Consider the following 461,373-nt stretch of genomic DNA (forward strand, 5'->3'; position numbering starts at 1 on the left):
ATCGCTACGCTCTTCACGTAAGGCTTTTAGTTCACGTACACGGCCCTCATTGCGAGTGCGACGTGCTTTAATACCTTGGCGAATCCAAACTTCTTCTTGTGCCAGTTTTTTATCAAAGTTGGCATTGTTCTTTTCTTCAGCTTGTAACTGTAGCTCTTTCAGCTCTTGATAGCGCGCGTAGCCACCTTCGCCTTGTGTCACGTCATAGCTGGTCAGTTGGCCACGGTCAAGCTCAATAATGCGAGTCGATAGTTTATTTACGAATGCTCTATCATGAGTCACGAACAACAACGTCAGACCTTGCCAGTCAAGCAAAAAGCGCTCTAACCATTCGATACTTTCAACATCTAAATGGTTGGTTGGCTCATCTAGAAGTAGCACATCAGGCTTGGTAACTAGCGCACGAGCAAGTAACACACGGCGTTTACGACCACCAGATAGTGATGATAAGTCGTCTTCTGGATTAAGGCCCATGGTCGTAATCAGACGCATGGCATCGCGTTCTAAGTCCCAACCATGTACCGCATCGATATCATGCTGTAGGGTCGCCATGTGCTCACAGGCATCCATATCGCCATTCGCGCACATATCGACTTGCTTATTATAGTTAATGAGCAAATCAGCCGTACGACGACTGCCGCCCATAACGATGTCTAATATGCGACCGCTAGTTTCAGGAACGTCTTGCTCTAGCATCGCTACACGCATGCTACTGTTGGTAATAATCTCGCCACTGTCAGGCTGCAATGAGCCATTGATCAGTTTAAACAAAGTAGATTTACCTTCGCCGTTGCGGCCAATCAAGCACACACGCTCGCCTGTATTGATAGAAAAATCAATACCATCAAGAACAGGCGCGACGCCAAAGGCTAAGTGAATGTCTTTTAAATGAATCAGTGCCATAGAGTATCTTAAGCTTATATAATAGTGAGGTAGGGGTTGTTGCAAAATTGCCTGCAGTATAACATGCCACCGCGTCACTGTAGTGCGAGTAAATAGTTTTATCAGTACTATTTATTGCTTTTACTAACTGCTGCTAGTCAATGACTATGTTTGTAGATTTATCGCTAATCTATAGCACTATTCAAACTCCTTTCAATTTAATACTTACTATAATTTAGAGAAAAATATGAACCAATCTAAAACTACAGACGATACTTCTGATATTCAAAATGATTTGCAAGCTCAAGTAGTCGATCTGCAAATGAGCCTCGCGCATCTTGAAGTAACTGTCGAACGACTGGATGATGTAATTACGCGACAAGACAGAGATATTCATACGCTGCAACGTCAACTACAGCTGATTTATAAACAGATTGAGGGTCAGGATACAGAAAGTGGCATTGCACCATTCGATGTAATGGCAGACAGACCGCCACATTATTAATAAATAAAATTTAGAGAGAAAAGCTTTTAATAACGGAAAATATATACGTATTTTCATATATAGATACTGTCTGATGACTATGTGGTCATAACATAGAAATAATGTGTTTTTGTAGTTGTTTTAGTGTTAGAAAATCTTTACTATCTTCCACCTCGGATACTAATTGCCTATTAAAACTAGGCATGACAGTAAAACAATGCGGATGTTTGGAGATATAAAATGCGCCATACCTTTCATTTAAAAACTCTTGCAGTAGCTATTGCTACTCTTTCTGTTGTTAGCGTCGCTAGTGCTGCTGGCCTTGATCGCTCAGGCCAAGATATTACCGCATTCCTACAAGACGGCACTTATGCAGAAGCTGTCTACACTTATATCGATGCTGATGTTACTGGTAAAGATACCTCAGGTAATAAGATCGATGACATCGCAGAGTCTTATGACTTTTTCCGTTATGGTGTAAAAACAGATATCAACGATACATTCAGTGTTGGTATTTTATATGATGAGCCTTTCGGTGCTGCCGCTGATTACACTGGAAATAATAACTTTGTAGGCGCACCAACTGATGCTGTTAATAATATTATTGCATCGCGTCTAGGTGGATTAGGCGTTAATAATGTAGAAGAGTTGAAAGGTTTAGTTGAAGGTACCCAAAACCAGTTAACTGCTGCTGAAACTCGTTTAAATGCAGTTAGAGAACAAGTAAGACAAGCGCAAGCAGCTGTTAATCAAAACCCAGCACTTGAGCCTACACTGCGTCCACAGATTAATGCTGGTTTAGCAGGTATCGCCGCTGGCGAAACGCAGCTAGCAGCAGGTCAAGCACAGTTAAATCAACTTGAGCAATTAGAAGGCTTTGCGGATGGTCGCCTTGCGAATGATGAAGGCACAAATGTTGAAGTCCGTAGCGAAAGCATCACAGGTATCCTAGGTGCTAAGTTTGGTCAAAACAAAGAATTTCAGGTGTACGGTGGTCCTGTTGTCCAGCGTATCAAAGCTGATGTAAGTCTTCGTGGTAGTGCTTACAGTGCTGCTACAGGCTATACCGCTCATATTAGCTCTGATACCGACTATGGCTATATCGCAGGTGTATCTTACAGTAAGCCCGAAATCGCTCTAAAGGCGGCTTTGACCTATCGTTCTGAAATTGATCACAGCTCAAATATCGATGAAATATATCCAGTAGTAGCAGCGCTAGGTGGTGAAGCGAATCAAGGTAACACGCTAGATATCACTACGCCTAAATCAGTTAACTTCGATTTCCAAACTGGTATCAATCCTACAACCTTAGCTACTGCAAAAGTACGCTGGGTACCATGGAGTGATTTTGCAATCGTTCCACCACTTTATAATGAAGTAAGCAAGCAAGCAACTAATGATGACAAAGGTTTATCTTTAGTCAGCTATGACGATGACCAATGGCAAGTAGAGTTAGGTCTGGCTAAACGCTTAGCGCCAGCATTGGCAGTAAGTGGTACTGTCGGTTGGGATAGTGGTGCTGGTAACCCTGTAACTTCATTAGGTCCTATCGAAGGCTACTATAGTGCAGGCTTAGGCGCTAAATATAACGTTACTGAGAACTGGGCCGTATCTGCCGGTGGTAAATATCTATGGTTCGGTGATGCAGAAGGTCAGATTCCAACTAAAGCTATTGTGAGTGACTTCGAAAGCAACGATGGATTTGTACTTGGTGTTAAGGTTTCTTACCAAGCTCAGTAATTCACAGCTTAGTTATATAGCAAATATTTTAAGTATTATTGATAAAAAAGCGATCCTTTAAGGGTCGCTTTTTTTGTAGGCATTATTATAGTCATAGTGAACCCGTTTTATCCTGATGAAAAACTCTCCTATAAACAAATATTTTTTAGGAAATTCATATTTAAAAGTAGAAGTAAACGGTGTTGTTCGATTTTTATCTTATTTGTACTGTTCAGTCATAATTGAGAAATAAAGCACTTTAATTGTTGTTTTAGTGTCAAAAAGCTATTAGTATTCAACTTAGGACACGACTTTGATACTTTCAATGTTAAGCGCAGCAATGCTATATATTGATTATCAAAGTAGTAATACAACAAGGACCGTTGGAGATACACAATGCGCACTACCTTTCACTTGAAAACCCTTGCAGTAGCAATCGCTACTCTCTCTGTCGCTAGCATGACTAATGCTGCTGGTCTTGATCGTTCAGGCCAAGATGTCACTGCTTTCTTTCAAGATGGTACCTATGCAGAAGCCGTCTATACTTATATTGATGCTGATGTAAGTGGTTATGATAGTGCTAACACTAACCCTTCTCAAAATGATTATGTACGTGGTGATAAGACAGGTGATATTGCTGAGTCTTACGATTTCTTCCGCTATGGCGTAAAAGCAGACATTAACGATACTTTTAGTGTAGGTATTCTATACGACGAGCCTTTCGGCGCAGCTGCTGAATATACTCAAAGTAACTTCGTCTCACAAGGAGATGTTGACGCTTCTATTGCTTCTATTACTAATGGCGCAGCGCCAAGTCTTGCAGCGGCACAGGCTGGAATTGGTGCTCTGGCTGCAGGAGAAACAGCGGGTGTTTTAACTCCGGCACAGCAGGCTCAGTTAGATGGATTGCGTGGAGCAGTAGCAGTAGCACAAGCTGAAGCAGGTACCGCGGGCGAAAATACTAATGTAGAAGTTCGTAGCCAAAGCCTAACGGGTATTCTTGGTATGAAATTTGGTGCCAACAAAAACTTCCAAATTTATGGTGGTCCAGTTGCACAGCGTACTCAGTCTGAAACCAAATTACGCGGTTTAGCTTATGGCCCTGCTAGCGGTTATACTTCAAACAGTAATCCTGATATGGACTATGGTTATATAGCAGGTATTGCTTATAGTAAGCCTGAAATCGCATTAAAAGCTGCTTTAACTTACCGTTCTGAAATCGATCATGATATACAAATATCTGAGTCATATCCGTTAGTAGCTATTAGAGCTACAGCAGCAGGAGCTACTCCAGAACAAGCGGCTGCAGCAGCAAATAGAAACAGCAAATACGAAATTACTACTCCTAAATCAGTCAACTTTGATTTCCAAACAGGTATCAACCCTACAACACTAGCAACAGCAAAAGTACGCTGGGTACCGTGGAGTGATTTCATTATTACACCACCACTTTATAACGATACTAGTAAAATCAGTTATGGTCCTGATGGATTAAACTTGGTGGAATACAAAGATGACCAGTGGCAAGTGGAACTAGGCTTAGCGAAACGCTTAGCGCCAGCATTGGCAGTAAGTGGTACCGTTGGTTGGGATAGTGGTGCTGGTAACCCTGTAACTTCATTAGGCCCGGTCGAAGGCTACTATAGTGTTGGTCTTGGTGCCAAATATAATGTCACGGAAAACTGGGCAGTATCTGTAGGTGGTAAATACCTATGGTTCGGTGATGCCCAAGGTCAATTACCAACAGGCAAAATCGTCGCTGATTTTGAAGACAATGATGGTTATATCGCTGGTGTGAAGCTGTCTTATCAAGGGAAATAATCTTTCTATATAACTGCTAAACAATAAAAAAGCGGCCTACAGTAGGTCGCTTTTTTTATGGGTTTTCTATTAAGTATTTGATTGTTAGTGCTTAAATATAGGCAGAACAGCAAAGATAATTTTTATAGTACTAATTCATATAGCAGGGCTACATCTTATTTGCCTAGTTTAGCTCCGTTAAAGGCTTACTTTGTAAAAGTGAGCAGCAGTTGGCCTTTTAAATAGGCTAGGGCAATCTGGCTTAATATACCCATCACAGGGCTATCAGATGCTACTATCTTTGTCCATACTCCTGTCTCACTCGCCATAATTTCTCTTGGTTCGATACTGTAGTAGGTTAACTATACTAAGTCATTACTCATAAAAAAAACCTCGCCAATAATGACGAGGTTTTTTTATAGCAATAATTTTAAGACATTACGTAAACTTATTTGTTTAAGTTTAGCTCCATCTCTTTGTACTTAGCAGAAACTGAAGGTCTTGGGCCACCAGTCATGATACTAACGGCAAAGATAGCGATAGTACTTAAGATAAAGCCTGGAACGATAGCATATAACCAGCTATTTAGTGCCATACCATCTACTTGGAAAGGACCATAAATCCATAGGATAACAGTCAAAGCACCAACAACCATACCGGCAACAGCACCATTACGGTTCATACCGCGCCATGTTAAGCTAAAGATAACCAATGGACCAAACGCAGCACCAAATCCTGCCCATGCGTTAGAAACTAGGTTCAATACTGAGCTATCTGGGTTAGACGCTAGCATAATGGCAACGATAGCAACGATGATCACTGAGATACGACCAACCAATACTTGGCGAGCTTCTGGTGCATCTTTATCAAAGAACAATTTGTATACATCTTTGGTTAGAGAGCTTGATACAACCAATAGCTGTGATGAGATAGTACTCATAATTGCCGCTAAAATAGCTGCTAATAGGAAACCTGAAACCAATGGATGGAACAAGAACTGAGTAAATACTAAGAAGATAGTCTCAGGATCGTCCAGCGTCATCGCAGTTTTTTGTACGTAGGCACGACCAGCAAAACCAGTCATTAGTGAACCAACAAGGCTCACAACCATCCAGCTCATACCGATGTTACGTGCGGTCGGTACATCTCTCACTGAACGAATCGCCATAAAACGTACGATAATATGCGGCTGGCCAAAGTAACCTAAGCCCCATGCCATGAGTGAGATAATACCAATGACACTCATACCGCTAGTAACGTCCAAAAGGGTAGGGTCGATATTTCTAACCGCTTCTGTAGTGGCTGAAATACCACCAAGATCAGTAAAGGCAACGACAGGTACGATTACCATGGCAAACAGCATGATGACACCCTGTACGAAATCGGTCATAGATACCGCTAAGAAACCACCGAATAGCGTATAAGCCACAACCACACCAGCAGTAACCCATAGGCCAGTACTATACGATAGGTTAAGTGAGCTTTCGAAGAGTTTACCACCACCTACAAGACTTGCAGCGGTATAGACGGTAAAGAATAGAATGATGACCACAGCTGAGATAACGCGCAGCATGTGCGACTTGTCTTCAAAGCGGTTGGCGAAATAATCGGGTAAGGTGATAGCGTTGTCAGCCACTTCGGTATAAACACGAAGGCGAGGTGCTACGATGAGATAGTTTAATAATGCACCTAATGTCAAACCTAGCGCAATCCAAATACTGACCACACCATCGGCAAACATATAACCAGGTAAGCCAAGTAGTAACCAACCTGACATATCTGATGCACCTGCAGAAAGTGCGGTTACTGCTGGGCCTAAGTTACGACCCCCTAACATATAGCCTTCAGTATCATTGGCTTGCTTAAAATAAGCATAAACACCAATCCCAATCATCACTAAGAAATAGGCGCCGAGTGATATCAGCACGCCACTAGAAACTCCGTTCATATAAATTGTCCTTAACCAACATAATTGGCTGTAATTATTTTTTAACTATAAAAGTTCTGTCCTATAAGGCGATGTCCAAAACAATATTTAAAGACAAAAAAAGCCATTAATTGAGACATAATGGCTTTTTTCAGTATCTTCTGTAGTTATATATGATTGATATCGTTCTATGGCTAGCACTCATATAGAGATAGAGAACAATGGGAATTTCGCATTCCACTTATCTATTGTTATTGCTCGCATCTGCTATTTGTATATGAGTATTAGCAACCTACACAATCAACCAAAACCATTAAACCTACTGTTAACCATCATATCTTACTAGAAGTATTCAATATATGACTATCAGTGTCCTTGTGGTAAATTTTTGTTATACAAACAACGTCAAGCGTATTATAACGCATGAGAGATACAAATGCGAATAGGTAGAATTTATATATTGTTATAGTTAGCTGGTTTTATTCAATAGGAGCCAGTAAATCTAAGAGCGCAGTGACACTGCTAGACTGTGTAAGCTTCGGATTGATAACCACACCTAGATAACGCTGTAGCTCAATATTGTCTGCCATATCAATACGTTCCAAATCTTGGCTGACCATCGTTTGAGGCAGTACTGACCAACCCAGTCCAACAGAAACCAGCATACGAATGGATTCAAGCGGGTTGGTACTCATCGTGGCATAAGGTTTTAGGTTATGCTTGGCAAATTCGGCCAAAGTAATCTGACTGGTAAAAGTATTGGCAGACGGTAGAATAGCAGGGTATCGGGCTAGCTGCTCTAAAGTGACATTTGATTTGGTTGCCAACGCTGATAGCGTACCAGTCATAAAGTAGAGAGGATCTGACCATAGCGTATGGTAGGTTAGCCGCTTATCATAGACAGGTGGAAGCGTAACAAAGGCTAAAGACAAATCACCATCCAATACGGCTTTGTGAGCTTTTTCAGAATCTACGAAGTGTACTTCTAACTGAACAGCTGGATAAGCTTGAATGAAGTGTTTAAGGACAGGTGCTAAATGATGTAGGCCAATATGATGGCTAGTACCAATAACTAACTTGCCAGAGACGATGTGCTGAGAATGCTGTAAGTTGATTTTAAAGTTTTCATAGTCTTCTAGCCAACGTTTGGCATGAGGTAGCATTTCACTAGCAGCTTGAGTAGGTACAATTCCACGTCCTACCGTATCAAACAAGGTAATGTTAAACTCGTCTTCTAAGTTTTTGATACGTTTACTGACAGCAGGCTGCGTGATAAATAGCTTTTCTGCGGCGCCTGAGATACTGCCAGTGTGCATAACGGTAACGAATGTCGTCAAGTTTGTGGTGTTCAAACGAATGTCCTTAGCTACTTTACGAGCTATAAATAAAAGTTGGCTGACCCAATCACAACGTATTAGAAATAAAAGTTTGCGTCTGGTTAAAAATCATCAATTATTATTATAGGATTTGCCTGCTATAATCACAAGACATCGAGGCATATTGTGACATATTTATTCTAAAAAATTGGTTATTTGCCATTTAAAACGTATTCTAAGCGTTAATTTTAGTCATATGTCGAGTCTCCTGAAGAAATAATATTTAAGTCTTAGATACGACAGTAATTATTAAACATTATAGATAGACATAGCATTTACATAGAATCTTAGCTTGGCAATTTGCAAGTAAGTAAAAAATTAAGTAATTAGTAACCTATAAAGGATAGCAACATGGCTGGTCAAACGTTATATGACAAACTTTGGAACGCTCACGAAGTCACTAAGCGCGACGATGGTTCGAGCCTGATTTATATCGACCGCCACCTGTTGCACGAAGTGACGAGTCCACAAGCATTTGAAGGGTTGGAATTAGCAAACAGAGCGCCATGGCGCTTATCGGCTAACATTGCCAGTCCAGATCACAATGTGCCGACCGTTACCAAAGAGCGCCTAGAAGGGGTGCCGGGAATTAAAGACCAAGTATCACGCTTACAGGTTGTCACCTTGGACGATAATTGCACCAAATTTGATATTGCTGAATTTACTATCAATGATGCCCGTCAAGGAATTTTGCACGTGGTTGGTCCTGAGCAAGGTCTTGTATTACCAGGCATGACGGTTGTTTGCGGTGACTCGCATACAGCGACCCACGGAGCACTTGGCTGCTTGGCTCATGGTATCGGAACCTCCGAAGTTGAGCATGTATTGGCAACGCAGTGTTTGATTCAAAAGAAATCAAAAAATATGCAAATCCGCGTCACTGGTCAACTTGGTGCTGGCGTTACTTCAAAAGATGTGGTGTTAGCAATTATTGCAAAAATCGGTACAGCAGGTGGAACAGGACACGCGATTGAATTTGCAGGTCAAGTGTTCGAAGACATGAGTATGGAAGGTCGTATGACCGTCTGTAACATGGCGATCGAAGCAGGTGCGCGTGTCGGTATGGTTGCGGTCGATGACACGACAATTGACTATGTTAAAGGTCGCCCATATGCGCCAAGCGAAGCACAATGGGAACAAGCGGAAGCCTACTGGCGTACGCTATATTCAGACGATGATGCGGTATTTGATACTGTGGTAGAAATCGATGGTAGTCAGATTGCACCGCAAGTATCGTGGGGTACATCGCCTGAGATGGTGGTAGATATCACGCAATCTGTACCGACACCAGATCAAGCCATTGATGAAGCTCAAGAAGAGGGCTGGTTACGCGCTTATACTTACATGGGGTTAGAGGCAGGTCAAAAAATTACGGATATCCAACTTGACCGTATATTTATTGGTTCATGTACCAATTCACGTATCGAAGATTTACGTGATGCGGCAGCGGTAATCAAAGGTCGCAAAGTTGCTAATAACGTAAAAGAAGCGATCGTTGTTGCAGGTTCTGGACAGGTGAAGTTGCAAGCAGAGGCTGAAGGCTTGGATACATTATTTACTGAAGCTGGTTTTGAATGGCGTGAGCCGGGTTGCTCAATGTGTCTGGCAATGAATGCAGACAAACTTGAGCCGCAAGAGCACTGTGCCTCAACGTCTAATCGCAATTTTGAAGGTCGTCAGGGTAATGGTGGTCGTACGCATTTAGTAAGCCCAGCAATGGCAGCTGCCGCCGCGTTGGCAGGTCATTTCGTGGATGTTCGTACGTTTTAAGTCTGATAATAAGTAACTGACATCATGCTTGTATGAACGATAAATATATGAGCATACTGTCAAAGATGGTAAAAACTTATTTACTGTTTAATACGCTTATCAAGATCATCAGCCAGCAAAAATATAATTGATAGGAAATTTTATGCAAGCTTATAACACCCAAACAGGTATCGTTTGCCCGTTAGATCGCGCAAACGTCGATACCGACCAAATTATCGCAAAACAGTTTTTAAAGTCTATTAAACGTACAGGTTTTGGCGTAAATCTATTTGACGATTGGCGCTATCTCGACGAAGGTTATCCTGGTCAAGACAACAGCACACGAGTCATCAATCCAGACTTTGTATTAAATAAACCACGTTATCAAGGTGCTACTATCTTACTAGCACGTAGAAACTTTGGCTGTGGCTCTAGTCGTGAGCATGCACCTTGGGCGTTATCAGAGTATGGTTTCCGTACGGTAATTGCTCCTAGTTTTGCAGATATTTTCTACAATAACTGTTTCAAAAATGGCATGTTGCCGATTGTGTTGGATGAAGCGATTGTCGATACGTTAATGAAGGCAACTTTTGATAACGAAGGCTATGAATTGACCGCTGATCTTGAGCGTCAAGTCGTTATCACACCAACTGGCGAAGAGTATGCCTTTGAAGTAGATGCCTTTCGCAAACATTGCTTGCTAAACGGACTTGATGATATTGGTCTAACTTTACAGCAAAGTGATGCTATCAAAGATTATGAGCAACAAATGATGCAAAAAACACCGTGGATATTTAACGACGTACGAGCGTAGAGGGTCACTCTATAATCTACTGCTAATAAAATATGAGTAGTCGCAACGCAGCGTTGAGTTATGGCGGTGAACTGTCTAAAATGAAAGATAGTTTTTCACTACATTTTATTATCTCTCTTGAATAGTAGCCGCCATTATGAATACAAAACGTTATGCTCTATGGACAAGTACAATTATTGCTGCAAGCTTATTATTGTCAGGCTGTCAGCTATTGACGGGCTATCAAAAAATAGATGAAGCAGAGAGTGCCGAGGTATGGGTAGGTAAAATTAAACCTATCGCTGGTGAAGTAAATATTGCATGTGTGGGTACATATCATTGCGAAATTGTGCAGATAGATAAAACACTCATTATCGCGCCCAACAGTCACGAGCCAATCAGTCCTCAGATTATGACAGCTTTACCACGTCAAGAAGGCACGGCAAAAACCTCGATGAATATGGATATGACACCACTCGTCAATAAAAATGCGATAAAAGTTGTGCCGTTAGCACCTTCGAGTATGCCAGGATTGACCAACTATTATGCACGGGTCATGCCTGCCAAACACGAGGTACATGTTAATTTTTATCCAGAAAATAACATGGGCTATGTTGAGCGTTTTGCGATGATTCATGACTTCACTGAAGCAGGTACTTATCAGTTGCGCGCTTATCAAAAAAAGAACAGCGAAAAATCAGGCAGTCTATTAGACACAGCATCACCTGAGCCTTTATGTATTGAGCTATTGCAAGGTACTAAAGTACAGCGCCGATTCTGTAAGCAACTAGACGCTGAGCATCAAGGCGAGTTTGTAGAGACGGGTATGGCTAAAGCAGTAACATCAGCACCTAAAGCCAAAAAAATGACAGCATAAAATATGAGACTGAAAAGCTCAAAAATATAATTAACCAATAAAAACATTCCAAAAGGATCAGTATGGCAACGATTTTAACATTAGCGGGTGATGGTATTGGCCCTGAAATCATGACCCAAGCCATTGAAGTGCTCAAGGCTGTCAATGATAAGTTCTCACTTGATTTGACGCTTGAGTCTGGATTGATTGGCGGTGTGGCTATTGATGCAACTGGTGAGCCTCTGCCAGATGAGACATTGGCCCGTGCTCGCGCCGCAGATGCCGTATTGCTAGGTGCGGTCGGTGGTCCTAAATGGGATGCAATCGAGCGTAGTAAACGTCCTGAACGCGGTTTACTTAAGATTCGCGGCGAGCTTGGTTTATTTGCCAACCTACGCGTAGCCAAGCTCTATCCACAGTTGGCTAATGCCTCAAGTATCAAACCTGAAATTATCTCAGGCTTAGATCTATTGATCGTTCGTGAACTAACAGGCGGCATCTATTTTGGCGAGCCTCGTGGTATCCGCACACTAGAAAACGGTGAGCAGCAAGGCTATAACACGATGGTGTATAGCACAAGTGAGATTCAGCGTATTGGTAAAGTTGCCTTTGAATTAGCAAAAACGCGTGCGCAAGCAGCAGGCACAGCAGCTAAGGTATGTTCAGTTGATAAAGCCAATGTGTTAGAAGTCACCGAGCTGTGGAAACAGACGATGATCGAGATGCAGAAAGCTGGCTATAGCGATGTGGCGTTATCACATATGTATGCTGACAATGCTTGCATGCAGTTGATTAAAGACCCTAAGCAATTCGATGTCATGGTGACGGGAAACATGTTTGGCGATATCCTATCTGATGAAGCCGCTATGTTGACAGGCTCTATCGGTATGTTGCCATCAGCGAGCTTAGATGAGTCAGGTAAGGGTATGTATGAGCCGTGTCATGGTTCAGCACCTGATATCGCAGGACAAGATAAAGCCAACCCATTAGCGACTATCTTGTCTGTTGCTATGATGCTGCGTTACACTTTCAAGCAAGAAGAAGCGGCACAAGCAATTGAGCAGGCAGTCAGTGACGTGCTTGATGATGGTCTACGTACGCTTGATATTTTAGATAGCAGCGAAGCTGGACTTAAGCAGGTAGGCTGTAAAGAAATGGGTCAAGCGGTCTTGGCCAAACTGATATAAGTTAATTTGCGTTTAAAGGCTATTCCTATATAGCATTTTCCACAGTCTCAGTTTGCGTGTTATATACCCATAAGCTACCAAGTGGCTTATGGGTTTTTATTGTTTATCTGTTAGGAAAGCTTATTTATAAGCATTGTATTAACAGAGACACTGTACAACAAAGCTCCTTTTAACACAAAGCTGTTATATGCTCACAAGGTAATATGACAACATTAATAGCTTATAAAGGAGCTAAAATATTTCGCTTTTAGTAAAAGTAAAATAGTAAAAAACTAGATGCCAAAGGTAAGTTCTAAAAATCCAAAAAACTGTAGTATTTGTAAACTGAAAATAAAAATAGAATTTCTTAAATGAGGAGTGTTACATGTATCAATTAACAAGAATCAGTAAAGCATTAGCAGTGGTTAGTCTCTCTAGCTTACTATTCATGGGGCAAAGCATCGCAGCAGAGACAACGGATAGTGTGAGCTCAAGTAATAGCGTCAAGTCTCCGGCTGAAGTGAGTCCAGTGACTAATGGCGTAAGTCAAAAGTTAACAGGAGATAGTAAAGCCGCGACTTCATTGAATAAGCTACTACCTACGATTAAATACACAACTGAGAACCTATCTGACAATGCAAAAAAGATAAACAATGTTACTTGGACGGTAGATGCAGATATTGATCGTAATATAGGAACAAAGCTGCAGGCTCTATTAAACTGGCATCACAACGGAGTAGGGCCTGTTGATGGGTACTGGGGCAAAAATACTCGCAAAGCCATGCAAGCGTTTCAAAGAGCAAATGGTTTAGATATAACCGATACGCTAAACGCTGAGACGTGGCAAGCACTGACCAAGAATGAGAAGCTCACAACTCAACCAGTACTAGTCAGTTATCAGCTTACTGAAGCAGATGTGAATGTCAAAACCACAACCATACCTGCTGATTCTGTTGCCAAATCCAAGCTTGAGGGAATGTACTACGAAAGTCTTACTGAGGCATTGGCAGAGAAGTTTCATATTAGTGAAAAGTACTTAAAATCGCTTAATCCTGATGCCAGTTTTACTGCTGGTGAAATTATCACGGTATATAATCCTGGTAATCCTAATACCAAGCCAGTGCATCGCGTTGTCGCCGATAAAGCCACTGAAACACTTTACGCATATGATGAGAACAACAATTTGATCGCTAGCTATCCGACGACAGTGGGCAGTACAGCGACACCATCCCCAACAGGTACGCATACTGTCAAGGTAAAGGTGCACGAGCCCAACTATACTTATACGGCCAATGACGGTAGCAAGTTGATCATTCCGCCAGGTCCTAACAATCCAGTGGGTTCGGTATGGATTGGACTTAGTAAACCAACTTATGGCATTCATGGATCGCCAGATCCTGCTCGTATTAGTCGTCAGGCATCAGCAGGTTGTGTGCGTTTGACCAATTGGGACGCGCTTAGTTTGCTCGGAGTAATAAAAAACGGTGCAACTGTTGAATTTAGTTAAATACGATAGTACTAAGTCATAAAAAACGGACAAAAAAATACCGCTAAAATCTAGCGGTATTTTTTGTGGTAAGTAGAAACAGTCAATACTAAATAACTAAAATATTGATAGGCAATAATGAGCAGATTAGCATTTTCATTATTATTATCAGTTTCACTACCCAAGCGTCATATCAGCTATCAGCGATAACGTAGCTATTCGGCTATTGGCTGTATCTTACCAATGCTAATACTTTCGTAACCATATTGGTTAGTCAGTATTTAGTTTTTACCACGGTAGGTGATACGGCCTTTAGATAGGTCATAAGGTGTCATTTCAACTTTAACCTTATCACCTGTCAAGATACGAATATAATGCTTACGCATCTTACCAGAAATATGCGCGATGATTTCGTGCCCGTTTTCTAAACGAACTTTGAACAAAGTATTAGGAAGGGTATCAATGACTTCGCCTTCAAATTCAATAATATCGTCTTTTGCCATAATTTGTATCAATCAATTAAAAAATAAGCCCATATTATACGTAAGTTAGCGGATTAAAGCAATACGAACCTGCTTTTGACTTGACAGCATGTAAGTGATATGTATGCCAAGTGATATTGATTTAATCAGGCAAGTTTAACCAGACAGGCGTTAGTGGTGCATTTGGCAATAAGCTTTGAAAACGTTCAGGATAATAGGCATTGATAAAATACAATCCATCACCTGAAGCCGTAGGTGGTGCAATCGTTCGATCTTTTTTATGCAGAATATTCAAAAAATCTGCTGGTTCTAGCTCGTGTCTACCAATGGCATACAATGTGCCCATCAAATTGCGAACCATATGATGTAAAAACCCATCTGCTTGTATATCAAAAACGATAAATTGACCATGAGCAAAAAGGTTTGCATGGCTAATCGTGCGCACTGGCTGATTAGATTGACAGGCCGCAGCACGGTAACTGCTAAAATCGTGTGTACCGACGATATCAGCTGCTGCTTGCTGCATGGCTTCTAAATCAAGCGGTTCATAGATATGAGTTACTTGATGATTTAGTATGGCAGGGCGCTGAGCTTGGTTGAGCGTAATATAACGATAGCGACGAGCAATAGCACCAAAACGCGCGTGAAAATCAGCTGGCATAGGTTGTATCCAGCGTAGAGCAATATCATCGGGAAGTAGGCTGTTCACACCGCGTAACCAGTTATGAGTTGGGCGATACGCATGAGTTGTAAAATGGGCAATCATATTGCTCGCATGGACGCTGGCATCAGTACGCCCAGCTGCGATGACTTCTACAGGCTCATTAGCCACTTTGCCGATAGCTGTCTCTAAAGCTTCTTGTACACCCAAAACCTCTCGTTGCCGTTGCCAGCCATGATAATGAGTTCCTAAGAACTCAATAGCAATCGCTAAAGTGTAGGTTGGTTCAGTTTCAATAATTTCAGTCTCAGACATTAGGGTTTCTAAACTTATAAAATGGGAGTTAATTAAAAGTCGCTTATCGCTTTTTGATGTTAGTGCCGGTTTGATTGACATTATTCAACCAACGCTGTCTGCGTCTGGCAGGACTATCATAGCGAAGTAACAACCATAGTAACCGGGCATAAATAGCGGGTATTGTCAGACGCCCACCAGCAATCACATGATGCTCGTACTGCCAACTGCCCGCCGCATAGCTATCGCTGACGCCACCAAACGGGCATTGACTGGCTGATATCACCATATGTCCACGCTCATGAGCAAGGGTCAGTGTCTCTGCTAATGCAGCTGAATAAGGGATGTTACCGGCGCCAAATCCCAATAGAATAATGCCACATGGTGGCTGCGACAATAAAGCTTGTAGCTGGTTGTTTATCATCGAAACATCGTTAGGTAGGCAATATAGCGCATGAACACTTGCGTTTTCAGCACGTGTTTGAATACTGGATAGCAAGTCTTGTTGGTCATCAAGCCAATGTTGCCTACGCGTGTCAGGTAGATTTTTTATATAGCTATTGGCTGGATAAGCGGCGCGAGAATGACCAGTAAATGCCATCAGATCATGACTGTGAATTTTTTGTACCGTTTGAGCAGGCCATGATTCGCCGCCAAAACTAATCTTCACACCTGATTCACCAGCAGCGGCTAGTTTTAATGAGTCGTTGAGATTGCCCCAAGCATCGCTATGTTCATCGATGTTATAGGAATGTAATATCTCACTCTCTAATAATGGACGCATACTTGCGGTCAAAACAATACAGATATCACTACCTGCAAACGCTTCTGCTAAAAATGCACCCAAGTAACTCAACGTATCCGTGCCAGTGATGAGTACAAAGCGTCTATCACCTTTGGTATAAGCATTCAGGAGTAGTTGATAGAAATGCGCAAAGTCGCTAGGGGTAAGCTGGCTGCTGTCTTTGATCAGGGCGTTTTCTAACCATGAGACTGTTGGTAAATTATTTGTACTGTCTTGTGCAGACAAAAGTTTTTGTAGAGTAGGCAAAAACACTTCTGCTGATAATGGCGCTAAAGGTCTGCCGTAGCTACCAAAGGTACCGCCAGCATAAATCAGTTGAATAGGATCGGATAGATTTTTGAGCATAACAGAAGATGGCATAGTATCAACACAGTAAACAAGTATGGAAGAAAAGAAGTGCTAGAGGATTGAGCAACGATGGCTTAAGGGTTTAATAATAGATAGTATTAGAGTTAAATGCAAAAAAATCAGCAAGCATCCCGTGATTAGGAAATACTTGCTGATAAGAGACTAGACTATCGACTACGCAGTACGCTCAAGTAATAGCTGTGCTTGCTGTTTCTGTTCACTGGTACCTTGAGCTATCACCTCATTGAGTAGACGCTTTGCACTGTCATATTCACCTAGTTGTAGGTATTGGTCTGCCAAGTCTAACGTCACTTGATTACTGTCTAATGACTTTACGAAATCAAAATCTTCTGCGAAACGTGATGAAAAATCTTCTGCTGATTCAGTCTCTTGAGGCGTGATAGAAGTGTCACTCTCAACTGGCGCAGCTGTAGAGACTGGGGTAGTGGCCGATGGAGCGTCAAATAGAGAATCAGCATCGTCAATATCAAAATCATCGTCTATCAGCGTATTGTCATCAAATCTCAATGGTGCAGCAGGTGTGATATTAGATTCTTTAACATCGCTAATATCATTAACATCAATATCATCATTGAGTAATGGTACCTCAAGATTAATATCTGCAAAGCTTTCTTCTTCAAGGGTCATACTCTCAGGAGTATTGTTTCCAAAATCAGTATTTTCCAGAATAAAATTGTCGAAATCATTGTCGTTTTCAGTCGTAGATAGGTCATCATTAGAACTAGTATCGATGTCATCTAATGTATCTAGACTGCCCAAAGATAAAGTAAAGTCATCTTCACCGCTTTGAATAGCATCAACAGAGTATTGTTCTGTGTTGATAGATACGTCATTAGTCACGACATCATTTTTATCTGTATCGTCTGCTAAATCATCAAAGTCTAAGATAAAATCTTCTTCTGGTACTGCTTTCTCATTGTCATTATATGAGAGGTTAGTGTCTATAGATGATTCATTCGAAGTATCATCAAATGAATCAAAGTCAAACTCAAAGTCACTGAGTTCATCATCTTCATTATTACTAATATTATCGTTAGCAGAGCTCTCTAAAACGTCGTTATCTACATTGTCTAACGGTGTGACAGGCATTTCATTTGTCGTATTAGGCGCAACGAAATCATTCTCTAAATCGCTGAGCGTCAGATCAAAGCTATCATTCGGATTTTCGGTAATAGAACTAACATTGTCGACTTTGTCTGATAACTCTAAGCTGTCGATAGGTTCATTTATTACAGTCTCATTTATTGCAGTATCGTCAACACTTTCTTCAGTTGACTGATGAGCTACTGCATCAGTACTATCATTCTGACTAGTAGGCAGATCAAAATTAATACCGCCAAAGGCATCATTGGAATTGTCCGTTGTTAATGTTTGCGCAGCGGCAGGTTCTAATTCATCAAAAGATAGATTCCTTATCTCATCTGCTTGAGCGATAGTCTGACTATCATTATGAGTTTTTATGGACTCATAAATATTATCAAAATCTTCTGGCTGGTTTATCGTCGCGTATATGCTGAGTAGTTTAAGAGAAAGTGCTCCATCATTAGGTTTCTCACTTAAACCACGTTTAATAGTTTCGATCGCCTTGTCATAGCGCTGCTGATCAATAAAACGCTGTGCAATAGTGATATGGTCAAATTTATGGCTATTGCTGACATTAGTGTGGGTAGGAGTACCATAATCTACTTTTGGTGATGGAGTAGGCGTACCTTTTCTTGCATTAATAGGCGATGATGACGATTTCTGTGCCTTGTTTTTGCGCAAGAATAAAGCAGCAACTAACAAGATAAGCGCCAATCCGGCGATGATATATAGCATATTGTCCATAGTTATTCCTACGCCTGTGATCACAATCTAATATATGAATCAGTTCGGCAATTATTGATTGCGTAATTTTTCGAGACGAGCCTGCAGCTCAGCCAATTTCTGGTTTTGTAATTGAATTTTTTTAGTATAACTATTAAGAGTGCTACTGGTACTTGATAATCGTTGAGCCTGTGATGCTGCTTGTTGCCGCGATGCTTTGAGTGTCTCTAATATATCTGTACTCAAACCATTCCCTATGTTTGATGCCGCTTTTGCTTGAGTGCCATCTGCATTGCCATCTCGCCCAGGCGCAAGCACAGAAAATTGTGCTTTTGATAAATTCTGTGTTTTAGTTGTCGTGGCTTTTTCAGGGCGTTTGACCGCTTGCGTACTTATAGAAGGTTTTTTAAAAGGTCTTTGAGCTGTTTTTTGCATCGCCGCTGTATTTGCTCTGCGAATATACTGTCTCTGTGCATCGATGGCCGCTTCTAGATTTTTCTGTGATGGTATAACATCGTAACTAGGCAAAATAAGCTTAGCATCTGCTTTTAATTGATCTGCGTCTTTATCGATAAAGGCATCGGGGTTTTGTGACTGAATTTGCTTCATCACGATGGAAGTATCTAGGTTATTTTCTTGCGCTATCTGCTGAGCAATAATCCATAGGCTATCGTTACGTTGTACTTGGTATTGATTAACTGTCGTACTATCTGTTGCTCTATCATTTGAAGGCACAGTATTGATAGCGCTATTAGTAGTTTTCGACGTTGTATTGTCAATAGAAGCTGCTAAGACGCCAGTAGCATTTTTCTCAGTATTGCTTGCGATGATACTAGGAGTCAGAGTCGATACGGGTGATGCGTCAGCGTCTGTTTTTTTACGACTCGGCTGTATCTGCCGTGTGACTTGAATATTTAGAGTATCGAGTGGTTTATCAATCAATACTTTATCTAAGATTGGAGTCTTTTTAACACTTGCCTTATCGCTATCATTGGCACTAACTTTCGTAGTTTCAGTGTTGTTTACATTTAAGAAAGTGCTATCTAAACGGTTCGCTGAATTAAGGCTGTTGTTAGTCTTCTTTGCATTCCTGCTAGGATTTTTTATATCAGAGTCGCTATTCAAGCGTCCATTATCAAGCCGACTAGGCGAGTAAGTAAAATTGCTAGTCTGCGAAGTAGCTGTCACTGTCGGAGCTTGTATGTTAGACACTGATCTAGAAATAGAGGAATCAACTGCTGCTATGTTTACTAGAGCTGGTTTATTTGCAGCAGCGTTAGATACCGATATTAATGGCGGCGGTGCACCTTTTCTTACGGTTAACGGTTTTGCAGCGCTTGCAGAAACACTTGGTAAATTGAGTTTCTGAGTGCCTTTAACACTGTTCTTGGAAGCATTATTAATCGGTAGACTATCATTTAATGGCATCAATAATGTTTTTGGTACGACATTTTGCTGCCCATTATCATTGATCGATAACACCAAATCAGCAAAAGGCTTGGACACAGGCTGTGATGTGCTGATTAATACCTGACCACTGGTCGCTGAAGTTGCTTGAAAGCGCACCTGCATTGAATCAGTCGGCGTCAATCCCATCTGTTGATAGATGACCGGATTGGCCAAGCTCGCTGAAAAGTCAGCCGCTCGTATGTCGGTGACCACGATACTTGCGCTCAACGGTTCATGCTGAGCTGAGCTAACTACGGTCTTACCGATAGTTGCCGCTTGCGCGCTTGGAATAATAGTGGCCAAACCTACAGAATAAAGTAATGCCATCGATACCGCGCGATGTACAGGAGTCAAGCGACGAGATAAATGACAAGACATGAGCAGTCCTTTACAAAATAAGTTATCTTTGCTGTTATAACAAAGTACGGTTTAGTTTACCAGTTTATTTCACAACTGTTGCGTCCAACACATAAATGTTTATTTAATGTTCAGCTTATTTTCTTATCAAGTAACATCGCATCGCCATAACTAAAGAATCGATATTCTTTTTCAATAGCGTGTTGATAGGCCTGTTCAATCGATGCTTTGCCAGAAAAAGCTGATACCAACATTAGCAACGTCGATTTGGGTAAATGAAAGTTTGTTAATAGTCGATCAATGACACCGAATTTAAACCCTGGATAAATAAAGATGTCCGTGTCCCCTGACCAGCTAGAGAGTGCTTGTCCATTAATAGCCGTTTTTTGATACGCCGTTTCAAGGACGCGAGTCACCGTGGTACCAATAGCAATAACCTTATTACCATTTGCATGCGTCTGATTAATCAGTTCAGCAGTTGCTTGTGGCAGATGTGCGTACTCACTGTGCATCGTATGATTGAGTAAATTGTCTGTTTTAACTGGCGCAAAGGTACCAGCGCCAACATGCAATGTCACAAAAGCGGTATTAATGCCTTTTTCTGCCAATTTATTGAGCACCAAGTCATCGAAATGCAAACTTGCTGTCGGTGCAGCGACACTTGCAAGCTTAGCAGGATCATGAAACACCGTTTGATAACGAGTCTTATCGGTGTCATCAGCATGACGTTCAAAGTAGGGCGGGATAGGTAACTCGCCGTAAAGTTCTAAATCAGGCAAAATTGGTGCATCAAAGGCTAAGATAAATAAGTTGTCCTGACGACCAATCATCGCGCCACTCATATGACCATCAGCAAGTTGAAAACGTTGACCAAGTTTCAGTGCTTTGCTGGCTTTTACATGGCAAAGGGCAATATGTTCTTGGTTGACTGACTCATTATCTGAATCTTCTAAATGCAGTGTTGCTATATCTAAGTCTGAGACATTAACCAATCGCTCAATCAAGACCTCAAGTTTACCGCCAGTGTCTTTCTGACCGAATAGGCGTGCCTTCATCACCTTTGTATCATTAAATACAATCAGGTCTCCAGCGTTTAATAATTCAGGCAACTCAGAAAACAAACAGTCTTCTACAGGCGTAGCATTCGTGTCAGTATGAGCAGGCAAGTATAAAAGTTTTGAAGCAGAACGCTGCGCTAATGGATATCGCGCAATCAAACGATCTGGTAGGTCATAGTCGTAATCTTCCACGCTTAGATAATCTAAGACGTCACTGTTTTGATTGGTATCAAGCGGGGCATTAGAATCGGTAGATGCAGTGTGAGCGTTGGTCATAATCAGTCTTTAAATGGATAAAAATTTTGGCATAATTGTAGCAGAAATACTGCTATAAAAGGTTGCTTTACTAAGTAGTCAAAGTGCACAAAACACATTTGAATAGCCTAAGCAATAATATTTAACTGTCCTAATGTTTATTACGTTAGTCTTTGCTTATTTTACTCAAATAAATTTAATTGAGGCAATAGTTGGGCTGCAGGTGTCAATGACGAAAAAGTGACCCCGACTAATCGGATAGGGAGCTGGCGCGGAATATCTAAGAATAACTTATCTAACCAGTAATGTGCAGATTCAGCGCTACTAAAAGCGGTGGTTAGCGTGTGCGTACGGGTAATCTGAGTAAAGTCAGCATACTTAACCTTGAGTGTTATAGTATGAGCAATGAGATTTTTTTTGTGCAGTTGCGCGAAGGCATCCGCATTTTGTTCATAGATTTGTACACGTAACGCCGTGTCATCGTTTAGGTTTTCTCTAAAAGTAGTCTCCGAACCAACAGACTTATGCAGGCGCTCAGATTTGACAGCGCGTTCATCGCGACCATGAGCGATATCATGATAAAACTGTCCTCGCTTACCAAACTCATTAATCAATACTTCGGCTGACATACGGCGTAGATCAGCACCGTTAGTCACGTCCATCGCATGTAATCGCCTTGCCGTTGCTTTGCCTATCCCATGAAATCGTTCAATAGGTAGTGTGCTGATAAAAGCATCAGCGTCTTCTGGCGTGATAATAGCGGTGCCGTTAGGCTTATTGATATCAGAGGCAATCTTGGCCAACATCTTGTTGAAGGACACGCCAGCAGAAGCAGTCAATCCTGTATGTTGCAATATTTGTGCTCTTAACCAGTTGGCCATCAATGTTGCTGAGCCCTTATGTACAGTAAGACCAGTGACATCAAGATAAGCCTCATCTAGCGATAATGGCTCAACATGAGGCGTTAAGCTGTACATGATATTTCGAATATCGCTGCTAACAGCTCGATATACTTCAAAACGTGGTCTGACAAATATGACTTCTGGGCAACGTTTGCGAGCTTCATAACAAGACATGGCTGAGCGCACCCCAAACTGACGTACCTCATAGCTAGCCGCTGCTACAACACCGCGACCATTTGGATCTCCACCAACCACTAATGGCTTGCCCCGTAATTCTGGGAAGTCACGTTGTTCTACACTGGCATAAAACGCATCCATATCTATATGAATGATTTTACGTGAATTGGATGCTGTAAGAGTTTTCATTATTGATATTTTACATCACTCAATACTTTTATTTCAGTATCGATTATTAAACGGTAAAGGGATTTTTCAAATATAGAACCATAAAAATATGGCAATATATGAATAAATTATATATCAATAATTAAATATAGTGTAAGGTTAATAGTCAAAGGTATATGGCATTAAAGCACTAATAAATTCAATATAGTTAACATATGTTTACTAGTAGATGTTCTTTATGGTACATACCTTAAGTTTCTCAGGTTTTCTATACCGCTTGTCTGAATGTTATCGCCTTCCATCATGAATATTATAGTTATATGTTACAGTTCTAATGCTATCGTTTTACAATATATTAACCACAACAATCAATAGTTATGAAAGTAATGAATAGTTTTTTATAGGAATTTTATTTACCTGATAAAACATTGTTTATAGCTCATACCAAACTTATGAATTGAGTACTGGTAAATTAACTTTCTAAAAATATAGTAATGAGAAAGTTCAAGATAATTAAGGAGCTGATGATGAGTCATGAATTAAAAGGGAGCGATTTGACACGAGCAATGTTAGCGCGCGGTGACAAAAACATATGGTGCGCGGTTTGTGATGAAAGCGATGAACAAGCGATGATGGATCAGTGTGGTAATGATTTTACCGCTTATATTGTGTCATTTAATGATGGGTATTTTTATTGTAGTGCTGGCATGCCGTGGAGTTATGCGGTACCAATTAAGATAAGCGCTGTTATGCCATTTGAAGTATCGATATAAATGAATTGAGAGCTTGATAGGACAAATATAATAAGCACAAAAAAACCTCCGATAAAGGAGGCTAATTTGTACTAAATATTGGTACCAGTGGTCGGACTCGAACCGACACGCTTTTAAAGGCAACGGATTTTGAATCCGTCATGTCTACCAATTCCATCACACTGGCATGTTAGGTGATAATAATTATTGAATAAATATTACCGAATTGGGCTACAGTGTTGACTGTATAGGCTGCGTATTATAGCAGCCTATTTACATGCGTCAAGTATTATTTTATACAATTTTTCATTTATTCTAATGATGCTAAATAGCAGCATTCTAGCCGACAAAGGCACGCTCAACTGCGTAATCTGCTTGCACACCCATACGTGGTGAAACAGTCAGGCCAAAGTCATCTAAAATAGCAGAAACCTCAGCATTAAACGGCATGCTGCCACAAAGCATGACACGGTCGTCATCTTTATTCATTGGTGGTAAACCAATATCTTCGAACAATTTGCCTGATTTCATCAAATCAGTGACACGTCCTTGGTTTCTGAATTCTTCACGCGTAACAGTTGGATAATAGATGAATTTTTCGCGATACCATTCACCAAAGATTTCATCATTAGGCAGCTCATTTTCAAACATCTCACGATAAGCCAAATCATGAACATGACGTACGCCATGCACTAAGATGATTTTGTCAAAACGCTCATACACTTCAGGATCACGTGCTAGTGACAAGAACGGAGCAAGACCAGTACCAGTAGAGAGCATATACAGATTCTTACCTGGTAGCAGATCGTCCAATACTAGTGTGCCCGTTGGTTTTTTACTGACTAACAGCTCATCACCTACTTTGATATGCTGTAAACGTGAAGTTAATGGACCATCTTGAACTTTAATAGAGAAGAATTCTAAATGATCTTCATAGTTAGGGCTGGCGATTGAATAAGCGCGTAATAGTGGCTTGCCATCAACAACAAGTCCAATCATCGCAAATTCGCCATTACGAAAGCGCAAGCCATCGTCACGAGTGGTTTTGATACTAAATAGAGAGTCATTCCAGTGATGAACCTCTGTGACCGTTTCGGTGCGAAGTTTTGACATAAAGTCCTCGTTAATAAGTTGTTATTTATGTGTTAAGTTTGAATAAGTATTAAATCAGAATTTTCAATGTTAGATTGAACATTATAAAAACGTATCAGTCTTTTAATCGTTGTCGAAACTGCTATTTTTATGAACGAGTAAATGATGAGTAAACGTAATACAGCTGGTTTATCATCTTGTATACAGCCAGCTATTACGCCATTAGACATAGTAGATTTGCGTCAACGATGACAGCATTACTGGTCATATCATCCAAATGTAAATGACTCTCATCAAATTTCTTGCTCATAATACCAAACTTTAAAATAAAAATCCGTCTAGCAGTGATTGTCTAGCATGATAAAATGGAATATCGTTAGTGAGTAATTTTGTATCATTTGGCAAAACTGCTTTATTAGGCCGGTTTTGTATTATTGGAGTTGGTCTATGCTTGATGAGAATCCCCTGTTAGATAACTACCATCAAGCTCCTGTTATTGGCTATCATCGTGCACCGCTGTCACAAAAATTCGGTGCGCCGCGCCAGCCAAACTTGGTCGCTTTGACTAGTGTCATTGAGATGTTAGCGCCATATGATACGCCAGCTGCATTTGATGGTTTGGATAAGTTTAGTCATATATGGGTGAGTTGGCAGTTTCATCATAATTATCGATATAAAAATAACAATGAAACCAGTACTCGTTTTCGCGCTCAAGTACGCCCACCAAGATTGGGTGGTAATCAAAAAATAGGGGTGTTTGCCAGTCGCAGTATGTATCGGCCTTCAGGGCTAGGCCTATCTGTCGTCAAGATCGAACAGGTCAAAATAGTTCAAGGTCGTGTATTATTGATTATCGAAGGTGCTGATATGATAGATGGCACGCCAATCATCGATATAAAGCCATATGTGGCCTATAGTGATGCGTTAATTCAGACAGAGAGTGGTTTTGCACCAACTGCTCCAGAATTATTAAACGTAACCGTGACCGATGTTGCTAACGAACAGTTTATGATGCTAGTAAGCGTAGGCGAGCCTAGTAATGCTAATAATGATGATACAAATATTAAAGACGCAAACACTGGATCGAATAGTGCGACAGTTGCTTCTACAGTTCATCATATACAAAGTCAATTGATAGGCTCAGATATGAGCATTATTAAAGAATTAATTGCCCAAGACCCGCGTCCAGCTTATCGACGGACAGAGATAGCCACGCCATTTGTTATGCGTTATAAATCGGTTGATGTGAGTTTTCAGTTGATAGAATCAGGACAGCTACAGATAATCGCTGTGGTTGCGGTGTAGCTGGCTTGCATTGGTATCGTTTTTGACAACAAATTTTAAAATAATAGAAGAAGAGAGATATGTCTGCTCAACAGTACTCGATAGTGATTGATTTGCGTTGGTGTCTAGATGAGCTATTGGCAGATAAAGTGATTGACCAACGCGGCTATAACCTAGTCATTACTAGCCGTCGCGACAAAGCGCAGCACCCTCTACTAACGATTAGTGAATTTGGCTTGCCTAATGGCCATGCGACGGACATTAGCGCTGAAAATAAATTAACTTTGGCTTGGCTCAACCAATGGCTAGCGGCTAAAGCAGATATGACTCTCGTTCGTATTGACCCTCTAAAAGTTGATGTCCCTGCAGTCACACAATTGATGTCATTTGAATATGCACGTTCACAGCATATTTTACCGATTGAGGTCGCTGTAGACGAAGTGATTATTGGAACGGATCAGCCTTTTTATACTGACTGGCACTCAAGTATTGAAAAATTGATCAAATCAAAAAGCTATCGTACGGTCTATATCAATCCTGAGCAGATCAAACGCTACCGGCAGGAATTCTATCAAGTCACCCAAGCGATCGCAGGCGCAAATAGTGTCCATAAGCGTGCAGCTGCCGATGTGACCAATGTCGAAGCATTATTGCAATTGGGTGACAACACCAACCCTGATGCCAATGATCAGCATATAGTTAGAGTTGTTGATTGGCTGTTGCAATATGCCTTTGAGCAACGAGCTAGTGATATCCATTTAGAGCCACGCCGTGAGACAGGTAAAGTGCGCTTCCGTATCGATGGTGTGCTACATACGGTGTATGAGATGCCATTGGCAATCATCGTCGCGGTGACCGCACGTATCAAAATTTTAGGGCGACTAAATGTTGCAGAAAAGCGTAAGCCGCAAGATGGTCGTTTAAAGACGCGAACGCCGAAGGGGTTAGAGACAGAGCTTCGTTTATCGACTATGCCAACCGCCTTCGGTGAAAAGCTAGTCATGCGGGTATTTGACCCTGAAGTACTGGTACGTTCCTTTGCTCAGCTTGGTCTATCGGGCAAACAGCTTGAAACGTGGCATGAATTGACTGCTCATCCAAACGGCATTATTTTGGTCACTGGGCCTACAGGGTCAGGTAAAACCACGACCTTGTATAGTACTCTCAAGCAGTTAGCGACTGAACAAGTCAATGTCTGTACCATTGAAGATCCTATTGAAATGATTGAACCTGCATTTAACCAAATGCAAGTGAATCCAGGTGTCGATTTAAACTTTGCTGACGGCATTCGCTCTTTGATGCGTCAAGATCCTGATATTATTATGGTAGGGGAGATTCGTGATGCCGAAACAGCCAATATGGCAGTACAAGCCTCATTAACAGGGCATTTGGTGCTCTCGACATTACATACTAACGATGCGCCAAGTTCAATCACTCGTTTGCATGATTTGGGTATTCAGCCATTTCTGACATCAGCAACTATCTTGGGCGTAATGGCACAGCGCTTGTTACGTACGCTATGCCCGCATTGCAAAAAAGCAGTAGACGTTGTGCCAGACAGTGAGATTGCCATTCAATGGCAGGAGTTGGTACAACCTTGGCGCGCACCTGCCCCAGCACAAATTTATATGGCTCAAGGCTGCGAGCATTGTCGACATACTGGTTATCAGGGACGAGTCGGCTTATACGAGATTATGCCGTTGTCTAACGAATTAAAAAAACTGGTCGCAGTCGATACAAATTTAGATGTACTCAAACAACAAGCCTATCGAGAAGGTCTACAGCCATTACGTTTATCAGGTGCAAAACGTATTAGTGAAGGTGTGACAACCATAGAAGAGGTGATGCGAGTCGTGCCTCTCAATTAGTCTCATGTATTAGGACGTGCATTAGTGAATAGGTTTTTAAAAGTGGGAAATATGATGCCACTTGAAAACAGCTTCCTTCACAGCAATCAATGCAAATAAGATTCAAATTTTTAATTCCCAGACTTTTAATTGATAAGTTTTTAACAACGAGATTATTTATGTTTACAGATACTCATTGTCACCTCAACCGTTTAGATTTGACGAAATATGATGGTAAATTATCTGGCGCGATTGACGCCATGAAAACTGCTAATGTTACCCGGGCGATGGCAATCATGTGTGATTTTGCGGAGTATGACGAGATTGCCAATATTGTGAGTACCTATGGTGACGAGACACTAAATCTAGGGATGAGTGTAGGGATTCATCCTTGTGAGGATATTGAGGTACTGAAATCAGCGACGGTTGAGCGCCTGATAGAGACTGCTGATAAAGAGCATGTATGGGCAATAGGCGAGACAGGGCTAGATTACTACTGGTCTACAGAAAATAAAAAAGAGCAGCAAGCCAGTCTTGCACGTCATATCCATGCCAGTCAGCGACTGAAAAAACCGCTTGTCATACACATGCGTGACGCAAAAGAAGATACGATCGATATCCTAAAGAGTGAAGGCGCTGAGCATGGTATTATCCATTGCTTTACTGAAGACTGGGAGACTGCGAAACGTGCTTTAGACTTAGGGTTTTATATCTCTTTCTCAGGCATTGTCAGTTTTAAAAGCGCCCAAAATATCCAAGATGCTGCAAGGCACATGCCTAGAGACAGAATCTTGATTGAGACCGACAGTCCATATTTGGCGCCCGTACCTAAACGTGGTCGTCCCAATGAGCCTGCATACGTACCCTACGTCGCGAGCTTTATCGCAGATATGTATGGTTGTGATAGTAACGAGGTCGGAGCATTAACCGCAAAAAACTTTGAAAATTTACTGGCACAGTATCGCTAAAATGGTTATGCTATGACCAGTCAGTCATTTATGTGATAGTCGTATAGTTCAATCCCCTTTAGTATTTGAATTGCTAAATGTAACTATATGATTATCAATGACTATTTGTAAATATAAGCATATCCCTTTTATGGTATTTCAGCAGTTCTTGTATAGTTTTATACGTTCATTGCCAAATGTACGCACATAATTGATGGTCATATGCTTAATCTTGTCATGTTTTAGGAGAGATTATGAGTCGTCAGCACCAGTTCAAGGCACGAGAAGAGAACATCTTAGCGATGGCAGAACAATTGCTACTTGAGTCAGGCGATGGTGATATCACTTTAGACAGTTTGGCGGATCAGCTCGATTTGGCTAAAGGCACCCTGTACAAGCATTTCTCCAGTAAAGATGAGCTTTATCTGCGTATTATTATTCGTTACGAAGAGCAATTGTTTGAGATTAACCGTATTGATGACTGCCCGTCGGCAGGCGTTGCCCGTATGATTTTCCAGCAGTTATTCAATCCGCAAAAAGCCATGCTTTTGAACCAAATTGAAGAGCGTTTGGCAGCATCAGTAACTGGTCTCAATCGTTTGTTTGGTGAGTTATATGATATTCGCCGTCAACGTATGAAACGTTTGATCGATATCATCAGCGCTTATCTCAAAGACGAACACAGTAATTTGAGTACGCGCGATTATTTATCATCTATCTGGGCAATTGGTCAGGGCGGCGCAGGGCTATTGAATTCAAGTTTTTATCAGCGTTACTTGGGTCGCCGTGATACGTTACGAGTGGCGTTTGTTCGACAAGTACTAGAGTTACCAAGTCATTATCCGGCTGATGATAGCGGTGTCATGGATGAAGACATGCAGGAGCTGGTCGAGCAAATCGACACTGAGTCAGAAGAGCATCGCAATACCAACTATTAAAGTAGTTATTGGTAAAGTAGCCCCTAGTAAAGTAACTATTAATAAATTAGCAAGTAATTTTTGGGTTATGAATTTTTCTTGGTTTTAATAAATCGTGTTGTAATGCTTACTATTGCAGCACGAATTGCAGTATGAATTCACGTATCTTCTAATATTCTTCAAACCCCCTTTCTCATTCTGCGACAATTAAAATTGGGCTTATAGGTGCAATATGCCGGTCACTGTCAAGACTCAGTCCAGTTCAGCGGCTACTTGCTCTTTTACTCTAATTAGTCAAACGTCTCAGTCAAGCTGCTTAGATACAAAACCTACAGACCATTGTCGCAGCTGCGTCTCCATACCAAGGGATGCTTATCACTTATCATCAGTCTCACCAATAAACAGTCGGACACAGGCTGGTTTTACATTGGTAGAAATCGTGGTGGTAGTGGTTATTTTATCTATATTTGCTGGCATAATGAGTCTGTCTGTCGGTAGCAGTGAATCCCGCAAAAATCGCGCTTTTTATGAGCATCTGACCGATTCGTTAAGCTACGTTCGACTATTATCGGCTGAACGTATGCAGCCAATGGGTTTGCGTATGCAGGCAGATAGGCAAGGTCAAGTAGAGCCAGTCATCGTTACTCTATCAAATCCATATGTTGCGTATCAGACAACTAATATGACGCCAGATAGCATCGACAGTCAGCCTAAAAATGCTATGGAGCTGTCGGCAGAGGTTGCTGGTCTATCAGGCTCTACTGATGAGCAAAAACCAACGCCAAGTTGGGAGGTCGAGTCAGGTGTTAGCTTGCCTGAGCTGCCTACTGGCGTAAGTATTAGAGTTCAAAATTTGGATTCTAGTGGTTTACAAAATACGGGACGAACCCAAACGTTACAGCCTTGGTTTAGCGACCAAAACGTACCCCAAGTATTATGGTTTGGTACAGGACAAGCAGCGCCCGTCACCATTGAAGTACTTCACGATTCGCGTTTAGTGGGCGAGGTGATTACGATAATGCCAGATGGTAGCATGCGAATCGGACAGGGGTTATAGTGACTGAATTATATAAACCTCCTATGACAAGCCCGCCTATGTCATCAAAATCTATATCACTCAAGCCTAGGCGCGAGAGCGGCTTTACCCTTATCGAAGTGATGGTTGCTTTGGCTATTTTGGCAGTGGTAGCCGTCGCGGCGAGCCGTGCTAGTAGTGCGTATCTGAGCTCAGTTGATATATTGCGTACTCGTACGCTTGCTCATTTCGTCGCTCAAAATGCCGCCGCTGATTTGCGTATTCAAGAGACGTGGCTGACAGCCAACCGCACCCAAATCGTTAATGCTCAAGGGCGTGATTGGCAAATAGCAATGACAGTTGGTGACGCCATCATACCTGCCCTAAAAGAAGTAAATATTGCAGTTTCGCCTATTATAGATGGACAGACGCGTACATCAGTCACTGATATCACTGTGATGCTAAATGATACTGAGCAAGATACGGGCAGTTTGGATTTAAGTGGTTTAAGCACAACAGGTAATAGCGAGCAGACTGGGGGTGGTCTGTGAGGTATCAGCGTGGTTTTACACTGCTTGAGCTGATGGTTGCGATGGCAATATTTGCGATGTTAGCCGTTGCAGGCTGGCAAGTGTTTGATGGGGTCAACCGTGTTCGTGAGCGCGCGCAATTTCATGCTGACAATCTGGCTGTCTTGCAGTACGCTTATTTGCAGTTACAGCAAGACATGGGTCAAATTATCCCTTATCAAGCGGCGACTACCCAGAATGTCAGTGCAGCGAACAATAATACAAGCAACAGTACTAGTTCAGGTAATAATACTCAATTAAGCGAGAAAATAGATGAAATAGCGCCTGAGCCCTTTATGAGCTTAGATAGCGAGCATGTCAGCTTTGTACGCTTTGCCGATCCTGATCCACGATATCAGAGTAGTAATAGCCTCCAACGTATCGAATATATTTTTGCGGATGAGCGTTTGATACGTCGCCAATATATCAGTATGGAAGGCGGGCGCGACAGCGTCAGCCTAGACAGCGTATTGCTCGAAGGTGTCACAGCAGGGAGCTGGCAAGCCTATCTACCAGAGCTAAGTACCAGATTTCCGAGTGATGACGCTAACAGTGGCGGCAATAATACAGTGGTGAGACAATCAGCGAATACAGCGAGTCCTAGGCCCACAGCTGTTTTATTACCGAAAGGAATCGCGGTCAGCTTTACATACCAAGACATGCCAATCACTTGGCAATGGGCACTTGCCCCGCAACTGATATCGCATAGCAATAGTCAAAGCATCGCCAATAATACAGATGATAGTAGCAATGATAATGCTAATAATGACAACAGCAGTAGTGATAGTAGTGACAATAATAGCGGTGCGGGAACGAATAATTGAGAAGGTATTAGTTAAAATGCATCAATTGCTCAATAACAAAGGCTATGTATGTCGATGACTACGAACTCTCAACGCGGTGTTGCACTGCTGACTATCTTGTTACTGGTAGTAAGTATTACTGTGGTTGCAGGGTCGATGCTTGCTAGCCAAAAAATTGCAATTAGGCGTAGTGGTCTGTTGTTCGATCAAAATCAGTTGCTGCAAGATATCGATGCAGGTCAACAGTTAGCAGTGACGATGATTCGCGCTGATAGCAATCTCAATGATACGGATAGCATACAAGATATCTGGGCGCAGCCCATACCACCTTATGCATTGGCTAGTCACAGTGTCAGCATCGAGCTACGCGATGAGTCTGGTCGTTTTAACATTAATAACTTGTATCAAGATGGAACGGTCAACACTACTGCTTTAGAAATATTCCAACGGCTACTCACGCAACTAAATCTAGAGCCTGATATTGCTATTGCTATACTTGATTGGCAAGATGCAGACGGCGAGGTATATCAAGATGGCGGTGATGAAAGTACGGTATATGCGCAGCAGTCAAACGCTGTAGTAACAAATGCTTTGCCAAATCAGCCTTTTGTTAGCATCGATCAGCTACTAGAAGTAAAAGGGGTAAGTACTGAAACATTAGCAGTATTACGGCCTTATATTACCGCGGTGCCTTATTATGTGACTATTAATATCAATACTGCCAGTCCTGTATTGTTAGCCGCACTAATTGATGGTGCTAACAGCCAACAGATGCAGGCTCTGGTAGATATGCGCGCACAGCAGGCGCTGACGTCTATTGATGCAGTATGGCAATTACCGATATTTGGCAGTGTGAATGATGAGCAACGAAAAGCCTTAACACCCATGCTTGCCGTTGATAGCCAAGCATTTATGGCGCTTATCACAGCGACTGATAATGCAACTGTCGGTCAGGCAAGAGAGCGTTTTGCCACAGTCTTGATTAGTAAAACTGTCGTTGATAATAATCAAGCAGTTAATAGTAATGAGGCTGCTAATAATAATCAGGCGAGTAATAGTAGTGAGGCAAACGGTAAAATGCCCAAGGAAGTCAAAGTAGTAACACAGCGACTATGGGCATTTCGTCCGAGCTTTTAGAAGATGGTGTAGAGATCGTATTTAGTCTTTTAGGCGTGTTTCTTCGCTAGACTTCCAATTATATGCCCCGTAAAAAAGCATCTGTGCTTGACGAGTACAGTTATGTAGCATCAGCTGTTTGTTCTCTTCGATTTCGTTTAGATCAATCTCATCATCATGATCTTCCGTATAGGTCAGCTCTAGCCAATCAATAATCCAAGAGAAGAACATATTCACGCCAGCCTCAGCCAATAGGCGACGGTCATAAGCATTAATATGAGTAAACGCTGGCTGCAACGCTAAGTCGTCGGCCAAACCTTGAGCATGTATCTTAATCAACTCATTGATGGCTTTGCGTACTGCTTCTGACCCACCATAACGCTCACTGACCAAGAACTGCCAGTAATAAGGCTGATCGCTGACCATATACAAGAATAGCTGAATACTTTTTGCGATTTGACGATCAAAGCTACGTTTGCGGCCAATCTGCAGGCTATCACTTAACGTGGCTAACGTACCGCCCAATTCCTCAATGACCAAAGCGCGCCCGAGTGACTCCATATCATCAAAATGGCGATAAAACGCAGTCGGCACAACGCCAACCTCGCGTGTTACTTGTCTGAGACTGATAGAGCTAAAAGATTGCCCTGTCATACATAAATCGAGCACAGCATTAAAAAAGGCGTGCCGAGTTTGAAGTTTTTTTTGTTCGCGACTGCTCATAATATTTCAAAATTGTCCGGTAGGTGTTTATCATACTCATTTCAACGCATAAATACGACTGAAATACGCTATTCGTTTTAATTTACTAAGCCTGCATTGGTCTTTTAAACCACTGTGCCCCAATGACCCTGCAGTTCTTGCGCCAGTCGATAAGCTTCGTGGTCATTCATGCCTGTAATAAAATCCAAAATATTTAAGACGTTATGATAGATGTCGTCGGATAATATGCGGCGATGTTCGTCAAGATGAGGCTGTAACAATCTTAATAGACGTTGCTGCTCAAAAGACATCGGTGGTTGCATAGTAGCAGATTGAGAGCCAGTCCAAGCGAGCGGCATAAAGGCATTCAATAGACTATGCAAGCATTGATTGGCCATTAGCTCCATTCTTACTTTGCTCGGATGATTGAATATTTTTTCGCGTGCCAGCTGCTTAGCTTGATTGATACCATTCTGTACGTTGGTATCGCAATGCGCAAACAGACTGCCTTGAAGTGTGCCAGCTAGTAATGCATCACTGTTGGCTACAAAGGCATCGGTGACGGTATTGACCAAACGCATCATGGCTCGTGCCCGTAGGGAGGCGAGGCTCTGTCTGACAGACATATGCGCTGGCAAGTTTACGCTGCTTGGACGCTCACCAATCAGCTCATAAAATATCATGGCAACTTCGCTATAGGTTAGCATATTCAGATTGATGCCATCTTCTAAATCGATTAGCGCATAACAGATGTCATCTGCTGCTTCTAGCAGGTAAGCCAATGGATGGCGCGCAAAGCCATCATGTTGCTCTGAGCGTGGTAAATGCAAACACGCAGCTAATTCTTCTAACTGAGACGCCTCGCTATAAAAGCAGCCGAATTTTTGCACATTGTAAAGGTTGTCATTGACATCGTTGCTGTGAGTCGCCAACCATGGATACTTCATAAAGGCGCCTAGCGTGGCACAGGTGAGCCGCATACCACCCTTGTCAGGGTGATGCTCGTTACGTGCCAATAGGCGAAACCCTTGAGCATTGCCCTCGTATGCCAGTAAGTCTAATCGCTCGTTGCTGCTTAAATTTTGCAAAATTGCTTGCGGTTCAGGCTGCCGAAACCAATCACGAATCGCATACTCTCCAGCGTGGCCAAAAGGTGGATTACCAATATCATGAGCGAGACAAGCTGCTTGTACAATCACGCCAACATCTGCTGGTGAAACTCCTGCTGGTAGGCCGCTACCTAGTGCATCATGGATTTTTTCGGCAGCCATCATTCCCAAAGAGCGACCAATAGAAGAAACTTCTAGAGAGTGAGTCAGGCGCGTATGAATACCGAGCTGATTGGTCAATGGATGGACTTGGGTTTTCTGATTTAGCTGGCGAAAAGAGTGAGAAAATACCAGTCTGTCATAGTCTTTGTGAAACTGAGAACGAGTACTGGTATTGGCATTAAATTTTTTGGAAGCACCAAGACGTTGTGAATTAAGGAGATGTGACCATTGTGTGGTAGGGGACGACAAGGAGATTGGTTTATTTAGCATATTGAAATATCCGGAACCAAGGGAGCCTCTAGCATAGCAAAATAGCGCCCTTGGTACAGCTATATAGTCAGAGAACTACTAAACGGCTACGGTGTTACCCTCCTTAGAGGTGCTATTTGTACAATCTGCAGTCGGCGGCCTTGTACCCGTTTGACTTCTTCGACTAGAGTTAATGCCCTATAAATTGGATACGGTGCCAGTTTTGCTTAGCCTACTACTGGTAGTAATTTCACTCGCCTTGCTTGTATTCAAATTATATTGAAACGACTATATCAAGACTTTTGACAGTTAAAAAGTACGTCTTCTTTGTCGATAGCTACATCGCTGTCCAGTGTCTTATTGAGCAATGTGGCTTTGTCTCCATTTACTTGCCATATGATGCCGTGGGTATCGTCTAATCCAATATCGCTGGTATAGATGCCCTTATCAGCATCAGTTTCACTATTAGCAGTAGCCGTTAAATCGTATTCGATACCATCGATGAGCAAATGCGCTGTCTGTGGTGTACTGTCGCTATGATAAGAAACGCCGATAGTAGCAGTAGGCTCACAAGAGAAAGGAGTGCTGTTGCTGGCATGAGCTGCATGATCATGACCTGCGTGCGCATGTTCTTCGTGGCCGTGATCTTCATGCTCTTTATCATCATGCATTTCATGACCTTGTTCATGATTGGCGTGAGCGTCTACTGATTCTTCTTCAGTTACCACTGCATCGGTATCTTTGTTTGGCTGACAGCCCAATAGAGAGCCTGTCATGATACTACCTAGTATAGTAATACCTGCAAGTTTAGAAAAATAGGCCGCCATAATGTAAGTCCTCAAATAAGAAAAATAAAGATATGTTATAATATAACAATATAGAGATAAAATAAAGCCGATGATGGAGAATATCCAACATCGGCTAGTTAACTTTAAATAAGCTGTACTATTTAAAGTTACACGTTAAATCTAAAGTGCATCACATCGCCATCTTGCACGATGTAAGTTTTACCTTCTAGACGCGATTTACCAGCAGCAGCAGCGCCTTTCTCACCGTTGTATTCGATAAAGTCATCATACGCAATGACTTCAGCACGAATAAAACCACGCTCAAAATCAGTATGAATCACGCCAGCTGCTTGCGGCGCTGTCGCACCAATAGCTACAGTCCAAGCACGTACTTCTTTTACGCCAGCGGTAAAGTAAGTCTGCATATCAAGTAAGTCATAGCCACCGCGGATTACTTGATCAAGACCAGCTTCTTCCATATCCATTTCAGCTAAGAAGTCTTTTTTATCGTCTTCATCGAGCTGAGCAATTTCAGATTCGATCTGGTTGCATAGCGCGATGACGATAGAGTCTTCACCAGTGGCATAGTCACGAACAGCGTCAAGGTATGGGTTATTTTCAAAACCATCTTCAGAGACGTTAGCGATATACATGGTTGGCTTTAGCGTGATTAGACCATAGCTTCTGATGAGTTTTTTCTCATCAGCGTCTAGGTTAGCAGCACGAGCCGCTTTGCCTTCTGCTAGTAATGGCTCAATCTTTTTGAACACATCAAGCATGGCGCCAGCGTCTTTATCGCCGCCTTTTGCTTTTTTGGTCAAGTTAAATACCGCGCGTTCAACAGCTTCTAAATCAGCGAGTGCCAGTTCAGTATTGATGGTTTCGATATCATCAATCGGGCTAACGCGGCCATCAACGTGTACGACGTTGTCATCATCGAAACAGCGTACAACGTGAGCAATTGCATCGGTCTCACGGATGTTCGCTAGGAACTGGTTACCCATGCCTTCGCCTTTCGATGCGCCTGCAACCAAACCTGCGATATCGACAAACTCCATCGTCGTTGGTAATACGCGTTCAGGATTGACGATATCAGCCAGTTGTTTTAGGCGTGGATCTGGTACTGGTACGATACCCGTGTTGGGATCTTTGGTACAAAATGGAAAGTTTTCAGCGGCGATACCCGCTTTGGTCAACGCATTAAACAAGGTGGATTTACCCACGTTTGGTAGGCCGACGATGCCGCAATTAAAACCCATAACATTCTCTCAATGTATTAATAAAATCAGTTGGTATAAAGTTTGGTTAAATGATAAATCAAAATTGGGCACATTGTATCAAATTTACCTGAATAGGGGTGAGGTTGTTACGGTATATGCTCAGGTTTTTACTCGATGACGATACGCAGATTGATGATAAAAGTAGGTCATATTAGAGGCTTAAAAATGAATAAGGCGAATCAATACGAGTGACACATAGTTTATGTGAGCCGATAAACCCTATTTTTTAATATGGTAAACTGTCATGCTCAGATAAGGACTTAAATTTCACAAAAATTCAGCACATATACTCTGCTATGTTTAGCAAATCATACTTACTCCAAAGCTATAGATAGTCAGATATACGCTGATAATATCGCCAAAATAAAATGTAAGGCAATTGTAGACAATGACAACCTCGATTTTTGACACACGCCACTATAAATACCCGCAGAACTTCCTTGAGATGAAGCCTAAACTGACTCGACTTGAGCAGGCTATTAAAAAACTAGAAGCGAACTTAATCGATACTGCTGAGATGACAAACATCAAGTTGTTAAGTCAGAGGCTAGATAGTGGTTTGGGGTTAAAGGTCGATTATGCCAGTGAGCTAAATCCCGATCAGCTAATGGCCGCGACTACGATCGAAGGCAAAGTATTAGTCATTGCTGGTGCAGGCTCTGGCAAGACTAAAACCTTGACCTACCGGACCAGTTATCTATTGGAAAATGGGGTGTCGCCTAAAGAGATTTTGCTACTGACCTTTACGCGTAAAGCGGCAAATGAAATAAAAGATAGAGCTAAGTCCTTGCTAGCTAGCAGTCTTTCAAATCAAGAACTATCAGATGAAGAGTTGGCTGAGGATAAGCTGCCAACTGATAAAGCATTAAATAGCATCACTAGTGGTACTTTTCACTCGTTTTGTAATATGTTACTACGTCAATATTCAGGGCTACTCGGTATCAATCCAAGGTTTACCATTTTGGATACGGGTGATAGTGAGGACGCTATCGACTTGGTGCATAAAGAAAAAAAGTATCCTGCTCAGACCAAGTCACAAGCCTTTCCACGCAAAAAAACGCTGCAAAATATCATATCGACGTCTAGAAATAGACGTATACAAATTCGTGACTTAATCGAAAGTAACTACCCAGATATTGCCGTGCATATTCCTATCATCGAGCAGCTGGCAGTTGACTTTCATGAGTACAAGCGCGCCAATCACTTATATGATTTTGATGACATCATCAGCCAAGTAGTGCGTCATTTAAAAACCAATGACACCTTTCGACAGCTGCTGCAAAGCCAATATCGTTACATTATGGTTGATGAATACCAAGACACCAATATTCCGCAAAAGCAGCTAATCGACTTAATATGTGAGCCTGAGTCGGTATCGCTGATGGTAGTCGGTGACGACAATCAAAGTATTTATGCCTTTCGCGGTGCCAATTATGAAAACATTTTACTGTTCGGCGAGACGTATCCTAATGCCAAACTTATTAAGCTTGAGCAAAATTATCGCAGCTCGCCATCCGTTTTAAACTATATCAACGCTTTGTCCGCGCAAATCACGCTAGGCTATCAAAAGCAGCTGTATTCTGATGCGCCGATAGAAGGACACAAACCAGTATTTCGACGACTCAGTGATGAGCCAAAAGAAGCGGGCTATATCACTGACAAGATCGTCGCGCTAAAGCCAGAGTATGACTACAACGACTTTGCGGTATTATGCCGTACGTCATTTCAGTCCAATTACGTACAGCTAGAGTTTATGGCGCGCAACATTCCCTTTATCGTTGTGGGCGGTATCAAGTTCATTGAAAGACGGCATATCAAAGATGTGTTGGCCTTTGTCAAAATACTCTATAACCCAAATGACACGATTGCTTGGCATCGTATTTTAACTTTGTTTAAAGGGGTAGGAGCAGTAACGGCGACGCGATTAACCCAAGCCATTACTGCTGACAATAATGCGTTTGAATCTTTGCTGGCAGCGCCATTTTCGAAAAAAAGCGATCAGCTAGAGCCTCTATATCATGCGCTTACTAAGGCACAGCAAGCTGAATCGGTCGAGACAGCTATTGAACATATTCTTGAGTTCTATATTCCAGTCTTAAAGCTGATCGAAGAAAATTGGCGTGAGCGTACCGAAGATTTTCGGGTATTAAAGAATTTAGCGACAGAGCACACAACCCTTGATAGCTTTTTAGAAAATCTCGCTTTAGACCCACCTAATGATTCAGTGGCTGTCATGGGTAATCTGGATAATGGACAAGATAGTAGCAATGACAAAGTCACTATCTCGACCATTCATAGTGCTAAGGGACTTGAGTGGCCAGTAGTGTTTGTTAACTCATTGGTAGATGGCATCACGCCGCATCACCGTTCTTTGGATGACTTTGAAGCGTTAGAAGAAGAGCGTAAGCTGTTTTATGTTGCCTGCAGTCGTGCAAAGACGCAGTTATATTTGACCGCGCCAAATTACTTTTCTAGTTATTCTGGATACTTTGACAAACCGTCACGTTTTATCGCTGAGCTATCTGCGGACGAGGTAACGGTTGAGACAACAAGGCGAACCATGATAGAAGACGATGATCCCATTTGGTGGTAATGTTCTATGTTTAGTTGATTATCCAATCAATTAAACATAAGCTAACAAAACCGTTCAGTAATATAGATAAGTGAGCTCTCGAATACTTGAACGTTTTATAACTAAAAACATTGGATAATTTGACGCTATTTTCATAAAATTTGTTGCTAGCTTGTTTCTCAAGGCCAGTATTATTCCTATCAAAAATACCTTCTCAAAAACCCCATAACCAAAAGTATGTGACGCGAAAATATTTCTCAGATAAGGGTTTCAAATTTATCCTAATGCGTTACTATTACCACCTAATTCTGTTAGACCCTTATATTTGATACTCTGTATTAACACCCTAAGAAAAGGATAGGTTATGCGCTACGAAGTTATCGTTATCGGTGCAGGTATGGTTGGCACGTCAATCGCGTGGCATCTACAAAAAAATAACTCAAATGTATTATTGTTAGACAAAAAATTGCCAGGGTCAGAGACCTCATACGGCAATGCAGGATTGATTCAGCGCGAAGCCATTCATACACATCCTTTTCCTCGTCAGCTGACAGAAATGATCAGAGTATTGCCAAACCAAGGGACTGACATTCGTTACCGTATTCCGGCCATTTTGCGTTATCACCAAGCCCTGCTTCAGTACTGGAAATACTCTACGCCAGCTTCAGTCAAAAAAATCGAATCAGAGTGGCAGACGTTGATTGAGCATTGTACCAGTGAGCATCAAACGATGATTGAAGCATCTGGTGCTGATGAGCTAATCACGCGTGACGGCTGGTTACAACTGCATCGTTCTGAAGAGACGTTTAAAGAAGCGCAAGTAGCAGCCATTGATGCACGCAATCAAGGTGTTGAGCATAACGTACTAAACCTTGAAGCGCTAAAAGCAATGGAGCCTAGCGCCAATTTTGAAGGTTTTGTTGGCGCGATTCATTGGAAAAACTCTTGGCAAGTATCAAACCCAAGCTCGCTCGTGAAAGCTTATGCGAAAAACTTCCAAGATATGCAGGGTACGATCAAAGAAAGCGATGTAAAAGAAATCGTTCAAGATGGCGAAGGCTGGAAAGTTATCACGGATAACGATACCTACTATAGTGATAAATTGGTTATCGCAGCAGGCCCATGGTCTAATGATTTGATCAGACCACTTGGCTATAACTTGCCACTATTCCCAATGCGCGGTTATCATCAGCATTTCAAAGTGACAGAAAAGAACACCATTAATCACAGTATGTTTGATATGGACAAAGGCTTTGTGATGGGGCCGATGCAGCAGGGTATCCGTATCACCACTGGTGCTGAGATGACCACGATGAATGCGCCAAAAAACTTTGGTCAGTTAAAAACTGTATTGAAGCTTGCTAAAAAAATCTTGCCATTAGAAGATGCAGTCGAGAGTGAAGCATGGGCAGGCTCACGTCCTTGTATGCCTGATATGAAGCCAGTCATCGGTCCTGCTGACAAGCATGACAAACTATGGTTCGCATTTGGACACAGTCATCAAGGCTTTACCTTAGGGCCAATGACAGGTCGTCTGGTTGAAGAGATGATTCACGATAAGCCTGCATTGGTCGATCTTGCACCATTTAGTGCCCAGCGTTTTTCTAACTAAGCGCGTATTTGATATATAGTTGATCCAATTTAAGAGCGGTACAAGGTAATCGAGTGCAGATGTATATGTCATACTTCAAGCGAGGTTAACACTGTAACGCTTTTATAGTGGATTGACTATAGTTAGCACAGACTTAAATTAATAAATGAAAGGTATAGACATGATTAAGAAGCTACACAGCAATCAACGTATGAGCAAAACCGTAATCCATAACCAAACTATCTATTTGTGTGGTCAGGTAGGTAACGCAGAAGACGATATCAAAGCGCAAACATTGACTTGTCTAGAAAAAATTCAAACGTTGCTAGAAGAAGTTGGTAGTGATAAATCAAAGCTACTATCAGTCACGGTTTGGATCAAAGACATGGCTGACTTTGCTGCCATGAATGAAGTTTATGACCAGTGGTTTGAAGGTATTCAGCCACCAGCTCGCGCTTGTGGTGAGTCAGCATTGGCACGTCCTGAGCTATTGGTTGAAATGATCGCTATCGCTGCTGAGTAATAGACGGCTCGCAGTACTTGTAGTATCGGTATCAAATAGAAATAAAAAAGGCCATGATAATGATATCGTGGCCTTTTTTATGCTTGGTAATAAGTAAATTTAATTATTGAAAAAGGGCGTGCTAGCTTTTTAGATAAAGCCTACGCTGTGTAACGTCAGTTAAGCAATACAATGATTAGTGACATAGGTACTAACACCCTTTCCATACTGCTTGGCGCTTTTCAATAAAAGCATCAATCCCTTCACCCACATCGTCTGCCATCATATTGCCCGTCATAACTTCACTGGCATAGTCATACGCGTCTTCGATGTTCATACCCAGCTGCTTATAAAACATATCTTTGCCAGTTCTCACTGCTACCGGAGACTTGGCAGTGATTGCTTTTATGAGTGATTGTAGTGTTTGATCAAGTTGCTCTGCTGGCGCAACTCGATTGATCAAGCCATATTGTAAAGCAGTGTGCGCATCGATAAATTCACCTGTGATTAGCATTTCAAACGCTTGCTTACGAGGTAGATTACGGCTGACAGCAACGGCAGGTGTGGAGCAGAACAGTCCAACGTTTATCCCAGAGGTGGCAAATTTTGCATCATCAGCGGCAACGGCCAAGTCACAAGCGGCGACCAGCTGACATCCTGCGGCTGTGGCAATGCCTTGTACTTTTGCGATAACGACTTGCGGCATACGGTTGATGGTAAGCATCATTTTGCTACATTGCTGAAATAGAGCACGGTGAAATGCTTCATCGTCGTGTGCGCGCATTTGCTTTAGATTATGACCAGCACAGAATGCTTTGCCTGTGGCTTGAATAACCACGACTCTGATCGTATCGTCTTGAGCGATACTGTCTAGCTCTGTTTGCATGGCAGACAGCACTTCAACGGACAACGCATTGAATTGTTTTGGTTGGTTTAAGGTCAGCGTGACTACGCCACTTTCTTTACTGTCTTCTCTAATAACCAGAAGGTCGTCTAGGTCTAGAGTAATGTCAGATTGAGTCATTTATCATCCTTGATAATGGGTGGTTTATAGTTTTATATATAGCTGACTAAATAGTAGCATGGCTCACATTCTATACAATAGATGGAGCACATAGAAAGCGCACGAAAAAATAGCGCGCTCAGATGATGAGTACGCTATTGGTTTTTCAATCAGATATAATCTAAATCTATACTAACTTAAATTTATACTAAGCTGTATGTATCTTGAGATTAGTATGCGCCTTCGCTATAGATAAGCTCGTAGCTGTGGCTATAAATCTCAACGATGTTACCGAACGGGTCTTCCATATAAATCATGCGGTAAGGTTTTTCACCAGGATAGTAGTAGCGTGGTTTTTCCATACGCTTTTTACCACCTGCTGCAACCATACGCTCAGCCAGTTCTTCAACATTTGGATCCTGAACGCAGAAGTGAAAGATACCTGTTTTCCAATATTCAAAGTTGTTTTCAGGGTTTTCTTGATTTTTGAATTCAAAAATCTCAACACCGATACGGTCACCAGTAGACAAGTGAGCGATGCGGAAGCTGCCCCAACCTGCACCAAATACTTCAGTACACATCTCACCAATCGGGCTGTCATCTTCGACAATCTCAGTTGGTTCCATGATGGTGTACCAACCCATCACTTCAGTATAAAATTTTACGGCGGCATCTAAGTCAGGAACTGACAGACCGATGTGCGAAAAGCTTCTTGGATAAACGTTGTTCATAGTTTGTGCTCCTGTTTGCTGTACTCTTGTTTAACGTGAGGCCAGTATACAAAGGCTCCGTCATTATGTAAAATTATCAAATATTATATAAATAAGTATAAAACGTAATGATAAATATCACATGGCTACGAACTTTCTGTACGCTTGCTGAAGTTGGGCACTTTACCCGCACGGCTGAACGTCTATATATGACGCAGTCTGGTGTGAGCCAACACATAAGTAAGTTAGAGGAGCAACTAGATACAGACTTGTTGATTCGACAAGGAAAGCAGTTCTCATTGACCAATGCAGGTGAGCAGCTTTATAAAGAAGCAGGCGAGATATTGCAGCGATTATCAAATTTAGAACAGCGAATCGGTGAAGATCCCCCTTATGAAGGATTGGTGCGGTTGATGTCACCGGGTAGTGTGGGACTCAAGTTATATCCGCAGCTTTTGACACTACAGCAGCAGCATCCAAAACTAGTCATTGATTACCGTTTTGCACCCAATTCTGATATTGAGCGGGCGCTGGCAAATCACGAGATTGATATTGGCTTTATGACAGATATCTCAGACGATGAAACGGTTAGTTGCAAACCTATGGCGCAAGAAGCATTGATACTAGTAACCCCTGCGGCTACAGTGGAGCCTAGCTGGAAGCAGCTTATCGAGCTTGGATTTATCGATCATCCAGATGGCGCCCATCATGCAGGCATGCTACTGACTGCCAATTATGAGCAATTCCAGCATATTAATGATTTTGAGAAAAAAGGCTTTTCGAATCAGATTGGCCTGATACTAGAGCCCGTCAGCAGGGGAATCGGCTTTACTGTTTTGCCAGCACATGCAGTGGCTGCCTATCCGAAGCCTGAACTGATTAGCAGTCATCATTTACCAGTTGCCGTTAGCGAAACGCTATATCTGGCAGTCAGACGACAGCAGGCACTTTCTAATAGACTGCATACGGTCATTAATGAAGTAAAAAAATGGCTATAGGTATGTTGAGAATGATAAATGCACAGCTAATGAAGGGTTAATCGAAAGTTCAATAGCTGTGCGTTTAACAAAAGATGTTCATTGATAGATTGCGACTATAAAAGATTGCGTCTATTTTAAAGTCTGACCAAGTTTGATACTTGCAGCGATATTAGCAGCAGTAGTCTCAATATTGTTATAAGCAGAGCCCAACACATTATCAATCGTGTCTACTTTTTGGATACTCGGCATGACCACATCGAACTGGCTGGTCTGAGCAGGTTTTAGCCCATCGACGCTGCCGCAGATAGCGATGACAGGTGTACGGCTAACCTTAGCGATTTGGCTGATACCGCCTGCCACTTTACCCATGGCTGTTTGTGCATCAAGCTTACCTTCGCCAGTGATGACAAGATCAGCCTCTGCGATATGCTGTGACAGGTGAGCCACTTCGGCAACCGTATCAAAGCCTGACTTTAGCTGAGCTTGAAAGAACGTCATCATCGCATAGCCAAGACCGCCTGCCGCGCCAGCGCCTTCAACGTATTGACAGTCTTCATAGCCATGCTGTCCACAGATGGTCGCAAAGTGACTGAGTGCTTTATCCAAGGTATTGACTTGTTCTGGGCAAGCGCCTTTTTGTGGCCCAAATACTGCGCTTGCACCCAGCAGACCGCATAATGGATTGGTCACATCACAAGCAACTTCAAATACTGTGTCTGATATCTTTGCATGAAGGTTTGTATTATCGAGCTTATGTAGGCTGGCAAGTGCGCCACCTCCATGAGTGAGTAGGCTATCATTTATGTCATGAAATGTTATGCCTAGCGCCATTAGCATGCCAAGGCCTGCATCATTGGTTGCGCTACCACCTAGACCAATGACGATACGCTTAGCACCTTCTGCTAACGCATCTTCGATCAGCTCCCCAACACCATAACTACTCGCAATAACGGGATTACGCTCATCAGCTGTCAGTAGGTGCAATCCGCACGCTTGAGCCACTTCGATAACAGCGGTCGCGTCTGGCAATAACAGATACTTTGCCGTAATCGGTCTCATCAATGGGTCATGTACTCTGACTTCTTTCCAGCGCCCGCCCAATATATAAGACAATACCGCTGAGGTGCCTTCACCGCCATCGGCCATTGGTAACAGCTTGTAGTCAGCATCTGGAAACACTTGACTAAAGCCAGATTGAATGGCGTGGCAAGTATCAAGTGCTTCTAAACTTTCTTTAAACGAGTCAGGGGCGATCAAAATTTTCATACGGCTCTCTTTGAATATCTTAATGACACGATCATTGCGATAGTGTCATGTTTTAAAACGTTTACTTAGTAATAATCAAATAAACGTGTGTATAAATACCCAATTTCATGAACTAGATAAACACTAGAGTCAACAACCAGATAAATACGATGCTAGTCACGCCTTGGATACCAGTGGCCATTGAATGAGCTTTGTACGCTTGTGCCACGCTCATACGACTAAACTGGCTAACAATCCAAAAGAAGCTGTCATTGGCATGTGAGATGGTCATGGCACCAGCACCAATTGCCATCACGCAGAACACGCGTCCAAGTTCGCTGTCTAGGCCAATCTGGCTCAATAGTGGGGCAACCATAGCAGAAGTCGTAACCAATGCGACTGTGGTTGAGCCTTGTGCTGTTTTTAGCGCAGCAGAAACGATAAATGGCATGAAGATACCTAAACCCAAAGCAGATAGCGTCGAACCTAGGTAATCGCCAATCGGCGTAACTTTTAGCATGGCACCAAACGCGCCACCAGCTCCAGTGATCAATAGGATAGGGGCTGCTACTACCAAACCTTGCGAGATACTGTCGCTGATTTCTTGCGTTTTTTGGCTTGATTTAATCAAGAAAAACGATAAGAACAAACCGATAAGTAACGCAGTCAATGGGTTACCAATAAATATCAGAATTTCCGCTACCATGTTACTGCCAAATGGTGCGCTTGGGAAATTAGCAACCGAAGATAAGCAGATCAATACGATAGGCACGATAATTGGTAAAAACGCCATTGTTGCTGAAGGCAAGTGATTATAATCATCACGAGTTTTCATTCCTTCAGGCATTGCTGCTGGAGCGTCTGCCGCATTGATATTGTCAGGAGTGGCGTTAAGGAAGCGATTAGACCACCACCAGCCAGCCAGTACCGCAACTGCTGTCACGACCACACCGACCATAATAACCAAACCTAAGTTTGACTCTAGGCCTAAGTTACCTGCCGCTGCGATTGGGCCTGGCGTCGGTGGTACAAAGGTGTGGGTAGCGTATAGACCAGTGGCCAAGGCAATACTCATCGCGACACTTGATACATGTAGACGCTCAGCCAAAGACTCTTTTAGAGAGTTCAAGATAATATAGCCAGAGTCACAAAATACAGGTATCGAAACGACTGCACCGACGATAGACATGGTCAAAGTAGGGAAACGTGGCCCCAATACTTTAATAACAGACTCTGCCATTACGATAGCCGCACCCGTTTTTTCAAGGATTAAACCAATAATCGTACCAAATACAATCACAAGACCGATATAGCCCAAGATACCACCGAAACCATCAGAGATCGTTTTGGCGACCGTATTAAGCGGTACTTGATAAAATAGCGCGACCAAAAAAGCGGATAAAATCAACACTAAAAAGGGATGCCACTTTAATTTTGCGGTAGCGAAAATAATAAAAAGAATGGTCAGTACAAGCCAAAATACAATCATCACTGTCTCAATATGGTTTATATCTTAATTGATTACCAATGCAATACAGCCAATTATATCGAGATTAAACACGGTATCTAGCGTGCTAAGTCTACTCTGTGTAGTACTTTCACAGGCTTTTACCATGTCTACATTTAAACGATATCGAACGAACTATCTGCATCACTAACGATACGAAATTTTAAAGGGGCATATTTTATAGCAAATAGACGCCGCTAGGAAATAGATTCGTTAAATAGTTGGCGCTGTTGACAAAAAATTGAGAGAGACTTAATTTTGAAATGAGGGTAATTAGTAAGAAAACGTCGAAGAGATGTGTGGAAATACTTTTATAACTAGCAATTGCTAAGACTTCAAACAAAAAAAACTGGCCATTTATAATGACCAGTTTTTGTCTAAACAATATTTACCTACCTGAGTAATAATTATTTTTAGGATAGGTATTCTAAGAAGTACCGTTATTTATAGTTAGGCAATCTTATCAAAAAAAGCTTTGTTATTGGTAGCAGTTGCAGTATCAAAGCTGACATAAATACCTTGATCATCCAGCGTGGCATACCAATGATCATCATTGCCACTGGTCAGCAGCTGAAAATATTTGTCATTGACTATTCTGCCAACTGTATACACCTCACCTTCGGAGTAGTATGCATTACCTTGGGTACAGATAAGCTTGTCATTGGTATGAATGTTATTATTGTCTTTCATATTCTTGCGCCCTATTAGTATATTAAATAGCAGTAGATTATCAATTCTGCTAATAGTAATAAAGATGATTATATAGGCAGTATCTTGTTGTTTGGTATAGCGTTTTTAAGGTAGTTGTTGCATTTAGTTACTGCAACATTGCACAGATAACACCGCTATCATAGCAATAGATTTTTTGAGAATCCTAAGCTGTTTAGGAATATATAAAATCCTAATTTATCGAGATAAAAGAGTGCAAGTTAGTGATATAAATAATCTAAATACATAAACTCTAATGTCAAAAATGACGCACGTAAAAAAGCCAGCAACCTAAGTTGCTGGCTTTTTGCAGACTGAGTCTAACTACATAGAAGATTACTCTTCAGAATAGTCTTCTTCAGCAGCTTCTTCGTCAGCTGAATCTTCGTTGTTACCATCTTCAGAAAGAATAGTAACTAAGATGCTAGCAGTAACGTCATGGTGTAGCTGAATATCAACATTGTATTCGCCAACTTGACGTAGAGTGCCTTCAGGTAGCTTGATTTCAGCACGGTCTACTTCTAGACCTGAGTTAGTCAATGCTTCAGCGATATCGCGAGTACCGATAGAGCCGAATAGCTTGCCTTCGTCACCTGATTTAGCACGCATGATAACATTAACGTCAGTCAATGCATCAGCACGCTCTTGAGCAACAGCGATCTCTTTTGCTTCTTCAGCTTCAAGTTCAGCACGACGTGCTTCGAACTTTTCAATGTTAGCTTTAGTAGCAGGTAGTGCTTTGCCCTGAGGGATAAGAAAGTTACGTCCGTAACCTGGTTTTACATCGACAGTTTCACCGAGTTTACCAAGGTTGACGATACGCTGTAACAAAATAATTTGCATGAGTCATTCCTAGTTAGCGGTTAACCTTGATGGTTATCAGTGTATGGAAGTAGCGATAAGTAACGAGCTTGCTTGATAGCAGTCGCTAATTGACGCTGATATTTAGTAGATGTACCAGTAATACGGCTTGGTACGATTTTACCATTATCACTAATGTACTGTTTTAGCAATTCAACATCTTTATAGTCGATGTGAGTGATGCCTTCAGCAGTGAAACGGCAGAATTTGCGACGGCGATAGAAACGTGCCATGAGTATTCTCCTTTAATTAGTCTTCACTGTTGTCGTTGTCGTCATTATCGTTTTCACGATTGTCTGGACGACGAGTAGTTGCTTTGCGTGCGCGTTTTTCATCGGCATTCTTGGCTAACTGCGACTCTTCAGTGACAGCTTCGTCACGGCGCATAACTAGACTACGAATGATCGCGTCGTTATAACGGAATAATTCTTCAAGTTCAGCTAAAGTTTCACCGTCAGTTTCAATGTTGAAAAGAACGTAATGAGCTTTGTGAATCTTGTTGATTGGATAAGCCAGTTGACGACGGCCCCAATCTTCTAGACGATGGATAACACCGTTGTTGTCTTGAACTAACTTGATGTAGCGCTCAACCATGCCGACCACTTGGTCGCTTTGGTCTGGGTGTACAAGTAACACCAGTTCGTAATGTCGCATTATGACTCCTTACGGATTAGTAGCTATTAACCCTATGTTAATAGCAAGGAGATTTATAAGGTAAGCCCAATTCTAGTCATATTTTATAAAAAACAATCAAGAATAAGCTTAGTTTATAAAGCGCCGTATTATAACAGTACTCGGCAACTAACACAAAGGTTAATCACCAAGCTACTGCCAATAAAATATAAAAAGAGGCTAAATAAGCTGTGCTAAATAAAAAAGCCGCGATAGTACGCAGCTTTTTTAATTATAACGAGCTATAAAACCAATAACCAAACCAAAATACTGTTATTCAGATTTTGACTTTTTTACCAGTTGGCTACTGTCTGCTTTTACCACTAAGGTTTTGGCAAGTTTGTCATGCCAACCAATATTTTCAGGGCTTTTAGATGCCATGTAATAATGGATAGCAATAATCACAAAGCCTAAAAAACTGGTAAACGAAAACAGTAAGTTATAGATAATAAACAATAATAACGTACGTGTACCAATCAATTTAATAAACGAAGGTAGACGATGCGTGGTTTGATCCACGACACGAATACCAGTGATTAGCTTGCCTAGCGATTGACCGCGCATGGTAATAAATACCAATTGTAAGGCAAATAGACCGAAGACCATCACTTGTGACATCATCAATGTGCTACTAGGAAGACTTTCCATCAGCGTCATTGAGTATTGATAAGCGGCATCCATATCTTGAATGTTTTGGAACTTAGTATAGTCCACATCCATCTTAGTCAATGCCATTACTAGCGGCAGTATAGCCAATATATAAAGCAAGCCATTCAATGCAGTCGCCAATACGCGTGACATAATCGGCGCAAGTACCACGTTGCCGACGACTTTGTCATTGTCTGCAACAGCCTTTTTGAGAGTAGACTTGTTTAATGAGACATTGTTGTGCGGCGTTTGATGACGATTGGTCGTCATGTCGGCTTTCACGTTTTTAGGACGTTCAGGCTTGCCATATAATCTATCTAACGATACTGACTTATCATCTTTCGCTTTATTGGTATCTTCAGGGAAGACGGTCACGTTATTGATGATAGAGTCATTTACTTCAGGCGTATTAGCACCGGTCGGGCGATAAACCGTTTGGTTATTGGTAAGATCACCTACGCGCTGCCACTGAGCTAAGCCTTCATGCCACATCAAATCATCAAGCAATACTTCACCAGATGCCAGCATGATATTCAGCTGCTCCAACTGATATGGGCCAGCTTGTACGTTATTTCGAGCAAGGAAAATCTGCATAATTGCCTGCATAGTTAGTCATGTCTTAGGACATTATATTAGGGTCTATTTGAAAAAATCAAATAGACCCTAATAGTGGTATCTTTAATGACTGTGTGAATGACCGCTGTGACTAAACGTAGCGGTTTACTTCGCTTCTTCACCAGCTAAGAAGAACCAAGTATCTAGTACTGAGTCTGGGTTCAATGACACTGAGCTAATACCTTGCTCCATCAACCAGAACGCTAGATCTGGATGGTCTGATGGACCTTGACCACAGATGCCGACGTATTTGTTTTGCTTACGGCAAGCTTCGATAGCCATAGACAATAGCTTCTTAACAGCAGGATCACGCTCATCAAATAAATGCGAGACGATACCTGAGTCACGGTCAAGACCAAGCGTTAACTGAGTCAAATCGTTAGAACCGATTGAGAAACCATCAAAGTACTCTAGGAACTCTTCTGCTAATAGGGCGTTGGTTGGTAGCTCACACATCATGATGACGCGTAGACCGTTTTCGCCACGTTTTAGACCATTTTTCTCAAGTAACTCGATGACTTCTTTGGCTTCACCAACAGTACGTACGAATGGAATCATGATCTCAACGTTGGTCAAGCCCATGTCATCACGTACACGTTTTAGTGCTTTACACTCAAGCTCAAAACAGTCACGGAAATTATCAGACACATAACGGCTAGCACCGCGGAAACCAAGCATTGGGTTCTCTTCTGATGGCTCGTATAATTTACCACCAAGCAGGTTAGCGTATTCGTTTGATTTGAAATCTGACATACGAACGATCACTGGCTGATCCATGAAGGCAACAGCTAGGGTTGAGATACCTTCGACCAATTTATCAACATAAAAGTCAACAGGTGATGCATAGCCTGCGATACGCTCTTGGATTGCTTGTGCAATTTCACGTGGCAAACTGTTCATGTTTAGCAACGCTTTTGGATGGACACCAATCATACGGTTGATGATGAACTCTAAACGTGCAAGACCAATACCTTCGTTTGGCATTTGGGTAAATGAGAATGCGCGATCTGGGTTACCAACGTTCATCATGACTTTAAATGCTAGCTCTGGCATAGATTCAACAGAGTTAGTCTGTACTTCAAAATCAATCTGGCTTTCATAAATGAAACCAGTGTCACCTTCAGCACAAGAAGCAGTCACATCTTGACCATCGACCAATAGCTCAGTTGCGTTACCACAACCAACGATAGCTGGCACACCTAGCTCACGCGCGATAATAGCAGCGTGACAGGTACGACCACCACGGTTGGTGATGATAGCAGAAGCACGCTTCATAACTGGTTCCCAATCCGGATCAGTCATGTCTGATACGAGTACGTCGCCCTCTTCTACTTTGTCCATCTCGTTTAGGTTGCTAACGATACGCACTTTACCTGAACCGATACGCTGACCGATTGAACGACCTTCACACAATACTTTTGCGCCAGTCGTGTCGATGACATAACGTTCCATCACGTTGCTGTCTTGACGGCTCTTAACAGTCTCAGGACGTGCTTGAACGATAAAGATTTCGTTAGTATCGCCGTCTTTTGCCCACTCGATATCCATCGCTTGGCCATAATGCTGCTCGATCGTTACCGCTTGCTTGGCAAGTGAGGTTAGCTCTTCAGTAGATAAAGAGAACTGCATGCGATCTTGTTTTTCAACATCAACGGTTTTAACTGATTTAGCGGTGCTGCCTTCATCACCATAAACCATTTTCTTATGCTTGCTACCTAGGTTACGACGGATAACTGACGGCTTACCATTGGCTAGCAATTTCTTAGAGATGTAGAACTCATCTGGGTTAACCGCACCCTGTACAACCATCTCACCTAAGCCATAGCTTGAGGTGATGAATACCACTTGATCAAAGCCACTTTCGGTATCTAGCGTGAACATAACACCAGCAGCACCAGTCTCTGAACGTACCATACGCTGTACGGCAGCAGATAGTGCAACACCTTCGTGCTCAAAACCTTTGTGTACACGGTAAGAGATTGCACGGTCGTTATATAGAGAGGCAAATACTTCTTTAATAGCAATCAGGACGTTATCAATACCGCGAATGTTCAAGAAGGTTTCTTGTTGACCGGCAAATGACGCATCTGGCAAATCTTCAGCAGTGGCAGAAGAACGTACAGCAACAGCGATATCTTCGCCGCCACTCATGGTTTCAAATGATTGACGTACTTCTTGCTCAAGATCTTTTGGCAGTTCTTGTTCAATAATCCAAGTACGAATCTTCTTACCAGTAGCCGCAAGCTTATTAACATCATTTACGTCTAGTGTTTTTAGCTCGCTGTTGATTTTGTCAAGCAAGCCCGTTTCAGTCAAAAAGCGGTTGAATGCATTTGAAGTGGTGGCAAAGCCGCCTGGAACACTAACGCCTAAATCAGAAAGATGGCTGATCATTTCGCCAAGCGAAGCGTTCTTACCACCAACCATTTCGATGTCGTCTTTTCCTAGCTGATCAAGATTGATTACAAGTGCTGTAGATTGCGCTGCCATGATAACTCCAGAAAATAAGGTTATTTAGTAAAGATTATAACGGTGAATTATACCGCCATATTAGGACAATTTCGAGGGTTTTCACCAAAAAACTTGTTAAAAATATACAAATTGTGGGGTTTGCTACATAAATTGGGTCCAGTCCCATCAGGTTTCGTATTTACTCGGATGAAAAATATCATTGTTAGTGACGATGTTATGCGCTTATAAAAGCCAATTACTGCATAAAATAGATGAATTCAAATAAGCCACATTCAGAGTATTTCCATAATTTATGTTTCAATCTTATGTATCTGTATAAAAAAAGCATAATAGAAGAAGCATAAAAAACGCCTTAATGAGAAGTGAATTAACTATGACGACAAGTTGAAAGACAATGTTGGTGCTAAGTGTACGCCTGTAACATTGATTTCTATTAAGAGGCTAATATGCGTATAATGTAGCGCATAGATAGTTGATGCACATTGCATGATAAATGTGCGGTATAGGTGCTGAAAAAGGCTCGTTTTAAGAAGGCAGTTATAAAGCCTAGTTATACGAGTTATAAAGGTAACTATAAAAAGCCAAGTAAAAGTCACGCTGTCAGATGGTCAAAGCAATACTATTAATAGTCAATAACTGCTAAACGTTTGCTAAGTCTGAATTATTACTAAGATCTATACCAAAAACTAAATGAAGGTCACTATTGAGTTTTCAACCGAGGTGTCAACGATATGTACTCAAGCAATCCATCTGAACAAGTTAAGTCCACTATCCAAAATCGCCACGCGCTAAACTTGGACAGCTCACAAGCCATTAGAACAGCGTTTTTTATCTCAGATGGCACAGCGATTACAGCTGAGACACTTGGACGTGCTATTTTGAGTCAGTTTGCCTCAGTTCCTTTTGAGACAAGAGTATTGCCATACGTCGATAGCTTAGAGCGTGCAGAAGATGCGGTTGAACAAATCAATATGGCGTATCAGCGCGATGGTTCATTGCCATTGGTGTTTGATACGATCGTCAATCCTGAGATTCGCGAAAAAATTAACTCGGCACACAGCTGTAACTTAGATATGTATGAAGGTCTGATTGGCCGTGTTGCAGAAGAGACTGGTGTAGAGCCAGATGGTCATTCAGGCCATGCACATGATGATGTCGACTCTGAAACCTATAAAGAGCGGATCGATGCAGTGCATTTTGCTTTAGACAATGATGATGGCGCGCGTACTCGTCACTATAATGCAGCCGATATTATTTTGGTGGGTGTGTCGCGCTCTGGTAAGACGCCGACTTCTTTATACTTAGCATTACAATTCGGTATTCGAGCGGCTAACTATCCTTTGACTGAAGATGATTTGTACGACAATCAGTTGCCGAAAGCATTACGTGAGCACAAAGACAAACTATTTGGTTTGCTTATTGATACTGATCGCTTAGTAAAAATCCGTCAAGAGCGCCGTGCAGGCAGCCGTTATTCTAGCTATCAGCAATGCCAGCAAGAGCAGCGCGCGATTCAGGGTATCTATATCACGCATGGTATCCCAAGCTTAGATGTATCAGAGATGTCTGTTGAGGAAATTGCCACACGTATTTTGCAGATGACAGGTCTCAAACGCCGTATCGGGTAGTGAATATCAGCTTAAACAGTATCTGTTCAATCGGTATCAATAAGTGTTCAGGCAGCTTTAATAAATGCGCAAAAAACACTAATTAACATACATCATTTCATCCTAGATAATTATCGTATAGAGAATATTATGATTTCAGCCTATCAATCTATAAAGCCATCGTTGTTGCTGGCAGGTTTAATCAGTGCCGCGACTTTACTGAGTGCTTGTCAAACATCACCATTTGCAAAGGATCCAGTGCCTGAACCGCGCTATATTCCAAGTATCGTATTGGGAGAAGCACAGACATTGACCGTTATGCCAAACCGTGTGGCTTGTGCTTCAGAATTGCCAATGCAATGCCTACTTGCTAAATCTAAAGACGGTAGCGTATTCCAGATTCCTTATGACTGGATCGACGATTTCAAACCAGCCCTTGGTACAGAGTACATTATTAGCGCCCGCCCGCAGATTGATGAAGGGCAACAGAGTGCTACTGGTCATTGGACATTGCAAAACATATTGTCACAACGTATGGTGGGCATGCCTTAGTAGGGCGGTATTCATTTATCTACATGATACAAACTCATCGACATATTGATTCATTTATATCTCAAACATTTACTCGATAAATAAATATAAAGAGGACATCATGGTAAGTAAAAGTGCAAGCGACGAGACCAACGATACTGGTAAAGATATTCATACCGAAGTATCAAATAAATCTAGCGGACACGTGCCAAGCCCTGAACATACCGAAGGTAAAAACAAAAAAGAAAAGATAGAGCAGACCCACGAGCAAGTGACTGATGATGTCATGCATCATCCCGACCTAGTGAATCCGCTCGATGACACACGAATCGATATTAAATCTGGTTTTACCAAAGACTCTCGCCGTCTAAAAAGTGACGACCATGAGTATGAGTATGATGCCGTTGTTTTAGGGGCGGGTCCTGCTGGTGAAGCCGCTGCTATGAAATTGACTAAATCTGGTAAAAGAGTGGTCGTCGTCGATCCGCGTGATCAAGTAGGCGGTAACTCTACTCACGTCGGTACAATTCCAAGTAAAGCATTGCGCCAATCTGTATTTAACTTGATTAACTTCCGCCGTGATCCAATGTTTACCAAGGCGATGGAATATAAGCAAGTACCGTTAAATGAAGTACTTGCCAAAGCGCGTCAAGTTATTCGTCGTCAAGTCAGTACCCATACACGTTTTTATGAGCGCAACCGTATCGAAGTTATTCAAGGTTGGGCAAGTTTTATTGACGCACATACGCTACGTATTGAAGTCGATGAAAATGTTTATGAAACCATCACTTTCAATAAAGCCATCATTACTGTCGGTAGTCGTCCTTACCGTCCTGAGATTTTAGACTTTAACCATCCACGCGTTTTTGACTCTGACAAAATCTTGCAAATGGATTATGTGGTTAAAAAAATCATCATTTATGGTGCAGGGGTTATTGGCTGTGAGTATGCATCTATCTTTACTGGACTTGGCTACAAAGTTGATCTAATCAATAACCAAGATCAGTTGCTTAACTACTTAGACAGCGAAATCAGTGATGCCATCGCGCATGACTTTAGACAGTTCGGTGTGCTTATCCGTAGTAACGAAGAGATTGATCATCTTGAGACTCATGATGATTATGTGGTCTTACACTTAAAGAGTGGTAAGCGCATCAAATCTGACGCCATTCTTTGGTCAAATGGTCGCTCAGGTAATACAGAAGGCTTGAACTTAGAAGCCATTGGGCTAAAAGCAAATGGCCGTGGTCAGCTAAAAGTAGATGACACTTACTGTACGGACGTCGATAATATCTATGCGGCGGGCGACGTAATCGGCTGGCCATCACTAGCCTCTGCTGCCTATGACCAAGGCCGTTGTGCTGCCGCATTTATGGTTGGTGATAGTGATGCTGAGCCAGTATCTAGTGTACCGACTGGTATTTATACGATTCCTGAGATCTCTTGTATCGGTAAGACAGAGCAAGAGCTCACGGATGAAAAAGTTCCATATGAAGTGGGTCAGGCGTTCTTTAAACATCTGGCACGTGCCCAAATTATCGGTGAACGTTCGGGCGTATTAAAAATATTGTTCCATCGTGATACGTTAGAAATTCTAGGTATCCATTGCTACGGTAACCACGCTTCAGAGATTATTCATATCGGTCAAGCAGTGATGAAGTGCAAGAGTAACAATACGCTTGAATACTTTGTAAATACGACTTTCAACTATCCCACGATGGCAGAAGCATACCGTGTGGCAGCATTGAATGGTTTGAACCGAGTGTTTTAGACCACCGCTATTTATATCGTATAAATAAAAAGAGCGCCCACTATTATTAGCAGGCGCTTTTTTTATGCTCATAGGTTTCATTAATTTGAAGGTTTACAAGTAGGCTCTTGGTTGCGGAATACGCTTGCGTAAAAATAGCAATAAAACAAAATAGAGCAACCACAAGCCAGCCAACGCATAAAATCCTATAGCGACTTGAGAGACACTGGCACCCATTTGGTTAAGCTGCACAGAGGTGTTAATTGCAGGCGTAGTCGGTACGAGCCAACGTATTACTTGTAATACTTGAGGCAATTGGTCTGCTGGCCAAGGGTAGCCGCTCAAGAAGAATATCGGTAAGGAGATAAAAATTAAGATCTGCATACTGCGCTCACGTTGCCGGAACCATAATCCGAGCACGCAGCCGAGCGTTGCGACTGTCGGACAAAATAGTGCCAAAAACAGCAGCGTACCAAGCATGTTTTGTCCGCGTGGATAATGATGTAGCTCAAACGCCCACCCGTAGTAAAAGCAGCCAACGATAAAGCTAAGCGAGCTCAAAGCTCCAATACGTCCTAGCCAGCCACGTATACTGGTACTATGACGGCGCTGCTCATACCATGTGCCAATCAGCATCGCAGTCGCCATTAAAAGTGTCTGCTGTAAAATAATAACAGAGACAGCAGGTACGACATAAGCACCATAGCCTTCAGTTTGGTTATACAGTGGCATAATCCGTAGTGGTACGGCTTGCGTATTCTGTGCTGCGGTAGATGCATAAGCGCCTCTCGCAATGCTTTTCTTTACCTTGATGCCTGCGGATACTGTACCCACTGCTTGAGAGAATCCCAATTGGACGTTTTTATTTAAAATAAAATAACCGCCATTACCCAGTACGCTGACATGCGCTTGCTCTCCGGACTGAACCTGTTCTTCAAGACCAGCTGGGATCACCATATAGCCTGCAATTTGATCTGACCATATGGCTTCTTTGGCAGCCTGCTCATTGATAAATCGTTCAGTGTCTAGGTATGGGCTAGCACTCGCATAGCGAACGAGAGTACGCGATAAGTTGCTGTTGTCATGATCAATGATACCTACTGGCACATGATTGACTACCTCAGACGAGTAGGGCCAAGGATAGAAAAACCCATAGATGATAGGGGCAATAATCAACATCAAAAGTACGCCTTTATCGCCAAAAACGTCTTTGAAAGTTTGGATAAAACTGCTCCAAAAACTTTGTGATGCTGGCGTGATCGTTGATGTAGCTTTTGAGTGTGTATTATTTGATGGTGCAGACATTAGCGTGCTCCCCAACGTTCAGGATGCGCCAATGCGCGTTTGGTTAATAGTGCCGCAAGTATTAGCGCTATTATGGCTGCAAGCATGAGACCATAGACGATAGGTAGCGATATGGCGATCGGTGCTTGCATTTGTAACTGTGCAATATGGAGCTTTAAATAATGCGTTAGCGGCAGGGCATTTGACCAATATTGCGCACTGTCACTAATCGCAATATATGGAAAAGTAACACCGGCAAAGGCGTAAGAAGGTGCTGAAATAAATCCAGTAGTCGATAGACCCATACGTAATGAAAAAGAATTCAAAGTAAAAATAGCACCTAGCCAAAACGACAATACCATTAGGCACAGAAACCCAGCATAGACTGCCATGAGAGACATGATGTTGATATTCTGATTGGACGTTGCCAGCCACAATATCAACGCTGACCACAAGCTATATGCCAGTATTGGCCAAAAGTATTTACCTAATAAGCCAAATACTAAAACTGATAAGCTGACCGAATGGGGCATTTTTGCATTCAATGATGCTTTGTTATCGCTGCTATCTTGTTTGGTTGATAGCGAAGATGACGTTTTTGAAGCTCTGGATAACGTTAAATGAGGCTTTCCTGTATCAATAAAACGGTACCAGCGACCGATATTCTTATCACGTAACTCGCGGCCAATTGTGGTTGCGCCAATGACCATTGCCAATATATGTAACAAGGCAGGTATGACGGTCGAAGCCAAAAACTGCTGATAATTGGTCGCAGCATTGAACAAGCTAATACGCTGCACACTGATAGGCGCGTAAGCCGTCATCGCTTGTGATGGCGCTACGCCTTGTTTGACCAAACGTTTGATCTCTACACCTGCGGATAATGTGCTAGCGACCGCTTGGACACCTGCCTGAATAATACCAGAGTGCGTACCGTACTGTGCATTAACTTGTAGAGTCAACGGAGCAGGCTGGCTCGATAATATATTACGAGAAAAGTCCTCTGGGATAATGACGACAGCGTAAATATCGCGCTGTAAAATCGCAGCCTCTGCATCCGCTTGGGAGTAATACAGTTGTCTGACTGTTAAAGTAGGACTGGCCTCTAAGTAACGGACGGCAGTATTGGCAACAGCGCTATTGTCTTGATCGATAACTCCGATAGGCAAATCAGTAATTTGAGTCTGTGAGAATATCCACCATATTAGCAGCACCGTTGCCAGTGGTATCCATACCACCATGCTAAAGTCCCAATGATTTTTTGCCAAAAAACGGCGCTCGTAGGCTGCACTGCGTAAAAAAGCCTCACTTAACTTAGTCAAGTGCATGGCTTACTCTTGGTTCTGATTGACAGGAGTAGGGTTGATACGTACGACTACACTCATACCTGAGCGGATACGGGCATCGGGCTTAGAGGGTCGTGCTTTCACCTCAAAAGTACGCACATCAAAACCATCGTCGTTATTGGTCGGACGCCAAGTGGCAAAGTCTGATAAGGTCGATGTCGCATAGACGGTAAACTGTTTTGTATAAGGCTTATCCACTGATGACAGCGCTGGGATAGTACCGGTAAATGTCTGACCAATAGCGAATTGATTTAAATAAGACTCAGTGACGTTAAGTACTACCCATTGGTCATTGGTATCCACCAACGTCAGGAGCGGAACCCCTTGCCCGATGACTTCTCCAGCACTCACAATGACATTATCAACGATACCAGCGATAGGACTTCTTAGGTTCGCTTCCTCTTTTGCTACTAGCGCTTCATCGAGCTTTGCATCGACCTGTGCGACTTGTGCAATGGCCGCTGACTTATCTTCAGTACGTGCGCCTTCTAACGCCAGATCATACTGCAAGCGGGCTGCTTCGGTTTGGTCTTGAGTAGCGAGATATTGCGCATACGCCTCATCGCGCTTTTGTCGCGCCATCAGTCCTTCTTCGTAAAGGCGATTGACACGCTGATAGGTATTTTCTGCCAAGTCAGACGCGGCTTTATTGGCTTGCCAAGCAGCTTTTGCTTGGGCGATTTCTTGCGGGCGCGCACCATTTTCTGCTTTGTCTAATTGGCTTTGCGCGATTTGCTTACCAGCACGTGCTTGATTAATCTTGGCATTAATCTCAGGCGAATCCATCTCAACCAGTTGCTGACCTGTTGTTACCGTATCACCCTCTGTTACCATAATTTGGGCAATACGCCCTGGCACTTTTGCAGCGATCGACGTTTGCTGCATCTGCATTTGCCCTTGTAGCGTAATAACTTCTGGCTCGCTATGCGCGTTACTTTTGTATAAGCCGTACGCAATCGTACCAAGGACAATCAGTATGAGTAGTGCAAGTAATGCTTTTTTTATACGCGCAGATTTGTCAGTTTTAGAGGCGTCACGATTATAAGCAGGTGTCGGTTGCTCTGGTTCAATATCAGACACGTCTTCTACAGGATCGACTGAATTTTGTGTATCTTGAGAGGTCACTGACTCGGTTGCATCAGCTGATTTATTTGAGTCGTCTGATTCGCGTGGTAATTCTGTCATGACAATGAGATTCCTAAAGCAACAAAGTTGAAAATAAAGGGTTTATTACTAGTACACTCGAAACGCATAAGGTTTGGCGTTGTCTATAGTTTCAGAATTAAAAATAGCACCAAGAGCGACGATAAATGCTGAATAATAGAGCCATAGCATAATGACCACAGCAGCTGAAAGCGCGCCAAACTCAGCACTATAGTTATTAAAATTTTGCACATAAATTGAAAACAAGATGGACAATATAATCCATAAAACCGTTGCCAATGCAGCGCCTGGCATTAATTTTTTGAGGGCGACGGCATCACGATTTGGGGCTAGACGATAAAGGCCCAAAAAGCTTAAGAATATGATACCTGTCAATATGGGCCACCTGCTCCAAAGCGCAATCGTCTTTGCTATCTGAGGGAAAGGGAAGTAGGCGGCTCCCAAGGGAATAATCGCGATAGAGGAGACCGCGATAATTAATACGACTACTGCTGCAAAGGTCAAACCAACTGCGCGAATCGTGCTTTGTACAAAACTGCGCTCCTGCGTAATATGAAATGCAAGGTTGATAAGAATAATTAAGGACTTAATACCTTTAGAGCCCGCATAAAGTGCGAGCAAGGACGATATAAGCAGGCTGAAAGTCAGGGCAGACGTAGTCGTAGAAACCAACTCGCTCAGACGGGAGTTGAGCACTTCATATACTGTATCAGGTATAAATTGACTCAAAAGCGCGATTTGCTCTTGCATCTCGGCAGGAGAAAATGCAAGACCATAAAGCAGGACAAACACAGCCATCACTGGAAAAATTGATAAGAATCCAAAGAAACCTACACTTGCGCAATGCGCCCAAACATTAGAGTTGTTGGCAATACGCCACGTTTCTAGTAACGTCTGTAGCCAGTTTTTTATCGATTTAGAGGTCAATTTTTTCATAAAAGCAGCTGTTCGTAATAGGGTTGGTAATAGTATTTTTGATGTCGGCTTTATAGTAATACAAAGCGTTTATCAGCACGACTTATGGTTTCTCACGTTACGTCATTGCTCAGTATATAAAGTAGGCAATTGAATGTCAGCGGCATTGAGATAAGCATTAAAAGCAAGTGGCGTACCACAGCTTTGCATAAGGGCAGCCAGTGACTGTACATAGTCATTAGCAGCTTGTGCTTGCTCGGTACGTGCCTTAAGTGATTGCGTTTGTGCTTGCACTACATCAACCGTGGTATTTACACCTTCTTGTAATCCTAAGCGACGTAGTCGTAATACTTCTGCTGCCAAATCAACATTACTTTGCAATGCCTGATAGCGTGATTGAGCATTATTGACATCGTGCCAGTTTTTTTCTACCAGTAGCAATAAATTGTCACTGACTTCAATCTCAGAGAGATCGGCCTGACGTATTTTGGCACTACTGGATGCTAATGATGCGGCTTTATCGAGTCCACCCCATAGCTTCCAACTGGCAGATATACCAGCGACCCAGCTTGGATCTTTCTCTACCTGACCATAACCGTATAGTAATACCGTAGGTTTGTAGCCTGTATCTGATAGCGCATGCAACTGCTGAGCCTGTGCCCGTTTGGCTGCAACTTTTTGCAGTCCAGGATGGTTATTTAGCGCCAAGTCCTGAAAGTAGCTCACATCTGGTAAAGGGCGACTAGAGACAAACAAGGGCGTGGTTGGTTTAATACGGTAGTCGGTACGTAGTAGACGTTGTAGCGCAATCATGGCTAGGCGCGCGTCATTATTGGCATTGACGGATTCACTCTTGGCATCCGCAAGCGCAGACTGTGCTTCTAGTCTATCGACACGTGAGATAAAACCTTCTTCAAACAGACGCTCGGCCATATGGTCGGTCTGCTGCAATGTATCGTAAGCGTCTTCTCGTAAGTAAGCAGCGATAATCGCTAACTGTGCCTTAAAATAACGCTCAATTAACGTATTATAAAGCTCATTTTTATCCAGTACACTATCAGCCATCGCTTCTTGCGTACGTGCATCCGAGGCGCCAGTCAATGCGTCTGTGCGCCCAGCAGTATAAATAGGCCAAACGACACCAAGACCTGCGCCCGACGTAGAGCCTGAGCGCTTGAGGTTATAGGAGTCGGGAATACGCTCACCGACCAGCTCACCAAAGTCTGGTAGGTCTGCTGTAGGAGGGACTATGTTATCTACGCCATTGTTTACTTCGTTGACGATACCACTTCTGAGAGAAGATAAATCTACATCCTCGTCTAAGTGATAGGCACTGGCGGATACTCGAGCAAATACGAGCGGATTGTCGATAGTTCTTAGCGCGTCAGTTTGGTATTCGCTAGCGGCAATCGCTGCTTGATTGGCAGCGATTTTAGGTGATACTCGTACCAGAAGCTTCTGCGCTTGCTCTAAGCTCAAAAAGCTTGAGACGTCTAGTGCGTAGCTGTTATCGACTGTTTTATGTGTAATTGGGTCAACAAGCGTAGACAATGCCTGCGACTCAGCGTTTTGAGGGTTTGGTACTGTATGAAAAGGCGCTATAGCTGGTTTATCATTATCAGTTGGACTATCAGCATCTATGATTTGTGTCACAGCCACGGGTGTAACATCATCTGACACTTCTATACTGTCAGCGTCAGTGCTCGCGTAAGTCATGACAGGCACGCTCATGACTGCAACTGTCATCATAGCAGTCGGTAGCGCTGATAAAATGAATTTCATAAGTCACATAAGCCATTAATTAGAATGTAAGGTATTATAAAATAAGGAACAGCACCGATAGGTTTCATTGCTCAGGATATAAAGTTGCTGAACTATTATAGACTATTTGCCAGCTAGCGAAAAAATGATGCTTAAATAAATCATTCATATTCTAATATAAAAATACGGCTATATTAAAAGCGCTAACAAGCGGTCATTCGTCATAAGAGGTACACTGTAGAGCCACAATGGTGACGGGTCAATGCTCAGTATTTTGCCGTTTTCTATTGTGTGACCAGTAGCGGTATGATAGAGGATTGATTTAATTTTTAAATATCTGTTTATAAGTAACAACATAGCCAACAAGACGTTTTAAATTCGCGCAATTTATTTTTAGTTAGATTTTGTTTTTAATCTCATTATGAAAACATTTAGGTAGTAATTAATAAAATAAAAAATGCTCAATAAGTAGCAGTCAATGAATAGTCACTAAATGGCTATCAAATAGAATAAATAACATTAGTAGAGGGTGTGTCATGGCAGGGTATATTTTAGCGTTGGATCAAGGGACCACATCGAGTCGAGCGATATTGTACGATGATCATGCGCGTCCTATCAAAATGGTACAACAGCCAACGACGCTGCAAACACCCAGAGCTGGATTCGTTGAACAAGATGCACAGCAGATTTGGCAAACTCAGATTAGCTGTGCACACGATGTTATTAATCGGGCAGGACTGCTTGCCACCGATGTTACCAGTATCGCGATTACCAATCAGCGTGAGTCGATTGTGATATGGGATAAGCAAACTGGTAAGCCACTGGCTCCCGCCATCATTTGGCAGGACAGGCGCACCGCAAATTACTGTAAGACGCTTGCTGCTGAAAGCGCTAACAATAGTATGAATGACCCTGTGCATCAGGACATTGATAGCGTCAACATGGCAAATGAAGTTCAGCGTATTACAGGTCTGCGTTTAGACCCATATTTTAGTGCCAGTAAGATTGCTTGGTTACTCGAAACCAATCCGAAGCTGAGTGTACGAGCCAGCAGAGGTGAGATAGCGGTCGGCACGATTGACAGTTGGCTGATTTATAAGCTCACAGGCGGGGAGCATGTCATCGATGTGACCAATGCTTCTCGTACATTGTTGTTCGATATCCATAAGCTGGCATGGTCAGAGACACTTTGTGACCGTTTTGCTATACCTATGCATATATTGCCTAAAGTACTATCGTCCGACGGCGATTTTGGCAAAACCAAAAAAGGTCTGTTTGCAAAGCAAATACCCATTCAAGCAGTATTGGGTGATCAGCAAGCAGCGCTCTTTGGGCAAGGTTGCCTTGATGCAGGCATGGCCAAAAACACTTACGGTACAGGCTGTTTTATGCTGATGAATATTGGCCAACAGCCAAAATTGAGTGAGCATAAGCTACTAACCACCATCGCATGGCAACGTAAAACGTCACCAATTCGTCCAGACAATTTGTCATTTGACCAAATCGTACAATCAGGCAAACGCATGCTACAACCGCCTAAAAAGGAAGTCACTTATGCTCTAGAGGGCAGTGTCTTTATGGCGGGGGCTATTGTTCAATGGCTGCGTGATAATTTGGGTATGATTCAGCAGAGTAGTGATATCGAAAAACTAGCTCGCCAAGTGGACAGTAGCGAAGATGTTGTTCTATTACCAGCATTTACTGGACTGGGCGCGCCTTACTGGCGTTCGGATATTAGCGCTAGCATCACTGGTATGAGCCGCGGCACTACTAAGGCACATATTGCCCGCGCTGCATTGGAGGCTGTGGCTTATCAAACCTATGATGTGCTTATCGCTATGCAAAAGGACAGCCCTCATCCTTTGACTGAGCTGAGAGTAGATGGCGGCGCTGCAAATAATGATTTACTCATGCAATTTCAGGCAGATTTGTTAGGTGTTCCGGTATTACGTCCTAGAGATACAGAGATTACGGCTAAGGGCGCAGCACTCCTCGCAGGTCTGAAAACTGGGCTATATGACGAATCGACCATGAAAGCTTCATGGCAGGTAGATCGTGTGTTTGAACCAAGTATGTCGGCTGATGCTCGTGAGCGACATCTTGTTAAATGGCAACAGGCTATCAAAAGGTCTCTGATGCCGTTATAGGATTGATTTATTTAGTAAATTTATTATAGCTGTATATTTACAATTACTCAAAGTATGAGGCTGCCCTACACAAATGTGATAAAGATACAGGCTGTAACGCAAGATAATCGCAATACGGACACATTTTACAAAATCGGCCTATCTGTCTTTACCTATAAATTTTTATACTTCAATTGGATTTAGTAAGACCGCTAATAATTAGCAAATAAATAATTCAATAAATAATAAATAATTTAAGGACAATACTATGAGTAACCATGATGCTATCGATCGCAGTGAAGTAAAACATATGTCAAAAGAGACAAAAGAAGATTTAAACGCAGACATTATTACCGGTGAGCCAGGTTCGCATCCAGTAGGTACAGGTATTGGCGGTGTAGGCGGTGCAGCAGCAGGTGCAGCTATTGGCACAATGGCAGGTCCATTAGGTACGCTAATTGGTGGTGCTATTGGTGCTATCGTTGGCGGCGGCGCAGGTCATGCAGCAGCTGAAGCCATTGACCCAACTCACGAAGAAGCGTACTGGCGTGCAGAGTATGCAAATGCAGATTATCATAGAGAAGAATACGATTTCGACCGTGATTTGCATCCAGCATATGCAGTTGGTTATGCGAACCGGGCTCGTTATCCAGTAGATGCTCGTTTTGAAGATCATGAAGCAGATTTAGAGCGTTCATGGCATGAAGTAAAAGGTGAGTCTCGCATGGAATGGAACGAAGCGCGTCAAGCATCACGTGATGCATGGAACCGCGTATCATAAGAGAATTTAGGCAACTAGTAGAGCGGTTAGGCAGACAGTTCACCTAGTAATTAGCTAGTATTAAGGGTTGCTATACTATTACTTAAAATAGATTAATTGTATGTCTAGTTCTATTAGTAAATCTACTTATCAACATTTATGCTATTTTAAAACTTCCAAGGTTTAACTTTGGGAGTTTTTTTAGGCATAAAATTTGCAGCGTATACACATACGTGAATATTATGTACTATAATAATGAGAGCGATGGGGAATATATGAGTAATAACACTGAAGGTCATAAACAGTTTTATATCGCAACGGCAAACTTGCTGAACTTTGCGAACCCTAATCGAACTTATTATGAAAATGCACCAGCTTATAACGATAAAGCCTATGAACATAAGCTGCGAGGTCTTACAGATTTATTGGCTAAAGCGCATGCTGACATTATCGCAGTACAAGAGGTTTGGGATAGTGATGCATTAGAAGCACTAGCTGTTTCATTAGGTTTCAAGCCCGAGCATGCGGTCATTCCACTTGCAAGTAATGATAACGCCAGTATATATACCAAAGGCATGGGTGCACAGAATACACCTGCTGTCGGTATTATCAGCAGATTTGAGCAGTTAGAAACCAGTCTGCTAGAAAATATAGCACCAAAAGCCATTATTGATGTACCTGATATCGGTCCTTATCAACGCTTCAACCGTCCTCCATTAATGTTACGTGTTGACGCGTACGGCCAGCCCATTACAGTTATTACAGCGCATTTAAAAAGCAAACGTGCTTTTTTCTTACGTGACGAAAATGGTGACCTATTAGAAGACATGGACGATCCAAATATTCGAGTTCGCGCCAAGCTTCGTAGTTTATGTATGCGCGCGGCAGAAGCGGCCTCTATCCGTATGTCTATCATAGAGCGATTGCAACATACCCGTGAACCATTGATTCTATTGGGCGATATGAATGATATTACAGGTAGTGTGACTACTCAGTTGATGACAGAAACTGGGGAAGTCAATTACGATAAAAGTATGCGTGATGTCGCACTTTTTGATGCTGCTCGTATTCAAGCACGATATGGCTGGATGAAGGATGTTGCCTATACCCATATATATCAAGGCATGCCAGAAGTTATCGACCAGTTATTTGTCTCAGAAGAGTTTTTGCCTGATAGTAAGTTTTCGCTCGGTTATGTCGAACGAGTTGATTATTTTAATGATCATTTGAAGTGGGACTATGCCGATAGAGTCACTGATCATGGTATTATAAGGGCGAAAATAAAACTCAATGATTAACTTTATAAAATTAGACGGTTAGCTCTATTAAATTGCTGATCGTAGTATTATTTTTTAACCTATTCATGTCCCTTGCTTGATAATGTGCAAGCGTTTATGATGCCTCTGCATTGAACATAGTAGTGACCATACAGGCTTTATATTTTAGCCAACAGTCAACCATCCTTTATTTAAGGATAAATACTATTCAATGAAGATTATATTTATAAAATAGGGCGCAACATTAAGAGATTCACAATGAGTGATAATAAAGACGAAAAGATTGAAGATGTGTTGGTAGATTCGGAATTGGCAAAAAAGCTTGTACCTAATAAGTTTAAGTTTACTAGCCAACAAGGCCGTGCACGTCGCCAAAAACTATTGGCTGGTGCCAAAAAATTGAGCGAAACGCATGCTATTAACGATATTACGTTAGCAGCTGTGTGTGAAGAAGCGGGCATACCAAGAGCTTCTGCTTACCATTTTTTCCCTAATATTGAAGCAATATTTTTAGCATTGCGTTTTTTGAATGCGATTGAAATATTAGAGATGGTAGAGACGGTCGATATTGGTAACTATGATAGATGGCAAGGGTATTTAACGGCGCTTATCGATCATTGTATTACGATATTCCATAACGATGAGACAAAAGCCAAGCTTATCTATGACACCAATACACCTGATTTTGAAGGTGACAGTTTTGGTGAAGATATGGATCATCAAATTGTTGATCTGGTCTATAAGCGTTTGTCAGAGCGTTATGAGATGCCAAACTTCCATGATATCCAAGATACCTTGTTGATTGCTTATAGTATCGTAAATGCTATCTTTACGTTGTCTTATCGCCGTCATCAGAGTATCACTGAAGAGTATATCCAAGAAGCAAATACAGCATTTATTGCTTATTTACGTTGTTACCTACCAGAAAAATTGCCACGTAAAAACCGATAATTGAGCTTACTTTGAACATAAAAAAGCCGACAAATATGTCGGCTTTTTTGCGTCTAATTTTTAGTATAAGATTTGAAGTAATAGAGATTAATATCTCTAATAAAGCAGCGATTATTCTAACGGTTCGATGTCAGATCTTGTCCATGGCAAGTATCATCGCTCGCGTCTAAAGGCGAGTACTGCTTATGATAACTGACTATTGACTTCTCTAGCGCTACATTGGTCTGTGAGTCATTTGCATTGACGTAAGCTTCGCGGGCTTGTTCAAGCCAGCGATCGGCCATGCGAAAATGCATACCAGATTCGCGCCAGCCTCGTGCACATTGATTGGTCGCAGCCCAAATCAAAGCCACTTCACTAAATGCCATCTCACGTGGTGCTGACGCTATGCCATCACCGTCTTTAAGCGCGCTTAAAGTTGCCCATAGATCAGGACGCATCAAGGCAGAGGTAGACGGAATATCTTGATGCAAGCCCAAGTCTTGTACCGTGTCATTATCTAGCGCTTGCAATATAGGCTCTGCCATTTCTAATGCAACTTGACCAGCGGATGAGCGGCTATTCATACTGTCTTGATGAATAGCATAGTTCAACCACGCTTGCGCTTTATATGCGAAATACTGTTGAGCTGCTGTCCTGTCTTTTTGTTGATAGGGTTTTAATTGCGTGACCATACAATTTAACAGGCGCTGTTGTTCGCTTTGATATCTATAAGAGCGTGCTTGAATCTGACTATCATCGCGGCAATATTCACCCATGCTAGTTGAGTTAGCCACTTGGACAGTCTCATTCTTAGCTAAAGCTGGCTGCATAAAGGTTAATGAGAATAAAGCTGATAGTGTAACGCATACTGAGCGCTTGAAAGGTGCTACATTGATGGCTGAATCAAACATGGTGTAAACCTTATGTTAAGGTAATAAACGTTGGTATTATTTACCATTACTAGGGCTGACTTAATTGTTTATTGAATGATAAAATAATTCATCATAAGACAATCATGATACTGTCATAAGGTTGTACTTACGACAGTATCATTAGTATCAAACAATTAAAATGCAGAATTGCTGCTTAGACGTTGGTTCTTACGTGGGTCTTCACGTTTGAATAAGTCTTCATCGAACTTGAAGCGCAATCTAAAGTAAGCACCTTGCTGAGTACTATCGTCATAAGCAATATCTTCATCTTCAAAGCCCATGAAGTTATAACCAAGTGATAACCAAAGATTGGTCATTGGGCTATAACCCACTTCTGCACCAAGCATATAAGCCAAGTCATTTGCCTGATCATTCCAGTAAGTACCTGCTTGTAAACCAATATCCCAGCGCTCACTGATGTCATAAAGACCGCGGCCATAAACAGCGTGAGCCGTGTTATCGCTGGTTAAGCTATCTGCTTCGTATTCTGTATACTTACCAGCATAACGTCCAGACAACGTCAACGGACGTGTAGGATGGTAATTACCATTCCATGACCAAACCATGGTGTCTTTTTGATAAGCGTCATCGCCAGTATTATTATCATCCAAACGATATTCGAATTTTGCAAGCATATCTAACTGATTGCTATCGTAGTCACGATACGCAGCACCTAGCTGAAAACGATTGATAGTGCGATCGCCATCACTATAGTCAGTGCGTGAATAGATGTCTTTGGCTAAGAAGGTAACCTCATCAGTATAGCGATAGGCGATACCAGCACTACCAAGTAGCGTATCACTTGTTTCACCCCAACGTTTTTCAAAACGTCCTGATGCTTTATAATTCTCTTTGGCAAGATATTCAACACCAATACCTGCCGCTGTTGCAGTGTTGCTTTCTTCACCTTCCAGAGATTCAACACGCTCAAATAAAGTGTTTAAAGTTAAACCTTCTTGAACATACCACTTGTTTTTTAGACCGATGGCTGCTTCTGCCTCACGTGCACTAATGGCATCGCGCATACGGTATTCGCTATAAACCTTACCATCTTTCATATAAGTCGCGTCAAAACCAACAGTGGTACGTTGACGCTCATCTGTATCATCAAGACCATAAGTACCAGACAGGCTATTGATCAAATCATGACGTGCGTATAGTCGACCTAGATTTCCGAGCGGTGTCTCACCACCGATAGAAGTCGCATTACGTGAGCTGTTTTCGATATCTTGCTCATACTCTGCAAATACCAAGCTATTATTCAACTTAGGTAGACGAGAGGTAATACGAGCACGAACAGTCGTACCTTCAATATCTTCTTCAGCGTCACTAATGCTGCTCAACGCTGACTGATTGATGATGTCATCATTAAACAAAGTGTCGTCTGTAATATCTACAACGTCTGTCGCGGCTTGAGTATTACGTGAGGCAGCAGTCGCGTCTTGTTTGTAATAACGAACCCCAATTTCACCAACAATGTTTTCGCTTAAACGATGCTCAATGCTCGCTTGCACGCCTTCGCGGCTAGCGTCAGTAGTATGCTCTTCTGTACGTATGCCTTCTAATTTAAGAGCAGTTTTCTTATCATTTAGAGTATGAGTAACCTCTACACCAGACTCAGTACGTCCAGCCGTAAGCGGTGATGCGCCAGTGACAAAACCTTCATCAGCATCATTATAATAAGCTTTAGCAAGCGTATTTTTCTTATTATCAAAATCAAGCTCAATACGTAGTGCATTACCTTCAACATCACTATCAGTCAATTCTGTCGCGTTGATTTGATTACTTGACTGAAAATTTGGGTTTTCAGCTTTGTTCATCGCATATTCTGCGACCAGTTTTAGCTTATCATTGAATTTAACAACACTATTAACACTAGCCAACTCTTCTTTGTTCAATGGGTCATCGCTATTTACATAGCTACCACCGATGGCGACTTTATCCGTTAGTTGCTGCTTCGCTGCAATACCACCGACCAAATAATCTTCACCACCCTCATCAACTTCGACAGTGACACGGATATAGATAGGATTGCCTTCGATATCTTGACTAGCAATCGGTGCCGTCAAGAATAGGCTACGGCTGATAGGGTCAATCTCATAATCAGCAAAGCGAGTAAGCGTCTCACGATTGATAATAAGCCCAGGGTTGTTGGCGTCACGAGTAATAACTTCAACCGTTTCAGAGTTTTCTAATACCGCATCGAAGTTCTCAGCCAATGGATATGGGCCTGAAATGCCCAAACCGCGAGTCTCATTTACACGTTGGCTAGTACTGGTCTCTGCTAAAAAGGCAGTAACGCGAGTATTGCTATCTTCAAATTGAGCTTTTAGACCAGTTAATGTACGGTTGTATTGACCAAGCTTGATACCTTCGTCATCATCAATCTGAGTTTTCAAATCACCATACATAGCGAACGAACGACCTTTATCAAGGCGCACGTAAAGCTTGCTAGTAGACTGCGCATCGAAGCCTTTAGCTGATGAGTCGCCATAGACAGGATAGTATTCGCCCGGATCGATATCACGGAACAAACGCTCGCCTTTTTTATCACTATCATATGCAAGTGTTAGCAGATAGTCGCCGCGTACTTTTCCTTTTAGGAACATCGCGGCACGACCAGAAGCTGTGTAATCATCATTACCAGCAAAGTCATTTAGTTCTTGCTCAAATGCACCTTGAGCATCGGTAATGCTGCTACCGTCAAAGTCTTTTAGTGAAATAGCACCTTCTACAATACCAACAGCAAGTAGTGGACGTAATTGAGCAGTAAACTGTAACGGAATGATTTGTTTGCTACTACCAGTATCAATTACTAGCTCGCCCTTACCTGGTACGCTAGGTGCAGTCACAGGTATTAACAGCTCACCACCAGATACGATTACTTGAGTACCAGATTGGTCTTTACTGCCATCTTTTAGATTAACTCGGCCGATATTCGTATCGATAGTAATCGGAGTTGATGCAATATATGGACGACCATCACGATCTTTTAGACTAATGACTACCTGATATTCACTAATACCGTCAGCTGGTACTAACTGTGCTTGAGTACGGTAGTCGATAGCTTGTAGGCTATCAGGGGTTAATACCTTGATAGTTTGCTCAGAGATGACCTGACCATTTATATCAGTCGCAACACCACGCAAGGAGTTTTTACCACGTTGTAAGTCAACAGCATAGTAATCGAAAGCTACAACACTCTGCTTTTTCTGCTCAGCAGTTTTACCGATCTTTTGTTCTGATACTGGCTTGCCATTGGCATACAAAGTGAAAGTTGAGCCTAGTGGTGCCTGAACTTGGACCATTTGTTTATACGTGCTAAGTTGCTGACCTTCGCTTAGGTTGATGAAGGCAACATCATTACTCGCCACTTCTTTTAAGTATTCTTCGAGCTCTTTTTCTACTGGTGGAGCAACAGTGGTTACCGTCATATCAACACGGCTATCTGCTGGATTAACCATGTCATTAACGATAGCTGAATCACAGTTGTTGCCGATATCTAAGTCGCCATTAATATTACAGCCACTAGCATCTACATTGTCAGTGTTGTCGGTATCATAGTCTGGTTCTAGTGTTAGCTCAGTCTTGATAGCTTGCTCAAGGGTATCGTTCTTAGCACCTACTGACTTGCTACGAGCAATTAGCTCAGCGTTTAAGCGCTCAGTGCTATCTGCCATGCCACCAACGATTGCAAAATCCGCACGATGTAATTCGCCGTATTTCAAATCAACAAAACGACTACCGGCATCACCAGCATTGCGATTGCTTTGAGTGACCAGTTCAGTTTCTCTAGGAATAGTAGTACGATCGACCTTTAGTACGTGTGTTTTGGCACTGATACCATAGAAGTTATATTTACCTTCAGGATCAGTCACGATGAAGTTGCCGTTCTCCATATAGATACGTACACCAGCGACACCAAGTTCGCCGTCTTCTTTTTGCTGAATACCGTCGCGGTTGATATCGTGATAGACCTTACCGACGATAATACCATCGGTATTCATTACGCCGCGTTCTACATCAATCTTCCACTGAGCTTCTCTTGAGCCTACGTTTTGACCTTGGTCATTTCTAGCAACTGCGGTGGCGCGGTTGATACCATCGCCGCCTAGCGATGACGCACCGATGAGCACACGATAAGTAACTTTTTTACTTTCGTTAACTGCCATGTTTCCTAAGTTCAATACCTGATATTTACCATAAGCTTTAAACTCAGTAGTCTGCGCTTGATTGATATCAATATCAGCCGTTGGACTAACACGTACGCTATTCTCAACATAGTCAAAACCACGTGGTAGTGCATCTTTTAGCTGTACGTTGTAAGCAGTAGAGTTACCATTGTTAGTAATATTAATAGTATAGCTAACATAATCACCAAGCTCTGCACTCTTAACATCACTTTCTTTCGTGACAACCAAACTGGCACTATCATCAATGATATTTACTTGAGAACTTAGATCATCGATACGTACAGTAAAATCACTATTACTTGGTAGCTGATCAGCGTCCGTACCAACAGAAGGAGCAATACACGCTTCTAGACTAGCAGTTAAAGTATCGTTAGCTAGTGTCTGAATGAACTTATCATTAATAGCGTTGGCGTTTTTTTGTGTTGGTGCAGTTAGACGATATTTGCCTGTATTATTACCAGTTTCAATTCCTTTAAGAGAATAGGTGTCGCCTGTTGCAGGAGACTTAACGGTAATCCATACTTGATCAGGCTTGTCAGATTGTACATTACACTGCGCATAGCTTGCATCTATATAAACGTTGTCACCGATTTGTGAGGTAGTTTTAGTACCGTCAAATTGAGGCGTGGTAAAGTTGATTTTAGGTTCAACAATAACCAGTCTGTCAATTGCTTCGACAGCTGCTATTGATGGGTCTTCTAGTATGATAGCGCCAATCTTCACATCGGCAGTATCGCCATCTTCACCGTTGGCATCTGATAGAGCTTGTACGATAAGCTGAATACTCTCACTCTGACCAATCTTGATCTGAGCGCTCATGTTATCGAGCATGATTTGTCGATCTTCTGAATCGACTTCTCCGTTATTATTAAGATCTTGATAGACCTTTAAATTAGAGACAGTTGGCGATATAGCAAGTGTCAGTTCGACAGTTTGATCACTATAGCTGGTGTTGCTCAGCACGTTGACCCAGCTTACTTGTGTATTAGGCATGACAGTAAGTAGAGCTTGCTGAGTCAAACTAATACCATATTCAGGTAGATCTGATACTTTGGCCTCTACCTGATTTGAAATGCCGTTTTGTTTGAGAGACTCAACAGCATAATCTACATTAGCAATGTTATTGATAGTTTGTACAAGAGTATTTGGCGCAGCAAAAGCCATATTTGATTGCATAAGCAACATTGCAGCCGTCAGCGCAGAGATCTTCGCTGTATGCAACGTAGTACGATTAGACGGTGTCATGATAGATAGAGTCATATGTCGCTTATCCAATAAAACATAGAAGAGTAGGGTAGTAACTCTCTAGCTTGGTTCATCAAAATCGATTAGGTCAAGCTAGAGCGTTTATCTATGAGTAGCATTTACTACTCATAGATAGATAGATTGAATTATTTATTGATTAGTACCAGTTTGTGAAGGTTTTGCAGAGAATACAACGTTAGCGGTTGTACCAGCATTTACCGTTGCAAATGTAACCTTTATCGTCTGACCAAGAGATTGGTTAGTTGCTGTCGGCGAAGCTGAAAAACTGTTGGCTTGGTAGGTCAGTTTGTCGTCTAATGTATCTGATACAACAAGATTATTAATAACTTTAGCCGTATCGGTAAAAGTATTTTTAGCTTCTAACTTATAGAAGATACATTGAGCAGCAGTCGCTGTTGCATTGTTAATAGACCAAGCAGCAGAGCTAACAGCAGGATTTGCCCCGCAGTCAGCTGCTATTTGGTATTTTGCCAGATTAACGCCCTGCATGGTCGTAGTAGACGTTGTAGACAAGGGATTATCAGAAGTACTAGTAGGTACAGCGGTACCGTTAACTGGGCCCTTAGGTTGGATAGATAGGGTCAAAGTCTCAAAATCGCCTATGTTGTTTACATTAGCTTGTGGAGAGTTTGGATCGTTACTACCTTCACCTGACGTGGTAACTTGCACGCCAATTTTGACACTTTCGCCAGGAGCAAGGCCTTTACGAGTGGTTGTACTGCCTGTCACAAATGGGGTAGCAGCATTCAACTCATAAATACCGTTTACGCCTACAAGTTCAGTTTCACCCGTGTCAAACTTACCGTTATTGTTGGCATCTACATATACACGTGTAATATTGATATTAGGATCATCGATAATGCCATTATTTCTAGTCGCAGTTGGCTTGATAGAAAGTTTGACAGAACTATCGTTATCACCTGTGCCTGCTGCTTCCGTAATATCAGTACCGTTGTTTGTAATGGTATAAGTATAAGTGTTGGCAACTTCATTGTTGGTTGTAGGAGTAACTAAAGCTACTTCCTTGTTCGCACCTGGGGTGATAGCAATAGCACGAGTCTGATTAGTCGTTGTTACAGTCGCGTTGGTATTATCATCCTTACCTATTAGAGGTGTAGCTGTATTTTCATAAGTGCTCTCTGTTAGGCCGCCCGGCGTCACACCATCATCAGATCTATCGATGATATCAGGGGTGTTAGCATTTGCATCACTATTAGTATTGTCTCTAACAACTGCATAGTTGGTAAATAAGCTGCTAGATGTTGCATCAGTTGCCTTTTTCGCACGGAAAGTAACTGTAATAGTTTCGCCTACTTTGATGTTTTGACCAGCTACAGTGATTGTTTTGTTACTGTTCGAGAGGATAGCAGTACCCACCGCACTACCATTAGAAGTTGTAACAGAAGGTGCTTTATAGTTTTGCTGTCCTGATGCTATCGCTACTAAACCTGATGGTAGATCATCTGAGATGCTAATTGCAGTACCACTGATATTACCTTCGTTTTTGACAGTAATAGTGTAGTCAACAAAAGCATCGGTATTGTTTAAGTCAAAGTTTTTGTTACCAAGATTGGTCGTAGCTGACTTAGTAATCGCATAGATTGGTGTCTTAGTTAATGCATTATCAGTATTGACGGCTGTATAATTAGCAGGAGCTGTATTTGCAGTGTTCGCTTTTAAGTATGTACTTTCAGCTGTCACCGTTAGTATGCCGTTAGCATCGGCAACACGCTTAGTATCAGCTTGAGCAGTAACTGTGATTAGAGCTTTTTCACCTGGTGCTAATGCAATTGAATCGTTATTAGCAATAGTGACTTCCCCACCAATGTTAGTACCAGCAGCATTGACCTTTTGATACTTTATGACACTATTGCTAAGGTTGTAATCAAAGTTATCACCGCCTGCATTAGCAAGGGTTATCTTGTAAGTATCGTTAACGTTACCACCATTAGTTAATGTATGGGTAAAGTCTACTGTTGAGCTCGCTTGCGCATTAATGGCACGGTCTTTACCAAAATCATCATCCTTTACATCATCAACGACTGTCGAGATCAAAGAGAAAGAGCCAGTTTCTTTAACGTTAACTGTCACGACATTAGATTCTGCACTCTGTGGAGCATCACTACCTGCAACTGTATAAGAAGCTGTTGCTTTGTTAGTAACATTAAAAGAGCCAGAAGTGCCGCCAGTAGGGGTTGCAGCATTCGCTCCAGTAGATAGACCCATAACAGCCGCAACACCGACAGCAAGCATGCTGTAGTTAAAAGTATTTGATTTCATGTAATGCTCCAAAAAAATGGTAAGGACTTAGATTAAAAAGTAGAGTTTTGAAAAAGTTGAGGGCTTAATAGCTACTGAACTAATTGACGGTGGTATTAAGAGCAACGGCTGCAGATTTCTTAGCTGGTAACAGCTTAATATTCCAGCGTAACGTACGGTATTCAGAATATGGAACTTTGACCATTTTGCCATCTACTTTACGCATCAGTGGCATATCAGCGTAGTTTTTACCATCCGTGCTAGCTTGTGCGCTTGCAGGGACTGATTCACCAGTAAATGTCATGTTAGTAGGAATAGGCAAAGTTACCATCAGGTCATTAATATCCTTGTTGATGGTATTGGTATAAGTTGCTTTATATTGGATTACTGTACCTGCTGGTGCGGTACGTACTGGTGTATAAATCGTTTTACCTTCCGAGTTTTTCACGACTTGATTAGACGTTAACTCCATTTTTAGAGCATCATCAGCATGTGCTACATTTAGTAGACAACTAGAGGCTAAGGTAGCTAATAAACTGATACGTAAAGCGTTAAAAATTTTCATATTCTATTCCTTGCTAAGACCAAAACTGTTAGTAAGATTTTTATCCACTGTTAGATAAGCAATAAGTGTGCCAAAATAATTTAAGGTAGATTGTATAGTTACATGAAGACAAAATAAACTTTTTATATTTACATTATTACAAACGAACTACTATTAGTCATCAGATATGTGATAAATGGTAGTTTAAAAGCGCTTAATGGCTTACATTCACAAAGATAGTATTTTAAATACTGCTTTAAATGATTTAGAGGTTTCTTGATCAGATAATTTACACATATCTGCTTACTATCTAACAAACTGATTTTTACCAGTCACAGAAAGCTGTGTCTATGAGTTATAAGAGAGGGGCGTCAATAAGAGAGGTGGGAAGAAGTACGAAGTTTTTTAAGGATAAGAGATACGTAAAAAGCAAAACAACCAAATAAAACAGGCTTAGTTTTAGATGTATTTAAAACCGAGCCTGTTTAGTATGTAATTAAACCGTTGTAGCTACTTAGGTCAAACTAAGTACTAACTATGAGCTTACTTTGGTAGAAAAAATTAAAGTACCTGATGCTCCGCTAGCAAGAGTTGCAAAAGTGGTAGAAACTTTTTGAGCATCACCAGTTCCTGTCAAACCAGTATTACTAGAACCATCAGATCCAACAGCATTATTTTGGTAAACTGCTTGTACTCTACCATTCGCGTCCTTCCATTGACTGGTTGAGTCAGACACAACCACGTTGTTCAAACTTAACGTGGTAAAGGTATTGGTTGCTGTAATTTTATAGTAAACACAATCACCTGGGTTGCTTTTAAAGGTTGCTGTTGAGTTAGAACCTAGTGTCCCTTCATATGCAGTAATCGCTCCAGTACAACCAACTTGTAATGCCAACTGCTTTAGTAATGTTAGACCTTTAATAGTTGTCGTATTTGAAACAGCAGAAACAGTCGGAAAGGTTGAGTCAGCAGTAGCACCTTGAGGTAAGACAACTTGTAGACTATTGGTTTCTGATTTACCAAGGTCTGCATTTGTACCGTCAGAGACTACCGTATAGCTAATCTCGACAGTGGCGTTTGGAGCCAAAGTAACGCCTACAGGTAGTTTATATTTACCCGTAGCAGCATCAATAACCTCTAATGCAATTTCGTTGCCATTTGGGAGTTTGTACTTAGGGTTTTTGACTTCAAGAGGTTTTGCGGTATCAGGATCTATGATTGTAATACCGATGGGACGGTTAACACCACCTTCTGATGCATTACCAGTATTGGTAAGGGTATGGGTATATTTTACCTCGCCACCTAATATGGAAATTTCCTTAGTCGTACCAGCCGTAATGGTGAGTTTGCGATCAGTGAAAGTGATAGTAGTGGCAGTATCGGCACCAGCTGTACCTGTGCCTTCGTCAGGAACTCTTGTGACGTTATTAGTAGCTATAGTATCTGTACTATCGACGATATCATACCCACTAGTATCAGTCCCAGGTACTGGTACAGTGTTGCTGAATCTGTCATAGACAGTAGCATGGTTGGTTGCTGAACCTGCTGCAGATAGAGTTGTTTTATTAACAGACACCTTGAAGCTAATTATAGTGTTAGAACCAACAGCCAAGCTTGGAACAGTGATATCGATGATTTGTCTATTGCTACTATCTTTACCCGTTGAAGTGATGGTAGCACCAGTGGTGGACACAGTCACGTTACCAGACAATGTCATACCAGCAGGAAGCACATCTCTAATGATAAAATTGTCAGCAGCGATACTATAGTCAGTAGTGGCGTTAGTTACTTTAATACTGTAGGTAATATCAGTATTAGCAGCATTCAGATCGAGACTGCTACAATTTGTAGAGCTTTGACATGTTGCTGTCTTTTCTATCTTAAATACAGGTAACTTGACGATGCTTTGGTTTTCATTGACTAAAGTAGGTTTAGTAGAGTTTACGGTAGTAAAAAAAGCACTGGTTGCAGTTAATGTACCTACACCCTTTTGATTACCTGTTTGAGTACTAGGGGTCAGTGCTGCATAAGAAAGCTCAGCGATTGTACCTGGTATCAATTTGATGCTACCACCATTAACGACTGTACCTGTCGTGGTAGCTTGACCAAAATCAGACAAGGCTGTTTTTTGAGCATCTGTTAAAACAGTACCACCTGTCTGTTTGATGACGAAATTGATACTTGCTACACCAAGAGGATAGTCTTTATTAGTTGTGATAATGTCAGGATCATTATCTCCTGTCGTCCGAATCGTATAAGTATCTCGAACGTTACCTGTATTACTTAACGTATGAGTAAAGGTGTTGGTACTGCCAGGCGTTGCTACTTGGTTTATATTTGCATCAGCATTGCCACCAGCGAGCGTGGCTATTAAAGAAAAGTTTGCTGTTTCGGTAACATTTACCGTGACAGTATTAGATTCGACGACAGGCTGAGCTACTGTACCGATACTATAACTTGCGGACGCTTTGTTATTGATCGCTGCCGCCGGAGCGCTGACAGCAGTAGCAGTAGCAGCATTTGCTGTATTCAAGCTCATAAAAGCAGCGATACTAATAGTTAGGAGACTATAGTGAAAGCATCTTGATTTCATAGAAATTCCAAATATAAAGTAGATTTTTACCAAGCTAATGTAGTGAATCGGGGTTTCAATAAACGTTTTATGATCACTGATCGTTATTTTTAGTCTTTCAGTGGTCACTGATTTTATGGCTTATAATTTAAAAGTATTTATGGTCAATACCGCAAAAACTATTAACATAGCAAATGTATAGAACCCGAAATACTTCATATTCTTTTCTTATAAAAGTGCTGAAAATGAAGTGTTTTTCAGTAAAATCATAATCACAAACTATTTACAAAAAGTCACTATTAAAACGATAAAAGGTAATTTGAGTTAACTAAGTGGTGGTAGTTCTCAGTTGGAAGTAGGGGCATTGCAACAAATTCTAAAGAAGGTAAAAAAACAGGTTAAGATTATAAGAAGCTCATCTAATCAGTATTTTAGATAAGCTTCTTAAGCTAACTCTATTGAGTAGTGCCATATTTAGTATTGAAGTAAAAATCACGTTTGGTTCTTGGACTTAGAACGAAGGTTTTAGTTTTTACTTCACCATTGGCTCCAATTGCTGGATTATCGCTAGCAGTATAATCAACTGTAGAAAGTGCTGGATTAGCAAGTACAGATGTTACAGTAGCGCCATTGATGCCTTTTTGTTGTAAGGTATCTCGCATAATAAAACTGTCAATGTTCACATTGGCACGATTGGTAGCAGAAATCTTATAAGCAATACATCGACCAGGTTCAATATTACTTATACTTGCTGTACTAAAACCTGTATTGGGCGTACTAGTTTCACTAATAGAGGTATAGGTTAGAGTAGAAGGACAGTCGTTCAAATATTGGTATTTTTTTAGTACTAATCCGACATTTTCAGCAATCACTCTACCAAAGTTATTATTTGTATAGTCGTAAGTACTTGACGAAAAAGCTATCGTTTTACTGCTATCGTTAGTACGCAAAGGGTAGGTACTACCTGTACGTTCCTCTATAAGACAAAGATTACTAGTGTTACCGTTTAAAGTATTATTTGATACGCTGATTTGGTACTGACCAATAGTCGTACCACTCCCTGTAACTGTTTGTGAACCATATACGGTAGAAGTGTTGGTGCAATTTACAAGTTTGACAGTACTACCGCTAATACCTGTTTCTGGGGCATTGGGATTATATATGCCGTTAAAATAGTTTGAGTTATTTGCATAAACACCGCTAGTAATATCAGCATTAGTTGCACTTGCCTGAGTTGATGTAATCCCACCATTATCATCAAAAACTATTCCTGAAAACGTATAGGTTGAAGGAGTATTGGTAATCGTACACGTAATTTCATCACCATTAGCGACATTACTAAGCGCAAATGAACGAGTCTTGCCTGAGGCGCTATAACTCATTGCAGAGGTAGGCATTACTGTTGTACTACCTGTTGTGGCATTACTACAAACGTAGGTCGCATTATAGTTGGCTATATCACCTAGGGTCGTACCATTCATCACGCGCTCAGTAATAGTGTAATTTGTGCTCTCTGCTAGGGTGATTGTTGCACTGGTTCCGTTAGTGATTGTTGAGCCTGTACCAGTAGTGGTAAAGCTATTTGTTGCCACTGAACCACCACTAACTACGATCTCAAACTGATCGTTAGTATTGACACGTGTACCACTCAACGCTTTTTTTACAATGAGTTTGGGCGGCGCCAGGCAAAAATAGAAATCAGAATAGCCTACTAAATGATCACCCGTTGATGTGGTTGTGGAGGCACTAGCATAATTATTACCATGAGTCGTAATGAATGGTGTATTTGCTGCTTGGGCATCCCATTCAATATTAAAATTACAGGGAAGAGTGGGACTACAGTTGGTCCACTGGTTTGCGGTAATCGTTTTATTCGAATTAGATACAGTAAAGTTATTAGCGAAATTGCTAAAAGAACCACCTGTAGTAACAATTGATACCGACTCAGTGTATCTTCCAGCAGCATTTGCATCTAGGTCTTGAACGACAAAACCGTATTTTGTAACGGGTTTGTTAATAGTGGCCGTCAACCTGTGATTCACATCAATTTTTTCGCTGCTATGACGCATGTTAAGAGCATTGGTAGTAACACCAGTAAAGCTGCTAACTTCTGGATAGCCAGTCCTAACAAAATTAATATCAGAAAAAGATAAGATAAGTTTAAGACCACTGTCAAAGCTGTAAGTGGTACTAGAGTTGCCTGCTGCTGACCAACTCAAAGTAGCTTTGGGCGCTGTTGTAGTACTCTTAGAACCTAAATAATACATAGCATGTCCACTTGGACATACGGGATCAGCTTCAGCAAAAGCTACATTACTAATAAAAAACATAGGAATAGCAGCTAGCAATGTCATCATCTGACATATATATCTATTGAATAAATGCTTTTTCGTTGAATTCAAAAGTCGCTCTACCTTTTGCATCTCAATATTCCTATGTATTAAAGCCTAATGTAAACGTTTATTTACCAAAAAAAAATGTGTTATACATATTTTATATTTTAAGTAATATTTTTGTAAAAATCATATTAAATAGATGAATGGCGTTTTTGTCATGACCAGTTACCGTATGTTGCATAGTCAAGCAATCATATTCCACAAAGCTATTAATTAATAATATTTACCTAACAACTAATCATTATTTATTTAAAAAATACTTGCGATTTCTTCATTTCTCTACAGCCATAAACAACTTAACCGTAAAAGCTTATAATGGAATGTCATAGTCAAATAATGATTAAACGAATAGCTATAGCATTATGACGGTTTGGCAGATGTGTTGATTTGATGCATTTGTCGATATGAGTAATACTATTTTTATAATTGAGCAGTATATCATCGCACAAAACAATGGAATGCTTGGACGTAGCAAGGATGTCATAAGTAAACCAATCTCTCATCATGCATTTTTCAATGAAGCCCTGCCATTAGGTAGGTATGACTGATATAAAAGGATTAACAAAGATGAATTATTATAAGGATGCTGATAGCACCGAAACACAGGAATGGCTGGCAGCCTTTGAGTCTGTGGTTAAACACGCAGACAAGGACCGTGCTCAGTTTCTCCTAAAAGCCTTATACAATATGGCAGTTCAAGAAGGCCTCCCGTTCAACAGATTAGACACTGCGTACGTCAATAGTATCGCTGTTGAAGACGAGCCAATGTACCCAGGCGATCTAGGCATGGAGCGTAAGATACGTGCTTTGATTCGTTATAACGCACTTGCCATGGTTATGCGTGCTAATAAAAACGATGATGACTTGGGTGGTCACTTAGCGACATTCGCTTCTAGTGCAACGCTTTATGAAACGGGTTTTAACCATTTCTTCCGCGCAGCTAGCGATCACTTCGGTGGCGACATGATCTATTATCAAGGTCACTCAGCGCCAGGTATCTATGCCCGTTCTTATTTAGAAGGTCGTTTGACCGAAGATCAGCTTGACAACTTCCGTCGTGAAGTAGGCGGCAAAGGTCTATCAAGTTATCCGCATCCATATCTAATGCCTGATTACTGGCAGTTCCCAACGGTATCAATGGGACTTGGTCCAATCATGTCTATCTATCATGCCCATGTACATCGTTATATGGAAAACCGTGGCTTGCTAGAAAAAGAAGGTCGTAAGATTTGGACATTCTTAGGTGATGGTGAAACGGATGAGCCAGAAAGCTTAGGGGCTATTTCTCTCGCTGGTCGTGAGAAGTTGGACAACCTAATATGGGTAGTCAACTGTAACTTGCAGCGTCTTGATGGTCCAGTTCGTGGTAACGGCAAAATCATTCAAGAGCTAGAGTCAGTATTCCGCGGCGCAGGCTGGCGAGTCATCAAAGTCATTTGGGGTGGCAACTGGGATTCATTGCTTGGTAAAGATCATACGGGTGTCCTTAAACAACGTATGGAAGAAGTGGTGGATGGTGAGTATCAGCTATATGAAGCTCGTACGCCTGAATTTACCCGCAAAGAGTTCTTTGGTAAATATCCAGAGCTAGAAGAGATGGCAGATGCGTTGACTGACGAAGAAATCTCACGTCTGAACCGCGGTGGTCATGATCCAGTTAAAGTTTACGCTGCCTTTAGCGAAGCTATGAAAACCAAAGGTCAACCTACGGTTATTTTGGTTAAGACCGTTAAAGGTTATGGCTTGTCTGCCCAAACGCAAGCAGTCAACAAATCGCATCAGGTGAAGAAGCTTGATCAAGAAGCGTTGATGTATTTCCGTGATCGTTTTGATTTGCCATTTACTGATGAGCAGTTAGAGACTCTACCGTTCTACCGCCCTGAAGAAGGTTCGGCGGAAATGAAGTATCTAAAAGGTCGTCGTGAGTCGTTAGGTGGTCATCTACCAAACCGCCGTAGTGGTCACATCCCACTGAATATCCCTGAATTATCAATGTTTGATCGGGTGTTAAAAGGCAGTAATGGTAAAGAGCAGTCTACGACAATGGTATTTGTACGCTTACTATCTGCGATGCTCAAAAACAAAGACATTCAAGATCGCGTTGTACCAATTGTACCTGACGAAGCGCGTACGTTTGGTCTAGAAGGTATGTTCCGTCAGTTAGGTATCTACTCAGCTGTTGGCCAAAAATATACGCCAGAAGATAGTGAAGCGTTGATGGGCTATAAAGAAGCCATCGATGGTCACATGTTAGAAGAAGGTATCAACGAAGCGGGCGCAATGAGTACTTGGATTGCCTTGGCAACCAGTTATTCTGTCAACGCGCTACCGATGATTCCGATGTACATCTATTACTCAATGTTTGGTTTCCAACGTGTGGGTGATTTGGCTTGGGCGGCAGGTGATTGTCAAGCACAAGGCTTCTTGTTAGGCGCAACTGCTGGTCGTACGACACTTAATGGCGAAGGTTTGCAGCATCAAGATGGTCATTCACAGATTCTATTCAATGTCGTGCCAAACTGTGTCAGCTATGATCCTTGCTTTGGTTATGAGCTAGCTGTGGTCATGCATGACGGTCTACGCCGTATGTATGGTGAAGGCGAGCGCGTTTACTATTACTTGACGTTAATGAATGAAAACTACGAGCAACCTGCTATGCCAGAAGGTGCCGAAGAAGGTATCAAACGTGGTATGTACTTACTTGAAGACAATGGCTCAACACAAGTGCAACTACTAGGTTCTGGTGTTATTTTACGTGAAGTACAGAAGGCATCACAAATCTTAAAAGACGAGTTCAACATTACGTCTAACGTCTGGAGCGTAACCAGCTTTAATGAGTTGACTCGTGATGGTATGGTTTGTGATGACTACAACCGTCTACATCCAATGGACGAAGAGAAAGTGCCTTGGGTTACTGAGCAGTTAGCACCGCACGAAGGTATCGTGGTTGCAGCGACAGATTATATGCGTAACTATTCAGAGCAGATTCGTGCTTGGTTGCCAGATAACCGTCCTTACACGACTCTAGGTACCGATGGTTATGGCCGTTCTGATACGCGCGAAAACCTACGTAGTTTCTTTAACGTTGATGCGGCGCATATCGTTGTGGCAACGCTTAAACGCCTAGCGGACGAAGGTGAAGTTGAGATGCGTTTGGTTAAAGATGCGATTTCAAGCTTAGGTATCGATGTAGACCATCCACCTGCATGGCAACAGCAGTCTTACTATGATCAGTCTCCAGATGCACCAGCACCAGGTAACGTAAATCCAAATCCTGTACCCGAATTTATCGCTGAAGACGATGATGAAATCAGTAACGAAGGCCGTGCTGAAGATCAAGCAGATGCAAATGTACTTGATGATAAAGATGTCAAATAATAATAACCATAAGACGAGGAAATAAATCATGGACATTAAAGCCCCCGATTTAGGTGTGGATAGCGCCGAAGTCAGCGAGATTATGGTAGAAGTTGGTGATGTCATTGCAAAAGACGACAACATCGTATTATTAGAATCTGACAAAGCATCGGTTGAAGTACCAAGCTCTGCTGCTGGTAAAGTGACTAAGATTAGCGTTGCTATCGGTGATCAAGTCAGCGAAGGTATGGTGCTAATTGAGCTTGAAAGCGCAGACGATAGCGCAGAAAATAATGATGACAATGCTGCTGCTGAAGAGCAAGAAGCAAACAGCACAGACGATGTTAAACCAGAATCAAAACCTGAACCTGCTGCAACTGAGTCAACGCAATCAGAGTCTGCTGCTAAGCCAGCCGCTAATGCTGGTAAAGCAACTACTCATGCATTACCTGATTTAGGTGTTGACGAGGCACAAGTTTCTGAAATCATGGTGAGCGTTGGTGATACTGTTAGCGCTGAACAGTCGATTTTGCTAATCGAATCAGATAAAGCATCGGTTGAAGTGCCAGCGCCAGTTGCTGGTAAGATTGAGAAAATCTTGGTCGAAGCAGGTGATATGGTTGCTAATGGTCAAGACTTTATCGTCATCATGGCAAGTAGTACAGATGATGCTAGTGATAGTGAATCTGAAGCTCCTAAGCCACAAGAGCCAGCACCAGCCAAAACAGAAGATAAATCAGCTGCTAAAACCACTGGTGAGCCAAAACAAGCTGCTAAACCGACCAATACTGATACAGCTGCTAGCAAAACGGAGGGTAAATTAACTGAAGCACAGGTCAATGAAAAATTGGTTGATGTGTACGCAGGTCCTGCCGTCCGTAAACTAGCGCGTCAGTTGGGTGTGGATATCACACAAGTGAATGGTTCAGCTCTAAATGATCGCATTCTAAAAGAGGACTTGTTTGCACATGTTAAAAACAGTCTAACCAAGCAGAAAGCGGCACCTGTGAGTGGCAATCCTGTTAGCTCAGGTCTACCGAAACTGCCTGACATGAGTAACGCTGAAATCTGGGGTGAGACAGAAACGCAAGACCTCAGCCGCTTGCAGAAAGTCTCGATACCACAGCTCAACTACAATACTTTGCTACCGCAAGTAACGCAGTTCGATCTTTCTGATATCACTGAAACTGAGAAACTACGTAGTGAGCTAAAAGGTGGCATGAAAGCTGAAGGTGTTGGCTTTACTATCTTGGCATTTGTGGTTAAAGCTACTGCTTACGCGTTGACCCAGCATCCACGATTCAACAGTCATTTGAGCGATGATAATACTCAGGTCATATTGCGCAAAAGTGTCAATATGGGTATCGCAGTGGCAACAGATGATGGTCTTATCGTACCGGTTATCAAAAACGTACAAGATAAAGGCCTGAAGCAAATCGCGATTGAGATCGGCGAGCTTGCAGTAAAAGCTCGTGATAAGAAGCTCAGTACCAAAGATTTGCAAGGGGCAAGCTTTACCATATCGAGCCAAGGTAACTTGGGTGGTACCGCCTTTACGCCGTTAGTTAACTGGCCACAAGTTGGTATTTTAGGTGTTTCTGAAGCAAGTATGCAGCCGCGCTGGAATGCCAAAAAGCAAAGCTTTGAGCCACGTTTGATGCTACCACTGTCTTTGTCTTATGACCACCGTGTGATCAATGGCGCAGACGCTGCTGTATTCACTCGTTATATCGCAACGCTACTAGCAGACCCACGTCGTATTTTGATCTAAAGCTAACTAGTAATTAAAAAAGACTGCCCACGGGTGGTCTTTTTTTTATGGAGATTATTTGTTCTTACAGGTTATTAGCTATTTTTATAAATAATTGCTTAGTAGTTAGAGTAGAAAAACGGTAGTAGCCGTAATTAATAGGCACAAAAAAGCCAGCTATTAAGCTGGCTCTTATTACGCATTATACTTTACTAATTTAGAACTGTTTAACAAATGCTACGCCGTATACCCAAGGGCTGATATCAACTTCACCGATATCAGTACCGTTTAGGCTTGCATCTGTTTTGATGTCCATATAACGGGCATCGATACGGAAAGCTTCGGTAGGAGCAAAAGGAATATCAAGACCAACATGGCCAGCTACACCAACGCTATCATCAAGCTCTAAATCATTACCGTTACCAAGGTAGATTCTTTCTTTGAAAAATGTTGTGTAGTTCACACCAACACCAACAAAAGGCTTCACATTCATAGGCAAGTCATAGCTATCGAAGTGATACTGTACAGATAGAGTAGGTGGTAGGTGCTGAGTTTCTGCATCAATAGTAGTATCACCAGTTTTTAGAGTGATGTCATGATGGAATGGAATAGCAGCTAGCAGCTCAACACCAACGTTGTTAGCGATGAAATACTCACCACTGATAGTTGGACGAATGTCGCCATCAACATCAACAGATAGACCGTTATCTAGAGTACCGTTGTCGCTTTTAGGATCAACATAATGTGCGCCAGCAGCAACAGACCAAGTACCAGCAGGGACTGCAAAAGTAGTTGTCATTGTAAGTGCAGCAGCAGTTGCTAAAACTAGGGATTGTAGTTTCATCATTTCATTCCTTAACGTAATAAAAAATTATCAGTAGTTTTCTAATGAGGGATGGCATTAGCTACTGATACATAATGTCATGATTAAAGTTTAATCTGTAACATTTAATCTCTATTATAATACGAAAATCATTATTACTGGTAAGGTTTTAAATATAAATTAGCAATGTTTCTGCAATAAATTACATTTACGTGTAATTCAATTGTCTACAGTCTATAATTAAACACAACAAAAGCTGCTTTTTAAGTAAGTGTCATTGACGTAAGTCGGTATCTCTTATTTATGATTCAACAAGAGGTGCAATATATTATGCTTGGCTATTGCAGTAACTCCCCTCTACGCTGTACGAATGCGCGTACGATGAAAATACTGAATCAGGTAGACTCTTGTTGTCCTGAATGTCACTTGTTTTTGATACCTGCGCAAGATATTAGCCAACAGCTTCGCGCTGACGAACAGTTCTTAAGGTTCTCTATCCTACTAATTGTGTTTATACTGCTGGTATCGGTCTATATTTATTATCTGCATTTTGTATAGCCAATAGTCATGGCTGATAATGGACAGGTCAGTACTGAAATGAAGCGTTTCTAATGAAAATCACGGATGATTGCTGCAAATATCTCCTATGTTCTGTGATGAAAGTTTGGTTCTTATTGTTTGACCGTTGTTTTATTCTACTAATATCAAATCGGTATTTCACCGCATAGGGCTGGCATGTTATTCCAATCTATACGGCGCTTGCGTCATTTTGTTTATGATATTTTACAAAATGAAGAACATGATACGTTATTTAGCCGTTACGTTGATTATTTTCTTATCTTTCTGATTATGACTAACGTAGCGGCTGTGATAGCCGAGTCTGTCGATCAGTGGTATTACCCTTATCAAGATTACTTCACCTTATTCGAAAACTTCTCTATCGTTGTCTTTTCTATTGAATACTTACTGCGTCTATGGAGTGTGGCTGAAGCCAAGCCTGACAATACAACGTGGAAACAGCGATGGGATTGGCTTAGAAGTCCATCCGCATTGATTGATTTAGTAGCCATCGTGCCCGCCTTTTTGAATTTCTTCGTCAACATTGATTTGCGTTTCTTACGTATTTTACGTTTATTTCGAATCCTAAAATTGACGCGTTATTTTGCCTCAATGCGTATCTTGCTAGTCGTAATCAGTAAGGAGCGAGGCTCGTTTCAGGCCGTTATCTTTATTCTTATTATTATGATTGTGACCGCCTCTAGCGGTATTTATCTGGTAGAGAATCACGCACAGCCAGATGAGTTTGAGTCCATACCCAAAGCGATGTGGTGGGCTGTGGTGACACTGACAACCGTAGGCTATGGAGATGTCACGCCAATTACTAATGCGGGCAAAATATTGGGTGCGGTCATTACGATATTGGGTGTGGGTCTCGCTGCACTGCCGGCTGGTATTTTAGCGACAGGATTAGCAAATGAGTTGGCTCAGCGCCGTGAAGAGCTTGAACAGCATTTTCGTGAGCAGCTCATTGATAGCGATTTTGATCTGGTACAGAATCAGATGATGATTGATAAAATTCGTCGAGAGCTAGGCTTAGATAAAGAACAGGCACAAAATATCGTTTTACAGGTACTTCGAGAGCAAGAGCTCGAACGGCGTGAAAAAGAAGTTGAAACACGCCAAAAGAACTTCTGTCCGCATTGCGGTGAAGTTTTATAGGCAAGTATTAAATGGTTTATAACAGATAGGTTTTTAGCAATTAATTATAGCTAATATTTTGACCATAAAAAGAGGTCTTGTGTTTACATAGCACAAGACCTCTTTTATATGCGATTACTAATTGCTCTTATATTCCCTGAGGGATAGGCAATGCACGTGCTAACTCATGAGCCACTTCTTGTGCTGCATTTGCTAGACCATCTGCAGTGAGTGGTAAATTTTGCAACGTTAAATGCCAGTCATCAACAGATCGGCGCAAATGCGCCACCCATAGCGTGGTGCAATCACGTGGGAGTTGTTTAAGATTGACTTCAAAACAACGGTTTCCTTCGTCATCACTCAAATGAATTTCGCCTTTTTTCACCCTAGAAAACGAATGACCGTGGTATGAGTTGGCAATTAAACCAATGTGAGTAATATGAGCGGGAATTTTTTCGAGCTCCAATCTGATTTGCTCTTGATCAAGTGGGGCAAGATACATGGCTTGTTCACCGCGATCCTTACCATTTAAGCTGTCACCTTGATGCTTGACCGATTCAGCTTTATCACGTAATTGCTTAAACCAAACGATGTCACTGATGACGCAATTGTCATCGTACAACACACAAGCCAGATCAATATCTATCGCGCTTTGATTTTTCTTAAAGCGCTTAAACATGCCTTTTGGCTCAATTTTGGTAAATTCATAATTGAGCGCAAAGAACAAAGTTCCTGCGTCTAGTCCCAGTCCTCGTAAACTATCTGACAACAGTGGTGATGGGGCGGTGGTCGACATAACTTTCCTTTTTTATTCTTAGTTTCTAACCGTTATCTAGATTTGGTGCTTGCTTACATAAGGCGTGCGGATGTTAGCCTATCTCAGGTCAGTGATGTTACTCATTGATTGCTGTCGAAGACTTATCTAATACTGCTTGATAGAGCAGCTCAGGCTTAGCATCTAATAACCCACTACCAAATCCACGTAGCCACCAAACCAGCTGTGAGGTCAAGTTAACAGTGGCTTTTACAGTAAGGGTGTTATCCTCATTTAGCGTCACGGTTTGATCGTCATTAAGTTTACTTTCGGTCAGACTTTTACCTGCTTGCCTAGTGAACCTAAGCTCAACAGCGGTATTCTTGCCACGCTCGTCCAATTCGCCAAACAGTGGGTGGCTAAAGCCCATGCTGCCTTCATCCAAATACGTATCGAGTTGAAAATTCTCTGGTGTTTTTGCAGCGGTTTCGAGAATCTCAACACTATCAAACCGATGTAAGGCAAAGGTGCGAATGGTGGCTTCTGGGTCGTCGGTACGAGTTGCCAGTAGATAGATAATCACGCCACGCTGGATAATTGCGATTGGATTTAGGATGTATTCGCTGGCTTGTAATTTGTTGCTACGAGTATAACAAGCATGAATTTGCAGCTGATAAAATAGCGCGTGGTAAATATTATCTTTACTATCCAAATCTATATCTGGTGCGATGAGTGGCTGTGTGGCAGGCTCGATACGCACTCTGTCTATCCAAGAGTGGGTCACTTTGCTGTTTTTGAGCTGTCGTCGTGCTAAGTCAAACCAAGGAAATAATTCATCTAAGATCACAGGTGGCAGTAACTGGGTCAGATTGGCCTCGACCATATTAAAAGCAACCGCTTGTGATAAGTTCATATGCGGCAAGCTTTGTAATGGGGCGTCTTCTTTCCAGCGCCAACCTTGAGGATTGGCATTGTTTTTTTCGATAGGGAAGCGTTTGGCAAGGGCATTCAAATCACGTTGGACAGTACGTAGGCTTATATCGAAGCCTGCCATTATCAGCTGCTCATAAATATGCGTGGTGCCTACCCAGCGATTGCGCTGCAACTGTGATAGTACCTGCCATTGCCGAGCAGTCGTTGCCGCACCATGTCGATTGTCACTAATATTGGCGGCATTGGCCTCTTTTGAGGTACCAGTGTCTACAGCTGCAAGCGCACCTGCCTGCTCACTAGGATTGGACTGAGCTTGGATGTTATCAGCATCAGTAGGATGTACAGTCATTAAGAGATACCCTTTATGAAGTTACAAGTCGGTTTCTGGCGCGATATTGCTCGATCAGGAACCGTTAATCATCGCAGAAAAGCAGCGTAGCGTCTAGCAACGTTCATGCATGCTTATGTTTATTTAATAGTTGCTATTCGATGGTTGCTGCTCGATCTAGCCATAGACATAACAATGGATCTAGTCGAACAGCAATGTGCGTGCGTATCAGCAATACCGTTCAAATTTTAATTGCCATCTTCATCGATAGCTGTTGTCTCGCTATCGTTTAGGGTGTCATCAATAGGCTTAGCATCGCTTTGCTTGTTACTTGTCTCGCTGCCTTTCTCATTAATTCTCTCACCTTGTCGCTTTTCTTTTATTCTCTTATCTTCTTTCTTTTGACGTTTTTCTTTACGCTTCTTCTTTGCTTTCTTTTTGGACTTTTCATCATCGATGTCGTCCGTGTTTTCTTGATTTTCATCCCATAGCATCAGACGGCTTAATACTTTGCCAAATAAAGTATCTTTACGATAACGGCCTTTTTTATTCATGGTGTCGATGGGCAAACCAGTCATCAGCGTCAGGGCCTCACTTAGAGTATAGACGCCATAGATATGAAATTTGCCTCTATTTACCGCATCGATAATGTCGTCACGTAGCATCAGTTGTTTGACATTGGCCATCGGAATGACAACGCCTTGATCGCCTGTTAGCTCTTGCTCGCGGCAGGCGTCGAAAAAACCTGCAATTTTGGCATTGATGCCACCGACTGCCTGTACTTCGCCTAGCTGGTTCATAGATCCAGTAATCGCGAGAGACTGATTGATGGGGACGTTTGCTAACGCGGATAGCAATGCACAGCCTTCGCTCACAGTGGCACTATCACCATCGATTTGTGCGTAGCTTTGCTCGAATGCCAGTGATGCACTAAAGTTCAGTGCATGATGTTGACTAAACAACGCGCGCAAATAGCTGGTCATAATCAACATGCCTTTGGCGTGTAAACTACCGCCCAAGTCTACATCACGCTCAATATCAAGAATTTCACCTGTGCCAATATTGGGCTGAATGACCGCAGTAAGACGTGCTGGCATGCCAAACTCACTATCGGCATAACTGACCACAGTAAGCGCATTAACTTGTCCAATAGCATCGCCTTGCGTTTGGATCAGCTGTTGGCCGTTTTTCAGCTCATCCCAGTACAGATCGCGCAAGTATCCTGAACGCTCATCCATGTCATCGATTGCCTGAGTGACATGATCTGCCGTTACCATATTCTCATTATTTAAACGAGCGTGACGGTTTGACTCATGCAAAAGTTTAATCAATAAATCACTGTGTAGGCTTAAGCGATCTTGCTCTTCAGCTTGCAGGCTTAAATGCTCAAGTAGCGTGGCCTGTGCACTGCTATCAAACGGATAAAGGTCGGCATAGTCAATGATGTCGGCCATTTTTGCGATCAATGCCAATTCATGCTCAATGGTACGAGGCACATCGTCATGAAAGTCAGCTCGGACTTTGAATACCGCATCAAATTCAGGCTCAAGCTCTAGCAGCTCGTAATATAAATCTGCTTCACCTAATAAGATAACTTTGATATCTAAATCAATAGGCGCTGGTGACAGAGACAAGCTACCGGTTAGCGTCAGCATTTGCTCTAGACTTGATAGTTTGATTTTTCGTGATTGTAATGCGCGCTTTAAGCCTTGCCATGCATAAGGATGCTCAAGGACGTGGCTGGCTTCTAACAGTAAATAGCCGCCATTGGCGCGATGTAGCGCACCTGCACGAATCATACTCACATCAGTGGTTACTGTGCCTAATTGGGTGATTTGCTCGACATGCCCTAACAAATTGAGATGGGTTGGCAAATCTTCAAAAACCACGGGTGCGCCACTGTCAGGTGTGTGACTGACAATAACATTGACCGCATAACGACTGGGCGTCGTAGCCAACACTGCCGTCACAAACTCCTCATCATCGCCATTGACGATACGCTCTACGTGAGTGACCATGTCATCAAATACAGCCTTGAGATATGCTACGACAAGTGGATGAGTCGCAAACTGCTCATAAATAGGAGTAAATAATGGCTGTAAAGCACGTTGGGCAATACTACGATGTAACGACTCGATCTCATCGTTGGCTTCGTCTTCTAGTTGCTCTAAAGCGATGGTCAATTGACTCAGACGCTTTTGCATATGGTTTTTTTGTACAAAGTTATTCAGCTCAGCTTCATACTCATTATTGCCATATGTAGAATCTTGGTTTTCCTTACGCTCATTATTTTCATCGCTCAAAATGTTAACTTTTTCGCTATCATCGAGCTTTTCTGAATTTTTTTGATTGTTAGGTGTTTCTACCTGTTTGTTATCACCGCTGTTGCTTTCTGTAGGCAGTTGACTAGGATGAACAAATACGGCTTTATTATCGAAGGAGCGAAACGTCAATGCTAGGTCATATTGCTTGCCTTCAGCATTAAGCGCGTCATAGGCATGACTTTCTTTTTGATGAGTACTGTTTTTGATGGCTTCAATTTTGCTTTGGTATTGATCGCTACGAAAGCGTTGGCTTAAACGCTTTTTTGCTTGCTGCCATAAGTTATTAACTTGCTGCTGTAATAGCGAGGCTTGACCAGCTGGTAGACGCAGCGCCAATGGTGTGCGTGGATCGGTAAAGTTATGCACATATACCCAATCATCAGGCGTCGGTGCGTCGGCGGCAATACGCGTCAAAAGACGACTAATCACAGTACGTTTGCCCAAACCGTTTTCACCAGCAGCAAACACATGGTAGCCACTGGCTTTAATGTCCAGTGCTGTATGCAATGCTTTAAGTGCGCGTTGTTGGCCGAAGCCCACATCTAAGTCGGGCGCAGTACGTGTGTCTGTAGGCAATTCATCAGGGTCGCTATAGCGTTTTAATTGCTCAGCGGAAATGCGACAATTTTGCTGAACTTTTGTGAAGATAGGGTTTGGGGTATCAGGTGCTGTTTGCTTAATGTTTTTTGTGTCGGTAGTAGGTGCTACCATATTGTTAGCGTCTTTTGATACTTGCGATATAGGGGTGTAGGGTTGTTCTGTCATAGGCGTTTGAAAAATCATCTTAAAAAGTATTAAAGGAATATGAGAAGTGATTGGTTTTATCTGTTCATGCGTATTCTGAGTTTTTTATAATCAATCATGACATCTTACAAGATATAGTCACCTATTAGCGAAGTCATTAAGCGCAGTTTTGTATCATATTTAGACAAATGCTTGAGTAAAACTGGTAAAAAACGAATGAATTAATCAACGAATTGGAGGCAATCAAAGCAGAATAACGCCTCATGATCAGCGTAGATAGTATAAGATGTCCCACATTGGCGCAATCTGCAACTATTCAATGGGCAGACTGCATGATAAAATAAACGGTTCACAAGTCAAAACTGGATAACTCGTTGTATGTCAGCTTCCGCTAAAAACTCTTCATCGTCTGCTAGTATGGGTAATATCAATATTGATCCGGCTGGTTTCGTAAAGCTTGGTGCGCAACTGCCAAAGCTGGCTAATATCTTGGCGCAAGCGATAAATGAGCTGGGTCTGCCGTTAAGTGAAACGCAGCAACGCACGTTATTATTGTACTTAGACCAGCTTTTATTATGGAATAAAGCGTATAATCTGACCGCGATCACTGATCCAGAAGAAGCGCTGATCAAGCATGTGATAGATTGTCTGTCTATTATAACGCATTTACCCGCCGGATCGTTGCTAGATATCGGCACGGGAGCAGGGTTGCCAGCAGTGATTATTGCCATTTGTCAGCCTGAGCGTCAGTGTACTGCGCTTGATAGTAATCAGAAGAAAATTCGCTTTATTAAGCAAATCAGCAGCGAGCTTGGTTTGAGTAATATGCAGCCGATTGCATCGCGTATTGAAGCGCATGAAGCAAGTTATGCTGTGGTGACATCGCGAGCGTTTGCCAGTTTGATAGATTTTGTGGAAGTAGCGCAGCCAAGATTGGCAGATGGCGGCTTCTTATGCGCTATGAAAGGTAAAGTGCCGAATGAAGAAGAGCTACATGCATTAGATAGCGATTGGCATATCAAAACCATCAAGCTGACGGTGCCACGTTTGCACGACAGTCGTCATTTAATTGAAATGTCTGCTAAAGATAGTTGAACCATAAATACTTCGCAGTCATGAAACAGGCACTGTTTTTTGTGAAACACAGTTTACGTCTGTATCTAAATGACATAGTATTTAAAAGCATTTAAAATGCTCGACCATAAACTGAGTATTTTAGACCATAAATTGCTTATTTTTAAATACTGAGCGAGTGTCGCTGTACAAGATTGAACAAAAATAATCGTACCAACCGAGTCAAAAGTAATAGACCCTAATAAAATTGAGTGAGTGTATGGAAATCATAGCAATTGCGAATCAAAAAGGCGGTGTGGGTAAAACCACAACGGCAGTAAATTTGACCGCCAGCTTGGCTGCTAAACGCAAGCATGTACTGCTGATTGACTTAGACCCACAAGGTAATGCGACCAGTGGTACAGGCGTTGACAAAAACGAGTTGGATCTTACCATAGCGGACGTTTTGCTAGATGGTGTCGCGCTGTCTGAAGCAATTGTTACCAGTCCTGCAGGGTTCGATGTCATCGGTGCCAATCGAGATTTGGCTGGCATGGACATTACCTTAATGAGCAAGACCGATAGTCATGAGCTGTTCAAAACTGCGATGGCCGAATTGGTTAACGATCAGGTATCTACACAAAAACAGCCATACGATTATGTGATTATCGATTGTGCGCCTAGTTTGAATCTACTGACGATTAACGCGTTGGTGGCTACGGATAGTGTGATTATCCCTATGCAGTGTGAGTATTATGCACTAGAAGGGTTGGCTGACTTATCACAAACGATTGAACGTCTTACAGAATTGAACCCTAAGCTATATATACGTGGTGTGGTCAGAACGCTATTTGATGCGCGTAACACGCTTGCCCGTGATGTCTCTACTGAGCTAGAAGCGCATTTTGGCGATATCATGTACAAGACTCATATTCCAAGGAATATTCGCTTGGCAGAAGCACCTGCGCATGGTTTACCAGTTATTGCGTATGAGAGATGGTCAAAAGGTGCACGCGCGTATCAAAAGCTGGCCGCTGAAGTGATGAAACAAAGTAGCTAGTTTTTATCTAAAGTCTCTTACAAAGGGTTTTTAGATAAAAAGTGTCACTGATCAAGACAGTAAATGAATAGCATAAGCATAGAACACTTAACATTGTATTTAGTAAGCCGCATCAGTAATCAATTGGCTTTTATTTTAGCGTTAGAGGATAGGTAATCATGGCGAAGAAAAGAGGGTTGGCTGCTAATCGGGGCTTAGATGCCTTATTAGGGTCAATCAAAAAAGAAAAGCAAATTACCGCCTCTGCCTTGCAAGACGACATGGTGGCGCGTGAAAGTGCTGCGCCAGATATTAATGTGCCTGTAGATACTAATGCGCCTATAGATACTGTGTCCACAGATATAGCGCCAGATATCACTCCAACAAAAGCCAGTAAAAAATCATCTGCGAAGATTACTGATAACGATACTGCTAGTGAAAATAGCACTCGTGCGCCACGTTCATCTCGTGCTACTAGCAAGACGTCGCTCAACAAATCGCGTGGCAATAGTGCAGATACGAGCGCAACCGAAGATCAGATTAGCCTTGTGCAGATTGATGTCACACGTTTGCAAGCAGGTAAGTACCAGCCTCGTCGAGATATGAGTGAGACAGCACTTGCAGAATTGGCGTCTTCTATTGAGCAGCATGGCGTGATGCAGCCTATCGTTATCCGTCCACTACTGGCAAATGAAGATAAAAGTGAAGCATTTGTCACTCACGAAATTATCGCTGGTGAACGCCGCTGGCGCGCAGCAAAAATGGCAGGAAAAGCGGTTATCCCTGCGATTGAGCGTGCCTTATCTGATGAGTTGGCAATTGCATTGGCACTGATTGAAAACATCCAGCGCGAAGACTTATCAGTGATTGAGCAGGCAGCGGCGTTGCAGCGATTTCATACGGAATTTGGTATGAGTCATGCCATGATTGCTGAAGTCGTTGGCAAGGCGCGTACGACAGTATCGAATCTACTTCGTTTAAATCAGCTCCATGATACAGTAAAAGACCATTTAGCCAACAGTGCGCTAGATATGGGTCATGCTCGTACACTTTTGGCGTTGTCCTCTGAACAGCAACCTATTATTGCGCAAAAAATTATTGATGGCGGTATGACCGTGCGAGAGGCTGAAAAATTGGTCAAATCAATCTTGCAGCCAGCGCCCAAGATCAACCGTGCTGAACAAGCACAATCTCGTGATGTAGAGCGTTTGACCCAAAGATTAACAGATATGCTGGGTGCTGAAGTCAAACTAAAACATAAAAAAGATGGTCAAGGTAGTGTTGAGATATTTTTCCACAATCAAGATCAATTAGCTGCGTTGATTAAACATATAGAAGCTCAAGCTTAATAACGTTTGCGAGTTAGCCGTATCTATCCAAATGCTAAATCGCCTCTGAACAACTATTTTTGCAAAAATACGGAAGAGAGTGGGTATGTGGGAGTTGGTAAAAGCAGGTGGCTGGCTAATGACACCTATCGTGGTCTGTTCTATATTGGCATTAGTCATTATTATTGAGCGTAGTCATACGCTACAGTTTAACAAAGTCGCTCCTAGTAGGTTGCGCGAACAGTTAATCACTCGCTTACGTGAAAATGGTGATATTGGCCGCACACAATTGATGAATGTAAAAGAAAAGACGGCACTTGGCGATATCTTGGCAACGGGTTTGTTATATCGTCAGTATGGGCTAGAGTCGATGACGATGCACATGCAAAATCGTGCCAGCGTCCAAGTTCATCAGTTAGAAAAAAACATCAATATGTTAGGTACTATTGGTGCGATAGCTCCGTTACTTGGCCTACTAGGTACGGTACTAGGAATCATCTCGTCGTTCTTGGCGATTACCGATGGCGCAATGCAAGATCCGACGATGCTGGCCGCTGGCGTATCACAGGCACTAATCACTACCGCTGCTGGTATGATTGTTGCTATCCCTGCGCTGGTTGCTTATCGTTATTTTCAGCGCCGTATCATTGATATTAATGCTCAGTTTGAGACTCAAGCAGGGCTTATGATTCAAGAGTTGTATGATTATCACTTGCTTGCTAGTACGCAGCCATCTACATCTTCTAGCCGTACGTCAATAGAAGATAGTATTGTGCAAGAACATTCATTCGGTGGGTTAGATTCGGATAAGCCTAGTATAGCAGCAGTGTAGTCAATGCGGTTTTGAAGAATAGAAATCTTAAGCCTATAAATGGTAGCTGAACTAAAGAGATTGATATGCGTTTTAGAAAACCAACGGTTGAACCGCTTGAAATTAATCTGACACCGATGATTGATTGTTTACTGTTTTTGATTGTGTTTTTATTACTGGCTACCTCATTCAATCACTTTAGTCGTTTAAATATTATTCTTCCGGAAGCGGAAGGTGTCGCACTGACAGAACAAAACAACAGTATCGAAGTAGCTGTGCAAGAGGATGGTAGCTATTTGGTCAACGGCATTACACTTGCTAGTAGCAATGAGGCTGAACTGACCAGCATGTTACAGCAAGAGGCGGGCAGCAATCGCGATACGCTATTTGTTATTGCAGCGGATGCCAATGCGACTCATCAGTCTGTGGTACGAGTGATGGATATCGCTGGAAAGCTCGGATTTTTGAATTTAAACATCAGTACAGTGGTACCACTTGGCCAAACGCTGCCGCAATAACATATATAGTCTTACTATCATAAAACTGTGTGACACACAGCCTATTCATACCACGATACCCAAATTGAGGCTTTTATGAGCCAAGCTTATTTACCTGACTCTAAAAAATCTTCTGCTAAAAATGCATCGGCAGTATCGCCCGTTACCCCTAAAAGTAAGACGTTATTACGCCTACTAAGGTATTTGAAGCCTTATTGGTGGGCATTGCTATTGACGGCGTTAGGTTTTGCGATTAATGCAGGGACAGAGATTTGGACTGCCAAGCTTCTGCAATATATTACTGATGCTATCAATCAGAATGATCGAAGCAAACAAGCCTTATTTCCGCTATTGATTATATTGCTATTCTTTGTGCGCGGGGTTGGTAGCTTTTTGGGTAACTATTATTCTGCATTGGTCTCACGCAACTTGGTCTATGAGCTACGTGTAGAAGTTTTCAATAAATTACTGCGCTTGCCTAGCTCGTTTTATTTGGCCAATCCAGCCGGTACGATTTCATCGAAGTTGATATTTGATGTTGAGCAGGTCACGGCCGCTAGTACAGACTCAATGAAGACTTTGCTGCGTGATGGTTTGACCGTTGTCGCATTGATAGGTTTTTTGTTCTATAGCAATTGGCGTCTAACGCTTATTCTATTTGTTGTCTTGCCACCAATACTATGGCTGGTACGCATTGCATCAAAGCGCTATCTTAAGCTCTCAAAAGGTATCCAAGAGACGATGGGTAATGTCAGTCACATTACCAATGAGGTCATCGGCGGCTATCAAGTGGTCAAAAACTATGGTGGTCAATCATACGAGTCAGCACGCTTTGACAAAACATCTAAGAAAAACCTACGCCAAGGTATGAAGGTGGTTGTTACCAATAGTATTAATACGCCAGCCGTACAGCTGTTGATGGCGATTGCGATGGCCGTTGTCGTCTGGCTTGCGTTGCGACCTGCAGTAATAGATGATATTTCAGCAGGTGAGTTCATCTCTTACATTGCAGCAGCAGGTTTATTGAGTAAGCCAGTACGTTCGCTCACTGATATTAATCAGAAGCTGCAGAAAGGTCTGGCTGCTGGTGAGTCGATTTTTGCACTACTTGATGAGCCAGAAGAAGAAGACACAGGCACAATCAGTAAAGCGCTATCAGGGCAAATATCGTTAGACAATATCAGCTTGGTATATCCAGATTCGACGGTGGCTCTACGTGACTTTACCTTGAATATTAAAGCAGGCGAGACAGTTGCATTAGTCGGGCGAAGTGGCGCGGGCAAGTCCTCACTAGTCAATTTATTAACACGTACTCTAGAGACTTCCTCAGGGCAAATCACATTGGATGGTATGCCAATTGAAGATATTAAGTTAGAGAGTTTGCGTGCCCAGATTGCAATGGTGAACCAACAAGTAGTATTGTTTAATACCACCGTATTTAATAATATTGCTTACGGTAGCCTAGCTGACAAGACTCAAGCTGAGGTTGAACAAGCCGCAAAAGATGCCTTCGCTCATGACTTTATTATGAAAATGCCAAACGGCTATCAAAGCGAAATTGGTGCTGAAGGGTTGCAACTATCTGGTGGTCAGCGTCAGCGTTTATCTATTGCTCGCGCATTACTAAAGGATGCACCGATTCTAATTTTAGACGAAGCCACCAGCGCGCTGGATAATGAGTCTGAGTATTATATCCAGCAAGCGCTAGATAATGTGATGAAAGACCGTACTACATTGGTCATTGCCCATCGATTGACGACTATTGAATCAGCGGATCGTATTGCTGTGATGGATGGTGGTCAGATTGTTGAATTAGGAACGCACAATGAGCTAATGCAACTGCAAGGTCACTATGCGCAAATGTATGCTCGAGACTTCGAGTAGCCAGTTTAGAAGCTTTTAGCCAATTTTCACGCAGCCATGAACCAATAAGATAAGCGATATTGATTAATGAGTATTGAGACGACAGTCACCCGCGCATGGCAACGTCAAGCTGTTTGGTTGTGGTTGTTGCTGCCTGTCAGTTGGTTATACGGTTTCATCACCTTCTTGCGTCGTCAAGCTTATAAGGCCGGCCTGTTATCAAGCTATCGAGCACCTATTCCAGTTATGGTCATTGGTAATATCAGTGTGGGCGGTAGTGGTAAGACGCCGCTGATTATTGCTCTGGTCAGCTACTTACAAAAAAAAGGCGTAAAAGTAGGGGTAATCAGTCGCGGATATGGCGGTGATACGAGTCAAATGCCTGCATTGGTTAGTGCTACCAGCTTACCTCATGTAGTCGGAGACGAGCCGTGTTTGATTGCTCATATGACAGGCGCTACTATGGCAGTGTGTCCCAATCGCCAACAAGCGATTGCTACTCTGTTAAAGGCAAAGCCTGATTTACAATTGATTATTGCAGATGATGGTTTGCAGCACTATGCACTACAGCGTGATATCGAATGGATTGTGGTAGATGCCACCCGTGGGTTTGGCAATGAGCAGCTATTACCAACGGGTTTTTTGCGTGAGCCAATGTCACGATTAGAGGGTGCCAATGTTATTTATCATGAAAAACCAAGTACAGATTTAACTCGGACTTCTAGAAGTTGTAATAAGATACAGTCTACTGATCGTTTGATCATGCATTTGCAACCAGCTGAGTTACAGCGCCTATGGAATCCTACATCTAGCGCAGCTCAACTTAATAGTGTGAAGCCTACTAATAACAGCCGCGTCCATGCTGTTAGTGGTATCGGCTATCCGCAGCGGTTTTTTGATACCTTAGAATCTATTGGCTTTGAGGTCATAGGGCACCCTTACCCTGACCATTATAATTTTAGTTTAGCTGAGCTTTTACAATATGGTGATTATCCTATCATCGTAACCAGTAAAGATGCGGTAAAAATCAGCGCATTATTGGCGGACTATACAGCGACACAAGCACTCAGTGGTGAGTATGTAGAACTTGTCAGTAGACTATGGGTGTTGCCAGTGACGGCTGTATTATCAGAGAGTAGTTATCATAATCTAGATGCGCAGCTAAAAGCACTAGGGGTTCGTATCAACCATGATATGAACATATCAACCTCATTATAAATATCAGCTAATATTTTAAATCGCCGTACCACTTTTATAGGAATACGCCATGTCGTTCGCCACCACACCTGCCAAAACCCATATCGTGATTCCTGCACGTTTTAAGAGTACGCGTTTACCTGGTAAGCCATTGCTAACTATTCATGGTAAGCCGATGATAATTTGGGTAGCAGAAAAAGCGCAGACAGCAAGTTTTGCTGATGACATGTGTATAGCGACTGATGACGAGCAAATTGCAAAAGTTTGTATCGATGCAGGTTTTGATGTGGTTATGACCAGTAGTGATCATGCTTCAGGGACGGATCGTTTGGCAGAGGTAGCAGCTATCAAAGGTTGGGCTGAGCATGATATTGTGGTGAATATGCAAGGCGATGAACCCCTTGTACCGCCGTTGCTTTTGGAGCAAGTACAGGTGCTTTTGGTAGCGGATGAGGATAGCGTGATGGCCACACTCTGTGAGCCTATCGATGACTATGATACATTCCAAAAATCATCGGTAGTAAAAGTGGTCAGCCAATTTGCTAATAACTTACAGCGTGCGCTCTATTTTAGCCGCGCACCGATTCCTTGTGATCGTGACGTTGTATTGGCTGATAATAATCAGATGCAACCACCAAAGAATGCCTATCGCCATTTGGGTTTATACGCTTATCGTGTCAGTCTATTACAGCAATTCGTAAACTGGCCACAAACGCCACTTGAGATACTCGAAAGCTTAGAGCAGTTACGTGTTTTAGAAAATGGTCAGCATATCGCTATCGCAGAAGCTGCCTGTCAATTACCAGCGGGTGTCGATACACAAGAAGATTTAAACCGTCTAAACGCGATGAGCTTAGATAACTTTCAGAACCCTATTAAGTAATAGTCTGAGCAAAGTTGCGTACGATTTTAAGCTTCCTACGACGCTAAAGTAGTGTTGTCGTGGCTATACCTGAAATATCTAATCAATGTGATAGAGCCATAACCATGAATAATTTGACAGGAAATATGGACGCACTAGATAACACAGACCGTATGTATTTTGCGCCACTATTGCCATGGCAAAAAGTACTATGGTTACAGTTGACCGAGCGCGTACTTAAGCAGCAGTCTTTGCCGCATGCATTACTCGCTGCTGGTATGCAAGGTATGGGCAAACGCGCCTTTGTATGGCGATTGGTCGCTTGGCTATTATGCCGTGAGCGTGGTACACACCCACTAGGTGCTTGCGAAGTATGTGAGAGTTGTCAGTGGCTCAAGTCGGGAACTCATCCGAGCTTGCAAGTATTACCACTCGTTAGTATGCCTATCAGTGCCGAAAGCGATACGCTTCAAGAAAAATTAAGTAGTACAAAAGATAAAAAAGGCGCTAAAGCTACTAGCAATAGTGCTCTTAAGATCAAAGTAGATGATATTCGTGCTTTGCAGCCTTTTATTTATCAAGGCGGACAGGGAATGCGTATCTGTGTATTAGATCACGCTGAAAAAATGACGGTGGCCGCTGCCAATGCGCTGCTTAAAACATTGGAAGAACCGCAAGCGCAGGTACATCTGTTTTTGATTAGTGATACGCCTGCTCAGCTATTGCCAACGATTAAGAGTCGTGTGCAACAGTTAGCACTACAGACGATTGAGCCAACTGTTGCTGTCGATTATGTGACGCAGGCGCTAGGTCATACGATTAACCGCGAAGCCGTTGGTACCGCAGCGATTGAACAGTTGATACAACTGGCCAATGGTGCGCCGTTAGCTGCTATAGCCTTAGCGCAAGCACCATGGTATAGCAAACGCAGCCTATGGCTGACCACGTGGCAGGCATTACGTAGTGGTAAACGTAGTGGTGTGGCGGCAAGTGATTATTGGCAAGGTCAGCTCAATATTAAAGAGTTTATACAGTTATCTGAGCTGATGCTCCTTGATATACGCCGTGTCTGTTTAGGCCTGAGTGAACTACAAAAGGATGTCAATCTATCAACGATATTGGCTACTTATCAGCCTACTGATAGCGGGTTAGAGGCATTTGCCAACAGCGTGCAGCAAACCAAAATCGCACTGCAACAAAATGTGCAAGAAAAATTTGCCTATGATAAGCTAATGCAAGAGTTGGCAAGCTTATAGAGCCATGCTTGAGCATTTAATTTGTGTTCGAAAATTTGCAATTGTTCTTAACTATATATTATCGATCATTTATATACACATATTAAACCCAGTTGATAAAGGAAGCTGACTATGGCAATGCCAGGACGTGGCGGGATTTTAACCTGTCATTATGAAAGTATCGAAATGTTATATGCCAGCTATTTATCTTTTGTCAGTAATGGTGCTTTGTTTGTACCGTCTGATAAATCTCAGCAACTGGGTGATGAAGTGTTTATTGCTATCACGCTACCCAACTCTAGTGAACGCTTACCAATGAATGGTAAGGTTGTTTGGATTAACTCTAAGAGTCAAGGCAGTCGACCTGCAGGGTTTGCTGTGCAAATTGGTAGTGACGTCTCTGGCCAAAGAATCAAGAATGAAGTTGAGCGCCTACTAGCGGGAAAAATCGATAGCTTGCAATCGACTTATACTATGTAGTATCTATTAATAACTAGGTAATATCTAGAAACCACACCTATATCTTTGATGAGTTTGGTTGTGGTTTTGAGCTTATTAATATAAAAAAAGCAGCCTTACTAATTAATAAGGCTGCTTTTTTAGATCAATTTTCTTTATATTTTTATAGTAGTAGGTGCTAGTCGCTTAATAACGAGGCGGCACATACATATCATCGGGAATAGGTTCGCGGTAATATTCATCATCGCGTTTGCGATTGGGCAACTCAATTTCGTCACGAGGCACTTCTTTGTAAGGGATTTGGTCGAGCAAATGGGCAATACAGTTCAGCCTAGCGCGTTTTTTATTATTGCCTTCGACAACCCACCAGGGTGCTTCAGGAATATGAGTGCGCTCAAACATGGTTTCTTTTGCTTTGGTGTAATCTTCCCAGCGTCGGCGCGACTGTAGGTCCATTGGTGAGAGTTTCCACTGCTTAAGCGGATCATATATTCGGCTCATAAATCGAGCATGTTGCTCATCATCAGTGATAGAAAACCAGTATTTTACTAAGCGAATGCCTGAGCGTACGAGCATACGCTCAAATTCTGGTACTGATTGAAAAAATTCTTCATATTGCGCGTCAGTACAAAACCCCATGACACGCTCAACGCCTCCGCGGTTGTACCAACTACGGTCAAACAGTACGATTTCGCCTGCTGCAGGCAAGTGGGCCACGTAACGTTGGAAGTACCACTGCGTTTGCTCGCGTTCAGTGGGAGCCGGCAGGGCAGCTACCCTGCAAACGCGTGGGTTTAATCGTTGGGTAATGCGTTTAATGGCGCCACCTTTACCAGCTGAATCCCGCCCTTCAAAAATAACGACGATACGCTCACCGCGATCAACGACCCAATCTTGTAGTTTTATCAGTTCTCGCTGTAGTCGTACCAACTCTTGAAAGTAGGTGCGTCGATCCAGTTTTTCTTGCTCGCTCATCTCACGTCCGTTAAAACGAAAGTCACGTGCATAATCATCTATTTCATTTTCTAGTTCTTCATCATATGTATCGATTAAGTCTTGGTGCATTTTTCGACGTAAATCATCATCAAGAATGTCTTTTTCGATGCGTTCAGTAAGAATGGCTTGTTCTTGATGGTACCGATCTAAATCTTCCTCAGTCGTTAGAGATTGAAAATCAGCGGTTGTAAGCGGTTCTGTCAATACCAGTTTTTCAGAGCCAAAAATGACTTGCCTCATTTTTTTTAATAAAATTTTTGTCTTACCCATAAATATTACCTTTGTTTTGCGTATCGGCTTTTTTAAGAGGCTACTATCTAGGTCGTTTCTATCATAGCAAAGTACAGACAATAAAAAATGCCCTTTAAATAAATTAAAGGGCATTTTTTTATTGATAGATATGTACTGATTAAAATAATAAGTCAGCGTATCTTTTCCACTTAAAAGTGACCAAGCTTATTTTTCTAGGATACAAGTCACGCCTTGACCACCTGCTGCACAGATAGAAATAAGTGCACGGCCCGAACCTTTTTGATCCAATAATTTAGCAGCAGTGGCTAGAATACGACCACCAGTTGCTGCAAATGGATGACCTGCCGCTAGTGATGAACCGTTTACGTTTAATTTGCTACGATCGATAGAACCTAGCGGGGCATCTAAGCCTAAGCGCTCTTCACAGAATTTCTCATCTTCCCAAGCAGCTAAGGTTGATAGTACTTGTGAAGCAAAGGCTTCATGAATCTCATAAAAGTCAAAGTCTTGTAGAGTCAGACTAGCACGCTCAAGCATACGTGGTACCGCATAAGCTGGTGCCATTAGTAAGCCTTCTGTAGTACCAGATTTACCGATGAAGTCTACTGCTGCGGTTTCTTGATGGACGATATAAGCAAGTGGTTTTAGCCCGTGCTCTTTTGCCCACTCATCAGTACCTAGTAGTACACAAGAAGCACCGTCAGTAAGCGGCGTAGAGTTGGCAGCTGTCATCGTTGGGTTGGCATTTTTTCTGCCAAATACTGGCTTTAATTTACCCAGCTTTTCTAATGTAGTATCTGGACGCAAGTTGTTATCACGAGTTAGGCCTTTGTATGGCGTGATCAAGTCGTCAAAGAAACCTTCGTCATAAGCGCGTGCTAGGTTTTGATGGCTGTTAAATGCAAGCTCATCCTGCGCTTCACGGCTGATATTCCACTCAAGCGTGGTAATCGCTTGATGATCGCCCATTGATAGGCCAGTACGTGGCTCACCGTTTTGTGGTGAGTCGATTAAGTCTTTTGGATTGAGACCCATTAGTGCTTTTAGACGTTGTTTGTTGTCTTTTGCTGCACCAAGTTTGATCAGTACTTTACGCAAGCCATCGCCGACAGCGATAGGAGCGTCAGAAGTAGTATCTACACCGCCAGTGATTGCCGAATCGATCAGACCAAGTGCAATCTTGTTAGCAGAAGCAAATGTCGCTTGTAAGCCAGTACCGCAAGCTTGTGAAATATCATAAGTTGGCGTATGTGGGTTTAGCGCGGTATTCAATGTCGCTTCACGAGTAAGGTTGATATCACGGCTAAGTTTCATAACTGCGCCAGATACCACTTCACCTACGGTTTCGCCTTGCAGGTTATAACGCTCAATCAAACCGTCCAACGCAGCTGTTAGCATGTCTGTGTTGCTAACATCAGCGTATGTTCCATTTGAGCGTGCGAATGGAATACGGTTACCACCTAAAATAGCAACACGATTCAGATTCGAAGCTGGTTTGGTTTCGCTGGCTTTTTTAGCTGGAGCAGGTTTTTTGGCAGCAGTGGTTTCTACTTTTTCATCGACCGCTTTTTTGCTAGTAGTTTCTTTAGCACTGGTGTCTTTAGCGCTATTGTCTTTAGTCGAGGTATTTTTTGCAGCAGTTTCTTTTTTTGCTGTATCTGATTTTGTATCTGTTGCTTTAACAACTGTACTTTCAACAACAGGGCTATCTGGATGATTGTTTTTATTACTCATAATATTATCCTTAAAAAGTATGGGTAGAAGTAAAAAGTGATAGGTAACAATAAAAAATAGTTAAGTTATTTTATACAAGCAAATATTATCATTTATTACGCAATACAGCTGTTTATCATAAGGCGTTTTTATTCACTTAATGTATCTCTTTAGCAAACTATGTGACGCTTGTATGAGGTCGGTAGTAGATTCATGACCATGACGCATCGCTCTAATAGACTGGCTAGTAAGAAATATTAGCATTGCATAACAGTACGTTTGATAATATATTGTTATCAATAATTAAGTATGCCATAACCTATAGGTCAGATTTTAACATGTTATAGTGGCGCTTAACGCTGCTAAAAACGACTGGCTTGTATACTGACTTGTTTACAGAATGTTGTAGACATTATCTGTTTTTGGACTTGTTTATAAGGGAAGTGTATAGTTAGGCTAGTTTTGAGGCGATTTACTAAATTTAAATAATTACGATGTCAATGTCTCTATATAATAGATTCATTGCATTTTTTATTATTATACGAATCATTAATTATAAGGATTATATTATGTCAGACCGTTATGGTGATTTTGTTCAATCTTCTATTGGCAAAAAAGTAGCAAAAAACTTAGGTTTGCCGATGCCAACGACGCTTGATCGTTTCGAAAGCGGTGAGCGTTTGGTGCGTGGTAGTGTATTGGTTGGCCGTGCTACTGGTGATGACAAGAGTGTCAGTGAGTCTGTTGCCCGTATCCTGTCAGACGTCCATGCCGAAGTATATGTAAACAGCAGTGATGACATCAAAGACGCACTTGCTGATGCAGGCGTAGAGGCAAAAGCCAACACGGGCGGCGATGATCAATTCAAAGTACTGCTTTTTGATGCCAGCAATATCAGTAATGCTGAACAGCTAAAAGAACTTTATGAGTTTTTCCATACAGTTGCACGCCGCGTAGAAAAATCAGGCCGTGTGGTTGTGGTTGGTCGTACGCCAGAGAACATCACTGATATTGAATCTGCAATGGCTCAACGTTCGCTTGAAGGTTTTGTGAAGTCAGTGGGTAAAGAGTTTAAACGTGGTATCACAGCGCAGCTGATTTATGTTGAAGAAGGCGCAGAGCAAAACCTAGATTCAACCTTACGCTTTTTTACCTCAGCTCGTTCAGCTTATGTATCAGGACAAGTAGTACGTGTCAGTAAAGGCAGCTCAGTCGATGTTGACTGGAACCAACCTTTGGGCGGCAAAACTATGCTAGTGACTGGCGCAAGTCGCGGTATTGGCGAAGCTATCGCTCGTGTATTGGCTCGTGAAGGGGCGCATGTTATATGTCTAGATGTACCGCAGCAGCAAGCTGACCTACAAAAAGTTGCTAGCGAAATCAGTGGTTCTGCTTTGACAGTAGATATCACTAGTGAAGACGCTGGCGCAGAAATCGCTGACGCTGCTCAAAAACGTGGTGGTTTAGATTCAATCATCCATAATGCTGGCGTGACTCGTGATAAGACATTAGCTAAGATGGATGAGAAAAAATGGAATATGGTCATCGATATCAATTTAGGCAGTATCGCTAGATTGAATCGCTACTTGTTAGACAATGATGTGTTGAAAGAAAACGCACGTATCGTATGTGTGTCGTCAATTTCAGGTATCGCGGGCAACATGGGTCAGACCAACTATGCCACTTCTAAAGCCGGTGTGATTGGTTTGGTTAACGCAACTGCCAAGCAATTAGAAGACAATGCTAAAGGCATGACGATCAATACAGTCGCTCCTGGTTTCATCGAAACCCAAATGACAGAAGCTATTCCATTTGCTATTCGTGAAGCTGGTCGCCGCATGAACTCAATGAGCCAAGGCGGCTTGCCAGTAGATGTGGCTGAGACTATCGCATGGTTCGCGTCACCTGCGTCTGGCGGTCTAAATGGCAACACGGTTCGCGTCTGTGGTCAAAGCTTACTTGGTGCATAATGTTGATTAATTGACAGGTATATGTGAGAAATAAGGTACAGATAGAGAGAGAGTAGTTGTATCATATGAGCTATTATTTCTCGTTTGTATCACATATGCTTACGAAATAATCTCTGATAAAGTGTAATAAAGCTGCCCAAGGGTGGCTTTTTTATGATAAAAACACAAGAACCAATAGCCAAACTATTTTTTGCTATTAAAGATACTCATGAGGTTGATTAAATTTAATGCTTATTAGATGATTTAATAGTAGGCTTTAGTCAATGACTGCAGATTATTTTTATATACGTTAAAGAACTTGTTCAAGCCACACTTAGGATGTACTTATGTCAGACAAACATTATGATGCGTTGCCAAAAGCGCACACTACTTACGCCAATATTGTCAAAAGCTTATTGCCTATCGGTAATGGTGGCAAGGTCAGTAGAGACCAGTTGCCACAATCTACTTACTATGTAGATGACTTGCATATCGATCAAGAAAACCTAGATGACTATCGCAAAATTTGCGGTTTTGCTGATGATGGTAAAGTCCCAGCAACTTACTTTTCAGTATTGTCACAGACGCTGCAAATGAACATGATGGTCAAAGAGCCATTCCCATTTGCCATGTTGGGTCTTGTCCATGTCGATAATAGCGTCACCCAGTATCGCCCGATTGGGGAGCGTGAAACGGTAGCAATGTCGGTCACTTTTGATAATCTACGCGATCATGCCCAAGGTCAGCAGTTTGACTTCGTGACTATCGTAAAGTCAGAAGAGGAAGTCATCTGGGAAGGCACGTCGACTTATTTATCACGTAGCAAAAAACCTAGTAGTAAAGATAAGAAGAGCGCGCCGCGTCCGGTCATGGTCAAGCCTGAAGTAAACGAAGCAGGTGTTCATAGCATTTTTGAAGTGCCGGAAGATATCGGTCGTCGTTATGCCTTTGTCTCAGGCGATTTTAACTTAATTCATTTGCATCCACTATCAGCACGTGCATTTGGTTTCCCTAAAGCGATTGCGCACGGTATGTGGTCAAAAGCTAAGTGCCTTGCTCTAATGGGTGATTTGCCTGATGCTTACACAATCGACGTCTCATTTAAGCTGCCTATCTTTTTGCCAGCTGAAGTAGAGTTGATTGCTGAGCCAGTAGCCCAGCTCAAAAACGTAGATGATACTTGTGAGTTTGGATTATATAGCTCTAAAAACAATAAACCGCATTTGGCGGGTGTTGTAACCCTAAAGAGCGACAGCAAGTAGAGTAAGTATCATAAAGCTTCTATTTTAACAGCCATATTTAACGTACATATTTATTATTATGACTTCACAAAACATGCCTTCAGAAGAAAACGCGATAGACGTAGATCAAACAGATAGCTCGATAGCGACTGATACGGTCGCTGCTAACGATAGCGGCGCTAACATTCATATTAGTGCCGATAATGGCGTTGATTTGGCCGATATCTTTGAGCCTTATTTTCGTCCAGATGCAAACACTATCGTGTGCGGTGCATTAGATGATGAAAAAGTCGTGGCTTTAGCGAAAGCGGGCGTCGAGCTCGTCATCAACTTGCAGCCTGATGACGAGTTAAGCTTTGATGAGGCATCAGCAGTTGAGCAAGCAGGTATGCACTACGAACAGCTGCCTATCAGCGGTGCTAAAGAGCTAAAGCAGCTTAAAATATTGGCGTTTGATAATGTATTACGCCAGCACCATGGCAAAAAAGTTGCTATGCACTGTGGGTCGGGTAATAGAGTAGGAGCTGCAATAGCGCTGCGGGCAGGATGGTTGCGTGGACGTAAGATGGATACAGCGATGGAACGTGGTCGCAGTCATGGTTTGACCAAGCTTGAACAAGAAGTTCATAATCGTTTGCTAGTACCGCGTTAACTAGATTTGTGGCTTTAAATGTTAGTACTGTCTTAGACGTTAGCAAACTCTAAAAATAACATCGAAATAAATAATCAAAAAGGCGACCAATAGGTGGCCTTTTTTATTGGCTCACAATTCATTTATACTGGTTCAAATATTTTATATAGTCAAAGAACTACTTGTGCAATCTGTAATCGGCTTGCTTGTATCCGTTTTAAACTTCTTTGACTATAGCTTACATATAGCTATCATCTTAAAAATACAATAATTCATATCACTGGAGCAAGGTAATAATGATGGATCATAATACAGAAAATTCTAATACATCTATAAACGTTGACTTACAAAAAAGTTTACAGCAATTACTGACAAGGTTGCAGCTTGATAATGCACCTGCTGGCGGGGCTGTGGTCGTGTATCAAGCAGGTCAGTGTATTGCGCAAGCCAGTACAGGTATGGCGCGTCCTGATATGCCGTGGCAGCCCGATACGTTGGCCATTAATTTCTCTACCGGTAAAGGGGTATTGGCAACGTTGGTTCATGTACTGGTTTCGCAGCAGCTGCTTGAATATGACAAACCTATTGCCTATTACTGGCCAGAATTTGCTGCAAGCGGCAAAGACCAAATTACGTTGCGACAAGTCATGTCACATCAGGCCGATTTGTTTTCGATTCAAAGTATCGATGTCGATAGTGAGACAGTACTCGATTGGGATACGATGCTGCGCCACATTGCAGCGATGCCCATTACCTCTCCCGAAGATGCGCCCAAATATGACAGCGCTTATAGTGCACTAGTCTACGGTTGGGTATTGGGCGGCGTAGTAGAGGCGGTCACGAATCTATCATTCGCTGAAGCACTGCGCCAGTATCTAACAGAGCCTCTGTGCATTGCCGACAGCTGCTATTTTGGTGTGCCGGATATTAAAGTAGATCAGGTGGCAAAATTGGCCAAAGATTTTGAAGAAACAGAGGATACGAGCTCCCAATTAAAATCGAGACGTCAAAAACCAACCTTAAAAGTAGACTCTCAAGAGACTTTACGTACTTACGCAAGCTTACCTAGTTATCATTGCTGGCAGCAGAAAATGATAAACGACAAGCGTGCAGCTGAGACGCAAAGTAGCCTTGATGACAGCCTTGATGAAAAGCTAGATAGCTCTGATACTAATAACGCACAGCCTATCTTAAATACTGCGCGTATTAATAGCTTATATTTCAATACCAGTCAGCTCAATCTAAAAAACTATAAGGCGGCGCTGATACCTGCTGGCAAACATGCCCTTGATTATCATAAGCGTCAAACATTACAGGCGGTCATTCCAGCGGCAAATGGTGTCGCTTCCGCTAAAGCACTGGCAACGATTTATGCAATGCTCGCTAATGGCGGTGTATGGCGAGGGAAAACGCTGATTGATAGTGCTACTTTTGAGCAGTTATCTACTCCGCAGGTTGAGGGTTTAGATGCGGTTATGCCAGCGGCTATGAAATGGCGATTGGGCTACCATAGATTATTCAGCTTATATGCTAACAACGATGATATGGATAAGAGAATGAGTCCTGCATTATCAGGATTTGGGCATATGGGATATAACGGTTCGGTTGCTTGGTGCGACCCTGAGCGCCAATTGTCATTTGCTTTTATTCACAATTTTGATACCACCATGCTCAATGACGTTCGTCAGTTTGCACTGACAGAAGCCGTCTTGAGCTGGGTAGAAGAGATGCTTTAATTATGCTAGTTTTAATCGCGAATTGATTCTGTTTCAAATATAAGCAGCATTAATTTTAATGCTGCTTGTTTGGTGTCATTTTAAGCAATCTTGATGCGCTAAGACCATGGATAAAGATAGAAGTCAAAATGACAATCGAACAGACAATCCACAATTTGAGCGCATCTTCATCTGCGAAGAAACCTTGATTGAGCGCATAGGACAGATAATACAAAGTACCGATACCACGAATACCCAAAGCCGATATTGCGTATTTCTCGGTATGTGGTAAGTTCAATCCTGATAAGGCAATAAATCCACCAATTGGACGTATAAGTAGTAAGAAGGTAAAGCTGACGATATAGACACGCCATGTCAACTCGACACCTGCTTGCAACCCTTGACCGAGGAACATACCAAAGATAACCAGCACCAATGACATTAGTAAGCCTTCTGATTGCTCAGCGAAATCATGCAGTTTTTGATGATAGGTATGCTCACACTCCGAGCGACGAAACGCAAATGCGGCCACAAATACAGCGATAAAGCCATAACTGTGTACATACTCTGCAAGTCCATAGGCTAGGAGCGTCAACGCAATAACCACATAGCCTTGCGAGATGGTAGTCTCACGTGTATGTTTAGAAAACACGACTTTGGCCAATATTTTACCAACCAATACACCTACCACTACACCTGCGCCAATCTTCCACAAAACATCATGAGTAAACCACGACCATAGCATCTCGTAAGTAAAGGCTTTGCCTTCACTGAATGCTTCCGCAATTTTAATCGCTAGGTACACAAACGGAAAAGCCAAACCGTCGTTTAACCCGGCCTCTGACGTTAAGGTAAAACGCGGTGTGTCTTCTCCTCCTGTATTGGGAGGTCCCACCTGAATGCTCGAAGCCAACACTGGATCAGTAGGTGCTAACACTGCACCTAATAAAATAGCTGCACCAAGGCTCAAACCAAACGCGTAATACCCCAAGACTGCCATCGCAAAAATACCAATAGGCATGGTAATGAGTAGCAGTCTTACTGTTGGTCGCCACAAGCGCCAAGACAACTCTGTGTCGATTTTAATACCAGCACCAACCAATGAGACCAGTACAACAATCTCAGTCAGTTTTTCGATGAGTAAACCGTTATCAAGTGGGTCTAAAAAGGATAAAGACGTCCACCAGTAGCCCATCATCAGACCGAAGCTGACTTGGAGCATCGGTAATGAGATGGAGGTGCGCTTAAAAATAACAGGAAACAATGCCCCGAGTAAAAAGGCAATCCCGCAGATTAATAAGAATAAGTTATATTTTTCAATCATAAGGTTTACGCACGTCGTTATGTTTTAATGGTCGATTTTATGAGGGTAATTCTAGATATTGATGACAATTCACAGCAATAGTTGATAGTCAGTCACTGATACTCTTTATCATGACGTCAAAATAAAATAATTACCGCAAAAAATAGTTATCAAAACGACAGCTACGTTGTTTTTTGGTGAAAAAAAGCCTGCATTACGCAGGCTTAATATTTTTATTAGTATGTCTGGAGCATTAATAGTTTACAGACTAGCGCTCGACTTGGCTCACGTCACGTACGGCACCAGTATCAGCACTGGTAGTCATAGCAGCATAAGCACGTAATGCTGGCGAGACATGACGGTCACGGTTGACAGGCTTCCATGCATCACGACCACGCGCTTCCATAGCTTCTCGGCGAGCGGCTAAGTCTGCATCACTCACTTTCATGTTGATGGTACGGTTTGGGATATCGATATGAATACTATCGCCTTCTTCAACCAAACCAATCGCCCCACCTTCAGCAGCTTCTGGGCTGGCATGACCAATTGATAGACCTGATGTACCACCAGAGAAACGACCATCGGTAAGTAGAGCACATTCTTTACCCAATCCTTTTGACTTCAGATAAGTCGTTGGGTACAGCATTTCTTGCATACCAGGGCCGCCTTTAGGGCCTTCGTAGCGAATGATGACCACATCGCCTGCAACGATTTGATCAGCCAATACCGCAGCAACCGCATCATCTTGTGATTCAAATAGACGCGCGCGACCAGTAAAGGTCAAGATGCTTTCGTCGACGCCTGCGGTTTTGACCACACAGCCGCGCTCGGCGATATTGCCATATAGTACGGCTAAGCCGCCATCTGTAGAGTAGGCGTGTTTGGCACTACGGATACAGCCTGACTCACGGTTGACGTCGAGGTTTGACCACTCTTTTGATTGTGAGAATGCTTCTGTGGTACGTACGCCACCAGGTGCTGCGAGGAAGCGTGCGCGAGCTTCATGATTGTCAGGGTTCATGATGTCCCACTTATCGATCGCCTCTTTCATCGTTGCGCTATGGATAGTTGGTACATCAGTTTTTAGTAACTCGGCGCGATCAAGCTCAGCAAGTAATGCAAAGACACCGCCAGCACGATGCACGTCTTCCATATGGTATTTCTGTGAGGCAGGGGCTACTTTTGCCAGACAAGGCACACCGCGACTCAAACGGTCAATATCAGCCATCTTAAAGTCGATTTCTGCTTCATTAGCCGCAGCAAGTAGATGCAAGATGGTATTGGTTGAGCCGCCCATGGCGATATCTAAGCTCATGGCATTTTCAAAAGCGGCTTTGGTAGCGATAGAGCGTGGCAGTACAGAGTCATCATCTTGCTCATAACGACGCTTAGCAAGCGACACAATGGTACGACCCGCTTCTAAGAATAGCTCGCGGCGCAATGAATGAGTAGCTAGCAGTGAGCCATTACCTGGTAAAGCTAAGCCTAAAGCTTCGGTCAAGCAGTTCATCGAGTTGGCTGTAAACATACCAGAGCACGAACCACAAGTAGGGCAGGCTGAAGCTTCGATAGCGGCGACGTCTTCATCACTGATGCTATCATCAGCCGCGTCCATCATCGCATCGACTAGGTCAAGTTTGCGAACAGCACTGCTGTCACTACTATCGGTATTGTGGCTCTTACCAACGGTACTGGCTAAGATTTTGCCCGCTTCCATTGGGCCACCTGAGATAAACACCACTGGAATGTTAAGGCGCATGGCGGCCATCAACATACCCGGAGTGATTTTGTCACAGTTAGAAATACACACTAGCGCATCTGCACAGTGGGCATTGACCATATACTCGACAGAATCAGCGATCAAATCACGACTTGGTAGCGAGTACAACATACCGCTATGGCCCATCGCAATACCATCATCAACCGCAATGGTATTGAACTCTTTTGCAACGCCGCCTGCTTGCTCAATCTCACGGGCGACCAGTTGTCCAAGGTCTTTTAGATGCACATGGCCGGGTACAAACTGGGTAAAAGAGTTAGCAATCGCAATGATTGGCTTGCCAAAGTCGCCGTCAGTCATGCCGGTTGCACGCCATAATGCGCGCGCGCCTGCCATATTACGACCGCCGGTAGAGGTTTTTGAGCGATAATCCATGTGATATTCCTTACAAATAGGCGGGGTTTTTAAAATGTGCACCCTCAGTTTTAATAGGGATAGTGTGCTTTTTATAGAGAGTGAGTACTAGTGAATAATACTAATTCGTTACCATACCATTAGATATGAATAATTAAAAACAATATGCTAATAACAGTGAATTAATAATAACGAATTAATAATCACAAGCGATGAGCGAAAAAACCGTTATTCAAAATAGCTACTCAATACGTTCTAATATGGCTTTGTCAAACCAAGGAAGATCAGCTTTGTCTGCTTCTAATTTCATAATGGCTGCAAGCGCATGAGTAGCCAGTAGCTGCTGATAATCACTACTAGCTTCAATTGTCAGCAATGATTCGGCAGGTAGTGCTTGCGTATTGGGGTTTAGCTCATCAACGCTAATTAATGTCTGCTTATTATTTTTATAAAGGACGTCTACACGACCAAAAAACTGCCAGTCTTTAAAAGCGGCAATAATGGCGTCGGCAGCATCCTTAGTATATACCTGCTGCGTCTCTTTACCCGTATTGGTCCAATGTAGTCGTACGGCCAATTGCAATGCCTCACTAAAGACTACCAACGAGCCAATAATTTTCACATGCCAAGGACTGGTCAGCAGTTCCTCATCAATGCCAATTAACCTAGCAGCTTCGTGAGCCGACATGGGTGTATTGAATTGAATCAGTAGCTTAGGAGTGAGCGGGTGCGTTTGTTTGATTGCATCATCCAAACTGTCATAGTGATACAAAAAAGGCAGAGGCAAATCTTGCGTGACAGTTTTCTTTATAATTTTACAATTATGTATCTGCCAGCTGATTGCTTTATCAGTCAATGCTTCTGCTAATATGATAGCGCTTGGATCGATAGTTTGAGTACCACTTCCACTCTCAATATCAGAGTATTCTTCCTGATTATCAAGGGTTGCAGCAGTATTATCCATATCTGGTTGAGTTGGCAAAGTAGGCAAATCCATAAGCATAGCGTTATTAAAATAGAGGGTTAATATAACATTTTAAAGGCATGACTCGCCAATAAATTAGTGAGCTAGCATGGTTGGAATATGGCTTGATATTTTTCAAATTCGATTGTCATACTGACTTGTACTAAAGTCATATTTCGTCCACTATATGACAGACGCTTTTATCTATTTTTGATAGCTATTAATCTATTAATTAACTAATAATAAAACCTTTAAAGGAAGAAGTAATGACTGAATTGAATCAACAGACTACTTATGACGACAATAATATCTTTGCCAAAATGCTAGATGGTGATATTCCGTATCATAAAGTGTATGAAGATGATAAAACGCTCGCCTTTATGGATATCATGCCGCAAGCAGAAGGCCATGTATTGGTGATACCGAAGCAAAAGGCTGTGGACTTGGCCGATCTTGAGCCAGAGTATGCTGCTGCAGTATTGATGACCTCTAAAAAGGTCATGCAAGCCCAACGTCAAGTGTTTGAGCGTGAAGGCATTATTCAAATGCAGTTAAACGGCGCACAAGCTGGTCAGACCGTGTTTCATTATCATGTGCATCTCATTCCATCAAGTATCCATGAATTGGGTCGTCATGCAGTGACCCAAGCCGATAATAGTGATTTGGCAGATATTGCGCAGAAGTTGGCGGCAGTGATTGATGCATAGTTAGGAAACAGAGTGCTTCTGTTTAGGTACAAAAAATATTGGTATTTACGAATTAGCGAGCATTTATAGGTTATAAATCACTAAAAAAATATATATACAATCAAAAGGCAGCTAGCAAGCTGCCTTTTTTATTTTCTTGGTAATAGTCATGTAACATTCGTTAAAGTCATGTTACGAGTTGAACGCTTGTCTAGGGTTTTGGAAAAGAGTGTGATAATTATTATAACCATTCACACATACTTTCTAATCTTTGCCTTAATTAAAAATTTCCATAAAAAGGCATTGTTAACTTTTGAGGATATTATCTTTCATGAGTAAATTACCTCGTTCGACTATTTTATTACCAGTCTTTGTACCTGCAGCAATTATTATGCTGCTATTGGTCATTGGTACCGCGATCAATCCTGAAGCAGCGGGTGCTCTGTTTAGTGATGTGCTTAGTTTTACGACTGAGACATTCGGCTGGTTTTATATGCTGGCAGTGGCACTGTTTTTAATGTTCATTATTGTACTAGCGTTTTCGTCTTATGGCAGTATCAAGCTGGGCCCTGATCATGCTGAGGCGGAGTACGGATTCCTTGAATGGTTTGCCATGCTGTTTTCGGCAGGTTACGGGATTGCGCTACTGTTTTATGGGGTAGCGGAACCAGTGATGCACTTTTCAAGTCCGCCAATGTCGGATCCGCAAACTATCGCCGCGGCAAAAGAAGCGATGCAAATTGCGTATTTTCATTGGGGTTTTCATATTTGGGCGATTTATGGTGTCGTTGGTTTATCACTAGCTTATTTTGCGTTTCGTCATGGTCTACCACTATCAATACGCTCGACGCTGTACCCGATTATTGGTGAAAGGATTCATGGCCCTATCGGTCATACAGTCGATGTGTTTGCGATATTAGGTACGATGTTCGGTATTGCTACCAGTCTTGGCTTATCAGTGTCGCAAATCAATGCGGGACTCAATTATCTATTGCCAGATATCATACCAGTGAATACGACCGTACAGGTGATTGCCATTGCCTTGGTGACCGCCGCGGCATTGGTATCGGTATTGGCAGGTATGGATAAGGGTGTAAAACGCTTATCTATTTTAAATATGCTATTGGCAACTGCGTTAATGCTGTTCGTATTTGTCGTCGGTCCGACTATTTTTATCTTGAATGCCTTTATGGAAAATACGGGTAGCTATCTGGGTAATATCGTTGAACGTACCTTTAGCTTGCAGGCATACGAGAATAGCAATTGGATCGGCAGCTGGACTTTATTTATTTTTGCATGGACGATTGCATGGGCACCTTTTGTAGGTCTGTTTATCGCTAAGATTAGCCGTGGTCGTACTATTCGTGAGTTCGTATTGGGTGTGATGCTAGTACCGACCTTCTTTACGTTCTTCTGGTTTTCGGTGTTTGGTGATACCGCGCTACATATGATTATGGTCGATGGTTATACCTCATTAATAAGTGAAGTACAAAACAACCAAGCGATTGCTTTGTTTAAACTGTTAGAGAATCTACCGTTTACTGAATTTGTGTCGTCGTTGACCATTTTATTGATTATTACCTTTTTTGTGACGTCATCAGATTCTGGCTCATTGGTAATCGACTCGCTAGCGGCAGGTGGTCGCAGTGATACGCCATGGTGGCAGCGTAGCTTTTGGGTAGTGACTGAAGGTGCTGTCGCAGCAGTATTACTACTTGCAGGTGGTTTAGAAGCCCTACAAACAGCGGCTATCGTTAGTGCGTTACCATTTGCGATTATTATTCTGATCTCTATGTTTGGTATGTGGCGTGCGCTGCGTATCGAAGGACATCGTAATCAAAGCCTTGGTAATGACAACAGACTGCCGCCGCATTTACTCAAACCGTCTGCATGGCGCGAGCGTATTGATTATATGACCGATAAGCCAACGCGTGACAAGGTCTTAAGTTATATCAAAGAAGTGGTTATGCCTTCGATGATGGAGGTGTCGTCTAAATTTGCAGAAACAGGTTGGACGACTGAGGTCAACTATGACGCGGTCAATAACCGAGCCGTATTAGAGCTACAGCGTGGTGACGATGTCGAGTTTTGGTATGAAGTTCGCTTATCTGAACATGATGCGCCTGATTATTATACTGAAGACAGTGCAGATACCTTGCCACAAGAGCACCATCATCGCGCTGAGGTGTATCTACGCCGTGGTGGTCAGACCTATGACTTATACGGCTACAAATCTGAATCAGTGATTAATGACATTATTGATCAGTTTGAGAAGTATTTACATTTCCTCAATGTATCGCCTGATAGCCTACCGTGGCGCATGCAAGAGCATGATGATGACATTACGCTAGAGCAGGGCAGTGTGCTTGATAAATAATGTATGGGATGTATTAAAAACGAGTAATGCTTATGCAAGTTATTCACGTGAATAGCTTGCATTATGTGCACGAATCCTTAGAATAACGGCTTGTTTTCCTTACAAATCAAGCCGTTTTTTATGTCTATTGATTCTCCCATTTTACCTTCGTCCTCGACTTTGTCTGATCATCCGCTATTACAGCCACTAAATATCGGTGGCCTGACGATTGAAAACCGTTTGATGGTCGCACCGATGGCAGGCGTGACAGACAATCCCTTTCGCCGATTATGCAAATCATTTGGCGCAGGTCATGCGGTCAGCGAGATGATCATCGCTGATACCGCTCTTTATGCGCGTAAAAAATCCTTGTACCGTGCCAATTTTGACAATGAGATTGCGCCTATTTCGGCACAAATAGCAGGTGCTGAACCGGATAAACTGGCTGAAGCGGCTCGTTATCAAATTGATAATGGTGCACAGATTATCGATATCAATATGGGCTGTCCGGCCAAAAAAGTTTGTCGTAAGCTGGCAGGCTCTGCATTGTTGCAAGACGAAGATTTGGTCGCACGATTGCTAGATGCAACGGTCAATGCCGTTGATGCACCTGTCACGCTAAAGACACGTCTAGGCTTTGAAAACGGTCGTGAAAATATCTTACGAGTCGCCAAGCGTGCTGAGCAGGCAGGCATTGCAGCGATTGCTATTCATGGCCGTACGCGTGAAGACATGTATACAGGCAATGCACGCTATGAGCTAATACGCGAAGTCAAAGAAAGTATCAGTATTCCTGTCATTGCCAATGGCGATATCGACAGCGCACAAAAAGCCCAACACGTCTATGAAATGACAGGCTGTGATGCGGTGATGATCGGGCGGGCAGCCCAAGGTCAACCATGGATATTTCGCGATATTGAGCATTTCTTGCGTACTGGCGAGCGTCTAGAGGCACCGAGCGTTAGTGAGATAAAAGAGATCGTACTAGCCCATTTGCAAGAGCTCTATGATTTCTATGGGGAGTACTCAGGCTGCCGTATCGCTCGCAAACATATTGCATGGTATACAACAGGTATTCCAAACTCTAACGCCTTTAGACAGGCGATGTATGGCGAAGAAAGCACGGCTGGACAATTCAAAGTGGTCGAAACTTTTTTGCAGGCGCATGAGTAGCAATCGCTTAAATCTTATTTTATAAACTCGTGCTAATTACTTTTAATAGTGCTTTTTACGTCTTGCCTTTTGATAGCTCTTTTATATAACAGCTATGCTTTATTAATTGGCACAGTATGATTGTCAGTATCAGACTGTTTGTCAGGCGCAGGTTTTCTATTTTGCCAAGGGAATCGACCTTCTAGTTCAACCTGTAACGATAAGCTTAAAAAGGTTCGAATCAGTACGATAAAACCTAGCACCAGTACGCTGCGTAGCGATGGCTCGGTGACGACAGTAGCCACGATATCAGCGGCGATTAGCACTTCTAACCCCAACAATATAGACTTGCCTACGGTCTGTCTGATTTCAACATAAGTATCATTGTTGAAATGACCAGACGCTCGAAAAGCTCTATATAAAGCAAGAAATAGCCCAAAAAACATAATGAGGACGCCAATGACTTCGATCATTTTGGCAATTAAGTCGATATAGTGAGTTAGTGTGTCTATCAAAGCAGATACTCCTCATAATTGATCAAAAAAAGCTTAACACTTAACACTTGGTACTTAGCACTTAGTAATTAACAACAAGCTAAAAATGTATTTATAAATATTTATGTCGACGACGAAATTTGTAAAGATCCCGTTAGCTAACGCCCACTGTGGTTTTGTTCACTCCATACGACATTTTTTTGCTATGCTATAACCGAATACCAATAACTATAGAATAAACGAAAAGGACTTTTTATGGCCAATCTCTCGAAAAAAGCAATCACCAAAGCCGTCAAGGGCAAGAATATTATCATCACAGGCGCTTCAAGTGGTATCGGTGAGCGTACGGCTTTTTTGCTCAGTGAATGTGGCGCGCATGTTATTTTGCTGGCCCGTACTGAAGATAAGCTAAAAATGGTCAAAGAAAATATCGAAACACTTGGCGGCGCGGCCAGTTACTATCCATGCGATCTGACCAATATGGATGAGATTGAAAAAACCAGTGAAAAGATTTTGGCTGACTTTAAGCATGTCGATGTACTAGTCAACAATGCAGGACGTTCGATTCGCCGTTCAGTGCATGAATCGGTCAACCGTTTTCATGATTTTGAACGTACCATGGAGATTAATTATTTTGGCGCGGTCAAAATCATCCTTGGTTTCTTGCCAACGATGATTGGTCGTCAAACCGGTCAAATCGTGAATATCTCCTCAATTGGGGTGTTGGCAAATAGCCCTCGTTTTTCAGCGTATGTCGCGTCAAAGGCGGCCTTAGATGCATTTAGTCGCTGTTTGGCTGCTGAAGTCAAAGGCGATAACATCAAAGTAACCAATATCTTTATGCCACTTGTGCGCACCCCGATGATTGCGCCAACCAAGCTATATCGCTATATGCCAGCACTGATGCCTGACGAAGCAGCAATGATGGTCGCAAAAGCCATCGTTCATAAGCCAAATAGCATTGCGAGTAATATGGGTAAATTTGCCTCAGCGACTTACTCCTTGGTACCAGCTTTTAACGTTGGCGTTCAATCCATTGGCTATCGCATTTTCCCAAGTTCGACCGCTGCACAAACGACTGATAGCAAGCCTAACCTTGCTCAGCGCGCCTTTGCCAAAATTCTACCTGGTGAGCATCACTAGAATCAATTTGTTATCAGGCTCGAATTTGAATAAGAAGGATACTACGGTATCCTTTTTTTATGCCTTAAAAATATGCTTAAGCAGTATAAGAACCTTCTTCGCCACCAGTATGTTAAAGGCTTAATTATGCGATAAATAAACCCTTAAAACTTCCGCTGTTAAATTTCCTTCATATATCTAAGTTTCAGGAAGATGAATAAAATTCATCTTATGTTTAAATTGTATCGTTTTTATTCATGTTTAGATTTAGGTATGATTCACCTCATACACAGATTTGGTTTTATCTCAGATAAATAAGGTAGCGGATCACCATGAGTAAAGAATTCAATTGTTCAATTAAGCACATTCGTTTTGACGAAAACTATCAGCCTGCAGATAGCACGCGTTTGACGACTAACTTTGCAAATTTGGCACGCGGCGAGCACCGCCAAGAGAACTTACGCAAAACGTTAACCATGATCAATAACCGCTTTAATGCATTGGCGCATTGGGATAATCTGACAGCAGATCGTTATTCTGTTGAAGTTGATATCATCTCTGTCGATCTAGATGTTAAAGGCAATGGTCAGACGTTTCCTATTATCGAAACGCTAAAAACAACGATTGTGGATCACAAAGAAAACAAGCGTATCGACGGTATGGTTGGCAACAGTTTCTCCTCTTACGTGCGTGATTATGATTTTAGTATTGTGTTACCAGAGCATCGCGACAAAAACCTAGCATCCATAACGCCAGATAATTTTGGTGAGTTGCACGGCAAGCTGTTTCAATATTTATTGAATTCAGAAGCTTACAACGCTCACTTTCACAAAAAACCTGTGATTTGCCTGAGCGTGTCAACCAGCAAGACTTACTATCGTACTGTCAATCAGCATCCTGTATTGGGTATTGAATACAAGCAAGATGAATACTCGTTGACCGACGACTATTTTCATAAAATGGGCTTAACGGTACGTTATTTTAAGCCTGAAGGTAGTGCCGCGCCGCTAGCGTTTTATTTTGAAGGGGACTTGCTGAGTGATTACACCGATCTTGAGTTGATTAGTGCAATCAGTACTATGGAGACCTTTCAGAAGATTTACCGTCCTGAGATTTACAATGCCAACTCAAGCGCTGGTCAAGTGTATCAACCTAGCCTGAATTACCAGGATTATTCATTGACGCAAGTGGTCTATGACCGTGCCGAACGCAGTCAAATGGCAGTAACCCAAGGCAGATTTACCGAAACGCATTTTATTAAGCCGTATCAAACCATCCTTGAGGAATGGGCTGCAAGCTATGATGTAACAGGCGATACTGCTCAAAAAGAAGCTGCTGAAAAAGAAACGGCTAGGAAGCAAGCCGCTTAACTGAGCATTACTCATCAACATAATAAAAAATAAATTAATCAGAAGATAAATCGTATGAAACTACTATTACCGACGTCTACCGCTGGCAGCTTACCAAAACCTTCTTGGCTAGCAGAACCCGAGAAAATTTGGTCACCTTGGGCGTTAGAGGGCGAGCAGTTGCTTGAAGCCAAGCAAGATGCGCTACGTGTATCATTGCAAGAGCAGCAGCATGCAGGGATTGATATTGTCAGTGATGGCGAGCAGACCCGTCAGCATTTTGTGACTACGTTCATCGAACACCTTGATGGTGTCGACTTTGAGAAGCGTGAAACGGTCAAAATCCGCAATCGCTATGATGCGAGCGTGCCCTCAGTCGTTGGTGCGGTGAGCCGTCCAAAGTCCGTGTTCGTTGATGATGCCAAATTTTTACGTCAACAAACCGATCAGCCAATCAAATGGGCGTTGCCAGGGCCGATGACGATGATTGATACGTTATATGACGGACATTATAAAAGCCGTGAAAAATTGGCTTGGGAATTTGCTAAAATCCTGAACCAGGAGGCGAAAGAATTAGAAGCGGCTGGCATTGATATTATCCAGTTTGATGAGCCTGCATTTAATGTGTTCTTTGATGATGTGAACGACTGGGGTATTGCAACTTTAGAGCGTGCCATTGAAGGCCTAAAATGTGAGACAGCTGTCCATATTTGCTACGGCTATGGCATCAAAGCCAATACCGATTGGAAAAAGACACTAGGCTCAGAGTGGCGCGAATACGAAAAAGCGTTCCCTAAACTGCAACAGTCGAAAATCGATATCATTTCACTGGAGTGTCAAAACTCACGTGTACCTATGGATCTAATTGAGCTGATTCGTGGTAAAAAAGTGATGGTCGGCGCCATTGATGTGGCAACCAACACTATCGAGACACCAGAAGAAGTGGCAGATACGCTACGCAAAGCGCTACAGTTTGTCGATGCTGATAAGCTATATCCTGCGACCAACTGCGGCATGGCACCTTTGTCTCGCCAAGTCGCACGTGGTAAGCTCGCGGCATTAAGCGCTGGTGCTCAAATCGTTCGCCAAGAACTGACTGCTTAGAGTCTAGCCGTTTAGGAAATTCTATTTAAAGAATTTCCCTTGAAAAAATAAAATTGAAGCACAATTTTTTAACGTTATTTTTTAACGTTATTTTTTAACGTTTCTCAGGATTGAAGTAATGATTAAAGATAGGATTGACGCGACCGACTTTAGAGATGCCATGTCTTTGCTAACGACTGCGGTCAATGTGGTGACCACATCAGGTGCAACGGGCGTGCATGGGTTTACAGCATCGGCAGTATGTAGTGTCACAGACACACCGCCGACCTTGCTTGTCTGTATGAATCAAACGTCTCGGTCACATGGCTACTTTCTGGAAAATAAGATTTTAAGTGTTAATGTATTAGGCGCGCAACATGAGCAACTGTCCAATGCTTTTGCCTCTAAACTGTGTTCAGAAGAACGGTTTGAATATGGTTCTTGGACACAATTACAAACAGGCGCTCCTGTGTTAGAAGATGCCTTGGTCAGCTTTGATTGTGAGATTGAACAAATTCAAGAGGTCGGCACGCATAGCGTCTTTATGTGCCGTGTTGTCGCCATCAATCAGGCTGAGTCACAAGGCGGAACCGATGAAGGGTTGGTTTACTTTAACCGTGCCTATTCTAGAGTTGGGCAAGTAGAGCTTATTTAATCCAATATCTATAATCCAACACCTAAGCCTATGGGCTATTGCTCGTTCAATATTGAGCAGTCGTTTAACTATAATTATCATCTCATTAAATCTAAATAAGAAGTAACTATCCTGTGGAATTAATAACTTTTTTAATAATAGGGGCGCTAGCAGGATTCGCTGCGGGGCTATTCGGAGTAGGCGGTGGCACTATTATCGTACCACTGCTATTTATTGTCTTTACGCAAATGGGTTACAGTCCTGACAGTATTATGCACTTGGCTTTGGGCACCTCACTGGCGACTATCATCGTTACGTCCATAAGCTCGCTTATGGCGCATAACAAAAAGGGCGCGGTCATGTGGCCTGTCTTTAAAAATTTGACGCCAGGCTTAGTAATAGGGTGCTTTTTAGGAGCAGGGATAGCAGGACAGATATCTGGGTTGTATCTGCAGTTGATTGTAGGTGTGTTTTTGCTTTGGGTTGCTTATAAAATGTTTATGGGTGGCAAAAAGAAAGCAAATAGCGAGGTTGGTAATGTACATATAGCTTTGCCTTCAAAACCTGAGCAACTAGCAGCAGGGGCGGGTATTGGTATCGCTTCTGCTATTTTTGGGATTGGCGGTGGTAGCTTAACCGTACCTTATCTCACGCGTTACGGTGTGGTTATGCAAAAAGCCGTTGGAACCTCAGCCGCATGTGGATTGCCTATCGCGATTGCAGGTGCGCTAGGGTTTATGTTCTTTGGCATGCAAGCGCAAGTCGACGTGCCCAATACGATTGGCTTTGTCCATATCTATGCTTTTTTAGGTATTAGCATCATGAGCTTTTTCACCGCCAAGCTAGGCGCAAAAGTTGCTCACGCATTATCGCCGCAGTTGCTGAAAAAATGCTTTGCAGTACTATTGACCGTCGTAGGCTGTTACTTCTTATATAAAGGATTACTCTAAATAATTTGAGATTAATGGACGCTTGAAAGGATTCAAGGGCAGGTTTTCAATTAGCATACCGACTAACTACATTCTTAAATTGTAGCTAGTCGGTATGCAGTTTTTTAGAAGGTATGTTTATTCAGTCCTTTATTTAGCTAAATTACTTAACCAAATACTCGCCACAATATCCAAAATATTCCTATCATCAAGACAGCAATGACGAGCAGTCGTTTTAGCCAATAAGGTAGTAGGGGTTTCTTGTAGCCTAAGTCATTCAACTGACTATCGACTCCGTCCTGCAGCCCTTTAAACCCTTGGCTCTGTTTGGTGGTTTTAACACGATTTTTTACCAATGGCCCAGGCTCGTCTTCTTCTTGCTCTCTATCAAAGCTGATGGCTTGATTTGGAATGCCTTGTTTACTAGCGATGGTATTGAGCTTCTGTTGTTGCTTTACTTTCAGTTGGGTCTCATAAGCATCAATTCTACTTTTGGCTTCATCCATACTGATGTTTTCGTCTGCCGCCAAAGTTTTGATGGCCATTACTAGGTTGTTTTTTTCGACCATCATAATGACGTCTCTTGGCAACTTAGTATTGACCGGTTTTGCGCTAGGGTCGGGGTTAAACATGACTGTCCTTATTAGGGCGTATAAGTGCGAATGAGTTATATACTCATTATAACCATGTTAGACAAGCAATATTCAAGCAAAAAAATACCGCGGCCACCATGGTGACTGCGGTATTTTCTTATTTATCGTTATCGGCATTTTTGCCAATATTTGATAATTATAGATCTTTCCAGCGTTGGATAGCCTCTTTGATAACTTCTTTCGCTTCGGCGACATCACCCCAAGATTCAACAACCGTCGTACCAGCTTTTTTCAGGTCTTTGTAATGACTGAAATGGAACTCTAATTGGTTGATCAACTGCTTTGGTAGGTCTTCTAAGCTGTTGTAAGCATTGCCTGTGTCACGGTCATCAGCAGGTACAACAACGATTTTGTCATCTACTTCGCCATCATCAACAAACTTCATCACGCCGATAACTTTGGCTTTTAAGAAAATGCCAGTCGGTAGTGGCTGCTCAGTCAATAGCAACACGTCAAGCTCATCGCCGTCTTCGTCAAGTGTTTGAGGGATGAAACCATAGTTACAAGGTTTGGCAAAAATCTGTGGGTCAATACGGTCAAGCTCAAATACTGCTAATTCGCGATTCCACTCAATTTTATGGCTGCTACCAGCTGGGATCTCTACTACTACGTTGATGATGCCGCCGTCTACGTCGCCTGCGTCCAAAATTTTGTTAAAATCTGCCATAAAATGCTCCAATTTGCTTTTGTTTTAAATGTTTGAATAAGGGGTTGAGCTAGGGATACAGCAAGGATAGTTGCTGCGTCCGATTTGTACTGCATGCGATTATAGCAAGTTTGTACTGAATTTTCTCTTAATGCTTAAGTCTAAGCGTGCAAGATATTATGCAAAAAAAGATTATGCAAAAATAGGCTCAAAACTTACTTAGGCGCGATAGCTCGCAACTCAATCAGTCCAGCATGGCGCTTGGCGATGTTATCAATAAGTTTTTGAGTGACTGTCTCATAGCTGAATGAATCGCTAATTTGCTGCTCGGTCTGCGCCTCTAGCTCTGTTTGCTCTGAATCTGTCTGCATGGCTACAAAGTCAGACAGTCGCAACATCTGCATGCCGGCATAGCCACAAGGATTGATGGCGTTAAATGAAGACAGGTCACAATTTAAATTAATCGCAATGCCATGGTAGCTAAAGCCATGCTTAATCTTAAAGCCTAGCGAGGCCATTTTGCCCAGCATAATCTTATTATCAAGAGAGTTGTCATCTATAGAGGTGCTATCATCTGTTGCAGTAGTATCTGCATATAAGTAGACACCAGGAGCATCACGGCGCGCATGAGCACTGATATTGTCACTATTAGATGGTGAGCTACGCAAACATTCATTGATGACGTCTTCTATCGCTTGCTCAGCATGGGAGACAAGATTACGCACACTCCATTTGAGACTGTCCAAATCAAACAACCAATAAATAACCAACTGCCCATGACCGTGCCATGTCACCTGACCACCGCGATCGGTCTTGATGATAGGCGTATTAGTGCGCTGTAATATGTGCTCTTCTTTGCCTGCCTGTCCAAGCGTGTAGACATCGTTATGATCGACAATCCATAACTCATCAGGCGTACGCAGCCCTTGTTGCTTTTTTAGATCGATACGTTCGAGGGTGCGTGCCAGCATCGCATCGAGAGTAGGGACATAATCGGCGGCTGAGAGAGATTTGCTGACAAGCGTATCATTAAGGGGTTGTGTGTCATTTTGCATGAGAGTATCTGTCTTATTATTATCAAGTTTAAAATAAATAATGCTCATCGGTAGTGTAGCAGTTTTGGCGACTATCGCCCAAAGTTATATGCTGTCGTGATGTCTGCAAGTAACGTAAATACTAATAGTAAACAGCTAACAATGGACGATGAAATAATAGGTATAGAACCGTGGCAAGTCGCTTATAAAGGTACTGCTAGTACAGACGCAGTAGTCAACCAAAGGTGCTGTTCATTGCTCAGTCGATGCGCTACATTAAAGTGTGATGAATGGAATCTGATGAAATTTATAGTCAGAGTAGGTTATCAAAGAGTGCACCTGACTAGAAAGATAGAGCCTCTAACCCAATATAGTATAGTGACTACAAACCTTATGACTATTACTATGATTATGACAAGGAAGACAAATGACAGATAGCAACCAAAGCGCCCATGAGCAGGCAGTGACCGAGTCAGGTTTTGCACTGCAGCGTGTGCCTGAAGCTCTAAGTACGGCGAAGACTATCGATGAGATGAAAGCGCAATTTTCACGCTTGCAAATGTTAAGCCGTACCCAGCCAATCAATGATTGGGGCACACGTACGACGCAGCTAGACAATCTAGAAGTGATGCTTAGCGATAACCAAGAGAGTTTTGCAAAGGCGATTAGTGCAGACTTTGGCTATCGTAGCCAGTCAGAGACGCAGTTTGCTGAGTTATTTCCTAGTTTTACCGGTATCAGTCACGCCAAGAAACACGGCAAAAAGTGGATGAAAGCACACCGCGCACCGATCTCAGCGCTGTATATGCCAGCCCATAATGAAATCCAGCCGCAGCCATTGGGTGTGGTCGGTATTATGGTGCCTTGGAACTATCCGTTATTTTTAGCAATTGGCCCGATGATTGATGCAATCACCGCGGGCAACCGCATTATGGTCAAAATGAGTGAGGCCGCGCCGCAATTTGCTCAGACGTTTGCTGACGCCATTGCTCGTTATTTTTCGCCAGATATGATCTGTGTGGTACTCGGTGAAGTTGAGATTGCCGCCGCCTTTAGTGAGCTACCATTTGACCATTTGCTATATACCGGATCGACTGCGGTGGGTAAAAAAGTCATGGCTGCCGCTGCACCAAATCTAACACCAGTGACGCTTGAGCTTGGTGGCAAATCACCAGTGATTGTACTAGATGATGCCAATCTAGAGTCTGTCGTCAATCGTGTGATGATGGGTAAGACACTAAATGCTGGGCAGACGTGTATTGCGCCAGATTATGTCTTGATTCAGCGCCAATACCATGACCAGTTTATCCAACTTGCAAAAGAGTGGGTGACCAAGCATTATCCTAATATTGAAGAAAACCCAGATTACTCTCGCATTATCAACGGTGAGCAGTTCAAACGGGTAAAAGGCTATCTAGATGCGCTAACAGGCGGCGAGGTACATGCGTTAACTGCCGTTGAATCTAATATAGAGACCCGTTTAATGCCGCCAGTCATCGTCAGCGAGCCTGAGCCTGACAGCGACCTCATGCAAAACGAAATTTTTGCCCCGATTTTGCCGCTGATGCATTATGAGACGCTTGATGATGCCATTTATTTTGTGAACGCGCGTCCACGCCCATTGGCGCTATATGTGTTTAGTGACAACTACAGCAGTATCGAAAACGTGCGTAACAATACGGTCTCAGGTGGCTTATGTATCAACGAAGTTTTGATACATGTGGCTCAGCATGACTTGCCATTTGGTGGCGTGGGTGACTCTGGTACTGGTGCGTACCATGGTAAGGCTGGCTTTGAACGTCTCAGCCATATGAAGCCGGTTTTTGTACAAACCAAGCTCAATGGCTTGAATTTATTATTGCCGCCTTATGGTGGACTGTTTAAAAAGGCGATGGCGTTGTTCTTGAAATAACAGCCTTTAAAATAACAATTCTTGAGTTAGACATTTTATAGTAGCTATAGAAATTCATAGTGACCTTTTTCAATCGATATCATAACCAATAGCACCTATCCAGATAGGTGCTATTTTTTTGTCTAAAACATGAATTTACAAACATTGACTTCTACAATTAAGAGCGACTTATCTTAAGAGCTCTATCAAAATTATCATAAATTTATATACTGCGTTAATCGACAAATAACCGTTTGTCATCACTTCTATAAATCGATACACTTTGTAGTAAGTCTAAACAACAGTAGATAGTAGCTGAATGGTCTATGGCTAGCCTTGGTAAACTTGTTATAGCGACGTTCAGCTTTTTTTAGCTCTATTGTTTTAATAGTGATTTCATGCCGATACAACATAATAATAGGAAAGAGCATGCGCCAATGGATTGCATTAAACTTACTGTGGATGAGCGCGATACTACTGCCTGTATCGGCGTCAGCGGCGTGTGAATCACCGATTAAATTTGGGGCGCTAACCTGGGAGAGTGGGCAATTTACCTCCGGCGTACTCAGACATATCGTAGAAGACGGGTACGGCTGCACAGTAGAAGAAGTACCAGGAGCAGGGCCTGCACTTGATACAGCGCTCTCACAGAATGACATTCAGGTCATCGGGGAGCAGTGGGTTGGCCGTTCGCCAATCATGGAAAAAGCCATTGAGCAAAATAAAGTAGCCATCATCGGCGATACGCTAAAAGGCGGTGCAACTCAAGGCTGGTATGTCCCGCGATACGTCTTGGAAGAGAATCCAGGACTACGCAGCTATCAAGATTTGCCTAAATATACGGAGCTATTTAAAGACCCTGAAGATCCTGGTAGATCACGCTTTATGAACTGTCCCTCTGGTTGGACGTGTGAGATTTTTAACACACGTTTGCTAAAAACCACCGGTCTAGACAGTCTCTTTAACAACGCACACCCTGGTACAGGTGCTGCTCTGGATGCCGAAATTGCCTCCGCTTTCGAGCAGCATAAGCCACTGTTATTTTACTACTGGCAACCCACTGGGCTAATGGCAAAATATGACCTTGCACCATTAGAGTTCCCAGCTTATGAGGATGCTTGTTGGCAAAATCTGCTGCTCGCTGATGGTAAGATGGATTGCGTGTCAGGATTTCCAGTATCACCGTTAGGTATTGCCGTTTCTACCCCATTTATCGAATCCAATCCTGAAATAGCCGCTGTCTTTGAAAAGGTGCAATTTACCTCTGATGAGCTCAACGGTGCTATCTTGGAGATGAGCGAAAGTAAACGCACTGGCGATGAGCAAGCCATGGTGTTTTTGCGTGACAACCCAGAGGTTTGGCAAGCATGGTTATCCGATGAGGCCGCTACCAACCTCGCTACCAAGTTAGGCCTTAGCTCAACGGGTGCTGTCTCTACAACTACATCTAGTATCAATGCGTCAGCGCTCGCCTCAAGCTTTCCTTCATGGTCGCTTGAGACCCCACTCAATAACGCTTTAGCAAACGTCGTTCAAAGTTATGGTGATGTATTTCGTACTATTAGCACGATGGCGCTTACTTATTTGCTACTACCTATTGAACGATTATTAACGGTTATCCCGCCTTGGTTGATTATTGCATTTGTGACTGTGCTTGGCTGGCTTGGTGTTCGCAAGATTTGGTTCGCGCTGGCATGTGGTGCAGGGCTGTTTTTGATTGGCGCTTTTGGTTTATGGGGCGCACTGATTGATACTTTAGCGCTGCTTATCGTATCGGTACTGGTCACGGTGGTGATTGGTATTCCTATTGGTATCGCTATGTCAGGTAGCAAACTGCTACGCAAGATTGTGACACCAGTGCTAGATATCATGCAGACCATGCCGAGTTTTGTATATCTCATACCAGTGCTGATGTTGTTTGGTATTGGTAAAGTGCCTGCGTTATTTGCGACTGTGATTTATGCGTTGCCGCCCTTGATTCGTCTGACGACATTAGGGATCACACAAGTCAATCATGAAATGGTCGAAGCAGGACGCTCCTTTGGTAGTACGCATTTACAGCTACTTCTCTGGATTAAATTGCCACAAGCGTTGCCCAGTATTATGGCAGGTATCAATCAGGCTGTGATGATGTCACTTGCCATGGTGGTATTGGCCTCAATGATTGGTGCTCCTGGGCTTGGTGAAGACGTATTGCAATCTATCCAAACGCTCAATATCGGTCAGGGTCTACAAGCAGGTACGGCCATCGTTATCGTTGCTATTATCATTGACCGTATTACGCAAGCATTTGGTCAAGGTAAGCGTACCCGTCAAAAAACCATCGAAGCAGGCAGACGTCCGATTGGATAGAAAGTCGTTTAGTGGCATACGACTGAACCCATGGTAATCGACCGAAGCCCTAATGATAAAAACCACGTGAATAGTGAGAGCACCGATGAATCATATCCAACTAAAAAATATCAGTAAGATTTATAATGCCAATAGTACGCAAGCACAGTATGCATTGGCATTGCTGGCTGAGGGTATGGATAGCATCAAAGTAAAAGAGCAAACGGGCTATTCAGTTGGTCTTTATGATATCAATCTAGATATCAAGGCAGGCGAGTTGCATTGCATCATGGGTCTGTCAGGCTCAGGAAAATCAACGCTGATACGCCATATTAATCGTTTGATAGATCCAACCAGTGGCGAGATATGGGTAGATACTGCTCTGAATAGAGAACATGCGACTCACACAACAGCTGATAGGCAATCAGCGACAGCTAATATGAGTACGGTAGTAGAAGAAAGCTCTGCTACAGCTATTAATATTTTAGCGCTCAACGATAAGCAGTTGCAGCATTATCGTCAGCAGACAGTCAGTATGGTTTTTCAGCATTTCGGCTTAATACCGCATATGACGGTCATACAAAATGTTGCTTATGGTCTGCGTGTTCGAAAAATGAGCGTAAGCGAGCGACATGAAACGGCTCGACATTGGCTGAATGAAGTAGGGCTATCAAATCTGGAAAACAGTTACCCTGATGAGCTCTCAGGTGGTATGCAGCAGCGCGTTGGTCTGGCTCGTGCTTTAGCAACGAACAATCCAATTTTACTAATGGATGAAGCATTCTCTGCACTTGATCCGCTCATTCGCGCTCAGCTGCAAGACCAACTACTTGAATTGCAAGAACGATTGAGCAAAACCATTGTATTTATTACCCATGATATTGATGAAGCTGTCAAAGTAGGTCAGCGTATCAGTATGCTAAATGGTGGTCGACTCATACAAACGGGGACGCCAAGCGAGTTGCGGCACAATCCTGCTGATGACTATGTCGAGCAGTTTATGAGTGCAAAAGCGTAAGCTGTAATAACCACCTATGAATGGATTGTCTGGATAGACTTATACGATATTTTTATGAATGGTTTTAGGATCTGTTGAACATACAAATGTGGTGCTGGCAGTCACTATTAATCGCAATCATTTTGCTGCAATCAAAAGTGAACTCTGAAATAAATACCAAACTTCGTTATACTGAACGGTTTATCGATGGCTCATAATGAATGAGCGTGTATTGTTTATCGTTCACATATGATGTCGCTTTTTCTATCAAATGACGTTTGTTTCTTATTTTGCACTTTTAAGGCCATAGCATGACCGTTTCTTATGCACCTATTATTACTTCATTGCTTGATAATGATTTGTACAAATTTACGATGTTACAAGCCATGCTGCATCAGTTTCCGCAAACCCATGGTGTTTATCGCTTTCGCTGCCGTAATAACAAAGACGCCGCCTATCCATTGGCTGATATCCAAAAAGATCTAGAGCAGCAACTAGACAGTTTATGCGAATTGCGATTTTTGCCAGATGAGCTCGAGTACTTGCGTAGCTTACGCTTTATTCGCTCAGATTTCGTTGATTATCTAGAATTATTTAAGCTAAAACGCCGCTTTATTACGGTAAGTACAGACGATAAAGGTCGCCTGTTTATCGATATTGAAGGGCCGATGATTCAAGCGATGTTCTTTGAAGTATTTGTACTAGCCATTGTCAATGAGCTGTATTTTAATGCGCTATCTAATGACAGCGTGATAGAAGAAGGGCAACGTCGCCTCGATGCAAAAGTAGCGCTATTACATCAGTATGCCGATGCGCAAACTCAGTACGGTCAGGATACGCCGCCATTTATTGTTGCGGATTTTGGCACGCGTAGACGTTTTAGTCGACGCTGGCAAGCACATGTTGTAGAGACAATACATAAAGCTGAGCCAAAGATAGTCGGTGGTACATCTAACGTGTATTTGGCCAAGCAGTTAGGAATGACGCCAATAGGCACGATGGCGCACGAGTTTATGCAAGCATTTCAGGCATTAGATGTGCGTCTGCGTGACTCACAAAAGGCTGCGCTTGAAGCGTGGGTGCATGAGTATCGTGGCGACTTGGGTATTGCATTGACAGATGTGGTCGGCATGGATGCGTTCTTACGTGATTTTGATTTATATTTTGCTAAGCTATTCGACGGTCTGCGTCATGATAGCGGCGACCCTTATATTTGGGGCGATAAGGCGATTGCCCATTATGAGAAGCTAAAGATAGACCCAAAAACTAAAATTCTAACTTTTAGCGATGGGTTGGATTTAGAGAAGGCGTGGGAGCTGCATCAATACTTTAAAGGTCGCATTAGAACCAGTTTCGGCATCGGCACCAATTTGACCAATGATATGGGCATTACGCCGATTAATATCGTGCTCAAATTGGTAGAGTGCAATGGTCAGCCAGTCGCCAAGCTGTCTGACAGCCCAGGCAAGACCATGATCAATAACGACACGTATCTTGCCTATCTGCGCCAAGTCTTTGAGGTTGATGAGCCTGAATAAACTAACTATCCGTGCTGCTAGTAGGTTTTTCCTCGGCAAAGGCCGCATCTAGTGCTTGCTGTACAGCATTGATACGAGTCTCGCAAACACGATAAGCGGCAATAGACTCTTCGACCGTTGTCATTAGATTATCAATATCAGGCTCGTCCTGTTGCTGTAGTTCAGCCGCATTGGTTTTTAAAATATCGTAAGCCGCTTTAAAGGTTTTTGGGGCGGCTTTTTTGCGTCGGCGAGTAGGGGTTGTCATAAAGTTTCCTAATTTTTAAAGGTAAGTAGATGAGTAATCGTTAGATATTATTATGTGGTCAAGTTGGAGCGTCTAAGGTTTCCGTCGCTGCTTTATCTATATTGACATCGATAATCTGCGCTTTTGCGTTGCCATCTTTTAAAATGATATTAACGGTTTGCTCAGGATACAGTTGAGTACTACTAGTGAGTGTTTGCTTGTTTTTAGCATCCGTGAGCATGGTGTAGCCTTGATTGAGTACGCGAGACGGTCGATGTAATAGCACAATGTCACGTAGATGTTCGCTATCGCGCTGTGCTTGCACAATTTGCTGCTGCGCGTTTTGCATGATTGACTCTTGATGATTTCTGCTATTGGTCGCGGCTTTTGCGAGCTGTTGATGCGCTAAGGTTTGCGTTTGTGTGTATCGCTCAGCTGTCAGTCTGACTGCTTGCTTTACTTGGCGCTGGGCACTTTGTTGAATACTGCGCCATGCATAATCACTGTCTTTTCGTAGAGCGGTGAGCTGCCCAATCGTTTGCGACTGTATTTGGCTTAACTGGCGCGCAGTTTGTTGCTCAGCAGTATTCAGTTGACGCTGAGCCGCTTGCTTGATTTGCGCTTGATATTGTAGCGTCTGAGTGACGAGCTGGGCTAAATGGCTATGGATAGCAGCAATCACCTTTGAGGGTGTATCAAAGCTAGTATGCGCCACTTCATCTAAGATGACTTTGTCACGCTCATGACCGATACCTACCCAGACAGGAATAGGCTGCTCGGCAACCAAAGCTGCTAGCTCATAATCATTGAGGTAAGCCAAATCACCAACCGCACCGCCGCCGCGAATAATGACCAACAAGTCTGGTAGACGCTGATAAGTATCGTAAAACTGCTGCTGGGCGCTAACGATGGCTTGGCGGATTTCAGCGGGCGCATGATTGCCCTGAAAAGTCGCATTATGGTAATGGAACTGACACGCACCTGTACTGGCTAAGCGATCGGCATCTGCTTGAAAATCACCCAATCCTGCTGCCTTTTCAGGGGCGATGACCAGCACATGCTCGATATCAAAAGGAGCGGGTAGCTGTTGATTAAGATGTAATAGCCCTTCACCTGTTAGGCGGTCAACCATTTCTGCATACTGCCGTGCCAAGTCGCCTAGCGTATAGCTGGGGTCAATATCTTCAATGGTGATTGAAAAGCCGTACTGGGCATGGAAGCCTGCCGATACTTTAAGGAGTACGGTCAAATCACGCTCAAGCGGCATACCAGTCGCACGTTCAAACTTAGCTAATACACGAGCAGCTTTGAAACGCCAGAGATTGCCACGACAACTGGCGACCACTTTGCCATCGTCATCTTTTTCGGCCAGTTCAAAGTAGTAATGACCGCCTTTACTTGACAGATTACGAATTTCTGCTTTGACCCAGACACGGTGGTCAAAAGTTTGTTTGATGACCATCTCAACCGCTGATAAGTAATCACTTAGGCGTAGGACCGTATCCTCTAGATGGTCTTCCTGCTCAGCGAGTTCCGCTTCCAAGGTAGCCAAATCTTTGGCAGGTGCTAATACTTTGGCCTGTTTAATATTTGAAAGATTGGGTTTGCGCATAATATTAGACCAAAGATAATGAAAATATAAAGACTGACGAGGATGTGCTGAATACGTAGCGGATAGTTTAACTTAAAAAGGAGAGCACAAAAAGCGAAGCCAACAAGCTTTGATTGATATATTATCTATATCGCAGTTTGTTGGCTGTTTAATCAGAGAAGGATTGTATATCACTTAATGTTAGCGGTTAGATCGTAAACCTGTTTGCGTCTAAAAAAGATTGTCGTGTAGAGAAAAGTAGATAGATATTTTTAGCTAGATATAGTCGGTTCAAGATAATTCAGATACAAGGAAGGTAAGTGAAAGTGCTACAAATAGTAGACTGAGTGAGCCTGACACGGTATCTGTTTTATATGGTATTGACTATATTTATTGGCAACGGAAGTTAATGGTGTATTCATAATCATCGCTACGTGACAAATCTGGTGTACCCGTGCCAAATATCGAGCCAACGACAGCACCTACTTGGCCGACCATACGGCCAGTGCGTTCGTTTAAGATGCCATTATATTTTACATTATCATCAACGATAATCACTTGCTTGCTTCGACAAGTTTTTTGAGCACTATCGATCGCATTTTGTTGTGCTTTGACCTTGGTATCAGCGATACCTGTTGTCTCATAGATAGAGTTGGCACGCTGAATCACTGGTGAAGAAGGCGTACTTTGACAGGCGCTCAAAGCAAGTACAGCCGCTAACGTTGCCGTCAAGCTGGCAGTTTTATTAAAAGTATTCATAAATAATTCCTGATTTATATAAGCAGAACGTCTTAGCTATAGGCAAAGCTTTATGAATGTAGCTTATCTAGATATTACCTGTCTAGACAGTTATTGTATGGTGTATTACGGGTATATTGCCGATGAACCTTGACCTAGATATAAACCAGTTTAAAACCTTAAGAACAGCAATATTGTAAAACTACAGACAACCGTTATTGACCAAAAATAAAACAAGTCGTATCCGTACACAGCAAATCACTTGAAATATAAATTGTATCTAGGATAATTGAGCCATTCATTTTTTATTAATAAGTAATACTATGCAATTAATTCCTGCTCCTGCTGGCGTGCTCGAGGTTGAGGCACTGTGGCAAAATGACAATCCTAATGATCCAAATACAGACACGGTGGCGCTGCTGTGCCATCCCAATCCGTTGTTTGATGGTACGATGAATAACAAAGTGGTCACTACCATGTATCGCTTTGCCCGTGATAATGGTATGCATGTGGTGCGCTTTAACTTTCGCGGTGTGGGGCAGTCCACCGGCGAGCATGATTATGCGGAAGGTGAAGTGGTCGATGCAATGACCGTGCTACAATGGATTGCTGAACAAACCAATGCTCGAAAGCTCTGGCTAGGTGGTTTTTCTTTTGGTGGCTATGTTACTGCACGCGTGGCTGAGCAAGTGCTTGAAGCCTCACATATATGGGGATTGGGTGACTTTGAAGTCACGAAAATTGCCCTGATCGCACCATCAGTCGAAAAAAACGACAGTACTGATATTAATTTGCCTGCGGATAGAACTTTTGAGATTTATGGTAATGCGGATGAGGTGATTGAACCTGATAATATGCAGGCATTTGCAGACCGATTAGGCATTGAAGTCAGCGTGGTCGATGGCGCGGGTCACTTTTTCCATGGTCGCTTATCAGAGCTCAAAGGCTTATTAGACAAGCATAGCTTTGGGCAGGACAGCTAAGTTTATTCATAGCTAACTCAGCTTGATAGCTTCTGCTTTGATATGGTTTAGCATGGCTTGCTTGGTAGCACCAGCACTGTGCTAAATTATCCTACTATTTTGATATTTATTTAATCCAACGATGAGTCGTATTATGAGTTTATCTCCATTGCAACGTTACGAGAAAGCCGTCAGTACCGATGAGTTTACTCGAGATGAGCAGCAATTTCAGGCCATGAGCTGTCTTGATGAGATATATCATCAGCTCATTAATAGCGCACCGCAAAAGAAAGGTTTTTTTGGCTTTTTAAAGTCTAAACCGGTGGCACCAATGGGTTTATATATGTGGGGCGGCGTAGGGCGCGGCAAAACGTGGATGATGGATATGTTTTACGACTCATTGACCATTGAGCGTAAGATGCGTCTGCATTTTCATCACTTTATGCAGCGCGTTCATAAAGAGCTAAACAAGCTACAAGGCGAAAGTAATCCGCTTGAAAAAGTGGCTGATATCATCTATAAAGAAGCCGTTATTATCTGCTTTGATGAGTTTTTTGTTTCGAACGTCTCTGATGCCATGATATTGGGCGATTTGTTCACTATGCTTTTCAATCGCGGCATTACTTTGGTTGCTACCTCAAACATTGAGCCAGCTGGATTGTATAAAGATGGCTTACATCGTGACCGTTTTATGCCTGCCATTGCGGAAGTTGAGCGTCATACGACGGTAATGAATATCGACTCGGGAATTGATTATCGTCTGCGCGTATTGCAACAAGCTGAGCTATACGAAGCGCCGCTTACTAAGGCGAACTATCATTGGCTAGCCAACCGTTTTGCGAGCTTATCTAATAATCAGAAAATCAATAAAGAGCCCATTACTATCAATGGACGAGAAGTAAAAATCAACGCTTGTACCGAAGATATCTTATTCTGTGACTTCCGTCATCTCTGTATGGCACCGCGATCAGCCGCTGATTTTATTGAGCTTGCCAAACGATTTAGCACTGTTTTAGTTGACTCTGTGCCAGCACTGGATGACGACTTGCGTGATCCAACGCGCCGTTTCATTTATCTCGTTGATGAATTTTATGATCGCCGTGTAAAATTATTGGTACGGGCAGAGCAGCCTATTCTAGACTTGTACCAAGGAGAGAAGCTAGCGTTTGAGATTGAACGTACTCGCTCACGTCTGCTTGAGATGCAGTCAGAAGACTACCTACGCATGGACCACCGAGTCGAAGATGTTGCGTAGTTTATTGCTGAGTTGAGACTGCCTATGTGTAGCTCTCAACTGCTCTATAGCTGTTAGAAAATAAGAAAATGATATTATAAATAATAAGTAGTGATAGATAATAATAAATAAGGATAAAACAATGACTACAACTGACAATGCTGATAATGAAAGCCAAGAAATAGAACACAAAAAACTGTCTGTGAAGAACGTAGCGGTGAATGATATCTCATCTACCAGTGATGAGCTGATAGGTTGGATCAATTCAAGACGCAGTATGGGCAATCTAGATGAGCCAGCACCGACGCGTGCGCAGATTGAATCTGCCATTGAATGTGCGGCGACTGCGCCAGATCATAAAAAATTGCGTCCGTGGCGGTTCATCGTGACGCAAGGTGAGGCGCGCCATGAGTTAGGCCGTGCCTTGCTCGAAGCTGCCCAAGCAAAAGCGCTACAAGATGGCGAAGAATTGTCTGAAAAAACCATCACTAAAACTCAAAATATGCCGCTGCGAGCGCCGCTGATCATAACGGCTGTGACTCAAATGCAAGAACACAAAAAAGTGCCACCTTTTGAGCAAATGCTAAGTGCGGGTGCTGCTGTGCAAAATCTAATTTTGGCATTAAAAGCTCAAGGGTTTAGTACGGTTTGGCGCACTGGGCTGCTATGTAATGAGCCTGCGGTAAAAGCGTATTTTGGTGTAGGCGCAGATGATTATGTGACTGCTTTTGTTTATACTGGCACAAGTCCCAAGGATGAGTCCAAACGCAAACCTATTGATATCGAGCCGCTAGTTCGCTTCGAGTCGTAATGTAGCTTAGTACTGTCTATTAATAAGATTATGATTTCACAAAGTTGTAATTCAAAGATAATAAGGCTCAGTAGCTGAGCACGATAGATTCTATTGATGATACGTCAGTCAACACGGATAAAAGAACATGACAAGCCCTAACAATAGTAATAAAAACAACAGCAGTGCTAATAATGAAACGGACAAAGAATCGTCTGAAAAACAGAACGGTATGCTTGCAGGTATTTTTGAGCGAGCAACCAAATCAGGCCTAGGCCGTAAAAAATCAAACCCTAGCTCTGTTGAATCAGCTGTGGCAAAGGATATGGCAGACATTCATAGCAATCCAACCAAGCTGCGTTTGGCGTTTTTAGGTGGTGGTAGCTTTGGTACGGCAATGGCAAATTTAGCCGCACGTAATGGCTGTGATACCACGTTGTGGGTACGTAATAAGCGTACCGTAAAAGCGATGGCCAAAACACAGACCAATAAAAAGTATCTACCAGGCTATAAGCTTGATGATCGACTGAAATACAGCCATGATTTGGCGGCAAGCGTCAAAGACAAAGACATTATTTTTATTGCTGTGCCAGGTTTAGCCTTTCGTGAAACGCTAAAGAATATTGCGCCTTTTATCAGTGGTCAGTCCATTGTATCGTTGACCAAAGGTATGGAAAAAGACACCTTTGCAATGATGAGTGATATCATCAAAGAAGTGTTGCCAGAAGTGAATTTTGGCGTCATGTCAGGACCGAACCTTGCTATCGAAATCATGAAAAATATGCCGTCTGCTACGGTTATCGCAAGTGAATCGGAACCGTTACGTCATGCCGTGCAAGCAGCGTTACACAGTGCCTTCTTTAGAGTATTTGCTAGTGATGATATACGCGGCGTCGAGCTTGGCGGTGCGCTTAAAAACATCTACGCAATTGCCATGGGTATGGCAGCAGCTTACGAAGTAGGTGAGAATACTAAGGCGATGATTCTTACTCGTGCTTTGGCAGAAATGAGTCGTTTTGGTGTTGAAGAAGGCGCCAATCCGCTCACTTTCTTGGGCTTATCTGGCGTAGGCGATTTATATGCTACTTGTAGCTCAGAGCTAAGTCGTAACTATCGTATCGGTAATATGCTCGGTCGTGGTATGAGCATTGATGCCGCGGTCAAAAAGCTTGGCCAAACTGCTGAAGGGGTAAATACCATTCAGCAAGTACATGAAAAGGCGACCAAAGCAGGCATCTATATGCCAATTACCCATGCGCTCTATGCAGTCATTTATGAAGACAAGGCCGCTCTAGGCGTTGCGCTACATCTCATGGAAGCAGGATTCCGTAGCGATGTTGAGTTTGTCATGGCGCATGATCATAGCAATGCAGCACTTACCGCTCATATGAAAACCTCTGGTAGCAATACTAAAAGCAAAGACGGCGATGCTGATAAGTAAGACACACCGTTAAAAATCAGTATTAAGAAAGTCGAACTCAGCGCTCCAAGGAAGGTTATGAAAATTATATTAGTACGTCATGGTCAAGCAGAAGACGAAACACGTCCAGATAGCGCGCGTCAGCTGACGGACTTTGGTCAGCAGCAAGCAGCGCAAACGGCAGAGTATGTGACCACTCACTATAGCCCAGATCGTTTTGTGGTTAGCCCTTATATTAGAGCGCAGCAAACTTTATCTGCGTTCCAGTCGCGAGCGCCGCAAGTCGCCTTATCTGTGCAGGACAATATCACGCCCTCGGATGATGCGCGCCAAGCTCTGATAGATATTGCTAATATTGAAGCTGAGTGTTTGGTCGTTGTTTGTCATATGTCTATCGTCGCCTATATCGCGGGATTGCTGACAGGCGATTATCCAGAGTCGTTCTCTCTAGCGGAAGCCAGAGTGTTTGATATGGAATTTGTGATGACTGGCATGGCAACGGAAGTTGATCGTTTTGTTCCTAACCAGCCTTATTAGACTAGATATTCTAATATTTTGCTTAAAAACGATTTGCTAGAGCAGAATTGATTAGATATGACGGATTTAAAATGGTATTTGTGCGAAGCATGCCGCTTATTAATTGTATGAAGTCATTCAGCTCTTTCAAAAACCGCATTAATCATTAACGATATTTTGATAACCGCAGCAATAATTGAGGACACGTTTAGTGTTACATGTTTGGTTACGAGCACAGCATAGCCCGCTAGCTGTCTGGCACGAAGATGTACAGCAATGGCAAATGGTTGATGGTTGGCAACAGCTGCAAACAATCTATGGTAACTATAAATCCAGTAGCCAAAAGGCGCTTTGTCTATATTTTCCCTCAAGTCATGCGTTGCAAGTGGACACGGCGCTCAATGCTGCTCAGCTTAAACAGCTTGGTAATAGCGGCAAGCAGTACTTATTTGAAGAAACGTCATTAACACCTATTGAGCAATTAAACATCCGCCAATTGAGCCATGCTGATACGACGCAACTGTATGCACTGGTACAAAACGATATTGAGTCATGGCAACAAAGCGCGCAGCTAGCCGGTATGAATATAGTAGCGTTACTGCCAGATTTTTTATTATTGCCACCGCCAGAAGAGGGCGCAGGTCAGCAAGTGACCTTTTATCAAGATTCGCAGACTATGCTGTTGCGCCAATCATTACGTCAGGGTATGGCCGTCAGCTATTTGCCGCTAATGTTTGAGCGTTTCCCGCATTTGAGTGAGGTAATGGTCTTGCCTTCTATTGAGGCAGCTATTGACGGATCTGTTGACTCACGAGATTCATCATCGACAATAGATTTAGTGGCGCAAACTAAAGCGCTAATCGCTGATCATCAGCTATTGCTGACGACCCTGTCTACAGTACCTAAGACAATTGACAGTCCTGAGCGTCACGCGCTTAATTTCTTTATGAAATCTACTGACTCACAACTATCACCATATTTGCGGGTGGCGATGATGATTGCGCTATCAGCGTTAGTGCTGCAAATGGCAACCGATGGTGTGCAGTGGTACAAGTATAATGAAGCAACCGCAGCAACCAAGACTGCAATTGCGGCACAATATCAGTCTTGGTTTGCCGATGAGCCACTGAGTACGCGCACCAAACTGCAAGTACAGCTGCAACCAAAACTGCGTAGCGATAGCCAAGCGCCTGCATCACATATGGCCGCACTGTCACGCATATCACCATTGATTAAACAGTCATCATTGCATGCACAATCATTAGTAATGCAACCATCGGCGCTCAGTTTTACCTTGATTGCTCCAGATCGTAGTAGTCTTGATAAATTTACGAGCACACTGGTAGCGCAAGGCTTGAATGCCAAACTTGCGCAAGTGAATAGTAATGAGCAAGGTCAGTTTAGTGGTCAAGTCACTGTCAACGTAGTAGAAAACAATCTTGCAGACAACAGCGACATGGCAAATAATGCGGCAGCGTCGTAACTCATCAAGGTATTGGTAATAAAGGTCAAAACATGAAACGATTACAACGCCGTACCAAACGTAATGCAGCTGTTTCTGCAACCAGTACTAAGGCTCATGTATTCTCAGAGCGTATGAACAATTATCAAAATGTACTCATGACGCGCTGGCAAGCATTACCTCCCCGTGATCAACTAGCATTGGCTATATTGTCTGTATTTCTGCTGTTGTTTATTGGCGGCTATGGTGGCTATAGCGTTCATCAAGCAGCGAGCGATAGTAAAAACGACTATCAGGAACAAGTGGCGGATTATTTTTGGTTGCGTGCTCAAGCAGGTAATATTGATAGTAGTGCATTGAATACTGGTAATAATGCTACTGGAGAGGCTGATATGCCACCTGCTAGTCGTGTCAATGCGCTGCTCAATAACTCAGGTATAGCAGGTGCTCAGGTGGTTTCGACGGGCGATGCAGTGCAACTGAGCTTTACGCATCCTAGTCAAGCAGTCGTCAGCACTGCATTGGGTAAGCTTGAACAGCAAGGTTGGCAATTTACACAGCTGTCCATGCAGCAAGATCTGACCAATAAATCTATTCAGGTACAAGCAACGGTCACTTCTTAAAACGCGTCAGACTGTGATAGAAATTTTAGATACTTATATCACTGTATGCTTAGTACTCGACACTCAATCCTCGACAGTAAAATAATGCTTTATCGTTGGTATCATTGAAAAGCCATTTATCCGGCTCCATTAAATAGTTAATCATATGACTATTGAATAAAAATATTACCAGTAAGGAAAACCTCACATAATGCGGGACAGTATGAGCAACGATAAGCGCCGTTCTTTAATTACTTATAACCACATCACTTATTTCTTATATGTGATCAGCTATTTTACTGCGGGTTTACTGTGGATTGTGCCGATTGTCATGAATTATGCCAAGCGCCATGACGCTAATGGTTCATGGTTAGCCACGCATTTCGATTGGCAAATCAAGACCTTCTGGTACAGTATCGTTTGGTTCGTCATTGGCATCATTTTGATTACCTTTGCATTAGGCGGCTTTGGCGTTAGCGTACTGGCGGATAGTGGCAATATCGCTATTGGCTCAATACTATTGGCTGGTCTTGGTTTACTGATTATGACCTTTACCTTTATCTGGCATTTATATCGCATTATACGTGGTTGGATTGCATTGACTGATGGGCGTCCAGTGCCGTAAACGTTTAAGAGTACCTTTGTACTATCTCTTTAACTTAGAAAGCTGCAGCTTATCGTTATGTAGCAGAGATTCATCATTATTGGTTATCGCTTAAATGTAGAAATTTAGCGACTGAAACTTTGCTCTTATTTCTGTTAAGCTGATATAATCGCTGCGCCCGATTTCATTCGCATTTTTTATTCACTATTTCTTCCAAGCAGGGTCTGCCATCACTATGTCTTATGCCTTACTTCGTCCTTTTTTGTTTAATATGGATCCCGAACACGCCCATGAGATGACGCTATCTTTATTGGATAAAGCGCATAAAGCGCGTGTTTTAGGCTTGGCGTATGGTCAGTCAATGCAACCAACAGACTGTATGGGTTTGCAGTTTTCTAACCCAGTTGGTCTGGCAGCAGGCATGGACAAAAACGGCGATTACATTGACGCGCTGGCTGAGTTAGGGTTTGGTTTTATAGAAGTAGGAACCGTCACGCCAAGACCGCAAGTAGGCAACGACAAGCCAAGGCTGTTTAGAATCAAGCAGGCAGACGCGATTATCAATCGTATGGGCTTTAACAACGAAGGCGTTGATTATCTAATCAACAATGTCAAACGCTGTAAATACAAAGGCAATATCGGTATCAATATTGGTAAAAATGCCGACACGCCGGTAGAGCAAGCCGCTGATGATTATGTGTATTGTTTAGAGCGTGTGTATCCGCACGCCTCATACATCACAGTCAACATCTCATCGCCAAACACCAAAAACTTACGTGATTTGCAAAGTGGTGAAGCACTGACTCAGTTAATGGATACGATTAAAAACCGTCACAGTCAGTTGGCTACTGAATATGGTTTTTATGTCCCATTGGTGCTTAAGGTTGCTCCAGATTTAGAGCCATTGCAAGTTGATTATATCTCGCAGCAATTAATAGACTTTGAAATTGATGGTTTGATTGCGACCAATACGACATTGAGCCGCGTAGGTGTCGAAGACTTGCGTGATGGCGACCAAATGGGCGGCTTATCTGGTCGTCCTGTGAGTCATATTAGTACTCAGATTTTGCAACAGTTCTCTGATCAGTTAGATGGTAAAGTCGCTTTGATAGGCGTAGGCGGTATCGATAGTGGTGCCAAAGCCGTAAAAAAAATCGAAGCAGGCGCAGACATGGTACAGCTCTATACGGGGCTTATCTATCGTGGTCCTGGGCTGGTGCAGTCTTGCATTCAGGCAATCGGTGGCTATTACGATGCCATGGAAAGCTAATCCAATAAACAAGGTAATAAGGCGTAGAGCATGAGTGGTTTAGATATTGTGATTGCTATCGTTGTCTTGATTGGCTTATGGCGCGGCTTTCAAGTAGGACTGATTAAAACAGCAATAGGCTTGGTAGGTTGGTTTATCGCTCTTATCGCTGCTACTAGGCTGGCAGGAGTAGTGTCGCCCCAATTAACGGGTATCGTACAAAACCCTGTGTTACAGATGGCTATGGCCTTTTTATTGGTAGTGATTGCCATATTAGCAATCATGCATCTGATGGCGTTTGTATTCTCAGGCGTGCTCAAAACATTACGTTTGGGCGTCTTGGACAAAATGGCGGGCGGCGTATTGGGTGCTGCCAAAAACGTATTGATGGTCTTGGTTGTACTGAGTGTCAGTGCGCCATTGCTAGTACAGATGCCGCAGTGGCAAACCTCAGTACTAGCGCCTGAGCTGATGCCATATGCACCGATGGGCAAGGCTCTAGTATCGGACGTATTAGGCATGGCTTGGGATCAGGTCAATCAGTCATAATTGTTGAATTGCTTATTATTTTATCTAATTGTCTATTATTTTACTTCTTTTTATACTTCTAAATGTTTGCACGTGTCACTGATAATCAGACATGGATTATCGAAAAATCTCGTTAAGTTTCTTACAATATCATCAGGTTAGCGGCGTGCGACAGTGAATGATTTTAGCAATATACTGTCGTTAAGTTTGCCGTTATTGTCGTACTAATGTATGAGTCAAAATAGGATATAGCTATTATGTGTGGAGTCATTGGAGTTGCAGCTCACGAACCAGTCAATCAGATTCTTTATGACGGTTTGACGATGCTACAGCATCGCGGGCAAGATGCAGCAGGTATTGTCACTTTGCAAGATGGGCGACTCTATCTACGTAAAGAAAATGGCATGGTACGTGACGTATTTATGAATCGTCATATGATGAAACTGGTTGGTAAGTTCGGTATCGGTCACGTTCGTTACCCGACAGCTGGTACTTCTAGCAGTGCTGAAGCTCAGCCATTCTATGTCAACTCACCGTATGGTATTACCCTTGCGCACAATGGTAACTTGACCAATGCTGAGAGTTTGGCCAAATCTTTGTATATCGAAGATCGCCGCCACCTTAATACTGACTCAGATTCTGAAGTACTGTTAAACGTACTGGCACATGAGATGCAGAATCTAGGCAAAACACATCCAACGGCTGATGATATCTTTGAAGCAGTAAAAGCCGTCTATAAACGCTGTGAAGGCGCTTATGGCGTTGTCGCTCTGATCACTGGTCATGGCTTACTTGCATTCCGCGATCCAAATGGTATCCGTCCACTTATCTTTGGTAAGCGCATGGCACCGAATGGCGGCACTGAGTATATGGTTGCTTCTGAGTCAGTTGCATTGACAGGTTCTGGCTTTACTATCGTTCGTGATGTAAAACCAGGCGAAGCGATCTTTATTGATTTGAACCATAAGCTACATACGCATCAGTGCGTCGAGCAAAAAGAATACACGCCTTGTATCTTTGAATATGTGTACTTTGCTCGTCCAGATTCGATTATGGACAATATCTCAGTTTATAAATCTCGCCTACGCATGGGTGAAAAACTGGCAGATAAAATCCTTGCTGAATGGGGTGATGATCACGATATCGATGTGGTCATTCCAATTCCAGACACGTCGCGTACTTCAGCGATGGAGCTAGCGCTAAAAATGAACGTCAAGTACCGTGAAGGGTTTATGAAAAACCGCTACATCGGTCGTACGTTTATTATGCCAGGTCAGCAGCAGCGCAAAAAATCAGTTCGTCAAAAGCTGAGCGCTGTACCGTTAGAGTTCAAAGGCAAAAACGTATTGTTGGTTGATGATTCTATCGTTCGTGGAACGACTTGTCATGAAATCATTCAAATGGCACGAGATGCTGGTGCTAACAAGGTGTTTTTTGCCAGTGCTGCGCCACCGGTGAAATTTCCAAACGTATACGGCATTGATATGCCCGTACGTAGCGAGCTTATTGCCTCAGGTAATAGTGTTGAAGAAGTGCGTGATATCATCGGCGCTGATCGTTTGATTTTCCAAGATTTGGATGATTTGATTGATGCAGTAAAAGATACCAAACATAGCCGAGTGGAAGGTTTTGATTGTGCGGTATTTAACGGCTGCTACATCACTGGTCAGATCAATGAAGCGTATCTTGATCACCTGCAAGAGCAGCGTAACGATACTGCCAAGACTGGTAAAAAAGGTGTACAAATAGTGGCTGATACCCCAGTTGACATGATGGGTGTAGAAGAGCTTTAAGTCATACTAAAGCTATTATTCTGAAATAAGAAAAAGCTAGATTCTGAATAGAATCTAGCTTTTTTATGTTTAAAATATCGCCAATGGCACTGGCGTTTTATAAATGGTCGAAACAGTTTTAGCCTAAAAAACTGTTAAATAACCAAAACAGACCATTGATTGCTGCGATACCGACAACCATACTGACTAAAAGCTGACGGCTGATATGATAGATAAATAATACCAAAATAAGTGCGCCGACTTGTGCCATGAGTACATGTAATTCGGTATCGCTTAAAGCAACAGTCGTCGATAGGTTTTGATAGGAGAGGCTAGTTAAAATTAACAGTACCATCACTGATAATGGTAAACTCTCATTTAATCGGTGTAGCCAAGGTGTGTCTAGTAGCTTTCTAGGTATCAGTGCGGGTAGCGCACGAGTGATAAAGGTCACTGCTGCCATGGCAAGCGTAGCAAAAATAAGATAACTACTGGTCATAAGAGTCTCCCGTCTTTTGACGCTCTATCCAAAACCCACGTACCAAGATCATAAACATACAGATAGTAATGGCTACTAATAGCAACCAGTCACTGGTAAATAGCGAAGCAATGATTAAGCCAAGCACGGCAATACCAATCGGGAAGTAGCGTTTGATACTTTGAAATTGCTCATAAGCAAGAATCGCAAACAGACAAACCAAAGCAAAATCTAAATTTGGCACTAAGTCACTGAGCGTACTACCAATCATTACGCCAACCGTACTCGCCAGTACCCACCAGCTTTGGTTAAATAAGCTAATAGGAAGTATCAGGGCTCGTCGCGACTCATTTGGTAAGCTTGTCATGATCGAAAAAGTCTCGTCGGTCAAAGCAAACAGACAATACGTCTTGGTCAGCTTATTTTTTGGTAGATACTGTAATAACGGCATGCCATAGAATACATGGCGTAGATTAATCGCGGCAATATTGGTGGCGATATTGCCAATCGGTAGGCCAGCGCTTAGCATTGGCAGACAAGCATACTGAGCTGCACCAGCATAGAGAATGATACTGAGCATAATCGTTGCCCATATCGGGATACCTGCTACCTGTGCGAGTACACCAAAGGCAATACCGGCAGGCAGATATCCCATAGCAACTGGCAAGCTTTTTTTAAAGCCCTCAGTCCATTGATACTGACTTTCAGGTTGATGACTTAGTTCATTTGAATGAGTATTCACACGATATCCTAAATTTTTCTTGTGATATTTTTATAAATCTATTGATATAAAAATTATTGATTCAAACGGTATTGCTGCAAAATTAAAAAGTAAAAAACGAGCTTAATAAAAACGTTCTATCGAAAATTGATAGAGCAAACATAATATAAAATTAACTAAGCTTCAGGTTGTAGTTTTTCATAGCTGCCAGTCTGATTGGCACGGTACAAAAACCCACCTAGAATGACTAGTCTTAATAGTAATAGACACCACACGCTAAGCCAAATACCAGTCATATCCCATTGCTGATAGAGCAACCAGCTCAACGGAAAGAAAATAGCAGCCAGTATCAGCGCCGCATTACGAATCACGCTACCAGCCGTTAAACCAAAATATATCCCATCTAGCCAATAGGCACCAACGCCGACAAGAGGCAATAATACAGCGTATAAATGGTAGTCATAGGCGAGGGCAAACACCGACTCAATATTGGTCATAAATCCTAAATACGTAGGCATTGCAAGCCACCAGATGGCGCTCACCATGATAGCAAGACCATAACTAACCACGCCTGTACGCTTCACAATAATACGAAAACGTGGCCAATCACGTCGCCCTGCGGCTTGCCCACTCAGCGTTTCAGCAGAGACAGCGACGCCATCTAAAGCGAAGGCAGATATGCTTAATACTTGCAATAAAATAGCGTTAGCAGCCAGTATGACATCTCCGCTTTGGGCAGATAGGCGAGTAATCCAAGCAAAGCTTAGCGTTAAAATAAGAGTGCGTACAAAGATATCTTTGTTTAAAGAAAATAGCCTAAGCATTTTCTCTTTCGTGAAATACTGTCGATCCGCTTTAAATAATACAGACCATGATATTTTTAGATGTTGACGGCTCAACCATAATGCCATCAGTATTCCAAACCAAAATGCAATAGTCGTTCCCAGTGCGACACCAGCCAATCCCATCTGCATTGCAAATACAAAAAACAGAGTCAGTACGATATTAAGTACGGCAATAAAACCTTGCTGATAAAGCATATAACGGGTCTTGCCTTGTCCTGCAAACCAACCGATAAATGCAAAATTCATCAGTTCTGCGATCACGCCCCAAAAGCGTACGTCTAAGTAGGTTTTTGCTGCGCGACCACTTTCAGGATTGGCTGACAGTGCTTGTAAGCCAAAATCAATCAGCCATGGTTTTGCGAGTAGTAATATTGCTCCAATAACAAACGCCAATAGTAACGCGCGTTGTAAGATAGACAGCAAAGGCGTGGGCACTGATACGGCCGATGTATTGCTAGTATTATTAGCCAGCTGTCCCAATGCCTGCGCAGCAAGCCCAGATGATGCATACTGCAAAAAGTTAAAGCTAACAAGCAATAGCGACAGCAACTGTATGGCTAGACCCATACCAGCAAGTTTCGCCGTATCATTCATATTACCTACAATGGCCGTATCAATAACGCTCTGCAATGGCATAGCCAAATTGGCCAGTAGCACAGGCAATGCAATCGCGACAATACGCTTATAGCTTGTGTCAATAGGTGGCATCGCGTGAGAAGTTGCGGAATTAGCTGACATGGGTGACTCGTTTATACGTGAACGATAAAGAGGTATGTTCGTAAAATGATAATAAGATTGTAAGGCAATACATCTAATATGAGAGACAAAATAGCTATAAAGACAAAAGCACCTAGACTCATTACTCATGAGTCAGGTGCTCTTATTTAAACATTGTAGCTGTGCACTCAGTAATTATATAAAGTGTGATGACACGCTAGTTCAGCGTATCAATCCATCTAATATACCTTACTAAACGTTGTCTTGCTCAAACATTTTTGGATCATTGAAAGTCACGATTTCTTCTTCAAACTCTGGTTTTACTTTTACGATAAAATCATCACGTGACAGACCCATGCGCAGCGGAATCGAACTGGCGATATAAGTCGATGAGTAAGTACCCGCAAGCAAACCAATAAACAGAGCTACTGAGAACCAGTATAATCCATCACCGCCCAAGAAGAGCATGGCTAGTACGACCAATAGAACAGTTGAGATGGTCATAATCGTACGGCGTAGCGTCTCGGTCAATGACAAATCAATCGTCTGTTCTGGCGTAATTCCGCGAACACGGCGGAAGTTTTCACGAATACGGTCATAGACAACGATCGTATCGTTCAATGAATAACCAATCAACGCCAATACCGCAGCCAAGACCGTTAAGTCAAATGGGAAGCCAAACAATGCAAATACACCAATGGTTACGACGGCATCATGAAATAGTGACAGTACAGCACCCAGAGACAATTTGAACTGGAAGCGTAGGGCAACATAGCCAAGCATACATACCAGTGCCAATACCAATGCCATAACTGAGTTTAAATAAACCTCATTACCAACTTGGCTACCAATGATATTGACGTTGCTAATCGTAGCGGTGTTGCTAGGTAATGCCAATGCCTGCGTTAGATTTGCGCTTAGCCCATCGACGTTATCAGACTGAGGAGGTAGACGTACCAATAGCTCTTCACGAGTACCTAGATACTGTACAACTGCATCATCGAAGCCATTATCTGCCAGTGCTTGTACAACAGCAACTTGCTCAACAGGCTGCTCATAACGAACGTCTGCTGAGACACCACCAGTAAAATCAAGACCTAAGTTCAGACCATTTACCGCGATAGCAATGATACTACCGATCACCATAAATAAAGATAGTAGTGCCATCGGCTTTTCTATCTTCATAAATGGAATGATACGCTGGTTGCCAACTGCCTTGATGCCACCTTCAGCGACAGCTGCGGCATCGTCAGCGGCGTCACCTGATATTACGTCAGAATCAACAGCGGTAGACAGTGCTTGACTATCTTTGGCATTTTGACCTTTACCACCGCGACGACTAGGGCTTTTTCCTGACTTTACGGTAGTAGGGTTATTGGTTTTAGTATTGCTACCTTTACCATCACGACGCGGTTTGTTACGGCGACGCGTACTTGCATTGGTCGTCTCACCGTTTGAGCCATTTCGATCGGGATTATTCTGCTGTTCTAAAGGGTTGTTATTATCGATCGCCATAATATTCTCCTAACCGATGCTCAGACTTTTGATGGATTTACGCTTACCATAAGCAATTTGTACCAGTGCACGTGTCACCAAAATTGCAGTGAATAGCGAGCTGACAATACCAATAGCTAGCGTAATCGCAAAGCCTTTAATCGGACCAGTACCAATCGCAAATAGGATAAACGCGACCAATAAGGTTGTAATGTTGGCATCAAAAATACTGCTAAATGCGCGATCAAAACCTGCCACGATGGCTGATTTTGGCCGTACGCCATTGGCAATCTCTTCTCGTATTCGCTCAAAAATCAGTACGTTGGCATCAACCGCCATACCAATGGTCAAAACGATACCTGCGATACCCGGTAGGGTAAGTGATGAACCCAAAATTGACATAATCGCAATGATAATAATAACGTTAACGGCTAGCGCAACGTTGGCAATCACACCAAACAAGCGATAGAAGATAATCATAAACGCGAAGACTAATAGATAGCCGACCTGCGTAGAGAACAATCCTTTATCAATATTTTCTTGACCGAGTGATGGACCAATAGTGCGCTCTTCTACGAAGTACATCGGTGCAGCAAGTGCGCCCGAGCGTAGCAATAGCGCAAGCTCAGCTGCTTCAGCACTACTATCTAAACCAGTAATACGGAATGATGAACCCAATACCGCTTGAATGTTGGCACGGTTGATGACTTTGGTTTCAGCGTAAGGTGTGCGTACTTCAGTCGTCTCACCAGTCGCTGGATCTTCTTCGTAAGTGATTCTTTGTTTGTTTTCAATGAACAATACAGCCATCTGTTGACCAACCGCTGTACGTGTGGCGTTCTGCATGAGCTTGCCGCCAGCACTGTCCAAGGTAATACTTACTTCAGGTAGACCACTTTCATCCAATCCAGTTTGCGCGTTGGTTACTTTGTCCCCAGTGACGATCGCTTGACGATCTAACAGTACAGGAGGGCCATCCAGTGTTTCGAATGGGAAGGCCTCTGTACCTGCTGGAGGTATGCCGCCAGTATAGGTATCAGCATCTTCTGCCACCATACGGAACTCAAGGTTTGCAGTACGACCAAGTACACGTTTCGCTTCTGCAGTATCTTGTACACCAGGTAGCTCAACGACGATACGGCTAGCACCTTGCGACTGTACCAAAGCTTCAGTCACACCCAGCTCAGCAATACGGTTACGTAGAGTCGTCAAGTTCTGATTGACCGCGTAGCTATTGATTTCGTCAAGTGTCGCATCGTTATACGATAAGACCAATGCAGGACCTTGATCATCAATAGAAGACTGCAAGTTAAACGTATTGCTCATCGAGCCTTGTAATACGTTTTGGGCACGGTTACGAGTATCAGTATCAGCAAAATGCAATACCACGCCGCGATCTTCGGTTTTGATACCTTTGATTGCTACTCGCTCAGCACGTAGCTCACGTCGCATATCACGACTGGCACTGGTTAAACGCTGTTCAAGCGCCTTGTCCATATCGACTTCGAGTACAAAGCGTACACCACCACGCAAATCGAGACCAAGCTTCATCGGCCTTGCACCGATATCGCGTAGCCATTGCGGGGTAGTCTGTGCTAGGTTAAGGGCAACGACATAGTCTTCGCCCAAGTTTTGACGTAGCACTTCTTGCGCTTTTAGCTGATCGACTGGGTTGTTGAGGCGTACCAGCGCGCTGTTGCCCTCAAACGTACCATCGTGGTTATCTAGACCTGCCTCTTCGAGTAAGCTTTGAGACTCAGTTAAGATACCTTCAGATAGCTGAGTTCCTGCGGCTGCGCTCGTAATCTGCACAGCAGGTTCGTCAGGGTAAAGGTTGGGGGCAGCATATAGACCGGCAACGAGTAGCACGACGGCAATTAGTAAGTATTTCCAAGCGGGATATTGCATAATCACTTCTTTAAGTTGATAAACGACTGGCGACGTAGGCCACAAGTTAGCAGATGGGAAGTTAGCGATAGCAACGGTCGAGTGCTATGTTCAGCAGCCGTCATCATGCACCATTGCGATCATCCGCGATGATAGTAACGCATAAAACAGTAAAGCAAATAATACAGATGTCTGTTTATCCGGTCATCAAAAATCATATGGCTAACTTGGATAAAAATAGGACATCTAAACAGTAAGCCTAATTTATATAGCAATTTACCTTACTGTGTTAATAGCGAAAAATGACCGTAAATCATATACGGTCATTTTTTAGTCATTACATTCGTTAATGTGACGACTATCGAATGTTCACTAATAAATTTTCACTAATAAAAGCTAGTGAACATTCTAATTAGACGCTTTCGATCGTGCCAGCAGGCAATACTGAAATAACAGAAGCACGTTGTACTTTCACGTCAGTATTGTTGTTTAGGCTCACAACAGCATAATCGCCTTCGATTGCTTTGATACGGCCCATTAAACCACCAGCGAAAATAATTTCACTACCAACGGTCAATGCGTTAACCATGGCACGATGTTCTTTGGTGCGCTTAGACTGCGGGCGAATGACCAAGAAGTAAAAAATCGCAAAAAACGCAACAGGCAGTAGAATCTGACCGAATAGACCTGCAGCACCTGCAGTCTCTGGTGCAGCATGGGCAGCTTGAATAAATAAGCTCATAATATCTCTCAGTAAGTCATAGACAATAATAAAATTAGACGCATAGTAACAAAAAATCCCAGACTTGGTAACTGTTAATCATAGGCTGAGCGTGTTTTTCTTAGCGTAAGGCATACTATCAGCCAACGGATAAGACAACAATGTTTTTACTATATTCAGATAACCTATATAAAGCCTCAGGCTAAATAGCTGTCATGAATTGGTTAGTAAAGATGTCGTCATACAACCGTTAATAGTAGGGCAATAAAAGTCATCAAAAAACAAAAACTTAAAAATGGTGACTTATTGTGAAATGGTATCATCAATGCTACTATCAAATGGCAATGATTGCCTGTATTTAGTATGCTATATATTGAACCATATTACGGCTTTTTGAAGCATAGTATGGCTTTGAAATAGCGATTAAATCAGCTTTGAGTAACTATTTATACGATAGACAGATGTCTTTTATTACTTTGTTAAAGATAATCTGAAAATCAATATAAATTACTCATGACATTATCTTTCTTTTACTCTTTTTAGGTTACCTAACTTGTTCACCACTTTTATGTTTGTACCTCGTTTATGTCGTCCGCGCGCTCATCGTAAAGACGCATCTGCAGAACCTCCCCCGAGAATGACGACTAGTTCTCGATTTGGTTATACTTCTTTTTCGGCACTATCTGCATTAGCAATTCTTATGCTACCGCAAGCAGTGTGGGCAGCTGGTGCTGTATCAACATCCAGCGAGGCGGCAGCACCAACTGCGCTTAGCGTTTCTTTATTGATATTTTTTGTCTTACTCGCTATTGGTGTCTCTTTTGTCTGTTCATTAGCAGAGTCTGTTTTGCTGAGCATGACGCCATCGTTTATTGCGGATGTACAAGAGACCAGTCCAAAAAAAGCAGAAATGCTTAAAAGCCTCAAAGTAGACAATATTGACCAGTCACTAGCTGCTATTTTAACGTTAAATACCGTTGCCCATACACTTGGCTCTATCGGTGCGGGTGCACAGGCTACGATCGTCTTTGGTAGTGCGTGGTTTGGTTTGTTTTCGGCCCTTATGACGCTTGCTATCTTGTTCTTGTCTGAAATTATCCCAAAAACACTAGGTACAGTTTACTGGCGTCAGCTAAGTGGCTTGGTTGCTTATTTCGTTCGTGGCATCATCATGCTGCTATACCCATTAATTTGGTTCTCAGAGCGCCTGACGAAACTATTGGTACGTGGTAAAGAGCCGCAAACCTTTAGCCGCCGTGAGTTTGCTGCTCTTGCTAGTATCGGTGAAGAGTCAGGACAAATTGACCCACTAGAGTCACGTATTATTCGTAACTTGCTCGCGTTTGGCGCGATTAAAGTCGAAGATATCATGACGCCCCGTTCAGTTATGCTGGCGTTTGAAGAAAACAAAACCGTCGCTGAGCTATTGGTTGATCGACCAAAATTGACGTTTTCTCGACTGCCGATTTATGATGGTGACCTAGATAATATTACGGGCTTTGTCCTAAAAACGGACATGCTGTTGGCTAAAGTTAACCATGCTATGCATAAGCCGTTGACGCAATTTCAGCGCGACATCACTTTTGTCTTCTCTAAAATGAAGCTGTTTGACTTGTTAGAATTGATGCTAAAAAACCGTATTCATATTGCGATTACAGTCGGTGAATATGGTGAAGTTAAAGGCTTGGTCACGTTAGAAGATGTATTTGAGACATTGTTAGGTCTTGAGATTGTTGATGAGATAGACCGTGTTGAAGACATGCAAGCGTTGGCTCGTCAGATGATGGATAGACGGGTAGAGCGTTTGGGCATGAAGCTCAGCGATGATGAACAGTATGAAGACAGTAACAGCGAACCTAAGTCCTAACGAAGCGTTAATGAAGCAAAACTCTAACGTGGATAGCTTAACCATAAATATTGATGGTTCTAAAGATTGATGGTTTAAAAATGGTCAGCTCATTATGGGCTGACTATCAAACTAGATCTACAAAGCATCTAACTGTTTGAGCTAGGACTTACAGCATAAAACCTTAAGAGTATTTGATTTGATAGCCTGTGTTTCTAGTCGCAATAATTACACAGGGTGTCACATGGCTGTGAGAATTCGATGATAGGCTCGGCATATGATATGAGTATACTTATATAGATATATCTATACAGATACACTGCCAAAATAAATGATAAAAGAGCGTTAATCGTCAATATATGACACTAACGAAAAAAATATCGCTAAGGATTATCATGAAAAAATTATTGGGAAATAGGCTATTAGCTCTATTGGTGAAAAGCGCCAGCATCACTGCAATCGTAGCAGTAGCCAGCACCATCAGTATCAATGCACAAGCGGCAACTATGACCGAAGATTTGGTACAGAATTATGCCGCCGCAATGAAAGCATCAGCGAATAGCCAAAGTATCAATCAGGTATCGCGCCTTGTGTCAGATGACGCGCTTATTTCTTTATCTAGAAAAGGTAAATCTACCAGTTTAGATAAAGACGCGTACTTAAAGCTGCTGCAAAACAGCTGGAACGATACGTCTAATTATCGCTATGATATTTCGGTAGATAATGTGGTGATTACTGGTTCACAAGCCAAAGCCAATGTAACGACCAATGAGAGCTGGGTAAAAAATGGTCAGCAAGTCTCATTTGTTACCACATCTCGTGTGACCTTGACCTTGTCTACTGGTAATGCAGTGCTCTTGCGCGCAGTATCACAGGTAGCTATTAATTAAGTCGCCATTGACCAAGCAAGACTCAAAAATACAATAAGCCATATAACCAATAGCTAGTCTAACTGATTGAGATTCTAACTTATAAAGGGTTTTGGTTGGTTCAACAGTTATTACTTAGTTTTATAGGCTACTTGAGCGTCTATTATTATCTTTTATATTAGGCTAGTCTTTGCTTTACATTGCATACTATACTACCCATCAACTTTATCTTATTAATTTCTGTCGTTAGGAAACCTCCAATATCATGTCTACTGTGCTATCACACTCTCGCTCATTTATTGCGTTGCCATTGACGCTTGCGGTATCCACTTTACTGATTAGTGCGTGTAGCAATACATCAGCGGTAAAAAACAAAGGTGCGACCAATAGCTCATCTGTCATCACCAAAAGTCCTACCAATCAAGGGGCTAATACAGGTAGTGCAGACTACTCAACTGCGTTTTTAGATGCAGAGAGTTTGGATGAGTTAGCTGACTTGTTAGAAGCCACTGACATGACCATGGTAGAAGGTAACCAGCTTGCTATTCAGCAATATGGTGATTTGTGGAATCGTCTACGCGCAGGCTACCGCATGAATGGTGGTAAGCCAATCTATAATCAGCGCATTGAAGGTCAAAAAAGCTGGTTTACCAGTAGACAGGATTATCTAAATCGTCTAACTGCACGTGCCAGCCGTTATATCTATCATACGGTACGAGAGGCAGAGCGTCGCAATATCCCAACAGAGCTTGCCTTGTTACCAGTTATCGAGAGCTCTTACGATCCAAGTGGTACGAGTAGTGCGGCAGCTGCGGGTTTATGGCAGTTTATCCCAAGTACAGGCCGTATCTATGGCTTGAACCAAAGCAGCACTTATGACGGTCGCCGCGATGTTATCGAATCAACCCGTGCTGCCTATGACTTTTTGACAGCATTGCACAACCAGTTCGGTAGTTGGGAGCTAGCATTGGCTGCCTATAACGCTGGCCCTGGCCGTGTACAGAAAGCAATCGATGCCAACGCAGCGCGCGGACTACCAACAGACTATTGGTCACTTCAACTGCCGACTGAAACGATGAACTATGTGCCGCGCTTCTTAGCTGTAGCCGAAATTGTTGCCAAGCCTGAGCAGTATGGTGTGTATCTACCCGCTATCGCTAACCGTCAGCATTTCCGTAGTGTACCTGTTAACTATGGTGTGAGCTTGGCAGAAGTATCGCAGTTGACTGGCGTTAGCTACGATGAGCTAGAGCGTCTAAACACTGCACTGACATCAGGCCGCGTTGACTCTTCAGGTCCACAGCGTGTCATCATTCCTAACGACGTCAGTCTCAATGCTGACGCCAAATTAAGCGGGCTCAGAGGTAATGGTACAGGCAATGTACTCGCTTCAAACAACGCAGGTAGCTCAAGTACAACAGCCACGACGCCAAGCTACAATAACAAACCATATACTGCCTCATCACTGCCATCTACTGGTAGCGCATTGGCCGATTATGCAGCTAGCGCAAGTGTACCTCAGCAGACCACGAGCTATATCTCACCATCTGCGACACCGACTAGCAGCTCGGTATACAGCGGCAATTCCTCAGCTCGTACTGAGCCACCACTGACCACCGCAGAGACTAACAAGATCAATGCTGAGCTTAAGAGCAGTAACAGCTTACCGACCACCTCAGCTCAGATTACTCAGAACAATACGATTGTCCAAGAGCCACCGCTTAGCAAAGAAGAGCGTGATTTTATTGCTAATCAAATCCGTAGAAATACTTCTGAGACCAATGTTATCAATGCTGACGGCAACATCAATCTATCAGCCGTACAGACGCAGCAGTCTATCTTAGAAGCGAGTGGCGCAGAGAAAAAACTTAGCTTTGCTAAAACCTCGGTAAGTAAGCCAAAACCACAGGGCGCACGTACCACTTATACGGTAAAACGTGGCGATACGCTCTCGAACATTGCGAGTCGAGCAGGGGTTAGCTGGCGTGATATCGCAGAATGGAACCAGATAGATGCCAGTGCCAATTTGCTCTCTGGCAGCACGTTATATCTATATGATGCCAAGACTATCGAGCCATTAAGCACTGCTAACAACGCAGCCGCTAGTCAGCCTGATAGTTATGTTGTACAAGGTGGTGATACGCTTATCGGTACGGCCAATCGTTTTGGGTTATCAGTTACCCAGCTAGCCAGCTATAACAACCTAAGCAGCCGTGCTGATCTGCTCAGAGGTCAAAAATTATGGCTCATACCGGGTAAAGTGACTGCTCCTGCAACGACACCTGCAGCGCCTTCTACCAAGCCGAGTAAATCAAGCACTGCGACCAAGAACTATAAAGTAAAAGCAGGGGACGGATTAATTGCATTGGCACGTCAATTCAACGTGTCGACGGATACTTTAGCCAGTCTCAACGGTATCAACAGCACAAGTTCGCTGTATGTTGGTCAGACACTTAAAGTGCCAGCCAGTGTTGATTTCGATGCTGCAAGCACGACAAGTGCTAGCAGTAGTAACAGCTCAAGCTCGGTCGCGACCACCAATTACAAAGTAAAATCAGGTGATACGCTGATTGGTATTGCGAATAGCATCGGAGTGAGTGCAACGGAACTGGCTGCGGTAAACAGCAACTTTGATGCAAAAGCTCGCCTGCAACGTGGTCAAACGATTAAAGTACCTGCTTCTAAAGAGTTGGTCGATCGTCAGTTAAATGACAAAGCGGTCAGCTACAAAGTAAAATCAGGTGATACGCTAACGGGTGTCGCTAAACGCTACAATATTGGCTTAAGTGATTTAGCATCAGCGAATAACTTGAATACCAATTCGAATCTGATACTGGGTCGTACTATCACTATCCCTGCTAGCGGCAGTGTGGCAAGTGCATCTAGTAGCAGTCAAAGCAGTAGCTCTGCTAATAGTAACAGTAGTAGCTCAGTAAGCAGCGGTACGAAACTGGGTAACACTGAAAACTACAAAGTTAAATCTGGTGATGGCCTAATTGCTTTGGCACGTCAGTTTGGCATCTCAGTAGAGGATTTGGCGGCGACCAATGATCTAGCGACCAATGCTCAGCTACAGCGCGGTCAAACGCTTAAAGTACCAAAAGCGACAGTAAGCTACACGGTTGGCTCGGGTGATAGCTTAATTGGTCTAGCACGTAAATATGGCGTATCAACGCAAGAGCTGGCCGATATGAACAATATTGCCGCTGATACGATGTTGCAGCGTGGTCAGCGTCTGACAGTTCCAAATCGCTAATGAATAAAATATTAATGGATACCGTTTAAACGAGGCGTCATTAATATTAATCATTAATCGTATTGCACAAAAAAGCTGCTCTTTATAAGAGCAGCTTTTTTTATTCAATAAAAATGACTTACTGTTAGAAGTTAGCTTGCGAACCGTTTAGTAATAGCTACGAATTAGACCGTCTGAGTTTTAATAGTCTCAAGATAGCTTCGGATATTACTGACATAATGCATGGCTTGACCATAGCGGCTATTCGACGCTCTATTATCTGCTAAATAAGCATAGACGTTCGCCCAGCTCTTATCATCGATACCTTGAGCTCGCAGTTCGCGTTGGATTCTTTTTACTGCATTGGGACCCATGTTATAACCTGCAAGGGCAAACCAGATACGGTCAGTTTTTGGCACATCAGAGAAGTCTGCTTTCACTTGCTCTAGATAGCGGGCACCGCCGCCAATGCTTTGGTAAGGATCGACACGGTCTGAGACGCCCATCGCTTTTGCAGTGTTATTGGTCAGCATCATTAACCCGCGTACGCCAGTCGGCGAGACAGCGTTGGCATCAAGGTGTGACTCTTGATAACCCATCGCGACCAATAGTTCCCAATCGTGATTATAATTGCGTGCTTGCTCTTCAAACGAAGACTGATAATCCGGTAACTTTTCCGTTAAGGTTCTCTGGAAATGATCCTGACTATAGGCATCTTTAAGCAAGTTTTGATTGTAGAACGCGGCAAGTTTCTGTGTGTTTTTTATCTTAATGCTATCGCACAAAAAGTAACTGGCCTTTCTTGATAGTGGATCATTGGATGAGCTAAACGTCCAACTTACCTTAGGATGTAGTCCGTTCTTAGTCAGACTAGAGTCATAACCACAGCTGACATTGATAGAAGATAGATTTAGCTGGCTTTTTAGCTTAGTGCTAGCCGTAGTCAGCGCCATGTCAGCGTTGCCGGTTCTTAGTGCTTTTAGCGCCGCTTCTTCACTGGCATAGGCTTTTAGATTGATATCGACACCGAGCTCGTCGGCATAAGTGCGCACCAGATCAAACCCAAAACCATGTTGGAAGCCATCAGTAGCAAAGTAAGTGCTATCGCCAGGCACCGCAGCAATGGTCAAGGTGTTTTCCAGCATGACATTGTCATAAGCTGGTACCGATGCGTTCATGGTCGTCAAACTCTCAGCGGGCAACGAGAGTAGAGCGATGCTAGAGATTTGTGCCAGCTTCTTGGTTCTGGCAAAACGATTAGACGCAATAGGGGTAACGGATGAAACGATGTTACTTTTTGTGTTCAGTAGGCGTTTAGATGGACGCAGTAAATAAGAAATACGGCGTTTGGCCCCTTGCGCAGATACTTTTACACGATAAGTAATACGCTGCATGGATGTCTCCTGATTTTAGCCATCCTTCTTACCGCAAAAACACGTATACATATATGTGCATAATATTGACATATATCGATATCGTGTCTTAAATAGAATGGCATTTTTAATAGGATAAATGCCACTTTATCTTGTTTGACTATAGCGCCACTAGCGTACTCTCTCTAAGAGTTAGTGGGATAGTTTGTCGTCAGCCAGCTATCAATATGTCATAAAAGCGTTCTAAACAGTGTTTATTAGTACTGGTTTAAAATACTGAACGCACAACAACGCGAAGGATATAAATCAGATGATTCCTTCATCGATAACTAAATATGGCTAGTGGCCAAACAACTATATATCAAACATAGGTAAGGTCATGATTAAGTTATTGAGACAAAGACATAGCTTGAAACATTGAGGTAAGGTTTTGCCAATGAGGCAAATACATTCATCTGTTTTAACTATGCTAACTTTAATGGCTGGCTATACTTTGACTCACTAATATTAAGTTACTAGTAATAAGATAGCTGGCTACTAAAGTTGTTTGTCCAGCAATGAGGGTAAGCAAAATAACCAGAATTGATAGTTTATAGCGGTCTATCAAACTGACTATGTCATACCGTCATCGCGACACCAAAAATAAAAAATACCATGCCGCTAACATATATAGTGCAAACATAGTATTTCAATGGGTAGCGGCTTAAAATCTTATCGCTGATATAGCATGATAAAGTCTTAAACAACTATCAGCATTATTTTAGTGCCATAACCGGAAGCTGTAATAATGGGAAGTTTCATGACAAAACGTTCTTTCTTACGAGTAGTAATATGCGGTTACTAATTGCATTATTCAAGTGGAGTTAAGAAAAAAGCGATAAAACTTAACAATTGAGATATAAACGGTTAATTTTCCAGATATTTGGTACATAATAATCAAAAACAGAATAACAAAGTTCAAATAGTAGTCAAACTAGACTTTATGCTTATGCTTTAACTACAGCTATTAGCAAGTCTGGTTTGGCTTTTGAACTATCGTTTTCTCTGCAAATTTTTCTCTATAAATGACAACCGTTTAAACTAATTTTTTAAGTAGCTAGTTTATGCTGGGTTTTCGATATCGATAAAAGTAACTGGCAGACCAAATTTTTGAGCGACTATCTCTCCTAACGCCTGAATACCGCCACGCTCCGTTGCATGATGACCACAAGCAAAATAGTCAATTCCAAGCTCACGCGCGCTATGCGTGGTACGTTCAGATATCTCTCCTGAGATAAACGCATCACAGCCCATAGTAGCAGCCTGCTCAATCATATCCTGCGCACCGCCCGTACATATACCCACACGTTTGATCAGCCTACCATTTGTCTGAGTAGAAGAGTCTGCATGATATTCAGCTGAGATATGTAATGGCGCGCGACCTAAAGCTTGAGTAATGGTGGCAATAAGATCGTCAGCAGTTTGCGGTGTACAAGTAGCGATATTGCCAACAGGATGTGACTCGGTAGGATAGAGCGCACCAGTAATTGTCATGCCGAGTACGTCAGCAAGTTTTGCGTTGTTGCCAGAGATCGGGTGCGCGTCGAGCGGTAGATGGTAGCCAATCATAGAAATACCGTGTTGCATCAGCTTGCGCACGCGTCGACCTTTCATCCCAGTAAGCGGTGCAGGTTCGCCTTTCCAGAAGTATCCATGATGCACCATAATCGCATCGGCATTGTTAGCAATCGCAGCATCTATCAAGGCTTCACAAGCAGTGACACCAGTAACGATACGTTGAATCGGGCGTCCACCATCGACTTGTAGACCATTTGGCGCATAGTCTTTAAACGCACTGGTAGATAAGTAGTCGTCACAGAACTGTGTCAATGCCTGAGCGCTGATGCTTTGAGTATTGGATTCAGCTATCGTATGATTTGCAGTCATTATGTTTTCCTGTCATCAATAAAATGTAGGTCGTAAGGTGCTGTAGATTAACTAAGCAAAAATTATGTATTATCTGTCATGTTTGAGAGTGTTTGGTTTTGCTCTTTTGACTTTATATTCAACTCTCAAGATGCTTAAGTGTTGAGTATCGTAAAAGCTATTTTAACATGCCGTTGTAAGCAAGCAGACAAGCTGGATAACTGAAATGGTACACGATACGTTACTATTTACTGGTATTGCGGTTATAATTTATACACGTGAGTCTGCCTAGCTGTATAGCATTTGTCCATCCTATGAATGGGTCAAGACTAGCTAAGCGGTCGCTATTATCTCACTTCGTTTTTCACTGTCTGTTTGCAATAAATTTATAGAGGTTTTATATGTCGTCATCCCGGAACACCAATAACAAGGCGTCTTTATTAAAATGGTTACCTTGGGTCTTATTGCTGCTAGTGTTGGCAGCGTTTATCTGGTTGTTCACGAGTATGAAGTCGACGTCGGAAGCCACATGGGAGCCGCCGAGAACCCCGCCTGCGGAGCAGCAAGTAGCAGAGCCAGTGTCGGACACGCCAGCGCCTATTTCTTCTTATCATAATGCGGTGGCGCGTGCGTCGCAGTCTGTGGTCAATATCTATACGACGCAAACGATGACCGAGCATCCTTATATGGATGATCCCGTACTGCGCCGGTTTTTTGAATATCATGGTGGCCCATCACAAGAGCAGGGCAATACCAATTTAGGCTCTGGTGTGATCGTATCAGAAGATGGCTATATCGTGACTAATGCCCATGTGATCGAAAAAGCAGATGAAATCACAGTCGCGTTCAATGATGGTCGTAAGAGCCGTGCCAGAATCATTGGTACAGATCCTGATAGTGACCTAGCTGTGATCAAGGTTGATATGACAGGGCTGACACCACTTGGCTTCCGCGAAGATCCGATTCGTGTAGGGGATTTGGCCTTAGCCATTGGTAATCCATTTGGTGTGGGTCAGACAGTGACGCAGGGGATTATCTCAGCAACTGGTCGTACTGGATTGGGCGTCAATAAGTTTGAAGACTTTATCCAAACCGATGCAGCGATTAATCCGGGTAACTCAGGCGGTGCACTGGTCGATGCTCATGGCGAGCTAGTCGGTATCAACACCGTCATATTCTCGCGCTCTGGTGGCTCGATGGGTATTGGCTTTGCCATTCCGACGGCACTGGTTGAGCAAGTGATGAATGCCTTGATCAAAGATGGCCGTGTCAGTCGTGGCTGGTTGGGTATCGAGATTCAGTCACAGCTACGTGACCCAACACAGTTAGAGACGTCAACAGGCGTAGAAGTACTAAACGTCATTGATAATAGTCCAGCGGCGAAAAGCGGTTTACGCGTCGGTGATATCGTCCTAACCATCGACGATGTCGAGATGACAGATGCAAATACTTTGATTCAGTATGTTGCTCGTAAGCCACCAAATACTGAACTGGATGCGCAAATATTGCGTCAAGGTAAAAATGCCCAAGTAAAAATCACGCTAGAAGAGCGTCCAGCACAAGAGCCGCTTGAGCGTCCTGTCGTACTGCAAAATGAGAGCATGGGTGGAATGGAGCAGCCAAACATTCAAGGTGATGAAGAAACGCCAATGATGTCAAAGGCAGAGCGTGATCGTATGCGCGAAGAGCTGATGAAACTGTTTGAACAAGATGCCGCGTCGCAGTAAGTCGTAGTTACTGTTACCACTATGTGCTGACTCATAATGTATATATGAGTTAGCATTTTTATTTAGCTAATAGCACAAAAAAGCGCGCTTCTTATCTAAAGGAGCGCGCTTTTTATTGGAGCTGATTTTTCTAAATTTTAAAGGCTAACTTTATCTATATATAACCCTGCTATAACTTCTCAATCGGGTCATGATTGATATAAATAACGCCTTGCACACGGCAACAGCAGGGCAGGATTTCATCTTCTTCAATCATAGCTAGTGGGTCAAATGGATAATCAACCGTATGTGAGCTAGCAATACGCTTGACTCGGCAGCTACCACAGTAGCCTTCGCGGCATTGATAGTTTACATCGTGTCCGGTGCGTAGCAGTCCATCTAGCAGACTCTCGTCATCATGTAGATAGAACTGCTTTTTACTGGTCATTACCCAAGTCATCGTTAATCCTATTGGGATATGTTTGTGCTACTGCTATCCCTACTATTAACCCATAAGACGGTTACAGCGGTAGAAATTTTATAACTTCAAATTTCTACCGCTTAAGCCTTTATCATTCAAAGCTTTTATAATTTAAAGCCTTTATAGCTCAAAGCTCTTACAACTCAGCTCTTATAATTCAGCTTTTTACAGTTCAAAATCGTCAAAATCACTGTCTGATAAGTCAGAGTCAATCTGACCAACCAAGTACGAGCTAATCTCAGTCTCTTGCGGTGCTACTTGCACATTGTCAGATGACAACCACGTGTTGATCCACGGGATTGGGTTTGATTTTGAGTTCGGGAACGCCGCTGGCAAGCCGACAGTTTCCATACGTAAATTGGTGATGTACTCGATATATTGGCAAAGGATGTCTTTGTTTAGACCAATCATCGAGCCATCTTTGAACAGATAGCCTGCCCATTCTTTTTCTTGCTCAGCCGCCTTGCGGAAGATTTCGATACTTTCTTCATAACACTCTGCGGCAATCTCGACCATCTCAGGATCGTCACGACCGTTGCGCATGAGGTTCAGCATGTGCTGCGTACCCGTCAGATGCAGCGCTTCATCACGAGCGATTAGCTTGATGATTTTGGCATTACCTTCCATCAATTTACGCTCAGCAAAGGCAAACGAGCAAGCAAATGATACATAGAAACGAATGGCTTCTAGGACGTTGACTGCCATGATGCATAAGTACATCTGCTTTTTCAGCGATCTCAAATCAACCGTCACTTGCTCGCCATTGATGTTGTGCGTACCTGGACCATACAGGCTATATAGCTGTGAGTTGCGGTACAGCTCATCATAGTACTGAGCGATATCAGAGGCACGGCCTAAGATGTGCTCGTTTTGCATAATGTCATCAAAGATAATATTTGGGTCATTGACGATATTACGAATGATATGCGTATAGCTGCGTGAGTGAATGGTCTCAGAGAACGACCATGTCTCGATCCACGTCTCAAGCTCAGGGATAGACACCAGCGGCAGTAGCACTACGTTTGGACTACGACCTTGGATAGAGTCGAGTAGAGTCTGGTACTTGAGGTTGCTCAAAAATATATGCTGCTCATGCGACGACAGATTGCTGAAGTCGATACGATCGCGTGATACATCGACCTCTTCTGGACGCCAAAAGAACGACAGCTGCTTTTCAATCAATTGCTCAAAGATAGGGTGTTTTTGTTGGTCATAGCGCGCCACGTTGACGGGCTGACCAAAGAACATCGGCTCTTTTAGCGCATTGTTTGGCGTTTGAGAAAAAATCGAGTAAGTCATGGGACTGCCTTTATAATTGATACGGTTATTAATTTATAGGGGTGTGACTGGTTTTGATCTGAGGTTATGACACGTTTTTGGATTATAGCGTTTTAGCTTAGAGGTTCTCTAGTGATATCTGTGACGACTCTTGTCCATCGTTCATATAGGCTTTGAATATCTCGCTCAGCTCACTATCATCGAGTGCTTCTAGTTCATCAAGCGCGCTTTTGCGTAGGGTGCTCACACCAGACTCTTCTGCTGCTATCTTTAAGTCTTTTTTAGCCGCTCTCGATACTGGCTTTTTGACTGTTTTTGCCACGGATTTTTTGGTGACAGTTGTCTTTGGTGCTTCATTCATACCTAACTGCTGACGCACCTCTGCAATATCAACCTCGACTTGTACGATATGCGAGCCACCATCGTTTAGGTCTGAAAATACGTTTGGGATAAACAAACCACCGTCTTTGATGATTGCGGTATATTGCACATGACCTCCGTTTTGGGTGTTGAGTCAGTTATTTTTTTGGTGCTATCAATTTGAGCTAAACTTAAACTACATTTGGTTTCAGATAAAACTGCGTTCACTTTTATATGTAGAGAGTATCTCGCTCATTTCTGGGCGAAAACTTGCTATATAGTCATCACGTAGCCCACGACTACCACTAGGATGTGGAAAACAAACTACTTGGCAGTTTTCGAAATTTTGAAAAAATATCTTGAATCTTGTACCTGAAGATTCTTTCTGAACTACTCGCTTACGTTCGGTCATTTCACCCATAACTTCTACAAATCTATTAAAAACCGCAGGATTTTGAAGATAATCTATCAATTCGCGACCCATAAAAATAATCACTTTAGGCTATAATGCTGTTATGTGGTTGATAAAATTATCTATCTGTTCTTCTGACAAAAATTTATTCGTTCCTTGTGCAATAGAATGATTTTGAGTATCTGCCCAATTGGTTTGAACAATGGATTTTTCGAAATCATCGTCCAAATTTTGGCTATCTAAAGGAAAACCCCATAGCTCAAACCACTTTTTGATATTACGGTCATAACGCCAAGTGTTGGCAACATCGCCCCAGTGTTGAGCTTTGTTAGCGAATGTATATTTTACTTCTTCATTAGGCTCTACCCATTCTCCTGACTCTTGAGCTTGTTGATCATCTTTACTAAAGCCCCATTCGTAACCGCAAAGCATCAAACCATATTTATCGTTAAATCCTTGAAAAACTGAGTTTCCTAGATTCAAGTCATTATAATCCATATAAGTAAAGCTCCTTCAGGAATTGGACGTAGGGTGAGTCCTATACGTCTTTTAATTATTAATGATAGCAATGTGCTAAGCAAATTTTATAAAAGCTACTTTACGTAAACAGACTCTTGACCATTCCAGCCACACTCTACACAAATGCCATTTTCGAAATGATGGCTACAGTTTGGATAGCCATAAAGTTTGTTAGCGCAATTTGGACACAAGTCTGACATCTTTGAGCTATCTTTAAAGTATGATGATTGGCACTCATCACAAGTGCTTTTTGCTCTATTCATAACTTAACCAAAAGCGCGACGGTTTGGTGTAGAGAAATGAAACCCAACGAATTATTCAGTTGAAAGGTTGGGTTTCATGAGTTCTAATCGACTTACACTATCTCTAAAGTATTTTTAAAGATGACCTCGTACTTCTTTGTAGTCCTGCAACATCTACTGTCACATGCCAAATACCTGATGATGGTATTACAAGTTTGTAAGGTGATTTCGTAATATAACCACCATAGTATTGATGCCTTTCTTGATTTCGATAATTGTAGAAGTTCGAATTGTTCATTAAACGAACATTTGCAGCATTCGTAAGTGTAATTTCTACGACCTCACCTTTAGATTTTTGACCTAAATTATAATGCGTAAAGTTCATACATTGTTACCTCTCGTCTAAGTTTGTTTTAAAGGATGACTATTACTTCATCGATTTTCTTGGACAAGTGGTATGGTTTAAATTAGAATGACGTCTCTCTAGAGGTTATTCTACTGTCATACCACTTGTGGATGTCGATAGTCTCAACTTCCTGATATTGAATATTGGCGTATTCAATATCTCCGATGGCATTGGTGATGTATCATCAATGCCATTTTTATCTTCTACTATCTACCTCCTGTGCGACCCCTTTATAACTACCTTTCATACCACTCATAAATTGACCTGTAGTAGCGTCTCTCTTAAGCGAATGCTTAGGGTTACTAGGATGCTTCATTTGAGTTCGAGCTGTTACCGAACCTTTGCGAGTACTACGGCCTGTATTCTTAGCCATAATTAATTTACCTCTCTATTGGTTAGTTTTAGAAGTTTTCTGCTATTTATATTGCTGTTTTCCCTCCTTTTTTTACTAAATCGAAATATCTACCCAGCTCTCTTAATTGAATGAGAGAGCTGGATAATCGAACCTTAAATCTTACACGCACCGCCAGCACAATCATCTTCCATATCCGCTTGGGCATCGTTCGCACCATCACGAGTATTATGGTAGTACAACGTCTTCACACCCATTTTATAAGCGTTTAGCAAGTCTTTTAGCAATATCTTCATCGGTACACGGCCACCAGCATAACGAACAGGATCGTAGTTAGTATTGGCAGATATGCTTTGATCGACGAACTTCTGCATGATAGCGACCAGCTTTAGGTAGCCGTCATTGTTTGGCATTTGCCATAGTAGCTCGTACTGATCTTTTAGCTTATCAATCTCAGGCACGACTTGCTTTAAGATGCCATCTTTTGACGCTTTGATAGAGACCAGACCACGTGGTGGCTCGATACCGTTGGTCGCGTTGGCGATCTGACTTGAGGTCTCAGACGGCATCAAGGCAGTTAGGGTAGAGTTGCGTAGACCGTGCTCAGTGATCTCGCCGCGTAGCGTTTCCCAATCGAGATGTAGCGGCTCTTGGCAAATTTTGTCCAAGTCAGCTTTGTACGTATCAATCGGTAAGATACCTTGCGAATACGTGGTCTCATTGAACGCAGGGCACGCGCCTTGCTCTTTTGCCAATTTGTTTGACGCTTTCAAGAGATAGAACTGCAACGCTTCAAACGTCTGATGGGTCAGACCAAGCGCGCTGTCGTCAGAGTAGCGTGCGCCATTCTTAGCTAAGTAGTAAGCATAGTTAATCACGCCCACACCTAGCGTGCGGCGACGCATACTGCCGTTTTGAGCGGCTTTTACTGGATAGTCTTGATAGTCGAGCAGGGCATCAAGCGCACGAACGATTAGCTCAGCTGGTTCTTCGATGTCGCTGACGTTTTCGACTTTACCCAAGTTGACCGCTGATAGCGTACAAAGCGCGATTTCGCCTTCTTCGTCATTGATGTTATCCAGTGGCTTGGTTGGTAGTGCGATTTCCATACATAGGTTTGACTGACGAATCGGGGCAACCGTCGCGTCAAATGGGCTATGGGTGTTGCAATGATCGACGTTTTGAATATAGATACGACCCGTACTGGCGCGCTCTTGCATCATCAGGCTAAACAAATCGGCAGCTGGGATCTGACGGCTACGAACGTTAGGATCGTTTTCGTACTTGGTGTATAACTCTTCGAATTTGTCTTGATCTTCAAAGAACGCATCATACAAGCCAGGCGTATCACCTGGTGAGAATAGCGAGATGTCTTGACCTTTGATTAGGCGCGTGTACATTGTCTTGTTTAACTGTACGCCGTAGTCCATATGACGGACACGGTTGTCTTCGACGCCGCGGTTGTTTTTGAGTACCAGTAATGACTCAACTTCCAAATGCCACAATGGATAGAACAGGGTCGCAGCACCGCCACGGACGCCACCTTGTGAGCAGCATTTCACCGCCGTTTGGAACAGTTTGTAGAACGGGATACAACCAGTATGCTGTGCTTCACCGCCACGGATAGGGCTACCAAGGGCACGGATACGACCCGCGTTGATGCCGATACCAGCACGCTGTGATACGTAGCGTACGATGGCACTGGTGGTTGCGTTGATAGAGTCTAGGCTATCACCACATTCGATCAATACGCACGAGCTAAACTGGCGCGATGGCGTACGCACACCTGACATGATCGGCGTCGGTAGTGAGATTTTGAACTCTGAGGTCGCATCATAGAAGCGTTTGACGAAATCAAGACGGTCTGACTTGTCGTATTGGCTAAACAGACACATACCGACGAGCATATACAAGAACTGCGGGCTTTCATAGACAGTTTTGCTCACGCGATCCTGTACCAAGTATTTACCAGCCATTTGCTCAACAGCAGCATAAGCAAGATTCATATCACGCCAGTGATCCAGATACTCTTCTAACTCATCAAATTCAGCACGGCTATAGTCAGCTAGGATATGCTGATCGTATTTGCCAGCGTCTGTTAGCGTTTTAACATGATCATATAGATGCGGCGGGGTGAATTTGTTATAAGCAATCTTACGTAAGTGGAAGATAGCCAAACGCGCAGCCAGATATTGATAGTCAGGCGTGGTTTCAGAGATTAGGTCGGCGGCAGATTTGATGATGGTTTCGTGAATGTCACGAGTCTTGATACCTTCATAAAACTGGATGTGCGACTTTAGCTCAACTTGAGACACAGACACGTTGTCCAAGCCGTGCGCTGCCCACGCTATTACCTTGTGAATTTTGTCTAAATCAATAGGCTCTAAACGTCCATCACGTTTGGTTACTTGGATTTTGTCAATATGTGTCATGCTGGCCTCTATTTTGATTGCTTATTGTGATGCTGCGCGCCGAGTGGGCGGCAGACATTCTTTATAACGCTATTATGCGGGGTTGTGCTAGCTGGTTTTTTTGGGCAAAAAGCTACCACTACTCATAGTGACGGTTAAAATCACTGAGTACTACATATAGCGTGTTTGTTAATTGGTAGGCACAATATAGCGGGAAAATTTTGAAAATACTATATTGATTTTAGAATAAAACTATGTTGCTACAAGGTTGTAGGCAGTCCAAATTTTGGCAAAGGACGATGGGATAAGGGTTAGACGCAAATGCGGTCAATAATAAAATTTTTGTAAAAATATCGTGAGTTTTATTTTTCATTCTCTCGGTTATTGTCGACTGATAATGCGAGTCATGGCGGCAATAATGCGGGCGCAGATTGTACATCAAACCACAAAAAATCGCCACCCATAACTTATTACTAGCGAGTGACGATTTGGACTAAAAAGGCGTGAAAGTTTTTTATGCCACTTATAAAACAATACGAACCGTTTTTGCATTATCAAGTGAGGCATAAAGCGCGTTTACTTGCTCAGCAGCCGTTAGGTACAAATTGACCCGTGCCGAGTGAAAACGACCTGTTTTAGATGGCTTAACTTCGATAGACGCCAAATCAAAATCAGGGAATTGGCTACCCAAAATTAGCTTCACTTCATTAAGCAAGCTCTCACGCTCGCCTTCATGACCGATGATGCTTAGTGGGTAGTTCATCGGGAACTCCCAAAGCTCTGGGTTTTGAATATCGGTCTTTTTGCCTACCAATGCGCCTTTATTTGGCGTCAGGTCAGTGACTTTAACTGATGGCTGATTGCTGGTTGGGTTATTTGCGCTGTTGTCGTTGTTGTCTTTTGAATCATCACTCATGATATGAGCCTCGCTTATATAGGTAAATAGGAAAAAATTAATCAGTCATTAGTAGTAAGTAACTAACATTAAGTCATTCGAAAATCGCTGCTATAGACATTCAGTTAGTCAGACATCTGCTCAAATCATGCCAAAATCATAACGCCAAAATCTGAGACAGGCTCAGTGTGGACATCAGTGGCACTTAAATCAGTCAAACTATAGTCGATTCAATTTAAAAGTAGTACAAGGCAACCGAGTGTAGATGTAACTGTGATACTTCAAGCGAGGTTAACGCTGTCATACTTTTATAGTGGAATGGCTATATTAGGCAGAGAATATATGCACTGTTTATAGTGGTCTATGGGTGATTATTCAAGTGAAGTCTGTATTTAGTCCGTCCTATCAAGAAATAGTAGGTGAATTAGCTATTGTTAATAGCTGTTAATAAAAACTACTGCAAATAACCATTGATAGGAGTGATATCAGGCGGAATATCCGTCTCTCCCAATGCTTCTCTTAGATTAATCTCGATAGTGCGTGACAAGGCAGTTAGAGGTAACTGGTTGGCCGCCAAGCCAAAAGGCTCTTCTAACTCTTCACTAAGTGCGTCCAAACCAAAAAAGGTATAAGCAATCGCCGCACAAATTAATGGGGTCGCCCAACCGAGTGATGCCACCAAGCCAAAGGGCAACATAATGCAATACAGATAGGTCGTTCGATGTACCAGTAGCATGTAAGCAAAGGGCAGTGGCGTATTATGAATGCGCTCGCAAGCTGCCAGTACAATTGTCATAGAGGTCAGGCGCTCGTCCATGTTTTGTATGACTTGCTCCGATACCAGTCCTCGACGCCGAATATCGCTAAGCTGCTTACCCATCAGGCGCATTATATAATCAGGTACGTTTTTCGCTTGGCGCATACGGTCATAATGTATTGCTGCGACAAGAGGCTCGATATCCGCCCAAGGTGGCGTACCACGCAATCGGTGGCGCACCGCATGGGCAAAAGCAATGGTCAGATATACCATTGTTCGCTGAGTATCGCGTCCAGTTGCATTGTTATCCTCGCCATCTTCTATACCAGTCGCATCGTCCTCATCTATAAAAGACAGCACTTGGCGCGTTAAGCTACGAGAGTCATATACCAGCTGACCCCATAGTCCGCGCGCTTCCCACCAACGCTGATAACTGGCATTGTTTCGAAACCCAAGAAATAACGATAAGGCGATTCCAAGCAAGGTAAACGTTGCCATACCATAATAGGGAAACGAGTCAGGAAGCCAGTGCTGGATAATCGTGATAAGCGTACTAAGAATAGTAATCAGCAAAATTTGCGGATAGATTTTTGGAATGATTGATCCACGCAGGGTAAAAAATATCTTAAGGGCATTGGGCGTTTGCCGGACAATCATGTCAGTTTCCTAGCGATGGGGTATATGGAGACACTATTCAATGTCTCGTGTGATTCTAATATAGAAACGAGTTCTGTAAAGCCCAAAAGGCTATAAATTTATTCAAACTAAGAAGTAGGGTGGTTACTTAAGCTCGGTCATTGGGATAGCTAAAGGAGTTGAATCCTCGCCAAAAGGGCGATGTTTTTATTAATCTACTTTATGTATGTTAAAATAACGCCAAATATCATTTCTTAACTCTATAAAAGCTGTTACCACAAAGATGACTACGCCACCCTAGTTCTACTCCTCCTCAGTAAACATTGCTCTCGACAGCAATGAATCTCATAAAGCGTCTGACGCTTTTTCTTGTGCATATGCACTGCTTTAATGTTTGTATCATTATTCGATGTATCGATTAGATCATTAAGATTAAACTAATAAAGTAAGTTATGACAATAACTCGCTAACGATGACAGTTCACATTTTTATATTTATTATTTGATTGGCAATGTGCCTAGATAGAGATGTGTCAGACTTTTCATGTTAGATGTTCCTTATATCTCTCCTAGATATTTGTTAGATACGTTGTGTATTGGCAGACTATAGCAGTTCCTAAAAAACTGAGTTAAACATGTTAAATACGATTAAAGAACATTGGCTAGCCAATGTGAGAGGCGATGTCCTAGCTGGCATGGTCGTCGCTTTAGCGCTTATTCCTGAAGCAATTGCGTTTTCTATCATCGCTGGTGTTGATCCCCAAGTAGGCCTTTATGCCTCATTTTGTATCGCGGTAGTGATTGCCTTCGTCGGTGGACGTCCAGCGATGATTTCAGCGGCAACTGGCGCGATGGCGCTACTCATGGTCACACTGGTCAAAGACTATGGATTGCAGTATTTGTTAGCAGCCAGTGTGCTGACAGGTGTTATACAGATTATCTTTGGCTTCTTAAAGCTGGGGAATCTGATGAAATATGTGTCGCAATCTGTGGTGCTGGGCTTTATCAATGCCTTGGCTATTTTGATTTTTATGTCACAGGTTCCTGAGCTGATGCCGCAGGCAGGTTCAAACCTAGTACATGTTTATGGTCTGGTGGCGCTAGGTCTCGTCGTTATCTATGGCTATCCATATATCCCAAAGATCGGTAAAGTGATTCCATCGCCATTGGTCAGTATTGTACTAGTCACGGCTATAGCCATCTTACTGGGTGCAGAGGCGCGAACCATCAATGACATGGGCCAGCTACCTGATACCCTGCCGATGTTTTTGATACCTGATATCCCATTGAACTTAGATACATTGATTATTATTTTTCCGTATTCTATTAGTCTAGCGATAGTTGGCTTACTTGAGTCTATGATGACCATGACGATCGTAGATGATCTGACCGATACCAAAGGCGACCGTACGCAAGAGTGCAAAGGCCAAGGTATTGCCAATGTGGTTAGTAGCTTTTTTGGGGGGATGGCAGGCTGTGCGATGATTGGTCAGTCGATCATCAACGTCAAATCAGGCGGTTATACACGTCTTTCTACTTTAGTGGCAGGCGTGTTTTTATTATTGATGGTGGTGTTTTTAAGTGATTGGTTAAAGATTATTCCAATGGCCGCATTGGTCGCTGTGATGATTATGGTGTCTATCGGTACTTTTAACTGGGGTTCATTTAAAGAGCTAAAAACCAAGCCGCTGCAAAGTAATGTGGTTATGATTACGACCGTTGCTGTGGTGGTCGCGACGCATAACTTGGCTTATGGCGTATTGATTGGTGTGCTGCTATCAGCATTGTTCTTTGCCAATAAGATTGAGCGCTATATGAGTGTGCATAGTCACATGGATGAAGCAGTGCAAACGCGTTATTATCAAGTTGATGGCCAAGTATTTTTCTCATCAGCAGAGCGTATGATTGACTCCTTTGATATTAAAGAATCTGTCTCTAACGTGGTCATTGACGTGTCGCGCGCGCATTTTTGGGACGTGACAGCAGTCGCTGCCATAGATAAAGTGATTATTAAATTTCGCCGCGAAGGCACTGAAGTAGAGCTCATAGGTTTGAACGAGGCGAGCCAAGCGATGATAGACAATTTCGGTGTGCATGATAAGCCAGATGCTGAGCAAAGTTTAGGCGCGCATTAATTTAGCTACGTATTAATAGTATTATACTGATAAGGATAAAAAAGCTGAGTGTACCTTGGCTTTTTTTATGCAAATTAAAACCTGATTAGGAGACTATATTCCATTATGGATAAAGTTTTTACAAGCTAATAGGATGGCAGAAGAGAAGGGATAGCTAGAAGGGAAGAAGTAACTGGTCTGGATGATGCAGTATGGAGATAATTAATCGTTATATTGAAATATCTAGATGTTTTGTAGCAAAGAAAAATAGCTCTATAGATTATGAGAAATTTTTAAAGCTTCAACAGCTCTTTTTCAACTTCATTGAGAAATGCTTCGATGTTAGCTTCATGACGTTGATAAAACGTCCATTGTCCATGGCGTTCGGACGTAACCAATCCTGCTTTTTTTAACACACCCATATAATTTGAAATGGTTGATTGCGACAATCCAGCTTTTTCTTGGATGTAGCTGACGCATACCCCATCCAAATTAGCATGCTCTGGTAATGACGCTGGGAAGTTTGATCTGTCCTTCAACCACTTTATGATTTGACGACGCATGGGGTTGTTAAGTGCAGATATTATGTTTTCTGTATTCATAAAATGTGTGATATCGATACCTAGTTAATAATCAACAACTGTCAGAGTGGAACATTAGATTTTTAGCTTACTCATTATGAGTATCAATACTAAAGCGGAGTAGAATCTATTTACCGCCAATGTGCCAACTATATACAAATAAACGGCTACTAGTAGGATACTGCTTATAACTAGCGTTTATATTCTGACTATACGTTTCTATAACAGTAGAGTATACAGCCAAAACTAGATTAATTATGACAGTTGTACTGTCTAGTCATCGGAATATTGTCGAATAGTAATAATATATGACGGGCAAAAAAAGACTGTTTCAAATCGAACTTAACACTAAACGTTGTTACGACTGACTTATTAAATACACGTTAGTTCTTTGCCAAACCAGCAGTAAAATAGTATTAGAAAGCTTCTGACATGACAAGGGCGTGTTGAATATTCAACACGCCCTTAATGCTTTATGTTCTTAAATTTTATTAAGCATAGTTGTGATATCTTAGCTTTTTAGAAATGCCTCAATTTTTGGTTTAATAGTCATAGAAACGATGACCATTAACGTCAATCCTACTGGTAATGCAACTAGAAACCCTTCTAACCAACCGTTTAAAAATGCTGTTTGATTAGCAAAACCAATCGTCTTTGAGGCAGTACTAAAGGCCAACATAGATTCCATTATACAAGCCATTAATATACCTGTGATGAGATTGCGCTTGTACGCTTTGGTATTAGGTAGCTTGTGATTGATGAATTTTGTGACCAGACCCATCAGTAAGAAGCCAATCGGCATGATCGCATACGCTGCCAGTAGCGCTCTAGACCAGTCTATAAAAAATGTATCGGAATATCCGACATTCATATAGGTCATCACACCTGTTAAGAGACCACCTATGACAGTCATTAAGGCAAGTATTAACAACACTTTGTAGAGCAACGGTGTTTTTTTAGTGCCATCATTCTTAGCGCCACTATTTTTATTACCATCAATGAGCAGGGTCTCGGTATTTACTGGCATAGTATTTGGAGCCATCGTTATTTTCCTATCATAAAGAGCGTTTGATTAGTCGGTGTTTTTTTCTGCCTGTCGATCGCTTACAGATTGGTCTTCTGCAACACCTGCTTTCCAGTAAGAAAAGGCATATAGCTCGTCTTTAGACCACTGTTGCTCGACTTTTAGGTAATGTCGCAGGGCTTTGACAGATGAGAATTCGCTAGCGATATAAGCAAAACGTCTCTGCTCTGCAGTTGGCAAATCGAGAGATTTTACTGTGTCGATTAATTGACTGCCTTGCGTTGGATCTGGGTTGTGTAACCATGTCATGGTGATATTGGCCGCTGTCGGCAATTCTTGCTCATCTTCTGTACCATGCACTTCGATGATACATTGACAAGTCGCACTGGCAGGCAAGCTTTCTAATATTGAACCTAGCACTGGTATCGCTGTGGCATCGCCAATCAGTAGAAAATTATCTGCATCGGGACAAAGGGCTTTGGTTTTAGGCTTCATTAAGATACCAATCTCGTCGCCAACCTCAGCATGAGTGGCCCAGCCTGAAGCAGGGGCCTCGTCACCATGAGCGACAAAATCAATCCAGATCTGTTGTTTTGCCACATCAGCGCCGCGGTGAGTATAAGTGCGGACAACGAATGTAGTATTGTCATTTAGGTCAATTGGCTGAGCTTTATCGACAGGGATAAGTACTTTATTGTTTGCGCCAACTGTCATGGTCGCGATATTGGCAATAGTATCTGCTTGCCCTGTGAGGTATATACGGATGTAGTGCGGAGTAATCATTTGCTTGTGAGCCACGGTCATGATCTCGCGTACTGGTTTTTGATTTATTGTGTTATTCATACGGATCTGTCCTTACTTATTTATCGGTAGTCTTGCTGCTGCCAACGTTGTCTATCATGGTGCGACTGACACGGAAAAATAACGCAATCTCTACGAGGCTTAAATCTTTCGTTAATTGCTGTCTTGTCCATTCTTCTGCTGCATCAAGCTTTGTCATAACCTCTTCACCTTTAGGGGTCAGCTGTAGTAATTGGCTGCGACCATCAAGCGGGTTGTCTGTCTTTAATATTAGCTCAGCCGCCAATAGGTCATTTAAGGCGCGGGTGATTTGGGCTTTGTCTCGCTGCATGTGTTTAGAGATAGATAGCGCAGTGCTATTTGGGTTATAACAAACGCCTTTTAAGGTTCTGATATTGGTCACTGACAACTCGACACCTTGCTGGCGAATACCTTCTAGCAGCAGGTTGGTATAGGTATGCATTAATTGATGTAGTGTTTCGCTCAATGAATTGTTAGACATAAAAACTCTTTGATATAGTTGATAGAAGCAACTATATAGAATAAGGTTGATAGTGTCAACTATAAAGTGGTTTCTGAAAGAGCGTCTGTATCTACAGTTAGGTAATTTTGAATAAGAGAAGACAGTAGAAGGTCAAGAAAATAGGGGTGTATATTGAACGAGGAGCTCTTAGATTGAAGGATTTTATGACTAGGAGGTTTTGTAATTAAGAAGATTTATAATTAAACAGCTTTGCAATTAAAAAAATTGTAATTAATAAACACAGTGATTAATAAATTCTAGAACTAAAAAGCAGGCACAAAAAAAGCTGAGATATACTCAGCTTTTTTATTTTTAACAGCTATCTGAAACCTATTAGCTAGGCTCAGTATTTCTCTGAAAATTTAGTCATTTTCAAGGAAAGAGCGCAAGTGCTCAGAACGTGATGGATGACGCAATTTACGCAATGCTTTTGCCTCGATCTGACGAATACGCTCACGCGTTACATCAAACTGCTTACCGACTTCTTCCAAAGTATGATCCGTTGGCATATCGATACCGAAACGCATTTTTAGGACACGTGCTTCACGCTCCGTCAGGTTACCCAATACATCACGCGTCGCTTCTTGTAGACCAGCAGCCGTCGCATCATCCACAGGACTTGAGATTGTACCATCTTCGATGAAATCACCTAGATGTGAATCTTCATCATCACCGATAGGGGTTTCCATAGAGATAGGTTCTTTAGCAATCTTCAGCACTTTACGGACTTTAACTTCGTCCATCTCTAAGCGTTCGCCTAATTCCTCAGGTGTTGGCTCGCGACCCATTTCCTGTAGCAATTGACGTGAAACACGGTTAATTTTATTGATCGTCTCAATCATATGTACAGGGATACGAATGGTACGCGCTTGGTCAGCGATAGAGCGGGTAATCGCCTGACGAATCCACCAAGTAGCATAGGTCGAGAACTTATAACCACGGCGATATTCAAATTTATCAACGGCTTTCATCAGACCGATGTTACCTTCTTGGATAAGATCCAAGAACTGTAGGCCACGGTTAGTATATTTTTTGGCGATAGAGATAACCAGACGTAGGTTAGCTTCAACCATTTCTTTTTTCGCGCGGCGAGCTTTTGCTTCACCAACCGCCATACGACGTGCCACATCTTTCATATCGTGGATTTTCATGTCGAGCTGCTGCTCGTAATCACGGATGCGACGTTGTAACAAAATTACGTCATCAGTGACTTTTTCTAGCGTACCAGCAAATGCAGGCTTACCTTTGATACGTTCAATCAACCAATCAACGTTGGTTTCATTGCTAGGGAAGGTCTTACGGAACTCTTCACGCGGCATACGACCACGGCGAATCACCAAACGCATGATTTGACGCTCTTGCTTACGCACGTCGTCGTAGACGTCATGCATGATAGCCATAACTTGGTCTGACAAGCGATTGTTTAGCTTTAGCATCATAAAGCGTTCAGCAAGTAGGGCATACGCGGTATCAGCCTGTACGCTACCACGACCATAATCAATCAATGCTTGCTTGGCTTTGATAAATAGATGCTCGATCTCTTCTAGACGTAAACGAACTTCTTCTGGGTCAAGACCGCTGGTTTCTTCTTCGGCCTCTTCTTCAACGTCGTCTTCGTCTTCCTCATCATCATCAAGTGCAGCTGCTTTCGCATTGACCTTGGCTTTGATAACCGGTGGGTTTTCCTTTTCTTCTTTGATGCGTTCGCGCTCTTCTTTCGCCGCTTCTTTTGCTTCTTGGGCTGCGATTTTGTCTTCTTCGGTCTCAGGGTCTAGGAAACCAGTGATGACGTCAGAGAGTTTCTTTTCACCATCTTGTACTTTTTCATATTCGTCAAGGACAAACTGTACGGTACCAGGCCAATAAGCCATAGCATGCTGTACATCACGAATACCTTCTTCGATACGCTTAGCAATAGCAATTTCGCCTTCGCGAGTCAGTAGGTCAACCGTACCCATCTCACGCATATACATACGTACAGGGTCAGTGGTACGACCAGGCTCGGTTTCAACAGAGGCGAGTACTGCCGCTGCCTCATCTGCTGCCATATCATCATCACTTGAATCATCGTTCATCAAGATGTCATCGGCATCAGGAGCTGATTCAAAGATTTTGATACCGACATCGGTCAGCATTTGCACAATGTCTTCGATCTGATCGCTTTCGGTAATAGAGTCGGGCAGCTGGTCATTCACCTCAGCGTAGGTAAGATACCCTTGCTCTTTGCCCATTTGGATTAAGGTGGCCAGTTGAGATGTGGACTTAGAAACTGACTTATCGTTCATAAATACTCGCTTACTTGCATCGGACATTTTTATATTGTGACTCGCTATCGCTCGCTCTTTGCGTTGATCTTATCAATCGATTGATCAAAATATGGCGTAGAGGTTGTCAATAATATCAAAAATGAGTTGATATGAATAAAGGCTCAAAACACTACAATAACAATGCTGATAAACAGCCAAAAATTAGAAAAGCTAAAAAGACTTCAATATGGTACTTAAAAAATACAGTACTTAAAATTTAATACTCAAAAATAGTATCTAAAAGCTGATACGTAAAAATAATACCTAAAATTTGTGCTTAACGATGCATGCTCACAATCATTCACCAAGCAGTGCTGTCAATATACAGCGACACAGTTTAACACAGACCACAGTCGTCAAGCACGAGCTAGTGATAGCTACCAACCATTTTTTACTGATTATTTGCCATCAGCTAAATGATTTTGGAGCGACTCATGCTACTGGGCATAATCATTAGTAGTGGGGGCAGCTGCTAGACTTTTAAAGGGTCAACATTTGAAATTAAACATTAAGACTGTACAGTGACCATCTGGGCAGATTGCTCTGCCTGCTGTGCCCGTAGCCAATCATTCAATAATTGGGTTTGTTTGCGGACGATCGCAAGCTTAATATGATCAGGGTTCTGTATCAGCTCTTGTATTTTTTTCTTCATGTTGCGCTCAAGCAGCTGGCTGACTAGCTCTTCGATTAGGCCATCAAGCCCCAAGATATTGCGCGCAGTTAGCGCCTTATAGAAGCCGCCCCAATTACGGCTGAGCATGTCTTGGGTCGCAGGTTTTACGTTCGATAAGATAAAATGCGCCGCTGCATTGACGTCTTTTGGTAGGTAATTAAGACAGCGCTTGATCGTGCTTACGATGTCTAGCAGAGCAGCATCTTGCAAGTCTTCCCACGCAAGCGGACGCAGGGTATCAGGCGATGCTTTTTGTTTGATATGAGCAGGTAGGTGTAAGCCATTAATCCCTGACTGTTGCCAAATCGACTCAATAGGGTCGTCAATTAACGCGCGCGGCTGAAACAAAAAGCAAAGCTGCAATTGCTGACTGATGGTCATATCACCATCAAAGTCTAGCAGCGCATCTTTGGCCTCGACATTCTGACTGCGTTTACCGCCAAGCTTTTGATAAACGTCATTGTTAAGCAAATAGCGAAAGCTACTGCCTTTGGGCAAGGCGGTCGTCAATGATCGTACTTGGGACATAAGCTTGGCTTTGCCTTCAGCCAGACTCATGTCATAACGCTCGCTCAAATACGCAAAAATATACTGTGATAGCGGCATGGCATTAGCGATTTGCTCACGCATGGCATCGCTGCCCTGACTCTTAATAAAAGTATCAGGATCATGATTGTTCGGCAGGGTTAAAAACCGCAGTTCTTTGTCGTCGGCCAATACAGGCAGGGCAACTTCAAGTGTACGCCAAGCGGCTTTTTGTCCTGCGCTATCTCCATCAAAGCTCAAAGTAAGCGTTGGATTTAGTGTCAGTAGACGCGATATTTGGCTTTCATTAATCGCTGTGCCCATCGAGGCGATTGCCCCATAGATACCCGCTTGATAAAGGGCAATCACATCCATATAACCTTCGACCACTAGCCAACTGTCTGCACGCTGCTGACGTGATTCATAATAGCCGTATAGTACATGCTGCTTATGAAAGACGGGCGAGTCTGAGGAGTTAATATATTTAGGCTTTACTTCGTCATCGAGTGCCCGACCGCCAAAACCAATAGTACGGCCTTGGTTATCACGAATTGGGAAGATGACTCGGTCGCGCAATAGATCGTAGTCGCGGCCAGACTCTGACTGACGTACCAATCCTAAGGCTTTTAGACCCTCAATATCCTGCGGAAATTGATGCTCAAGATGCTGCCAACCAAATGGTGCATAGCCAAGACCAAAAATCTCAAAGATGTCTTCGGTGATACCGCGTGATAAAAAGTAGTGCTTGGCATGGGGATGCGTGGTCAAATTGTGTTGATAGAACTGCTGGATTTGCTCTAGTAGTTCATACAGGTTGCCATCTTTATCAGCGATTTGCTCAATACCATGAGCGTCCTGCATACCAGTGCCAGTATCGGTATCTGTCAGCCATGCTGGCGGATAGCCACTGTCATCTGCATGGTTTGGTGAATACGGCTCTGAGAAATACGAGTCCATTGAATAGGGTGCTGAATCATACGCCTCTAATGGTGGAAAGTTCTCGTAGCCCTGATTGTCATCGTAGCCTTGATTGTCCTCGTAACTAGGCTGCTCTATATAATTTTGGTCGCTTTGGGTAACATTTTTTTGATGGTTGTCTTGATTTGTACCGTCTTGACCTACTTTGCTATGTTCTACAGTTGGGCTGGGCACATTGTGCACAGGCGGCGGTGCAATAGGTTTGGGTGCGCGACGTTGATAACTAACGTTTTGCTGTTCTTCTTTCGGTACTTCGATGCCTGTTTGTTTTGATAGTTCATTGACCGCTTCAATAAATGTCAAATTTTCATAATCACGCAAAAAACTGATGGCATTGCCACCGACGCTACAGCCGAAGCAGTGATAGATGTTTTTTTGTGGATTAACATAAAAGGAAGGCGATTTTTCACCGTGAAAAGGGCAGCAGCCTTTATATTCACTACCAGCGCGTTTGAGCGTGGTGTGTTTGCCAATGATGCTGATCAGGTCAGCTTGGCTATTTAGTTGTTCAAGAATATGGTTAGGAATGCTCATACAAAAAACAGTTTACCATAGGTCGATTATATTGGGGCAGAGGTAATAAGATACTGCTAGAAAAATAAGGCCAACATAATGTTGACCTTATTATCAATGAATACAGACTGTGTTAGTTAGGCTAAAAGAATTCACGTAATCAATTATTATCCATATCACTCACACTGTCGTCATTTAGCGTAGTGCGACGTGTTGGATTGGTATTTAATGGATCGACGTTGGCTTCTCTTGCAGTCGAGCCAGTACTTGATTGACTGGTCACGCGCTCAGCTGACGCTTCAGGCAGACCTAAGCCCACACTAATACCATTACGCGCAGCAGCACTATTGGTGACTGGAGTATTGGCAGGCGTCGTGTTAGTCCCTGCTAGTCTCAATTGGGCTGCATTACGAATCATTTGTGTCTTAGTTGCGCCGTTATACTCGCCAGACGCGACTGATTTGTCAGTCGTGTTCGAACGACCAAGCTTGCCAAAGGTAATCTTGTTGAGCCAAGTACGATCACGTTTGGTGCTTAATTTCACACTACCGTTGCTGGTTAGCATTTCTGGGTAGTTGATCTGCAACAGCGTTTTGTATTCATTGGCCAAATCGGTTAGACCAAGTTTTTCATGGCTATAGGCTAGTACTGCAAGAGCGTCTGGGGTTGATTCACTCAGCGGGTAATACTGGAATACCCATTTGGCACGGTTGACCGCTGCTACATAAGCTTCACGCTCGATATACCAATTGGCCGCGCTCATTTCGCTCTCAGCAAACTGGTTATAGATGAACGTCATACGCTGAGCGGCATCTGGCGCATATGGGCTGTTTGGATATTTATTGATAAGCTCTTGGAAATTGGCAAAGGCAATACGCAAATAAGCGGTATCACGCTCAGCTTGGTTCAGTTTAAATAACTTTAGGCTTTCAGATGAACCTTCCATATTGGCAACGCCGCGCACATAGTAGGCGTAGCTGACTTGGGGGTTAGACGGATACAGACGGATAAACTGCTCAGCACTTGCCGCCGCCATCTCATACTTATCGCCTTCGTATTGTGCATACATCATATCAAGCAAGGCTTGTTCAGCGTACTGTCCGGTTGGGTAGAATGTGCGCAGATTGGTCAGCTCTTCGATACCTTGGATATAGTGACCTTTGTCAATCTGATTGACGGCCTCGTTATAATATCCTTGCTCTGATTTTTCAGCTGTTTCTACTGCCTCACCATCTTTGGCGCCAGTTAGATTTTTGAAAGTCTGGCAACCCACTAGGTTGACGCTAAGCGCCAGTAGGGTTATTGAGGACAGTTTGATAAACGTATTGCCAACAGCTTGCATACTTCTTCTCCGACACAAGACGCATAATAGCAGCGGCGCTATCATGCTATATAAAAGGTTAGTGATAAAAAACGACGCTAAATAGTCAGCGATCCACCAGCAAAAATTTTTTATCGAATGCAGTTTTTGTTATGACGTATTGTACTGATAGATTGGGTTTGATGTATAGCGCTTGTATAGTAAGTCAGTCATAGACCACATGCATTCAACCATAATCAAACGGCTTAAATGGCAAACACGGTCAACAAAACTCAATGCTATTTTTATACTGTATCTAAATACGGCATTCGCATACAGTGCCATAGCATACAGCAAAACATGGCTATACTTTATAGAATAACATTTGCTACGTCTATTTTTTCGCCATCTATATTGTATAGGCAGTTTAACATGAGCGGCTGTTACGAGCGATATCGAATGTCGCTAGCATGAGTAAATATACAGTAAATTACAGCAATGTCATGTTCTAGAGAGTTAAGCGAGGCATCTTACAGCCCAAAGGTATGCTCAAAAATTAACAGATAGCATGCAGCTTCTATAGGGCTTATGCGTGCGACATGATACACTAGAGCAGTATTGTCTTTGCTTTTTTGTACCTTAAAGGTGGTTATCTGCCATTTATAGGCAAAGACTATAATAAAAAAACGACAATTTTTTATACTGATATTTATAATACTATCTTCGAAGTCACCTCACACAACACTGTCAGGGACTTTGCCATGTATCAATGCGCTATGAATAATGATGCCATGACTACCAATTTATCACCGAATCAATCGCTAGATACTGATTCATCAGCACAAGAGTCACCAATGCCAAATGATGTTTTGAACAATAATGAGCTACCTGATAATCAAACAATTACAAATGAGCAAGTGCATGATGATGCGCTTGATAATGAAGAGATGCTCACCGATGATGGTAATGATCTGAACGATAGCGACATTGATGATAATGATATTGATGACAGCGATATGGACGGCGACGACGATGAAGCTCCAGTAGCGGGACAAGCTGTACCAGTGATTGTAGACATGACGCATGTGGTCACAGAAGATCAAGCTGGTCTGCGTATTGATAAGGTCGCCTCACAAGCGTTTTCGGACTTTTCGCGTGTACAACTCCAGAACTGGATTACTGATGGTAGTCTGCTCTATAACGGCAGTGTTCAAAAACCGAAAGTCCGTGTCAAAGCAGATGACGTATTGCATCTATCAACGACGTTACAGCAGCATGGCGAAGACCAACCAGAAAACATAGATATCGATGTTGTCTATGAAGATGACGACGTATTGGTAATTAATAAACCTGTCGGTATGGTGGTTCACCCAGGCGCTGGTAACCAAAACGGCACTTTGGTCAATGCATTGCTATATCACTATCCTCAGCAGCATCATTTACCGCGCGCAGGTCTTGTGCACCGTATTGATAAAGACACCTCTGGGTTGCTATTGATTGGCAAAACCAAACCTGCTCAGATGGCACTGATGGAACAGCTAAAAGACAAGTCTGTTTATCGTCACTATAAGTGTGTGGTGGCAGGGGACCAAGCAAGTTTATCTCGTCATCGTCGTATCGATGCGCCGATTGGTCGACATCGCAATCAGCGTACTAAAATGACGGTAATGACCGCTGGCCGCGAAGCGGTAACGCATCTACTAAATGTCACGCCATTGAACGAAAACTACTGTCTGCTAGATGTCGGGCTTGAGACTGGACGTACGCATCAAATTCGTGTGCATTTAAGTCACATTACTTATCCTCTAGTCGGTGACCGTGTCTATGGTGGCCGTCGTCAGTTGCGTTCTGGATTGACAGAAGCTCAGCGCCAAGCTATCAATAATTTCCCACGTCAAGCATTGCATGCCTATACGCTAGGGTTTGTGCATCCGACGACAGGTGAGGACATTGAAGTAACGACGCCACTACCTGAAGACATGCAAAAACTGATGGCCGTACTAAGCGACGGTTATTATGAAGAGTAAACGCTAACGTTTACTAGATGAGAGGTGAGAGCGAGCAGCCATGACGAACACGTTCCCGATGACGATGATTGCGCAAATTGATGATGTGGCCGTTTTTCAGACGGCAGCTTTTGCATTTGGTAATATTGATGACTTTGCTGCTAAAAACCAGCATACAGGGTTTGAGGGTCAGTCAAATTACGGTGAGCTGAATTTAGGCCTTCATGTCAATGATAATGCACAGCAAGTATTAGATAACCGCATGAGTCTATTGGCTGCTATCAATAAGCAACTGACAGATACGTCTGCACAGAATGAGCAGCATGCGGTTATTAATCGCTTACATTGGGTCAGTCAGGTTCATGGTAAACATATTCATGATGTCGATGCTACTACGTTGAATATGGCGCCACTGTCTGCTGATGCGATGGTCAGTCAACAAAGTGGTCGCGGTCTGGCAATCATGACGGCGGACTGTGTACCTATCGTGTTATATCAGCCAACCAGTGGTAAAATCGCAGCGATTCATGCAGGCTGGCAAGGATTGGCCTGCGGTGTGATACAAGAGACTGTTAATCGCTTTACTGATTCAGGCCCTATACAAGCTTGGATAGGCGTTTGTATCAGTCAGGGAAACTATGAAGTAAATACAGACGTTCGCGATAAGCTATTATCTGGGTGTATAGCCAATCAGACGTTGCCAAAAACGGAAATCGATAACTTTGTGTCGCTATTTTCTATATCGTCTTATGACGACAAGATAAAGTTGGATTTACCAAAGCTTGCTGCCATGCAGTTAGAAGCTGCTGGTGCTACAGTTGTGAATGACTTGCCTGTTGATTGTAGTTACGCTGATACTCACTATTACTCGTATCGCCGCCAGACTCATATGCAGCAGCCTGCCACAGGTCGGATGGCACTAGTCATCGTCCGTCGTTAGCAGCTTTATAGTCAGCGAACTACTAAACCGCTACGGTGTTACCCTCCCTAGATGTACTATATGTACAATCTACGGTCGGCTGCCTTGTAGCTGTTTTAGATTTCTTTGGCTATATAATAATGGGTAGTGGAAACGAAGTGATAAACAATAAAAAAACAGCAGATTATTCTGCTGTTTTTTTGTTTGAGTGCTACATTTTTATTAACATAAGGTCTGTATTAGTACACTATATGTATTAACAAACGGAGTCGCTAGATTTTGGTACCGATAAGCCAAATAGAGGACGTAAATACAGTGCCAAAAACGTACCTGCCATTGCCAGTATGCCCCAGATATAGCCATGTAGGCTAAAAGAAGCGATACCACCAAAGTAAGCGCCGATATTACAACCGAACGCGAGACGTGCACCGTACCCCATCATCAATCCGCCAATGACCGATGCTGCAAAGTTACCAGCAGTAATCTTAGTAAACTTAAACAAACCACCCGCAGCAGAGGCGATAAACGCGCCAATGATAATGCCGATATTTAATACAGTGGTCGAATCTGCAAATATAGAAGCCTCAAGCGCCGCTGCATTAGCCCCTTGCCAATAGCCCCAGCTAGCCACATCCATGCCAAAGCCGCTTGCAATTTTAGAGCCCCATAATGTAAATGCTGACGTAATACCCCACGGTTGACCGCGTGTAAGTAATGTTAGACCGTTAAGTAAAGCTAAGACGATTGCGGCAGCAAATAGCGGCCAAGAACCACGAAAGATTCGTTTCCAACCAGACTCAGAAGGTACAGGTGCCATCTTCGGTGCGTTTCTTTTTTTCTCAACGACTAACGTCACCCATGCGATAATGCCGAATATAGCAAGCGACACCAGCCACGCTCCTGTATAGCCAAGACCTGTAGAGGTTGCCAAAGAGAAAGGCGCATAAGCGGGCATTTCTTCTGTCCAGAATGGCAAGTGATAAGCACCAATCGTGGCGCCCACTATGAAAAAAATAAAGGTGATGAACATAACAGAGCGTCCACCGCCTACCGCATAGAGCGTACCAGAGGCACAGCCGCCACCAAGTTGCATGCCGATACCAAATACAAACGCGCCTACGACTAGACTGACCCCTAATGGCGCGACATAACCTGCGACAGGACCGCCAAATAACGTCGTGCCATAAGCAAGGATTGGTGCAAATAGCGTAACAGCAACTGCCAACATCAGCATGTGAGAGCGCATCGCTTGACCGTTGCCCACTGCCATCATACGTCTAAAAGCAGAGGTAAAGCCAAAGCGGGCATGAAAAAGGGTATAGCCTAACAAAAGACCTATGCCAAGTAGCAATGATTGAGAGATGTGTTGAGTGGCTAATAGATACGCAAGCACAATCAATCCTACGATACCACCACCCATAATTAAGGGTTTTTGCGGTGCATTTAAGGCCAGATCATCTCTAATGATAGGATCTTTTGTGTCGTTTACAGGTTGAACGAGAGTAGTCAAGGTAATAGCTTCCTTATCCGATGATGTTATCAGATATCATTTTTATAAGAATTTATATGAGTATAATTGCGCAGGTTTGCAGAATTGAAAACTGTATTTCTGTTAATTCGATTGATTTGGTTAAGCAGTAAGAAGCGTTACATCATAATCCTATTGTCATTAATGTAAATACGGAGAGATTAGAAGAAATAGAATTAGTATATGATGATATGGAATAAATGGACTACTGTGTATATGACCTTATGTTAATGATTATCTATAATACTGATAATTATAGATTTATCAGTTATCAAAGAGTGATTTTTACTATTTTATCAGTTAATGCGATTTACCTATTTCTAAAAAATATATTAAAAGTATATGTGCTCTGATTAGCCAGACTTTAATAAATAACTTAAAAACAAAAATACGTCTGATACAATGGACTTGAATTCAATGAAGTTCATCGCATATATACTGGTATGTATACGCTGACGTATAGAGACTATGCGATTGCTCCATCGTCATTGATATTTCTGCCAATTAGATTGACTAAACGAAGCGTTGCTTGGTTCTGTTGTATCGCCTGATAGTTCGAGAGTTTGATCTATCGATAAGTACTTATCAGTGAAAGTGAAGTCACTAGCTATCGACTGTGGCTAAGTATCCAATATTTTATAAGTTTTATATTCAACCAATTATTTATTATTAGAGTACGTATGAATACACCTGCTAAATCGTCTGAAACCTCTACACCTACTGATAACACGCCTAATGTCTCAATCGCTGTTATCTTCCATAGTAATTATGGTCATACCAAGCGTGTCGCTGAGGCGATAGTACAAGGTGCGCATCAGCAATTGCCAGCCGCGCAAGCCAAGGCTGTCGATGTTTATGATGTTGATTGGGACTACTTAGATCAGGCAGATTTGCTGGTTTTCGGCAGCGCAGTGTATATGGGTAGCGTGACGGCTGAGTTTAAGACCTTTATGGATGAGACGTCTAAGCGTTGGTATCATCGTAAATGGGAGGGTAAATGGGCAGCAGCGTTTGCCAATTCGGGCGGCCTGAGCGGTGATAAACTTGCTGTATTGCAGCAGATTTCTCTATATGCGATGCAACATGGTATGAATTGGATTGGTCTGCCATTGATGCCGACAGGTCATGAGAGTCATGATTTGAACCGTCTGTCTAGCTTTTTGGGATTGATGACTCAGTCGCTTGATGGGCCACCTGAAGAGACACCAGGTTCAGGAGATATTGATACTGCTATTTGGTTTGGTGATCATCTGGCCAAAACGATTATTAAGCATCAACCAACTGACACTAAGCTATAAAAACAGCTAGAACCGACAGAGCGATCGAATAAAAAAGCAGACATTGTCGATGTCTGCTTTTTTTGTGCCAATTTTTATTGAGCGATCAGTGCTATTAATAGCAAGGCTGCTTTATGGAGCGGCAATCTTAGTAGGGGCAGGATTCACGGGGATAGGACTGTCAACAAATTGGAACGATTGACAACCTCCTAATAGCATCGTTGCTACTAGCAAATAGGTAAAGGCGAATGACTTCATAGTAATATCTCAAAAACGATTCTAGCCCAACAACATCTCACGATTACTCATCATTAGAAATAATAGTAGTGAAGAGTCGGGCTTATTTGCAGACATTATATATAAAAATCAGCTGTTCATAGCAGTTTAAAGGCGATATATATATTCGGTACTGTTCTTACGCAGACTATCTCGCTGTTTATAGTACGGCTTATCTAACGCCTCGTTTGATTTATCATGTATAAGATTAAAGCTACTTATAAAAACAGCGTCTAGTTTTGAGTGGCTGAGTAATGAATAAAATCTATAAACCGTATAGATATTCCCTTAGATTTAAGGTATTCATCAATTATTTGCCAACTATTCGATAGTAGCTATAGGCATTTTAACGGGTTGTGTTATAAATAAGAATAGTGATAATATGTTGAAAGCTGACCAAATAGTCAAGTGTCCTATAGTACGATTTTTCTAACAAAATTGTTCGATGATTGCTGATATTTGCAACCAGCTTACCTGATATTAAAAAGCGCGATGTGCTGATTTTTTATCTCTTAAGAATGTATTATCAAATAAAACAGAATAACCGTACTTGAACGGTTGCAGCATGATGTAAACCAAGTGCTTACTTTCAGCATTTAAGCCGTCAAACTCCTTAAGCCTTATGCTTATCTTCATTATTTTATTTTAGCCGAGTCTTGCTATGATTAGTTTTTACTTAAATGGGAAACGCCACGAGCTAACCCAGCTTAACCCTAATACGACGGTGCTTGAGTATCTACGATTGCATGAAGGCCAAATGGATACGAAGGAAGGCTGTGGTAGTGGTGATTGCGGAGCCTGTACTGTGATGGTTCAGCGCCTGCCTAACGCTAACCAGTCAGCGCTTAATGATGAAAATGGCGACGAAAAAAATGCTACGCCACCGTTCTATACGATCAACTCCTGCATTACGCTAGTGTCGCTTATGGATGGTCATCATCTGATGACGGCTTCTTACTTGGCAGATAATCCTGAGCATCATCCAGAACGTGCTTTGCTGCATCCAGCACAGCAAGCGATGGTTGAATGTCACGGATCGCAGTGCGGTTTTTGTACGCCTGGGTTTGTAATGTCGCTAGCTTGTGTTTACGAAAACAATCGTATGCAGACAAGTCAAGAGACAGCAAGTCAGAACGATGCCAAGCAACTAAGCTATGATGAAGTGGTTGCATCAATATCTGGCAACCTATGCCGCTGCACAGGGTACAGGCCAATTATCGAAGCTGGTCTACTGATGAGCGATATCGGTCAGCAGAGAGAGGCGGAGCAGTCAGCGGTGAAAGACTTGACGATCAGTCTCGCAACAGATGCTATGGCAAGTACAAAAGAGTCGATAGTCTCTGAACATGTGCCAGCTGAAACTAAATTAAACAATGCAGAGTCGAAAGCTATTGCCCCTGCAATCAGTGATGCTGGGCGACAGTTATATATGCCCAAGTCACTAGATGAGCTTAATCAGGTATTAGCGGCCAATCCACAGGCAACGATTTGGGCAGGCGGTACGGATTTGGGATTGAGCGTAACCCAGCATTTGGTTGATCACGAGGTCATTATCCAGCTCTCAGCTGTCGAGGCGTTAAAGTCATGGTCATTACTTGACACAAAGTCTGACTCAAGCGATGAAGGGTCAGATAACGAGCAAGCTCCTAGCCAATCACTAGTACTAGGTGCTGGCATGAGCTATCAGCAGATGTTGCCTGTACTTGAGCAGTATTTTCCAAGTTTCGCGCAAGTATTTGAGCGCATTGCCTCTCCGCAAATTCGTAATATGGGCACCATCGGCGGCAATATAGCCAACGCGTCGCCGATTGGTGACTTGCCACCGATTTTATTGGCGTTAGATGCGTCAATTCATTTGCGTCATTGTGCTTCTAATTCTAAAGAGTCAGGTAATGATTTAGATAATAGTGATTCGGTTTATACGGATGAGATTATACCTTTATCAGAATTTTTCTTAGATTATAAAAAGACCAAACTGCAAGCAGGCAGTTACGTAGTCGCTATCCATATTCCTCTGATGCATGACAATCAGCACTTATTTATTCATAAAATTAGCAAACGTTATGAGGATGATATTTCAGCGTGTCTATTGGCTGCGCGAATCGATGTGTCAGTAGATGGCATGACGATAGAGGATGCAAGGCTTGGGCTTGGTGGCATGGCTGCCATACCGTTATTAGCCACAACCTGTCAGCAAGCGCTCATTGGGCAAGCGGCTGAAGTTGCGAGTTTTGAGCAAGCATCACAAGTATTGTCTGCAGACGTTACGCCTATGACTGATGTTAGAGCCAGCCGTGAATATCGCTCACATGTGGTACAGCGTCTGTTGGTGAAGTGCGGTAAGCAGTTGGTAGCAGGTAGACAGACTGAGACTGCTTAATTAGCAGAGTTGTAAATTGCTAATACCACCTTATCGTTATATTTGCCAAGAATAAAAGAGCATTAATAAAAGCGTCCTAATAGAAGAGATCCGCCATGAGCCATCATTCGTCCTTATTTGACAGTTATAGTATCCGCCGCGTGCGTCCGCCAAAAAACAAAATTGGTACCTCGGCGAAGCATGATAGTGCGATTAGCCATGTCATGGGGACGGCGACTTATGTGGATGATATTGCAAAACCGCAAGGCACGCTACATCTGGCAGTAGGTAAAAGCAGCCACGCTCATGCACGTGTACTGAGTATGGATTTGAGCGCTGTTAGAGATGCGGATGGGGTGGTAGATGTCTTAAGTTTTAAAGACTTACCGGCGCAGACGGATATCGGTGCGGTGTTCGACGGTGAGCCACTGATGGTGGATGACATCACAGAGTATGTGGGTCAGACGCTATTCGTGGTGGTGGCGACCAGCCATCGCGCTGCCAAAAAAGCGGCTACTAAGGCAGTGGTAGAATATGAGACATTGCCAGCAGTACTTAGTATTGATAAAGCGTTAGAGCAAGAGTTGTTTGTGCGTCCGAGTCATTTTATGAAGCGTGGTGACGCGGCGACTGCGCTTGAGAACGCACCGATTCGCATTGAAGGTCATATTCATATGCGCGGGCAAGAGCACTTTTATCTCGAAGGCCAAGTGTCTTATGTAGTGCCTTGTGACGATGGCGGGCTAGAAGTGTACACGTCGTCACAGCATCCAAGCGAAGTACAGCAGCTGGTCGCCGAAGTGACAGATCTGCCATTTCATGCGGTAAACACAGTCGTGCGCCGTATGGGTGGTGGGTTTGGTGGTAAAGAAACGCAAGCCGCTGCTTGGGCATGTCTATGCGGTATCATCGCCAAACGTCATAACGTTCCAGTCAGTATGCGTCTAGATCGTCAAGATGACATGGTGGTGACGGGTAAGCGTCATGAGTTTGCCAACCGTTATGAGGTTGGTTTAGACGAGTCTGGTCGTATATTGGGCGTAGACATGCAACTAGCTGGCTTGTGTGGCTATGCGCCAGATTTGTCTGATGCCATTGTCGATAGGGCGATGTTCCATTGTGATAATGCCTATTATTATCCAGCTGCTCATGTGGCAGGTCATCGCTGCAAGACGCATACGGTATCCAATACTGCTTATCGAGGATTTGGTGGTCCGCAAGGTCTGATGACTGCTGAATATATGATGGACCATATTGCCTATACGCTGGGGCAAGATCCATTGCAAGTACGCTTGGCAAACTTATATCAAGATGGTCAAAGCACGCATTACGGTCAGACTATTGAGCATTTTGATTTGGCCGCCATCATGACTAAGTTGGCAGATGATTGCGATTATGACGATCGCCGTCAGCAAATCCTAGAAGCCAATCAAAAAGCTGCCGCTGAAGGCAGTGATAAACGTCTGGGTCTTGCTTTAACGCCAGTAAAATTCGGTATTTCATTTACGGTGCAGACGCTTAATCAGGCAGGCGCATTGGTACATATTTATACCGATGGCAGTATCCACCTCAATCACGGCGGTACGGAGATGGGGCAAGGGCTATATATTAAAATCGCCCAAATTGTTGCCAATGAATTTGACGTTGATTTGGACACGGTCAAAGTATCAGCGACGCGTACCGACAAAGTGCCTAATACTTCACCAACCGCCGCGTCATCAGGGACAGATATCAATGGTAAGGCAGCTCAAAACGCTTGCTTGAATATCAAAGCGCGTATACTTGAATTTGCTGCTGAGCATTTCGACGTAGCGCAAGAAGATATACGCTTTGAAAAAAACCACGTCTATATCGGCGATAAAGAAACACTGACTTTTGCTGAGATGATTCAACTGTCGTACCAGAACCGTATCAGCTTGTCGTCTACTGGCTACTATAAAACGCCTAAGATATTTTATGATCGCTCTAAAGCATGGGGACGTCCGTTCTTCTACTTTGCCTTAGGCGCTGCCTGCGCTGAGGTAGAGATTGATACGTTGACAGGTGAGTACAAAGTACTACGCTGTGATGTGCTGCATGATGCAGGACAATCGATCAACCCTGCCATTGACATTGGTCAGATTGAAGGGGGTTTTGTGCAAGGTATGGGTTGGCTCACGGCAGAAGAGCTAATCTGGAATGATAAAGGAAAGCTCGCATCTGATAGTCCTGCCAATTACAAAATCCCAACTGCGCATGACTTGCCTAAGCAGTGGAATGTCAAATTGTATGATCGCAAAAACGAAGAACAAACGATTTATAACTCTAAAGCCGTTGGTGAGCCGCCGTTTATGTTGGCAGCCAGTGTTTGGTGTGCCCTTAATAATGCAGTGGCTAGCCTTGGTGATTATAAAAATAATCCAGAACTGACCATGCCTGCGACGCCAGAAGCGGTATTAAAAGCAGTCATGCGTATGCAAGGCACGTCGTGGGATTTAAAAACTAAAGTAGATACAGATACGGTTGATAGTTTAGTCAAAGGCGCAGAAGAGAACAGTGATCTATTCAACGAAAAAGCAATGCCACAAGACGTACGTCATGCCAAAGATATCGATCCAAAAGAAGTCGAAGGCAAACAAACCGATAACCAGCCTAACGCGATAGAGCATCCGAATGTAGCAGGGGCAAGAGGTCCTGCGCACAGTGAATGAGTCGTTAGCACCGCCAGTCGTTTGGTATGAAGGTCTAGCGCGATATCAGCAGCGCGGCATCGCTCACGTGTTGGCGACGGTCGTGGCTGTGAATGGATCTGCTCCTCGAGCGCTACAGGCAAAAATGATTGTCACGCAAGATAGTATCGTGGATACGCTAGGCGGCGGCGGTCTAGAGCACGACGTTGTCAATACGGCACGGCAGCTATTGAATGGTGAAATAGCGGCAACGGTATCAAAAGAAGCAAAATCAAAAGTCGCTGAAACTGACAGTGAAAGCACGTTAATACCACCTTCTAAAGCGGTGCGCCGTGATTCTGTCTATACTAAGCATTATCCGCTAGGTGCGAAGTTGGCACAGTGTTGCGGTGGTAGCGTCACCGTTATGTTCGAATGCTTCAATGTAACGCCGCCGATGTCAGTACTAGTGTTTGGTGCAGGACATGTGGCATCAGCGCTAATGACCATCCTCGCTGAGCTACCTTGTCAGGTAGATTGGGTGGACAGTCGCCCAGAGATGTTTAAGCGTTACTTAGTTGATGAATCTACTACTAATCAATCCAAACCTTATAGCTTACCAGCGCATATCCGTCCGCATATCGATGATGAGCCTGTAGATTTTGTGCGCCCATTTATCGAGCAGGGTGGTCAGCGTTTTATTCTGGTTATGACCCATGACCATAGTGTTGATTTTGAGTTAGTACGGGCGGCATTAGATACTATTTCTGATACTAGCTCACCTCATGATAAACGCTCAGATATTTCAGCACCTTACATAGGCTGCATTGCCTCGGCAACCAAAGCCAAGCGTTTTAGAGATCGTTTGATTCAGCGTGGCTACAGTGAGCAACTGGTCAATCAGTTGGTCATGCCAATTGGATTGCAAATTGGCGGAAAAGAGCCGATGGCGGTGGCGGTTTCTATCGTGGCACAGCTCCTGCAGCAGTATCATCAAGCTATTTCTTGAACGGTTCACTCCATATAACTTTTATACTTTTTATCAAAACATTAAAACATTAAAACGCTCAGTACTATTTATCAAAACGCTCAGCATTACCCAGCCATTGTGAGATCTACGAATGACCCTACATATTTATCAAGCTCGACTGCTGCACTATTTGACCGAAAGCGATCGTACTGAGCGTGCAACCTCTGATCATTCACAGACATTGACTATTGAACAAGACATAACGTTGCTACCAGTGATTGAAGGTGTACAGGTTTATCCTGAATATATCGCTGATGGTGCGCTTGTCGTAGATGATGTGACAGGGTGCATTGTAGAGTATGGTCATAATGAGACAATATTAGCGAAATATACTAATACCTCTGAGCAAGCAGGACAGCCAGTAGTCAAAGTACATAATTATCGTGACAAACTTGTCATGCCAGGCTTTATTGACACCCACGTACACTATCCGCAGATAGATATGATCGCCGCTTACGGTGAACAGTTGCTCGATTGGCTTAACAACTATACTTTCGTCACTGAGGCCAACTTCAGCGATCCAAAAGTAGCACATGACACAGCGCAGTTCTTTTTAAATCAGCTGCTGGCCAATGGTACGACGAGTGCCATGGTATTTTCTACCAGTCACCCTGAATCAGTGAACGCATTTTTTACGGAAAGTCACAAGCTCAACACCCGCATGATCACGGGTAATGTATTGATGGATCAAAATGCGCCTGATAATTTGTGTGTGCTTGCTGAGCAGGGCATTCGAGATACCCAAAACATCATTGATAATTGGCATGAGCGCGGCCGTCAGCATGTGGCGATTACCCCGCGCTTTGCTATTACTTCGACACCCAAGCAACTACAAATGGCAGGTGAGCTGTATGCCAGTTACGAGAGTGTTTATCTGCAGACGCATCTAGCAGAAAATCATGATGAAATTGCCTTTGTAAAACAATTGTATCCCAATCATAAAGGCTATCTCGATGTCTATGATACGATGGGATTACTGGGTCGACGCACCACCTTGGCACATGGTATTCACCTTGAAATATCTGAGTATGAGCGTCTGCGTGCGACTGGTACGCAGATATCACACTGTCCGACGTCCAATCTGTTTCTGGGAAGTGGACTATTTAATTTACCCAAGACGTTAAGTTATACCGGTGTCAGTATCGCCACTGACGTTGGAGCAGGGACAAGTCTGTCGATGCTGACGACTCTGTCAGAAGCGTATAAAATCCAACAACTACAAAGCAATCAACTATCCGCTCATCAAGGGCTGTACCAAATTACGTTGGGTAATGCCCAGTCGCTATTATTGGACGATAAAATCGGTAACTTTATGCCAAATAAAGAAGCGGATTTTGTGGTCATCGATATGGGTGCAACGGAATTGCTTGAGCGACGTATGGCGCAGACCAAAACACTGGAAGAGCAGTTGTTTGTACTAATGATGCTAGGAGATGACAGAGTAATTGATCAGACAGTCATCGCAGGCGTAAGTCGCTATCGTAAATCAACTTTATAGGTGTAAATAAACGCTGTACCTAAATCAGGAACAAGTGAGACTTCTTTCAGATATAAAAAACAAACCCTTGTTCCTATATTACAGAAACAAGGGTTTATTACTGCCAAGAGAGTTTCTATTGAGTATTAAAAATGGAATTTTACCAACGCACTAGGAGAGTTTTGATTTACGCCATCAACACCGTATTTATTTTTCCAATAACTATACTCCATGCCGACTTCTAAACGGTTATCAATACCGAGCACTTCTTGTAAGTTGTATTTAATTTGCGGATTAATATGAATATTATCTTCAATGTCATCATTATTGAATGAATAATCTATAAAACCATCCACCACGAAGTTGTTGCGTTCCCAACCATAGGTTAAGGTAATTTGCTGATCATCGTCAGTATTGTCATTAAACGCATGATATAGCGTCGCGGAAGCAAATGTCGTACCTGGAATAGGGACATTGAGATCTGCACCAATACCAACCAGATAATTATCTTGGTCAAAGCCAGTGCTGTTCGAACCAAATTCATAAGTAGCGGCTAAATTAACCTGCTTGATAAAACTGTCATTAAAAGTGGCTATTTTGAATGTAGGAGACAGCTCACCATAAGTTTCTCTAAATCTATTGTTTTCAATGTCATCGGCACCTTGGTTTCGATCGACAAAGAAGAACACGCCGCCCCAGTCATGCGCAGAAGCATGCTCTAATGTGACGGTCGTCAGCTCTCCGTCTTCTACAAGTTCATAGTCATCACCGTAAAGTACGGAGACACTCGTATCAGTAAAAAAGGTCTTAGCATGGATATTCGACATGCTACATAAAGCCGCGATAGCAACAGCTGCCATCGACAAAGGTTTGAGTAAAGCTAGCTTTTGGCTAGATGAATTGGTATGACAGGATAAGCTCGTTAATAAATCAAAACGCAAAATATGACCCCTTTATGTACAATTGATTGTTGATTGACCCAAAACTGCATCGTTATTATTTGCTAGTAAACAAACTATTAATCCAATGCTCGTTAGACAACGGTTGGTTGATAGCGCTTAAATGCTTACTACTAAAGAGCATTCAATAACCGTGCCACAAATGCCCTAAAAGGCTGTCATCTACAGAGTCGTCTAACTTTTAGTCTTATTAACCATTAATAAGGGTAGAAATAAGCAAAATAGTCCTTAACTCTTCTCAAATGAGAGAGCCCATTTCTGTGCATTTATATATATGTGGCAAACAATGTTTTTCGAAGGATCAGATGCGTCATGAAAGCACCAAAATGGATATCCATGTGCCCCAAATTGGGTCGTCTGACAGGCTTTAATCAGTTGATAGGCATATGATTTAACAACTAAATGAACATAAAAAAGCCAGCTAATAGACATTAGCTGGCGTTAAGTTTGTACTTGTTGGATGCGACTATTTTTTATTCAGTTAACTGCATTCGCCTTTTAACTCAATAGACACATGCCAATCCGTGATATCAACCTCATGACAATTATTACCCTCGCCATTGATACGATCAATAACTAAAAAGTCACTGTCACGCCCAAGAGCGAGTAGAGGGTGATGCCAGACATTAGCATCGTACTGTACACCTTGGTGAGATTTCGCATAAAACACTGTTAGGTCATCAGGCGACTGCGGCGGCACACCAGCTTTAGCGACGACGACGATATAGTCTTGGCCTTCCATAGATACAAATGCCTGTGTTCCAAGCGGATGGTATTCCATGACCGAAAGGGCAATCGGATTCTCACGTTTCTTAGCGCGAAAGATACTCATGCCAACTGAGCCACCATCAAGCTTACTTTCGGCAAGTGCATGATGACGAACCGCATAGCCATTATTGATCTCATAAGTATTGTCAGCGGTTTGCTCATCAATACTATAGCGCTCGATGACCGAACCATAGGGGGCAAAGTTTGCCTTAGTCAAAGGCCTAGCCGTTAGAGTGACACTCATTATTTAGCCTCTTTACTATTAGTGTCAGCACCAGTATCAGTGTCAATATTAGCCTCAGCAATTTTGCCGTATACGCGAACACGGCTAATGCCACCATCTGGGAAAATATTAACCCGAATATGGGTGATAGGCTGGTCTACCTTAAGCTTATCTTTACTAAAAGTATGAACGTCGTCAGCGTTGGTTTTTTGTGGTTCAAGCAAGGTCTCCCAAAACATACTCTGAGTCACTAAAGTTTGCTCTGGTGTATTTGGAGAGTAGACGGCTTGGATCGAGACTTTATCAGGGTAATTGCCTTTAAAGTGGGCAGTATCTATCTCGATGGAATCAACGATACCTGCTTGACCTAGTGCGATAATGCACCAGTCATTGCCTGGCTCACGGCGACGACGAGTCTCCCAACCATCACCCATGTTAGGCGCTTTAGTTGGTAGCAGTAAATTACTAGCCGCACCAAAGTGCGCATCGTTACTAGCAATCGCACGACCACCATTTAATGCGCCCGCCAAGTCAAGTGTCTCGCCTTGTGTATTTAGGCTCGCATCAAGTTGGATATCACCATAGACACGTAGTCGGGCAACGCCGCCATCTGGATAAATGTTTAAACGAATATGGGTTACCGTTTGCCCATGATCAATCTCGACAAGCTCATGATTGTGACCTTGAAGCGGGGTCATACCTACTAGCGCCTGCCAGTTTTTATTGTCCCAGTTTTCTTTGCTTAGACTAGTAAGTTCAGCTTCATCTTGCTGCAGCAGCTCGGGCGCGTACAAGGCATCGACACTAGCTGAAGAGGGAAAGTTACCCGTAAAGTGACTGGTATCAATATCGAGACCAGCAATTTTGGTTGGGCGCGCAAGCTGGATAACTAAATAATCGTAACCCAAATGGCGTTTACGACGAGTTTCCCAGCCGTCCATCCACTTACCGTTGTCATCGAATTTACCCACGATAAAGATAGGTGCATCAGGATTTAGAATACGGCTTTTATCCGCAAAGAAATCGTCGGTAGCGAATAGTGATTTTGCCCCCAAGCGACTGTCAGCGACGTTTGATTTTTTGGTAAATGCTGGCAGGGTATCAGGTAGATTATTTGCGGAGATAATTTGTCCAACTTCTGAAGTGTTTTGACTCACAATGATTCCTTTTTTAATAATGGTGTTTATTAATAACGTATGGCTTATTTTATATATTAATCTATGCTAATTCGCACTCGCTCAGCTAAGTAGAATGAGTACTAGGACGATAGCCTAGCTTACATCCAGTTAGCCGTATTGTCTGGCGTAGCAGGATGGTTTTCGTACCAATGTTTAGCGATATCATTACGGCGGCATATCCATACGTCGGGTTTATTGGTGATATATTGCAAAAACTGCTTTAGCGCTTTGATGCGTCCTGCACGCCCAATAATGCGGCAATGCAAGCCAATGGTCAGCATTTTAGGAGTGTGTGCGCCTTCTTCGTATAAGGTATCAAAGCTGTCTTTAAGATACTGATAAAATGGCTCAGCATGGGTGAACCCCGGGCTAGAAGAAAAACGCATGTCATTGGTCTCTAGGCTATAAGGTATGACTAAGTGCGGTTTACGCGTAATCATATTGCCGTCTTGGACTTTTACATTGAGCCAGTAGGGTAGCTCATCACCATATGAGTCAGAGTCGTAAACATAGCCGCCTTGCTCAGCGACCAACTCGCGAGTATTTGGACTGTCGCGTCCGGTATACCAGCCGAGAGGTTGACCACCGAGCATACGTTTAAATATCTGGGTAGCACAGCGAATGTGTTCGCGCTCCGTCTCACGGTACATATCCTGATAAGTGATCCAGCGTAGACCATGACTGGCAATCTCATGACCGTCTTCTAATACACGCTCGATAATATGCGGTGTTTTTTCAGCAGCGGCAGCACAGGTAAAAGTGGTGATTGGCACGCCGTACTCTTTGAATACATCTAGCACACGCCATACACCGACACGGCTACCGTACTCAAAAGCAGACTCAATAGACTGGTGACGGTTGTTAAATTCTGGCGTGCCTAAGATATCAGACAAAAAGCGCTCTGATTGACCATCGCCATGGATAACGCTATTTTCTGCACCTTCTTCGATGTTTAATACAAATTGTACGGCGATTTTTGCGCCGCCTGGCCAGTTCGCTTTTGGTGGGTTGCCAGCATAGCCTTTTAGGTCGCGGGGATACGTACTGATATCAAAGTCACTGGTAATTTTTTTGCTCATTATCTATATTCCTATATCGCTTAGAGCCTTAAATATTTGTTTGAATATTGCTCATAAAGGACAGTTATTTTTTATCAAAAATTAAAGTGATGCCGCATATGCCACAAGCTGTTGGCGCTCAGCATCCGTCAACTGAGTAATATTACCAAGCGGCATATAGCCAGTCTGTACCGCAGTGACGATTTTCGCTTTATGAATTTTTAAGTCTTCTGGTGTTTGCAAAATAATACCTGCTGGCGGCGCGGCGAAGCCTTGTTGCGTCGGTTGTACCGCATGACAAGTACTACAGCGCGTATGCACGACATTCATCATAGCGTCATCTGCTGACGCGCTCACGGGTACGGCTTCAGCAGTAGCTGCATCAGTGCTAATACTGTTATTAGCATTAGCAACGGTATCAGTGCTTGAGTCAGTAGTCGCGCTTGTAGCTATGGGGGTGCTATCATTTGTCGTAGGTGCTACTGAGGCAGTAGCAGGCATTGCAGGTGCTGGCTCAATCGGCTCAGGTCGCATCCAAATAATCAACAATACGGTTAATATGGCTGGGATGACCAAGTAGCGTGGTTTTTTATGACCTAAGTGCTTTTGGTTAAAGTAATGACGGGCAGTCGCGGTAATGATACCGACGAAGACCAATACCAACCAGCCTTTCTCATGAGCATACATCATTGGGTAATGGTTGCTGATCATGGTAAAAATCAGCGGTAGGGTAAAATAGTTATTCATCAGTGAGCGATTTTTGGCTTGTAATGCCAACTCAGCCACTTCTTTACCCGGTTTTTCGCCGCGCCGCACACAATCAACGAGCGCACGCTGAGCCGGCATAATACCGAAGAATACGTTACCTACCATCACCGTGCCCAAGATGGCACCGATATGAATAAACGAAGCGCGATCACTAAACAGCTGATAAGAACCCCAGCTCGCGATGACCAGCAAGATAAAAATCAGCGTACTAAAGATAAACGCGTTTTTACCCAAATGACTGCGTACGATAACTTCGTAAATGAAGTAACTGCCAAATAAGAAAAGCAAGCTGGTGGCAATGGCACCGATACTGGTAAAAGGCACTTTGCTTGGGTCAATTAGGTAGGCAGTTGCATTGGCATAATAGACGATAGACATCATCGCCGCACCCGTCAACCAAGTGGTATAAGCTTCCCACTTAAACCAATGTAGCGTCTTTGGCATCTCTTCTGGTTCGAGTTTGTATTTGGCAATTTCATAAAACCCGCCGCCATGGACGGCCCAAAGATCCCCCGAAATGCCTTTGTCTGTTTTCCACTGTGGCGGTTTGCGTAGGCTTAGATCTAGCCACACAAAATAAAACGATGCACCAATCCATGCTACCCCAGCGATAACATGAAACCAGCGGAAAAATAAACTCAACCATTCGAGAAGATAGGCGCCCATGTAATAAATGTCCTTTAATATGACAGTGTCTTAATAAAATGTCTTAGTAATTTCTTTTGATAGTATTTCTTGAACACTAATAACAACGCAGAGAGCTAAATAGCACCAAAGTTACGATCCGCGATAGGTGCTATAACCGTGCGCACTAAGCAGAAGTGGCACGTGATAATGACTGGCATCGTTTACCACAAAGTCGATAACCACTTGCGGGTAAAATGCTGTCAGCTGCTGAGCATCAAAATAAGACTGAGTATCGAACGTTATGGTATAGCGTCCGGTATCTAGCTGATGCTCTGTGCTATCGATGGCTGTATCAAATTGCCAAGCATCTGGTATGACACGGCCATCACGATTGGTTGTACCATGTGCCAATAATGTGGCGACACCATTGTCTTGTACGCGGTGTAAGGTAACGGCGACATCAGCGGCAGGTTTGCCAAGATGAGTGTCTAAGATATGTGATGATAGGGTGGCAGACATAATGCTTCCTTTAAATTTGTGAAAAATATAAATCGGGTGAACATGCTAGTCTAACTCTGCGACTACTATTTGCTTGTCTCAGCATTACCTAGCAATTTAGTTAAACGTAAACGCGTAATTTTATTTTGCTCAGCGGCTGCGTTAGCTAGTTCAGTAGCACGATCATTAGGCAGGCGCGCCAATAACAGGTCGAGCATTTGCTGCGCGCTTTTGCCGGTCGCAAAAACAATAAAAATAAAACCAAATTTATCCAGATAGTCGCGATTGCCTTTGGCAAGTGCTTCGAGCACCTCATCTGCCGCATCGTTAGCGCCTGATTGTTCGTGTGCAGCGCTACTTTGTGTGTTGCGGTATTTTTCTTTTAGAGATGCCACATTGCCGATTTGTGGATGCCCATCAAACGCTTCTAATAAGTTAGCCTCATCATTTTGCACTTTGTTCCAGATAGCGTCGCTACTTGCTAGCAGTGCGTCAACGTCTGCAAAAGGGCGGGCGTCTGCAAGTTTATAGGCCCAGCTTTTACTGGTGCAGCAAGTCAATAGCTGAGCGATGGCGACTTCTTGTGATAAATCGTTGAATTGCGCTAAGGTTAAGCTCACGATGACATCCTTTTCTAATAGGGTAGCCCGCTATCTGTATCGGGCGATAAATGTTTGATAGAGGTTTATACCTTATGATTATTTGCATAAACTTATAGGTATAAGCAGTAATCTTGATAAGTAGTGATTGCTTCAGCTTTATGGCTGATTTGATGAAGCTAGTCGCTACTAATTTGCTTAACATCAAAAGCCGATAATCTATGTGTTCGTAGTCAGAGCTTTGGCGCTTATATACGCTTTGCATAATTTCAAGTTATAGTGAACTGACAATATGAAACAGATTTGCTAAGGAAACACTGATATTTTAGCCGTCCAAAACGTCTGGCAAGAGGTGATTAATGACGGCGTAATTGATTTACAGTTCCCATTTTGCTAAAACCTGACTAATTGGTCAACTGTTTTATGCGAAATATTTTTATTTAACAGGTTATGCTGCTCAAATCTATGTATTTATATAAGAATACACAGCGAAATATAGCGACTATTTTGTCGAACCTGTCTCTTAAAGTGAGATACCACTGCTATGACTCAAAACAATCAAAAGGAAGAAACCTCAGTGACTGATACGCCCTCGCACCGTAGCCAACAAGCCATTCGCGCACAGAATCAAGCGCTTATCTTAGCGGCAGCTGAAGAAGAGTTTGTGCTTCAGAGTTATCGCGGCGCTACGATGCAGGGTATTGCTGATAGAGCAGGCTTACCTAAAGCCAATGTTCACTACTACTTTAAAAATAAAAAGAATCTCTACATGGCAGTGCTGCGCTCGATCATTCAAGAATGGAACGAAGGTTTGGTAACCATGACGGTAGATAGCGACCCAAAAACGGTCATTGAAAAATTCGTCCGTACCAAGCTACATCAAGCCTTTGTCAATCCAAGTCGCCATAAACTGTTTGCAATTGAAGTCATCGGCGGTGCACCACATTTGCATGAATTTATGTCCACCACGATGAAGGAGTGGGTACACGATAAAGCACAGGTAATGAAAGAGTGGCACAAGCAAGGCAAAATTGGGATTACTGACCCTCTACAACTACTGATTTTGATTTGGGCGACTACCCAACGTTATGCTGAATTTGAGATTGAAATCGTTGGATTAATGGATAAGACGGCGTATGACGCAGCAGATGAAGCACGTGCGGCAGACTTTCTGGTGCCTTTTATTCTAAAAGGCTGTGGCCTTGAATGATAACAAGATAGCTATTCGACAAGGTGCTTATTTGACAGAGTGCCTATTTAATAAGTCAGGTGCTTAATAAGCGAGGTGCATAGACTGTTGCTATTTGTTTGTCTATTACACCTCGTTTACGGCTAAACATTTCGATATATTTAACTTTAGCTCTTTCTTACCCTTACGCTACTTCTTGCGTTGGTTCTAAACCGTCGTCAGCATGCTGTGCTTTGGTATCAAACTCGATGCCATAGTTTTTGGGTAAAATCATATCAAGCGTGATAGCCACAATCCCTGCCATCGTTACTGCTGAGCCAAAGATATTCTGAAAGAACTGCGGCGTTTGTGACAGTACGTCAGGGACGAAGGCGATACCCGTTGCCAGACCCAGTGAGGTGGCAATGATTAAGACATTACGATGCGTAAATTGCACGGTAGATAAAATACGAATGCCCGCAGTCGCCACAGTCGCAAACATCAGTAGCGTGACGCCGCCAACGACAGGCTTCGGTAATTGGGTAAAAATAGCACCAAGGACAGGGAACAGTCCCATCAGGCATAGGATGCCGCCCACATAGAAACCCACATAGCGACTGGCAATACCCGTCATTTGGATCACACCGTTGTTTTGGCTAAAGGTCGTCACGGGGAAGGTATTGAATACCGCTGCAATCAGAGAGTTAACACCATCTCCTAGTACGCCGCCTTTGATGCGTTTCTCATAGAGAGGGCCTTTGATCGGTTCACCTGATATCATTGAGGTAGCTGTCAGATCGCCTGAGGTCTCGATACTGGTAATGATGTACATAAAGGCAATAGGAATAAAAGCCTGCCAATCAAAACCAAAGCCATACTTAAAAGGGATTGGCACCGTAAAAAAGCCGCTTCAGAAACCAGTGAGAAATCGATACGTCCCATAAATACGGCCGCGATAAGGCCGAGCATCAAACCGATAAAGATGGCGCTTGAGCGAATAACCTTATTGTTAATAATACTAATAAGCACCACACTCACCAGTACGCCACCACCTAAGAGTAAGTTTGGAATACTACCAAAATCTTCAGCACCAAACCCGCCTGCTAAGTCGGTCAGACCTACCTTGGTTAATGATAAACCAATCGTGACAATTACGCAGCCTGTAACAATAGGACTCATAAAAGATTTGAGTTTGGTGATAAATTGACTCAAAAATATCTCAACAAATGCACCGAGAAATGAGACGCCAAAAATAACGGATAATATCTCTTCTGGACCACCACCGCGGTTTTTTACCACAAACCCTGCCGTCAGTACCGCTGCTAAAAATCCGAAACTGGTGCCTTGTAATGCCATAAGACCAGAGCCAACAGGACCTACTTTACGAGTCTGAATAAAGGTTGCAACACCAGATACTATCAATGACATACTGAGAAGATAGGGGATATGCTCTCCTAAACCTAATGTGCCACCTATGATAAGAGAGGGTGTGATGATACCTACAAACGCTGCAAGTACGTGCTGTATAGCACCTAAAAATGCTTTGATGGGAGTAGGACGGTCATGCAGTCTATACAGTAAATCGGTATTCGCTGGAACGTTTTCACTCATGGTGGTTTCCTCCTAAAATAACTGCTTAGTACCCGCTTGACTGTAGATATCAGACAATGTGGTAAATCACGAGATCAAAGTTTTAACCCAATCTTCGACTTGTTTTTTATCGATGTAAACAATAAGGGGTACACATCCGTCTGTAAGATAAACAATGAAAATAGCTAATATATGTTGGCTAATATTTGAACAACCTGACCAATTAGTCAGGTCTATTTAGGGTATAGGTAAAATACAAGTCATTGCAATGTTTTTTTTGGTACTAGTGCGTTTACAGGTTTATTACGAAGGAGGGAGGGTTAGGTAACATTGGAAGGTAGATCAAAGACGAAGGGTGCTGACCATTGAGAATATATAAATACTAAGATTTATCGTTATTTCTATTGCTGTTTTTTAATCAAAAAAAGCCCCAACCATAACGACTATGATTGGGGCATTTAAATTTTGCTTGCTTGATATTTATTCTACTATAGCCAGAATTGCTACTTTGGTGTACGACTAGTTATTTTGGGCTTGATGACCATACGGGTGAGCGGATAACACCTTGTCCTGACTTACCAAACGCTTCGCCACCGTTGAGAGATTTGATGGTCAGTACGCCTTTGCCGCCTTGGGTCGATGCGTAGACCACGCGTTTACCGTTTGGTGAGAAGCTTGGTGCTTCGTCGATACCTGTATTGCCAAGATTGGTAGTGATAGCACCGTTACTATTCATAATAGCCGCTGAGCGTCCACTCAAAAAGGCAATTTGTGTGCCGTCACTGCTAAACTGCGGGCTGGTTGCATAACCACCGTTTGACACTTTAGTCGTTTGGCCCGTAGCAAACTCGTAGCGATAGACTTGTGGCTTGTTAAAGCCAGTTTTATCACTGACAAACACAAAAGATTTGCCGTCTGGTGCATAGCTTGGCTGCACTTCACTGCTCGGTAAATTAGTGAGCCTTCTAGGTGTACCGCCGCTGGCGCTCATCTCATAGATATCAGCGCTACCTTCAAAACTACTAGAGAATAATATCTTGCTGCCATCAGGAGAGAACGAAGGGCTTAGGTTACTACCTGAAAAAGGCGTCAGAGCAGTTGCGCCACCGCCACTGACGTTTTGCACGTAGATGACGGGATATGATTTTTCACGCTGTATTGAGTAGGCGATACGGTTGCCATCAGGTGACCATGCTGGTGAAAAAATAGAGCCCGCCACTTCAGTAATGGTTCTAGCATTTTCGCCATCAGCGTCCATCACTTTGAGACGAGAGATCTTTTGCTTGCCTGTTCCTGTTTCCTCAATATAAGCAATGCGCCCTGAGAAATCCCCTGGAATACCAGTAATCAGCTCGTACACTTTATCTGCGATGACATGACCAGCATAACGCATACTTTCTCTATTGTTGTCGGCGGTTAGGCTTTGCTTGCCTTCTATCACGCGACCAGATTTGACATCGATGACTTCATAATCGGTGATTATTTTGCCACGATTGGTGCGCGTACTTCCGACAACCAGATACGGTATGCCCATGCTTTGCCAAACAGGTAATGTACCTGTCAGCTCTTTACTACTGTGCGGCTGCTGCGGTAGATCTTGACTGGTTACTTTTAGCTCGGTTTTACTCAAGTCATTTAATATAATCGGTGATAAGACAGAGTCACCCGCAAACGATACAAACGCAACTTGGTTTTGCTGAACAGGAATTTCATAGTCTAATTCTAGTACAACAGGTGCAGCGAGCACGCTTTGCGATACCAGCAATGCTGAGGTACTGGCGAGTAGTGAGACTAGTAGTTTTTTGTGGGTACGCATGAGTAAATGGAGCTCCTAAAATTAGTATGATATTCATTTTTTATTTAATGAGACAAGCATCTAGATGAGGCAGCAACCTATGCGAGACAAGCCGCTTAACGTCACGTTACCAATATTACAAGGACCTAGCAACTGATTAATTGCTGCCTTTAAACTGTATGGTAAAAGTCGGGTATTTAGGGTCATCAGCATCAATCGGGAGGCTGCCAGTATTGAGTACCGCTTGTCTTGCCGCTTCGTTGACCGTGCTATCAGGTCCAGAGGCCGTCACATTGATCACATCGCCATTTGCATTGACAGTAATGGTCAGGGTGGCACGTTGAGTAGAGCCTCGCGCAGCAGTAGGCGGCGTATAGTTGCGCTTAATTAAGTTGATGATTTCGCTGTTGCTGGCACCGCGACTGCCACTGGATGCAGAGCGGCTACTGCCCTTGGACGTACTAGAGGTTGACGTATCACCAGACATAGTAGACTGCCCATCTGATAGGCTAAAGGTTTTTCCTGCATTGCCAGAGCCAGCAGTATCAATCTCAATATTGCGATCGCTAGCAGTGGGACGTTTTATCTTGGGTGGATTGTTCTGCTTTTGACGAAACTCTCCCAGCCTTTTTTGCTCTTCTATGAGCTGATCACGTTTGCTTTGATCGACTTGGTCAAGCTCTTCCATAGCTGACTCGTCTAGTTGTGCTGCCCACTCAGCCATTTTGCGCTCATATTCTTGATTTTGCTCAAGCAAACGTTGTTGATGGTCTTCGCTCATCAGTATGGGTTGACCAGCTGGCTCCTCAGATCGTGCAAATACAGGTACGCGCTGAGAGCTTAACTGACTTGGATTTTGCGCACTGACGCTACTACCAGACACTTCTGGCTGGGCACTACTGGACGAGTCGCTAGTGCTACTATCTATCTGCATTGCGCTAGCTGCTGCACGGTTGGCCAGTATTTGTCCTTGCATTTCAGCAAGTTGCTCAGGGGATACCATGACCGTCTCAATACTACCAGCAGTCTCAACTTCAGTGGTTTGATAGTTATAAACCAGTATGCCGATGATAAGACCATGCGCCAGTAAGCTTAGCAACGTCGGCAGTGTTAGCCCGTTGCTTTCTGGTTCGGTAGGTACATAGACGGCAGGAGCATTATGCATGGTAAGGATACTCATGAACGTGATTTGTCAGATTGATTACTAGGATTGGCTATTATGATATAAGACATTTACTAAAGGACGCTTATCACTATAAAGAAGGTGTGGGTAGAGGTGCACCGGTCAGTAATCCAACTTTTTCGATACCTGCTTGTTGCAAGGTTGCCATCAGCGTCATGATGGCACCATACTGATTGTTTTGATCGGCATTAATCATCACCTGTACTGGTTCAGCATTACTATTATCGCTCTGAGACTGCAGATTAGATAAAGTATTAATCAGCTCAGGCTCACTTACTGGCACATCGACATTGCTTTCATAGCTGATAAAAATATCACCCTTGTCAGTTAAAGAAACAATCACAGGTAGTTGGCTTTGACTCATGGTATTGGTTTGTTCTTTTGGCAGATCAACATCGACGCCTGTAATCAGCATCGGCGCTGTCACCATAAATATCACCAGTAACACCAGCATGACGTCAATGTAAGGAACTACGTTCATTTCTGCATTAAGGGCTTTTTTTTCACGGCCGTAGGGGTTTGGTTTCATAGCCCTGTCACCTGACCTGCATTAACTTGGGTTTCTTTGCTAATAGGGGCTTGTACGCTGGTCTCACGCTGCAGCATGCCCGTCATCTCATCACAAAATAAGGCACGCGAGTCATATAGTCGGCTCGATTTTGCTGTGAAGTGGTTGTATGCCAATACGGCAGGGATAGCGGCAAACAAACCCATGGCTGTGGCAATCAGTGCTTCGGCAATACCGGGAGCGACAGAGGCGAGGGTAGCTTGCTCAGTTTGAGACAGTCCCAAAAAGGCATTCATGATGCCCCATACTGTACCGAACAGTCCGATATACGGAGCAACGGAGCCAATGCTGGCTAGCGTCGTCAGTCCTGACTCGAGCAATTGCTGCTGACGACCTAGGCCGACGCGTAGCTTGCGCTCAACACCATCGATAATGTCATCTTTAGGTTGACGCTTTTTGTGCATTCTTAGGTATTCTGAAAAGCCCACATAAAAAATCTGCTCAAGTCCTTGACGATCAGGAGAACCCTGAATGCCTTGGTATAGTTTGGCCAAGTCTTCGCCTGACCAAAACCAAGTCTCAAACTGTTGATCAAAGTTTTTGGCTGTACCAAGTCGCGCACTCATGCGAAAGATAATAACCCAGCTGAGTAAAGAGGCTAATAACAATAGTGCCATCACAATCTGCACCAATAGACTGGCTTGGGTAATAAGATCGACAATATTTAATGATTCAGGCATGTAATGGACTCACGAATAATTGATAACAGCTGGCTGGAATAGTGATATCCGAACCAGACAACCCCTAAACAAACACTATTTACTTTTTATTATTTAACACGCAGCACGATTCTTCACTAAAAATTTGTAACTGTGCTTAGAAAAGTGCTGCAACAGTAAGTATCGCGATTTAGGTATCGGTATAATAACCCCCTAGTTTACTTCTAAATTAGAGAAAGGTCATTATTAATGTGTTAAACGACTATTTAGTTGGGCTGCTATTGATTAAGTCATTAGTTGGTTGGATAACATGGATAATGACAGAGCAAACACTTATTACCTAAAACTTATGACTCAAACCGAACATTACCTTAATGACGAATAGAAAGTAGTTTTTCAAATAGCGTAGGGCAACATGACTGTATATAGCTTTTCATGTGGTTTTTCTGACCGATAGTCTTGAAGTCTCTCAAAATCGCATTTTGTACGAGATAGACATTATCAACGATTGAGTTTGTAAGATAACTGGTCTAATATGTTACGCTTTGTTACTACATTATTCTTATTGTGGCATCGTTATTTTTTCGCTGAGGTCATGTTTAATTTTAGGTAATGATGACTTTTTATTAGCCAGTCGGGGGCGACACTTATGAATGCAATTGAACGCTATTTTGGGATTAATGGTGAAAATACCACGATCAAAACAGAAATCATCGCTGGTATAACCACGTTCTTGACGATGGCTTATATTATCTTTGTCAACCCTAACGTCTTAGCCGATGCAGGTATGGATAAAGGGGCCGTATTTGTAGCGACCTGTATAGCAGCAGCAGTAGGTTGTTTCATCATGGGTATCTACGCCCGACTACCAGTTGCGCTCGCACCAGGTATGGGTCTTAATGCCTTCTTTACCTATGGTGTGGTGCTTGGTATGGGCTACGCATGGCAGACAGCGTTAGGTGCGGTGTTCTTGTCTGGTTGTATCTTCGTACTATTGAGTCTATTTAAGATTCGTGAAGCAATCATTAATGCCATTCCAACGTCTCTCAAAAACGGCGTAGTCGCTGGTATTGGTGCGTTCTTGGCGTTTATTGCATTGCAAAGCGCAGGTATTATCGTTAATCATGATGCAACCTTAGTTGGTCTTGGTGACATGACATCGTTTGGTCCTGTCATGGCTTCACTCGGTTTTGTTGTTATCATTGGCCTGTCTTACAAGAGAGTCCCAGGTGCGGTAACCATTGGTATTTTATTGGTTGCACTGATTAGCTTATTAATGGGCTATACACAGTTCACAGGTATCATCTCTTCACCGCCTTCTATTGCACCGACGCTTATGCAGTTAGATATTGCTGGTGCATTTGATGTGGGCATGATCAGTGTGATCTTTGCCTTCTTATTTGTCGATTTGTTTGATACTGCTGGTACTTTGATTGCTACCACTAGCCAAGCAAAGCTAACGGACAAAGATGGCAATATCCCGAACATGGGCAAAGCACTACTCGCTGATTCAACAGCGACAGTAGCGGGTTCTTTACTAGGTACTTCATCGACGACCAGTTATATTGAAAGTATCTCTGGTATCGCCTCAGGTGGCCGTACAGGCTTAATGGCTGTTACGGTAGGTGTGCTATTCCTGTTCAGTATTTTCTTCTCGCCACTAGCGGGTATGATTCCAGCTTATGCAACGGCGGGCGCTATCTTTTATGTAGCCGTACTTATGATGGGTACTTTAAAGGACATTAACTGGAGCGACTTAACAGAAGCGGCACCAGTAGTCGTGGTATTGCTATTCACACCGCTTACATACTCTATCGCTGACGGTATCGCACTTGGTTTTATCACCTTTACGGCTGTAAAAGCAATTGCAGGCAAGTTTGCAGATATCAGTATCGCTGTCTGGATTTTGACTGCTATATTGTTGTTCAAGATTATTTTCTTATAATGCAAAGTGTAGTAAGACATTAATAGTGTCTTAAACAAGAAACCCTCTTTATCATCTGATGATAAAGAGGGTTTTTTTGTCAGCATTATAAGCCTATCGTCTTAATTTGAGCTCAGTATTCTTGGGGGTAATGTTTAGTATTTCTGATACCAGTATTAAGTAGGGTGATGCCAAACTATGAGCAATAGTAAACAAAAAAACGTAACCAAAGCGTCATGGCCAATAAAGTGCTTGTAAGTTATTGTTATTTAGATATATATTAATTTATGAAAATAATAAATTTCGTTAGTTTGAAAAAAACTTTCGTGATATTATAGCCGAGTTAAGCGCATCACCTCAATCAACGCCGTAGAGGTTTTTCTTACAGTGAATTAGCATCAGCAAAGATGACAGATTTGTGATTATTAGAGCGATTTTTCGGTTCAATAAGGCGATATTTGGTCATCACACTCCTTTCACTACTAACAAGAAGAAGGCACTAATGCCGCTTAGCTTTTCGTTGTTGCCTTTGTATTGTTAACGTAGCCCGTTTAACAGTCGAACGACCTACTTAACCGTCTCCAGCCTATGCTGGATTTTTAGTTTTGTGATGGCGCCGTTTGGTCTTTTGATTATTGCTGTGAATATCCGTCAATAACCCCTATTTTTTGATAGCGGTTATGAGCAGTTATACAGGACGATCAGACTTCCTAAAGCACCATTTATTATGGTTTTTAAACGATAGTTATGGAGTTATTATGAACCCAGTAGACCAGTTTACCCCGCAAGAGCCGATCTTGTTTAATCCTGTTGATATGCTGTCGCCTGAGTATCTCGCCCAGTCAGCAGAAGCGCTAAATAAGCGTATTTCGCCGCTATATAGCGCCGATGAAGAACGTTGGTTGTCTGAGTTATTGCCACTTGCCAAACCCAGTATAGAAGAACGCGATGCTGCTGCTGAGCAAACGCGCAAACTGGTCGAGCACGTACGTAATGATGGTAAAGCCGTCAAGATGGTTGACTCATTATTGCTTGAGTATAGCCTCGATACCCAAGAAGGTATCTTGCTCATGAGCTTGGCAGAAGCCTTGATTCGTGTACCAGACAACTATACGGCTGATGCGTTGATTCATGACAAAATGAGTGTGGCTGACTGGAAAAAGCACATCAAAAATGACAACGGCTTTATGGTCAATGCCTCTACTTGGGGCATGATGATGACTGGTCGCGTTGTCAGTATTGACAGCAGTACCACTGCATCAGGTTTCTTGGATCGCATGACTAAGAAAATGGGTGAGCCTGTCATTCGTAGTGCGATGCAAAAAGCCATGCGTATCATGGGTCATCAGTTTGTATTGGGCGAGACCATCGAAGACGCCAATAAAAACAGCCAGCCATATCGTAATAGAGGCTATACCTATTCATTTGATATGTTAGGTGAAGCGGCTATCACGCATAAAGATGCGGAAAAATACTTCAATGACTATCTACATGCGATCAGAGCTACGGCCAACGTAAAAGTCAAAGAAGGCATGCCGAAGCCGTCAGTGTCTATCAAATTATCAGCACTGCATCCTCGCTATGAAGCAACGCAAGAAGCGCAAGTAATGGGCCTATTACGTCAGCGCTGCCTGCTATTGATTGAAGCGGCACGTGAAGTCAATGTCGATATCAGTATTGATGCTGAAGAAGCAGATCGCCTTGAGATTTCTCTAAAACTGTTTGAGTCTTTGTACCGCGATAATTTAACGGCAGACTGGGATGGTTTAGGTATCGTTGTACAAGGGTACTCTAAACGCGCTATCGCTGTATTAGCATGGCTTGCTCGTTTGTCTACTGAAGTCGGTGATCGTATTCCAGTACGTCTAGTAAAAGGCGCTTACTGGGATACTGAGATCAAACTTGCTCAGCAAAAAGGTCTATCAGGCTATCCAGTTTGGACACGTAAAGAAGGTACGGATACTGCATACCTTGCTTGCGCGCGCTTCTTATTGTCAGACCATCTGCGCGGGCTAATCTGGCCACAGTTTGCGACGCATAATGCGCATACATTGTCATCAATCATGACCATGAGTGCACATAGAGACTTTGAATTTCAACGTCTGCACGGCATGGGCGATGCGCTTTATGATCACATTTTGCAAGCTTATGAGATTCCTGTACGTATCTATGCTCCGGTGGGCGCGCATAAAGACTTGCTACCATACTTGGTACGCCGCTTGTTAGAGAACGGTGCCAACAGCTCGTTTGTTCATCAGTTGCTAGACAAGTCTTACCCAATCGAAAAGCTAACAGTGCATCCATATGACAAGCTGCTTGGTAATGCAACATTGCACAATCCAGACATCCCGTTACCGTTAGAGATTTACGGTGAACGTCGTGCAAGTTTTGGCCCTAATATCTTTGTAGAGTCACAATGGCTGCCGTTCAAATCAGCTATTGATAGCCATCTACACAAAACATGGTCAGCAACCTCTATCATTAATGGTAAAGCGGTTGATACCTATGAAGTAGATGGTCAAACGAATCAACTTGATACGCAGACTGTACTTGCGCCTTGGAACCACGAAGTGAGTGCTGGTAAAGTAACTTATGCCAACGCTGAAGTGGCTCGCCAAGCGATTGACGTTGCTGTTGCTGGTCAAGATGTATGGAAAAATGTACCAGCTGCTAAGCGTGCTGAGATATTACGTAAGATTGCTGACCTATACGAAGAAAACTACGCTGAGCTAATGGCACTATGCCAAGTTGAAGCGGGCAAAACCATGCAAGATGGCATCGATGAAATCAAAGAAGCCGTTGATTTCTGTCGTTTCTATGCTGACGAAGCAGAGCGCCTAGATGATGTCGTGCATGAATTTACAGACTTGGCTGGCAAGCAGTCTCGTCAAGTGTATAAAGCACGCGGTACTTTTGTCTGTATCAGTCCATGGAACTTCCCATTGGCTATCTATACGGGACAGATTGTAGCTGCACTTGCTGCAGGTAACACCGTAGTAGCGAAACCTGCTGAACAAACCAGTTTGGTAGCTCACTTTGGTGCACAGTTGATGTATCAAGCGGGTATACCTGCAGAAGCATTGCAATTGGTCATTGGTGCAGGCGACGTAGGTGGTGCTTTGACGGCTGCTGATAATATCGCAGGTGTGATATTTACAGGTTCGACTCAAACAGCCCAACGTATCAACCAAAGCCTAAACGACCATGCACAAACCAGTGGCGAATTGCCTGTCTTTATCGCTGAGACTGGCGGTCAAAATGCGATGATCGTTGACTCAACAGCATTGCCGGAGCAAGTCGTTAGAGATGCGGTACTATCAGCATTTGGTTCAGCAGGTCAGCGTTGTTCAGCTTGTCGCATATTGTGTGTACAGGAAGAAATGGCGGATGATTTAATCGAGCTATTGCAAGGGAATATGGCTGAGCTGTCTGTAGGCAATCCTCTATATGCTGCCACAGATGTAGGTCCAGTGATTGATGCAGATGCTAAGCATGGTTTAGAGGCGCATATCGAACGTATGAGTGCTGAGCCGACTGCTACTATCTTGGCACAGACGCCGATGAGCTCAAGCTCAGTCGTCAGTCAAGAGAAGTCTACCTTTGTATTGCCAACCGCAATCGAAGTGAAGAGCATCGATGTGATCGGTGGTGAGCACTTTGGCCCAATTCTACACGTACTGCGCTATCAAGCACGTGATTTGAATAAGCTGATTGATGCCATCAACAACACAGGCTTTGGTTTGACGTTAGGTATCCATAGCCGTATCGAAAATACTGTTGAGCACATTGAGCGCCGTGCCTTTGTCGGTAATACTTACATCAACCGTAACCAAATCGGCGCGGTCGTAAACGTACAGCCATTCGGTGGTTGTGGTCTATCTGGTACTGGCCCTAAAGCTGGTGGCCCGCACTATGTTGCGCGTCTGATGCAACTTAGCTCAGAAACAGTCAATGCTGAACAGTCAGCTGCTCATATGACTGCGACTGAAACCCAAACTACCACTCAAACAGAACTCGCATAAGGAGTAGCAACATGGCGACTGAATTCAAAAAAAATCATGCCCAGGTTTGTGAATCTTGGCGATTACTCGGCGCAGTCAATCGCGCAACGTATCTACAAGCAGCCATTCCAAAACTGGCATTGCTCACTGGTGATGCCAATAAAGCAAAGCGTTTATTCAACCATTTGTTGAGCGCTGCGCCTAGCTTGGATGAGATGCATCGTATGACAGGGGCAACAGGCGAGTCCAATGACTTGTATGTGACTGGTCGTGGTAAGACGATGGTCATCGGCGGCGAAACTGCTAGAGCCATGGCAGTATTAGGTCAGCTTATCGCGGCACTCCTAACAGGTAATGAAGTTATATTGCATTGCCCAAGCCAAGATGAGATGTGTAATGAAGCTGCTAAGATACTGCACGACACAGGTATCAGCGAAGATGTATTAAGTGTGGCTAACGATTCGCAAACGGTCACGCTTTTATACATCGATCGTCTAGCACAAGTGGCTGTCTCTGGTAGCCGCAGCGAGGTGCAAGCTATCAGTCAAGAGCTTGCCAATACTGACGGTATTTTGACACAGGTTATCAGCGTCACTGATATGGAAGGCTTGTCAGAAATGCTAACGCCTGATTATCTGCATCGTTTTGTCACTGAGCGAGTCAAGACTATCAATACCACAGCAATCGGTGGTAACGCGAGCTTGCTTGAGCTTGGTACAGAGTAGAATCACTGCATTAATTACGAATCCGCTTCGCTTTTATATCAACTTTTATAAAGGCTAAGCGGTGTTTGGTAGCGCTATAACTACCAAACTAGTGATTGCATAAGATGTATAAGAAAAAACCGCTATCTGAGTAATTATCAGGTAGCGGTTTTTTTGTTTATGCTATTTAACTGAAGCCTGATGACAAGATATTATTCAGCAATATCAACCCATACCCAACCGTTCTCTAGCCATTCGCTTAGATCATCTGCATCAACATCTGCGACGTCGCTATACTGTAATGCTTCACCATTGGCCAAGCGTACTAGTACTGCTATCGCAGCTTCATCAAGCCCATCGATACGTTGACCATTGGCATACAGCACGGTGCCATCAGTGGTCTGGCTATAGAGTAGGCGGTTGCTATAGTCCGCCTGCAGTGTAGCTCCTTCTGATAGGGCTTGTATTAGCTCATCGGTATCTAACGTTTCTTCTGGCATCAGCGCATCATATTGGCGCTTACTAACCACTTCAGAGACTGCTTGGCGAATAATGTCATCACCGCGATCAGACTGTAGCATCTCTAGCAATTGCGCCTTGATAGCCGCAATGCTATCTGATTGCAATTCACCTGACGCTTGTAGTGCTTGCGGTAGTAGCATCGGGATAAATAGCTTGCTGTCATTAGTCGCAATATCGGCCACACTATCGATGATTTGCATCAGGTTTGGACGGCGGCAACCAAACGAGAAAGTCAGACAGTCATCTTGTGCCACACCGAAATGTGATAATTTAGGCGGGACATAAAGGACATCACCTGCTTCTAGTACCTCATCAAAGATAATCTCGCCCATGTCGTCAAATAAACGCAGCGGCTCATCAGCAACAAACTCTGTCTGGTCATCACAGAATTTGCCTAGTTGCCAACGTCTAGAGCCATAGCCTTGTGCCAGAAACACATCGTAGTCGTCATAATGCTTACCGACCGAACCACCTGCTGGCGCGTAAGAAACCATGATGTCATCGCGCTGCCACTGCGGAATAAAGTCAAATGCTTGCCACAATTGGCCAAGCTCTGGTGACCATTGCTCAAGATTTTGTACCAATACAGTCCATTGCTCTGGCAAGTTTTCAAAATCAGTCTCATTCAACGGGCTTTTTTTAAGTTGCCACTGTGCCTGACCTTCTTTTTTACTGGCTGCTTGAGTCAGCAGTCTTGCGCTAGCATCTTCTTCAAGCGCAAGACCAATCATGTCATCTGGCTCAAACATATTAACTAGCTGCGGCAACCCTTGCTTGATAAGCAGTGGCTTCTTTTGCCAGTATTCAGATAAGAATTGCTCAGGCGTGATAGAGTCGGGTAAACAAAGAGGGATAGAGGTCATTGATAAATCCATATTTTGGCGGTGTACAAGATTAATAATAAGGGATGCTTTATAGGAGGGTTTTAATAGTTTAAGATTGTCATCTATTTGATGTCTATTATTTTGGTGACGTTTATATAGTACATATAAGCAATCACGATTATCAAAATAATAGCTGTCATCAGAGCATCCACTCAATCGTAGGAACGTTATGAAAAAGCTGCATTTTGTTGTCATCATCGCTAGCGTGTTTTTGCTACAAGCCTGTGTCCATAAAATCGTCACAGTACCCGCAAAAATCGCTTATAAAACTACCAAAGGCGTGGTCAAAGGAACCGTTGCTGTAGGTAAAGCCATCATACCGGGCGACAGTGATGACGATGATGATAAAAAATAAAACCTTACTTATCGACTATGGGTTTTGAATCAAAAGCAATCGAATCAAAACCAATCATAGCGTTCAAAGTAAGGTTACTAGTTATTCAGATAATAGTTGTTCAGATAATAGCTATTAAGATAATAGCTATTAAGATAATAACTGAATAAGATAAAAGTGCTAGAAAGATAGGAGCGAGTAAATAATACTAGGCGCTCCTACCTTTCTAGTCTGATCTTATTATCAGTATGCTCTTATTAGCTATTAAAGCTTGGCAATCCATTCTTTAATAGCGCGTGCTTGCTCAGCGGCATTACCGATATAAGTAGCAGGCGTCAATGCACGTAGGCGTTCTTTGTCTGCATCACTAACTGCCGATAGCTCATCGCTTTCGACGAACGTTAGCATGGCTTCACGAGTCATGGCATTACCACGAGTCAAGGCTTTTAGTTTTTCATACGGGTTTTCAACACGGTAGCGACGCATGACTGTTTGAATCGGCTCTGCCAACACTTCTTGCGCTTGATTCAAATCATCATTTAAACGCTGTGCATTTAGCTCAAGTTTACCTACGCCTTTTAGGCAAGCGTCAAACGCAATCATGCTCTGTGCTAGGCCAACACCGATATTACGCAGCACCGTTGAGTCCGATAGGTCACGCTGCATACGCGAAATTGGTAGCTTCTCACCCAAATGGGCTAGCATAGCGTTGGCAACGCCTAAGTTACCTTCAGAGTTTTCAAAGTCAATTGGATTAACTTTATGCGGCATGGTAGAAGAGCCAACTTCACCGTCTTTTAGACGCTGTTTAAAATAGCCTAAGCTAATATATTGCCAAATATCACGGTTGAAATCGACCAATATTGTATTGAAGCGCTTAACAGCATCAAACAACTCAGCGATATAGTCGTGTGGCTCAATTTGAGTCGTATAAGGGTTAAATGTTAGCTCAAGACGCTGATTGATAAACGCTTCAGCATGGCTCTGCCAGTCGACGTCAGGATACGCTGAAAAATGCGCATTATAGTTACCGACGGCGCCATTGATTTTACCTAATAGCTCTACTTGATTGATTTGCTTGATTTGACGGGCTAGGCGGTAGGCCACGTTTGCCATCTCTTTACCAAGTGTCGTTGGACTGGCTGTCTGACCATGTGTACGTGATAACATTGGCTGATCAGCGTGAGCAATAGATAAGTCAACGATACTGTCAGTCACTTGCTGCATTTTGGCAACGACTAGCTCGCGGCTGTCTTTGAGCATCAATGCATACGATAAGTTATTGATGTCTTCACTGGTACAGGCAAAGTGAATGAACTCAAGTGAATCGATTAAGGCATCCTGACCACGGAACTTGTCTTTGATAAAGTACTCAACCGCTTTTACATCATGATTGGTCGTCGCTTCGATGTCTTTGATAGCTTGAGCATCTGCTTCGCTAAAGTCATCAACGATTGCATTCAAAAAAGCGTTGGTCTGGTCATCAAATGCTGCTAATTCACCAATTGAGCTGTTGTCAGCTAAAGACTGCAACCAGCGAATCTCTACCGTAACGCGAGCTTTGATTAGACCAAATTCAGATAAATAAGGACGTAAGCTGTCAGCCTTTGATGCGTAACGACCATCAATTGGAGAGAGAGCGGTAAGTGGGGTCATGGTTATGCCTCAGTAGTTATGAAATAAAAAACTGCAAGAGTCTAGATAAAAAATTACCATATAAAAAACGACGTCGAAATCGTTGCGCGTAATATAGCAGAAATATGATATTAAAAAAGCGGTCTATGCAAATAAAGCGATGTTGACGATCGTTAAAATCAATCTATGCACTGCATCAACATTTATGCTTTAAGTTGGGTCTTAGGAATCAATTAAAATCCGCAAGGTGCATCAATAGATTCAATCACGCCGCCGCCCAGACATACTTCATCGATATAAAATACCGCTGACTGTCCAGGAGTGACAGCGCGCTGTGGCTCATCAAATACCACGCGTACTTCGCTGCCATCAGCATTGGTCGCAAATACGCGACACGCTTGGTCTGGCTGGCGATAGCGAGACTTCTCCATACAGGCTAGACCTTCGTCGCTAAACACATCCGCAGGTGGTAAACCATCAATCCAATCGAGCTTATAGGCTTTTAGCTCGTTGCTCATTAGCATGGGATGTTCATGCCCTTGACCGACGATTAAACGGTTTTTCTCTAAGTCTTTTGCCAATACAAACCACGGTTCTTCAGGACGGTCTTTAACGCCGCCAATGCCGATGCCGCCGCGTTGACCCAGTGTGTAATACATGAGGCCATCATGAGTACCGATGACTTTATTATCATCAGTAAGTATCTCGCCTTTTTGGGCAGGCAGATATTGCTGTAAGAAGTCTTTAAAACGGCGCTCACCAATAAAGCAAATACCCGTAGAGTCTTTCTTTTTAGCCGTCGCTAGGTCATGCTCTTCAGCAATCTGACGTACCACTGGCTTTTCAAGCTCACCAACTGGGAATAGCGTTTTGGCGATTTTGCCACCGCCAACCGCATGCAAGAAATAGCTTTGGTCTTTATTATTATCAAGACCGCGCAATAGCTGCGCAACCTCTTCACCTTCGGCATTGGTATAGTTCACACTGCGGCGCGTGTAGTGACCGGTCGCGATATAATCTGCCCCAAGCGTCAACGCATAGTCCAAAAACGCCTTAAACTTAATTTCTTTGTTGCACAAGATATCAGGGTTTGGGGTGCGGCCTGCTTTATATTCCGCTAAAAAATGCTCGAATACGCGATCCCAATATTCCATAGCAAAGTTAGCCGTGTGTAGCTTCATACCGATTTTGTCACATACGGCTTGCGCGTCTGCTAGATCATCCATCGCCGTACAGTATTCGGTGCCGTCATCTTCTTCCCAGTTCTTCATAAACAAGCCTTCGACCTTGAAGCCTGCCTGCTGAAGTAATACGGCTGATACAGAAGAATCGACCCCACCTGACATACCGACAATCACATGCTTGGTGCTAGGATTTTCGACATCAGCAAGTGTTAAAGGGCGATGAGCATTAAAAGACTCAGAAACGGTTGTGCTTGAGGTATTTTGTATGGCTGACATAAAACGGCTCAACTATTTATACGTTATCCAAAGTACATGCCGACGCCAAGTGTTATGCAATTACTACAATACGTAGTCTCAGTACAACAACGTCAGCTTGTCTTTTGGATCTGGTATTATGATAAAATAAACGTCATATTATACCAGTTAATTGAAACTGGTGGCGACCGATGGTGTCTGGCTACTAGTAAAACCACTTTGAAAATTCAGATAGTGGTTTTGAATTATTTTAATCACCTTTAACTCATCTTGGAATAATAATGATAAAAATTGGTCAAGGTATCGACGTTCATGCTTTTCATAATAATGGTCAGCAGCAACAATATGTCATTCTAGCGGGCGTGCCTATTGAGCATACTCACAGTTTGCTCGCACACTCTGATGGGGATGTGGTCTTGCACGCACTTGCTGATGCGCTACTTGGTGCTTTAGCACTTGGCGATATCGGGCAACATTTTCCCGATACCGATGCGGCACATGCTGGATTGGATTCACGAGTATTGCTGCGTTATGTTTATAGTAAAGTGCAAGAGGCTGGTTATAGCCTAGGCAATGCTGATATTACGGTGATGTGTGAGCGTCCAAAGTTAGCGCCGCATAATCTAGCCATGCGCGCTAATATCGCTAGTGACCTGCAAACAGATATTAGCAATATCAGTGTGAAAGCCACCACGACTGAAAAATTGGGATTTACGGGTCGTCAAGAGGGCATCATGGCCAATGCCGTGGTATTATTAGTCCCTAATGCTATCGAACCTATATAGATAGAAATTCGTGCTTGTAATACAGCGGCAGTCGCCCCATGTATCAGCCACGTCTTTACACATTTATTTTATATAAATAATCATTTTAATGAACCGCTTTATCAATAGGAGCTTTTATGAGTGAGCAAACCCCAAACACTTCTGCAAACGACGTTGAACAATTGATCCGTGATCAAATCCGTGACAATAAAGTTATTATCTACATGAAAGGTACACCGCAATTTCCACAGTGTGGCTTTTCAGCGCGCTCTATCGAAGTGTTGACACAGATTGGTCGTCCATTTGCGTTTGTAAACATTTTAGAAAACCCAGAAATCCGTGCAACGTTGCCAAAAATCGCTAACTGGCCAACGTTCCCGCAGTTATGGATTGATGGCGAGCTAATGGGTGGATCAGACATCATCTTGCAAATGTATCAGTCAGGCGAGCTAAAGCCATTGGTTGAAGCAAACAGCCCTGCTGCTTAATACTTAAAAGTGTGAATTGGATGTCTTTAATGTCCAATTAGCCTTTGCAAGAGACGAGCACAGCAAACCCAGATAGTCATTTGATGGCTATTTGGGTTTTTTTATTGTCGCTATTAGTATCGTTAGTACCGTATTTATTATTGTCCCCATTAGTATTTCCACGCGCCTATGTCATTAGGCTTCGTTGTTTTTATAGGATTTACCCCCATATAGTGTCCAAGATGTCAGCGATACAAATAATAATTATCAGATGAGTAAGAGAGCTTTATGAATAACGAAACCAGTGAACAGTTAAACGAGCAAAGAGAAGCGGCTGAGCAGGCGGCGATTGAAAAGCGCCGTGAACGTTTGAAAAATGAATCGACACGCATTATTGAGATTGCCAACAATGAATCATACTCAGCACTTAAATGTATTCATCAGCTTAGTGTGGCAGGTGGTGCAACTGAAGCGACATATGTGGCTATCGAGCAGCGTATCGTTGTAGACCAAGATCCCGCAGGTGCTTATCATTTGGCATTATTGGCACAGAACACACCAGATTTGCCAATTGATGCTCGTCAGCTTATCGAATTGGTAGTCAACAAGGGTGATAACCATCAGCGTTTGGCATTACTTAAAAACTTACCATTACCACCGGTTGAGCTTATCAAAGAGCAGATTTTAGCCAGTGATGATGGTGAGGCGATCGGTCAAATGAACGCCTATTTACAGATCAATCCAGAAGGGTATGGTAGCCATCATATGCTGTCTAGTGGTCAATCAGATCAGATCGTACCGCTTAGCCGTGGAAACAGTAATAACTAAGACATCATCACGAACTCAAAAGCTAGCAACCAAAGTGATGATGGCATAAATATCTTTGCGCTTAATTATAATAGTTTTTGTCCTAGCGTTTTTTAAGCGTGAAAAAATTGTTATAATGATAGGTTATTTACTCAATTATGAACGACTTATCTGAGTCGTTATCTTTTATAAATTCGACTGACGTTTATTTGCTGACTGTTTTCTTATTTGAACATAAGATATGGCTATCAGCAGCGTTATGAGTCAAGTGAGGCACACATGCAATACCCAAAACATTACGACGTGATAGTGATCGGCGGTGGTCATGCTGGTACAGAAGCTGCTCTGGCGGCGGCACGTATGGGCGCACAGACCTTATTGTTGACGCATAATATTGAGACGCTCGGGCAGATGAGCTGTAACCCTGCGATTGGCGGTATCGGTAAATCGCATCTGGTGCGTGAGATTGATGCGTTAGGCGGTGCAATGGCGCTGGCGACAGATAAAGCAGGTATCCAGTTTCGCGTACTAAACAGTCGCAAAGGGGCTGCCGTTCGTGCCACGCGCGCGCAAGCAGATCGTATCTTATATAAAGCAGCTATCCGCCATACGCTAGAAAACCAGCCAAATTTAGATATATTCCAGCAAGCTGCTGATGATATCTTGGTTGAAAACGGTCGTGCGACGGCAGTCGTTACTTCTACAGGTATTGTCTTTAAGACCGAAACAGTGGTATTGACTTCAGGAACTTTCTTGGGCGGCGTTATCCATATTGGTTTAGAGAACTCAAAGGGTGGCCGTGCAGGGGATCAGCCTTCTATCAAATTGGCAGATCGTTTACGTGAGCTTAAGCTGCCAGTTGGTCGTCTAAAGACAGGTACGCCGGCACGTATCGATGCGCGTAGTGTTGATTTCAGCGTGATGACGGTACAGCCGGGTGATACGCCGTTGCCAGTGATGAGCTATATGGGTGATGTTTCTATGCATCCTGAGCAGGTCAATTGTTATATCACCCATACCAATGCGCGTACTCATGATATCATTCGTGAAAACCTTGACCGTTCACCAATGTTCTCTGGCAAAATCGAAGGCGTAGGCCCACGTTATTGCCCATCTATCGAAGACAAAATTCATCGTTTTGCGGATAAAGACAGTCATCAGATATTTATCGAGCCAGAAGGTCTGACCACGCATGAGCTATATCCAAACGGTATCTCAACCAGTTTGCCATTTGATGTGCAGTTAGACTTTATTCATAGTATGAAAGGCTTAGAAAACGCGCATATTACTCGTCCGGGTTATGCGATTGAGTATGATTACTTTGACCCACAAAACCTAAAGCCAACGCTTGAAACCAAGTCTATTGATCGTCTGTATTTTGCGGGTCAGATCAATGGTACGACAGGCTATGAAGAAGCGGGCGTACAAGGTTTGCTCGCAGGTACCAATGCGGCATTGGTCACTACCAACAATAGCGAGTTTGACACGTGGACACCGCGCCGCGATGAAGCGTATCTTGGGGTGCTTGTCGATGACTTGATTACCCACGGTACTACCGAGCCGTATCGTATGTTTACGAGCCGCGCAGAGTATCGTCTATTGCTACGTGAAGACAATGCAGATCAACGCTTGACTGAAACAGGTCGCAAGCTTGGCTTGGTTGACGATGTGCGCTGGCAGGCGTATCAAGAAAAAATGGAAGCCATCGCCACAGAAACTTCACGCCTAAAAGATATGTGGGCAACGCCTGCTAATGCTTTAGGTAAGCAAGTGACTGAGCAAACAGGTGAAGTGTTGTCTAAAGAGTCGACTGCCTTCGATTTGCTAAAGCGTCCGCAGATACATTTTGCTGATATCGCCGCTATAACTGACTCAACCGTTGATGCACAAGTGGGTGAGCAGATAGAGATTTCTGTCAAATACGCCGGCTATATCGATCGTCAGCAAGAAGACATCGATCAGATGAAACGTCTCGAGAATACCGCACTACCGATGGACTTTGACTATAGCGTCGTATCTGGACTATCAAATGAGATAGTGCAGAAACTTACGCAAGTTCGTCCTGCGACGCTAGCTCAAGCGGGACGCGTAAGCGGTGTAACCCCTGCTGCCATTCAATTGTTGGCGATGACGGTTAAAAAGCATAAAAAAGCAAAAGCTGCATTGGACTCATAATAGCTATGTAATAAAGCCTTTTATAATAAAGCACTTATAGTATAAAAAGCCCGTAACGACATTTCGTTACGGGCTTTTGTTTGTCAAAAAAACAGTCAGTTTTAAAAGAAAGTCACCTGTAACCTTGTCCTACTTGCTACTTTGTCTCTATACTAGGTCAGTAAATTTTCTTACTACTTGTTAATTTGTCTCGCTGATGTCCATATATTCATGGGCTTGTCACCGAACTGAGTCTACTTATGATTGATGCTATTGTTTTTGCTATTACTATTGTCTTACCCAACCTGGCCTTAATGTGGTTGGGTTTTTTTATGCAAAGACGGGGTGAAGCAAGCCAAACTTTTATCGATCAGGCATCAAGTTTTGTCTTTAATTATTGCTTGCCGTGTTTATTGTTCTTTAGCGTGGTCGATAGCGATGTCGATTATGGTAAGCAAATTACGCTTATCCTTGTTGGTATCTTGGTGACGTTTATATTATTTATTGGCGCAGAGTTTTATGCCAAACGCTTCGTCAAGCGTCCTGAAGACCAAGGCGTGTTTGTACAAGGCGTATTCCGTAGCAACATGGCCATTATTGGCCTTGCAACCGTGGCCAATGCTTACGGCGCAGAAGGATTGAGTATCGGTGCTGTCTATATGGGTGTGGTGACGATACTGTTTAATATTTTGGCGGTCATTACCCTAAGCCGTGTATCCAAAAGCGTGGATGACACATGGGTTAGTCGCGGTACGATGATTGTGAAAAAGTTACTGACCAATCCTTTGATTTTGGCATTGGTTGGGGCATTCGTTTATAAGGCACTACCGTTACCGCCACTCACTGGTGTAATTCATACCACTGGTGATTTACTGGCAGCGGTGGCTCTGCCGCTAGCACTGATCTGTGCAGGTGCTAGTATTAACCTAAAATCTATGTTGCATCCTTCGGGCTTATCCATGCAGGCGAGTATTGGGCGAATTGTCATTGCACCATTGATTGCGATCGCTGTTGGGCTCGGGTTTGGGTTGTCAGGTGTGCATATGGGGGTGTTGTTTTTGATGGTCGCATCACCAACAGCTGCAGCCAGCTATGTCATGGCAAAAGCAATGGGTGGCAATGACGTATTAGCGGCTAATATTTTGGCATTTACTACTGTTGTCGGTATGTTTGGTATGGCGATTGGGGCAGCGACGTTACGTGCGCTTGGATTGATGTAATGCAGATTTTGTACTATTTTTAAATAAGTAAGTACTTTCGCTTTATCTAATTTTGACAGCATTAAAAAAGCCCTCTTTTCAAATAAGAAAAGAGGGCTTTTTGTACTGATTTAGCGTTCATTATTACGCTTGTCTTCACGGCGCTGCTTGCGCTTCGGGCTAGTACGATAGGTCAAATAACCACCGATAGCCATAACTGCAAGAAAGGCGACGATATACATAAATATTGACGAGCCAATCATGAGCGATGCACCGATAATGGGAGTTGCTTCCATGTCAAAAATCCAGTTAAGGTTCATCAATAATTATGCAATTGTCTCATTTCATTGTAAAGTAAATAAGTTTAGCTCCGGTGTAAGTTCAAGTGAACGGATACGGGCAGCTTGGTCATATATATTGGCCGTCACAATCAGCTCATCTGGCTGATAGGTTGCCAAAAATGCAGCGAGTCTTGGTTTGACCGTGTCGACAGAGCCAATGAACGATACTGACAATGCATTGTCTACCATCATTTTTTCCGCTTGACTCCAGATACTGTCCATATCATGAGTAGGCTTAGGCATTTGACCTGTTTCACCACGGCGAAGACGTACAAAGCTCTGCTGTGCTGAGGTAAAGTGATACTGCGCGGTCGCATCATCATCCGCCAGTAACAAGTTTGCAGCCAGCATGACATAAGGCTTATCTAGATAGACAGACGGTTTAAATTGCTCACGGTAAGCCTCAATTGCTTGCCCAAGCATTTGCGGGGCGAAGTGAGAGGCAAACACATAAGGTAGTCCTAAATGTGCAGCCAAGGTCGCACCAAATAGAGAAGAGCCTAATATCCAAATCGGTATGCCTGATTTTGCGCCAGGGAATGCCTGTACAGGACTGCCATCTGTATCATTACCTAAGAAATACATCAGCTCTTGCACATCTTGTGGAAAGCGTTCTGCATCTTTCATTTGTCGACGAAGTGCCTGAAACGTCGCTCCATCAGTACCAGGTGCACGGCCTAGACCTAAGTCTACACGGTCGCCATATAGTGCCTGCAAAGTGCCAAACTGCTCAGCAATCACGAGAGGGGCATGGTTCGGTAGCATAACGCCGCCAGCACCAATACGGATACGGTCGGTTTGACTACCGATATGCGATAGTAGTACTGAAGTAGCTGCACTGGCAATACCGGGCATATTGTGATGCTCTGCCATCCAATAGCGGTTTAAGCCTGATTTTTCCGCTTGCTGCGCGGTTTCCACCGTTTGGGCGATGCCTTTAGCGATGGTTTTGCCTTGAGGGACAGGCGCAAGATCTAAGAAAGATAACGGGATTTTATTACTCATAAATGTTCCAGTAGTGTGTAAATTATTTTCTACTGATATGCTAATAGACAGTGGTAGTTTCAAGTGCCGCTAGTCACTGTTAATGAATCATAACAAAGCCAGCTAACTCTGTTTTTAAGCTCACTTAACAATTACTAAGGTGTATTTATAAAGATTATCGTTGGTCAAAATAAGCGATAAATAAACTGTAAGTAAGGTCATAAGAGACATAAGAGAACTTCGCGGCATTATGTTATGGCATCAAAAAAAGCAGGCAACCTAGGTTACCTGCTTCTCTAATTAGTCGATTATAGGATAATAGTTATTTAATTTATCATTATCTTAAGAACCGAATGCAATACTACTTGTCTTGGTCACCAAGCTTGTAAGCTAAGACATAATCACCAATGGTTGTTCCAACTGAACCATGACCACCTGCGACCAATACGACCATTTGCTCATTTTTAGAGTTCAAGTAAGTCATTGGCGTGGCTTGACCACCTGCTGGAATACGGACATTCCATAGCACGTCGCCATTTTTTAAGTCATAAGCTCGGAAGTTGTTTTCTGTCGCCGCTGACAAGAACGCGACGCCGCCTTTAGTGATGATAGGTCCACCGATACCAGGTACGCCCAATTCCAGTTTGATAGGAATAGGAGACAAGTCTTGTACCGTACCATTTTTGCGTTGATAAGCGATATCACCTGTGGCTAGATCAGCACCAGCGATCGTGCCCCATGGTGGCTGCTGACAAGGTACGCCTAGCGGTGATAAAAAGGGACCTAATTCTACTGCATAATCTGCACCTTCATTGGCATTGACGCCTTGCTCACCTTTATTGGTCTCTGCATCGCCCAACGTGTCTCTAGGAATGAGTTTTGAGGTAAATGCCAAGTAAGTCGGCATACCGAACATCACGCCATTCTCAGGATCGACCGCGATACCGCCCCAGTTAAAGGTTCCAAAGTTACCAGGATAGACCAAGCTACCATTGGTTGATGGTGGGGTATAGCGACCATCGTAGTTGAGCTGATTAAACTCAATACGGCACATCATTTGATCAACGAGACTGGCACCCCACATGTCTTTTTCAGTCAGTGGTTCAGGCTCAAAGCTCAAGCCAGAATAAGGTTGAGTTGGCGCTGCGTGCTCTCCCGCTATGAGATAGCCTTGCGGTGCAGGACGCTCCTTAATCGGTACAATAGGCTCACCCGTTGCGCGGTTCAAGACGTATACATCGCCTTGTTTGGTTGGTACAACTAATGCAGGCTGTACGCCATCGGCCGTATCTAGATCGAGTAAGGTTGGCTGTGCAGGCGTATCCATGTCCCAAAGGTCATGATGGACAAACTGCTGAACCCAGCGTGCTTCACCAGTTTCGATATCTAGTGCGACAACAGACGTTGCATACTTTTCTTCAGCGGCATTTCGGTAGCTACCTAGCTGATCCGGCGTGCGGTTACCCATAGGGAAGTAGGCCAATCCAAGCTCTTCATCGGCAGTGGCAACTGACCATGAATTTGGTGAGCTGGTCTTATAAGTTTGGGTTGGATCATTAACATCGAAAGGCGCTGTATTATCAGGATCACCTGAGTCCCAGTTCCAAAGAAGCTCACCGGTATTGACATCATACGCACGGATTACACCAGAAGGCGAGTTGACGTCATAGTTATCATTGACAGCACCAGCTACGATGATGGTATCACCCGCGATAACTGGTGGTGACGTTGAGTAATAGTAACCTGCTTGATTGAACGGCATGTTATGCATCAAATCTAATGCACCATCATCCCCAAAGTCTTGGCAGCGTTGCCCAGTATTTGGATCGAGTGCATATAGTTTCGCATCAGAGGTTGGGATAAATATCTTGGCATCACATTGCTTAGATGCGTTTTCAAAGGTATTGCCAGCAATTTTTTGTACTTGCACGGGGCTACCTGTACTGTTGCTATTCTCTGCTGAATTATTAGCAATAGTATCAGGACTGGTCGCTTGACCAGCATAATAAGATACGCCGCGACAGGTTTGATGCTGACGTTGTAAGTTTTCCTCTACTTGAGGATCAAACTTCCATAGTGTCTCACCAGAGTCGGCATCTAGCGCTAGTACCCAGTTATGAGGGGTACATAAGTATAAGCCGTTGCCAATTTTTAATGGTGTTGCCTGATAAGTGGTCTCACCGACATCGTTAGGACCTTTGACATCACCTGTTTGGATTTGCCATGCTAGCTCTAAATCTTTGACATTATCGGTATTGATTTTATCTAGAGGCGAGTAGCGCTGACCATAATCAGTACGACCATACGCGCTCCATTCGCCATCTGGCGTTTGCTGACCGTTTGATAACGGATCACCGAGGTTAGCTGACGTCTCATCTGAGCTGACGTTTTGCTCGTCATCATTTGCAGCAGTCAAATCAAGCTCACCGAGTTTGTCAGTGGCATTGTTAGCTAAACTACCAAAAGAGAGCAGGGCACCTACGATTACGCTTACGAGCAGACCCCAATAATACAGAGGGCTTTTCTTAGCGTTGTTTGTGGTTGGTGTACTATTTGAAGCTACTTGAGTTTTAGGCCCACGCATTTTGTTGGATACCCATGGCAGTAGCATGAGCAAACCGAAGATGAGTGGGAAGCCAACACGAGGTGCTAACGCCCACCAATAGAACCCAGATTCCCAAAGTGCCCAAGCCATGGTTGCTACGATAAATAGCGCATATAACCCGTAAGCACTCCAGTGTTTTTTGAACAATAAAAAAGCTGTCGTTAGTATAATAACGCCAGCAATGAGGTAGTAAGGACTACCGCCTAAGGACAATAAATAAGCGCCGCCAATGAGTAGAGGGGCGGCAAAAATTGCCATAATGATCGCTACGAATTTTTCCATGAGCGGTATCACCTGTTTACAAAAGAGCAAGTTAATATGTATTGATATTTAGTCGTTAGTCAATTTCATTCGACCAAATATCAATACAAGTGTGAATAATATATAAAAGAAACATTGAATAACGTTCTAGAATATATTTTATCATCCACAGCTCAGTCTAGTAAGGGTGAGCAAGTCTGAGATACTTTATTTAACAAATGCTCATTAATTTGCAAATTGCTTTTGGCATAGCTCCATGAACGCACGTCCATATTGACGGATTTCTGCATCATCACGTACTGCCATCCAACTGGTAAAGCGACCAAAATGATCGACGGGTATGGCAGTCAGGTTTTGATAATGGCTTGGCTCAAAGGCCATTTCTGCGATGATACCAATACCTAAGCCCAGACCGACATAGGTGCTAATCACATCGGCATCGAGCGCCGCTAGTACGATATCTGGCTCTAATCCTGCTTCGTCGAACGTCTTGTCAATCGCGCCGCGTCCTGTAAAACCACCGTGATAAGTAACAATCGGATAGCTGGCAAGTGTGGGCAGGTCAATAGACTCTTGGCTAGCCAGTTCGTGATCACTCGGTACGATAACGCGATGCGTCCAGTCATAGTAACGGTAGCATCTAAGATAATTATTATGTAGCAAGGACTCAGTGGCAATACCGATATCGGCTTGACCACGGATGACCATCTGAGCGATGGTCTCAGGATCTGCCTGTTGTAAAATCAAATTTACTTTAGGGAAACGATCTTTGAATTCTTTAACCACTTGCGGCAGTACATAACGCGCTTGTGTGTGAGTGGTGGCAATCGTCAGCGTACCGATATTAGGATTATTAAAATCTAAACTGAGGTTTTCAATGGTACGGATTTCAGCAAAGATAGACTCGATATGCGGCATAAGCGCTGTGCCCATAGTGGTCAGTCCTGTCAGACGTTTGCCTTGGCGCACAAACACTTCCGTCTTTAACTGGTTTTCTAGTGCAGCAATATGCTTTGATAAGCTTGATTGACTGGTATGTAGCACGGTCGCCGCTTGGCTTAAGTTATAACCGTTAATCACCGTATGCCATACTGTTTCTAGCTGTTTGAGCTGAATCTGCAAATGCCGTTGGTTGACCACTACGTCGATTGCCATAACTTAATCCTATTGTATAAATATACAAACCTCGTCTGTATATGAAAGTAAAAATGTCTGAACATACAGTAATAAAGTAGTGTAAAACAAAGCTATTATTCTTGTATATAATAAATAGCTATCAATTTATGATAATTATGAATATAGAATTTGTATTTTGCAATGCTAAAAAATTATTCGTTCAATAAATGCTACTTAGTCAGTGAAACCATTTGACTTAACAACTTATAAAGAACAGTCACTATTGAGTATAAAAAAACAGCTACCTTCTAAAAGATAGCTGTTCGTTAGTTATAAAGTTATTTATTACTGGTAATTAGTCGATATTAACCAACTTCAAACTTGGTTTATTTTGCAATATCAAAGCGATCTGCATTCATAACCTTGTTCCAAGCGCGGACGAAGTCACGAACGAATTTCTCTAAGTTATCATCTTGCGCGTATAGCTCAGCATAAGCACGTAATATAGAGTTAGAGCCAAATACCAAGTCTACACGACTTGCTTGCCATTTGACGTTTCCTGTACCACGCTCACGTACTTCGTAGCTATTAGCAGTATTGTCGGCTGCTTTTACAGGGTGCCATGTGTAATTCATGTCTGTTAAATTGACAAAGAAGTCGTTAGTAAGCACGCCAGCACGTTCAGTAAAGACGCCATGTTGGCTCTGACCGTGGTTGGTATCAAGGACTCGCATACCACCAAGCAATACGACCATCTCAGGCGCTGTCAATCCCATTAATTGTGTGCGATCAAGTAGCATCTCTTCTGGTGATACCGCGTAGTCGCCCTGAATCCAGTTACGATAGCCATCATGTAGCGGCTCTAAATCAGCGAAAGATTCGGCGTCAGTCATTTCAGCGTCAGCATCGCCGCGACCTGGATTGAACGGTACAGTAATATCTACACCTGCATCGTTTGCTGCTTGTTCAATCGCAGCGTTACCAGCTAATACAATAAGGTCTGCTAAGCTAATGTCTTTATCAAAGCCAGACTGAATGCTGGTCAATGTCTCAAGTACACGCTGTAACTGTTCTGGCTCATTGCCTGCCCAGTCTTTTTGTGGAGCTAAACGGATGCGTGCACCGTTGGCACCGCCGCGATAGTCCGAAGCGCGGAAGGTACGAGCGCTGTCCCATGCTGTAATGATCAACTCACGACGACTAAGCTCACTGTCTAATATTTTCGATTTTAGCGTTGCAATATCATCAGCAGTCAAGTCCGCATTACCTGTAGGAATAGGGTCTTGCCATACAAAGTCTTCGCTTGGTACATCGGCACCTAAGTAACGAGATTTCGGCCCCAAATCACGGTGAGTCAGCTTGAACCATGCTTTGGCAAATACTTCATCAAAGTACTCTGGATTGTTATGGAACTTTTCTGAAATCTCACGATAGATAGGATCTTTGCTCAATGCCATATCTGCATCAGTCATGATTGGGTTACGACGGACACTTGGATCATGAGCATCTAACGGACGATCTTCTTCTTTGATATCAGTTGGTTCCCACTGCCATGCGCCAGCTGGACTTTTGGTTAGTGCCCATTCATGTTTCAATAGTAGCTCGAAATAACCGTGGTCCCACTGGGTAGGATTGGTGGTCCATGCGCCTTCAATACCACTTGAAACGGTATCACCTGCATTACCACGACCCTTAGGGTTGCGCCAGCCTAGACCCTGCTCTTTGATATCAGCAGCTTCTGGCTCGTCTTCTAGTATCGTCGCATCACCATTACCATGACATTTACCAACGGTGTGTCCACCAGCGGTTAGAGCGACGGTCTCTTCATCGTTCATTGACATACGAGCAAAGGTAGTACGCATATCTTGAGCGGTTTTTAGTGGATCAGGGTTACCATCGACACCTTCAGGATTGACATAAATCAAGCCCATTTGTACTGCTGCTAGTGGGTTTTCTAGTGACGCGCGGTCTTCGTCGCTGTCATAACGGTTTTTGGTAGCGGCTAACCATTCGCGCTCTGAACCCCAATAGATGTCTTTTTCTGGATGCCAGATATCAGCTCGGCCGCCAGCAAATCCTAGGGTTTTGAAGCCCATAGATTCATAAGCCATGTTACCTGCCAAAATCATCAAATCGGCCCATGACAATTTATTGCCGTATTTTTTCTTGATTGGCCATAATAGACGACGGGCTTTGTCAAGGTTGACGTTGTCAGGCCAGCTGTTCAATGGTGCAAAACGTTGGTTACCAGTATTAGAGCCGCCGCGACCATCAGCACCGCGGTACGTACCAGCTGAATGCCATGCCATACGAATCATCAAGCCACCATAATGACCCCAATCCGCTGGCCACCATTCTTGTGACTCAGTCATTAGGTTTTTTAAGTCAGTCTTGACCGCTTCTAGATCTAGCTGTTTAAAAGCTTCAGCATAGTCAAAGTCCTCACCCATTGGGTCAGTCTTTTTGTCTTGCTGGTGCAATATGTCTAAGTTCAGTGCATTTGGCCACCAATCTGTCGCAGCAGAAGCAGTGGTAGTATGTGCCTGATGCATAACAGGGCAGCCACCCATGCTAGGACGCTGAGGCTCGTGCGAGTTATCAACGTTTTCACTATGGATCGTTGGACCTTGACCGTCACCCTGATCATAGGTTGTGTTAGTAGGCGCATTATTATTGTTGCTTTCGTGATCTACAGGACAACGAGCAGCATCTGGGGCAGTGTTTTTGTCAGTGGGGTTATTGGTTGAGTCGGACATGGTATAACTCCTAGGCTATGATAATAGAAAGAACAAACCGTGAATCTCGGTAGTCGTTGTTTATGTACAAAGCATAACTAAGCTGAGTGGATTTAGAAAACTAATATATAAGAATTATAAGTTTTAAATTACCAATCGTAAAAGACTTGATGTTTTGTTTATCTCAATCATCATTAACGCCCGTGCTTATTATCGCCAGTTAAGCATAAACCAAGAGTGTGCACCCAACCAATGAAGCCTGCGTCAATTTTACTACTACCTTTATATTACCTATAAACGATGTCATTGTCAGACATCTTTCAAAATAGAAATTAGTAATAAAAAAGAGAGCTAAGATAACCTTGGTAAAACACTGCAGTTTTTTGCGTTACGATTAAGAAATATAAGCGATTGCACATGGCCTGCAATCGCTAAGTTAATGCAAAAACATCTAGTCAAGATAAAGGTTCTCAAGTACCATAACTGGATTTTGTTGTAATGATAATATTGGTGCAACGTAGAGCAATTTTTATCGATCCTTTTGTCGATAACTGATTCTAAAGATTGATAAAAATTGTGCGCGGTTGTGTTCTTTGTCTGAATTGTTGGTGAGTTATTATGTCTGCTGTCAAATCTGTACCGCCCAATCAACCAATTGCCAAAAAGTCATGGGGCGAGGCTACAAAAGCTTATCTCGACCCTCGTGTCATTATTATGCTGTTTTTGGGGTTTTCAGCGGGTATACCTATTCTGCTGATTTTCTCAAGTCTGTCGCTATGGCTGAGAGAAGCAGGTATTGATCGTAGTGTCGTCACTATGTTCAGCTGGGCGGCATTGGGTTATTCGTTCAAATTTATTTGGGCGCCATTGATTGATGCGCTCCCTGTGCCGTTTTTGACCAAGTGGCTGGGGCGTCGTCGTAGTTGGATGGTGGTATCACAGCTGCTTATCGTGCTTGCTATTTTTTTAATGGCAAGGGTAAACCCTGTCAGTGAAGATGTCTTGGTTTATATGGCAGGCGCGGCCGTTCTGTTGGGGTTCTCTTCTGCGACACAAGATATCGTGATTGATGCGTACCGTATTGAGCTTGCACCGCCGTCTATGCAGTCTATCTTGTCCTCTATCTATGTGTCAGGCTACCGTATCGGTATGATTGTCGCAGGGGCAGGCGCGTTATATTTGGCTGATTATTTTGGCTCAAATGAGACGTTTTATAGTTATGAAGCGTGGCGCAATACCTATTACATCATGGCAGGGGTCATGACGTTAGGGGTGTTAACGACGTTTGCCAGTTATGAGCCAACCGCTGAGACCCTGCAAAGTAAAAAGCAGAAGAGTAACTTAAAAGTATTCCTGATTTATTCAGCGTTATTGCTTATCCCAGGCCTACTGTTCGGTGTTATTTACCTGATTAATATTTTGATCAATACAGTATTTGATAGCACAGTGGCCTTGATACCACTAATAATAATGCCAGTGATTAAATTTTACTTTTTAGCATTGGTCGCGTGCGCGCCATTATTATTGCTGTACTTTATTATCAATCAACCAAAAATCATTAACAAAGCTCCGTTGGTCGCTGAAACTCGTGAAGACTACGTCAGACTGGTAGCGTTGTTTGTATTTTCAGTGATTGCCTTTATCGCTGCTTATATATTGATGGGGCAAGTCTTACCCGAGTTCGAAGGCGCGTTTTCTAGTTTCTTTGTAGAAACCTTGCACTTATTAGTAAGCCTAGGCGCGGCGATGGCAGCAGGTTATGCCCTGGTACAAGTAGGACTGGTGAAAAAAGAAGTGGCCATGGCAACATGGATCGAGCCTGTTTTAGACTTTTTCCGACGTTATGGCAAAAAAGCCCTGCTGCTATTGGCATTGATTGGTCTATACCGTATCTCAGATATCGTCGCAGGCGTGATCTCCAACGTCTTTTATCAAGACATGGGCTTTAGCAAAACTGATATCGCCAATGCCGTAAAACTGGTCGGTGTGATTATGGCAATTGCAGGTGGCTTCTTGGGCGGGATTTTGGCTCAGCGTTTCCGTATCATGCATGCCATGATGATTGGTGCAATTTTAGCGTGTGCGACCAACCTGTTGTTTGTGGTATTGACATACAACCCAGGTAGCCTGCCAATTATGTATATGGCAGTGATATTTGATAACTTGGCTGCGGGCCTTGCGAGCGCTGTATTCATCGCTTTCTTATCCGCACTAACCTCGATTCGCTTTACTGCTGTACAGTATGCGATTTTTTCCTCATTGATGACCCTGATACCAAAAGTAATGGGTGGGTACTCAGGTGCTATCGTCGATAATATGGGTTATCCGTTTTTCTTTATCTTTACCTTTGCTATTGGTATTCCAATTCTGGCGCTGATTTACTTTGTCGATAGACATATTGTCATTGGTGATAATGATGACATTTATGGCGATGACAATAATGATGGAAACGGTGGTAACGGGGTAGGTGACAAGCTAAGTAAAACCAATCCTAACCTGACCGATACCAAAGAGCCACCACGCGCATCAGAGTAGGCTAAGCAGTATTTTACCTTTATCCATTCATTGTTTTTTAAGAGCTATCTATGACCGTATCAACCATTCGTCAAATCAAGCAGCAGATTCAACAACTGACGAATGGTGAGTCAGATAATCAGCTGCCGTCGTTTTGGCTAACGGATTGGTTGTTGCACGTCATTGATAAGCCTGCGATAGCGTTGATGACTGATGAAGATTATCAGCTTACTGATAGTGAGATTGCACGTTTCAATGACGGTGTGGTAAAAATGCAGCAAGGCATACCGCTTGCGTACCTGACTGGGCAGCAGGAGTTTTGGTCGCTTAACTTTAGGGTGAACGAGCATACCTTGATTCCTCGGCCCGATACCGAGGTGCTGGTCGAGCAGGTGTTAAACTGGATAAACGCTCAGCCAGCGCAACTTAGTAATAAGCGATTGCTAGACTTGGGGACAGGGTCAGGTTGTATCGCTATCAGTCTTGCCCATGAACTTAAGAAAGCTAATTGGCAAGTCGTGGCAGTCGATTTATCGTCAGAGGCTCTTAAGATTGCTCAGCACAATGCGGTGAGTAATAATGTTGCCAATGTCGAATTTATCCAAAGCAGTTGGTATCAAACTCTACCTACTGATAATGAGCATCAGTTTGATATCATCGTGTCAAACCCTCCTTATATTGACGAGACAGACGAGCATTTGACGGGTCTAACAGCTGAACCGATCAGCGCCTTGAGTGCGCCTAATCAGGGTTTGGCTGATATCGAGCATATCGTCCAGCAAGCGACGAAATACCTATGTACAGGTGGGTTATTAGCTATTGAACATGGCTACGATCAAGGTGATGCTGTTCGCAAGCTGTTTCTAGACAATGGGTTTAAGTCAGTACATACTGTAAAAGACTACGGTGGTAATGATCGCGTCACGCTAGGGCAAGTCCGGTAGATGGTTTTTTGATAGTAGATTTCTTTGATTATAGGTTGTAGATGAATATGGTAGAAGAGATGGTACAGCTATCGGATGATGAGCTGCTGCGTTATGCTCGACAAGTATTATTAGACGGTTGGGATATGGACGCTCAGCTGCGATTAAAGACAGCACGTGTGGTCATAATAGGGGCAGGCGGCCTTGGCTGTCCTGCGTCTGAGACATTGGTACGTGCTGGGGTGGGTTATGTCCATCTGATTGATGATGACGAGATTGAGGCGAGCAACTTACAACGGCAGACGCTGTTTTTGCCAGAAGATATTGGTCAGTCTAAAGCACTGACCGCAGCGCATATGTTAGAACGCATCAATCCCTTGATAAAGGCTCGCGGCACAGTCGCACGATTAGATGAAGACAACGCTTATGAATTGCTCGATATAGCAGCAGGCAAGCCTGACTTACTCTTAGACTGTACGGATAATTTTGCCACGCGCGACATCATCAATCGTATTAGTGTACGCTATCAGATTCCCCTGTTATCTGCCTCAGCGATTGCGATGCAAGGGCAGTTAGCACTGTTCGAACCTCAGCTCGATACTGGTTGTTATCACTGCGTGTTCGGCTCAGTAGTAACTGATGAAGCCGCTGACGAACGTACGTGTGCCAATTCAGGAGTGCTGGCCAGTACTACTGCCGTCATGGGTAATTTGCAAGCCAATGCTGCGTTGCAATACTTGGGATTAACCAAAAATCCACTGACAAACAAACTGCTCATATGGGATGGTAGTCAGATGCAGCAGCGACTAATGGGCTATCGAAAAGACCCGCAGTGTCCTGTCTGTAGCATTCCTATAGTCAATCCTCTATAAATTAGATAAAGTGTCAGGCTTGCTTAGTCTACGAGTTGTAGTACTTTCACTCGCCTTCCTTATATCCAAATTATATTGAACCGACTATAACTGAGTAATCTAATTTTAACGCATTTTTATAGTGTATTGCCTATCTTCAAACCTCCTTCTTATTACCATAGTTGTTTTTTATGAAAATTCATCGTCCGCATTTATTAAAGCATACTTTTAATGTCATGAACCGTGTTCGCCAAACAGCGAGTGTAGCAGGTCTGTCTGCGCTAAGAGTGGCAAAAGGTGAGAAACCTGACGCGATGCTGCTCAAAGAAACCTTTGAGCAGTTAGGTACAACCTATATCAAAATCGGTCAATTTATCGCTAGTACACCGTCGCTGTTTCCACGTGACTATGTCAAGGCATTCCAGAGCTGTTTGGATCAAACCACGCCATTGTCTTATGCTTATATCGAGCAAGTGCTAAGAGAAGAGCTTGCGACTGATGGCATGAACCTTGATGATACGTTTGCGCATATTGACTCAGAGCCGCTAGCATCAGCTTCGATCGCTCAAGTGCATGCGGCACGATTGCACAATGGTGATGAAGTGGTGCTAAAGGTACAAAAGCCTGGCGTCGAAACCATCATGCAGACCGACTTGGGTGTATTACATGGCGTGACTAAGCTACTTGAGATCCTGATGCCATCGATGAAATTTGCGAGTATTGCGCCGATTATTGATGAGATTCGTCTACGTATGCTGGCCGAGACGGACTTTATCGCTGAAGCCCAAAATATCCGCGATTTTCAGCAGTTCTTAGCAGTATCAGGCAATACTCGTGTCGTTGCACCAACTGTCTATGAAGAGCTGACTACTAAGCGTGTACTAACGATGAGCCGTCTATATGGCGTCTCTATGGTCGATGAGTCACTCATGCGTCAGTACTGTGCAGATCCTGCCCAAGTCATGGCAGACACGTTAAACACATGGTTTGCCAGTCTCATGTTATGCAATAGTTTCCATGCGGATTTACACGCTGGTAATTTGATGCTATTGACTGATGGCCGTATTGGATTTTTGGATTTTGGTATTGTCGGTAAGCTCAAAGCTGAGAGCTGGCGTGCGTGCATGGGCATGATGCAAGCCATGCAAGACAGTGACTATCAAGCCATGGCTCGCCATATGATTGATATGGAAATGACGCATGGTGGCAATAAAGTCGATGTGGCTGCACTGGGGAATGACTTGCAACGCATGATGACAACCATCATGGCAGAAGATAAAACCTTTACCAGCGGTGTACCTTTCAATAGTAAAGAGCAAGCCGATGAGCTTAATAAGATGATGCTTGAAATCGTTGAAGTTGGCAAACGTCATGGTATTCACTTTCCACGCGATTTTGCTCTATTGACCAAACAGATGTTGTATTTTGATCGGTTTATGCGTACGCTAGCTCCAGACATGGATATGTTTAGCGATCAGCGGGTACAAATGCTAGGGCAGGATACAGTAGAGACGCCAACGTTAGACGTATCATAGTTTTCGCTAATAACTTTATGCTGGCCTAATATATCTGATAACTTCTCTATTTCTGCCTTTATTTATTACTGCTTTTGACTGTCTAACACAAAGGATTGTGTGCTAATTGCCACAAAAATGGCGCTGTCATGATGACTGCTTTTAAAAGCCGTATGATCCCGACGATTACTAACGAAGCCGCTATTGCCTGTATCGGTATGTACTGCATGGCAGTCGTTATGGGTTATGGACGCTTTCTGTTTACCGCCACCTTACCTGATATTATGGTGCAATTGTCGCTATCAACGACGATTGCAGGCTGGCTGGCATCAATCAATTATATCGGTTATTTTATTGGCGCTCTTATCGCCATGTTTGTACCTCAGCGCTTGACATGGCAGACGATGACGCTGTGGGCGATTATTAGTGTTATTACAACGATGCTGCTTGTTGTGCCTGATATGTCGTTAACTCTATGGTATATCATTCGCTTAATCGCAGGTATTGCAAGTGGCGTAGCGATGATATTGAGCTCATCTTTCGTAATTCAAACCCTTAGCCCTGAGCGCCGTTCTGTATTATCAGCAGTCCACTATGCAGGTATTGGTGTCGGCATCAGCGCCTCTGCCATCGTAACGTGGTGGCTATTAAAATTAGGCTATCACTTCGATGTAATTTGGCTAGTCGCAGGCGTCACCAGTTTACCGCTTGTGTGGCTACTTTATGCGATAAAGCCAAGACAAGTACGGGCTGTTGATTCACAGCAGATTGATGTCAAACAGCACGTGTCAGTGCACCAGACTTATTTAAACTTTAAACGCTCCTTATATGAAGCAATCTCTGGACACCATAAAGCGCTTGCTTTACTTTTCGTCAGCTACGTACTGGCAGGATTTGGTTATATTAGTTCAGCAACCTTTTTGCCCGTTATGGCCGCGCAGCGTCTAACGACACAGACGTATGCTGGATTGATGATTTGGTTGGTCGTTGGTATTTTTGCAATGTTGTCAAACCCACTATGGGGCGCGCTTGCCAAACGTATCGGTGAGATAAACACCTTGATGGGGCTGACAGTATTGCAAGCATTTGATATGTGCTTGCCGATATGGTTTGATGGGGCGCTTGGGTTATATGGCAATGCTGCGATTTTAGGATTGACCTTTGTCGGTATGGTATCGATGACACTGACTTTATTTAAAAATATCAATCCTGCCTATTCTAATTTACTGATTGCTTTGGCAACATTGGCCTATGCGTTAGGGCAGTTTTTGGGACCTTTGGTGACAGTGGCGCTGGCAGGGCAGGATGGTAATTTCAATGCAGGGTTACTTGTCGCTGCTATCGGATTGATGATCGGGTTTGTACTATTGGTATGGTTCCGTCGACAGTCACCAACGATCGTTTAGATCGTCTAAATCACACTACGGCTAAACACTTCTCGTAATTCAAAACTGGTATGAACTTGGGCTACGCCTTCGATACGATTGAGGCGATGTAATAAAAACTCTTCGTAATGTGTCATATCACGTACTCTGACCTTAATCAGATAGTCTTCTGTGCGGCCTGTGACGATACTACAGCTGATGACTTCCTCAAAGCTTTGAACTTTGCGTTCAAACTGCTCGAAACGTTCTGCTGTATGTCGATCCATACTAATAGCGATAAACACGGCTAGCGGATAGCCAAGTTTTTGCGCATCGGTTTTGGTATGGTAGCCGGTGATAATGTTCGCATCTTCTAGGCGTTTGATACGACGTGCGCAAGGGGTGGCAGACAGGTTGACGCGTTCAGCAAGTTCAGTAATACTCATGCGCGCCTGCGTTTGCAATAAGCGCAGCAACTGTCTATCTATCTCGTCTATATCTGCAGTCCCTGTACTATCAATATGATTATCTGGCATTTCTTAAGCCCTAATAGTGAATTTATTCGATTATAATGTCTAAATTGTGTTTTTCCACTAAAATAACAGAAAATAAAGTAAAAGAAAGCAGGTTTCTCTCTGTTAAACTTTGATATTATTATGGTATGAACACTAGTTATCTCGTATGATAAATACTGATCTAATCAACAGCTAATCGCCTAGCTAAATATATAAATAACCATATCATCTAAGGATTGATTATGTCTGACCAAGCCACGCACACTGCAGCCACAGGGACTGCAAAGATTACACCAAAAAGTGCCGCTTTTGACTTCCGTAAATACCGTCCATTTGCATTTGCGCCATCGCTGCCAGATCGTACTTGGCCAAGCAAGACGATTGAGAAGTCACCGATATGGGCAAGTGTGGATCTGCGTGATGGTAACCAAGCACTGATTGATCCGATGACCATTGAACAAAAAATGCGCTTCTTTAAGACCCTAGTGGATGTTGGTTTTAAAGAGATTGAGATTGGTTTTCCGTCAGCGGCGCAGGTAGAGTTTGACTTTGCGCGTAAGCTTATCGAAGAAAACCACGTACCTGAAGATGTAACGCTACAAGTATTGGTACAAGCGCGCGAGCATTTGATTGCCCGTACTTTTGAATCATTAAAAGGTGCGAAACGTGCGGTTGTCCATGTCTATAACTCAACCAGCCGTGTACAACGCGAAAAAGTCTATGGCAAAGATAAAGCTGAAATCAAAGAGATTGCTATCGCAGGCGCTAAGCTATTACAAGAATATGCAGCAAAGTACCCTGAAACAGATTGGGTATTTCAGTACTCGCCAGAGAGCTTTAGTCAGACAGAGACTGAATATGCCGTAGAGGTTTGCGATGCAGTGTGTGACGTGTGGCAACCACAGCAGGGTCAGGAAGTTATTTTTAACTTGCCAGCGACAGTCGAGGCTTCTATGCCTAATGTCTTTGCTGATCAAGTAGAGTACTTCTGCCGCAATCTAGCGCAGCGTGAGCACGTGATTGTGAGCTTGCATACCCATAATGACCGTGGCTGTGCGGTAGCGGCAGCTGAATTGGGCGTGCTTGCAGGTGCAGATCGTATCGAAGGTACATTGCTTGGTAACGGTGAGCGTACAGGGAATATGGATATCATGGTCATGGCCATGAACTTGTTTAGCCAAGGTATCGATCCTGAGCTTGATTTTAGCAACATGAGCGAAATCGTACAGGTTGTGAGCGAATGCAATAACTTACCATTGCACCCACGTCATCCTTATGTAGGCGAGTTGGTCTTCACGGCATTTAGTGGCTCACATCAAGATGCTATCAAAAAATCTCTCGACTACAATGAAAGCAATCAGAGCGAAACAGACAATGTTTGGGACGTGGCTTATCTACCCATTGATCCTGCGCATATTGGTCGTAGCTACCAAGATGTGGTACGTATCAATAGCCAGTCGGGCAAAGGCGGCGTCGCATATATCTTGCAGCGTAATTATGGCTTTAACTTGCCACGTTGGATGCAGATTGACTTTAGCCGTGTGGTACAAAAGCAAGCTGAAGCGGCTGCACGCGAGTTGCAGAATGATGAAATCTTGCAGACCTTTGAAGATACTTACTTGCAGCAAGGCAAGTTTGAACTGCTAGATTATAGTGTCAACAATAAAGGCGGTGCGGTTTACTTTAGTGGTCAAGTACAAATGAATAGCGACACCATCGATATTGATGGTACTGGTAACGGCCCATTGTCATCGTTTATTGACGGACTTGCGCAACATACGGGCAAATCACTACATATTATTAACTATGCAGAGCATGCGATTAACCCGCATCATAACAGTGGTAATGGTATCGATGATGATACCAATAGTGATAACAAAACCAATGCCAACGCTGCTGCTTACATTCAGTTAAATGTTGATGGCGAAGTGTATTCAGGCATCGGTACTTGCAGCAGTACGGTGTCAGCCATGCTAAAAGGGGCGTTATCAGCTTTTGCTCAAGCGCTAAATACAGAAGCTGCTTAATATTAAGTAGTCATTGATATTACGCAAAATTCTGTATGCTAATAACGTCATCGCTTCTTGTCTCTAGCAAGTAAAGCGATGGCGTTATTTTTTGCTATCAATACCTATGAAATTCCGACTACAGGTTTATGAGCAATAGCATAATGTTACTTGTGTTTTTAGTGTCTAAGACTTACGCTAATGTATATATTAAAATATTATAAATAAAAGGTTAATTATGGAACCTATCTCATTTGCTTCATTCACACTGGCATCTATTTTAGCCTCGTTGCCTGCGAATGGTGAGGCTATTACCAAGCCGACCATCACCACTCATATTAGTCCAGCTATTGCCGGACAGTGGGAAATAGACTTGGACAGCAGCGCTCCTTCTACTCACGCCATGATGACCAAGGAAGCGGAAGCTAACCAGTCTGTATCAAATAGTGCGCAACAGCCTAGCAGTGTAGAGCCTAAGGTGATGACGGGCATGGACGGCGGCGTACTGACTCAAAGTGAAGAGCGGGTTCTAAACATTCAACCTTCTACTAGTAAGAACTTACTTGCGTCAGTTGGTAAGTCTAACCAGTGCCGCGAGCTATATAACTTTAGTGCGGATAATGAGATGTGGTCTGTTAGTGGCAAAGAGTGGACATACGGCCGCTATCTGGTCACTCACCGTGAAGAAGGGCTGCCAGTTATTGCGATTAAGACCGTTTATGATAATAATGAAGTAGACTGCTCAGGCAATCAGATCGACCAGACTGATGAAGCGTTGATTGCATTTATCAATCATAATGGTAATCAGATGCAATGGTGCGCTGATCCTGATGGTAACGAATGCTTTATGAACTTCAATAGAGTATTACCGTAATCAGATATGCTCTTTGTACTTTACGTATAATTGACAGTTTATTGATGACATAAAAAAACCGCTATATTAATAGCGGTTTTTCTATGTCTGTTTTAATTAAAGTTGCGACTAAACTTATTAAGTTTAATGAACTATATAAGTAATTCAGCTTACGAGTCTTTTTTAGCTTTATTCGCAGTCAGCAGCTCTCTTTCGAGATAATGAATGTTTTGCGCTTCACGAGTGAAGTTATCATCCGCCAAAATCACATCGCGATGCAAAGGTATATTGGTTTTGATACCTTCGATAATCAGCTCATCAAGAGCATGTACTGTCTTAGCAATAGCTTGCTGACGAGTTTGACCGTGACAAATAAGCTTACCAATCAATGAGTCATAATAGGTCGGTATCTCATAGCCAGGGTATAGATGAGAGTCAAAGCGAATGCCAGAACCACTTGGCGTGAACAGTTGGCTGATAGTGCCTGGGCATGGTACGAAAGTCGCTGCATCTTCGGCATTGATACGACATTCGATCGCATGACCTTGGATCTCAATCTCGCTTTGACGATAAGATAGGCCGTAACCAGCTGCGATTTTGAGCTGCTCGACCACAACATCGATACCGGTAATCATCTCAGTCACTGGATGCTCAACCTGTACACGAGTGTTCATTTCGATAAAGAAAAATTCGTTATTTTCAAACAAGAATTCAAACGTACCAGCACCGCGATACTTAACAAGCTCACATGCTTTTACGCAAGCTTTTAAAATTGGCTCACGTACATCATCTGGGATATCTGGGGCAGGTGCTTCTTCTAGGACTTTTTGATGGCGACGCTGCAATGAGCAATCACGGTCATATAGATGGATGGCATTACCATTACCATCGCCCAACACCTGTACTTCTACGTGGCGCGGGTTTTGTAGATAGCGCTCCATATAGACAGTGTCGTCACCGAACCAGAGCTCAGCTTCTTGTTTGGCCGCTTGTACTTGACCAATTAGTTCGTCAAAGCGTTCAACCACACGCATACCGCGTCCACCGCCGCCAGAAGCCGCTTTAATCAATAGTGGGAAGCCGATATTGCGTGCTTGCTCTTCAGCATTATGCAGGGTCACAGCGCCAACTGAACCAGGTACGGTTGGTACGCCAGCTTTTTTCATGGCGTTGATGGCAGAAACTTTGTTGCCCATAAGGCGAATATGATCAGCATTAGGACCAACGAAGGTCAATCCTGCTTCTTCTACTTGTTCAGCAAATTCAGCATTCTCAGACAAAAATCCATAACCAGGATGGATAGCATCTGCACCAGTGATTTCAGCAGCGGTTAAGATGGTATTGATATCAAGGTAGCTTTGGTTAGCATTAGGCTTGCCAATACAAATTGCCTCATCAACAAAGCGCAAGTGCATCAAATTGGCATCAGCAGTAGAGTAGACACCTACCGTTTCAATACCTAGCGCTTTACAGGCGCGGACGATGCGCAGGGCAATTTCACCTCTGTTGGCAATGAGCAATTTTTTTATCATGGGTTCATCCTTGTCGAAGCGTCAGTCATGGACTGAGTTTCGATACATAGCATCATGCTATTTAGCATTGACGCGGTATATATACCAAAAGTCAGCCATAATTAAATAAAGTATGGCAAATATCGTTACGCTTTATAGCGTATGACAGGTTGACCGAACTGTACGACTTCAGAGTTATCTACCAAGATTTCGTCAACAATACCACTTTGAGTCGCTTCAAGCGGGTTCATGATTTTCATGGCTTCGATGATACCTAAAGTATCACCTGCTTGAACCTTTTGACCGACTTTCACAAATGGTGGGTCATTAGGGCTTGGTGCTGAATAAAAAACACCAACCATTGGTGAAGACTCAACGCTACCCGCTTTTTCTGCAGGTTTGCCTTCGACAGCGGCAGCAGGAGCAGCGCTCGCAGCTGGGGCAGCCATCATAGTTGGCGCAGGGGCGTCATAATGACGAGTTAAGCTAATATGCTCGTCGTCAGAACTGATTTCTAAATTAACCAGTTCACTTTCTTCCATAAGGGCGATGAGGGTGCGTATTTTTTCAATATCCATAGTTTTTATCTGGCCTTGTACTAAATTCGAGAAATAGTGTAACTAAATATTGTCTAATTAATTGCTAATGATACCTAGATTCAGGGCAATGAGCAATCAATGTACAGTTGTTAACTGAGAATTTTTACATATTTTGACGTAAGCCATCTTTTTAGCAAGAAAATATCTACGATTTTTCATAGTCTGTATGATCAAATGACGCTAACAATGATTATAAAATCCAATCCATAAGCAATTGGCTTAACCCCATAGCATAGTTAAGCGTTTTTGCTGATAGCGTAGACGCAAAGTAAGTAAAATAGATGATAAGAACAAACCTGTAATCAACGCCATCCAAAATCCTTGTGCGCCAACGTCAGTGAAACGCACCAGATATACGCCAAGTGGTAGGGCCACTAACCAATAGCAGAAGAGCGTTACCCACATCGGTATGGTGGTATCTTGCATACCGCGCAATATACCAGCGACGTTAACTTGCCAGCCATCAAACAACTGATAAGCAAGCGCAAAGATAAGCAAATGCATAGACTGGGCTCTAACCTCTGGGTTATCCGTGAATGCTGCTGCCAGTTCTGGTCTGAATAGCCATATTCCAAGCATACAAGTCAAAGCGATCAATACGGTCCATACCAGTCCAGTAGCTTGCACTTGGCGCAGTGCTAATAGGTTTTTTTGGCCAAATCGATTGGAGACCATGATAGTGAGCGCCATGGCGACCGATATCGGTATCATAAATAGCTGTGAGGTCACTGACAGCGCCACTTGATGCGATGCTGTTGCTAGCTCACCCAATGGACTGATAACGAGTGCGCCTAAGCTAAATAAACTGGCTTCAAAGAAGATAGAGATACCAATAGGGATGCCAAGTTTCAATAGCTTTTTAATCTGTGTACGATTAGGGCTAGAGAAGCCATAAAAAAATCGCGTGCTCACAAATTCACGGCGTTTTGTGAAGCTAGTATAGGCCGCCAATAATAGGACATTTATCCATAATACCAGCGCTGTCGCCACCCCGCAGCCTGCACCGCCCATTTCTGGCATGCCAAATAAGCCGTGAATAAAAATATAGTTCAAGGGAATATCTGCAAGTAGGCCAATGATACTAATGACAGTCACAGGCTCAGGACGACCCAATGCCTCACAATAACTGCGTAGAACAGCATATACAGCGAGCGCTGGGAAACCAAATGAGACACCATGTAAATACTGTGTCGCTATCGGCTGAATGTTTTCTGGGACACCCATAATGCCAAGAACATTGGGAGCCAAATTAACAATGATAAAACCGATAATGCCAATGACGCCTGCGGTCCATAGAGACTGCTGCGTGATATGCGGCACTTGGCCATGCTTGTCTTGACCAATCGCTTCACCAATTAGAGGTGTGGTTGCGATAAGCACACCTGTGGCCAATAAAAACAGCGGTAGCCAAATACCAGATCCAACGGCTACCGCAGCTAAATCGAGCGCCGATACTTGACCTGCCATGATGGCATCTACCACGCCAAGTGCGGCTTGGCAAAACTGAGTGATTAAGATAGGGAGGGCGAGTACGCCTAGACGTAAGCTGTAGCTTTTAAAATCTTTGAAAGACAATGGAAAAACCATGGTAAGCAACTTTTTATTCTTTGCGGTAATTGTTATTAAGGTAATTATTATTAATAAACAAACACTGCTATCGATCGACTAAGATTGACGCAGCAAGGAGAGTGTAGTGCCGACGATAATACTCCGATAAATAATATGAGCAAGCTTATAATGTTGCATAAGTAGATAGGCAGAGTATGAAAATAAAAGTAAAGACACCAAAATAAAAATAACCCGTCGATCCAAGTAGTGGATTGACAGGTCATATACATAGTAAGATGGTAAAGAAGCCACACTATGATGTCAACGCTTTAGCGCCGCTATGCAGGTATTAATCTTAGGTTTTTTGTACTCTATTTCATAGCCAATAGCCAATAGCCAATAGCCAATAGCCAATTTAAAAAGTTTACTCCGGTAACAACTCAAGTGTCTCCGCCATATCCATAATCGCCCGCCAATGTTTGGGCTCTAATGGAATCACTGTTAATTGCTGACAGCCTTTCCTTAGTAATAACGAATCTTCCAAAGCTGGCAAAAATTTTAGCTCTGATAGTGGTAACACCTCTGTAAAAGCTTGCTCAAAAGTGAGATCGACCATATACCAGCGAGGTGCATCTTCAGTCGCAATAGGATCATAGTGACGGTGTTCAGGGTGAAACTGAGTAGGATCGGGATACCCTGCTGTAGTGACTGTCATTATACCAGCGACTCCAGACGGCTTGGCGCTAGAGTGATAAAAGAATACCTTGTCACCAATTTTCATATCATCACGCATAAAATTACGCGCACGGTAGTTGCGAACGCCGTCCCAACTGTCGGTGCCCAAGCGCTGCAAATCTTCAATACCAAAAAATTTAGGGTTGGATTTCATTAACCAATACGCCATATATTTGTCCTTCGATTCTTTATTTTATTCTTTAATTGGTTCTTAAAGTTATGAGGGTTAGTTTCTATTGACTCAATCTCAAACCCGTTTTTAATAGTGTCTGTTCTTAGTAGAGGCTGTTTTTAATAGAGTCTCTATATATTGCCCATAAGTTGCCATGGTGAATAGGGGATTTGTACATGGCTTTATGCATGGCTTTGTTAATAGTTTTATGATAGATAGGCTTTTCTTTATCTCATCTAGTCGCTATCCTAGCCTTACTTTTAATATCGATCATTATTGCTCACTACAAAATAAGTTTATTTATGCCCAAAGTGAATACAGACAGCATGCCAAACGACCTAAATACGTTAAGCCTTATTGAACCAACGACGGATACTATCGCGGTAAACGTGACCGACATTCCATTGTCTCTTTACATTCACATCCCGTGGTGTGTGAAGAAGTGTCCTTATTGCGATTTTAATTCGCATGAGCTACCGATAGACAGTGAGCTATCCATGTATGAGGAATACGTCGATGCATTATTGTTAGACGCCGCGATGCAGCAACCTTTAACTCAGAACCGAAAAATTGGTTCGATATTTATCGGTGGTGGTACGCCGTCTTTGCTACCCATTTCTCAGTATCAGCGATTGTTCTCTGGGTTACGTACATGTTTTGAATTTGCAGAAGACATCGAAGTCACGATGGAGGCCAATCCCGGCACGCTTGAGCATGCACCATTTGCGCAGTATTTAGAGGTTGGTATCAATCGTCTGTCTATCGGCGTACAGAGCTTCGCTGCTGACAAGCTTAAAGTACTTGGACGTATCCATGATCCTGTACAAGCGTTATCAGCAATTCGCGCTGCCAAAGCGGCTGGATTTCAACGAGTCAATGTCGACCTGATGCACGGTCTACCGCAGCAAACCACGAATGAGGCGCTAGAAGATATCCAAATGGCGCATGATGCTGGTGCAACGCATATCTCTTGGTATCAACTGACTATTGAGCCAAATACCGTGTTTTACCGTAGCCAGCCTATTTTACCCGATGAAGACAATTTGGCAGATATTGAACAAGCAGGGCAAGCGTTATTACAGCAATTAGGCTATAGCAATTATGAAGTGTCTGCGTGGGCAGGTGCGTTAGACAAACCATGCCGTCATAATATCAACTATTGGCAGTTTGGCGACTATCTAGCCATTGGCGCTGGAGCTCATGGCAAAGTAACGATTGGTTGTAACGATAGCAATGGTGATAATTCATCAGACGTAAAAGATAAAATGGAAGATGACTTGTTAGTAGCGTCAGGTATCTATCGCTTTAGTAAATCACGTTTGCCAAAAGATTATGTGGTAATAAATCCAGATACCACAGAGGTGTCTGATATACGCCAAATCACACCAAAAATGGTTGGCTGGCAAGCGATTGATCAAGAAGAATTGGTTAGTGAGTTTATGCTAAATGCATTACGCTTACATGGCGGTGTCGCTTGGTCTATGTTTGAAAAGAGAACTGGATTAACGCTTAATAGTATTACTGAACAAGTGAACAGTCTTGTCAAACAAGGGTTGTTGGTAGATAGTGATACGCAGTTGCAACCGACCGTATTAGGTCAGCGTTATCTCAATCAGATATTACGCGCGTTTTTATAAAAGTTTGCTTGGGTGATTGTTTAACAGCAGCGAAGTAAGAACACAAAAAAGGCTTATCAAATAAATGATAAGCCCTTTTGAAAATCTAAAAAAAGCAGACCTTAGATTTTGTTTTGTACTTCTTGTGCGCCGCCAGTTACAGCATCACCAGCGCTTGATACGTCTTGGCCAAAGCCTTTGAACGTGTTGCAACCAGTTAGAACGAACATAGCAGTTAAAGATGCGATGATTACTTTTTTCATAATAGTATCCTCAAAGATAAATGAATGGTTATAAATAACAACAGTGATGCTAAGCGTCACTGAAGGGGTATAGGATGAGACAGTCACACTTAAATGCTATCGCGTTATCCAATACAGACATCATAGTGAAAGTTAAAAACGCTGCACAGTATCAAAATGTAATTATTGGCAGTAAACTGTAACTTTCGATTACCTACCGCTCATAAATTTAAATAATAGAGCGCTGAATACTTGTGGAGTAAGAATGACCATCCATATCGTGCTAGTAGCACCAAAAATGCCGAGCAACACTGGCAATATTATTCGACTGTGTGCCAATAGCGGAGCACAGCTGCATTTAGTCAGACCGTTAGGGTTTGAGCTTGATGATAAAAAGCTACGCCGCGCAGGTCTCGATTACCATGAATATGCTCATTTGCAAGTGCATGACGATTGGACAGCTGCGAGACAAGTTCTACAAGCCGCTGATTGCCATGTCGTTACCGCATTGACGACTAAGTTGAGCAAACCGTTCTACGATTATGACTTTGGTAAACACTCGGACTCTGAAGCATCTGATAAGGCTGCTATGCCCAATATTGCGCTAGTATTCGGTTCTGAAACAGCAGGTCTGGCAGATGATATACGTGAAGATATCGGTGCTGATAACTGGCTAAGACTGCCCATGCTAGCCGACTCGCGTAGTTTGAACTTATCAAATAGCGTAGCCATTTGTTTGTACGAGATATGGCGACAGCAAGGATTTTCAGGTGATGAAGGTCGTAGTATTGGGTATGAGACATTGACAGTCTATGACCCAAAATAGCTATGTGTTTAAACAATAACTATAGACTTAAAAGTATTTGCGTACTCAATGAGCAGTAAAATCTTAGATACTGCTCATGCACATATGATGAGTTTCTAATGCGACATTGATTGTATCTTATCGACTATAAAGCACTTATAAACAGTTTGGTGGTTTGGGTAAGCCTGCCAAGCGATTGACATGACGCGCAACCAAACCTGTATTAAACAATTGCTGTAGCTTTTGATTGCTAATATCGAGTTCTGGTAAAGTCTTTTGTAACCATTTGATTAATGGACGGGTTGCAGGCGCGTGATTAAATTTGTCAAAAAACGCGCGCACTTGTTGCAAAATTTCTAAATGCTCATCGCTCAGATTAACCTCTAACGTGTCTGCCAATTGCTGTGCGATAGCAGGTGTCCAAATCGTATGGTCACACAGATGGCCGTCTTGATCTAGTTCGATATCAGCCGCTGATAACGCAGCGTTGTGAGTGGTCATGTCATTACTCATAAGGCAATCGCCACCACTTTGTCAAACTGACTGCTCTGAGTCAGATTCACCCATTCTGCGTCGGTTAAAATAGCAGTCAACTTAGTCTCTAAATTAAGCTTGCCAGTTGTATTTGCTGTTAGCTGTGCGATGTCATCTGCCAATGCGTAAATACCAGAAATATCCTCGATATCGCTATCATTTAAATAAGCATTGAGCCAGTCGATAAAAGCAGGGGTGGCGCCAAGCAGAAGGATACTATCACCTGTGCGCCAAGTGCGAGACATCTCTTCAATACTGCGTCTAAGGGTAGCCATCGTGCTATGCAATTGATATAAAGTTGCCATAAAGGTGTCCGATTACGTGCTTTATTATTTTATAAATCTAAGTAATATAGTGATTTAAAAGGTAAGTATCTGCTCAAAGTCTTGTGAGTTGATGACCTCTGGCACGAGTATGAGCTGTGATGCTAGATCTGCCGGCAACATACCGGTGACCCAGCCACTAAAGACATCATCAGGTAGCCAAGCTGCAGGCATATCGTAAAGCTCAAGTGACTGAATCATGCCATGTAGCCGCGAGTCAGATTGCATCAATAAGCCAAAGACAGGCGCATCTAAGAACAATTGCACCTCATGACCAAATGTCGCTAGAGTTAGTGCAAGCGCACAACCTTCGTAGCTTGCTGCTTCAGTGGGCGTGTGCAGCTGAATTAATAATCTCATTATGTATTCCTAAAAATAGTTACCGCTACCAGTGATCTTAATAGACAAACTATCAAACGACATGCTATCAAAACTGTATCAAACGACAGTCGTCCTGCATCATCATCGCAAGCTCACTGAGTCCCACTAAGGTAAACCCCGTCGCAAGATTGGCACCGTCAAGCTGATGACGTGAGCTGTTGTCTACATCACTCACACCGCGACTAAGTGCTGTACTGACACAGACAGGCAGGGGTAATTGATACTGCTCAGCCAAAGACTGCCATTCTTTGGTCAAGTCTAATTGATCGGCTGACTGCCAACGCAATCGATTGGCTATATGAGCCGAATCCCCATAAAAGAAGACGTTGAGCAGGGATTGTTCAGAGGTAGCATTATCGCTGCTGCCTATGCTATTAGTGTCATTGTTACCAATATCATCACTATTCGCTGCGCTATTCAGGTAAGCGCGTGCATAGCGTAACGCCAAGTGTGCCAATGGGTGACTAGGGTCAGCAGTAATCAGTAGTAACGGGGTAGTGGTCGTCATAAGGCGCGGTATCACATATTATAAATAAGAGTTTAAAAATTATGGCCGAGTTGCTATAAATGCTTTGTATAAAGTAATTTGGTCGTTATTATTATAGTGCTTGTGTGCAAATTTGCGTGACATACAACAGAATTTATACTGATAATGCAACGTACAGCGGATCATACTGTCACATCAAATATCGTTATGTCATAAAAGAGAGGTGCGTCGTCTCTATCAAAGATGTTTATGCTAACATAAAGCGCCGCAAACCAAATAGAGTCACTGTTATTTAACGTGGTTTTATCTCAAGTGTAGGCACACTGAGTATTATTATTATCTGATGCTGTGACTGCCTCGTAAGAAAAAACAATAAACTTATGAGCTAGGTTCACGTAGTCTTACCATTCTATGTAAGGAGTTTTTGTCACTATGTTACCTGCTATGCCCTCACGTATGAACAATGGTACAGATTATCAGCCTACCGTAGAACAACTGCAAGTCCTGCAGACAGCGAGCGAATTTGCTTATCAGATTTGGGAAAGTCGGACCGTTTCGTGTCAGACGTTTTTGCGTAGCTATCCATTGAATAGTACGCTGACCCGCCAGCAAATCGATGATCTGATACAAGATTATACGCTAGATGAGAACTATCAACTCGCTGATGAAATCAAGGTCATGAGTGGTTTGCGTCACTTGCGCACGCTACTAATGATGCGCTGGATTTGGCAAGATGCCTTGCAGACGATCAGTCTAGAGCAGCTGACCGATGAGTTGTCTGAGTTTGCAGATGGCTGTATCTCTTTTGCTAAAGATTATACTTATCAGCACTTGGTTGCTAAATATGGCGAGCCGACCTTTATCAATGAACAAGGCAATGTGCAGATTGATGATATGGCGATTATGGCCATGGGTAAACTTGGTGCGCAAGAGCTGAATTTATCAAGTGATATTGACTTAATCTTTGTACATCAAGCACGCGGCGAGACCAATGGTAGTAAAGCAAAAGGCACACGTAGCATAGATAACAAACGCTTTATGACTCGATTGGGTCAAGGCATTATTAAACTGCTTGATGACAAGACCGCTGATGGTTTTGTCTTTCGAGTAGATATGCGCTTACGTCCATGGGGTGATGGAAGTGATTTGGCCATTCATCTGTCTGCATTGCAAAAATACTTTACGATGCATGGGCGTGCATGGGAGCGTTTTGCTTGGTTAAAAGCGCGCGTGATCGGACAAATAGACCAGCCATTTTATGAAGAGATACAAGCGCTGATTAAGCCGTTTGTCTTTCGTTATTACGTGGACTACAGTGCGTTTTCGGCATTGAGAGAGATGAAGTCTCTTATTCAAAACCAAGTTGCACAGCGTGAAGACTTGGATAATATCAAGCTTGGCGCGGGCGGCATTAGAGATATTGAGTTTATCGTACAGGCCTTTCAGCTTATATATGGTGGCCGGCATCCACAGCTGCAAATCAAACCTTGTTTGCAAGCGATGCAAGTATTATGTGAGCTTGGCTATCTGGAACATTCAACTTACGAGCAGCTACAGGCAGCATATCGGTTTTTACGCCGGCTTGAGCACGCTATTCAAGCGATTAATGACCAACAGACCCAGCGCTTACCACACGATGAGCAATGGCAACATAATCTAGCAGTGACACTGAATTTTGAAAACTGGCATGCCTTATTAGACCAGCTTAATCGTCATCGCGAGAGTGTTAATGTGCCGTTTGAGCGTATGGTCACTGAGCGCCAAGTACCTGATAATGAAGATACCGACCTAGAACCAGAGCACTTAGATGAGCAAATTGCTCGTTTAAATGAAGTGCTGACAGAAGAAAATCGCGAGTTACTACAGAATTTTTGGCAATCAAAAATGGTGGCTAACTTAAGTGATGAGGCCAGAGAGCGCTTAGATAATGCGTATCCTGTCATTGTCCATGCGTTGTTAGCGCATCAAGAACAGCAGCAACTTGCCAATACTGCTTTACCAAGATTGATCTCACTGCTTGAAGCGATTTGCCGACGTTCTATCTACTTGGTCATGATTGCTGAAAACCCCAATGCAACGATTGAGCTGATTCCAATGCTATCTGCCAGCCCATGGATCGCAAAAGAGTTGGCTCAGTACCCTGTATTATTAGACACATTTTTGCAGCAGCGTTATCGTCATCTGCCAGATAAGCGCGAGCTGCGTGATATCTTGCGCCAACAGTTGCTACGCGTCGAGCCAAACGATGAAGAAGAGCTGTTGACCGTCCTGCGACTGTTCAAAAAGAATCAAGTGTTGGCAGTCGCTGCTAGTGATGTATTGGCTGAGCGTCCGATAATGAAAGTGTCAGATTCATTGACTTATATCGCTGAAGTCGTACTAGAAGCAGCCTTAGAGCGCGCTTTTGCAGAGATTGTTAATCGTTATGGGTATCCTATTGGCCAAGATGGCGACCCAGTCACTGAAGCGGACTGCGGCTTTGCGATTATCGGTTATGGCAAGCTTGGTGGCTTAGAGTTATCGTATTCTTCAGATTTGGACTTGGTATTCCTACATAAGATAAAAGAGCAAGGCATGACCACTGGTGAAAAATCAGTCAGTGGTATGAAGTTTGCCGCGCGTCTTGTACAAAAGCTGATGAATTATCTTAATACTCAAACACGTGATGGCCGTGCCTATGAGATTGATATGCGCCTACGGCCTTCAGGAAATGCTGGCATGATGGTAGTGTCTTGTCATGCGTTTGAAACCTATCAAATGGATAAAGCATGGTCGTGGGAGCATCAAGCGTTGGTACGTGCTCGCGCGATTTGCGGGGACAGACGAGTCACTGCACGCTTTTGTGATATTCGCCGCGATGTATTGTCGTTGCCACGGACACTGGATCAAGTACGTAGTGAAGTCACCAGCATGCGTATCAAAATGCAAAAGCATCTAGGTACAAGTCAATGGCAACAGGAGGCGGGCAAGTTTCATCTTAAGCAAGATGCAGGCGGGATTGTAGACATTGAGTTTTTAGCACAGTTTGCCGTATTGGCCTACTCGCATGAATATCCGAGTTTGACCAAATGGAGCGATAATGTGCGAATTTTTGCAGAAGTTGCTTTGCTTGATATCTGGGATGGCCAAGTCTGTCAGGATTTGACTGATGCCTATCTAAGAATACGTGCTGCTACTCATCAATTGGCACTATCAGAGCAGTCTTTGCTCGTTGATGAGTCATTGTGGCAGGAGACGCGAGCGTTAGTACAGTCACAATGGCAGCATCTCATGGGCGTGGAGACAGATGACGAGTAATATCGAAACTTGTATGATTAAGGCCTTGCCGATAGTCCAAGAGACGCTTAAACTGTCATGCGTTACGATAAATAGAAGCTATAAACAAAAACTATGGATTGAATCGGTAGCTAGGAACGATATAATTAAAAACCATATAGTGCCAAACCAAAAGAATTCATTTGCCAAGACGGCCAGTGATATAATCGGTCACACATCATCATAGCACTGTCAGTCGTTCGTCATAATGAAGCTGTTGTTTAGGCAATAAAAATTGACGCTGCGGTGTTATCATACGATGTTGATCAATACTGTTAAATAAAACCTACCTAAAAAAGTTAGACGTTAGTGCTAGCATAAGGACAATGAAATGAATATGGCAACACAAGATGGTAAGCTTTGGATGAATGGCACAATGATCGAACAGCCAGATGCTAAAGTTCATGTGCTTACACATAGCTTGCATTACGGTATGGCTGTGTTTGAAGGCGTACGCGCTTACCAAACAGCGGATAATCGTACCGCTATTTTCCGCTTAAAAGAACATACCGAGCGTCTCCTTGGCTCAGCCAAAATCTTTCAAATGGACGTACCTTTTGATGCTGCCACTCTAGAGCAAGCACACAAGGATGTGGTCAAGCAAAACAACTTGGCAGAAGCTTACATTCGTCCGCTCATCTGGGTAGGTGCAGAAAAACTTGGCTTGTCTTCACGTGACAATAGCATCAATGCAATGGTGGCTGCTTGGCATTGGGGTGCTTATCTTGGTGAAGAAGGCATCAAAAACGGTATCCGTGTAAAAACGTCATCATATACGCATCACATGCCAAACGTGACTATGTGTAAGGCTAAAGCCTCTAGTAACTATCCTGTGTCTATCATGGCCAACCAAGAAGTGACGCGCAATGGCTATGACGAAGCTATCTTGATGGATCCACAAGGATTTGTATGTCAGGGCGCAGGCGAAAACTTATTCTTGGTAAAAAATGGTGAGCTACATACGCCAGACCTATCAGGTGGAGCATTAGACGGTATCACCCGTCGTACTATCTTACAGTTCGCGGCTGACCTAGGTATCAATGTTATCGAACGCCGTATCACTCGTGATGAGTTTTACTTGGCTGACGAGATATTTATGACAGGTACTGCTGCTGAAGTGACACCTATTCGTGAATATGACGATCGCATCATCGGCAATGGTGGCCGCGGTCCATTGACTGAAAAACTACAGACCTTATACTTTGATGTGGTTCATGGTCGTAATGAGAAATATATGGACTGGTTAAGCTTTATTGATTGATAATGACGTTACTTTAAAGACCAAAAAGGCTGAACATAATTGTTCAGTCTTTTTTTTATGCTAATATAGCCATCATATTTATTCATACAATTAAAGTGAGCAGTCAATGCCAATAGATTCTAGTACAGCCGATAATAAAAATATCAAACAAATTATTTGTATTAAGTGGGGTACAAAGTACGGTGCTGATTACGCCAATAAACTATATGGCATGGTATCTCGTAATATCACCCCGCCATTTCGTTTTGTATGTTTTACGGATGATACGACTGATGTACGTCCAGAAATCGAATGTCAAGAACTGCCACCATTAGATGTCACCATGCCGACGAATACGTTAGGAAAGTGGCCAAAATCTCGTTTGTGGGGTGAGAAGCTCGGTGATTTAACAGGGACGGTATTGTTTGTAGATTTGGATGTGATTATCGTCGATAGCCTCGATCCTTTCTTTGAATATGGCGAGCCAGATGATGTTATTTTGTCTTACAATCCAAGCAATCCATTAGAGCGCTTAGGACAGACCTCTTGCTTTAGATTTCAGATAGGGTCACTTGTTTCACTTCAAGAGAAGTTCAAAGCTGACCCACAAGGTATCGCTGATGAATATCGTTTTGAGCAACGCTTTGTCACCCGCAATGCACCAGGCGGTGTAAAACTATTTCCAAAAGCTTGGGTCGCACACTTTAGACGTAAATGTCGTCAACCGTTTCCGCTTAACTACATCAAAGAACCGAAGATTCCTAAAGGCGCTCGTATTGTTATCTTCCCAGGTGATTTGTATCCTACGCACGCTATTGAAGGCAGATACAATAAAAACGCCGCCAATAATGCTAAAGACCATCTAAAAAGACTTACTGAACCTAAAAACTTGAAACGCCCATTGCGCCATTTGCGTCATTTTATCTTGCCGGTAGGATGGGTTGAGAAATATTGGAAAGAATAAGTTTTAACCTTAAAATTTTACTCTAAAACCATAATAACATCTAATATAGTAGTAGGTCATATATCATGAAACAGAGCACTGATAAAATAGCAGTACTTATTATTAGCGCTATAAAAGGAGGTGGGGCTGAGCGCTCTGTACTAACTTTAGGGCAAGGTTTTCATGAGTTAGGTTATAAAGTGCATATTTTAAGGTTCAAGTCTCTTACAGAGTATGACTTAAATCCCAACCTTGCTTATCATCTGCTTAAATTTAAACCCTATAAATTAATTCCTAATGAGCGCTTTCGCCATAAGTTATTTGCGCGTGCTATTGACAACTTTATTGAGAAAAAAATCGGAAAGCCAGACATTATATTATCTAATTTAGAACCATCGGATAGAGTTATGGTTCATAGCAAATTACCCAATATTATGTATATTATTCGAAATAATATTTCTAATAAGTTCAGACTAACTGATAATAATAAATTAGAAAATAAAATTAGCAAGCTACAGAATATTTATAGGAAGCATCCTTGCGTATGTGTTTCAAAGGGTGTAGAAAATGACTTACAGGCAAGGCTAGGACCGCATATCACTAGTACGACGATTTACAACCCTTTTGATAAGCAGCTGATTAAACAAATGAGCAATGAGTTGTACAGTACGCCTCATAGTGTACTCAAGCCAAATCAATATATAGTTCATGTGGGTAGCTTTACGTATCAAAAAGCTCATGATGTTTTGTTAAAAGCCTACGCTCAATCCTCTAAGGCCTATCCTTTGGTATTGTTAGGGAAAGGTAAAATGTTTGATGAAACTAAAGCATTGGCTAAAAGCTTAGGAATAGACGATAAAGTGATCTTTCTAGGATTTAATAAAAATCCTTATCCATATATGAAACATTCAAGAGGGCTTGTATTGTCTTCACGTTTTGAAGGCTTTGTGAGAGTCATACCAGAAGCATTAACTTTAGATACGCCAGTAATAAGTACTGATTGTCCATCAGGACCAAGTGAGATGCTACCTGCAAGTAGTCTTGTGCCTGTAGACGATATCGATGCTTTAGCAATCAAAATGAAAGAATTAATGGCTGAGCCACAATCTTTCAGAGTGAGTTTAGATGAAAGTTTTCTGCCTAAGAATATTGCTCAACAGTATATTGACTATTTAACGTCTTAGTAGATAGTTATAATATTTTGATAAACAAATGGATGTAAATATAATCGAAAGAAAGATATAAATATATTTAGCTTCAAAAGTTATTCGGAAAGAATAGTGCTTGTTTTCATTGGTGTTATGAGAAAATATTAAATAGTTATTTAAAAATCTATAACTGTAGTGAAATAACCTGTTTTTAATCCTATGTTTTTTAAAAACCCAAATAATAAGAAAGTAAAAGTGAGAGGTTATACTAATAAGATGAACATAGATTTTGTCGAAAAACAAAAAAGTAAAATATTATTGGTTATGAATTCTTTGAAAGGCGGTGGTGCTGAACGTGTAGTATTGACTTTAGGGCAAGGGTTCCATGATTTAGGCTATGAAGTTCATGTTTTAACATTCAAACCTCAAATAGAGTTCAGCCTTAATCCAAATTTAAACTATCATCTACTCAAGTTTAAGAATTTCAAACTTATACCAAAATTAGACCGTCGTGATAGAGTGTTTGCATATGTAGTCGATCGGTATATATCGAAGAAAATTGGAAAGCCAGAACTTATCATATCCAACCTTGATCGTGCTGACAGTATTCTAAGCTATAGTCGCTTGCCGAACATTACCTATGTTATCCACAATACTTTGTCGTTATTATATGGCTTTAATAAAAATGATAATAATGAGAAAAAATAAAGTTTAGTAAAATTTATTCAAAACATCCTTGTATATGTGTTAGTCGAGGTGCTGAGAAGGATTTCATAGAGAGCTTCGGTCAAATTACGCCAACCACTGCAATCCATAATCCAATTGATAAAGAGAGTATTCAAGAACAAGCAGATGCTTTCGTCCCTGAATACCAAAACTATATTATTCATGTGGGTAGCTTTAAAGAGGCAAAACGGCATGATGTATTGGTAAGAGCTTACGCACAAACTAATCAGTCTATGCTTTTATTGCTTTTAGGCCAGGGGAAATACAAAAACGACATAGAACAACTAGTTGTAGATTTAGGACTAGAGGACAAGGTGGTTTTCCTAGGTTTTCAAGAAAATCCTTTCCCATATATCAAATATGCACAACTGAAAGTACTGACTTCAGATTGGGAAGGTTTTGCTCTGGTTATTGCAGAGGCTTTGGTGCTAGATACGCCCGTCATCAGTACCAATTGTCCATCAGGTCCAAGTGAATTATTACCTCAGAAAAATCTGATGCCAATGGGTGATGTTGATGCTATTGCTGACAAACTGAGTCAAGCTATGGAGAATCCAAAACAATTCCAAGCGCCTTTTGATGAGGCGCTTTTACCTGCTAAAATCGCTGAGAAATATCTTCATTTTGTACAAAGTATCAAATAGAAATAATAGAGTCCTATGAGCAAGAATTTATACTATATCGAGCCTAAATAATAGGCTTTGTACCATTCGACAAATTTTGTGATTCCATCTTCAATACTGGTATCAGGTTTGAAATCAATATCATCTACTAGCTCGTCTATATCTGCATAAGTAATTGGCACATCACCTGCTTGCATCGGCAATAAATTCTCTTGCGCTTTTTTGCCACAAGCGTTTTCGATGGCAGTGATAAAACGGCGTAAAGTTACTGGTTGGTTATTGCCAATGTTATATATTTTATAAGGGGCGGCCGCTGTAGTGATAGTAGAGTATTGAGGAGAGGGAGCTTTATCCATTATCCGAATAATACCTTTTACAATATCATCAATGTAGGTAAAGTCACGCTGCATATCACCATTATTGAAGACATTGATTGGCTCACCCGCCAAAATTTTCTTAGTAAAAGAAAAATATGCCATGTCAGGTCGACCATACGGGCCGTATACCGTAAAAAAGCGCAGACCTGTGGTAGGGATATTGTATAAATGACTATAGCTATGTGCCATCAGCTCGTTTGATTTTTTCGTAGCTGCATATAAGCTGATAGGAAAGTCAACACAATCCGAAGTTGTAAATGGCTGCTTGATATTCATGCCGTATACAGAGCTCGAACTGGCATAAATCAAGTGCTTGATATCGTGGTGACGACACCCTTCTAAGATATTAACAAAGCCAACCACATTTGAATCAATGTAAGCATTCGGATTTTCGATAGAGTAGCGGACACCTGCTTGGGCACCTAAATTAATGACAATATCGAATTGATAGGTAGAAAAAAGATCAGACATAGCTTCGCGATCAGCAAGGTCTAGCTTAATGAAAGTAAAGTATTCTGGTTCTGCTATTTCGTTTAGTAGTTTTAAGCGATCTTCTTTTAAGCTCACGTCATAATAGTCGTTGATGTTATCAATACCAATGATGCAATTATTGCTATCAGGTAGCTCTATTTCTAATAGGGCTTTGATTAGATGAAAACCAATAAAACCTGCCGCACCAGTAATTAAAATATTCATTAATCGCTCCCAAATAAATCACGCGTAAAGACCTTATGAGATACATCTTGTATCTCTGCAGACAAGCGATTGGCAACGATGATGTCACTTATTGCCTTGAATTCTGCTAAGTCCGTAATTACTCGTGAATTAAAAAATTCTTCTTCTTCCAATACTGGTTCGTAAACAACGACTTCAATACCTTTAGCCTTAATACGTTTCATGATGCCTTGTATCGCAGAAGCTCTAAAGTTGTCTGATCCACTTTTCATAACCAATCGGTGTATACCTACAATTTTTGGTTTTCTTTCAATAATTTTATCAGCGATAAAATCTTTACGAGTTCTGTTGGAGTCGACAATGGCTTTTATTAGGTTACTTGGCACCTCGTCATAGTTGGCTAATAGCTGTTTGGTATCTTTAGGCAAGCAGTAGCCACCATAGCCAAATGATGGGTTGTTATAATGATCACCAATACGCGGGTCTAACCCAATACCTTCTATGATCTGTTTGGTTTCGAGCCCAAATGTTTGAGCATAAGTATCAAGCTCATTAAAGTAGGCCACGCGCATTGCTAAATAAGTATTAGAAAATAACTTGATTGCCTCAGCTTCAGTGGGCTTTACAAATAGTAGCGGTACGTCCTTTTTGATCGCGCCTTCAAGGAGTAAGTTAGCGAATAATTGAGCTCGTTCTGACTGTTCACCTACGATGATTCGAGAAGGGTAAAGGTTGTCATGCAGCGCTTTACCTTCTCGCAAAAACTCGGGTGAAAAGATAATACGGTCAGTTGCATAACGTTCTCTAATACTCGTCGTATATCCCACTGGTACGGTAGACTTTATAATAATGATTGCTTGTTGATTGACCAAAAGTACTTGCTCAATCACTGCTTCTACCGTTGATGTATTGAAGTAATTGGTCTTGGCATCATAATCAGTTGGTGTCGCCACAATAATAAAATCAGCGCCTTCATAGGCTGCCGCTGCATCAAGTGTCGCAGAAAAGTTGAGATTTTTATTTGATAAAAAGTCCTCAATATCATCATCTTCAATAGGGGACTGCTGAGTATTCAATAAGTCGATTTTTTCAGGAACAATGTCGACAGCGACGACTTCGTTGTGCTGTGCCAATAGCATTGCATTTGATAGGCCTACGTAGCCTGTACCTACTACTGCTATTTTCATAATATATCCAATTGATGTTTATGCTTTGAGGGTTCTAATCCAAAATTGGTTCATGCCAAATATGATTCAAAATAATGCTACCGTGTCAGCTCAGCTAGCTGGTGTTGCCGTCACAGAAACGGGGAGATACGCTAAAAATTTATGCTTCATAGCTTGGCTGATTTTGTTGTGTAAATCTGGTTCCAGAAGATCTAGGCTTTGGATACAACCGTACTTGATAGATTTATCTTCTAAAGCAGTAATAAAATCCTCGATACTACTTTCATTTTTTAGATAGTTGACAGAGGTATCGGGTTTTATATTTGCTTCATCTTTTTTAATTTTCAGATGATTCATCAGGGTTATCGGATTCACCTGAGCCACATCTCTAAATTTATACCTAAGCTGCTCTGTCAGTAGCTGAGGATGATTTAGCAAATAATCTTTTAGTATGTTCCTATCGACGATATGAGGATAGTGATGAATTTCAAAGAATTGATCCATACCGAGTATTTTGGCGCTTAGCATTTGGGCGATAGTATGCCTTGGTTGAATCGGTGTGCCAAACAATTTAAAGCGCGATTTTCGGAAATTAAGCTTAGCATTTAATGCCGCACTTTTACGCCAGTGGCCGTTAATGTTCAGATTTTTACCATCCAAAAAGTCATCTATTTTTACTGGTTGGTTAAAAAAGAAATCATCATTCATATAGATGAAGTAATCAGATAGCCCCTCAATATTCCATATCATCGACTCAATCGATCGGGTATTAAACGTAGGTAAAAACTGCTCGTAACCTGAAAATATGTCTTTATGATCAACGATGCGTATTTTATCTGCTGAGCAAATACCTTGTTTGGCAAACTCATCGATGAACGCTGGCTTTTGCTGATCTGTGACGATATATATATGACGACAAAAAGGCACATATTTGATGATAGAAGCAATATTATAATATATCTCATCGTCACTGGCGAAACGCGTGTCAGTTATTGCGTCAGATGCCACTTTTTTAGTTGGCTTATACTGTTCTCGCTTTTGCTTGAGTATAGGGTCTGCGCCATCTACCCAAGCAATGACGATGTCTAATGTGTTTTCATTAGGCTGCTTCATAACTGATCCTGCTCTCATCGGATATGCATCTATTTTAGTAGCTATATTAGACCAGCTATGATATTTGCTGATGGGATTATTAACAAGGTTTAATCGATTTAGATAGTTAGACTTATTATAATTTTTTATAGAGATACCGTTAAATCCTGCTCGTACTTTGCTAAGTAAATGCCGAGCACCAGCGGTAGGTGAGACTAGCATATAAAGTCAGAACGCTGCAATAATTATGACCATAGTTGCATTCATTTGGCTAACCTATCATGTCTATACCGTTAAAAAATCAAGCTGAGACACTAATGCCACCTATTATTCTATTTATTTTAAAAGCGCTTGAAGGTCGCGGTGCTGAGCGTATGGTTACGACTTTGGCAAGCACTTATGCAGATATGGGCTATCGTACTCATATCCTATGCTTGGAAGCGACGCAAGATATGCTACTAGACGCTCGTGTTCAATATCATATCGTGCCATATGATGAGGTGTTTTCTGAGCAGAATCTCGACCTAGAATCTACGCAAGCACAAGCCTACGAATCAGTTGCTAAACGTATTGATACTTATGTGCTTAACCAAATAGGGAAGCCAGATTTGATACTGGCTAATATCTATAAAATAAACTGGATTATGGCATATAGCCAGTTGCCAAACATCGTAAATGTACTGCATACAGCGCTATCAAAGCAGTTCCAAAATCAATTATTAGAGGCGCCAGTACAGACTATAAATCATTTGAAAATGGTTTATGGCGTTCATCTTTGTAGCTGTGTAAGTAAGGGTGCACGCCAAGATTTGATTGATATTATAGGAGATATCACCAAAACCACAACAATCTATAATCCTTGTGATGTTACTGGTATAAATACCAAAGCAGCAGCGTCTAGCCATCTTGAACATTTCGGCTTAGTAGATAAAGAGTACATTATACATGTTGCCTCTTTTGATAGCATGAAAGGTCATCGAGACTTGCTACAGGCATATGCCAAAACAGAACGGAAGCTGCCGTTAGTACTAGTAGGTAAAGGTAGGCTTGAAGCAGAGATTAAACAGTTGGCTGTCCAACTAAATATTAGCGATTGTATTAAGTTTTTAGGCTTTCAGACCAACCCCTATTCATTAATTAGATCAGCTGCACTGATGGTGCTTACTTCTAAATTTGAAGGTTTTGGTTATGTCATCGTAGAGGCGCAGGCACTGGGTGTACCAGTAATCAGTACGGATTGTCCTTTTGGTCCACGAGAGCTATTACCCGAGCAGAACTTGATTGCGGTAGGTGATATTGATGGATTGGCCATGCTTATCGACCAAGCCATAGATAACCTTACAGATTATATAGTGCCGCTAAACCAGCAGTTATTTCCTGAACATATTGCAAGACAGTACTTAGCGTTTGGTTCTGTTTTAGATTCAGATAAAAATGAGGGTTTATAACGTGTAGTGGTTCTTAATTAAACGCCATCAAGTAGAGGTTATTAATTGCAAGTCATTAATTAGAAAGTATCGAATAGCGGTTTAGAGATAGGAGAGTGATTGACGACGGGTACACCATGCGATTGATAGATTCTGCCGAGTAAGTTAAACGAAGGGATAATGCGCTCGTTCATGACTTTGCTGAGCGTACTTGGCGCACTATTATTTTTATTTTCATAAAACCGTGGTTGCTTACTGTTTAGCAGGTCAATACCGTACAGATGAATACTCGCTGCTTGACGCGAAAAAGCCAACTGCGCCGCGACATAAGCAACGGTTCCTGCCTCCACAAATCCATGAGTAATGTTAAGAGAGACGCCGATGTCAGCCGCTTTATGATCGCTATCAATAATGAAGTTTGGATTATTGATAAAGTACGATAGCGGCATTTTTTTATTGAGTAATTTTTTCTTAAAGATAAGCTTATTAAAAGATAGCTTGTTTGACTTGACTCCCCATGGCCTATCTACTGGGTACAACACTCGCATGGCATGATGGTAGGTTTGCATAATGTCAGAGTGCGTGGTGGCCATCGCTTCAAAGACAGCTAGCGTTGCATATAAAGGTTGACCCGTATAGTACTGCTGTAAAATCTCAGGCTGATGATTGATAAAGCGCGCATCACTGATGACGTAACCAGCAATATCGGTAAACTGATGCTGCCCAATCAGGCTGATACTGCCATTGACAAAAATAGTAGGCGTATCTAGTAGCTCTGCTAACGGCAGCTGCTGTATAGATGGCCCTGAGGCGATAATATTGACGTCTTTTCCATGCAGGCTTTGTGCTGGTTCATTGGCATTAAAAGCATTGATAATGATGAGCTCATTATCAATATTGAACCCAGCAGTAGCAGGTAATCTTAAATATAGCGCCATACTATTTTCCAGTCGTTTATTTCACCTATCTTATATCTTAATACACGGCCTTTACGCTAATTATAAATTGTCTAAATATGGTTAATTGCTAAGCATCTATTGCCAATGGTCTTTTAACCATGGGCTTGGCTTCACATGTCGATACCATTTACCGCCACTACCAGCAATTGCATCTGGCGGGTTAATCTCACCATGGAAGATAACGATTTTTGCATCATCCGGCAGAGTAGGTGTGCGTACAAAGTTAAAAGGAATCGGCGCAATACATTGATACTTAAAGCTGACACACCATGTTTTGTCCCAATACTCTAGGTGATGATGCTCACGCAAATAGTTAGAGAGATAGGCCTGCTCGTGACGTACTTGGGTGCGAATGGTTTCAAAGTTTCGCTCAAAATTAGACAGCAAATCAGGATAGGTATTCATACCAATATTAAAGCGATAGACAGAGCTATTGCCAATCATGCGCCAAGGTTTTTTCCAGTCGCGGATGATGACGACGCTGTCTTCATGTTCTGCTTGGTAAGTGAAAAACGCATCGATATTATCGACAATGACGATATCGATATCTAAAAATAGGGCCACACCTTTTAAGTCATACAGCTCAGGCTTAAAGGTAGTCAGTTTCTTCCAACCACGTTCAGGACCTGCTGGCAAATCCATATCGGGTATCGGGTAACAGGCAATCGCAGGGTCAATACCTGTGCTGTCATCGGTCAAGCAAACCATTTGGAAATCTAAGGTTAGATGTCGACTAACCATGTTGTAGAGACGATTGACGTATTCAGGACCATATTTGTCGCCCCATTTCATACAGATGATATAACGCTGTTCAGCAGCATTTGTGCTGGTCTGATTAGGATCTGTAGATGAAGTCTTAGTTACGTCAGATGTCATAATGCACTCGTATTGAGATAATAGTCAGATAAATGAAGGACTAATAAAAGTAAAAGGATATAGAGTTCAGCCAATATTAGCATAGCTGTGACTGATGGTACGTCTAAACTGATGGTATGTATAAATAGGCAACACTAGATTGGTGATGACTAATGATTGCCGAACTTAGTGTTATCGCTTTTAACAGTACTATCGTTTTTAACATTGTCGATTTTAACATTGTTATTTCGAACGCTATCGTTGATATCGCTAGCAGAACGACTAGAAACGTTAGAATGGTGAGATTGAATAAAAGCTGCTAAAGTCTCTTTATCTTTTCGGTAAGGATTGCCTAAGTTTGGAATACGCTTAAAACGTCGATAGCCCCACATATAATGACTGTAATTGTCTGTAATCATACGCTCCATAGCCTGATTGAGAGCATGAGTCGCCACTTCAGCATTACGGTCATACAAGGCTGGATCGTCGAGTTTGTAGCAGTAAATGTCAAAACCGCGTCCATCGGTACGGCGAATACAAGATAAGCCAACCAGTGCACATTTGGTCTTGCTCGCCAGTTTAGAGGCAAGGGTACTGGTCAATGTTTTGATACCAAAGAACGGAACAACAACACCGCCTGATGGCTCTGGAACGTGGTCTGGCAGTACAATACTAAAACCACCTTGCTTGAGCGTTTTAAACACGGCTTTAACGCCGCTACCATCAGTAGGTACCAAAGTCGCGTTAAGTCGCGCTCGACCCTGAAGAATAAACTCGTTAGCGAATTTGCCGTCAACTGGCTTATACATAATGGTTGGCGCACCAAACTGGTTGAGCCAAGCATTCATCATCTCCCAAGTGCCGAGATGCGGTACGATAGCAAGCATGCCATTTGGATTGGCAAGACCTTCTAAAAGAATGTCTTTATTATGGACATCACGAATCTGGGCGATACTCCACTCAGGTGGCATCGCCCAGCTTTTTATAGATTCAATACTGGTCAGACATTGATGATAAATAATGTCTTTGGTCAATGCACGCTTTTGCTGCTCAGACAGTGTATGAGTAATCAGCGCCATATTGATCTGAATGGTACGCATGATACTTAGACTGGGTATCTTAATGATAACCCACGCAACAAAACGTGCCAGCATCTGCAGTACAGACAATGGCACGACTTTGAAAATATGATACGGATTCATGACCACTCACATGGTAATGAATCACGTAGCAAGCACTGTAGACAGCAACCGCGCATCATCAAACGATTTATTCAGCAGGCTTGTTGGTATCAGCCTGTGCTTTTTCACGCACACGGATACCAAGCTCACGTAGTTGTTTGCTATCAACGCCAGCAGGTGCTTGAGTCAATGGGCAATCAGCCGTTTTGGTTTTTGGGAAGGCGATAACGTCACGGATAGAGCTTGCGCCTACCATCAACATAATCAAACGATCTAAACCAAATGCTAGGCCGCCATGCGGTGGCGCACCGAATTTTAGAGCATCAAGTAAGAAACCAAACTTGTCTTCAGCTTCTTGCTCACCGATACCCAAGGCTTCAAGTACAGCTTGCTGCATATCATAAGTGTTGATACGTAAGCTACCACCACCAATCTCAGTACCGTTCAATACCATGTCATAAGCGATAGAAAGGGCAGATTCTGGGTTGTTTTTCAACTCTTCAACTGAGCCTTTAGGCTTAGTGAACGGATGATGCATCGACGTCCAACGACCATCGTCAGTCTCTTCAAACATCGGGAAGTCGGTCACCCAAAGAGGTGCCCATTCACAAGTCGTCATTTCAAGATCTAGACCGATTTTTTGACGTAATGCACCAATCGCATCATTCACGACACTTGCTTTGTCCGCACCAAAGAAGATAATGTCGCCATCTTCTGCAGCAGTACGCTCGATTAGGCTCACAAGCACGTCATCAGTCATATTTTTGATGATTGGAGACTGTAGGCCAGACTCTTTATCCACACCGTTATTGATGCTGCTAGCGTCATTGACTTTGATATAAGCCAAACCGCGTGCGCCATAAATACCAACAAACTTGGTATAAGCATCGATTTGCTTACGGCTTAATGATGCGCCACCAGGAATACGTAGGGCAGCGACACGACCTTTAGGATCGTTAGCAGGACCAGCAAATACCTTAAAGTCAACGTCTTTCATCAAATCTGCAACGTCGACCAGCTTTAGTGGAATACGTAAGTCAGGCTTGTCTGATGCATAGTCACGCATTGCTTCTGCATAAGTCATGCGTGGGAACTGCTCAAACTCAACGTCCATCATTGTCTTAAACAAATGCTTGATAAGGCCTTCGTTGATGTTCATGATTTCTTCTTCGTTCAAGAAAGAAGTCTCAATATCCACCTGAGTAAATTCAGGCTGACGATCGGCACGTAAATCTTCATCACGGAAGCATTTAGCAATTTGATAATAACGGTCAAAACCTGACACCATCAATAATTGCTTAAATAGCTGTGGTGACTGCGGCAAGGCAAAGAAGTTACCTGGACGAGTACGTGATGGTACAAGATAATCACGCGCACCTTCAGGCGTTGCACGAGTCAAGATAGGCGTCTCAACATCCAAGAAGCCATGATCATCTAAATAACGACGAATCGCTGAAGTTGCCTTGGCACGAAATACCATACGCTCTTGCATTTGCGGACGACGCATATCAAGATAACGATACTTTAGACGCAAGTCTTCAGATACAGTCGTTTTTTCGTCATTCAATGGGAATGGCGGCGTTTCAGACTTAGCCAGTACTTCAATTTCTTTGCCCAATAGCTCAATTTGGCCACTGGTCATATTATTATTTTCAGTACCTTCATAACGGCGACGTACGCGGCCAGTTATCTTTAGCACGTATTCAGGACGTACCGCATCAGCGGTTGCGAAAGCTTCTGGGGTATCAGGGTCGACCACGACCTGTAAGATACCAGCGCGGTCACGCATGTCTAAGAAAATCACGCCACCGTGATCGCGACGACGATGTACCCAGCCTACGATACTAATGGTTTGCTCAAGCAAGCTCTCGGTTACGGCTCCGCAATACTCGTCTCGGTATTCGCTATGCGTCATAGTGCTTTGCGTCATAATATGGTTATCCAGTTATCAGCCCAATTCGAAGTACAATAATGCAGCCATTGTTGTGCGTTTCAAGCTATTTGCAAAAAAAACACACAAACAACGCGATTAAGACATATGGTCATCACGTTGGCTGCAGAAAATTTGATATAAACGCATATTATGCCTAATCTGCCTTTGTTATACAACCGGCTGAGTTCAATCAAAGAACGGGAGTCTGTAAGTATTTGAGGTATTTATTCTGCGTTATTTATATTGGGTTAAATATTGTCATCATGCTTGAAAACGCCGCTTAGTGTGCACATATCAACCGCACGCTAATAAAAACAGCCATATCAATATATTTACTGACTTGAGGATTTGTAACCATGCTATTTCATCCCCCTAAAAACCCTGTTGAGCTTAAAATACGCCACTTGAATGATGCTCAAAAGCAGCGCCGCGAAGATTTGATGGAAGCCACCCAAGGCAAAGCTGCTCTCAAACAGTTCAAAAAAGTCATGGCCAAAAAAGCCAAGCAAGCATTGAAAGCAAAAACCAAAAATAAGAAAAAAAATATTGACACTGTGTTACAAGTTTTTGTGCTCGATTTTGACGGTGATATCAAAGCAACTGCGGTCAAACATTTGCGTGAAGAAATCAGTACTCTAATTAGTACCGCAAATAAAGGTGACGAAGTTATCGTACGTCTTGAATCAGGCGGCGGTTTGGTACACGGTTATGGTTTGGCCGCAGCGCAATTGGTTCGCATAAAAGATGCTGGTTTAAAATTGACTGTCTGTGTTGATAAGGTGGCGGCAAGCGGCGGTTATATGATGGCTTGTGTTGCAGACAAGGTAATAGCAGCACCATTCGCTATCATTGGTTCAATCGGTGTGGTGTCGCAATTGCCAAACTTCCATAAATGGCTAAAAAACCATGACGTCGATTATGAAATGTTTACCGCTGGTGACTACAAACGTACGGTAACTGTATTTGGTGAAAATGATGCCGAAGACCGTGCCAAATACCAAGAAGAGCTAGAGCAGACGCATGAGCTATTCAAGCATTTCGTTAATACGTATCGTCCAGAACTTGATGTTGCCAAAGTAGCTACGGGTGAGCATTGGTATGGCGAAGATGCGTTAAAGCTTAACTTAATTGATAGTCTACAGACTTCAGACAGCTATATTTTGGAACGTATGGAAGACAACGAAGTATACGCACTATATTCACGTCAGAAGCCGACATTAGCAGAAAAGTTAGGATTGGCTCAGGCAGCAGAAGCGACACTGAGCATGGCTGTAGATAAATTACCTGATGCACTTGCACGTTTTGATTTGAATAGTCGCCTAAATATTCTGAAATAATGTTAGTTATCATTGTGATAGTTGAATAATGGTATTTTAGTGCTCAGAATTTTTAGATACATTGTTTATATTTTGTAAAAGGCGTGGCCTAGCTGGTCGCGCCTTTTTGCTGTTTATTGACAATTGCTGTGTTATAAATGTAGCACACGGAAAACAGTATACGTGCGTGCACTAAAGCTCTAGTAGAGCTTTTTATCAACATTTGATTTAGACAATCAATAAAGAAAAGGAAGTCATTTATGTCTAACGACAATTTAATGTTTACCGCAACAGAACATGGTCAAGCCATGCATGCCAAAGTCAAAGCGTTCATCGAAACGAATATTGAACCCATCGAAGCCCAATTCTGGGAAGATTGTCATAAGAAAAACCCTGATGGTAATTGGGAAAACTGGGAGTGGCCAGAAGCCTACGAAAACCTGCGCAAACAAGCACGTGAAGAGGGCTTGTGGAATTTATTCCTGCCAGATGACACACTAGGTGCAGGACTGTCAGTCACTGATTATGCGCCTATTGCAGAGTTGACTGGTCGTAGTTTGCTAGCACCTCATGTATTTAACTGCAATGCACCTGATAGCGGTAATATGGAGCTATTATGGCGTTACGGTACTCAAGAGCAGCAAGACAAGTGGCTTACCCCAATCCTAGAAGGTAAGACACGCTCTGTATTCTGTATGACTGAGCCTGACGTGGCTTCAAGTGATGCAACCAATATGCAAGCAACCGCCGTAGTAGATGGTGATGAGATTGTCATCAATGGTAGCAAATGGTGGTCATCTGGTCTTGGCGATCCAGCGGTTGATGTTTTAATTGTGATGGCATATACCGCGGATGAAAGTGCAGACCGTCATCATCAGCATTCGATGGTACTTGTGCCAGTCAACACACCAGGTGTAAATATTAAACGTATGCTTAAAGTGTTTGGTGATTATGATGCACCGCACGGCCATGGTGAAATTAGCTTTGAAAATGTGCGTGTGCCAGTCAGCCACTTTATTGGTGGACCTGGTAAGGGATTTGAGATTGCGCAGGGTCGTCTAGGGCCAGGTCGTATTCATCATTGCATGCGCTGTATCGGTGCTGCCGAAAAATCTCTTGAATTAGCAGTCAAGCGTGGTATGTCGCGTACTGCCTTTGGTAAGCCGTTACTACAATTGGGTGGTAACTTTGAGCGTATCAGCGAGGCTCGTATCAAAATTGACCAAGCACGCTTGCTAACATTGTACGCCGCTCAAAAAATGGATGCTCAAGGCACCAAAGCCGCATTGACGGAAATCTCTGCTATCAAAGTAGTGGCGCCAACTGTGCTACAAGAAGTGGTCGATATGGCGATTCAGATTCATGGTGGTATGGGCGTCTGCCAAGATACCTTGCTACCGAATTTCTACGCGCAAGCACGTGTACTACGTTTAGCAGACGGTCCAGATGAAGTACATAAAACTATGATTGCTAAGCTAGAGTTAAAACGTCAGGGCTTTAGTCGTTCTGCTAAATCTGACAAAGCTTAGTCTTAAGTTTGATCTTAACAAACGGTTGTGTGAGTTAGTTTCGATTTGCTCACGCAACTATCAAGAATAAGCCAATCAACATGCTAATTAAGAATTCACTATTAACGACTTAGTAGTGAATTTTTCATCACTAGAGCGAGTCCTCATCTCAAAAATGGTAATAAGCATGAGATAAATTGAATTGAGAACTAGCTCGCATATCTGTTATAAAAATAAATGACCACATGATAAGGAATGTCTCATGGCAACTGATAATAAAGTACTAGACAAAGGCGGTGCCGTACGCGAAGGTGAAGAGCTTGATGCCAAAGCAGTAAGCGCATGGCTTCGCGATCAAGGTGTCGACGTGGTAGGCGAGCCTACGGTCACTCAGTTCTCAGGCGGCGCATCAAACTGGACGTATCGACTACAATATGAAGGTGAAGATAAAAACCAAGATCTCATATTACGTCGTCCACCAAAAGGTACCAAGGCAAAATCTGCCCATGACATGGTGCGTGAGTACACCGTTCAAAAAGCATTAAAAGATGCTTATCCTTATGTACCTGAGATGATTGCGCTATGTACGGATGAAGCTGTTATCGGCGCTGACTTTTATGTGATGGAGCGTATGGAGGGTATTATCCCTCGTGCAGAATTGCCAGAAGGTATTGATCTAAATCCTGAGCAAACGCGTCTGCTTTGCACCAATGTATTAGACGCTTTGGTAGAGCTACACCAGATAGACTATACCGAGCATCCTGATTTGGTCAATTTGGGCCGCGGCGAAGGCTACTGTGAACGCCAGATCAGTGGTTGGGATAAACGTTATGTCAAAGCAAAGACGCCAAACGTACCAAGCTTTGCACTGGTCAGACAATGGCTTGCTAAGCACACGCCTGCTGATAGCAAAACTTGTATCATTCATAATGATTGGCGCTTTGACAATGTCATACTTGATGCGGATGAGCCGACCAAAGTTATTGGCGTGCTCGACTGGGAGATGGCAACCCTTGGCGATCCATTGATGGACTTGGGTAGTGCATTGGCTTACTGGATTGAAGAAGATGATAATATTATCATGCAACAGTTCCGTCGTCAGCCAACACATGTAGAAGGCATGATGACGCGCGATGAAGTGGTTGAATATTATCTAAAACAGTCAGGTTTAGAGATAGATAATTGGACCTTTTATGAAGTGTTTGGATTGTTCCGCCTCTCAGGCATTATTCAGCAAATCTACTATCGTTATTATCATAAGCAAACTACCAATCCAGCGTTCAAAAGCGCTTGGCTCGTTATACATGTCATGCATGCTAAATGTTTGAAACTAATTGCGCAATATGAAGGCGAAGCTTTATTCAATGCGCACGTTCAGCCACATTTAGAAGACATAGGCATAGATGCTGCTGCTATCGAGCAGTTACCAAGCCCTGTTCAAAAAGTGGTCAAAAGTATTTTACCAAAAGGTTATTTTGCAAAAGCACCTGACTCTCCTGAAGCGTAAGCATTCAGCAAACCGTACTTTAGCCAATATGATAAAAGGTAAGAATCTATGACAACCATACTTTTAGCACGTCATGGCCAAGCGTCTTTTGGACAAGAAAACTATGATCAACTCTCAGAACTAGGCACTATCCAAGCCCAAATGCTAGGTCAGCACTATGCAGCCACACAGCGCCGCATTGATGCCATATTTACTGGTAGGTTGGTTCGACAGCAAGACTCAGCACGTCATTTTTGGGAGCGTTACCAATCGTCTGTACATGCCAATAATAGCAATGGCACAGCTACTGCGCCCGCAATCAACTTTGATCAGCCAGATAGTTATATTCTGCCGCAGTTTGATGAGTTTAATCATAAAGACGTGTTCGTTAAGTCAGCAGAGGCATCGGGAAATAGATCTGACATCTCAGCTGAAATCGCCAAAGCAGAATCGCCAGCCACGCGATTGGCTGAGCTATTTGATCAAGCGATGCAGCGCTGGCATGCTGGTGACAATGATCAAGATTATCTTGAAAGTTGGCCACAGTTTAATAATCGTGCACAACAAGCCCTTGAACAGGTACGTGCAAAAGTAGCAAACATGAGCTTAGATCAGGACAGCACCGTGCTCGTATTCACTTCAGGTGGTGTCATCGCTGCAATCACTGCCCAGTTATTGCGACAAGGCAGTCAGACCGCTTATCAGCTGAATAAAAGCTTGGTCAATACGGGGGTGACCTCTATTACTTTAAAGAATCAAAGCTCTCGCTTGCTGTCTTTGAATGAATATAGTCATTTATTCTCTGATGGTAAACCATTCGTGACATGGCGATAAATTTACACATGATTTGCGAATAATATAGTGTCATATCTGCTTAAAGTATGAGCCTTATCGACGTTTATACTAAAAAGTTACCGATTTGATTCTGTGCAATATCGATATACAAAGGACGGTACATGCAAAATAAATTAATAAAATTGGTTGCTAAAAGTGCGCGCCATAGCAAAAACCAGATAGTAGGCGCGGTTCGACCTGCAAGCTATCTAAAAGACCTGAGTCAGCAGCAAGTAGGCACAGGTAAAACGGTGCTTATCACAGGTGCCAGTTCAGGTCTGGGCGAGGGCATGGCCAGACTGTTTGCTAGCCTTGGCTACAACTTGGCCATATGTGCGCGTCGCACTGATCGTTTAGAGCATCTAAAATCGGAAATGATGGACAAGTATCCTGATATCCGAGTCGAATACCAAGCACTAGATGTGAGTGATTACGATACGGTCTTTCAAATATTTGATGCTTTTGCAGATGACTTCGGTAGCATTGAGCGAGTAGTGGTCAATGCAGGTATTGGTGATAGTCGCCGCATTGGTAAAGGGCATTTTGAAACTAACCGTCGCACTGCTGATGTCAATTTTGTAGCAGCGCTGGCACAGTGTGAAGCCGCCATGAATATCTTCCGTGCTCAGAATAGTGGGCATTTGGTCGTGATATCGAGCATGTCAGCCATGCGTGGATTACCTAGGCATCTGACAACCTATGGTGCAAGTAAAGCTGGCTTGGCTCATTTAGCAGAAGGCATTCGCGCCGATATGCTCTTGACCAATCTTCCTATCAAAGTTTCTACGATTTACCCAGGCTATATTCGCACTGAAATCAACGAAGGCTCTAAGCCATTACCATTTGAAGTCGATACAGATACTGGTACTAAAGCCATTGTCGCGGCTATCGAAGCGGGTGTGGATGAAGCCTGTGTGCCGAGCCTACCTTGGTCCATGGTCAGTCATGCCATGAAGCACTTGCCATTACAGGTAATGAATAAACTAAGCTAAGCAAATTGGTTTTCCTAAGGTAGAAAAGAAGAAGCCCACTATTATTGTAGTGGGCTTCTTCTTTTATTTACTCTAAATAGCAGGACAAGTATTACAACGTTTGAGGATTATTTGACATATGCTGTTCACGCAGTTTTTGACGTAGTACTTTACCAACGTTACTCTTTGGTAACTCACTGACAAACTCAATATGACGGGGACATTTATAACCAGTCAAATTGTCCAGCGCAAATTCTTTGATGACTTCTTTAGTGACGTTGTTATCGGCGGGTACGATATAAATTTTAACCGCTTCACCTTGATGGTCATCAGGAATACCAATTACTGCGCAATCGACGATACCATCACAGTCGAGCATAACGGATTCGATCTCATTCGGGAATACATTGAATCCAGAAACCAAGATCATGTCTTTCTTACGATCTAGTAGGGTGATATAGCCTTTTTCGTCCATACTGATAATATCACCCGTACGGAAGTAACCGTCACTTGTGAAATCATTGGTATTGTCTTTATTAAAGTAACCAGACGTAATATTAGGGCCTTTAATACACATTTCGCCTGCTTGATTTAGGCCCACACGTTTGCCACTGTCATCTACTACAATGATATCGACACTAGGAACAGGTATACCAATAGTACCGTTGAATTTACGATCAGTAATCACGTTAGCAGTACCTGCCGCAACACCTTCCGTCATACCCCAACCTTCTACCATAGGGCAGCCAGTTACTTCCAACCAACGTGCTGCAGTTTGCTCAGTTGCTGCCATACCACCAGCCTGAGTGATACGTAATGAACTAAAATCTAAGTTTTTAAAGTTTGGCTGGTCAAGTAACCCTTTGAATAGAGTGTTTACAGCAGGGAAGATATGGAACGGTTGTTTTGATAAAGTTTTAATAAACCCTGGCATATCGCGTGGATTAGGTACTAGGATAAAGGTATAACCTGAACGCATACCAAGTAGACTCAGCATGAAGGCAAAAATATGATATAGCGGTAAGGCCATAACCATATTGATATATACTTCATTGATACCTGAGGTCACAGGACGATACCATGCCTCTGATTGCATAGCAGCAGCGACGACATTACGTTGTGTTAGGACAGCACCTTTAGATAGTCCAGTCGTACCACCTGTATACTGCAAAATAGCTTTCTGTTGTAGGGTGGTTTTTGGTGCTTGAATCGGTAGATTCTTACCTTTCTTTAGAACTTCAGGGAACTTAGTAACGTCATACTTAGGATCGTTTAGGTTGTACTTTGGAACCAAGCGTTTGACCTGACGGATGACCGTATTGACCAAAATACCTTTTAGACCCATCATATCGCCCATTTTTGACAGCACGATACGTTTGATATTGGTCTCTTCAATGACTTGCTCTAAGGCTTGAGCAAAGTTGTCAACGACAAAGATAACCTGAGCACCTGAGTCATTCAATTGGTGACGCAACTCGCGACCCGTATATAGTGGGTTTACTGGAGTGCAAACATAACCTGCACGTAGAATACCAATCATAGTTGGTAGATATTGGGGAACGTTTGGCATCATAAGAGCCACTACGCTGCCTTTAGGTAAACCTTGAGCCTGTAACCATGCTGCTACTGCCAGTGAAGCGTTATCAACATCACCATAAGTATGCGTCACACCCATACAGATAGTCATCGGATGCATACGAAAGCGGTTAAAACACTCTTCATATAACTCTATGAGGCTTTCATACTGATCCGGATTAATCGTCTTAGGTACGTTTTCCGGGTATTGAGAAAGCCAAGGTTTATCTACAGTCATGATTAGCGTCCTTAAATATTAAAATAAATTAAGGCTCTATAAAAAAGTAGTCACATCCATGTCAACAATTTATATTGCTGTTCCGTTAGCAAGAAATTGTCGAGTGTTATCCTATATATTCACATACTGCTAAAATACGAGGCCCTTATAAAGTTTGATTCAACCACAGAGCATAGATATCTCATCAGGTTAAAAAACTAATTAATGTTTTGATAATGAAAATAGCTACTAGTAATACTGCTAATCAATCGATATGAGTCATAATTATATAAGATTAAAATAACAGAAAGTATAGTGACACATTTTGGCAATACATTAACATAACTACAACCGTGCCTGTTATGCTTATACAAGAACTTGATAGTTTACAGTTAAATTTGATAAATGAAAAAATATATGTTGAATAATTATAAAATGCCTAGACAAGTAATTTACTTTCTTATCAAGTAATTAACATGAAATTTATTCAAAAAATGTCATATAACTCAATATAAAGGTAGATTTGTAGTAATGGTAATAGAGAAATTTTATAATTGAATGACATAAAATGAATATACAAAAAGAGCATCTTACATTAAATGTAAAATGCTCTTTAGTGAAAATAAAATCAAATTTTTAAAAAATTAAAACTTTGATGTTCGTTTATCTTTGTGGATGGTCTGCATTGTGTTTTTCACGCAATTTTTGACGAAGTACTTTACCGACATTACTCTTTGGTAAGTCGCTCACAAACTCAATGTGACGTGGACACTTATAACCCGTTAGATTGTCTAACGCAAAATCTGTAATCACTTCTTTGGTAACATTATTGTCTTCAGGTACTACGTATATTTTGACCGCTTCACCTTGATGACTATCAGGAATACCAATTACCGCACAGTCAAGAATACCATCACAGTCAAGCATCACAGATTCGATTTCGTTCGGGAATACGTTAAATCCTGAAACCAAGATCATGTCTTTCTTACGATCTAGCAGTTTAATATAACCTTTGTCATCCATGCTGACAATATCACCAGTGCGGAAGTATCCATCGCTAGTAAAGTCAGCACTACTGTCTCTATTCAGATATCCAGAGGTTACGTTAGGGCCTTTAATACATAGTTCGCCCCCTTCGTTTAAACCTACATGCTTGCCGTCTTCATCGATAATAATGACATCGACACCAGGTGCTGGTACACCGATAGTACCGTTAAACTCACGATTGGTAATAACGTTGGCGGTACCAACTGCAACGCCTTCTGTCATACCCCAACCCTCGATCATCGCGCAGCCCGTCACTTCTAACCAGCGATTCGCAGTTTGCTCAGTAGCCGCCATACCACCAGCTTGTGAGATACGTAAAGAGCTAAAGTCCAAATCTTTAAAATTAGGATTATCGAGCAATCCTTTAAAGAGGGTATTAACCGCAGGGAAAATATGGAACGGTTGTTTTGATAAAGTTTTAACAAATCCAGGAATATCACGTGGATTAGGTACTAGTATAAAAGTATAGCCTGAACGCATACCAAGTAGGCTAAGCATGAATGCAAAAATATGATACAGCGGCAGAGCCATTACCATATTGATATACACTTCGTTAATTTCTGATGTGATAGGGCGAGTCCATGCTTCTGATTGCATCGCTGCTGCTACGATATTACGCTGTGACAAAATAGCGCCTTTCGAAAGTCCTGTGGTACCGCCTGTATATTGTAAAAATGCTTTTTGATCCAAAGACATTTTTGGTTGCTGAAAAGGTAGGTTTTTACCTTTTTTCAATACTTCAGGAAACTTAGTGACATGGTACTTAGGATCATTAAGATTGTACTTGGGTACTAAGCGCTTGACCTGACGAATAATCGTATTGACCAAAATACCTTTCAAACCCATCATATCGCCCATTTTCGATAGGATGACACGTTTGATAGCCGTTTCTTCAATAACTTGCTCAAGTGCTTGGGCAAAGTTATCGACCACAAAAATTGCTTGAGCACCTGAGTCGTTAAGCTGATGGCGTAATTCTCGGCCAGTATATAGTGGGTTGACAGGGGTGCATACATAGCCTGCACGCAGTATCCCAATCATGGTTGGCAGATACTGTGGAATATTTGGCATCATGAGAGCGACGACACTGCCTTTTGGCAAGCCTTGGTTCTGTAGCCAAGCAGCAACTGCCATCGAAGCATTATCGATATCACCATAGGTATGAGTCACTCCCATACAAATGCTCATCGGATGTCCACGGAAGCGATCGAAGCATTCTTCGTATAGCTCCATGATGCTGCTATATCTATCGGGGTTAATGGTTTTTGGCACACCGGCTGGATATTGAGAAAGCCAAGGTTTGTTCGATATCATAGTTAGCATCCTTGCGATTTGATATAGGCTAAAGTATTTTAAAAAGGTAGTTGTCAATCTATCAATGGTACAAACCACCACTTATTTAGGTGGTATCTACCGTATTCAATAGCATCCCTGTCTATTGATCAATAGCTAGTTTTTTTGCTGCTGTCACAGCATTTTATTTAATAAATATTTATATAAAGCATCAAATAAAACAAATAAATAAAAAGTTCAGTAATAAAAATAATGCTCGTTCTAAAACTATTTATCTGCTGCTTACAAATAAAGTATCAAAAAAACGATACATTTGAGCAATACATTAGCATGAATTTAATCTAAAACAATAACAGTAAGCGATACTGATCAGTACATATATTAACTTATAAGAATATATTAACTTTGTTAGCTGACAAAAGAAGGATTAGATAATTAACATTGATGAGCTAACAAAAAACGCAGGAATGTAGATGCTAAGACTATTGCGGTAAAATGAATTGATCTTTTTTATTAAAGAAACGTCGATAAATAAGTAATGCACTGATGGTGCAGCCAAGCGTGCTGCTGACACATATCAGGAACATAGTAATTATTTGATAGCGTACTGCTTGAGTAGGATCGGCGCCCGCTAGGATTTGACCCGTCATCATGCCTGGTAAACTAACAATGCCGACGACTAGCATAGAGTTTAGAGTCGGAGTCATGCCATTAGTGATAGCTGCCTTTATCTGTTCATGGACGGCTTCGAATGGCCTAGCAGATAGACTGAGCATCATTTCTATGCGCCCTGATTGCTCATGAAAGGATTCAATCAATTGATTGCTCGTCAACGAAATGGCAGTCAGGGAGTTTCCTAATATCAGACCCAATATAGGAATAATGAATTGCGGTGTATACCAAGGCTCAACATTCAAAATCGCGATAATCGCAATCGTCGTTACTAGTATTGCTGAGATACCAACTGCCAATAACGTATCTGTTAACAACCCTTTATAGCTGCGTTTAACGCGATTTTTGGCGGCACTTCCTGCAATTAGAGTCATGACCGTTAAGATAAGTAGTACTTCATACCATTGTTCACGTGCAAAAATCCACGCCAGTATCAGCCCAATAAAGCTAAGCTGTATAATCGTACGAAGTGCCGCTATTAAAAGGGTCTTGCTTAGCTTTAAACGTAATCGCCAAGAGATGAGTAATACAATGATAATTAGGCTGCTAGCAAGAGCGATATCACTATAAGTGAGAAATATTTGCATATCATTCGTACCACTCGTATGAGCTTATTTAGGAAGTAATTATAGTAATAATACACGGTGAGGGTTGAGGTTATTAACGAGCCAAATTTCTTAGCAACTAAGCGATGACTTACTCATTTGATTAGATGTTTCTGATAAAAGTTCTTCAAGAGTCCGCAGTGAGCACACCTGCTTGCATATACCAGTGTCTATTTGCTAAAGGCATGATATCTTTTGTGTCATGAGTTACCCATAGGAGTGTGCGCTGTGCATCTGCGTGCAACCAGTTGATAAGTAAGTTGACGAGCTGTGTTGAAGTGTCAATGTCCAAAGCAGCAGTTGGTTCATCTAGCAATAGCACTTGTGGACTAAGCTGTAATAGACGTAACGTATTGACCAGTTGGCGCTCGCCACCAGACAAGTGCTTGGCGTCTTGTTGCAAAAAATCTGCACTTCTATCTAAGTGTTCAAGCTGAGCAACATTCCAGTCTCTATCAAAAATCTGCGATTGGTGAGCGTGCAATTGATAAGGCATTTGTAAGTTTTCAAGGACACTGCCGTCTAACAGCTGTGGATGCTGAGCGAGTAGGGCAACTTGCTTGCGCCACAGTACAGGTGCAGTCTTATGAATATCGTGATAAACATTACTTGACGTGCCATCGCTCAAACGAACAGTACCGCTGCTCATTGGTAATAATCCTGCCAATACTCGCAGCAGTACGGATTTACCGCTGCCAGACGCTCCAGTCAAAACAGTGACTTGCCCTGACAATAGCGTACCGCTCGCACCGCTTATTAGCGTTCGATCATGAGTTGATGGCTCTTTATCCAGTGAAGCGTTACCGGTTAGATTGCTTGTCCATTTTTGATAAATGCTAGACGGCATAGAAGGTTTTTTCAGTGCTTCTTTGCTATTTTTAATGCTTTGATCATTTATCGTCCGTTGGCTATGTGCACATAGATTATCAAATTCAAGCAACACTCTACCCGTATCTATGCTCATAGCAGTTCTACTGCTGACCATTTACTTGCTCAGCGATAGCTTGTTCGATCGTAACGCGCAGTTTTTTTGGTACACGAATAGGACGCATTGGTGGGGTTGTCGCTGAAGTATCTGGTTTATCGCTGCCTATTTCATCATTACTCATTGGCTCTGGTTTGACGAGATTTTGTACGCAGGCAATGACAATTTTGGTACTGCTTAGTAGCTGGCTATCATCTGTTTCGGTAGTACTATGATTTGGTAGATTGCGATATATACTTTGATAAAATATGATGCTGGCAGGTTTTAGCTCTACTTTATCAATACGTACGCTAATTACTTCATCTAATAGAATGGCTCTTTTGTATTGCAAGTCTGCCTGACTCACGACAAAATGCTGTACTTCACCACTGTCAGTCTGCAAAAAATATCCATTTAAGCCCAGCTCAGTAAACCAGTCGCGTCGGCAGTTTTCAAAAAACACCAAATGATTGGCGTGATAGACTATACCGCCAGCATCAGTATGGTTAATATAGACGTTATAATCTTTAGCAAATAATGGTTTGGTGTCATCATTCATGGCTGATGTCGTATTTTTTTGCTTAATTGTTGTCATAGTGATGCTCGATATTTTTAATAAGTATTGTTGAATAAAAGTGTTTCAGATAGACCAATAATAGATAGTGCTTATAATAGAGTTACTCTAGCTCAAGATTTCAGGCCATGCAACCGCTAGAACCGCTTACATTTGTTATCATAGTCGTTTATATCTCACCCATTTATAGAGCGCTATATTCTAACCAATCAGTATAGGACAGTTTATGACCCGTTTTGTCAGTTTTAACATCAATGGTATCCGTGCACGACAGCATCAGCTCGAGGCGGTGCGTGAGGTAATCGATCCTGATGTCATGGGCCTACAAGAAACCAAGGTTCATGATGATCAATTTCCGCTTAGCGATATCGAAAGCCTAGGCTACCACGTCGAGTATTTTGGGCAAAAAGGGCATTACGGCGTTGCACTATTATCCAAAGCTGCACCTGTATTTGTACAAAAGGGCTTTCCTGGTGAAGATGAAGAAGCCCAAAAGCGCTTTATCCATGCACGTTATGAGTTTGAAGGTCGTGAAATAGATGTACTCAATGGTTACTTTCCGCAAGGAGAGAGCCAAGATCACCCGACTAAATTTCCAATGAAGCGCGCTTATTATGCCAATTTGATGGCTTATATCGATACGCTAAAATCTGAAGGTCGTTCGATTATCGTCATGGGTGATATGAATATTGCACCAGAAGATATCGATATTGGTATTGGTGAAGTCAATGCTAAGCGTTGGTTGAAAAACAGAAAAACCTCATTTCTGCCGGAAGAGCGCGAATGGTATTCAGCATTGATGTCACGTGAGCTGACAGATACTTACCGTCTGCATTATCCAGAGAGTACCGAGTTATATAGTTGGTTTGATTATCGCAGTCGCGGCTTCAATGATGAACCTAAGCGCGGATTACGTATTGATCATATCCTATGCACATCAGATCTAATCGATAAATGTATCGATGCTGGTATCAGTTATGAGCTACGTGCTATGGAAAAACCATCTGACCATGCACCGATTTGGTCGGCATTTGACCTAAAGAAACTGTAATACGTATATACGTGATACCTATATACGTGATACCTATATATAGTCAATCTCATGTCAGTTAGATACGATGATTAGCTTGTTCAGTCTGCTTATTGTAGTGCTGTAGCTAGTTCTTCTTGTATTTGAATAATCTTGAACTGACTGTATATTTATCACTTCGTATTCCGTAAATAACGATAAAAATTGAAAAATAAGGATTTTATTATGGCTGTTGGAAATGTATCAGTACCTGACGTTATCTATCCTATCGATGGTATCAAACTCAGTGCCACAGCGGCAGGCATTCGCTACAAAGACCGCGATGATCTAGTAGTCATTGAAATATCGGATAAGGCCACTACTGCAGTTGTAACCACTAAAAATACCTTTTGCGCCGCGCCAGTGCGAGTATTGCGTGAGCACTTTGCTAAGGTTAGTCCGCGCTATTTAGTCACCAATACGGGTAACGCAAATGCAGGTACGGGCGCTGATGGCAAGCGCCGCGCTATTGATATCTGTACAGCATTGGCTGAAAAGGCCGGTGTAAATACCAATACGATATTGCCATTCTCTACTGGCGTGATTGGCGAGCCGTTAAATAGTGATGCGGTCATCGCAGGTCTGGATAATGCATTGGCTAACCTAGCGCCTGATAGCTGGCTATCTGCTGCTAATGGCATTCGTACAACAGATACTATTCCTAAATTGGCCAGCCAAAAAATTGATGTAGCAGGTACTAGCTATCATATCACTGGTATGTCTAAAGGCTCAGGAATGATACGCCCAAATATGGCGACTATGCTGGGTTATGTGGCGACAGATGCTAATATCGCTGCTGACTTATTGCAAGAGATGCTAAGCGCTATCAATGAGCAGTCTTTCAACCGCATTACTGTCGATGGTGATACCTCAACCAATGATTGTTGTGTGTTAATCGCAACAGGTGCTGCTAGCTCAGAGGTGATTGATAGTCCAGAGCATCCACATTATCAGCCTGTATACGATGCATTAGCTGATGTGTTTGTCCGTCTAGCACAACTGATTGTACGTGATGGAGAAGGCGCTACTAAATTCATGACGGTCAAAGTGACTGGCGGTCAAACCACGCAAGAATGCTGCGATGTGGCTTATGCAGTCGCACATTCACCCTTAGTAAAAACGGCATTTTTTGCTAGTGATGCTAACTGGGGACGCATATTAGCAGCAGTGGGCTATGCTGGTATCGAAGATCTAGACACAGAGCAAGTCGATGTATATCTAGATGAGGTAATGATTTGCCAAAATGGCGGTGTTGCACCTGACTATACAGAAGAGGCGGGCAAAACAGTCATGAGTCGACCTGAGATTACTATCCATATCGATCTTGCACGTGGTGATGCTAGCGATACCGTATATACCTGCGACTTGTCATACGATTATGTCAAAATAAACGCTGATTATCGTAGCTAGTCATTCTTAACAAAACAGAATTTGCATAGTTGTATAAGAGCCAGAACAAATATTGTTCTGGCTTCTTGATGTCAATCATCTCCTCAGTAGCAAATAACTCCGCTATTCAATACGCTTCATTAACATCAGTTGCAAAAGCTGACGTTACTTTACAAAGCAGTTATAGAGGGCAAGACGACTAGCGACCTATACTGGTTTCAGTAAAAAGCAGACAACCTTATTAGCTTGTAGCAAAGCAAGATAAGGTGTTCAAAATAATAAGTTTATCTAAGTAACAATGAATTATTAGCTAAATCAATAAATAAGTCAGTAACTAAGCTATCAATAAAGAATTAATAACAATTATCTGAGGATTGTATAATGAAGAAATTAGCACTTGCAGCATTGATGACAACTTTTGCCCTTTCTGGCTGCTCTACGATGGGTATGGACAATGAGCGCACGATGGTTGTTGAAGGACAACCTATGAATGTAAAAGTAGTTAATATTCCAAGTTTTGAAGTGGAAATTGCACCGCGTAAAGCAGTATGTGACCTGACTGCTACTGATGGCAGCATGGTCGAATCACAGTGCTTGCAGTATCGTCAGACCTACCAGAAAAACTACACTACGCTAAACGGTAATATTCAAGGCTTTACCTATGAGCCGAACTACCGTTATGTCCTAGATGTACGCCAAGAAGCAGTAACAGCAGAAGGCTCAAATGTCGTGCAGCCAGTTTGGATTCTAAACGAAGTGGTATCGAAAACTGCTGAATAATATTGATGTCAATATATAGACGATAAACCAGTTATAAAAGCAGTTATATATGACAAAAAGGCCTCTAACGAATTAGAGGCTTTTTTACGTGTTTATTGTTAGTAAATTAGTTTTTGAGAAGTCAAATTAGCATTGACTGTAGTTGACGCTAACACCGCGCGTTGCTGTAGGGATTCTACTATCAGCATAGACCGCCAGACCGCCTCGTGCCGTCTCTTTATATTTATCAGACATATCGGCACCTGTTTGCTTCATCGTCTCTATCGCTTTGTCTAAAGAGACGAAGTGCTGACCATTACCTCTACAGGCTAGACGTGCTGCATTGATTGCTTTAACTGCACCCATCGCATTACGCTCGATACAAGGCACTTGTACCAGTCCGCCAATAGGGTCGCAAGTAAGGCCTAGATTGTGCTCAATACCAATCTCTGCCGCATTTAGGCATTTGGCTGGCGTGCCATTCATGATTTCTGCCAGTGCAGAGCCTGCCATTGCACACGCAGAACCAACCTCACCTTGGCAACCAACTTCAGCACCAGAGATTGAAGCATTTTGTTTGATAAGGCTACCGATAGCAGTGGCGTTTAGCAAAAATTTACGAACGCCATCTTGGCTGTAGTTGGGCAAAAAATCACGATAGTAATGCAGTACGGCAGGAATGATACCTGCTGCGCCATTGGTTGGCGCTGTGACTACTTTGCCGCCATTTGCGTTTTCTTCATTGACGGCCAGCGCGTACAAATCGACCCAGTCCATAGCGGCTAACTTATCAGTTTTGGTGATAGGTTGGTCTTTTTCAGCACACAGCTGCGTATGCAAATCTTGGGCACGGCGTTTTACATCTAATCCACCCGGTAGGATACCGCCATTTTCGCAGCCTTGTTTGACGCAGTCTTGCATCACTTCCCAAATACTATCTAAGTAAGCAAAGATTTCTTCTTTGGCATGGAAGTGACATTCATTTGCCAGTACCAACTCGCTGATGCTCAAGTCATGCTCACGACATTGCTCTAGTAGCTCTGCTGCGTTATTGAACGGGTAGGGAACTCTATCGATGGTCGGGCTAGCATGATCTTCGTCTGGGTTAGTCGCATCTTCTTCATTGATGACAAAACCGCCACCGACTGAATAGTACGTCTGCTGATAGCGAACGCTTTCAGTTGAAATAGCACGTAGCGTCAATGCATTAGGGTGATAAGGCAGCACAGTATCGTCATACCAGTAGATATCTTGCTCTGTATCAAAAGCAATCGTATGCGTGCCTGATACATTGAGAATCTTGTCAGAGAAGATAGGAGATAGGTAGCTACTGGTCATACGTGTATCTATCGTGCTAGGCGTATGTCCAAGCAGTCCTAACAAGATAGCGGTGTCTGTTGCATGGCCTTTTCCAGTCGCCGCCAAAGAGCCATACAGCTCAATCTCAATGGTCTTAACTGCAGTCAGTTCCATCTGCTCAGTTAGCGAGGTCAAAAATAAATTTGCAGCAACCATCGGTCCGACTGTATGCGAACTGGATGGGCCGATGCCGATTTTAAATAAATCAAAAACACTGATCATAATAAGTCACCAAAAATTTTAAGCGCTTTAGCCTATTTTATCTATGGCATTGGGCGCTTTTGTGAAAAATATAATAGACAGCCGTCGCTCCTAGTCACCGTTGATAGGTGGGCGCGAGACACTATTTATGAAGGTTATAAGGTAAATGAGCACTGAGAGCAGTTGAATAATAACTTTTATTTATTTTGAAACTCCGTTATCATGCTCGCAGTCAACAACTATGTAACATCCTGTAAGTTGGTTATCATTGTAAAATAAGACGGATTAAAAAAGACTAAATTTTTCAGTCAGACATATCCGTATTCATACATCTAGCAGATATGGCTATCATACCAAATAATACTTTTGGTTTGTCATATTACAACATAAATGAATGAATTGGGATGACATATTATAGATAGGAAGACTTAGCGTTCTGCTATTTATACAAGCCCTTAGAAATATGTCCATTTATTAATATTCTTATTTTATCAGTTATTCTAGCCTATTACTTTAGCTTAGCTCACATAGGACAAGCGCGCATGCCATCTCAAAAAGACCCTTCATCAGCGTCAGACAATAGCGCTCAAGATCTATCGACTCAAAATGCCTTGGAGTCTGCAGGCATTGATTCAGCCGCTATCAATTACCCGCACAATCCAGACTTCGAAAATGGCCGTTGGTTCCCGACATGGCGTCCTTATAAGGGCGACTTGGATCGTGATCCAGTCGGTATCAACGACTATTTACCTCCGTCAAAAAGCGTATTGCTCGGTATACAGCATACATTTGCGATGTTTGGTGCAACCGTGCTTGCGCCTTTATTGATGGGGTTTGATCCTAACTTAGCCATCTTGATGTCTGGTATCTGTACGGTAATGTTCTTTATGATTACCGGTGGGCGCATGCCGAGCTACTTGGGATCAAGCTTTGCTTTTATTGGTCCAGTCATCGCGGTGACCGCTTATGCAGGCGCAGGATTCAATGACAATCTAAATGTTGCGCTAGGCGGTATTATGGCCTGCGGTATCATTTATGCATTGATTGGTCTGCTAGTGATGAAGACGGGTACAGGTTGGATTGAGCGCTTGATGCCGCCTATCGTGACGGGTGCGATTGTCATGATTATCGGTCTTAACTTGGCGCCAGTGACCATTCAAGGCGTGTCTGCCAATCAGTTTGATGCTTGGATGGCCACCTTGACCGTACTGCTCATTAGTGGTGTTGCAGTATTTACTCGCGGTATGTTGCGTCGTCTATTGCTACTCGTCGGTCTGGTACTGTCGTACGTTGCTTATTTTGTCATGACCAATATTCTAGGCTTTGGTACTGCGATTGATTTTAGTACAGTAGCTGCCGCTTCATGGTTTGGATTACCAAGCATTCATACGCCGCGCTTTGAGATGAGCGCTATTATTCTAATTGCACCTGTGGCCTTTATTTTGGTGGCTGAAAACCTAGGGCATTTTAAGGCAGTAGAGGGCATGACCAAGGCTCGTGTGACCCCTTATATGGGTCGAGCATTTTTGGCAGACGGTTTAGCCACGACTTTTTCGGCAGGATTTGGTGGTACAGGTGTCACTACTTACGCTGAAAACATCGGTGTCATGGCGGTTACCAAAGTGTATAGCACGACGATATTTGTCGTAGCAGGATTGGTTGCTATCATATTGGGACTGTCACCAAAGTTTGGTGCGATCATTCAGACCATCCCAGCGGCTCTATTGGGCGGTGCTTCTATTGTTGTCTTCGGTCTTATCACGGTTGCTGGGATAAAAATATGGATCGATAGCCATATTGATTTTAGTAAAAACAGCAACCTAATCATCGCGGCAGTGACGGTCATTATGGGTACTGGTAACTTTAGCTTGCACTTAGGCGGCTTTGATTTAGGCGGTATCGGTACGGCTACTTTAGCCGCTATCGTGTTAAATGCTTTGTTTAACCAAAGCTCTGAAACTAAATAAGTAAGGCTGATGAGATTGAAGTTTGAGCTTATCAGATAAAGATGGTCAAAGAATATCTCATCTAACAAAAAGCGCCCATGCTATCGATAGTATGGGCGCTTTTTTGTATGGCAGTGTTGAGCAACAGTAGTAGCGAACAACAGTATCGGAACTATTTATAATCGCGCTTATAAAATCTTGAAAAAAATCGATAGCGGCGAAGGGCGCGTGGTTTTGGTTTCAACGAGCCTAAGTAAATAGCAAACATCGTTAGTAATGCGCCACTCCACTGCAAAGTATTAATCGGCTTGTCCAGCCAGCTATAGTCAATGACAAGGGCTGCAATAGGTTCAGTCAATAATAACAGTCCAGTCAGTGCTAGAGATAGCTTAGGAATAGAGTAGGCAATCAATCCCCATGCCAAGCACTGCATCACCGTACCATAGATAAGCACCCAGCCAATCTCAGACCATGTATTGGGTAGGATATTACCTGTATCAAATACAAACATCGGTATAATCATGGCTAAGACGCCGCCGATACTAATCAGTTGCATTAGCATAAATATAGGCGTCGGTTCAGTATCGTGCGTTTTGCGGATAAAGGTCATTGATGCCGCTAGCATTGCTCCTGATACAATACCAGTGACAAAGCCCCAAGTCGCAGCAGTGTTGTGTGCGAATTCAGGGCTACCTATCATCGCCACGCCTATCATGGCTAAGAACAAACTAATAAGCTGCACGATAGACTGACGCTCATTGAAATACATAAACCCAATCGCGGCCAAGAAAAATATTTGCAGACTATTAAGCAGCGTTGAAATACCAGGCCCAACCGCATAAATACTCTCATGCCACAGCGCTAAATCCAATCCTAAAAACGCCCCTGATAGTAGCGCATAAAAAATGGCGCGTCTTGATTTGGGCATACGTTGGCCCATTATCTTAGCCAATACCGCAAATACAATACCAGAAACAGCCAATCGCCAAAACGACATGGCCCAACCACCAATATCGACGTGAGCGACAATTAAGCTGCCCAATCCAAAAATGATACAACCAATGACTAAGCCAATAGGTGCAGATCGCGTTGAAGCAATAGCCATAATTTGTCCTTATAACAGTATTTGAATAACAGCATTCTTATTATCATTGCATCATGTCAGAACTTATGTTGACATAGAGCCATATTGTCGTGGTTTTAAGTGCAAAATGAAATGGCAAAACCACAATTTATTACGGTGAATGCAGATGCTATCGCTGTAAGGAAAATTATTGGGCATGTTGGACGCAAATAAATAATCAAAGTGTTTGATATGGCTGCGTTTTTCACAATAGACTTATGATAATTGGGTAATAGTATTTATATCAAAATATTTGTATCAGAGCGACGATTCGTAGGAGTATGAAAGCGCATAATGTATGCAAGTGATATTTCTGCACGGAGGATATGTGTGTAGCACTTTAAGCGACATTAACGCGGCAACACATGTATAGTAGATTGACGATATAATGTACTTAACGTCTGATTTGTTATACCAAACAATCTATATTATTTGCCTAGGTTTATTTATGCTTCAACGATTGCTATCAAAAAAACAGCCACATACATTGTCTGGTTTGCTACCAAAAATATCGCAATACAGTGTCGTCGTGACGATGCTATCTAGCGCATTGTTTTTGATGCCTAGCGCACACGCCGCCAGTTGTAAAATCCCAAAAAGTTATTACAAAAACGTCTCCTGCACGGCCAGTAGTAGTTACTTTTTGGCGATCAAAGACTTTGGTGCGCCAGTGGCTTTAATCGATAAAAAAGGCAAACGAGTCGTTGATTTGTCACGTTATCAAAAAGTCGATGCCGATAAACTATCGGGCGGTTTGTTGCCTGTACTGCGCAACAGTCGCGTCGGTTATCTCAATATGCAGGGCCGCGAAGTCGTGCCTGCCATGTACGATATATTGACAGAGAGTCAAGGTTGGGCGCGGCCTGTATCGGATGGGCGTATCGTGGTAAAAAAAGAGGGTAACTATGGTGTAATTAACACAGCCAATAGTACCGTTGTCTCATTTTCTGCAGCGATTGATGATATCGATAATTATCGTAATGGAGTAGCGCGTGTACGCAAAGGCCGTGTAACCAGTTGGGTGGATAAAAACGGTAATGCAGCGAATGATTCAAATGCCCAGAATAACACTCAGGCAGTGAATAAACCTACTTCTTCTAACGAAAAATCTAGCACAGCATCACAGTCTGTACCGGCGCGTTTTACGACGCTTCAATCGCGTCAGCAAGATGGTAAATGGGGTTTCGTCGATGACAATAATGTCACCATGATTACGTACTCATTTGATGAAGTGCGTCCGTTTTCTGAGGAATATGCTGGCGTGCGTATTGGTGAAGAGTGGGGCTTTGTCAATTTAGGCGGTGAGCTGGTGATTCCTTTTCGCTTTGCTAATAATGGTGTGAACGCTAACGATAGCTATCAGGGGAAACCATCCTTTGTATTTACAGGTGGTAAGGCGTGGATTGGTAACCTAAAGAATGGGAATAAAATGTGTATTGATAAGGAAGGCGCTGGCGTTGCTTGTGATTGATGCAATTGCTAGGGCGTGTCCTCATTTTAAAAATGGTGATAAAAATGAGATAAATCGCAGTCAAACAAGGAAAATAGCGCAGATAATATCGAGATATTAGTCAGCTATTTGACGCCATTTGGCAAGATTTAGCCATTTTTAACCCATTTAGATAACTATCGATTGAATTGAGGACACGCCCTAGGATTAAATAGACAATAAAAAAGAGTGTAAAACCTGTGAGTTAGCGATAGGTTTTACACTCTTTTTTTTGACATTGATGTTTTTAAAGCTAGTTGCTCGATAAGTGATTACTGATTAAGTCAACCATATAAGGCTGATAATACTCTGGAATATCGTGTGCCATACCTTCGATGAGATGGAACGTAGCATTAGGGATAGTCTTGGCAACGACTCGGCCCTGCGAGGCAGGTAGGAGTCCATCAGCGCTACCATGTAATACAATCGTTGGTGCTTTGACTTGCTTACTAAACCGACTGATGGAGCCTGATGCCAAGATAGCATTGAGCTGCTGCACCGTACCAAGCGGGTGGAAGTTGCGCTGATAGCGAATCTTAGCGATTTCACGAACCATACGCACATTCACATGACCTGGTGTACCAACGGTCTTCATAAACCAAACGCTATGACGCACGATATCACGCTCAGAGTGGCTCTCTGGACGATTGATAAGGGTGTATAGCTGTTTGGGCTTGGGCGGCTTCAAAAACGCACGATTGGTCGTGGTAAACATAAGCGCCATTCGCTGCACTAAGCTTGGATAACGTGCCGCCACGATTTGTGCAATCATACCGCCCATCGAAGCCCCAAGCAGATGTGTCTTACCAAGCTTTAGTGCTTTAATTAGACGTGCGGTGTCTTCAGCCATATCCGTCAAGTTATAAGCAACCTGCGTGCTTTTGTTAGACAGCCCTGTCTGTAGGCGTACCATCATTTTAAGCTGGCTAATACGCGGCAAACCTTCTATCTGCACTTTAGAAGACAAGCCGATATCACGATTATCAAAACGAATCACAAAAAAACCAGCATCGATAAAGCGCTTAATAAAATTGTCTGGCCAAAATATCATTTGTGAGCCTAGCCCCATGATCATCAGCAACGGTGGATTATTGGGGTTACCGCCAGCTTCGACACACAACTCAATACCATCACCGATGTCAATCATTGCTTGACGAAGGTGTTTACTCAAGTCAGAGTCGCGCCATTGATGCTCCCCAAATTTGCGCCACTCAGGAGTAGGGTAGTTATTCAGATGATCTTCTAGATTGTTATCTAGCGTTTCAGGCAATTTGGCACTATTGATGTCATTTGATTTTGTCATGAAGTGTCCTAATTAGAGGGTCATCTACTACAGCTCAAGCATCTCAAAATCAAGCTTGCCGACACCGCACTCAGGGCAAGTCCAGTCATCAGGGATGTCTTCCCACTTAGTACCAGGTGCGATACCTTCTTCTGGGCAGCCAAGCGCCTCATCATATATCCAGCCGCAGACAATACATTCATAACGTTTCATAAATAGTCCTATCGATCATTACCAGTATTACAGTTACAGCGTGCTATAAACGCTCATTTTTAATATTACAGCTATTATATTAGACTGCAAAAACGCACGTAGTTTAGCATATAACCGCAATTTTCATAGTTAAGTTTACACTTGTATATTGAGATGACTTTTCTTTTATCAAGTCAATCACATACGTTACCTTGTTAGCGCTTAATAACAAGACTGGACGCCAGCCCGCCACACGAAAACCAATTATGCTATAATAGTCGCCGCTAAATTCACAGTAATGCTTAGCATTTATCGCTGATATTTCATCCAGTTGTTGTCTTATTTAAACTAACTAAACCATCTAAATACATAAGCTAAGGGTCATCATGAGTACCAATGCCGCCGCCACATCTGCCACCACCAATGAGACGTCTCATGTGCTCAATACTGACCATCCGTTTTGGCAGATTATTCGCACAGTACCAGACTTTCCAAAAGCTGGCATTGATTTTTATGACATTACCCCGTTACTGCGCAGTCATATTGACGCTGTCATTGACGCGCTACTTGCCGCATTGCCAGAAGGGCTTATGGAAGAGGTAGATTGTCTGGGTGCGGTAGAAGCGCGCGGCTTTGTCTTTGCCAGTATGCTAGCAGGCCGCTTGGGCAAAGGCATGATCTTGCTACGTAAACCAGGTAAGCTGCCGCCACCTGTTGCCAACAAAGCCTATGCACTGGAGTATGGTAAAGACACGCTTGAGATGCAAAATAACCTGCCGCCTGAGCGCGTACTATTGGTCGATGACATCTTGGCGACTGGTGGTACGTTGACTACTGCTTACGAGCTGTGTCAATCAGCTGACCATACTGTAGTCGGTGCGTTAGTGTTACTGGACTTGGTCGACTTGCATGGCGAGTTCCCAGTACCTGTTTATACGGTACTAAAAGCTTAAAATGAATTGCTATGTTTTTGACTACTAGACACGTCGTATTGTCGATATAATTAAACGATTCTCCAAATAAAAAAGCGCCCTGATACTATGTCAGGGCGCTTTTTTTGATACTGTATTGATATTTTTTAGTATTGTGTTAAGTAGGCTGTGTTTATTGCTCTTCGTCTTGTTCGTAGTCCTTACAAGACTGCTCTATAACCGTACGACCGACTGTCTTTGGGGTGGTGACTTTAAAGTCTTTTGTAGTCAATATTGGTTTTTCTGACTGCCATGATTTGGTTACTTTGCCTTCAGCATCGTAGTTAACGAAGGCTCGTCTATAGTAACTGGCATCTTTGCATGAAATGAGTAGTTGCTGCTCACTATGGTCAATATTGCTTTTTTCTTCCTTCTGGTCATCGGACTTGGTGTCTTTGTCTTTAGGATAGGTTCTAAGGATAGATACCGTGATATTTTCGACGTCTTTTTCATCTATGATACTGATGTCAGAGCTTTCAATAGAATCCAAATCTATACTAAAAATTGATCCAGAGCTGCTCTCGGACACCTCTACCCAGTTGACTGCCTGGGCGCTGATCGCTAAAGCACTGCCTGCCAATAATATTGATAGCCGTTTCATATAAGCCTTGCTTCTTGTCATTTGAAGTAGGTAATGATAGCCAACTTACTATTAGTAGGCAAATATCTTTTGTGCCAGCCCAGTATCCGTCGTACTCTGTCGTGTGGCTATTATTGTCCGCGAATGGCTGCTAATGTCTTAGCCAGCTCGTCACGCGCCCCGATAAAGCCATCAATACCCTTAGGTAACAAGTCCTGTGTAACCTTGTCTTGCTGATATGCAGCACTAAACTCTTCATGCGTTAAGCTTACTTGAGTCATCGCCTTCATATCCATCGACATACTCGGAGACAGTTGGCGAGTTACCTCGGTATCCATGGCTGCCAATTCATCAATGAGGTTGGGAGCTATCGTCAACAAGTCACAACCTGCCAATGCCAAAATTTGCTCGGTAGAGCGGAAACTAGCGCCCATTACTTGCGTCTGGTAACCGTGCTGTTTGTAATACTGATAAATGAGCTTGACTGACTGTACGCCCATGTCATCAGAAGCCGGTACGTTTTGACGGCTTTGTTGGCGTTTTTGCCAATCTAGAATACGGCCAACGAAAGGCGATATCAGGGTCACACCAGCATCTGCACAGGCAATCGCTTGGTGTTGTCCAAACAGTAAGGTCAGGTTGCAGTGGATATTTTGAGTCTCAAGATAGCGCGCCGCCTCAATACCTTGCCAAGTTGCCGCCATTTTGATCAATACTCGCTCTGAATCGACGCCCGCTTTTTGGTAAGCATCCATAAAAGCCAGTGCCTTATCTATCGTCGCTTGAGTATCATAAGATAAGCGAGCGTCCACTTCAGTAGAGACTCGGCCTTCAATCAGCTCTAAAATATCGCAGCCAACTTGAATGGTCAGCGCATCGATCACGGCATCCACGTCACCATTATGACGACTCATGGTCTCTGACAACATGCCTTGGTTATCAGGATGAATCAGAGCCTTGGTAATAAGGCTTGGGTTGGTAGTTGCATCGATAGGTTTTAAACGGGCAATAGCGGCAAGGTCACCAGTATCAGCAACAATCGTAGTCATAGTGCGTAGCTGTTGTAATGCGCTCATCAGTTATCCTTTTTCTTATTAATCACGTGATGCTCCTCTTATATATAGCAGGGTAGGGAGCTGAACTGGAACTGTAACACAGTTTTGGGCAGGTGTTGCCTCATAGTTATGCTATGCGTCGATGTTATCTGGCTCAGCTGTGCTAATATTAATAACAGTTGGTATATTTATACGCATTTACGCATGGGCACTGACCTTAGTTTTTGCTATAGTAGAGCCGGCTATGTATCAAGCTGCTGTATTTGGCAGTAAATATAGCATTAACGCCAAATGGCACTAGCAATATAGGGTGTTTTTGATAGACTGTTTTGAGGTTGATTTTGAATATAGTTTCTACTATCAGGCTTAGTATTTAACTAAAAACAAAAAACAGTCAGATTTGGCAATAGAGCTACCTAAGTAATAGCAATGTAATAGCAGAATTTAAATAATAGTAATATCTAACAGCGATAAAATCTAAAAAGGATGGGCGGTAATGAGCGAGCAGTCACCAGAGCAAACAATGGATAATCTAAATCAAACCACTACAGGCGCTAGCGATACCGCAACTGAAAAAGAGTTTTTAGACAATATTCGCCAAAATATTGACGCAGTAGACTGTGAGATCCAAACGTTAATCAACAACCGTGCAAAGTTGGCTCAGCAAGTAGCCATGGTAAAGAAAAATCATACCGCTGCTGATGACAATAGCAATCCTATCTTTTACCGCCCTGAGCGTGAAGCGCAGGTACTAAAAGCTGTCATGGAGCGTAATGCAGGTCCAATCGCTGATGAGAAAATGGCGCGTTTGTTCCGTGAAATCATGTCAGTATGCTTGGATTTAGAAGCGCCGCAGCGTATTGCCTTCTTAGGTCCTGTCGGTACCTTTACGCATGCCGCTGCGCTCAAGCACTTTGGTAAAGCCGCGGATACCGTACCGATGACAACCATTACTGATGTGTTCCGCGAAGTCGAAGCGGGTACAGCGATGTATGGCGTGGTTCCTGTCGAAAACTCTTCAGAAGGCGTCGTCAACCATACTCTAGATGGTTTCTTGTCTTCTACCTTGAAAATCATTGGCGAAGTTGAATTGCCAATTCATCAAAACTTCTTGGTCGCTGAACATACTAAGATTGATGGCTTGAGCCGTATTTATTCGCATCAGCAGTCGCTTGCTCAGTGCCGTCATTGGCTAGATGTAAACTTCCCTAATGTTGAGCGCGTTGCTGTATCAAGCAATGGTGAAGCCGCTCGCCGCCTCAAAAACGAATGGCATTCAGCTGCGATTGCAGGTGACGTCGCTGTTGCAGAGTATGGCTTGCATAAGCTGTACTCAAACATCGAAGACAATCCAAGTAACACCACACGCTTCCTTATTATCGGTCATGAAGCGATTGCACCATCTGGCCAAGACAAAACCTCTATCGTCGTCTCAGCTCACGATAAAGCAGGCGCACTGATCGAAATCTTGAAACCTTTGTCATATCATGGCGTATCGATGACCAGTATTGAGACGCGTCCTGAGCGTCCTAACAAGTGGGCATACGTATTCTTTATCGATATGAACGGTCATGTTAATGATCCAAACGTTAGCGCTGCCGTCAATGATATTCGTCCATTGGTCAAAGATTTGCGCATATTGGGCTCATATCCAAAAGCTGTCCTATAGGCAACTACCTATAGATAACTATAGGCTTATTCACTGGTATTCATACATAATAGATGGGTCTTAGCTTTTGCAGATAGTATTCAAAAAAAGCATTTATAGATACCATCTAAGGATAAACCATGCAGACTACTCAATTGACCGCGTCAGATCTATCGCCGTTAACGCCAGCTTACGACAGTATTTTGGCATTGGCACCTTATCAAACCGGTAAGCCAATTGAGGAGCTGACACGTGAGTATGGTGTCTCAGATGTGGTCAAGCTGGCTAGCAATGAGAATCCAATGGGATGCTCCCCACGAGTGACGCTAGCAGTGACCGAGCAGCTAGGGCAGTTGTCGCGCTATCCTGATGGCAACGGTTACTATCTAAAGCAAGCGCTGGCTGATTTTAACGATGTCAATGCCAATCAAATTACCTTGGGTAATGGCTCTGATGATTTGCTCGATATTTTGGCACGTAGCTTTGTGGGTGCTGATGATGCCATCGTCTATAGCCAGTATGCTTTTGTGGTATATCCTATGCTAGCGAAGATGCAAGGTGCCACGGGCATTGAAGTGCCTGCTCAGCGCTTTGGGCATAATCTAAAAGCCATGAGCCAAGCGGTACAAGATAATCCGAATACCAAAATCGTCTTTATTGCCAATCCGAACAATCCAACGGGTACGCAGCTAGAGCAAAAAGAGCTGTATCAGTTCGTTGCCAGTGTATCAAGCTCAGTCTTGGTGGTACTAGATGAAGCTTATATCGAGTATAGTCCTGAGAGTAACAACCGCGCCTTACTAGATGAGTTCGATAATGTCATTATTGTACGTACTTTTTCTAAAGCTTATGGGCTGGCAGGTTTACGCGTCGGTTATGCTCTAAGCTCGGTAGCAGTGGCGAATTTACTAAACCGAATTCGTCAGCCATTTAACGTCAGCCGTGTCGGTTTAGCTGCTGCTGCTGCCGCACTTGCCGATCAAGACTTTATCGAAAAAACTCGTCTGATAAACGATGAGCAAATGCGTTGGTTAGAAAAGCAGTTTGACGCGCTAGGATTGGGTTTTGTGAAGTCGCATGCCAATTTTATTATGGTCGAAGTGCAGGTTGAGATGGAAGATATAACTGCTGCTTCGATTCATCAGGCACTACTTGAACAAGGCGTTATTGTCCGTCCGTTGGATGCTTATGGACTACCTAACTGGCTACGTATCACAGTAGGTGTGGCTGAAGACAACCTACGTTTGATCGATACTTTGCGTTCTATTTTGACTGAAGACTAAGCGCATCCATAAGTGCTTTGTAATTTAAAAACTGTTCTTAATTAGCCATTAAAATTTATAACACTAAGACTGGCCCTATCTATGTCTTAGTGTGTCCAACGAGAAAAGCCGTGAGTAGTCAGAAAAATAATAAACTTCAATCGTCTCTAAATACTACGCTGCCTATATTTAAACAAGTTTGTGTGATTGGACTTGGGCTGATTGGTGCCAGTTTTGCGCAAGCTATTAAAGATAATGGCTTATGCGCGCGTCTGGTAGCAGTCGATAGACATGCGCCAAGTATCATAGAAGCTATCGAGCATGGTCTGCTAGATGCAGGTAGTGCAAACCTACAGGACGTTATCGCTGGCAGTGATTTAATTATTATTGCAGTGCCAGTACAGGCTGTTCAAGCAGTGTTTGTTGATATCAAGCAAGCGATGGATAACGGACAGCTTGCCAGTGATTGCATCATGACGGATGTCTGTAGTACTAAGGTCAATATCATTGATGCCGCTAAAGCAGTGTTCGGCTCGCTGCCGATAGGATTAGTGCCAGCGCATCCAATTGCTGGGGCTGAAAATTCAGGGTATCATGCGCGCCGCGCCAGTTTATTTGCCAATCATAGTGTCATTATTTGCGAGCTACCGACAACCAGTCCAGCCGCTATTGCAAAGTTGCGACTATTATGGGAATCAGTAGGCGCAAATGTCATGTCAATGGATGCTGAGCATCATGACCGCATATTAGCGCACACCAGCCATTTGCCACATTTGCTTGCCTTCAACTTAGTTGAGCAATTGGCAAGCCATGATGACAATTTAGATATGTTTCGTTATGCCGCTGGTGGGTTCCGCGATTTTACGCGTATCGCTGCCAGTGACCCTAAAATGTGGCATGATATATTTTTTGCCAATCAAAGCGCGATTGTCAGCGCCCTTGATGAGTATGGTGTCTATTTACAGACGATGCGCCAGCTTATCATTGATAAAGATTCAACTGCCCTGATGGGACTTTTGGGCCGTGCGCAAGCCGCACGGCGACATTTCGGCCATATGTTAGCCAGCACCCCTTATACGGATACTTCTGCTATGTCAGCTTCTTATAATATTACCCCTAGCAATACTGTTTCTGGTACTATCGCCATTCCTGGTGACAAATCTATCTCGCATCGCAGCATTATGCTCGGCAGTCTTGCCACAGGCGTGACAAATGTGACTGGGTTTTTGGAAGGGGAAGATGCGCTAGCAACGCTACAAGCATTCCGTGATATGGGTGTGACTATCGAAGGCCCTGACAATGGCAACTTGACCATTCATGGCGTCGGTATGAATGGTTTAAAACCTAGCAAAACGCCACTGTACATGGGTAACTCTGGCACCAGTATGCGTCTGCTGTCTGGTATCTTGGCGGCGCAATCGTTTGATAGTGTATTGACAGGTGATACTAGCTTGAATAAACGCCCAATGGAGCGCGTGGCGGCACCGCTACGCACGATGGGAGCTGTGATTCAGAGCACTGGTCATAGTGGTACTGCGCCGCTGAGTATCACTGGTCGTGATACAGCTGGTAAGCCATTACAAGGTGCTGAGTATGATATGCCAGTTGCTTCAGCTCAGGTAAAGTCTTGTTTGCTACTAGCAGGTCTATGGGCCGAGGGTACGACAACGGTCACACAGCCTGAGATCAGCCGTGACCATACTGAGCGTATGCTATCGGCCTTTGGTTATCCGGTAACCGTAGAAGGCAATCGTATCAGTGTCACCGGTGGCGGCACACTAACAGGCGGCGATATCGCGGTTCCTGCTGATATCTCATCTGCAGCGTTTTTTATGGTGGCAGCAGCCATCAGTCAAGACAGCGAGCTGACCTTAACCCAAGTAGGTATCAACCCTACGCGTACTGGCGTCATTGATATTCTAAAATTAATGAATGCAGATATTAGCCTAAGCAATGAAACACATGTGGGCGGCGAGCCAGTTGCTGATATTACGATTCGCAGCTCAAACCTAGTCGGTATTGAAATACCAGAGCATCTCGTACCACTGGCGATTGATGAATTCCCTGTGCTATTTATCGCAGCCAGCTGTGCCCAAGGTCGTACGGTATTGACTGGTGCCAAGGAGCTGCGTGTCAAAGAGTCAGATCGTATCGCTGTGATGGCAGAAGGATTACATACGCTTGGTATTGATTGTACTGTAACTGATGATGGTCTGATTATCGAAGGCAAAGGCGCCGCTACTGAAAGCGGTGAAGTCAACAATGACCAGCCTGTCTTTGGTGGTGGTCATATTGTCTCGCATCATGATCACCGTATTGCAATGAGCTTCTCTGTTGCCAGTCTACGTGCATCCCAGCAAATTACCATTGAAGGGGTTGAAACGGTTAATACCAGCTTCCCAGGATTTGCTGAACTTGCCAACCAAATCGGTATGTCTATCCAAGTGGATACTGGTGCTGAATAAGTCGCTAAGCTACCATTAACTCTTAAAGATTTAATCTAACATCGTTAGCAATGTACTCATGTCACTATTGGCATGAGTACATTGCTTTTTACCTTATAATCTCACTGTAGTAACCCTGCGCTTTCACGATTCGATTGACAATAATAATTAGAATTAGGTGGGAGCGCGCTTTGCTCTAAAAAGTTGTCCTATATTATGACTACCCAAAATGTCATCAAAAAACCCGTTGCCCCGATAACCACAACCAGACGCGGCATTATTACTGCGCTTATCGCGTTTTTTATCTGGGGTGGATTTCCGCTATACTTCAAACAGCTATCTGATTATGATGCGACGGAGATCATTGGTCACCGTATCGTTTGGACGTTTTGTTGCCTACTGATTGTGTTGGTGGCTACCAAACGTTGGGGGTGGATAGAAACGCTCAAGCAAAACCCAAGATGGATCGCGCTATCACTCGTCTCTGGGTTAATTATCGCAACCAACTGGCTGACCTATGTATGGGCGGTCAATCAAGACCGTATCCTTGAGGCCAGTTTGGGTTACTTTATCGGGCCATTGGTTGGCGTTGCACTATCCATGATCTTGTTCAAAGAGCGTTTGCGCACGCTACAATGGGTAGCTATTGGATTTGCTCTGTTATCTGTGGTCATTCAAGTGGTGATGCTTGGCAGTCTGCCGTGGATATCGTTGATTTTGGCATTTAGTTTCAGTACTTACGGGACGATTCAACGACAAACGCCATTGACTGCTGTCGATGCCATGTTTGTCGAGACTGCGATGTTGGTGCCGTTATGTCTGTGGTGGTTTTGGCAATCTGATGTGGCAAGTCATCAACTGAGCTTTTGGTTTAGCTCAAATATTTGGCTGCTTATGATCGCAGGTCCGATTACGCTAATACCGCTTTTATTATTCAATAAATCTACCAAGCTCGTGGCATACAGTATTCTGAGCTTTATGAATTATCTGACGCCGACCTTTATTTTCTTTTTGGCGGTGTTCTATTATAAAGAACCATTCGATTTGCATCGTCTGGCGGTATTTGGTTTGATTTGGTTAGGTCTGTTATTATTCAGCATCGACCTGTGGCGCCATCGTCCAAGTAAAGTGTTAAAAGCGGCGCGCCTACGTGAAGAAGCGCTACAATCGGTTAAGTAAACATTAAAAACACGAAAAAAATTAGCAAACAAGGATGAAAGCATGTTTCATACTCAGTCTGACGTGGTATTTATAAAAGGTCTAAAAATTGAGGCGGTCATCGGTGTGTTTGATTGGGAGCGAGCCATTACTCAGCCATTACTCATTGATATCGCGCTTGAGACTGACATTAGCCGTGCTGCTGTGTCAGATGATGTCAGCGATGCCCTGAGTTATAAAGAAGTCTGCGATGATGTGAGCGAGTGGTGCAAAGAGATTCAAGCAAAGCTGCTTGAGCATTTAGCTGGTCAGATCTCTGATAAGATATTTGCAAAATATGACTGTCAAAAAATAACGTTGAGCATTGCTAAGCCTACTGCTATTGCTCAAGCGGATGCGGTAGGGGTGCAAATAACGCGCTATGCGCCAGCATCAACCAACGAGCTAGCTACTAAAGAAGCTGCCAAAGAAGTTAATGACAGCCAAGTCGATGATGCATAAAAAGCCCGTGGATTTGAATTTGACAACGTTCACACAATGCGCACCTGAGACTGTGCAAGCGCAGCCCGTGGTAGAGCTAGTGTTAGCGCTAGGTAGTAACTATCAAGCCGACAAGTATCTCCTGCTTGCTAGGCAGCGATTAGCAGCGCTAGGTGAAGTGCGATTATCTACAGCTTTTCAAAATCCTGATTTTACTGCAACCTTGGAACAGCCAAAGCCTGACTATACCAATCAATGTGTCCATCTAGCACTGACCACACCTGTGAGCCTACAACAACTACAGCAAACCTTTAGAACGCTTGAAGGTGATTGTAATAGATGTCGACAGACTAAGCCGAATCAAGTACGGCGAGTGACGATGGATATTGATATTTTGATGGTTAAATTGGCTAATATAGAAAATAGCCTAAGCAAAAATTCAATATCTAAATCAATGTCTGATTGGATTGTCATGGCCGATCGTTATCCATTCAAAGCGCATGAGGAAGCGGGAGTTAGAGAATTGCCCGTATCTATCGATTAAGCTTTCAAATAGTATTTTGGGGAAAAATTAATAGTAAATAGACAGTTAGTAAGATGACTTATTTTAACTGACAATGAAAACATCTAATATTTTGCAGTAGATAAAACTAAGGGGCGTACAGTATATTGTACGCCCCTTAGTTTTATCTCTTTTACTGAAGTTCTAGTAGTTACTTCTGTTCGTTATCTACGTCATTGATATCAGCACGACCAATCACATCTAAATCTTCTAGACATAGCTTGTCATATTCTTTTTTGCAAAAATTAGGATCAATATCACACATCGCTGACTGCAGTTGATCGAGACGATTTTCTGATTGTTGAATGTGCTCAAGCATTTTGGCAAAAGCTTCTGCGACAGGGTCTTGTGAATAAGGATCGATACCATAAGCACGGAAGGTATTGGTGCGTTTGGCGGTAGGAGTAGTGTCGTTAGTTTGATCGTTGCTCTCACCAGCTTGCGCAACTTTTTCTTGTTGCTTGGCGTCTTGTACTTTTGTTGCGATTGGATTGCCTTTTTCATCGTGATGATCTGAGATCATACGCGCGGCACTGCCGACCATCGTAGCGCCTGCTGGTACTGGTTTGACTACCACTGCGTTCGAGCCGATTTTAGCATTTTTACCGACCGTGAATGGCCCTAAGACTTTTGCACCAGCACCGACTGTTACACCGTCTTCTAATGTTGGGTGACGCTTACCATTATTCCAAGACACACCGCCCAAAGTAACACCATGATATAGCGTCACATCGTTACCAATCTCAGCTGTCTCACCGATGACGACGCCAACACCATGATCGATAAAAAAGCGTCTACCAATCTTAGCAGCAGGGTGAATCTCGATACCTGTCATGATACGCGAGCCGTAAGAGATCACGCGAGCGGCTAGTTTCTGTTCATTGTTCCAAAGGCAGTGTGCACCGCGATGCAAAACAAGCGCATGTATGCCCGGATAAGTTAGGATCACTTCCAAACTATTACGCGCCGCAGGATCTCGGGTGAATACTGCATCAATATCTTCTTTCAAATCATTCTTGATAGTAACAAGCGATTTGAATAATTTGGATGGCAATGACATAAAGCGTCCTATCTATTCGTCGGTAGAGTGTCGTCGCGAAAACAGCGATGCCTCTAATCTGTGGTCATAAAGTTCGGATAATCAGGAATATATATTTTCGCTAAGCTTCTGCAAGTTATAACAGCTTTATACCGCAAAATACAGTAAAAAGCTGTCAAATAAAGGCAAGCTCATAAACTACGGCTTGTTTTAGTCTTTCGATAGTTTGGCAATCAAAGCGCTTAATAGCTGATACTCTTTTTGGTCAAGCTGTAGGCGTGACCCAAGTCTAGACAAGCGCGATGGCAATGATTTTAGATGTTCGCTATTTGCTAGGCCACGCTGCACCATAAGGTCAGTGGTGCGCTGAGTGAGCTGTTGCAGCTGCTGCTGATTAATAGCAGGCTCATCCCATTGCTGACGCAAATTCACATTGATTGTCGATTGGGCGTCTGTGCTTGTATCCGAATCTAGACTATCAGCTGTCTGAGTGTGCGTTTGAGCATAAGCAAAAATAAAGCTGGCGATGACTTGCACCGCTGATGCGACATTTAACACAGGGTAAGCAGGATTGGCGTCAATTTGAATATGATAATCGGCATAAGCCAATTCTTCATTGGTCAATCCACGGTCTTCACGTCCAAATAATATAGCGATATTTGGTTTGTTAGAAGTAGCAGCAGATGAGGTATCAACACTACTATCATCTGCACTTAAAGCTGCCTGTGCATCGATAAAGTCAAACATAATCTTAGCGGCTTGCGTAGGTGTCACCACAGGGCGCGGCATATGACGGCTACGACTGCTAGCAGCAAATACCAACTGACAGTCAGAGATAGCAGATTCTAAAGTGGGTGCAATCAAAGCTGACGATAATAATTCACTGCCACCTGCTGCATGAGACACACTGGTTTCGTCAATCGGTAATTTGGGATCGACTACCGTTAAACGAGACAAGCCCATGGTATGCATCGCACGGGCAGCCGAACCAATATTGGCAGGCAAGGTTGTATTAACCATGACCACTTGCAAGCAATCAAGGTAGTCGTTCACTGTGCGTGATGATATTGCTAATGAAGCGTCGTTACTCATTATTGTCCCAGTCTCTGATTGATTTCTTGTTCAGCACGGTGTAATGCAATGGCAATCTCTTCGATCAGGACGGCTTGCTCATTGATACGGCGCTCACGGCAGTATTCTTGTAGCTGGCTGCTAAGACGAACTAATTGAGTCGTACCTAAGTTGGCGCTAGCACCTTTTAAAGCATGAGCAGTTTCAAAGCCATTGGCGTTATCGTCTTTTTGATGAGCAATTCGCAGCGCTGCAACTCTTTGCTTACTATCAGCAAAATATACTTGTATCAAATCAACAAAGTCTTCTTCGAGCAGGTCACGCATGTCCTCGAACTGTTCATGATTGATAATTTCTTCATCAGTTTGTCCGAGCATATTATTATTTGTAGTGTCATCCATGGTGGTTGTCCAATTTATAAAAGTTAAAGCAATAAGATTACTATAATGAATTTTTAAAACGTAATGTACGTCTTAGCTGTAATGGAAATGTAAGTTCTCTTCACTGACCAAAGTCTTTAATGTCTGAAGGTTATCGTCATTTGGATAAACGCGCCAGTGCTCAGACAGTCCAACATTTGCAATGCCATAGACTTCATAAATGCTTAGTCCAAGCGGCAGACAGTTATCATTGATAGAAGCGTCAGTATTACTCAGGGCATTATTGGCATAACTGGCTGACATACCGTTTTGATTGGCCGCGTCATGGTTCATGTCGCTCTCTAATGCCAATAAATCATTACCATTTTCATCATACAAGCTGCCACCCATTGCGGGATCGTAGACATTGTTACCGCTGCCACCTTGCTCGTCTTGCTCTTGGTTATAAGCCAGACGCGGCTCAGGAATAATGTCAGCTTGGGCTGATTTGAGTAATGGCTGTAGACGTGTGAGCAAATTAATATCACTACCGTGAACTTTGATACTGATTTTTTTGAGCCAACGTAGTCTGGCATCTACCATACTCATGGCACTATCAAGACGTGCAAACAAACGTCCATCACGCTCACGGATACTGCCTTTGATAATGACGACTTCATCGATTTTCAACTGCTCTTTGACACGGTTAAAACGCTCAGCATAACAGCTGACCTCGAGTCTCGATGTACCGTCATCTAAAGTAATCACGTTGCGATTACCAAAGTTGGCAATATCTATAATAAGCCCTGAAAAATAGCAGCTACCGTTATAGCCTGTATCGGTTAACTTATCGAGACGCGCACCAGAGGTATAGCGTTTTAACTCATCCAAATACTCATTGATTGGATGTCCCGTTAAGTACAGTCCCAAGGTGTTTTTTTCCGCTTTTAGACGGTGTTTGTCACCCCAGATGAGTTCTGGCGTCATCACTAACGGCGGCGCTGCGACCACACCGTCCATTTCACCAAACAAATCCATCATACCGATTTCGCGGTTTTGACGGTCTTGCTCAGCGGCTTGTACGGCGCTTGGCAATTGACTCATCAAGGCACCGCGAATCTCGTAAGCTTCGTCGGCTGGCAAGTCAGGTCGTAGCGTGGCGGCAAAGTCATCAAAACAGCCAGCGCTGACCAACGCTTCAAGTGTGCGTTTATTGACTTTTTTGATGTCGACACGGCGGCAGAAGTCATACAAGTCTTTAAAAGGACCATCCGTGCGGCGTGCATCTACGATAGACTCTACCGCGCCTTCACCCACGCCCTTGATTGCGCCAAGACCATAGATGATATTGGTCGGAGTATCGGCAACGAAGTGCCATTCACTACGATTGACCGAAGGGTTGACTACGGTTAACCCAAAGTTTTCACGGCAGTCATTGATAAAGAACACGACGTTGTCGGTGTTGTTCATATCTGAAGTTAAGACCGCTGCCATAAATTCGGCAGGGTAGTATTGTTTTAGATAAGCCGTTTGATAAGCCAATACACCGTAAGCCGCAGAATGCGAGCGGTTAAAACCATAACCTGCGAACTTTTCCATCAAGTCAAAAACACCGCCTGACGTGACTTCATCAATGCCTTGTGAGGTGGCACCAGTGACAAAAATATCGCGCTGCTTTGCCATCTCTTCAGGTTTCTTTTTACCCATCGCACGGCGTAGCATATCAGCACCGCCCAAACTATAGCCTGCCATCACCTGTGAGATTTGCATCACCTGTTCTTGATAGACAATAACGCCATTGGTGTTTTCTAAAATTGGCTCAAGATTGGGATGGTCATAAATGACTTCTTCGCGACCATGCTTACGGTCGATATACATCTCTACCATGCCTGCATCGAGTGGGCCGGGACGATACAGCGCACACATGGCGATGACATCCTCGATATTGGTCGGTTGCAGTTTAGCCAGATACTTTTTCATACCCATACTTTCTAGCTGAAAGACCGCCGTGGTTTTAGCGTCTTGCAGCAGTTTATAGGCTTTGCTGTCATCTAGCGGCAAATCTTCCAAAACTAAGGCAGGTACGTTTTCTTTTGCACGGCGCAAGTTGATGTTTTCAACTGCCGCATTGATGACGGTTAGGTTACGTAAACCCAAAAAGTCAAACTTCACCAAACCAACAGCTTCTACATCGTCTTTATCAAACTGGCTGACACGGTGACCTTCATCATCACAGTAAATGGCGCTAAAGTCAGTGATCTTGTGCGGAGCAATCAATACACCGCCGGCATGTTTACCGACGTTTCGACAGACACCTTCCAGCTTAATGGCCATCTCCCAAATCTCAATAGCATCTTCATAATCCATATTATCAGGATTAGAGATCAAGTCTTTGAGCTGTGGCTCTTGCTCAAGTGCTTGGCTCAAGGTAATACCAGGTGTTTTTGGAATCAGCTTGGATATTTTATTGGCCAAAAAGTACGACTTGCTTTGTACACGTGCCACATCTCGCACAACCGCTTTTGCGGCCATCGTACCAAAGGTAATAATCTGTGAGACGGCATCACGGCCATAGGTTTGCGCGACATAATCAATGACGCGGTCACGACCTTCGATACAAAAGTCGATATCGAAATCGGGCATCGATACACGCTCAGGGTTCAAGAAGCGCTCGAACAGTAGATCGTAATGAATCGGGTCAAGGTCGGTAATGTTTAATGCATAGGCGACCAAGGAACCTGCACCAGAACCACGTCCAGGGCCTACTGGTACACCATTGGCTTTTGCCCAACGGATAAAGTCCATGACGATTAGGAAGTAACCAGGGAAGCCCATGGATAGAATAATATCTAACTCATATGCTAGGCGTTCATCATATCTCTGACGGAAATCGTTCCAATTGTCCGTACGTGCTTCGACAGGAAACAGCTTATCTAAGCGCTGCTCAAGACCGCGTTGTGACTCGGCACGGAAAAAAGATTCAATCGTCTCGCCTTCAGGCACAGGAAAATCAGGTAGGACGTTAATACCAAGCGTTAAGGTGACATTGCAGCGAGTGGCTAAGCGCAAAGTATTGTCAGTGACTTGCGGAATATCAGCGAATAATTGCTCCATCTGAGCTTGTGTTTTTAGATACTGCTCATCCGAGTAAGTCTGCGGACGGTTTGGATCAGCAAGGACATAAGAGCCTGCAATACACACGCGGGCTTCATGAGCATCAAAATCATCTTGCTCTAAGAAACGCACGTCATTATGCGCAATGATAGGGATGTTGTGTTTGGCACCTGAATGGATGGCTGCTCTAATAAAAGCATCTTCGCCTGAACGATTGGTACGCTTGATCGCAAAGTATAAACGATCATCAAATTTTGCCTGCCATTCAGTAAGTAGTTCATCGGCTTTTTCTGGCATCGAGCCGACCAATGCTTGACCCACGTCTGACTTTTCTGTGAGCAGTACAATCACACCTGCTGCATGCTCTAAGATATGACTGCGCTTGATAACTGGCGTGCCATGATTGACAGGATCAGCGCGACCTTCGGTAAACCCAAGCGATACAATACGGGTAATGTTTTGATACCCTTCGTTATTCATCGCAAGTAGGGTGAGGCGTGTGTCTTCATTATCCATGATGACTTCACTGCCAATGATAGGCTTGATACCCGCACCTAAGCAGGCACGATAAAACTTTACCGTGGCATATAAATTGGACAAATCGGTCAATGCCAACGCGCGCTGATTATCAGCCGCAGCAGCTTTTACCAGCGGTTTAATACGCACGATAGAATCGGTGATGGAATATTCGCTGTGAATGCCAAGGTGTACAAATGCCATAGAAGACTCTTACTGGTACGATCAAAGAAATAAGCTGCCGATAAAATAATTGATTATTATCAATCAATTATACTGATATCTAGGGGCCGATAAGACCTCGATAGCCATATTGATACGTTTTAAATGGGGTCGTCAATAATAGCATTATTTGCCACAGACAGCCACAGGTTCAAAGGGTTTAATCTGCGTAAGTTAAGTCATTAAGGTATAAAAACTCGGTTATAGACAACAGCAAAAAGCCCCCAATACAATGAGGTATAGAGAGCTATTATGTGATTGATAATTAAAGTCAGTTTTTTAGTAACCAACCACCGCTGCATCGACAATGCGTGGATCGGACGATCCATAAACACCGTTTGGTGTGAGCATGATCGATTGTGTAGATCCCATCGCAGATTTTGGACTGACCGTATGACCCATCGATTCGAGCTTTTTGACAGTATCACTATTCAATGCTTTTTCGACTCGAATCTCATCAGGTAGCCATTGATCATGGATACGCGGTGCATGTGTTGCCTCAGCGATATTCATATCATGATCGATGACATTGGAGATAATCTGAGTGACAGTCGTGATGATACGGCTACCACCTGGGCTACCCGTGACGATGTAAGGTTTGCTGTCTTTGAATACGAGTGTCGGACTCATAGAAGACAGTGGACGCTTATTGGCTTCCACAGCATTAGCGTCGCCACCAAGTAAACCGTAGCCATTTGGTACGCCAGGTTTGGCAGAAAAATCATCCATTTCATTATTGAGCAAAATGCCTGTACCGTCCGCAACGAGACCAGTACCATAAGAGAAATTCAACGTATAAGTATTGGCTATCGCATTGCCATCTTTATCAACGATAGAGAAGTGTGTGGTCTGATCACTCTCATAGGGCAGAGGATTGTTCGCTTTGATAGTCGCTGCTGGCGTGGCTTTATTGGGATCAATCAACGTACGCAGTTTGTCTGCATAGGCTTGTGAGGTTAAGCCGCTGGCAGGTACATCGATAAAGTCGGCATCTCCCAGATACTCAGCTCGATCTGCATACGCTAACTGCATTGCTTCTGCCATTAAGTGAATAGTCTGTGCGCTGTTTTGTCCGTAGTCTTTGAGCGGATAGCCTTCTAAGATATTCAAAATCTGGACGATGTGAATACCACCAGAGGAGGGAGGCGGCATAGAAACAATCTCATAGCCACGGTAGTCGCCTTTGACAGGTTCGCGAGCAATCGCTTCATAATCGCTCAAATCCTGCATGCTCATGCTACCGCCTGCTTCATTGACTGCTTTGACCAGTTTTTGAGCGGTCTCACCCTTATAAAACCCATCGGTACCCTGTACCGCAATCCGCTTTAGCGAACGCGCAAGCTCAGGCTGTTTTAGACGTTCACCCGGCTGATAAGCGCTGCCATCAGGCTTAAAAAACACTTTTTTGGTACTTGGCCATTTCTGTAAGCGATCACTCAACGCCGTGAGTGACTCTGACAAGCCAGCGGTGACTTCTATGCCGTCTTCAGCCAGTGCTATCGCTGGTGCCATAACTTGCTCGCGGCTCATCGTACCATGCTCTTCTAATGCTTTTAGTAGTCCTGCTACTGTCCCTGGTACGCCAACTGCCAAGCCATGATAGCGAGATAAGTCGCTGACAGCATTGCCTGCTTCATCGAGGTACATATCGCGTGAGGCGCTACTTGGTGCTTTTTCACGGTAATCAAGCGCCACCGTTTTGCCTTGCTTGGCATCATAAATCATCATAAAACCGCCACCACCGATATTACCCGCACGCGGCAAGGTTACTGCTAGGGCAAAACCTACTGCAACGCCAGCATCTACCGCATTACCGCCGTCCTTTAGAATCTGTAGACCAATGTCAGAAGCAAGCGCTTCTTGGGTAGCGACCATGCCGTTCTTTGCCCAAACTGGATGATGAATGGCGTCTTCAGAATAGATGGCTTGGTCACTATTAGTATTGTTAGCATTGTTCGATGTGGTGTTAAGGGTATTGGCCTTCGCTCGCGTGATGCGCTTGGTTTCAGAGAGTACCGTTGGACTATCAGCCATGATAGCCAAGTTTATGGCACTGGTATTGATTGATGTATTGTTGACTGTCGCATTACTTACTGAGGTCGTTGACTCTACAGCCTGTGCGGATGTAGATAGCAATAGCGTACTGGTAATGAGCACGACGCTAGATTTGAGTAAGGTATTAATTTTTGGTTTACGTTGCTGAGCGGTTCGATGGTGGCGAGATAATAACTGTGACATCGCAAAGTCCTTTTTACGCGAGTGGAAAGCATAGAGCTAGGAAGTAGGTAAGCCTAAATAGTAACGAAAATATGAAATAGTAGAAAGTTGTTTATTATCTTTTGTGGTGTACGCTTTTATAGCGCTTGGCTGTATCAGCTATATTTCAAATAAATGAGGCTAATTTTCAAGTAAATGAAGCTACTGATAAGATAGCTGTTATACAGAGAAAATTACTTATGAATGAAGAAATTCTTTAAAAATATTCGCTAATATTACTAAATTGTAACGTCTTGTGATATAAATAACGGTACCACTGTACACTCATTATCGACTGTCTATTCATACAAAGAGATTACTATGTCATCACACCATATTAATAACCGCAATCGACAGCGCTACTCTGAGACTGCGCCTGCTTATTTATCTACCACTGATCATAAAAACTATAATGGTAACAATAATAACAGCGGTCATCTATATCCAGCCGGTAAATTGACTTCTATCGCATTGCTAGTTGGTAGTGCCTCGCTCATCCTCGCAGGTTGCCAATCAATTCCAGCCAGCTCATCTTCAAACTTGTCGTCGAATAGTAGCGCCTCTAGTACCATGATGGACTTTAGTGTCGCAGATGCCGCACAGAGCCAACGTCAGGGTCAAGCTTTTACGGCCAGTCAAAACGCTCAGGCCGCACGTTATGAGCATCTGTTTGATCAAGAGAAGTATCCAAATACCGAAAACCAAGCCAAATCGCACTTGCTAGCAGCCATTCGTCAACACTTGGCGACCGAGCATGTCGCAGTCGCCACAGCCAACTATCGCTCAGCACCATTCATTGACCCAAATAGTATTGACGCAGGATCTAGTAGCTTGCTCAGAACGATCATAGAAACCTATGTGTATCAGCCTGAGGGTATGTATGATAGTAGCGATGATGAGGCGCAAGCTGAGGCTAGAGCAGAATTAGCAGCGGTAGGTGTAGAGTCGAATAAATGCAATGAAAACGAAGATGATGACGCTTATGAAGTCTGTGTGGTAGAGGGTATTAACTACGATTATGATGATGCGAAAGATTCGATAGAGTCCGACTATCCTAGTGACTATGATAAGTCTAGAGCAGAAGCTGAAGCAGAAAGAAGAGCTATTGCTGCTATATTGGCTGAAGCGGGGGAGAATGAGCCGACGAGCAGTGATACCCACAGCGATAACGAGTATGCTTACGATACAGCAGATGACTATAGTAGCGATAATTACAGTAGTGACGACTATGATAATTATGATGAATACAGCAGCAGCGCTGAAGGGATGCTCTCAGGGATGTCGGGTTTAAGTCCCAAGTCAATGGCTGCAAAATATGAAGCCATGCAAATGGCAAAACAGCAAGCTAAGACAGAGACGGTAAATCGTGGCAGCCTACCAATGTCATCTACAGGCATGATTGGCAATATACTTGATATGTTCCACCGCACTCCTGAGCAAATAGCTGCATCCAATGCTTATCAGTATGAGCATTTAACGTTTAATAGCGTCAGTCAATACCGTCCCAAACAGCGCCAACTACAAAGCGTCTATAGCTACGACTACGCCACACCAACGATTAGCTCATCGATACAGATACCGTTAGCATTTGATTTTAATAATAGCAGTGTCGTAGTAGATCCATCGGCCATCATGCCGATCGTTGCACTTGTTAACCCTGAGAATACGCCATTACCAGCACAGATGACCTCGCACACGGTGAGCTTTGGTTTGCCTGAAAGTGTCACGGCACAGTTGCCACCAGCGGTGCTCTACGATGCGGTGCTCAATGCGATACAGAGCAGCATGGCTGAGCTGGCGCCTGAGCATTTTAGCGCAGTCGATATCAGTGGTGACGCGTTTGCCAAAGAAGTCGGTGCGACTCGTGCAATAAAAGTCTATTTCGGTAGTCAGCAAAGCGGTGAGGTGATTGGTAAGACCCTTAAATATGTAACGAAATCACTGCAAGAATACGTAGATGCCAATCCAGATAAATATCCTGATGGTGCCGCACTAAAGACAGCACTTGCTAAAGTGCAATTATATAATAAAGGCTATCAAAGCGCGGATGTCGGTTCGCTATTGCAGCTTATCGAAGCTATCGGTCCTATCTCGTTTAATCAAATCAACTACTATTACTTAGATAGCTCAGATCGACTGCTGGCCAAGCAGCAACGCGTCAATATCGGTAGTGATTTTATGGGGTCGACCACAACCATGCTAAACCAAGTACGTTACGATAAAGCCAGCTTTAACCGTCATGCCTTGACACCATTGCTTACAGAGTCTTTTGGTCCAGACGCTACGCCTCCTATCGATGGCAATGCATGGATAGCTACGCAGCGCGCGAAAAAAGACAGATTACAAACGGCCCGCTATACACGCTACGACTATCAAGATAGCGACAACGAGGGTGCTTACAACAGCGATGAGTATAGTAACGATAATGACAATGGCGCAGACGCTGTCGATGAGAGCCGAGTTGACGATGCTCAAGATGATATGAATGAAAAATAGAAGTCAAATGACCTCATCTTATTGCATTTACGCTCATATCTATTAAGGATAAAAAATGAAAACAGTACATTACACCATTGCACAATGTCTGCCATTTAAGACTAAAAATAATCTGCTAGTGACCAGCGCATTTTTGACAGGGGCACTGTTGTTAACAGGTTGCCAGTCTACCAGTTTGGGCCAGTCCAACACGGCGGCTGTAAAACAAGCACCTAGCGTTGCTAAAAAGACACTAGAAACAGCACTACAAAAACAGCGTCGTCAGTCATTTAGCTATCATAGCAATCTTGAGATTGGCAATAACCAACAATTTACAGATGCTGATACTGATACTGGTACGGAGAAAATGGCGGTATCAGACTATGTAGATGAACATTGCGAAGAGGCACATGACCAAGCGTACGCGGCTCTAATCCTGCAAGCCGAACAGCAAAACAAAGATGTCTTAGCGGTGGATTACGTTACTAAGCGTGACAGCATAAGGCAGTCGTATTTTGAGTGCGTAGCTGCCTATCATGCATGGGATGACCATCAATACGATAGCGATGTAAAAGTAGCACCAGATTATCAAGCGCTATTTGATAATTATGAGGATAAACAAAGACCGTTAGATAGGAAGAAAGCACAGTTATTAGATGAGTACCTATTAAAGCCGCTTTCTATCGATTCTCAAGGGATCTATCAACCGATGGCAGGCAAGGCTACGATGCTCGCCAGCGCGCAATATCAAGCACGTAATCATCACAGCGGCATCAACCAGCCTATTTATATGGATTTTAAAAACGGTGATATTTACCTATGGGCAGACAACTTTGCGATTCTAAACTCAGAATTGTTAGACGATAAACTCGGTACAAAATGGCAAAACAAGTGGTTAAAAATAGCCATTGATGATGGTACATTGCCTAAAGGGTTTGGTAGTGAAGTAATCAAAAGCCACTTTGCAGCGTTAGATGCGACTTATGACGCGGCGCCTGTCAGCCAGTTTAATTATGTTGCCCCTAACTCACTTGCTTCCCTGTCTCCAAAACTGCCTGCGCACCAGTTATCGGCTATGCTACCAAGCGATCAAATCATTCGCCGAGTACAAAGCTTTGAGGATTATCAAGCGTCGCAACAGAAATATATGCAGATTTTCTACGAACGAATCAGTGAAAAATACCCAGAGCTGGTACAAGAACCCGAACCGATGACAGCGTTTGAGTCGATTCAAAATCCAAAGGCATTTACCAGTAAGTCTATTGTACAAAAAATACTGGCTATGATAAAAGATCAAATGAATGAGGAAGCAACGACAGGTGAGACTGTTGCTAATACAGAAGTACAGGAACTGTACGGGTTTGATAAACGCGGTCAACTCAAATGGGAGCACTTACGTCGTCAGTTAGATAACACTAGCGAAGCGAATAACAACAAAGGCATGAGGATAGATGTGTTGCAACAGTATTCTGCTATCAGCACTAAAGACTTGGCGTTTCCTAACCTACCAAGTAATGTGCAGTCGCCAAACGCTAGCAATAGCATTGATTTACGAAAGTATGCTCCAGAGCTGCTGCAATATTACCAAGATGGTAATGGCACGGCAGTAGGTAAAATGGTCTTCAACATGTTGCCGATGGTCAGAGAGCGTTTTGGTTCGGTCGAGTAACTGATTAGAGTATTAATAAGTAGATAGAAAGCATTATTAGTTTTTGAACAGGATAATTTTGCATTAAAAAAAGCGCACCTATTAACGGCGCGCTTTTTCATTTTATACGTATACAGCTAGGTAAAATAACACTTTTCCGGAGTGGCTTATTACATACCTTGATGCTGTTTGTCATGACCTTTACGGTCTTTTGAGTGCTTGCGACCTTTTTCTTGTCTCTCTGATTTCATTTGTTCCATCTTTGCACGTTGCTCAGCAGTCAACACTTGAGCGATAGCATGTTGTGTTTGTACACGTTCGATAAAGCGTTGCTTTTCTTTTGCCGCTCGTTGATCGGCCAGACGGTTCAGAGCAGCAGTGTTCAAAGTGCTGGCATTGGTCAACGCTTGTATTTGCTGATCCATTTGCGCGCGTTCTGCTTGATGTGCTGCACGGTCAGCAGTGCGATCGCCACGTTTGTTTTGCATGATGGCTTTGATTTGCGCTTGCTGTGTCGCTGTTAGATCCAGTTTTGACATTGGGCCTCTCATCGCGCCATCTTTGTGGTTCTTTTGCATTTGTGCAGTTGGCGTTGTATCAGTGGTTGCGTTAACGCTGGTGCAAGCCGTTACTGTAAATATGCTAGACGCTGCTAATACTGAGCTTAATAGTAATTTTTTCATCATAATATCCTTGATTACATTGAGTTTGATTTCATAAGTACTAAATTTTTATCTTGCAAGTACCATCTGTTGAACGTTATCGCTCGTTATGGTCAGCCATCTTAGAAATGCAATACTTGCTGTTGATAGGAGTATATTACGACAGTTAAAGGTTACGAACATTTATGAAGTATTAAGAAAGGTAACGTTTCTGGTGAATTGGCAAGTGCTTGCCTGATAATATGGTTAACTACCGTCTACGAGCAATAAAAATGCCACGGCGACAATTCTGCTAACCATATCAAAATGAAACTTGTACGCTGACTTACTGCGTCATGATTATTATAGATTGAGTAAATAAAGATAAATAAAAATTAAAGGAGAGAAGTATGCCAAACATCCTGATAGGCGATGACGACGAAGAGTTGACTCAGTTATTGCAAGAGTACTTGGACAATCACGGCATTCGCTGTGACTGCGTACATGATGGTGCAGCGGTCATACAACGACTCAAAGCAGTGGCACACGAAGATACGGTTTATGATTTACTCGTACTCGATATTATGATGCCGAAACTGGATGGGTTGAGCGTCCTGCGCCAATTACCAAATATTATCGATATCCCAGTCATTATGCTGACGGCAAAAGGGGAAGAGATTGACCGTATTATTGGTCTAGAGCTTGGTGCTGATGATTATATCACTAAACCTTGTAACCCTAGAGAGCTGCTAGCGCGTATCAATGCAGTGATTAAACGTACCAATACGACCGCATCAGAGCATACTCCGTTGCCAGAGAGTCGTTTGCATCTTGACCAAAACCAACGTGCCTGTCAGATAGATGGGGTGACGCTACAAGTCACTGGTACAGAGTTTGATCTGCTCGTGGCTCTACTCAAGCAAAAAGGGGAGGTGGTAAGTAAAGCATGGCTGTCAGAAAATGTCTTGCAGCGTGAGTTGCAGCCATTTGACCGTAGCCTCGATGTACACGTATCTCGCTTACGCAAAAAACTTCAACCTTTCCACGATGAGCCAATAAAAGCGGTGCGTGGTAAAGGTTATCAACTGGTGCTGTAATGACGGACATATCGATGAAAGCTTCTGAGCAGACCCTCAAAAAATCACCTAAGTTTAAGGTGCGCATTACTCTGTTTTGGCGTTTGTTCCTGAGCCTATTACTGACGATTTTAATTACCTCTGTACTGTCCATCGTGGTAGAGCGCTGGCTAGCTGAAAAAGAGCTGACCTCTCGTATGGATGTGCAAATCGATAGCCTATTGATAAAGCGTGAAGAGATGGTCGCATCACTACGGGCTGGTGATGTGGAGTCTGTCAGGGAGATGTATCGTCAAGACCGCCAGCTGATGAATCAAATCAGAGTCTATGATGAGCAGGGCGCTATTATATTCCCGCGTTACCGTGACAAAGACGATCGCGCGCAAGGACAACTGCAAAGTGGTCGGCAGCTAATGGATCGTGCAATACAACCGTTGCAGCAAATATCACCTAGAGTAGAGAATAACGTTTATGGCGTAGAAGGCCGCAATGCTGACAATAGACTGCGTGAACACGACAATGAGATACCAAAAGATGAGCCGTCTTTTTGGCAAAAATTCTTAAAACCAAGAACGGCAAGTAGTGCCGCAGTAGCTGATATTGATACTCGTCCTGAACTGGCCGACATGTCTGTTGAATTACCTGATGGTCAGTCAATCATCATACAGTTGCGTCCGCACTTGCGTTTTTCAGACGTAGTAGAGATACAGCACGGCAATTTTCCAATACGTTTGCTATTGATTGTTATCTTTAGCATATTGGTCTGCATATGGCTCAGTCGTACACTGACCCAGCGAATTGGCCGTGTACAAAATACCGTACACCGTATGATTGATGGTAATTATCAAGCTAACCCAGAACTGTCCAAGATGGGCGATGATGAGTTGGGGCTACTTGCCAAAGACGTCGCCCATCTATCGACAAGGCTTGTAGACAGTGAGTTGGCACGTAAGCAAATGCTTAGTGATATCTCACATGAGCTGCGTTCGCCGCTTGCTCGTCTGGATGTCGCGACTGAGCTGACTCGAGACTTTGCGCCCAATGCCAATCGCTATCTAGACCGTATCGATAAAGAATCTACACGAATGAATGAGCTGATTGAGCAAATCATTCATATTCAATCCCTACAAATGCAGCAATATACCGTCGATAATTTGGAGAGTGAGGCAGTCGACATATCTGACATCATTAGTAATATCGGAGAGGATGTCTGCTTTGAGTTTCAACATAAAGACGTACATTGGCAATGGCAACCGCCTGTATCCTCAGCGTTAGATGATGTAGAAGGCTTTTGGACCGTCCAAGGTAATGCAGAGCAATTGTATAGCGCGCTTGAAAATGTCATTCGTAATGCTTTTATGCACACGGCAGCGAGTTCGACAGTGATTGCTGAAATAAAGGCAATACAAATGGACAATAAGGCACCAGCTGTTCAAATTAATATAACAGACGAAGGTGGCGGTGTCGCAGACAAAGACTTAGAGCGTATTTTTCATCCCTTTGTGCGGCTCGATACTGCTCGGCATCGTGATACTGGCGGCTATGGCCTTGGCTTGGCTATTGTCCATGCTGTAGTCATGGCGCATAAAGGATATATCAATGCTCATAATCGGCAAGATGGTATTCAAGGGTTGGTGGTTCAAATAGTGCTACCTAGCAGATAAAGAGATAAATAATACAGAAATAATTTATGTAACCAATATGCGCTTATCATGTATTTGTAATGTGTATAAGCGCATATTTAGTAATAGATAAAAGCTGACTCTTTTTAAAACCGATGTAATTTATTATAAATAGACAAAAATTAAAAGTAATTATATTCGTTTATATGAATATAACCGACGAACGGTACCAAAACACGGATGAACGGTATTGTCTCTCTGTATATATTCGGTAATACTAATATATACAGAGAGTGATAAAGATTATACAAAACAAAACGTCTTATTCCTTAAAGACTACTACAACTATTATTTGAACAAGGTCTCGTTATTATAAGCTTATAACCCGTTTTATTTTGTCACATCGTCTCTCTGACATGGATCTTATCTCTGATTTTTTAAATCTGACAAGTCTGTAAGGGAGTACGCATCATGAACCGCATTTATAAAGTCATCTGGAATGAAGCCTTAAGTTGTTTTACCGCCGTTGGTGAATACGCGAAGGGACGTGGCAAATCTTCCAAATCTAGCGTTAGCTCTAACACTACCATCAATACAACGTCTAACCTGGCCGTTATCCATACGTTACGTCTGAGCACTATAGCGCTTGGGCTGCTAGCGGCTGGCTTTGGCATGCAGGCGAATGCAGATCTTAACTACTCTAATAACACTTATTATACTAACCATCAGACCATGGGTAATGGTCATAGTAGCCATGGGAATGGCAACGGAGTTGGACACGATTCCCATGGAAACGGCAATGGTTATGGTCATAACGGAAATAACGGAAATAACGGAAATAACGGAAATAACGGAAATAACGGAAATAACGGAAATAATCATTTGTCTGGTTTAAAATTCGCTGGCGATACAGGTGGTGTTATTACACGTAATCATGGTGAGAAACTCACCGTCAAAGGCGGTGCAACCACAGCATTATCGAACAACAACATCGGTGTCGTTGCAGATAACATGAGTAACACCTTAACCATCAAACTGGCGAAAAACCTAACCGGTCTTGATAGTGCCGACATTGGTGGTATCAATGTTTCATCAACAGGCATTGATGCCAACAGCACCCAAATCACAAATGTGGCCAGTGGTGTTGGTGATGATTACAATGCAGCCAATATTGGTGATCTAAACAAAGCAGTCGCTGACAATAAAACCAAGTACTACAGTGTAAAAAGTGGTGCTACAGGAAACAAAAACAACGATGGCGCAACAGGACCAAACTCTATGGCCATGGGTGGCAACGCTAGTGCTACAGGTGGTCAAGCCATTGCCATTGGTAGTGGTGAGAGTGGTCAGAACACCGTAGCTAGTGGTCAGCAATCTATTGCCATTGGTGCAAACACGGTATCAAAAGGACATTCATCTATCGCCATTGGCGGTGATGATTTAGATGCTGCCTCAAAGGTAAATGGAGTTAATGCATTATTTAACACTTATACAGGCATCACAGGCGGTCTTGTTACGGTAGGTGATTATAGTAATCATACTGAATCTGGTGGTGCGGCCTCTGTTGCCATTGGTGTCAAAGCGCACTCTAAAGGCAATCTGTCTACGGCTGTGGGTGTCCGTTCAAGCTCAACAGGTGATGCATCTTCTGCCTTTGGTATGGGTTCTTCAGCAACTAAGAAAGGTTCAGTGGCATTAGGTGCAGGTTCAACCACATTCACTGATGCGACTTACCAAGATAAACTTACTATTGGCAGTAAGGATTATTTATACGCTGGTGAGACAAATGATAAAGGGGCACAGATCTCTGTTGGCTCAGAAGGACGTGAGCGTCAAATCAAGCATGTTGCTAGTGGTGAGGTGAGTGCAGTCAGTACCGATGCGATTAACGGTAGTCAGTTACACGCAACCAATGAGTCTGTTAAAGATTTAAGTACTACGGTCGTGGCCAACAAAACGCATTTCTATAGTGTCAATAGCACGGATTCAACCCGTGGCAATTACAATAATAATGGTGCAAATGGCGTTGATGCAATGGCAGCTGGAATTGATGCTCAAGCAGTTGGCGATCGCGCTGTTGCTATGGGAGCTGGTGCCTCTGCTACTAGTTCTGAATCAACTGCATTAGGCAGTGCATCGCAGGCGTTTGCAGGCTCAGCCACTGCAGTTGGTTTTGGCGCCAGAGCAGATAAGTATGGTGCAACTGCGATGGGTGTGAATTCTCGTGCACAAGGTAAGTATAGTACCGCTGTTGGTCAACAAGCTGAAGCTACAGGTGATGACTCTATTGCCATGGCTAAAGGCGCTAAGGCTACTAAGAAGAGTGCCACAGCAGTTGGCGTTAACGCTAAAGCTGAAGGCGAGCGTTCAGTAGCTTTAGGTGAAGGCGCACAAGCTACTACTCTGACAGGTACTGCTATCGGTTCGCGTACCCTTGCTAGTGCAGTACAGAGCACTGCAGTGGGTGTTGGTTCTAAGGCAACCAAACAATGGGCTACGTCTATAGGCTTTAGTTCCCAAGCAAATGGCGTTAGTTCTGTTGCTTTAGGTGATCGAAGCGTAGTGGATGGAAAAGAGTCAATAGCGATAGGTAAGGGCAATACAGTGAGTGGTACTCACTCAATCGCTATAGGTACTGGTCATACCATTATTGGCAACAACTCAGGCGCATTTGGTGATCCTAATAACATCACTGGCTCAGACAGTTACGTGATAGGCAATGACAACACAGTTGCTAATAACAATACTTTTGTTTTAGGTAACAATGTTGAAACAACTCAAGATAACAGTATTGTGTTAGGTAATTTATCTACTGATCGTGCGGCCACGACTGAAACAGGAGTTACTATTAATGGAACGCCCTATACTTACGCAGGCGCAGCTCCAGTAGGTGTAACGAGTGTTGGTTTCGTTGGTGGTGAACGTCAGATCATTAATGTAGCAGCAGGTGCTGTCAATGCAACCAGTACAGATGCTATAAATGGTAGTCAGCTGTATGCCACCAATGAAGCAGTCGACAGTAACACGACTACTATTAACAAAGGCTTTGCTCTGAAAGCTGCTGACGGTAATACCGTGCAAAAACCATTGGGTCAAGCGGTAGAAGTCGTTGGCTCTAATGACAACATCGACACAAGAGTGAGAAATGGCAAAATCGAGGTCAAGCTCAATAACGATCTTGATCTAGGTAACAATGGTAGTGTCAGTACAGGTAATATTTTCGGTGGCACTCAAGTTAATCGCTTGGGCATAGTCACTGGTGGTCTACTAATGGGCGGTGTTACTACCGTTAGTGGGCTTGGCGTGACAGTAACGGGTACACACCCACTATCCAATGCAACGTTGACCAGTGATGGTCTAAGCATGGCTGGTGGCCCAAGTATTACTAAATCTAATGGTATCAACGCTGCCAACAAAAAGATTATCAATGTTGATAACGGTGAAGACCCAAATGATGCTGTCAATGTCAGTCAGCTAAGTAGTTCGTCTGCCGCTGCCAGAACCAAAGTTTTAAAGGGAACCAATGTCTCTAGTGTCGATTTCTCAATCGACAGTGATACAGGACAAGATGTTTATACTGTTAATGCAGATGGCGTTACTGCTTCAGCAGGATCTGCAGCTGTCACAGTTACCGCAGGCGAAAAAGACGAGACGACTAACACGACCGACTATGCCGTTGACTTAAGTGTAGATAGCAAAGCCAGTCTGGTAAAAGCGGACAGTGCCATGCAGACCATTGTTGCTCAAATAGATGGCATTGATGTCAAAACGCTTAACCAAACGGACAATACGGCGAATTTCCTAACAGGAGATAATATTGTTCTCACTGCTGAGGATGGTGGCATTAAAGTCGCTACAAAAGAGGATGTCACTTTCACTAGTGCTAGCTTTACTGATAGTACAGTTCGTGTGAGTGGTGAAGGTCTTGATAATGGTGGCAACAGAATCATCAATGTAGATGATGGTGATGCAGATACTGATGCTGTCAATGTTAGACAATTAAATGCAACCAACAATACAGTGGACCTAGGACTGAACTTTACAGGAGATGATACAAATGTTGTCGTCAATCGCAAGTTAGGTCAAACGTTGACACTCCAAGGAGGTGCTACCAACGTAACTGAAAACAATATCGGTGTGATCGCTGATGAAGAGGGCAATCTAAATGTTAGATTGGCTGAAGATGTCATGCTTGGTAAAAACGGTAGCGTGAGAATGGAAAGCACGGTGCTTAATAATGCAGGCGTCACCATCACTGATGGTCCTAATCAGACCATTACGTTAAGCAACGAAGGTCTTGATAATGGTAATAATAGAATTATCAAAGTTGATAAGGGAATTGCCCCAACCGATGCCGTAAACTTTGCACAGCTCACTATGACTAATGATGAAATTGCTAAAGGTATCAAAATTGGTGACGGTAATGTTGCTAATGATCAGCAATTTGCATTAGGCGATACCATCAATGTCACAGGAGATAACAATCTGACTACTGTCGCTTCTGCGACTGGCGTCCAAGTAAAACTGAATAATCAGTTAGACCTTGGAGATGATGGCAGTATACAGATAGGTAACAGCATCATGAGTGATGCAGGCTTTACTTTCGTTGGAAATGGCGTGAATAGAATGGTTTCGCAGGTCTCATTGAGTAGCCGTGGTCTAGACAATGGAGGCAACACCATTCGCAACGTTGGGGAAGGTGTGCTAAATACGGATGCTGTCAATGTTGGGCAGTTAAAAGATGTCGCCATTGCCTTGGATCAAGGTTGGGGCATTACCGCTCAAGGTGATATCGCTACGATGGTAAAACAAGGAGATGCTGTCGACCTCAGCAGTAAAGACGGTAATATCAAGGTATCTAGGAAATCAGTGAGTGATGTGGCTGCTTTCGATAGTAGTCCATCATTGCAAGCTGCAGCCATACCTACCAATGCTAATGATATTAGCTTTGATCTGAACCCAGATATTACTTTGAATAGCGTAACCACTGGTGGTACGGTTATGAATGATAATGGACTGACCATTGCAGGTGGCCCAAGCATCACAAAAATTGGTATTGATGCCGCTAATACCAAAATTACCAACGTTCAAAATGGGGAAGTTTCGGTGACAAGTCAGGACGCTATAAATGGCGGTCAGCTTTATGCCCAAGGCACTGGTATCAGCAGTATTATCGGTGGTGACACTGTTTACAATGCCGAAGATGGTACTTTTACCAACAGCGACATTGGTGGAACGGGTGAAAGCAATATCGATGGTGCGATTGCTTCTATCAGACAAGGTACGATTGAAATTAGTGAAAATGTGCAAATTAACACAGAGAGCATTACCACTAATACAACCAATATCGCGACCAATACGACAAATATTGCTACGAATACCAGCAATATCATGACCAATACTACGAGTATCGAAACCAATACGGACAAGCTAGATGCTGGACTCAATTTTGGCGCAGACAGTGGTGCCAATATCAACAAACCAATTGGCGATGGTAGCGTCCTCAGCTTCACTGGTAGTAATAACATCACCACCACAGCAGATGGTAGTAGTATTAAGTTTGATCTAAACGGTAATATCAGCGTTGATAGTGTCACAGTTGGGACAACGGTTATCAATAGTGAGGGCATTAGTATGCAAGATGGGCCAAGTATGACGTCTCAAGGTCTATATGCTGGTAACCAACGTATGACTGGTGTCGCCGATGGGGTTGAAGCAACAGACGCCGTCAATTATAGTCAGCTTAGCGCGCTTGATAGTCGACTCAACAATAACATGAGCGATCTTGGCTACAAAATCGACGAAGTAGAAGACGATGCAAATGCAGGTATCTCAGCTGCGATGGCAATGTCAGCAATGCCTCAGGCTTATATCGCAGGTAAGTCATTGATCGGTGGCGGTGTTGGTACCTATAATGGAGAGAGTGCTGTAGCGATTGGTTTCTCTAAGTTATCTAATGACGGTCGCTGGGTCATCAAGGTAAATGGTACGGCAGATACTCAAGGTAACGTAGGCGGTGCAGTTGGTGCAGGCTTCCATTTTGACTAACAGAGCTTTTCAACTGTAGTTATCGATAGACTATAAAAAAGCAAGACATCCAATGTCTTGCTTTTTTACGGCTTAAAGATGAATAGTTAATGAAACAATGATGTCGATAAACAAAAATAAGCGCTTGTAAGTTGTATCTTACAAGCGCTTATTATTTATAATTAAGGTGCTTTTATATTCTGAACATTGCACCATTCGGTGTCAGTCCAACATAGGCCATACCTGCTTGATTCATCCAGTGAGGTTGAATGATGCCATGTTGCAAAATCGCATGAATGTCTCTATGTGCTCGTTCTATCTTGTGCTTTTTATATAGGGAAGCCGTGCCTGCGACTGCGTAAATTTCAGATACCATGTCGCGAGCTTCTCTTGCGGCTTCACAAGACGCTGCCCATACATCGGCAAGCTGTATATCAGTAAAGGTGTTCTTCTGCTGTGCCTCTTTCCATAGTACCTCGACACTATGATGCAGTTGGGCGCGTTTCGATGCCAGTACTGTTTTACTCTTAGCAATGGTAGCCTGTACCGTTGCACGGTCGCGTAGATCTGGACTCTTACCCGGTGTTACTCTCTCAAAGCACATATCAACCAAGTCATCCATAGCGGCTTTTAATACGCCTAGCGCCATCGCCGCACAGCCAGCAGCATTGATACAACCGATAGGCAGACGACTGTAGGCAGTATCGATAGCCACAGGACTATCAAAGTCAACTGCATAAGCCTCTTTGACAAAAGCGTCTTTGACGACTATATCGTGGCTACCTGTGCCATTTAAACCGCCCACATCCCACGTATCAATGATTTTTACATCTTTCTTAGGAATAAAAAATAGCTTTAAACTTGCACCTGGGCCAAGGGTCGTAGGAGAGCCTTCGGAGATAACGAGGCAACGTAGCACAAACCAGTCAGCCAATTGGCATCCAGAGACGAGTGTCCATTGTCCTGATACCATGTAGCCATTATCTACTGTTTGGGCCACGCCTTCAGGCCGTGCGGAATTGGCATAAATATGAGAGGGGTCGCTATATACTTCTTTCATACTGGACTCGTCCAAAAATCGACCGAATGTACAGGCTAAATGGTTGTTCCAAACGATCCAAGCAACGGAGGCCTCAGCACTGGCCAACGTCTCATAAGTTTTTAGCGTTTCTATTGGGTTTCCTGCCCATCCTCCTAACGATTTAGGCAGCCCCATTCTAAACAATGCAAATTCTGAAAGTTTATTGACTACCACGGGTGCAATTTTTCTAGCGCTTTCTGTTTCATCTCTAAACATGATTGCTGATGCATAAATCTTGTTTGCTGCATCGGATGGTAGGGTGGTTATCTCTGCTGAGGATATATCATTCATATTGTTCAACCTTATTGTGATGAATAAGACAGTACTTTTTTCTACAGCTGATAAAGTACAAATTTGAGCGATGACAAATGCTTATATAAAGAATAACCAACAGCCGCCCACCATACAACTGTTAATATGAATATATTAAAAATTATATTGTAAAAATTGAATAAATAGTATGTTTATTGAAATGCTGACAATAATCTTGGCAATTAGTAGACCCTCTAGCACTACAACTTAAGTAATTACGTTAAGGTATCAGCGACTATATAGATTATATGTACAGTGCCTCAATATTAATTAGACAAACTCATATACAGGGTTGTTTTTAATGAGTATTCTAAGAGGTATAATGATACCAAACCTCTTTACTCGTCTTATTACTACTTGGGTGACCGTTGCTGTCATCATATTGCACGGTATCACTGTGTGGGCGATGATATCTGTGGATAGCCCAAGACCGCTTGAGACAAAAATTACACCAAAAGCTATTCAGCTAGAGCTGATCACACTGCCACCGTCATCTGAAAAAACGCTTAGCAAAAATTCTCAGTCACAACCTTTACCTCCCAAAGCCTTAATACCTGATAAGACGTTAGTAACGCCGATAGAGGAAATCGAACGTGCACCAGTAATGGAACCTTCAGTAGTATCAAATCCAGTAAATCCAGTAAGTCCAAAAGAGAAAGCACCCGTCCCAGCAGAAAATAAAACACTACCTAAAACATCTACAAATACTAAACCTACTATCAACGCTGCGTCATCAGTCCAAAATCTGACAATAGCAGAATCAAGAAAAGTTGCTCGTTCATCTGATAATAGTAATGAAAACGAAGACGATCTATCTGCTATGATTCGAGCAGTGACAGCTCAGTTCAATCGTGAACAGGCCATACAGAAGCGCCAAGCCAAAAAACAGGCTAGCAAAGAACAGGTCGAAAAGGATCGCTGGCAAGCACAAGCGGCTAGTGAGGCAATTGAAAAGATGCTTGCGTTAGCTGCTGATCAAGCAGAAAAGCAAAATGGCGACCAAGCTGAGCTAGATAATGAAATGGACAATACTGTAGAAACAGTGTTTAAAGCGGATTATGGCAGTTGGCAGGATGGAGGGGAACCTACGACAAGTGTTCCATCACTTGTATGGCGCAGTGTCAATATGAGCCTAGGAGATGTCTTTATCGTTATGCTTGAGTTGCACGTCAACAAAGAAGGTGTAATTACTGAGGTGCAATTATTGGAGTCATCAGGCAGCCCAATTATTGATGCGATAGCGACCACTCAAGTTAGGGCAGGACAATTGAATCCATTAAAAAACGATGGCAACGTTGTCGATGCCATCGTCCCTATGTCACTGGTCTATGAGAGGCCTTGAGTGAATGATTTAAAAATACTCATTTATATTTTTCAATATTTTGCATTGTATCGTTAGGCGTCATTTTATTGAATGGCTCGTTCAAAAAACCACCACAGTGCTATCAAAATGCTGATCAAAGAACCTATATAAAATATTATCCATTTATAAAACTGGGTATGACGTAGCAGTAATGCGATAGGGAATACCGCAATGATAAACACTAGCTGCCCTAACTCAATACCGATATTGAAACTCAGTAACGCCAAAACACGCTCACTTGTGGCAAGCGGCAAGTCTACTAACACATTGGCAAAACCGAAGCCATGAATCAGCCCAAAAACAAATGCCAGATAGATTGCTCTTACTCTCAGCATCGGTACTAAGTTATTGAGCGCGGCAAAGGCGATAGATAGCGCAATAACAGACTCGATAAAACGGGCAGGTATACTGATAATTTGTAGGGCTGCTAGCGTCAACGTAATAGAATGAGCAAGTGTGAATGACGTCGCAATCCAAAACACTTCGAGTAAGGCAGCTTTTGGTTTAGGAACGGCTAATAATGTTTTCTCTTTACGCATGTATACAGCAGGAATGAGTAACACAAACAAAAACAGCAAGTGATCCCAACCAATCAATAGATGATGTATACCACTTTTAAGAAAATTAGCTACTGTAGACATCCATCCATTGTTCGCCTCTGAGCCTATAGAATGCTGCCCTACAGTCAGTACTTGCAATGGCGTATCGTCACTAGCCTGCGTTAGAATTAATCGATGATTGGCATCGATACCTGTCAATATTTGGTAATCAAGACTATCGACGGGTTGCTCGCATTTTAGCTCAAAACTTGTATACAAATAGTTGAAGCCGCCGCGCGTGTTAATAGCCAATGGTGAGAACTCGGTTATTTGACACTGTTGTGCATCACCTTCTAACCTTATCTTGGATGTTATTAGTTGCTCTATTAGAGCTGTTTGTGATTTTACTTCGGCCCAATTAACTTGGCTGTCTTTATTTGGATCTATCTCTATCAGTAATGCTAGATCGCGAAGTGAGATCTCATATTCAGCGCTTACGGTACGCTCTTCATTGGTAGACAGGTTTAGGTATGCTGTACTAGATTCGTGCGCCTGTACGAGAGTGGCTGTCAGTAGCAGAGAGAGCAGCATTACGTAACGATAGGTTTGATGCCAAAGGCTTTTTTTTGATGCGCTCATAAAGGGGTGTCCTTATTCATCATTTGCGCACCTGATGTTTGGGTGGTTAAGTTTTGTGTATGATCAGCGCTGCAATGCAGACAACCATTGATTTTACCCAAGCGTAATGCCTGTTCAAGCGCTGAATATTCAAACTTTGTTTCTGTCATAAATTGACGTATCAGCTTGATATCTTCTTGGCTGCCAGCTTCGATAGCTGCTGTTGCATATAAAACAATATCAGCTGTTTCGCGTTGCTGCTGCCAGTTGTCTTTAGCCAATTGAAGCGCCAAGTCTACTTGCTTAGATAACAGAGCATAAGTTGCCTGTTCTCGCATATGAGCATTTTCTTGACGTATTTGCCATACATCAATACGCTCTTTCATCAAGGCCAAGTTTTTCTGTGCTTGAGGATCGCCTAATTTGATTTGAGCAGTGATAAGGCGTAGGAGTAGAGCATCTTTATCAGTGTGTGTCTGGAGAAGTGTGCGTACTTGCTGATACTCACCAATACTTAGTAGCCAGTCTGTTCGGGCCATAAGTGCAGGCACCGTCTGATTATCCATCACATCAAAAACTTGAGTGGATAGAGCAGTGTCTTCACTGCGTAATGCTGCATCTGCTTGGATCAGGTAGATCCAGCGTGCAGTTGATGCATCTAGGCCAGGTGCTAGAGCAGCAAGTCCCTTAAGGGTCTGTTTTGCTGCTTCAAGCTTCCCCGTCATACTTTTTACTTGCGCTTCACAGGCCAATGCATAAACACGTAATGCAGGATCATTAAGTTTTTTGCAATAACTCATGGCTTCCGAAAACTGACCTTGAACGACCAGTAGGGATGAGAGAGTCAATAAAGCATCTGGATGATCCGCCTCTCGACTTAATATCTGTCTCAGTACCTCTTTTGCTTCGTCAAACTTATGATCTGATTGAAGCGCCCTTGCTTGCAACATCAAAGTTTCTGTACTTTGATCTTTGGTTAAATCTAACTGCGCGCGCGCCTGTCCTAATGCACGTGGATCTCCTTGTAGATAGGCACGCTCTAATAATTCGCTGGTCTGCGCCAAAGAGTTTTCATTCATGTCAGAGGAAAAGTCAGCTGAGCTTGTATAGCGCGGCGGTGAAGAATCTTCGGGTAGTATCGCAAGGACTTGTTGATCATCATTTGGTACAAAAGGGGTAGCATGAATAAGTTGTATGCTAATGAGTAATAGCAAGAGTGATTTGATATAAAATTGAATCCAATGCATAAAATTTCTCGGCTCAGAACATAAATAAACACCCAATCAGAAAGCTGATTAGGTGCTGGATTTATCTCACATCACATTAAAGCGAGGCGTTGGCGTCTGTCACCACAACGGGCTCTGCCAAATTGGCCTCAGGCAGTATAATTCGATCGATATCTTGAGGCTCATCGGTATCTAAATTATTACTGGCATCAATTACATCAGAAGTTCTGTCAACAGCTAGTTCAGCTTTGGCTTGGTCTACTGCAACATCACTCTTAGCTAAATCGGATGAGCTATCATTATCATTGAAACAACCAGAAAGCGCAGCTGATCCAGTGATCAATACGGCTAATATTATATAGCGCATAGTATTTCTCCTTGGGTTATATTCAGCTTATCGGCTACCTGGTGTAGGGGTGGTTAGATAAGGAAATACTGAGTCAAACTCGGTAGCTGGTTTAAGCGCACCATCAGTAAGAAGCGCTTTGCCAGCTTTTGCATCTTCAGGAACACAAGTTGCATCAGCTGGTAGGCCAGCATGACATAAAGCGCCCATTGATACTCTCAAAGCAATATCAGTGACATCATCACCTGGTCGTCTACCATTCGGAAAACCTGCTATATCGTTAGCAGTACTTGGGCGACCATCGTTCTGAGCGTCAATGATACTAATCACACCCAAGTCGTTCTGGTTGGCAGCTGCGACTGCTGCTATGTTGGTATTTAGGCGCAGCATATCTGACGGTACCATATTTGGGTTGGCAGGTTTGTTGACAGTAGGAACCCCTGTCAAAAATGCGGTTACCAAATCTTGACGCGGGAAGTTTGTCGGTGCAGGTGCGCTTGGATACAACGTTTCAATCAATGCTGGGAGCGTAGGATAAAAGACATAAGGTGCGAATTTTGCGACGTCGTCTTTTGGCTCTGAGGCATTAAATTTGTCCTTGTCTTTGAGACCAATAACCACTTCATTGACTAGTGGCATACCAAGTCTAGAAACCTGTGTCCATGCACCGCCTTTTTTGGCAGTTGTACTGATGCCTGAAGCAGGATTGCCATTGACCAAGGTCGCTTGACGCACGCTGGCCGTTGTCCAAGCACCGATAACAGGATCTTTACTTGTGCTATTGACGAGGCAAGCTTTCGGTACTTCCATTGCAATCGAGGTAACATTTTTCCCTGCTAATACGTTAGTACCAGCATCACGGGCACCTAGCGGATTTAGGTTAACCAAGTCAAACACTCTACCTAGATCAATAGCAAAACCTTCAGCACGTTGACCGACAAAAACTCTACCCTGACCACAGCTACCTAAATTCAAAGGTTTAATAAAGCTACGCGCGTAAGTAGGGTAATCTGCAAAAGATTTGGTACCAATATAGTCAAATGGTTTATCAAAATTACCTAGTGAAGTACGTGAACCACTGCGGCGGTCGCCTTTGACCATTGTTACGTTATAGCTCTCACTCGTTTGTACATTAGCAGAGTTAGACGCATCACCAGCGTTAGACAAAGGAATGGCAACGTTTGGCGTTGATGGATCACCATCTGAGTCAATTTCAATGCTGTTTAGCTCTTGAGTGAAATCAAATTGAAAAGTAATATCTTCAACAGCATCACCGTTATTATCAATATGAATCTCATAGAGCGCATCTGGATCTAAAGCAAAATAATTGGGTCCACCATAAGCGTCTTGCAGCGGTAAGTAGTTAGCAATAATCGTAACGTAATCTGCCCGGTTATTTTCGTAACTATTGAACATATAAAAGTCAGAAGCATCGACTTTTGGGGTTTTGGTAATAGAAGGGGCTTCACGGTGACTTGACGCAACAGCACTTGCACTCATGCACAGTGTTATCGCTGCTATTAGAGCCTTTGTGGTATGTTTCATACGGATCCTTGTAAAGAAACTTTAAATGATGGGACGGCCAAGACTCGACATTGTTTGTAAATATCAATTAACTAAATAATGTCTTTATTAAGTCGGTTTTAACTATACACTTGTTTGCGGTATTGTGTCTACGCTTTTATCCGTTTTAATATGTTGATAATTATAAACTTTTCGGCGCATCAGGCTGCATCATAGGATCGGCATCTGCAAATGCTTCTAGTGTACGGCAATGAGTATCAATAGCGACGATATTGGGATAAGCACTCAAGTCTACTTTAAAGCGGCGAGCAGAAGAGACTTGTGGAATCAAATAACAATCTGCGAGAGTAGGACTGTTCCCATAGCAGAATTGTCCGCGATTGTTATCCGCCGCCAAACGTGTCTCTAAAGCGGCAAAACCTTCACTGATCCAGCGATTGCACCATGCAATCACATCTTCCTCGTTTACTGACAGCTCATTACGCAGGTACTGCAAAATGCGGCGATTATTAATTGGATGGATGTCGCAACCAATCATGGCACTCAGCGCGCGTACCTGCATACGCCCAGCAGCATCTTTAGGTAATAGTGCGTGCTCAGGGTAGACCTCTTCTAACCACTCCAAGATAGCTGGACTTTGATATAATAGTAAATCGTCAGCTTGTAGGACAGGTACTAATCCTTGCGGATTAATGGCTTTAAAGGCAGACTCTAACTGTTCATCCTGTGCCAGATTGATCGTGATATCATTGTAATCTAAGCCTTTTAGATTCATAGCGATACGAGTACGGTAAGACGTGCTACTACGAAAGTAGCCATAAAGTGTCATCATGATTCATGTCCTTATATTGATGTATTTTTATAAAGATAAATAGTATGAAGTAAGGTCTGTGTCTCAGTGATATTTGATCGGGCAAGCCATTATTGAACAAACCCTTATTGAAAAAACCATTAGCAAACAAACCATCATTAAAAATAACCAAGCACACCAGAATCGAGCAAATCATGCCAGCAGACAAAACCCTTGTAGACAGTTCTATCACCAGTAAAAATCAAAGTGGGGTTCAGTCGCTTGAAATTGGGCTGTCGATACTCGATGTGCTGATCGACCGCAATGAGCCTATGATGCTAAAAGATATCGCTGACGCCATGCAAATGCACCCAGCAAAATCCCATCGTTACTTGGTCAGTCTCATCCGCAAAAACTATGCGCGTAAGCTTGATGATGGGCGCTATGGGCTTGGTGATAGAGTCAATGCATTGGCATCACTAGGACATACGGAACTCAACCAAAACAATCTTTTGGTACGTCTCACGCAAGTGGCTAATGAAATCAAAGACACCTTAAACTGTGGTGTACAAATCGCCAAATGGTTTAGCGAAGGCCCTATTATTATTCAGTCCGTTGAGCCGGACAGTCCGATTAGCATCATCACTCGCATCGGCTCACGTATGCCTCTGACGACATCGGCCACAGGGCAGTTATTTGCCAGTTATCAACCTGATACCGTCATTCAGCCATTGGTCACAGCTGAATGGCATACGAGTAATACCGCCGCAAATATGGCCGAGAAGTGGCAGCACTTTACCCAGCTACAGGCCAAAATTCGTACGCAAGGCTATGCAACAGTGACGGGCGATATGCTCATGGGGATCAACGCCATTACGATTCCCGTTATATTGCCGCAGCTTGCCAATAGTACTATTAAACCATCCAAGAGTAGTGCCAAAACTGATAGTAAAGATTTACCGCTAGAATATGCTATCACTATCATTGGAACAACAGAGCAATTGCCTATGAGTGAGCAACATAATGTGGTTAAGCAAATACTGGCGATAGCACAGCGTTATCAAATTGCATAATTAAAATATCTTTAGAGAATTTATTTCTAAAGATACTCTAATGTTCTGTGTCACTCGCCGACAGGAGCAACTTCGCGTGCTTCAGCCAACTCATCACTATGCAAAAACTGTGTATGTGCTGGGGCGCGTTTGGTACGAGACCACTCATCTAGCATGTCTTGCTTGATGGCATCTGTAATCATCGATACTTTGTCTTCTGAGGTTGGATCATCATAGGTCAGCTCTAGACGATGACCATTGGGATCAAAGAAATAAATCGAGTGAAAGATGCCGTGATTGGTCACGCCAATGACATCAATGCCGGCATTTTCTAAATGCTCTTTGGCAACGATTAGCTCGTCACGGTCCTTAACCTTTAGCGCTAAGTGCTGCACCCAGCTTGGGGTATTTGGATCAAAGCCCATCTCAGGTTGATTGGGTACTTCAAAGAACGCTAAAACATTGCCATTACCAGCGTCCAAAAAGACGTGCATATAGGGGTCAAAGGCTTTGGTCGAAGGCACATGGTCTTCTGCGAATGCCAAGATGAAATCCATATTTAGATTTTTTTTATACCATTCAACGGTTTCTTTGGCATCTTTGCAGCGGTAAGCCACATGATGAATTTTCTCAATTTGAAAGCTCATATCAAACTCCTTTTGATAAGACGTGTTACTCATTTGGCTGTATTCACATAACGATGAGTAGGTGAATGCGTTTGTCTTCCTATCCGCCTGCATGAGAATTTTCACGCCTATTTTGCTATTTCTCTATCTATGTTATTTCTTAAATGCTACTTGTCAAAATCAAAGCTAAGCGCTGGTAATACCTTGCCGCGTACTTCACCAAAGCCAACACGGATGCCGTCTTTTTCGCTATAGCCTTTCATGATGACCGTGTCACCATCTTCGATAAAGCTGCGTGTTTCGCCACCTTTTAGCGTGACTGGTTTGGTAGCATTCCAAGCAATCTCTAGCATCGAGCCATAAGAGTCAGGCGTTGGCCCAGAAATCGTACCTGAGCCCATCATGTCACCGATTTCAACTTTGCAGCCAGTGATGGTGTGGTGGGTAAGCTGCTGTGCCATTGACCAGTACATGTATTTGAAGTTGGTCTCGCAAATGACCGTCGCTGTTTCCGCATTTTCAGGCAGTAACTCAACTGATAGATTGATATCAAAGCTGTTATCGCTCGCTTTTTCATTTAAATAAGCAAGTGGCTTGGGTTCTTGAGTCGGACAAGCTGTTTTAAACGGAGCCAACGCATCCATAGTAACAATCCAAGGAGAAACCTCGGAGGCAAAGGTCTTGGCATTAAATGGACCTAATGGCACGTATTCCCATTTTTGGATATCTCGTGCTGACCAGTCATTGAGCAACACCATGCCAAAGATATGATCGGAGGCATCATCTACGGCGATTGGCTGACCGATATGATTACCTTTACCAACGACAAAGGCGGTCTCTAGCTCAAAATCCAAGCGCTTACAGGCAGAAAAAATAGGACGCTCATCAGGGCTAGGCTTTAGCTGACCTGATGGACGTACGATATCAGTTCCACTGACGATGACGGTACTGGCGCGTCCATTATAACCAACAGGCATTTCGGTCCAGTTAGGTAGCAGGGCGTTGTTTGGATCACGGAACATGGTGCCGACGTTGGTCGCGTGCTCTTTAGAAGAATAAAAATCGGTAAAGCCCGGTACTTGCACTGGCAAATGCATGGTGACGTCTGCTTGCTTAAACAGCACCTTTTTCTGTAAGTCTGTATTGTCACGTAACGTATCATTGTCATTAGACAGCAGTGTCTGAATGGTTGTGCGTGCCTGCGTCCAATTGTCTCGACCAGAATCAATAAAAGCATTTAGAGTGGACTGGTCAAAATAAGGACCACCGTCCAAACTTAATAACCCTTCTGTCTCTAGTGCAGACAAGTCGAGCACATGCTCACCGATGGCAACGCCTGCACGGCGCTTGTTATCACTAGCAGCGTCTTTGGTAACGCTAAAGATGCCATAAGGAAGATTGTGAATAGAAAAGTCAGAGTCAGCAGCGATATCGATAAAAGAGGTGAGGGTGCTGTCAGTCGTTGACATGATTTGCTCCTTGCTAATATAAATTATGAATTACGTTATAATTAATCACTTACGTATAATGTAATTTATTGATATATGGATTGCAAGTTTTTTGTGCAATGTCTTTTGTTAAAAGGCTGCCTTAAAAGTTGTTGTTGGTGTTTTAGCTAAACGGTTCTGACTAGATGATTTTAATAAAATAATTTTGACGAAATAATTTTGATTAAATGCTAGGCACAAAAAAGGCCGAGCAATCGCTCAGCCTTTCTTATACGCGTTTATTTTTTATCAAGTTACGTATTGATTAACATGTTAAGTAACTTGGACTAATTAGTCTTTTAAGACGTCTGCCATGGCATTGGCCACATAGTCGATGTTGCTGGTATTTAGGCCAGCCACACACATACGTGAGTTAGAGACCATATAGATACCAAACTCAGTCTGTAAACGCTCGACTTGCTCAGGCGTGAGACCAGTAAAGCTAAACATACCGTTTTGACGAGTGATGTAATCAAAGTTACGGTTAGGGATTTTAGCTTCTAACACTGACTTTAGCTTTAGGCGCATCCCTTTGATACGGTCGCGCATCGCATAAACTTCGCCAACCCATTGCTCATGTAGTGCTTCATCGTTCATGACGATATCGACCACGCGTCCACCATGTGATGGCGGGCTTGAGTAGATACGGCGTACGGTTGCGTTTAGCTGACCGAATACGCGCTCGGTTTCGTCTACGGTTGGGCAGACGACTGATAGGCCGCCGACGCGCTCGCCGTATAGCGACAAGTTTTTAGAGAATGAGTTGCTGACAAACAATGGCAAGCCCATCTCAACCGCTTTACGAATAGCGTAAGCGTCGCTGTCCATGTCTTCGCCAAACCCTTGATAAGCGATGTCCATGAATGGAATCAGCTCACGCGCCTTCACGACGTTGAGTACGGTATCCCATTGCGCTTGGGTCAAATCCATACCAGTTGGGTTGTGGCAGCATGGGTGTAGCAAAATGACGTCATTTTTGTTCAATGTTTCAAAAAACGCAATCATTTCATCAAATTTGATGCTGCTGTTGGCTTTGTCGTAGTACGGGTATTTACCGACTTCTACATCAGAGCCTTCAAAGATAGCAATATGGTTGCCCCATGTCGGATCGCTCACATAGCACTTAGCTTGTGGGAACCAGTCATGAATAAATTCAGCACCGACTTTTAGCGCGCCAGAACCACCGATTGTAGCGATAGTAGCGACCAAGCCATCTTTTAAAATCTGGGCGTCTTTACCAAACAGTAATTCCTGACAGCCTTTACGGTGGCCTGGTAGACCTGCCATTGGTAAGTATGGACGCGGTGCGATAGGATCAGCAATACGCTCTTCGGCTGTTTTTACACAGTCGAGTACAGGCAGTACGCCATTCTCATCATAATAAATACCAATACCTAAATTGACCTTGTTAGGATTGCTATCTGCTGAGTATTTTTCCATAAGACCTAAGATTGGATCACCAGCGTAATAATCGATACGTTCAAACATGCCATTTCCTTATAAAAATATAAATCGAGCAGCCGAAAATCATAGAGCAAATCGCGGCTGAACTCAACACGAGAGTGGGTTATATGTGGCAATTAATAAAATAAATAGCCAAATAGATTGTTTCTCTACTTATCAAGCGCATTTGACATGCTATACGTCATTCGCTAGATGATGAGTCAGAGTGATGTAGGTCGTTATAATGGGTCGCAAAATAGGTTTGCAAAAACTGCTTAAAAGCAATTGTCGCCGGAGAGAGCGCTCGTGAGGCACGCTGATAGATAAAAAATTGCCGCATTTTGACTGGTTGAGTGAGTGGTCGCATCAGCAGACCATTGGCGCTGACCCAATCAATAACTTCAGGCATATAGGGCAGACACAGCGTAATACCAAAGCCTTGGCGCGTCATCTCAAGCGCGGTGGACATAAAATTCACCTTGTAGCGGGCTTGTTGCACATGAGCGGAGATAGAATCATCGAGCTCTGCGGTTACTTGATCTAGGAACGGACCTTGTAAAGTAATCAGCGGCGTTTCTAATAAATCTTGCCAAGTGATTTCGTCTCTTTGTGCCAGTGCATGATTGTCTGGCATAACCACGCAAAATGGTAGCTGATATAACAAGTCAGCCCTGATGTCATCTTCAGTTTCTATAAAGCCAAGCTCGGTACCAACCCCTAAATCGACTTCGATATCTTGGATATGCTTAAGCAAGTTTTCTGCTGAACAGTCCAATAGTGAGACACCAATATTGGGATATTCTTTGGCAAATTGAGCGATGACGGCAGGTAGGGAAGATGCTGCAAACTGTGATACCGCCAAGCGTACCTGACCTTGGGCCAAGCTGGTCAAGCTACTCGCTTCATTTTCAAACAGCTGCATCTCATTCAAGATACGCCGCGCTTGTGGTAGTAGATGCCGTCCTACTGCTGACAGAGACAACTGGCGAGTGGTGCGATCAAACAGCACGATACCGAGGTCAGTCTCTAATTCCTTAATCAATCCACTAACAGCAGATTGGGTCAAATACATCTGTTCGCTGGCACGAGTAAAGCTGCCGTTGTCAGCGACTTTGATAAATGCGGTCAATTGGCGAATGCTTATATTCATAAGTAAACCTGATAAATAAATCATAAAAAACAATTAGTCTTATAAATAAAGCTAATCTAATATAAATACAACGTCAACAATAAAGATTGATTATTAATCGTTTTATAGACTTTTACTATTGATCGACTTTTCACCACCAATTGAAATTAAGGATAATTACAATGGCAGATTTATTTGATAACCCAATGGGACTAAATGGATTTGATTTTGTCGAGTTTGCTTCTCCGCAACCTGATGCAGTCGACGCATTGTTTAAGCAGCTTGGTTTTGCCCATGTCGCCAATCATCGCTCAAAAGACGTTGCGCTATATCGTCAAGGTGATATCAACCTTATCCTAAACCGCGAACCAAAAAGCCAAGCCAGTTATTTCGTTGAAGAGCATGGCGCAGGTGCTTGTAGTATGGGCTTTCGGGTAAAAGATGCCAAAAAAGCGTATGAGCGTGCGGTTGAAATGGGCGCACAGCCAGTAGACGTACCAACTGGAGTAATGGAGCTTAGGTTGCCTGCTATCAAAGGCATTGGCGGCTCACTAATCTATCTGATTGACCGTTATAAAGATGGAGAATCTATCTATGATGTCGACTTTGAGTTCTTTGCAGATATCGACAGAAACCCTGTCGGTTATGGCTTCAAAGTTATCGATCATCTAACACATAACGTCTATCGTGGACGCATGGCGTACTGGGCAAAATTCTATGAGCGTATCTTTAATTTCCGCGAGATTCGTTACTTTGATATCAAAGGTGAGTACACAGGGCTAACCAGTAAAGCTATGACCGCACCTGATGGAAAAATCCGTATTCCACTGAATGAAGAAGCCAAGCAGGGCGGTGGCCAAATCGAAGAGTACCTAATGCACTTCAATGGCGAAGGTATTCAGCATATTGCTCTAGCCAGTGATGACTTGTTTGCCAGTATCGATAAGCTAAAAGCGGCTGGTATTCCGCTTATGACCGCACCAAATGCTGCTTACTATGAAATGCTGAGCGAGCGTTTGCCAAACCATGGTGAAAATATCGCTGACTTGCAAACGCGCGGTATCTTGTTGGACGGTACGACAGAAGGCGGTGCACCGCGTCTGCTACTACAGATTTTCTCTGAAACCATCTTAGGTAGCCCAGTATTCTTTGAGTTTATTCAGCGTAAAGGCGATTATGCAGATGGCTTTGGTGAAGGTAACTTTAAAGCGTTGTTTGAATCGATAGAGCGCGATCAAGTACGTCGCGGCACAGTCGGTCAGCCAGAGACTGAAACCCTATAATATTATCTAACGCTTAAACCACATCTAACAATTGGACAAGACAAAAGGAGTTTGTGTTGTCCTTAATAGGAGTATTACCTAACAGTACGATTGCAAAGGTAATGCTCTCATTGCGATAAAAGGAATACAGGCATGGAACGCCTATCACAGATAGACTCTCTTAATACTGCCATCGGTACCAATAGCGTTGCGACTAATAAGCAAAGCAACGATGCGTCCAGTCATTCTAACGCGACAAATAAAAAACAGCCCTATATCTCACACCAGCCAGATAGTTATGGTCATATTCACTATAGTGATGATGAGCATGCGATGTGGCAAGCGCTGCTGGCACGTCAAGCGGAACAAACGCCCAATCGTGCGTGTACTGCATATCTAGAGGGTTTGACTAAGTTGAACTTACCGACGACGCATATCCCGCAGTTACATGATATCGATGAGGTATTGCAAGCGACCACAGGTTGGCAGACCGCCGCTGTGCCTGCATTAATCAGCTTTGGTAAATTTTTCAAATTACTGGCCAATAAGTCCTTTCCTGTAGCGACGTTTATTCGTCGATTCGATGATATGGACTATATTGAAGAGCCTGATATTTTCCATGAAATCGTTGGGCATTGTCCGCTGTTGACCCATCCTGCGTTTGCAGCTTTCAATGAAACGTATGGTAAGCTTGGTCTTCGCGCAACGAAAGAGGAGCGCTGGTTTTTAGCACGACTGTATTGGTTTACCATTGAGTTTGGATTGGTCGGCAGTCGCGTGGAAAATCGTAGAATCTATGGCGGCGGTATATTGAGCTCACCTTCTGAAACGATCTACGCACTTGATCGGATGCCGCAAGAGCTTTCAATCGCTCAAAATAAGCCGCAATCTCAACCTCAGTCTCAACCTGAGCACCGAGCGTTTGATTTGCTCGATGTGTTGCGTACACCTTATCGTATCGATCAGATACAGCCGATCTACTATGTCATTGATGAATTAGATACCTTATTTGATATCGTCAATAGTGACATCATGGGTGCGGTCAAAAAAGCTATGTCGCTTGGACTATTTGAGCCGACCTATCCAGAAAAAACTCGTTAAAGACGTCAATTCAAAATTAAACATGAAAACCAACACTTCAGTGCGGAATATTGAGATAGCAATACAGCTATATCAACATGAACGTACGAGTATTAGAAAGTAGCTATCAAAACAACCATTAAAAACAGACATCAAAAACAGCCACTATAAAAGGATTTTATTATGACAGCACTATCACAAAACAGCTGCGAAGCCTGCCGCATTGGCGCACCGAAAGTTGATGAAGCCGAAGCACAAGAACTATTACCGCAAATTCCTGATTGGTCATTAATTGAGGTGGATGGTATTCAGCAGTTGCAGCGTCAGTATAAATTTAAAAACTTCGTCTCAGCAATGGCATTTGCCAATCAACTGGCAGACATCGCTGAAGCAGAAGGGCATCATCCGGGGATATTGGTAGAGTGGGGTAAGGCTACGGTCACTTGGTGGTCGCATAGTATCAAGGGTTTGCATCGCAATGATTTTGTCATGGCAGCTAAGACCGATGACTTACTGGGTAAGTAATAAGTTGCTTCACTAGCAAATCACTTTAACCATACTTCTACCATTAAAATTAAAATCAAACCCAATTTAGTGCCAGTATTTACTGGCATTTTAAGGATGTGTCATGCCACCAAAACCCCTCACATTAATCAGTGCCAAGCTCGCCTTTATCATATCCGCCATTGTCATCGGTATCATGGGCATCACCATGATCGGCTTTGGCTGGGTGCCTCATCTGTCTCTTATTCTAGCTATCTGTGTGCTACTGGCTATTGGTATGTATAAAGGACTCAGCTTTGATGACATGCAAGCGCAAATGGCCTCAGGTGTCATGCGTGGTATCGGTGCCATCTATTTGTTCTTCTTTATTGGACTGATGGTTGCGGCTCTGATGATGTCAGGAGCGATTCCCACACTGATGTATGTAGGCTTTCAGCTGATATCACCTGAGTACTACTATATCTCTGCCTTTATCTTAACCTCTATCATCGGTATTGCTTTGGGTAGTAGTTTGACGACTGCAGCTACCTTGGGTGTGGCCTTTATTGGGATGAGTAATGCCTTTGATGCCAATGTGGCGATAGCAGCGGGTGCGATAGTATCAGGGGCGTTCTTCGGTGATAAGATGTCGCCCTTGTCTGATACTTGTACCATTGCGTCTTCGGTTGTTGGTATCGATCTGTTTGAGCACATTCGTAATATGATGTATACGACAGTACCTGCGTGGATATTGACAGTGATTTTGTTTTGGATGTTCTCAGGACAGACGACTAGCGCTGATCTAAGTCAAGTGACGATATTGCAAGGTCAGCTGATAGACAGTGGTTTGGTACATGGGTATTCGGTACTGCCGTTTGTGGTATTGGTTGGGCTAGCACTGTTTCGGGTCAATGCGATCTATACGATTATCTGTACTATAGCAGTGGCATTGATCATTACTTATGTACATAGCTCACCAAGCTTTGGTCAATTGGGTGGTTACTTGTTTGCAGGCTATGCTCCTGCTGAGTCATTAGAGCTAGGGGAAGTAGGTGGTATGCTATCGCGCGGCGGTGTACAGAGTATGTTTTTCACACAGGCGATTGTGATACTGGCATTGAGTTTGGGCGGGTTACTAACGGCATTAGGGATTTTGCCTGCACTGCTATCTGGTATTAAGGACACACTCACGACATCAGGACGAGCTATTTTTGCCGCAGCGATGTCGGCATTGAGCATTAACGTGCTGATTGGTGAGCAGTATTTGAGTATTCTATTGTCTGGTACGGCCTTTCGTTCGACGTTTGAGCGCTTACATCTACATCCAAAGAATTTGTCGCGGACGATTGAGGATGCAGGAACGGTGATTAATCCATTAGTGCCTTGGAGTGTGTGCGGGGTGTTTATCAGTCAGGCGTTAGGGGTACCGGTATTAGATTATCTGCCTTATGCGTTCTTCTGTTATTTGTCGTTACTGTTGACACTGCTATTCGGGTTTACGGGGCTGACGATTAGTCGGGTTAAAGAAGAAAAGGTAGTCGAAGCGTGATAGATAATGATTGATAAAAAAAGGAGGGGCTAATCTTAGCCCCTCCTTTTTTTTCGAAATGCGTATTTACTGATCTTCCGTTTGCGCATCCTGACTTTTGACGATTTTATGCTGATCTTCTGTGCTATCGACTTTCCAGTAGCTAGAAACATACAAATGCGTCTTTGGTATCGCGCGCTCAACTTTGAAGTACTGGCGCAGTGCACGCATGCTATGAAACTCACACGCAGCCCATACAGCAGGTTGACCATCAAGCCAATTTAATGATCTAACACAGTCCAGTAAAGGACTATCATCTGCATTTGGATGCGCATTAATCACCCAATGTATCTCGACGTTCTCTGGTTTTTTGAGCGTCTGACGGTCTGCTTCAGTCGTCACCTCAAGTACTGCGTAACCACGAGCTTCAGTAGGCAACTGGGCTAAGTTGACCGTAATCGCTGGTAGCGCGGTCATATCACCGACTAATAAAAACCAATCTGCTTCATTGTTAATGAGTTTCTTTGGCCCTGGACCACCTATTAGAATTTGATCACCGGCTTGAGCATTTCGTGCCCATGCCGATGCAGGTCCCTCCGTCTCATGCAAAGCAAAATCAACATCTATTGCGTCATCACGTTGCACGCTTACCGTATAAGTACGCATCAGTGGGCGGCTACCTGCATCTTGAGGGAATATCAGTTTGATATAAGCACTTTCTTGATCGATAGGAAAATCAACCATGCCAGCACCGCCAAGCGTGACACGGCACATATTTGGCGTAATGTATCTAGTGCCAATAACTTCTAGTACTCTTGGAGTAGGTTTTGCCATATTGTGCTTTCCTTCTAACAGCGGGTTAGGGGGTTAGGGGTTAGCTTACTAATAGAACCAACCCGCTGTCTGTAGTATTTATTAAAAATTGGCTTTTAGGCTGACTGATATTTGACGTTCAGGTCCCATCCAGCAGTTATTGATGTCGTAACAAGCACCAACATAGGTCTTATCGAACAGATTGTTGATACTCGCACCCACAGCCAGCATAGGGTTTATCTGATAGCTACCGCCGACATCTACCAGCGTTACGCTTGGCAGTTCATCTGAGTTTTGCTTGTCAATCTGCATACCGTCTTCGTAGCGAATGCCAGCATTTAGAGTGAGTTTGTCTGTGGCATAGTAGTCTGCCCATAGCGTGGCTTTGTGTTTGGCAGTTTGGGCAGGGGTGTTACCGACTACATCAGGGTTGAACTCATCTTCTGTGATCTCAGCATCGGTATAGCTGTAGCTTGCCGCAAGATCTACCCAGTCATTGAGCATGCGACTACCTGATATCTCAAAGCCTTTTGATTCAACTTCACCAGTTTGCGTTTGGCTTCTGTAGTTGATTTCATCCGCTACTACGACGTTTTTTTGTGTGATATCAAATACGGCAAGCGTTCCTTGAGTGGCACGATCTTTTGACAAGTACTTCACCCCAGCTTCTACTTGATCGGCAGTGGTTGGCTTAAATGGTTCATTGGTAATAAAGTTACTACCGACCACAGGCTGGAACGACTGCGAGTAGCTGGCATAAGGGGAGAAGCCATTACCAAAGTCATAAATAGCAGCGAAACGACCACTGGTTTCTGAGGCATCATTGTCAATTGTTTTGTCGCTATAGATGACGCCTTCAGTGGCTTTGGTTTGCTCAGTGATACTGTCAAAATTATCGTGACGTAAGCCTGCCACTACAGTCCAGCCTTTCCACTTCATTTCATCTTGTACATAAAAACCAAGTTGGCTTTGTTCGATATCTTCCTCTTGACGATAAGCATCTAATGGCAGAGTGTCAGTATTGATTTGTGAATAATCTGGATTAGATAAATCAAGATTTGGCGTACCATCTGCCCCAGCATCATAGTAAGTCGCGCTGCTATCTGTCTCTTGATACTCAACACCGAACAGTAGATTGTGTGAGGTGTTAGTTGTATTGAATTTATAGGCCAGTTGGTTATCTGTGGTCCAGTTATTCATGCTCTCATCCGTGGTATAAGCCACGCGATTGAGAATCGTGTCACTGCCCTCTACAAATCCTCCACTGTTATACATATTGCGTTGCTGCGCCTCGGCATCGGTATAGCGCATGATATGTTTAAAAGTTAACTGGTCATTGATATCCCAGTTTACGGTGACGCTTGGCATAAATACTTCTTTACTAAACTTATTCCATTTATCGCCTGCATAGGCATCACTGTCGAGCTTGCCATAGCTTGCATTATAGACGGTGCCGACAGCAGGCAATGGGGTAGAAGGTACCATCTCTGGATCATCTTGATAAAACAGATTAGCAAGTACTGAGACATCATCCGTCGCCTGCCATTCAAGCGATGGATTAATCAGCAATCGCTCTTCTTCTGTGGTTTGCATTTGACCATCTTTTTGGCGTTTTAGCGCGACTAAGCGATAGTTCAAGGTGTCTGTGATAGGCCCCGTGCTATCGACGGCCACTTCTTTTAGGTTTTGATTGCCAAGTCGTAGCTGCACTTCATTTTCTTGAGTGCTCTTAGGGGCTTTGGCTATTTGGTTCACCATACCACCGGGAGCTGCATAGCCATAAAGGGATGAAGCAGGACCTTTCACGACTTCTACCGCTTCAGTCGCATAGACATCGACTTGTGGCATCAGATTCCAAGCGCCATCGTAGGGCAGTCTTAGTCCGTCATAAAAATTGGAATAGGTCTTAAACCCACGGATATTGTACTCATCAAAGACAGATACTGTACCGCGGCTCTCAGAGCTTACGCCTGGCTCATAACGTAGGGCAGCATTGACGCTATCTGCCTGACGCTTTTGCAACAGGTCTTGATCGATTCTGGTATAGCTCATTGGCGCATCGTTTGGGTTCAATGCAGTCTTGGTGCCAGTACTACGATAGCCATCTGAGTAGACGGTAATAGCATCTAAGGTGGCTGATGGTGTAGCAGCCTCATCGTTTTCAGTATTGTTTGTCGTCTCTACAGCGTAAGCGGCGTGACTCATACCCATGATCAGGCCAATTTGTACTGCTGTGGTGAGATATTTTTTCCGAATGACGTTAGTGGTTAGATGAGACCGCATCAGATTTCCTCTTGGACTAAAATGATTAAATATTATTTGTGACAGTTAAAGCAAACTTACAACGACGCTAATAATAACACTAATGATAATTATTATCATTAAAAAATTACAACGAGACAGTTTTGAGAAGTATTTGCACTGTTAATAAGCGGCTGAAGACAGAGTATTGCGAATAGAGTCACGTAGAATTACTGTTTTGAACGATGTATTTTAAACGATGGTTTTTGTCAGGCTTTTCTCGTATTATGCAGCAGCATTCTGAATACAATTATTTACAGAAGAGTTTTTACATCGCTGTATTGACGTCACTGTACGGCGTCATGCTAGCTCTTTGTGGGACCTTTTAAGATTGGTCTTGCAAGCAGATATACCATTATTATCGATAGGTTTACGTTATTTATTGAGCAACCAAAGATTGTTTAAGGTCACATTTATGGACACACCCTCCAACCAATCCACCAACAACCAGCGCTATTTCACAGTGTGGCGTTGGCATTTTTATGCAAGTATTTTTGTTGCTCCCTTTTTAGTTGTTTTGGCGATAACGGCGCTCGGTATGCTGTTTATGTCTAACACAGCAGGACGTGATAACGACCGCTTAAAGGTTATCGTGCCAGAGTCTACAGTTCAATCACCTGTTTCTACTCAAGCAAAAAACGCGCTGAGCACCTTGCCTGATAGCACACTGATTAAATATATCGCCCCTCGTGATACCGATACAGTGGCTTTATTTCAGATAAAATCAGACGACCAAAGCAATATGGTGGCAGTCAACCCATATACGGCTGATATCGTCCAAAGTGTGCCTACCAGTAGCGGTCTTTATAGTACGTTTAATGATATCCACAGTGATTTGCTGATCGGCAAAGTTGGTGATTATTTGTTAGAAACGGCAGCCTCATTGACTATTTTGATGATTTTGTCTGGTTGGTATCTGTGGTGGCAAAAACGTAAATCAGTCAAAGCGATGCTGATACCTAGTGAAAGGGCGCCCAATAAGAAAAAACGCTCTTTTATCCGTACGATTCATGCGACATTGGGTAGTTGGATATCTGTGCTGCTACTGTTTTTCTGTATATCGGGCATGGCATGGGCAGGTGTGTGGGGTGAGAGAGTGGTGCAAGCATGGAGCCAGTTCCCTGCGGGTAAGTGGGGCGTTGCACCTGTTCCTGTATCGATTGATCACAGTCAACATGCTGCTATGCAAGAGTCTACACCAGCGCCGCATGTACATGGTGCGGCAGCGTCTGAGGCGCATACTGATGCACCCACACATGGCAGTGCTCTAAACTCAAGCGACACCAAAGAAGTTCCTTGGGTACTTGAGCTGACGCCAATGCCTGTATCAGGCACGACCAAGGGCAAAGATGGTATCGCTGCCAATATACCGATTATGATTGATACAGTGGATCGCTACGCTCGTGAAATCGGTTTTGTAGGGCGTTATCAATTGAACCTACCACAAGGTAGTACAGGCGTCTGGACTATTAGCCAAGATTCAATGAGCTATGATATGAAAAGTCCGACAGCAGATCGTACGGTACATATCGACCGTTATTCGGGTAATGTCTTAGCTGATATTCATTTTGATGACTATAATGCGTTTGGTAAATTCATGGCGGCTGGTATCGCGCTGCATATGGGCACGCTCGGATGGTGGAGCGTACTGGCTAATGTGCTATTTTGCCTAGCGGTAATCGCTATGTGTGTCAGTGGCTATGTCATGTGGTGGCAGCGTCGCCCTCGTCATGCAAACGATAGCGTGGGATTAAACCCACCAGCTCGCGGCTCAGATGTTTCCGTCTGGTGGCCACTTGCTATTCCCTTGTTAATGGTGGCTATCATATTCCCGACTGCTATTATCGCGATTATAGCTATCGCGCTATTAGACTTCTTGGTGATTTCTCGAGTTGGGTTTTTGCAGAAGTTGTTAAAATAAGCGAACGGTAAGATATCGTTGTTCTCAATATAGTAAAGGAGCGTCTTATAGTAAGGCGCTCCTTTTTTTGCTTAAAAATTGCTGATTTTAAGAACGGATTATTTCAAAAAATGCTCAGATTAACTGCTACTTAGCTTAAAGTTGATCAAACGTTTTATGGGCTTGAAATAGCTCGGTTCATGCTAGTAGTTAAAGCATTGCTTACTTGAGCATAGCAATGGCATCTTTACTGGCACGCTGTCGCTCTTCGGCATTTAGCTCAATGAGACGGCCTTCTTTCATCAGTAATAATCGATCAGCATGCTCAAAGTAACCATCATCATGACTAATAATAAACAGTGTCTTACCCATGGCTTTTAGCTCAGGGATGAGCGTTTGGTAAAATACGCGGCGAAAGGCAGGGTCTTGGTCGGCTGCCCACTCATCGAGCAGTAATATGTCCTTTTGTTCGGCGACGGCGATTAGCATAGCCAAGCGTTTTCTCTGACCTTGCGACAGCTTATCTGTAGAGAGTTTATGGTCAGATACGCTAACTTTTTCTTGTAGATTGAGCTTATGCAGCCAGTCAGACACTAGGGCCGCATCAGGCTCATTGCCTTGAATTCCAATCAGTTGCTTAAATAGATGCTGGTCGCTAAAAATCGCAGAAAACAGCTGTCTAAAATCGGCATTGTTCTCTGAATTAACGCTTTGTCCATCGACTTGTACCGTTCCTGTAGTAGGAGTAAAGATACCAGTAATGATTTTGGCAAGAGTTGATTTACCGCTACCATTCGCACCGATTAAGAAAACCACGTCACCTCGTTGCAAGGTTAAATTGACGGACTTTAAGATATTATTGGCAGGGTTTTGATTGTTAGCACTGTTATCGCTATTTTGAGCATTAACTGCTATGTCTGGTGCATGACTACTATTGCTATTACTACTGCCTACATAGCGATAATTGATATTATTTAGAGTTATGGACTGCCAGTCCTGTGCAACCGTGTCTGTCGCAAAGCTTGGCTGATGCTCGGCCAATTCTAAAGACTGTATCTTTTCTAGCGCAACTTGAGCAGTCTGCAATGTTGGGTAGGCGCCAACCGCATGTAGGAGCGGCGACTGCATAAATAAAATCGTCAAAGAAAAGGTAGTGGCAACTCCCATTGGTATATCAAAATAATTGGCCACTGCAAACACGATACCAATCGATGCGAACATCATAATATTGGACCAGTTCACCGCTGATAAATGAAAAGTATCAGATTTGGTTACGGTCTTCTCGTACGATTTGGCATGAGCCAAAAAATCATCTGTATACAGTTTTTCTGCTCGATGTTGATTAAGAGCCAGCTCTTTACGACCTTCTATTATCGATTGATAATCTTGATATAACGCGTCATTAATCTCTCTTAATTCGGTCAAATGCGTATAGACATGCTTGACCAATATAGTACTTATCCAAATCGTCATCACAATCCAAAACATGACAATAAACAATAATGGCAACGACAGCCAGCCCAGATATAGCCCAACGCCAACAGACAAAATAATACCCTGTACCAGCTCTGGCATACGGACAAAAGCAACGGTAATTGATTGAATATCTGAGGATAAGCTGGCAAGTAAGCGTGCACTACCCAAATGGTCTATCTGAGGAACGGTGGTATCAATGATTTGTTTGACCAATTTGGTTCTAAGCTCATAGACAAATCGATGCCCCAATCGCGTTAAGGCATATTGCGACAAAAACGTCGTCACTAGCAGTAATAGTATTAGCAGTGAAAACTGCCCCAAGCTGAGCCAAGATAAAGTATCAAATACTGGCTGACTGATAAAGGTGTGATTGATATAAGCAATAATACCGACACTGACAGCAGCATTGACCAGATTCAGCAGAATGACTTTGAGAAAAGGCAGACGATAATTCGCCCAAATCATATGATATAAAGAAGCGGTCGTACGAGAGGACACTGTGGTATGAGAAGACGCTGTGGTATGAGAAGACATAGTAACTCAGTAATAAAATAAATTTCTGATAGTAGAAAAGGGAGTAGGTCGCGCCTAATCCCTTTTATGGAAGCTAATAAAGCCTACTAGTAAATCTTAAAAATCGAACGTTGCTGATACTTTTAAGGCCGTTGGCTCGCCCGCATTTAGATAGCCATAGCCTGGTAAACCACCTACAGATTGCCAGTAGTCTTCACCTGTGACATTGGTCACCATACCTTTTAGAGTAACGTCTTGTCCTGCCAGCATAGTGCGATAGCGAGCACCTAAATCTAGGGTAGTATAGCCATCAACTTTTAAGGTATTGGCAGCATCGGCATAACGCGCACCTGTATGGATGATATCGCCCGTTAAAGTTAATCCTTCAACTGCGGCTAAATCATATTCTAGGTTGACGTTGCTCTGTAAAGTAGGCAGGCCAATAACGCTGTTGCCATCTAATGCACTATCGCCAGTGTCTTTTTGCTTAGCACTTAAATAGGTAACACCAGCATTGAGGCGCATGTTTTCACTTGGGCTACCAAAGACAGTCAGCTCAGCACCTTGATGACGGTTTTCGCCAGTCGCGGTAAACGTATTATTGTCATCGATATAAGCTCGTGGCTCATCAGTATGGAATATGGCAAAACTGCTACCGATCACACCATTGTCATATTTCACACCCAGCTCAGTTTGTTTGCTTACATAGGGATCTAGGTTTTGTCCTGCATTGGTTATGGCATTGCCAGAATTATCAACCAATGGCGCAGCGGCACCTTTGGCAAGACTTTCGATATAATTACCATACACAGACCAGTCCATCGTTGGCTGATAAACGATACCAACGCTTGGTGTCAATGCGCTTTCATCATAGTCAGCTGTTTTGGCTTGGGTATTGTAGTCGTAGCTGGTCGTTTTGATATTCTGATGACGTACGCCTACCGTAGTTTTTAGCTTGTCATCAAACAGTGAGAACGTGTCTGCAAGCGCAAAACTCTGTAATTGAGTTTCACTCGTTCGCTTAGGATTATCAAAATTTCCGCCAAAGAAAGCGGTATCTGACCACGCATTGTCATAATCTGTCGGGCGGTATAAATTGGTCGCGAGTTGGTTACCAAAGTCAAAAGCGTAAGCGCCTTTTTCCTCTTGATCATAAAGATCAGCGGCTAGTACCCAGTTGTGATCAATCTTACCTGTTTGCCATTGACCACGCAGACCAAGCTCAGCACTCTGGACTTTATCTTCTCGAACGTTATCAAAGCGATAGGTTGAGCCAGTGCCATCTGCGTCAGATACTGTAAGGTTGGCTAACGAGTTGTCCTCATCACCATGTCTGATACCGTAGGCACCATAACCAGTAATGCTGTCATTAAAATCATATTCTCCGCGAATCGTACCAAAGACATCTTCTTCGTTTGAATAACTCCAAGGCTGCGCCCAGTTTTTTGAGCCATCTGGTGCTTTTGGTACATGAGAGACACCGGCAAGCGTCACACTAGGACGAGTCTCTGATAGTTTGTTGTCTTGCCAGCCCAAATCAGCCGATAGACGATACTGATCTCCTCTATAGTCTAAACCAAGGGCAGCCAAACCCAAGGTCGACGACTCATCATCGATAGCGCTGTCACCATCTTGATAAGCAGCATTAAAACGAACACCAATCGCATCATCGCTACCGAAGCGATCACTGACATCTACTGCGACCTTACTTTGGTCGCCTTGACCATAACCAAGCGCTAGCTGACGTAGTGGCTCATTATCCGCTCGTTTGGGTAACAGGTTGATAGTACCGCCTGCGTTACCACCACTCGGTGCCGCGCCATTTAGCATCGCTGAGGCACCGCGCTGTACTTCGATGCGCTCGAACAATTCAGTTGCGATATATTGTCTAGGTAGTATGCCGTATAGACCATTGAACATCGTATCGTCTGAGGTGGTCACAAACCCACGCATAAAATACGCTTCTTGAAAATTACCGAAACCTCTAGCCACACGTACAGTAGAATCTTTTTTGAGTAGGTCACCCACACTATGTGCTTGTTGATTGGTGATATATTCATTGGTATATGAGGTGGTAGAGAACGGCGTGTCCATGATGTCTTGGTTGCCCAAGAGTCCAACGCGGCTGCCTGTTGCTACCTGTCCACCTTCATACGCGCTAGGTAATCCATCTGCTGACGCATCAGCGCTACTAGTGACGACGATAGTATCAAGTACCACATTAGGAGTGGTTTGAGCATCTACATCATCTACTAGCGCCCATGCCGAGTGACTTGTAGTTAGTATGATGACTGAACATAGTGATTTTAGAGGTAGCGATTTCGTTGATACTAGGCGTGAAGGTATGGATGCTAATCGTAGAGAAGCGCCAGACACATTCAGAGAGTTAAGACGAAACAAAGCAGCAGATAAGCGAGACAGTTGCATGAATATTTCCAGCATGTAATTTAAATCGTTATTATAATGATAATCATTTCTATTACAATGAATTACTGAGTCAATTTTAAATATACTAGGTTTGGTAAAGTACGGCTGTTGCTCGATAAGGTGCTAATAGCATCCTCTATAAATAGGGCAGTGCTTTTGTATTTGGGAGAAGATTAGGCTGTATAGAGCGAGCAAAAAAGAAGTATAAAGCAGAGGATGGATTTACCTATTATAAGTAGTCTATATGGACAATTTATTCATTTGAGCCAGTTCATGTATCAATGTATGCTATTGTTTTATCACGGGCATGGAGTACGCTGGTATCGCCCACCAGAGGTGCAGTCAAACGGAATTGACTGATTTATATAATTGAAATGGATTTTTAAGGTGGCGCTTATGTACGCAGTAATTGGAGCAGGTCCAATGGGGCTCGCTGCAGCCCGAAATTTGCAAAAACTCAATATTCCTTTTGTCGGCTTTGAGCTACATACAGATGTAGGAGGGCTATGGGATATCGACAATCCTCACAGCACCATGTATGAAAGTGCCCATTTGATTTCGTCCAAGCGTATGACGGAGTTCAAAGAGTTTCCTATGAGTGACTCAGTCGCGGCGTATCCTCATCATACCCAGCTCCGTCAGTACTTCCGCGACTTTTCAGATACGTTCAATCTAAAATCACATTATGAATTCTCTACGCGAGTCATCAGTATGGTGCCCGAAGGGGGAGGCTGGCGCTTAATTAGCGAGTGCAATGGTCAAACGCAGTCGCGACTGTTTGATGGTGTGCTCATGGCAAATGGTACTTTACATACTCCCAATATGCCAAGTTTGCCAGGTACGTTTGCAGGCACGTTGATGCATTCTTCTGAATATCGTAGCCCGTCAGTATTTAATGACAAACGTGTGTTGATCGTTGGCTGTGGTAACTCGGGCGCTGATATCGCTGTTGACGCGGTACATCATGCTAAATCGGTCGATATCAGTCTGCGCCGCGGCTATTACTTTCTGCCCAAATTTATCAAAGGTCAGCCCATTGACACACTAGGCGGAAAACTAAAGTTACCGCGTCCAGTTAAGCAGCGTATGGATGCGGCGATGATTCGTATGGTCATCGGAAAACCTTCTGATTATGGACTGCCAAACCCAAACTATCGCATGTACGAATCACATCCTGTGGTCAATTCATTGGTATTACATCATTTGGGTCATGGCGATATTAAGGCGCGTCGTGATATTCGCCGCATCGATGGTCATACGGTGAGCTTTAGTGATGGTGAAAATCAGGATTATGATTTGATTCTTATGGCGACTGGGTATTTACTAGACTATCCATTTATTGAGCGCGCGCAGCTTAATTGGCCTGCCAATCATGACGCGCCGCAGCTTTATATGAATGTCTTTCATCCTGAGCATAATAATTTATTTATGATGGGTATGGTTGAGGCCGCAGGGTTGGGCTGGGAAGGTCGAAATCAACAAGCGAGGCTTGTCGCACTATATATTCAGCAGCGTCAGCAAAATACAGCAGCTGTTAAACAGTTTGATAAAGTGAAGCGTCAGCGAGCAGGCAAAACGCTCGATGGTGGCTATGATTATATTAAGCTTGCGCGTATGGCATATTATGTGAATAAAGATGAATACTTAGAAACGCTTTCCAAGCATATCGCTGAGCTCGAAACAAAACAGCCTGTATTGGCATCAGAGGTATGATAGCGGCAGTGGCGTTTGAGCCACGGAGCTTAATTCTGCTCAATCTCATCTTGGCGCTAATGATGTTTGGCGTGTCATTGAGTTTACGTCTTGAAGATTTTAAGCGTATCGTTTTGTCTCCTATTGCACCAATAGCGGGTCTGTTCGCTCAGTTCTTTCTACTGCCTTTAGCCACGTGTTTGTTTACGTGGGCGTTGAATATTGATCCTGAGTTGGCCCTAGGAATGATTTTGGTCGCGTCTTGCCCAGGTGGCAGTTTTTCTAACATTATGACTTGGCTGGCACGCGGTAATGTCGCGGTGTCAGTCAGTATGACTGCGGTATCAAGCCTCGCTGCGGCCATATTAACACCAGTCAATTTTGCCTTTTATGGTTGGCTTAACCCACACACGCGTGAATATCTGACAAGGATAACGATTGAGCCTAGCAGTATTCTGATACTGGTTTTATTGGTGCTAGCGTTACCTCTAGTGCTGGGGATGGTAACGGGGCGACGCTTGCCAAATCTGGTCGTGCGTATCCAAAAACCGCTACGTATTTTCTCGCTGCTTGTGCTGATGGCTTTTGTGGCAATCGCTTTTTCTAGCAATTTTGCGCTATTTTTAGAGCGTTTTCATAGCTTTTTTTGGCTGGTCGCTGGTCATAACTTATTGGCGCTTTTTTTAGGTTATGGCATGGGGCTGATGCTCAAGTTGCCAGTCGCGGATCGGCGCGCGGTGACTTTGGAAGTAGGAATACAAAACTCAGGGCTAGGACTGGTTATTTTATTTACTTTTTTCCCAGAGGCAGGCGGCATGATGCTGATCACGGCATTCTGGGGTGTATGGCATTTGGTGTCAGGACTGACACTTTCACAAATTTGGGCACGGATACCCTATGAATAAAAGCGTAATGAATAAAAGTATAGTGAATAAAAGCATAGTGAATAAAAGCATAGTGAATAAAAGCATAGTGAATAAACGGATATTAATTACTGGTGCCGCAGGTTACATCGGCCATCAACTGGGCAATCGTCTGGCTACTCATTATTATGTAGTCGGCACAGATATTCGCAAGCGCGATGACCTAGACTTTCCAATTCACGTATTAGATGTGCGTGATGAGAGTTTGGCTACGCTACTAAAAGAAGAGGATATCACTCATGTCGTGCATCTCGCTTCTATCTTACAAGCGTCAAAAGATCGTACTCGTGACTATGATATCGATGTCAATGGCACGCGCAACGTAATTGATTGCTGCATCAAAGCAAATATTGCACATATAACGCTCACCAGTTCGGGTGCTGCCTACGGCTATCATGCTGACAATCCTGAATGGATTGATGAGCAAGATGCACTACGCGGTAATCCTGAGTTTGCCTACTCGGATCACAAAAGGCAGGTTGAGGAAATGCTTGCAGAATTCCGCGAGCAGCATCCACAATTACAGCAGCTGATTTTTCGACCTGGCACAGTACTAGGCGCTGATACGCGCAATCAAATTGCCAGTCTGTTTATGGCACCGCGCGTGCTTGCGCTCAAAGGTAGTGAGTCGCCTTTTGTGTTTATTTGGGATCAAGATGTAATCGGCGCTATGGAAATGGGTATTCGCGAGAATAAATCTGGCATCTATAACATGGCAGGCGATGGCGCACTGACGATGAGGGATATCGCAAACCGACTTAACAAACCGCTATTGACCCTGCCAGTGGGTTTGGTTAAAGCTGGCTTACAGGTGGCAAAGTGGAGCGGTAAGCCAACAGGGTCAGAGCAGGTTGATTTTTTGCGTTATCGCCCAGTACTGAGTAACAGGCGACTCAAAAAAGAGTTTGGTTACTCTTTGGCAAAAACGTCTGCTGAAACCTTTGAGTACTTCATCGAATGTAATGGATTGCGTAAACCTTGATAGGGAGAGAATAATCGATGCCATCAATATCATCAATAAATGTTACTTTAATCACTGGTGCTGCATCAGGACTTGGTTGGGCGATGGCATGGCACTGGTATGACGCTGGGCATCACTTAGTACTCGCTGATATAGATGGGCAAGCGCTGACTGCACGCGCTCGTGAGTTAGAAGATTCTGCTAGAGTCATGACAGTCGTCACTGATATTACTCAAATTGATGATATTGCTGCCCTTATTGAGCAAGTTAGCGAGCGCTTTGGCCGTCTTGATCTATTGGTGAACAATGCTGGGATTACTCATCGATCACCAGCACATCAGACTGATCCTGCGGTGTTCCGCAAAGTTATGGCGGTAGATTGGCAAGGAGCAGTGGAGCTGACCATGGCTGCGCTACCGATGCTAAGAGAATCTAAAGGTCAAATTATCTGTATCGGCTCAATGGCTGGCTGGATGCCCGTTCCTGGACGGGCAGCATACTGTGCGGCAAAAGGGGCGCTGACACAGTTCTTTGAAGTACTGCGCTTGGAGCTAGAGTCTGAAGGTATACATATCCTTATGGTCTATCCTAGCTTTCTTGATACACCTATCGAGAACCACGCGCTCGGCCGTGATGGTAGTATCGCAAAGCATCCACGCTCAATGATCGGTAACATGCGTAGTGCTGAGTGGATGGCCGAACAGATCGATCAAGGTTTGCAGCGACACAAACGTTGGCTATTGCCGGACCCTATTTCACGCTTTGGTAGTTTACTATGGCGTATTGCGCCAGCTTTATACTTGCGTCAGGTGCGTAAACGTTTTGGAAATGAGTTACGGTAGACTACGTTAATTGAGAACTCAGAAAAGAGGCTAGTAGTTCATGCAAATTATCGATAGTGCTATGCTAAAAATATTATGCTGGAGAGCTATATATTTGAAGGTGCTTTTTTAGAAAACACTATGTTAAAAGTTTCTATATTAAAAGACTCTGTATTAAAAGGTACATTATTAGAAAACACTATGCTAGAAATAATAATCTAGCATAGTGTTTTAACTCATAGCGTTTTACCTTTATGAGCTAGTTCAATATTACCTAGTTCAGTATTACCTTTATTAGTACTAATGATTTCTGATTGGTTTACCAAGCTCCATGGTCTCTTCAGTCTCGATAACGGTAGGATTTTTCGCTTCTTGACGTTTATCCCACCAAGCGAAGATATTGGCCAATATAGAGCCAGAAACAGAGTGCCAAATACAAGCGACGGCGGCAGCGATGGCGGACTCTGCATTACCAGGGAAAAACTTAGTGCTTAAGCCCGTGGCTAGACCTGCATTTTGTACGCCAACCTCGATAGATATGGTGCGTTTTTTGGGTTTGCTCATACCAAATAAGGCACCTGAGTAGTAACCCAATATATAACCGACGATATTGTGTACCGCAATGGCCAAGATAACAACTAGCCCTGACTGCAAGAACTGATCACCAAATACAGCGGCAACGCCACCGACGATAGCGGCAAAGGCTAATACAGCCACGCCTGGCATCACTGCACGTACATCATTAAACCAGTGTTTGTTTTGAAATAGTATGTTTAACATAGAACCGATAGCGACTGGCAACAACGTCACTAATAGCATAAAGTGGAACATACCCCAGCCATCCATTTCTACAGACTGACCAACCAAATAATTGAGCCAAAGTGGCGTCACTAACGGTGCAATGATGGTTGATACGGTGGTCATACCTACCGAAAACGCTACATCACCTTTGGCAAGGTAGCTCATAATGTTTGAAGACACACCACCAGGACAAGTCCCAACCAATACTAGACCCAGTGTCAACCCAGGCGATAAGTCAAACAATCTAGCCACACTAATCGCTAAAATCGGCATAATGGTATATTGGATAATTGAGCCAATAAAAATATCAAGCGGGCGCTGAGCCAACACCTTATAGTCTTCTTTACCTAGTGTCATACCCATTGCGAGCATAATGACACCCAGAACGATGACTTGGGTATCACCTGTCACCCAAGAAAAAGTCGCAGGCTCTATAAATGTCACTGCGGCCGCTAAAATAATAACCAATGCCGTAAATCGACTCAACTGCTGACTTATCATCCTCAAAAACTGCATTTATCAAATCCTTCTAAGTCCGGAAAATAGTCAAGTATAAGTACAAAATCACTGTATTTCCAATGGGTTTGGGCAGTTTTTAGCCAACAATAAGTTGCTATTATGACAACTTTAGATATTTTTCTATTTTTGATACAGAGGGGTTTGTTTGGTGAAAATTACAGATAGCTGACTATATCGTTACCTTTCTTTAAATTCCACAATTTTGGATGCCGTTATAATTCCTTATGATTTAGTTTATGTAATCTACATAACACTTTATTTATGAGATATATGTATAAAGTGCTATGTGGATTAACGTCATTCTTTGCAATGGTGTTACTTAGTTAGTATACTAACAATTAATATACTAACTAAGTAATATCTAATATGCCTAATCAACCTTATCAGTTTCACTTTTTTTTGCATTGTGGTCATCTCATCGAAGAGCGCCTGCGTACCAAACTGACCCCTTTGGAGATTATGCCGCGTCAAGCACGTGTATTAGATGCACTCGGAAGAATGGGGCAAGCATCGCAAGTGCAATTGGCTGATGAGTTTGGATTGTCTGCCGCTAGTATGAGCACGATGACCGCACGTCTATTGACAGCGGGTTTAATAGAAAGGCGTGTCGATGAGCATGAGCTGCGCAGTAACGTCCTCAAGCTCTCCAAGTACGGGAAAGGTTTATTAACGCAGATTTATGAGGTATGGCGCGAAGTAGATCAAGAGATATATGAGGCGATAGGGTCTGAAAATGCGACGCAACTTGCAAGAATTACTCATGAGCTACGCAATGCGTTTGGTGGTTTTACACCAGGTGAGAATAGCTCGAATTCAGAAGAACAAGCGCATAGTTAGTTAAGTTCAACACGCCCTAGTATTTTTATAAGAGATTTTTCACCCATTCAGTCTAACCAGCTATCAGGAAATTTACGATGTCGACCTCTATTCAGTCACTTGTTCGATCAAAAAGTATTATCAAACGCCTATCTTTACTGACATTATTAACCACCTCTTCTTATGCCTTCGCACTTGATGTTGATTTTGTGGACAGTAAATGGGATGGTAAGACCATTCCTGAAGGACAACAGTGTCAAAAATTTGATGGAGTTAAACCCGGTACGCCAAAGCTTAGCGTGTCTGGTATTCCAGCAGGGTCAGACAGTGTCGTGTTGGTATATAGCGACCGCGATTCAAAAAAGATGAATAATGGCGGGCATGGCATCATGAGTTACACCTTGGCAAAAGGCGCCAATAAGGTGCAATTACCGATTGTGGCTGGACATACTTATGAGATGCCAAAAGGTTTTGAGATGATAGCAGAGCATCGCGGCGCTGGCTGGGACAAGGAAGGGGCTTATATGCCACCTTGTTCTGGTGGTAGTGGACATGAGTATTACGTCACGGTTCAAACGTATAAAGGCAATACGGTCACTGCTGAAACCGTATTAGAGCTAGGTAAGTTTTAATCGGCAAAGTGGTATTGGCTATAAAAAAATTTAATCAATTATTCATATAAACAGGACACTATTTATGCAACTTTCTACTGCTAAATTCGGCTTAAGCTGCTTAGCGCTGGCACTCGCATCAGGCGGGCTTTTTGCTTGTAGTAGTGACGTGTCGAACACTAGTGAAAGTACGTCTACCAGTGTATCTAGCAAAAATGCAGACAATGTGATGCCATCGGTACAACCGTCTTATTTTTTGAGTGATGGCTTGGTTGAGCCTATTAGTAAGGTGTCATGCTCATTGTCAGATGGGAGCACTGGTGAATGCTATAAAATCGTTACCGAAAATAAGCCAAGTGACGTTGGTATGGGGCCATGGTGTCCGAGCAATATTGCAGATGATGCCTCAAAAGGTGGGATTTGGCTAGAAAGCGGCGAAGTCCATGATGTTGATGGCGAGTTCGTTAAAAACTTAGCAGAGTTCTATGGCGACAGTAATTGGAATATGTATAACAAAACCACTGGGGAGATTATTAAAACCTCAACGCTTGAGGAGTGTGTGGCCGCGGCAGATCCTAGAGTTGGCCCAGAATTCCGTAACTATTGCGTTGAGTGCTTGCCAGAGTACGTAGAAGACTTGACCGATACTTTCTATATACCAGTCACACCAAAAGCCGCAGAAAGTATCACTGAGTTCGGTGGCCCAGGCCCTCAATCTAGAGGTCCATCGGTACGCGGTATTGCCTTTAATGGTGTACGTTTTGATGCGCCCGCACCTGTCAGTAATATCTTAGGCGCTTATACGCTTGCGCCGTTTGACGATGCTGGTGGGCATATCAATTCTCATGAAGGTTACCATTATCACGCTGCCACTGGACTAACGACTAAGATTGAACAAGACGACGGTCATGCGCCAATGATAGGTTATGCACTTGATGGTTATGGCATATATGCTAATACTGATGTAGAGGGTAATGAATATACCGATCTGGATGAAGCACGTGGTCATTATGATGACGTGAGAGGGTATCATTATCATGTGGACAAAGCAGGCAATAACAACTTCATAAACGGACTGCGTGGTGTGTATGCTGAAGACTAGTTTGTCATCAACGACAGTTGCGTGCTTAGCTGCATTTGGACTGAGTATCGTGAGCGTCAATGCGACTGCCCACAACCCCAATACCTCGACTTTTATACTGTCGAAAGCGGCTGATGGCAAATATTTGGTACGTCTAGATGGTGCTTTGACTGGAGTAGAGGCGCAAATTAACGAAACGTACTCGACCAACGCGTATAAAACGGCGGAGGAGTTTCAGCAGTTAGCCAATGAGCACTTTGTTAAGTCATTGACTTTATCTATCAATAACCAGCCCATTAAAGTAGTGAACCCAAATGTACAGCTGGGCCACGGCACACAGTTCTCTGCCGAGGCGCAGGGTATTAGCGATACGGTCGAATCTATTGATTTGACCAATACGTTCTTTAAAGACTTGCATGGCAACCGAATGACGGTCGTATTGCTGTCTGACCAATTTCCAAAGACGCAATATATGCTTAGTGATAGCAATGAGCATCATTTAAGTTTACAGTTGGTTGACGGTCAGTGGCAACAAAATAACAGCGATGTACTGCCTATGACAGCTGATGACACTCAACCGCATACTCATGATGGAAGTGGTCAAGAGGTGGTATACCATCATGACGAAGACGGCCATGACGTAGATAATCATTCGCATGAATCTGCTGATGATCTAGCACTAGATAGTGTTTTAAATACTGATAAAATAAAATTAGCAAGCACGCCGACATTGGCTGCAGCAGACAAGAGCTTGTTTGGTTCTATCTATGTATTGGGTATTGGTGCTGTAATAGCATTGCTGATAGGTGCAAGGTGGTTTTTTAAGAAGAAACAGTAGTAGCATGGCGCGTGGTGTCAATCTAGACATCACGCCCAGAGCTTTTCTAAAACAATATAAACAGGTCAGCATATTTCAAGGCTATTTCATTGAACACTGTGTCTACGCATCTTTTGTCTACGAATCGTGCGCCATCGAAATCAACACGTTTTAGACATCTGGCTCTTGCGTTAGCGATATTTTATCTGCTCTATAATTTGACGACTTTTTATAGTGTCTCCCTGTATAGACTTTATCCATCGCAAATCTATAATCTCGCCACACCGTTTGACAGTATGATTCCTTTCATTCCCGCTATGATTGTTCCTTATAGCTGGTCGTTGATTTTATTTGTTGTCAGCTTTTTTTTAGTGCGGACGTCTGCGCAATTATCTTTATTGACCTATCGGCTAATCTTAGCGACCATTTTTGCCTGTTTTATTTTCTATCTCTATCCCGCTCGTTTCTCATTCAGTCGGCCAATACCTGATGATTGGACGCAATTTGGCTATCAGTTTTTGCAGTTGGTGGATAAGCCATTTAATCAGCTACCATCGTTGCATGTCAGTTATGCCATGTTGCTTGGCGTATCTTTATGGGATGTTGTAGCGTCTAAAAAGAGATGGATTTCAGCGGCTTATCGATTGTTGCTGACTGGCATATGTATATTGATTGCCCTGTCGACAGTGTTGACGCATCAACATCATTTGTTAGATATGTTCGGCGGGGTAGTGTTAGCCGTTACGGTGTTTATACTCTCAAATCGAATTCGTAATGCATTGGTAATCAAGCATCTGACACTGGGTGTAATAGGGTTTTTGTTGATAGCGATAGCAGGGTTTTACTTTGCTAATATGAGTATGGTGGCGTCTGAGTCTATAGAAACTTTAGCTCTTGTTATTGCTTCATATTGGCTGATCAGTTTTACGATGTTGGCTTGTGCCTATCAACAGGACAAGCCAATACGGGATATACGCTGGTTTCAAAAATCCAGTAGCGGTCGACTCACGGTATATACTTGGATGAAGTTTGCGCCAATCATTATTATTTACAATGGCATGTCACTTTTAGGGCATTGGTATTTTAAAGTTTTCTCCAAAAGTCAAAAGTATTCACTCACGCCATATGCTATTAATGACAAGGTCAAAGTTGTGGCCTCACCTCGATTGATGCAGACGGATCTAAGTAGTCATTTAACGTATTGGTTATTTGGCTCCAGCTCATTAGAATGGCCAAGTCCGTTAGAAAGCAATCGACCTGCAGTTCGCTATCAAATTATCGTTGTTGATTTGGCTGCTGAGATATCTAGCCACACCCATAATCTTGAAATAGCTGCTAACGGCATTATGAATACGACAGTTCATTATTTGTATTTGCCTTTGTTGGATTTGCAGCCATTGAATGACGTATTGCTCCAAGACTATATTGATTTATTTAAACAAATTGATGCGTTGATACAATCGGCAGAGACACAAGCGATAACCGCTAATAATGAGAGTTGGGTAGAGGGTAGTCAGGTAGAAGATAATCAGGTAAAGGGTAGCCTCATCACACTTATCAATTTCCATTGCGTAATGGGTCTGTCGCGTAGCATCGGTGTACAGGTTTTATATTTATTATATTGTGGTACGCTAACTGTCTATAACTATCAATCGTGGATTGAGCAGCATTATCCGCACGCGCACCTGAAAGATGCTTATCTACCACAGTCATTAGTAGAAACTATGGCCAATTATAAGTCTGTCACCTATTAAACAGCGCCTTAATAACTATTAATGTCAGTAGGTTTGCGTCTGCTAATTCTTCTTTGTTTGCTTTTTACCTATTATTTACCTATTGCTTAATTCCCATTCAACTATGGAGGAATCTATGAACACCTCGTTGCCTCGCTTGTACTCTTTTCGTCGCTGTCCTTATGCTATGCGCGCTCGTCTCGGTCTAATATTCGCCGAGTTACCAGTAGAGCTACGAGAAATCACGTTAAAGAATAAGCCAGATCAGATGCTAGCGATTAGTCCGAAAGGCACGGTGCCAGTTTTACAGTTAGCGGATGGGACCGTCATTGAAGAGAGTGCGGAGATCATGATGTGGGCGCTTGAGCAAAACGATCCTCAGGGACTACTGGATGAAAAGGTTTCATCTGAGGCTAATGCACTGATTGCACAAAACGACAATGAGTTTAAACAGTGGCTCGATCGCTACAAATATGCCGATCGTCACCCTGAGATGACTCAAATAGAATATCGACAAAAAGGTGAAATTTTTCTGCAGGATTTAGAAGCGTTATTAACTAAGAATGCCTATCTACTAGGTAATAACGTGACGGTTGCTGATATTGGTATCATGCCGTTTGTTCGCCAGTTTGCCCATGTAGATCGTGATATTTTTTATAGTTTGCCTTACCCGAAATTACAGATATGGCTACAACACTGGTTGGAAAACCCGTTATTTGTACAAGCCATGACTAAGTTTCAGCCATGGCAGGAAGGCAATGAGGTAGTGGTGTTCTCTGCTTAATATAGCGGGTTCTATATAAGCTGTATAGGGTATCAGTTTCGATTAATTTATCTTGATTTCACGACAACCACTTTTTGTGCTGGATGTTTGTCTTTAACAACGATTACTTTTTTAGCTTTAGCTTTGGCTTTCGCTACGACAACTTGCTTGGCCTTAGGTTTAGCTTTAACTACGACCACTTGTTTCGCTTTGGGCTTTGCTTTAACGACGACTGCTTGTTTTGTCTGATGTTTGTCTTTTACTACGACCACTTGTTGGGCCGCATTCGCTGGACCGATCATAGCAAAGCAAGTAGATACGGCCAATAGTGAGCTGATAGCGATTTTTTTCATGTTGAAGTTTTTCATAGTAAGGTCCTTTTAGGCTAATTATAAGTAAGCGTGTTTATTTAATGGTTAAAGATATCTGAATTTAACGTCGATCTATTGAATAAGTAGATAATAGCGAGTTATAGCGTTACGTACTTTTATGAAAGTTAAAGAAAGGTGACTTTTTCTAGCAGATACTGAACCATTAATACAATCTTAAGAGCTTTTTGCTAAGGGTCGGCAGACTAGCAACACTCTAGAGATGATAGTTACTCAACTTCATCTGAAGTCGTAGCTATGTAGCTATAAAATGAGAGGCACGGTAATTTTTACGTGGATTTGAAAGGTTTTAAGCGAATAGAAGTGATGAGATATAAAAAGGGGCGATTTATTTTGAATAGCTGACAAGCAGCGTATAAGCAACTTTTTTAAAGCAATTTGTATAGGTATGATTTCAGCAGTAGTATGCATCTTACGAAGATTATCTCCTATAATAAACAAGGAGTGAGCATCTTGATGTTCACTCCTTATCAAACAAGATTTGTGCCGCGATATGCATCTGACTGGCTTAGTTCGGAAACTCTAATAATGTAGCACTAAATTTACCGAGCATTATCTAAAGATTTAATGCAACTTTAACTCTACTTTTTTAATAGTTCAAAAGAACTAGCTAATATACAGATTGCTCTCAATCATGTTTTTCATATGCAGCAGGCGAGGGGCAATGTCTTCTTCTAGTTTGGTGCGACTAAGGATAAAACTTGGTGCGCCGCAGTTAAAAGTGAGCAAGCCTTCTGTCGGGTGCATCAGCGCAATGGCTACCGCATTGACATCTTTTTGCCATTCACTAATTGAAAAACAATAACCATAGTCCTCATAGTCTTGAAAGGCTTTATCTAATCCTCGTCTAATCTTTAGCCAATCATCTTTATACTTACTACGAATCGCATTAAGAATAAACTCTTGCTCAGCAGGTGGCATACTTGCCAAGCAAGCTCTCCCCATCGAACTTAAATGAATAGGCAGATAAGAGCCGACATTGCGCTGCATGGTCGTGGTCCCTTGGCCTTGCACAACGTTTAGATACACCATCATCAGTCGATCACGAGTAGCCATGGCAACGGCACTCTTGGCATAGTCTGCTAGCTCTTCCATATAAGGAGTCGCAAGGTTATTGATAGAGATATTAGTCATCATGGTATAACCAAAGCTTAGTACCCCTGTTGAGAGCTGGTACTTACTACTATTGGTCGATTGTTTTAAATATCCCAATTTGACCAATGTATAGGTCAGACGAGTGATGGTTCCTTTAGGAAGTCCTGTCAGCTGACTTAGGTCTTGGTTGCCTAGATAAGGTCGCTGCGGGGTAAAACAACGCAGCAGCTCTAACCCTCGAGCTAACGCTGTGACAAATTGTCTGTCGTTTTTATCTCTCATCTCTGCAATGGGTTCTAACAATTCAATATGCATCTCATTGTTAGTGTCTTCATCGGCAAGGGTATCATTAGTCATATGTCGTCTATTATCCCCAATCAAATTCATACAAGCGTTATAAAATCACAAAACTTTATTATTCATAGCATTCTGTGAGCTAATATCAGCCCACAGTTACCCACTGTCTCTTTGATTATATTATATCAATTTACTTTCACATTCTCAGCATAGCATAATGAGAAACTATTGTTTCGCTATGCGGTATGAACGGTAGCGATAGTCATTATAAGAGGTATGGTTAGGCTTGTTGTGGATCATATTGCTTTTCTTTAATGAACAAAGTAGGGATAAGACCACATAAGAAATATGCACCTGCCATAAGTAATAAACCTGCGCCGATAGAGTTATGCATGGCCATATAACCGATGGCAACAGGAGCAATCACAGAGCCAAGCCGTCCAATATTAAATGCACCACCGATAGCAGTACCTCGGATAGCAGTAGGGAAGCTTTCGGTTAGATAGGTGGCATTAATGGCATAGGGGATACCATATAAGAAACCAAAGGTGATCATTAACCAACCAATATTTTCTGGAGTATGCATATATACTAGAATAGGAATAAACAATGCGGTGCCCATCGTACCAAAAGCAAATACTATCTTACGTCCGATTTTATCAGCCATAAATCCAGCCACAACTTTGGCAAACATCATAGTCAGGTACGTTCCCGCCATATACAGTGCCATTTCTTTGAACTTGATACCCAATTCAGTTTCTAGATAAGAAGGTAGCCAGTTACTGACACCAAAATAGCCAAATAACAAAAGTCCTGAGCTCATTGACCATAGGATAAACATGATACGGTGTTTCGGATTTTCCATTATCGCTTTGTATGGGTTCTCTGCTTTTTTGAGTGTATCTAGTGCGCCGCTCAGTTTTAGTGCTCGAGCGTCTTTCCAAGACTGGGGTTCAGGGACCAAAAAGTACATTGATACTGCCAAAAGTATCGGCAAAAACGTCAGTAGATATAGTGTGCGCCAACCATAGCTAGGGATAATCCAAGCGGATACACTGGTGATAACCAATGAGCCTAAGGTAAATCCTGTCATCAAGGCTGCAAGTACAGTGGTTCGATGTTTGGTAGGTACCATCTCTGACATAAGCGTATTGGTAGCGATATAAAGACTACCAAGCCCCAAGCAGGCAATAACCCGTAGCGTGACAAATTGCTCATAGCTCTGCACCAATCCACTAAAACCAGACAATATAGAGAACATGCCAGTCGCAAGGACGATGACACGTACTCGGCCAAAGCGGTCGCAAGCCCAACCACCAAAAAACCCACCGATTGCCATTCCAAATAACGACCAACTGCCTAGAGCGCCAGCTTGTACATTAGTCAGTGCAAACTCTAGTTTTAGGCTGGATAAGGTAAAGGCAAGAATACCGATATCAGCCCCATCACATAGTAAAACTAAAAAACAAAAAACAAAGGCCAGTTTCCAAGGTTGTTTTTGGGTGGAACTTATACTTGGATCTGCAGTTATAGCGACACTTTTCACAATTTATATCCTTAACGTTGTGAGAATGAAAAACTAATTTAATGCGTAGTGGTAAAAATAGAGGGGAACGGTATCAGCATCCTAGCAAATACCGCCGTGCATTTTGATAGATGAAAAAGTGGTAAGGATTACTCGCTGGCTTCTTTAATCATATTGCGGGCAATGATGACTTGCTGAATTTGTGTGGTACCTTCATATAAACGATATAGACGTACATCACGATAAAAACGTTCAATACCGTAGTCTGCGATATAACCGGCACCGCCATGAATTTGTACAGCTCTATCAGCAACACGGCCACACATCTCAGTGGCAAACATTTTGGCGCATGAGGATTCAGTAACAACGTCTTTGCCTTCGTCACGCAGACGTGCAGCGTCTAGCACCATGGATTTGGCGGCATAGATTTCTGCTTTTGAATCAGCGAGCATGCCTTGGATAAGCTGAAAACTGGCAATCGGTTGACCGAATTGCTTACGCTCGACGGCATAGTTGAGTGCATCATTCAGCATGCGAGTGGCGGCTCCAGTACTGGCTGCTGCAATGTGCAAGCGCCCTTTATCAAGCACTTTCATGGCCGTTTTAAAGCCAACCCCCTCAACACCGCCGATGAGCGCATCCGCTGGTACGACGCAATTATCAAAGATCACATCACAGGTATGCGCGCCTTTTTGCCCCATTTTTTTGTCAATTTTGCCCAAAGTAATACCAGGCGTGTCACTCTCCACGATAAATGCTGAAATACCGCCAGAGCGTTTGTTCTGTGGATCAGTACGTGCCATGACAGTGAATACACCAGCCTGCGGGGCGTTGGTGATATAGCGCTTGGTTCCATTGATGATATAAGTATCACCATCCTTAATAGCGGTCGTTTTCAATGAGGCGGCATCTGATCCTGACTCCGGCTCGGTCAAACAGAATGAACCGATGATTTCACCACTGGCCAACCGAGGTAGATACTTCTGCTTTTGTGCTTCAGTGCCATCAATTACTAGGCCGGATGAGCCAATACCATTATTTGTCCCTATTAATGAGCGAAACGCAGGGGAGGTACGTCCTAACTCAAATGCCAGCGTGACCTCTTCTTCCATAGTGACACCAAGTCCGCCGTACTCTTCAGGTATGGTCAATCCGAAGAGCCCTAATTCTCGCATTTGCTCAATGATCTCTTCTGGAAGGCGGTCATTTTCGGCAACCCAATGTTCCATAGGGATAAGTTGATCATTAACGAAGTTACGAATAGTCTGAGTGATGTGGTCGAGGGTCTCTTTATCTCTAATCATATGAATCTTCCTTGTTTGATTGATGCCTGATATCAATATCGGCGCTGTGACAGTACTAAATAATGTGACGTCCTTGGATAAACAGCATAATCGATGAATTATTAAATTACAATAGTTTTGGTTTAAAAAACCGCATTGCGGTATTTATATGATTGAATATGGCTCTTTATTTTAAATTTATTATAATTTATCAAATTTTTATGCTTCACAAACCAAAATAAACAGTATATATTGATATTAAATACCGCATAGCGATATTTAATATTCAAAATGAATGCTTTGTTAAGGTGTTTATACTTTATGCAAGAATGATGTTTAAGGAGTCTATCATGGAAAAGCCGCTCATTATTTGTGAGAAAAGAGGAGAGGGTGTGAGTGTCGTTAGACTTAATCGCCCTAAAGTGCGCAATGCACTAAACAGCGAGCTACGCCAACAAATGGCAGATCTGTTCATTCAACTAAATGATGACCCACAAACCAAAGCGATCGTCCTTACTGGTGGTGACAAGGTATTTGCCGCTGGTGCGGATATCAACGATTTTTTGACTACTAGTACAGTAGGTATGTACCTGCGTCATAGTGAACGCTATTGGGAGGCCATTACTAACTGCCAAAAACCCATTATTGCTGCCGTCAATGGTTATGCTCTGGGCGGTGGCTGTGAGTTGGCCATGCATGCTGACATTATCATCGCAGGCAAGTCTGCCAAATTTGGTCAACCCGAAATCAAGATAGGACTCATGCCAGGTGCTGGCGGGACGCAGCGTTTATTCCGCGCGATTGGCAAACATAAGGCCATGAAGATGGTACTAACGGGCGATATGATCAGCGCTGATGAGGCGGACACAATGGGGCTGGTATCTGAAGTCGTGGCAGACGAGGCTACTATCACACGCGCCATTGAGATTGCTGAGCAGCTATCACATTACTCTCCCATTGCCCTAGCGCAAATCAAAGAAGTAGCAAATTTGGGTATTGATATGCCTTTAGAAGGTGCGTTGGCTTTAGAGCGTAAGGCTTTCCAGATTTTGTTCAATACTCACGACCAAAAAGAAGGCGCTAAAGCCTTCTTGGAAAAGCGTCCTGCAGAGTACAAAGGGCATTAATCCATAGCTGCGTTAATTCATAAGCACGTGAATTCAGAGCCACATTGTGCTCGCTTTTGAAGCAAGTTATCACCTTTGAACCGAAATTTCATAGCAAACTATGTAGAGAGTTATTATGACTGTGAACACAATTGCCATTATAGGCACTGGTATTATGGGCATGGGTATTGCTCAAATTGCTGCTCAAGCTGGTATCCAAGTACTTTTATATGACGCCAAATCAGGCGCTGCTGAACAAGGACGACAATCCTTGCAAAGTACCCTAGAAAAACTAACTGCTAAAGGCAAGTTTACCGATGAGCAACTACAGGATATTTTAAGTAATTTGACCGTACTACAAGAGCTTAGCCAAATTGCGACTGCTGAGATAGTGGTTGAAGCCATTATCGAAAATTTAGACATCAAAAAACAGCTTTTTGCCCAGTTAGAAGGTGTGGTCACTACTGATACTATTTTGGCGACCAATACCTCCTCCTTATCAGTGACCGCAATTGCTGCTGACTGTGATCATCAAGAGCGCGTGGCAGGATTTCACTTCTTTAATCCAGTCCCTTTGATGAAAATTGTAGAGGTCATTCCAGGCCTTTCTACTCAGCAATCCGTGATTAACGTTCTCTCCGATTTGGCCAAACGTATGGGTCATCTAGGTGTGGTAGCAAAAGACACACCGGGTTTTATCGTCAATCATGGCGGTAGAGCGTACGGCACAGAAGCGTTAAAAATATTGGGTGAAGAGGTAACAACGTTTGAGAATATTGATCAAATTTTGCGTGAAGGTGCAGGATTTCGCATGGGGCCGTTTGAGCTGTTAGATCTCACTGGTATCGATGTGTCGCACCCCGTGATGGAGTCGATTTACAATCAGTTCTATCACGAAGCGCGCTATCGTCCGCATCCACTGACCCGTCAAATGCTGGTAGGTAAGAAGCTTGGTCGTAAGGTTGGTGCAGGGTTCTATCACTATGAAAACGGTCAGAAGTTGTCAGCAGCTACTGCTCAAGATCAGTCGTCCGAAGCACTCATATCTGATGCCGTTGTTACCTCAGTTTGGGTTGGCGCTGATCTGATAGAAGACAAAAATCAATTGGTCGATTACCTAAAGTCTCAGGGTGTCGCTATTGATGACAACGACAAGCCAAACCCTGATAGTTTGGTTTTACTAGCACCCTATGGCGAAGATACGACCAATGCTGCCATTCGTTATCAAGTTAATCCTAAGCAAGCCGTTGCCATTGATATGCTCACTGGACTAGCAAAGCATCGTACTTTGATGCCAAGTCTAGTCACGCAAGAGACATTTATCGCACAAGCTTATGCGTTATTTGGTAAAAGCTTGGATGACAGTGAAGCAACCACACAGCCTATGGTCGGTGCCACGCTGATTTCCGAAAGCATCGGCTTTGTGGCACAACGTGTGGTCGCTATGGTGATCAATCTTGGTTGTGACATTGCTATGCAAGGGATTGCTTCACCTGAAGACATCGATAATGCCGTCAAGCTTGGGCTAGGTTATCCATATGGTCCTATCTCTTGGGGCGACCATCTTGGGGCCTCGCGTATATTGCTTATTTTAGAGCGCATCTACGGACTGACAGGCGATCCGCGCTATCGCCCAAGTCCTTGGCTGCAACGCCGCGCCAAGCTTGATGTGTCATTGTTTACTCAGCAAAACACTTACTAATTTGAACAACAAAATATGGTTGTCAAACCATAAAACCATTATTCAGAGTTAAAAATACGACAAGGAAACGTTATGTTAGATGCCTATATTTATGATGGATTAAGAAGTCCTTTTGGTCGATATGTTGGCGCATTAGCAACCGTACGTGCTGATGATTTGGTTGCTACCGTGATGAAAGCGTTAGTCGAAAAGCACCAACTATCTGCTGATATCTTTGATGAAGTGTTGCTAGGCAGTGCCAACCAAGCAGGCGAGGACTCTCGCAATATCGCGCGTAACGCGGCTTTGTTAGCAGGGCTGGATGTAACAACTCCAGGTCAGACAGTCAACCGTCTATGTGCGTCAGGTCTGTCTACTGTTGTCGATGCTGCACGCAGTATCACGTGTCACGAAGGGGATATTATTTTAGCAGGTGGGGTCGAGTCGATGACGCGTGCGCCGTTCGTATTTGCCAAGACAGAGCAGCCTTTTAGCCGTGATTTTAAAGTATTTGACACGACCATTGGTAGCCGTTTCCCCAACCCAAAAATTATTGAGCAGTTCGGCAGTGATACCATGCCGCAGACGGGCGACAATGTCGCGCAGAAGTATGGTATTACGCGCGAGGAAGCCGATAAGTTTGCAGCCGCATCACAGGCCAAGTACCAAGTCGCCAAACAAGCAGGGTTCTTTGACAATGAAATAACACCTATCACTGTCTCCCAAGGTAAGAAATTGCCTGCAAAAGTAGTCATAGATGATGAGCATCCGCGTGCCAGCTCTAACATTGAAGCACTACAAAAGCTCAAGCCTTTAAACAAAGATGGAATCGTCACCGCAGGTAATGCCTCTGGCATCAATGATGGTGCTGCCGCGCTCATCATTGGCTCAAAGCAAGCAGAAAAAAAGCTAGGCTTTAAACCGATTGCCAAGATCCTATCATCAGGTGCAATGGGTGTTGAACCCAACATCATGGGCGTTGGTCCTGTTGAAGCGATTAAGCTAGCACTAAAGCGTGCGGATCTGACCCTCGAGGACATGTCTGTCATTGAGATCAATGAAGCTTTTGCCTCGCAAGTGCTTGGCTGCCTTAAAGGGTTGGATATTGACTTTGATGATAAGCGTGTCAATCCCAATGGTGGAGCTATCGCTGTCGGCCATCCGCTTGGCGCATCAGGTGCAAGAATTGCCCTGAGTACCGCCCGAGAGCTACAGCGTACGGGCGGCAAATATGCCGTGGTCAGCCTGTGTATTGGTATTGGGCAAGGGCTTGCCATGGTGATAGAACGCGTCTGAGACTCAAAAGCACGCTCGCCCCATTACTGATTATAGTTGATTCAGTTTAAAAGAGAGACAAGGCAACCGAGCGCAGATGTAACTGTGATAATTCAAGTGAGGTTAACGCTGTCACTCTTTTACAGAGGATTGACTATATTAAGGACAATTTATTATCAAGGAAGATACCATGACAACCATACTCAACGAACACGATAACTACCATCAAGCCGAAGAAGCGTATGGGTTCCCGTTAATTATCAAACAGCTACTAAACCGTGCCAAGATTGCTTCCACCAACCAAACCATTAGCTATGCCGACAAAGTCACTTATACCTATGCTGAGTTTTTTAAACGTATTAATCGCTTGGCCAATGTATTAAAAAATATGGGCTTGCAGGCAGGTGATGTGGTCGCGGTCATGGACTGGGATAGTCATCGTTACCTTGAGGCATACTTTGCAGTACCAATGTCGGGCATGATTTTGCAAACCGTTAATGTGCGTTTATCTGAAGAAAAAGTGCTATATACCGTCAACCATGCTGCGCCAAAAGCCTTATTGTTGAATGCTGAATTTGCGCCGATGATTAAAGACTATCGTGACGATGCGCCTTCTATTGAGCATGTGATGTGGGCTGATGATGCAGAAGGTGACAAATTAGGTGGTGAGAAAGCAGCGCTACCTGACTATGTCGATGGTGAGTACGAGGCACTGTTGGCAGCCGCCAGTGATGAGTTTGATTTTCCAGATTTTGATGAAAACACCATCGCCACCACATTCTATACCAGTGGTACCACAGGCGATCCAAAAGGGGTTTTCTTCACTCATCGCCAGATTGTACTACAGACGATGGCAAGCACACTGGCATCAGCGCTCAATGCCGAAGGTCAAGGTGCGCGCTACAACGATGTCTATATGCCGATGACGCCTTTATTTCATGTCCATGCGTGGTGCTGGCCGTACGGCGCTACCATGATAGGACTAAAACAAGTATATCCAGGACGATATCTGGCACCAAAGTTAGTCGATTTGATTGAGGAGCACAAGGTCACGCTGTCACATGGTGTCCCTGCAATATTACAAATGCTCCTCAAAGAAATGGCGGAACGCGGTCGCAAATTTGAGAATCTCAAACTACTGCTAGGTGGCTCAAAGCTAAACGAAGGCTTGGCAAAAGCAGCTATCGAGTGCGGTATCGAGTTTATGTCAGGGTTTGGGATGTCAGAATCATGCCCTGTACTGTCTCGAGCAGTATTCGATGACAAGACTGAGTCGATGACCCTAGAGGATAATCTCAATTATCGCTGTCTGTCAGGTTCGCCCATTATGCTGGTATCGATGGAAATCTGGGATGAGAATGGTAAACCACAACCAATGGATGGCAAATCGACAGGCGAGCTTGTGATACGAGCACCGTGGCTGACCCAAAGCTATTTTAGAAACCCCGATGCAGGTAATGAGCTGTGGAAAGGTGGCTGGATGCATACGCAAGATATCGCCTGCATGACCGCTGATGGCACGCTCAGCATTACCGATAGGCTAAAGGACGTCATCAAGTCAGGCGGTGAATGGGTGTCCTCGCTTGAGGTTGAAACAATTCTTTCCTTTCATCCGAGCGTCGCTGATATCGCGGTGATTGGTGTTCCCGATGAGCGCTGGGGCGAGCGTCCTCTCGCATTGGTCGTGCTAAAGCCAGATTATATCGATACAACATCGACAGATATTTTGGCACTGGGTCATCAAGCGGTTGAGAGAGGTCATTTGCCAAAATATGGTGTGCCAAGTGAAGTGAGATTTCTATCAGACATGCCAAAAACCAGCGTCGGTAAACTCGATAAAAAACGCATGCGTTCGATGTACTCAGAAAATCTCATCTAGTCAAACAATCCGGTCACCATCAAATCGACTCTGACAAAAGTGAAAACTTGCATAAACCCTAGTGTTTGACTAAATACTAGGGATGAGGGAGGTGTGTGAGTCACGAGCACCCTGAGTCACACTCATCATCTATATAACAAAACTGTCTAATAAAAAGAGAGAAACTATGGAAGCTGCGCCTATGTTCCCAGAAATACAAGAGATTGTCGCAAGCGACGACAATCACCCATTGCATGACTTTACCGTTATCTATCCTCAGCAAGTGGAATGGGGTGATATGGACTCCTTTGGTCATGTCAATAATGTGGTTTATTACGAATATGCTCAAAACGCTCGTATCTACTACAACAGGCGACTTGGTTTATTTAACGAACAGACGTCTTCGGTGATGGCAGCCTCGTTATGTCAGTATTTAAAATCGGTTGCCTATCCCGATGAGTTATGGATTGGCGTTAAGGTCAAAAAAATCGGTAATTCAAGTCTGATTCACGAATATACCTATTACAGTACGGTGCAGAAAGCAGTCGTTGCAATCGGTGAGTCGGTGTTGGTATATCTCGATAAATTGAGTGGGCAAAAAAAGCCGATCAATGAGTCGCAAAAAGACGCGATTGCTGCTTTAGAGAATATTAACCAAGAAGCGTAACACCAAATATATCGGTCGAATTATGATTGGGGTTTTTAATTAGGAAGTACTTATTAAGTAGAAGTTAATTTTCATATAAAGGGATTGTTTATTTTTATGGATTAAAGAAAACGTAGTAGCAATTGGGATTGATAAGGATATCAACATAAAACAGGGAATAGATGAATGATGCTTTATATAAAAAGGCTATCTGTAGGTTTTGCTACGGTTGTAACATGCGTATCTGCACAAGCAGTCGATCTTGTGACAACAGGTGACACGACTTTGAGTATCGGTGGTTACATCAAAGCAGAAGGTGCTTTTAACTCTCCTGATGAAGGCGAGTCGGAATTTAAGGGTAATTTACGCCAGTCTCGTATCAATGTTAAGACGACCAAATCGGTAGATGATAAAAAACTCACGGGGTTTATCGAAGGTGATTTTTATGGCGATTACGCCAAGGGCGGCTCAAATCTGCGCTTGCGTCATGCGTATGTTCAGGTTGATGATTTGACAGTGGGTAAGACTTGGAATGGTCAGTTTTTGGCAGTGGCGCCTCTTTCTACGGAGCAGATTGACTTCTGGGGTACTGGTTTGGGCACGGCCTCTGGTGGTGGTTCTTATATTCGTCCAGATTTGACGTTGCACTATACTTATAAGGGGCTACGTTTTACGGCGCAAGACCCTGTTTATGATAATGCGAGCCTGCCTGATATGGTGGTAAGCTATAAAGATAAGATATCTAACTTTGAATATAACGTGGCTGTCACGGCTCGTGATGCCGAGAACGGAGATGGTTCAGATGTGGGTATCGGTGTTTCTTTAGCGGGCAAGCTAACATTGGGTAAAGATTCACTCCATGCCAGTATATACAATGGTAAAGGCATGGGTGCCTATTCTGCTATCTGTGTTGGAGGACCGCTAGTTATGAATGGCGGCGTAGACTGTGATGCCGAGGATGGGAAGCTTATCTCGCAAACTGGCTATAGCGTAGGATATAAGCATCAATTTACCCAAAAGCTGCGTGGCAACTTGCGCTATGGTGAGGTAAATGTAGACGATGCGGCAGATACTTCTGCTAATGTAAAAAGCGCAAACCTTATCTATGAGTATCTACCAGATCTAGATTTGGGTATTGAGTGGAGAAATCAGGACGTAACGACATTCCCATGGATGCCAGCAGGTCAGCAAATTGAAATAATGGCAAAATATGATTTTTGAGTTGAATAAGTAAGAGGTAGGAAGTGGCAGACTTTTATTAAGATAAGGCTTTATCCGGGCATAATAGAGGTAAAGCTTTGTCTATAAAAATTGCTAATAATGCTAAAGTAGCAATCAAAAGTTTACATTAACTAAGGTTGCTATGTCCAATATAGAGTCCAATACAGAAAAACCAACACTTAAACAGAGTATCGCGCTGTCAGAGAATAGCGGATATATATTTAATGATATAAGCACAGCGCAATCTGCTTTCTTAACACTACCAGTCGTTATACAAACTGCACTAGAGCAAGCTAAACGAGTCGTGCTAATTGCAAATAATCCTGCTGTGACCACGGCTCAGCTTGAGATGTTGTTACAGCCCGATGATGTCTTAGTGTTATTTAATCACTTTATTCACGCTGATTTTTTTGCTAGCCATCAGTTAGCTAGTTCACTACCTAAGTTGCTGTTTTTTCGGCAGATTGGCGACAGTAAGCTGCATTTTGGCCTACCGCCTAGAAGCAATCATATATCAGTGGTGGAGCATATGGCAGAGACCGCCCCGCTAGGGATATTAACGAGCAACCAGCCTTATCAGTTTCCAACATTAGCTGATGACCCAAGCCCTAATGACGATCCTGTCACTGCTCATCGAATCTTAAACATCCCTTCGAGCATGCAAAAACTATTATCAAGCTCTACCTACCACAGTGTAATATCAGAGCATCATAAAGTCGTTACTGACTATCCATATTTTACTGATATTCATTCGTCAGCACCTTCATCAGGTTTTCTATTGTATCGGCTGATGCTAGCAGCTCGAGCATACTTACACAGTATTCAAGACACGAAACTACCGTTAGAGATAGTAATAATCGGCTTCAATGACAATGATAAAACTGCTCACTTTTGGCATGGGCATAATTGGAATTTTGAACGTCAGGAAATGAGTCGACTACCTAAAGGAGTGGCTATTCATCGGTACTAGAATATTGGTTAACTAAGATATGTTTAGCTAGAAATTGCTAAAAATAGTTAAACATAAGGAGCATCAGGACAATGAGCGTGCTTTATCTCATTGTCGCTAGGCTCTCGTCTTATAACTATCAATGATGACTGTTCTTCGGTCCAATCAATCAGATCCATGTCGGAAAATTGTGACAGCCATCCTGCCATAGGCCAACAGTGCCATTTTTGATAGAAACGATTGGCATTGACAATGATACTGTCCAAATGATTGAGGGGTGGCCGATAGACACTATGCTGCTGATGATAAGCGATATCAGCAGTAAGGTAAAAATCGATACCTAATCGACGTGCTGTAAAAGCAAAATCGGTATCCTCTGCGCCATAACCTGTATATTGGGTGTCAAAACCACCAATTTTATTAAAAGTCTGTCGCTTGATAGCGAAACATAGACTCCAGAATGCACCATAGTCATCAGTCTGTTTGATAGCTGTTTGCTTCGTTCCTGCTTGGTTTGAATCAGCTTCATCAAAATTATAACGATAAGGGTTATAGACAGACAGCTCGTCTAAAACAGAGAAAAGCAAATGATTGGTTTTTAATAGTGCATTTTCTTCTACTGATAATGGTCGCGTTAGATAGCGCGGTTGACCCATCAAAAGCGCATTAGGATATTGCAAAAGCTTCTTATACATTTGCTCAATAAACGTAGGCGCTACGATACAATCAACGTCCAAAAAAATCAGCATATCGTGAGTTGACTGCAACGCTCCAAGATTGCGATTATGTCCGATATCAAACTCTGTAGTTGTAGTATCGTCACCGTCATTCACAGCTGATTTAACCGTAGTCGGCAACTTCACGATATTTAGTGAAAATTCAGCTAATCGATTGGGATCGGCGTCATCGTTGACAATGATGACTTCGACTGGCTTCACACTACTATTTTCTAGACTGCTGAGTAGGTTGTAGAGATGACGATTACGACCATAGCAAGTCGTAATGACGGTCATCGGTACAGTATTAGAAGTCATGCTAGCGTTACTCGTTGGCTGAATGGTCATCGCTTGTCTTTACCTCGTTATCGTATTGCCTGTTATTTTTAATAAGTCAATATTTAATAAGTCAGAATTCAATTGTTGATTCGGGTGCTAAGTTGAGTCGAGGAAGCAACCAGTTTTCAAACCAACGCTTAGTAGTAGGATAATCAGTGGTGCTATGTATAAACGCTTGAGCAGCTGTTGGCGTAACTGCGTTAGTTTCCTCGCTGCTATCTTCCTCACTGTTATTTTTTTCAATGCTATCAACCGAGGTAGGGGGGTGTGGTTTATTTCGACAATGAATTATTTGAGCAATAGATTCAGGTTGACCGTCATTGATGCTCATTGAGGTTTTAAACTGCTGCCAATTTAGCGCTTTGTTTTGAGCGACTAACGCTTCAGCCATGACAGCTTGTTCATTATGAGGTCTGTCATCAGGCACTACTATGAGCGGCGTATCATAATGATATGCTTGCGCGACAGCGTTTAGGCCGCAGGCCATCATTAGATAATTGCTATGACAAATAAATGGTGTGACGTCATCTACCTCAGTTGAGATATCGACATAACATCGTTTGTCATCGTCTATAGGCCCGAGAGAGATGATTAATGCATTGGGTAGCAGTGAGCGCAACTCCGGTAGTTTTTCGTCAATCGCTTTGTGTCCACCGTAGCCTTTAATAACGGTGATAATAGGTCTTGTAGCTCCGGACTTGTATGTTAATTGAGCCCTGCTAGATAGTAGGCTTGTAGATTTAGGAGCAGAAATTTCGATACCAGCGCTTAATTTTGCCAAAATATTTATAAAGCTCTCATAAGTACATGACTCAGCTTTTTGAGAGTAGATAAAGTCAAGATAGAGCGTTTTATTACAGACCCACTCAGATGTCTGGGTAGACTCTAACGCTTTAGGATAAGGCGCCAGTAAGCCAAGCGCACCAGCAAATGCACCTGTATGTGGCGCATCGTCGCGAATGCCCGGAAGCCTAACGTAAAGGTAAGGGATGCTTGCCGCACGGCAGAGCATTGCTACCTCGACGCTGACATCGATGATCATTAGATCAATCTTACGTTGAAAGATAGTGTCTAATATTTGGTGACTGCGTTTTTGAATGTCACCATTGCCTACGGGCGAGTAGTGTAGGCTGGCTGGTTGCCAATATTCTCCCGCACGACCTACCAATATGTCATCGGGGCGTTCATCTTCTGCATTTAAACGCACGATTTGTTGTTCATCAATAGCGGTAAAACGATAGCTATCTATATCTAAGCTCGTAAATACCGTTAATTGCGCTCTTGCGTCATTAGGTAGCAATGCAGCCAGTTTGTCTGCCTGGCGGCAATGTCCTGAGCCATGATGATGAGCATAATATCCGATACGCATCATTACGATCCCTCAGAAAAGCTAACAAGATCATTATCAATTTCAACTGGCGCTTGAGTGGCTTGATTAAAAAACTGCAGGGAGTCTTTTGTTAAATCAGACAGCTCATAGCTGTTGATATTGTTGATGTAGCTTTCTGAATTGTCTTCTATTAATACAGTTCTATTTTTTAACGCTGCTTTATATAGTGCCAGATAGCCGTCTACCATGGCTGATACTGAACAAAATTGTAAAGCGCGGTCACGGCAGGCTTGGCGTGATATATTTTTAATCGTAGCAAAGCCATTGATAAAGGCGGCTTTGTCTTTTTTAGGTACGATGACTCCTGTCTCTGAAGTAATAATTTCGGCACTGGCTCCAGCATCGAAACCAATGACTGGTGTGCCACATGCCAAGCTCTCAGCTAAGGTCAGTCCATATGGCTCGTCCCAAGTGCTGGTAAACAGCATGGCAGTTGCTTGGCACAAATAATTATTGATCTCGTCCTTGGTGACATGACCTACGTAACTGAATAGTTTGTCGTCGCCACTCTTACTGTCTTTAAATAACAAAGGGGCTACTTTTTGATTGAAGTAGTCTTCATTGCTTTTAGGTCCTGCTATGATAAGTTTCTTCCCAGCTTCCATACAGTACTGCATGGCTAAATGAGTGCCTTTTTCAGGGCAGATGCGTCCATACCAAAAATATATCTCGTCATCGCAACCATCAGTATTGCCAAGCGATTCTGTATTGGCAATAAAGGATTCGACATCGATGCCGTTATACACCACTTGTGAGGGAACAAACTCAGCGAATAACTGCTGTTGGTGCTTACTAATCGCTGTAAATTGAGTAGTTGTACCAGAGCGTAATGTTAAAAGTGCCAAACGTAGCTGTGGAAAAATAGGCGTATGAAAAGTGGTAAAAAACCTTTCGCCAAACGCTTGACCTGTCATCATCGGAATGTGATGCAGACTGTGGTTATGTACGATATCGATCTCACCACGCTCATCACGTTCGATAATATCTCGTAGGGCTATCTGATAGGTGAGATATTGGTACATCTCTTCACGGCCCATGGCGACCGTTTCATGCTCATTATCATAGACCATCTTATTAAACTCATGACGAGTCAATAATGGCACCAACGTTGCTTTCGTCTCGCTATCTTTATGAGCGTAAAGCAATACCTCATGACCTTGCGCCACTAGCTCGTCACAAATCAATTGGGTAATCATTTCTAGACCACCCGCATATGGCTGGGCAATGGGATACAGTGAATGCGCGATAATGGCAATACGTAGCGGTGAATTCGAAGACCTAATCATGTTTTTAAGACCTTTATAGTTATAAGTATTATGGCTATAAGCGTTTTGGTTAGTAGAGTGGTGTATAGGGAACCTAGTATAGAAACGATAAAAGACAATAGAGTGACCTTGTTTCAAAATTGGCTTATATAAATCGCAAGTTTTTACAAATTACTGGCTTTATAAGTATTGATTCTTACGAGTCGATGGTTTTTTTATCTTTAAATAAAGACGTCGCATAAGATGTCGTGATAGTCGTCTTCTTTTCATGGGCTACTTTTAAAGTCTGTTTTAGAACCTTACTCATACTTGGCATGTCTGCTCGAGCATCAGAGAAATTATCCATTGCTACCTTGGCGGCGCTTAGTTTAAGAATACAAACTGCCGCTGCACATATAAATAGTACTGGCGAATAGAGCGGTGAAAATGGCGCTACAACTATGGCTGTAATGATATTTAGCACCAACAGCAGTTTTGGTAACGCTGCTATATTCTTAAGGAATAATGACTGACGATTTTGGATATAGTTTTGTTTTGGTGTACAGACAAAAGGTTTCTCTCGTCCCCACAGCACAGGAAGCCATGACAAGGCACCAATTTCCCAAAAGTTCAAATGCATCAACCATGCACGTACTTTTCTGCTAAAACGTGGCTGATGGCTGTCATCTATTTGTTTGTTAAGAGGCGATTGATCACGGGAATATGCCCACAACCGTCTAAGGATGAAAAAGGCATAACCTGCATAAACCACATACAAAGGTGCAAGCATCGACACGTCAACGTTATTTACCAAAAGCATATCAACCATCACCAGTAATGAGCAGATATGCAAAAGGATAAAGAACCCTGTGAAATTTACCCAAGCACTCAGTTGAGACAGATGAGCGCGTATATATGCTAGGCGTTCACTCATACTTTTGGATTGCGAGACATACTGAACTGGAGAGTTGTACGGGACTGACAGGTAATCCGTGAGCACTTGCATATTGCCGTAGATCCAACGTCGACGTTGACATATTAGGTCATCTAGTGTGTTAGGTAGTAAACCTGTGGCAATGACTTCTGGCACAAACTGACTGCGAAAACCTTGTCGATGCATAAGCACGCCCATTTGAGCATCTTCAGTGATAGAAGCACCTGACCAGCCTCCTATACTCAAAAGGTCCGAGCGTCGAATGACTGCGTAAGTACCCGTTGATAAGGCGCGATTGCGGTTAAAAGGACGATACAGATGATGATTAAAATAGTGATTCAACTCGCTATGCGCATCTAGCTGTCCTTCATTACGATAAAACTGCGGAAATTGCAGTAGGGTATGCTCAGGATATTGAGCGATAGCCCGCGTAATAGAGGCTCTAGCATGTGGTAATGCTTGGTAATCACTATCGACCACCACAATGTGACTACAGTCTGGACTCATTAATCCAAGTGCCAAGTTCAAAGCACCCGCTTTGAATCCTTCGACACGATCAATATGATAAAAATGGACATTCAGCTCAGCGTCTAAGCTTTGGCAAAATGCTGCTAATGGCTTATATAACGACGTCTCTTTATTATTGTTATCGATAATCAATATTTCATCGCGTGCTTCTTTTACTGCTAATAACGACTTTATCGTGGCAATAACCAACTCTGGAGGCTCAGCTCGCGTCATCAATTGAAAACTGAGTGCTGCGCTAGTCAAAGTTTCTGGTGTGTTAGCAGTCATGTCTGGTCCTTAAGCAGGTACAACAAGTTAAAATTTATATAAAGAAAAGTATGCTTATAGGTAATGTCAGTACTTGTATCTTCAGTCATTTAATGAATACCAATGCATACTAATACAAAATTAAGTAATGATTTAGCCGATAATTGTTTGTGATAAATTAACTGTGTAAGTTGTACGTAATGTGACATAAAAACCTAGTATTTTAATCACGTAAAAATAGGGTGTTTTTTGATTGAGAAGGGGGTAGGTAACTGTGTTTTATTTTTGAGTTAGGGTAGGTAGTAAAAGGATAAAACGAGGAGAAAAAATGAGAAGCAAAAAAGTAGGCAAGCAAGTCTATATCAGTAGGTTGAAGCACGACTGTAGTAGGATAGAAAAGCACGACTAAAATCGTAGTTAGTTTCAGAAGCTAACTACGTTAATAAGTTTGAGATTAGATTGTTTATATTGACGCTTAACTTAATGCTTAGCTAGCCCTGACTAAATCAAGTCAGTGCTAAGCCAGTGCTAAGCTAGTGCTAAATGAGTGACACACCAGTTCCAGACAGCGTCGACAGTTGGTGTTGATGACGAACTCTTTTTGCGAACGAGATAATAATCTGGCTCGACTGTTAGCGTTGATTCACTCACTTGCACCAATCTTCCTGCATTCAAATCCGCTTGTACAAAAGCCTGACAAGCAATCGCAACGCCTTGACCCGCTAGCGCTGCATCTAAAGCCAATGCGGTTTGGTTAAATACAGCGCCGGCTAGCTTATCTGTGGTACCAAAAAATCGTGGCCAATGATGATGTGAGTCATGGAGCAATGGCATCTCTTGTAGCGCTTCAAGTGATATGGGCAGTTCTCTATTGGCCATCAAGTGAGGGCTGGCCACGGCTACGAGCGTTTGTTTGAACAGTAGCTGGGTATCAAATGCCATAGGGAATGGTGGGCGCGTCAGGCGTACCGCGATATCTACCTGATCACGGTCAAAGTCTGCAATGGACTCGGTCGCTACAGTACGCAACTCGACATCAGGGACTGCCGCAGTCAAAGCAGATAAGCGCGGCAATAATAGCTTAGTGGCAAAAGTCGGCGTCACGCTGATAGTGACAGTCTTAGGTTCTCTGAGTAGCTGAGATGTTGCTTTATCCAAAATCTTAAAAGCGCGAGTAACTTCTGCAAAGTAAATAGAACCTTGGCTATTGAGCGCCACGCCTCTTGGTAGTCTTTGAAACAACGGAAAGCCGATATGCTCCTCTAACATTCTTACCTGCTGAGCGACCGCGCCCTGTGTTACAAACAGCTCATCAGCCGCCGCCCGAAAATTAAGATGACGCCCAGCAGCCTCAAATGCACGTAAGGCATTGAGCGGTGGCAACGTACAATGGCTGTTTGGCACTTTATTTTCCTAGACTGTAGATTTTCTACAGTCTAGCATCTTTTATTATGATGTTAGGAATCTGATTTTATTGGTTATGATAAGTGAAACGATAACTAATGGAGAAAGACAGATGAATAATATTACAACGACAAAAAAAGTGGCGCTTATCACCGCAGGCGGGTCAGGCATGGGTGCTGCCGCTGCTCGTAAACTTGCAGCAGATGGTTATCATGTCACTATTTTATCTTCCTCTGGGAAAGGTGAGGCTTTAGCAAAAGAGCTGGGCGGCATTGGGGTTACTGGCTCTAACCTTATTAATGAAGATGTACAACGATTGGTTGATTCGGCGATGCAACAGTGGGGACGTATTGATGCGCTTGTAAACTCTGCTGGCCACGGCCCGCGTGCACCTATTTTAGACATCACTGATGAGGATTGGCATAAGGGGCTAGAGGTTTACTTTCTTAGTGCGGTACGTGCAATTCGTTTGGTCACGCCAATCATGGTCGCACAGGGTAGCGGTGCTATCGTCAATATATCTACCTCTTGGGTAACGCAGCCGACTGCGCTTTTTCCTACGTCAACGGCTTTTCGTGCCAGCCTTGGCGCTTTTACCAAGATTTTCTCAAATGACTATGCAGCAAAAGGTGTGCGTATTAATAATGTCTTGCCTGGCTGGATTGATAGTTTGCCTGAAGTCGATGAGCGACGTGAGAGTGTGCCGATGGGACGTTATGGCACTTCTGAAGAAATCGCCTCAACGATTGCTTTTTTGTTATCCGAAGCTGCTGGATATATCACTGGTCAGAATATACGGGTTGATGGTGGCGTCATTCGCTCTGTGTAACGAGTCAATCAATACAAGCCTATTGATACAAGATAGTTAATACCAGACTGTTAATACAAGCAATAAAACACTGTCGACGCTAGCTGTTTGAAAAAAGTAGCTCATCTATTTGTTAAGGCCAATGTTATGTTTCGAGCATATGCTGCACTGGTACTACTTGGTATCATCTGGGGGTCGAATTTTATTTTTATGAAATGGGCGACGGCTCTAATCAGCCCCTCACAAACCGTATTTTTACGCTTGCTATTTGGGTTTTTGCCATTGGTTGCCGTTGCTTTGCACAGCAAAGTAATTACTCGGGCGCAGTTACAGCATTTGCCACACTTTATAGTGATGTCAGTGCTCGCAACGTCTTTTTACTATTATGGATTTGTCGCAGGTACGGCGCTATTGCCCAGTAGCATCGCAGGTCTATTAAGTGGTTCAATCCCTATATTTACCTTTTTGGGCGCGGCGCTGTTCTTACCTGAGGAGCGTCCGACCAAGCAAATGGCGATTGGACTTGCGCTAGGATTTGCTGGTATCGCATTAAGTGCGCGACCATGGCAAGGTGCTACTGGTGTCTCTCTCATTGGCGTTTTGTGGATGTTGGCAGGGTCTCTGAGTGTGGGTGCGTCTTTTGTATATGCGCGGCGCTATCTGTCTCCTCTGAGATTGCCGCCACTGGCGTTAGCCACTTGGCAAGTGGGGTTGGCTGTCATAACGCTTTCGATACTCATCGATTTCGATGGTATAACGCAGCTATCGACAGATACTAGGGCAATATGGGGAACGATACTTGGTCTAGGTGCTTTGGGTACTGGCGCGGCTTTTTTGATTTATTATTTTATTATCGAGACGTTAGGGTCAGTGCGGGCTGCTGGTGCTACTTATATTGCCCCAGTCGTTGCTGTCATCATTGGCGCGGTAATCGGAGAGGACATCACCAGCTTAGAAATTATAGCGTTGGTACTGATTTTAAGTGGTGTCCTACTAATACAAACAGGTAGACAGGCTTCAGGGTAGCGGGAGAGAGGGTAGACTGTTAAGAATGTAATACGCATACTTATGACAAGTTAAATGTTGGCTTAATTCCTGAATATGCTCAGGGCCAATACCGCAGCAGCCACCGATTAATGAAGCGCCTTGTGAGTAACAAACCAGTTCCAGACAGCGTCGATAATTGGTGTTGATGACGAATTCTTTTTGCGAACGAGATAATAGTCTGGATCGACTGTTAGTGTTGACTCGCATAATAAATCAACTTTATCTATTCGGTCACGGTCACGGTCACGGTCACGGTCACGGTCTACAATATATTAGATGGTTACCAGTATGCCAATGATTATCCTGAGACGATCATATTAAAGTATCGGCAATAAGATATATCTTTTTATAGGATTTTGAAGCGCTATTGACTAAGTTTTAGCTATGGCATAAAGACGACTATGTAGTGGTTTTCCCTGCTCAATACTCAGTGCTTGAGATTCATGCAACTACCTGAATGATAACTACTGATATGCCTTACAACTGAATAAACAAGTCCAAAAAGTCGTTGTTTTTTGGACTTGTTTTTATTTATCACAGTTATTTTAGAAATATACTAAAAACTATATCCGCTCCTTTGCTCAACGTAAAAACAATAATTAATGTGTCTGTTTCGGCAGTGCTCTTGACTGATAGCGGCTGTAATAAAAAATCGCTAAGCCAGGTATATACAGCAGCAAGGACAACAGCAAGTTATCCACGCCAGCAGCATAAATTAGCCAGATACCATAGACACTCGCGCCCAGACCGATAGCTTTGATGCTCCAGCGTTCTGATTGTGCAAATGATACTTTGACCAAATACGCCCCGACTAAAAAGTAAGGAATCAAAATCATCGAGGTGGAGATAATCACCAAGGTGTTATAGCCTTTACCAGTCAAAAAGATCATCAGTAAGCACAGCTGCACGGTCAAACTGGTTAGTAGTAATGATGCCGTTGGCGTGCCTTGTGCGTTTTGCTTGGTAAATATACGTGGAAACGCATTGTACTTCGCCGCGGTAAACGGCACTTCAGCCGAGTAGAGAATCCAGCTCAGGTAAGATGCTAATACCGAGATGATAAGACCAATACTGATAACCCATTTACCCACATCGCCCGTCATCTGCGCCATGATGCCCGCCATCGATGGGTTACTAAGCGCTGCCACATCTACACGGCTCATGACCCCGAGAGAGAGCAGGGTAATGGCAACATATAGTACCAACGCAAACAATACACCGATGTAAGTGGCTCGGCCGATATCAGCGCGTTTTTTGGCACGCTGCGATAAGACAATCGCGCCCTCGATACCCGTAAATACCCATAGGGTGATCAGCATTGTCCCTTTGACCTGCTCCATAAAGGGCACGTCCAAAGTCGTTCCCGCGCGGTCAGCATTAAAGGTCTGCATATCAAAGGCATAATAGGCAAACACAATAAAAGCAATGAGCGGTAAACTTTTTGCCAAGGTTGCCAGCAAATTGATAAAGGCCGCTTGCTTAACGCCGCGCAGTACCAAATAATGCACCAGCCATAAAATGATAGACTCACCGACCAGCGCCCACAGCGTGTTGCCTTCACCAAAAACAATACTGGTTGGTGTATCAATAAAGCTGCCCAGCGCGGCAAACGCCACGACCAAGTAGCCAACCACACCAATCGTCGCACACAGCCAGTAACCCCATGCCGAAAAGAAGCCTGCCAAATCGCCAAACCCTGTTTTGGCATAGGTATAAATACCACCGTCTAGCTCAGGCTTGAGGCGTGACAAATGTAAAAAGCAGCCCGCGAGGAACAAAATACCCACGCCGGTGATGATCCATGCGGTAATGATGGCGTTCACGCCTGCCACTTCGGCCATGTTTTGCGGTAGGCTAAAAATACCCGCACCGACCATCGAGCTAAACACGATGGCAGTGAGCACGGTTAGCCCAATTTTTTGTCCATTTTGCATCGTGCGATCTCTATTTTGTTGAGGTGCCTGTCGTCAAAGTATCTGTTGTTAAAGTACCTGTTGTCAAAGTGCTTGTGAAATGCTGGCTCAATGCCTGAATGTGTTCAGGGCCAATACCGCAGCAACCGCCAATCAGTGATGCGCCTTGGGTTTGCCATTTTTTTGCCCAGACCAAGTATGCAGGCGGGGTTAGGTCATCGCGCACTTCATCGAGGCCATCATTCGCTGTAGCGTCTTTTGGCTGTGGTGGAAAGGCGTTGGCATATGCACCAAGTTTGATGTGCGCGGCATCCTTGTCTTGCAACACGCTTTGCGCTACATCAAGCGCTTGTTCAATCACTTCTGGCTGACAGCAGTTAAATAAGATCGCTTCTACATTGATATCTGCCATTTTTGTAACGGCTTCTTCTACCGTCTCACCTGAACGCAAACGCGGCACATCGAGATGCTCGCTGTCTTCTAGGGTGAATGAAACCCATAACGGCTTATTGTCAGTATCGAGCGTGTCCAGTAGCTCGCGAACAGCGACAGATTCAGCGATTAGGCTTTGGGTTTCTGCGAGCCAAAAGTCCACATATTCGCTCAAGCCTTTGATAAGTGGCGTGGCGATATCTTCCACATGATCGGCGTCAAACAAGTCGGCACGGTATGAGCCAAATAGCGGCGGGATGGAACCTGCAATTTTAGTGTTGCGGCCTTCCATCTCGACCGCAGCGCGCGCCATCTCGCCTGCTGAGGTAGCCAACGCTTGCGCTTGATTGGCGAAACGCTCTTCGCCAATATGAAAGGGTACGAGCGCATAGCTGTTGGTGGTGATGACCGCTGCGCCGCTTTGGATAAAGGCGCGGTGCACGTCACGGACGATCTCAGGTGCTTCTATCATTGCCAGCGCCGACCACTCAGGCTGACGAAATGGTGCGCCACGTTTGGCTAGCTCTCGACCCAAGCCGCCGTCAATAATTGTGATTGCGTCAATTGACATAATAAGTCCCTCTTTATAGTGAATAGGTACATCTACTAAGACTCTATAGTCAATCCTCTATAAAAGAGTGACAGCGTTAACCTCACTTGAAGTATCACAGTTACATCTGCGCTCGGTTGCCTTGTCTCTCTTTCAAACTGAATCAGCTATATTTTGAGAAATAGAGTTATTTAAAGGGACGAAATACTAGGCGTAATAAGGATTAGATGCAACCAAAAGTTTAGTAATAATGTTAATTGATTACTTTTGGCATCTGATTGCCTGATTTCGGTGTCGTCAGGGCAAGATTTTCTCGTTGAGGTCTATACAAATTGTGAGTAAATACGAAGTGGCGATGACTTTTAGTTAGAGACAAAAAAGCAGATACCATTCCTAGTAACTACAAGCAATTACCATAAAATTTATAGTTATTGACAATCAATTGTTTACAAGTAAGTTGTTTGATGGAATTATGAGATGGCGTCATATATAGTATTTTAAGATGTTGTAGAAGACGAAAATGTGGCAAAGTAATGGGTGAAATATTAAGAGGATTGATCACAGGTTATTGGTTTTGAATATGAGTTTCTGTAGTGCCATGTTTGAAATACCAAGGACAAACCATCCTTATTACTTTTATTGATTATTTTATCTCAAAACTTAACTGCTTCTCAACGAAGCGTTAAAACTTTAAGGAAGTATTGTGCAAGAAGTGCGTAAGTTAGCAGATTACATAACTAAGAGACCTAAGCCAAAAGGTATAGATGTTCTTTGCGGCCTGAAGCATTTCGCGATTATAACTTATGCCGTACCAGCGGATAGATTCAAAGGGCTATTTCCTGCTCGATTCAAACTAGATGTCGTAGAAATAGACGGCCAAGAGATGGGTTTAATATCGGTAGTACCTTTTATCGATGTCGACTTTACCTCAGCCGTTTTTCCTTTCCCAAAATTTACGATGGGGCAGACGAACTACCGTATTTATATCATCGATACGAAAAATGGTGAGCGCTGTGTATGGTTTCTTGGTACAACGCTCGATTCATGGACGCTAGCAGTTCCTCGATATTTATGGAATTTGCCATGGCACAGCGGAGAAGTAAACTTCGATTGTGTACTAAATGAATCAACGGGGCTGTATGAAAAGTACCATATGGAGACATCATCTAGTTGGGCGAAAGCGTCTGTTGATATCGTGCAATCAGAATCCGACGAGATGGTATTTGATGGTTTTCCTGATGCTGAGTCAGCATTGGTGTATCTAACGCATCCTCTTGCTGGGTTTTATTATCGAAGGGATAATAAAGTCGGCACCTATCGGGTCTGGCACAAGGAACTCAAAGTCAAGCCAGCAAAACTAAAATCAGCCAATTTCAAGCTTTTGTCTGATCTAGGCATCGTTGAGCAAGCCGAGCAACATACGCCTTATAGCGTATTAGTAGAGCCAATAAATGAATTTACAATCTACTTACCGCCTACCATTGTAGAGTAAGAATCTGAAAAAAGATTCCTATAACTAACAAGCACAAAAAAAAGCAGACATCATAGATATCTGCTTTTTTTAACTGTTCTTTAACTTGCAATTAGACTTGAGGCTTGATCAAGTACTTCTCACCAGTCGCCTGTTTGCCATAAGCGGCGATTGATTTTAACTGTAGCGCTTCTTCTAGGGTCACTTCATGCGTATAGCTGCTCGCAAAGGTGGTGGTGATCTCTTCTGCCACGCGTTTGCGCATAGACTGAACCGTTTCATTACCAAGTTTGCCAAGTGCATTGAATAATAAGAAACCATTCACACCCCACGCGAAACCAAAGTTACGGTTTAAGGTGATCGGACCACGGTCTAAGGCGCCATAAATATAAGCTTGTTTAAAGGTATTTGAGCCATAGACGCTGTATTCTTCTACATCACGAGTAATAGCTGCCTCCATACAGTTTAGAATATCGCTGGTGAGCTTACCGCCACCGATAGGGTCAAACGAAATCGTAGCGCCTGTTTCAGTAATCGCGGCGGTCAAATCAGCAAGGAACGTCTCGCTGCTTGAGTTCACCACATATTTTGCGCCCATATCGCGCAATAGCTTTTCTTGCGAGTCTTTACGGACGATATTCACCAAATCAACACCGTCTGCCATACAGATACGGTTTAGCATTTGACCAAGGCTAGAAGCAGCTGCTGCATGTACGATGGCTTTGTGGCCTTCAGCGCGCATGGTTTCGACCATTGCCAGTGAGGTGAGCGGGTTTACAAAAGACGATGCGGCCTCGGTAGCTGTCGTGCCGTCTTGCATTTCTATGCAGCTCCTTACATTAACACAGTGGTATTGACGATATGTACCGCCACCAATCACCGCAACCATTTTGCCCATGAGTGCTTGTGCGGCTTCTGATGAGCCTGCTGCGACGACTGTACCAGCGCCTTCGTTACCGACAGGGGTGTCTTTATTTACCCGCGTTTTGAGTGATGGCATGAATTTCGCAGGCACATCAGCGGTAATGATCGGGCTGTCATCAGTGCCTGATTGTACAGCGGTTGACATATCAGCGGCGCTGAACATCACACCAAAGTCAGAGGGGTTTAATGGCATGGCTTCCATGCGAACGACAACTTCGTCAGCACCGGGTTGCGGCATCTCGATGTCTTTTAAAGACAGGGTTAATTTGTTGTCATCACTGATGGTTGAAACCAGTTGTTTATTTTTATCGGTCATAAGATTTGCTCCTGCAAATAGTTGGATTTTTAGACCAATCCTTTTACGGTATTGGTCGTTCTTTAGGTTATTGGATTTTAGTAATTTTCTTAATGTGGCTCATTTTTAGTGACCACATTGCCACAGGTTATTTAGCGTTTGCGGCTTGGATTAGAGCTTTAACGTGTTGCATAAACTCAGGCATGTTTGCTTGACTGTCTGCCTGAACGCTTTTTGCAATGTCGGTTTCACTCATGGCTTTGTTCCATTCTTTCATTCCGTCCACTTCTGCCAATACATCCCACTCAAGCTGAGTCGCTCCAAAAGCGTTGACAATAGTGTTGACGTGATGCACATAGATGTCAGCCATGGTGAATTGCTCGCCTGCAATCCAAGGCGAAAATTGACATAAGCGATTCATAGCAATAATACCGCGGCCCAATACTTGACGGACTTCCTCTTTGACTGCGTTAGGTGCTTGAGTACCAGAAAATACATATGGAATCAGACGACGACTTGGTAGCTCAAAATACAGCTCTGCTATTTTCATAATCTGACGTACAGTCGCGCGTTCTGCTGCATCGGTAGGATATAGCGGCTTTTCAGGATATGTTTCTTCCAAAAAGTCACAAATCACGTTAGATTCTGACAGATTAAAACCGTCAGGCATGGTGATTGCAGGTACTTTACCCACTGGACTGACGGTCAGCAGATCATCACTACCAGCGTACAAAAGGTCCTCTTGGAACGGAATGCCCTTATATAAAAGAGCGTGTTTTACTATGTTGTAATAGTTGCTTGCAGCAAAGCCGTGCAAAGTAATCATAAGTCATTCTTCCATTGTTGACGTAAAAGTTATTTTTAATCGCGTTTTCATTGCAACGTTTAGGGCATGTTTGATATTCACAAATAGGCACTGCTGATTGCTAAAACGGTTCCAGACAAGGCGTAAAACGACGGTAATGCTCGTGCCTTAACTAGATTTACAACACAGTATGGGGCAGTTTTAGCATCAGCTCCAATATAAACAGAAGGAGACAGGACTATTTTTTGCCACTTCATTGTTAAAACATAGACGCTTAGAATGACTAAACTTACTATTTTTAACGTCGAACTGTCTAAAAAATAGTCTCTGTCAGTGCCATGGTCGAATATCAAGCACGCCCTAAGTTAAACACATTATTACTGGTTTTAATGTGGTTATATATAAGGAATAACGTGAATCACTATTGCTTTTAAGACAATAATAAAGCGAAAATGCTCACATATTCATCTAAATGGAGAGGTCAGTTGGATCAATTACGTGCCATCAAGTATTTCAGCAAAGTCGTAGAAACGGGCAGTTTTACTAAGGCGGCAAATGCATTCAAAGTGCCACCATCCTCACTATCGAGACGGGTATCTGATTTAGAAAAGAGCTTGGGCGCGACACTGTTAAAGCGTTCGACTCGAATCGTTAAATTGACCGAAGTAGGGCAGGTTTATTATGACGATATGCAGCAAGTACTAGATCAGCTCGAGCAAAGCAAAGAGACAGTACGCAGTTATCAAACGACGCCAATGGGGCGGTTGCGCATCAGCTCTATGGTGGGTTTTGGTGAAAAGATACTGCTACCACTGCTAGATGAGTTTGGTGAGTTGTATCCAGAGATTGTGCTAGATGTCAGTCTCAGTGATGAGCTATCGGCATTAGGACGTGACGATGTCGATATTGCGATTCGCGGGGGTTATGCACCAAATGAGCGAGTGCTTGCCATTAGGCTCATGGACAATGGGTTTATACCGGTTGCGTCGCCCAGTTATTTAGAGATGCATGGCGCACCTAGTCATGTGATGGAGTTGAAAGAACATAAAGGTCTGTATTTCAAAGCCCCAAACGGGCCAACACCTTGGCTCTGCTATGTGGACGATCAGTGGCATGATGTCTCAGGACCTGCAGTGGCAATTTCAAACAATGGACCATGGCTAGCAAAAAAGGCTTGTGATGGTGAAGGGATTTTGATGTCCACTCGATGGGCACTATCCTCATATCTTGAGTCAGGCGCATTGCAAGAGATTAAATTTGAGCATCCATTAGCAATCACGCAGCACGCTGATATGGCCGTATATCTGCTGTATCAAAAGCAGCGCTATCTAGTACCAAAAGTAAAAGCCGCCGTCGATTTCTTGGTTGAGAAGATAAAAGTAGGAAATGAGCGTTGATATAAGGGAAGTGTGCTATCTACAACCTCAAAGCATTCATATTCGTATCAACGCTTAAAAGGCTTGAGATACAATCGTTATAGCATGTTATGACAGGCTACTCATTATATTCTTGATTGAAAATAACAGATAGCTCATTGGCAGCTTCTTGCATGACAGGCACATAGCTCAGTAGCTCATCCAAAGATTTTCTGACAGTAGGACTATGAGTAAATACCGTAGCAAATGCGGGCTGTTCACCATTCGGAATCGGGACAGCACAGGCGACCATACCAGGAATAAACTCTTCATTATCTGTCCCTATCTGTGTCTTACGTACTTCAGCAATGGACGTCATGAGTTGTTTTTTGTCAGTCTGAGTATGGGTCGTGAGCGCCTGTAACGATAGTTTTTCTACAATACGCTCGCACTTATTATCTGCCAACTGCGTCAATAGTAATTTACCACTGGCACAGGCCCAGATAGGTATATTGGTTCCGGTAGGTAACTGTATTTGGACAGGCCAGTCAGATATCACACGATCGATATACACCACTTCTAAGTCTTGCAACACCGCAATCCCTACCGACTCACCAATTTTGGCAGAAAGCTGTTGTAATATCGCCAACCTTTCCGCTTTAAAAGGACTATTTTTCCACAGGTCTAAAGCTAGGTCATGCGTTCTTTTTCCGCAGGTTACTTTTCCATGCAAATCTAATTGGACAAATTGAAGCGGTTGTAGCTGATTTAACAATCGGTACATACTAGGTACAGGGATGTCCAATGTTTCTGCTAAGTCAATAACGCCCATAGGCTTAGAAGATCTAGCCAATACTTCTACGATTTGCAAAACTCGCTCGACGCTTGAGCCCTTTTTTTTGACATTATTCATAGTTCAATTTGCATCCTTAACTGTGCGTTCAAGAAGATCACTCATCATGTTCATCACATATTTCTGTATTCATATCTTGTCATATCGAAGGTGTTCTGATAAGTTACATAACGATAATAATAGTTCTCGATATATGAAATAAAATTATAAATAGCCATACCAATATAAAACAAATCATAAACTTTTATCTGCTAAAAATAATAAAGCGTAAGAGGTTGTAATAATGTTAGATTTAGCAAATATGACGCCGACAGAGGTCAGAGCGTTAATCAGTAAAAATGCACTTAACAAGCCGACTTCTGGCATGTGTAAAGGTCACATACAAGCAAACCTAGTCATAGTGCCCAAAAATTTGGCCTATGATTTTTTATTGTTTGCACAAAGAAACCCAAAGTCTTGTCCTATTTTAGATGTAACAGATGTCGGTAGTGCAGAGCCACGTCTCATGGCAAAAGGCGCAGACTTGAGGTCTGATGTCCCAAAGTATCGGATATACAAATTTGGCGAATTAGTGGCTGAGGTGTCAGATCTAAAAGACTACTGGAGAGAGGATTTGGTCTGCTTTCTTTTAGGATGTAGTTTTTCCTTTGAGTCTGCCATGCTCAATGCGTCTATTCCTATCAGACATATCGAAGACAATCACAATGTGCCAATGTATATCACAAACATAGAAACTGAGCCTGCAGGACAGTTTCATGGGAAAATGGTGGTTAGCATGCGGCCAATACCTTATCCATTAATCACTAGAGCCGTCCAAGCCACCTCTCGATTTCCGCAAGTACATGGCGCGCCTATTCATATCGGAGACCCTAGTGTCATCGGTATAACCGACATTCATGCGCCTGATTTTGGTGATGCATCCATCATAAAAGAAGGCGAAGTCCCTGTATTTTGGGCCTGCGGTGTGACGCCGCAAAGTATTGCTATGACTAGTAAGCCAGAGCTGATGATAACGCATTCACCAGGACATATGTTTATCTGCGACCCAAGAGATGAAGACTTGGCAGTTCTATAATTTCTGATGACAACAGCATTTTTAATACGCATAGAGATAATTAATTTCAAACTATTATCTTAATAAGCCAATCAATAAATTGTCACATATCGTTCAACAATCACACTTTACATACATCACTAGGTACGAATTTTTTATAAAAAATAATTGTTCACTTTCACTCTAACGGAATAGCCAATCATATGAATATCAATTTCACGGATCTTGAAAAACTGATCAAACTTGCAGAATGCGCCGATATAAAATCTCTAGAAGTCACTGACGGTGATGCACGTATTTCTATCGTTTGCCAGTCTGACGACAACCAAAGTAGCGGCAATCATATCGCTCATACTCCCAACCCAACGGCGTCTCATTCAGAGCCTCAAACCGAAACCACTCAAAATAGTACGGATAATAATACCAATGTAGACAGTGATCGTAGTGATAAAACTGCGACTACAGAGGTGGAAAAATCCCAAGTAATAGCGCCTATGCTAGGTACGTTTTATCTTCGCTCTGAGCCGACAGCAGAAGTGTTTTTTCAGGTAGGAGATAAGGTGGAAGTAGGGCAGACACTATGCATCATTGAAGCCATGAAAATGATGTACGAGGTCAAAGCAGAAACTGCGTGTACGCTTCAAGAGATTTTGGTCGATGAAGGTGATGTCGTAGAGTACGCCCAGCCCTTATTTGTTATAGAGCCAAACAGTTAAAGTCACTCAATAGCCGCTCAATATTGTATAGACGCTGTACAAACACTGTATTTGACACTATATTTTTAAGGGAATAAACATGCTCACAAAAATCTTAATTGCCAATCGCGGCGAGATTGCTCTACGTATTATCCGAGCTTGTAAGCAGCTAGGCATTCAATCAGTCATTGCCCATTCTGAATCAGACAAAGACTCGTTACCCGTGCGCCTAGCCGATGAAGCAGTATGCATCGGGCCTGCCAATGCCACGCACAGCTACCTCAACCAAAGAGCGCTGGTTTCTGCTGCAAAAATCACCAACGCACAAGCGATCCATCCAGGCTATGGCTTTTTGTCTGAAAACGCTGATTTTGCAGCCTTGATTGAAGGTTCAGGTCTCACGTTTATTGGCCCAACGGCTGACAATATCAGAAACATGGGCGACAAGGTTGAAGCCAAAAAACAAATGACGATGGCTGGCGTGCCCTGTGTACCTGGATCGAATGGCGCATTGCCTGCTGATTCAGAGCAAGTTATCAAGATTGCCAATGAGGTCGGTTATCCAGTCATTATCAAGGCGGCAAGCGGTGGCGGCGGTCGTGGGATGCGTGTGGTCGAAAAAGAAGCCGACTTACTCTCTGCGATTTCTATGACGCAAACAGAAGCCAAAGCCAATTTTGGTAGTTCCATTGTCTATCTTGAAAAATACCTACAAGCACCGCGTCATATCGAAGTGCAAGTCATGTCTGATACTCATGGTAATGCTATTTATTTAGGCGAGCGTGATTGCTCTATGCAGCGTCGTCATCAAAAAGTCATTGAAGAAGCGCCAGCACCTGGTATCACCGAAGAGCAGCGCCAAAAAATCGGCCAAGCCTGTGTCACGGCTTGTGAGCAAATGCAGTATAGAGGCGCAGGTACGTTTGAGTTTTTATATGAAAACGGCGAATTCTTCTTTATCGAGATGAATACTCGTGTGCAAGTTGAGCACACCATCACTGAGATGGTGACGGGCGTTGATATTGTGCAAGAGCAAATCAGAGTAGCTGCAGGGCTTCCATTGGCATACAAACAAAGTGATATCGCCATTACCGGACACGCTTTTGAGTGTCGTATCAATGCCGAAAACGCGCAGACATTTTTACCAAATGCCGGGCGAATAGACTACTGCCACATGCCAGCAGGGTTTGGTATCAGAGTGGATAGTCATGCTGAATCGAACTACACCGTGCCGCCATCTTATGACAGTTTAATTGCCAAGATATGTGTACAAGATCGTTCAAGAGAAAAAGCGATAGAAAAAATGCGTGCGGCATTATCAGAAGCGCAAATTACCGGTATTGATACCAATATTGGTCTGCATCAACGCCTCTTTGAAGATGAGGTGTTTTGTGAAGGGCAAATGAGCATCCATTATCTAGAACAATGGATACAAGACAATATATAAAGCAATTCTGGTCTGCAAAAATGAAAACCAAATCTGACATTAGCGTCAGAAGCGTCAGAATCAAGATATAGTCGGTTCAATATAATTTGGATACAAAGAAGGCGAGTGAAAGTACTACAAGTCGTAGACTAAGCGAGCCTGACAGCGTATCCAATTTATAGGTGATTTGACTATAGCAGATAAAAAAATAATGGAGCACGTGCTAATGGAACTACAATGGCAACTATGCAGTGAAACCAATCTCGCGTTGTTTTTCCCTAAACCAACCACCTTAGAAAAACAACAAAAATGCTGGGCTTTATCAGACAGTATCCAGAAAATGCCAGAAGTCATCGAAGTGGTGATTGGTATGAATACGCTCAGTGTGTTCATCGTGCCATTAACTTGGGCTGAGCTTACTACCTTTAAAGATAAGCTATCAGATCTGCTCAATGATATCCCTTCAAAAACCATCCAGGGCAAACACATCGAGATACCAGTGCATTATGGCGGCAAGTATGGCCCTGATTTGGTAGCCATGGCGAATGACTTAAACCTCTCGGTTGAAGCCATTGTTGAGCTACATACTAAAGCCACTTATACCGTTTACTTTATCGGTTTTCAGCCAGGGTTTCCTTATCTTGGCGGCTTGTCTGAGTCCTTATACTTCCCAAGGCATGCCGTACCTAGAACCCAAGTGCCCGCAGGCTCAGTGGGTATCGGTGGCGAGCAGACAGGGGTGTACCCTTTTGAGTCTCCAGGTGGCTGGCAGTTACTAGGCCAGACGGATACTGCTTTATTTGATTTAACCAAGACCTCTCCGACGTTGCTTAACGCAGGTGATACTTTGACATTTAAAGCGATTGATATTCATCAATAAGCGATAAATAAAAGATGCATGAATCAAAAAGACAAATCAATAGGTGGTATCAATGAAAATTTTAACCGCGAGTGCCCTTGCCAGTATTCAAGATTCGGGACGACTGGGTTACCGCAGTATGGGTGTGGGTAGAAATGGCGTGATGGACAACTGGGCGCTACAAGCTGGCAATGCTTTGATGAAAAACGAGGCCAACGAACCTGCTATTGAAATAGCACTAGGTGAGCTAACCATAAAGTTTGAAGAAAGCGTCAGCTTTTGCTTAACAGGTGCTTTATACGAGGCGTATTTAGACGACAAGCGTGTTCCTTGCTATTGGCGTATCAATGCGACAGCTGGGCAGACGCTCAAGCTTTTGCGTCCGCTACAAGGTATGTATAGCTATTTATGTGTGCACGGTGGCTTCGATATTGAGCCAGTATTACAGTCAGTTAGCACCAATCTCAAAGCAGGATTTGGCGGATTTGAAGGCAGATACCTAAAAGCCGATGATAGATTAACAGTAAAAACCGAATCAAACCTGCCTGTCATTGGGGTGGCTCGACTTGCACCAACCGATGTCATTAGAGTGATAAAAAGCAGTGAGTATGATTGCTTCACTGAGTCGTCTCAACAAGCTTTTGAAAATCAGCCTTGGAAACTACAAACCAGTAGCAACCGTATGGGTTACCGCCTTGAGGGAGCAACAGCGCTTGAGTTTAGTAAGCCTGTAGAAATGAGCTCACATGGTGTTGACATTGGTATGATTCAGGTGCCACCACAAGGACAACCGATTGTCCTAATGGCAGATGGGCAGACGACGGGTGGCTATCCTAAAATCGCAACCGTGATTCAAGCAGACATAGGTCTGATGGCACAGATTAGATTTGGCAAAGCCTGTCAGTTCGTCGTTGTGTCGTTAGAGCAGGCGCTGCGTGAACAACAGAAAAGACAACACTATATCGATCAAATAAAGGAGTATGCCAATGAAAATTGATTTAAATGCTGATGTGGCTGAAGGCTGCGGGCAAGACGATAAATTACTAACGATAGTCAGCTCAGCGAATGTCTGCTGCGGTCTTCATGCTGGTTCTTACAGCGAGATGCTAGCAACGTTGCAATTGGCGAAAGCAAACAATGTGAGCGTAGGCGCACATCCTGGTCTAAACGATAGAGAAAACTTTGGCCGTATTCATGAGCCGTTAAGTGAAGCCGACTATCGTGCTTTATTGGCATATCAGTTGGGTGCAACCAAAGCGCTCTGTGACTTGGTTGGTGTGTCATTAGACTACGTAAAACCGCATGGTGCGTTGTACAACCAAGCCGCTATTGATGAAGATTTATCAGACGTCTTGGTGAGTGAAATCAAACGATTTGATCCAAGCCTAAAGGTCATGGGTTTGTCCGGCGGCTATTTGGTTAAATCAGCTAAGAAGCATGGTTTAGAAGCCATATCAGAAGTGTTTGCTGATAGAAACTATGAAAAAGACGGCTCATTGGTCTCTCGTAGCAAAGACAGTGCCCTGATAACCGATACGGATGATGCGGTTAAGCATGTATTGCAGATGATTACTGAAGGGACTGTCACCAGTGTCTGCGGTCAAACCGTACCCGTAGAAGCGCAAAGTATCTGCCTACATGGGGATGGCGAACACGCTATTTTATTTGCACAAGAAATAAAGAAACAACTAGAGCTCAAAGGTATCACTATATCTGCCCATTAAATATCCGTTTCCTAATCATTTGATTAAATAATCCCATATAGAACAAGGATGTTTATGAGCACCATAAAAAAACACAATACCGCCATTTTAGGCGCGGCCTTCCTGATGGCCACATCAGCAGTAGGACCAGGGTTTTTGACCCAAACGGCCACATTTACCGAAAGCCTAATGGCAAGTTTCGGCTTTGTTATCTTAATCTCTATTGTTATGGACATCGGCGTCCAGCTTAACGTTTGGCGAGTAGTCGCGGTCTCCAAAAAACGTGCACAAGAAATCGCCAACTTGGTGTTTCCTGGTGTCGGTTACTTGCTCGCTTTCTTAATCATTGCGGGTGGTCTGGCTTTCAATATTGGTAATATTGGCGGTGCCGGACTTGGCATGCAGTCCATGTTTAATATGTCACCCATTACAGGCGCCCTGATCAGTGGTGTGATTGCCGTCGCCATATTTCTAGGCCGAGAAACGGGGCCTATGATGGATAAGTTCGCTCAGTTAATGGGCTTTATCCTGATTGTATTGGTCATTTATGTGGTCTTTAAATCTGATCCACCATTAGCAGAAGCCGTCAGCAAAACCATCATGCCTGACAAAATTGATGCAGTGGCTATCGTGACGCTAGTTGGCGGTACGGTTGGCGGTTATATTACTTTCTCAGGTGCGCATCGCTTATTAGAAGCAGGTGTCAGCGGAGAAGAGAATTTAAAATCAGTGACCAGAAGCTCGGTCTCTGGTATTTTGATTGCCTCTGTGATTCGCGTATTTTTATTCCTTGCAGTATTAGGCGTGGTATCTCAAGGCTTTGCATTAGACCCTGCTAACCCAGCCATGTCGCCGTTTCAGTACATTTTAGGAAATGCGGGTAAAGTTATTTTTGGTATGGTGATTTGGGCGGCTTCTGTGACCTCGGTGATTGGCGCTGCTTATACCTCTGTGTCTTTTATGACCAACTTCCATCCATTCATTGAGAAGCACAAACGCTACTTCATTATTGGTTTCATCGTGATCTCGACAATGGTGTTTGCCACTATCGGTAAACCGGCTCAAGTATTGGTATTGGTTGGTACGTTAAATGGCTTAGTGCTACCTATCGCCATGGTCATCATTCTGATTGCCGCCTACAGAAAAAATATCGTTGGCAATTATAAGCATCCGATTTGGATTGCAGCATTTGGTTGGTTAATCGCCATTGTGATGAGTATTCTAAGTGTCATGACCATTGCTAAATATCTGGGCATGAGCTAAAAAATTAAGTTAAGGAATGTATTATGGATATAGAGCAAATAGCACGTGTGGTCAAACTGGTTGAAAGCAGTCAGCTGCACGAAGTCACGATTGCAGACAACGGGCAGTCTATTAAAGTGGTTAATAATCTAGGTGCGCAGAATAATGTGAGCGCTAGTCCTATAGAGGCCACGACTACTCATGAGCCTGAACAGACTAGTAGTGATGTCTTGCAAGTAGGTGCTACCTATGTAGGGCAGGTCTACTTAAGTGAAGACGATGCAACAGACAATTTGGTCAAAGAAGGCGACCATATTCAAAAAGGTCAGACCGTTTGCTTCATTGATGAATTGACTCGTTTGCAGCCAGTGATTAGTAATAAAGAAGGTGTGGTCACGGCAGTTTTGGTTGAAAGTGGCCAGAACGTTGAATACGGACAGCCTATTTTTGAGTTAGCTCGTAGTTAAAGACAGTTAACGTAGTTTTGGTTAAGAAAAAATCTAAACCCTTTAAGCGTCATTTGTCGCTTAAAGGGTTTTTTATGTGCTGGGTATTAGCTGCATCGTGTATTTTATATAAGCTATTTAGCTTGCCCAAGATCCTCTAAGATAGCGCACTCTGCATTATCATCGCCTGCACAGTTATCAAAAGAATTCTGTAGCGAATTGACCATCTCCTGCAATTGAGTGATTTTTTGGTTTAACGTTTCGATATGCTCTTGTGTCAACTGCTTAACATCCGCGCTCTGACGGCTGGCATTTTTGCGCAGATATAGTAACTCTTTCATTTGCTTGGATGAGAACCCCAAGTCACGAGAATGTTTTAAAAAGCATAAGTCGTCTATATCGTCTTTAGAATACAAGCGATAACCTGAGTTCGAGCGATTTACGGTTTCTAGCAAGCCAATCTGCTCATAGTAGCGAATCATTTTGGTAGAGATACCTGATTGCTTTGATGCTTGACCAATATTCATATTTATCCTTCTAACTTAAAAAGGGACTTAAATAACAAAAGGGTTTAAATAACCTGTGTATTTAAACCCTATATGGATAACTTTTACGATTCTACATTCACTCTGTAGCGGTTTAGTAGTTCGCTGACTATACTTTAAAGTACTTGAGGCGTAACGCATTACCCAATACGAAAACGGAAGACAGCGCCATTGCGCCTGCCGCAAAAATGGGTGAGAGCAGGATACCAAATGCTGGATACAAGACACCTGCGGCAATCGGAATCAAGGCGACATTATAAATAAATGCCCAAGCCAGATTTTGTCTGATATTACTGATGGTGGCTTTACTCAAGGCAATTGCAGTAGGCACACCTTGCAGACTACCTGACATTAGCACCACTTCAGCCGCCTCAATCGCTACGTCTGTGCCTGTACCAATGGCCAATCCAACATCGGATTGAGCCAATGCAGGGGCATCATTGATACCGTCACCGACAAATGCCATTCGGCCATATTGTTCTTGCAACTGGCGTATTGCATCTACCTTGCCTTCGGGTAATACTTCTGCTACTACCTGATCAATATTTAATTTTGCGGCAATCGCTTGGGCGGTATGGCGATTATCACCTGTAATCATGGCCACTTTTAAGCCTAACTGATGTAGTGCGGCGATGGCGGCATGAGTCGTCTCTTTAATAGGGTCGGCAACGGCGATGATAGCGGCCAACTGCTGATCAATAGATACATAGAGCGGGGTTTTACCTTCTTGCCCCAAACGTAGCGCGTCTTGTTCAAAAGGCGCAACATCAAGCCCCAATTGCTGCATGTAACGATCCGCGCCAATATGAATCACTTGGCCTGCCACGTTTGCTTGGATACCCAAACCTGTCATCGCCTCAAAGTCAGTGATAGGAAGCAGTTGAATATTCTGTTGCTCTGCGGCTTGTACAATGGCTAAGGCAATGGGATGCTCAGATTTTGCTTCAACCGATGCCACCACACGTAAGACTTGTTCTTTCTCAAATCCTTGTTGGACTTGAAAATCCGTTAAGGTAGGTTTGCCTTCAGTCAATGTGCCTGTTTTATCAACGGCAACCACGCTCACATCTTGAAGCATTTGTAGCGCTTCACCTTTACGGAATAGCACGCCCAATTCTGCACCACGACCCGTACCGACCATAATAGAGGTGGGGGTGGCTAATCCCATTGCACAAGGGCAGGCTACAATAAGCACGGCAACCGCATTGATTAAACCAAAGGTTAAGGCAGGGTCAGGGCCAAAAATCAACCAAACTATAAAGGTCAATGCTGATAAAAACATCACCGCTGGTACAAACCACATGGTGACTTTATCCACCAATGCTTGAATCGGTAATTTAGAGCCTTGGGCTTGTTCCACCATACAAATGATTTGTGCCAATACGGAATCTTTACCAATGGCTGTTGCCCGAATATTCACGGTGCCGTTTTGATTGATAGTACCGCCGACCACTTGATCACTGGCTTGTTTTTTTACAGGGACAGGTTCACCAGTGATCATAGATTCGTCAATATAACTGTGACCGTCAACGACTTCGCCATCGATAGGCACACGCTCACCTGGACGGATTTCAACTATCATTTTTGCGGTGATATCTTCTACAGGGACTTCAATGACTTTGCCATCTTGGTGTACTCGGGCAGTCTTTGCCTGCATGCCTACTAAATGCTGAATGGCTTGAAAAGTACGACCTTTAGCCTTTGCTTCAAAATAACGACCTAATAATATCAAGCTTACAATCATGGCAGCAGCTTCGTAATAGACGTGCACCGTGCCTTCAGGTAGCGCTTGCGGGATAAAGGTCGCTATTAGAGAGAACCCATATGCTGCGATGGTACCAATCGCCACTAGCGAATTCATATCTGGCGCAAAACGCAATAGGGCTGGCACGCCTTTTTGATAAAAGCGTCGGCCTGGAAAGAGTAGTACCAATGTGGTCAAAACAAACTGTATCAACCAACTTTGCTGAGTGCCGAGGTTATTCACCACCCACATATGAAAGGCGGGAATCATATGCGAGCCCATTGCTAGAATGAATACGGGCAGTGACAACAGCGCAGAAAGTCCTAAATCTCGTTTAAGCTGATTTTGCTCTGAGGCTTTTTTATCTTGTCGATCACTTTGGTCTTGTTCTACCAGTTTGGCCTCGTAGCCCGCTTTTTTAACGGCCTCAATTAAGTCGCTCGTTTGTATTTGAGCATCGCCTTTAATCCAAGCGCGTTCAGTCGCAAGGTTTACAGTAGCTTGTTGCACGCCAGCGACTTTTGCCAAGGATTTTTCTACTCGTCCAACGCAAGAGGCACAGCTCATGCCTTCTATAGATAGCTCAATAGGCTTGGTTTCAGTCACCTTATAGCCTGCGCGCTCTACCGCTTTGTTTAACTGGGCGACATCTAAAGGCTGAGATGAATAAACAGTCGCCTGTTCAGTGGCAAGATTTACCTCGGCGTTTTCAACGTGCTCAATATTTTTTAATTGTTTTTCGATACGCCCAACACAAGACGCGCAACTCATGCCTTCAATGCTCAGCACTTCTTGATAAGTAGGGACTTTAGTATTTTTTGTTTTCATAACAATCTCTGTCGTTTTTAATTCTGTTTTTAATCGTATTTTTGATTCTATAGTGACAGCATATAGGTTGACATCATGGTAAGGTCAAGCGTATTTCTTTGAATGTTTTTAAACCCGTTTATAGTAGCGTCTTATATTCGTTGTTAAGCTTAAAATAGCTCGATTATGGTTTATTGTTGAAGGTATGGCGGCATTAATTCTAAAATAGGGCAGGATAAATGACTAATAATAAGATAAACTGCCCAGCGAGCGCTGATAGGGTTCAATAACTCTCGATTAATTCACTGTATTTGGCTGCTAGCGAATAAAACAACAATAATAAGAAATGCTGCTAGCAATGACAGAGTACGTCGTCAACAGCAGGTGATATCAGCACCGTTAACACAAAATATTTATACAAGACCATTGATATTAAGGCACATCACTATGGAAGAAGTACCAAATACGATAGAACAAAGACCCGTATTCATGCCCAAAGTCAACAGTGACAATTTGGTAAAAACGGATATGGTTATGTTTGAGCGGCATGTGGGATTTGCGAGCAGACAAAAGAAAAAATCCATCAATGACCTACAACAAGTCATTCGCAAAAAGTATGGCTTTAAGCATGTTTTAGAGCTGTCTAGCAAATCTGGTAATAAGCTAAGTTTTCCGCTAAGTCCGTTTAGCTTAAAAATTACCGATGAGCATGATGGCAATCCATATAGTATCGAAAATGCTTTTCAAGCCAGTATGGTTTTTGAAGATGGTGGTCCTTATACGGATTTGCTAACAGTAGCGCCAAGACAAGCCCGAAAGGATGAGCGATTGATGACCTCGGGCGAGCTCATTGGTTACAACTACTTTGGTATGGAATGGGGCGTAGAGCCGTTAACAACATTTTATGATTGGCTGTACGTGAATGCGCTCAAGCAAAACCCTCAGCTGCATGAGGAAGTGATTCAATATCAAGGGTTTACTGATATTACTTTTAATCCTAAAAAATCTATCCATAGTGCAGCGTATGCGTTGGCGCTGTTTGTGGCACTGCATAAACGAGAGTTGCTCGATAATGTTGAAGACCCAATGGCATTCTATGACTTATGCAATAATTTTAAAATCAGCAATACTGAGCACCTACTAGAAGAAGGTTGGATCTGATTATTAAGTCAGCGCTTGCTTAAGTTTGCTTGAACCGAAAGCTACGATACATAATGTGTCGTAGTTTTTTTATGTCTCTATGTTTAGAGCTATATATGCTCATCCCAATACGGCGGCGTGCCATAGTAGTTGGTCATAAAGTCGATAAAGCATCTGACTTTGTGAGGTAGTAGTTTTCTATGGGCGTAGACGGCATACAACCCTAAAGGGCTAGGTTCATATTCTGGCAACACTACCACCAATTTGCCAGTACTTAATGCTTCGCTAGCAATAAAAGTCGGCTGTAATATCAACCCTCCGCCTGCAATAGCTGCTTCAACGAGTACGTCGCCATTGTTACTATGGAAAACGCTACGTTCTTTGAATTGTTTGGTCTTTAGGTATTTGTAGATTTGACCCTTAGTTTCGACATTCATATAGCTATAATGCAAATAGCGATGCGATTCTAAATCCTCAAGCTGCTTAGGGGTTCCATGAGTTTTGAGGTACTCGGGCGAGGCGCATAATACCACGCGAATCGGAGCAATCTGCTTGGCGATAAGCGACGAGCTTTGGAGCTGTCCGATACGCAGGGCAATATCAAAGCCTTCTTCAACGATATCTACTTTTCGATCACTCAACTGCAAATCAACGGTAACTGACGGATAGCGCTCCTGAAAATCAGTGATGAGTTTTGCCATATGCTTTAAGGCAAAGGACACGGGCGCACTGATGCGTAGGACGCCTTTGGGATGCTGCTGTAAGCCGCCTAACTGCGATGCCATCTCATCAATACTCAATAAAATCTGCTGCGCATGTGTAAAGTATTGACTGCCAGCTTCAGTCAGGCTGACTTTGCGTGTAGTACGGTTGAGCAGGCGAGTATGTAGTTCCTCCTCTAGCTTTGCTACATATTTGCTTACTAGCTGCGGCGAGAGCTGCATCGTAATAGCCGCTTTGCTAAAGCTACCTTCTGTCACTACCGCGACGAAAGCGCGCATGGCATCGATTCTATCCATGTCTGTCCCTATATTTCTCTTGATATCAAATCCATTATAAACAGTATGTTGATAATTATTCAATATAACTGAGCTTACTCTTTTATAGCGTTGATAGTAAAGTGTGCCTATATCATTTTCGACACTATTTATTCTAATCATACCTTATGGAGTAAGCATCAATGAAATCATCACTATTAAATACTGTTTTGACATCAAAAGCTGGAGCAGCGGCCTTAGTGCTTCGTGTACCCGTTGGCCTGATTTTAGCAGCCCATGGCGCCCAAAAACTATTTGGTTGGTTCGGTGGCAATGGATTAACAGGTACGGCTCAATGGTTGAGCAGTATGGGTATGGATCCGGGTTATTTGATGGCGATACTAGCAGGCGGTGCTGAGTTCTTCGGTGGTCTGGCTCTGGTGTTAGGTTTGCTAACCAGACCAGCGGCTTTGGCCGCAGCCTTTACCATGTTGGTGGCTATTTTTTCTGTCCATATTAGCAATGGGCTATTTGCTGATAATGGTGGTTATGAATACGCATTAACATTGATGGTGGCTACGCTTGCCCTAGCTATTCAAGGTGGCGGTTCCCTCAGTATGGATAAAGTATTATCAGAAAAATTAGGCTAGGTTTTATAATTGTAAATGGGATTATTCAATTATTAGTGAAAATAGCCATTTAAGACAAGCAACAAGGGGAAAGCCATGACAACACTTTTATCTAATGAGCCAGTCAGCCAGCCTGTACTGTTTATACCGCATGGTGCAGGGCCTTGTTTTTTTATGGATTGGCAACCAGCGGATACGTGGCATGAGATGGCAACTTTTTTAAAGGGCATTTCTGCTCGTTTGCCTGAGCGACCAAAGGCTATCTTAATCATTAGTGCGCATTGGCAAACGGCTGAGTTTAGTAACACCGCTGGCAAGCAACCTGATCTCATTTATGATTATTATGGCTTTCCTGAGCATACTTATAGTTTGACTTATCCAGCCTCAGGCGCGCCAGCATTGGCGGAGCAAGTCAGTAGTCTACTGACAGAGACCGGGGTAGGTAATAAACAAGATGCGGAGCGCGGTTTTGATCATGGGGTATTTATACCGCTTAAGCTAATGTTCCCTGAGGCAGATATTCCAGTGGTGCAGCTATCTTTGCGTCATGATTTAGACCCACAAGCGCATTTGGCTGCTGGTCAGGCATTGGTGTCATTACGTACAGAGGGTGTGCTAATCGTCGGTAGCGGCATGAGCTTTCATAATATGCGCGGTTATGGCGATACCAGTTTTACTGAACCATCAGAGCGTTTTGATGAATGGCTAACGAATACTGTGGAATTAGCAGATCCGGATAAACGACTTGCGGCATTGGCCAATTGGAAAAATGCTCCTCACGCGCTTGACTCACATCCATTAGGGGCAGAGGAGCATTTGTTACCGCTTATGATAGCGGTGGGTGCAGCAGGATGTGACAAAGGGCACAAGATTTACTCCCAGCAAGTGCTAAAAACGCAGTTGTCTGCCTTTCAGTTTGGCTAGATATTACTTTTTCATTTCATCTCAAATCGTTAGTCTGAATTTTCTAGACGTATATGAGCTCACCATAACGTTATAAAACCCTTACGTTTATCTTATAAAAATTTTGACCAGAGCACGGTATTATTCTAAGGAACAGTAAGCTTCAGGTTGGGTATCCACTTTTACCACTCTCATAAGAAAGACAAGTAAACAAAAAAAGGAATCATAATGATGGCTTTGAACCATATGGTAAAAAGGTTTTGCAAAGCGACAGTCATAATTTTAAGTTTTAATATGGCATCTTCATTTGCAGCGAATAACGATATAGAAGGACAGCAGATGACGGTTTCTGTTCATCAAGGCGACGTTCAAGGTAAAGTGGATGCCGACGTTACGTCATTTTATGGTATTCCTTATGCTCATGATCCTTTTACAAAAGCGCGTAGGTTTAAAGCTCCTCAGGCGTATGAAAAGTGGGAGGGCGTCTTGGACGCTACAAAAAAAACAGCGCCAGTTCCGCAGCCAGGAAGAGAGCAGACGGTTGAGCTTGTCGGTGCTGCAGGTGATCTTACCTTAAATATATGGGCGCCAACGGCTGCTCTACAATCAAATAAGCAGCTACCTGTAATGGTTTGGATACCAGGCGGCGCTTTTATTCGGGCAGATGCAGGAGAAGAGGCGTACAACGGTACTAGCTTTGCAAAAAACGACGCGATTGTCGTTACTGTGAATTATCGAGTTGGTGTGGATGGGTTTATGCATTTAGATGGTGCGCCAGATAATAGAGGTATTCTCGATCAAATTGCGGCACTACAATGGGTACAGAAAAACATTGCCAATTTTGGCGGTAATCCAGAGAACGTTACTTTGTTCGGTCAATCAGCAGGTGCTGAAAGCGTCGCCATACTGTTGGGTACAGATAAGGCAAAAGGTCTCTTTCAACAAGCAATCATGCAAAGCCCACCAATGCAATTTATGACCATGGAGCAAGCAGATCGAGTTAGCCAAACTTTTGCCAAAGAGCTGGGTGTATCAGCAACGATAAGCGATATCTCTCAAATTCCTCTTGAAACGTTAGTCACTGAAGTTATTGATATCGGCAACACTATAAAGAATCGAGACCAGTGGGGCATGATGTCTTGGGGCGGAACAGCGTTTTTGCCTGTCGCTGATGGAGATGTCATCAAAGAGTCACCTATGAGAGATTTGGCAAACAATACAGATCCAGCCATTCCCGTTATCGTGGGTAGTACGGATCAAGAAGCCAGACTGTATTATGTTCCAGGCGGTGCTATCGACCAAATTCCTGCAACACAAAGATCTCAGTTGTTGAGTGACTTATCTTTGAATAGTGCATCGCGTAATGTTTACGCACCAATTAAGAATGAAAAATCTATTGGCGATAGCTTTGCTGACATTCAGTCTGATTATACCTTTCGGATGCCTGCAGTCCATATTGCTGAGCACTTGGTTAACAACGGCAATAAAGTCTGGCATTATAACTTTTCGTGGTTTTCACCAGCCTTTGATGGAAAATTAGGCGCCGCGCATTTTGTGGATGTGCCTTTTACCTTTAACGCTCTTGATAGTGAGCAAGCCAAAAGCTTTATTGGCGATCAACCATCGCAAAAGCTTGCCAATACTATGCATCAGAACTGGATTGAGTTTGCTCGTTCTGGACAAGCACCATGGGATAACTATCGACTAGCAGATCGAGCAACGATGGTATTTGATACTGATTCTAAAATTGTTAACGACCCTGAGCGAGACGTTAGAGTATTATGGAAAGATTATTCGTTCTAGAACGATGATGCCAAGTATATAGCCTGAAGCGCAACTCACAAGCATAAAGCTCTATACGCGGCATGAGCTATCATAACAGCCACTTATGATAGCCATGGATGCATAAGGATTGAAATAAGGCGTAAAGTCTACTTCTAATAAAACTAAAAACGCAAATATCAGCCTTTCAGTTTGGTAGAATATATTGAAACGTTTAATGCGTGGTATTTCAGCGTAGTTGTCAAAAATAAAACATCCTTTGAATCTCAGATTCAAAGGATGTTTTAGATTAATACAGCAATTATTAATGGCATATCAAAATAAGAGATAACGCCGCTTATTATTCGTAGTTTGCCACCACATTATTTCCATCAAGTTTGAATTTATAAGTATTGAGCACAATACTCTCATCATCTAAACACTGACCAGTAGCTAGGTTAAAGCGTTGCTTATAGATGGGCGAGGCCACATAAAGGACTTCTTTTGCTGTTCCTGTATCATCTGTAATCGTGGTGCCACCAATCAACCCTCGAGACAATACATTGGCTTGACTGAATGGATCGTAGTTATCAAGAGCAAATAAATCGTTCTGTTTGGTACGAAAAATAGCAATTTGTTTGCCATCTATGAGGGCGCAGACACCGGTTTCAGGAATGATATCGTCAAGTGTACAAATAGTCTGTTGGTTCATGAGGCGGTATCCTTAGTGATGATAATATTGCTCTGTATGAGTGGTAAATCATGAGTAATAAGTTACGAGTTGCAAAACATGAGTCAAAAAACAGCGCCTTGCTTTTTGTGATAACTAACAAGGCACTCATCATTGGCTAGGCCAATTCAACCAAATTGATGGTTGCTTTTTCCGCATCAGTCGCTGGGCGAATCTGCTCACGATCGGTCACGAAAACGACATTATCATCGCCTTTCTCACTGTTTACAAAATGACGGAAACGTTTGAGTTTTTCGGTGTCATTAATCGTCGCTGCCCACTCACACACGTAATTGTCGACCAATAACTGCATTTGTGCTTCGAGCTCATCTGCTATGCCCAAACTGTCTTCAATAATGACGGCTTTTAGATAATCCAGCCCGCCATCTAAGCTTTCACGCCACTTTGAGGTGCGCTGTAGCTTGTCCGCTGTTTTGATATAAAACATAATGATGCGGTCGATATATTTGACCATAGTTTCGGTGTCCAGATCGGTGGCGAACAGCTCGCCATGACGTGGGGTGATACCACCATTACCGCAGACAAATAGATTCCAGCCGTTTTCAGTCGCAATCATGCCAAAGTCTTTACTTTGCGCTTCAGCACATTCGCGCATACAGCCTGACACACCCATTTTGATTTTGTGCGGTGAGCGCACGCCTTTATAACGATCTTCTAATCTCAAGGCGAGACCAATACTGTCATCGACGCCGTAGCGGCACCAGTTGTTACCGATACAAGATTTCACGGTACGTAAAGATTTACCATAGGCATGGCCAGTCTCAAAGCCTGCTTGTACCAGTTGCGTCCAAATATCAGGTAATTGCTCCATGCGCGCGCCAAATAGATCGACTCGCATCCCACCAGTGATTTTGGTGTACAAATTAAACTGCTTCGCCACTTGACCCAGTACGATGAGCTTGTCTGCAGTGATTTCACCGCCCGGCACACGCGGTACGACGGAATAAGTGCCGTCTTTTTGGATATTACCTAAGTAGTAATCGTTACTGTCTTGTAGTGGTGTCAGCTCGGTTTTGAGTACATAGTCATTCCAGCACGATGCCAAAATAGAGGCGACTGTCGGTTTACATATCTCACAGCCATGGCCGCTGCCATGTTCAGTCAGTAATTCATCAAAGGTTTTGATGCCTTGCACGCGAATTAGGCTATATAAATCTTGACGAGAGTAAGCAAAGTGCTCACACAAGTCATTGTTTACTTCAAAGCCCATGGCAGTGAGTTGATAGCTGACCGTATCTTTGACCATAGGGGCACAGCCGCCACAGCCACTACCAGCACTGGTCATGGTTTTTACATCGCTGACGGAGTATGCGCCGTTTTCGACGGCGGAGCAGATAGCGCCTTTGGTCACGTTATAACAAGAGCAGATCGTGGCAGTATCTGGCAGATTTTCGATGCCCATCACGGGTTTTTCGACATTGGGTAGTATCAGGCTTTCTGGGTGTGCGGGTAGATCAATGTCATTTAAATACAATTGCAATAAGTTGTTATAGTCTTCGGTGTCGCCTACCAATACAGCACCAAGCAAGCGTTTGTTATCCGGTGTAGTGACCAGTTTTTTATAAATGCCCTCAGCTGGGTTTTGATACAGGTAGCTCAAGCTGCCGTCACTCGTACCATGTGCGTCGCCAATACTACCCACATCAACACCCATCAGTTTTAACTTGGTGCTCATGTCAGCACCCGTAAATATCTGCTTGCTATCACCAGCGATTTGCGCGGCACAGATACTGGCCATGTTGTAGCCGGGAGCCACCAGACCAAATACTTTGTTGTCCCATACTGCGCATTCGCCCACGGCATAAACATGATCTACATTGGTGCGACATTGCTCATTGATCAAGATGCCACCACGCCCGCCCATTTCGATACCGCATTCAGGGTTGTTTTTAATGAGACCGTCTTGCGGTCTAATACCAGCGCTAAACACAATCATATCGGCCGTTAGAGAGGTGTCATCTGTAAACTGCATGGTTAAATGTTGACCGTCACCGCTGGTGTCATCAGAGTTGGGTGCAGTATTGGATAGAATCTCTTTGGTGTTTTTGCCTGTCAGTACTTTGACACCAAGTGCTTCTATTTTTCGCTTTAAGATCTCACCGCCAGCGGCATCGAGCTGAACGCCCATCAATTGCGGTGCGAACTCGACCACATAGGTATCAAGCCCTAGTGTCACGAGTGCTTTTGCGGCCTCAAGCCCCAGTAGACCACCACCAACCACTACGCCTTTTTTGACAGTGGGCAGCTCCGCAATCGCTAAAATCTCATCTAAATCCGCAATGGTTCGGTATACGTGGCAATGCGGATGCTCGCAGCCTGGGATGGGCGGCACAAAAGGATATGAGCCAGTTGCTAGCACCAACTCAGAGTACTCAATAATCTCGCCTGCCTCAGTAGTAATACGCTGCCTGGCCGAATCGATATCTACAATGCACTGATTCAAATGCAAATTAACTTTTGATAATTCGTAAGCCGTTAAATCTACTAGGTTCAGCTTACTGGCATCTTTATGTTCAAAGTAGCTCGACAAATAAACACGGTCATAAGCAGGGCGGTCTTCTTCAGCAAATACATGAATGTCAAATTGCTGGTGCAGTCCTTGCTCAATTGCTCGTTCAATAAAGTGATGACCGACCATACCGTTGCCAATCACCACTAAATTGCCTTTGTTTTCTGTGTTCAATGCAGTGCTAATCATGCGTCTGTCCTTAGTGATGGGGCTGGTTGAATGCGGACATCGTTTATTTTTTTATCACGCTATAAACGGCTCCGTCTCTCAACAACAGCTGATAAACAGCATTTAATACCTACTATTACAGAGTATTCAATAATCATGCCAGAGCACTTCGATTAGCTAGGTTTTTGCGCGTTGCTATTAGGCATAAAGGTATGCCGTATCGAGACCAGTCGCTTATATACTAAGGTTTTTATGTCAGCATGATTAGCGTTGCTATTTGCCAAAAATCAGGGTGAGCACGATTGTTAATGACAGCGATATCAAAAATTAATGCACCAAAATAGTTACTGCTGTGCCCCAAGTTGGATGTTATTGCTGTTTATAAGGGAGGCTGATGGAGTGTTTTAAATCTGCTTTATTAATGCTTTATTAGCATAAGTGTCAGGTGTGGTGATGGTTATAGACCCACCAGTAAAGGCGCTTGGATAATTAACGAGTGCTGATCTTTATATGGATCTGGCAGCGTACACAAATAACTGGCATAACCATTGCACTGCTTGAAACATTGCTACTTATCATATTTGAATACTGCATTTTTTGAACACTTAGTACCTTTAGTACGTTGTCAGAACCCTGAAGTTAATCATTTGAGGAAGTTGCCTATGTCATCATCAGCCCCCGTTGCATCTAGTAAAGACAAACTTAATGTTTTGTCATTTACGGGTAAAAATAAAATCCTTCATTTAGGTTGGATGGCATTTTTCCTTACCTTTTTTGTGTGGTTTAACCATGCACCATTTTTATCAGCGATTGGAGAAACACTCAATCTTAGTAAAGACCAAGTCAAAACGTTACTCATTTTAAACGTGGCACTAACTATTCCTGCCCGCGTGATTATCGGGATGCTGACAGACCGTTTTGGTCCTCGTATTGTTTATACTGCCATTTTGGCTATTGGTGCCATTCCTTGTTTTACCTTTGCGTTCGCGCAGGATTACAACACCTTGGCACTGTCTCGGTTTTTACTGGGTTTTGTGGGTGCAGGCTTTGTGGTGGGTATCCGTTTGATGAGTGATTGGTTTCCAACCAATGAATTAGGGACGGCTGAGGGTATTTATGGGGGGTGGGGTAATTTCGGCTCAGCAGCAGCGGCACTGTTATTGCCGACTATCGCGATTGGTGCCGCAGCAGTGTTCGGTGGTGATGAAGGGTGGCGTTATGCAACAGCCACGTCAGGAGTAGTGATGGCGATTTATAGCATCATTTTTTATAAGATGGCGCGTAATACACCCAAAGGGGCTACTTATTTTAAACCCAAAAAATCAGGTGCCATGATGGTGACGTCATCAGGTGATTTTTGGTTAATGATGGTTTTTAAACTGCCTATGTATTTGGCATTGGCTCTATTGGCGTGGAAACTATCACCTGATGGTGTGAGCTTGCTGAGCCAGTCTAGTGTCATCATGGTCTATATTGGCCTTGCGATACTGTATGTTTACGAGTTCATCAGTAGTTACCGTTTTAATAAAGAGGTTTTCACCACGCCTGTACCAGTAGCGCATCGTTATGATTTTAAGCAAGTAGGTATCTTAAATATTTTGTATTTTGCCACGTTCGGCTCAGAGCTTGCTGTCGTGTCGATGCTTCCTTTGTTTTACCAAGAAACTTTTAGTTTATCGATTGTGATGGCAGGGGTATTGGCATCAAGCTATGCCTTTATGAATCTCATGTCACGCCCAGGTGGCGGTTGGCTAAGTGATAAGTTTGGTCGCAAAATTACTTTGTTGATTTTGACAGCTGGATTGGCCATCGGGTATCTATTAATGGGCTTACTTGACTCAAGATGGCCACTTGCACTGGCATTGTTAATTACGATGTTTTGCTCGTTCTTTGTACAGGCAGGTGAAGGCGCTGTTTTTGCGGTGATTCCTCTGATCAAACGCAGTATGACAGGGCAGTTTGCAGGGATGACAGGTGCGTATGGCAATGTTGGATCAGTGGTGTATTTAACAGTGCTAAGCCTGGTGTCTTATCAAGTGTTTTTCTTTGTAATTGCCGCGACAGCAGTGGCTGGATTCTTTGCATTGTTTCTCTTAAAAGAGCCAGAAGGCATCATTATTGAAGAGATGCCAGATGGCACATTTGCCGAAATACAAGTGAGTCATAGATAGTATGGGGTGACGACAGATGACGATAACACATGCAGCAAACGCCAATAGAAACAATAGTCAAAATGCGGATGAGATGGCTGTTCATTTCAATAAAGGTAATCCGTCATCTTTGATAGAGTCAAGTCAGTTTGTTGCTATTGATGAGACTGGTGGAAATAAAGATATTGTTGATGCCAGTACTGCATTATGGTGGCTTGATTTTTTTACTATGGCAGGTCGCAAGACGGAAAACCAAGACAGCTTACTTATCACCACCTGCTTGCCCCATCAATATTCAGGTGCAGAATCATCTAGTGCCAATCGCTCAATATCTCAAGCAAGATATCACCCGTCCTCATCAGCCCCATTATTGGTGCTGATGGCAGATGGGGTCAGCGCTTGTCAGTTTCCAAAACAGGCAAGCCGACTGGTAGTGAATACCATTGCCCACAAAATCACATTAGGGTTGTCTGCACTGACACAATCGCAAGATGAGACGTCATCCATCAGTTTTGACGATGATCAAGTCGCTAGTCTCATCAAAACAGCAGTCAACAAAGCCAACGATATTCTATATTTTCCTCAATCGTATCAACGGGTGCCACCGTTGTTGTCTACGTTATCAGGCTTGCTATGTATCGGTGACCGTATTCACCTGTTTCATACAGGCGATTCTCGAATATACCGCGTTGGGGTAGATTGTCTGACGGTATTGAGCAAAGATCACCGCGTGTACCGCGGCCAAGATAAAGGAGCGCTTGCGGCGGCTATCGGCGCAGATAGCCAGTTAGAGCTACAACAATCAGTATTTACCCTTCATCAAAACGAGTGTTTGGCCATCATGACGGATGGGGTATATGAGCATATAGAGCCCACAGAGTTGCAGTTTGAGCTGTGCAGCAGTGCGACTGATATATTTCAGTTGATGGCTACTACACACAAATTACCGCTAGGGTTTAACACCAGTCAAGCCGTGTGCGAGCAAGCCTTTAGTGCAGGCAGTCATGACAATCTAAGCATGGTCATGCTGAGTATGAACACACGCTCAGCCCATTTTACTTCTATCAATGGCTCTAAGGGTATTGGTCATTTTGATGACATTGATTTTGATAATCTGGATACGGTCATACATGATGTGAATCGCTACCAGTTGCCAACCGATTTACAGATAGGTGACCATATTGATGGCTTTACTGTGATTGGTATCATTGCTCGTACTGCTCGCAGTCATGTGTACTGGGTACAAGATGAATACAACCATGACTTTGTTTTAAAATCACCTAGTTTAGACTCTGTGGATGATGGTCACTATCTGCGTGATTTTTTAAAAGAACGTAAAATTGGTTTGAGCCTATCAAAACATCGCCGCGCGGGTGAGTCTGCTTACAATCAAGCTGACCCCAATCGATTGCCTGTCAATCCTGCATCCAATAATAGTGGTCATAGTGTGGGTTCTGGCCTCAGTGAGTCGGGGCTGCTGCGATACTATCCGGTACCAGCAAGTACCACATACTTATATCATCTGACTGAATATATCGCCGGTGAGAGTTTACGGGACTTTATGGATCGTCATGCGCCTTGTGATGTGTGGCAAACCTTTGATTTACTCACCAAAATTGGCATGGCGGTTCGAGTCATGCATCGCAACTATCTGCTGCATCAAGACATCAAACCTGAAAACATTCTTTTGACCAAATCAGGCGCGGTCAAACTGATTGATTTTGGTTCCGCCAGTTCCTCTATCTTAAAAGACAGCACCCGACCACCAAATGGTGATTTGCACTATGCTGCACCAGAATATTACACCGATGCACCAAAAGGTGTGCATTCTGACTTGTTCTCGATTGCAGTGATTGGTTATGAATTGCTGACGGGACAATTGCCATTTAATACCCAAACACTAATGATGCCAAACCAAACACTAATGATGCCCGCGCAGCCGCTACGGCAACAGAACGTACCTGACGCCAGCCAACAGGCACTCATGCGTGCGCTGCATGTCAACACTAACGCGCGCTATCAAGCCATTGGAGAGTTTTTACAAGATTTTAACCCCGATAATAAGGCGCATAGCCGCGACCCAGAGCCCCTCATTAAGCGTAACCCTCTACTGGTATGGCATGGCATTTGCTTCATAGAGTTTGTCATCATTTTATTGTTGTTGGCGTACTTTTAATGACACGCTGTTTTGCATTCAATGCTGCTCCGCGCGGCTAAGGAATTTTCTGTTTATGTCGCTATCTATGTCGCAAGCCTCCACTACGGTAGATACTCATACCAACACTCACGCCTTAGCATCAGACCATCAAAAAAATGCTGGCATCGTTATTATCGGGGCGGGCATGGCAGGCAGTCGTTTTGCCATTGAGCTTGCTCGCACGCAATCAAATGATGACACCGCCCGTTTGCCAATTACGTTAATCAGTAAAGAGCCACACGTGGGCTATAACCGAATTATGTTGTCACCCGTATTGGCTGGCGACACAGCGTTTAAAGATACTTATTTATATGATAACTCAGAGTATGAACAGCTGGGTATTACTGTGTTGGCTGGGGTTGCGGTAGAGACAATAGATACCAAGTGCCAGTGTATTGAGCTAGATAATGGGCAAACACTCAACTATGCCAAGTTAGTAATGGCTACAGGATCAACTGCCCGAGTCATTCCATTCCCCAATCACACAGCTAAGGGCGTGCATGTGTTTCGAGACCTTGCCGATGTGACCGCTCTGATGGACTATGCTAGCCAAGGAAAAACGGGTTTGGTGATTGGCGGTGGCGTACTGGGATTGGAGGCTGCCTGCGCGTTAGCGGTACAGGGCGCGAGCATGACGGTCATTCATATGGATGGCTATGTACTCAATCGTCAACTAGACCTGCCAGCGGCCGAGCTTTTGCAAGCGGAGCTCAGCCGCCGAGGGGTTGGTCTCGCGGTTTCTGCCCATACTGAGGCCATTGAGATGAATGATGCAGGAGAAGTATGCGGATTATCTTTAAAAGACGGGTGTACGCTAGCGGCCGATTTTATCGTGATGGCAGTGGGTGTGATACCCAATACAGCGCTTGCCAAACAAAGCGGGCTCGAGGTTAATCGCGGTATTGTGGTCGATGATTTTATGCACACCAGTTGCCCCAATGTTTATGCCATTGGTGAGTGTATAGAGCGAGAGGGCGAACTATTTGGAATGGTTGCGCCGGTCAATCAGCAAGTGGATACACTGGTCACAGTTTTAAAAGATGATTTTATAGAAAACAATACAAACGTAATAGATGGCAAAGTCACCGTGCCAGATCACTGGGTTCCTTTTGTGAGTAAACCGCTGTCATTAAAATTGAAAGTATCTGGCATGTCGGCCTTTTCTGCAGGGCAAATCGCTTTTGATGACGAAGCCGCTGATACTGTTGAGACCCTCGTGTATCGTCAGCCTGACTTAAACCATTATCATTGTCTGTATCTCAAAGAAAACAAACTCATTGGCGCTGTGCTTTATGGGGACACAAGCGATGGCAGCTTTTACAGTCAGTTGATTATAGATAATGTTGATATTACGCCTATCAAAGACACACTCATATTTGGCGAAGCATATTGTCATTTGGATGAAATTACGCTTAATAATTCGCCAACTACGGAAGTAGGTATAGAGCTTGATGATACGGACAAAAACATCAGTCATCATAAAGTGGCCGAACTGTTAGAGGATGCATTATGAATGACGCTATTACCAATCAATCTGCTGCTAGTAAAGTAGTGTCAGCTAATAAATCGAACAACCTGCCTAATAGCGTGCAAAAAACGACAGGCCACGTCATTGAGACACATGACATAAGCGCCGCCAAAAATATCAAAAAAGCACCGTTGTCATCTGATGGTGATTTGATTAATAGCTCGATCACTACCATCCGCACGACGTGTCCTTATTGCGGAGTGGGATGCGGTGTGTTAGCGAGCGTGAATGAGACAGGGGTGCTGAGTGTAAAAGGAGATCCTGAACATCCGGCTAACTTTGGTAAATTGTGCTCCAAAGGGAGTGCACTGGCACAAACATTGGGCACTGCGCGCCGCTTGACCGAGCCATATTATCAAAACAAGCAAGCAGTCATGCAACAGCATCAGCCTATGCAATTGGGTAATGATTTCAATGCTATAGACCTATCCGCCAAGCCACTTATAAATCAGACAGACTGGGAAACCGTTTTAGATGACGTGGCCAGTCGTTTGAATGACACTATCGCTAAACACGGGCGAGACAGCATTATGTTTTATGTCTCAGGTCAATTGCTGACTGAAGACTATTACGTGGCCAATAAATTTATAAAAGGGTTTATCGGTAATAACAACATCGACTCCAACTCTCGGCTGTGCATGTCATCTGCAGTAGCCGGGCACAAACGTGCATTTGGTGCAGACCTTGTGCCGGGTAATTACGAGGATTTGGAGGCTTGTGATTTATTAGTGCTGGTAGGCTCCAATATGGCGTGGTGCCATCCTATTTTGTTTGGTCGATTTTTAGCAGCCAAAAAAGCCAATCCTAATAAAAAACTGATTGTGATAGACCCACGCCGTACGGACTCTTGTGAATTTGCTGATTTGCATTTACCAATTGCTGCGGGCACGGATACACATTTATATAATGGGTTGCTGCATTACCTAGATCAGAAGGGTTGCCAAGATGATGAATATGTTAGCCAAAGCTTGGGCGTTGATGATGCGGTGAATGCGGCCAAAGCATGGAGCATTGATGAAGTCGCTAGCGCCTGCCAAGTGTCTGCGGAAAGTATCCGCCAGTTCTATGAATGCATTGCCGCCACTGATAAAACAGTCACTGCCTTTAGTATGGGCGTCAACCAATCGCAAAGCGGAACCGATAAGGTTAATGCCATTATCAACACCCATTTGTTCACAGGGCGTGTGGGCAAATTAGGGGCCAGTCCGTTTTCACTCACTGGACAGCCTAATGCAATGGGTGGACGAGAAGTAGGCGCCCTTGCTAATCTGTTGGCGGCGCATTTAGAACTAGACAATGTCGATCACCGGCAGCTCGTGGCAGACTTTTGGCAGTCGCCTCAGGCTATCTCCCCAAACGTGGGTGTGAAAGCCTGCGATGCGGCCGCTGCCATATTGGATGGTCGTATCAAGGCCATTTGGATTATGGCCACTAACCCTGTGGTCAGCTTGCCAGATGCGGATAATTTTCGCCAAGCGCTTGCTGAATGTGATTTGGTTATTGTCTCTGATTGCTCGGTAGACAGTGATACGGTGAAGTGTGCCGATATTGTATTGCCTGCTCAAGGGTGGGGCGAAAAATCTGGAACGGTCACCAATTCTGAACGGCGCATCTCTCGGCAGCGGACATTAATGCCTGCAGCAGGGCTTGCCAAACCAGATTGGTGGATACTGTCTCAAGTTGCCACACGCATGGGATTAAAGGGATTTGATTACCAACACCCAAGCGAGATATTTAATGAGCATGTGGCATTGACCGCTTATGGCAATACGCACAATCAAAGCCCATCCAATTCTAATAAGACCTATCCTCGCTACCTGAATTTTAGCAAAGACTTGTCTGCTTTAATGACAGATGAGGTGCCAGCCGATAAACCTGTTCAACAACTTCAACAACATATTAACCAGAACGGCAATCAAATACATACCCCAATCGCACTCAGTCAGCAAGCATACGAAGAGATGTTACCATTTCAATGGGGTGGTACGCGTATCTCTATGATTGATAAGATAAAACCTTTAGAAAATGAGATCATTAATCCCGCTGCTACTGTTGCCAAGTCACAGTTAATAGCGATTACGCCCTCTGACGAAGCGAGCGTAGCCAATGTGCATCGACGTCAAAGAAGGCAAAAACCCCAACTAATTGATGAGCATCAATCGCCCTCTAAACAAGAGCTTGATCATGATACTCAACCTGAAAGCCAAGCGATTCATTTACGCCTGATTACGGGCAGGCTTCGCGATCAGTGGCATACCATGACTCGTACTGGCCTTGCACCGCAGTTAAACCAACATCAGCCAATACAAACACTAACCATACACGCTAACGATGCACAGCAACTGGGTGTCCAAGACAATGACTTTGTGCAACTGCATCGCAGGTATGAAAACTACGAAAAGTATGAAAGTTATGAGAACGATGTGACCAGTGATGGCATAGTTAGTGATATCGCGATAAGTACGGCTAAGGATAGTAACAAGCCAGCGAGTACCGTAATGGCACAAGTTGCCATTAGCGATACGTTGCGCGTTGGTGATGCATTTATGCCCATGCATTGGAGCAATGCTTTTGCTAGCTTCGCTCGTGTAGGTCCCCTTATTCCAACAGTCGTCGATCCGCATTCAGGGCAGCCAGAGCTCAAAAATTCGGCGATCAGTGTCACGCCCGTTCCTATGCAATCATTTGGCAAGATTTTGGTGCATCCTGAGTGGCAAGACGCCGTTATAGTGCAATTACGTACTATTTTGGCCAATTTTTCTGCCCAAGCGTCAGAGGAAGAATTGTCTGAAACAAAATGCGAAGCACGTTCAAAGAATATTTTACCAGAGGCATTACCTGCACTTACTTGGAGTTTGAGTCATCAAAATAACAGCGTCTTGATCAATCTCGCTAGCCCGATGGTGGAGGCTAGCAGTACCTTAGCGTGCCCCGAGTTTTGGCAGCAGTTTATGGCCTCTATGCAATCATTATCACAGCCAAACTCTCAAGAGCGTGTCATGCATACGGCATTTACGGTCGATAATGTACAGAATCAATTGCGTTTCATTGTGACGAAATCTGCGCCTGATATAGACTCAGATAACACTGCTATAAATCGTCAAGTATCTGATGATGAAAAGCCCAGTACACAACTGATTATGGCTGTTTATATTGCCCCAACGCAAAAGCAATTACCGAGTGTACGCTGGCTCGATAGCTGTTTTACGGATACCAGCCAAATACCTGTCAATCAACGATATAAATGGTTGCTAGCGGGGCGGCCTGCCAGTGGTTATGTCGATCCAGGCCCTTTGGTGTGCTCTTGTATGTCAGTTGGAAAAAATATCATTCTCAACGCTATCACGCAGCATGGTTGTACTAGTGCGACGGCAGTGGGTAAGCAGTGCCGAGCAGGTACCAATTGTGGATCTTGTGTGGGGCAAATCAATGCATTAATTGCAGAATGCGCCCCATTGGCGCAAGCTTAAATGATGTTATGGCACGTCGCTTGCAGCCTTCTATATGTAATTACTGGTTGAGTGTTGTGTTATGAACAATAAGCCATTCTAGAGTAGGGGTTTATTCACAACTTTGCTTTTGGTTGCCCATTTTGCTGTATTCACGCTGTTATCAGGAGTCACTACCATGACCAATATATCTGCCGCTATCTCAACGCATGAGGCCTATCCGCTAATGGGTCAATACGGTGCAGAAAACGTGCAAACTTGCACCAAAAGAGGCACCGTGCATCTGATTGGCGCAGGATCTGGTGACCCTGAGCTCTTAACCTTAAAAGCGTGGCGAGTGATGCACCGCGCAGAGGTAGTGTTATATGACAGTCTGGTGTCTGAAGATATTTTGGATATGTGCGCGACTACGGCTGAAAAAATATTCGTTGGTAAGCGCCGCGCCAACCATGCATTGCCACAAGAGAGTATTAACGAGCTACTGGTCAAACACGCGCTGGCAGGCAAGATAGTGGTTCGTTTAAAAGGTGGCGACCCCTTTATTTTTGGACGCGGTGGTGAAGAGCTACAGGAAGTGGTGCGTCATGGCATTCATTTTGAGTCTATTCCGGGTATCACTGCCGCAAGTGCCGCGGCTAGCCGTGCAGGAATTCCACTAACGCACCGTGACTATGCTCAGTCGGTCAAGTTTGTCACTGCTTGCAAAAAAAATGGCGCGCCTAATAATGATTATAGTGAGCTAATGGACAGCAGCCAGACAGTTGTGTTTTACATGGGTTTGCACCGTTTGCATGAGATGACACAAGGGTTGATAGCAAGTGGGCGCGACAGCGAGACGCCTTTTGCCATTATTAGCCATGCCAGTATGCCAACGCAGCAGGTACTTATCGGTACATTAAGTGATATCGCTGATCAGCAAGCTGAAGCAAAACTGCCAACCCCTGCACTTTTAATCATGGGTGATGTGGTCGCTTTATATCATGAGTTTGCAGGCTACAATCTTGGCACCATGGGTAAAGGTGAGTTTGTTGATGTTGATAAAGTGATAAGCAGCAATGATTTAATGCCCAATTTAGAGAGTATTGCGTAGGATAACTATGTTTAAGAGACGGTTATTTTAAGAAACTGTTATCAACGTGATTATGTGAACCCGTCCAGAATTTTGTGTAGGACCGTTTTTAGTCTAGATAATACTTACATCAGTTTAAGAATGTTCGATGTCGTTTCAAAGTTGGCTATAGCTAAGTTACTTATTATAGATTTCGTAATTGCTTAATCAACCAACGATGTGTGCCGCTGTCAGTAGTACGTGGATGCCATGCTGCGATGACCTTAAAAGTAGGCGGCAATGCTTCAACCTTAAGCTCTTTGACCTTACTGCTCGGCAATAATCGCGAAGGAAAAACGCAATCATGTCAGTCGTGTGCAAAATATCTGGTACAGCCGAAAAGCTAGGAACTGACATCACAATATTTCGCTTTAGACCTTTTTCTGCAAACCATTGATCATGAGAACCACGTAAATTAGCATGCGAGGGTGACACGACTAGCTGCACGTGTGCAGCCACTTGCACCAGTGTCAATGGCTCTGTTGCAAAGGTATTTCCACAACCCGTCACGCATAAATGTTGCTCTTCAAACTTATACGCATATTGATAGAATATGTCAGACTTTATCCAACGCTCCTAATCGTATTGACGTTATTGAAGCCTGTGACCCAAGGATTAAGCCTGCCAGTGGTGGTATTAATTGAAACGATAATACTTGTTCCACTGACACAGTTGGTGTCTTTCCCACTAGCAGGCTGGGTCATTGAGCGTCTGAGCAGAAAAAAGTGATCGCTTTTTGCAGCATTCACTGGTACACCATTCTCTTATTCAAGCTCATCAATCAACTGCTTCATTTCATCAATTTCACGCTTTTGGGCTTTTATAATATCATCAGCAAGCTGTTGCACACGCGGATCTTCAATATCAGCACGACTACTGGTGAGAATGGCAATCGAATGATGCGGTATCATCGCTTGCATCCAATCGACTTGATCGACAGTCGCTTGAGATCTAACGCCCCAGATACCAACTGCAAACATTAATACACTTAGACCATAGATCATCAAATTGACCTTGGTCTTCTTATACATATTGGTCATAAATGCCAACATGACGACTGCCATACCGGCACCCATGTATAGCGCCATATAAGCTCGGGTTTCACTAAAGTAAATGTGATCCCACTGGTAGGTATTGAAGTACATCATGATATACATGATGACAGTCGATGTCAGAATCATTAAGGTAAATTTTAAATAAGGGTTCATATTTTTTTGCTTAGCAGCTTCCATGATATGACCTCCATTGTTTTGTTAAATTAAAATGGGTAGACAGTTAAAACCAGAATTTGACCCCCGCAGTCAAACTACTGCCATCAACCGATTCATCTTCGTGACGTCGTTGACCACGAGCTTTGCCAAGCGCTGTCTCATAACTAACCCCCACATAAGGGGCTAGCTGGCGATTGAACGTTTCGTAAGTCAGCCTGACCTCAGTTTCCATCTCATTAAAGCCCTTGGTAATACCATTATCATGGTCATCTTTACTAAAGGCTGTCAGTCCAACCTCCGGTATGACAACCCAATGCTGATCCAAACGCCATTCGTACTCTGCACCCAGATCAAGACGAAGTTGACCATCGGTATATAAGTAGGCTCTCGCATCCGTTTCGATGAAATACGGCGCGGTACCGACAATACCTGCCATTATGGCAGCTTTATCGTTTTCAGTATCGTAAGCGACACCAGCTTCACCATTCCAAAAAATACTTAGTGGTTTCCAATAAGCAAGCGAGCTCAAGCTATCTATTTCTTTATCATCTTTAGTCTGAGCACTACCTTCCGTGCGTAGCCTTATACGATTGCTATCAGTACCATACCAACCCGTCGCCTCGAAGTTGATTTGGTCTTCATCGAACTGATAGCCCAAGTCATCTACTGAGACTCCCCATAATGGCATGCTGCCCATCATCATTGGCTTACCATACTGCCCGTAGGGAACACCGTTTGAATAGTCTGGACTACGAGCATCGGCTGGTGGCTGCCCACCTTGCATCCCCGACATATCCATGCCACTGTGATTCATACCAGACATATCCATGCCGCTATGATCCATATCAGACATGTCGCCCGACATATCCATGCCGCTGTGATCCATACCAGACATGTCGCCTGACATATCCATGCCGCTGTGATCCATACCAGACATATCGCCTGACATATCCATGCTGCTATGATCCATATCAGACATCTCAGCAGCTGTTGCAAAAGAGGATGTGAGCAAGACTAGCGATGACAAACCAATGAATGGCAGATTTTTCTTAGATATTTTCATAGTAAGCCTCATACTTGAAGGTTTGTTAAACAACGGCAACTTCTCGGAACATACCGGCTTCCATGTGATAAAGCAGATGGCAATGCCATGCCCATCGTCCAAACTCACCCGTCACATCAAAGCTAATCTTTTGCGCTGGTTGCACCACAATCGTATGCTTACGTACCTGAAAGTCTCCAGATGGTGTTCGTAAATCGCTCCACATACCATGCAGGTGCATCGGATGATTCATCATCGTGTCATTGACTAGGGTAATACGCACGCGTTCGTTTGGCTTAATATTGACAGGCGTTGCATCCTTAAACATGACACCATCCAACGCCCAAATATAGCGCTCCATGTTACCCGTTAAATGTAGCTCGATCTCTCGGGTAGGATTACGCTGCTCCGCAAATATAGCCTCATCCACGGAACGTAATTGGTCATAAGTCAAGACCTTTCTATCAATATCACGCAGGTTAATACCGGGATCATCGAGGTTCATACGTGGACTGTCGACACGCATATCAGATTTAAAGTCATACTCGGTCTTAGCATGCTTTGCTTTGTAGCCTTTATCACCCATCGCACCCATCATATCTGCCATGGTTAGCCATTCGATCTTGTCCATAGCCGGTATGGCAGCTCGTGCGCCTTTTTTAGTTGAAAGCGTGGTCGCGACATAGCCTGAACGATCGATGTTTTGGGCAAATATCGTATGTGCGTCTTGAGTAGGCGTGACGATGACATCATAGGTCTCAGCCACGCCAATGCGGAAATCATCAATCGTAACGGGTGCGACATCAATACCATCTGTTGCTACCACCGTCATTTTGAGACCCGGTATACGCACATCAAATATCGTCTGTGCTGAGGCATTGATAAAGCGTAGTTTGACGGGCTGTCCCGCTTTCACTAGCTGTGTCCAATTAGCCGCTGTGGTTTTACCATTCATCAGATAGGTAAAAGTCTTCTCACCAGATAGATCGGTAAAATCCGTTGGCATCATGCGCATCTGATTCCACATTTTGCGCTTGTCATAGGCGGCTTCTAAATCTGTTGCGGCAATATCAGACAATAGCTTTTTAAAATCTGGCAAGTGGTAGTTATCAAAGTCAGCGCGCTGTTTGAGCAACTTCAAGAGATTGTGTGGATCGCGGTGCGTCCAATCACTCAGCACGATTACATGGTCTTCTGCGACTGGACGACGCTCACGGCCTTTTGGTTCAATGACAATAGCACCGAGCATACCAGTTTGCTCTTGAAAGCCACTGTGTGAGTGATACCAATAGGTGCCTGATTGTTTAAGTTTGAATTTATAGGTAAAGGTACTATTTGCAGGAATGCCATCGAAGCTAATACCTGGCACCCCATCCATCTCAAAAGGTACCAGCAAGCCATGCCAATGGATAGAGGTTGACTCATCCATCTGATTATGAACACGGATAGTTACGGTATCGCCTTCACGCATTTTTAGCGTTGGTGCTGGTAGTGAGTCGTTAATCAGTGTTGCCATACTCGACTTGCCATTGACAGTGACAGGCTTCTTGCTGACATACAGATCAAACTCATTCCCAGTTAAGATAGGTACGATATGGTCGGCTTTATCACTGTTGACGGCTACATTCTGCTGGCCTATTCCTAGCGCACTATTGGCAATAGACGGTAGGGTGGACAGCATGGATGCCCCTAACAAGGTAGAAGATCCTGTCAAAAAACGCCTGCGGTTAAGCATAGTTTTGTTCATAATTATTCACCTGGTTTATATCCATAAAGTGAGAGTTGAGCCTGTATTTATTAGCTAAGTCTATGACTTTGGTCACTTATTAATAGAGCTGGATAATCTATTTAAACGACAACCAAGCTAGATTTGCTGCTGCGGTGAGTCAATAGTTGCATAAATAGCTGTTGAGCCATCTTTATTAAGCTGCATCACTTTATACGGCATAAATTTATCTTGGTATTCCATACCTGGGCTACCGACTGGCATGCTCGGTACAGCAAGTCCGATCGCATCACTTGGCGGGTTTTTTAGGAACTGCGCCATATACTTAGCAGGGACATGACCTTCGAAAACGTAGCCATCAGTAGTGACGGTGGTATGGCAAGAGCGCATTTGCTGCGGTACGCTGTATCGCTCTTTAAACAAGGACACGTCTTCGACATTCTGTGCAGTTGCGTTTAGACCATGACCTTCGGCATAACCGACCCATTCTTTGCAACAGCCACAATTGGCATCTTTATAGACGGTGGCTGAGATATTTTTTAGGTTAGTTGATTGGGTATCTGAAGGAGCGCTGATAGGTGTCATTTCAACTGTTGGTTGCTCCGTGTGCGTAGTTTGCACGTTTTGCGTAGCAATAGTTGGCTCAGTCGCTGGTGTTGAGTCAGCAGCAGCGGAGTTAGGTTGACTACAAGCGGCAATCGTTAACGATAATGGCAATACCACGATCGCCGAGAGCACACGGCCAGATATCAGATGATGTTCATTAATAAATCTATTAGTATAGCGTCTCATAAAACCACTCCCGAGTGTCTGTCTGACGATTAAATATTATAAAAATTAGAGCCACATCACTGGATAAAATAGCACTGGACAAAATAGTGCTAGTAAAGCTTAAAACTCAAATCGCAAAAAGCAGCACTATTGAGCACTGCATTTTTTACAAAAAATCAATGTTGCATTTCGGATCCATCACCTGACATATCCATCTCACCATCAAATGACATATCCAACATACTATCGTCTAACCGAGTCGTTAGCATGGTGTACTGGTTTTCATTTAAGTCAGGTAGCGATCTAATAAAAGCAACAATCGCCCATATCCTGTCATCATCGTGAGTAGCGCCCCAAGCGGGCATGCCAGACGCCATAATGCCATGTTTAATCGCCCAAAAGCTTTGTCTGGCACCAGCCTCGTTTCGATAGCGCTTAACGATATCCGCCTCAGTAAAGTTAGGAGGCTTTGGGTACATACCGCTATTTAGATCTGTGCTGTTGACGCCGGGAGACAAATGGCAGCCTGCACACATATCTTTGTAATCTGCACCGCCCGAGCTGATCATTTCCGCCTTCTTTAAATTGGGAACCAAAATATTCTTGCTGGCATGTTCAATTGAGCGTGTGCGGGCAGTTTCTAAAAAATCGTAAACCAGCGGACTATGAGCTCGATCAGCACCGATATTTATCATGCCGCTAGTCACCGTAATAAAAATACCCACAATAGCGACAAAGACAGTAAAAAGTATTCCTAACAAGAACTTCATAGGTTTGTCCTAAAAATCCATTTTCTTTAATATCCCATTACTGCTTGATCAGCTTCTCTGACAATATAGTCAAGTCTATATAAATCCGCTACAGCGTCATCCTCGCTAAGCATACTAATGTATAGCTTGCACTCGGTTTCCTTGTATCGAAATTATATTGAACTGACTATAGTGTTGAACTTATAAATTGATATTTAAGAGTCGCTATCGCTGCTCACACAGTGCTTTTGGTACATCGCTTTCATTTTGCTCATGTTAGCCATCATGGCTTTCATAGCAGGATCATTCATATCCATTTTGCTATGATCCATTTTTTGCATCATCTGCATATGCTTTTCCATTTTCTCACAGTTCATTTGGTCTTTTTCAGCATGCATTTTTGGGTCGTGCGCCAAAGCAGAGGTTGAAACAACTAAGGCTATAGCAGTTGCTACGATTGATTTGAATAATGACATGGTGAATCCTTATTTGATTTGGTATGTAGTCGAAAAGACTTTAAGATATTAAGTTACTTTAAAGCATACTTTAGTGATTCTGACAGAGAGATGACGGTAAGATTACAATTCTGTCATCTTACTATTTATGGTTTTTAATGTTGTCAGTAATCCTTTAGTATGACATCAGAGCTGATATCACTTATCGCTACCATATTTATTGATAAAGTATTTTTCAGACTGTAGATGTTGATCTTTGTGTTCAATCTCACAAGCCACTCTCGCATCAATATAACTTTTCATTTGTGAATTTGAGAGCTGAGTATCGTTATGATCCAAGTTTTTTGCAAACTCAGTCACAGCGTCGCAGTTGTTGATGATTGAAGTGCTTAGATCAGTCGTATGCGCATTGGCAGTGGTAGTACCGATAAGTACCAAGATTGACAGCAATAATACTTTTTTAAATGAACCGTGAGCTTTCATATAAAACCTCTTTTGTAAGTTGTTTACATTAATTACCGATAAAAATAATTCATAGTAGCTAGATATTGAATAGTAGCTAGGTATCGGAAACGAGCACCTATGTACCGTTTATATAGGTTAGCAAAATAAAACTGACAGTCTGATTACGAGCACATGACATCTTTGTCAGTTACCCATCAATGTTGTCACCTGTGCTGGTTAGAACGTTAGACAATCATGACCGTATTGAGGAATTACAATGAAAGTACTGCTGGTAGAAGATGAATTGAAGCTTGGCGAGTATATAAAAAAAGGCTTAACCGAGGCTGGGTTTATCGTGGATCATCAGCTAACAGGATTAGATGGCTATCATGCATTGATGACGGAAGAGTTTAGCGTGATATTGATGGATGTGATGCTGCCTGATGTTAGTGGCTTTGAGCTGGTGCGTAATTACCGAGCGGCTGGCAAGCATACACCTGTGTTATTTCTAACGGCAAAAGATGACTTGAGTGACAAGATAAAGGGGATTGAGATTGGTGGTGATGATTATTTGACCAAACCTTTTGCCTTTGCAGAATTGATCGTCAGGATGAAAAGCTTATTACGACGTGCCAATCAAGCCGACTATCAAAGTACGATTATGCAAATAGCGGATCTCAAGATGGACATTGGCAAGCGTACGGTGCATAGAGGAGATAAGCCTATTAAGCTCACGGCAAAAGAGTTTTCCTTACTACAGTTTTTATTAGAGCGCCGCGGTGAAGTGCTTCCACGCTCAATCATCGCTTCCCAAGTATGGGATATGAACTTCGAAAATGATACCAATGTGATTGATGTGGCGATAAGGCGTCTGCGTATAAAAATAGACGATGATCATGACGCAAAGCTGATTCATACAGTACGCGGGATGGGCTATCGGTTAGAAGCTGTCGATACAGCGCTTGATAGCAAACCATCTCACGAAGCTGGCAATGTCTAATATGAAATATAGGTTTGATAATCGGCGCTTGCCACTATTATGGCGTACTGTGCTATTGCTCACAATATTTGTTGTTATATCGCAGGTTATTATTTATATATGGATACAGCGTTCTGTTAAAGGCCATTTTGAGCAAATGGACGCTGAGATTATGACCCATGCGGCTTTTAATCTACGTAAACGAGTGATAGAACCTAGTAGCCCTATAACTTCCCAAACCCTACCTAGCTCTCAAAATCTATTGAATAATCAACAGTCGCTAAGAGCGGCACCTGACGTAATGCCTGATGAAGATACTTCTACCGCAGTGATATCAGATGAAGCTGATCATCAGCATTCTTCTTGGCTAGATTACGATCTAAAAACCATTATCGCCAATAAAGAAGGGCAGATACTGTCTAGCACCCCCAACAATTTTGCTCAAGAGCTAGGAGACGGGTTTAATCTGTCATCATTGAGACAAGATAATGATAAGCAACAGTTCGTGATGAATGTCAACAGCCGATACTATCGAGCGATGGTCATTGAAGATGACAAAATGCTTGCGCTTATCGCATTGCCTATCGATGTGCATCATCAATATTTATTACAGTTCAATCGTCAGCTTAGTATGATTTTGTTCGCGATTACATTGTTACTCGTCTCAGTAGCTGCGTTGAGTGTGTACTGGGGTTTTGCGCCTTTAGCCACTATCGTCCAAAAAATGAAAGGAATGAATCCTGAAAGGCTAGATGACAGAGTAACGGTCAGTGATATGCCACTAGAGCTGCGACCACTAGCAGAATCTTATAATTCGATGATGGTCAAGCTTGAAAGTAACTTTGAGTCTTTGTCTCGGTTTTCAGACAATATTGCCCATGAGCTGCGCACTCCAATAGCGACACTCAGTACACAAACGCAAGTCATGTTAAATAAACCGAGAGCGGGCGATGAATACATTGAGCAGCTACATCATCAACATGACACGTTAGAGCAGCTGTCGGCCATGATAAATAATATGCTGCTGCTGGCAAAAACCCAAAAAGGATTGAGTGACTCGCAAATCAGTCATGTGGATACGGACAATTTAATCACCAAGCTCGTTGATTACTACGAAATGATTGCAGAAGACAGAGGTATCGCTATTGAAACCAAAGGTGAGTTCAGCGCTGTCTTAGGAGATAAAAGTTTATTACAAAGGCTCTTTGCTAACCTGATATCGAATGCGATTTATTATGCTGCTCAAGATAGCGTTATAACCATTAGTGCAGATAGAGTAAACTCAGATGAGATGGTGGGCACAACGATAAGCAGTCTTCAACAATCAAAACAAGCCGTTCTACGAATCACCATCACTAACCAATTAGATGAGCCGTTGACACAAAGTGAGGCAGATAAGTTGTTTGAGCGCTTCTATCGACATCATAAAACAATAGATCGCCATACAGGAACAGGTTTGGGTCTATCTATCGTACAGTCTATCGTTGGAGCGCATAACGGTAACGTCAGTATTACTATAAAAGACGATGATTACTTTCAAGTGAGTGTCGAATTATTGGCGGACGTTTAATCTTTTAGCAGTCAACGATAGATATTCAATCCGAATAGATATATTTGATAGATGATTGCCTTGAAAATGAGCTGGTAATGACCAAGTAAATGTATGTCTCATGCCCAATATAAAGCTAGAGATTATTAAAAACTAGAAATTATTAAAAAGCAGTAGTTAGAACGGCAAGTCGATAACGAACATAATACTTAAAACACAATCATAAAAATCAATTAGGGAATGACTATGCATATTACGGCTAATTTTGATGCAGGCAACATTGACATTATTAATGCAGATGACAAAAACGACATTCAATTAGCGATTCGTCCAGATGTTGGTGGTGAGTTTTTTCAGTGGTTTAACTTTCGTCTGTCAGGTCAAATAGGGGAGCAGTATGTTCTCAATATTATGAATGCAGGAGGGGCCTCTTATCTGGAAGGTTGGGAGAACTACCAAGCGGTGGCTTCTTATGATCGTCAGCATTGGTTCCGTCTGCCAACGTCTTACAAAGATGGCAAATTGACCATCGTGGCAGAGTTAGAATGCGAAACCATTCAGATTGCGTATTTTGCGCCTTATAGCTATGATCGTCATCAAGATTTGTTGGCCGCAGTGCAAGTGCATCCGCTAGTGACGTTAGAGCATCTAGGCGAAACGCTTGATAAACGTGACTTGACCCTAGTCAAAATTGGTGACGGTGCTGCTCACAAGCGTAATATATGGATTACTGCTCGTCAGCATCCAGGTGAAACGATGGCTGAATGGCTGATCGAGGGCTTATTGTATAGCTTGTTAGATAGCGATAATGCGACTGGCAAACAGTTATTGGACAAGGCAAACTTTTATATTGTTCCTAACATGAACCCTGATGGTAGTGTACGTGGACACTTGCGTACTAACGCTGCTGGAACCAATTTAAACCGTGAGTGGCAAAGTCCAAGCTTAGACAAAAGCCCTGAAGTATTTCATGTGATTAATAAAATGGAAGCGACAGGCGTGGATCTATTTTATGATGTGCATGGTGATGAAGCATTGCCATACGTATTCCTCGCTGGGTCACAAGGGACGCCAAGCTACAGTGACCGTCTTGCTGGACTACGTGATAAATTTTCAGAGGTATTAAAGTTAGCCAGTGCTGATTTTCAGTCTGAGATTGGCTATGAGATTGATGCGCCGGGTGCTGCCAATATGACCGTTGCCACCAATTGGGTAGCAGAGCGTTTTGATTGCCTCGCCAATACGTTAGAGATGCCATTCAAAGACAATGATAATCTGCCCGATGAAGAGATGGGTTGGTCACCAGAGCGTTCTATCAAATTAGGCGAAGCATCACTGGTAGCAATGCTAGCTGTCGTGGGTGATTTACGATAACTATAGAAAAAAAGCTGCAGAAAATAAAAAGCTGCTAATGATGGCCAAGTGTTTTAGTGGTCATTGTTAGCAGCTTATTTCAAATACTTATAAAGGCACTTAAGTTTATACTTTTAATGTCACTTTCTAATGTTGATTTTTGATATCGAACTTCAATCAAATATTCTTATAGCTAATTGGTTTTCAAATGTTTAGTGTGCGGCAACAAGTTTGGCATAAACTTTGCCCAATACTACACCAAATACGAGATGTAGCATAAGAGTAGCGATGGGAATCATAATACCGCTTGGCATAGATAAACCAAATAAGCCATTGCCCATCATGGGCATAATAGCAATCATCATCATAAACCAACCAATTGCACCTACCATTGCGCCAGTCAGCGTAAAGTTCTTGCTTCTATCCGTACCTGCTATCAATGCCATGACGATACCATAGCCGATCGATCCGACCATAAAATGAGCAATCCAAGCCATTACGTGACTGCTACCCATCATCGATGCAAGCATCGCAATAATATCTAAATCAGGCATGAGACCTATTGCACTTTTTAGCATGAGGAGTAGCGACATAACGATGGTCGCGATAAAAGCAGCTATTATTCCAGCCATATATTTGTTCATAGTAGTCATTCCTTTTTCAGGTTTGAATCATTATTATTTTTTTGACGTTTTTAATTTTGGTGATTATCCAGTCGTAATATATTGGAGGTAGACGGCCACTTATATATACGGTAGGGATATTGAAGAATATGGGTGATCTTCAAGACTATCGTGTACTACCTGCCAAGTATCAAAGCTGCTATGTATCGTTTTTACGATAAAAGGTCTTGAACAGTCATTCAAGTAATTTTGAGTAATCGTTCAATATTACTTGTAACCACAAGCACGCTATGAATATTCAGTTAGAAGAGATGAATATATCAGGCAGAGATAGAAAAATGCGGTAAATATAGGCTGGCATGCTATCAGTCATGATGCTGCTAAGGAATTTTGACAGTCACGCATACTTGGTTATTGGCAAGCACGATGACGGTCATTGGAGGGCATTGCGAAAATTTTGAAACTCTTTAGATTGTTCAAGTAAATCACTGCCCAAATAGCGTAGATCATCTACTTGTTCAGGTTGTAAATGAAAGGTGGTCGGCATGGCATCGAACTTTGCACGCTCTGTTTTATCTTCGACTTGATCAAAGGTTAATACGGAGAAATGCACTTCTACCTGAGGCGCACTTGCAGGTCGCTGAGCATTTACATGCTCTCCCCATTGTAAAAACTCTTTTTTGGCCAATGAGACAGTTTCGTTATTTAGTGTGCCTAGTGCGACTTCACTCGCCGCTGAAATGGTATCAAGAAAACTCGGGTCTTTATTTTCTACTGACCACTCATGCTCTGAATAGGTTTGAGCATTGGCCACAACGACCAGTACTTGTCTGACTTGGCGTAATTTCGCAGGACTGAAGGCACCTGCCATGTTGGGTACATCACCATATTGGGTCACAGGACTCATCATTGAGCCGCGCACGCCTAGATTATCGGTCACCCCGCCATCTACCAAGCGCACTACTGGCATTCGCTCTGGCTGCGAATACCGATCTAACGCGCGAGCTATCGCATAACTACGCGGCAAATGACTGTCTTGATTTAGTGCGTCATTGACCCAAGGCTGCGAGCGCTGCGAACAATCAGAAAAGTTGTGTAGGGCAATAGGGGCAAAGATGCCAGGGACTGAGGAAGAGGCCATCACCGCATTGGCAACTGGATAACTTGATAAATCCGAACACAAAAAGTCGAACTGCTGCTGAGTAAATGAAAAAGTCATCGCGTTGTTTAGATCACTTGCATTTAGGATAACGTAAGGCAATTTGCCACGGCTCATGTCAGCAAAGGTCTTTTGTTGAAATAGACTGTTGTCTAAGTTGTTAGCCACCAAATCCCCACGGTTGTATTCAGAACTGCTCATCGCTATTAGGCTTTGCGGACGTATCGCAAGTCTGATCAGTCGTGATTGCCAGTCTTCATACAAAAATTCTGGAGCAAACTTCTCAAAAATGTCATCGCCAAATAGCCCATAATAAGCTGCCGTGTAGCTACCACCCGATACCGAAGAGATCACATCTACCTCATCTAATAATCGGCGCTCTATGCCATTGATCGTCACTGGTGTATCACGGAGCTTTTCTAGCACCCCGTAGCTGAGTGCTGCTGCGCGAGTACCACCACCAGAAAAGGCAAGTACAACAAAGACTTCGTCTGAGTTTTTTGGGAGGTTGTTATGAAAATCATAGCGAGCAGTGCTCTTCTCTACAATGGGCTTGTTCCAGACTCGTTTTGCGCAACCAGTGAATAACAGCGAGATAATAATGATGATGAATAGAAAAAACGCAAAGCATAATCGAGGTGAAACCATCAGTTTTGAAAGTTTCTGCAGCAGACGATCATAGTAAGTCGGTATGTCTATACGCATGCAAATCACCTCAAAGTTTGTAGACTATGGTTCGCTTTGTATTTTTTGCTAATGACAGAGCAAATCACGTCAGTTTTCGACTTCCATGTCGGTTGTGACTTAACACTTAAGAACAGTAAACTTAAGGACAGTAAACTTAAGAGCAGAGGCCACCTTCTAAATATGACGTATATAAAACAAAGCTGATATAGATTGATTTCTTACTAGTATCAGTCACGGTGAGCAATTTAATTACTATGAATAAACCTTAACTGGACGGTAATAGCGAGTCAAGATAAAACTGAGTAACCATTCAAATAGCCTTTCTTTTCATTTTCATCTTCACATTTGCTAATAACAGCCCTGATAAGATCAATATCATGGCCAGCATTTTCCACCACGTCACTACTTCTCCTGTGAGTAGTACTGAGGTCACCATACCGAATACGGGCACCAATAGTGCAAACGGCATAACCTTGGAGGCGGTATTTTGACTGAGTAAGTGTGCCCACAGGCCAAAGCCAATTAAGGTTGAGATATAGACGATAAACCCAAGTGAGAGCCAAGACTTGAGTGATGCTTCAGTAAACGTCGCCAGCTGCCATGCATCAGTCTCAAATATAAGAGAAGATATCGTCATCATCACGCAAGCAATGAGACCGCCCCAGACTACTAGCGCTAGCGCAGACAGAGCAGAGGCTTTATTTTTTCCAGTGCTAGATGTAGCAACAGATCCTCTTGTTCCTTGCTGCACCGCTTTTAGAGCCGTTTGCTCTGATGCTTTTTCTGAGGCCTGTTTTGATGCTTGCTTGGAGGCAATATTACCAAAGCTCCAACCGATGGCCGCAATCAAAATACAGATGAACCCTGCCAAAGGCATATCACCGCCAAGGTTTAGCGCAATCACGCTAAGTCCTAGCACACCGACCAACATACCGACGATTTGCATACGGCTGACTGCTTCGCCCAATATAAAGTACGCTAGCAATACCGTGATAAAAATCTGAATTTGTAGCAGTAGTGCCGTCAGCCCCGGGGATGAACCCAGATGCATCGCTGTAAAGACAAAAGCATACTGCATGACAAATGTACCGATGGCATAAATAAACAAGGTACGGTTGAATTTAGGCGGCTTTAGAAATAAAACCAGAGGCACAGCAGTAAAGAAAAAACGCAGGGCGGTAAGCATCAATGGTGGAAAGCTCTCAAGACCCCACGCAATAAAAGTAAAATTTACGCCCCAGATAAAGGTAACCAGTACAGCCAATGCAGTATATATAGGGGACATATGAGCTATCCTAGAGAAATAGTATCCGTTGTCGGAAGTGATTAGATTTGATTGTGTTTGGCTTATACTTGGCTGATATTTAGGCTTAGAATTATAGTCGAAAGGTCACTATATAATAAGACGGTACTAGCACTATAGTCGATTCAATTTAAAAGTAGTACAAGGCAACCGAGTGTAGATGTATATGTGATACTTCAAGCGAGGTTAACGCTGTAATACTTTTATAGTGGAATGACTATATAAATCTCTGATTGATCAGTCTAACGATTGAGCCAATACCTCGAAAACTTTTGAATGACTCATTTGCGCCACATTGAACCGCATAAAGTTCTCAGCATTGTCTGATTGGCTAAAAACGTTGCCCGGCGCCAATACCACACCTTTGGATAAACAGCGATTGGCCAATTCGGTCGCATTATTATTCTCAGGTAATCGGCACCATAGGAACATACCTGCTTGTGGGAGCAGCCACGGTACGATGCCTAATTTGGCCAATCGTAGTAGCGTATGAGTACGCGCGCTTGCCAGCCGAGTATGGATATCATTCATATGCTTACGGTAGCCGCTATCAGTCAATGCTGAGAACACAACCGCCGCTGCTAACTGACTGCCACCAAAGCCAGTGGCTATTTTTAAATCTACCAAACTCTCAACCCACTCTGTAGGCGCTGCAATATAACCACAGCGTAGGGATGCGGATAACGTTTTAGAAAAACTGCCGATATAAAATACGCGTGATAACCCATCCAAAGCCGCCAATCTCGCCGCAGGCTTGACTTCAAAATCTGCAAAAATATCGTCTTCGATAATGTACAAACCAGCCGCTTGGGCCAACTGTAATACACGGTATGCCGTAGCAGGTGATAACGTTGCGCCAGTAGGATTGTGAATGGCAGCATTGGTGATGTACAAGCGCGGCTTATGCTCATCTAAAATCGCTGCAAAGGCCTCTACTTCTGGCCCATTTGGCGTATAAGGGACGCCAACTACTTTGACCCGGTGGGCAAGCAGCTGTGCTCGAAAGTTAAAATAACAAGGATCATCGACGATGACCGTGTCACCTGGCGTCAGCAAAAATCTAAAAATCAAATCTATTGCCTGAGTGCCTGAATCCGTCAATATAACCTGTGACGGCTCTGCATTGATACTTAATCCTGCCATACGCCGCGTGAGGAGTTGGCGCAATGCTAACAGTCCTAGCGGCGTTGCATACTCACTGATAATGGACGCGTCAGCCTTTGCCACATTTCGCAGACCACGGCGTATACCTGCCTCAAACAGCCAATCCGCTGGCAACCAACCGCAGCCTGGTTTTAGCGCACCATCGGGTGGCTCAAGCGACTGCCGTGATACCCACAACGGATCTATCACTCGGTCAATTTTTGGTGCTATATCTGTCAGTGATAGCGGCGCTGTTGTTTCTGCCACATAGAATCCTGCACCAGGACGAGAGTAGATGATTCCCTCAGTTTGCAGGCGCTCGTAGGCTTCAACCACGGTAGATGGCGAGAACCCATAATCTTTGGCCGCGGCACGGACGGAGGGTAGTCGCGACTCTGGCATGTAGATAACGGTTGCTATTTTCTCTTTTACGTCAGCCATGACAACTTCGATGCGTGTTAGCTTCTTATTCATATTTTTTACAATTTTTGGTAAGGCGAATTTTGTGAAGGTCTTATCTCAAGGTTATAGCTAGGACAATATATGGGTAGGATATCCGAACTGTATGGGTTTTATAGTCCAAACAGTTCTGTCTAATTGTACTGGATTGTATATAGATAACCTACTGTGCTTTTGTTTTAATTATTGAACGTAAACGATGTGGAGGTAGGTGTCATTCTACTGTGAATCACACTAACCTCAGTCAATTCAACGATTACTCTTCAAAAAGCAGCGATATATGACTACAAAAAAATATAATAAATATTTGGCCTTTGCCTTGTGCGTGATAACGACAAGCGTCAATATCCAAGGGCCGCTTTATGCCGTTTATGCACACAATGATGGCTATGGCGTACTAGCAACCACGATAGCGTTTTCCTTTTATGTATTGGGTGTCATACCTGTATTGTTAGCTTTTGGCGGATTATCTGATCGCATCGGACGGCGCAAGGTGATTTTAATCTCTTTAGCCCTATCGGTAGCAGCGACGGCTCTTATGTTGTTTTATCCATATACGCGCGCGTTAGCAATAGCGCGATTCGTACTGGGTGTGGGAACGGCTCTGATGGCTGCTACGGCGACGGCCTATATGATTGAGCTGCTCGGCTCAACAGATACGATGCGTGCGACAGCGTGGGTGACGGCCAGTACAACGATAGGTTTTGGTCTTGGCCCTGTATTGACGACGGTTTCTTTGATGTTTTATGAAACTGATCAACCAGCCAGTTTTTTCTTACTGCTAGCGAGCGAGATATTCGCTATGTTTTTGTTATATCAATTACCAGAGACGGCACCTAAACGCACTAATTTGCCCACCTCTATGCTACGGCTACCTTATTTTAATCGTGAGGTCATCTGGTATGGCAGCGGTATCTTGATCTGTTGGGCGACGACCGGATTGGTGTTGTCAGTTATTCCCTCAGTACTGGCCACGCATGGACTCGCTAAGTATGCAGGGGTATCCTCTATGTTAGCTATCAGTTGTGGATTGATCGTTCAGCCAATCGCCCGAAAGCTTGACCCTCAAGTTTCAAGCAAGCTTGGTCTTCTGATCTTACTACCGGCTTATGCTTTATTGGCTTGGGGGACGTTGAATGCCAATCTACCAGTGATTCTTTTGGCGGCATTTTTGGCCAGTACTAGTTGCTATGGCTTTGTCTATTTGGGCGGTATGCTAGGAGTCGCAAAATCTGCTGGAAATGAGCAGGCACGTGCAAGTGCAGGCTATTTTCTGATGGCATATATAGGGCTTAGTGTACCCGTCATCTTTACTGGTTTGATTGTGGATCGGTATGGTGCTGCTACTGCGTTCTACGCCTTTAGTGTGTTTTCATTAGTTGGTGTGATTGTCTTATTTGCCAGCCAGCCTATATTGAGAATTGGACGTCATTCGAACGCCAATTTGCATAGCGTGTCTTAAAATAAGATTGATAATGCAGTTTTCTATTCATTGTCTTTTCATTTAATATTTTTTAATTCAATACCTCTGCATGCAATGTCTATGCTCTAAAATAATACTCTTTTTTTGCTGAGGCACCACGATAAAGCAAACAATTGTATCAATATAGTGCTTTTGCCACTAAGTTTAATAGAAAACACCATTTTGCCCATGGCATAGAACTTGCCCTTATACAGGTATGACAATATTGTCATGTTTTAACTAAAGAGGGTATGTTCTATGTTCAAAAAAACCATTCTTTCACTGTTTATTCTAAGCGCGTTTGGTATATCAGTATCCCAAGCAGAAGACTTTACGGTTCTTAAGCAAATAGCAGATAAACCTACTCAGTTGAGTAGTGGTGAATACAAAGGCAACTACTACGTACCTTCTACGTTGGACACCATAACATGGGGATATTTGCCCAACAGAGACGCCAGTCCCGTTATGTCTGTTGCCTCTGGTAGTGTGGTGACTTTTGATACGGTCTCACACGAAGGTTTGCTCGAAGATCAGGGCCGTGATGCAGCAAAATACTTTAAGTCAAAAGGGGTCAAAGACGACTTTATTTTAGATGAAGCAAAAACAATAACAAAATCAAAATTAAAACATGACTTTGATAAAGATGGTCCACATATCGTGACAGGCCCTATCGAAATCAAAGGGGCGCAACCAGGCGATATCCTAAAAGTAGAAGTCATCAACGTTGAGCCGCGCGTGCCGTATGGTGTCATCTCTAACCGCCATGGCAAAGGCGCATTGGCAGGCGAGTTTCCCAAAAAAGCAAAACAAGATAATGCGTCTGCCGCTCACCCTGAGCGCTATGGCAATGTCTCCGTATTTACGCCTATCGAAAAAAATGCCAAAGGTGAATACGAAGGTATCCTAAAAACAGATTCTGGTAAGTCTATACGTTTTCCACTTAGTCCGTTTATGGGTCTAATGGGTGTCGCAGCAAACACCTCAGAGCGAGTACATTCAGTTCCACCTGCTATGTATGGCGGCAATATTGATATCAATGAATTGGGTGCAGGGGCGACGGTTTATTATCCGGTACAAGTGGCAGGTGCACTGTTTTATACAGGTGACAGCCACTTTGCCCAAGGCGATGGCGAGGTTGCATTGACAGCCCTTGAAGCATCTGCTCGCGCCACTTTTAAATTTACATTGCTAAAAGCAGGTAAGGATAAGATTCCGGGTAAAGAGATTGTGCAACCTTTGGCAGAGAATGCTGAATTTTGGATCACGCCAGGGCTAGATGAAGATTTGGATGAGGCGATGAAGAAGTCTACTCGTGAAGCGATTCGTTTCTTAAATCAAGAGTATGGTGTTGATGAGGCAATCGCTTATGCTTACCTAAGTGCAGCGACAGATTTTGAAGTATCGCAAGTCGTGGATAAGACCAAAGGTATTCATGCCAAAATTCGTAAAGCAGATTTTAAAGAGTTTGAAAAATAGCACAAATTAACGATCTCAACTTCAGAAAAAAAGTCCTTTATATTGATATAAAGGACTTTTTTTACATTCATTATATTGGTTTAAAAAAGATGAGCGTCACTAGAAACACAGTAACGTTCTATTTTCTTCTACTTCAATTAGCCATCGCACTTTGCAGGATGGTGTAAGCCGCTTTGATCCTCTCTGCGTTGGGGTAGTTCTTATTTGCCAAAATGACAATACCAGATTTTTTTGCGGGAATATAAGCGATATATCCACCGAATCCATTGGTAGCGCCTGTCTTGTTCACCCATACATCGTTTAAAACAAGTGTCGGCTGATTGTTTGCTGTAATGAGCTGTGGTTTGAGCACCACATCCGTTGAATTACCTTCAAGCAGTGTATCTAGCTGAGTTGGTAATGGATACATCTCCCACGCCAATCCCTGTGTAAAAGTGCTCGCTTGATAGTATCCCTTTCTAGTGTTTTGCAATGACTGTTGAATATCTTTATCCAAAGGAATTAACCCCATATTAGCCGCCATGTAATGGGTCATATCCGCGCTGGTTGATTTAATACCATAGGCTTCGGCGTCCAGAATCCCAGGGTTAACTCTTATTGGCTCTCCAGCAGCGTTATAACCAAACGCATAATCGCCCATTTTGTCATTAGGAACATTGACAAAGGTACTAGGCATATTGAGTAAGGGCAGTATTTTATCTTCCATCACCTGTGTGTAATCAGCGCTCATACTCAAGGCTGATATATGGCCGAACAGTCCTATACTGGCGTTAGAGTATAGACGTTTTGAGTTGATAGGGAAGGCAGGTTGCCACGACTTATAGTAGCGGAACAATTCCTTATTGTTTTTGACATCGTTAGGTACTTGAAGTGGTAGACCACCAGCCGAATAGGTGGCTAGGTTGATAAGCTTGGTGTTACCAATGGCGCTGTTTTGTAGATAAGGAATGTATTTATCAGCGGTATCCTCAAAGTCGAGTGTGCCATTGAGTTCGGAGTAACTGGCCAAAGTCGCGGCAAAGGTCTTACTGATAGAGCCCAACTCAAAGATAGTGTTTTCTGAAACAACCTTGCCAGATTGTTTGTCAGCCAAACCGTAGTTATAAAAAGACGACTTTCCATCGACAATAATACCAAACGCCATACCTGGAATATCATGTGCTTTCATTAGCGACTTGGCTTGCGCATCTACTGTGCTTTTCAGATGACTGTCGCTGTCTGCTGCTTGCACTTGTCCAGATATCAATGAGGCGGCAATGACAGCAGTCAGACCAACTCGGCTAAAAAGTGTTTGCACTGATTTTTTCATGATTGGATTATTTATCCTTTTTGTTATATGAATCGTTTTAGTTCATTTATTATATCTGACAGGCATGAGTGGTTCTTTGATGTCATTCATATAGCTCATGTATCTGAATATCTACTACTGCCCAATCCATTCCTTCAAAATCTAGATTATCTTTATGTTTAGTACTATCGGTAGGTAGAGGAATGGCTTCGCCGTCTTCTATCAATCCTTTTAGATGGAGCATAATTGCTTCTTTAGCATTATTAAAGATATCTGCACGTTCATCGCTGGCTGAATAGCAACTCACTATGTCTGGGATAAATATGCCATAAGCTGTTGTTTCATTACTTGGTGTAATTGCTATGGGATACTGCATTTAACATTCCTCATGAATTTTGAACCTAAGTATAACTAGCAACCGCTTAGATAACAGTCTAAATAACCCCTTAAATATAACTCACTTTCAAAATTATATTGAAAGTGTTTTAGGTGATGGCTACTGTTTGAAGCACAACACTTTCATTACAATGGGCGCTATCACGATGGATAAAATAGAACAGGTATCCAAAACTGAAACAATAATTCAAACAATAAGGGCGGTTTATGACTCTGAATACCACTAAAACAATTTTAATCACTGGCAGCACAGATGGCATTGGCAAATTGGCAGCGTTAAAACTGGCAGAAGCTGGGCACCAAGTGTACTTGCATGGCCGCGATGCTGACAAACTTGCTAGCGTCATTGCAGAAGTTCAAGCAGTCGCGACAGGCGCAGCAGTAGATAATATTGATGGGTTTGTGGCTGATTTTTCTGATCTAACGGATGTGCTAAAGATGGCAGCAGACGTCAATGAAAAACTGCTCAAGCTCGATGTGCTCATAAATAACGCAGGGATTTATACCACGGCATCAGCAATGACTAAAGACGGTTTGGATGTACGCTTTGTGGTCAATTACCTAGCGCCTTATGAGCTGACCAATGCTTTACTACCTTTGCTAAAGCAGTCTAAGCAAGCACGTATCGTGAACTTAAGCTCAGCTGCGCAAGCGTCAATATCTTATCAAGCACTTGCAGGCCAGACCCGCCTCGATGATAAGGATGCTTATGCCCAAAGTAAGCTAGCACTCACGATATGGAGTATGGCATTAGCTGACACCGTCGCTAGCAACGATATCAATGTTATCGCCGTCAATCCAGGCTCGCTGCTGAACACAAAAATGGCCAACGAAGCGTATGGTCAGCATTGGTCATCAGCGGACAAAGGCGCAAATATCCTAACGGAGTTGGCCATCTCGGATGAGTTCGCTGATGATACTGGTAAATACTTTGATAACGATATAACAGATGGCGCACATGGCGATGCAAGAGGGGCGTTTGGTCGACCACATACTAATGCTTTAAACCAATCAGCCATTGCAGAGCTTGAGCAGCAGACTCAGACAGTATTGCAGTCAATTTTTGCATAAGATGCATAAAATTTGCATTTAACAGCATCAATGAATTTCGAACAATTAAACCATTACTAACTACATTTTCAAATTTTACTATTAAAAACTTTCTCATTAAAAACAGGACACAATATTATGCAAAATATCAAAGCCATTGGTTATCAAAACAATCTACCTATCGATAACGAACAATCGCTACAAGACATCACCCTTGATAGGCCAATTGCTTCAGGCCGCGATATTCTCGTAGAAGTGAAAGCCATATCAGTCAATCCAGTAGATTATAAAATCCGTGAAGGGCGTCCTGCTGCAGAGGGTGAGTATGCTGTTATTGGTTGGGATGCTGCTGGTACTGTGACGGCTGTCGGTGAAGACGTCAGTTTGTTCTCAGTAGGCGACAACGTCTATTATGCTGGAGATTTGACCCGTTCAGGCAGCAATGCTGAATATCAGTTGGTCGATGAGCGTATCGTTGGGCACATGCCAGCCTCTTTGTCTTTCGCTGAGGCAGCGGCATTACCGCTGACGACGATTACAGCTTGGGAGATGTTATTTGACCGTTTACAAGTGCCTGTCTCTGATAGCGCAGCGAATGACAGCGGTAGTACCGAGAATGCTAATGATGTCTCAGTATTGGTCATTGGCGCAGCGGGCGGCGTTGGATCTATCCTAACTCAGTTATTAAAAACAAGAACGTCAGCCACGATTATTGGTACGGCTTCGAGAGATGAGAGCGTGCAGTGGCTCAAAGATTTGGGTGCTGATCATGTTATCAATCACCGCAACCCATTGTCTGATGAACTACAAAAAACAGGTATTGCTGAAGTAGACTACGTGGTAAGTCTCAATAATACTGAAGATCATTATGAAGAAATCATTAAATGCTTAAAGCCGCAAGGTAAGCTTGGACTGATTGATGATCCAAAATCACTAGATGCCAACCCTCTTAAAACCAAAAGCTTAAGCCTGCATTGGGAGTTTATGTTTGCACGCTCAATGTTCAACACGCCAGATATGATTGAACAGCATCATTTATTAAATGCGGTGGCAAAATTGATTGATGCAGGCGAGATAAAAACCACGGTCGCTCACAATCTTGGGGCTATCACCGCTGAACATCTACGTAGTGCGCACCAAATGCTAGAAAAACAGCAAGCGCATGGCAAGATTGTATTAGAAGGCTGGTCTGCATAACGCCCTTTATATTGGAAATTAACGAGGTTTTGGAACACTTTAGGCTAAAGTACAGTACAACCGTAAAAGGTTAAGTCTTTTAAATAAAGTGTTCTGATATCTAGCTCCAGTGATTAATAAACCGCTACTATATTAAATACTCACTTCATCATTGCCGACCCATTTGGGTCCTATCTCAACCTCAATATCACGTGCAGTAATGGGCTCAGCGCACTCGGAGCATACTGTCACAGGATGCATAATGTGACCACATGCCTTGTGTCTATGCAATAGCGGTGCTCCGCGTTCATCAGCCATGTGTTTATCACCCCAACTGACCAACGCCAGTACGATAGAGTGCAAATCTAACCCGCACTCTGTCAGTCTATATTCCTCACGTAGCGGCCGCTGCTGATAGGTGACTTTTCTTAGAATATTATATTCAACCAATTTACGTAGACGGTCAGATAGGATATGGCGTGTAATGCCTAAGCGTTGCTCAAATACGTCGAATCGTCTGACTCCCAAAAAACAATCACGTAAAATCATGAGCGTCCAACGATCACCAATGACTGCTAAAGTGCGAGCCACCGAGCAAGACTGTTGGTCCAGTTCATCCCAGCGCATAGGTTATCTCCTTTATCTTTAAGCTATAGGTTAGCTTGACAGGGTCCAAAAATAAAGCTATGTTTTTGTTAGTTCTAAAAAGGAACCTATAAGGGAATAGACATGAACAGAGCACCCGTAGCAGTTGTGATCGGCGCAGGCGATGCCACTGGCAGTGCTGTTGCCAGACGTTTTGCGCGAGAAGGTTTTACTTTGTGCGTGACCAGAAGGACTGTTGAGAAGCTAGAGGCATTAGTCAGTGATATCGAAGCGGCTGGGGGAGTAGTCAAGCCATTTGGTTGTGATGCGCGTATCGAGCAAGAGATGGTTGAGCTGTTTGCTCATATTGAAAAAGACATTGGGCCGATTGAAGTAGTAGTGTTTAACATCGGAGCAAACGTTCATTTCTCCATCTTAGATACGACAGAAAGGGTCTATCGAAAAGTGTGGGAGATGGGTGCCTTGGCTGGATTTTTGACAGGTAGAGAAGCGGCAAAAGTCATGATTCCACGTGAGAGGGGGACAATTATTTTTACGGGTGCAACAGCGTCTTTACGCGGTAGTAAAGGTTTTTCAGCTTTTGCTAGTGCTAAGTTTGCTCTACGGGCATTGGCACAAAGCATGGCACGCGAGTTGGGGCCAAAGGGCATTCATGTCGCGCATCCTATCATTGACGGTGCTATTGATACTGATTTTATTCGTGACAACTTTCCTGAGCGCTATGAGCTGAAAGACCAAGACGGTATTTTAAATCCAGAACATATCGCTGAGCAGTATTGGCAGTTGCACTGTCAGCCAAGAGATAGCTGGACACATGAGCTGGATTTACGCCCATGGATGGAAACTTTTTAATCCTATCTGGTTAATAACCGTCAAAATTTTAATGGATTTTCAATATATTGCAAGGAATGCAAAGATGAGTAAACAAGTAGAGTTTTTCTTTGATGTGGGTAGCCCAGCCAGTTACTTGGCGTGGACGCAGTTAGCGAGTATCGCGCAGCGTCACAATGCCGAGATCGTTTGGCGACCTATGTTACTTGGCGCAGTGTTCCAAGCCGTTGGTAACACCTCACCAGCTGCCGTACCTGCTAAAGGCGCTTATATGCTCAAAGACCTTAAGCGTTTTTCAGCCATCTATGACGTGCCTTTTCGCTTCAATCCATTTTTCCCAGTCAATACGATGCAGCTTATGCGCGGTGTTACCGCTTATTTGGGGACACCTAAATTTGAGAGTTATTTATCCGCTGTCTTTAATGGGCTATGGGCTGAAAAGTTAAATATGGAATCACCAGAAGTTGTGGCTGAAGTTCTGTCGAAAGTAGGCATTGATGCGACTGATTTTATGGCACGTATTAGTGAGCCAGAGGTTAAGGCGCGTTTAAAATCTAGTACCGAAGAAGCAGTAGCACGAGGCGTATTTGGGGCACCAAGTTTCTTTGTAAATGGTGAAATGTTTTTTGGTCAAGACCGTTTGAGCTTTGTTGAAGATGCTTTGAGAGACTGAGATCATTAAAAGTACTGGCGTATGCTGATTGACCAAGCATTCATACGCCAGCATTTTGACACCTGTATTTTGCTAACAGACTTATCAAATAATGATATTTCTATCTAATAGTCCGTATTTACCACTTCATTTCACCTGTATTTACTTTACTGCCTATTTGTAAATTAGTATCCCCAGATAACGCGGGATAAGCTGCTTCCATAGTAGAAATCACTTTTTCTGACTGTTTAGAGTCTTGCTTTTTTGCCTCATCCAGTGCTTGCTCAAAGGTTTTTAGATAACTGAGAGTGAAATCAACAGCATAGTCTTTTTTGAGTAGGTTGCCCGAATGGTGACCTGGTATCACAAGGTTTGGCTCTAATTGCTTCATTTGTTCCAATGATTGCATCCACTCGCTACGAGCTTCTTTAGTTTGGGTATCAGCAGTCCACACATGCATACCTGATGTTACCGACACACCGCCGAAAACGGTTTTTGACTCTGGTACCCACATATATGCTTGATGGGTTCCCATCTCCTTGATTTCAATTTTGTGACCTTCTAGGGTCAGTGTAGACTGATCAAGTGTTTGCGGTACTGTGATCTTGGTAGGCGCATGTTTACCAAGGATTGGACCCCAATGCTTTAATTTTGCATCTTTAGTCGCTTCAATGTGTTCAATAATCGAAGGGCTAGACATAACCTTTACATTAGGGAAGGCTTTGACTAAAGGCTGAAGACCAAAATAGTAATCTGGATCGCCTGCCGTGATATAAATCATTTTTAGGTCTTTATTACTTTTTTTGATCATATCAACCAATGCTTCACCATCTTTAACACTAAACTGTGCATCGAACAAAATAGCATCTTTCTCGCCACTTGCCAGCACAGAAACCACTGGGAAAATAGCATTTTGATCAGGTTTATATGCTTGTAGTTGTAGATCGGCTGCGTTTGTTTGGGTTGCAAGCAGTAGCACACTGGCCGCCATAGAAGCTGTCATTAATTTTTTCATAATCTACCTGTATTTTCATTTGGATAAATAGACCGCGTTAATGGCGGTATTCGTTGTTAGTAGCTATTCTATTCGATTGTATTTCGTTTAAATACGCTATAATTCGGTATTTACTGTTTCAGTTTTCGTGCAAATAAGGATGTAGAGATGGATAGGCTGACCGCGTTGCAGGTGTTTGTCACGATCGTCGAACAAGGTAGCTTGAGCCGTGCCGCGGACAATTTAGACATGTCTAGAGCTAAGGTGACGCGCTATCTTACAGAGCTTGAGAGCTGGATGGATATGCGCTTATTACATCGCACGACTCGAAGTCTGAGCCTCACTGCACCTGGTGAGCAGACTCTTGAGGTGGCGTACCAGTTGCTTGAATTGACTGACTCGTTGGATCAGATACGTAATCAAAACACTTTGGAGCTAAAAGGTCAGCTCCGAATCACGGCCAGCTTTTCGCTGATTGATAGCCTTTTGATGGATGTGGTTGGTCGCTTTGTTTCTCACTGGCCGCAAACAGCGATTGATATTCTTACCACTGATGACTCGGTCAATTTAGTTGATGCCCGTATTGACTTGGCGATTCGTATCACCAATGACTTGGAGCCAAATGTCGTTGCCAGACGTATCGGTGAGTGCCACTCTATCGTATGCGCGGCACCTGAGTATTTACAACGGCGTGGCAGACCTACAGATGTACAGTCGCTTGTACATCATAACTGTCTATCGTTTGCGTATTTTGGACGGTCGGCATGGGTGTTTGATGGGCCAAATGGTCCAGAGTCTGTTCCTATCTCTGGCAATATCAGCGCCAATATCTCTGAAGTCTTGCTCTCTGCCACGTTGCGTGGACATGGGATTAGTTTACAACCATCTGGCGCAGTCAAGTCTTTGATTGCATCTGGACAACTTATTGAGTTATTGCCTGAATGGAAACCCAAAACCTTGGGTGTTTATGTGGTTTATGCCAATCGAAAGCAGGTGACACCACTACAAAGAAAATTTATTGACTTTCTCGCTGAAGAAATAAAGTGTTCGCCTTATTGGTAGCAAGTAATGGATGGATCGATCGGAATGTTTATTTATACTATTTTAAAAACAATACAATAGATCAATAAGAAATTTTATTAAAAAACGTCAGAAAATCTATAGCAGAAACTCAAACGGTCAATAGCAACGTTACAATGATGCTTATTGACCATCTGATAATGTCTAGACTTCGCTATATCCCATATAGGCTGGCCAAGCCTGCTTATAGAATTGTTGTTCTTTTATATAGTCGCTATATCGTTGGGAGCTATCGCTATAAATATTTGAGGATAGTAATGTGTTTGTTGCCATGTTTGAATTTGGCAAAAGCACGCATTAAGGGATACAGTAAAATGCTCAGTGCAATCGCAATGAACCAAAGTGTACTGACGTCATTTACACCAAAATATTCTCCATGCGTCATACCGAACTGTTGAACGGCAAATACATACAG

The 461,373-nt window shown here is 43.1% G+C and carries 368 protein-coding genes, 1 tRNA gene and 1 pseudogene (2 of these 370 only partly in view); 184 read left to right on the forward strand and 186 right to left on the reverse strand.

The genetic code is table 11. The features are described 5' to 3' along the window. Nucleotides 1-903, reverse strand: partial view of an ATP-binding cassette domain-containing protein gene (locus ABFV72_RS01150; protein ID WP_347161937.1) — the 5' portion only. It extends 1,041 nt beyond the left edge of the window; only the first 903 of its 1,944 coding nucleotides appear in the window; it begins with the start codon at nucleotides 901-903; its stop codon lies off the left edge, out of view. 226 nt (nucleotides 904-1,129) lie between these two features. Between ABFV72_RS01150 and ABFV72_RS01155 the strand changes: the two genes are divergently transcribed. The 3 genes from ABFV72_RS01155 to ABFV72_RS01165 all read left to right on the forward strand — a co-directional run bounded on the left by ABFV72_RS01155 (nucleotide 1,130) and on the right by ABFV72_RS01165 (nucleotide 4,906). After that, entirely contained in the window at nucleotides 1,130-1,387 is a 258-nt protein-coding gene (locus tag ABFV72_RS01155; RefSeq protein ID WP_201547976.1) for a SlyX family protein, read from the forward strand. A 219-nt stretch (nucleotides 1,388-1,606) separates the two neighbouring features. Then, complete coding sequence (locus tag ABFV72_RS01160) at nucleotides 1,607-3,106, forward strand: OmpP1/FadL family transporter (protein ID WP_347161938.1); 1,500 nt, start codon at nucleotides 1,607-1,609, stop codon at nucleotides 3,104-3,106. 375 nt (nucleotides 3,107-3,481) lie between these two features. Further along, a complete protein-coding gene (locus tag ABFV72_RS01165; RefSeq protein ID WP_057759313.1) occupies nucleotides 3,482-4,906 on the forward strand; it encodes an outer membrane protein transport protein in 1,425 nt (474 codons plus the stop codon). 427 nt (nucleotides 4,907-5,333) lie between these two features. On the opposite strand, the gene putP is transcribed toward ABFV72_RS01165, so the two are convergent. Both putP and ABFV72_RS01175 read right to left on the reverse strand, forming a co-directional pair. Beyond that, a complete protein-coding gene (putP, locus tag ABFV72_RS01170; protein ID WP_101205470.1) occupies nucleotides 5,334-6,833 on the reverse strand; it encodes a sodium/proline symporter PutP in 1,500 nt (499 codons plus the stop codon). A 458-nt stretch (nucleotides 6,834-7,291) separates the two neighbouring features. Next, nucleotides 7,292-8,164, reverse strand: coding sequence for a LysR family transcriptional regulator (locus ABFV72_RS01175; protein WP_057759318.1), 873 nt, complete (start codon nucleotides 8,162-8,164; stop codon nucleotides 7,292-7,294). Nucleotides 8,165-8,539: 375 nt separating this feature from the next. On the opposite strand from ABFV72_RS01175, the gene leuC reads away from it, so the two are divergent. From leuC to ABFV72_RS01200, 5 genes are all read left to right on the forward strand, one after another. After that, nucleotides 8,540-9,958, forward strand: coding sequence for a 3-isopropylmalate dehydratase large subunit (gene leuC / locus ABFV72_RS01180; protein ID WP_347161940.1), 1,419 nt, complete (start codon nucleotides 8,540-8,542; stop codon nucleotides 9,956-9,958). Nucleotides 9,959-10,100: 142 nt separating this feature from the next. Next, nucleotides 10,101-10,751, forward strand: a complete 651-nt coding sequence (gene leuD, locus ABFV72_RS01185) for a 3-isopropylmalate dehydratase small subunit (protein WP_057759322.1) — start codon at nucleotides 10,101-10,103, stop codon at nucleotides 10,749-10,751. Nucleotides 10,752-10,887: 136 nt separating this feature from the next. Then, complete coding sequence (locus ABFV72_RS01190; RefSeq protein WP_347161943.1) at nucleotides 10,888-11,607, forward strand: hypothetical protein; 720 nt, start codon at nucleotides 10,888-10,890, stop codon at nucleotides 11,605-11,607. A gap of 62 nt (nucleotides 11,608-11,669) precedes the next feature. Next, on the forward strand, nucleotides 11,670-12,773 hold the full coding sequence (leuB, locus tag ABFV72_RS01195) for a 3-isopropylmalate dehydrogenase (RefSeq protein ID WP_347161945.1): 1,104 nt from the start codon (nucleotides 11,670-11,672) through the stop codon (nucleotides 12,771-12,773). Nucleotides 12,774-13,137: 364 nt separating this feature from the next. Beyond that, a complete protein-coding gene (locus ABFV72_RS01200; protein ID WP_347161947.1) occupies nucleotides 13,138-14,259 on the forward strand; it encodes a L,D-transpeptidase family protein in 1,122 nt (373 codons plus the stop codon). Between the two features lie 260 nt (nucleotides 14,260-14,519). Here ABFV72_RS01200 and infA read toward each other — a convergent pair whose 3' ends face one another. The 7 genes from infA to dinB all read right to left on the reverse strand — a co-directional run bounded on the left by infA (nucleotide 14,520) and on the right by dinB (nucleotide 23,042). After that, the gene (infA, locus tag ABFV72_RS01205) at nucleotides 14,520-14,741 is read right to left on the reverse strand and encodes a translation initiation factor IF-1 (RefSeq protein ID WP_021814850.1); all 222 of its coding nucleotides are present in this window, start codon (nucleotides 14,739-14,741) and stop codon (nucleotides 14,520-14,522) included. A 121-nt stretch (nucleotides 14,742-14,862) separates the two neighbouring features. Continuing rightward, a complete protein-coding gene (truA, locus tag ABFV72_RS01210; RefSeq protein ID WP_347161950.1) occupies nucleotides 14,863-15,696 on the reverse strand; it encodes a tRNA pseudouridine(38-40) synthase TruA in 834 nt (277 codons plus the stop codon). A gap of 43 nt (nucleotides 15,697-15,739) precedes the next feature. Continuing rightward, nucleotides 15,740-16,840 (reverse strand): asparaginase, encoded by a 1,101-nt coding sequence (locus ABFV72_RS01215; protein ID WP_347161952.1) that lies wholly within the window; start codon nucleotides 16,838-16,840, stop codon nucleotides 15,740-15,742. A 162-nt stretch (nucleotides 16,841-17,002) separates the two neighbouring features. Further along, nucleotides 17,003-18,676 carry a FimV/HubP family polar landmark protein gene (locus ABFV72_RS01220; RefSeq protein WP_347161954.1) on the reverse strand — a complete coding sequence of 558 codons (1,674 nt, stop codon included), beginning with the start codon at nucleotides 18,674-18,676 and terminating at the stop codon, nucleotides 17,003-17,005. 51 nt (nucleotides 18,677-18,727) lie between these two features. Then, entirely contained in the window at nucleotides 18,728-20,482 is a 1,755-nt protein-coding gene (locus ABFV72_RS01225; protein WP_347161956.1) for a peptigoglycan-binding protein LysM, read from the reverse strand. Between the two features lie 110 nt (nucleotides 20,483-20,592). Further along, nucleotides 20,593-21,795: a tRNA preQ1(34) S-adenosylmethionine ribosyltransferase-isomerase QueA gene (gene queA / locus ABFV72_RS01230; protein WP_347161957.1), complete on the reverse strand. Its 1,203-nt coding sequence runs from the start codon at nucleotides 21,793-21,795 to the stop codon at nucleotides 20,593-20,595. Nucleotides 21,796-21,956: 161 nt separating this feature from the next. Continuing rightward, entirely contained in the window at nucleotides 21,957-23,042 is a 1,086-nt protein-coding gene (gene dinB, locus ABFV72_RS01235) for a DNA polymerase IV (protein WP_347161959.1), read from the reverse strand. Between the two features lie 506 nt (nucleotides 23,043-23,548). Between dinB and ABFV72_RS01240 the strand changes: the two genes are divergently transcribed. Beyond that, nucleotides 23,549-23,794: a hypothetical protein gene (locus ABFV72_RS01240; RefSeq protein WP_347161961.1), complete on the forward strand. Its 246-nt coding sequence runs from the start codon at nucleotides 23,549-23,551 to the stop codon at nucleotides 23,792-23,794. 79 nt (nucleotides 23,795-23,873) lie between these two features. On the opposite strand, the gene ABFV72_RS01245 is transcribed toward ABFV72_RS01240, so the two are convergent. Beyond that, nucleotides 23,874-23,960, reverse strand: a tRNA-Leu gene (locus ABFV72_RS01245). Between the two features lie 152 nt (nucleotides 23,961-24,112). Continuing rightward, nucleotides 24,113-24,886, reverse strand: a complete 774-nt coding sequence (locus ABFV72_RS01250; protein WP_101205461.1) for a ferredoxin--NADP reductase — start codon at nucleotides 24,884-24,886, stop codon at nucleotides 24,113-24,115. A gap of 426 nt (nucleotides 24,887-25,312) precedes the next feature. Between ABFV72_RS01250 and tsaA the strand changes: the two genes are divergently transcribed. The 8 genes from tsaA to gspK all read left to right on the forward strand — a co-directional run bounded on the left by tsaA (nucleotide 25,313) and on the right by gspK (nucleotide 33,384). Next, nucleotides 25,313-26,170, forward strand: a complete 858-nt coding sequence (tsaA, locus tag ABFV72_RS01255; protein WP_347161963.1) for a tRNA (N6-threonylcarbamoyladenosine(37)-N6)-methyltransferase TrmO — start codon at nucleotides 25,313-25,315, stop codon at nucleotides 26,168-26,170. A gap of 59 nt (nucleotides 26,171-26,229) precedes the next feature. After that, a complete protein-coding gene (locus ABFV72_RS01260; protein WP_347161965.1) occupies nucleotides 26,230-28,017 on the forward strand; it encodes a GspE/PulE family protein in 1,788 nt (595 codons plus the stop codon). A gap of 158 nt (nucleotides 28,018-28,175) precedes the next feature. Beyond that, nucleotides 28,176-28,964: a TatD family hydrolase gene (locus ABFV72_RS01265; protein ID WP_347161967.1), complete on the forward strand. Its 789-nt coding sequence runs from the start codon at nucleotides 28,176-28,178 to the stop codon at nucleotides 28,962-28,964. 233 nt (nucleotides 28,965-29,197) lie between these two features. Then, nucleotides 29,198-29,881 (forward strand): TetR/AcrR family transcriptional regulator, encoded by a 684-nt coding sequence (locus ABFV72_RS01270; RefSeq protein ID WP_201547429.1) that lies wholly within the window; start codon nucleotides 29,198-29,200, stop codon nucleotides 29,879-29,881. 211 nt (nucleotides 29,882-30,092) lie between these two features. Further along, nucleotides 30,093-30,917, forward strand: a complete 825-nt coding sequence (locus ABFV72_RS01275) for a prepilin-type N-terminal cleavage/methylation domain-containing protein (RefSeq protein WP_347161969.1) — start codon at nucleotides 30,093-30,095, stop codon at nucleotides 30,915-30,917. Nucleotides 30,918-30,955: 38 nt separating this feature from the next. Continuing rightward, entirely contained in the window at nucleotides 30,956-31,426 is a 471-nt protein-coding gene (gene gspI, locus ABFV72_RS01280) for a type II secretion system minor pseudopilin GspI (protein WP_347161971.1), read from the forward strand. Then, nucleotides 31,423-32,268 carry a type II secretion system minor pseudopilin GspJ gene (gspJ, locus tag ABFV72_RS01285; protein ID WP_347161973.1) on the forward strand — a complete coding sequence of 282 codons (846 nt, stop codon included), beginning with the start codon at nucleotides 31,423-31,425 and terminating at the stop codon, nucleotides 32,266-32,268. Before gspI ends, gspJ begins: the two co-directional genes overlap by 4 nt. A gap of 48 nt (nucleotides 32,269-32,316) precedes the next feature. Further along, nucleotides 32,317-33,384: a type II secretion system minor pseudopilin GspK gene (gene gspK, locus ABFV72_RS01290; RefSeq protein WP_347161975.1), complete on the forward strand. Its 1,068-nt coding sequence runs from the start codon at nucleotides 32,317-32,319 to the stop codon at nucleotides 33,382-33,384. A 21-nt stretch (nucleotides 33,385-33,405) separates the two neighbouring features. Here the strand turns inward: gspK and ABFV72_RS01295 are convergent, their stop codons facing one another. From ABFV72_RS01295 to ychF, 4 genes are all read right to left on the reverse strand, one after another. Beyond that, nucleotides 33,406-34,086 carry a TetR family transcriptional regulator gene (locus tag ABFV72_RS01295; protein WP_057759356.1) on the reverse strand — a complete coding sequence of 227 codons (681 nt, stop codon included), beginning with the start codon at nucleotides 34,084-34,086 and terminating at the stop codon, nucleotides 33,406-33,408. A gap of 104 nt (nucleotides 34,087-34,190) precedes the next feature. Beyond that, nucleotides 34,191-35,606 carry a deoxyguanosinetriphosphate triphosphohydrolase gene (locus ABFV72_RS01300; RefSeq protein WP_347161977.1) on the reverse strand — a complete coding sequence of 472 codons (1,416 nt, stop codon included), beginning with the start codon at nucleotides 35,604-35,606 and terminating at the stop codon, nucleotides 34,191-34,193. Between the two features lie 272 nt (nucleotides 35,607-35,878). Continuing rightward, complete coding sequence (locus tag ABFV72_RS01305; RefSeq protein WP_347161978.1) at nucleotides 35,879-36,412, reverse strand: hypothetical protein; 534 nt, start codon at nucleotides 36,410-36,412, stop codon at nucleotides 35,879-35,881. A gap of 128 nt (nucleotides 36,413-36,540) precedes the next feature. After that, nucleotides 36,541-37,632 carry a redox-regulated ATPase YchF gene (gene ychF / locus ABFV72_RS01310; RefSeq protein WP_102094907.1) on the reverse strand — a complete coding sequence of 364 codons (1,092 nt, stop codon included), beginning with the start codon at nucleotides 37,630-37,632 and terminating at the stop codon, nucleotides 36,541-36,543. Between the two features lie 409 nt (nucleotides 37,633-38,041). Between ychF and ABFV72_RS01315 the strand changes: the two genes are divergently transcribed. The 3 genes from ABFV72_RS01315 to ABFV72_RS01325 all read left to right on the forward strand — a co-directional run bounded on the left by ABFV72_RS01315 (nucleotide 38,042) and on the right by ABFV72_RS01325 (nucleotide 42,339). Beyond that, entirely contained in the window at nucleotides 38,042-40,246 is a 2,205-nt protein-coding gene (locus ABFV72_RS01315; RefSeq protein WP_347161980.1) for an ATP-dependent helicase, read from the forward strand. Between the two features lie 343 nt (nucleotides 40,247-40,589). Continuing rightward, on the forward strand, nucleotides 40,590-41,837 hold the full coding sequence (locus ABFV72_RS01320; RefSeq protein WP_347161982.1) for an NAD(P)/FAD-dependent oxidoreductase: 1,248 nt from the start codon (nucleotides 40,590-40,592) through the stop codon (nucleotides 41,835-41,837). Between the two features lie 163 nt (nucleotides 41,838-42,000). Continuing rightward, nucleotides 42,001-42,339 carry a RidA family protein gene (locus tag ABFV72_RS01325; RefSeq protein ID WP_055124581.1) on the forward strand — a complete coding sequence of 113 codons (339 nt, stop codon included), beginning with the start codon at nucleotides 42,001-42,003 and terminating at the stop codon, nucleotides 42,337-42,339. A 190-nt stretch (nucleotides 42,340-42,529) separates the two neighbouring features. Here ABFV72_RS01325 and ABFV72_RS01330 read toward each other — a convergent pair whose 3' ends face one another. Together ABFV72_RS01330 and ABFV72_RS01335 are read right to left on the reverse strand one after the other, a co-directional pair. Continuing rightward, a complete protein-coding gene (locus ABFV72_RS01330) occupies nucleotides 42,530-43,342 on the reverse strand; it encodes an enoyl-CoA hydratase (protein ID WP_347161984.1) in 813 nt (270 codons plus the stop codon). Between the two features lie 209 nt (nucleotides 43,343-43,551). After that, nucleotides 43,552-44,052 carry a lactoylglutathione lyase family protein gene (locus ABFV72_RS01335; protein WP_101205448.1) on the reverse strand — a complete coding sequence of 167 codons (501 nt, stop codon included), beginning with the start codon at nucleotides 44,050-44,052 and terminating at the stop codon, nucleotides 43,552-43,554. A 107-nt stretch (nucleotides 44,053-44,159) separates the two neighbouring features. Here ABFV72_RS01335 and ABFV72_RS01340 point away from each other — a divergent pair, with 107 nt between their 5' ends. Then, nucleotides 44,160-45,029 carry a LysR family transcriptional regulator gene (locus ABFV72_RS01340; protein ID WP_347161985.1) on the forward strand — a complete coding sequence of 290 codons (870 nt, stop codon included), beginning with the start codon at nucleotides 44,160-44,162 and terminating at the stop codon, nucleotides 45,027-45,029. Nucleotides 45,030-45,140: 111 nt separating this feature from the next. Here ABFV72_RS01340 and ABFV72_RS01345 read toward each other — a convergent pair whose 3' ends face one another. From ABFV72_RS01345 to ppsA, 8 genes are all read right to left on the reverse strand, one after another. Next, nucleotides 45,141-46,277 (reverse strand): glycerate kinase, encoded by a 1,137-nt coding sequence (locus tag ABFV72_RS01345; RefSeq protein WP_347161987.1) that lies wholly within the window; start codon nucleotides 46,275-46,277, stop codon nucleotides 45,141-45,143. A gap of 112 nt (nucleotides 46,278-46,389) precedes the next feature. Then, the gene (locus ABFV72_RS01350) at nucleotides 46,390-47,745 is read right to left on the reverse strand and encodes a GntP family permease (protein ID WP_347161989.1); all 1,356 of its coding nucleotides are present in this window, start codon (nucleotides 47,743-47,745) and stop codon (nucleotides 46,390-46,392) included. A gap of 468 nt (nucleotides 47,746-48,213) precedes the next feature. Further along, nucleotides 48,214-48,453, reverse strand: coding sequence for a hypothetical protein (locus ABFV72_RS01355; RefSeq protein WP_057759376.1), 240 nt, complete (start codon nucleotides 48,451-48,453; stop codon nucleotides 48,214-48,216). Between the two features lie 354 nt (nucleotides 48,454-48,807). Further along, the gene (gene rplI, locus ABFV72_RS01360; RefSeq protein ID WP_057759378.1) at nucleotides 48,808-49,314 is read right to left on the reverse strand and encodes a 50S ribosomal protein L9; all 507 of its coding nucleotides are present in this window, start codon (nucleotides 49,312-49,314) and stop codon (nucleotides 48,808-48,810) included. 20 nt (nucleotides 49,315-49,334) lie between these two features. Next, nucleotides 49,335-49,565, reverse strand: coding sequence for a 30S ribosomal protein S18 (rpsR, locus tag ABFV72_RS01365; protein WP_010198808.1), 231 nt, complete (start codon nucleotides 49,563-49,565; stop codon nucleotides 49,335-49,337). Nucleotides 49,566-49,581: 16 nt separating this feature from the next. Beyond that, entirely contained in the window at nucleotides 49,582-49,986 is a 405-nt protein-coding gene (gene rpsF, locus ABFV72_RS01370) for a 30S ribosomal protein S6 (RefSeq protein ID WP_101205443.1), read from the reverse strand. A gap of 291 nt (nucleotides 49,987-50,277) precedes the next feature. Then, nucleotides 50,278-51,258: an RDD family protein gene (locus tag ABFV72_RS01375; protein ID WP_134292466.1), complete on the reverse strand. Its 981-nt coding sequence runs from the start codon at nucleotides 51,256-51,258 to the stop codon at nucleotides 50,278-50,280. A 114-nt stretch (nucleotides 51,259-51,372) separates the two neighbouring features. After that, nucleotides 51,373-53,757 carry a phosphoenolpyruvate synthase gene (gene ppsA, locus ABFV72_RS01380; protein WP_165597165.1) on the reverse strand — a complete coding sequence of 795 codons (2,385 nt, stop codon included), beginning with the start codon at nucleotides 53,755-53,757 and terminating at the stop codon, nucleotides 51,373-51,375. A 713-nt stretch (nucleotides 53,758-54,470) separates the two neighbouring features. Between ppsA and ppsR the strand changes: the two genes are divergently transcribed. The 3 genes from ppsR to sthA all read left to right on the forward strand — a co-directional run bounded on the left by ppsR (nucleotide 54,471) and on the right by sthA (nucleotide 57,648). Then, a complete protein-coding gene (gene ppsR, locus ABFV72_RS01385) occupies nucleotides 54,471-55,367 on the forward strand; it encodes a posphoenolpyruvate synthetase regulatory kinase/phosphorylase PpsR (protein WP_101205440.1) in 897 nt (298 codons plus the stop codon). Between the two features lie 129 nt (nucleotides 55,368-55,496). Then, entirely contained in the window at nucleotides 55,497-55,898 is a 402-nt protein-coding gene (locus ABFV72_RS01390; RefSeq protein WP_347161993.1) for a DUF4377 domain-containing protein, read from the forward strand. A 100-nt stretch (nucleotides 55,899-55,998) separates the two neighbouring features. Further along, nucleotides 55,999-57,648 carry a Si-specific NAD(P)(+) transhydrogenase gene (gene sthA, locus ABFV72_RS01395; RefSeq protein ID WP_057759390.1) on the forward strand — a complete coding sequence of 550 codons (1,650 nt, stop codon included), beginning with the start codon at nucleotides 55,999-56,001 and terminating at the stop codon, nucleotides 57,646-57,648. 93 nt (nucleotides 57,649-57,741) lie between these two features. Here the strand turns inward: sthA and ABFV72_RS01400 are convergent, their stop codons facing one another. The 5 genes from ABFV72_RS01400 to ABFV72_RS01420 form a co-directional block, all read right to left on the reverse strand. Continuing rightward, entirely contained in the window at nucleotides 57,742-58,932 is a 1,191-nt protein-coding gene (locus ABFV72_RS01400) for an ABC transporter permease (RefSeq protein ID WP_347161995.1), read from the reverse strand. Next, nucleotides 58,932-60,239 (reverse strand): ABC transporter permease, encoded by a 1,308-nt coding sequence (locus tag ABFV72_RS01405; RefSeq protein ID WP_347161997.1) that lies wholly within the window; start codon nucleotides 60,237-60,239, stop codon nucleotides 58,932-58,934. The genes ABFV72_RS01400 and ABFV72_RS01405 overlap by 1 nt, the downstream gene beginning before the upstream one ends. A 3-nt stretch (nucleotides 60,240-60,242) precedes the next feature. Beyond that, entirely contained in the window at nucleotides 60,243-61,442 is a 1,200-nt protein-coding gene (locus ABFV72_RS01410; protein ID WP_347161999.1) for an HlyD family secretion protein, read from the reverse strand. A 48-nt stretch (nucleotides 61,443-61,490) separates the two neighbouring features. Then, nucleotides 61,491-62,357: a YihY/virulence factor BrkB family protein gene (locus ABFV72_RS01415; RefSeq protein ID WP_160020943.1), complete on the reverse strand. Its 867-nt coding sequence runs from the start codon at nucleotides 62,355-62,357 to the stop codon at nucleotides 61,491-61,493. A 102-nt stretch (nucleotides 62,358-62,459) separates the two neighbouring features. Further along, nucleotides 62,460-64,118, reverse strand: coding sequence for a TolC family protein (locus ABFV72_RS01420; RefSeq protein ID WP_347162001.1), 1,659 nt, complete (start codon nucleotides 64,116-64,118; stop codon nucleotides 62,460-62,462). 515 nt (nucleotides 64,119-64,633) lie between these two features. On the opposite strand from ABFV72_RS01420, the gene glpK reads away from it, so the two are divergent. The 4 genes from glpK (at nucleotide 64,634) to ABFV72_RS01440 (ending at nucleotide 69,211) form a co-directional block, all read left to right on the forward strand. Further along, entirely contained in the window at nucleotides 64,634-66,244 is a 1,611-nt protein-coding gene (gene glpK / locus ABFV72_RS01425) for a glycerol kinase GlpK (protein ID WP_347162003.1), read from the forward strand. A gap of 247 nt (nucleotides 66,245-66,491) precedes the next feature. Further along, nucleotides 66,492-67,004, forward strand: a complete 513-nt coding sequence (locus ABFV72_RS01430; protein WP_057759401.1) for a hypothetical protein — start codon at nucleotides 66,492-66,494, stop codon at nucleotides 67,002-67,004. A gap of 254 nt (nucleotides 67,005-67,258) precedes the next feature. After that, nucleotides 67,259-68,281, forward strand: a complete 1,023-nt coding sequence (locus ABFV72_RS01435) for an endonuclease/exonuclease/phosphatase family protein (RefSeq protein WP_347162005.1) — start codon at nucleotides 67,259-67,261, stop codon at nucleotides 68,279-68,281. 237 nt (nucleotides 68,282-68,518) lie between these two features. Then, nucleotides 68,519-69,211 (forward strand): TetR/AcrR family transcriptional regulator, encoded by a 693-nt coding sequence (locus ABFV72_RS01440; protein WP_101205430.1) that lies wholly within the window; start codon nucleotides 68,519-68,521, stop codon nucleotides 69,209-69,211. Between the two features lie 116 nt (nucleotides 69,212-69,327). Here the strand turns inward: ABFV72_RS01440 and ABFV72_RS01445 are convergent, their stop codons facing one another. The 6 genes from ABFV72_RS01445 to ABFV72_RS01470 form a co-directional block, all read right to left on the reverse strand. Then, the gene (locus tag ABFV72_RS01445) at nucleotides 69,328-70,104 is read right to left on the reverse strand and encodes a hypothetical protein (protein WP_347162007.1); all 777 of its coding nucleotides are present in this window, start codon (nucleotides 70,102-70,104) and stop codon (nucleotides 69,328-69,330) included. Between the two features lie 155 nt (nucleotides 70,105-70,259). Beyond that, nucleotides 70,260-75,578, reverse strand: coding sequence for a hypothetical protein (locus ABFV72_RS01450; RefSeq protein WP_347162008.1), 5,319 nt, complete (start codon nucleotides 75,576-75,578; stop codon nucleotides 70,260-70,262). Between the two features lie 135 nt (nucleotides 75,579-75,713). Further along, nucleotides 75,714-77,864: a beta strand repeat-containing protein gene (locus ABFV72_RS01455; RefSeq protein WP_347162010.1), complete on the reverse strand. Its 2,151-nt coding sequence runs from the start codon at nucleotides 77,862-77,864 to the stop codon at nucleotides 75,714-75,716. A 79-nt stretch (nucleotides 77,865-77,943) separates the two neighbouring features. Further along, complete coding sequence (locus tag ABFV72_RS01460; protein ID WP_347162011.1) at nucleotides 77,944-78,408, reverse strand: hypothetical protein; 465 nt, start codon at nucleotides 78,406-78,408, stop codon at nucleotides 77,944-77,946. A 514-nt stretch (nucleotides 78,409-78,922) separates the two neighbouring features. Further along, nucleotides 78,923-80,926 (reverse strand): hypothetical protein, encoded by a 2,004-nt coding sequence (locus tag ABFV72_RS01465; RefSeq protein WP_347162013.1) that lies wholly within the window; start codon nucleotides 80,924-80,926, stop codon nucleotides 78,923-78,925. A gap of 488 nt (nucleotides 80,927-81,414) precedes the next feature. After that, complete coding sequence (locus ABFV72_RS01470; RefSeq protein WP_347162015.1) at nucleotides 81,415-83,382, reverse strand: hypothetical protein; 1,968 nt, start codon at nucleotides 83,380-83,382, stop codon at nucleotides 81,415-81,417. Nucleotides 83,383-83,922: 540 nt separating this feature from the next. Here ABFV72_RS01470 and aceE point away from each other — a divergent pair. Further along, complete coding sequence (gene aceE / locus ABFV72_RS01475) at nucleotides 83,923-86,733, forward strand: pyruvate dehydrogenase (acetyl-transferring), homodimeric type (protein WP_191115074.1); 2,811 nt, start codon at nucleotides 83,923-83,925, stop codon at nucleotides 86,731-86,733. A gap of 28 nt (nucleotides 86,734-86,761) precedes the next feature. After that, nucleotides 86,762-88,483, forward strand: a complete 1,722-nt coding sequence (locus ABFV72_RS01480) for a 2-oxo acid dehydrogenase subunit E2 (protein ID WP_347162017.1) — start codon at nucleotides 86,762-86,764, stop codon at nucleotides 88,481-88,483. Nucleotides 88,484-88,679: 196 nt separating this feature from the next. Here the strand turns inward: ABFV72_RS01480 and ABFV72_RS01485 are convergent, their stop codons facing one another. Next, the gene (locus ABFV72_RS01485; RefSeq protein WP_347162019.1) at nucleotides 88,680-89,306 is read right to left on the reverse strand and encodes an OmpW/AlkL family protein; all 627 of its coding nucleotides are present in this window, start codon (nucleotides 89,304-89,306) and stop codon (nucleotides 88,680-88,682) included. A 714-nt stretch (nucleotides 89,307-90,020) separates the two neighbouring features. Here ABFV72_RS01485 and ABFV72_RS01490 point away from each other — a divergent pair. Continuing rightward, nucleotides 90,021-91,004 (forward strand): ion transporter, encoded by a 984-nt coding sequence (locus tag ABFV72_RS01490; RefSeq protein ID WP_057759421.1) that lies wholly within the window; start codon nucleotides 90,021-90,023, stop codon nucleotides 91,002-91,004. A gap of 127 nt (nucleotides 91,005-91,131) precedes the next feature. Here the strand turns inward: ABFV72_RS01490 and ABFV72_RS01495 are convergent, their stop codons facing one another. The 3 genes from ABFV72_RS01495 to ABFV72_RS01505 form a co-directional block, all read right to left on the reverse strand. Continuing rightward, nucleotides 91,132-91,779, reverse strand: a complete 648-nt coding sequence (locus ABFV72_RS01495) for a TerD family protein (protein ID WP_347162021.1) — start codon at nucleotides 91,777-91,779, stop codon at nucleotides 91,132-91,134. Nucleotides 91,780-91,876: 97 nt separating this feature from the next. After that, nucleotides 91,877-93,019: a helix-turn-helix transcriptional regulator gene (locus ABFV72_RS01500; protein ID WP_347162022.1), complete on the reverse strand. Its 1,143-nt coding sequence runs from the start codon at nucleotides 93,017-93,019 to the stop codon at nucleotides 91,877-91,879. 227 nt (nucleotides 93,020-93,246) lie between these two features. Next, nucleotides 93,247-96,087 carry an ATP-binding protein gene (locus tag ABFV72_RS01505; RefSeq protein ID WP_347162024.1) on the reverse strand — a complete coding sequence of 947 codons (2,841 nt, stop codon included), beginning with the start codon at nucleotides 96,085-96,087 and terminating at the stop codon, nucleotides 93,247-93,249. 357 nt (nucleotides 96,088-96,444) lie between these two features. Here ABFV72_RS01505 and rsmG point away from each other — a divergent pair, with 357 nt between their 5' ends. From rsmG to ABFV72_RS01555, 10 genes are all read left to right on the forward strand, one after another. Beyond that, nucleotides 96,445-97,161, forward strand: a complete 717-nt coding sequence (gene rsmG / locus ABFV72_RS01510) for a 16S rRNA (guanine(527)-N(7))-methyltransferase RsmG (RefSeq protein WP_347162025.1) — start codon at nucleotides 96,445-96,447, stop codon at nucleotides 97,159-97,161. Nucleotides 97,162-97,399: 238 nt separating this feature from the next. Then, nucleotides 97,400-98,179 (forward strand): ParA family protein, encoded by a 780-nt coding sequence (locus ABFV72_RS01515; protein WP_102078567.1) that lies wholly within the window; start codon nucleotides 97,400-97,402, stop codon nucleotides 98,177-98,179. Between the two features lie 158 nt (nucleotides 98,180-98,337). Further along, nucleotides 98,338-99,507, forward strand: a complete 1,170-nt coding sequence (locus tag ABFV72_RS01520) for a ParB/RepB/Spo0J family partition protein (protein WP_347162026.1) — start codon at nucleotides 98,338-98,340, stop codon at nucleotides 99,505-99,507. Between the two features lie 85 nt (nucleotides 99,508-99,592). Continuing rightward, on the forward strand, nucleotides 99,593-100,318 hold the full coding sequence (locus tag ABFV72_RS01525; RefSeq protein ID WP_347162028.1) for a MotA/TolQ/ExbB proton channel family protein: 726 nt from the start codon (nucleotides 99,593-99,595) through the stop codon (nucleotides 100,316-100,318). Nucleotides 100,319-100,383: 65 nt separating this feature from the next. After that, the gene (locus ABFV72_RS01530) at nucleotides 100,384-100,815 is read left to right on the forward strand and encodes an ExbD/TolR family protein (RefSeq protein WP_347162030.1); all 432 of its coding nucleotides are present in this window, start codon (nucleotides 100,384-100,386) and stop codon (nucleotides 100,813-100,815) included. Nucleotides 100,816-100,890: 75 nt separating this feature from the next. Then, nucleotides 100,891-102,678 (forward strand): lipid A export permease/ATP-binding protein MsbA, encoded by a 1,788-nt coding sequence (msbA, locus tag ABFV72_RS01535; RefSeq protein ID WP_347162032.1) that lies wholly within the window; start codon nucleotides 100,891-100,893, stop codon nucleotides 102,676-102,678. Between the two features lie 66 nt (nucleotides 102,679-102,744). Beyond that, entirely contained in the window at nucleotides 102,745-103,875 is a 1,131-nt protein-coding gene (lpxK, locus tag ABFV72_RS01540) for a tetraacyldisaccharide 4'-kinase (protein ID WP_347162034.1), read from the forward strand. 49 nt (nucleotides 103,876-103,924) lie between these two features. Then, a complete protein-coding gene (gene kdsB / locus ABFV72_RS01545; protein ID WP_347162036.1) occupies nucleotides 103,925-104,737 on the forward strand; it encodes a 3-deoxy-manno-octulosonate cytidylyltransferase in 813 nt (270 codons plus the stop codon). A 104-nt stretch (nucleotides 104,738-104,841) separates the two neighbouring features. Continuing rightward, nucleotides 104,842-105,972: a DNA polymerase III subunit delta' gene (locus tag ABFV72_RS01550; protein WP_347162038.1), complete on the forward strand. Its 1,131-nt coding sequence runs from the start codon at nucleotides 104,842-104,844 to the stop codon at nucleotides 105,970-105,972. 111 nt (nucleotides 105,973-106,083) lie between these two features. Continuing rightward, entirely contained in the window at nucleotides 106,084-106,431 is a 348-nt protein-coding gene (locus ABFV72_RS01555) for a PilZ domain-containing protein (protein ID WP_114700955.1), read from the forward strand. 165 nt (nucleotides 106,432-106,596) lie between these two features. On the opposite strand, the gene ppk2 is transcribed toward ABFV72_RS01555, so the two are convergent. Then, nucleotides 106,597-107,676 carry a polyphosphate kinase 2 gene (gene ppk2 / locus ABFV72_RS01560; protein ID WP_347162040.1) on the reverse strand — a complete coding sequence of 360 codons (1,080 nt, stop codon included), beginning with the start codon at nucleotides 107,674-107,676 and terminating at the stop codon, nucleotides 106,597-106,599. 186 nt (nucleotides 107,677-107,862) lie between these two features. Continuing rightward, nucleotides 107,863-109,392 (reverse strand): acetyl-CoA C-acetyltransferase, encoded by a 1,530-nt coding sequence (locus ABFV72_RS01565; RefSeq protein ID WP_347162042.1) that lies wholly within the window; start codon nucleotides 109,390-109,392, stop codon nucleotides 107,863-107,865. A 548-nt stretch (nucleotides 109,393-109,940) separates the two neighbouring features. On the opposite strand from ABFV72_RS01565, the gene ABFV72_RS01570 reads away from it, so the two are divergent. From ABFV72_RS01570 to ABFV72_RS01585, 4 genes are all read left to right on the forward strand, one after another. Next, nucleotides 109,941-111,341 (forward strand): 3-oxoacyl-ACP reductase, encoded by a 1,401-nt coding sequence (locus ABFV72_RS01570; RefSeq protein WP_347162044.1) that lies wholly within the window; start codon nucleotides 109,941-109,943, stop codon nucleotides 111,339-111,341. 326 nt (nucleotides 111,342-111,667) lie between these two features. After that, nucleotides 111,668-112,582, forward strand: coding sequence for a MaoC family dehydratase (locus ABFV72_RS01575; RefSeq protein WP_347162046.1), 915 nt, complete (start codon nucleotides 111,668-111,670; stop codon nucleotides 112,580-112,582). Between the two features lie 58 nt (nucleotides 112,583-112,640). After that, nucleotides 112,641-113,213, forward strand: coding sequence for a beta-lactamase hydrolase domain-containing protein (locus ABFV72_RS01580; protein ID WP_347162048.1), 573 nt, complete (start codon nucleotides 112,641-112,643; stop codon nucleotides 113,211-113,213). 278 nt (nucleotides 113,214-113,491) lie between these two features. Next, nucleotides 113,492-114,928: a serine hydrolase domain-containing protein gene (locus ABFV72_RS01585; RefSeq protein ID WP_431192058.1), complete on the forward strand. Its 1,437-nt coding sequence runs from the start codon at nucleotides 113,492-113,494 to the stop codon at nucleotides 114,926-114,928. A gap of 55 nt (nucleotides 114,929-114,983) precedes the next feature. Here the strand turns inward: ABFV72_RS01585 and ABFV72_RS01590 are convergent, their stop codons facing one another. The 3 genes from ABFV72_RS01590 to ABFV72_RS01600 all read right to left on the reverse strand — a co-directional run bounded on the left by ABFV72_RS01590 (nucleotide 114,984) and on the right by ABFV72_RS01600 (nucleotide 119,341). Then, nucleotides 114,984-116,231 carry a cation:proton antiporter gene (locus tag ABFV72_RS01590; protein ID WP_057759457.1) on the reverse strand — a complete coding sequence of 416 codons (1,248 nt, stop codon included), beginning with the start codon at nucleotides 116,229-116,231 and terminating at the stop codon, nucleotides 114,984-114,986. A 247-nt stretch (nucleotides 116,232-116,478) separates the two neighbouring features. Next, the gene (ilvD, locus tag ABFV72_RS01595; protein ID WP_134292494.1) at nucleotides 116,479-118,365 is read right to left on the reverse strand and encodes a dihydroxy-acid dehydratase; all 1,887 of its coding nucleotides are present in this window, start codon (nucleotides 118,363-118,365) and stop codon (nucleotides 116,479-116,481) included. Nucleotides 118,366-118,585: 220 nt separating this feature from the next. Next, nucleotides 118,586-119,341 (reverse strand): hypothetical protein, encoded by a 756-nt coding sequence (locus ABFV72_RS01600; protein WP_347162052.1) that lies wholly within the window; start codon nucleotides 119,339-119,341, stop codon nucleotides 118,586-118,588. A 233-nt stretch (nucleotides 119,342-119,574) separates the two neighbouring features. Here ABFV72_RS01600 and ABFV72_RS01605 point away from each other — a divergent pair, with 233 nt between their 5' ends. The 3 genes from ABFV72_RS01605 (at nucleotide 119,575) to dusB (ending at nucleotide 123,523) form a co-directional block, all read left to right on the forward strand. Next, a complete protein-coding gene (locus ABFV72_RS01605) occupies nucleotides 119,575-120,015 on the forward strand; it encodes an HIT family protein (protein WP_347162054.1) in 441 nt (146 codons plus the stop codon). 310 nt (nucleotides 120,016-120,325) lie between these two features. Next, nucleotides 120,326-122,371 (forward strand): BCCT family transporter, encoded by a 2,046-nt coding sequence (locus tag ABFV72_RS01610; RefSeq protein WP_201579024.1) that lies wholly within the window; start codon nucleotides 120,326-120,328, stop codon nucleotides 122,369-122,371. A 120-nt stretch (nucleotides 122,372-122,491) separates the two neighbouring features. After that, on the forward strand, nucleotides 122,492-123,523 hold the full coding sequence (gene dusB, locus ABFV72_RS01615; protein ID WP_201547384.1) for a tRNA dihydrouridine synthase DusB: 1,032 nt from the start codon (nucleotides 122,492-122,494) through the stop codon (nucleotides 123,521-123,523). 92 nt (nucleotides 123,524-123,615) lie between these two features. On the opposite strand, the gene ABFV72_RS01620 is transcribed toward dusB, so the two are convergent. After that, nucleotides 123,616-124,017 carry a DUF1622 domain-containing protein gene (locus ABFV72_RS01620; RefSeq protein WP_347162057.1) on the reverse strand — a complete coding sequence of 134 codons (402 nt, stop codon included), beginning with the start codon at nucleotides 124,015-124,017 and terminating at the stop codon, nucleotides 123,616-123,618. A 234-nt stretch (nucleotides 124,018-124,251) separates the two neighbouring features. Here ABFV72_RS01620 and ABFV72_RS01625 point away from each other — a divergent pair, with 234 nt between their 5' ends. The 5 genes from ABFV72_RS01625 to ABFV72_RS01645 all read left to right on the forward strand — a co-directional run bounded on the left by ABFV72_RS01625 (nucleotide 124,252) and on the right by ABFV72_RS01645 (nucleotide 129,134). Further along, nucleotides 124,252-125,139 carry an SDR family NAD(P)-dependent oxidoreductase gene (locus ABFV72_RS01625; protein ID WP_057759469.1) on the forward strand — a complete coding sequence of 296 codons (888 nt, stop codon included), beginning with the start codon at nucleotides 124,252-124,254 and terminating at the stop codon, nucleotides 125,137-125,139. A gap of 311 nt (nucleotides 125,140-125,450) precedes the next feature. Further along, nucleotides 125,451-126,488: a DUF1852 domain-containing protein gene (locus tag ABFV72_RS01630; RefSeq protein ID WP_347162059.1), complete on the forward strand. Its 1,038-nt coding sequence runs from the start codon at nucleotides 125,451-125,453 to the stop codon at nucleotides 126,486-126,488. 54 nt (nucleotides 126,489-126,542) lie between these two features. Beyond that, nucleotides 126,543-127,571 (forward strand): methionine synthase, encoded by a 1,029-nt coding sequence (locus ABFV72_RS01635; RefSeq protein WP_347162061.1) that lies wholly within the window; start codon nucleotides 126,543-126,545, stop codon nucleotides 127,569-127,571. Between the two features lie 118 nt (nucleotides 127,572-127,689). After that, complete coding sequence (locus ABFV72_RS01640) at nucleotides 127,690-128,205, forward strand: flavin reductase (protein WP_347162063.1); 516 nt, start codon at nucleotides 127,690-127,692, stop codon at nucleotides 128,203-128,205. Nucleotides 128,206-128,318: 113 nt separating this feature from the next. Further along, nucleotides 128,319-129,134: a sulfite exporter TauE/SafE family protein gene (locus ABFV72_RS01645; RefSeq protein WP_347162065.1), complete on the forward strand. Its 816-nt coding sequence runs from the start codon at nucleotides 128,319-128,321 to the stop codon at nucleotides 129,132-129,134. A gap of 146 nt (nucleotides 129,135-129,280) precedes the next feature. On the opposite strand, the gene ABFV72_RS01650 is transcribed toward ABFV72_RS01645, so the two are convergent. From ABFV72_RS01650 to lipB, 3 genes are all read right to left on the reverse strand, one after another. Then, the gene (locus ABFV72_RS01650; RefSeq protein ID WP_101205393.1) at nucleotides 129,281-129,745 is read right to left on the reverse strand and encodes a hypothetical protein; all 465 of its coding nucleotides are present in this window, start codon (nucleotides 129,743-129,745) and stop codon (nucleotides 129,281-129,283) included. A 157-nt stretch (nucleotides 129,746-129,902) separates the two neighbouring features. Then, on the reverse strand, nucleotides 129,903-130,433 hold the full coding sequence (locus ABFV72_RS01655) for an inorganic diphosphatase (protein ID WP_347162067.1): 531 nt from the start codon (nucleotides 130,431-130,433) through the stop codon (nucleotides 129,903-129,905). A gap of 194 nt (nucleotides 130,434-130,627) precedes the next feature. Further along, nucleotides 130,628-131,467, reverse strand: a complete 840-nt coding sequence (gene lipB / locus ABFV72_RS01660) for a lipoyl(octanoyl) transferase LipB (protein WP_347162069.1) — start codon at nucleotides 131,465-131,467, stop codon at nucleotides 130,628-130,630. Between the two features lie 406 nt (nucleotides 131,468-131,873). Between lipB and ABFV72_RS01665 the strand changes: the two genes are divergently transcribed. The 4 genes from ABFV72_RS01665 to pncB all read left to right on the forward strand — a co-directional run bounded on the left by ABFV72_RS01665 (nucleotide 131,874) and on the right by pncB (nucleotide 138,203). Next, on the forward strand, nucleotides 131,874-133,358 hold the full coding sequence (locus ABFV72_RS01665; protein WP_347162071.1) for a coniferyl aldehyde dehydrogenase: 1,485 nt from the start codon (nucleotides 131,874-131,876) through the stop codon (nucleotides 133,356-133,358). Nucleotides 133,359-133,766: 408 nt separating this feature from the next. After that, nucleotides 133,767-135,689: a glycine betaine ABC transporter substrate-binding protein gene (locus tag ABFV72_RS01670; protein WP_347162073.1), complete on the forward strand. Its 1,923-nt coding sequence runs from the start codon at nucleotides 133,767-133,769 to the stop codon at nucleotides 135,687-135,689. Between the two features lie 85 nt (nucleotides 135,690-135,774). Continuing rightward, nucleotides 135,775-136,686: an ATP-binding cassette domain-containing protein gene (locus ABFV72_RS01675; RefSeq protein WP_347162075.1), complete on the forward strand. Its 912-nt coding sequence runs from the start codon at nucleotides 135,775-135,777 to the stop codon at nucleotides 136,684-136,686. A gap of 290 nt (nucleotides 136,687-136,976) precedes the next feature. Next, nucleotides 136,977-138,203: a nicotinate phosphoribosyltransferase gene (gene pncB / locus ABFV72_RS01680; protein WP_347162077.1), complete on the forward strand. Its 1,227-nt coding sequence runs from the start codon at nucleotides 136,977-136,979 to the stop codon at nucleotides 138,201-138,203. 1 nt (nucleotide 138,204) lies between these two features. On the opposite strand, the gene xseB is transcribed toward pncB, so the two are convergent. The 3 genes from xseB to ABFV72_RS01695 all read right to left on the reverse strand — a co-directional run bounded on the left by xseB (nucleotide 138,205) and on the right by ABFV72_RS01695 (nucleotide 140,779). After that, entirely contained in the window at nucleotides 138,205-138,450 is a 246-nt protein-coding gene (xseB, locus tag ABFV72_RS01685) for an exodeoxyribonuclease VII small subunit (protein ID WP_075106096.1), read from the reverse strand. A gap of 58 nt (nucleotides 138,451-138,508) precedes the next feature. Continuing rightward, nucleotides 138,509-140,041, reverse strand: a complete 1,533-nt coding sequence (gene xseA / locus ABFV72_RS01690; RefSeq protein WP_347162080.1) for an exodeoxyribonuclease VII large subunit — start codon at nucleotides 140,039-140,041, stop codon at nucleotides 138,509-138,511. 369 nt (nucleotides 140,042-140,410) lie between these two features. Continuing rightward, nucleotides 140,411-140,779, reverse strand: coding sequence for a hypothetical protein (locus tag ABFV72_RS01695; RefSeq protein ID WP_165597309.1), 369 nt, complete (start codon nucleotides 140,777-140,779; stop codon nucleotides 140,411-140,413). Between the two features lie 302 nt (nucleotides 140,780-141,081). Here ABFV72_RS01695 and ABFV72_RS01700 point away from each other — a divergent pair, with 302 nt between their 5' ends. The 11 genes from ABFV72_RS01700 to purF all read left to right on the forward strand — a co-directional run bounded on the left by ABFV72_RS01700 (nucleotide 141,082) and on the right by purF (nucleotide 151,918). After that, nucleotides 141,082-141,741 (forward strand): alpha/beta hydrolase, encoded by a 660-nt coding sequence (locus tag ABFV72_RS01700; protein WP_347162082.1) that lies wholly within the window; start codon nucleotides 141,082-141,084, stop codon nucleotides 141,739-141,741. A 133-nt stretch (nucleotides 141,742-141,874) separates the two neighbouring features. Beyond that, nucleotides 141,875-142,975, forward strand: coding sequence for a cell division protein ZapE (gene zapE / locus ABFV72_RS01705; RefSeq protein ID WP_347162084.1), 1,101 nt, complete (start codon nucleotides 141,875-141,877; stop codon nucleotides 142,973-142,975). Nucleotides 142,976-143,096: 121 nt separating this feature from the next. Next, nucleotides 143,097-143,765, forward strand: coding sequence for a nitroreductase family protein (locus tag ABFV72_RS01710; RefSeq protein ID WP_347162086.1), 669 nt, complete (start codon nucleotides 143,097-143,099; stop codon nucleotides 143,763-143,765). Between the two features lie 127 nt (nucleotides 143,766-143,892). Continuing rightward, nucleotides 143,893-145,185, forward strand: coding sequence for an NAD(P)H-dependent glycerol-3-phosphate dehydrogenase (locus ABFV72_RS01715; RefSeq protein ID WP_347162088.1), 1,293 nt, complete (start codon nucleotides 143,893-143,895; stop codon nucleotides 145,183-145,185). A gap of 57 nt (nucleotides 145,186-145,242) precedes the next feature. Further along, the gene (gene sixA / locus ABFV72_RS01720) at nucleotides 145,243-145,701 is read left to right on the forward strand and encodes a phosphohistidine phosphatase SixA (protein ID WP_347162090.1); all 459 of its coding nucleotides are present in this window, start codon (nucleotides 145,243-145,245) and stop codon (nucleotides 145,699-145,701) included. A gap of 190 nt (nucleotides 145,702-145,891) precedes the next feature. After that, nucleotides 145,892-147,163: a type II secretion system protein GspL gene (gene gspL, locus ABFV72_RS01725; protein ID WP_347162092.1), complete on the forward strand. Its 1,272-nt coding sequence runs from the start codon at nucleotides 145,892-145,894 to the stop codon at nucleotides 147,161-147,163. A gap of 32 nt (nucleotides 147,164-147,195) precedes the next feature. Then, nucleotides 147,196-147,765, forward strand: a complete 570-nt coding sequence (gspM, locus tag ABFV72_RS01730) for a type II secretion system protein GspM (protein WP_347162094.1) — start codon at nucleotides 147,196-147,198, stop codon at nucleotides 147,763-147,765. Between the two features lie 202 nt (nucleotides 147,766-147,967). After that, nucleotides 147,968-148,369, forward strand: coding sequence for a DUF4870 family protein (locus ABFV72_RS01735; RefSeq protein WP_227526596.1), 402 nt, complete (start codon nucleotides 147,968-147,970; stop codon nucleotides 148,367-148,369). A 214-nt stretch (nucleotides 148,370-148,583) separates the two neighbouring features. Next, nucleotides 148,584-149,618 carry a quinone-dependent dihydroorotate dehydrogenase gene (locus tag ABFV72_RS01740; RefSeq protein WP_102090971.1) on the forward strand — a complete coding sequence of 345 codons (1,035 nt, stop codon included), beginning with the start codon at nucleotides 148,584-148,586 and terminating at the stop codon, nucleotides 149,616-149,618. A gap of 30 nt (nucleotides 149,619-149,648) precedes the next feature. Further along, complete coding sequence (locus ABFV72_RS01745; protein WP_057759516.1) at nucleotides 149,649-150,146, forward strand: CvpA family protein; 498 nt, start codon at nucleotides 149,649-149,651, stop codon at nucleotides 150,144-150,146. A 236-nt stretch (nucleotides 150,147-150,382) separates the two neighbouring features. Beyond that, the gene (gene purF, locus ABFV72_RS01750) at nucleotides 150,383-151,918 is read left to right on the forward strand and encodes an amidophosphoribosyltransferase (protein WP_102094783.1); all 1,536 of its coding nucleotides are present in this window, start codon (nucleotides 150,383-150,385) and stop codon (nucleotides 151,916-151,918) included. A gap of 118 nt (nucleotides 151,919-152,036) precedes the next feature. Here purF and ABFV72_RS01755 read toward each other — a convergent pair whose 3' ends face one another. The 6 genes from ABFV72_RS01755 to yajC form a co-directional block, all read right to left on the reverse strand. Then, nucleotides 152,037-152,396, reverse strand: coding sequence for an AzlD domain-containing protein (locus ABFV72_RS01755; protein ID WP_347162097.1), 360 nt, complete (start codon nucleotides 152,394-152,396; stop codon nucleotides 152,037-152,039). After that, on the reverse strand, nucleotides 152,386-153,117 hold the full coding sequence (locus ABFV72_RS01760) for an AzlC family ABC transporter permease (protein ID WP_347162099.1): 732 nt from the start codon (nucleotides 153,115-153,117) through the stop codon (nucleotides 152,386-152,388). The genes ABFV72_RS01755 and ABFV72_RS01760 overlap by 11 nt, the downstream gene beginning before the upstream one ends. Before the next feature lie 155 nt (nucleotides 153,118-153,272). Further along, nucleotides 153,273-154,679 carry an MATE family efflux transporter gene (locus tag ABFV72_RS01765; RefSeq protein WP_347162101.1) on the reverse strand — a complete coding sequence of 469 codons (1,407 nt, stop codon included), beginning with the start codon at nucleotides 154,677-154,679 and terminating at the stop codon, nucleotides 153,273-153,275. Between the two features lie 231 nt (nucleotides 154,680-154,910). Next, nucleotides 154,911-156,173 (reverse strand): protein translocase subunit SecF, encoded by a 1,263-nt coding sequence (gene secF / locus ABFV72_RS01770; protein WP_347162103.1) that lies wholly within the window; start codon nucleotides 156,171-156,173, stop codon nucleotides 154,911-154,913. 9 nt (nucleotides 156,174-156,182) lie between these two features. Then, nucleotides 156,183-158,060, reverse strand: a complete 1,878-nt coding sequence (gene secD, locus ABFV72_RS01775) for a protein translocase subunit SecD (RefSeq protein WP_101205370.1) — start codon at nucleotides 158,058-158,060, stop codon at nucleotides 156,183-156,185. A 391-nt stretch (nucleotides 158,061-158,451) separates the two neighbouring features. Continuing rightward, complete coding sequence (gene yajC, locus ABFV72_RS01780; protein ID WP_057759529.1) at nucleotides 158,452-158,781, reverse strand: preprotein translocase subunit YajC; 330 nt, start codon at nucleotides 158,779-158,781, stop codon at nucleotides 158,452-158,454. A 547-nt stretch (nucleotides 158,782-159,328) separates the two neighbouring features. Between yajC and ABFV72_RS01785 the strand changes: the two genes are divergently transcribed. The 3 genes from ABFV72_RS01785 (at nucleotide 159,329) to ABFV72_RS01795 (ending at nucleotide 164,731) form a co-directional block, all read left to right on the forward strand. Continuing rightward, nucleotides 159,329-160,627: a CNNM domain-containing protein gene (locus tag ABFV72_RS01785; protein WP_165597340.1), complete on the forward strand. Its 1,299-nt coding sequence runs from the start codon at nucleotides 159,329-159,331 to the stop codon at nucleotides 160,625-160,627. A gap of 374 nt (nucleotides 160,628-161,001) precedes the next feature. After that, the gene (locus ABFV72_RS01790) at nucleotides 161,002-161,496 is read left to right on the forward strand and encodes a hypothetical protein (protein WP_101205368.1); all 495 of its coding nucleotides are present in this window, start codon (nucleotides 161,002-161,004) and stop codon (nucleotides 161,494-161,496) included. A 244-nt stretch (nucleotides 161,497-161,740) separates the two neighbouring features. Further along, nucleotides 161,741-164,731 carry a LysM peptidoglycan-binding domain-containing protein gene (locus ABFV72_RS01795; RefSeq protein WP_347162106.1) on the forward strand — a complete coding sequence of 997 codons (2,991 nt, stop codon included), beginning with the start codon at nucleotides 161,741-161,743 and terminating at the stop codon, nucleotides 164,729-164,731. A 164-nt stretch (nucleotides 164,732-164,895) separates the two neighbouring features. Here ABFV72_RS01795 and ABFV72_RS01800 read toward each other — a convergent pair whose 3' ends face one another. Beyond that, on the reverse strand, nucleotides 164,896-166,104 hold the full coding sequence (locus tag ABFV72_RS01800; protein ID WP_347162108.1) for a transglycosylase SLT domain-containing protein: 1,209 nt from the start codon (nucleotides 166,102-166,104) through the stop codon (nucleotides 164,896-164,898). 1,080 nt (nucleotides 166,105-167,184) lie between these two features. Beyond that, a complete protein-coding gene (locus tag ABFV72_RS01805; RefSeq protein WP_347162110.1) occupies nucleotides 167,185-168,009 on the reverse strand; it encodes a Nif3-like dinuclear metal center hexameric protein in 825 nt (274 codons plus the stop codon). A gap of 380 nt (nucleotides 168,010-168,389) precedes the next feature. On the opposite strand from ABFV72_RS01805, the gene ABFV72_RS01810 reads away from it, so the two are divergent. Next, nucleotides 168,390-169,715, forward strand: a complete 1,326-nt coding sequence (locus ABFV72_RS01810) for a S1C family serine protease (protein ID WP_201579001.1) — start codon at nucleotides 168,390-168,392, stop codon at nucleotides 169,713-169,715. A 169-nt stretch (nucleotides 169,716-169,884) separates the two neighbouring features. Here the strand turns inward: ABFV72_RS01810 and yfaE are convergent, their stop codons facing one another. The 10 genes from yfaE to ABFV72_RS01855 all read right to left on the reverse strand — a co-directional run bounded on the left by yfaE (nucleotide 169,885) and on the right by ABFV72_RS01855 (nucleotide 178,464). Beyond that, entirely contained in the window at nucleotides 169,885-170,154 is a 270-nt protein-coding gene (yfaE, locus tag ABFV72_RS01815) for a class I ribonucleotide reductase maintenance protein YfaE (RefSeq protein ID WP_057759542.1), read from the reverse strand. 186 nt (nucleotides 170,155-170,340) lie between these two features. Next, nucleotides 170,341-171,474, reverse strand: a complete 1,134-nt coding sequence (nrdB, locus tag ABFV72_RS01820; RefSeq protein WP_057759544.1) for a class Ia ribonucleoside-diphosphate reductase subunit beta — start codon at nucleotides 171,472-171,474, stop codon at nucleotides 170,341-170,343. Nucleotides 171,475-171,571: 97 nt separating this feature from the next. Further along, nucleotides 171,572-171,943: a hypothetical protein gene (locus tag ABFV72_RS01825; RefSeq protein WP_347162113.1), complete on the reverse strand. Its 372-nt coding sequence runs from the start codon at nucleotides 171,941-171,943 to the stop codon at nucleotides 171,572-171,574. A gap of 78 nt (nucleotides 171,944-172,021) precedes the next feature. Next, nucleotides 172,022-172,297, reverse strand: coding sequence for a hypothetical protein (locus ABFV72_RS01830; RefSeq protein WP_347162115.1), 276 nt, complete (start codon nucleotides 172,295-172,297; stop codon nucleotides 172,022-172,024). Nucleotides 172,298-172,315: 18 nt separating this feature from the next. Beyond that, on the reverse strand, nucleotides 172,316-172,723 hold the full coding sequence (locus ABFV72_RS01835) for a hypothetical protein (protein WP_347162117.1): 408 nt from the start codon (nucleotides 172,721-172,723) through the stop codon (nucleotides 172,316-172,318). A 387-nt stretch (nucleotides 172,724-173,110) separates the two neighbouring features. Further along, nucleotides 173,111-173,371, reverse strand: coding sequence for a DUF1883 domain-containing protein (locus tag ABFV72_RS13080; protein ID WP_431192063.1), 261 nt, complete (start codon nucleotides 173,369-173,371; stop codon nucleotides 173,111-173,113). Between the two features lie 217 nt (nucleotides 173,372-173,588). Beyond that, nucleotides 173,589-173,765, reverse strand: coding sequence for a hypothetical protein (locus ABFV72_RS01840; protein WP_347162118.1), 177 nt, complete (start codon nucleotides 173,763-173,765; stop codon nucleotides 173,589-173,591). A 134-nt stretch (nucleotides 173,766-173,899) separates the two neighbouring features. After that, the gene (gene nrdA / locus ABFV72_RS01845; protein ID WP_102090443.1) at nucleotides 173,900-176,176 is read right to left on the reverse strand and encodes a class 1a ribonucleoside-diphosphate reductase subunit alpha; all 2,277 of its coding nucleotides are present in this window, start codon (nucleotides 176,174-176,176) and stop codon (nucleotides 173,900-173,902) included. Nucleotides 176,177-176,678: 502 nt separating this feature from the next. Beyond that, nucleotides 176,679-176,969 carry a YbeD family protein gene (locus ABFV72_RS01850; protein ID WP_057762424.1) on the reverse strand — a complete coding sequence of 97 codons (291 nt, stop codon included), beginning with the start codon at nucleotides 176,967-176,969 and terminating at the stop codon, nucleotides 176,679-176,681. Nucleotides 176,970-177,504: 535 nt separating this feature from the next. Further along, the gene (locus ABFV72_RS01855; protein ID WP_347162120.1) at nucleotides 177,505-178,464 is read right to left on the reverse strand and encodes a bestrophin family protein; all 960 of its coding nucleotides are present in this window, start codon (nucleotides 178,462-178,464) and stop codon (nucleotides 177,505-177,507) included. 613 nt (nucleotides 178,465-179,077) lie between these two features. Between ABFV72_RS01855 and ABFV72_RS01860 the strand changes: the two genes are divergently transcribed. Further along, entirely contained in the window at nucleotides 179,078-180,577 is a 1,500-nt protein-coding gene (locus tag ABFV72_RS01860) for a SulP family inorganic anion transporter (RefSeq protein WP_347162122.1), read from the forward strand. 272 nt (nucleotides 180,578-180,849) lie between these two features. Here ABFV72_RS01860 and ABFV72_RS01865 read toward each other — a convergent pair whose 3' ends face one another. From ABFV72_RS01865 to ABFV72_RS01895, 7 genes are all read right to left on the reverse strand, one after another. Next, nucleotides 180,850-181,158, reverse strand: coding sequence for an ArsR/SmtB family transcription factor (locus ABFV72_RS01865; protein WP_101204781.1), 309 nt, complete (start codon nucleotides 181,156-181,158; stop codon nucleotides 180,850-180,852). A gap of 490 nt (nucleotides 181,159-181,648) precedes the next feature. After that, nucleotides 181,649-182,179, reverse strand: a complete 531-nt coding sequence (locus tag ABFV72_RS01870; RefSeq protein WP_347162124.1) for a DUF2798 domain-containing protein — start codon at nucleotides 182,177-182,179, stop codon at nucleotides 181,649-181,651. A gap of 30 nt (nucleotides 182,180-182,209) precedes the next feature. After that, nucleotides 182,210-183,004 carry a siderophore-interacting protein gene (locus ABFV72_RS01875; RefSeq protein WP_347162126.1) on the reverse strand — a complete coding sequence of 265 codons (795 nt, stop codon included), beginning with the start codon at nucleotides 183,002-183,004 and terminating at the stop codon, nucleotides 182,210-182,212. 16 nt (nucleotides 183,005-183,020) lie between these two features. Beyond that, entirely contained in the window at nucleotides 183,021-183,464 is a 444-nt protein-coding gene (locus tag ABFV72_RS01880) for a MarR family winged helix-turn-helix transcriptional regulator (protein ID WP_347162128.1), read from the reverse strand. Between the two features lie 383 nt (nucleotides 183,465-183,847). Next, nucleotides 183,848-185,770, reverse strand: a complete 1,923-nt coding sequence (rpoD, locus tag ABFV72_RS01885) for an RNA polymerase sigma factor RpoD (protein ID WP_347162130.1) — start codon at nucleotides 185,768-185,770, stop codon at nucleotides 183,848-183,850. Between the two features lie 529 nt (nucleotides 185,771-186,299). Beyond that, complete coding sequence (locus tag ABFV72_RS01890) at nucleotides 186,300-188,501, reverse strand: DNA primase (protein WP_347162132.1); 2,202 nt, start codon at nucleotides 188,499-188,501, stop codon at nucleotides 186,300-186,302. Nucleotides 188,502-188,640: 139 nt separating this feature from the next. Beyond that, nucleotides 188,641-189,822 (reverse strand): outer membrane protein assembly factor BamD, encoded by a 1,182-nt coding sequence (locus tag ABFV72_RS01895; RefSeq protein WP_347162134.1) that lies wholly within the window; start codon nucleotides 189,820-189,822, stop codon nucleotides 188,641-188,643. 905 nt (nucleotides 189,823-190,727) lie between these two features. On the opposite strand from ABFV72_RS01895, the gene ABFV72_RS01900 reads away from it, so the two are divergent. Both ABFV72_RS01900 and ABFV72_RS01905 read left to right on the forward strand, forming a co-directional pair. Next, nucleotides 190,728-191,807, forward strand: a complete 1,080-nt coding sequence (locus ABFV72_RS01900) for an RluA family pseudouridine synthase (protein ID WP_431192065.1) — start codon at nucleotides 190,728-190,730, stop codon at nucleotides 191,805-191,807. Nucleotides 191,808-191,847: 40 nt separating this feature from the next. Further along, on the forward strand, nucleotides 191,848-192,726 hold the full coding sequence (locus ABFV72_RS01905; RefSeq protein ID WP_347162136.1) for a polyphenol oxidase family protein: 879 nt from the start codon (nucleotides 191,848-191,850) through the stop codon (nucleotides 192,724-192,726). Nucleotides 192,727-192,961: 235 nt separating this feature from the next. On the opposite strand, the gene ABFV72_RS01910 is transcribed toward ABFV72_RS01905, so the two are convergent. Next, nucleotides 192,962-194,215, reverse strand: a complete 1,254-nt coding sequence (locus ABFV72_RS01910) for a YeeE/YedE family protein (RefSeq protein ID WP_201547338.1) — start codon at nucleotides 194,213-194,215, stop codon at nucleotides 192,962-192,964. A gap of 698 nt (nucleotides 194,216-194,913) precedes the next feature. On the opposite strand from ABFV72_RS01910, the gene ABFV72_RS01915 reads away from it, so the two are divergent. Beyond that, nucleotides 194,914-195,531, forward strand: a complete 618-nt coding sequence (locus ABFV72_RS01915; RefSeq protein ID WP_347162138.1) for a flavodoxin family protein — start codon at nucleotides 194,914-194,916, stop codon at nucleotides 195,529-195,531. 111 nt (nucleotides 195,532-195,642) lie between these two features. On the opposite strand, the gene ABFV72_RS01920 is transcribed toward ABFV72_RS01915, so the two are convergent. Next, on the reverse strand, nucleotides 195,643-195,768 hold the full coding sequence (locus ABFV72_RS01920; RefSeq protein ID WP_347162140.1) for a hypothetical protein: 126 nt from the start codon (nucleotides 195,766-195,768) through the stop codon (nucleotides 195,643-195,645). A 679-nt stretch (nucleotides 195,769-196,447) separates the two neighbouring features. Between ABFV72_RS01920 and ABFV72_RS01925 the strand changes: the two genes are divergently transcribed. The 4 genes from ABFV72_RS01925 to guaD all read left to right on the forward strand — a co-directional run bounded on the left by ABFV72_RS01925 (nucleotide 196,448) and on the right by guaD (nucleotide 203,321). After that, a complete protein-coding gene (locus ABFV72_RS01925) occupies nucleotides 196,448-198,166 on the forward strand; it encodes a xanthine dehydrogenase small subunit (protein WP_347162142.1) in 1,719 nt (572 codons plus the stop codon). 95 nt (nucleotides 198,167-198,261) lie between these two features. Further along, nucleotides 198,262-200,835, forward strand: a complete 2,574-nt coding sequence (gene xdhB, locus ABFV72_RS01930) for a xanthine dehydrogenase molybdopterin binding subunit (protein ID WP_347162144.1) — start codon at nucleotides 198,262-198,264, stop codon at nucleotides 200,833-200,835. Continuing rightward, on the forward strand, nucleotides 200,828-201,802 hold the full coding sequence (locus ABFV72_RS01935) for an XdhC family protein (protein ID WP_347162146.1): 975 nt from the start codon (nucleotides 200,828-200,830) through the stop codon (nucleotides 201,800-201,802). The genes xdhB and ABFV72_RS01935 overlap by 8 nt, the downstream gene beginning before the upstream one ends. A gap of 112 nt (nucleotides 201,803-201,914) precedes the next feature. Next, the gene (gene guaD / locus ABFV72_RS01940; protein ID WP_347162148.1) at nucleotides 201,915-203,321 is read left to right on the forward strand and encodes a guanine deaminase; all 1,407 of its coding nucleotides are present in this window, start codon (nucleotides 201,915-201,917) and stop codon (nucleotides 203,319-203,321) included. A 125-nt stretch (nucleotides 203,322-203,446) separates the two neighbouring features. Here guaD and ABFV72_RS01945 read toward each other — a convergent pair whose 3' ends face one another. From ABFV72_RS01945 to uraD, 7 genes are all read right to left on the reverse strand, one after another. After that, entirely contained in the window at nucleotides 203,447-204,241 is a 795-nt protein-coding gene (locus ABFV72_RS01945) for a DUF5020 family protein (protein ID WP_347162150.1), read from the reverse strand. Between the two features lie 499 nt (nucleotides 204,242-204,740). Next, nucleotides 204,741-205,271, reverse strand: coding sequence for an ureidoglycolate lyase (locus ABFV72_RS01950; RefSeq protein ID WP_347162152.1), 531 nt, complete (start codon nucleotides 205,269-205,271; stop codon nucleotides 204,741-204,743). Next, nucleotides 205,271-206,377 carry an allantoicase gene (alc, locus tag ABFV72_RS01955; RefSeq protein WP_431192066.1) on the reverse strand — a complete coding sequence of 369 codons (1,107 nt, stop codon included), beginning with the start codon at nucleotides 206,375-206,377 and terminating at the stop codon, nucleotides 205,271-205,273. The genes ABFV72_RS01950 and alc overlap by 1 nt, the downstream gene beginning before the upstream one ends. Nucleotides 206,378-206,526: 149 nt before the next feature. Continuing rightward, on the reverse strand, nucleotides 206,527-207,507 hold the full coding sequence (gene puuE, locus ABFV72_RS01960) for an allantoinase PuuE (RefSeq protein ID WP_347162154.1): 981 nt from the start codon (nucleotides 207,505-207,507) through the stop codon (nucleotides 206,527-206,529). 81 nt (nucleotides 207,508-207,588) lie between these two features. Next, complete coding sequence (locus ABFV72_RS01965) at nucleotides 207,589-208,920, reverse strand: urate hydroxylase PuuD (protein WP_347162156.1); 1,332 nt, start codon at nucleotides 208,918-208,920, stop codon at nucleotides 207,589-207,591. A 111-nt stretch (nucleotides 208,921-209,031) separates the two neighbouring features. Further along, a complete protein-coding gene (gene uraH / locus ABFV72_RS01970; RefSeq protein WP_347162158.1) occupies nucleotides 209,032-209,400 on the reverse strand; it encodes a hydroxyisourate hydrolase in 369 nt (122 codons plus the stop codon). A 65-nt stretch (nucleotides 209,401-209,465) separates the two neighbouring features. Continuing rightward, nucleotides 209,466-209,999 carry a 2-oxo-4-hydroxy-4-carboxy-5-ureidoimidazoline decarboxylase gene (uraD, locus tag ABFV72_RS01975; RefSeq protein WP_347162160.1) on the reverse strand — a complete coding sequence of 178 codons (534 nt, stop codon included), beginning with the start codon at nucleotides 209,997-209,999 and terminating at the stop codon, nucleotides 209,466-209,468. 523 nt (nucleotides 210,000-210,522) lie between these two features. On the opposite strand from uraD, the gene ABFV72_RS01980 reads away from it, so the two are divergent. Further along, the gene (locus ABFV72_RS01980) at nucleotides 210,523-211,188 is read left to right on the forward strand and encodes a TetR family transcriptional regulator C-terminal domain-containing protein (RefSeq protein WP_057759606.1); all 666 of its coding nucleotides are present in this window, start codon (nucleotides 210,523-210,525) and stop codon (nucleotides 211,186-211,188) included. Between the two features lie 163 nt (nucleotides 211,189-211,351). Here ABFV72_RS01980 and ABFV72_RS13085 read toward each other — a convergent pair. The 5 genes and pseudogenes from ABFV72_RS13085 to tolQ form a co-directional block, all read right to left on the reverse strand. After that, a pseudogene (locus ABFV72_RS13085) lies at nucleotides 211,352-212,757 on the reverse strand (nucleobase:cation symporter-2 family protein). 502 nt (nucleotides 212,758-213,259) lie between these two features. Next, complete coding sequence (locus ABFV72_RS01995; RefSeq protein WP_347162166.1) at nucleotides 213,260-214,552, reverse strand: translocation protein TolB; 1,293 nt, start codon at nucleotides 214,550-214,552, stop codon at nucleotides 213,260-213,262. Between the two features lie 136 nt (nucleotides 214,553-214,688). Beyond that, entirely contained in the window at nucleotides 214,689-215,711 is a 1,023-nt protein-coding gene (locus ABFV72_RS02000; protein WP_347162168.1) for a cell envelope integrity protein TolA, read from the reverse strand. A 73-nt stretch (nucleotides 215,712-215,784) separates the two neighbouring features. Further along, nucleotides 215,785-216,243, reverse strand: a complete 459-nt coding sequence (gene tolR, locus ABFV72_RS02005) for a protein TolR (RefSeq protein ID WP_101204804.1) — start codon at nucleotides 216,241-216,243, stop codon at nucleotides 215,785-215,787. After that, nucleotides 216,240-216,962 carry a protein TolQ gene (tolQ, locus tag ABFV72_RS02010; protein ID WP_057759620.1) on the reverse strand — a complete coding sequence of 241 codons (723 nt, stop codon included), beginning with the start codon at nucleotides 216,960-216,962 and terminating at the stop codon, nucleotides 216,240-216,242. The genes tolR and tolQ overlap by 4 nt, the downstream gene beginning before the upstream one ends. A 628-nt stretch (nucleotides 216,963-217,590) precedes the next feature. On the opposite strand from tolQ, the gene ABFV72_RS02015 reads away from it, so the two are divergent. From ABFV72_RS02015 to ABFV72_RS02025, 3 genes are all read left to right on the forward strand, one after another. Continuing rightward, entirely contained in the window at nucleotides 217,591-218,886 is a 1,296-nt protein-coding gene (locus ABFV72_RS02015) for an NCS2 family permease (protein WP_101204806.1), read from the forward strand. Between the two features lie 737 nt (nucleotides 218,887-219,623). Continuing rightward, on the forward strand, nucleotides 219,624-222,887 hold the full coding sequence (putA, locus tag ABFV72_RS02020; protein WP_347162171.1) for a bifunctional proline dehydrogenase/L-glutamate gamma-semialdehyde dehydrogenase PutA: 3,264 nt from the start codon (nucleotides 219,624-219,626) through the stop codon (nucleotides 222,885-222,887). An 11-nt stretch (nucleotides 222,888-222,898) separates the two neighbouring features. Beyond that, nucleotides 222,899-223,591, forward strand: coding sequence for a 1-pyrroline-5-carboxylate dehydrogenase (locus ABFV72_RS02025; RefSeq protein ID WP_101204808.1), 693 nt, complete (start codon nucleotides 222,899-222,901; stop codon nucleotides 223,589-223,591). A 191-nt stretch (nucleotides 223,592-223,782) separates the two neighbouring features. Here ABFV72_RS02025 and ABFV72_RS02030 read toward each other — a convergent pair whose 3' ends face one another. Further along, on the reverse strand, nucleotides 223,783-224,955 hold the full coding sequence (locus tag ABFV72_RS02030) for a cupin domain-containing protein (RefSeq protein ID WP_347162174.1): 1,173 nt from the start codon (nucleotides 224,953-224,955) through the stop codon (nucleotides 223,783-223,785). 190 nt (nucleotides 224,956-225,145) lie between these two features. Here ABFV72_RS02030 and ABFV72_RS02035 point away from each other — a divergent pair, with 190 nt between their 5' ends. Further along, on the forward strand, nucleotides 225,146-225,331 hold the full coding sequence (locus tag ABFV72_RS02035) for an NF038104 family lipoprotein (RefSeq protein ID WP_057759633.1): 186 nt from the start codon (nucleotides 225,146-225,148) through the stop codon (nucleotides 225,329-225,331). A 243-nt stretch (nucleotides 225,332-225,574) separates the two neighbouring features. Here the strand turns inward: ABFV72_RS02035 and purB are convergent, their stop codons facing one another. Both purB and mnmA read right to left on the reverse strand, forming a co-directional pair. Next, nucleotides 225,575-226,966 carry an adenylosuccinate lyase gene (purB, locus tag ABFV72_RS02040; RefSeq protein ID WP_347162176.1) on the reverse strand — a complete coding sequence of 464 codons (1,392 nt, stop codon included), beginning with the start codon at nucleotides 226,964-226,966 and terminating at the stop codon, nucleotides 225,575-225,577. A gap of 212 nt (nucleotides 226,967-227,178) precedes the next feature. Further along, nucleotides 227,179-228,291, reverse strand: a complete 1,113-nt coding sequence (gene mnmA, locus ABFV72_RS02045) for a tRNA 2-thiouridine(34) synthase MnmA (RefSeq protein WP_431192067.1) — start codon at nucleotides 228,289-228,291, stop codon at nucleotides 227,179-227,181. A gap of 374 nt (nucleotides 228,292-228,665) precedes the next feature. Between mnmA and ispF the strand changes: the two genes are divergently transcribed. The 5 genes from ispF (at nucleotide 228,666) to ABFV72_RS02070 (ending at nucleotide 233,796) form a co-directional block, all read left to right on the forward strand. Beyond that, a complete protein-coding gene (ispF, locus tag ABFV72_RS02050) occupies nucleotides 228,666-229,169 on the forward strand; it encodes a 2-C-methyl-D-erythritol 2,4-cyclodiphosphate synthase (RefSeq protein ID WP_160021940.1) in 504 nt (167 codons plus the stop codon). Nucleotides 229,170-229,285: 116 nt separating this feature from the next. Then, nucleotides 229,286-229,636, forward strand: a complete 351-nt coding sequence (gene grxD / locus ABFV72_RS02055; protein WP_347162179.1) for a Grx4 family monothiol glutaredoxin — start codon at nucleotides 229,286-229,288, stop codon at nucleotides 229,634-229,636. A gap of 267 nt (nucleotides 229,637-229,903) precedes the next feature. Further along, complete coding sequence (locus ABFV72_RS02060) at nucleotides 229,904-230,443, forward strand: hypothetical protein (RefSeq protein WP_347162180.1); 540 nt, start codon at nucleotides 229,904-229,906, stop codon at nucleotides 230,441-230,443. Nucleotides 230,444-230,701: 258 nt separating this feature from the next. Next, nucleotides 230,702-232,597, forward strand: a complete 1,896-nt coding sequence (gene mnmG / locus ABFV72_RS02065; RefSeq protein ID WP_347162182.1) for a tRNA uridine-5-carboxymethylaminomethyl(34) synthesis enzyme MnmG — start codon at nucleotides 230,702-230,704, stop codon at nucleotides 232,595-232,597. A 239-nt stretch (nucleotides 232,598-232,836) separates the two neighbouring features. After that, nucleotides 232,837-233,796 (forward strand): AEC family transporter, encoded by a 960-nt coding sequence (locus ABFV72_RS02070; protein ID WP_347162184.1) that lies wholly within the window; start codon nucleotides 232,837-232,839, stop codon nucleotides 233,794-233,796. A gap of 110 nt (nucleotides 233,797-233,906) precedes the next feature. On the opposite strand, the gene ABFV72_RS02075 is transcribed toward ABFV72_RS02070, so the two are convergent. The 5 genes from ABFV72_RS02075 to katG form a co-directional block, all read right to left on the reverse strand. Then, entirely contained in the window at nucleotides 233,907-234,071 is a 165-nt protein-coding gene (locus tag ABFV72_RS02075; protein ID WP_166739203.1) for a hypothetical protein, read from the reverse strand. Nucleotides 234,072-234,119: 48 nt separating this feature from the next. Beyond that, the gene (locus tag ABFV72_RS02080) at nucleotides 234,120-235,121 is read right to left on the reverse strand and encodes an LLM class flavin-dependent oxidoreductase (protein ID WP_347162186.1); all 1,002 of its coding nucleotides are present in this window, start codon (nucleotides 235,119-235,121) and stop codon (nucleotides 234,120-234,122) included. Between the two features lie 340 nt (nucleotides 235,122-235,461). Further along, nucleotides 235,462-237,987 (reverse strand): membrane-bound PQQ-dependent dehydrogenase, glucose/quinate/shikimate family, encoded by a 2,526-nt coding sequence (locus tag ABFV72_RS02085; RefSeq protein ID WP_347162188.1) that lies wholly within the window; start codon nucleotides 237,985-237,987, stop codon nucleotides 235,462-235,464. A 204-nt stretch (nucleotides 237,988-238,191) separates the two neighbouring features. Further along, nucleotides 238,192-239,121, reverse strand: a complete 930-nt coding sequence (locus tag ABFV72_RS02090; protein WP_057759664.1) for a LysR substrate-binding domain-containing protein — start codon at nucleotides 239,119-239,121, stop codon at nucleotides 238,192-238,194. A 347-nt stretch (nucleotides 239,122-239,468) separates the two neighbouring features. Next, entirely contained in the window at nucleotides 239,469-241,652 is a 2,184-nt protein-coding gene (gene katG, locus ABFV72_RS02095) for a catalase/peroxidase HPI (RefSeq protein WP_347162395.1), read from the reverse strand. A gap of 783 nt (nucleotides 241,653-242,435) precedes the next feature. Here katG and ABFV72_RS02100 point away from each other — a divergent pair. The 5 genes from ABFV72_RS02100 to ABFV72_RS02120 all read left to right on the forward strand — a co-directional run bounded on the left by ABFV72_RS02100 (nucleotide 242,436) and on the right by ABFV72_RS02120 (nucleotide 249,025). Then, nucleotides 242,436-244,352 carry an AmpG family muropeptide MFS transporter gene (locus ABFV72_RS02100; RefSeq protein WP_347162190.1) on the forward strand — a complete coding sequence of 639 codons (1,917 nt, stop codon included), beginning with the start codon at nucleotides 242,436-242,438 and terminating at the stop codon, nucleotides 244,350-244,352. Nucleotides 244,353-244,402: 50 nt separating this feature from the next. Further along, on the forward strand, nucleotides 244,403-245,275 hold the full coding sequence (gene prmC / locus ABFV72_RS02105) for a peptide chain release factor N(5)-glutamine methyltransferase (protein WP_347162192.1): 873 nt from the start codon (nucleotides 244,403-244,405) through the stop codon (nucleotides 245,273-245,275). Between the two features lie 47 nt (nucleotides 245,276-245,322). Then, complete coding sequence (locus ABFV72_RS02110) at nucleotides 245,323-246,126, forward strand: HesA/MoeB/ThiF family protein (protein ID WP_431192068.1); 804 nt, start codon at nucleotides 245,323-245,325, stop codon at nucleotides 246,124-246,126. A 170-nt stretch (nucleotides 246,127-246,296) separates the two neighbouring features. Further along, nucleotides 246,297-247,640 (forward strand): ABC1 kinase family protein, encoded by a 1,344-nt coding sequence (locus tag ABFV72_RS02115; protein WP_347162196.1) that lies wholly within the window; start codon nucleotides 246,297-246,299, stop codon nucleotides 247,638-247,640. A 128-nt stretch (nucleotides 247,641-247,768) separates the two neighbouring features. Next, the gene (locus ABFV72_RS02120; RefSeq protein WP_347162198.1) at nucleotides 247,769-249,025 is read left to right on the forward strand and encodes a YbfB/YjiJ family MFS transporter; all 1,257 of its coding nucleotides are present in this window, start codon (nucleotides 247,769-247,771) and stop codon (nucleotides 249,023-249,025) included. 5 nt (nucleotides 249,026-249,030) lie between these two features. Here ABFV72_RS02120 and ABFV72_RS02125 read toward each other — a convergent pair whose 3' ends face one another. After that, entirely contained in the window at nucleotides 249,031-249,519 is a 489-nt protein-coding gene (locus ABFV72_RS02125) for an Lrp/AsnC family transcriptional regulator (RefSeq protein WP_347162200.1), read from the reverse strand. A 221-nt stretch (nucleotides 249,520-249,740) separates the two neighbouring features. Here ABFV72_RS02125 and leuA point away from each other — a divergent pair, with 221 nt between their 5' ends. Next, nucleotides 249,741-251,525, forward strand: a complete 1,785-nt coding sequence (gene leuA, locus ABFV72_RS02130) for a 2-isopropylmalate synthase (protein WP_160021915.1) — start codon at nucleotides 249,741-249,743, stop codon at nucleotides 251,523-251,525. Nucleotides 251,526-251,742: 217 nt separating this feature from the next. Then, a complete protein-coding gene (locus ABFV72_RS02135; RefSeq protein ID WP_347162202.1) occupies nucleotides 251,743-252,378 on the forward strand; it encodes a hypothetical protein in 636 nt (211 codons plus the stop codon). A 149-nt stretch (nucleotides 252,379-252,527) separates the two neighbouring features. Here the strand turns inward: ABFV72_RS02135 and accC (ABFV72_RS02140) are convergent, their stop codons facing one another. The 4 genes from accC (ABFV72_RS02140) to ABFV72_RS02155 all read right to left on the reverse strand — a co-directional run bounded on the left by accC (ABFV72_RS02140) (nucleotide 252,528) and on the right by ABFV72_RS02155 (nucleotide 256,919). Next, the gene (accC, locus tag ABFV72_RS02140) at nucleotides 252,528-253,889 is read right to left on the reverse strand and encodes an acetyl-CoA carboxylase biotin carboxylase subunit (RefSeq protein WP_057759692.1); all 1,362 of its coding nucleotides are present in this window, start codon (nucleotides 253,887-253,889) and stop codon (nucleotides 252,528-252,530) included. 125 nt (nucleotides 253,890-254,014) lie between these two features. Continuing rightward, the gene (accB, locus tag ABFV72_RS02145; RefSeq protein ID WP_102092842.1) at nucleotides 254,015-254,446 is read right to left on the reverse strand and encodes an acetyl-CoA carboxylase biotin carboxyl carrier protein; all 432 of its coding nucleotides are present in this window, start codon (nucleotides 254,444-254,446) and stop codon (nucleotides 254,015-254,017) included. A 240-nt stretch (nucleotides 254,447-254,686) separates the two neighbouring features. Further along, a complete protein-coding gene (locus ABFV72_RS02150) occupies nucleotides 254,687-256,054 on the reverse strand; it encodes an MATE family efflux transporter (RefSeq protein ID WP_347162205.1) in 1,368 nt (455 codons plus the stop codon). Nucleotides 256,055-256,439: 385 nt separating this feature from the next. Further along, entirely contained in the window at nucleotides 256,440-256,919 is a 480-nt protein-coding gene (locus ABFV72_RS02155) for an EVE domain-containing protein (protein WP_347162207.1), read from the reverse strand. A gap of 329 nt (nucleotides 256,920-257,248) precedes the next feature. Here ABFV72_RS02155 and hemW point away from each other — a divergent pair, with 329 nt between their 5' ends. Next, entirely contained in the window at nucleotides 257,249-258,559 is a 1,311-nt protein-coding gene (hemW, locus tag ABFV72_RS02160; protein WP_347162396.1) for a radical SAM family heme chaperone HemW, read from the forward strand. A gap of 101 nt (nucleotides 258,560-258,660) precedes the next feature. Here hemW and ABFV72_RS02165 read toward each other — a convergent pair whose 3' ends face one another. Then, the gene (locus tag ABFV72_RS02165) at nucleotides 258,661-258,801 is read right to left on the reverse strand and encodes an entericidin A/B family lipoprotein (RefSeq protein ID WP_057759705.1); all 141 of its coding nucleotides are present in this window, start codon (nucleotides 258,799-258,801) and stop codon (nucleotides 258,661-258,663) included. A 244-nt stretch (nucleotides 258,802-259,045) separates the two neighbouring features. Between ABFV72_RS02165 and ABFV72_RS02170 the strand changes: the two genes are divergently transcribed. Further along, a complete protein-coding gene (locus ABFV72_RS02170; RefSeq protein ID WP_347162209.1) occupies nucleotides 259,046-259,606 on the forward strand; it encodes a tRNA (cytidine(34)-2'-O)-methyltransferase in 561 nt (186 codons plus the stop codon). A 135-nt stretch (nucleotides 259,607-259,741) separates the two neighbouring features. Here the strand turns inward: ABFV72_RS02170 and ABFV72_RS02175 are convergent, their stop codons facing one another. The 4 genes from ABFV72_RS02175 to tusD all read right to left on the reverse strand — a co-directional run bounded on the left by ABFV72_RS02175 (nucleotide 259,742) and on the right by tusD (nucleotide 261,331). Continuing rightward, nucleotides 259,742-260,086 carry a TusE/DsrC/DsvC family sulfur relay protein gene (locus tag ABFV72_RS02175; protein ID WP_180958151.1) on the reverse strand — a complete coding sequence of 115 codons (345 nt, stop codon included), beginning with the start codon at nucleotides 260,084-260,086 and terminating at the stop codon, nucleotides 259,742-259,744. Nucleotides 260,087-260,094: 8 nt separating this feature from the next. Next, complete coding sequence (locus tag ABFV72_RS02180; protein WP_347162211.1) at nucleotides 260,095-260,424, reverse strand: hypothetical protein; 330 nt, start codon at nucleotides 260,422-260,424, stop codon at nucleotides 260,095-260,097. A gap of 54 nt (nucleotides 260,425-260,478) precedes the next feature. Further along, nucleotides 260,479-260,802, reverse strand: coding sequence for a hypothetical protein (locus ABFV72_RS02185; protein ID WP_347162213.1), 324 nt, complete (start codon nucleotides 260,800-260,802; stop codon nucleotides 260,479-260,481). Between the two features lie 67 nt (nucleotides 260,803-260,869). After that, on the reverse strand, nucleotides 260,870-261,331 hold the full coding sequence (tusD, locus tag ABFV72_RS02190; RefSeq protein WP_347162215.1) for a sulfurtransferase complex subunit TusD: 462 nt from the start codon (nucleotides 261,329-261,331) through the stop codon (nucleotides 260,870-260,872). Nucleotides 261,332-261,742: 411 nt separating this feature from the next. On the opposite strand from tusD, the gene glnE reads away from it, so the two are divergent. From glnE to ABFV72_RS02220, 6 genes are all read left to right on the forward strand, one after another. Then, entirely contained in the window at nucleotides 261,743-264,607 is a 2,865-nt protein-coding gene (gene glnE, locus ABFV72_RS02195; RefSeq protein ID WP_347162217.1) for a bifunctional [glutamate--ammonia ligase]-adenylyl-L-tyrosine phosphorylase/[glutamate--ammonia-ligase] adenylyltransferase, read from the forward strand. Between the two features lie 349 nt (nucleotides 264,608-264,956). Next, on the forward strand, nucleotides 264,957-265,886 hold the full coding sequence (locus ABFV72_RS02200) for a branched-chain amino acid transaminase (RefSeq protein ID WP_238069605.1): 930 nt from the start codon (nucleotides 264,957-264,959) through the stop codon (nucleotides 265,884-265,886). A gap of 106 nt (nucleotides 265,887-265,992) precedes the next feature. Then, complete coding sequence (locus tag ABFV72_RS02205; RefSeq protein ID WP_347162219.1) at nucleotides 265,993-266,829, forward strand: glycosyl transferase; 837 nt, start codon at nucleotides 265,993-265,995, stop codon at nucleotides 266,827-266,829. 65 nt (nucleotides 266,830-266,894) lie between these two features. Further along, the gene (locus ABFV72_RS02210; protein ID WP_347162221.1) at nucleotides 266,895-267,992 is read left to right on the forward strand and encodes a glycosyltransferase; all 1,098 of its coding nucleotides are present in this window, start codon (nucleotides 266,895-266,897) and stop codon (nucleotides 267,990-267,992) included. A gap of 240 nt (nucleotides 267,993-268,232) precedes the next feature. Beyond that, nucleotides 268,233-268,664 carry a glycosyltransferase gene (locus ABFV72_RS02215; protein WP_347162223.1) on the forward strand — a complete coding sequence of 144 codons (432 nt, stop codon included), beginning with the start codon at nucleotides 268,233-268,235 and terminating at the stop codon, nucleotides 268,662-268,664. Nucleotides 268,665-268,846: 182 nt separating this feature from the next. Continuing rightward, entirely contained in the window at nucleotides 268,847-269,326 is a 480-nt protein-coding gene (locus ABFV72_RS02220) for a glycosyltransferase (protein WP_347162225.1), read from the forward strand. Between the two features lie 32 nt (nucleotides 269,327-269,358). Here ABFV72_RS02220 and ABFV72_RS02225 read toward each other — a convergent pair whose 3' ends face one another. From ABFV72_RS02225 to ABFV72_RS02235, 3 genes are all read right to left on the reverse strand, one after another. Continuing rightward, nucleotides 269,359-270,378 carry an NAD-dependent epimerase gene (locus ABFV72_RS02225; protein ID WP_347162227.1) on the reverse strand — a complete coding sequence of 340 codons (1,020 nt, stop codon included), beginning with the start codon at nucleotides 270,376-270,378 and terminating at the stop codon, nucleotides 269,359-269,361. After that, nucleotides 270,378-271,544: a nucleotide sugar dehydrogenase gene (locus ABFV72_RS02230; RefSeq protein WP_347162229.1), complete on the reverse strand. Its 1,167-nt coding sequence runs from the start codon at nucleotides 271,542-271,544 to the stop codon at nucleotides 270,378-270,380. Before ABFV72_RS02230 ends, ABFV72_RS02225 begins: the two co-directional genes overlap by 1 nt. A 90-nt stretch (nucleotides 271,545-271,634) precedes the next feature. Next, a complete protein-coding gene (locus tag ABFV72_RS02235) occupies nucleotides 271,635-272,636 on the reverse strand; it encodes a capsular polysaccharide biosynthesis protein (protein WP_347162231.1) in 1,002 nt (333 codons plus the stop codon). A gap of 260 nt (nucleotides 272,637-272,896) precedes the next feature. Between ABFV72_RS02235 and ABFV72_RS02240 the strand changes: the two genes are divergently transcribed. Beyond that, nucleotides 272,897-274,063 (forward strand): glycosyltransferase, encoded by a 1,167-nt coding sequence (locus ABFV72_RS02240; protein ID WP_347162233.1) that lies wholly within the window; start codon nucleotides 272,897-272,899, stop codon nucleotides 274,061-274,063. Between the two features lie 59 nt (nucleotides 274,064-274,122). Here the strand turns inward: ABFV72_RS02240 and ABFV72_RS02245 are convergent, their stop codons facing one another. From ABFV72_RS02245 to aspS, 4 genes are all read right to left on the reverse strand, one after another. Beyond that, nucleotides 274,123-274,980 (reverse strand): hypothetical protein, encoded by an 858-nt coding sequence (locus tag ABFV72_RS02245; RefSeq protein ID WP_347162234.1) that lies wholly within the window; start codon nucleotides 274,978-274,980, stop codon nucleotides 274,123-274,125. 96 nt (nucleotides 274,981-275,076) lie between these two features. After that, nucleotides 275,077-275,877 carry a glycosyltransferase gene (locus ABFV72_RS02250; protein WP_347162236.1) on the reverse strand — a complete coding sequence of 267 codons (801 nt, stop codon included), beginning with the start codon at nucleotides 275,875-275,877 and terminating at the stop codon, nucleotides 275,077-275,079. A gap of 149 nt (nucleotides 275,878-276,026) precedes the next feature. Further along, nucleotides 276,027-277,058, reverse strand: coding sequence for a lysophospholipid acyltransferase family protein (locus ABFV72_RS02255; protein ID WP_347162238.1), 1,032 nt, complete (start codon nucleotides 277,056-277,058; stop codon nucleotides 276,027-276,029). A 67-nt stretch (nucleotides 277,059-277,125) separates the two neighbouring features. Then, nucleotides 277,126-278,952 carry an aspartate--tRNA ligase gene (aspS, locus tag ABFV72_RS02260; RefSeq protein ID WP_102092879.1) on the reverse strand — a complete coding sequence of 609 codons (1,827 nt, stop codon included), beginning with the start codon at nucleotides 278,950-278,952 and terminating at the stop codon, nucleotides 277,126-277,128. 374 nt (nucleotides 278,953-279,326) lie between these two features. Between aspS and sohB the strand changes: the two genes are divergently transcribed. The 5 genes from sohB (at nucleotide 279,327) to ABFV72_RS02285 (ending at nucleotide 285,106) form a co-directional block, all read left to right on the forward strand. Then, on the forward strand, nucleotides 279,327-280,307 hold the full coding sequence (gene sohB, locus ABFV72_RS02265; protein WP_347162240.1) for a protease SohB: 981 nt from the start codon (nucleotides 279,327-279,329) through the stop codon (nucleotides 280,305-280,307). A gap of 257 nt (nucleotides 280,308-280,564) precedes the next feature. After that, a complete protein-coding gene (locus ABFV72_RS02270) occupies nucleotides 280,565-281,815 on the forward strand; it encodes an acyl-CoA dehydrogenase family protein (protein ID WP_227526716.1) in 1,251 nt (416 codons plus the stop codon). Nucleotides 281,816-282,056: 241 nt separating this feature from the next. After that, nucleotides 282,057-283,301, forward strand: coding sequence for a phosphotransferase family protein (locus ABFV72_RS02275; protein WP_347162242.1), 1,245 nt, complete (start codon nucleotides 282,057-282,059; stop codon nucleotides 283,299-283,301). A gap of 48 nt (nucleotides 283,302-283,349) precedes the next feature. After that, a complete protein-coding gene (locus ABFV72_RS02280; RefSeq protein ID WP_347162244.1) occupies nucleotides 283,350-284,114 on the forward strand; it encodes a histidine phosphatase family protein in 765 nt (254 codons plus the stop codon). Nucleotides 284,115-284,236: 122 nt separating this feature from the next. Continuing rightward, nucleotides 284,237-285,106, forward strand: a complete 870-nt coding sequence (locus ABFV72_RS02285) for an SDR family oxidoreductase (protein ID WP_347162246.1) — start codon at nucleotides 284,237-284,239, stop codon at nucleotides 285,104-285,106. A gap of 91 nt (nucleotides 285,107-285,197) precedes the next feature. Here the strand turns inward: ABFV72_RS02285 and ABFV72_RS02290 are convergent, their stop codons facing one another. The 5 genes from ABFV72_RS02290 to ABFV72_RS02310 form a co-directional block, all read right to left on the reverse strand. After that, a complete protein-coding gene (locus ABFV72_RS02290; protein ID WP_347162248.1) occupies nucleotides 285,198-286,898 on the reverse strand; it encodes an AMP-binding protein in 1,701 nt (566 codons plus the stop codon). Between the two features lie 642 nt (nucleotides 286,899-287,540). Further along, nucleotides 287,541-289,238: an AMP-binding protein gene (locus ABFV72_RS02295; RefSeq protein WP_347162250.1), complete on the reverse strand. Its 1,698-nt coding sequence runs from the start codon at nucleotides 289,236-289,238 to the stop codon at nucleotides 287,541-287,543. A 461-nt stretch (nucleotides 289,239-289,699) separates the two neighbouring features. Then, complete coding sequence (locus ABFV72_RS02300) at nucleotides 289,700-290,476, reverse strand: ABC transporter permease (RefSeq protein ID WP_347162252.1); 777 nt, start codon at nucleotides 290,474-290,476, stop codon at nucleotides 289,700-289,702. A 145-nt stretch (nucleotides 290,477-290,621) separates the two neighbouring features. Next, complete coding sequence (locus tag ABFV72_RS02305) at nucleotides 290,622-291,458, reverse strand: ABC transporter ATP-binding protein (RefSeq protein ID WP_347162254.1); 837 nt, start codon at nucleotides 291,456-291,458, stop codon at nucleotides 290,622-290,624. 7 nt (nucleotides 291,459-291,465) lie between these two features. Then, nucleotides 291,466-292,053 carry a thioesterase family protein gene (locus tag ABFV72_RS02310; RefSeq protein WP_347162256.1) on the reverse strand — a complete coding sequence of 196 codons (588 nt, stop codon included), beginning with the start codon at nucleotides 292,051-292,053 and terminating at the stop codon, nucleotides 291,466-291,468. A 205-nt stretch (nucleotides 292,054-292,258) separates the two neighbouring features. On the opposite strand from ABFV72_RS02310, the gene xthA reads away from it, so the two are divergent. The 3 genes from xthA (at nucleotide 292,259) to ABFV72_RS02325 (ending at nucleotide 295,270) form a co-directional block, all read left to right on the forward strand. Further along, on the forward strand, nucleotides 292,259-293,083 hold the full coding sequence (xthA, locus tag ABFV72_RS02315) for an exodeoxyribonuclease III (protein WP_347162258.1): 825 nt from the start codon (nucleotides 292,259-292,261) through the stop codon (nucleotides 293,081-293,083). 204 nt (nucleotides 293,084-293,287) lie between these two features. Further along, on the forward strand, nucleotides 293,288-294,511 hold the full coding sequence (gene argJ, locus ABFV72_RS02320; RefSeq protein ID WP_347162260.1) for a bifunctional glutamate N-acetyltransferase/amino-acid acetyltransferase ArgJ: 1,224 nt from the start codon (nucleotides 293,288-293,290) through the stop codon (nucleotides 294,509-294,511). 360 nt (nucleotides 294,512-294,871) lie between these two features. After that, nucleotides 294,872-295,270, forward strand: a complete 399-nt coding sequence (locus tag ABFV72_RS02325; RefSeq protein ID WP_057759787.1) for a DUF4377 domain-containing protein — start codon at nucleotides 294,872-294,874, stop codon at nucleotides 295,268-295,270. Between the two features lie 126 nt (nucleotides 295,271-295,396). On the opposite strand, the gene ABFV72_RS02330 is transcribed toward ABFV72_RS02325, so the two are convergent. Then, nucleotides 295,397-296,833, reverse strand: a complete 1,437-nt coding sequence (locus ABFV72_RS02330) for an L-serine ammonia-lyase (RefSeq protein ID WP_347162397.1) — start codon at nucleotides 296,831-296,833, stop codon at nucleotides 295,397-295,399. A gap of 518 nt (nucleotides 296,834-297,351) precedes the next feature. Here ABFV72_RS02330 and ABFV72_RS02335 point away from each other — a divergent pair. Beyond that, nucleotides 297,352-298,776, forward strand: a complete 1,425-nt coding sequence (locus tag ABFV72_RS02335; RefSeq protein ID WP_347162262.1) for a solute carrier family 23 protein — start codon at nucleotides 297,352-297,354, stop codon at nucleotides 298,774-298,776. Nucleotides 298,777-298,927: 151 nt separating this feature from the next. Here the strand turns inward: ABFV72_RS02335 and ABFV72_RS02340 are convergent, their stop codons facing one another. Further along, on the reverse strand, nucleotides 298,928-299,860 hold the full coding sequence (locus tag ABFV72_RS02340; RefSeq protein ID WP_347162264.1) for a DMT family transporter: 933 nt from the start codon (nucleotides 299,858-299,860) through the stop codon (nucleotides 298,928-298,930). 466 nt (nucleotides 299,861-300,326) lie between these two features. Between ABFV72_RS02340 and ABFV72_RS02345 the strand changes: the two genes are divergently transcribed. Then, nucleotides 300,327-301,349, forward strand: coding sequence for a WG repeat-containing protein (locus tag ABFV72_RS02345; RefSeq protein ID WP_347162266.1), 1,023 nt, complete (start codon nucleotides 300,327-300,329; stop codon nucleotides 301,347-301,349). Nucleotides 301,350-301,620: 271 nt separating this feature from the next. Here ABFV72_RS02345 and ABFV72_RS02350 read toward each other — a convergent pair whose 3' ends face one another. Together ABFV72_RS02350 and ABFV72_RS02355 are read right to left on the reverse strand one after the other, a co-directional pair. Continuing rightward, nucleotides 301,621-302,670, reverse strand: coding sequence for an alpha/beta fold hydrolase (locus ABFV72_RS02350; protein ID WP_057759800.1), 1,050 nt, complete (start codon nucleotides 302,668-302,670; stop codon nucleotides 301,621-301,623). Nucleotides 302,671-302,697: 27 nt separating this feature from the next. Then, a complete protein-coding gene (locus ABFV72_RS02355; RefSeq protein WP_057759803.1) occupies nucleotides 302,698-302,862 on the reverse strand; it encodes a rubredoxin in 165 nt (54 codons plus the stop codon). Nucleotides 302,863-303,227: 365 nt separating this feature from the next. On the opposite strand from ABFV72_RS02355, the gene ABFV72_RS02360 reads away from it, so the two are divergent. Continuing rightward, a complete protein-coding gene (locus ABFV72_RS02360) occupies nucleotides 303,228-303,794 on the forward strand; it encodes an adenine phosphoribosyltransferase (protein ID WP_347162269.1) in 567 nt (188 codons plus the stop codon). A gap of 151 nt (nucleotides 303,795-303,945) precedes the next feature. Here ABFV72_RS02360 and ABFV72_RS02365 read toward each other — a convergent pair whose 3' ends face one another. Continuing rightward, nucleotides 303,946-304,413 carry a hypothetical protein gene (locus tag ABFV72_RS02365; protein ID WP_165598466.1) on the reverse strand — a complete coding sequence of 156 codons (468 nt, stop codon included), beginning with the start codon at nucleotides 304,411-304,413 and terminating at the stop codon, nucleotides 303,946-303,948. Between the two features lie 110 nt (nucleotides 304,414-304,523). Then, the gene (locus tag ABFV72_RS02370; RefSeq protein ID WP_160021849.1) at nucleotides 304,524-305,468 is read right to left on the reverse strand and encodes a transaldolase; all 945 of its coding nucleotides are present in this window, start codon (nucleotides 305,466-305,468) and stop codon (nucleotides 304,524-304,526) included. Between the two features lie 475 nt (nucleotides 305,469-305,943). Here ABFV72_RS02370 and pheA point away from each other — a divergent pair, with 475 nt between their 5' ends. From pheA to ABFV72_RS02400, 6 genes are all read left to right on the forward strand, one after another. Next, complete coding sequence (gene pheA / locus ABFV72_RS02375; protein ID WP_347162272.1) at nucleotides 305,944-307,116, forward strand: prephenate dehydratase; 1,173 nt, start codon at nucleotides 305,944-305,946, stop codon at nucleotides 307,114-307,116. Nucleotides 307,117-307,235: 119 nt separating this feature from the next. Then, a complete protein-coding gene (hisC, locus tag ABFV72_RS02380) occupies nucleotides 307,236-308,378 on the forward strand; it encodes a histidinol-phosphate transaminase (RefSeq protein WP_347162273.1) in 1,143 nt (380 codons plus the stop codon). 110 nt (nucleotides 308,379-308,488) lie between these two features. Continuing rightward, the gene (locus ABFV72_RS02385) at nucleotides 308,489-310,822 is read left to right on the forward strand and encodes a bifunctional prephenate dehydrogenase/3-phosphoshikimate 1-carboxyvinyltransferase (protein WP_347162274.1); all 2,334 of its coding nucleotides are present in this window, start codon (nucleotides 308,489-308,491) and stop codon (nucleotides 310,820-310,822) included. Between the two features lie 195 nt (nucleotides 310,823-311,017). Continuing rightward, nucleotides 311,018-311,980, forward strand: coding sequence for an EamA family transporter RarD (gene rarD, locus ABFV72_RS02390; RefSeq protein WP_347162275.1), 963 nt, complete (start codon nucleotides 311,018-311,020; stop codon nucleotides 311,978-311,980). A 42-nt stretch (nucleotides 311,981-312,022) separates the two neighbouring features. Further along, nucleotides 312,023-312,460, forward strand: a complete 438-nt coding sequence (folB, locus tag ABFV72_RS02395) for a dihydroneopterin aldolase (protein WP_347162276.1) — start codon at nucleotides 312,023-312,025, stop codon at nucleotides 312,458-312,460. Nucleotides 312,461-312,479: 19 nt separating this feature from the next. Continuing rightward, the gene (locus ABFV72_RS02400; RefSeq protein WP_347162277.1) at nucleotides 312,480-312,983 is read left to right on the forward strand and encodes a 2-amino-4-hydroxy-6-hydroxymethyldihydropteridine diphosphokinase; all 504 of its coding nucleotides are present in this window, start codon (nucleotides 312,480-312,482) and stop codon (nucleotides 312,981-312,983) included. A 169-nt stretch (nucleotides 312,984-313,152) separates the two neighbouring features. On the opposite strand, the gene cysE is transcribed toward ABFV72_RS02400, so the two are convergent. From cysE to ggt, 5 genes are all read right to left on the reverse strand, one after another. Further along, entirely contained in the window at nucleotides 313,153-314,061 is a 909-nt protein-coding gene (cysE, locus tag ABFV72_RS02405) for a serine O-acetyltransferase (RefSeq protein ID WP_201566546.1), read from the reverse strand. Nucleotides 314,062-314,250: 189 nt separating this feature from the next. Beyond that, nucleotides 314,251-315,132 carry an RNA methyltransferase gene (locus ABFV72_RS02410; RefSeq protein WP_347162278.1) on the reverse strand — a complete coding sequence of 294 codons (882 nt, stop codon included), beginning with the start codon at nucleotides 315,130-315,132 and terminating at the stop codon, nucleotides 314,251-314,253. Further along, nucleotides 315,132-315,512 (reverse strand): Hpt domain-containing protein, encoded by a 381-nt coding sequence (locus ABFV72_RS02415; RefSeq protein ID WP_057759831.1) that lies wholly within the window; start codon nucleotides 315,510-315,512, stop codon nucleotides 315,132-315,134. The genes ABFV72_RS02410 and ABFV72_RS02415 overlap by 1 nt, the downstream gene beginning before the upstream one ends. 72 nt (nucleotides 315,513-315,584) lie before the next feature. Then, nucleotides 315,585-319,304 (reverse strand): DNA polymerase III subunit alpha, encoded by a 3,720-nt coding sequence (gene dnaE / locus ABFV72_RS02420; RefSeq protein ID WP_347162279.1) that lies wholly within the window; start codon nucleotides 319,302-319,304, stop codon nucleotides 315,585-315,587. Between the two features lie 297 nt (nucleotides 319,305-319,601). Further along, nucleotides 319,602-321,560: a gamma-glutamyltransferase gene (gene ggt, locus ABFV72_RS02425; RefSeq protein WP_347162280.1), complete on the reverse strand. Its 1,959-nt coding sequence runs from the start codon at nucleotides 321,558-321,560 to the stop codon at nucleotides 319,602-319,604. Nucleotides 321,561-321,899: 339 nt separating this feature from the next. Here ggt and ABFV72_RS02430 point away from each other — a divergent pair, with 339 nt between their 5' ends. Then, nucleotides 321,900-324,074 carry a hypothetical protein gene (locus ABFV72_RS02430; protein ID WP_347162281.1) on the forward strand — a complete coding sequence of 725 codons (2,175 nt, stop codon included), beginning with the start codon at nucleotides 321,900-321,902 and terminating at the stop codon, nucleotides 324,072-324,074. Nucleotides 324,075-324,129: 55 nt separating this feature from the next. Further along, a complete protein-coding gene (locus tag ABFV72_RS02435; protein ID WP_347162282.1) occupies nucleotides 324,130-325,722 on the forward strand; it encodes a hypothetical protein in 1,593 nt (530 codons plus the stop codon). Between the two features lie 149 nt (nucleotides 325,723-325,871). Here ABFV72_RS02435 and ABFV72_RS02440 read toward each other — a convergent pair whose 3' ends face one another. Continuing rightward, nucleotides 325,872-326,384, reverse strand: coding sequence for a Spy/CpxP family protein refolding chaperone (locus ABFV72_RS02440; RefSeq protein WP_347162283.1), 513 nt, complete (start codon nucleotides 326,382-326,384; stop codon nucleotides 325,872-325,874). A 368-nt stretch (nucleotides 326,385-326,752) separates the two neighbouring features. Between ABFV72_RS02440 and ABFV72_RS02445 the strand changes: the two genes are divergently transcribed. From ABFV72_RS02445 to ABFV72_RS02455, 3 genes are all read left to right on the forward strand, one after another. Continuing rightward, a complete protein-coding gene (locus ABFV72_RS02445; RefSeq protein ID WP_057759848.1) occupies nucleotides 326,753-327,439 on the forward strand; it encodes a response regulator transcription factor in 687 nt (228 codons plus the stop codon). 14 nt (nucleotides 327,440-327,453) lie between these two features. Then, on the forward strand, nucleotides 327,454-329,082 hold the full coding sequence (locus ABFV72_RS02450) for an ATP-binding protein (RefSeq protein WP_347162284.1): 1,629 nt from the start codon (nucleotides 327,454-327,456) through the stop codon (nucleotides 329,080-329,082). A gap of 429 nt (nucleotides 329,083-329,511) precedes the next feature. Continuing rightward, nucleotides 329,512-335,088, forward strand: coding sequence for a YadA-like family protein (locus ABFV72_RS02455; RefSeq protein WP_347162285.1), 5,577 nt, complete (start codon nucleotides 329,512-329,514; stop codon nucleotides 335,086-335,088). A gap of 172 nt (nucleotides 335,089-335,260) precedes the next feature. Here the strand turns inward: ABFV72_RS02455 and ABFV72_RS02460 are convergent, their stop codons facing one another. Continuing rightward, entirely contained in the window at nucleotides 335,261-336,439 is a 1,179-nt protein-coding gene (locus ABFV72_RS02460; RefSeq protein ID WP_347162286.1) for a hypothetical protein, read from the reverse strand. A gap of 343 nt (nucleotides 336,440-336,782) precedes the next feature. Between ABFV72_RS02460 and ABFV72_RS02465 the strand changes: the two genes are divergently transcribed. After that, a complete protein-coding gene (locus tag ABFV72_RS02465; protein ID WP_347162287.1) occupies nucleotides 336,783-337,802 on the forward strand; it encodes an energy transducer TonB in 1,020 nt (339 codons plus the stop codon). A gap of 65 nt (nucleotides 337,803-337,867) precedes the next feature. Here ABFV72_RS02465 and ABFV72_RS02470 read toward each other — a convergent pair whose 3' ends face one another. From ABFV72_RS02470 to maiA, 5 genes are all read right to left on the reverse strand, one after another. Next, nucleotides 337,868-339,001: a HupE/UreJ family protein gene (locus ABFV72_RS02470; RefSeq protein ID WP_347162288.1), complete on the reverse strand. Its 1,134-nt coding sequence runs from the start codon at nucleotides 338,999-339,001 to the stop codon at nucleotides 337,868-337,870. Then, nucleotides 338,998-340,227: a tetratricopeptide repeat protein gene (locus ABFV72_RS02475; RefSeq protein ID WP_347162289.1), complete on the reverse strand. Its 1,230-nt coding sequence runs from the start codon at nucleotides 340,225-340,227 to the stop codon at nucleotides 338,998-339,000. Before ABFV72_RS02475 ends, ABFV72_RS02470 begins: the two co-directional genes overlap by 4 nt. Before the next feature lie 76 nt (nucleotides 340,228-340,303). Then, nucleotides 340,304-340,573: a hypothetical protein gene (locus ABFV72_RS02480; RefSeq protein WP_057759868.1), complete on the reverse strand. Its 270-nt coding sequence runs from the start codon at nucleotides 340,571-340,573 to the stop codon at nucleotides 340,304-340,306. Nucleotides 340,574-340,600: 27 nt separating this feature from the next. Then, a complete protein-coding gene (locus tag ABFV72_RS02485) occupies nucleotides 340,601-342,097 on the reverse strand; it encodes a DUF4331 domain-containing protein (RefSeq protein WP_347162290.1) in 1,497 nt (498 codons plus the stop codon). Nucleotides 342,098-342,257: 160 nt separating this feature from the next. Continuing rightward, nucleotides 342,258-342,905, reverse strand: coding sequence for a maleylacetoacetate isomerase (maiA, locus tag ABFV72_RS02490; protein WP_347162398.1), 648 nt, complete (start codon nucleotides 342,903-342,905; stop codon nucleotides 342,258-342,260). A 176-nt stretch (nucleotides 342,906-343,081) separates the two neighbouring features. On the opposite strand from maiA, the gene ABFV72_RS02495 reads away from it, so the two are divergent. Continuing rightward, complete coding sequence (locus ABFV72_RS02495; protein ID WP_347162291.1) at nucleotides 343,082-343,939, forward strand: IclR family transcriptional regulator; 858 nt, start codon at nucleotides 343,082-343,084, stop codon at nucleotides 343,937-343,939. Between the two features lie 50 nt (nucleotides 343,940-343,989). Here ABFV72_RS02495 and ABFV72_RS02500 read toward each other — a convergent pair whose 3' ends face one another. The 4 genes from ABFV72_RS02500 to ABFV72_RS02515 all read right to left on the reverse strand — a co-directional run bounded on the left by ABFV72_RS02500 (nucleotide 343,990) and on the right by ABFV72_RS02515 (nucleotide 348,624). Continuing rightward, nucleotides 343,990-344,565, reverse strand: coding sequence for a VOC family protein (locus ABFV72_RS02500; protein ID WP_179797180.1), 576 nt, complete (start codon nucleotides 344,563-344,565; stop codon nucleotides 343,990-343,992). A gap of 146 nt (nucleotides 344,566-344,711) precedes the next feature. Further along, nucleotides 344,712-346,013 carry a fumarylacetoacetase gene (gene fahA, locus ABFV72_RS02505; RefSeq protein ID WP_347162292.1) on the reverse strand — a complete coding sequence of 434 codons (1,302 nt, stop codon included), beginning with the start codon at nucleotides 346,011-346,013 and terminating at the stop codon, nucleotides 344,712-344,714. 309 nt (nucleotides 346,014-346,322) lie between these two features. Next, nucleotides 346,323-347,519: an amino acid aminotransferase gene (locus ABFV72_RS02510; protein WP_347162293.1), complete on the reverse strand. Its 1,197-nt coding sequence runs from the start codon at nucleotides 347,517-347,519 to the stop codon at nucleotides 346,323-346,325. Nucleotides 347,520-347,676: 157 nt separating this feature from the next. Continuing rightward, on the reverse strand, nucleotides 347,677-348,624 hold the full coding sequence (locus ABFV72_RS02515; protein WP_347162294.1) for a LysR family transcriptional regulator: 948 nt from the start codon (nucleotides 348,622-348,624) through the stop codon (nucleotides 347,677-347,679). 161 nt (nucleotides 348,625-348,785) lie between these two features. On the opposite strand from ABFV72_RS02515, the gene hppD reads away from it, so the two are divergent. The 4 genes from hppD to ABFV72_RS02535 all read left to right on the forward strand — a co-directional run bounded on the left by hppD (nucleotide 348,786) and on the right by ABFV72_RS02535 (nucleotide 352,977). Next, nucleotides 348,786-349,886 carry a 4-hydroxyphenylpyruvate dioxygenase gene (gene hppD, locus ABFV72_RS02520; RefSeq protein ID WP_347162295.1) on the forward strand — a complete coding sequence of 367 codons (1,101 nt, stop codon included), beginning with the start codon at nucleotides 348,786-348,788 and terminating at the stop codon, nucleotides 349,884-349,886. 132 nt (nucleotides 349,887-350,018) lie between these two features. Next, the gene (gene phhA, locus ABFV72_RS02525; protein ID WP_347162296.1) at nucleotides 350,019-350,966 is read left to right on the forward strand and encodes a phenylalanine 4-monooxygenase; all 948 of its coding nucleotides are present in this window, start codon (nucleotides 350,019-350,021) and stop codon (nucleotides 350,964-350,966) included. Nucleotides 350,967-351,128: 162 nt separating this feature from the next. Then, complete coding sequence (locus ABFV72_RS02530) at nucleotides 351,129-351,470, forward strand: 4a-hydroxytetrahydrobiopterin dehydratase (protein ID WP_347162297.1); 342 nt, start codon at nucleotides 351,129-351,131, stop codon at nucleotides 351,468-351,470. 103 nt (nucleotides 351,471-351,573) lie between these two features. Beyond that, complete coding sequence (locus tag ABFV72_RS02535; protein ID WP_347162298.1) at nucleotides 351,574-352,977, forward strand: Na+/H+ antiporter NhaC family protein; 1,404 nt, start codon at nucleotides 351,574-351,576, stop codon at nucleotides 352,975-352,977. A 66-nt stretch (nucleotides 352,978-353,043) separates the two neighbouring features. Here the strand turns inward: ABFV72_RS02535 and ABFV72_RS02540 are convergent, their stop codons facing one another. Together ABFV72_RS02540 and ABFV72_RS02545 are read right to left on the reverse strand one after the other, a co-directional pair. Further along, on the reverse strand, nucleotides 353,044-353,790 hold the full coding sequence (locus ABFV72_RS02540) for a siderophore-interacting protein (RefSeq protein WP_347162299.1): 747 nt from the start codon (nucleotides 353,788-353,790) through the stop codon (nucleotides 353,044-353,046). A gap of 81 nt (nucleotides 353,791-353,871) precedes the next feature. Continuing rightward, on the reverse strand, nucleotides 353,872-356,052 hold the full coding sequence (locus ABFV72_RS02545) for a TonB-dependent siderophore receptor (protein ID WP_347162300.1): 2,181 nt from the start codon (nucleotides 356,050-356,052) through the stop codon (nucleotides 353,872-353,874). A 433-nt stretch (nucleotides 356,053-356,485) separates the two neighbouring features. On the opposite strand from ABFV72_RS02545, the gene ABFV72_RS02550 reads away from it, so the two are divergent. Continuing rightward, nucleotides 356,486-357,991, forward strand: a complete 1,506-nt coding sequence (locus tag ABFV72_RS02550; RefSeq protein WP_347162301.1) for a PepSY-associated TM helix domain-containing protein — start codon at nucleotides 356,486-356,488, stop codon at nucleotides 357,989-357,991. 201 nt (nucleotides 357,992-358,192) lie between these two features. Here ABFV72_RS02550 and ABFV72_RS02555 read toward each other — a convergent pair whose 3' ends face one another. Further along, the gene (locus ABFV72_RS02555; protein ID WP_347162302.1) at nucleotides 358,193-359,980 is read right to left on the reverse strand and encodes a multidrug ABC transporter permease/ATP-binding protein; all 1,788 of its coding nucleotides are present in this window, start codon (nucleotides 359,978-359,980) and stop codon (nucleotides 358,193-358,195) included. A 96-nt stretch (nucleotides 359,981-360,076) separates the two neighbouring features. Beyond that, a complete protein-coding gene (locus ABFV72_RS02560) occupies nucleotides 360,077-362,386 on the reverse strand; it encodes a TonB-dependent receptor (RefSeq protein WP_347162303.1) in 2,310 nt (769 codons plus the stop codon). 396 nt (nucleotides 362,387-362,782) lie between these two features. Between ABFV72_RS02560 and ABFV72_RS02565 the strand changes: the two genes are divergently transcribed. The 4 genes from ABFV72_RS02565 to ABFV72_RS02580 all read left to right on the forward strand — a co-directional run bounded on the left by ABFV72_RS02565 (nucleotide 362,783) and on the right by ABFV72_RS02580 (nucleotide 366,804). Further along, nucleotides 362,783-364,099, forward strand: coding sequence for a flavin-containing monooxygenase (locus ABFV72_RS02565; RefSeq protein ID WP_347162304.1), 1,317 nt, complete (start codon nucleotides 362,783-362,785; stop codon nucleotides 364,097-364,099). Continuing rightward, nucleotides 364,096-364,983 (forward strand): bile acid:sodium symporter family protein, encoded by an 888-nt coding sequence (locus ABFV72_RS02570; protein WP_347162305.1) that lies wholly within the window; start codon nucleotides 364,096-364,098, stop codon nucleotides 364,981-364,983. Before ABFV72_RS02565 ends, ABFV72_RS02570 begins: the two co-directional genes overlap by 4 nt. 67 nt (nucleotides 364,984-365,050) lie before the next feature. Further along, complete coding sequence (locus ABFV72_RS02575; protein WP_347162306.1) at nucleotides 365,051-365,983, forward strand: SDR family oxidoreductase; 933 nt, start codon at nucleotides 365,051-365,053, stop codon at nucleotides 365,981-365,983. A gap of 17 nt (nucleotides 365,984-366,000) precedes the next feature. After that, nucleotides 366,001-366,804 (forward strand): SDR family oxidoreductase, encoded by an 804-nt coding sequence (locus ABFV72_RS02580; RefSeq protein ID WP_347162307.1) that lies wholly within the window; start codon nucleotides 366,001-366,003, stop codon nucleotides 366,802-366,804. A 279-nt stretch (nucleotides 366,805-367,083) separates the two neighbouring features. Here the strand turns inward: ABFV72_RS02580 and ABFV72_RS02585 are convergent, their stop codons facing one another. Next, the gene (locus tag ABFV72_RS02585) at nucleotides 367,084-368,100 is read right to left on the reverse strand and encodes a bile acid:sodium symporter family protein (protein WP_347162308.1); all 1,017 of its coding nucleotides are present in this window, start codon (nucleotides 368,098-368,100) and stop codon (nucleotides 367,084-367,086) included. Between the two features lie 369 nt (nucleotides 368,101-368,469). On the opposite strand from ABFV72_RS02585, the gene ABFV72_RS02590 reads away from it, so the two are divergent. The 6 genes from ABFV72_RS02590 to ABFV72_RS02615 all read left to right on the forward strand — a co-directional run bounded on the left by ABFV72_RS02590 (nucleotide 368,470) and on the right by ABFV72_RS02615 (nucleotide 373,945). Continuing rightward, nucleotides 368,470-368,940: a MarR family winged helix-turn-helix transcriptional regulator gene (locus tag ABFV72_RS02590; protein WP_347162309.1), complete on the forward strand. Its 471-nt coding sequence runs from the start codon at nucleotides 368,470-368,472 to the stop codon at nucleotides 368,938-368,940. Between the two features lie 77 nt (nucleotides 368,941-369,017). Next, complete coding sequence (locus tag ABFV72_RS02595; protein WP_347162310.1) at nucleotides 369,018-369,551, forward strand: hypothetical protein; 534 nt, start codon at nucleotides 369,018-369,020, stop codon at nucleotides 369,549-369,551. A 64-nt stretch (nucleotides 369,552-369,615) separates the two neighbouring features. Then, a complete protein-coding gene (locus ABFV72_RS02600) occupies nucleotides 369,616-370,632 on the forward strand; it encodes a YHYH protein (protein ID WP_347162311.1) in 1,017 nt (338 codons plus the stop codon). Next, nucleotides 370,619-371,449 carry a hypothetical protein gene (locus ABFV72_RS02605; protein WP_347162312.1) on the forward strand — a complete coding sequence of 277 codons (831 nt, stop codon included), beginning with the start codon at nucleotides 370,619-370,621 and terminating at the stop codon, nucleotides 371,447-371,449. Before ABFV72_RS02600 ends, ABFV72_RS02605 begins: the two co-directional genes overlap by 14 nt. Before the next feature lie 275 nt (nucleotides 371,450-371,724). Then, nucleotides 371,725-373,182, forward strand: a complete 1,458-nt coding sequence (locus ABFV72_RS02610) for a phosphatase PAP2 family protein (protein WP_347162313.1) — start codon at nucleotides 371,725-371,727, stop codon at nucleotides 373,180-373,182. A 115-nt stretch (nucleotides 373,183-373,297) separates the two neighbouring features. Continuing rightward, a complete protein-coding gene (locus tag ABFV72_RS02615; protein WP_347162314.1) occupies nucleotides 373,298-373,945 on the forward strand; it encodes a glutathione S-transferase in 648 nt (215 codons plus the stop codon). 47 nt (nucleotides 373,946-373,992) lie between these two features. Here the strand turns inward: ABFV72_RS02615 and ABFV72_RS02620 are convergent, their stop codons facing one another. From ABFV72_RS02620 to ABFV72_RS02635, 4 genes are all read right to left on the reverse strand, one after another. Continuing rightward, a complete protein-coding gene (locus tag ABFV72_RS02620; protein WP_347162315.1) occupies nucleotides 373,993-374,292 on the reverse strand; it encodes a hypothetical protein in 300 nt (99 codons plus the stop codon). A gap of 627 nt (nucleotides 374,293-374,919) precedes the next feature. Continuing rightward, on the reverse strand, nucleotides 374,920-375,765 hold the full coding sequence (locus tag ABFV72_RS02625) for an IclR family transcriptional regulator (RefSeq protein ID WP_347162316.1): 846 nt from the start codon (nucleotides 375,763-375,765) through the stop codon (nucleotides 374,920-374,922). Nucleotides 375,766-375,985: 220 nt separating this feature from the next. Next, the gene (locus ABFV72_RS02630; protein WP_201547212.1) at nucleotides 375,986-377,251 is read right to left on the reverse strand and encodes an MFS transporter; all 1,266 of its coding nucleotides are present in this window, start codon (nucleotides 377,249-377,251) and stop codon (nucleotides 375,986-375,988) included. A 128-nt stretch (nucleotides 377,252-377,379) separates the two neighbouring features. Beyond that, nucleotides 377,380-378,534: an acyl-CoA dehydrogenase family protein gene (locus tag ABFV72_RS02635; protein WP_101204502.1), complete on the reverse strand. Its 1,155-nt coding sequence runs from the start codon at nucleotides 378,532-378,534 to the stop codon at nucleotides 377,380-377,382. A gap of 329 nt (nucleotides 378,535-378,863) precedes the next feature. On the opposite strand from ABFV72_RS02635, the gene ABFV72_RS02640 reads away from it, so the two are divergent. The 7 genes from ABFV72_RS02640 to ABFV72_RS02670 all read left to right on the forward strand — a co-directional run bounded on the left by ABFV72_RS02640 (nucleotide 378,864) and on the right by ABFV72_RS02670 (nucleotide 387,270). Next, nucleotides 378,864-379,640, forward strand: a complete 777-nt coding sequence (locus tag ABFV72_RS02640) for an enoyl-CoA hydratase (RefSeq protein WP_347162317.1) — start codon at nucleotides 378,864-378,866, stop codon at nucleotides 379,638-379,640. A gap of 115 nt (nucleotides 379,641-379,755) precedes the next feature. Beyond that, nucleotides 379,756-381,321, forward strand: coding sequence for a 3-hydroxyacyl-CoA dehydrogenase (locus tag ABFV72_RS02645; RefSeq protein WP_347162318.1), 1,566 nt, complete (start codon nucleotides 379,756-379,758; stop codon nucleotides 381,319-381,321). Nucleotides 381,322-381,393: 72 nt separating this feature from the next. Continuing rightward, entirely contained in the window at nucleotides 381,394-382,596 is a 1,203-nt protein-coding gene (locus ABFV72_RS02650) for a 3-oxoadipyl-CoA thiolase (RefSeq protein ID WP_347162319.1), read from the forward strand. Nucleotides 382,597-382,765: 169 nt separating this feature from the next. Beyond that, entirely contained in the window at nucleotides 382,766-384,454 is a 1,689-nt protein-coding gene (locus tag ABFV72_RS02655) for a fatty acid--CoA ligase (RefSeq protein ID WP_347162320.1), read from the forward strand. A gap of 166 nt (nucleotides 384,455-384,620) precedes the next feature. Then, nucleotides 384,621-385,100 carry an acyl-CoA thioesterase gene (locus tag ABFV72_RS02660; RefSeq protein WP_347162321.1) on the forward strand — a complete coding sequence of 160 codons (480 nt, stop codon included), beginning with the start codon at nucleotides 384,621-384,623 and terminating at the stop codon, nucleotides 385,098-385,100. A gap of 165 nt (nucleotides 385,101-385,265) precedes the next feature. Beyond that, nucleotides 385,266-386,300, forward strand: a complete 1,035-nt coding sequence (locus tag ABFV72_RS02665; RefSeq protein ID WP_347162322.1) for a hypothetical protein — start codon at nucleotides 385,266-385,268, stop codon at nucleotides 386,298-386,300. 142 nt (nucleotides 386,301-386,442) lie between these two features. Beyond that, nucleotides 386,443-387,270: a hypothetical protein gene (locus ABFV72_RS02670; RefSeq protein ID WP_347162323.1), complete on the forward strand. Its 828-nt coding sequence runs from the start codon at nucleotides 386,443-386,445 to the stop codon at nucleotides 387,268-387,270. Nucleotides 387,271-387,317: 47 nt separating this feature from the next. Here ABFV72_RS02670 and ABFV72_RS02675 read toward each other — a convergent pair whose 3' ends face one another. The 5 genes from ABFV72_RS02675 to ABFV72_RS02695 form a co-directional block, all read right to left on the reverse strand. After that, on the reverse strand, nucleotides 387,318-388,313 hold the full coding sequence (locus tag ABFV72_RS02675) for a glycosyltransferase family 2 protein (protein ID WP_347162324.1): 996 nt from the start codon (nucleotides 388,311-388,313) through the stop codon (nucleotides 387,318-387,320). A gap of 61 nt (nucleotides 388,314-388,374) precedes the next feature. After that, nucleotides 388,375-389,676 carry a hypothetical protein gene (locus tag ABFV72_RS02680; RefSeq protein WP_347162325.1) on the reverse strand — a complete coding sequence of 434 codons (1,302 nt, stop codon included), beginning with the start codon at nucleotides 389,674-389,676 and terminating at the stop codon, nucleotides 388,375-388,377. Beyond that, the gene (locus ABFV72_RS02685; RefSeq protein WP_347162326.1) at nucleotides 389,676-390,980 is read right to left on the reverse strand and encodes a glycosyltransferase; all 1,305 of its coding nucleotides are present in this window, start codon (nucleotides 390,978-390,980) and stop codon (nucleotides 389,676-389,678) included. Before ABFV72_RS02685 ends, ABFV72_RS02680 begins: the two co-directional genes overlap by 1 nt. 175 nt (nucleotides 390,981-391,155) lie before the next feature. Further along, a complete protein-coding gene (locus ABFV72_RS02690; protein WP_347162327.1) occupies nucleotides 391,156-392,667 on the reverse strand; it encodes a glycosyltransferase family 2 protein in 1,512 nt (503 codons plus the stop codon). A 507-nt stretch (nucleotides 392,668-393,174) separates the two neighbouring features. Then, entirely contained in the window at nucleotides 393,175-394,050 is an 876-nt protein-coding gene (locus tag ABFV72_RS02695; protein WP_347162328.1) for a LysR substrate-binding domain-containing protein, read from the reverse strand. Nucleotides 394,051-394,162: 112 nt separating this feature from the next. On the opposite strand from ABFV72_RS02695, the gene ABFV72_RS02700 reads away from it, so the two are divergent. Further along, nucleotides 394,163-394,879 (forward strand): SDR family oxidoreductase, encoded by a 717-nt coding sequence (locus ABFV72_RS02700; protein ID WP_347162329.1) that lies wholly within the window; start codon nucleotides 394,163-394,165, stop codon nucleotides 394,877-394,879. A 126-nt stretch (nucleotides 394,880-395,005) separates the two neighbouring features. Continuing rightward, a complete protein-coding gene (locus tag ABFV72_RS02705) occupies nucleotides 395,006-395,884 on the forward strand; it encodes a DMT family transporter (protein ID WP_347162330.1) in 879 nt (292 codons plus the stop codon). Here ABFV72_RS02705 and ABFV72_RS13090 read toward each other — a convergent pair. The 3 genes from ABFV72_RS13090 to ABFV72_RS02715 form a co-directional block, all read right to left on the reverse strand. Then, complete coding sequence (locus ABFV72_RS13090) at nucleotides 395,876-396,112, reverse strand: homocysteine S-methyltransferase family protein (protein WP_431192064.1); 237 nt, start codon at nucleotides 396,110-396,112, stop codon at nucleotides 395,876-395,878. The genes ABFV72_RS02705 and ABFV72_RS13090 overlap by 9 nt on opposite strands. A 392-nt stretch (nucleotides 396,113-396,504) precedes the next feature. Next, nucleotides 396,505-397,839, reverse strand: a complete 1,335-nt coding sequence (locus ABFV72_RS02710) for a basic amino acid/polyamine antiporter (protein WP_347162331.1) — start codon at nucleotides 397,837-397,839, stop codon at nucleotides 396,505-396,507. A 10-nt stretch (nucleotides 397,840-397,849) separates the two neighbouring features. Beyond that, the gene (locus ABFV72_RS02715; protein ID WP_347162399.1) at nucleotides 397,850-398,806 is read right to left on the reverse strand and encodes a homocysteine S-methyltransferase family protein; all 957 of its coding nucleotides are present in this window, start codon (nucleotides 398,804-398,806) and stop codon (nucleotides 397,850-397,852) included. Nucleotides 398,807-399,512: 706 nt separating this feature from the next. Here ABFV72_RS02715 and ABFV72_RS02720 point away from each other — a divergent pair. Next, nucleotides 399,513-400,292 (forward strand): DUF2071 domain-containing protein, encoded by a 780-nt coding sequence (locus ABFV72_RS02720; RefSeq protein WP_347162400.1) that lies wholly within the window; start codon nucleotides 399,513-399,515, stop codon nucleotides 400,290-400,292. A gap of 91 nt (nucleotides 400,293-400,383) precedes the next feature. Here the strand turns inward: ABFV72_RS02720 and ABFV72_RS02725 are convergent, their stop codons facing one another. Beyond that, on the reverse strand, nucleotides 400,384-401,511 hold the full coding sequence (locus ABFV72_RS02725) for a zinc-binding dehydrogenase (protein ID WP_347162332.1): 1,128 nt from the start codon (nucleotides 401,509-401,511) through the stop codon (nucleotides 400,384-400,386). A 127-nt stretch (nucleotides 401,512-401,638) separates the two neighbouring features. Continuing rightward, nucleotides 401,639-402,316 carry a glutathione S-transferase family protein gene (locus ABFV72_RS02730; protein ID WP_179799421.1) on the reverse strand — a complete coding sequence of 226 codons (678 nt, stop codon included), beginning with the start codon at nucleotides 402,314-402,316 and terminating at the stop codon, nucleotides 401,639-401,641. Nucleotides 402,317-402,780: 464 nt separating this feature from the next. Here ABFV72_RS02730 and ABFV72_RS02735 point away from each other — a divergent pair, with 464 nt between their 5' ends. Next, on the forward strand, nucleotides 402,781-403,692 hold the full coding sequence (locus tag ABFV72_RS02735) for a LysR family transcriptional regulator (protein WP_347162333.1): 912 nt from the start codon (nucleotides 402,781-402,783) through the stop codon (nucleotides 403,690-403,692). A gap of 97 nt (nucleotides 403,693-403,789) precedes the next feature. Here the strand turns inward: ABFV72_RS02735 and ABFV72_RS02740 are convergent, their stop codons facing one another. Continuing rightward, entirely contained in the window at nucleotides 403,790-404,563 is a 774-nt protein-coding gene (locus ABFV72_RS02740) for an IclR family transcriptional regulator (protein ID WP_347162334.1), read from the reverse strand. 223 nt (nucleotides 404,564-404,786) lie between these two features. On the opposite strand from ABFV72_RS02740, the gene ABFV72_RS02745 reads away from it, so the two are divergent. From ABFV72_RS02745 to ABFV72_RS02780, 8 genes are all read left to right on the forward strand, one after another. Beyond that, nucleotides 404,787-405,578: a putative hydro-lyase gene (locus ABFV72_RS02745; protein ID WP_347162335.1), complete on the forward strand. Its 792-nt coding sequence runs from the start codon at nucleotides 404,787-404,789 to the stop codon at nucleotides 405,576-405,578. A 182-nt stretch (nucleotides 405,579-405,760) separates the two neighbouring features. Further along, a complete protein-coding gene (gene accB, locus ABFV72_RS02750; protein ID WP_347162336.1) occupies nucleotides 405,761-406,273 on the forward strand; it encodes an acetyl-CoA carboxylase biotin carboxyl carrier protein in 513 nt (170 codons plus the stop codon). A gap of 79 nt (nucleotides 406,274-406,352) precedes the next feature. Continuing rightward, entirely contained in the window at nucleotides 406,353-407,699 is a 1,347-nt protein-coding gene (accC, locus tag ABFV72_RS02755; RefSeq protein ID WP_347162337.1) for an acetyl-CoA carboxylase biotin carboxylase subunit, read from the forward strand. Nucleotides 407,700-407,904: 205 nt separating this feature from the next. Next, nucleotides 407,905-408,558: a 5-oxoprolinase subunit PxpB gene (gene pxpB, locus ABFV72_RS02760; protein WP_347162338.1), complete on the forward strand. Its 654-nt coding sequence runs from the start codon at nucleotides 407,905-407,907 to the stop codon at nucleotides 408,556-408,558. A 52-nt stretch (nucleotides 408,559-408,610) separates the two neighbouring features. Next, nucleotides 408,611-409,534 carry a biotin-dependent carboxyltransferase family protein gene (locus ABFV72_RS02765; protein WP_347162339.1) on the forward strand — a complete coding sequence of 308 codons (924 nt, stop codon included), beginning with the start codon at nucleotides 408,611-408,613 and terminating at the stop codon, nucleotides 409,532-409,534. Further along, the gene (pxpA, locus tag ABFV72_RS02770; protein ID WP_347162340.1) at nucleotides 409,524-410,261 is read left to right on the forward strand and encodes a 5-oxoprolinase subunit PxpA; all 738 of its coding nucleotides are present in this window, start codon (nucleotides 409,524-409,526) and stop codon (nucleotides 410,259-410,261) included. The genes ABFV72_RS02765 and pxpA overlap by 11 nt, the downstream gene beginning before the upstream one ends. Before the next feature lie 54 nt (nucleotides 410,262-410,315). Further along, nucleotides 410,316-411,503 (forward strand): NRAMP family divalent metal transporter, encoded by a 1,188-nt coding sequence (locus ABFV72_RS02775; RefSeq protein WP_347162341.1) that lies wholly within the window; start codon nucleotides 410,316-410,318, stop codon nucleotides 411,501-411,503. Between the two features lie 23 nt (nucleotides 411,504-411,526). Continuing rightward, entirely contained in the window at nucleotides 411,527-411,949 is a 423-nt protein-coding gene (locus tag ABFV72_RS02780; protein ID WP_347162342.1) for an acetyl-CoA carboxylase biotin carboxyl carrier protein, read from the forward strand. Nucleotides 411,950-412,062: 113 nt separating this feature from the next. On the opposite strand, the gene cueR is transcribed toward ABFV72_RS02780, so the two are convergent. Continuing rightward, nucleotides 412,063-412,455 carry a Cu(I)-responsive transcriptional regulator gene (gene cueR / locus ABFV72_RS02785; protein WP_347162343.1) on the reverse strand — a complete coding sequence of 131 codons (393 nt, stop codon included), beginning with the start codon at nucleotides 412,453-412,455 and terminating at the stop codon, nucleotides 412,063-412,065. 127 nt (nucleotides 412,456-412,582) lie between these two features. Next, nucleotides 412,583-415,045, reverse strand: coding sequence for a heavy metal translocating P-type ATPase (locus ABFV72_RS02790; RefSeq protein WP_347162344.1), 2,463 nt, complete (start codon nucleotides 415,043-415,045; stop codon nucleotides 412,583-412,585). Between the two features lie 426 nt (nucleotides 415,046-415,471). On the opposite strand from ABFV72_RS02790, the gene ABFV72_RS02795 reads away from it, so the two are divergent. Then, on the forward strand, nucleotides 415,472-416,185 hold the full coding sequence (locus ABFV72_RS02795; RefSeq protein WP_347162345.1) for a DarT1-associated NADAR antitoxin family protein: 714 nt from the start codon (nucleotides 415,472-415,474) through the stop codon (nucleotides 416,183-416,185). An 89-nt stretch (nucleotides 416,186-416,274) separates the two neighbouring features. Here the strand turns inward: ABFV72_RS02795 and ABFV72_RS02800 are convergent, their stop codons facing one another. Continuing rightward, nucleotides 416,275-417,183, reverse strand: a complete 909-nt coding sequence (locus ABFV72_RS02800; RefSeq protein WP_347162346.1) for a LysR family transcriptional regulator — start codon at nucleotides 417,181-417,183, stop codon at nucleotides 416,275-416,277. Nucleotides 417,184-417,344: 161 nt separating this feature from the next. Here ABFV72_RS02800 and ABFV72_RS02805 point away from each other — a divergent pair, with 161 nt between their 5' ends. The 3 genes from ABFV72_RS02805 to ABFV72_RS02815 all read left to right on the forward strand — a co-directional run bounded on the left by ABFV72_RS02805 (nucleotide 417,345) and on the right by ABFV72_RS02815 (nucleotide 420,476). Continuing rightward, nucleotides 417,345-417,791, forward strand: a complete 447-nt coding sequence (locus tag ABFV72_RS02805; protein WP_347162347.1) for a DoxX family protein — start codon at nucleotides 417,345-417,347, stop codon at nucleotides 417,789-417,791. 75 nt (nucleotides 417,792-417,866) lie between these two features. Further along, the gene (locus ABFV72_RS02810) at nucleotides 417,867-418,694 is read left to right on the forward strand and encodes a DODA-type extradiol aromatic ring-opening family dioxygenase (RefSeq protein WP_347162348.1); all 828 of its coding nucleotides are present in this window, start codon (nucleotides 417,867-417,869) and stop codon (nucleotides 418,692-418,694) included. Nucleotides 418,695-418,967: 273 nt separating this feature from the next. Further along, entirely contained in the window at nucleotides 418,968-420,476 is a 1,509-nt protein-coding gene (locus ABFV72_RS02815; protein WP_347162349.1) for a carboxylesterase/lipase family protein, read from the forward strand. Between the two features lie 319 nt (nucleotides 420,477-420,795). Here the strand turns inward: ABFV72_RS02815 and nirD are convergent, their stop codons facing one another. Together nirD and nirB are read right to left on the reverse strand one after the other, a co-directional pair. Continuing rightward, nucleotides 420,796-421,146 (reverse strand): nitrite reductase small subunit NirD, encoded by a 351-nt coding sequence (gene nirD, locus ABFV72_RS02820; protein WP_191115282.1) that lies wholly within the window; start codon nucleotides 421,144-421,146, stop codon nucleotides 420,796-420,798. Between the two features lie 136 nt (nucleotides 421,147-421,282). After that, entirely contained in the window at nucleotides 421,283-423,883 is a 2,601-nt protein-coding gene (nirB, locus tag ABFV72_RS02825) for a nitrite reductase large subunit NirB (RefSeq protein WP_347162350.1), read from the reverse strand. 641 nt (nucleotides 423,884-424,524) lie between these two features. On the opposite strand from nirB, the gene ABFV72_RS02830 reads away from it, so the two are divergent. The 5 genes from ABFV72_RS02830 to cobA all read left to right on the forward strand — a co-directional run bounded on the left by ABFV72_RS02830 (nucleotide 424,525) and on the right by cobA (nucleotide 434,276). After that, the gene (locus ABFV72_RS02830; RefSeq protein ID WP_347162351.1) at nucleotides 424,525-426,033 is read left to right on the forward strand and encodes a NarK family nitrate/nitrite MFS transporter; all 1,509 of its coding nucleotides are present in this window, start codon (nucleotides 424,525-424,527) and stop codon (nucleotides 426,031-426,033) included. 16 nt (nucleotides 426,034-426,049) lie between these two features. Further along, on the forward strand, nucleotides 426,050-428,188 hold the full coding sequence (locus tag ABFV72_RS02835) for a protein kinase domain-containing protein (RefSeq protein WP_347162352.1): 2,139 nt from the start codon (nucleotides 426,050-426,052) through the stop codon (nucleotides 428,186-428,188). Between the two features lie 55 nt (nucleotides 428,189-428,243). After that, nucleotides 428,244-429,722 carry an NAD(P)/FAD-dependent oxidoreductase gene (locus tag ABFV72_RS02840; protein WP_347162353.1) on the forward strand — a complete coding sequence of 493 codons (1,479 nt, stop codon included), beginning with the start codon at nucleotides 428,244-428,246 and terminating at the stop codon, nucleotides 429,720-429,722. Then, nucleotides 429,719-433,207: a nitrate reductase gene (locus tag ABFV72_RS02845; RefSeq protein WP_347162354.1), complete on the forward strand. Its 3,489-nt coding sequence runs from the start codon at nucleotides 429,719-429,721 to the stop codon at nucleotides 433,205-433,207. Before ABFV72_RS02840 ends, ABFV72_RS02845 begins: the two co-directional genes overlap by 4 nt. A gap of 205 nt (nucleotides 433,208-433,412) precedes the next feature. Further along, a complete protein-coding gene (gene cobA / locus ABFV72_RS02850; RefSeq protein WP_347162401.1) occupies nucleotides 433,413-434,276 on the forward strand; it encodes a uroporphyrinogen-III C-methyltransferase in 864 nt (287 codons plus the stop codon). Nucleotides 434,277-434,462: 186 nt separating this feature from the next. Here cobA and ABFV72_RS02855 read toward each other — a convergent pair whose 3' ends face one another. Next, nucleotides 434,463-434,804 (reverse strand): LysR substrate-binding domain-containing protein, encoded by a 342-nt coding sequence (locus tag ABFV72_RS02855; protein ID WP_347162355.1) that lies wholly within the window; start codon nucleotides 434,802-434,804, stop codon nucleotides 434,463-434,465. Nucleotides 434,805-434,810: 6 nt separating this feature from the next. Between ABFV72_RS02855 and ABFV72_RS02860 the strand changes: the two genes are divergently transcribed. Further along, nucleotides 434,811-435,023 carry a hypothetical protein gene (locus ABFV72_RS02860; protein ID WP_347162356.1) on the forward strand — a complete coding sequence of 71 codons (213 nt, stop codon included), beginning with the start codon at nucleotides 434,811-434,813 and terminating at the stop codon, nucleotides 435,021-435,023. Nucleotides 435,024-435,058: 35 nt separating this feature from the next. On the opposite strand, the gene ABFV72_RS02865 is transcribed toward ABFV72_RS02860, so the two are convergent. From ABFV72_RS02865 to ABFV72_RS02895, 7 genes are all read right to left on the reverse strand, one after another. Next, nucleotides 435,059-435,526, reverse strand: coding sequence for a DUF305 domain-containing protein (locus ABFV72_RS02865; protein ID WP_347162357.1), 468 nt, complete (start codon nucleotides 435,524-435,526; stop codon nucleotides 435,059-435,061). Nucleotides 435,527-435,569: 43 nt separating this feature from the next. After that, a complete protein-coding gene (locus ABFV72_RS02870) occupies nucleotides 435,570-436,568 on the reverse strand; it encodes a copper resistance protein B (RefSeq protein ID WP_347162358.1) in 999 nt (332 codons plus the stop codon). Between the two features lie 25 nt (nucleotides 436,569-436,593). After that, on the reverse strand, nucleotides 436,594-438,294 hold the full coding sequence (locus ABFV72_RS02875) for a copper resistance system multicopper oxidase (protein ID WP_347162359.1): 1,701 nt from the start codon (nucleotides 438,292-438,294) through the stop codon (nucleotides 436,594-436,596). A gap of 117 nt (nucleotides 438,295-438,411) precedes the next feature. Then, nucleotides 438,412-439,065, reverse strand: a complete 654-nt coding sequence (locus ABFV72_RS02880) for a DUF411 domain-containing protein (RefSeq protein WP_347162360.1) — start codon at nucleotides 439,063-439,065, stop codon at nucleotides 438,412-438,414. Between the two features lie 155 nt (nucleotides 439,066-439,220). Beyond that, entirely contained in the window at nucleotides 439,221-439,814 is a 594-nt protein-coding gene (locus tag ABFV72_RS02885) for a c-type cytochrome (RefSeq protein WP_347162361.1), read from the reverse strand. A 194-nt stretch (nucleotides 439,815-440,008) separates the two neighbouring features. Next, nucleotides 440,009-440,269, reverse strand: a complete 261-nt coding sequence (locus ABFV72_RS02890; protein WP_347162362.1) for a hypothetical protein — start codon at nucleotides 440,267-440,269, stop codon at nucleotides 440,009-440,011. A 177-nt stretch (nucleotides 440,270-440,446) separates the two neighbouring features. After that, a complete protein-coding gene (locus ABFV72_RS02895) occupies nucleotides 440,447-440,731 on the reverse strand; it encodes a hypothetical protein (RefSeq protein WP_347162363.1) in 285 nt (94 codons plus the stop codon). Nucleotides 440,732-440,969: 238 nt separating this feature from the next. On the opposite strand from ABFV72_RS02895, the gene ABFV72_RS02900 reads away from it, so the two are divergent. From ABFV72_RS02900 to ABFV72_RS02910, 3 genes are all read left to right on the forward strand, one after another. Then, a complete protein-coding gene (locus ABFV72_RS02900) occupies nucleotides 440,970-441,692 on the forward strand; it encodes a heavy metal response regulator transcription factor (RefSeq protein WP_057760064.1) in 723 nt (240 codons plus the stop codon). A gap of 1 nt (nucleotide 441,693) precedes the next feature. Further along, on the forward strand, nucleotides 441,694-443,241 hold the full coding sequence (locus tag ABFV72_RS02905) for an ATP-binding protein (RefSeq protein WP_347162364.1): 1,548 nt from the start codon (nucleotides 441,694-441,696) through the stop codon (nucleotides 443,239-443,241). Nucleotides 443,242-443,466: 225 nt separating this feature from the next. Further along, complete coding sequence (locus tag ABFV72_RS02910; protein ID WP_347162365.1) at nucleotides 443,467-444,594, forward strand: M14 family metallopeptidase; 1,128 nt, start codon at nucleotides 443,467-443,469, stop codon at nucleotides 444,592-444,594. 191 nt (nucleotides 444,595-444,785) lie between these two features. Here ABFV72_RS02910 and ABFV72_RS02915 read toward each other — a convergent pair whose 3' ends face one another. The 4 genes from ABFV72_RS02915 to ABFV72_RS02930 all read right to left on the reverse strand — a co-directional run bounded on the left by ABFV72_RS02915 (nucleotide 444,786) and on the right by ABFV72_RS02930 (nucleotide 449,962). Continuing rightward, nucleotides 444,786-445,217, reverse strand: coding sequence for a DUF6789 family protein (locus ABFV72_RS02915; RefSeq protein WP_347162366.1), 432 nt, complete (start codon nucleotides 445,215-445,217; stop codon nucleotides 444,786-444,788). Between the two features lie 412 nt (nucleotides 445,218-445,629). Further along, nucleotides 445,630-447,060, reverse strand: coding sequence for a patatin-like phospholipase family protein (locus ABFV72_RS02920; RefSeq protein WP_347162367.1), 1,431 nt, complete (start codon nucleotides 447,058-447,060; stop codon nucleotides 445,630-445,632). Nucleotides 447,061-447,352: 292 nt separating this feature from the next. After that, a complete protein-coding gene (locus ABFV72_RS02925; RefSeq protein ID WP_347162368.1) occupies nucleotides 447,353-448,327 on the reverse strand; it encodes an EamA family transporter in 975 nt (324 codons plus the stop codon). 255 nt (nucleotides 448,328-448,582) lie between these two features. Beyond that, on the reverse strand, nucleotides 448,583-449,962 hold the full coding sequence (locus tag ABFV72_RS02930) for a PLP-dependent aminotransferase family protein (RefSeq protein ID WP_347162369.1): 1,380 nt from the start codon (nucleotides 449,960-449,962) through the stop codon (nucleotides 448,583-448,585). Between the two features lie 265 nt (nucleotides 449,963-450,227). Between ABFV72_RS02930 and ABFV72_RS02935 the strand changes: the two genes are divergently transcribed. Continuing rightward, on the forward strand, nucleotides 450,228-451,409 hold the full coding sequence (locus ABFV72_RS02935) for an MFS transporter (RefSeq protein ID WP_347162370.1): 1,182 nt from the start codon (nucleotides 450,228-450,230) through the stop codon (nucleotides 451,407-451,409). 258 nt (nucleotides 451,410-451,667) lie between these two features. Next, nucleotides 451,668-452,885, forward strand: coding sequence for an acetamidase/formamidase family protein (locus tag ABFV72_RS02940; protein ID WP_347162371.1), 1,218 nt, complete (start codon nucleotides 451,668-451,670; stop codon nucleotides 452,883-452,885). A gap of 133 nt (nucleotides 452,886-453,018) precedes the next feature. On the opposite strand, the gene ampC is transcribed toward ABFV72_RS02940, so the two are convergent. Both ampC and ABFV72_RS02950 read right to left on the reverse strand, forming a co-directional pair. After that, nucleotides 453,019-454,194: a class C beta-lactamase gene (gene ampC / locus ABFV72_RS02945; protein WP_347162372.1), complete on the reverse strand. Its 1,176-nt coding sequence runs from the start codon at nucleotides 454,192-454,194 to the stop codon at nucleotides 453,019-453,021. 82 nt (nucleotides 454,195-454,276) lie between these two features. Further along, nucleotides 454,277-454,549: a type II toxin-antitoxin system HicB family antitoxin gene (locus tag ABFV72_RS02950; RefSeq protein WP_201572310.1), complete on the reverse strand. Its 273-nt coding sequence runs from the start codon at nucleotides 454,547-454,549 to the stop codon at nucleotides 454,277-454,279. Nucleotides 454,550-454,776: 227 nt separating this feature from the next. On the opposite strand from ABFV72_RS02950, the gene ABFV72_RS02955 reads away from it, so the two are divergent. Both ABFV72_RS02955 and ABFV72_RS02960 read left to right on the forward strand, forming a co-directional pair. Beyond that, nucleotides 454,777-455,640 (forward strand): SDR family NAD(P)-dependent oxidoreductase, encoded by an 864-nt coding sequence (locus ABFV72_RS02955; RefSeq protein ID WP_347162373.1) that lies wholly within the window; start codon nucleotides 454,777-454,779, stop codon nucleotides 455,638-455,640. Between the two features lie 126 nt (nucleotides 455,641-455,766). Continuing rightward, nucleotides 455,767-456,816, forward strand: a complete 1,050-nt coding sequence (locus ABFV72_RS02960; RefSeq protein ID WP_347162402.1) for a zinc-binding alcohol dehydrogenase family protein — start codon at nucleotides 455,767-455,769, stop codon at nucleotides 456,814-456,816. A 132-nt stretch (nucleotides 456,817-456,948) separates the two neighbouring features. On the opposite strand, the gene ABFV72_RS02965 is transcribed toward ABFV72_RS02960, so the two are convergent. Then, the gene (locus ABFV72_RS02965; RefSeq protein WP_347162374.1) at nucleotides 456,949-457,422 is read right to left on the reverse strand and encodes a winged helix-turn-helix transcriptional regulator; all 474 of its coding nucleotides are present in this window, start codon (nucleotides 457,420-457,422) and stop codon (nucleotides 456,949-456,951) included. 102 nt (nucleotides 457,423-457,524) lie between these two features. Here ABFV72_RS02965 and ABFV72_RS02970 point away from each other — a divergent pair, with 102 nt between their 5' ends. Beyond that, nucleotides 457,525-458,253 carry an SDR family oxidoreductase gene (locus ABFV72_RS02970; protein ID WP_201572302.1) on the forward strand — a complete coding sequence of 243 codons (729 nt, stop codon included), beginning with the start codon at nucleotides 457,525-457,527 and terminating at the stop codon, nucleotides 458,251-458,253. A gap of 64 nt (nucleotides 458,254-458,317) precedes the next feature. After that, a complete protein-coding gene (locus ABFV72_RS02975; protein WP_347162375.1) occupies nucleotides 458,318-458,905 on the forward strand; it encodes a 2-hydroxychromene-2-carboxylate isomerase in 588 nt (195 codons plus the stop codon). A 118-nt stretch (nucleotides 458,906-459,023) separates the two neighbouring features. Here ABFV72_RS02975 and ABFV72_RS02980 read toward each other — a convergent pair whose 3' ends face one another. Beyond that, the gene (locus tag ABFV72_RS02980; protein WP_347162376.1) at nucleotides 459,024-459,899 is read right to left on the reverse strand and encodes an MBL fold metallo-hydrolase; all 876 of its coding nucleotides are present in this window, start codon (nucleotides 459,897-459,899) and stop codon (nucleotides 459,024-459,026) included. 147 nt (nucleotides 459,900-460,046) lie between these two features. Between ABFV72_RS02980 and ABFV72_RS02985 the strand changes: the two genes are divergently transcribed. After that, entirely contained in the window at nucleotides 460,047-460,940 is an 894-nt protein-coding gene (locus ABFV72_RS02985; protein WP_347162377.1) for a LysR family transcriptional regulator, read from the forward strand. A 253-nt stretch (nucleotides 460,941-461,193) separates the two neighbouring features. Here the strand turns inward: ABFV72_RS02985 and ABFV72_RS02990 are convergent, their stop codons facing one another. Continuing rightward, nucleotides 461,194-461,373: the end of a DUF1624 domain-containing protein gene (locus tag ABFV72_RS02990; RefSeq protein ID WP_347162378.1), read on the reverse strand. 969 nt of this gene lie beyond the right edge of the window; the window shows 180 of its 1,149 coding nt (coding positions 970-1,149); its start codon lies beyond the right edge, outside the window — the gene reads right to left on this strand; it ends in the stop codon at nucleotides 461,194-461,196.

This window comes from Psychrobacter proteolyticus (genome assembly GCF_039762275.1).
In the GTDB taxonomy this organism is placed as follows: domain Bacteria; phylum Pseudomonadota; class Gammaproteobacteria; order Pseudomonadales; family Moraxellaceae; genus Psychrobacter; species Psychrobacter proteolyticus_C.

Bases quoted from the DNA above. Each gene is read 5' to 3' on its own strand.
- ABFV72_RS01300 (WP_347161977.1), bottom strand. From the start codon at position 35,606: ATGCTAAATAAACCAATCTCCTTGTCGTCCCCTACCACACAATGGTCA.
- ABFV72_RS01695 (WP_165597309.1), bottom strand. From the start codon at position 140,779: ATGAATACTTTTAATAAAACTGCCAGCTTGACGGCAACGTTAGCGGCT.
- ABFV72_RS02910 (WP_347162365.1), top strand. From the start codon at position 443,467: ATGCATATTACGGCTAATTTTGATGCAGGCAACATTGACATTATTAAT.
- ABFV72_RS02305 (WP_347162254.1), bottom strand. From the start codon at position 291,458: ATGAGCATAGATACGGGTAGAGTGTTGCTTGAATTTGATAATCTATGT.
- ABFV72_RS01590 (WP_057759457.1), bottom strand. From the start codon at position 116,231: ATGATTGAAAAATATAACTTATTCTTATTAATCTGCGGGATTGCCTTT.
- cueR (WP_347162343.1), bottom strand. From the start codon at position 412,455: ATGAATATTGGTCAAGCATCAAAGCAATCAGGTATCTCTACCAAAATG.
- xseB (WP_075106096.1), bottom strand. From the start codon at position 138,450: ATGACAACCCCTACTCGCCGACGCAAAAAAGCCGCCCCAAAAACCTTT.
- ABFV72_RS01830 (WP_347162115.1), bottom strand. From the start codon at position 172,297: ATGGGTCGCGAATTGATAGATTATCTTCAAAATCCTGCGGTTTTTAAT.
- ABFV72_RS02745 (WP_347162335.1), top strand. From the start codon at position 404,787: ATGTTAGATTTAGCAAATATGACGCCGACAGAGGTCAGAGCGTTAATC.
- ABFV72_RS02830 (WP_347162351.1), top strand. From the start codon at position 424,525: ATGTCATCATCAGCCCCCGTTGCATCTAGTAAAGACAAACTTAATGTT.
- ABFV72_RS02245 (WP_347162234.1), bottom strand. From the start codon at position 274,980: ATGGCGCTATATTTAAGATTACCTGCTACTGCTGGGTTCAATATTGAT.
- aceE (WP_191115074.1), top strand. From the start codon at position 83,923: ATGAATTATTATAAGGATGCTGATAGCACCGAAACACAGGAATGGCTG.
- cysE (WP_201566546.1), bottom strand. From the start codon at position 314,061: ATGTCATTGCCATCCAAATTATTCAAATCGCTTGTTACTATCAAGAAT.
- ABFV72_RS01755 (WP_347162097.1), bottom strand. From the start codon at position 152,396: ATGACCAGTAGTTATCTTATTTTTGCTACGCTTGCCATGGCAGCAGTG.
- hisC (WP_347162273.1), top strand. From the start codon at position 307,236: ATGCAGACTACTCAATTGACCGCGTCAGATCTATCGCCGTTAACGCCA.
- secD (WP_101205370.1), bottom strand. From the start codon at position 158,060: ATGCAATATCCCGCTTGGAAATACTTACTAATTGCCGTCGTGCTACTC.
- purF (WP_102094783.1), top strand. From the start codon at position 150,383: ATGTGTGGAGTCATTGGAGTTGCAGCTCACGAACCAGTCAATCAGATT.
- ABFV72_RS02470 (WP_347162288.1), bottom strand. From the start codon at position 339,001: ATGAGCGCATCAAAAAAAAGCCTTTGGCATCAAACCTATCGTTACGTA.
- dusB (WP_201547384.1), top strand. From the start codon at position 122,492: ATGTCTATTGATTCTCCCATTTTACCTTCGTCCTCGACTTTGTCTGAT.
- cobA (WP_347162401.1), top strand. From the start codon at position 433,413: ATGGGTCAATACGGTGCAGAAAACGTGCAAACTTGCACCAAAAGAGGC.
- ABFV72_RS01710 (WP_347162086.1), top strand. From the start codon at position 143,097: ATGACTACAACTGACAATGCTGATAATGAAAGCCAAGAAATAGAACAC.
- ABFV72_RS02210 (WP_347162221.1), top strand. From the start codon at position 266,895: ATGAAACAGAGCACTGATAAAATAGCAGTACTTATTATTAGCGCTATA.
- glpK (WP_347162003.1), top strand. From the start codon at position 64,634: ATGGCAGGGTATATTTTAGCGTTGGATCAAGGGACCACATCGAGTCGA.
- ABFV72_RS01675 (WP_347162075.1), top strand. From the start codon at position 135,775: ATGAATCATATCCAACTAAAAAATATCAGTAAGATTTATAATGCCAAT.
- ABFV72_RS02775 (WP_347162341.1), top strand. From the start codon at position 410,316: ATGAGCACCATAAAAAAACACAATACCGCCATTTTAGGCGCGGCCTTC.
- ABFV72_RS02030 (WP_347162174.1), bottom strand. From the start codon at position 224,955: ATGACCTCTATCCCTCTTTGTTTACCCGACTCTATCACGCCTGAGCAA.
- ABFV72_RS02335 (WP_347162262.1), top strand. From the start codon at position 297,352: ATGCCATCTCAAAAAGACCCTTCATCAGCGTCAGACAATAGCGCTCAA.
- tolQ (WP_057759620.1), bottom strand. From the start codon at position 216,962: ATGCCTGAATCATTAAATATTGTCGATCTTATTACCCAAGCCAGTCTA.
- leuA (WP_160021915.1), top strand. From the start codon at position 249,741: ATGTCTGACCAAGCCACGCACACTGCAGCCACAGGGACTGCAAAGATT.
- ABFV72_RS01565 (WP_347162042.1), bottom strand. From the start codon at position 109,392: ATGAGTAATAAAAACAATCATCCAGATAGCCCTGTTGTTGAAAGTACA.
- accB (WP_347162336.1), top strand. From the start codon at position 405,761: ATGAATATCAATTTCACGGATCTTGAAAAACTGATCAAACTTGCAGAA.
- ABFV72_RS01260 (WP_347161965.1), top strand. From the start codon at position 26,230: ATGTCTGCTCAACAGTACTCGATAGTGATTGATTTGCGTTGGTGTCTA.
- ABFV72_RS01640 (WP_347162063.1), top strand. From the start codon at position 127,690: ATGATTAAAGATAGGATTGACGCGACCGACTTTAGAGATGCCATGTCT.
- ABFV72_RS01840 (WP_347162118.1), bottom strand. From the start codon at position 173,765: ATGGCTAAGAATACAGGCCGTAGTACTCGCAAAGGTTCGGTAACAGCT.
- ABFV72_RS02430 (WP_347162281.1), top strand. From the start codon at position 321,900: ATGTCATCACACCATATTAATAACCGCAATCGACAGCGCTACTCTGAG.
- ABFV72_RS02545 (WP_347162300.1), bottom strand. From the start codon at position 356,052: ATGCGGTCTCATCTAACCACTAACGTCATTCGGAAAAAATATCTCACC.
- ABFV72_RS01795 (WP_347162106.1), top strand. From the start codon at position 161,741: ATGTCTACTGTGCTATCACACTCTCGCTCATTTATTGCGTTGCCATTG.
- ABFV72_RS01570 (WP_347162044.1), top strand. From the start codon at position 109,941: ATGTCAGACCGTTATGGTGATTTTGTTCAATCTTCTATTGGCAAAAAA.
- ABFV72_RS02310 (WP_347162256.1), bottom strand. From the start codon at position 292,053: ATGACAACAATTAAGCAAAAAAATACGACATCAGCCATGAATGATGAC.
- ABFV72_RS02645 (WP_347162318.1), top strand. From the start codon at position 379,756: ATGACTGTGAACACAATTGCCATTATAGGCACTGGTATTATGGGCATG.
- ABFV72_RS02350 (WP_057759800.1), bottom strand. From the start codon at position 302,670: ATGACAAAATCAAATGACATCAATAGTGCCAAATTGCCTGAAACGCTA.
- pncB (WP_347162077.1), top strand. From the start codon at position 136,977: ATGACCGTTTCTTATGCACCTATTATTACTTCATTGCTTGATAATGAT.
- ABFV72_RS01995 (WP_347162166.1), bottom strand. From the start codon at position 214,552: ATGCGTACCCACAAAAAACTACTAGTCTCACTACTCGCCAGTACCTCA.
- ABFV72_RS02690 (WP_347162327.1), bottom strand. From the start codon at position 392,667: ATGACTGCTAACACACCAGAAACTTTGACTAGCGCAGCACTCAGTTTT.
- ABFV72_RS02845 (WP_347162354.1), top strand. From the start codon at position 429,719: ATGAATGACGCTATTACCAATCAATCTGCTGCTAGTAAAGTAGTGTCA.
- sthA (WP_057759390.1), top strand. From the start codon at position 55,999: ATGGTAAGTAAAAGTGCAAGCGACGAGACCAACGATACTGGTAAAGAT.
- ABFV72_RS02205 (WP_347162219.1), top strand. From the start codon at position 265,993: ATGCCAATAGATTCTAGTACAGCCGATAATAAAAATATCAAACAAATT.
- ABFV72_RS02510 (WP_347162293.1), bottom strand. From the start codon at position 347,519: ATGTTTGAACGTATCGATTATTACGCTGGTGATCCAATCTTAGGTCTT.
- ABFV72_RS01630 (WP_347162059.1), top strand. From the start codon at position 125,451: ATGAGTAAAGAATTCAATTGTTCAATTAAGCACATTCGTTTTGACGAA.
- putP (WP_101205470.1), bottom strand. From the start codon at position 6,833: ATGAACGGAGTTTCTAGTGGCGTGCTGATATCACTCGGCGCCTATTTC.
- ABFV72_RS02485 (WP_347162290.1), bottom strand. From the start codon at position 342,097: ATGAAACATACCACAAAGGCTCTAATAGCAGCGATAACACTGTGCATG.
- ABFV72_RS02620 (WP_347162315.1), bottom strand. From the start codon at position 374,292: ATGAAAAACTTCAACATGAAAAAAATCGCTATCAGCTCACTATTGGCC.
- nirD (WP_191115282.1), bottom strand. From the start codon at position 421,146: ATGAACCAACAGACTATTTGTACACTTGACGATATCATTCCTGAAACC.
- ABFV72_RS01515 (WP_102078567.1), top strand. From the start codon at position 97,400: ATGGAAATCATAGCAATTGCGAATCAAAAAGGCGGTGTGGGTAAAACC.
- ABFV72_RS01625 (WP_057759469.1), top strand. From the start codon at position 124,252: ATGGCCAATCTCTCGAAAAAAGCAATCACCAAAGCCGTCAAGGGCAAG.
- ppsR (WP_101205440.1), top strand. From the start codon at position 54,471: ATGTACTCAAGCAATCCATCTGAACAAGTTAAGTCCACTATCCAAAAT.
- ABFV72_RS02000 (WP_347162168.1), bottom strand. From the start codon at position 215,711: ATGAGTATCCTTACCATGCATAATGCTCCTGCCGTCTATGTACCTACC.
- ABFV72_RS01555 (WP_114700955.1), top strand. From the start codon at position 106,084: ATGGCAATGCCAGGACGTGGCGGGATTTTAACCTGTCATTATGAAAGT.
- ABFV72_RS02115 (WP_347162196.1), top strand. From the start codon at position 246,297: ATGAAAATTCATCGTCCGCATTTATTAAAGCATACTTTTAATGTCATG.
- purB (WP_347162176.1), bottom strand. From the start codon at position 226,966: ATGACCCCACTTACCGCTCTCTCTCCAATTGATGGTCGTTACGCATCA.
- ABFV72_RS01735 (WP_227526596.1), top strand. From the start codon at position 147,968: ATGAGCAACGATAAGCGCCGTTCTTTAATTACTTATAACCACATCACT.
- ampC (WP_347162372.1), bottom strand. From the start codon at position 454,194: ATGAAAAAATCAGTGCAAACACTTTTTAGCCGAGTTGGTCTGACTGCT.
- ABFV72_RS02170 (WP_347162209.1), top strand. From the start codon at position 259,046: ATGACCATCCATATCGTGCTAGTAGCACCAAAAATGCCGAGCAACACT.
- ABFV72_RS01745 (WP_057759516.1), top strand. From the start codon at position 149,649: ATGAGTGGTTTAGATATTGTGATTGCTATCGTTGTCTTGATTGGCTTA.
- ABFV72_RS02610 (WP_347162313.1), top strand. From the start codon at position 371,725: ATGATTCCTTTCATTCCCGCTATGATTGTTCCTTATAGCTGGTCGTTG.
- ABFV72_RS01810 (WP_201579001.1), top strand. From the start codon at position 168,390: ATGTCGTCATCCCGGAACACCAATAACAAGGCGTCTTTATTAAAATGG.
- ABFV72_RS01925 (WP_347162142.1), top strand. From the start codon at position 196,448: ATGATTAGTTTTTACTTAAATGGGAAACGCCACGAGCTAACCCAGCTT.
- ABFV72_RS02725 (WP_347162332.1), bottom strand. From the start codon at position 401,511: ATGACCGATAAAAATAAACAACTGGTTTCAACCATCAGTGATGACAAC.
- ABFV72_RS02445 (WP_057759848.1), top strand. From the start codon at position 326,753: ATGCCAAACATCCTGATAGGCGATGACGACGAAGAGTTGACTCAGTTA.
- ABFV72_RS01490 (WP_057759421.1), top strand. From the start codon at position 90,021: ATGTTATTCCAATCTATACGGCGCTTGCGTCATTTTGTTTATGATATT.
- ABFV72_RS01165 (WP_057759313.1), top strand. From the start codon at position 3,482: ATGCGCACTACCTTTCACTTGAAAACCCTTGCAGTAGCAATCGCTACT.
- ABFV72_RS01375 (WP_134292466.1), bottom strand. From the start codon at position 51,258: ATGCAGGCAATTATGCAGATTTTCCTTGCTCGAAATAACGTACAAGCT.
- truA (WP_347161950.1), bottom strand. From the start codon at position 15,696: ATGTCTGAGACTGAAATTATTGAAACTGAACCAACCTACACTTTAGCG.
- ABFV72_RS02235 (WP_347162231.1), bottom strand. From the start codon at position 272,636: ATGAAGCAGCCTAATGAAAACACATTAGACATCGTCATTGCTTGGGTA.
- ABFV72_RS01785 (WP_165597340.1), top strand. From the start codon at position 159,329: ATGTTTGTACCTCGTTTATGTCGTCCGCGCGCTCATCGTAAAGACGCA.
- ABFV72_RS01920 (WP_347162140.1), bottom strand. From the start codon at position 195,768: ATGAAGTCATTCGCCTTTACCTATTTGCTAGTAGCAACGATGCTATTA.
- fahA (WP_347162292.1), bottom strand. From the start codon at position 346,013: ATGTCAACGACTGACAGCACCCTCACCTCTTTTATCGATATCGCTGCT.
- gspK (WP_347161975.1), top strand. From the start codon at position 32,317: ATGTCGATGACTACGAACTCTCAACGCGGTGTTGCACTGCTGACTATC.
- ABFV72_RS02865 (WP_347162357.1), bottom strand. From the start codon at position 435,526: ATGGAAGCTGCTAAGCAAAAAAATATGAACCCTTATTTAAAATTTACC.
- ABFV72_RS02120 (WP_347162198.1), top strand. From the start codon at position 247,769: ATGATGACTGCTTTTAAAAGCCGTATGATCCCGACGATTACTAACGAA.
- ABFV72_RS01855 (WP_347162120.1), bottom strand. From the start codon at position 178,464: ATGATTGTCCGGCAAACGCCCAATGCCCTTAAGATATTTTTTACCCTG.
- lipB (WP_347162069.1), bottom strand. From the start codon at position 131,467: ATGCAAAATGACACACAACCCCTTAATGATACGCTTGTCAGCAAATCT.
- ABFV72_RS02600 (WP_347162311.1), top strand. From the start codon at position 369,616: ATGCAACTTTCTACTGCTAAATTCGGCTTAAGCTGCTTAGCGCTGGCA.
- ABFV72_RS02930 (WP_347162369.1), bottom strand. From the start codon at position 449,962: ATGAATAAGAAGCTAACACGCATCGAAGTTGTCATGGCTGACGTAAAA.
- leuB (WP_347161945.1), top strand. From the start codon at position 11,670: ATGGCAACGATTTTAACATTAGCGGGTGATGGTATTGGCCCTGAAATC.
- ABFV72_RS02605 (WP_347162312.1), top strand. From the start codon at position 370,619: ATGCTGAAGACTAGTTTGTCATCAACGACAGTTGCGTGCTTAGCTGCA.
- ABFV72_RS02275 (WP_347162242.1), top strand. From the start codon at position 282,057: ATGGCAACTGATAATAAAGTACTAGACAAAGGCGGTGCCGTACGCGAA.
- ABFV72_RS13090 (WP_431192064.1), bottom strand. From the start codon at position 396,112: ATGCGAGTCAACACTAACAGTCGATCCAGACTATTATCTCGTTCGCAA.
- ABFV72_RS01485 (WP_347162019.1), bottom strand. From the start codon at position 89,306: ATGAAACTACAATCCCTAGTTTTAGCAACTGCTGCTGCACTTACAATG.
- gspM (WP_347162094.1), top strand. From the start codon at position 147,196: ATGAAACGATTACAACGCCGTACCAAACGTAATGCAGCTGTTTCTGCA.
- tsaA (WP_347161963.1), top strand. From the start codon at position 25,313: ATGCTTGATGAGAATCCCCTGTTAGATAACTACCATCAAGCTCCTGTT.
- ABFV72_RS02685 (WP_347162326.1), bottom strand. From the start codon at position 390,980: ATGATTAGGTCTTCGAATTCACCGCTACGTATTGCCATTATCGCGCAT.
- nrdA (WP_102090443.1), bottom strand. From the start codon at position 176,176: ATGACACATATTGACAAAATCCAAGTAACCAAACGTGATGGACGTTTA.
- ABFV72_RS01220 (WP_347161954.1), bottom strand. From the start codon at position 18,676: ATGGACAATATGCTATATATCATCGCCGGATTGGCGCTTATCTTGTTA.
- ABFV72_RS02615 (WP_347162314.1), top strand. From the start codon at position 373,298: ATGAACACCTCGTTGCCTCGCTTGTACTCTTTTCGTCGCTGTCCTTAT.
- ABFV72_RS02570 (WP_347162305.1), top strand. From the start codon at position 364,096: ATGATAGCGGCAGTGGCGTTTGAGCCACGGAGCTTAATTCTGCTCAAT.
- ABFV72_RS01340 (WP_347161985.1), top strand. From the start codon at position 44,160: ATGATAAATATCACATGGCTACGAACTTTCTGTACGCTTGCTGAAGTT.
- ABFV72_RS01900 (WP_431192065.1), top strand. From the start codon at position 190,728: ATGCTCACCGATGATGGTAATGATCTGAACGATAGCGACATTGATGAT.
- ABFV72_RS01405 (WP_347161997.1), bottom strand. From the start codon at position 60,239: ATGCACTTGACTAAGTTAAGTGAGGCTTTTTTACGCAGTGCAGCCTAC.
- ABFV72_RS02670 (WP_347162323.1), top strand. From the start codon at position 386,443: ATGTCCAATATAGAGTCCAATACAGAAAAACCAACACTTAAACAGAGT.
- msbA (WP_347162032.1), top strand. From the start codon at position 100,891: ATGAGCCAAGCTTATTTACCTGACTCTAAAAAATCTTCTGCTAAAAAT.
- ABFV72_RS02595 (WP_347162310.1), top strand. From the start codon at position 369,018: ATGTCGACCTCTATTCAGTCACTTGTTCGATCAAAAAGTATTATCAAA.
- ABFV72_RS01875 (WP_347162126.1), bottom strand. From the start codon at position 183,004: ATGAATAACACAATAAATCAAAAACCAGTACGCGAGATCATGACCGTG.
- ABFV72_RS02435 (WP_347162282.1), top strand. From the start codon at position 324,130: ATGAAAACAGTACATTACACCATTGCACAATGTCTGCCATTTAAGACT.
- ispF (WP_160021940.1), top strand. From the start codon at position 228,666: ATGATAAAAATTGGTCAAGGTATCGACGTTCATGCTTTTCATAATAAT.
- ABFV72_RS01330 (WP_347161984.1), bottom strand. From the start codon at position 43,342: ATGACTCAATCTGACATTACTCTAGACCTAGACGACCTTCTGGTTATT.
- grxD (WP_347162179.1), top strand. From the start codon at position 229,286: ATGAGTGAGCAAACCCCAAACACTTCTGCAAACGACGTTGAACAATTG.
- accB (WP_102092842.1), bottom strand. From the start codon at position 254,446: ATGGATATTGAAAAAATACGCACCCTCATCGCCCTTATGGAAGAAAGT.
- ABFV72_RS02495 (WP_347162291.1), top strand. From the start codon at position 343,082: ATGCCAGCAGACAAAACCCTTGTAGACAGTTCTATCACCAGTAAAAAT.
- ABFV72_RS01550 (WP_347162038.1), top strand. From the start codon at position 104,842: ATGAATAATTTGACAGGAAATATGGACGCACTAGATAACACAGACCGT.
- ABFV72_RS02240 (WP_347162233.1), top strand. From the start codon at position 272,897: ATGTCTATACCGTTAAAAAATCAAGCTGAGACACTAATGCCACCTATT.
- leuD (WP_057759322.1), top strand. From the start codon at position 10,101: ATGCAAGCTTATAACACCCAAACAGGTATCGTTTGCCCGTTAGATCGC.
- mnmG (WP_347162182.1), top strand. From the start codon at position 230,702: ATGCAATACCCAAAACATTACGACGTGATAGTGATCGGCGGTGGTCAT.
- ABFV72_RS02515 (WP_347162294.1), bottom strand. From the start codon at position 348,624: ATGAATATAAGCATTCGCCAATTGACCGCATTTATCAAAGTCGCTGAC.
- ABFV72_RS02185 (WP_347162213.1), bottom strand. From the start codon at position 260,802: ATGAGATTATTAATTCAGCTGCACACGCCCACTGAAGCAGCAAGCTAC.
- accC (WP_057759692.1), bottom strand. From the start codon at position 253,889: ATGATAAAAAAATTGCTCATTGCCAACAGAGGTGAAATTGCCCTGCGC.
- ABFV72_RS02035 (WP_057759633.1), top strand. From the start codon at position 225,146: ATGAAAAAGCTGCATTTTGTTGTCATCATCGCTAGCGTGTTTTTGCTA.
- ABFV72_RS02800 (WP_347162346.1), bottom strand. From the start codon at position 417,183: ATGGATAGAATCGATGCCATGCGCGCTTTCGTCGCGGTAGTGACAGAA.
- ABFV72_RS02070 (WP_347162184.1), top strand. From the start codon at position 232,837: ATGATTGATGCTATTGTTTTTGCTATTACTATTGTCTTACCCAACCTG.
- ABFV72_RS01575 (WP_347162046.1), top strand. From the start codon at position 111,668: ATGTCAGACAAACATTATGATGCGTTGCCAAAAGCGCACACTACTTAC.
- ABFV72_RS02880 (WP_347162360.1), bottom strand. From the start codon at position 439,065: ATGAGACGCTATACTAATAGATTTATTAATGAACATCATCTGATATCT.
- puuE (WP_347162154.1), bottom strand. From the start codon at position 207,507: ATGAGCAAAAAAATTACCAGTGACTTTGATATCAGTACGTATCCCCGC.
- ABFV72_RS01765 (WP_347162101.1), bottom strand. From the start codon at position 154,679: ATGTCAGCTAATTCCGCAACTTCTCACGCGATGCCACCTATTGACACA.
- hppD (WP_347162295.1), top strand. From the start codon at position 348,786: ATGGCAGATTTATTTGATAACCCAATGGGACTAAATGGATTTGATTTT.
- ABFV72_RS02080 (WP_347162186.1), bottom strand. From the start codon at position 235,121: ATGAGTAATAAAATCCCGTTATCTTTCTTAGATCTTGCGCCTGTCCCT.
- ABFV72_RS01305 (WP_347161978.1), bottom strand. From the start codon at position 36,412: ATGGCGGCCTATTTTTCTAAACTTGCAGGTATTACTATACTAGGTAGT.
- rpoD (WP_347162130.1), bottom strand. From the start codon at position 185,770: ATGAACGATAAGTCAGTTTCTAAGTCCACATCTCAACTGGCCACCTTA.
- ppsA (WP_165597165.1), bottom strand. From the start codon at position 53,757: ATGGCAGCGCAATCTACAGCACTTGTAATCAATCTTGATCAGCTAGGA.
- ABFV72_RS01435 (WP_347162005.1), top strand. From the start codon at position 67,259: ATGAGTAATAACACTGAAGGTCATAAACAGTTTTATATCGCAACGGCA.
- ABFV72_RS01470 (WP_347162015.1), bottom strand. From the start codon at position 83,382: ATGCAAAAGGTAGAGCGACTTTTGAATTCAACGAAAAAGCATTTATTC.
- dnaE (WP_347162279.1), bottom strand. From the start codon at position 319,304: ATGGCATTTGTACACCTTGGCATTCACAGCGAATATTCCATCACCGAT.
- tolR (WP_101204804.1), bottom strand. From the start codon at position 216,243: ATGAAACCAAACCCCTACGGCCGTGAAAAAAAAGCCCTTAATGCAGAA.
- ABFV72_RS02270 (WP_227526716.1), top strand. From the start codon at position 280,565: ATGTTTACCGCAACAGAACATGGTCAAGCCATGCATGCCAAAGTCAAA.
- ABFV72_RS01610 (WP_201579024.1), top strand. From the start codon at position 120,326: ATGAGTAAATTACCTCGTTCGACTATTTTATTACCAGTCTTTGTACCT.
- ABFV72_RS02475 (WP_347162289.1), bottom strand. From the start codon at position 340,227: ATGCATTGGATTCAATTTTATATCAAATCACTCTTGCTATTACTCATT.
- ABFV72_RS01525 (WP_347162028.1), top strand. From the start codon at position 99,593: ATGTGGGAGTTGGTAAAAGCAGGTGGCTGGCTAATGACACCTATCGTG.
- ABFV72_RS02410 (WP_347162278.1), bottom strand. From the start codon at position 315,132: ATGAGTAACGACGCTTCATTAGCAATATCATCACGCACAGTGAACGAC.
- ABFV72_RS02985 (WP_347162377.1), top strand. From the start codon at position 460,047: ATGGATAGGCTGACCGCGTTGCAGGTGTTTGTCACGATCGTCGAACAA.
- ABFV72_RS01160 (WP_347161938.1), top strand. From the start codon at position 1,607: ATGCGCCATACCTTTCATTTAAAAACTCTTGCAGTAGCTATTGCTACT.
- gspI (WP_347161971.1), top strand. From the start codon at position 30,956: ATGTCATCAAAATCTATATCACTCAAGCCTAGGCGCGAGAGCGGCTTT.
- ABFV72_RS02655 (WP_347162320.1), top strand. From the start codon at position 382,766: ATGACAACCATACTCAACGAACACGATAACTACCATCAAGCCGAAGAA.
- ABFV72_RS02085 (WP_347162188.1), bottom strand. From the start codon at position 237,987: ATGGAAAAATTCGTAGCGATCATTATGGCAATTTTTGCCGCCCCTCTA.
- ABFV72_RS02815 (WP_347162349.1), top strand. From the start codon at position 418,968: ATGGCATCTTCATTTGCAGCGAATAACGATATAGAAGGACAGCAGATG.
- ABFV72_RS01225 (WP_347161956.1), bottom strand. From the start codon at position 20,482: ATGTCTTGTCATTTATCTCGTCGCTTGACTCCTGTACATCGCGCGGTA.
- ABFV72_RS02705 (WP_347162330.1), top strand. From the start codon at position 395,006: ATGTTTCGAGCATATGCTGCACTGGTACTACTTGGTATCATCTGGGGG.
- ABFV72_RS02155 (WP_347162207.1), bottom strand. From the start codon at position 256,919: ATGGCGTATTGGTTAATGAAATCCAACCCTAAATTTTTTGGTATTGAA.
- ABFV72_RS02640 (WP_347162317.1), top strand. From the start codon at position 378,864: ATGGAAAAGCCGCTCATTATTTGTGAGAAAAGAGGAGAGGGTGTGAGT.
- ABFV72_RS02660 (WP_347162321.1), top strand. From the start codon at position 384,621: ATGGAAGCTGCGCCTATGTTCCCAGAAATACAAGAGATTGTCGCAAGC.
- ABFV72_RS01870 (WP_347162124.1), bottom strand. From the start codon at position 182,179: ATGGCTCCAAATACTATGCCAGTAAATACCGAGACCCTGCTCATTGAT.
- ABFV72_RS02025 (WP_101204808.1), top strand. From the start codon at position 222,899: ATGGCGACTGAATTCAAAAAAAATCATGCCCAGGTTTGTGAATCTTGG.
- ABFV72_RS01350 (WP_347161989.1), bottom strand. From the start codon at position 47,745: ATGATTGTATTTTGGCTTGTACTGACCATTCTTTTTATTATTTTCGCT.
- maiA (WP_347162398.1), bottom strand. From the start codon at position 342,905: ATGACACTTTATGGCTACTTTCGTAGTAGCACGTCTTACCGTACTCGT.
- ABFV72_RS01605 (WP_347162054.1), top strand. From the start codon at position 119,575: ATGACTGAATTGAATCAACAGACTACTTATGACGACAATAATATCTTT.
- ABFV72_RS01355 (WP_057759376.1), bottom strand. From the start codon at position 48,453: ATGAAAGACAATAATAACATTCATACCAATGACAAGCTTATCTGTACC.
- ABFV72_RS02550 (WP_347162301.1), top strand. From the start codon at position 356,486: ATGGACACACCCTCCAACCAATCCACCAACAACCAGCGCTATTTCACA.
- ABFV72_RS02255 (WP_347162238.1), bottom strand. From the start codon at position 277,058: ATGAATCCGTATCATATTTTCAAAGTCGTGCCATTGTCTGTACTGCAG.
- glnE (WP_347162217.1), top strand. From the start codon at position 261,743: ATGTTACCTGCTATGCCCTCACGTATGAACAATGGTACAGATTATCAG.
- ABFV72_RS01275 (WP_347161969.1), top strand. From the start codon at position 30,093: ATGCCGGTCACTGTCAAGACTCAGTCCAGTTCAGCGGCTACTTGCTCT.
- rpsR (WP_010198808.1), bottom strand. From the start codon at position 49,565: ATGGCACGTTTCTATCGCCGTCGCAAATTCTGCCGTTTCACTGCTGAA.
- ABFV72_RS02100 (WP_347162190.1), top strand. From the start codon at position 242,436: ATGTCTGCTGTCAAATCTGTACCGCCCAATCAACCAATTGCCAAAAAG.
- ABFV72_RS02860 (WP_347162356.1), top strand. From the start codon at position 434,811: ATGTTGCTCTTCAAACTTATACGCATATTGATAGAATATGTCAGACTT.
- ABFV72_RS02895 (WP_347162363.1), bottom strand. From the start codon at position 440,731: ATGAAAGCTCACGGTTCATTTAAAAAAGTATTATTGCTGTCAATCTTG.
- ABFV72_RS02345 (WP_347162266.1), top strand. From the start codon at position 300,327: ATGCTTCAACGATTGCTATCAAAAAAACAGCCACATACATTGTCTGGT.
- ABFV72_RS02900 (WP_057760064.1), top strand. From the start codon at position 440,970: ATGAAAGTACTGCTGGTAGAAGATGAATTGAAGCTTGGCGAGTATATA.
- ABFV72_RS02980 (WP_347162376.1), bottom strand. From the start codon at position 459,899: ATGAAAAAATTAATGACAGCTTCTATGGCGGCCAGTGTGCTACTGCTT.
- ABFV72_RS02780 (WP_347162342.1), top strand. From the start codon at position 411,527: ATGGATATAGAGCAAATAGCACGTGTGGTCAAACTGGTTGAAAGCAGT.
- ABFV72_RS01250 (WP_101205461.1), bottom strand. From the start codon at position 24,886: ATGTCAAAACTTCGCACCGAAACGGTCACAGAGGTTCATCACTGGAAT.
- ABFV72_RS01420 (WP_347162001.1), bottom strand. From the start codon at position 64,118: ATGAAATTCATTTTATCAGCGCTACCGACTGCTATGATGACAGTTGCA.
- leuC (WP_347161940.1), top strand. From the start codon at position 8,540: ATGGCTGGTCAAACGTTATATGACAAACTTTGGAACGCTCACGAAGTC.
- ABFV72_RS02180 (WP_347162211.1), bottom strand. From the start codon at position 260,424: ATGGCAACTTTATATCAATTGCATAGCACGATGGCTACCCTTAGACGC.
- ABFV72_RS02285 (WP_347162246.1), top strand. From the start codon at position 284,237: ATGCAAAATAAATTAATAAAATTGGTTGCTAAAAGTGCGCGCCATAGC.
- ABFV72_RS02060 (WP_347162180.1), top strand. From the start codon at position 229,904: ATGAATAACGAAACCAGTGAACAGTTAAACGAGCAAAGAGAAGCGGCT.
- queA (WP_347161957.1), bottom strand. From the start codon at position 21,795: ATGACCAACGCTCACACTGCATCTACCGATTCTAATGCCCCGCTTGAT.
- ABFV72_RS02075 (WP_166739203.1), bottom strand. From the start codon at position 234,071: ATGGAAGCAACTCCCATTATCGGTGCATCGCTCATGATTGGCTCGTCA.
- ABFV72_RS02500 (WP_179797180.1), bottom strand. From the start codon at position 344,565: ATGAGCTTTCAAATTGAGAAAATTCATCATGTGGCTTACCGCTGCAAA.
- ABFV72_RS02015 (WP_101204806.1), top strand. From the start codon at position 217,591: ATGAATGCAATTGAACGCTATTTTGGGATTAATGGTGAAAATACCACG.
- ychF (WP_102094907.1), bottom strand. From the start codon at position 37,632: ATGGGTTTTAATTGCGGCATCGTCGGCCTACCAAACGTGGGTAAATCC.
- ABFV72_RS01585 (WP_431192058.1), top strand. From the start codon at position 113,492: ATGGATCATAATACAGAAAATTCTAATACATCTATAAACGTTGACTTA.
- ilvD (WP_134292494.1), bottom strand. From the start codon at position 118,365: ATGGATTATCGCTCAAAAACCTCTACCGGCGGTCGTAATATGGCAGGC.
- ABFV72_RS01905 (WP_347162136.1), top strand. From the start codon at position 191,848: ATGACGAACACGTTCCCGATGACGATGATTGCGCAAATTGATGATGTG.
- ABFV72_RS02965 (WP_347162374.1), bottom strand. From the start codon at position 457,422: ATGCGCTGGGATGAACTGGACCAACAGTCTTGCTCGGTGGCTCGCACT.
- ABFV72_RS02870 (WP_347162358.1), bottom strand. From the start codon at position 436,568: ATGAAAATATCTAAGAAAAATCTGCCATTCATTGGTTTGTCATCGCTA.
- ABFV72_RS02650 (WP_347162319.1), top strand. From the start codon at position 381,394: ATGTTAGATGCCTATATTTATGATGGATTAAGAAGTCCTTTTGGTCGA.
- ABFV72_RS02415 (WP_057759831.1), bottom strand. From the start codon at position 315,512: ATGGATGACACTACAAATAATAATATGCTCGGACAAACTGATGAAGAA.
- ABFV72_RS01415 (WP_160020943.1), bottom strand. From the start codon at position 62,357: ATGAAAAAATTGACCTCTAAATCGATAAAAAACTGGCTACAGACGTTA.
- ABFV72_RS02460 (WP_347162286.1), bottom strand. From the start codon at position 336,439: ATGAATGATATATCCTCAGCAGAGATAACCACCCTACCATCCGATGCA.
- ABFV72_RS01500 (WP_347162022.1), bottom strand. From the start codon at position 93,019: ATGACTGTACATCCTACTGATGCTGATAACATCCAAGCTCAGTCCAAT.
- ABFV72_RS02970 (WP_201572302.1), top strand. From the start codon at position 457,525: ATGAACAGAGCACCCGTAGCAGTTGTGATCGGCGCAGGCGATGCCACT.
- xdhB (WP_347162144.1), top strand. From the start codon at position 198,262: ATGAGCCATCATTCGTCCTTATTTGACAGTTATAGTATCCGCCGCGTG.
- rpsF (WP_101205443.1), bottom strand. From the start codon at position 49,986: ATGCGACATTACGAACTGGTGTTACTTGTACACCCAGACCAAAGCGAC.
- ABFV72_RS02635 (WP_101204502.1), bottom strand. From the start codon at position 378,534: ATGATTAGAGATAAAGAGACCCTCGACCACATCACTCAGACTATTCGT.
- ABFV72_RS02925 (WP_347162368.1), bottom strand. From the start codon at position 448,327: ATGTCCCCTATATATACTGCATTGGCTGTACTGGTTACCTTTATCTGG.
- ABFV72_RS01320 (WP_347161982.1), top strand. From the start codon at position 40,590: ATGCGCTACGAAGTTATCGTTATCGGTGCAGGTATGGTTGGCACGTCA.
- ABFV72_RS01715 (WP_347162088.1), top strand. From the start codon at position 143,893: ATGACAAGCCCTAACAATAGTAATAAAAACAACAGCAGTGCTAATAAT.
- sixA (WP_347162090.1), top strand. From the start codon at position 145,243: ATGAAAATTATATTAGTACGTCATGGTCAAGCAGAAGACGAAACACGT.
- ABFV72_RS02730 (WP_179799421.1), bottom strand. From the start codon at position 402,316: ATGATTACTTTGCACGGCTTTGCTGCAAGCAACTATTACAACATAGTA.
- rarD (WP_347162275.1), top strand. From the start codon at position 311,018: ATGACTACCCAAAATGTCATCAAAAAACCCGTTGCCCCGATAACCACA.
- ABFV72_RS02165 (WP_057759705.1), bottom strand. From the start codon at position 258,801: ATGAAAAAAGTAATCATCGCATCTTTAACTGCTATGTTCGTTCTAACT.
- ABFV72_RS02975 (WP_347162375.1), top strand. From the start codon at position 458,318: ATGAGTAAACAAGTAGAGTTTTTCTTTGATGTGGGTAGCCCAGCCAGT.
- ABFV72_RS02790 (WP_347162344.1), bottom strand. From the start codon at position 415,045: ATGAAAACAAAAAATACTAAAGTCCCTACTTATCAAGAAGTGCTGAGC.
- ABFV72_RS02465 (WP_347162287.1), top strand. From the start codon at position 336,783: ATGATACCAAACCTCTTTACTCGTCTTATTACTACTTGGGTGACCGTT.
- dinB (WP_347161959.1), bottom strand. From the start codon at position 23,042: ATGAAAACTCTTACAGCATCCAATTCACGTAAAATCATTCATATAGAT.
- ABFV72_RS02455 (WP_347162285.1), top strand. From the start codon at position 329,512: ATGAACCGCATTTATAAAGTCATCTGGAATGAAGCCTTAAGTTGTTTT.
- ABFV72_RS02710 (WP_347162331.1), bottom strand. From the start codon at position 397,839: ATGCAAAATGGACAAAAAATTGGGCTAACCGTGCTCACTGCCATCGTG.
- ABFV72_RS01430 (WP_057759401.1), top strand. From the start codon at position 66,492: ATGAGTAACCATGATGCTATCGATCGCAGTGAAGTAAAACATATGTCA.
- ppk2 (WP_347162040.1), bottom strand. From the start codon at position 107,676: ATGGGTAAGACAAAAATTTTATTAAAAAAAATGAGGCAAGTCATTTTT.
- ABFV72_RS02295 (WP_347162250.1), bottom strand. From the start codon at position 289,238: ATGATATCGAACAAACCTTGGCTTTCTCAATATCCAGCCGGTGTGCCA.
- ABFV72_RS01865 (WP_101204781.1), bottom strand. From the start codon at position 181,158: ATGAATACAGAAAACATAATATCTGCACTTAACAACCCCATGCGTCGT.
- ABFV72_RS02625 (WP_347162316.1), bottom strand. From the start codon at position 375,765: ATGACTAATGATACCCTTGCCGATGAAGACACTAACAATGAGATGCAT.
- ABFV72_RS02765 (WP_347162339.1), top strand. From the start codon at position 408,611: ATGAAAATTTTAACCGCGAGTGCCCTTGCCAGTATTCAAGATTCGGGA.
- ABFV72_RS02090 (WP_057759664.1), bottom strand. From the start codon at position 239,121: ATGGCAATCGACGTAGTGGTCAACCAACGGCATTTGCAGATTCAGCTC.
- ABFV72_RS01155 (WP_201547976.1), top strand. From the start codon at position 1,130: ATGAACCAATCTAAAACTACAGACGATACTTCTGATATTCAAAATGAT.
- ABFV72_RS02950 (WP_201572310.1), bottom strand. From the start codon at position 454,549: ATGCAGTATCCCATAGCAATTACACCAAGTAATGAAACAACAGCTTAT.
- ABFV72_RS02680 (WP_347162325.1), bottom strand. From the start codon at position 389,676: ATGATGCGTATCGGATATTATGCTCATCATCATGGCTCAGGACATTGC.
- ABFV72_RS02915 (WP_347162366.1), bottom strand. From the start codon at position 445,217: ATGAACAAATATATGGCTGGAATAATAGCTGCTTTTATCGCGACCATC.
- ABFV72_RS02530 (WP_347162297.1), top strand. From the start codon at position 351,129: ATGACAGCACTATCACAAAACAGCTGCGAAGCCTGCCGCATTGGCGCA.
- ABFV72_RS02230 (WP_347162229.1), bottom strand. From the start codon at position 271,544: ATGAAAATAGCAGTAGTAGGTACAGGCTACGTAGGCCTATCAAATGCA.
- kdsB (WP_347162036.1), top strand. From the start codon at position 103,925: ATGTCGTTCGCCACCACACCTGCCAAAACCCATATCGTGATTCCTGCA.
- accC (WP_347162337.1), top strand. From the start codon at position 406,353: ATGCTCACAAAAATCTTAATTGCCAATCGCGGCGAGATTGCTCTACGT.
- ABFV72_RS02225 (WP_347162227.1), bottom strand. From the start codon at position 270,378: ATGAATATTTTAATTACTGGTGCGGCAGGTTTTATTGGTTTTCATCTA.
- infA (WP_021814850.1), bottom strand. From the start codon at position 14,741: ATGGCAAAAGACGATATTATTGAATTTGAAGGCGAAGTCATTGATACC.
- ABFV72_RS01600 (WP_347162052.1), bottom strand. From the start codon at position 119,341: ATGGATTTGCCTACTTTGCCAACTCAACCAGATATGGATAATACTGCT.
- ABFV72_RS02840 (WP_347162353.1), top strand. From the start codon at position 428,244: ATGTCGCTATCTATGTCGCAAGCCTCCACTACGGTAGATACTCATACC.
- uraH (WP_347162158.1), bottom strand. From the start codon at position 209,400: ATGTCTGCCACCCTATCATCACATATCTTAGACACTCATCTTGGCAAA.
- ABFV72_RS01335 (WP_101205448.1), bottom strand. From the start codon at position 44,052: ATGAACAACGTTTATCCAAGAAGCTTTTCGCACATCGGTCTGTCAGTT.
- ABFV72_RS02355 (WP_057759803.1), bottom strand. From the start codon at position 302,862: ATGAAACGTTATGAATGTATTGTCTGCGGCTGGATATATGATGAGGCG.
- ABFV72_RS02890 (WP_347162362.1), bottom strand. From the start codon at position 440,269: ATGTCATTATTCAAATCAATCGTAGCAACTGCTATAGCCTTAGTTGTT.
- ABFV72_RS01440 (WP_101205430.1), top strand. From the start codon at position 68,519: ATGAGTGATAATAAAGACGAAAAGATTGAAGATGTGTTGGTAGATTCG.
- ABFV72_RS02665 (WP_347162322.1), top strand. From the start codon at position 385,266: ATGATGCTTTATATAAAAAGGCTATCTGTAGGTTTTGCTACGGTTGTA.
- sohB (WP_347162240.1), top strand. From the start codon at position 279,327: ATGCTATTTCATCCCCCTAAAAACCCTGTTGAGCTTAAAATACGCCAC.
- ABFV72_RS02200 (WP_238069605.1), top strand. From the start codon at position 264,957: ATGAATATGGCAACACAAGATGGTAAGCTTTGGATGAATGGCACAATG.
- ABFV72_RS01835 (WP_347162117.1), bottom strand. From the start codon at position 172,723: ATGGATTATAATGACTTGAATCTAGGAAACTCAGTTTTTCAAGGATTT.
- ABFV72_RS02940 (WP_347162371.1), top strand. From the start codon at position 451,668: ATGTTCAAAAAAACCATTCTTTCACTGTTTATTCTAAGCGCGTTTGGT.
- ABFV72_RS01650 (WP_101205393.1), bottom strand. From the start codon at position 129,745: ATGTTTAACCCCGACCCTAGCGCAAAACCGGTCAATACTAAGTTGCCA.
- ABFV72_RS02905 (WP_347162364.1), top strand. From the start codon at position 441,694: ATGAAATATAGGTTTGATAATCGGCGCTTGCCACTATTATGGCGTACT.
- ABFV72_RS01345 (WP_347161987.1), bottom strand. From the start codon at position 46,277: ATGAAAATTTTGATCGCCCCTGACTCGTTTAAAGAAAGTTTAGAAGCA.
- ABFV72_RS01800 (WP_347162108.1), bottom strand. From the start codon at position 166,104: ATGCAGCGTATTACTTATCGTGTAAAAGTATCTGCGCAAGGGGCCAAA.
- guaD (WP_347162148.1), top strand. From the start codon at position 201,915: ATGACCCTACATATTTATCAAGCTCGACTGCTGCACTATTTGACCGAA.
- ABFV72_RS01455 (WP_347162010.1), bottom strand. From the start codon at position 77,864: ATGAAATCAAATACTTTTAACTACAGCATGCTTGCTGTCGGTGTTGCG.
- ABFV72_RS01915 (WP_347162138.1), top strand. From the start codon at position 194,914: ATGAATACACCTGCTAAATCGTCTGAAACCTCTACACCTACTGATAAC.
- ABFV72_RS02325 (WP_057759787.1), top strand. From the start codon at position 294,872: ATGAAGAAATTAGCACTTGCAGCATTGATGACAACTTTTGCCCTTTCT.
- ABFV72_RS01400 (WP_347161995.1), bottom strand. From the start codon at position 58,932: ATGTCTGCACCATCAAATAATACACACTCAAAAGCTACATCAACGATC.
- ABFV72_RS02955 (WP_347162373.1), top strand. From the start codon at position 454,777: ATGACTCTGAATACCACTAAAACAATTTTAATCACTGGCAGCACAGAT.
- ABFV72_RS02885 (WP_347162361.1), bottom strand. From the start codon at position 439,814: ATGAAGTTCTTGTTAGGAATACTTTTTACTGTCTTTGTCGCTATTGTG.
- ABFV72_RS02290 (WP_347162248.1), bottom strand. From the start codon at position 286,898: ATGACTGTAGATAAACCTTGGCTTTCTCAATACCCGGAAAACGTACCT.
- ABFV72_RS01890 (WP_347162132.1), bottom strand. From the start codon at position 188,501: ATGAGCATTCCTAACCATATTCTTGAACAACTAAATAGCCAAGCTGAC.
- ABFV72_RS02300 (WP_347162252.1), bottom strand. From the start codon at position 290,476: ATGCAAATATTTCTCACTTATAGTGATATCGCTCTTGCTAGCAGCCTA.
- ABFV72_RS01580 (WP_347162048.1), top strand. From the start codon at position 112,641: ATGACTTCACAAAACATGCCTTCAGAAGAAAACGCGATAGACGTAGAT.
- yajC (WP_057759529.1), bottom strand. From the start codon at position 158,781: ATGAGCTTATTTATTCAAGCTGCCCATGCTGCACCAGAGACTGCAGGT.
- ABFV72_RS01270 (WP_201547429.1), top strand. From the start codon at position 29,198: ATGAGTCGTCAGCACCAGTTCAAGGCACGAGAAGAGAACATCTTAGCG.
- ABFV72_RS02480 (WP_057759868.1), bottom strand. From the start codon at position 340,573: ATGCGCTATATAATATTAGCCGTATTGATCACTGGATCAGCTGCGCTT.
- ABFV72_RS02540 (WP_347162299.1), bottom strand. From the start codon at position 353,790: ATGGCAAAACCTACTCCAAGAGTACTAGAAGTTATTGGCACTAGATAC.
- ABFV72_RS02810 (WP_347162348.1), top strand. From the start codon at position 417,867: ATGACAACACTTTTATCTAATGAGCCAGTCAGCCAGCCTGTACTGTTT.
- rsmG (WP_347162025.1), top strand. From the start codon at position 96,445: ATGTCAGCTTCCGCTAAAAACTCTTCATCGTCTGCTAGTATGGGTAAT.
- ABFV72_RS01895 (WP_347162134.1), bottom strand. From the start codon at position 189,822: ATGCAAGCTGTTGGCAATACGTTTATCAAACTGTCCTCAATAACCCTA.
- ABFV72_RS02560 (WP_347162303.1), bottom strand. From the start codon at position 362,386: ATGCAACTGTCTCGCTTATCTGCTGCTTTGTTTCGTCTTAACTCTCTG.
- ABFV72_RS02580 (WP_347162307.1), top strand. From the start codon at position 366,001: ATGCCATCAATATCATCAATAAATGTTACTTTAATCACTGGTGCTGCA.
- ABFV72_RS02440 (WP_347162283.1), bottom strand. From the start codon at position 326,384: ATGAAAAAATTACTATTAAGCTCAGTATTAGCAGCGTCTAGCATATTT.
- pxpB (WP_347162338.1), top strand. From the start codon at position 407,905: ATGGAACTACAATGGCAACTATGCAGTGAAACCAATCTCGCGTTGTTT.
- ABFV72_RS02450 (WP_347162284.1), top strand. From the start codon at position 327,454: ATGAAAGCTTCTGAGCAGACCCTCAAAAAATCACCTAAGTTTAAGGTG.
- ABFV72_RS02365 (WP_165598466.1), bottom strand. From the start codon at position 304,413: ATGAAACGGCTATCAATATTATTGGCAGGCAGTGCTTTAGCGATCAGC.
- ABFV72_RS01240 (WP_347161961.1), top strand. From the start codon at position 23,549: ATGAGTCATGAATTAAAAGGGAGCGATTTGACACGAGCAATGTTAGCG.
- xseA (WP_347162080.1), bottom strand. From the start codon at position 140,041: ATGCGCAAACCCAATCTTTCAAATATTAAACAGGCCAAAGTATTAGCA.
- ABFV72_RS01880 (WP_347162128.1), bottom strand. From the start codon at position 183,464: ATGTCTAACAATTCATTGAGCGAAACACTACATCAATTAATGCATACC.
- ABFV72_RS02875 (WP_347162359.1), bottom strand. From the start codon at position 438,294: ATGAACAAAACTATGCTTAACCGCAGGCGTTTTTTGACAGGATCTTCT.
- ABFV72_RS02110 (WP_431192068.1), top strand. From the start codon at position 245,323: ATGGTAGAAGAGATGGTACAGCTATCGGATGATGAGCTGCTGCGTTAT.
- pheA (WP_347162272.1), top strand. From the start codon at position 305,944: ATGAGCGAGCAGTCACCAGAGCAAACAATGGATAATCTAAATCAAACC.
- ggt (WP_347162280.1), bottom strand. From the start codon at position 321,560: ATGTCACAGTTATTATCTCGCCACCATCGAACCGCTCAGCAACGTAAA.
- ABFV72_RS01665 (WP_347162071.1), top strand. From the start codon at position 131,874: ATGACAGATAGCAACCAAAGCGCCCATGAGCAGGCAGTGACCGAGTCA.
- ABFV72_RS01805 (WP_347162110.1), bottom strand. From the start codon at position 168,009: ATGACTGCAAATCATACGATAGCTGAATCCAATACTCAAAGCATCAGC.
- ABFV72_RS02740 (WP_347162334.1), bottom strand. From the start codon at position 404,563: ATGAATAATGTCAAAAAAAAGGGCTCAAGCGTCGAGCGAGTTTTGCAA.
- prmC (WP_347162192.1), top strand. From the start codon at position 244,403: ATGACCGTATCAACCATTCGTCAAATCAAGCAGCAGATTCAACAACTG.
- ABFV72_RS02935 (WP_347162370.1), top strand. From the start codon at position 450,228: ATGACTACAAAAAAATATAATAAATATTTGGCCTTTGCCTTGTGCGTG.
- hemW (WP_347162396.1), top strand. From the start codon at position 257,249: ATGCCAAACGACCTAAATACGTTAAGCCTTATTGAACCAACGACGGAT.
- ABFV72_RS02250 (WP_347162236.1), bottom strand. From the start codon at position 275,877: ATGACATCTGACGTAACTAAGACTTCATCTACAGATCCTAATCAGACC.
- xthA (WP_347162258.1), top strand. From the start codon at position 292,259: ATGACCCGTTTTGTCAGTTTTAACATCAATGGTATCCGTGCACGACAG.
- putA (WP_347162171.1), top strand. From the start codon at position 219,624: ATGAACCCAGTAGACCAGTTTACCCCGCAAGAGCCGATCTTGTTTAAT.
- ABFV72_RS01215 (WP_347161952.1), bottom strand. From the start codon at position 16,840: ATGCCATCTTCTGTTATGCTCAAAAATCTATCCGATCCTATTCAACTG.
- nirB (WP_347162350.1), bottom strand. From the start codon at position 423,883: ATGATTAGCACTGCATTGAACACAGAAAACAAAGGCAATTTAGTGGTG.
- ABFV72_RS02700 (WP_347162329.1), top strand. From the start codon at position 394,163: ATGAATAATATTACAACGACAAAAAAAGTGGCGCTTATCACCGCAGGC.
- ABFV72_RS01200 (WP_347161947.1), top strand. From the start codon at position 13,138: ATGTATCAATTAACAAGAATCAGTAAAGCATTAGCAGTGGTTAGTCTC.
- ABFV72_RS02565 (WP_347162304.1), top strand. From the start codon at position 362,783: ATGTACGCAGTAATTGGAGCAGGTCCAATGGGGCTCGCTGCAGCCCGA.
- ABFV72_RS01670 (WP_347162073.1), top strand. From the start codon at position 133,767: ATGCGCCAATGGATTGCATTAAACTTACTGTGGATGAGCGCGATACTA.
- ABFV72_RS02175 (WP_180958151.1), bottom strand. From the start codon at position 260,086: ATGACCACTCACAACGCTGCGTTATCAGCGGCTGATATCGAACTAGAT.
- ABFV72_RS02835 (WP_347162352.1), top strand. From the start codon at position 426,050: ATGACGATAACACATGCAGCAAACGCCAATAGAAACAATAGTCAAAAT.
- ABFV72_RS02535 (WP_347162298.1), top strand. From the start codon at position 351,574: ATGCCACCAAAACCCCTCACATTAATCAGTGCCAAGCTCGCCTTTATC.
- ABFV72_RS01445 (WP_347162007.1), bottom strand. From the start codon at position 70,104: ATGTTTGATTCAGCCATCAATGTAGCACCTTTCAAGCGCTCAGTATGC.
- ABFV72_RS02920 (WP_347162367.1), bottom strand. From the start codon at position 447,060: ATGCGTATAGACATACCGACTTACTATGATCGTCTGCTGCAGAAACTT.
- ABFV72_RS02585 (WP_347162308.1), bottom strand. From the start codon at position 368,100: ATGCAGTTTTTGAGGATGATAAGTCAGCAGTTGAGTCGATTTACGGCA.
- pxpA (WP_347162340.1), top strand. From the start codon at position 409,524: ATGAAAATTGATTTAAATGCTGATGTGGCTGAAGGCTGCGGGCAAGAC.
- katG (WP_347162395.1), bottom strand. From the start codon at position 241,652: ATGGGTGGCTGCCCTGTTATGCATCAGGCACATACTACCACTGCTTCT.
- ABFV72_RS01635 (WP_347162061.1), top strand. From the start codon at position 126,543: ATGAAACTACTATTACCGACGTCTACCGCTGGCAGCTTACCAAAACCT.
- ABFV72_RS02360 (WP_347162269.1), top strand. From the start codon at position 303,228: ATGAGTACCAATGCCGCCGCCACATCTGCCACCACCAATGAGACGTCT.
- ABFV72_RS01265 (WP_347161967.1), top strand. From the start codon at position 28,176: ATGTTTACAGATACTCATTGTCACCTCAACCGTTTAGATTTGACGAAA.
- ABFV72_RS01390 (WP_347161993.1), top strand. From the start codon at position 55,497: ATGATTTCAGCCTATCAATCTATAAAGCCATCGTTGTTGCTGGCAGGT.
- ABFV72_RS01980 (WP_057759606.1), top strand. From the start codon at position 210,523: ATGACTCAAAACAATCAAAAGGAAGAAACCTCAGTGACTGATACGCCC.
- ABFV72_RS02280 (WP_347162244.1), top strand. From the start codon at position 283,350: ATGACAACCATACTTTTAGCACGTCATGGCCAAGCGTCTTTTGGACAA.
- folB (WP_347162276.1), top strand. From the start codon at position 312,023: ATGTTTCATACTCAGTCTGACGTGGTATTTATAAAAGGTCTAAAAATT.
- ABFV72_RS01480 (WP_347162017.1), top strand. From the start codon at position 86,762: ATGGACATTAAAGCCCCCGATTTAGGTGTGGATAGCGCCGAAGTCAGC.
- ABFV72_RS01700 (WP_347162082.1), top strand. From the start codon at position 141,082: ATGCAATTAATTCCTGCTCCTGCTGGCGTGCTCGAGGTTGAGGCACTG.
- nrdB (WP_057759544.1), bottom strand. From the start codon at position 171,474: ATGACTTACTCGATTTTTTCTCAAACGCCAAACAATGCGCTAAAAGAG.
- ABFV72_RS01460 (WP_347162011.1), bottom strand. From the start codon at position 78,408: ATGAAAATTTTTAACGCTTTACGTATCAGTTTATTAGCTACCTTAGCC.
- ABFV72_RS01495 (WP_347162021.1), bottom strand. From the start codon at position 91,779: ATGTCGACCACCGCCCCATCACCACTGTTGTCAGATAGTTTACGAGGA.
- ABFV72_RS02340 (WP_347162264.1), bottom strand. From the start codon at position 299,860: ATGGCTATTGCTTCAACGCGATCTGCACCTATTGGCTTAGTCATTGGT.
- ABFV72_RS01530 (WP_347162030.1), top strand. From the start codon at position 100,384: ATGCGTTTTAGAAAACCAACGGTTGAACCGCTTGAAATTAATCTGACA.
- ABFV72_RS01465 (WP_347162013.1), bottom strand. From the start codon at position 80,926: ATGAGCTTGAATACAGCAAATGCTGCTACTGCTACTGCTGTCAGCGCT.
- ABFV72_RS01295 (WP_057759356.1), bottom strand. From the start codon at position 34,086: ATGAGCAGTCGCGAACAAAAAAAACTTCAAACTCGGCACGCCTTTTTT.
- rplI (WP_057759378.1), bottom strand. From the start codon at position 49,314: ATGCAAATTATTTTGTTACAGCGTATCGTCAACCTTGGTAAACTCGGT.
- ABFV72_RS01505 (WP_347162024.1), bottom strand. From the start codon at position 96,087: ATGACAGAACAACCCTACACCCCTATATCGCAAGTATCAAAAGACGCT.
- aspS (WP_102092879.1), bottom strand. From the start codon at position 278,952: ATGACGCATAGCGAATACCGAGACGAGTATTGCGGAGCCGTAACCGAG.
- ABFV72_RS02675 (WP_347162324.1), bottom strand. From the start codon at position 388,313: ATGACCATTCAGCCAACGAGTAACGCTAGCATGACTTCTAATACTGTA.
- secF (WP_347162103.1), bottom strand. From the start codon at position 156,173: ATGGCGATCGATAATAACAACCCTTTAGAACAGCAGAATAATCCCGAT.
- ABFV72_RS01790 (WP_101205368.1), top strand. From the start codon at position 161,002: ATGAAAAAATTATTGGGAAATAGGCTATTAGCTCTATTGGTGAAAAGC.
- ABFV72_RS02590 (WP_347162309.1), top strand. From the start codon at position 368,470: ATGCCTAATCAACCTTATCAGTTTCACTTTTTTTTGCATTGTGGTCAT.
- ABFV72_RS01410 (WP_347161999.1), bottom strand. From the start codon at position 61,442: ATGACAGAATTACCACGCGAATCAGACGACTCAAATAAATCAGCTGAT.
- ABFV72_RS01450 (WP_347162008.1), bottom strand. From the start codon at position 75,578: ATGACTCTATCTATCATGACACCGTCTAATCGTACTACGTTGCATACA.
- ABFV72_RS02555 (WP_347162302.1), bottom strand. From the start codon at position 359,980: ATGTCTTCTCATACCACAGCGTCTTCTCATACCACAGTGTCCTCTCGT.
- ABFV72_RS02150 (WP_347162205.1), bottom strand. From the start codon at position 256,054: ATGGTTTTTCCATTGTCTTTCAAAGATTTTAAAAGCTACAGCTTACGT.
- phhA (WP_347162296.1), top strand. From the start codon at position 350,019: ATGGAACGCCTATCACAGATAGACTCTCTTAATACTGCCATCGGTACC.
- argJ (WP_347162260.1), top strand. From the start codon at position 293,288: ATGGCTGTTGGAAATGTATCAGTACCTGACGTTATCTATCCTATCGAT.
- ABFV72_RS02125 (WP_347162200.1), bottom strand. From the start codon at position 249,519: ATGCCAGATAATCATATTGATAGTACAGGGACTGCAGATATAGACGAG.
- mnmA (WP_431192067.1), bottom strand. From the start codon at position 228,291: ATGTCAGGTGGGGTCGATTCTTCTGTATCAGCCGTATTACTTCAGCAG.
- ABFV72_RS01965 (WP_347162156.1), bottom strand. From the start codon at position 208,920: ATGGGCGCCTATCTTCTCGAATGGTTGAGTTTATTTTTCCGCTGGTTT.
- ABFV72_RS01860 (WP_347162122.1), top strand. From the start codon at position 179,078: ATGTTAAATACGATTAAAGAACATTGGCTAGCCAATGTGAGAGGCGAT.
- ABFV72_RS01315 (WP_347161980.1), top strand. From the start codon at position 38,042: ATGACAACCTCGATTTTTGACACACGCCACTATAAATACCCGCAGAAC.
- ABFV72_RS01740 (WP_102090971.1), top strand. From the start codon at position 148,584: ATGTCTTATGCCTTACTTCGTCCTTTTTTGTTTAATATGGATCCCGAA.
- ABFV72_RS02795 (WP_347162345.1), top strand. From the start codon at position 415,472: ATGGAAGAAGTACCAAATACGATAGAACAAAGACCCGTATTCATGCCC.
- ABFV72_RS02805 (WP_347162347.1), top strand. From the start codon at position 417,345: ATGAAATCATCACTATTAAATACTGTTTTGACATCAAAAGCTGGAGCA.
- ABFV72_RS01655 (WP_347162067.1), bottom strand. From the start codon at position 130,433: ATGGCAGATTTTAACAAAATTTTGGACGCAGGCGACGTAGACGGCGGC.
- ABFV72_RS02215 (WP_347162223.1), top strand. From the start codon at position 268,233: ATGAACATAGATTTTGTCGAAAAACAAAAAAGTAAAATATTATTGGTT.
- yfaE (WP_057759542.1), bottom strand. From the start codon at position 170,154: ATGACTTGGGTAATGACCAGTAAAAAGCAGTTCTATCTACATGATGAC.
- ABFV72_RS01190 (WP_347161943.1), top strand. From the start codon at position 10,888: ATGAATACAAAACGTTATGCTCTATGGACAAGTACAATTATTGCTGCA.
- tusD (WP_347162215.1), bottom strand. From the start codon at position 261,331: ATGACGACCACTACCCCGTTACTACTGATTACTGCTGACCCTAGTCAC.
- zapE (WP_347162084.1), top strand. From the start codon at position 141,875: ATGAGTTTATCTCCATTGCAACGTTACGAGAAAGCCGTCAGTACCGAT.
- lpxK (WP_347162034.1), top strand. From the start codon at position 102,745: ATGAGTATTGAGACGACAGTCACCCGCGCATGGCAACGTCAAGCTGTT.
- ABFV72_RS01950 (WP_347162152.1), bottom strand. From the start codon at position 205,271: ATGAGTGTCACTCTAACGGCTAGGCCTTTGACTAAGGCAAACTTTGCC.
- ABFV72_RS02370 (WP_160021849.1), bottom strand. From the start codon at position 305,468: ATGAGCGCATTACAACAGCTACGCACTATGACTACGATTGTTGCTGAT.
- ABFV72_RS02135 (WP_347162202.1), top strand. From the start codon at position 251,743: ATGGAACCTATCTCATTTGCTTCATTCACACTGGCATCTATTTTAGCC.
- ABFV72_RS13080 (WP_431192063.1), bottom strand. From the start codon at position 173,371: ATGAACTTTACGCATTATAATTTAGGTCAAAAATCTAAAGGTGAGGTC.
- ABFV72_RS01520 (WP_347162026.1), top strand. From the start codon at position 98,338: ATGGCGAAGAAAAGAGGGTTGGCTGCTAATCGGGGCTTAGATGCCTTA.